Annotated in this window: 376 protein-coding genes, 5 tRNA genes and 1 pseudogene (2 of these 382 only partly in view); 174 read left to right on the forward strand and 208 right to left on the reverse strand. The window is 42.1% G+C overall.

The features are described 5' to 3' along the window. Window positions 1-10 carry the beginning of a winged helix-turn-helix domain-containing protein gene (locus tag AC1MCB_RS10615; RefSeq protein ID WP_479964696.1) on the reverse strand. It extends 872 nt beyond the left edge of the window, so 10 of the gene's 882 nt are visible here — the first part of the coding sequence; it begins with the start codon at window positions 8-10; its stop codon lies beyond the left edge, outside the window. A gap of 143 nt (window positions 11-153) precedes the next feature. On the opposite strand from AC1MCB_RS10615, the gene AC1MCB_RS10620 reads away from it, so the two are divergent. The 4 genes from AC1MCB_RS10620 to AC1MCB_RS10635 all read left to right on the forward strand — a co-directional run bounded on the left by AC1MCB_RS10620 (window position 154) and on the right by AC1MCB_RS10635 (window position 4,659). Next, the gene (locus AC1MCB_RS10620) at window positions 154-1,335 is read left to right on the forward strand and encodes a WD40/YVTN/BNR-like repeat-containing protein (RefSeq protein ID WP_479964697.1); all 1,182 of its coding nucleotides are present in this window, start codon (window positions 154-156) and stop codon (window positions 1,333-1,335) included. Between the two features lie 672 nt (window positions 1,336-2,007). Further along, entirely contained in the window at window positions 2,008-2,883 is an 876-nt protein-coding gene (locus tag AC1MCB_RS10625; RefSeq protein ID WP_479964698.1) for an alpha/beta hydrolase, read from the forward strand. A 2-nt stretch (window positions 2,884-2,885) separates the two neighbouring features. Then, window positions 2,886-4,046: an acetyltransferase domain-containing protein gene (locus AC1MCB_RS10630; protein ID WP_479964699.1), complete on the forward strand. Its 1,161-nt coding sequence runs from the start codon at window positions 2,886-2,888 to the stop codon at window positions 4,044-4,046. Window positions 4,047-4,242: 196 nt separating this feature from the next. After that, the gene (locus tag AC1MCB_RS10635; protein WP_479964700.1) at window positions 4,243-4,659 is read left to right on the forward strand and encodes a VOC family protein; all 417 of its coding nucleotides are present in this window, start codon (window positions 4,243-4,245) and stop codon (window positions 4,657-4,659) included. A gap of 736 nt (window positions 4,660-5,395) precedes the next feature. On the opposite strand, the gene AC1MCB_RS10640 is transcribed toward AC1MCB_RS10635, so the two are convergent. Then, complete coding sequence (locus tag AC1MCB_RS10640) at window positions 5,396-7,240, reverse strand: glycoside hydrolase family 2 protein (RefSeq protein WP_479964701.1); 1,845 nt, start codon at window positions 7,238-7,240, stop codon at window positions 5,396-5,398. 734 nt (window positions 7,241-7,974) lie between these two features. Continuing rightward, complete coding sequence (locus AC1MCB_RS10645) at window positions 7,975-10,320, reverse strand: hypothetical protein (RefSeq protein ID WP_479964702.1); 2,346 nt, start codon at window positions 10,318-10,320, stop codon at window positions 7,975-7,977. A gap of 322 nt (window positions 10,321-10,642) precedes the next feature. Here AC1MCB_RS10645 and AC1MCB_RS10650 point away from each other — a divergent pair, with 322 nt between their 5' ends. Next, window positions 10,643-11,569 carry an NAD(P)/FAD-dependent oxidoreductase gene (locus AC1MCB_RS10650; protein WP_479964703.1) on the forward strand — a complete coding sequence of 309 codons (927 nt, stop codon included), beginning with the start codon at window positions 10,643-10,645 and terminating at the stop codon, window positions 11,567-11,569. A gap of 299 nt (window positions 11,570-11,868) precedes the next feature. On the opposite strand, the gene AC1MCB_RS10655 is transcribed toward AC1MCB_RS10650, so the two are convergent. The 16 genes from AC1MCB_RS10655 to AC1MCB_RS10730 form a co-directional block, all read right to left on the reverse strand. Continuing rightward, window positions 11,869-13,140 carry an NRAMP family divalent metal transporter gene (locus AC1MCB_RS10655; protein WP_479964704.1) on the reverse strand — a complete coding sequence of 424 codons (1,272 nt, stop codon included), beginning with the start codon at window positions 13,138-13,140 and terminating at the stop codon, window positions 11,869-11,871. A gap of 568 nt (window positions 13,141-13,708) precedes the next feature. Then, window positions 13,709-14,965: an efflux RND transporter periplasmic adaptor subunit gene (locus AC1MCB_RS10660; RefSeq protein WP_479964705.1), complete on the reverse strand. Its 1,257-nt coding sequence runs from the start codon at window positions 14,963-14,965 to the stop codon at window positions 13,709-13,711. Window positions 14,966-14,976: 11 nt separating this feature from the next. Further along, window positions 14,977-19,299: a CusA/CzcA family heavy metal efflux RND transporter gene (locus AC1MCB_RS10665; protein WP_479964706.1), complete on the reverse strand. Its 4,323-nt coding sequence runs from the start codon at window positions 19,297-19,299 to the stop codon at window positions 14,977-14,979. Between the two features lie 62 nt (window positions 19,300-19,361). After that, on the reverse strand, window positions 19,362-19,667 hold the full coding sequence (locus AC1MCB_RS10670) for a DUF6660 family protein (protein ID WP_479964707.1): 306 nt from the start codon (window positions 19,665-19,667) through the stop codon (window positions 19,362-19,364). A 441-nt stretch (window positions 19,668-20,108) separates the two neighbouring features. Further along, window positions 20,109-20,188: transfer RNA gene (locus tag AC1MCB_RS10675), tRNA-Leu, on the reverse strand. Window positions 20,189-20,197: 9 nt separating this feature from the next. After that, complete coding sequence (gene hscB / locus AC1MCB_RS10680) at window positions 20,198-20,734, reverse strand: Fe-S protein assembly co-chaperone HscB (RefSeq protein WP_479964708.1); 537 nt, start codon at window positions 20,732-20,734, stop codon at window positions 20,198-20,200. A 118-nt stretch (window positions 20,735-20,852) separates the two neighbouring features. Continuing rightward, entirely contained in the window at window positions 20,853-22,178 is a 1,326-nt protein-coding gene (gene rseP / locus AC1MCB_RS10685; protein WP_479964709.1) for an RIP metalloprotease RseP, read from the reverse strand. Window positions 22,179-22,205: 27 nt separating this feature from the next. Then, complete coding sequence (locus AC1MCB_RS10690; protein ID WP_479968732.1) at window positions 22,206-23,360, reverse strand: 1-deoxy-D-xylulose-5-phosphate reductoisomerase; 1,155 nt, start codon at window positions 23,358-23,360, stop codon at window positions 22,206-22,208. Window positions 23,361-23,399: 39 nt separating this feature from the next. Further along, window positions 23,400-24,905, reverse strand: coding sequence for a GH3 auxin-responsive promoter family protein (locus AC1MCB_RS10695; protein WP_479964710.1), 1,506 nt, complete (start codon window positions 24,903-24,905; stop codon window positions 23,400-23,402). A 5-nt stretch (window positions 24,906-24,910) separates the two neighbouring features. After that, entirely contained in the window at window positions 24,911-25,654 is a 744-nt protein-coding gene (locus AC1MCB_RS10700) for a glycerophosphoryl diester phosphodiesterase membrane domain-containing protein (RefSeq protein ID WP_479964711.1), read from the reverse strand. Continuing rightward, on the reverse strand, window positions 25,651-26,631 hold the full coding sequence (locus tag AC1MCB_RS10705) for a glycosyltransferase family 2 protein (protein ID WP_479964712.1): 981 nt from the start codon (window positions 26,629-26,631) through the stop codon (window positions 25,651-25,653). The genes AC1MCB_RS10700 and AC1MCB_RS10705 overlap by 4 nt, the downstream gene beginning before the upstream one ends. Window positions 26,632-26,870: 239 nt before the next feature. After that, on the reverse strand, window positions 26,871-27,824 hold the full coding sequence (locus AC1MCB_RS10710) for a glycosyltransferase family 2 protein (protein WP_479968733.1): 954 nt from the start codon (window positions 27,822-27,824) through the stop codon (window positions 26,871-26,873). A 115-nt stretch (window positions 27,825-27,939) separates the two neighbouring features. Next, window positions 27,940-28,506 carry a DUF4199 domain-containing protein gene (locus AC1MCB_RS10715; protein WP_479964713.1) on the reverse strand — a complete coding sequence of 189 codons (567 nt, stop codon included), beginning with the start codon at window positions 28,504-28,506 and terminating at the stop codon, window positions 27,940-27,942. 16 nt (window positions 28,507-28,522) lie between these two features. Then, window positions 28,523-29,200 carry a hypothetical protein gene (locus tag AC1MCB_RS10720; protein ID WP_479964714.1) on the reverse strand — a complete coding sequence of 226 codons (678 nt, stop codon included), beginning with the start codon at window positions 29,198-29,200 and terminating at the stop codon, window positions 28,523-28,525. Window positions 29,201-29,208: 8 nt separating this feature from the next. Continuing rightward, on the reverse strand, window positions 29,209-30,468 hold the full coding sequence (locus tag AC1MCB_RS10725) for a dihydroorotase (RefSeq protein ID WP_479964715.1): 1,260 nt from the start codon (window positions 30,466-30,468) through the stop codon (window positions 29,209-29,211). A 52-nt stretch (window positions 30,469-30,520) separates the two neighbouring features. Beyond that, on the reverse strand, window positions 30,521-32,569 hold the full coding sequence (locus tag AC1MCB_RS10730) for a vWA domain-containing protein (protein WP_479964716.1): 2,049 nt from the start codon (window positions 32,567-32,569) through the stop codon (window positions 30,521-30,523). A 404-nt stretch (window positions 32,570-32,973) separates the two neighbouring features. Here AC1MCB_RS10730 and hisG point away from each other — a divergent pair, with 404 nt between their 5' ends. The 10 genes from hisG to AC1MCB_RS10780 all read left to right on the forward strand — a co-directional run bounded on the left by hisG (window position 32,974) and on the right by AC1MCB_RS10780 (window position 41,785). Then, a complete protein-coding gene (hisG, locus tag AC1MCB_RS10735; protein WP_479964717.1) occupies window positions 32,974-33,825 on the forward strand; it encodes an ATP phosphoribosyltransferase in 852 nt (283 codons plus the stop codon). A 33-nt stretch (window positions 33,826-33,858) separates the two neighbouring features. Beyond that, a complete protein-coding gene (gene hisD / locus AC1MCB_RS10740) occupies window positions 33,859-35,163 on the forward strand; it encodes a histidinol dehydrogenase (RefSeq protein ID WP_479964718.1) in 1,305 nt (434 codons plus the stop codon). A gap of 6 nt (window positions 35,164-35,169) precedes the next feature. Continuing rightward, entirely contained in the window at window positions 35,170-36,240 is a 1,071-nt protein-coding gene (gene hisC / locus AC1MCB_RS10745; RefSeq protein WP_479964719.1) for a histidinol-phosphate transaminase, read from the forward strand. A gap of 291 nt (window positions 36,241-36,531) precedes the next feature. After that, window positions 36,532-37,623, forward strand: a complete 1,092-nt coding sequence (hisB, locus tag AC1MCB_RS10750; protein WP_479964720.1) for a bifunctional histidinol-phosphatase/imidazoleglycerol-phosphate dehydratase HisB — start codon at window positions 36,532-36,534, stop codon at window positions 37,621-37,623. An 82-nt stretch (window positions 37,624-37,705) separates the two neighbouring features. Then, window positions 37,706-38,299 (forward strand): imidazole glycerol phosphate synthase subunit HisH, encoded by a 594-nt coding sequence (gene hisH / locus AC1MCB_RS10755; protein ID WP_479964721.1) that lies wholly within the window; start codon window positions 37,706-37,708, stop codon window positions 38,297-38,299. Between the two features lie 4 nt (window positions 38,300-38,303). Continuing rightward, the gene (locus AC1MCB_RS10760) at window positions 38,304-39,053 is read left to right on the forward strand and encodes a 1-(5-phosphoribosyl)-5-[(5-phosphoribosylamino)methylideneamino]imidazole-4-carboxamide isomerase (RefSeq protein ID WP_479964722.1); all 750 of its coding nucleotides are present in this window, start codon (window positions 38,304-38,306) and stop codon (window positions 39,051-39,053) included. A 48-nt stretch (window positions 39,054-39,101) separates the two neighbouring features. Further along, entirely contained in the window at window positions 39,102-39,860 is a 759-nt protein-coding gene (hisF, locus tag AC1MCB_RS10765) for an imidazole glycerol phosphate synthase subunit HisF (protein ID WP_479964723.1), read from the forward strand. A gap of 74 nt (window positions 39,861-39,934) precedes the next feature. After that, window positions 39,935-40,531 (forward strand): bifunctional phosphoribosyl-AMP cyclohydrolase/phosphoribosyl-ATP diphosphatase HisIE, encoded by a 597-nt coding sequence (gene hisIE / locus AC1MCB_RS10770; RefSeq protein WP_479964724.1) that lies wholly within the window; start codon window positions 39,935-39,937, stop codon window positions 40,529-40,531. Window positions 40,532-40,549: 18 nt separating this feature from the next. After that, on the forward strand, window positions 40,550-41,482 hold the full coding sequence (locus AC1MCB_RS10775; RefSeq protein ID WP_479964725.1) for a WD40 repeat domain-containing protein: 933 nt from the start codon (window positions 40,550-40,552) through the stop codon (window positions 41,480-41,482). A gap of 12 nt (window positions 41,483-41,494) precedes the next feature. Next, on the forward strand, window positions 41,495-41,785 hold the full coding sequence (locus AC1MCB_RS10780; RefSeq protein ID WP_479964726.1) for a hypothetical protein: 291 nt from the start codon (window positions 41,495-41,497) through the stop codon (window positions 41,783-41,785). On the opposite strand, the gene AC1MCB_RS10785 is transcribed toward AC1MCB_RS10780, so the two are convergent. Then, complete coding sequence (locus tag AC1MCB_RS10785; protein ID WP_479964727.1) at window positions 41,786-42,571, reverse strand: C40 family peptidase; 786 nt, start codon at window positions 42,569-42,571, stop codon at window positions 41,786-41,788. A gap of 95 nt (window positions 42,572-42,666) precedes the next feature. Here AC1MCB_RS10785 and AC1MCB_RS10790 point away from each other — a divergent pair, with 95 nt between their 5' ends. Further along, window positions 42,667-43,155, forward strand: a complete 489-nt coding sequence (locus AC1MCB_RS10790; RefSeq protein ID WP_479964728.1) for a universal stress protein — start codon at window positions 42,667-42,669, stop codon at window positions 43,153-43,155. Between the two features lie 534 nt (window positions 43,156-43,689). Here AC1MCB_RS10790 and AC1MCB_RS10795 read toward each other — a convergent pair. Then, on the reverse strand, window positions 43,690-44,040 hold the full coding sequence (locus AC1MCB_RS10795; RefSeq protein ID WP_479964729.1) for a 4Fe-4S binding protein: 351 nt from the start codon (window positions 44,038-44,040) through the stop codon (window positions 43,690-43,692). Between the two features lie 100 nt (window positions 44,041-44,140). Between AC1MCB_RS10795 and AC1MCB_RS10800 the strand changes: the two genes are divergently transcribed. From AC1MCB_RS10800 to dnaJ, 5 genes are all read left to right on the forward strand, one after another. Next, on the forward strand, window positions 44,141-45,175 hold the full coding sequence (locus AC1MCB_RS10800) for an acyl-CoA reductase (RefSeq protein ID WP_479964730.1): 1,035 nt from the start codon (window positions 44,141-44,143) through the stop codon (window positions 45,173-45,175). Between the two features lie 74 nt (window positions 45,176-45,249). Further along, window positions 45,250-45,453 carry a fructose-6-phosphate aldolase gene (locus AC1MCB_RS10805; RefSeq protein ID WP_479964731.1) on the forward strand — a complete coding sequence of 68 codons (204 nt, stop codon included), beginning with the start codon at window positions 45,250-45,252 and terminating at the stop codon, window positions 45,451-45,453. 2 nt (window positions 45,454-45,455) lie between these two features. Continuing rightward, a complete protein-coding gene (locus AC1MCB_RS10810; RefSeq protein WP_479964732.1) occupies window positions 45,456-46,139 on the forward strand; it encodes a cell division ATP-binding protein FtsE in 684 nt (227 codons plus the stop codon). 201 nt (window positions 46,140-46,340) lie between these two features. Then, window positions 46,341-46,970: a nucleotide exchange factor GrpE gene (locus tag AC1MCB_RS10815; protein WP_479964733.1), complete on the forward strand. Its 630-nt coding sequence runs from the start codon at window positions 46,341-46,343 to the stop codon at window positions 46,968-46,970. Between the two features lie 97 nt (window positions 46,971-47,067). After that, the gene (gene dnaJ, locus AC1MCB_RS10820; RefSeq protein ID WP_479964734.1) at window positions 47,068-48,237 is read left to right on the forward strand and encodes a molecular chaperone DnaJ; all 1,170 of its coding nucleotides are present in this window, start codon (window positions 47,068-47,070) and stop codon (window positions 48,235-48,237) included. A gap of 62 nt (window positions 48,238-48,299) precedes the next feature. Here dnaJ and AC1MCB_RS10825 read toward each other — a convergent pair whose 3' ends face one another. Further along, window positions 48,300-49,019, reverse strand: coding sequence for a hypothetical protein (locus AC1MCB_RS10825; RefSeq protein WP_479964735.1), 720 nt, complete (start codon window positions 49,017-49,019; stop codon window positions 48,300-48,302). 198 nt (window positions 49,020-49,217) lie between these two features. Here AC1MCB_RS10825 and AC1MCB_RS10830 point away from each other — a divergent pair, with 198 nt between their 5' ends. The 3 genes from AC1MCB_RS10830 to AC1MCB_RS10840 all read left to right on the forward strand — a co-directional run bounded on the left by AC1MCB_RS10830 (window position 49,218) and on the right by AC1MCB_RS10840 (window position 52,486). Continuing rightward, the gene (locus tag AC1MCB_RS10830; RefSeq protein ID WP_479964736.1) at window positions 49,218-50,126 is read left to right on the forward strand and encodes an ABC transporter ATP-binding protein; all 909 of its coding nucleotides are present in this window, start codon (window positions 49,218-49,220) and stop codon (window positions 50,124-50,126) included. 5 nt (window positions 50,127-50,131) lie between these two features. After that, entirely contained in the window at window positions 50,132-51,451 is a 1,320-nt protein-coding gene (locus AC1MCB_RS10835) for an ABC transporter permease (protein WP_479964737.1), read from the forward strand. A gap of 102 nt (window positions 51,452-51,553) precedes the next feature. Next, window positions 51,554-52,486, forward strand: a complete 933-nt coding sequence (locus AC1MCB_RS10840) for a Ppx/GppA phosphatase family protein (RefSeq protein WP_479964738.1) — start codon at window positions 51,554-51,556, stop codon at window positions 52,484-52,486. Between the two features lie 3 nt (window positions 52,487-52,489). On the opposite strand, the gene AC1MCB_RS10845 is transcribed toward AC1MCB_RS10840, so the two are convergent. The 15 genes from AC1MCB_RS10845 to AC1MCB_RS10915 all read right to left on the reverse strand — a co-directional run bounded on the left by AC1MCB_RS10845 (window position 52,490) and on the right by AC1MCB_RS10915 (window position 64,268). Further along, a complete protein-coding gene (locus AC1MCB_RS10845; protein WP_479964739.1) occupies window positions 52,490-53,062 on the reverse strand; it encodes a Maf family nucleotide pyrophosphatase in 573 nt (190 codons plus the stop codon). A 21-nt stretch (window positions 53,063-53,083) separates the two neighbouring features. Beyond that, window positions 53,084-53,617, reverse strand: coding sequence for a KdsC family phosphatase (locus tag AC1MCB_RS10850; RefSeq protein WP_479964740.1), 534 nt, complete (start codon window positions 53,615-53,617; stop codon window positions 53,084-53,086). 122 nt (window positions 53,618-53,739) lie between these two features. Then, window positions 53,740-53,979, reverse strand: coding sequence for a Fe-S cluster assembly protein IscX (gene iscX, locus AC1MCB_RS10855; protein WP_479964741.1), 240 nt, complete (start codon window positions 53,977-53,979; stop codon window positions 53,740-53,742). A 33-nt stretch (window positions 53,980-54,012) separates the two neighbouring features. Then, on the reverse strand, window positions 54,013-54,345 hold the full coding sequence (locus tag AC1MCB_RS10860) for a 2Fe-2S iron-sulfur cluster-binding protein (protein ID WP_479968734.1): 333 nt from the start codon (window positions 54,343-54,345) through the stop codon (window positions 54,013-54,015). A 32-nt stretch (window positions 54,346-54,377) separates the two neighbouring features. Then, on the reverse strand, window positions 54,378-55,148 hold the full coding sequence (locus AC1MCB_RS10865; RefSeq protein ID WP_479964742.1) for a Rossmann-like and DUF2520 domain-containing protein: 771 nt from the start codon (window positions 55,146-55,148) through the stop codon (window positions 54,378-54,380). A gap of 84 nt (window positions 55,149-55,232) precedes the next feature. Continuing rightward, a complete protein-coding gene (locus AC1MCB_RS10870; protein ID WP_479964743.1) occupies window positions 55,233-57,704 on the reverse strand; it encodes a heme lyase CcmF/NrfE family subunit in 2,472 nt (823 codons plus the stop codon). Window positions 57,705-57,710: 6 nt separating this feature from the next. Further along, window positions 57,711-58,124: a cytochrome c maturation protein CcmE domain-containing protein gene (locus AC1MCB_RS10875; protein WP_479964744.1), complete on the reverse strand. Its 414-nt coding sequence runs from the start codon at window positions 58,122-58,124 to the stop codon at window positions 57,711-57,713. 205 nt (window positions 58,125-58,329) lie between these two features. Continuing rightward, a complete protein-coding gene (locus AC1MCB_RS10880) occupies window positions 58,330-59,766 on the reverse strand; it encodes a Glu/Leu/Phe/Val family dehydrogenase (protein WP_479964745.1) in 1,437 nt (478 codons plus the stop codon). A 154-nt stretch (window positions 59,767-59,920) separates the two neighbouring features. Beyond that, on the reverse strand, window positions 59,921-60,133 hold the full coding sequence (locus tag AC1MCB_RS10885; protein ID WP_479964746.1) for a CcmD family protein: 213 nt from the start codon (window positions 60,131-60,133) through the stop codon (window positions 59,921-59,923). A gap of 116 nt (window positions 60,134-60,249) precedes the next feature. Beyond that, window positions 60,250-60,915 (reverse strand): cytochrome c biogenesis protein CcsA, encoded by a 666-nt coding sequence (gene ccsA, locus AC1MCB_RS10890; protein ID WP_479964747.1) that lies wholly within the window; start codon window positions 60,913-60,915, stop codon window positions 60,250-60,252. A gap of 129 nt (window positions 60,916-61,044) precedes the next feature. Further along, a complete protein-coding gene (locus AC1MCB_RS10895) occupies window positions 61,045-61,704 on the reverse strand; it encodes a heme exporter protein CcmB (protein ID WP_479964748.1) in 660 nt (219 codons plus the stop codon). Between the two features lie 121 nt (window positions 61,705-61,825). Then, entirely contained in the window at window positions 61,826-62,233 is a 408-nt protein-coding gene (locus AC1MCB_RS10900; protein ID WP_479964749.1) for a hypothetical protein, read from the reverse strand. Between the two features lie 7 nt (window positions 62,234-62,240). Continuing rightward, window positions 62,241-62,603 carry a gliding motility protein GldC gene (gene gldC, locus AC1MCB_RS10905; protein WP_479964750.1) on the reverse strand — a complete coding sequence of 121 codons (363 nt, stop codon included), beginning with the start codon at window positions 62,601-62,603 and terminating at the stop codon, window positions 62,241-62,243. A 56-nt stretch (window positions 62,604-62,659) separates the two neighbouring features. Next, a complete protein-coding gene (locus tag AC1MCB_RS10910) occupies window positions 62,660-62,914 on the reverse strand; it encodes a hypothetical protein (protein ID WP_479964751.1) in 255 nt (84 codons plus the stop codon). Between the two features lie 19 nt (window positions 62,915-62,933). After that, window positions 62,934-64,268 carry a DEAD/DEAH box helicase gene (locus tag AC1MCB_RS10915; protein ID WP_479964752.1) on the reverse strand — a complete coding sequence of 445 codons (1,335 nt, stop codon included), beginning with the start codon at window positions 64,266-64,268 and terminating at the stop codon, window positions 62,934-62,936. Between the two features lie 307 nt (window positions 64,269-64,575). Here AC1MCB_RS10915 and AC1MCB_RS10920 point away from each other — a divergent pair, with 307 nt between their 5' ends. Continuing rightward, window positions 64,576-65,910, forward strand: coding sequence for a dihydroorotase (locus AC1MCB_RS10920; protein ID WP_479964753.1), 1,335 nt, complete (start codon window positions 64,576-64,578; stop codon window positions 65,908-65,910). Here AC1MCB_RS10920 and AC1MCB_RS10925 read toward each other — a convergent pair. The 3 genes from AC1MCB_RS10925 to AC1MCB_RS10935 form a co-directional block, all read right to left on the reverse strand. Beyond that, window positions 65,893-66,408: a DinB family protein gene (locus tag AC1MCB_RS10925; RefSeq protein ID WP_479964754.1), complete on the reverse strand. Its 516-nt coding sequence runs from the start codon at window positions 66,406-66,408 to the stop codon at window positions 65,893-65,895. The genes AC1MCB_RS10920 and AC1MCB_RS10925 overlap by 18 nt on opposite strands. Window positions 66,409-66,694: 286 nt before the next feature. Next, window positions 66,695-68,107 carry a SusD/RagB family nutrient-binding outer membrane lipoprotein gene (locus AC1MCB_RS10930; protein ID WP_479964755.1) on the reverse strand — a complete coding sequence of 471 codons (1,413 nt, stop codon included), beginning with the start codon at window positions 68,105-68,107 and terminating at the stop codon, window positions 66,695-66,697. A gap of 10 nt (window positions 68,108-68,117) precedes the next feature. After that, window positions 68,118-71,240, reverse strand: a complete 3,123-nt coding sequence (locus tag AC1MCB_RS10935) for a SusC/RagA family TonB-linked outer membrane protein (RefSeq protein ID WP_479964756.1) — start codon at window positions 71,238-71,240, stop codon at window positions 68,118-68,120. 204 nt (window positions 71,241-71,444) lie between these two features. Here AC1MCB_RS10935 and hscA point away from each other — a divergent pair, with 204 nt between their 5' ends. Further along, window positions 71,445-73,301: a Fe-S protein assembly chaperone HscA gene (gene hscA / locus AC1MCB_RS10940; RefSeq protein ID WP_479964757.1), complete on the forward strand. Its 1,857-nt coding sequence runs from the start codon at window positions 71,445-71,447 to the stop codon at window positions 73,299-73,301. A 136-nt stretch (window positions 73,302-73,437) separates the two neighbouring features. Here hscA and AC1MCB_RS10945 read toward each other — a convergent pair whose 3' ends face one another. The 6 genes from AC1MCB_RS10945 to AC1MCB_RS10970 form a co-directional block, all read right to left on the reverse strand. Then, entirely contained in the window at window positions 73,438-73,746 is a 309-nt protein-coding gene (locus AC1MCB_RS10945; RefSeq protein ID WP_479964758.1) for a hypothetical protein, read from the reverse strand. Between the two features lie 426 nt (window positions 73,747-74,172). Further along, a complete protein-coding gene (locus AC1MCB_RS10950; RefSeq protein ID WP_479964759.1) occupies window positions 74,173-74,763 on the reverse strand; it encodes a riboflavin synthase in 591 nt (196 codons plus the stop codon). Between the two features lie 284 nt (window positions 74,764-75,047). Continuing rightward, on the reverse strand, window positions 75,048-75,626 hold the full coding sequence (locus AC1MCB_RS10955; RefSeq protein ID WP_479964760.1) for an O-methyltransferase: 579 nt from the start codon (window positions 75,624-75,626) through the stop codon (window positions 75,048-75,050). 68 nt (window positions 75,627-75,694) lie between these two features. Continuing rightward, a complete protein-coding gene (gene accC / locus AC1MCB_RS10960) occupies window positions 75,695-77,179 on the reverse strand; it encodes an acetyl-CoA carboxylase biotin carboxylase subunit (RefSeq protein WP_479964761.1) in 1,485 nt (494 codons plus the stop codon). A 526-nt stretch (window positions 77,180-77,705) separates the two neighbouring features. Beyond that, window positions 77,706-78,725 (reverse strand): threonine aldolase family protein, encoded by a 1,020-nt coding sequence (locus AC1MCB_RS10965; protein ID WP_479964762.1) that lies wholly within the window; start codon window positions 78,723-78,725, stop codon window positions 77,706-77,708. 130 nt (window positions 78,726-78,855) lie between these two features. After that, a complete protein-coding gene (locus AC1MCB_RS10970) occupies window positions 78,856-79,857 on the reverse strand; it encodes an alpha/beta hydrolase (RefSeq protein WP_479964763.1) in 1,002 nt (333 codons plus the stop codon). Between the two features lie 258 nt (window positions 79,858-80,115). On the opposite strand from AC1MCB_RS10970, the gene AC1MCB_RS10975 reads away from it, so the two are divergent. The 4 genes from AC1MCB_RS10975 (at window position 80,116) to AC1MCB_RS10990 (ending at window position 87,365) form a co-directional block, all read left to right on the forward strand. Then, window positions 80,116-81,129 (forward strand): LacI family DNA-binding transcriptional regulator, encoded by a 1,014-nt coding sequence (locus AC1MCB_RS10975; protein WP_479964764.1) that lies wholly within the window; start codon window positions 80,116-80,118, stop codon window positions 81,127-81,129. 511 nt (window positions 81,130-81,640) lie between these two features. Continuing rightward, a complete protein-coding gene (locus AC1MCB_RS10980; RefSeq protein WP_479964765.1) occupies window positions 81,641-84,664 on the forward strand; it encodes a SusC/RagA family TonB-linked outer membrane protein in 3,024 nt (1,007 codons plus the stop codon). A gap of 24 nt (window positions 84,665-84,688) precedes the next feature. Beyond that, a complete protein-coding gene (locus AC1MCB_RS10985) occupies window positions 84,689-86,275 on the forward strand; it encodes a RagB/SusD family nutrient uptake outer membrane protein (RefSeq protein WP_479964766.1) in 1,587 nt (528 codons plus the stop codon). Window positions 86,276-86,333: 58 nt separating this feature from the next. After that, complete coding sequence (locus AC1MCB_RS10990; RefSeq protein WP_479964767.1) at window positions 86,334-87,365, forward strand: SusE domain-containing protein; 1,032 nt, start codon at window positions 86,334-86,336, stop codon at window positions 87,363-87,365. A 229-nt stretch (window positions 87,366-87,594) separates the two neighbouring features. On the opposite strand, the gene AC1MCB_RS10995 is transcribed toward AC1MCB_RS10990, so the two are convergent. Then, window positions 87,595-87,786: a hypothetical protein gene (locus AC1MCB_RS10995; RefSeq protein ID WP_479964768.1), complete on the reverse strand. Its 192-nt coding sequence runs from the start codon at window positions 87,784-87,786 to the stop codon at window positions 87,595-87,597. Between the two features lie 585 nt (window positions 87,787-88,371). Between AC1MCB_RS10995 and AC1MCB_RS11000 the strand changes: the two genes are divergently transcribed. Together AC1MCB_RS11000 and AC1MCB_RS11005 are read left to right on the forward strand one after the other, a co-directional pair. Further along, window positions 88,372-89,229, forward strand: a complete 858-nt coding sequence (locus tag AC1MCB_RS11000) for an N-acetylglucosamine kinase (RefSeq protein WP_479964769.1) — start codon at window positions 88,372-88,374, stop codon at window positions 89,227-89,229. 172 nt (window positions 89,230-89,401) lie between these two features. Continuing rightward, window positions 89,402-91,597: a bifunctional alpha,alpha-trehalose-phosphate synthase (UDP-forming)/trehalose-phosphatase gene (locus AC1MCB_RS11005; RefSeq protein ID WP_479964770.1), complete on the forward strand. Its 2,196-nt coding sequence runs from the start codon at window positions 89,402-89,404 to the stop codon at window positions 91,595-91,597. A 19-nt stretch (window positions 91,598-91,616) separates the two neighbouring features. Here the strand turns inward: AC1MCB_RS11005 and AC1MCB_RS11010 are convergent, their stop codons facing one another. From AC1MCB_RS11010 to AC1MCB_RS11050, 9 genes are all read right to left on the reverse strand, one after another. Next, complete coding sequence (locus AC1MCB_RS11010; RefSeq protein ID WP_479964771.1) at window positions 91,617-93,398, reverse strand: glycoside hydrolase family 15 protein; 1,782 nt, start codon at window positions 93,396-93,398, stop codon at window positions 91,617-91,619. A 102-nt stretch (window positions 93,399-93,500) separates the two neighbouring features. Beyond that, on the reverse strand, window positions 93,501-94,574 hold the full coding sequence (locus AC1MCB_RS11015; RefSeq protein ID WP_479964772.1) for a mechanosensitive ion channel family protein: 1,074 nt from the start codon (window positions 94,572-94,574) through the stop codon (window positions 93,501-93,503). Between the two features lie 74 nt (window positions 94,575-94,648). Further along, complete coding sequence (treF, locus tag AC1MCB_RS11020) at window positions 94,649-96,247, reverse strand: alpha,alpha-trehalase TreF (protein ID WP_479964773.1); 1,599 nt, start codon at window positions 96,245-96,247, stop codon at window positions 94,649-94,651. Between the two features lie 58 nt (window positions 96,248-96,305). Continuing rightward, a complete protein-coding gene (locus AC1MCB_RS11025; protein ID WP_479964774.1) occupies window positions 96,306-97,391 on the reverse strand; it encodes a hypothetical protein in 1,086 nt (361 codons plus the stop codon). 52 nt (window positions 97,392-97,443) lie between these two features. Further along, window positions 97,444-98,985, reverse strand: a complete 1,542-nt coding sequence (locus AC1MCB_RS11030; protein ID WP_479964775.1) for a vanadium-dependent haloperoxidase — start codon at window positions 98,983-98,985, stop codon at window positions 97,444-97,446. Window position 98,986: 1 nt separating this feature from the next. Beyond that, window positions 98,987-99,922: a hypothetical protein gene (locus AC1MCB_RS11035; RefSeq protein ID WP_479964776.1), complete on the reverse strand. Its 936-nt coding sequence runs from the start codon at window positions 99,920-99,922 to the stop codon at window positions 98,987-98,989. A gap of 15 nt (window positions 99,923-99,937) precedes the next feature. Continuing rightward, complete coding sequence (locus tag AC1MCB_RS11040) at window positions 99,938-101,287, reverse strand: vanadium-dependent haloperoxidase (RefSeq protein ID WP_479964777.1); 1,350 nt, start codon at window positions 101,285-101,287, stop codon at window positions 99,938-99,940. A gap of 49 nt (window positions 101,288-101,336) precedes the next feature. Then, window positions 101,337-101,885, reverse strand: coding sequence for a hypothetical protein (locus AC1MCB_RS11045; RefSeq protein WP_479964778.1), 549 nt, complete (start codon window positions 101,883-101,885; stop codon window positions 101,337-101,339). A gap of 92 nt (window positions 101,886-101,977) precedes the next feature. Continuing rightward, window positions 101,978-104,020, reverse strand: a complete 2,043-nt coding sequence (locus AC1MCB_RS11050) for a kojibiose hydrolase (protein WP_479964779.1) — start codon at window positions 104,018-104,020, stop codon at window positions 101,978-101,980. Window positions 104,021-104,214: 194 nt separating this feature from the next. Between AC1MCB_RS11050 and AC1MCB_RS11055 the strand changes: the two genes are divergently transcribed. Next, the gene (locus AC1MCB_RS11055; protein ID WP_479964780.1) at window positions 104,215-105,126 is read left to right on the forward strand and encodes a GyrI-like domain-containing protein; all 912 of its coding nucleotides are present in this window, start codon (window positions 104,215-104,217) and stop codon (window positions 105,124-105,126) included. Here AC1MCB_RS11055 and AC1MCB_RS11060 read toward each other — a convergent pair. The 5 genes from AC1MCB_RS11060 to AC1MCB_RS11080 form a co-directional block, all read right to left on the reverse strand. Then, window positions 105,120-108,503, reverse strand: coding sequence for a VCBS repeat-containing protein (locus AC1MCB_RS11060; RefSeq protein WP_479964781.1), 3,384 nt, complete (start codon window positions 108,501-108,503; stop codon window positions 105,120-105,122). The two genes, AC1MCB_RS11055 and AC1MCB_RS11060, sit on opposite strands and share 7 nt — an antisense overlap. 12 nt (window positions 108,504-108,515) lie before the next feature. After that, window positions 108,516-111,854 (reverse strand): VCBS repeat-containing protein, encoded by a 3,339-nt coding sequence (locus AC1MCB_RS11065; RefSeq protein ID WP_479964782.1) that lies wholly within the window; start codon window positions 111,852-111,854, stop codon window positions 108,516-108,518. A gap of 77 nt (window positions 111,855-111,931) precedes the next feature. Then, entirely contained in the window at window positions 111,932-113,479 is a 1,548-nt protein-coding gene (locus AC1MCB_RS11070; protein ID WP_479964783.1) for a RagB/SusD family nutrient uptake outer membrane protein, read from the reverse strand. Between the two features lie 21 nt (window positions 113,480-113,500). Continuing rightward, entirely contained in the window at window positions 113,501-116,482 is a 2,982-nt protein-coding gene (locus AC1MCB_RS11075) for a SusC/RagA family TonB-linked outer membrane protein (protein ID WP_479964784.1), read from the reverse strand. A 751-nt stretch (window positions 116,483-117,233) separates the two neighbouring features. Then, window positions 117,234-117,926 carry an NUDIX hydrolase gene (locus AC1MCB_RS11080; RefSeq protein ID WP_479964785.1) on the reverse strand — a complete coding sequence of 231 codons (693 nt, stop codon included), beginning with the start codon at window positions 117,924-117,926 and terminating at the stop codon, window positions 117,234-117,236. A gap of 121 nt (window positions 117,927-118,047) precedes the next feature. On the opposite strand from AC1MCB_RS11080, the gene pfkA reads away from it, so the two are divergent. From pfkA to AC1MCB_RS11100, 4 genes are all read left to right on the forward strand, one after another. Next, on the forward strand, window positions 118,048-119,031 hold the full coding sequence (gene pfkA / locus AC1MCB_RS11085) for a 6-phosphofructokinase (RefSeq protein ID WP_479964786.1): 984 nt from the start codon (window positions 118,048-118,050) through the stop codon (window positions 119,029-119,031). A gap of 4 nt (window positions 119,032-119,035) precedes the next feature. Next, window positions 119,036-119,887: a hypothetical protein gene (locus AC1MCB_RS11090; RefSeq protein ID WP_479964787.1), complete on the forward strand. Its 852-nt coding sequence runs from the start codon at window positions 119,036-119,038 to the stop codon at window positions 119,885-119,887. Window positions 119,888-120,036: 149 nt separating this feature from the next. Then, window positions 120,037-121,035 carry a type I glyceraldehyde-3-phosphate dehydrogenase gene (gap, locus tag AC1MCB_RS11095; protein ID WP_479964788.1) on the forward strand — a complete coding sequence of 333 codons (999 nt, stop codon included), beginning with the start codon at window positions 120,037-120,039 and terminating at the stop codon, window positions 121,033-121,035. Window positions 121,036-121,233: 198 nt separating this feature from the next. Then, the gene (locus AC1MCB_RS11100; protein ID WP_479964789.1) at window positions 121,234-121,854 is read left to right on the forward strand and encodes a YdeI/OmpD-associated family protein; all 621 of its coding nucleotides are present in this window, start codon (window positions 121,234-121,236) and stop codon (window positions 121,852-121,854) included. 30 nt (window positions 121,855-121,884) lie between these two features. Here AC1MCB_RS11100 and AC1MCB_RS11105 read toward each other — a convergent pair whose 3' ends face one another. Continuing rightward, the gene (locus AC1MCB_RS11105) at window positions 121,885-122,511 is read right to left on the reverse strand and encodes a DUF2306 domain-containing protein (RefSeq protein ID WP_479964790.1); all 627 of its coding nucleotides are present in this window, start codon (window positions 122,509-122,511) and stop codon (window positions 121,885-121,887) included. A gap of 219 nt (window positions 122,512-122,730) precedes the next feature. Here AC1MCB_RS11105 and AC1MCB_RS11110 point away from each other — a divergent pair, with 219 nt between their 5' ends. Then, the gene (locus tag AC1MCB_RS11110) at window positions 122,731-123,690 is read left to right on the forward strand and encodes an NAD(P)-dependent alcohol dehydrogenase (RefSeq protein ID WP_479964791.1); all 960 of its coding nucleotides are present in this window, start codon (window positions 122,731-122,733) and stop codon (window positions 123,688-123,690) included. A 59-nt stretch (window positions 123,691-123,749) separates the two neighbouring features. Here AC1MCB_RS11110 and AC1MCB_RS11115 read toward each other — a convergent pair whose 3' ends face one another. After that, entirely contained in the window at window positions 123,750-124,505 is a 756-nt protein-coding gene (locus AC1MCB_RS11115) for an SDR family oxidoreductase (protein ID WP_479964792.1), read from the reverse strand. Window positions 124,506-124,955: 450 nt separating this feature from the next. Between AC1MCB_RS11115 and AC1MCB_RS11120 the strand changes: the two genes are divergently transcribed. After that, window positions 124,956-125,396, forward strand: a complete 441-nt coding sequence (locus tag AC1MCB_RS11120) for an Hsp20/alpha crystallin family protein (protein ID WP_479964793.1) — start codon at window positions 124,956-124,958, stop codon at window positions 125,394-125,396. A 204-nt stretch (window positions 125,397-125,600) separates the two neighbouring features. On the opposite strand, the gene AC1MCB_RS11125 is transcribed toward AC1MCB_RS11120, so the two are convergent. The 4 genes from AC1MCB_RS11125 to AC1MCB_RS11140 form a co-directional block, all read right to left on the reverse strand. Continuing rightward, window positions 125,601-126,422, reverse strand: coding sequence for a universal stress protein (locus AC1MCB_RS11125; protein WP_479964794.1), 822 nt, complete (start codon window positions 126,420-126,422; stop codon window positions 125,601-125,603). A gap of 431 nt (window positions 126,423-126,853) precedes the next feature. Continuing rightward, window positions 126,854-127,408, reverse strand: coding sequence for a biliverdin-producing heme oxygenase (locus AC1MCB_RS11130; RefSeq protein ID WP_479964795.1), 555 nt, complete (start codon window positions 127,406-127,408; stop codon window positions 126,854-126,856). Between the two features lie 50 nt (window positions 127,409-127,458). Beyond that, window positions 127,459-129,681 carry an ATP-binding protein gene (locus AC1MCB_RS11135; RefSeq protein WP_479964796.1) on the reverse strand — a complete coding sequence of 741 codons (2,223 nt, stop codon included), beginning with the start codon at window positions 129,679-129,681 and terminating at the stop codon, window positions 127,459-127,461. Window positions 129,682-130,128: 447 nt separating this feature from the next. Further along, window positions 130,129-130,202 (reverse strand) — tRNA-Ile (locus tag AC1MCB_RS11140). A gap of 261 nt (window positions 130,203-130,463) precedes the next feature. Here AC1MCB_RS11140 and AC1MCB_RS11145 point away from each other — a divergent pair. The 3 genes from AC1MCB_RS11145 to AC1MCB_RS11155 all read left to right on the forward strand — a co-directional run bounded on the left by AC1MCB_RS11145 (window position 130,464) and on the right by AC1MCB_RS11155 (window position 131,861). Continuing rightward, window positions 130,464-130,700 (forward strand): hypothetical protein, encoded by a 237-nt coding sequence (locus tag AC1MCB_RS11145; RefSeq protein WP_479964797.1) that lies wholly within the window; start codon window positions 130,464-130,466, stop codon window positions 130,698-130,700. 64 nt (window positions 130,701-130,764) lie between these two features. Further along, complete coding sequence (locus AC1MCB_RS11150; protein ID WP_479964798.1) at window positions 130,765-131,406, forward strand: HAD family hydrolase; 642 nt, start codon at window positions 130,765-130,767, stop codon at window positions 131,404-131,406. A 134-nt stretch (window positions 131,407-131,540) separates the two neighbouring features. Continuing rightward, entirely contained in the window at window positions 131,541-131,861 is a 321-nt protein-coding gene (locus tag AC1MCB_RS11155) for a phosphoribosylpyrophosphate synthetase (RefSeq protein WP_479964799.1), read from the forward strand. On the opposite strand, the gene AC1MCB_RS11160 is transcribed toward AC1MCB_RS11155, so the two are convergent. After that, on the reverse strand, window positions 131,858-133,072 hold the full coding sequence (locus AC1MCB_RS11160) for a proline dehydrogenase family protein (protein WP_479964800.1): 1,215 nt from the start codon (window positions 133,070-133,072) through the stop codon (window positions 131,858-131,860). The genes AC1MCB_RS11155 and AC1MCB_RS11160 overlap by 4 nt on opposite strands. A 65-nt stretch (window positions 133,073-133,137) precedes the next feature. Between AC1MCB_RS11160 and AC1MCB_RS11165 the strand changes: the two genes are divergently transcribed. The 7 genes from AC1MCB_RS11165 to aroC all read left to right on the forward strand — a co-directional run bounded on the left by AC1MCB_RS11165 (window position 133,138) and on the right by aroC (window position 139,970). Further along, window positions 133,138-133,344: an RNA-binding S4 domain-containing protein gene (locus tag AC1MCB_RS11165; RefSeq protein WP_479964801.1), complete on the forward strand. Its 207-nt coding sequence runs from the start codon at window positions 133,138-133,140 to the stop codon at window positions 133,342-133,344. Further along, window positions 133,341-134,411: a 3-dehydroquinate synthase gene (aroB, locus tag AC1MCB_RS11170; protein ID WP_479964802.1), complete on the forward strand. Its 1,071-nt coding sequence runs from the start codon at window positions 133,341-133,343 to the stop codon at window positions 134,409-134,411. Before AC1MCB_RS11165 ends, aroB begins: the two co-directional genes overlap by 4 nt. 665 nt (window positions 134,412-135,076) lie before the next feature. Continuing rightward, on the forward strand, window positions 135,077-135,904 hold the full coding sequence (locus AC1MCB_RS11175) for a prephenate dehydratase (RefSeq protein ID WP_479964803.1): 828 nt from the start codon (window positions 135,077-135,079) through the stop codon (window positions 135,902-135,904). 104 nt (window positions 135,905-136,008) lie between these two features. Further along, a complete protein-coding gene (locus AC1MCB_RS11180) occupies window positions 136,009-137,118 on the forward strand; it encodes a chorismate mutase (RefSeq protein ID WP_479964804.1) in 1,110 nt (369 codons plus the stop codon). Next, the gene (aroA, locus tag AC1MCB_RS11185; protein ID WP_479964805.1) at window positions 137,115-138,365 is read left to right on the forward strand and encodes a 3-phosphoshikimate 1-carboxyvinyltransferase; all 1,251 of its coding nucleotides are present in this window, start codon (window positions 137,115-137,117) and stop codon (window positions 138,363-138,365) included. The genes AC1MCB_RS11180 and aroA overlap by 4 nt, the downstream gene beginning before the upstream one ends. 36 nt (window positions 138,366-138,401) lie before the next feature. Beyond that, complete coding sequence (locus AC1MCB_RS11190; protein ID WP_479964806.1) at window positions 138,402-138,809, forward strand: DUF4332 domain-containing protein; 408 nt, start codon at window positions 138,402-138,404, stop codon at window positions 138,807-138,809. Window positions 138,810-138,866: 57 nt separating this feature from the next. Then, entirely contained in the window at window positions 138,867-139,970 is a 1,104-nt protein-coding gene (gene aroC / locus AC1MCB_RS11195; protein WP_479964807.1) for a chorismate synthase, read from the forward strand. A 22-nt stretch (window positions 139,971-139,992) separates the two neighbouring features. On the opposite strand, the gene AC1MCB_RS11200 is transcribed toward aroC, so the two are convergent. From AC1MCB_RS11200 to AC1MCB_RS11210, 3 genes are all read right to left on the reverse strand, one after another. Next, a complete protein-coding gene (locus AC1MCB_RS11200; RefSeq protein ID WP_479964808.1) occupies window positions 139,993-141,576 on the reverse strand; it encodes a sensor histidine kinase in 1,584 nt (527 codons plus the stop codon). A 69-nt stretch (window positions 141,577-141,645) separates the two neighbouring features. After that, window positions 141,646-142,128 carry a hypothetical protein gene (locus AC1MCB_RS11205; RefSeq protein ID WP_479964809.1) on the reverse strand — a complete coding sequence of 161 codons (483 nt, stop codon included), beginning with the start codon at window positions 142,126-142,128 and terminating at the stop codon, window positions 141,646-141,648. A gap of 2 nt (window positions 142,129-142,130) precedes the next feature. Further along, the gene (locus tag AC1MCB_RS11210) at window positions 142,131-143,144 is read right to left on the reverse strand and encodes a hypothetical protein (protein WP_479964810.1); all 1,014 of its coding nucleotides are present in this window, start codon (window positions 143,142-143,144) and stop codon (window positions 142,131-142,133) included. A gap of 257 nt (window positions 143,145-143,401) precedes the next feature. Here AC1MCB_RS11210 and AC1MCB_RS11215 point away from each other — a divergent pair, with 257 nt between their 5' ends. The 8 genes from AC1MCB_RS11215 to AC1MCB_RS11250 all read left to right on the forward strand — a co-directional run bounded on the left by AC1MCB_RS11215 (window position 143,402) and on the right by AC1MCB_RS11250 (window position 149,395). Beyond that, a complete protein-coding gene (locus AC1MCB_RS11215) occupies window positions 143,402-144,295 on the forward strand; it encodes a MerR family transcriptional regulator (RefSeq protein WP_479964811.1) in 894 nt (297 codons plus the stop codon). Window positions 144,296-144,366: 71 nt separating this feature from the next. Beyond that, window positions 144,367-145,203, forward strand: coding sequence for a phytoene/squalene synthase family protein (locus AC1MCB_RS11220; protein ID WP_479964812.1), 837 nt, complete (start codon window positions 144,367-144,369; stop codon window positions 145,201-145,203). A 19-nt stretch (window positions 145,204-145,222) separates the two neighbouring features. After that, on the forward strand, window positions 145,223-145,744 hold the full coding sequence (gene idi / locus AC1MCB_RS11225) for an isopentenyl-diphosphate Delta-isomerase (RefSeq protein WP_479964813.1): 522 nt from the start codon (window positions 145,223-145,225) through the stop codon (window positions 145,742-145,744). Between the two features lie 3 nt (window positions 145,745-145,747). Continuing rightward, complete coding sequence (locus tag AC1MCB_RS11230; protein WP_479964814.1) at window positions 145,748-146,230, forward strand: SRPBCC family protein; 483 nt, start codon at window positions 145,748-145,750, stop codon at window positions 146,228-146,230. After that, on the forward strand, window positions 146,227-147,012 hold the full coding sequence (locus AC1MCB_RS11235; RefSeq protein ID WP_479964815.1) for a hypothetical protein: 786 nt from the start codon (window positions 146,227-146,229) through the stop codon (window positions 147,010-147,012). The genes AC1MCB_RS11230 and AC1MCB_RS11235 overlap by 4 nt, the downstream gene beginning before the upstream one ends. Window positions 147,013-147,016: 4 nt before the next feature. After that, a complete protein-coding gene (locus AC1MCB_RS11240; RefSeq protein WP_479964816.1) occupies window positions 147,017-148,327 on the forward strand; it encodes a cryptochrome/photolyase family protein in 1,311 nt (436 codons plus the stop codon). A gap of 107 nt (window positions 148,328-148,434) precedes the next feature. Then, on the forward strand, window positions 148,435-149,007 hold the full coding sequence (locus AC1MCB_RS11245) for a DUF5655 domain-containing protein (protein WP_479964817.1): 573 nt from the start codon (window positions 148,435-148,437) through the stop codon (window positions 149,005-149,007). A gap of 10 nt (window positions 149,008-149,017) precedes the next feature. Further along, a complete protein-coding gene (locus AC1MCB_RS11250) occupies window positions 149,018-149,395 on the forward strand; it encodes a VOC family protein (RefSeq protein ID WP_479964818.1) in 378 nt (125 codons plus the stop codon). Between the two features lie 52 nt (window positions 149,396-149,447). Here the strand turns inward: AC1MCB_RS11250 and AC1MCB_RS11255 are convergent, their stop codons facing one another. The 5 genes from AC1MCB_RS11255 to AC1MCB_RS11275 form a co-directional block, all read right to left on the reverse strand. Then, complete coding sequence (locus tag AC1MCB_RS11255; RefSeq protein WP_479964819.1) at window positions 149,448-150,905, reverse strand: M48 family metalloprotease; 1,458 nt, start codon at window positions 150,903-150,905, stop codon at window positions 149,448-149,450. 266 nt (window positions 150,906-151,171) lie between these two features. Continuing rightward, window positions 151,172-151,462, reverse strand: a complete 291-nt coding sequence (locus AC1MCB_RS11260; RefSeq protein ID WP_479964820.1) for a hypothetical protein — start codon at window positions 151,460-151,462, stop codon at window positions 151,172-151,174. A gap of 108 nt (window positions 151,463-151,570) precedes the next feature. Beyond that, window positions 151,571-151,873 (reverse strand): hypothetical protein, encoded by a 303-nt coding sequence (locus tag AC1MCB_RS11265; protein ID WP_479964821.1) that lies wholly within the window; start codon window positions 151,871-151,873, stop codon window positions 151,571-151,573. Between the two features lie 312 nt (window positions 151,874-152,185). Beyond that, window positions 152,186-153,397: a family 1 glycosylhydrolase gene (locus AC1MCB_RS11270; RefSeq protein WP_479964822.1), complete on the reverse strand. Its 1,212-nt coding sequence runs from the start codon at window positions 153,395-153,397 to the stop codon at window positions 152,186-152,188. Window positions 153,398-153,440: 43 nt separating this feature from the next. Next, complete coding sequence (locus tag AC1MCB_RS11275) at window positions 153,441-153,593, reverse strand: hypothetical protein (RefSeq protein WP_479964823.1); 153 nt, start codon at window positions 153,591-153,593, stop codon at window positions 153,441-153,443. A 229-nt stretch (window positions 153,594-153,822) separates the two neighbouring features. On the opposite strand from AC1MCB_RS11275, the gene AC1MCB_RS11280 reads away from it, so the two are divergent. The 6 genes from AC1MCB_RS11280 (at window position 153,823) to AC1MCB_RS11305 (ending at window position 160,693) form a co-directional block, all read left to right on the forward strand. Next, window positions 153,823-154,602 (forward strand): LiaF transmembrane domain-containing protein, encoded by a 780-nt coding sequence (locus AC1MCB_RS11280; RefSeq protein ID WP_479964824.1) that lies wholly within the window; start codon window positions 153,823-153,825, stop codon window positions 154,600-154,602. 51 nt (window positions 154,603-154,653) lie between these two features. Next, complete coding sequence (locus AC1MCB_RS11285; protein WP_479964825.1) at window positions 154,654-155,685, forward strand: sensor histidine kinase; 1,032 nt, start codon at window positions 154,654-154,656, stop codon at window positions 155,683-155,685. Window positions 155,686-155,691: 6 nt separating this feature from the next. Next, complete coding sequence (locus AC1MCB_RS11290) at window positions 155,692-156,426, forward strand: LytR/AlgR family response regulator transcription factor (RefSeq protein ID WP_479964826.1); 735 nt, start codon at window positions 155,692-155,694, stop codon at window positions 156,424-156,426. Between the two features lie 101 nt (window positions 156,427-156,527). Continuing rightward, the gene (locus AC1MCB_RS11295; RefSeq protein ID WP_479964827.1) at window positions 156,528-159,230 is read left to right on the forward strand and encodes a PAS domain S-box protein; all 2,703 of its coding nucleotides are present in this window, start codon (window positions 156,528-156,530) and stop codon (window positions 159,228-159,230) included. Window positions 159,231-159,958: 728 nt separating this feature from the next. Further along, the gene (locus AC1MCB_RS11300; protein WP_479964828.1) at window positions 159,959-160,204 is read left to right on the forward strand and encodes a hypothetical protein; all 246 of its coding nucleotides are present in this window, start codon (window positions 159,959-159,961) and stop codon (window positions 160,202-160,204) included. Window positions 160,205-160,216: 12 nt separating this feature from the next. Further along, window positions 160,217-160,693, forward strand: a complete 477-nt coding sequence (locus AC1MCB_RS11305; RefSeq protein ID WP_479964829.1) for a hypothetical protein — start codon at window positions 160,217-160,219, stop codon at window positions 160,691-160,693. On the opposite strand, the gene AC1MCB_RS11310 is transcribed toward AC1MCB_RS11305, so the two are convergent. Next, the gene (locus AC1MCB_RS11310; protein WP_479964830.1) at window positions 160,676-161,569 is read right to left on the reverse strand and encodes a flavin reductase family protein; all 894 of its coding nucleotides are present in this window, start codon (window positions 161,567-161,569) and stop codon (window positions 160,676-160,678) included. The genes AC1MCB_RS11305 and AC1MCB_RS11310 overlap by 18 nt on opposite strands. 61 nt (window positions 161,570-161,630) lie before the next feature. Beyond that, window positions 161,631-162,644, reverse strand: coding sequence for a fumarylacetoacetate hydrolase family protein (locus AC1MCB_RS11315; RefSeq protein WP_479964831.1), 1,014 nt, complete (start codon window positions 162,642-162,644; stop codon window positions 161,631-161,633). A gap of 310 nt (window positions 162,645-162,954) precedes the next feature. On the opposite strand from AC1MCB_RS11315, the gene AC1MCB_RS11320 reads away from it, so the two are divergent. Together AC1MCB_RS11320 and hppD are read left to right on the forward strand one after the other, a co-directional pair. Beyond that, window positions 162,955-164,121, forward strand: a complete 1,167-nt coding sequence (locus tag AC1MCB_RS11320; RefSeq protein ID WP_479964832.1) for a homogentisate 1,2-dioxygenase — start codon at window positions 162,955-162,957, stop codon at window positions 164,119-164,121. Between the two features lie 105 nt (window positions 164,122-164,226). Beyond that, the gene (gene hppD, locus AC1MCB_RS11325) at window positions 164,227-165,351 is read left to right on the forward strand and encodes a 4-hydroxyphenylpyruvate dioxygenase (RefSeq protein WP_479964833.1); all 1,125 of its coding nucleotides are present in this window, start codon (window positions 164,227-164,229) and stop codon (window positions 165,349-165,351) included. 252 nt (window positions 165,352-165,603) lie between these two features. Here hppD and AC1MCB_RS11330 read toward each other — a convergent pair whose 3' ends face one another. Continuing rightward, on the reverse strand, window positions 165,604-166,164 hold the full coding sequence (locus AC1MCB_RS11330) for a type 1 glutamine amidotransferase domain-containing protein (protein WP_479964834.1): 561 nt from the start codon (window positions 166,162-166,164) through the stop codon (window positions 165,604-165,606). 191 nt (window positions 166,165-166,355) lie between these two features. Here AC1MCB_RS11330 and purN point away from each other — a divergent pair, with 191 nt between their 5' ends. The 7 genes from purN (at window position 166,356) to rodA (ending at window position 174,423) form a co-directional block, all read left to right on the forward strand. Continuing rightward, window positions 166,356-166,937 (forward strand): phosphoribosylglycinamide formyltransferase, encoded by a 582-nt coding sequence (gene purN, locus AC1MCB_RS11335; RefSeq protein ID WP_479964835.1) that lies wholly within the window; start codon window positions 166,356-166,358, stop codon window positions 166,935-166,937. Window positions 166,938-167,176: 239 nt separating this feature from the next. Next, window positions 167,177-168,703: a bifunctional phosphoribosylaminoimidazolecarboxamide formyltransferase/IMP cyclohydrolase gene (purH, locus tag AC1MCB_RS11340; protein ID WP_479964836.1), complete on the forward strand. Its 1,527-nt coding sequence runs from the start codon at window positions 167,177-167,179 to the stop codon at window positions 168,701-168,703. An 85-nt stretch (window positions 168,704-168,788) separates the two neighbouring features. After that, window positions 168,789-169,811 carry a rod shape-determining protein gene (locus AC1MCB_RS11345; protein ID WP_163405321.1) on the forward strand — a complete coding sequence of 341 codons (1,023 nt, stop codon included), beginning with the start codon at window positions 168,789-168,791 and terminating at the stop codon, window positions 169,809-169,811. An 85-nt stretch (window positions 169,812-169,896) separates the two neighbouring features. After that, complete coding sequence (mreC, locus tag AC1MCB_RS11350; RefSeq protein ID WP_479964837.1) at window positions 169,897-170,724, forward strand: rod shape-determining protein MreC; 828 nt, start codon at window positions 169,897-169,899, stop codon at window positions 170,722-170,724. Further along, entirely contained in the window at window positions 170,724-171,239 is a 516-nt protein-coding gene (locus tag AC1MCB_RS11355; RefSeq protein WP_479964838.1) for a rod shape-determining protein MreD, read from the forward strand. Before mreC ends, AC1MCB_RS11355 begins: the two co-directional genes overlap by 1 nt. After that, a complete protein-coding gene (gene mrdA, locus AC1MCB_RS11360) occupies window positions 171,239-173,167 on the forward strand; it encodes a penicillin-binding protein 2 (protein ID WP_479964839.1) in 1,929 nt (642 codons plus the stop codon). The genes AC1MCB_RS11355 and mrdA overlap by 1 nt, the downstream gene beginning before the upstream one ends. Continuing rightward, on the forward strand, window positions 173,164-174,423 hold the full coding sequence (gene rodA / locus AC1MCB_RS11365) for a rod shape-determining protein RodA (RefSeq protein WP_479964840.1): 1,260 nt from the start codon (window positions 173,164-173,166) through the stop codon (window positions 174,421-174,423). Before mrdA ends, rodA begins: the two co-directional genes overlap by 4 nt. Window positions 174,424-174,540: 117 nt before the next feature. Here the strand turns inward: rodA and AC1MCB_RS11370 are convergent, their stop codons facing one another. Next, a complete protein-coding gene (locus tag AC1MCB_RS11370; protein WP_479964841.1) occupies window positions 174,541-175,614 on the reverse strand; it encodes a hypothetical protein in 1,074 nt (357 codons plus the stop codon). Between the two features lie 204 nt (window positions 175,615-175,818). On the opposite strand from AC1MCB_RS11370, the gene AC1MCB_RS11375 reads away from it, so the two are divergent. Further along, on the forward strand, window positions 175,819-176,394 hold the full coding sequence (locus AC1MCB_RS11375; protein ID WP_479964842.1) for a thymidine kinase: 576 nt from the start codon (window positions 175,819-175,821) through the stop codon (window positions 176,392-176,394). A 1-nt stretch (window position 176,395) separates the two neighbouring features. On the opposite strand, the gene AC1MCB_RS11380 is transcribed toward AC1MCB_RS11375, so the two are convergent. After that, the gene (locus AC1MCB_RS11380) at window positions 176,396-179,251 is read right to left on the reverse strand and encodes a S8 family serine peptidase (RefSeq protein ID WP_479964843.1); all 2,856 of its coding nucleotides are present in this window, start codon (window positions 179,249-179,251) and stop codon (window positions 176,396-176,398) included. A 259-nt stretch (window positions 179,252-179,510) separates the two neighbouring features. Here AC1MCB_RS11380 and AC1MCB_RS11385 point away from each other — a divergent pair, with 259 nt between their 5' ends. Then, the gene (locus AC1MCB_RS11385; protein WP_479964844.1) at window positions 179,511-179,909 is read left to right on the forward strand and encodes a response regulator; all 399 of its coding nucleotides are present in this window, start codon (window positions 179,511-179,513) and stop codon (window positions 179,907-179,909) included. Between the two features lie 483 nt (window positions 179,910-180,392). Here the strand turns inward: AC1MCB_RS11385 and AC1MCB_RS11390 are convergent, their stop codons facing one another. Further along, the gene (locus AC1MCB_RS11390; protein ID WP_479964845.1) at window positions 180,393-185,483 is read right to left on the reverse strand and encodes a PKD domain-containing protein; all 5,091 of its coding nucleotides are present in this window, start codon (window positions 185,481-185,483) and stop codon (window positions 180,393-180,395) included. Window positions 185,484-185,992: 509 nt separating this feature from the next. Next, window positions 185,993-186,068, reverse strand: a tRNA-Phe gene (locus AC1MCB_RS11395). 170 nt (window positions 186,069-186,238) lie between these two features. On the opposite strand from AC1MCB_RS11395, the gene AC1MCB_RS11400 reads away from it, so the two are divergent. Beyond that, the gene (locus AC1MCB_RS11400) at window positions 186,239-187,540 is read left to right on the forward strand and encodes a 4Fe-4S dicluster domain-containing protein (protein ID WP_479964846.1); all 1,302 of its coding nucleotides are present in this window, start codon (window positions 186,239-186,241) and stop codon (window positions 187,538-187,540) included. Window positions 187,541-187,645: 105 nt separating this feature from the next. Further along, window positions 187,646-188,437: a (Fe-S)-binding protein gene (locus tag AC1MCB_RS11405; RefSeq protein ID WP_479964847.1), complete on the forward strand. Its 792-nt coding sequence runs from the start codon at window positions 187,646-187,648 to the stop codon at window positions 188,435-188,437. A gap of 20 nt (window positions 188,438-188,457) precedes the next feature. Here AC1MCB_RS11405 and AC1MCB_RS11410 read toward each other — a convergent pair whose 3' ends face one another. Continuing rightward, entirely contained in the window at window positions 188,458-188,943 is a 486-nt protein-coding gene (locus AC1MCB_RS11410) for a hypothetical protein (RefSeq protein ID WP_479964848.1), read from the reverse strand. 58 nt (window positions 188,944-189,001) lie between these two features. On the opposite strand from AC1MCB_RS11410, the gene AC1MCB_RS11415 reads away from it, so the two are divergent. Continuing rightward, the gene (locus AC1MCB_RS11415) at window positions 189,002-189,484 is read left to right on the forward strand and encodes an ABC transporter ATPase (protein ID WP_479964849.1); all 483 of its coding nucleotides are present in this window, start codon (window positions 189,002-189,004) and stop codon (window positions 189,482-189,484) included. A gap of 252 nt (window positions 189,485-189,736) precedes the next feature. Then, window positions 189,737-190,045: a YciI family protein gene (locus AC1MCB_RS11420; RefSeq protein ID WP_479964850.1), complete on the forward strand. Its 309-nt coding sequence runs from the start codon at window positions 189,737-189,739 to the stop codon at window positions 190,043-190,045. Window positions 190,046-190,118: 73 nt separating this feature from the next. On the opposite strand, the gene mtgA is transcribed toward AC1MCB_RS11420, so the two are convergent. From mtgA to rpsF, 4 genes are all read right to left on the reverse strand, one after another. Then, window positions 190,119-190,829 carry a monofunctional biosynthetic peptidoglycan transglycosylase gene (gene mtgA / locus AC1MCB_RS11425; RefSeq protein WP_479964851.1) on the reverse strand — a complete coding sequence of 237 codons (711 nt, stop codon included), beginning with the start codon at window positions 190,827-190,829 and terminating at the stop codon, window positions 190,119-190,121. A 120-nt stretch (window positions 190,830-190,949) separates the two neighbouring features. Continuing rightward, on the reverse strand, window positions 190,950-191,393 hold the full coding sequence (rplI, locus tag AC1MCB_RS11430; RefSeq protein ID WP_479964852.1) for a 50S ribosomal protein L9: 444 nt from the start codon (window positions 191,391-191,393) through the stop codon (window positions 190,950-190,952). A 15-nt stretch (window positions 191,394-191,408) separates the two neighbouring features. After that, window positions 191,409-191,672 (reverse strand): 30S ribosomal protein S18, encoded by a 264-nt coding sequence (gene rpsR / locus AC1MCB_RS11435; protein ID WP_479964853.1) that lies wholly within the window; start codon window positions 191,670-191,672, stop codon window positions 191,409-191,411. Beyond that, on the reverse strand, window positions 191,672-192,037 hold the full coding sequence (gene rpsF, locus AC1MCB_RS11440) for a 30S ribosomal protein S6 (protein WP_479964854.1): 366 nt from the start codon (window positions 192,035-192,037) through the stop codon (window positions 191,672-191,674). The genes rpsR and rpsF overlap by 1 nt, the downstream gene beginning before the upstream one ends. 391 nt (window positions 192,038-192,428) lie before the next feature. On the opposite strand from rpsF, the gene AC1MCB_RS11445 reads away from it, so the two are divergent. From AC1MCB_RS11445 to AC1MCB_RS11455, 3 genes are all read left to right on the forward strand, one after another. Beyond that, entirely contained in the window at window positions 192,429-192,842 is a 414-nt protein-coding gene (locus tag AC1MCB_RS11445; protein ID WP_479964855.1) for a hypothetical protein, read from the forward strand. Between the two features lie 134 nt (window positions 192,843-192,976). Next, on the forward strand, window positions 192,977-193,480 hold the full coding sequence (locus tag AC1MCB_RS11450; RefSeq protein ID WP_479964856.1) for a hypothetical protein: 504 nt from the start codon (window positions 192,977-192,979) through the stop codon (window positions 193,478-193,480). A 152-nt stretch (window positions 193,481-193,632) separates the two neighbouring features. After that, a complete protein-coding gene (locus tag AC1MCB_RS11455) occupies window positions 193,633-195,681 on the forward strand; it encodes a tetratricopeptide repeat-containing sensor histidine kinase (RefSeq protein WP_479964857.1) in 2,049 nt (682 codons plus the stop codon). A 4-nt stretch (window positions 195,682-195,685) separates the two neighbouring features. On the opposite strand, the gene AC1MCB_RS11460 is transcribed toward AC1MCB_RS11455, so the two are convergent. After that, complete coding sequence (locus AC1MCB_RS11460) at window positions 195,686-196,294, reverse strand: Uma2 family endonuclease (RefSeq protein WP_479964858.1); 609 nt, start codon at window positions 196,292-196,294, stop codon at window positions 195,686-195,688. Between the two features lie 469 nt (window positions 196,295-196,763). On the opposite strand from AC1MCB_RS11460, the gene AC1MCB_RS11465 reads away from it, so the two are divergent. Beyond that, a complete protein-coding gene (locus tag AC1MCB_RS11465) occupies window positions 196,764-198,587 on the forward strand; it encodes a DNA polymerase III subunit gamma/tau (RefSeq protein ID WP_479964859.1) in 1,824 nt (607 codons plus the stop codon). Window positions 198,588-198,785: 198 nt separating this feature from the next. On the opposite strand, the gene AC1MCB_RS11470 is transcribed toward AC1MCB_RS11465, so the two are convergent. Next, entirely contained in the window at window positions 198,786-199,235 is a 450-nt protein-coding gene (locus tag AC1MCB_RS11470; RefSeq protein ID WP_479964860.1) for a hypothetical protein, read from the reverse strand. A gap of 460 nt (window positions 199,236-199,695) precedes the next feature. On the opposite strand from AC1MCB_RS11470, the gene AC1MCB_RS11475 reads away from it, so the two are divergent. The 3 genes from AC1MCB_RS11475 (at window position 199,696) to AC1MCB_RS11485 (ending at window position 203,987) form a co-directional block, all read left to right on the forward strand. After that, window positions 199,696-200,934, forward strand: a complete 1,239-nt coding sequence (locus tag AC1MCB_RS11475) for an NADP-dependent isocitrate dehydrogenase (protein WP_479964861.1) — start codon at window positions 199,696-199,698, stop codon at window positions 200,932-200,934. Window positions 200,935-201,200: 266 nt separating this feature from the next. Then, window positions 201,201-203,087: a chloride channel protein gene (locus tag AC1MCB_RS11480; protein WP_479964862.1), complete on the forward strand. Its 1,887-nt coding sequence runs from the start codon at window positions 201,201-201,203 to the stop codon at window positions 203,085-203,087. A 57-nt stretch (window positions 203,088-203,144) separates the two neighbouring features. Next, window positions 203,145-203,987: an oxidoreductase gene (locus AC1MCB_RS11485; RefSeq protein WP_479964863.1), complete on the forward strand. Its 843-nt coding sequence runs from the start codon at window positions 203,145-203,147 to the stop codon at window positions 203,985-203,987. Between the two features lie 34 nt (window positions 203,988-204,021). Here the strand turns inward: AC1MCB_RS11485 and AC1MCB_RS11490 are convergent, their stop codons facing one another. From AC1MCB_RS11490 to AC1MCB_RS11505, 4 genes are all read right to left on the reverse strand, one after another. Then, the gene (locus tag AC1MCB_RS11490) at window positions 204,022-205,077 is read right to left on the reverse strand and encodes a COX15/CtaA family protein (protein ID WP_479964864.1); all 1,056 of its coding nucleotides are present in this window, start codon (window positions 205,075-205,077) and stop codon (window positions 204,022-204,024) included. Between the two features lie 203 nt (window positions 205,078-205,280). Next, the gene (locus AC1MCB_RS11495; RefSeq protein ID WP_479964865.1) at window positions 205,281-207,263 is read right to left on the reverse strand and encodes a tetratricopeptide repeat-containing sensor histidine kinase; all 1,983 of its coding nucleotides are present in this window, start codon (window positions 207,261-207,263) and stop codon (window positions 205,281-205,283) included. A gap of 21 nt (window positions 207,264-207,284) precedes the next feature. Continuing rightward, window positions 207,285-209,294 carry a sensor histidine kinase gene (locus tag AC1MCB_RS11500; RefSeq protein ID WP_479964866.1) on the reverse strand — a complete coding sequence of 670 codons (2,010 nt, stop codon included), beginning with the start codon at window positions 209,292-209,294 and terminating at the stop codon, window positions 207,285-207,287. 147 nt (window positions 209,295-209,441) lie between these two features. Further along, window positions 209,442-209,714: a DUF4242 domain-containing protein gene (locus AC1MCB_RS11505; protein WP_479964867.1), complete on the reverse strand. Its 273-nt coding sequence runs from the start codon at window positions 209,712-209,714 to the stop codon at window positions 209,442-209,444. 522 nt (window positions 209,715-210,236) lie between these two features. Here AC1MCB_RS11505 and AC1MCB_RS11510 point away from each other — a divergent pair. Then, a tRNA-Ala gene (locus AC1MCB_RS11510) sits at window positions 210,237-210,310 on the forward strand. Between the two features lie 69 nt (window positions 210,311-210,379). Here the strand turns inward: AC1MCB_RS11510 and AC1MCB_RS11515 are convergent. The 17 genes from AC1MCB_RS11515 to AC1MCB_RS11595 are packed head-to-tail and all read right to left on the reverse strand — an operon-like array spanning window position 210,380 to window position 237,489. Continuing rightward, entirely contained in the window at window positions 210,380-211,060 is a 681-nt protein-coding gene (locus tag AC1MCB_RS11515; protein ID WP_479964868.1) for an SOS response-associated peptidase, read from the reverse strand. A gap of 49 nt (window positions 211,061-211,109) precedes the next feature. Further along, window positions 211,110-212,462 (reverse strand): ATP-binding protein, encoded by a 1,353-nt coding sequence (locus tag AC1MCB_RS11520; RefSeq protein WP_479964869.1) that lies wholly within the window; start codon window positions 212,460-212,462, stop codon window positions 211,110-211,112. A 9-nt stretch (window positions 212,463-212,471) separates the two neighbouring features. Further along, window positions 212,472-212,807, reverse strand: a complete 336-nt coding sequence (locus AC1MCB_RS11525; RefSeq protein ID WP_479964870.1) for a hypothetical protein — start codon at window positions 212,805-212,807, stop codon at window positions 212,472-212,474. Between the two features lie 18 nt (window positions 212,808-212,825). Next, window positions 212,826-218,903 carry an eCIS core domain-containing protein gene (locus AC1MCB_RS11530; RefSeq protein ID WP_479964871.1) on the reverse strand — a complete coding sequence of 2,026 codons (6,078 nt, stop codon included), beginning with the start codon at window positions 218,901-218,903 and terminating at the stop codon, window positions 212,826-212,828. Between the two features lie 9 nt (window positions 218,904-218,912). Beyond that, window positions 218,913-220,193, reverse strand: coding sequence for a contractile injection system tape measure protein (locus tag AC1MCB_RS11535; protein WP_479964872.1), 1,281 nt, complete (start codon window positions 220,191-220,193; stop codon window positions 218,913-218,915). A gap of 2 nt (window positions 220,194-220,195) precedes the next feature. Continuing rightward, the gene (locus tag AC1MCB_RS11540) at window positions 220,196-225,136 is read right to left on the reverse strand and encodes a hypothetical protein (RefSeq protein WP_479964873.1); all 4,941 of its coding nucleotides are present in this window, start codon (window positions 225,134-225,136) and stop codon (window positions 220,196-220,198) included. An 11-nt stretch (window positions 225,137-225,147) separates the two neighbouring features. Further along, window positions 225,148-229,731: a hypothetical protein gene (locus AC1MCB_RS11545; RefSeq protein WP_479964874.1), complete on the reverse strand. Its 4,584-nt coding sequence runs from the start codon at window positions 229,729-229,731 to the stop codon at window positions 225,148-225,150. 12 nt (window positions 229,732-229,743) lie between these two features. Beyond that, window positions 229,744-230,169: a GPW/gp25 family protein gene (locus AC1MCB_RS11550; protein ID WP_479964875.1), complete on the reverse strand. Its 426-nt coding sequence runs from the start codon at window positions 230,167-230,169 to the stop codon at window positions 229,744-229,746. A 1-nt stretch (window position 230,170) separates the two neighbouring features. Then, window positions 230,171-230,464: a PAAR domain-containing protein gene (locus AC1MCB_RS11555; RefSeq protein WP_479964876.1), complete on the reverse strand. Its 294-nt coding sequence runs from the start codon at window positions 230,462-230,464 to the stop codon at window positions 230,171-230,173. Beyond that, entirely contained in the window at window positions 230,464-232,239 is a 1,776-nt protein-coding gene (gene vgrG, locus AC1MCB_RS11560; RefSeq protein WP_479964877.1) for a type VI secretion system tip protein VgrG, read from the reverse strand. The genes AC1MCB_RS11555 and vgrG overlap by 1 nt, the downstream gene beginning before the upstream one ends. Further along, window positions 232,239-232,949 (reverse strand): CIS tube protein, encoded by a 711-nt coding sequence (locus tag AC1MCB_RS11565; protein WP_479964878.1) that lies wholly within the window; start codon window positions 232,947-232,949, stop codon window positions 232,239-232,241. The genes vgrG and AC1MCB_RS11565 overlap by 1 nt, the downstream gene beginning before the upstream one ends. Beyond that, window positions 232,939-233,118: a DUF5908 family protein gene (locus tag AC1MCB_RS11570; RefSeq protein WP_479964879.1), complete on the reverse strand. Its 180-nt coding sequence runs from the start codon at window positions 233,116-233,118 to the stop codon at window positions 232,939-232,941. Before AC1MCB_RS11570 ends, AC1MCB_RS11565 begins: the two co-directional genes overlap by 11 nt. Before the next feature lie 11 nt (window positions 233,119-233,129). After that, window positions 233,130-233,627 (reverse strand): phage tail protein, encoded by a 498-nt coding sequence (locus AC1MCB_RS11575; protein ID WP_479964880.1) that lies wholly within the window; start codon window positions 233,625-233,627, stop codon window positions 233,130-233,132. A 6-nt stretch (window positions 233,628-233,633) separates the two neighbouring features. Then, the gene (locus tag AC1MCB_RS11580) at window positions 233,634-234,095 is read right to left on the reverse strand and encodes a phage tail protein (protein WP_479964881.1); all 462 of its coding nucleotides are present in this window, start codon (window positions 234,093-234,095) and stop codon (window positions 233,634-233,636) included. A gap of 26 nt (window positions 234,096-234,121) precedes the next feature. After that, a complete protein-coding gene (locus AC1MCB_RS11585; protein WP_479964882.1) occupies window positions 234,122-235,513 on the reverse strand; it encodes a phage tail sheath family protein in 1,392 nt (463 codons plus the stop codon). A gap of 36 nt (window positions 235,514-235,549) precedes the next feature. Beyond that, entirely contained in the window at window positions 235,550-236,860 is a 1,311-nt protein-coding gene (locus AC1MCB_RS11590) for a hypothetical protein (protein WP_479964883.1), read from the reverse strand. Then, window positions 236,857-237,489, reverse strand: coding sequence for a Pvc16 family protein (locus AC1MCB_RS11595; protein ID WP_479964884.1), 633 nt, complete (start codon window positions 237,487-237,489; stop codon window positions 236,857-236,859). The genes AC1MCB_RS11590 and AC1MCB_RS11595 overlap by 4 nt, the downstream gene beginning before the upstream one ends. 378 nt (window positions 237,490-237,867) lie before the next feature. Here AC1MCB_RS11595 and AC1MCB_RS11600 point away from each other — a divergent pair, with 378 nt between their 5' ends. Next, a complete protein-coding gene (locus tag AC1MCB_RS11600) occupies window positions 237,868-238,656 on the forward strand; it encodes a CHAD domain-containing protein (RefSeq protein WP_479964885.1) in 789 nt (262 codons plus the stop codon). Between the two features lie 26 nt (window positions 238,657-238,682). On the opposite strand, the gene lpxB is transcribed toward AC1MCB_RS11600, so the two are convergent. The 3 genes from lpxB to surE all read right to left on the reverse strand — a co-directional run bounded on the left by lpxB (window position 238,683) and on the right by surE (window position 240,872). Then, a complete protein-coding gene (gene lpxB / locus AC1MCB_RS11605; protein ID WP_479964886.1) occupies window positions 238,683-239,792 on the reverse strand; it encodes a lipid-A-disaccharide synthase in 1,110 nt (369 codons plus the stop codon). Between the two features lie 62 nt (window positions 239,793-239,854). Then, on the reverse strand, window positions 239,855-240,106 hold the full coding sequence (locus tag AC1MCB_RS11610; RefSeq protein ID WP_479964887.1) for a stationary phase survival protein SurE: 252 nt from the start codon (window positions 240,104-240,106) through the stop codon (window positions 239,855-239,857). Further along, window positions 240,099-240,872, reverse strand: a complete 774-nt coding sequence (surE, locus tag AC1MCB_RS11615; protein ID WP_479964888.1) for a 5'/3'-nucleotidase SurE — start codon at window positions 240,870-240,872, stop codon at window positions 240,099-240,101. The genes AC1MCB_RS11610 and surE overlap by 8 nt, the downstream gene beginning before the upstream one ends. A gap of 273 nt (window positions 240,873-241,145) precedes the next feature. Here surE and AC1MCB_RS11620 point away from each other — a divergent pair, with 273 nt between their 5' ends. Further along, the gene (locus tag AC1MCB_RS11620; protein ID WP_479964889.1) at window positions 241,146-242,141 is read left to right on the forward strand and encodes a Kelch repeat-containing protein; all 996 of its coding nucleotides are present in this window, start codon (window positions 241,146-241,148) and stop codon (window positions 242,139-242,141) included. Between the two features lie 308 nt (window positions 242,142-242,449). On the opposite strand, the gene AC1MCB_RS11625 is transcribed toward AC1MCB_RS11620, so the two are convergent. From AC1MCB_RS11625 to AC1MCB_RS11640, 4 genes are all read right to left on the reverse strand, one after another. After that, window positions 242,450-242,635: a CsbD family protein gene (locus AC1MCB_RS11625; RefSeq protein WP_479964890.1), complete on the reverse strand. Its 186-nt coding sequence runs from the start codon at window positions 242,633-242,635 to the stop codon at window positions 242,450-242,452. A gap of 144 nt (window positions 242,636-242,779) precedes the next feature. Beyond that, window positions 242,780-244,696 (reverse strand): acetate--CoA ligase, encoded by a 1,917-nt coding sequence (acs, locus tag AC1MCB_RS11630; protein WP_479964891.1) that lies wholly within the window; start codon window positions 244,694-244,696, stop codon window positions 242,780-242,782. A 240-nt stretch (window positions 244,697-244,936) separates the two neighbouring features. Continuing rightward, the gene (locus AC1MCB_RS11635) at window positions 244,937-245,194 is read right to left on the reverse strand and encodes a DUF6814 family protein (RefSeq protein WP_479964892.1); all 258 of its coding nucleotides are present in this window, start codon (window positions 245,192-245,194) and stop codon (window positions 244,937-244,939) included. Between the two features lies 1 nt (window position 245,195). Further along, entirely contained in the window at window positions 245,196-246,734 is a 1,539-nt protein-coding gene (locus tag AC1MCB_RS11640) for an MFS transporter (RefSeq protein ID WP_479964893.1), read from the reverse strand. Between the two features lie 317 nt (window positions 246,735-247,051). Here AC1MCB_RS11640 and rpmB point away from each other — a divergent pair, with 317 nt between their 5' ends. The 8 genes from rpmB to AC1MCB_RS11680 all read left to right on the forward strand — a co-directional run bounded on the left by rpmB (window position 247,052) and on the right by AC1MCB_RS11680 (window position 253,811). Next, window positions 247,052-247,285, forward strand: a complete 234-nt coding sequence (gene rpmB / locus AC1MCB_RS11645) for a 50S ribosomal protein L28 (RefSeq protein WP_479964894.1) — start codon at window positions 247,052-247,054, stop codon at window positions 247,283-247,285. A gap of 78 nt (window positions 247,286-247,363) precedes the next feature. Further along, window positions 247,364-247,546, forward strand: a complete 183-nt coding sequence (gene rpmG / locus AC1MCB_RS11650) for a 50S ribosomal protein L33 (protein WP_163405401.1) — start codon at window positions 247,364-247,366, stop codon at window positions 247,544-247,546. A 41-nt stretch (window positions 247,547-247,587) separates the two neighbouring features. After that, window positions 247,588-247,752, forward strand: a complete 165-nt coding sequence (locus AC1MCB_RS11655; RefSeq protein WP_479964895.1) for a DUF4295 domain-containing protein — start codon at window positions 247,588-247,590, stop codon at window positions 247,750-247,752. A 227-nt stretch (window positions 247,753-247,979) separates the two neighbouring features. After that, complete coding sequence (ftsY, locus tag AC1MCB_RS11660) at window positions 247,980-248,942, forward strand: signal recognition particle-docking protein FtsY (RefSeq protein WP_479964896.1); 963 nt, start codon at window positions 247,980-247,982, stop codon at window positions 248,940-248,942. 148 nt (window positions 248,943-249,090) lie between these two features. After that, window positions 249,091-249,468 (forward strand): GxxExxY protein, encoded by a 378-nt coding sequence (locus AC1MCB_RS11665; RefSeq protein WP_479964897.1) that lies wholly within the window; start codon window positions 249,091-249,093, stop codon window positions 249,466-249,468. Between the two features lie 249 nt (window positions 249,469-249,717). Then, complete coding sequence (gene rimO, locus AC1MCB_RS11670) at window positions 249,718-251,049, forward strand: 30S ribosomal protein S12 methylthiotransferase RimO (protein ID WP_479964898.1); 1,332 nt, start codon at window positions 249,718-249,720, stop codon at window positions 251,047-251,049. A 48-nt stretch (window positions 251,050-251,097) separates the two neighbouring features. After that, window positions 251,098-252,702 (forward strand): bacillithiol biosynthesis cysteine-adding enzyme BshC, encoded by a 1,605-nt coding sequence (gene bshC, locus AC1MCB_RS11675; protein ID WP_479964899.1) that lies wholly within the window; start codon window positions 251,098-251,100, stop codon window positions 252,700-252,702. A gap of 17 nt (window positions 252,703-252,719) precedes the next feature. Beyond that, complete coding sequence (locus tag AC1MCB_RS11680) at window positions 252,720-253,811, forward strand: Ldh family oxidoreductase (protein WP_479964900.1); 1,092 nt, start codon at window positions 252,720-252,722, stop codon at window positions 253,809-253,811. Window positions 253,812-253,884: 73 nt separating this feature from the next. Here AC1MCB_RS11680 and AC1MCB_RS11685 read toward each other — a convergent pair whose 3' ends face one another. Together AC1MCB_RS11685 and AC1MCB_RS11690 are read right to left on the reverse strand one after the other, a co-directional pair. Further along, window positions 253,885-254,289: a response regulator gene (locus AC1MCB_RS11685; protein ID WP_479964901.1), complete on the reverse strand. Its 405-nt coding sequence runs from the start codon at window positions 254,287-254,289 to the stop codon at window positions 253,885-253,887. After that, the gene (locus AC1MCB_RS11690) at window positions 254,264-254,803 is read right to left on the reverse strand and encodes a response regulator (RefSeq protein ID WP_479964902.1); all 540 of its coding nucleotides are present in this window, start codon (window positions 254,801-254,803) and stop codon (window positions 254,264-254,266) included. The genes AC1MCB_RS11685 and AC1MCB_RS11690 overlap by 26 nt, the downstream gene beginning before the upstream one ends. Window positions 254,804-255,619: 816 nt before the next feature. Between AC1MCB_RS11690 and AC1MCB_RS11695 the strand changes: the two genes are divergently transcribed. Beyond that, on the forward strand, window positions 255,620-255,709 hold the full coding sequence (locus AC1MCB_RS11695) for a hypothetical protein (protein WP_479968735.1): 90 nt from the start codon (window positions 255,620-255,622) through the stop codon (window positions 255,707-255,709). A 202-nt stretch (window positions 255,710-255,911) separates the two neighbouring features. On the opposite strand, the gene AC1MCB_RS11700 is transcribed toward AC1MCB_RS11695, so the two are convergent. Together AC1MCB_RS11700 and AC1MCB_RS11705 are read right to left on the reverse strand one after the other, a co-directional pair. Continuing rightward, window positions 255,912-256,112 (reverse strand): hypothetical protein, encoded by a 201-nt coding sequence (locus AC1MCB_RS11700; protein ID WP_479964903.1) that lies wholly within the window; start codon window positions 256,110-256,112, stop codon window positions 255,912-255,914. Window positions 256,113-256,388: 276 nt separating this feature from the next. Next, window positions 256,389-259,751, reverse strand: coding sequence for a PAS domain S-box protein (locus tag AC1MCB_RS11705; protein ID WP_479964904.1), 3,363 nt, complete (start codon window positions 259,749-259,751; stop codon window positions 256,389-256,391). A gap of 361 nt (window positions 259,752-260,112) precedes the next feature. Here AC1MCB_RS11705 and AC1MCB_RS11710 point away from each other — a divergent pair, with 361 nt between their 5' ends. Continuing rightward, the gene (locus AC1MCB_RS11710) at window positions 260,113-260,364 is read left to right on the forward strand and encodes a hypothetical protein (protein WP_479964905.1); all 252 of its coding nucleotides are present in this window, start codon (window positions 260,113-260,115) and stop codon (window positions 260,362-260,364) included. A gap of 96 nt (window positions 260,365-260,460) precedes the next feature. On the opposite strand, the gene lepB is transcribed toward AC1MCB_RS11710, so the two are convergent. The 5 genes from lepB to AC1MCB_RS11735 are packed head-to-tail and all read right to left on the reverse strand — an operon-like array spanning window position 260,461 to window position 264,743. Next, entirely contained in the window at window positions 260,461-261,573 is a 1,113-nt protein-coding gene (gene lepB / locus AC1MCB_RS11715) for a signal peptidase I (protein ID WP_479964906.1), read from the reverse strand. 27 nt (window positions 261,574-261,600) lie between these two features. Continuing rightward, window positions 261,601-262,344, reverse strand: coding sequence for a 4-hydroxy-tetrahydrodipicolinate reductase (dapB, locus tag AC1MCB_RS11720; protein ID WP_479964907.1), 744 nt, complete (start codon window positions 262,342-262,344; stop codon window positions 261,601-261,603). Window positions 262,345-262,365: 21 nt separating this feature from the next. Then, the gene (locus AC1MCB_RS11725; protein WP_479964908.1) at window positions 262,366-262,986 is read right to left on the reverse strand and encodes a DUF5683 domain-containing protein; all 621 of its coding nucleotides are present in this window, start codon (window positions 262,984-262,986) and stop codon (window positions 262,366-262,368) included. 35 nt (window positions 262,987-263,021) lie between these two features. Then, window positions 263,022-263,936, reverse strand: a complete 915-nt coding sequence (locus AC1MCB_RS11730; protein ID WP_479968736.1) for a ParB/RepB/Spo0J family partition protein — start codon at window positions 263,934-263,936, stop codon at window positions 263,022-263,024. Between the two features lie 3 nt (window positions 263,937-263,939). After that, window positions 263,940-264,743: a ParA family protein gene (locus AC1MCB_RS11735; RefSeq protein WP_479964909.1), complete on the reverse strand. Its 804-nt coding sequence runs from the start codon at window positions 264,741-264,743 to the stop codon at window positions 263,940-263,942. Window positions 264,744-264,919: 176 nt separating this feature from the next. Here AC1MCB_RS11735 and AC1MCB_RS11740 point away from each other — a divergent pair, with 176 nt between their 5' ends. Beyond that, complete coding sequence (locus AC1MCB_RS11740; RefSeq protein ID WP_479964910.1) at window positions 264,920-265,441, forward strand: NADPH-dependent FMN reductase; 522 nt, start codon at window positions 264,920-264,922, stop codon at window positions 265,439-265,441. Between the two features lie 100 nt (window positions 265,442-265,541). Here the strand turns inward: AC1MCB_RS11740 and AC1MCB_RS11745 are convergent, their stop codons facing one another. Together AC1MCB_RS11745 and AC1MCB_RS11750 are read right to left on the reverse strand one after the other, a co-directional pair. Further along, entirely contained in the window at window positions 265,542-266,153 is a 612-nt protein-coding gene (locus AC1MCB_RS11745) for a Uma2 family endonuclease (protein WP_479964911.1), read from the reverse strand. 239 nt (window positions 266,154-266,392) lie between these two features. Further along, window positions 266,393-267,322, reverse strand: a complete 930-nt coding sequence (locus tag AC1MCB_RS11750) for a cobalamin-binding protein (RefSeq protein WP_479964912.1) — start codon at window positions 267,320-267,322, stop codon at window positions 266,393-266,395. Between the two features lie 160 nt (window positions 267,323-267,482). On the opposite strand from AC1MCB_RS11750, the gene AC1MCB_RS11755 reads away from it, so the two are divergent. Next, a complete protein-coding gene (locus tag AC1MCB_RS11755; RefSeq protein ID WP_479964913.1) occupies window positions 267,483-269,078 on the forward strand; it encodes an ABC transporter substrate-binding protein in 1,596 nt (531 codons plus the stop codon). A 393-nt stretch (window positions 269,079-269,471) separates the two neighbouring features. Here the strand turns inward: AC1MCB_RS11755 and AC1MCB_RS11760 are convergent, their stop codons facing one another. Both AC1MCB_RS11760 and AC1MCB_RS11765 read right to left on the reverse strand, forming a co-directional pair. Further along, a complete protein-coding gene (locus AC1MCB_RS11760; RefSeq protein ID WP_479964914.1) occupies window positions 269,472-271,931 on the reverse strand; it encodes a TonB-dependent receptor in 2,460 nt (819 codons plus the stop codon). A 245-nt stretch (window positions 271,932-272,176) separates the two neighbouring features. Further along, window positions 272,177-275,581, reverse strand: coding sequence for a leucine--tRNA ligase (locus AC1MCB_RS11765; protein WP_479964915.1), 3,405 nt, complete (start codon window positions 275,579-275,581; stop codon window positions 272,177-272,179). A gap of 190 nt (window positions 275,582-275,771) precedes the next feature. On the opposite strand from AC1MCB_RS11765, the gene AC1MCB_RS11770 reads away from it, so the two are divergent. The 7 genes from AC1MCB_RS11770 to AC1MCB_RS11800 are packed head-to-tail and all read left to right on the forward strand — an operon-like array spanning window position 275,772 to window position 281,330. Continuing rightward, complete coding sequence (locus tag AC1MCB_RS11770) at window positions 275,772-276,650, forward strand: cell division protein FtsX (RefSeq protein ID WP_479964916.1); 879 nt, start codon at window positions 275,772-275,774, stop codon at window positions 276,648-276,650. Continuing rightward, window positions 276,650-276,886, forward strand: coding sequence for a DUF3098 domain-containing protein (locus AC1MCB_RS11775; RefSeq protein WP_479964917.1), 237 nt, complete (start codon window positions 276,650-276,652; stop codon window positions 276,884-276,886). The genes AC1MCB_RS11770 and AC1MCB_RS11775 overlap by 1 nt, the downstream gene beginning before the upstream one ends. After that, the gene (locus tag AC1MCB_RS11780; protein WP_479964918.1) at window positions 276,886-277,680 is read left to right on the forward strand and encodes an undecaprenyl-diphosphate phosphatase; all 795 of its coding nucleotides are present in this window, start codon (window positions 276,886-276,888) and stop codon (window positions 277,678-277,680) included. Before AC1MCB_RS11775 ends, AC1MCB_RS11780 begins: the two co-directional genes overlap by 1 nt. Next, the gene (truB, locus tag AC1MCB_RS11785; protein ID WP_479964919.1) at window positions 277,680-278,429 is read left to right on the forward strand and encodes a tRNA pseudouridine(55) synthase TruB; all 750 of its coding nucleotides are present in this window, start codon (window positions 277,680-277,682) and stop codon (window positions 278,427-278,429) included. Before AC1MCB_RS11780 ends, truB begins: the two co-directional genes overlap by 1 nt. A 43-nt stretch (window positions 278,430-278,472) precedes the next feature. Beyond that, entirely contained in the window at window positions 278,473-279,462 is a 990-nt protein-coding gene (locus AC1MCB_RS11790) for a bifunctional riboflavin kinase/FAD synthetase (protein ID WP_479964920.1), read from the forward strand. 44 nt (window positions 279,463-279,506) lie between these two features. Continuing rightward, complete coding sequence (locus AC1MCB_RS11795; protein WP_479964921.1) at window positions 279,507-280,259, forward strand: YoaK family protein; 753 nt, start codon at window positions 279,507-279,509, stop codon at window positions 280,257-280,259. A 24-nt stretch (window positions 280,260-280,283) separates the two neighbouring features. Then, on the forward strand, window positions 280,284-281,330 hold the full coding sequence (locus AC1MCB_RS11800) for a DUF2157 domain-containing protein (RefSeq protein ID WP_479964922.1): 1,047 nt from the start codon (window positions 280,284-280,286) through the stop codon (window positions 281,328-281,330). Between the two features lie 266 nt (window positions 281,331-281,596). Here AC1MCB_RS11800 and AC1MCB_RS11805 read toward each other — a convergent pair whose 3' ends face one another. From AC1MCB_RS11805 to uvrA, 11 genes are all read right to left on the reverse strand, one after another. Next, the gene (locus tag AC1MCB_RS11805; protein WP_479964923.1) at window positions 281,597-282,136 is read right to left on the reverse strand and encodes a YceI family protein; all 540 of its coding nucleotides are present in this window, start codon (window positions 282,134-282,136) and stop codon (window positions 281,597-281,599) included. 100 nt (window positions 282,137-282,236) lie between these two features. Continuing rightward, a complete protein-coding gene (locus AC1MCB_RS11810; RefSeq protein ID WP_479964924.1) occupies window positions 282,237-282,662 on the reverse strand; it encodes an OsmC family protein in 426 nt (141 codons plus the stop codon). 78 nt (window positions 282,663-282,740) lie between these two features. Further along, window positions 282,741-283,991, reverse strand: a complete 1,251-nt coding sequence (locus AC1MCB_RS11815; RefSeq protein ID WP_479964925.1) for a sulfate adenylyltransferase subunit 1 — start codon at window positions 283,989-283,991, stop codon at window positions 282,741-282,743. A gap of 1 nt (window position 283,992) precedes the next feature. Continuing rightward, complete coding sequence (gene cysD, locus AC1MCB_RS11820; RefSeq protein WP_479964926.1) at window positions 283,993-284,940, reverse strand: sulfate adenylyltransferase subunit CysD; 948 nt, start codon at window positions 284,938-284,940, stop codon at window positions 283,993-283,995. Between the two features lie 57 nt (window positions 284,941-284,997). Next, complete coding sequence (locus AC1MCB_RS11825) at window positions 284,998-285,738, reverse strand: phosphoadenylyl-sulfate reductase (RefSeq protein ID WP_479964927.1); 741 nt, start codon at window positions 285,736-285,738, stop codon at window positions 284,998-285,000. Between the two features lie 2 nt (window positions 285,739-285,740). After that, the gene (locus AC1MCB_RS11830; protein WP_479964928.1) at window positions 285,741-286,916 is read right to left on the reverse strand and encodes a trans-sulfuration enzyme family protein; all 1,176 of its coding nucleotides are present in this window, start codon (window positions 286,914-286,916) and stop codon (window positions 285,741-285,743) included. 130 nt (window positions 286,917-287,046) lie between these two features. Continuing rightward, entirely contained in the window at window positions 287,047-288,555 is a 1,509-nt protein-coding gene (locus tag AC1MCB_RS11835) for a TSUP family transporter (RefSeq protein WP_479964929.1), read from the reverse strand. After that, window positions 288,539-289,324 carry a uroporphyrinogen-III C-methyltransferase gene (gene cobA, locus AC1MCB_RS11840; RefSeq protein WP_479964930.1) on the reverse strand — a complete coding sequence of 262 codons (786 nt, stop codon included), beginning with the start codon at window positions 289,322-289,324 and terminating at the stop codon, window positions 288,539-288,541. Before cobA ends, AC1MCB_RS11835 begins: the two co-directional genes overlap by 17 nt. After that, window positions 289,321-291,423 (reverse strand): HEPN domain-containing protein, encoded by a 2,103-nt coding sequence (locus AC1MCB_RS11845; protein WP_479964931.1) that lies wholly within the window; start codon window positions 291,421-291,423, stop codon window positions 289,321-289,323. The genes cobA and AC1MCB_RS11845 overlap by 4 nt, the downstream gene beginning before the upstream one ends. 210 nt (window positions 291,424-291,633) lie before the next feature. Then, window positions 291,634-292,080 (reverse strand): RrF2 family transcriptional regulator, encoded by a 447-nt coding sequence (locus AC1MCB_RS11850; protein WP_479964932.1) that lies wholly within the window; start codon window positions 292,078-292,080, stop codon window positions 291,634-291,636. A 112-nt stretch (window positions 292,081-292,192) separates the two neighbouring features. Further along, complete coding sequence (uvrA, locus tag AC1MCB_RS11855; RefSeq protein WP_479964933.1) at window positions 292,193-294,997, reverse strand: excinuclease ABC subunit UvrA; 2,805 nt, start codon at window positions 294,995-294,997, stop codon at window positions 292,193-292,195. A 241-nt stretch (window positions 294,998-295,238) separates the two neighbouring features. Here uvrA and AC1MCB_RS11860 point away from each other — a divergent pair, with 241 nt between their 5' ends. From AC1MCB_RS11860 to recA, 4 genes are all read left to right on the forward strand, one after another. Next, window positions 295,239-295,823 carry an RNA polymerase sigma factor gene (locus tag AC1MCB_RS11860; RefSeq protein ID WP_479968737.1) on the forward strand — a complete coding sequence of 195 codons (585 nt, stop codon included), beginning with the start codon at window positions 295,239-295,241 and terminating at the stop codon, window positions 295,821-295,823. A 104-nt stretch (window positions 295,824-295,927) separates the two neighbouring features. Beyond that, window positions 295,928-296,119: a hypothetical protein gene (locus AC1MCB_RS11865; RefSeq protein WP_479964934.1), complete on the forward strand. Its 192-nt coding sequence runs from the start codon at window positions 295,928-295,930 to the stop codon at window positions 296,117-296,119. 93 nt (window positions 296,120-296,212) lie between these two features. After that, window positions 296,213-296,968: an endonuclease III gene (nth, locus tag AC1MCB_RS11870; protein WP_479964935.1), complete on the forward strand. Its 756-nt coding sequence runs from the start codon at window positions 296,213-296,215 to the stop codon at window positions 296,966-296,968. Between the two features lie 122 nt (window positions 296,969-297,090). After that, the gene (gene recA, locus AC1MCB_RS11875; protein ID WP_479964936.1) at window positions 297,091-298,101 is read left to right on the forward strand and encodes a recombinase RecA; all 1,011 of its coding nucleotides are present in this window, start codon (window positions 297,091-297,093) and stop codon (window positions 298,099-298,101) included. A 391-nt stretch (window positions 298,102-298,492) separates the two neighbouring features. On the opposite strand, the gene tsaD is transcribed toward recA, so the two are convergent. Continuing rightward, window positions 298,493-299,494: a tRNA (adenosine(37)-N6)-threonylcarbamoyltransferase complex transferase subunit TsaD gene (tsaD, locus tag AC1MCB_RS11880; RefSeq protein ID WP_479964937.1), complete on the reverse strand. Its 1,002-nt coding sequence runs from the start codon at window positions 299,492-299,494 to the stop codon at window positions 298,493-298,495. 80 nt (window positions 299,495-299,574) lie between these two features. On the opposite strand from tsaD, the gene AC1MCB_RS11885 reads away from it, so the two are divergent. Further along, complete coding sequence (locus tag AC1MCB_RS11885) at window positions 299,575-303,978, forward strand: translocation/assembly module TamB domain-containing protein (protein WP_479964938.1); 4,404 nt, start codon at window positions 299,575-299,577, stop codon at window positions 303,976-303,978. A 4-nt stretch (window positions 303,979-303,982) separates the two neighbouring features. Here AC1MCB_RS11885 and AC1MCB_RS11890 read toward each other — a convergent pair whose 3' ends face one another. The 3 genes from AC1MCB_RS11890 to AC1MCB_RS11900 all read right to left on the reverse strand — a co-directional run bounded on the left by AC1MCB_RS11890 (window position 303,983) and on the right by AC1MCB_RS11900 (window position 307,238). Continuing rightward, the gene (locus AC1MCB_RS11890; RefSeq protein WP_479964939.1) at window positions 303,983-305,188 is read right to left on the reverse strand and encodes a bifunctional 3,4-dihydroxy-2-butanone-4-phosphate synthase/GTP cyclohydrolase II; all 1,206 of its coding nucleotides are present in this window, start codon (window positions 305,186-305,188) and stop codon (window positions 303,983-303,985) included. A gap of 157 nt (window positions 305,189-305,345) precedes the next feature. Continuing rightward, window positions 305,346-306,833: an LptF/LptG family permease gene (locus tag AC1MCB_RS11895; protein WP_479964940.1), complete on the reverse strand. Its 1,488-nt coding sequence runs from the start codon at window positions 306,831-306,833 to the stop codon at window positions 305,346-305,348. Window positions 306,834-306,857: 24 nt separating this feature from the next. After that, window positions 306,858-307,238 (reverse strand): START-like domain-containing protein, encoded by a 381-nt coding sequence (locus AC1MCB_RS11900; RefSeq protein WP_479968738.1) that lies wholly within the window; start codon window positions 307,236-307,238, stop codon window positions 306,858-306,860. Window positions 307,239-307,338: 100 nt separating this feature from the next. Here AC1MCB_RS11900 and AC1MCB_RS11905 point away from each other — a divergent pair. Together AC1MCB_RS11905 and AC1MCB_RS11910 are read left to right on the forward strand one after the other, a co-directional pair. Then, window positions 307,339-307,412: transfer RNA gene (locus AC1MCB_RS11905), tRNA-Met, on the forward strand. A 343-nt stretch (window positions 307,413-307,755) separates the two neighbouring features. Beyond that, a complete protein-coding gene (locus AC1MCB_RS11910) occupies window positions 307,756-308,421 on the forward strand; it encodes a DUF2652 domain-containing protein (protein ID WP_479964941.1) in 666 nt (221 codons plus the stop codon). Here the strand turns inward: AC1MCB_RS11910 and AC1MCB_RS11915 are convergent. Next, on the reverse strand, window positions 308,402-309,586 hold the full coding sequence (locus AC1MCB_RS11915) for a Pycsar system effector family protein (RefSeq protein ID WP_479964942.1): 1,185 nt from the start codon (window positions 309,584-309,586) through the stop codon (window positions 308,402-308,404). The two genes, AC1MCB_RS11910 and AC1MCB_RS11915, sit on opposite strands and share 20 nt — an antisense overlap. A 104-nt stretch (window positions 309,587-309,690) precedes the next feature. On the opposite strand from AC1MCB_RS11915, the gene AC1MCB_RS11920 reads away from it, so the two are divergent. After that, complete coding sequence (locus AC1MCB_RS11920) at window positions 309,691-310,602, forward strand: SdiA-regulated domain-containing protein (RefSeq protein WP_479964943.1); 912 nt, start codon at window positions 309,691-309,693, stop codon at window positions 310,600-310,602. Next, window positions 310,592-314,365, forward strand: coding sequence for a BamA/TamA family outer membrane protein (locus AC1MCB_RS11925; protein ID WP_479964944.1), 3,774 nt, complete (start codon window positions 310,592-310,594; stop codon window positions 314,363-314,365). The genes AC1MCB_RS11920 and AC1MCB_RS11925 overlap by 11 nt, the downstream gene beginning before the upstream one ends. A 62-nt stretch (window positions 314,366-314,427) precedes the next feature. On the opposite strand, the gene AC1MCB_RS11930 is transcribed toward AC1MCB_RS11925, so the two are convergent. Further along, entirely contained in the window at window positions 314,428-317,235 is a 2,808-nt protein-coding gene (locus AC1MCB_RS11930; protein ID WP_479964945.1) for a DNA gyrase/topoisomerase IV subunit A, read from the reverse strand. Window positions 317,236-317,389: 154 nt separating this feature from the next. Here AC1MCB_RS11930 and AC1MCB_RS11935 point away from each other — a divergent pair, with 154 nt between their 5' ends. After that, window positions 317,390-318,076: an RNA polymerase sigma factor gene (locus AC1MCB_RS11935; protein ID WP_479964946.1), complete on the forward strand. Its 687-nt coding sequence runs from the start codon at window positions 317,390-317,392 to the stop codon at window positions 318,074-318,076. After that, window positions 317,988-319,259, forward strand: a complete 1,272-nt coding sequence (locus tag AC1MCB_RS11940; protein WP_479964947.1) for a porin family protein — start codon at window positions 317,988-317,990, stop codon at window positions 319,257-319,259. The genes AC1MCB_RS11935 and AC1MCB_RS11940 overlap by 89 nt, the downstream gene beginning before the upstream one ends. Here AC1MCB_RS11940 and AC1MCB_RS11945 read toward each other — a convergent pair. Both AC1MCB_RS11945 and AC1MCB_RS11950 read right to left on the reverse strand, forming a co-directional pair. Beyond that, window positions 319,234-319,722, reverse strand: coding sequence for a cytidine deaminase (locus AC1MCB_RS11945; RefSeq protein WP_479964948.1), 489 nt, complete (start codon window positions 319,720-319,722; stop codon window positions 319,234-319,236). The genes AC1MCB_RS11940 and AC1MCB_RS11945 overlap by 26 nt on opposite strands. A 63-nt stretch (window positions 319,723-319,785) precedes the next feature. After that, window positions 319,786-321,693: a DNA topoisomerase IV subunit B gene (locus tag AC1MCB_RS11950; protein ID WP_479964949.1), complete on the reverse strand. Its 1,908-nt coding sequence runs from the start codon at window positions 321,691-321,693 to the stop codon at window positions 319,786-319,788. 276 nt (window positions 321,694-321,969) lie between these two features. Between AC1MCB_RS11950 and AC1MCB_RS11955 the strand changes: the two genes are divergently transcribed. From AC1MCB_RS11955 to AC1MCB_RS11965, 3 genes are all read left to right on the forward strand, one after another. Then, on the forward strand, window positions 321,970-322,149 hold the full coding sequence (locus tag AC1MCB_RS11955) for a hypothetical protein (protein ID WP_479964950.1): 180 nt from the start codon (window positions 321,970-321,972) through the stop codon (window positions 322,147-322,149). A 30-nt stretch (window positions 322,150-322,179) separates the two neighbouring features. Beyond that, window positions 322,180-322,329, forward strand: coding sequence for a hypothetical protein (locus AC1MCB_RS11960; RefSeq protein WP_479964951.1), 150 nt, complete (start codon window positions 322,180-322,182; stop codon window positions 322,327-322,329). Window positions 322,330-322,441: 112 nt separating this feature from the next. Then, window positions 322,442-323,110 carry a DUF6766 family protein gene (locus AC1MCB_RS11965; RefSeq protein WP_479964952.1) on the forward strand — a complete coding sequence of 223 codons (669 nt, stop codon included), beginning with the start codon at window positions 322,442-322,444 and terminating at the stop codon, window positions 323,108-323,110. A 6-nt stretch (window positions 323,111-323,116) separates the two neighbouring features. Here AC1MCB_RS11965 and AC1MCB_RS11970 read toward each other — a convergent pair whose 3' ends face one another. The 4 genes from AC1MCB_RS11970 to panB form a co-directional block, all read right to left on the reverse strand. After that, the gene (locus tag AC1MCB_RS11970) at window positions 323,117-323,620 is read right to left on the reverse strand and encodes a cupin domain-containing protein (RefSeq protein WP_479964953.1); all 504 of its coding nucleotides are present in this window, start codon (window positions 323,618-323,620) and stop codon (window positions 323,117-323,119) included. Between the two features lie 114 nt (window positions 323,621-323,734). Further along, the gene (locus tag AC1MCB_RS11975) at window positions 323,735-325,333 is read right to left on the reverse strand and encodes an FAD-dependent oxidoreductase (protein WP_479964954.1); all 1,599 of its coding nucleotides are present in this window, start codon (window positions 325,331-325,333) and stop codon (window positions 323,735-323,737) included. A 77-nt stretch (window positions 325,334-325,410) separates the two neighbouring features. Next, a complete protein-coding gene (locus AC1MCB_RS11980; RefSeq protein ID WP_479964955.1) occupies window positions 325,411-326,142 on the reverse strand; it encodes an RluA family pseudouridine synthase in 732 nt (243 codons plus the stop codon). A 39-nt stretch (window positions 326,143-326,181) separates the two neighbouring features. After that, window positions 326,182-326,997, reverse strand: a complete 816-nt coding sequence (gene panB / locus AC1MCB_RS11985; RefSeq protein WP_479964956.1) for a 3-methyl-2-oxobutanoate hydroxymethyltransferase — start codon at window positions 326,995-326,997, stop codon at window positions 326,182-326,184. 233 nt (window positions 326,998-327,230) lie between these two features. On the opposite strand from panB, the gene carA reads away from it, so the two are divergent. From carA to AC1MCB_RS12000, 3 genes are all read left to right on the forward strand, one after another. Then, window positions 327,231-328,331 carry a glutamine-hydrolyzing carbamoyl-phosphate synthase small subunit gene (gene carA / locus AC1MCB_RS11990; protein WP_479964957.1) on the forward strand — a complete coding sequence of 367 codons (1,101 nt, stop codon included), beginning with the start codon at window positions 327,231-327,233 and terminating at the stop codon, window positions 328,329-328,331. Between the two features lie 150 nt (window positions 328,332-328,481). Further along, window positions 328,482-329,777, forward strand: a complete 1,296-nt coding sequence (eno, locus tag AC1MCB_RS11995) for a phosphopyruvate hydratase (RefSeq protein WP_479964958.1) — start codon at window positions 328,482-328,484, stop codon at window positions 329,775-329,777. An 89-nt stretch (window positions 329,778-329,866) separates the two neighbouring features. Then, on the forward strand, window positions 329,867-330,184 hold the full coding sequence (locus AC1MCB_RS12000; protein WP_479964959.1) for an FtsB family cell division protein: 318 nt from the start codon (window positions 329,867-329,869) through the stop codon (window positions 330,182-330,184). Window positions 330,185-330,228: 44 nt separating this feature from the next. On the opposite strand, the gene AC1MCB_RS12005 is transcribed toward AC1MCB_RS12000, so the two are convergent. The 3 genes from AC1MCB_RS12005 to fabG all read right to left on the reverse strand — a co-directional run bounded on the left by AC1MCB_RS12005 (window position 330,229) and on the right by fabG (window position 333,914). Beyond that, window positions 330,229-332,292: a hypothetical protein gene (locus tag AC1MCB_RS12005; protein WP_479964960.1), complete on the reverse strand. Its 2,064-nt coding sequence runs from the start codon at window positions 332,290-332,292 to the stop codon at window positions 330,229-330,231. After that, window positions 332,292-333,017 (reverse strand): SIMPL domain-containing protein, encoded by a 726-nt coding sequence (locus AC1MCB_RS12010; RefSeq protein ID WP_479964961.1) that lies wholly within the window; start codon window positions 333,015-333,017, stop codon window positions 332,292-332,294. Before AC1MCB_RS12010 ends, AC1MCB_RS12005 begins: the two co-directional genes overlap by 1 nt. Window positions 333,018-333,170: 153 nt before the next feature. Continuing rightward, a complete protein-coding gene (gene fabG, locus AC1MCB_RS12015; RefSeq protein ID WP_479964962.1) occupies window positions 333,171-333,914 on the reverse strand; it encodes a 3-oxoacyl-[acyl-carrier-protein] reductase in 744 nt (247 codons plus the stop codon). Window positions 333,915-334,028: 114 nt separating this feature from the next. Between fabG and AC1MCB_RS12020 the strand changes: the two genes are divergently transcribed. Together AC1MCB_RS12020 and AC1MCB_RS12025 are read left to right on the forward strand one after the other, a co-directional pair. After that, window positions 334,029-334,757 carry a class I SAM-dependent methyltransferase gene (locus AC1MCB_RS12020; RefSeq protein WP_479964963.1) on the forward strand — a complete coding sequence of 243 codons (729 nt, stop codon included), beginning with the start codon at window positions 334,029-334,031 and terminating at the stop codon, window positions 334,755-334,757. 12 nt (window positions 334,758-334,769) lie between these two features. Beyond that, window positions 334,770-335,099: a hypothetical protein gene (locus AC1MCB_RS12025; RefSeq protein ID WP_479964964.1), complete on the forward strand. Its 330-nt coding sequence runs from the start codon at window positions 334,770-334,772 to the stop codon at window positions 335,097-335,099. A 48-nt stretch (window positions 335,100-335,147) separates the two neighbouring features. Here the strand turns inward: AC1MCB_RS12025 and AC1MCB_RS12030 are convergent, their stop codons facing one another. From AC1MCB_RS12030 to truA, 5 genes are all read right to left on the reverse strand, one after another. Then, entirely contained in the window at window positions 335,148-335,510 is a 363-nt protein-coding gene (locus AC1MCB_RS12030) for a methionine-R-sulfoxide reductase (protein ID WP_479964965.1), read from the reverse strand. Window positions 335,511-335,592: 82 nt separating this feature from the next. Beyond that, window positions 335,593-336,063, reverse strand: a complete 471-nt coding sequence (locus tag AC1MCB_RS12035; RefSeq protein ID WP_479964966.1) for a methionine-R-sulfoxide reductase — start codon at window positions 336,061-336,063, stop codon at window positions 335,593-335,595. Window positions 336,064-336,427: 364 nt separating this feature from the next. Then, window positions 336,428-337,306 carry a succinate--CoA ligase subunit alpha gene (gene sucD / locus AC1MCB_RS12040; RefSeq protein WP_479964967.1) on the reverse strand — a complete coding sequence of 293 codons (879 nt, stop codon included), beginning with the start codon at window positions 337,304-337,306 and terminating at the stop codon, window positions 336,428-336,430. A 272-nt stretch (window positions 337,307-337,578) separates the two neighbouring features. Further along, window positions 337,579-339,339 carry an ABC transporter ATP-binding protein gene (locus AC1MCB_RS12045; RefSeq protein WP_479964968.1) on the reverse strand — a complete coding sequence of 587 codons (1,761 nt, stop codon included), beginning with the start codon at window positions 339,337-339,339 and terminating at the stop codon, window positions 337,579-337,581. Between the two features lie 95 nt (window positions 339,340-339,434). Next, on the reverse strand, window positions 339,435-340,217 hold the full coding sequence (truA, locus tag AC1MCB_RS12050) for a tRNA pseudouridine(38-40) synthase TruA (protein WP_479964969.1): 783 nt from the start codon (window positions 340,215-340,217) through the stop codon (window positions 339,435-339,437). Between the two features lie 73 nt (window positions 340,218-340,290). Here truA and AC1MCB_RS12055 point away from each other — a divergent pair, with 73 nt between their 5' ends. Both AC1MCB_RS12055 and AC1MCB_RS12060 read left to right on the forward strand, forming a co-directional pair. Continuing rightward, the gene (locus AC1MCB_RS12055; protein ID WP_479964970.1) at window positions 340,291-340,758 is read left to right on the forward strand and encodes a DUF4293 domain-containing protein; all 468 of its coding nucleotides are present in this window, start codon (window positions 340,291-340,293) and stop codon (window positions 340,756-340,758) included. A gap of 160 nt (window positions 340,759-340,918) precedes the next feature. After that, window positions 340,919-342,787, forward strand: a complete 1,869-nt coding sequence (locus tag AC1MCB_RS12060) for a DEAD/DEAH box helicase (protein WP_479964971.1) — start codon at window positions 340,919-340,921, stop codon at window positions 342,785-342,787. Between the two features lie 57 nt (window positions 342,788-342,844). Here AC1MCB_RS12060 and AC1MCB_RS12065 read toward each other — a convergent pair whose 3' ends face one another. The 11 genes from AC1MCB_RS12065 to AC1MCB_RS12115 form a co-directional block, all read right to left on the reverse strand. Beyond that, window positions 342,845-343,369 carry a peroxiredoxin family protein gene (locus AC1MCB_RS12065; RefSeq protein WP_479964972.1) on the reverse strand — a complete coding sequence of 175 codons (525 nt, stop codon included), beginning with the start codon at window positions 343,367-343,369 and terminating at the stop codon, window positions 342,845-342,847. 38 nt (window positions 343,370-343,407) lie between these two features. Next, a complete protein-coding gene (locus AC1MCB_RS12070; protein WP_479964973.1) occupies window positions 343,408-345,099 on the reverse strand; it encodes a GMC oxidoreductase in 1,692 nt (563 codons plus the stop codon). A 128-nt stretch (window positions 345,100-345,227) separates the two neighbouring features. After that, entirely contained in the window at window positions 345,228-346,646 is a 1,419-nt protein-coding gene (locus AC1MCB_RS12075; protein WP_479964974.1) for an FG-GAP repeat domain-containing protein, read from the reverse strand. A gap of 140 nt (window positions 346,647-346,786) precedes the next feature. Then, window positions 346,787-348,106 (reverse strand): vanadium-dependent haloperoxidase, encoded by a 1,320-nt coding sequence (locus tag AC1MCB_RS12080; protein ID WP_479964975.1) that lies wholly within the window; start codon window positions 348,104-348,106, stop codon window positions 346,787-346,789. 104 nt (window positions 348,107-348,210) lie between these two features. Beyond that, entirely contained in the window at window positions 348,211-351,792 is a 3,582-nt protein-coding gene (locus AC1MCB_RS12085) for a VCBS repeat-containing protein (protein ID WP_479964976.1), read from the reverse strand. Between the two features lie 72 nt (window positions 351,793-351,864). Further along, entirely contained in the window at window positions 351,865-353,688 is a 1,824-nt protein-coding gene (locus AC1MCB_RS12090) for a RagB/SusD family nutrient uptake outer membrane protein (RefSeq protein WP_479964977.1), read from the reverse strand. A 25-nt stretch (window positions 353,689-353,713) separates the two neighbouring features. Continuing rightward, window positions 353,714-356,977, reverse strand: coding sequence for a SusC/RagA family TonB-linked outer membrane protein (locus AC1MCB_RS12095; RefSeq protein WP_479964978.1), 3,264 nt, complete (start codon window positions 356,975-356,977; stop codon window positions 353,714-353,716). Window positions 356,978-357,956: 979 nt separating this feature from the next. After that, window positions 357,957-358,232 carry a hypothetical protein gene (locus AC1MCB_RS12100; RefSeq protein WP_479964979.1) on the reverse strand — a complete coding sequence of 92 codons (276 nt, stop codon included), beginning with the start codon at window positions 358,230-358,232 and terminating at the stop codon, window positions 357,957-357,959. Window positions 358,233-358,293: 61 nt separating this feature from the next. Continuing rightward, the gene (locus AC1MCB_RS12105; RefSeq protein WP_479964980.1) at window positions 358,294-359,301 is read right to left on the reverse strand and encodes an NAD(P)H-dependent glycerol-3-phosphate dehydrogenase; all 1,008 of its coding nucleotides are present in this window, start codon (window positions 359,299-359,301) and stop codon (window positions 358,294-358,296) included. A 92-nt stretch (window positions 359,302-359,393) separates the two neighbouring features. Then, the gene (locus AC1MCB_RS12110) at window positions 359,394-360,752 is read right to left on the reverse strand and encodes an efflux RND transporter periplasmic adaptor subunit (protein WP_479964981.1); all 1,359 of its coding nucleotides are present in this window, start codon (window positions 360,750-360,752) and stop codon (window positions 359,394-359,396) included. Between the two features lie 26 nt (window positions 360,753-360,778). Further along, window positions 360,779-362,230 (reverse strand): TolC family protein, encoded by a 1,452-nt coding sequence (locus AC1MCB_RS12115; RefSeq protein WP_479964982.1) that lies wholly within the window; start codon window positions 362,228-362,230, stop codon window positions 360,779-360,781. 87 nt (window positions 362,231-362,317) lie between these two features. Between AC1MCB_RS12115 and AC1MCB_RS12120 the strand changes: the two genes are divergently transcribed. The 5 genes from AC1MCB_RS12120 to rlmH all read left to right on the forward strand — a co-directional run bounded on the left by AC1MCB_RS12120 (window position 362,318) and on the right by rlmH (window position 369,604). After that, on the forward strand, window positions 362,318-362,926 hold the full coding sequence (locus tag AC1MCB_RS12120; RefSeq protein ID WP_479964983.1) for a polysaccharide deacetylase family protein: 609 nt from the start codon (window positions 362,318-362,320) through the stop codon (window positions 362,924-362,926). 130 nt (window positions 362,927-363,056) lie between these two features. After that, window positions 363,057-365,324, forward strand: a complete 2,268-nt coding sequence (locus AC1MCB_RS12125) for an aconitate hydratase (RefSeq protein ID WP_479964984.1) — start codon at window positions 363,057-363,059, stop codon at window positions 365,322-365,324. A 196-nt stretch (window positions 365,325-365,520) separates the two neighbouring features. Continuing rightward, window positions 365,521-366,417, forward strand: a complete 897-nt coding sequence (locus tag AC1MCB_RS12130; RefSeq protein ID WP_479964985.1) for a dioxygenase family protein — start codon at window positions 365,521-365,523, stop codon at window positions 366,415-366,417. A 164-nt stretch (window positions 366,418-366,581) separates the two neighbouring features. Continuing rightward, the gene (locus AC1MCB_RS12135; RefSeq protein ID WP_479964986.1) at window positions 366,582-369,086 is read left to right on the forward strand and encodes a PKD domain-containing protein; all 2,505 of its coding nucleotides are present in this window, start codon (window positions 366,582-366,584) and stop codon (window positions 369,084-369,086) included. Between the two features lie 44 nt (window positions 369,087-369,130). Next, complete coding sequence (rlmH, locus tag AC1MCB_RS12140; protein ID WP_479964987.1) at window positions 369,131-369,604, forward strand: 23S rRNA (pseudouridine(1915)-N(3))-methyltransferase RlmH; 474 nt, start codon at window positions 369,131-369,133, stop codon at window positions 369,602-369,604. 190 nt (window positions 369,605-369,794) lie between these two features. Here the strand turns inward: rlmH and AC1MCB_RS12145 are convergent, their stop codons facing one another. After that, window positions 369,795-370,322 carry a DUF5606 family protein gene (locus AC1MCB_RS12145; RefSeq protein ID WP_479964988.1) on the reverse strand — a complete coding sequence of 176 codons (528 nt, stop codon included), beginning with the start codon at window positions 370,320-370,322 and terminating at the stop codon, window positions 369,795-369,797. A gap of 99 nt (window positions 370,323-370,421) precedes the next feature. After that, window positions 370,422-370,865: a peptidylprolyl isomerase gene (locus tag AC1MCB_RS12150; RefSeq protein ID WP_479964989.1), complete on the reverse strand. Its 444-nt coding sequence runs from the start codon at window positions 370,863-370,865 to the stop codon at window positions 370,422-370,424. Window positions 370,866-371,062: 197 nt separating this feature from the next. Here AC1MCB_RS12150 and AC1MCB_RS12155 point away from each other — a divergent pair, with 197 nt between their 5' ends. Further along, entirely contained in the window at window positions 371,063-372,244 is a 1,182-nt protein-coding gene (locus tag AC1MCB_RS12155) for an asparagine synthetase B (protein WP_479964990.1), read from the forward strand. A gap of 145 nt (window positions 372,245-372,389) precedes the next feature. Here AC1MCB_RS12155 and AC1MCB_RS12160 read toward each other — a convergent pair whose 3' ends face one another. Genes AC1MCB_RS12160 through lpxK form a run of 3 tightly spaced genes read right to left on the reverse strand, consistent with a single transcriptional unit; the run spans window position 372,390 to window position 376,206 of the window. Then, window positions 372,390-374,354: a putative porin gene (locus AC1MCB_RS12160; protein WP_479964991.1), complete on the reverse strand. Its 1,965-nt coding sequence runs from the start codon at window positions 374,352-374,354 to the stop codon at window positions 372,390-372,392. Next, window positions 374,355-375,170, reverse strand: a complete 816-nt coding sequence (locus AC1MCB_RS12165) for a purine-nucleoside phosphorylase (RefSeq protein WP_479964992.1) — start codon at window positions 375,168-375,170, stop codon at window positions 374,355-374,357. It lies immediately after the preceding gene. Then, window positions 375,127-376,206 (reverse strand): tetraacyldisaccharide 4'-kinase, encoded by a 1,080-nt coding sequence (gene lpxK, locus AC1MCB_RS12170; protein ID WP_479964993.1) that lies wholly within the window; start codon window positions 376,204-376,206, stop codon window positions 375,127-375,129. Before lpxK ends, AC1MCB_RS12165 begins: the two co-directional genes overlap by 44 nt. 153 nt (window positions 376,207-376,359) lie before the next feature. Between lpxK and AC1MCB_RS12175 the strand changes: the two genes are divergently transcribed. From AC1MCB_RS12175 to AC1MCB_RS12185, 3 genes are all read left to right on the forward strand, one after another. Then, complete coding sequence (locus AC1MCB_RS12175) at window positions 376,360-377,268, forward strand: serine hydrolase (RefSeq protein WP_479964994.1); 909 nt, start codon at window positions 376,360-376,362, stop codon at window positions 377,266-377,268. Between the two features lie 26 nt (window positions 377,269-377,294). Then, on the forward strand, window positions 377,295-377,990 hold the full coding sequence (locus AC1MCB_RS12180) for a TIGR04283 family arsenosugar biosynthesis glycosyltransferase (protein ID WP_479964995.1): 696 nt from the start codon (window positions 377,295-377,297) through the stop codon (window positions 377,988-377,990). A gap of 144 nt (window positions 377,991-378,134) precedes the next feature. Next, the gene (locus AC1MCB_RS12185) at window positions 378,135-379,049 is read left to right on the forward strand and encodes a DMT family transporter (RefSeq protein WP_479964996.1); all 915 of its coding nucleotides are present in this window, start codon (window positions 378,135-378,137) and stop codon (window positions 379,047-379,049) included. Between the two features lie 339 nt (window positions 379,050-379,388). Here AC1MCB_RS12185 and AC1MCB_RS12190 read toward each other — a convergent pair whose 3' ends face one another. After that, window positions 379,389-380,342 (reverse strand): fasciclin domain-containing protein, encoded by a 954-nt coding sequence (locus AC1MCB_RS12190; protein WP_479964997.1) that lies wholly within the window; start codon window positions 380,340-380,342, stop codon window positions 379,389-379,391. A gap of 128 nt (window positions 380,343-380,470) precedes the next feature. Here AC1MCB_RS12190 and AC1MCB_RS12195 point away from each other — a divergent pair, with 128 nt between their 5' ends. Beyond that, window positions 380,471-381,109 carry a MarR family winged helix-turn-helix transcriptional regulator gene (locus tag AC1MCB_RS12195; protein ID WP_479964998.1) on the forward strand — a complete coding sequence of 213 codons (639 nt, stop codon included), beginning with the start codon at window positions 380,471-380,473 and terminating at the stop codon, window positions 381,107-381,109. Window positions 381,110-381,185: 76 nt separating this feature from the next. On the opposite strand, the gene AC1MCB_RS12200 is transcribed toward AC1MCB_RS12195, so the two are convergent. From AC1MCB_RS12200 to AC1MCB_RS12220, 5 genes are all read right to left on the reverse strand, one after another. After that, a complete protein-coding gene (locus AC1MCB_RS12200) occupies window positions 381,186-381,923 on the reverse strand; it encodes a tyrosine-protein phosphatase (protein WP_479964999.1) in 738 nt (245 codons plus the stop codon). Next, a complete protein-coding gene (gene rfbB / locus AC1MCB_RS12205; RefSeq protein WP_479965000.1) occupies window positions 381,923-383,002 on the reverse strand; it encodes a dTDP-glucose 4,6-dehydratase in 1,080 nt (359 codons plus the stop codon). The genes AC1MCB_RS12200 and rfbB overlap by 1 nt, the downstream gene beginning before the upstream one ends. Window positions 383,003-383,077: 75 nt before the next feature. Then, window positions 383,078-384,109 (reverse strand): UDP-glucose 4-epimerase GalE, encoded by a 1,032-nt coding sequence (gene galE / locus AC1MCB_RS12210; RefSeq protein WP_479965001.1) that lies wholly within the window; start codon window positions 384,107-384,109, stop codon window positions 383,078-383,080. Beyond that, the gene (locus AC1MCB_RS12215) at window positions 384,110-385,093 is read right to left on the reverse strand and encodes a UDP-glucuronic acid decarboxylase family protein (RefSeq protein WP_479965002.1); all 984 of its coding nucleotides are present in this window, start codon (window positions 385,091-385,093) and stop codon (window positions 384,110-384,112) included. 108 nt (window positions 385,094-385,201) lie between these two features. Next, window positions 385,202-386,554, reverse strand: a complete 1,353-nt coding sequence (locus AC1MCB_RS12220) for a UDP-glucose dehydrogenase family protein (protein WP_479965003.1) — start codon at window positions 386,552-386,554, stop codon at window positions 385,202-385,204. A gap of 111 nt (window positions 386,555-386,665) precedes the next feature. On the opposite strand from AC1MCB_RS12220, the gene AC1MCB_RS12225 reads away from it, so the two are divergent. The 12 genes from AC1MCB_RS12225 to AC1MCB_RS12280 all read left to right on the forward strand — a co-directional run bounded on the left by AC1MCB_RS12225 (window position 386,666) and on the right by AC1MCB_RS12280 (window position 409,917). Further along, complete coding sequence (locus AC1MCB_RS12225) at window positions 386,666-387,889, forward strand: 3-deoxy-D-manno-octulosonic acid transferase (RefSeq protein WP_479965004.1); 1,224 nt, start codon at window positions 386,666-386,668, stop codon at window positions 387,887-387,889. 1,244 nt (window positions 387,890-389,133) lie between these two features. Continuing rightward, the gene (locus tag AC1MCB_RS12230) at window positions 389,134-391,587 is read left to right on the forward strand and encodes a glutaminase family protein (protein ID WP_479965005.1); all 2,454 of its coding nucleotides are present in this window, start codon (window positions 389,134-389,136) and stop codon (window positions 391,585-391,587) included. Window positions 391,588-391,646: 59 nt separating this feature from the next. Next, on the forward strand, window positions 391,647-394,823 hold the full coding sequence (locus AC1MCB_RS12235; RefSeq protein WP_479965006.1) for a SusC/RagA family TonB-linked outer membrane protein: 3,177 nt from the start codon (window positions 391,647-391,649) through the stop codon (window positions 394,821-394,823). A gap of 14 nt (window positions 394,824-394,837) precedes the next feature. Then, on the forward strand, window positions 394,838-396,646 hold the full coding sequence (locus tag AC1MCB_RS12240; protein ID WP_479965007.1) for a RagB/SusD family nutrient uptake outer membrane protein: 1,809 nt from the start codon (window positions 394,838-394,840) through the stop codon (window positions 396,644-396,646). Window positions 396,647-396,796: 150 nt separating this feature from the next. Beyond that, window positions 396,797-398,971, forward strand: a complete 2,175-nt coding sequence (locus tag AC1MCB_RS12245) for a hypothetical protein (RefSeq protein ID WP_479965008.1) — start codon at window positions 396,797-396,799, stop codon at window positions 398,969-398,971. 18 nt (window positions 398,972-398,989) lie between these two features. Continuing rightward, complete coding sequence (locus AC1MCB_RS12250) at window positions 398,990-401,263, forward strand: GH92 family glycosyl hydrolase (RefSeq protein ID WP_479965009.1); 2,274 nt, start codon at window positions 398,990-398,992, stop codon at window positions 401,261-401,263. Between the two features lie 3 nt (window positions 401,264-401,266). Next, entirely contained in the window at window positions 401,267-402,685 is a 1,419-nt protein-coding gene (locus AC1MCB_RS12255) for a glycoside hydrolase family 125 protein (RefSeq protein ID WP_479965010.1), read from the forward strand. 63 nt (window positions 402,686-402,748) lie between these two features. Continuing rightward, a complete protein-coding gene (locus AC1MCB_RS12260; RefSeq protein ID WP_479965011.1) occupies window positions 402,749-403,660 on the forward strand; it encodes an ROK family protein in 912 nt (303 codons plus the stop codon). 175 nt (window positions 403,661-403,835) lie between these two features. Then, window positions 403,836-406,127: a GH92 family glycosyl hydrolase gene (locus AC1MCB_RS12265; protein WP_479965012.1), complete on the forward strand. Its 2,292-nt coding sequence runs from the start codon at window positions 403,836-403,838 to the stop codon at window positions 406,125-406,127. A gap of 168 nt (window positions 406,128-406,295) precedes the next feature. Then, window positions 406,296-407,333 carry a LacI family DNA-binding transcriptional regulator gene (locus tag AC1MCB_RS12270; protein ID WP_479965013.1) on the forward strand — a complete coding sequence of 346 codons (1,038 nt, stop codon included), beginning with the start codon at window positions 406,296-406,298 and terminating at the stop codon, window positions 407,331-407,333. A 215-nt stretch (window positions 407,334-407,548) separates the two neighbouring features. Beyond that, window positions 407,549-409,291: a GMC family oxidoreductase gene (locus AC1MCB_RS12275; protein ID WP_479965014.1), complete on the forward strand. Its 1,743-nt coding sequence runs from the start codon at window positions 407,549-407,551 to the stop codon at window positions 409,289-409,291. A gap of 2 nt (window positions 409,292-409,293) precedes the next feature. Beyond that, window positions 409,294-409,917, forward strand: a complete 624-nt coding sequence (locus tag AC1MCB_RS12280) for a gluconate 2-dehydrogenase subunit 3 family protein (protein ID WP_479965015.1) — start codon at window positions 409,294-409,296, stop codon at window positions 409,915-409,917. A 44-nt stretch (window positions 409,918-409,961) separates the two neighbouring features. Here the strand turns inward: AC1MCB_RS12280 and AC1MCB_RS12285 are convergent, their stop codons facing one another. Further along, window positions 409,962-410,324 (reverse strand): iron chaperone, encoded by a 363-nt coding sequence (locus AC1MCB_RS12285; RefSeq protein ID WP_479965016.1) that lies wholly within the window; start codon window positions 410,322-410,324, stop codon window positions 409,962-409,964. Between the two features lie 198 nt (window positions 410,325-410,522). Between AC1MCB_RS12285 and AC1MCB_RS12290 the strand changes: the two genes are divergently transcribed. From AC1MCB_RS12290 to AC1MCB_RS12300, 3 genes are all read left to right on the forward strand, one after another. Then, window positions 410,523-412,088, forward strand: coding sequence for a sensor histidine kinase (locus tag AC1MCB_RS12290; protein ID WP_479965017.1), 1,566 nt, complete (start codon window positions 410,523-410,525; stop codon window positions 412,086-412,088). A gap of 28 nt (window positions 412,089-412,116) precedes the next feature. Then, the gene (locus AC1MCB_RS12295; RefSeq protein WP_479965018.1) at window positions 412,117-412,797 is read left to right on the forward strand and encodes a LytR/AlgR family response regulator transcription factor; all 681 of its coding nucleotides are present in this window, start codon (window positions 412,117-412,119) and stop codon (window positions 412,795-412,797) included. A gap of 181 nt (window positions 412,798-412,978) precedes the next feature. After that, window positions 412,979-413,842: a DUF6929 family protein gene (locus AC1MCB_RS12300; RefSeq protein WP_479965019.1), complete on the forward strand. Its 864-nt coding sequence runs from the start codon at window positions 412,979-412,981 to the stop codon at window positions 413,840-413,842. Window positions 413,843-413,868: 26 nt separating this feature from the next. Here AC1MCB_RS12300 and AC1MCB_RS12305 read toward each other — a convergent pair whose 3' ends face one another. Continuing rightward, on the reverse strand, window positions 413,869-414,231 hold the full coding sequence (locus AC1MCB_RS12305) for a hypothetical protein (RefSeq protein ID WP_479965020.1): 363 nt from the start codon (window positions 414,229-414,231) through the stop codon (window positions 413,869-413,871). 151 nt (window positions 414,232-414,382) lie between these two features. Continuing rightward, the gene (locus AC1MCB_RS12310) at window positions 414,383-416,200 is read right to left on the reverse strand and encodes a serine hydrolase domain-containing protein (RefSeq protein ID WP_479965021.1); all 1,818 of its coding nucleotides are present in this window, start codon (window positions 416,198-416,200) and stop codon (window positions 414,383-414,385) included. Window positions 416,201-416,561: 361 nt separating this feature from the next. Between AC1MCB_RS12310 and AC1MCB_RS12315 the strand changes: the two genes are divergently transcribed. From AC1MCB_RS12315 to AC1MCB_RS12340, 6 genes are all read left to right on the forward strand, one after another. Beyond that, window positions 416,562-417,215, forward strand: coding sequence for an alpha/beta fold hydrolase (locus AC1MCB_RS12315; protein WP_479965022.1), 654 nt, complete (start codon window positions 416,562-416,564; stop codon window positions 417,213-417,215). A 97-nt stretch (window positions 417,216-417,312) separates the two neighbouring features. Continuing rightward, a complete protein-coding gene (locus tag AC1MCB_RS12320) occupies window positions 417,313-418,704 on the forward strand; it encodes a TrkH family potassium uptake protein (RefSeq protein WP_479965023.1) in 1,392 nt (463 codons plus the stop codon). 64 nt (window positions 418,705-418,768) lie between these two features. Beyond that, window positions 418,769-419,443 (forward strand): potassium channel family protein, encoded by a 675-nt coding sequence (locus tag AC1MCB_RS12325; protein WP_479965024.1) that lies wholly within the window; start codon window positions 418,769-418,771, stop codon window positions 419,441-419,443. A 292-nt stretch (window positions 419,444-419,735) separates the two neighbouring features. Next, window positions 419,736-420,113, forward strand: a complete 378-nt coding sequence (locus tag AC1MCB_RS12330; RefSeq protein WP_479965025.1) for a bactofilin family protein — start codon at window positions 419,736-419,738, stop codon at window positions 420,111-420,113. Between the two features lie 215 nt (window positions 420,114-420,328). Next, on the forward strand, window positions 420,329-421,168 hold the full coding sequence (locus AC1MCB_RS12335) for a M23 family metallopeptidase (protein WP_479965026.1): 840 nt from the start codon (window positions 420,329-420,331) through the stop codon (window positions 421,166-421,168). A 298-nt stretch (window positions 421,169-421,466) separates the two neighbouring features. Next, entirely contained in the window at window positions 421,467-425,681 is a 4,215-nt protein-coding gene (locus tag AC1MCB_RS12340) for a hybrid sensor histidine kinase/response regulator (protein ID WP_479965027.1), read from the forward strand. Between the two features lie 19 nt (window positions 425,682-425,700). Here AC1MCB_RS12340 and AC1MCB_RS12345 read toward each other — a convergent pair whose 3' ends face one another. From AC1MCB_RS12345 to AC1MCB_RS12355, 3 genes are all read right to left on the reverse strand, one after another. After that, window positions 425,701-427,218 (reverse strand): NAD(P)H-dependent oxidoreductase, encoded by a 1,518-nt coding sequence (locus AC1MCB_RS12345; RefSeq protein ID WP_479965028.1) that lies wholly within the window; start codon window positions 427,216-427,218, stop codon window positions 425,701-425,703. 114 nt (window positions 427,219-427,332) lie between these two features. Next, a complete protein-coding gene (locus AC1MCB_RS12350) occupies window positions 427,333-427,944 on the reverse strand; it encodes a thioredoxin family protein (protein WP_479965029.1) in 612 nt (203 codons plus the stop codon). Then, window positions 427,937-428,425 (reverse strand): TlpA disulfide reductase family protein, encoded by a 489-nt coding sequence (locus AC1MCB_RS12355; RefSeq protein ID WP_479965030.1) that lies wholly within the window; start codon window positions 428,423-428,425, stop codon window positions 427,937-427,939. The genes AC1MCB_RS12350 and AC1MCB_RS12355 overlap by 8 nt, the downstream gene beginning before the upstream one ends. Before the next feature lie 146 nt (window positions 428,426-428,571). Here AC1MCB_RS12355 and AC1MCB_RS12360 point away from each other — a divergent pair, with 146 nt between their 5' ends. Then, window positions 428,572-429,039, forward strand: a complete 468-nt coding sequence (locus tag AC1MCB_RS12360) for a VOC family protein (protein WP_479965031.1) — start codon at window positions 428,572-428,574, stop codon at window positions 429,037-429,039. Window positions 429,040-429,064: 25 nt separating this feature from the next. On the opposite strand, the gene AC1MCB_RS12365 is transcribed toward AC1MCB_RS12360, so the two are convergent. From AC1MCB_RS12365 to AC1MCB_RS12380, 4 genes are all read right to left on the reverse strand, one after another. After that, on the reverse strand, window positions 429,065-429,286 hold the full coding sequence (locus AC1MCB_RS12365; RefSeq protein ID WP_479965032.1) for a hypothetical protein: 222 nt from the start codon (window positions 429,284-429,286) through the stop codon (window positions 429,065-429,067). Window positions 429,287-429,462: 176 nt separating this feature from the next. Beyond that, entirely contained in the window at window positions 429,463-429,978 is a 516-nt protein-coding gene (locus AC1MCB_RS12370; RefSeq protein WP_479965033.1) for a hypothetical protein, read from the reverse strand. A 397-nt stretch (window positions 429,979-430,375) separates the two neighbouring features. Continuing rightward, window positions 430,376-431,008: a response regulator gene (locus tag AC1MCB_RS12375; protein ID WP_479965034.1), complete on the reverse strand. Its 633-nt coding sequence runs from the start codon at window positions 431,006-431,008 to the stop codon at window positions 430,376-430,378. 5 nt (window positions 431,009-431,013) lie between these two features. Beyond that, complete coding sequence (locus AC1MCB_RS12380; protein WP_479965035.1) at window positions 431,014-434,013, reverse strand: ligand-binding sensor domain-containing protein; 3,000 nt, start codon at window positions 434,011-434,013, stop codon at window positions 431,014-431,016. A 315-nt stretch (window positions 434,014-434,328) separates the two neighbouring features. Between AC1MCB_RS12380 and AC1MCB_RS12385 the strand changes: the two genes are divergently transcribed. Continuing rightward, entirely contained in the window at window positions 434,329-434,610 is a 282-nt protein-coding gene (locus AC1MCB_RS12385) for a hypothetical protein (RefSeq protein WP_479965036.1), read from the forward strand. Between the two features lie 79 nt (window positions 434,611-434,689). Here AC1MCB_RS12385 and AC1MCB_RS12390 read toward each other — a convergent pair whose 3' ends face one another. The 7 genes from AC1MCB_RS12390 to sufB form a co-directional block, all read right to left on the reverse strand. Then, entirely contained in the window at window positions 434,690-435,169 is a 480-nt protein-coding gene (locus AC1MCB_RS12390; RefSeq protein ID WP_479965037.1) for an Rrf2 family transcriptional regulator, read from the reverse strand. A gap of 47 nt (window positions 435,170-435,216) precedes the next feature. Beyond that, entirely contained in the window at window positions 435,217-435,528 is a 312-nt protein-coding gene (locus AC1MCB_RS12395; protein WP_479965038.1) for a DUF59 domain-containing protein, read from the reverse strand. Between the two features lie 4 nt (window positions 435,529-435,532). Next, window positions 435,533-435,976, reverse strand: a complete 444-nt coding sequence (locus tag AC1MCB_RS12400; RefSeq protein ID WP_479965039.1) for a SufE family protein — start codon at window positions 435,974-435,976, stop codon at window positions 435,533-435,535. A 5-nt stretch (window positions 435,977-435,981) separates the two neighbouring features. Next, the gene (locus tag AC1MCB_RS12405; RefSeq protein ID WP_479965040.1) at window positions 435,982-437,226 is read right to left on the reverse strand and encodes a SufS family cysteine desulfurase; all 1,245 of its coding nucleotides are present in this window, start codon (window positions 437,224-437,226) and stop codon (window positions 435,982-435,984) included. Continuing rightward, window positions 437,223-438,533, reverse strand: coding sequence for a Fe-S cluster assembly protein SufD (gene sufD / locus AC1MCB_RS12410; RefSeq protein ID WP_479965041.1), 1,311 nt, complete (start codon window positions 438,531-438,533; stop codon window positions 437,223-437,225). Before sufD ends, AC1MCB_RS12405 begins: the two co-directional genes overlap by 4 nt. Window positions 438,534-438,559: 26 nt before the next feature. After that, window positions 438,560-439,324, reverse strand: coding sequence for a Fe-S cluster assembly ATPase SufC (sufC, locus tag AC1MCB_RS12415; RefSeq protein WP_479965042.1), 765 nt, complete (start codon window positions 439,322-439,324; stop codon window positions 438,560-438,562). A 105-nt stretch (window positions 439,325-439,429) separates the two neighbouring features. Beyond that, entirely contained in the window at window positions 439,430-440,881 is a 1,452-nt protein-coding gene (sufB, locus tag AC1MCB_RS12420; RefSeq protein ID WP_479965043.1) for a Fe-S cluster assembly protein SufB, read from the reverse strand. A 199-nt stretch (window positions 440,882-441,080) separates the two neighbouring features. On the opposite strand from sufB, the gene AC1MCB_RS12425 reads away from it, so the two are divergent. From AC1MCB_RS12425 to AC1MCB_RS12440, 4 genes are all read left to right on the forward strand, one after another. Then, window positions 441,081-441,377, forward strand: coding sequence for a hypothetical protein (locus AC1MCB_RS12425; protein WP_479965044.1), 297 nt, complete (start codon window positions 441,081-441,083; stop codon window positions 441,375-441,377). Window positions 441,378-441,440: 63 nt separating this feature from the next. Then, entirely contained in the window at window positions 441,441-441,860 is a 420-nt protein-coding gene (locus AC1MCB_RS12430; RefSeq protein ID WP_479965045.1) for a DoxX family protein, read from the forward strand. 197 nt (window positions 441,861-442,057) lie between these two features. Then, on the forward strand, window positions 442,058-442,582 hold the full coding sequence (locus tag AC1MCB_RS12435) for a DinB family protein (protein WP_479965046.1): 525 nt from the start codon (window positions 442,058-442,060) through the stop codon (window positions 442,580-442,582). 96 nt (window positions 442,583-442,678) lie between these two features. Further along, window positions 442,679-443,053 (forward strand): VOC family protein, encoded by a 375-nt coding sequence (locus AC1MCB_RS12440; protein ID WP_479965047.1) that lies wholly within the window; start codon window positions 442,679-442,681, stop codon window positions 443,051-443,053. An 85-nt stretch (window positions 443,054-443,138) separates the two neighbouring features. Here the strand turns inward: AC1MCB_RS12440 and AC1MCB_RS12445 are convergent, their stop codons facing one another. Further along, entirely contained in the window at window positions 443,139-443,672 is a 534-nt protein-coding gene (locus AC1MCB_RS12445) for an OmpA family protein (RefSeq protein ID WP_479965048.1), read from the reverse strand. Window positions 443,673-443,918: 246 nt separating this feature from the next. Between AC1MCB_RS12445 and AC1MCB_RS12450 the strand changes: the two genes are divergently transcribed. Continuing rightward, entirely contained in the window at window positions 443,919-444,176 is a 258-nt protein-coding gene (locus AC1MCB_RS12450; RefSeq protein WP_479965049.1) for a TFIIB-type zinc ribbon-containing protein, read from the forward strand. 74 nt (window positions 444,177-444,250) lie between these two features. On the opposite strand, the gene AC1MCB_RS12455 is transcribed toward AC1MCB_RS12450, so the two are convergent. Continuing rightward, on the reverse strand, window positions 444,251-444,517 hold the full coding sequence (locus AC1MCB_RS12455) for a DUF4140 domain-containing protein (RefSeq protein ID WP_479965050.1): 267 nt from the start codon (window positions 444,515-444,517) through the stop codon (window positions 444,251-444,253). Window positions 444,518-444,848: 331 nt separating this feature from the next. Between AC1MCB_RS12455 and AC1MCB_RS12460 the strand changes: the two genes are divergently transcribed. Both AC1MCB_RS12460 and AC1MCB_RS12465 read left to right on the forward strand, forming a co-directional pair. Further along, complete coding sequence (locus tag AC1MCB_RS12460) at window positions 444,849-446,096, forward strand: LVIVD repeat-containing protein (protein WP_479965051.1); 1,248 nt, start codon at window positions 444,849-444,851, stop codon at window positions 446,094-446,096. Between the two features lie 7 nt (window positions 446,097-446,103). Next, on the forward strand, window positions 446,104-446,388 hold the full coding sequence (locus AC1MCB_RS12465) for a hypothetical protein (protein WP_479965052.1): 285 nt from the start codon (window positions 446,104-446,106) through the stop codon (window positions 446,386-446,388). Window positions 446,389-446,680: 292 nt separating this feature from the next. Here AC1MCB_RS12465 and AC1MCB_RS12470 read toward each other — a convergent pair whose 3' ends face one another. From AC1MCB_RS12470 to AC1MCB_RS12485, 4 genes are all read right to left on the reverse strand, one after another. Next, window positions 446,681-448,120 (reverse strand): trypsin-like peptidase domain-containing protein, encoded by a 1,440-nt coding sequence (locus AC1MCB_RS12470; RefSeq protein WP_479965053.1) that lies wholly within the window; start codon window positions 448,118-448,120, stop codon window positions 446,681-446,683. Window positions 448,121-448,340: 220 nt separating this feature from the next. Then, complete coding sequence (locus AC1MCB_RS12475; protein ID WP_479965054.1) at window positions 448,341-448,997, reverse strand: GIY-YIG nuclease family protein; 657 nt, start codon at window positions 448,995-448,997, stop codon at window positions 448,341-448,343. Between the two features lie 334 nt (window positions 448,998-449,331). Continuing rightward, complete coding sequence (locus AC1MCB_RS12480; protein ID WP_479965055.1) at window positions 449,332-451,503, reverse strand: TonB-dependent receptor; 2,172 nt, start codon at window positions 451,501-451,503, stop codon at window positions 449,332-449,334. Between the two features lie 329 nt (window positions 451,504-451,832). Next, window positions 451,833-452,594: a DUF4382 domain-containing protein gene (locus tag AC1MCB_RS12485; protein ID WP_479965056.1), complete on the reverse strand. Its 762-nt coding sequence runs from the start codon at window positions 452,592-452,594 to the stop codon at window positions 451,833-451,835. A 386-nt stretch (window positions 452,595-452,980) separates the two neighbouring features. Between AC1MCB_RS12485 and AC1MCB_RS12490 the strand changes: the two genes are divergently transcribed. The 6 genes and pseudogenes from AC1MCB_RS12490 (at window position 452,981) to AC1MCB_RS12515 (ending at window position 461,089) form a co-directional block, all read left to right on the forward strand. After that, window positions 452,981-453,790 (forward strand): MlaE family ABC transporter permease, encoded by an 810-nt coding sequence (locus AC1MCB_RS12490; protein ID WP_479965057.1) that lies wholly within the window; start codon window positions 452,981-452,983, stop codon window positions 453,788-453,790. Between the two features lie 5 nt (window positions 453,791-453,795). After that, entirely contained in the window at window positions 453,796-454,569 is a 774-nt protein-coding gene (locus AC1MCB_RS12495) for an ABC transporter ATP-binding protein (RefSeq protein ID WP_479965058.1), read from the forward strand. Between the two features lie 5 nt (window positions 454,570-454,574). Then, window positions 454,575-455,567, forward strand: coding sequence for an MlaD family protein (locus tag AC1MCB_RS12500; protein ID WP_479965059.1), 993 nt, complete (start codon window positions 454,575-454,577; stop codon window positions 455,565-455,567). Window positions 455,568-455,578: 11 nt separating this feature from the next. After that, window positions 455,579-458,989 (forward strand): DEAD/DEAH box helicase, encoded by a 3,411-nt coding sequence (locus tag AC1MCB_RS12505; protein ID WP_479965060.1) that lies wholly within the window; start codon window positions 455,579-455,581, stop codon window positions 458,987-458,989. Between the two features lie 99 nt (window positions 458,990-459,088). Continuing rightward, window positions 459,089-460,523, forward strand: a pseudogene (gene xrtY / locus AC1MCB_RS12510) (exosortase Y). An 8-nt stretch (window positions 460,524-460,531) separates the two neighbouring features. Further along, window positions 460,532-461,089: a WcaF family extracellular polysaccharide biosynthesis acetyltransferase gene (locus tag AC1MCB_RS12515; protein ID WP_479965061.1), complete on the forward strand. Its 558-nt coding sequence runs from the start codon at window positions 460,532-460,534 to the stop codon at window positions 461,087-461,089. Window positions 461,090-461,095: 6 nt separating this feature from the next. Here the strand turns inward: AC1MCB_RS12515 and obgE are convergent, their stop codons facing one another. Beyond that, on the reverse strand, window positions 461,096-461,373 hold the 3' end of the coding sequence (obgE, locus tag AC1MCB_RS12520) for a GTPase ObgE (protein WP_479965062.1). It continues 718 nt past the right edge of the window; the window shows 278 of its 996 coding nt (coding positions 719-996); its start codon lies beyond the right edge, outside the window; the stop codon is at window positions 461,096-461,098.

Consider the following 461,373-nt stretch of genomic DNA (forward strand, 5'->3'; position numbering starts at 1 on the left):
TGAAATTCATGTATAAAAATAAGCTATTCTATCTGATAGACGATAAGTTACAAGAGTCTTTACAAGCGTTTACATTTTTTTACAACTCTTTACACTGTACCTGAAAGCATAGGATATAACTTTACTTCAGTCAGTACCTAAACCTTTAAGAAAATGAAAAGATCATTTGTGTTTGTTCCAGTTATGCTCATCGCAGTATTTCTACTGAATTCCTTTTTTGTACTCAAAGGAGATGAAGCAAAAGAGAAAGCAGTAAAAGAGGGCTCGTTTTCGGGGGTTAAGCCTGCCGGTAAGCGGGTGACAGATCCATACGCAAAAGACTCACCAGCTAAACTGAATAGAAATAAATCCGCAGCTTCAAACATCGTTTTTAAGTCTGCTGATGGCGGGGAAACATGGCAGGACATTAGCGAAGGGCTGCCTGAAAATTTGCAGAAAGAAGGTGTGCAGAGAGATGGTTTCTTTGCAAATGAAAGTGGGCTTTATCTACGTGCTGGAAATGGGATATATCACAGTGATGCAAATTCCACAACTGCTTTTTGGACAAAGGAGATCTTCCCTGGTAAACGGCGTAGCATTGCCCCTGGCAAGAACGGGATATTTGTATATAATTTCAGGGGCCAGTTTTTACAAAAAATAAAGGGGACGGGTGATTGGTCGCCCATGTACACGAATTTTCAAGAGCAAGCCGTACGCCTAAATCCAACGATCGATTGGATGTACACGAATTATAAAGAGAGACAAGTAAGCAGCGTTTTTGAAACTACGGGAGGCACCGTTTTCGTCGGCTCCAACAACGCCATTTTTAAATCCACTAATAGTGGAAAAACCTGGAAATATGTGCATGTTGGAGGCTGGGTAATGAAAATAACAGAGTCGAACGGTGTGCTCCTGGCTGCCAGCTCACAGGGAATATTAAGATCGACCGATGATGGTGAAAGTTGGGATCGTGTGATTAGTGAAGGGGGTGCTGGCATCGCTGTTGAACCTATCGATGGAGGATTTGCTGCTATAGCCTACAACACAACAACTCAAACCAACAGATTACACATTTCATTGGATAATGGAAAAACCTGGAATGCCAAAGATGAGAGATTTCAGTTCGCTGGCAATTTTTCATTCTTCAAACAAATAGGCATACTTCAGCCTTCATTAAATATTTCATCAATAAAACAAGTTGGCGAATATTTGATATCTGGTCGCCCGGATGGTATATTCCGGTCATCTGACATGGGTAAAACGTGGAAACTGTTACTTCCTTCTCTAGAAAATAGAGGCTTCAATTTATCTGTTTCAGGCAACGTGATTTATGCCATACCTAATGCAGGATGTTAAGTCAGTGATCGGTTTTATCATTCCTACCGATCCCGACCGATGGGAATGCCTGGGGCACAAAAACTGAAATAATTAAAAGTTCACATGGCTGATTTGGAGATCATTATTGAATTCATCTTCTTAATCTGTGTATCTGTGGTGAACCTTTCTTTTTGCCTGCCATCTTGGTTAGCACCCTTGCTTTATTATTTGGACAATGATCCTGTAAGTCCATTTAACAAATCATCAGTCGCGTGCAAATGCCTTCTTGTTGCTCACAAAGCAAGAAGAGAAGCGCAAAGCTCGCAAAGTCCTGGCCCTCTGCAACCAGTCTTACAGGAACAATTTTAATGGAAGAATTTGCGGCCTTTGCGTCTTAATCTTTGCGGCCTTTGCGTGACTAAACAGTATCTCCAAGCTAGCCGTATACCAACATTCATCCAGTTAGGTAGTTCGCAAAAATGATTGCAGTTTGCAATGCATGCAAAGGATTGACCAAAAATGATGGGAACAGATGCAATCCCGCGTAGGCGCAATTCGTTTCAAAACGTCTGGCTTAAGACACTTCGGAACTCTTGCACCCACACCTCACAGCTGATACCTAACACCTGATACCTAAAATAATTACAATAGCTTTAGAAAACCGATCAGTATTACAAAATGTATAAACACCTCAAAATTGATAGAACCACAATGAAGGCAGTAACAGGCTGTGTCATCCTGGCATTTTGCACATCGCTGGCATTTGCTCAAAAGAAGAAGACCACACAAACAGGTAATAACCGGCCCTTTGTTCTCGGTGTTGTTAACGAAATTCAATCCACAGCGTTAGGGGAAAAAAGGACTTTAAATATTTACCTGCCGGAAGGTTATGGTGAAAACGATACCACCAAATACCCTGTTACCTACCTGCTTGACGGCTCAGCTGATGAAGATTTTATTCATGTAGCCGGCCTTTTCCAGTTTTATGCGTTCCCATGGATAAACCGTGTTCCTAAATCCATAGTGGTAGGCATTGCGACCGTCGATAGAAGAAAAGATTTTACTTATCCAACTACTATTGCAAAGGATCTGAGCAAGTATCCGACCTCAGGACATTCAGATAAGTTCATCGCTTTTATAGAGAAAGAACTACAGCCCTTTATCGAAAAGAATTATAAAGCCAGTTCCGAAAGAACGATTATCGGCCAATCGTTAGGAGGCTTATTGGCTACAGAGGTGCTGTTAAAGAAGCCAGCCCTGTTTAGCAAGTACATTATTGTTAGTCCCAGCCTATGGTGGGACAATGGCTCACTTCTGAATGAATCTTCCGCTTTGCTGCAAGACAATTTTTCTCTTAGAACTGCGGTTTACGTGGGTGTTGGCAAAGAGGGACTTACGCCAACAGACATTCCCCGGGTCATGGAGGTAGACGCTAATTTATTAGCGGAGAAAATTCAAAGCTCTAAAAGTGAAAAGGTGCAGGTTCATTTCGATTATCTGCCGCAAGAAGACCATGGGACAATTATGCACCAGGCCGTTTCAAACGCGCTGAAAACTTTGTATCCGGCAACCACTATCGACAAATAAAGATGAAAAGAATTAGCTCCATCGATATTGTAAGAGGATTGGTGATGATTATTATGGCACTTGATCATGTACGGGATCTGATGCATGTAAGCTCAATCACGGAAAGCCCGACGAACCTGGAAACAACAACGCCGATCTTATTTTTTACACGGTGGATCACCTATTTATGTGCGCCTACGTTTGTGTTTTTAGCGGGCACATCCGCCTACCTGTCATTCAGAAAACATCACCATGTTCGGTTAAGTCGAAACTTCCTGTTAAAGCGTGGACTGTACCTGGTGTTGCTGGAATTCATTGTTGTCAACTTTGCCTTGTTTTTCGACCTTGAATATCATACCCTTCTTTTTGAAGTGATTGCTGCTATTGGTTTCGGCTTTATCATTCTCGGCTTTTCCCTTAATGCGACACCAAAAGCATTGGGCCTGGTTGGTTTAGCAATTATCGTTTCACATCAACTGGTTTCTTTGATTCCGCTTGCGGATAATTCAACGGCCAAAACTATCGTCTCTCTTTTTTTCAACCCCGGCGCTTTTCCTTTTTCCACCAGAGTATTTGTGATGGCGTATCCACCCGTTCCGTGGTTAGGTATCATGTTGGCAGGGTTTGGCGCCGGCAAACTCTTTGAATTGCCGGCTGAAAAAAGAATGGTATTATTTGCAAAAATTGGTACCGCTGCCCTGATCCTCTTTGCCGTTGTCCGTTACATCAATCATTATGGTGATCCCGTAAAATGGATTGCACAGGAAGGCGGCGTTTATACTTTCCTGTCCTTTATGAATATTTCCAAGTATCCACCCTCCCTCCTGTTCTGCCTGGTAACCTTAGGAATTATGTTTATCATGCTTGCACTGACGGAAGGAGCAAATCAACGATTGTTGAAGGTAGCATCTGTTTATGGTCAGGTTCCGCTTTTCTATTTTCTGGTACATTTCTTTTTGATACATATCCTTATGGTGATCATGATGTTATGGCAGGGCTTCTCCTGGGCAGAGATGAATTTCGCTTCCGGGAACTTCGGAAGACCTAAAGGAATACCAAGCGGTGTCGAACTCCCGCAAATTTATCTGATCTGGATAGCGGTCGTTGTGGCACTCTATCAGCCTTGCCGATGGTTTGCAAAATATAAATCAGAACACAAGCAACTATGGTTGAAGTATATTTAAGCTGATGTTTGTCAGCTTTCAGTTTCTTAATCCAACCTTATGGCTTAACCGACATGAGCTTTACGGACCTTTTAACTGTATGATTTTCGTAGAATGGTTTGCAACAATTATTAGACAAAGCGACCGATCTATTTCTAAGCGAACAAATAACAGCGAAAGATAGCCAAAGCATTAATCAAAAAAGCTATCTTGAAACATGGACATGCATACGGATCAGTCAATGAAACTTGACATTTATATCAACTATCCGGGTAATTGCGAAGAAGCGTTCAGGTTCTATGAGCAGCACCTTGGCGGGAAAATAAATATGATGGCACCTCACCAACAGGCGCCTCCCAATTTCCCTGAGGAATGGAATAAACCAATTCTTCACGCAATAATCGAGATTGGCGGTACACTAGTCCGCGGCGCTGATATTCCAAATGCCGAACCTATGCGGAGTGCTTATCTTACTCTCAGACTTGATTCACCCGAAAAAGCAGAAGAGATATATAAGCTACTTTCGGATGATGGCGAAATCTTTATGAAAATTGAAAAGACTTTCTTTGCAAATCGCTTTGCTATGCTCCGTGATAAGTTTGGAACCTCATGGATGCTTCTTAATGAAAACTAGTGCTTGCTAGCTGACTGATAGCTCGTAAAATCCTTTGACACCCATCGTCCTCGTTTGCAACAGGATGAACGAGAACTGCAATTATATTGCCCTAACCTGCTTGTCGGAATTTGCAAACTGACGCTAAATTTTGTTTCTCATAACTAAGCAATCTTAGTCATGCTGTTAATGAATTCCGTAGTCGTCTGACTTGTTTGAGCCTTAAAGAATCTCATCAGATGGTTTGGCTCTGCAAAGTTTAGTTTGTAAGCTATTATTAACAGTTTTGTTAGAATGTAGCAGTGAGTTTTGTATTTCAAACAGGGCACTTAGCACCCATCATTCCACAGTACCCGCTCCCAAACGCGTTAATAGCAATAAACAATAATAAGAATCCCAGGGTAGATCTTAAAAGTTTACCGGTCTTGACCATTGATATATTAATTAAAGCCTGCCACGAAAAGTTCTGAAAACTCGCTCACTTTTGCTACGACTTGCCGCTTGAAGGAATATCGCTGTATGCAGTTGATCAAACGTAAAAGCCGACCTACCTAACCTAACTGACTAAAAATTACTTCGCATGAGGTCAGCCTCAAAGGCAGGCCAGTGGGTGCGTTTGCTGGTTGGCCTATTGACGCTTTAACTTCTTTGAACGTTTAAAATGACCCTGAACGATTAGAATAAGGACAGGAGTTGATAAATGCCGATTCTAGATTTGGATATCATAAATAACTTAATTCAAAGTCAATGGAAGTTATTATTTTCCTTTAATCTTATTTGAGCTTAACAATCCTTCTATAACTTTCAACTCTCCGGTGCCTGCGTCAATCAGGCCATTTCGTTCGTCCTCTATGTTAGTTGCCTGGGTATATACATCACCTGCAACAGAACGTTTTCTTAGCTCTTTTTTATAGAGGCTTATTTGTTTTGTTCTTGCCGTTAGATCATTCGGACCACCATAATCCTCAAATCCAAAACCACCCCATTCGCTTACAATTAATGGTACTTGCTTTCGAAAAAAGAAAGGATCGCCAACTACAAGTGGAAGAGCAGCTATACCTGTTAGCCTGCCCTTAACTAAATAATCCAGTCTTTTCCGCCAATTAATTAATTTGGGTGTATAAATATGTGCAGTGAGCAGATCTGATTTCAATCGCCCCTCAAATGATACGTGCTGCCAGCCATCGTTGTCCACTATAAGAAACTGCGGGTAATTTATTTTCATAAAGTTGTACATGTCAATGATGTATTGCCGGGTTTCCTTATTAGTTTCAATATCCTGTGCGCCCCAGCTTTCATTATATAAGCTCCAAATAATGATCGACGGATGAGTGCCAATCAAAGCAAGCATCCTAAACAATTCGTCTTTATGATTAGACCTGCTTTTCGCGCTTGATCTATGGGGACTGGGCACCTCCACCCATAAGAGTATTCCCAATTTATCTGCCAGGTTGTAAATACGTGGGTCTATGCCGGCAATATGTATCCGTACAAGGTTACACCCCAACTTCTTGATGGAATACATATGGCGTTTTACCGCTTCGTAGGTTGAATTACCGGGCTGATACAAAATACCATCCAGGTAAATGGGGCTGTGGTTTAAATAAATAGTTCCTCCCCTTGATTCAATTTTTCTTAAACCAAAAAGGGTTACTATCTCTGCAGAATATCCTTTTGCATCTGTTAGTGTTGCTTCCAGCCTGTATAAATGCGGGTTTTCTGGCGACCAATGTTTTTTCTCGGGGAGCTCTATCACCAGTCGTTGTTTTTTCTCACCTGCCTGCAATACCAACGGATATTCATCTACCGCAATAGGATCGCCTTTTTTGGGATTTTTATCATATATTTTTAACTTAACTGTGTAATAGCCAGGATCATGAATATGGGTTGTTAGATCTAAGCGCACAATATTGTCCTCAATCACATTAACTACACTAGTCCGGGATCGTAAACGATTACGTTCGACTGTTTCCAACCATATACTTCGGACAGGACCTGTAAAGGTCTGATACCAAATTCCGCCTCGCTTATAAACAAGTGATTCTTGTTTACCTCTTGGGATATCCGCATCCTTTGTATCGGCAATACGTACAGTAAGCAGGTTAACAGATTTCAGGAGTCTTTCATTAAGTTCATAACTAAATGACGTGTATTCGCCATAGTGTATTTTTTCACCCTCAACTGTGGAGACAGGAACTCCGTTTAACCAAACCTGCGTTTCATAGCCGCATGCTCCAAAAGTAACTTGCAGCATTACCGTTGGAGATCTGCTATACTTTTTATGGTCGGGTAATAAAAATTCCTTTTGGTACCATATTACAACTTTGTCATTCCAGGCTTCAGGTTGATGTTTTTTGCTCATGAAGTCTTCCACGCTGCCGGGCCAGTTTGCTGTCTGCTCAAACTGATGCTCCAAATACCATTTTTCAGATAATCCTTTATCATGAGGATCAAAAGATATTTGCCAATCTCCATCTAAAAGCACATAAGTGTTGGGTCGGACTACAGCTCGCGGTAGCGGATTATTATAGACAATATCACTAAGACCATTTTCCTTGATTTTTGAGGAGCTATAATTTCGGAAAGTTTTTTTCTTGTTCATTTAAGACAACAGGCGAAAAACAGATTAATAGGTCGATGGTTCAGTCATTTAAAGGTATATCCATAGTCGTGGTCTACGAATTCTTTTCACCCGGGCAAGTAAAAGAAGGCGACACGACTCTTAAGTATTAAAAAAGCTCATGTCAAGATCATATGTACTTGTTTATTTCAACTTTTCAAATAATGTTTAGTTTTTTTTATTTGATTTGATTAGTGATAATGTTAGAAACCACTGTTAGACCGCGGTGGCAGAACTTATAACTCGTATCGTCCTCGTTTGCAACGAGGATGCAGGAGAGATGCTATTTTATCCACCTCACCCCCGCCTGGTGAGATTGCAATCCGGCGCCAATAATTACGGATCTTCGATCCCCCAATAATGCTCCGGAAGAGCAACCTGTTTGTAAAAGTCGACAAACGGATTGTCCGCTCCAGAGGAGCTTCCTGCATTAGATGGAGTCTTTACCAGAACTCAATTGACATCAGCATCGTTCTATCATGGTAAATTAACCTAACGGCCTGATTCAAAAAGCGGTGAAACCCACTACGTGGCTCGCCTTTTTGTCTAAACTTTTCCAATGATCTTCTCCGGAGTGGATCCCCATATCCAAAGTATGGACCTACCATTAATCCGCCGATTAACTATCGCTTTGTCTGCTGAGGCAATCACTCCTTGCAGCTTACCTTATATCTAAGAATAACCATTCACGCTGTATACGGATTAATCGAAATCTATTATTTGGAAATATTTTCGGGACTGCTCATTGTTTTAATAATGAATCGGTTGGTCAACTCCTTTTCTTCGGGAAACTGGCAATCGAATTTTATAGTGTGTTTTCCGGTTTTAAGAGCGGGGATCGTTTGTTTTAAGACAATATCCTTCACAAAACCGCCTTTGCTGTTGTACATTTTAATGCCAGTTCCATCACAAACAATCGAATTTCCGGCTTCATAGTCACCCGGCAATTCCAGCTTAAAATACCCGTCGATTTCAACCCATGGATTTTTTATGCTTCCTTCCTTACCCATAAAAGTCAGGGTAAATTGAAGCGGCTGCTCAGCATCTCTATTCACGAACTCCCATTCTGAGAAAGTCGGCTGACCAGGTTGAAGCACTTTTTTTTCGTGCTCATACTTGTATTTCTTAGATGGATACAATTTCCAACCCTGGCTATTCTTTTCGAGATGAAAATCGTTTTCCGGATTTTTCAACCGTACTAATTGGTCTGAAGAGAAGATTTTCGACCTGTAGGCTTCCTGCCATAACTTAACTAAAGCTAGTAACTGGGTTGTATTCGGATTTTGTTGAAGGCTTTTGTATCGTGCCACCAGGGCAAACCCGGCATTATAACCGGCTGCCCGTGCCATCATCCATTCAATATCTTCAGCTGTAGTGGTCGGTGAAAGTAAAAACCAACCCAACATATTAGGCATATAGTTTCTTTCTAAAAAAGGCTGGTTCTCCAGACGATAATCGCCCTGAGACTCCCGGAATCCACCGTACCAAGGCTCCCCCCAGTTCCAGTAATGACACAAATGCCAATAGTAGTGATAGGATCGGCTCGTCCCGTTTACCAGCGTATGTTTTGTATCCTTAATTACTTTATCCGCAAAAATTTGCATTCCGTAATCGCCCTCACCCGCCGACAGACAGCCTTCATGTCCGTCGAAATCCATGTGAGAAACACCCGTTTCGTTAAAGAAACGGCCAAGATTTCCTGCTATTTCCTGCTGCAATTCAAAATTTGGGAAAAGAGTATTGTAAGGGTAATCGAATAACATTCCCGCCATTTCGCCTTTGGGATGGTCTGAAGCTTTAGTTCCATACATTCCACGCTGACAGTCTAATAATTTATAAGGAGCTTGTGCCGAAACTTCCCTAAAACGGATAATTTCATCTCCAATTTTCACCGCATGCAAAGTACTTGAGCTGATACTTTTAAAGTATTGATCAGAAACTACCGGTATTTCACTTGCTGTTGCACTTATATTCTCAGCCAAAAAAGATGAGCCTGTCATCGCAAGTCGCTTGTCTGGAATTGGAGTTACATAGGGGTCATTGGTGTTGATGAATGTACTCAATGTATGCACTCCTATCCGGATCCCCTTTTTGCTGGCTTTATCCACAGATGCTTTCATTCCAGCAATCCCATTCGGAAAAGCAACTGAATCCAATATAAAATGCCCCCATGATTGAAAAGGACCTTCATGGTAAAGCGAAGCCATCCCTGCCTGCTGCGTATAATCCAGCATTTCATCAATCGTTTTTTCATTAAAATCAGAGATCAGATATGCTCTTCCGGTTTCCGGAGACTGTTTAAACCATACACCGTTAATAAGTGCATGAGGAAGTCCTTCTGCCACTTCGATTGCCCCGATACGAGATAGAACTTGTGGCTCGGTACAACCAAAAAGAGCGATTTTCGATCCAAGTGTTGTTTCGTTTGGAATTGCCGCTACAGGCATGTCCGGGCGCCCCCAAACTGTTAGTTTTCTGTCTTTTGAACGATCTAAACTAAAAGCCTGCAAACTGCTTCCATAAGACTGAGGAATAGCTGTAGAACCGCGGGATTCAACAGATCCATCCGAATTATCTAAAACACCACCAACCGTTTTGGGATTTAAAGCTTGAATTCCGATGGCATATTCACCATCACGTACTACCCCCACAACTTCACCAATCGTTTTGTTAATAATCGTTGGATAAGATCCCCAGATAACAGCATTGACTTTACTCTTCTCATCAATCTTAATCAGTTCGAAAGTAAGATGAGTCTTCTTTTGAATCACTTTTACCTGGGCAGTAATTTTTGCAGGCTGATAAACGAGAGAAATAATTCCTGATTTGAGAGTCGCCTGTGTGGGTTCATACCAATTGTCGCCTATGCGAATTTGCAACAAAGGCGCTTTTTCACCTGCTGCCAAAAAATTTTTATTCGAAACTGGATCTAATAATGCTGTTATCTGTCCTTTAGAGGAAATAGCCAGATTCAAATCCGCTGTCTTAAGACTTATTTGCTGCGCTGAAACGGTTAGAAAATGAATAAATAAAATAAATACAATTGCGAGTGTTTTTTTCATGTGCTGAGTATTAACGATTCCGATGGAGAAGATCACAATTTATTGACAATTCCGGCTTTTTACCAAATGATCTGTAGAAAACGTTATTTTCTCTGCTTTTCATTTTTCAATAATACTTAACTTCTCCACAGTTTTGGGAAAGATAAGACAGACAACTAAGAAGCGGCACCCTTGTAAATCATTTCCTTATCACACAGGTTTTAGTAGCGCTTTTTAGTCGGCTTGCTACAACGCTATACGGAATTTGCTATCAAATTCTGAATTTCACTTCTGGCTAGATAATAAATATTATTGCACCGGTGTTGCATTAACACAATCATACATGAATGAAGCTAAGCGTTCTATTAACAAATATGACTTTGACGTCCTCATTATAGGGGGGAGTTATGCCGGACTTTCAGCTGCAATGGCCTTAGGGCGATCGCTCCGTAAGGTGCTGATCATCGACAGTGGCCTGCCTTGCAACCGGCAAACACCCCACTCACACAATTTCATCACCCATGATGGTAAAACGCCGGCGGAGATCTCATCCCTCGCGAAGCAGCAGTTAGAGAAGTACGAAACGGTGGAATTTCTGAAGGGCCGTGCTGTAAGAGGAGCGAAAACAGAATCAGGTTTTCAGATAGAAACGCAGGCGGGCGAAACTTTCAATTCGAAGAAAGTAATTTTTGCTACGGGAATAAAAGACCTCATGCCAGACATCAACGGATTTGCTGAGTGCTGGGGTATTTCTGTCGTGCACTGTCCGTACTGCCATGGATATGAGATAAGAAATGAAATCACAGGCATTCTCACTGATGGAGATTTCGCAATGCACCTGGCGCAGCTGGTCAGGAATTTGACCCGGCGACTGAGTATTTACACCAACGGAAAAGCAAATTTTTTGGAAGACCAACTGAAGCAACTGGATAAACACGATATACAAGTGATCGAAAAAGAAATTGAGCGAATTGAACACAGCAGTGGCCAGATCAGTGAGCTGATTTTTAAAGACGGTTCGTCGGCTTCATTGCAAGCTCTTTATGCCCGGGTACCTTTTGTGCAGCATTCGGACATTCCGGAAAGTTTAGGCTGCGAATTGGCAGACCAGGGCTTTTTTAAAACGGATGCCATGCAGCAATCAACCGTACCCGGAGTTTTTGTCTGCGGAGATAATACCAATCCGATGCGTTCTGTAGCAAACGCAGTAGCCGCAGGCAACCTCGCAGGAGCAGCGGTTAACAGTCAGCTTTGCCAGGAGGAATTTTAGGGAGTCGGCATGTGCTAACCGCTATCGCCTAACTCACGTAGTTCAGAAGTTCCGGCCAGCTTGTCTACTGGCGGCTGAATAAATTATCCATCACACAGCGAAGAGAATTTTAAGATTAGATTTACTGACAATTGAGGATTGCACAACGTGAAGGCGGAATGATTTAAAGGCTTTGGGAGAAGTGATCTGGCTCAAACGGGATGAAAAGCAATGCCATTAGGCAACGCTACTATTGCAATGACAGATATTGCTATTTAGAATACTATGAAGGGCAGGCTTTTTTATGCCGGGAAGGTGGCTTATTTTCCAGTTAATTGAAAAAAAATTAAAACGGAAGCGGCCGCAGTCATAATTATTAAAGCAGCAAATCCAAGAATATTTGCAGTTCTTCCGTTTATATTTGTTCCCATTATTTTTTTGTTGTTGGAAATGTGAAGAATAATGGCAATCAGAACCGGAGCGGTTAATCCATATAGAATAGCAGTATAGATTAGTGCTTTTATTGGGGAAACGCCGATATAATTCAAGGATAGACCCAGTATAAGTGAAATTGCGATGATGACATAAAATGCCTTTGCTTCATGAAACTTTTTATCAAGACCTTCTTCCCAGCCAAAGGTTTCAGTAATGATATAAGAAATAGAGCCACTTAAAACCGGAATGGCAATAAAGCCGGTACCAATAACACCAATTGCAAAAAGAAGATATGCCAGATTCCCAGCTAATGGTTTCAGAGCCATAGCGGCTTGTTCAACCGTGTCAATTTGATGAATGCCTCCCTTAAACAAAACTGTGCCCGTTGTAAGAATAATAAAATACATAACCAGTCCGGAGACCGCCATTCCAAAATCAACATCCTGATTCATCACATGAATAATTTTTTTGCCTACAATCAGATGCTTTTTCTTATGCTGCATTTCCTCAACTTCTACGGACGCCTGCCAAAAGAAGAGGTAAGGTGAAATGGTGGTGCCCAAAATGCCAACCAGAATGGCTATAAACCCTTTGTCAAATTGAATAGTTGGAATGAATGTGGCTTTAAGAATTTCCGCAAAATCTTGTTTATATAAAAACGGAACAATAAAATAAACGAGCATAACCACGCACAAATTTTTAAGCACGGCAGCAATTTTTTGATAAGGTAAATAAATGATTAAACCCAAGAGCAGAATAGTAAAAACAACACTGAAATAGGTTGCCTCAATGGATGGGAACAATAAATTTCCTACAGCACCCATTCCCGCAATATCGGCGCCGATATTCATTATAATAGCAGGGAAGCTAAACAACAACATTAAATACAATATCGGTTTTGGATAATGTTTTTTAATTGTCCCGGTTAGGCCATGGGAAGTAACTAAACCGATCCTGGCACACATCTGCTGAATTTGAGCCATCAGCGGAAAGGCTACAATAGATGTCCAAAGCGTTAAAAGCCCGTAAGCTGCGCCTGCCTGCGAGTAGGTTGCAATGCCTGACGGATCGTCGTCGCTTGCACCTGTAGCTAAACCGGGTCCAAGCCGCTTCCAGAACCAACTGATTTTACGAAAAAAACTTTTCTTCCTGATCATTCTTAAATCGCTGTTACAGAAATGGTAGAAACAAAACCAGGATTAGTATGAAAGCTCTTTCGTCAGATCACGATTAATATTTAATTTCGGTTTCATGACTTATTCTTGTGCGTCTTTTTTAAATAGCCCAAGAAAAAAGGCAGATGCATGCCTGATGTAAATTACCTAAATATACTTTTTAAAAATATAGAAGTTAAACGGCCTGATTTAATGACCGGTGGTCTGTTCACGCACTTTGGACAAAATCCAGACAAGGTAAAATTCATCTCTACAACCTTATAAGCTGCAGGAAGCTTAAATGAAGGTTCGATATTGACCAGGCAGGTGACTGACTTGCATACGCTGCATATTTCATGACCCCATCAATATTCAGCACCTTGTGTATTAAACCCTCTTCAGTTAACCGGTAAAGTTTCTCCAAGGACGTGCTTCAGCAGGAGCGAAAGCGGAAAGAGGTTTTCAGATAGAAACGCAGGCAGGCGAAATTTTCAGTTCGAAGAAATTGATTTTTACTATTGCAAATTTTACCGGTTCTTTCGCAATCCCGACAATCAGAATTGCAATGTAATTAATGCCCATGTCCGCCACCGCCGGACATTTTAGCCAGTACAAAGAATGCTCCCTTAGTGATAACAGGCGCATTTGCAGGTATACTTTTCATCAGTGTTATTTCTGTATATCCTACGTCAGACGATCCTTTCACCACAAGTATCTTTTCAAAATATACTAACGGTTCATTTGAATGCGCTTCTTCATCATTGTGTGGTTCTTCTTCCTGGTTTGCGGCTTCTTCATGATGGTTAGCCGGAGCCTTGGCTTGAACGAAAATATAATCCTTACCCTGCTCACTTACGATGGCTTCCGTAGGAACTGCTGCTGCTGTTTTTTCGCCAACGCTGATTAGAGCGGTTATATTCATCCCTTCTATTAATCCCGCATGCTTTCCCAACACCACAGAGTGAATTGGAATGGTCTTCGACTCGTTTGCAAATGCGGTTCCTATAGAAAATATTTTCGCGTCGTATTCTTTACCGGGATCATTGGTTAAGGTAAAATGAATCGTTTGATTCTTTTCGAGCTTCGGTAAATCCTTCTCATATACAAACAGATCCAGATGTAATTCCGCATTATTTACAATTTCTGCCACTGGTGTACTTTGATCTATGGGTGAACCAATCTGCCCGGTAACTATACTGATGGTACCACTGATGGGTGCTCTTAGATGAATGGTTGTACTGATGTTACCTCTTCTGACGCTTTCAGGAGAAATGCCTGTTGCAAGTAATTGCTTCTGCAAAGCGTTTCGTGATGCTCTTAACGTGGTCAGTTCGGTTTGTACCCGTTGAACATTTTTTAATGGTGCGGCATTCCCTGCCACCAGGTCTTTTTGTCTCTCTAATTCAAGCTCCGATAAACTGATCTGTGCAAATACAGCCTGAAGTTCCTGCTGCATGGTTGCGACATCCGGATTGCTAATTGATGCGACTATTTGCCCCTTTTTGACATAACTGCCCGGCTGTATACTCAGGCTTTTCAGAACGCCGCTGCTCAGGGATGTGATTAAAGCTTTGTTTTGGTTAGGAACAGATAAAATACCGTTGGCTTTAATAGAAGTCCGCAGGTTCTTCATTTCTATAGGTCCCTGCGTAATCCCGGCCTGTTTTATTTGTTCCGGGGTTAGAGAGACAATATTACTTTCAGCTTCCTCATGCCCCTCTTCCTTGTGTGCTTCGGCAGGGGTTTCTTCCGCGCTGCCTGGTGTATTGTTACCCCCGCAGGCTGTGAATAAAGCTGCTACAGTGAATAACATGAAAATTCGTTTCATCGTTTGTATGTTTACCTGTTTAAGAAATAATTTAATTGTATGGCGACCTGGTTATACTGGTTTAGAACTTCCAAACGGCTTCTCTGTAAGTCTAACGACTGGTTTAAGAACTGGCTGAGTTCGGCAAAGCTGATCTCTCCACCCTGGTAAGAAAGATTGGCAGCCTTAATGATCGCTTCGGCCTGCTCAAGGCCCACAGTTTCATAAAAAAGCAGCAACTCTTCCTCTTTTTTTAATTCCTGGAAAGATTGATCGAAACTTCCCTGAAGGGTTGCTATTTCGTAATTCACGATCGACGATTGATATTCTTTTTCTAATTCTGCAGCCTTTATATTGTTTCTGTAAGCGCTTCTTCCAAAAAGAGGTATCCCGATTGAAACTGAAAAACCCGAATAAGGATTGCTGGCCCCGTATAGGCGTTGGGTAAAGAACCGCCCATCAAAACTTGGTTTATTATTCTGTCTCTGAACGCTCAGTTCTGCACCCGCAATGTTTTCATTCTGCTTTTGCATCAGAACAGACGGATGATCGCCGACGGCGCGGGTACTGATATCTGTCTCCACTTTGCCGAGCGGCTTTAGTTCGGGAAGAAAGGTGCCTCCAGTGTTCGTTAGCCTCTTGAGAATTGCCTGCTGGGCTTGCATGTCTCTCCGGAGCCCAAGCAGCTGTGCGCTTATCTCCCTCGATTTTGCAACAGCAGATATACTGTCAAGTCCGGCGCTTTCGCCGGCTTTCACCCTCAGCACCGTTGCCTTTGTCAGCGACTGATAGATACTATCCATTCGCTGCCAGAGCTGAATCCTGTTTTGCAGGTACCACAAAGTATAGTAACTGCTTTGCACATTGCGCTTGATTTCCAATGCTTTCAACTGTTTTGCTATTTCCACCGATTTCACCCGTTCCTGCAAGAGATTCTTCCGGGCTTTATAAAGTCCGGGCCACTCCATACTCTGTGATACACCGATCTTGAGCAAACCTTCCGGATCCAGGGGATTATAATCTTCGTTCTCCACGAATATCCCGGTCTTGGGGAGATCAAACCAGGTACGGCCCAAGATCTGGTTGCGCCGGAGCTGTAAATCAGCCGCCTTAATTTGAAGATTATTCACCAGGGCTGTATCATAAACTGCATCAAAGGTTGCACGTGTGGTTCCTGTCTGTGCGGTAGATGTTTGAACAGCAAAAAGTAAGGCTATGACCGTTAGTGCTGCAGTGGCAGTGGAATTTGGTCGCATCTTGTTTTTCATGAAGATGATATATAGAATAGGTAATAAGATTAAAGTGAGGAGTGTTGCTGTGATCAATCCTCCGATAACCACCGTTGCCAACGGTTTTTGAACCTCGGCACCGGCACCTCCTGATAAAGCCATCGGTAAAAATCCGAGCGAAGCAACAGTAGCGGTCATCAGCACGGGTCGAAGTCGTATTTGCGTTCCTTTGATAACCCTTTGAAGCACGTTCTGCACACCATCCTTTTCGAGCTGGTTAAACGTCCCGATCAGAACAATTCCATTCAACACCGCCACTCCGAATAACGCAATAAAACCTACTCCGGCAGAAATACTGAACGGCATACCCCGCATTAACAAAGCAAACACACCGCCGATAGCAGACATTGGGATGGCCGTAAATATCAGCATTGCTTCCTTAACTGATCCGAATGTGAAATATAGAAGGGCAAAAATTAGCAACAGAGCCACAGGGACGGCAATCATTAATCGCGCATTGGCTTTTTCCAGGTTCTCAAAAGTGCCTCCATAAGTAAAATAATAGCCCGTAGGCAAAATATTAGAATCGGCAAGCTTTTCCTGAATTTCTTCAACAACTGACTTGACATCCCTGTCCTGCACATTAAACCCAACCACAATCCTTCGTTTTGCGTCTTCCCGGCTGATCTGTGCCGGCCCTTCTTTAAAGGTAACCGTAGAAACCTGGCTTAGCGGAATTTGATTCCCGTCTGAAGTTGGAATGAACAAATTGGCTACATCCTCAATAGAACCGCGATGGGCGCTATCCAGTCGGACGACAAGGTCAAACTTTCGTTCATTCTCAAATACCGAACCTGCGACACCTCCTGCAAAGGCTGTACTTACGGTTTTATTCAAATCTTGGATATTCAAACCGTAGCTGGCGATTTTACTTCGGTCATATTCAATCGTAATCTGGGGCAAGCCTGTTGTGCGCTCAATTTGAGGTTCTGTAGCTCCTTCCACTGTCCGAATAATGCCGGCAACCTGCGGAGCCAGGACAGCAAGAGTATCAATGTTTTCACCAAAGATTTTTACAGCTACATCCTGCCTTACCCCAGTCATCAATTCATTAAAACGCATCTGAATGGGTTGATTGATTTCAAAAAAGACTCCTGGAATAACCTGCAGCTTAGTCTCAATCATTTCAGCCAGTTTGTTGTAATCCTGGGTGGTGGTCCATTCCCTTCTGTCTTTCAACACAATTATGAGATCCGTAGCCTCTGGCGGCATCGCATCCGTGGGTATTTCAGCCGCACCGGTTTTTCCAACCACCTCTAAAACTTCCGGAAATGACCGGATGATTTTTGAAGCCTTCATTGAGGTTTCAATGCTTTGCGAGAGTGACGAGCCCTGGGGCAGGATGCAGTGAAAGGCATAGTCTCCCTCCTGCAATTGGGGAATAAACTCTGAACCCATGCGGGAGAAGACAAACACGGTAATAGCTAGCAGCACGACCGAACCGGTCACAACCAGGTATTTAATTTTCAAGGCTCCTCTAAGAACCGGGGTGTAAAGTTTCTGGAAGAAATCCATCATCTTGTCAGAAAAATTCTTTTTCTGCGAAAACTGCTTGGGAAGAAAAAGCGCTGACATCATGGGAATAAAGGTCACTGACAAGATCAATGCTCCCAAAATGGCGAATCCAACCGTTTGAGCCATTGGACGGAACATTTTTCCCTCAATGCCAACTAAAGTTAATATCGGAATATAGACGATCAGGATAATGATTTCGCCGAAAGCAGCGCTCTTCCGCATTTTTGAAGCGGATAGATACACTTCATGGTCCATTTCCTTTTGTGTGAGTTGTTTCAAACCCGTTCTCAGAACCAAATGATGCATAGTGGCCTCGACAATGATGACCGCTCCATCGACAATTAATCCAAAATCGATAGCACCAAGGCTCATCAGGTTAGCCGAAACCCCAAATACGTTCATCAGGCCCAGCGCAAACAACATGGACAACGGTATAGCAGACGCCACAATTAAACCCGCACGAAGATTACCTAAAAATAGAACCAGGACCAGGATCACGATCAGCGCACCTTCAATCAAGTTTCTCTCCACGGTTGACATGGCACGGTTAACCAGGCTGGTTCGATCAAGAAAAGGCTTTATTTCGACATCCTCAGGCAGACTTTTTTTAATCGTCTCCATTTTTTCCTTAACACTTTTCACCACCTCCGCACTATTAGCGCCTTTTAGCATCATCACAATACCGCCCACAACTTCATCGTTGCCGTTATGGGTCATAGCGCCGTAGCGAACTGCGTGACCATAACCAACGTTGGCAACGTCACTGATCATGACCGGAATACCATTTACACTCTTTACCGAAATTTTGCCAATCTCTTCAAGCGAGGTGATCAGACCTATTCCTCTGATAAAATAAGCATTCGGCTTTTTATCAATATAAGCCCCTCCGGTATTCTGGTTGTTTTTTTCAAGGGCCTCATAAATCTCGGCCACACTGACATTCAGGGATTTTAAGCGAGCAGGGTTTACCGCAACTTCATACTGCTTCAGCTGGCCTCCGAACGAGTTGACTTCGGCGATCCCCGGTGTACCATACAACTGGCGGGCTACTATCCAATCCTGCATAGTGCGAAGATCCATGGATGTATACTTACTTTCACTGCCCTTTTTAGGGTGGATCATGTACTGATAGATCTCCCCTAATCCGGAGCTGACAGGCCCCAGTTCCGGTTCACCCATTCCTTCCGGAATTTGTTCTTCGGCTTCTTTAAGCCGCTCATTAATTAATTGCCTGGCAAAATATATGTCAACGTTCTCTTCAAAAACAACGGTAATTACAGACAGGCCAAATCGGGAGATCGAGCGTATCTCGACCAGGTCGGGTAGATTGGCCAGGCTTTGTTCTATTGGGTAGGTTATAAACTGTTCGACCTCCTGGCTTGCCAGCGTTGGGGCCGTGGTGATCACTTGTACCTGGTTATTGGTAATATCCGGAACGGCATCGATAGGTAGCTTCAGCGCAGAATATACTCCCCAGATAATAAGAAGTAACACGCCAATGCCAACCACCGCTTTGTTCCGGATAGAATAAAGAATTATTTTATCCAGCATAAAAAATTGGGTTAAAGAAAAAAGAATGGATGCATCAAAGCATCAGGAAAAAGGCAGGCGATTTAAACCCGGGGAGGCTGGAAAGGAGGATGCAGATCCGTATAACTCCCCATGTTTTGGTAAGGGAAATCTAAATCTCGTACAGAGAAAAGCATTGGTGTACTTCTTGCAACAACAGGCTGCGAAATACTTACACAGCAGGTACAGGTGCAAAAAGGTGAACAAAGGTCTGCCGGAGTCTTCGCGTGATCAGTGTCCTGGGTGAGCACAATCTGTGTTTTTATTTTCTCGAACACAAATCCGTCCTTACATGCCACGCCCGAAATCAGCATGATATAGACAGAAAGGACGATGCAGAGGATTTTCATTGGGGCAAAGATAGGAGATAAAGTTTTAATAAATAGTACGCTACTGAAATCTACAACTAGAGGTTTCTTTTCGGTTGCAGGCGATTTACAGATTACAGGTGCAGGATATAGATGAATTATTTGAAAATTTAAGGAAGAGAAAGTCCTGTTGGAGTTCGCTTTAAATAGTTAGAAGAAATCAAAAATTGAGACCAATGACGATATAATTGGACGTTTACTTCCTGAACTTTCCAATCTTCATCAGATTTTATGAAAAAGGCAACATAATTCAGAAACATACTTTGATTAGGGGGTGTTCAAAAATAATCTGGTATGGGATGAAGGTATGTGTAGAACCGCTTTTATCGGCCCAACGTTCTATGATAACGTACCGAAAATCAAAGAGAAAGGGTTGCTTTTTTATGAGCAACCCTCTCGGATTTTAGGCTTGAGCCCGGTACGTACCCAGCGCCGGAATCGAACCGGCACAGTTTCCTATCGGTGTTTGAGACCGACGCGTCTACCAGTTCCGCCAGCTGGGCATAGTTTGATCATATACGGGATGCAAACTTAGATAAACTCTCCCTTATTCGCAACAAATATTTCTGCCGGTACCAGATGTCCTTGATTTTCAATAAAGTGTCGTCGTGCTGCTGTTCCGGCTCATTATCATATGCGTCGGTATACTGCTTCAACTCATCAAAAAGTTTCCTTTCTATGGCATCAACCTGGCCCTGGACGGTGAGCAATGCTGCTGCATTCGGATGAACTTCCTGTTCCATGATCTCCTCATTCACATCCATCATATCCATCAGGAAGTCTTGGGGAAGCTTGTACTTCTCCCCTTCCGTCATCATGTAATTTAAGGCCAGCACGTACTCGATCCTCTTGAGCGGGTTGGATAATACCTGGTAAGCTTTATTATTGAGCGTAGAGAGCTCCAGGATCTCCTGCTGCTTCTCTTCAGACTCGCTTGCATGGAAGTCCGGGTGATACTTCTTGCTCAGCTCGTAGAATTTCTTTTTCACCAGGGCATTATCCGGGTGAAATTTTACGGGCAAGTCATATAAATCAAAATAGTTGATCATTGAGATTTCACTAGTCTGGGGTCTCAACCCTAAATTTTCATTTCCCAAGTTCAAATATCCAATTCCTAATTCTTAATTCCTACCTAATACCTAATACCTGATTGCTGAAAGCTAAAACTTAATTTATGACGTGCTTCACAATATCGTTCCCGAACACAAACACCATCAGCGTAACCAATATCACAAAGCCAACCATCTGCGCGCGTTCCATGAATTTATCACTTAAAGGCTTGCCTTTGATCATTTCGATCAGGAGGAAAACAGAGTGCCCGCCATCCAGTGCCGGGATAGGAAGAAGGTTCATTAAGGCAAGTGCCATAGAAAGCAATCCTACGAGGCTCCAGAACTTCACCCAGTCGACAGTCTTACCGAACATGGTCGCGATGCCGATCGGTCCTGTAAAGGCTTTATTTGCCTTCACTTCGCCACTGAATACTTTACCCAGTCCCTTGGCATTATCCATGAAGGAACCCCATGCTTTGGAGGCGCCAACCGGTAAGGATTCGATCAGGCTATACTGTTGATTTTCGCGAGGCAGGCCTATCGGTGGAATAGCAACTCCCAGCTTACCTTCTGCGCTAACATTCGTAGCTAATGAAACTGTATCTCCGGCGCGCAGAACAGATAGATTAACAGATTTTTCGCGGTTTTTCTGTACAACATCCTGGTATTCATCAAAAAATTTAACCGGCGTGTTGTTCAATGCAAGAATGCTGTCGCCAACTTTTATTCCGGCTTTATCAGCATTACTGTTGGGCTCTACCATGGATATGCTGCCCATCACGAAACGGGGTTCAATAAATTCGCCTATTCCGTAGTCAGACAGCTCTTCGATAATATCACCCGGTACATCGATCTGCTTAGTTTCACCATTCCGGTTAATGGTTAGCACTGCGTTTCCGAAAAGAACCTTAGAACTATTTAATTCTTCAAAGCGGACAATCTTCTTACCGTTTACGGCAGTGATCTTATCGCCGGCTTGCAGACCGATATTCTTACCTATGATGCCCGGCGCAATTCCATATTGTAGTTTATCATTCGGCGTGTAGGATTCGCCAAACTTGAAGGTCAGCATCCAGAAGATGAAAATACCTAACACAATATTAACGGTTACGCCACCCAGCATGACAATTAGTCGCTGCCAGGCAGGTTTAGAACGAAATTCCCATGGTTGCGGCGGACCAGCCAGCTGATCAGTATCCATTGATTCGTCAATCATACCGGCAATTTTCACGTAACCGCCCAGTGGCAGCCATCCCATTCCGTATTCACAGCCCTTGTAGTTGAAACTGAAGAGTTTGAAGCCCCAAGCATCAAAGAACAAGTAAAACTTTTCCACTCTGATCCCAAAAGCCCTGGCGGCAAAAAAGTGCCCTGCTTCGTGTAAAATGATCAAAATAGAAAGTCCGAGCAGCAGCTGCCCTGTCATTATTAATCCGTCCATGCTTATATTTTATATTGGAGATTGATATTAAAGATTTGTTACTAAATGTTGTGCATACAATCGGGTCTCACAGTCCGTTTCCAGGTAATCTTCCAGCGAAGGGTTATTCAGATAAGAAATTTTGCACATGCAGTTTTCTATGACCTCGCTCATCTGCAGAAATCCTAGACGGTTATTCAAAAACTCTGCCACGACAACCTCATTGGCAGCATTTATGACACAGGGCATATTACCGCCGGTATGTAATGCTTCAAAGGCCAGATTCAGATTTCTAAACGTTTTTGTGTCCGCCTGCTCAAATGTCAAGCTAGGATAATCTAAGAAGTTGAACCGCGGAAAATCGCTCTTAATACGTTGCGGATAAGCCAGCGCATACTGGATCGGCAGTTTCATATCCGGCATTCCCATCTGCGCTTTCATAGATCCGTCAGTAAATTGAACGATAGAATGCACGATAGATTGCGGATGAACGATCACGTCAATCTGGGAGGGCTCGAGATCGAAGAGCCATTTGGCTTCAATCACTTCCAGGCCCTTATTCATGAGCGTAGCTGAGTCGATAGTGATCTTAGCCCCCATCACCCAGTTAGGGTGTTTTAAGGCTTCCGTTTTAGTTACCGATGAAAGAAACTGGCTGGTCTTACCTCGAAAGGGACCACCTGATGCTGTTAAATATATTTTCTCAATGGGATTATGCTGTTCGCCTGCGAGACACTGAAAGATGGCTGAATGTTCCGAATCAACCGGCAGGATCTTCACCTGATGCTTGGCGGCAAGCGTGGTGACCAACTCCCCAGCAACAACCAGTGTTTCCTTATTTGCTAGCGCGATGTCTTTTCCGGCCTTGATAGCCGCTAATGTAGGCCTTAAGCCTGCAAAGCCGACGAGCGCCGTTAAAACGATATCAATCTGAGGTTGCGTTACCACATCAGCAAGATCAGCTAATCCGCATAACACTTTTATGTTGGGGGGGGTTAATGCAGCCTGCACTTCGGGATACTTACTCTCGTCTCCGATTACTACGTATTCGGGGCGGAATTCGAGAGCCTGGCTGATTAGCAGCTTTGCATTTGACTGAGCGGTCAAAACAGACACGTTAAACCGGTCCCGGTTCTGGCGGATAACTTCCAGTGCTTGGGTTCCTATACTGCCTGTAGACCCAAGAATGGCAATCGAGCGTATCTTAATCGTTTCTTCTGTAGTGTTCTTCAATATCATCTCTCAATCCCACGTCTCAATATATTTTCCGAGCTGATCAGCGATCTTGCGATCGTTGGAAAGGCGCGGTACTTTATTCTGTCCGCCCAGTTTACCTTCTGAACGCATATAGTCAATAAAAGCTTCCCTTTTTAGGGGGCGAATGATCAAAGGCTGCAAGATCTTTCCTTCGATCAGGTCCTGATAATACACATTTTTTTTCTGTAATGCCGCATCCACCTTTAATCTGAAGGCTTCAAAATCCTTTGGCACTTTAGCAAATTCAACAAACCATTCATGGTATGGCATCGAGCCATCCGGCGGTGCCACCTGAGGCGCTACCGTAAATTCTGTAATTTCCACCCCTTCCGTTTTAGCCACCGAAAGCAGGGAATGTTCCACTTCTTCAGCAATCACGTGTTCACCAAAAGCCGAAATATAATGTTTTATTCTTCCGGTGACGAGTATACGGTATGGATCCTTCGATACAAATTTAATAGTATCGCCAATACTATAACCCCATAACCCAGCATTTGTATTTAGAATGATCGCATAATTTTTGCCGATTTCTACATCTTGCAGAGAAATGCGGGTAGGCGATTCGTTGTAATATTCATCTGTAGGGATAAACTCATAAAAAATACCAGCATCAGCCAGCAAAAGCAAACCCTGTTCTTTCTGCGAGTCCTGGAAAGCAATAAAGCCCTCGGACGCAGGGTAGGTTTCAATGGTATCTATTTTACGACCCAGACTTTCCTGCAGCTTAGCGCGATAAGGCTCAAAGTTAACGCCACCGTAAACGAAGAGACCAAGGTTCGGGAAAATATCTTTAATCTTTTTATTATCTCCGGCAGTCAGCTTATCAAAATACATCTGGACCCATGGGGGAATTCCGCCCAGCAGGCGCATGTCTGAATTCTTAGTTTCTTCCACGATAGCGTCTACCTTCTCCTCCCAGTCTTCAATACAATTGGTTTGGTAAGATGGCAGCCGGTTCTTTTGCAGATATTGAGGAACGTGATGTGCAACTATGCCCGATAAACGGCCGGTAGCAATCCCCGCTTTGGTTTCCAATACCGGACTTCCCTGCAGGAACATCATTTTCCCATCAACGAAATCGGCCTTGCCTGTTTCATGAATATAACAAAGGAGCGCATTGCGGGCGGCCTTAATATGCTCCGGCATTGATTCCTTCGATATAGGAATGTATTTTACTCCTGAAGTGGTTCCGGAAGTTTTGGCGAAGTAAGCCGGCTTACCCGGCCAGAGTACGTCGCTCTCGCCATGTACCACCCTTTCAATGTAAGAACGAAGCTCTTCATACTCACGCACGGGCACATTCTTCTTGAAGTCGTCGTAGGATTTGATCTGTGAAAAGTGGTGATCGGCTCCAAAGGCAGTGTTGGCTGCCTGGTCAACCAGGTTCCTGAATACCTGAAGCTGGGCGGGAACGGCATTTCTCTTCCATTTGTTCATCTGCCAAACTACCCAGGCAGCAAATGGCTTACTTAAAACCGCTTTAAATCCCATTTTAATTATTCTGGTTTTTCGATCAGGATATCTTCCTCGTCAGCATAACTGTTTACCATTGTACGGTACGTAATGATCAGGATCAAGCTTGAAAAAGGAACCGTGAATAGTAGTCCAATGAAAAGCGCCATTGCACCTAAAATATTTAATGCGAGGATGATCAGGAACAGTACAAAGATAAACCAGAAATGACCTTTGCTGAGCGTCCAGCTTTGACTGATAGACTCGGAAGCACCGGACTCCTGGTCCACGATAAAACACACCACAAAGCATAGCCTGATTGTGAAATAAGTTACCGGAATAGCGATGAGCAGGAAAACCGGCAGCATTTTGCTGCTTAGTACGTCGGTAGTCTCTATATCCGGAGTGTTCATAAAGTATAAGCTGCTAATCACGCCGATCAGGAAAACCAGGACAATACCAATGATCAGCTTGACAAGGAGAAAATTCAGCGCCTTCATGAGGTTTGGCACGAAATCAGGAAATTCCGGTTCCCCCTCGTCGTCAATCTGTTTAAAGATCACCTGGTAAAAGGCCACGGTAAAGAAGGCATCGAATAAGCTTAATGTCAAGTTTTGCAGAAGAACGGCGGCAGTGCTTTCACCACCAAAAATACCGGTCAGCAAAGTAGTGATCATGATGATCACCACAAACTGTACTGCAGTAAAACCTAATAAGATCCAGATATTCTTTTTCGCGAAGTTCCAGGCTTCCGACATAATCTCGTTAACCGAGAAGGGCTTATTCATATGGTATTGTTTCCTTGATTTAATATAATCCGACGCCAAAAGTCCTGCATAAAACCTAAGCCATAAGCAGTTAATTGTACAAACGCAGCAATAATGCTCAAAAATGCAACTTTTGCCGACTTATTTGCATTCCACGAGTGGAAAAATATTAACAAAATGTAAACGGCCAGTAAAAAGTTGGTGATGTGTGTCAGCCCGCTTCCGAAGATGTTTAACACCAGGGTCGCCAACAGGAAAAGCGTAAAAAGCGCCGGAAAAAAGTGTACTGCTTTCAATTCTGTTGGAAAGTGTTTGAAGATATTAATACGTGCCCGTCCGAAAAAGTGCAGCTGTTTGTAAAACTTAGTAAAATCTGTTCGCCGTTTATGAAAAACGATAGCAGCAGGGATCAATCCTACCTTAAATCCCATCGAATAGATGCGGATACTGAATTCAATATCTTCTCCCAGGCGGGTCAGTTTGAACCCACCGGTTTTCTCCCACACCTCGCGCGAAATGCCCATATTAAAACTTCGGGGATGAAAACGACCGATATGGCTTTTATTTCCGCGAATCCCGCCCGTAGTAAAAGGCGAGGTCATGGAATAGCTGATGGCTTTTTGTATCGGCGTAAAAGAATCATGCGCGCCATCAGGGCCGCCGTAGGCATCCAACTGATGCTCCAGCAAGTACTCCTTTACCGTATCCAGGTAATCAAAGGGTATCAGGCAGTCTGAATCAAATACAACGAAATAGTCGCCTTTTGCCCTGGCGAACCCATAATTACGTGTGAGGCCCTGCCCCTCGTTCTTTTTAAAGAGATACTTAATATCCAGCTTGTCACTATAGCTCTCCACGATCGCCTTTGCGTCGATCTTAGAACCATCCTCAATAACCAATACTTCAAACTGCGTGTAAGTTTGTTGCGTCAGGGTATGCAACAACTCATCTATTTCCTGAGGGCGGTTGTATAAGGGGATGATGATGGAGAAGAACATTTTTTTTAATGTGCAAATTAGCAAATATGGAAATGTGCAAATGGGTGTAAGGTGCTAACCGATCTGCTAATGAGTATGCTAATAATGGTTTTATTTAAAGGGTGTCTCAATAATCTTCTCAAATAGGAATGCTCAGTAAGTGGCACTCAAATTCTTAACCAGGCGTTGGGTATCTCCGTATTTTCACATCTACCTTCCAACGGTAAGGCATTTGCTCATTTGCTCATTTGCATATTCACTTAAACCGTTTTCTCAATCTGGTACGCATTCCTTTCCGGGGCGTTGCGGGATACCAGTTCGGCGATAAAGCCTGTGAGGAACAGCTGAAAGCCGACCACGATGGCAACCAGAGCGATATAGAACAGCGGCTGAGCGGTAACTTCACGGGAATAGGGAATATGATAGGCAATGTGATAAAGTTTCTGACCGATGATCCAGAGTGCTATGATAGTTCCGGCGAAGAAGCTTATTACACCCAGGGAGCCAAAAAAGTGCATCGGTCGCTTGGCAAACTTTCCGACAAAGAATATCGATAACAGGTCCAGGAAGCCATTGATAAAGCGGCTGAAACCGAACTTGGTGGTACCGTACTTGCGTGCACGGTGTTCCACTACCTGTTCACCGATCTTCTTGAAGCCTGCCCATTTTGCCAGGACCGGAATATAGCGGTGCATTTCTCCGTACACCTCAATACTTTTCACTACATCCTTCCGGTAAGCTTTCAAGCCACAGTTGAAATCGTGCAGATTGCGGATACCGGACATACTGCGGGTAACCGCGTTGAAAAACTTAGTAGGGATGGTTTTTGTAAGGGGATCATACCGCTTTTGCTTCCAGCCTGAAATAAGATCGAAATCTTCATCACGGATGCGGCGGTACAGCTCGGGAATCTCATCCGGGCTATCCTGCAGATCGGCATCCATGGTGATGACTATATCTCCCTGGGCGGCTTCAAAACCGACGTTCAACGCAGCCGACTTACCATAATTTCGTCTGAACTTTATGCCGACGATTTCCGGATGCTCAGCTTTCAGACTCTCAATCACCTTCCACGAGGTATCGTCGCTGCCGTCATCAACAAGGATAATCTCGTACACAAAATTACTTTTGATCATTACCTTCCTGATCCATTCGGTCAGCTCGGGCAATGACTCAGCCTCGTTATATAAGGGTACGACTACGGAGATATCCATTAAGATATGTGAGATATTAGATTTGAGATGTGAGAACATTTCTCACAAATAAAAACGTGCAAATTTTATCAATAAAATCGATAAAACCTGCACGTTAAATTAAAGATTGTCAGAATTACTCTTCAGCACCCGGCACAAACACAGGTGCTTCCTTCTTGAAAATGGCAGCGAAAATTAGTGACATGATGAACTGTACCAAAATGGCAATTCCGAAGTTGCGGGCCAGTTCAGCAAAAGTTGGATCAAACTGGCCTCTCATCGCCTCCAGTTGTTTTTCAACAGCTTCATCGATCTGCTCTTGCTGCATACCCAGATTTTCAAAAGTACTTGTTAAGCCGGCAGTGATATGGCCGGAAATCTTTTCAAAGGCACCCGGCTCGACAAATTTATAGAACACAAAGTTGAACAGTATACCAAATGTCCCTGCTATAAAAGCCATCAGGAAAATTCCTTTCAACGCAGTTTTGAAATTCCAGTAGCCACCGATCTTCTTTCTAAGATCCAGTGTGAAGAAAATGTACAACGCTAAGGATACAAGCATTAGTCCGATACCATAGAACGTCGATCCCATCAGAGAAGGGGCGACATAATAAGTTACGATGCCGAGCACGGTTGTAAATATGCCGATGATCAGACCGTTGGTGATAGCCAGTTTGTTAAGATCTTCTAAATTTGATTCCATGTGTTTAAGTTAAGGTTTAATTATTTGGTTGATTGTAGGTTACCAGTAAAGCATAAACTGCAGCATCAAAATCTGCACTTACGCTGTGGTCGTTAAAACGACTTAACTCTTCTTTATCAGGATTTGGGTTCCTGAAAAATGCCATCATGGGATAGAATAGTTCTTTGAGCTCCGAAAATTCCGGGAGCCCCTTCGCTACACGCGCAACTTCATCCAGCGAGCTGTCAACCAGGATCTGGTTAGCGATCACTTCCTCGTAAATACGGTGCTCGTCCTGAAACTCATCATCATCAACCAATAAAAATTCTTTTAAGAAATCTTCCAGCTCAGGTTCCAGCTCTTCATCTTCGCATTCCTTGATGTAAAGCAGAACGTTTAACAATTCGGTTCCGCGATCAAGGGTCTCCTCTTCAATATCTTCCCATTCATCTGAATCAAGATAATCTTCCTCCAATTTCTGTACGTCTTCGGTAAAGAAGTTAATCAGCAGAAGGTCGAAAAACACTTCCCGTAACGCCTCATATGGCGGATTCTCATCGAATACCTCGTCCATAGCAGCAACTTTTTCCAGGAAAGTCTGATCTGTATCAAATACACTTACTAACTTGTTTGAGAAATTAGTGCTATTCGTTCCGTTGATTTGTGAAAATTGCTCCAGAGCAGCGTTCAGCGCTTTGTTAACCCTTGTATTCATAATTTCTGTTAAGATAAAAAGATTTTATTATTGTTAAAAACCATACTGATCGTTCCTTTTAAGGTTTGACCAAGCAAGGGGGAGTTTAGGGACTTTGACTTATTTGCAGTTGCTGTATACTCCCATTCAGTCTTTGAATCAAACATTACGAGGTTTGCTTTCGAGCCAATGTTGATCTCTACGGATGGGAGATTAAAGATCCGGCGAGGATTTGTAGTGAGCTTCTCCACGATCAAGTCTGGCGACAATCCTGCTTTTAAAGCCATCGGTAACAACGTCTGCAATCCGATTATGCCGTTTTTGGCGATTTCAAACTCAACATCTTTGAATTCGATTTCATGTGGGGTGTGCTGTGAAACGATCGCGTCGATAGACCCGTCCTTCAGACCCGCTATTAACGCTTTGACATCACTTTTGCTACGCAGCGGCGGTTTCACCTTGTAATTGCTGTCAAAACCTGATAATATCTCATCAGTGAAAACCAAATGGTGTACGGCTACGTCACATGTCACACTGATTCCCCGTTTCCGTGCTTGCCTGATCAGGTCGAGACTCTTTGCGGTAGTGATGGTTGAAAAGTGAATTCGTGAATCATTGTATTCAGCTAAATACAGGTCGCGGATGATCATTAACTCCTCAGCCAGGGAAGGATTGCCTTTCATTCCGAGCACGGTGCTGGTGATGCCCTCATTCATCTTCCCATCTGCAGAAATGTTTTTATCTTCAGCATATGACATGATCAGCCCATCAAAACCCTTGCTATATAGCAGTGCACGACTCATCAGACCGGCATCCGCGACAGGACGGTTGCCGTCAGTGAATGCTACCGCGCCGGCTAGTTTCATGTTATAAAGTTCTGCCAGTTCTTTCCCTTCGCGGTTCTGACTAATACTTCCTAAAGGAAACAGATCAACCATATTGCCCTGTGAGGCATTGACGAGATAGGCCACCTCGCTTTTCGAATGGATGGCCGGTTCGGTGTTAGGCATTAAGGCAGCGCCGGTAAATCCTCCTGACAGGGCCGCCTGACATCCGCTTTCAATATCTTCTTTAGTTTCATAACCCGGTTCACCGAAATTGACATTCATATCAAAGAACCCGGGTGACAAATACTGTCCGCTGCCGTTGATAACCTCCTGATCATTTTCCGGTTCGATAGCTCCTATTTGCGAGATCACTCCGTCAACAATCAAAATATCTGCAGTGCGGTTATGGTGCTTACTTTGCTTATCAAGTATGGTCACATTTTGGATTAGCAGTTTGTTCATTGTCATTTTTGTATTTCAATATATAAGCAACCTAAAAAAATGTTCTCTATTGTCAGAGCGAAGGCTTAACCTGCTTTACAGTATAAAAGCGAAGTAATAACACTTCTATCGCAAGGCACAGCAGCGCCAAAATTATACAAAGTTTCCACAACTGAAATCCGAGAGCAGTAGTATTTACTTCGTTCTCAACCGCTCCATTAGCCGATTCAATTATAGAAACCTGATCCTTAGGCAACTTTTCCAGCAATTGCTGATCGCTTGCGTAACTCAGGTCGGATTCATTGCCGCTTTGATTAAAGGCGATATAGGCCTGCAGACTGTCGCCCTTTAACAATTCGTATATTCCTGCCTCCTTGAGCTGGTCAGCAATATAGAGCTGGGTTGAATTCTGTCCCTGCCTCAGATCGGGGATCACTTCGAATTCCCCCTTTTTAAGTTTAAGAGTTTGGTTGGCGTTCAGCGTAGTTCTTGCTATTTCTACCGCCTGGTCTTCTCCGAGGGTAAAGTACAGCCGCTGAGGTTGCAGGCTCAATAGGGCCAGCTGGTACATTACCGGAACAAAAAGTGAGTGTCGGGCAAAGTTTCCTGAAAGATCGTTAAGCGGCACCGCCGACAAATAGACCCGGCCTTTGCCTAATCTGTATTCGCCTAAAAACTCCTCGCGTCCCGGTAAGGATAACAAGCTTTGTTTATTGGTGCGGCTCTGGGCGGTGTAACTGACGTATTTTTTTACCGATGGGAGATCTATATTTTTGGGAATAATTTCAAAAACCCCTCTAAAAACCGGGTGTTGCAGGTTAATGGAAGATATTTTAGTCTCGCTAATCACTACTTGTCGCGGAATATCCGTTCTCAGACTGGTAAGTAGTGCGGTGAGGGATGACAAATCGGCGTCCAGAGATGGCAGGATTAACAAATTACCCCCTTGTTCAGTAAAAACTTTTAGTTGCTGGATCAATCCGGTTGAAAAGTCGTTTACTTCATTGAGGATCAGCATCGGATATTCTCCCAATCTTGAATAGTTGATGTTTCCGGCATCGGTGTTATCCAGCATAAAGTATTTATCCGACTGGTAGACCGCGTTGATGTATGGATTCACACCCGCGCCATTGATAGCCAGGATCCGTAAATTCGGCTGAACCTTGAAGCCAAAGTAAAAGCGGTCGTCGAATACCACCGGATAATCCGTAATGCTGATCTCGCCTGACTTCCATCCCGCGTTCAACCCGCTGAAAGATAAAGTGTCGGACCTGCTGGCCCGTGCCGGGATACTGACATTACCGATAGAACGCTGCTGACCGTTAATAAGTAGCTTAACCGGGATGTTTTCAGCCACGCGATCAGAATTATTCCTGAATTTCGCTACCAGCTTCCCGGCTTCCCCCGGCTTATGGATAGCCGATACGAACCAAATGGAATCAATGGAGACATTGGGCAGCGGATTCGATTTTAGTCTGATCAGACGAATAGAAATATTACTATCGATCTTCAGAGACGAATTGTCAACCAGGTTTGTCTGAAAATCAGAGATCAGGTAAATATTTTTAGCGGCATTGGGTTCCCTGGTAAATACATCCTGCTGACGGTTGATCACCTGGCTGAGGTTTTTGCTGGCGGCGCTAATCTTCACTTCGTCAACAGCATTTAAAAAATCGTCATAGCTCAGCAAGCGCTGATGCCGCCCCTCGAAATCGTTAGTCAATAGCTGGAATTTATCATTAGGGGAATAGGCAGCCGCAATTTCTTTCGCTCTGCGGCGGGCTTCATCCAGCAGGCTTCCCTCCCGGTTAACTCCCTCCATGCTATAGGAATTATCAATGTAAACGCTGACAGACTGCCCGGTTGAAGCGGTGGCATCATTGTTCCGGATGTACGGACGCGCAAAAGCAAGCACCAGAAAAACAATAGCAAGTATGCGCGCAGCCAGCACCAAAAGGTTCTTAAGATTCTGCCTGGACGCAGTTTGCTGTTCTATGGATTTCAGGAATTTCACATTGCTGAAATACACCTTTTTAAACTTCCGGAAATTGAAGAGATGGATTATAATGGGAATGGCGACAGCCAGCAGTGCAAATAAAAATCCGGGGAACAGGAATCTCATCAATTCAAAACTAATGATAAATACGATTGTGCCCAATGTTTCATTTGAATAATTTTCCTTCTCAACTTGTCGAAAGCCGCCCTGATGCCTGTAAGTTTACGCATTTCAGATCAATTTATTAGGCCTGCTTCAGTTGATCTGACCAAATAAAATCAACGTTTAAACGCTAACAAACACATTTTAAGCCATTAAAGGGTTATATGGCGGATAAATTACTTTGAAACTAAGCATCTATCTGTATATTTGCGTTCCTCCCGTTGTGATGATGGGCCAGATATTATGATCGAAATTTATTCACATCACGTACATTTCCATCATCGCCAAGAGCGGCGATAAAAAATACATGTACGTTTCCTTTGTGAAACTTTCTTCTTAATTATTTACTGGTCTAATCTTTTTCAATATTGAAAACCTTAAAAATCGCTATCCAAAAATCGGGTAGGCTAAACGAGAAATCTGTTCAGCTTCTTAAAAACTGTGGCTTAAGTTTCGAAAACTATAAGAGTTCACTGATATCTACCGTATCCAACTTCCCGCTTGAGATCCTTTTTCTTCGTGATGATGACATTCCGGAATACGTTCAGGATGGGATTGCCGACATCGGAATTGTTGGCGAAAATGTGATCGCCGAAACCGGTGTTGACGTGAGCTATCTCCAGGAGCTGGGCTTCGGAAAATGCACCCTGAAACTGGCCGTTCAAAACCATTCCGAAATTAAAACGCTTGCTGACCTCGAAGGTAAATCTATTGCCACATCTTACCCCGTAATTCTCAAAAAATACCTGGCCGAAAATCAGGTAAACTCAGAGATTAGAACCATCTCCGGATCGGTAGAAATCTCACCCGGTCTTGGCTTGAGCGACGCCATTTTTGACATCGTTTCAACCGGCGGAACTTTGAAGAGTAACGGGCTAAAACCCTTCGCTGATGTGATGTCTTCACAGGCAGTTTTGATCGGCCGAAAAGGCATCGACGAAGACGAGCTAGTGCGCGAACTTATCCAGCGGATTCAATCGGTTTTGCGGGCGAAGGAAACAAAATATGTAGTGCTGAATATTCCGAAAGCTAATCTTGGTTCGATAATAAAATTGCTGCCCGGAGTTAAAAGTCCGACGGTTGTTCCACTCGCTGATGAAGGCTGGGTTGCCATCCATACGGTGATTGAAGAACGTGATTTCTGGGAAAAAATAAATCTGTTAAAAGCAGCCGGCGCACAGGGAATTGTGGTCATGCCAATAGAAAAAATCATACTTTAAGGCATTAACTTATAATTAATACTGAAACATAAAATGCTTAAAATCTACGAGTTAAATAGCTTATCTGAATCAGAAGTTGACAACCTTTGCGTCCGTACCGCCGATAGCAATATTGCGGTGCAGGAGACTGCAAAGGAAATCATTTCAGAGGTCCGGACACATGGCGATGCAGCATTAAAGAACTTTGCGCGACAGTTTGACCAGGTAGATATTGAGAAGTTGTGGATAGGTAACGATGAATTGAAAGAACTGGCGGCCTCAGTTCCCAATTTCCAGAAGGAGGCCCTCGATCTTGCCTATACGAATATTCGCAATTTTCACTTAGCTCAAGTGATAAAGGAGGATGTAATTGAAACAATGCCAGGGGTTTCCTGCTGGCGGGATAACAGGCCAATTGAAAAAGTAGGCTTATATATTCCCGGTGGAACAGCCGTTCTTCCAAGTACTTTTCTGATGCTCGGAATCCCCGCACGCATTGCCGGTTGTCATGAAATTGTGGTTTGCTCTCCTCCCCAGAAAGATGGCAAAGTGAATCCTTATCTCGCATATTGCGCTGTATTGCTTCAAATAGACCGGATCTACCTGGTTGGAGGGGCACAAGCGGTAGCCGCCATGGCTTATGGGACTGAGACAATCACTAAAGTTGACAAGATCTACGGCCCTGGCAATCAATATGTAACCGCAGCCAAAACAATCATTCAGTCTACTACAAAAACATCGATTGATATGCCCGCCGGACCGTCTGAAGTTCTCATCGTTGCAGATGACACTTCAAACCCAGTTTTTGTGGCTGCCGATTTGGCAGCACAGGCCGAACATGGCGTTGACAGTCAGGTAGTTTTGGTATCTACCTCAACTAAAATTATATATTCGGTAATTCAGGAATTGGAGGAACAAATTGCGATTCTTCCCCGTGCTGAAATAGCGTTAAAAGCGCTCGAAAACTCTTATTCCGTGGTAGTAGATTCTCTTGTCGATGCGATAGACTTTAGCAACCGTTACGCTCCCGAGCACCTCATCCTGGCGACATCCGGATGGGAACAACTTATCGACAAGGTACTGAATGCAGGGTCTGTTTTCCTTGGAAACAATACGCCCGAAAGCGTTGGCGACTATGCTTCCGGGACGAATCATACGCTCCCAACCAGCGGTTATGCGAGGTCATATTCGGGGGTATCAGTTGACTCTTTTGTCAAGAAAATAACCTTCCAGCACCTCTCGCAAAATGGTCTTCAAAAGCTTGGTCCCGCAGTGGAAATTTTAGCCGAATTAGAAGGCTTACAGGCTCATAAAAATGCGGTAACTGTTCGACTTCAAAACACCTTAACACGATCTTAAATTCTCATGTTCGATTTAAATAATATACTCCGGGAAAACATAAAAAATCTTATCCCCTACTCTTCCGCCAGGGACGAATTTAAAGGCGAAGCTTCGGTATTTTTAGATGCCAATGAGAACAGTTTTGGCTCGCCGCTTTCCGAAAATTATAACCGCTATCCGGACCCTTTACAGTTAAAGATCAAGCAGCGTTTAAGCCAGATCAAGGGGGTGCCTCCGCGCAATATTTTTCTGGGCAATGGAAGCGATGAAGCCATCGATATTCTCTTCCGCGCCTTCTGCCGTCCGGAAGTTGATAACGTGATCACCGTGCCGCCGACCTACGGCATGTATGAGGTTTCAGCCAATATCAATGACGTGGAAGTTCGGAAGGTGAAACTAAACCCAGCATTCCAGTTAGATATGGAAGGCATTGCTGAATCTATTGATGAAAACACCAGGATCATCTTTATTTGCTCACCAAACAACCCTACAGGTAACTCAATTGATCGCGATGATATCCAAACATTACTTGCAAACTTTGAAGGTCTGGTGGTGGTAGATGAAGCTTATATCAATTATTCCAGACAAAAAACCTTTATCCAGGAGCTAACCGAATCTTCAAACCTGGTGGTGCTCCAGACTCTTTCCAAAGCGTGGGGTTTAGCCGGATTAAGAGTCGGGATGGCGTTTGCAAGCGAAGAGATCATTGAGGTTTTCAATAAAGTGAAGCCGCCTTATAATATCAATCAAGCCTCTCAAGAGCTGGTTTTGAATGCTCTGGAGAATGTAGAACAGGTAAATGACTGGATTAAACAGACGGTAGCAGAGCGTGAAAAGCTAGTCGCACAGCTGGCATTGCTGAACTTTGTACAGAAGGTCTATCCTTCAGATGCTAACTTCCTGCTGGTTAAAACCAGCGATCCGGTTTCATTATATAATTCCCTGGTTGAAAAAGGAATTATTGTGAGAGATCGTTCAAAAGTTGAACTTTGCGAGGGATGCCTGAGAATAACAGTGGGCACCCCGCAGGAAAATGAAGTGCTGTTGGAAAGTCTTAAAGAGTTTAAAACGACCCTGAACGGGGGGATTCAATGATGCAGGAAGCTCCTCCGGAGCTAAAATCAAACTTCACTAAATATCTATAAACACCTGGCTCCGCTGGAGCTACACAAAAAAAAATCAATATAAAGCAGCATTGAGCAAAGCTGGCAGCTCGGAGAAGTTAAACAATAAGATATTAATTGAAATTGCTAACGCCAACAATTAGCTCCAGAGGAGCTCCGTATTTCTAGAAAGACGGTACCGCAGAATCAGCTCCGGCGGAGCTTCCTAAACGAGTGGCAGTGAAGAAAACGCTAAAATTAAAACCCAATACCTCATACCTAAATGAAAAAAGTACTATTTATTGACCGTGATGGAACCATTATCGCGGAACCTGAAGATGAACAAATTGACACTTTAGAGAAGCTGGAATTTTTGCCCTACGCTATATCATCATTAAAAAAGCTTCAAGACTACGGCTACGACCTGGTGATGGTTAGCAACCAGGACGGTCGCGGTACAGCGAGCTTCCCGGAAGAAACGTTCCTGGCACCTCATGAAAGGATGCTTTCTATTCTCAAAAATGAGGGAATTGAATTTAAAGAGATCTTTATTGACCATTCTTTTCCCGCAGATAACAGTCCTTTCCGAAAGCCTAACACGGGTATGTTAACCTCCTACCTGATTGAGAATGCCATTGACCTTTGGAATTCATACACGATTGGCGACAGGCTTACCGACATTGAACTGGCTAAGAACCTCGGCTGCAAGGCGATCTACTATTCTAAGGCTCAGCATCCCGATGCAGCAATGAACAGCACAAACTGGCTGGATATCACCCGGTTCCTAACAACCCGCCAGGACAGACAGTGCCAGCTAACCCGGAACACGAATGAAACAAAGATCACTCTTGACCTGAATCTGGACGGGAGCGGACAACACTCGATAGACACCGGGCTTAAGTTTTACGATCACATGATGGATCAGCTTGCTAAACATTCGGGAGTGGACTTAACGCTAACCGTGAAGGGCGACCTGGAGATCGACGAACATCATACCATCGAAGACAGCGCTATTGCACTCGGTAAAGCTTTCAAACAGGCTTTAGGCGATAAGCGTGGCATTGAGCGCTACGGCTTCCTGCTACCCATGGACGAAGCTTTGGTACAATGTGCCATCGACTTCTCAGATCGCGCTTATTTTATTTACGAAGGGAAGTTTGACCGCGAATATGTAGGTGATTTTCCTACCGAAATGTTTGAGCACTGGTTGAAATCCTTCTCTGAACACGCAGGCATGAATTTGAATCTAAAGATCATTGACGGGAACAATACCCATCATATGATCGAAGCCAGCTTCAAGGCACTTGCCAAATGTATTAAGCAGGCAATTGCCGTCACAGGCACGCAGCTGCCAAGCACAAAAGGAGTTTTGTAGTTGGTTAGACAATAGTTGCAACTAACAACCCTACCAACCTAAAAATCATCAAACTAACAACCTAACGAACTAACAAACTACAATGACAGGCATAATTAACTACGGAGCCGGAAATATTTTCTCCTTAACCGCTTCGCTAGACCGGCTTCAGATACCCTACGGAATGATCAACCGACCGGAAGATCTGCCACAATATGAGCGGTATATTATACCTGGCGTTGGTCATGCGGGAGCAGCTATGGTTAAACTTCAGAACAGCGGCCTGGCGGATATCATACCCACAATCAGCAAACCCGTTTTAGGTATATGCGTGGGAATGCAGTTGCTAACCTCCTACTCAGAAGAGGGTGATTCTGATTTAACAGGAATTGTTCCGCTCAGAACACTGCATTTTGACGAAGACTCTCAGTTAAAGATTCCGCATACCGGTTGGAACAATGTAAGTGTCGACAAAGCGAACCCTTTATTTAACGGTATTGGCACTCAACAATACTTTTACTTTGTACACTCATTTTTTATAGAATTTAATACTAATTTTACGATCGCTTCAGCTGAATACGGAATTAAATTCTCCGCAGTGATACAAAAAGATAATTTCTATGGGGTTCAGTTTCATCCTGAGAAATCAGGTTCTGCCGGCGAACAAATTTTAACCAATTTCTCACTCTTAGCTTAGATCCATGTACATTATTCCGGCGATTGACATTTTAAATGGTAAAGTAGTGCGCCTCCGTGAAGGCAATTATGACGACGCAACTTTTTACGACGTTACCCTTGAGGAGATGATTGAAACATATCAGTCGAAAGGCACCGAGTTTATCCATATTATCGATCTTAACGGCGCCAAAGGCGATTTCAGTAATCAAAAATTTCTTTTTGACATACTTAATAAAACAGATATCAAGGTTCAGTATGGTGGTGGCGTTCGCAGCATCGATAAGGTTAAAGAATTGATTGATTACGGTGTCCATCGCATTATCGTTGGTACGCAGGCGATAACCAACCCAGATTTCTTACCCGAGCTCGGCAAGGAGATCTGCGGTAAAGATAAATGCTCGGATCAGGTTGTCATTGCAATTGACGTATTGGATGAGGTTATTAAATATTCCGGCTGGATGGAAAGTTCGCCGGTGAAGTTGACTGAATACATAGACCGTTGTTTGAACCTGGGCTTCTTCAGATTCTTATGTACTGACATTAATAAGGACGGAAAGCTGGGTGGTACCGCTATCGACCTATACCGTAAATTGTTAGAACATTCCCCTTTCATCAAACTGATCGCATCTGGTGGTATCAGTTCTATGGATGATATTCGACAGCTTCAGGAAATTAAAGTTGAATCTTGCGTGGTGGGTAAGGCCATTTACGAAAACCGTATAACGATTGACGAAATAAAAGACTGGAACTTAAAAGCGCTGATCAGCTTTTAACTTCTGCAGTAAGCCACCTCATCGACTTGGTTTACAATATATCAGAGAATGCTCACAAAAAGAATCATCCCCTGCCTGGATGTAAAAGATGGCCGCACGGTAAAGGGTATAAACTTTGTTGACTTGAAAGATGCCGGCGATCCGGTAGAACTGGCCTGGCAGTATTCAAATCAGGGTGCCGACGAATTAGTATTTCTGGATATATCTGCCACTCACGAGAAGCGGAAAACCATGTCAGAGCTGGTTAAATCGGTTGCCCGCCAGATCAATATTCCCTTTACTATTGGCGGCGGCATTAATGAAATAGCCGATGCGGATATCCTGCTGAATTCCGGTGCTGATAAGATCTCTATTAATTCGGCGGCTGTACGAAACCCACACCTTATTGATGATTTAGCAAAAACCTTTGGGAAGCAATTTGTGGTGGTCGCAGTTGATACCAAAGTGATTAATGGCAAAAATTACGTTCACCTGAACGGCGGACGAATCACCACCGAAATTGAAACTGAAGCCTGGATCCTTGAAGCGCAGGAACGAGGCGCGGGAGAGATCCTGCTCACTTCCATGAATCATGATGGCACAAAAGCTGGATTCGATTGCATTGAATTGAAGAAGATCAATCAAATGGTCTCAATTCCTGTGATTGCTTCTGGAGGGGCTGGTAATATGTCTCATTTTGCAGATGTATTCCAGCTTGCGGATGTAGATGCTGCCTTAGCTGCCTCTGTTTTTCATTACGGAGAAATTCTGATCCCTGAACTGAAACAGTTTTTAAAAGAAAATAACATCCCGGTAAGGGAATTATAAATTAAGAATTGAGAATTAAGAATAGGGCACATATCCTAATCACTCAAATCTCAAATCTCAAATCTCAACCCCAAATGACGATTGATTTTACCAAAGGTGAAGGCCTTATTCCCGTGATCATCCAGGACGAACAATCCCTGGAGGTGCTGATGCTGGGTTATATGAATGAAGAAGCGTATCAAAAAACTGTTTCTGAAGACGTCGTTACTTTCTTCTCACGCTCCAAGAACCGCCTCTGGACTAAAGGCGAAGAAAGCGGGAATATCCTTAAGGTTAAAAGTATCAGCATTGATTGCGATAATGACACCCTGCTAATCAAGGCGGCGCCGGCAGGTCCAACCTGTCATACCGGTTCAAGAAGCTGCTTTTCAACCGATTATAACCAGAACTTCATTTTCAGGCTCGAGCAGATCATCAGCGAACGTTTTGATCAGCCTTTAGAAGGTTCCTACATCAATAAGTTAAGACAAAGAGGCCTTAATAAAATTGCACAGAAAGTAGGCGAAGAAGGCGTTGAGACGGTGATTGCTGCTTTGAATGAAACAGAGCATGACCTGATAAACGAGGCATCAGACCTGATCTTCCACCTGCTGGTGTTATTAAGGGAGAAAAATATTGACCTTCAAACCATTTCAAAGAACCTCGAACAACGACACGTGAGTCGTCCGTAAACTGCATAATTTGCTGATATGATTCAAGTTGAACAAGTAGCCAGCCTGCCGGGTCACCAAAATCCCATCTATACCGTTGAAGCTTCCCAAAAGCCAGGCATTATTTTCACAGCCGGCAATGATACCGGTATTGTTGAATGGAGTTTAGACAGGAATGAGTTTATTAAGGTGCTTATGCCGGTGAAAACCTCAGTTTATGCACTGCATTCTACTCTAGTAGCCCCTCTGCTGGCTGTCGGTGAAAGAAACGGTGATGTCAGCCTGTTTAATTTCGAAGAGCAGCAAGTAAGCACCGTTTTAAAACATCATAAGAAGCCCATCTTTGATATTAAGTCGGTAATGTCGAAAAAAGAGTTGCTGGTTTCATCAGAAGATGGTACAGTTTCAGTGTGGGACCTGAGTTATAAAGCCGGCGAAGTAAATCAGCATAAATTGCTCTATAGCTTTAAAGTGAGTGATGCATTGGTGCGGGCCATCAGTATTAGTCCTGATGAAATGACTGTGGCTTTTGGTTGTAAGGATAACCGCATCAGCATTTACAGTCTGGAAGATTATCGCTTGCTGCATGATTTTGAAGCCCATACCCTTCCAGTCTCTTCCCTCCAGTATTCGCCGGACGGCCAATACCTTATCTCCGGAAGTCGCGACGCGCAACTTAATATCTGGAACACTTCGGGTTACACCTTATTTAAAACGATTCCCGCACACTTATTCGCCATATACAGTATTGCATGGCATCCTAACAAACCCTTTTTTGCCACCGCAAGCAGGGATAAGACAATTAAGATCTGGGATGCAAATTTTGAACTACGAAAAACGATTAGTATTGACAAAGGATTCCCAATGCACAGGCTTTCAGTTAATAAAATCGTGTGGGAGCCCAATAATGGCCACTTAGTTTCCGTTAGTGATGATAAACTGGTCATGATTTGGAACATCACCAGTATCTAATCTACCTGTGTTATGAGATTATTTGCGATAGTGTTGCTGGCAATGAGTATGATTTTCGTCTCGTGTGATAAAAAAGAACCCATTGTGGAGAATGTATCGGGCGTGATAAAGATCAGTGAAACCGGCGCCTGCAGAGTGCTGATTCAATTGACTAACGGAGTGTCAATCTTCCCAACTAATCCTGACAAAGTACAGACATTTGCAACTGATGGTCGGCAGGTTACCATAAGCTACCGGCCGGATAACGAGTTCGTTTCTCCATGTACCGGCTCAGACCCCGCGATAATTGAAGCTATCAGGTAGTTAAGCAAATCGCTTGATTATTCTTAGCTTATGAGTATAGCGTCGTAATTCGGTACTGTAAATCCCCTCGGTATCTATTACGTCTGATTTTACTCTTCCGGAAGCATGTATGATGCGATTATTGCTTAACATGATCCCAACGTGAATGATCTTCCCTTCCTCATTATCAAAAAATGCCAGATCTCCTGCCCTTGCTTCCTCCAAGAAGTCCACATTCTTACCTTGTAATGCTTGTTGCCATGCATCCCGTTTCAGCCTGATGTTGAATTGCTTGAATACCATCTGGCTTAAACCAGAACAATCAATACCAAACGCTGACCGCCCGCCCCATAAATAAGGCGCGTTGAGGTAGAACTTGGCCGCGTTGACGACTTCTGATTTAAAAAGATCCTGCTTCGGCTTTAAAGGTGGATGGACTACCGAATAAACGGTATTTTCAATCTTGAACCGTCCGTCTGCATAGCCTGGAAGCGTACTTCCGGCAACAATATTCGTCACTTCATCGGTAACCGAATTCTTTATAGGATGATGGATCTTCAATCCCAGCAAGGTACTTTCGGTATCAACAGATTTGTATGTATCTGCATCTATAACACAGGATTGCTTTGAATCTATCCAGCCTTCGTAATCATCGTAGCCGGTTTTAATGCGGATCCATCGATCCGTTTCTTCCAGAATTTCAAAGTGATCGCCAAACAATAATTGAGAGACCATTTCACTCCTGTCAGAAGGTTCGGCACGCATAGGCACCAACGACAGGTTACAAAGGCCAAATATTTGATTCATATCCGCAAATAAAGTAAATTTAGCTCAATACAAGACACCTATTATTATTTACCCCGGCATACGAACTATTTAAGCCCTAAACCTGTTAACCCGCTATGACAAACCTTGATGACCTGAAAAAAATTTTAATTGCCGTTGAAGATAATGTCTACTCCGACCAAGCTGTACATTACGGACTGGCGCTAGCGCGAAAGCTGCAGGCTGATGTTGCGCTGGTTCATGTAAATGAAATTCCGGCGGCTACCCCTTACATTGCCGATCCGATGTTAAATGAAACATCGTTCATCATGCCCGAGATGATGAATATTCAGGAAGATGCGAGCAATGCTTTGTTTGAGCGGATTAAAACCCAGGCGGGCGAAAGTATAAATCTCTACACGTATACCAAATTGGGTAACCCGAAAACAGAGATCTTAGCTACTGCCGAAGAATGCAATGCGGACCTGATCATTCTGGGCACTCATGGCCGCACAGGCTTTGACCATTTCATCTCCGGCAGCGTTGCCGAAAGTGTGGCCAGAAAATCAAAGTGCCCTGTGCTGATCATACCAAATAAGGACAACGATACTGTGTTAGAGGATTAAGAAATAAACTGCCCGGAAGGGATTTTTAGACTGCCCGGAAGGGCAGTTTTTCGTTAAATATATTTCCCTGTTAGCTGCCCTTGATTTGCCCTTCTTTAAGAGTGGTTAGGGATAACACTGTGAAGCCAGTATGCTCACCATATCTAAACTCGTTGTTGATCGAAGGATGACACTGTTATCACCCTGTTATCATATGGTTTACACCCTGTTTTGGACGAGCCATTGGTGCCTCCTTTCTAAAGTCACAACTGCACTAATCAGAGTTGAAATAGGCATGCGCAACCTCCTGATTGTAACGGGAGATCTTGCGAGGATTTTACCGGATTTTGACGATCAGGTAGCTGCTGTGAACAGTTAAGATGTAGCGACAGGTATCGGCTTCAGGCTGTGGATGGCTATGAAGCACGGATAACAGTAATATCCCCGTTCGGCTTGTAAAGACTTAAGGCTGATCTCGGAAAATATCAGTTTGAATAAAAAAACCGTCTCGAAATGAAGTCCGGACGGTTTCTATATCTAATAAGTAGAATGCTATTACTCCAGGTGCAAGAAGGCCTTTTTAGCTAAAAGTTCCTCTTCTGTTTCACGGATATCTTCGTCATCTACACAACAATCTACCGGGCAAACTGCTGCGCACTGTGGTTCATCATGAAAACCAACACATTCGGTACACTTATCTGAAACAATAAAATACACTTCATCTGAAACCGCCGGTCGGGCTTCTTCAGCATCCCTGGCGGTTCCATCCGGGAAATTAATCAGGCCGCGTAAACTTGTTCCATCGGAGTAACGCCATGCAGCTCCGGCATCGTATATAGCATTATTTGGGCATTCTGGCTCACAAGCCCCACAGTTAATACACTCATCGGTGATTTTAATTGCCATCTCTGTATAAAAGTCTAATTCAAAAGTTAATTTTGCAGGTGTTAATACGCATAAAAACGTGAAAACGCCACAAATATAACATAATTTGAAGGATTTAAGTTTGGACATTAAGATTTTGACAACTCAAAACAGGATTAGTGCTTTCGCTCAGCTAGGCGGTTTTTTAATGTTTCCGGATGAAAATTTAGAACAATTAATTATATCCGCTCCATATCAGAATGCCTGGTTTACCGCAGAAAATACACGTAAAGCAATTACTGCAATCGGCAGAATGCTTAATCAGGAAGACCTGGCGCAATGGCTGGATAAAAGCGAGAATCTCCCAGATACGGCAGAACAAAAATCAGTTGGTTTGGTCTTAGCCGGCAACATTCCGCTGGTTGGTTTTCACGACATTCTTTGCGTTCTGGCTTCCGGCAATAAAGCGCTGATCAAACTGTCTTCACAAGATCAAAAGCTGATACCCTATATTTTGAACAAACTGGTTGAAATTGAGCCAGAGTTTAAAAACAGTTTTGAGTTTATTGAACGTCTTAGTGGCTTTGATGCCGTGATTGCCACCGGCAGCGGGAACACCAGCAGGTATTTTGAATATTACTTCAAAAACGTTCCTCATATTATCCGCAAGAACCGAAACAGCATTGCTATCCTGGACGGCAGCGAGACTGAATCAGAACTTAGAGCACTGGGTCATGATATATTCGATTACTTTGGGTTAGGATGCCGGAATGTTTCTAAGCTTTACGTACCGGAGGGTTACGACTTCAGAAACTTCTTTGAGGCGATTGAGGAATTTAAGCCGGTATCGGATCATCACAAGTACAACAATAATTACGATTACAATAAATCTATATTCCTGGTGAACCTTGATAAGCACCTGGATAATGGTTTTCTGCTGTTAAAGAAGGACGAACGAATTGCCTCGCCTTTGGCTGTGCTGTATTTTGAAGAGTATATGAGCCTGATGCAACTACCGCAATTGCTGGAGCCACTAACGGACCAGGTACAATGCCTGGTAAGCAAGACTAAACCGTCCGTCGAAATGGCTCAGGTTTATTTCGGTGAAACGCAGCAGCCCCGTCTTTGGGATTATGCCGACCGGGTGGATACCATGGCATTTCTCAACAAACTATAATATCACTTTCTCCGTATTCATTATTAAAGAGAGTTTAAGCTTTTCTTTTACAGAAAACTTTAACTTTGGCGCTCATGTACATTATTAAGGTAAAGGGGGTGGCCAAAATACCCGATTATGTTCAGCTGCGCGACGAAAAGTTTACCCTGCTAGCGTATTTCAGGGTTGATCGTCCGGAAAAAGCGTTGCAAAAAGCCGGTCTTGGTAATCATGAAGAATACATTATGCGAATGGTACATGATCTGCCTTTCGGGAAGATCCTCAAATTAGATATATAAGTATGGTTGGTGATTCAATTATAAAATTACAGGGAGTTGATGTGTATCAGCAAAAACACCTTGTGCTTAACAATGTAAATCTGCAGGTTGATAAAGGCGAATTTGTTTTCCTGATTGGACAAACAGGTTCCGGAAAGAGTAGTTTGTTGAAAATCATCTACGGTGATCTGCTTATTTCGAGTGGTGAAGGCTACGTAGCGGGTTTTGAACTCAAGAAATTAGCGGAGAGAGACGTACCATTTTTACGGCGTAAGCTTGGTATCGTGTTCCAGGATTTTCAGCTACTTACTGATCGTACCATTGAAGACAACCTGATCTTTGTAATGAAGGCGACAGGCTGGAAAGACAAAAAGTTAATATCTGAGCGCATTTATGATGTACTTGATAAAGTGGGCTTACGCTCGAAGCTGAGGAAAATGCCTCACGAACTTTCAGGCGGTGAGCAGCAGCGAATTGTAATTGCACGTGCATTGCTAAATGATCCGGAAATCATCCTGGCTGATGAGCCAACCGGCAATCTTGATCCGGATACTTCAGAGGAAATCGTGATTCTGCTTAAGCAGATCAGCCAGGGCGGCACAGCGGTGCTGATGGCCTCCCACGATTACCATATCATTCGTACCTTCCCTTCACGCATTATTAAATGCGAAGGCGGAAAAGTGCATGAGGGTGCCACTATTGTCTAAAAAACGCTTAAACTGCCAAAAAACCACTCTATTCTTAACTCCATGCTTTTTTTTGCGTTAAGGGCTGACACCTTGACTGATAATCAACATTGGCAAAAAAATTGTCTATCGAGAGTGGAATAAACTGTTTATACACAGCACTTAAAATTCAATCAGGTACCTAAATTATTTGGGCATCCGGTTTCACTTAAATAAAAGCACATGAATTTTTCAGATATGTTGAAAAAAAAGAAAATTCAAGACGAACCACAAGATCCTGAAGTACAGGAGCAAACGGAAATCTCTGAAGAGATAAAAGAAGAGATTAAAAATGTAAATGATGCGAATCAGAAGCATAAAAATGATTTGGAAGAAGACCTTCCTGTAGAAGAAACCGAAATTTCTGAGGAAGATAAACTAAGGGCTGAATTAGCCGAATCGAACAATAAGTACTTAAGGCTTTACGCGGAGTTTGATAATTACAAACGTCGCACGGTAAAAGAACGTATAGAACTGCAGCAAACCGCAGGTAAAGATGTGATCATTGATTTATTACCTGTTTTGGACGATCTTGATCGTGCTTTAAAGGCAATGGAAACCGCAGTTGATGTTAATGCAGTAAAAGAAGGAGTAGCGCTGATCAATCATAAGATCAAGAGCACGCTAGCTCAAAAAGGCTTGAAAGAAATGGAAGCTAAGGGTGTTATTTTTGATGCGGATCTGCATGAAGGCATTACCACTATTCCGTCCCCTTCAGATGATTTGAAAGGCAAAATTATTGATGAACTAGAAAAAGGGTACTATCTTAACGACAAGGTGATCCGGTACGCTAAAGTGGTTATTGGTGCTTAAATAATTTGCAGATGTGCAAATAAGTGAATGTGCAAATCTAACAGAGCGCTTAAATAAAGGTTGCATTGAGTTATTTGCATTGTATTGAAAAAGAAAAATGGCTAAAAGAGATTATTACGATATACTGGGTGTGCAGCGCAATTCCAACGCTGATGAGATAAAGAAGGCTTACCGGAAAATGGCCATCAAATATCACCCGGATAAGAACCCTGGCGATAAACAAGCCGAAGAAAACTTCAAGGAAGCCGCCGAGGCTTACGAAGTGTTAAGTAACGGCGACAAGAAAAAACGTTACGACCAGTATGGCCATGCAGCGAACGCGGGTAGCGCAGCCGGTGGTGGATACGGTGGCGGCAACATGAATATGGATGATATTTTCAGCCAGTTCGGTGATATTTTCGGCGGCAGTGGTGGTAGTCCTTTTGATAGCTTTTTCGGCGGTGGCGGCGGACAGACCCGTGGCGGAAGGCGTGTTAGCAAAGGCAGCAATCTGCGTATCAAGGTAAAACTAACGCTGGAAGAGATTGCTAAAGGAACCGAGAAGAAGATAAAAGTAAACAAGCAGGTTGTTTGTAATACCTGCGACGGTACCGGAGCAAAAGACCGCTCATCATTCCATACCTGTCATACCTGTGGCGGAGCAGGCTCTGTGCGCCGGGTAACTAATACTATTTTAGGACAGATGCAAACAACCAGCACCTGCCCTACTTGTAACGGAGAAGGAACAGAGATCACTGCTAAATGTAATACCTGTCATGGTGAAGGTTTAACTCGTGGTGAAGAAACCATTACTATTAACATTCCTGCAGGTGTAAGCGAAGGCATGCAACTTTCAATGAGCGGAAAAGGTAATGCAGCACCTCGCGGAGGTGTACCGGGCGATCTTATCATTCTGATTGAAGAGCTGCCTCATGAATTCCTTAAACGTGAAGGAAATAATATAATTTACGATTTGCACATCAGTTTCATTGATGCGGTATTAGGATCGAGTGTTGAAGTGCCTACTATTGATGGTAAGGCGAAGATCAAAATCGAACCAGGCACCCAGGGCGGTAAAATTTTACGTCTGAAAGCGAAAGGTGTTCCTGAAGTGAACTCGTACCATCGTGGCGACCAGCTTATTTATGTGAATATCTGGACACCAAAAGTTATCAATAAAGACGAGCGTGATGCGCTGGAAAAATTACAACACTCGCCGAACTTTAAACCTCAACCGGGTAAGAACGAGAAAAGCTTCTTCGACCGGATGAAAGAGTATTTTGAGTAAAATAATATAGGCTAAAAGATTTAGGGGCTTTTCCATTATTTGGAATGGCCCTTTTTCTTTTTTCAATTCATATCAAATTCAACGATCAGAGGTTTATGGTCGCTTAACTTTGTCCAATCGTTATAACTTCCCACCTTCACGCTGCTGAGTTTCTCAATGAAATCAAAAGAAGCAAAGCAATAATCTATATGGTATGGCTTATTCTCATGACGGTACATAAATAAAGTGGGATGTAATTCTTCTCCCTGTTTGAGATTGAAATGCTGATGATAAGTGCTAAAGATTTGTTTTGATGCAAGCTTTTCAACTACAGTGGAATGATTGCCTTCCCTTCTGGGTTTATCCCAAATAGTGTTACTGTTGAAATCACCTATTAATATGGTTCGGCTATTTGTTAGTAGCTCATCATAATGTTGTATCGCTTTCCACACCTGGGTTATATAGGCACCGTCAATATCTTCTGGATTGTTCGCCCACACCGCAAACAAAATAAAATCCAAACAACCGGGTGCGCTTACTGATAAGGGAAAAATGTTCTTGAAACTGGGGTTGTGACAATCAAGCAATTTGAATTTGTAATGGCTAAATGAAAATACTCCAAGGCCTTTATTCTTATTGCTTCCATACCAGAATGAATCGGTTGGGATTTGACTGCCTGGTTTAAATATCAGTTTCTCCGGATGTTCGCACTCAGGAACGATAAGGATATCCGGTCTGAGAGATAATATCGAATCTGCTTTGTTGCGGAACGCCATATTGCAGTTCCACGTTATAATTTTCATTGGCGTTATTTATTCGCTGACGAGCAATCCATCTATTACCTCAGCCTTGAAAAAATAGATAAATTTAAAGTGTTTTGCGGTGTATTATTTATACCTATATCTTACCTGGATCACTTACCTGTTCTAAACTTTAAAAACTATGTAACTTACTTTATTTTTAACCCTCTAACAGCAAAAAATATCTTCAACTAACAATTTATGCTCAGTATCAGAAACATTGTAAAGCAATACGCCAATCACCGTGCATTGGACGATGTCAGCATCGAAATAGAGCACGGCAAAATATTCGGTTTGCTGGGACCTAACGGCGCCGGAAAAACCTCGCTTATCCGCATCATCAATCAGATCACCGCACCCGATGCCGGGGAGATTCTCATCAACGGTGAAAAACTAAATCCATCGCACATTGCCCAGATTGGTTATCTGCCTGAAGAAAGAGGCTTATATAAGAAAATGGAAATTGGCGAACAGATGCTATACCTGGCCCGGTTAAAGGGTATGCGGAAAGATGAGGCCATCAAGAAGATAAAGTTCTGGTTTGAGAAAATGGAAATGCAGACCTGGTGGAATAAGAAGGTAGAAGATCTTAGTAAAGGGATGCAGCAGAAAGTCCAGTTTGTAGCTACTGTGGTTCACGAACCGGAGCTGATTATCCTTGATGAACCTTTCTCAGGCTTCGACCCGGTGAATGCGGAGATCATCACGAAGGAAATTTTAGAGTTGAATAAAAGAGGTGCTACCATTATATTCTCTACACATCGAATGGAATCTGTGGAGCAGCTGTGCGATAATATTGCGTTGATTCATAAGTCACACAAGATACTAGACGGTGGTGTGAAGCAAATCAAAAATTCATACCGGAATAACACGTACAGGATCGAGTACCAGGCAAATGGCTCAGAACTGCGGTTGAACGATGATCTGTTTGAAATACTTGGACAGCAGCAAACCGAAGAGGGACGACAGATAACTCTGAAAATAAACGATCATAAAACGTCTAATGATGTGTTAGCCTATCTGATACCGCAGGTACACATTACCCAGATGACCGAAGTAATTCCAAGTATCAATGAAATATTCATCCAAAAAGTGACAGCCCTTAATTAAAAATCATGAACAAAACTTTACTCATTATACAACGTGAATATTTTAGCCGGGTAAAAAAGAAATCATTCCTGCTAATGACTTTTCTTGTCCCGCTGCTCTTCATTGGTATGTACGCATTGGTGATCTTCATATTTATTAAAGGTGACGATGACAAGAAGCAGATCCAGGTACTTGATCAGTCAGGCGTTTTTGTAAACAAACTAAGTGATAAAAAGAACCTTGACTTCCAGTATATTAAAGGAAATTATCTGCAGGCCAAAAAAGACCTGCCTGAGTCAAAGGCGGATTTCCTTCTATATATTCCAGCTGACTATGAAACCGCTAAGAACATCGAGATCGTATCTGAAAAGAAACCAGGCTTAAATATTCTTGGTGATATAGAAGATCAGATGGAAGCGATACTGCAGGATAAGCGCCTGGTAATGGCCGGCATAGACACTGCGATTATTAACCAGGCAAAGCCAAAGCTCAGTATTAATGCCCGGCAGATCACTGAAGAAGGTGAAAAGGATGCAAGTGTAGGGGCGTCGTTCGTTGTGGGATTTGTTGCCGCTTTTTTGATCTATATCTCCCTTTTTATCTATGGCACCCAGGTTATGCGGGGCGTTATTGAAGAGAAAACCACTCGTATCATTGAGGTTATTGTGTCGTCGGTGAAGCCATTCCAGTTAATGCTTGGCAAAATCTTAGGTATAGGAGCAGTTGGCTTAACCCAGTTTTTGTTATGGATTATCTTATCTGTCGGACTGACTACAGTGGCCGGAACGTTGTTTATCAAGACGACGGAAACTAAGCAGAAGGTTGAGCAGCTAGGTAAGGATCGGGTGAGTATGGCAAGCGGCGCGGGGGAAACAGATTCGGATATGTTTATGAATTTCAGCAAAGCTGCTTCAACCGTAGATATGCCTTATATTATCGGAACATTCCTCTTTTATTTCCTGGGTGGTTACCTGATCTACAGTGCGTTGTTTGCCGCGGTGGGTTCCGCTGTTGATAATGAGACGGAGACGCAGCAATTCATGCTACCCATCACACTCCCGCTCATCTTCACGTTCATTATTGGGATGAATGTTATTGTTAATAATCCCGACAGTACTCTGTCCTTCTGGCTTTCAATGATTCCCTTCACTTCCCCAATTGCAATGATGATCAGGATCCCATTCGGTGTACCTGCCTGGGAGCTGGCCTTGTCTATGGCCCTGCTAATCGGAGGTTTTATTTTCACCACCTGGGTAGCTGCCCGTATTTACCGGGTTGGAATTTTAATGTACGGAAAGAAAACGAGCTACAAGGAATTAGCGAAATGGTTTATGTATAAAGAGTAACCGTTCTTCATTCCAGATATTATAACTGGTTTAATAGGCCATCAAGTACACCGAATAAAAAAGGAGCTCGTAAAACAGGCTCCTTTTTATTTACTTTACCAAATGGAACGGATAGCAGTAATAGACTTGGGTACCAATACATTTCACCTGCTTATTACAGATACCGGTGATAAAATTATTCCGGGCAATGTTTGCAAAGAAACTATAGCTGTTAAGCTTGGGCAGGGCGGAATAAACAAGGGCCTAATTACTCCAGATGCCTTTAAGCGCGGTATTGCTGCCATGGAAAAATTCCACGAACTGATTTTGTTTCATCACGTAAGCATGGTTAAAGCAATGGCCACAGCGGCTATCCGGAGCGCTTCAAATGGCAGGGATTTAATAGCAGAAATTAAAAGAACTACCGGTATAGATATCGAAATCATAGACGGTGAGAAAGAAGCCCGATTAATATATCTCGGTGTTCGGGAGGCGATTAAGTTGAATGATGAACCTTCTCTAATAATGGATATTGGCGGCGGCAGTACCGAATTCATCTTATGCAATGCATCAGAAGTATTCTGGAAAAAGAGCTATCCAATCGGCGCAGCCAAGATGATGGACCTGTTTCATCATTCTGATCCTATTTCAGCGGAAGACACCCGAAAGATTACAGATCACCTTAGGAAAACATTAATTGAACTTGAAGTTGAATGCAGGAAATACAAACCTAAGGTCCTGATCGGTTCGGCGGGCGCTTTTGAGACTTTTGCTGAGCTGGTACAACGAAAGTTTAATCCTTATAATCGGCGTCGCAGTTCACCTTCAACTGGGATAAAACTTGAACATTTTAATCAGATTGCTTCTATTCTCCTTAAGTCTACCCATGACGAGCGCAGCCAAATGCCCGGATTAATTGCCTTGCGAGTTGACATGATTGTAGTTGCCACCATTATAACTCAATTTGTACTTAAGCTACCGGATCTGGAGGTCTTAATTTTATCAGAAAACTCTTTGAAGGAGGGTATTATGTTCGGGATGATATCTGAGAAATAACCGTTAAATCAGTTTTAAAAGCTCTTCATAAAGCCGGTGCGTGGGCAGTCCTACCACATTGGTATAAGAGCCATTGAGCTTTTCGATAGCAATAAGACCAATCCATTCCTGGATTCCATAAGCTCCGGCTTTGTCCATCGGTTGTCCGGCAGAAATATAATAGCGGATCTGCTCAGGGCTAAGTGATTTGAAATACACCTCTGACGTTTCGTAAAAGCTGGTTACTTTATGATCTTTCAATAAGCTGACCGCAGTGATCACTTCATGCTTACTTCCTGATAAAGTAGATAAAATCTCAAACGCATGCTCTTCATTTTCCGGCTTCCCTAATATTTGGTTATTAATAACCACTATCGTATCGGCGGTGATCACTATCTCATTGGTGATAATTTCGTCGAAGGCATGGACCTTTTTCTCAGAAATGTAGAGTGCTGTTTCTGCAGGTGTTAATCCGTCTGGAAAGCTTTCATCCACTTCTTTGAGCACTACACGAAAATCTATTCCTAGTAACTTCAGTAATTCCTGTCTTCTGGGAGATTTAGAAGCTAAAATAATGGGTGGAAATTCTGACATCATATGTGAAGGAGTTCGGATGATCTAGTTTTGAAAACTTCCGTCCTTTGCGGAAGGGGAATCATCAGCCCATTTATTCTGAATCTTTAGTACCTTTTCGATTATATCTCTGACGCATCCTTTGCCGCCAACAATAGGGGAAATATAGATTGAGATGGATTTTATTTCTTCAGCGGCATCCTGCGGGCAAACAGGCAAACCAACTAACTTCATTACCGGGGAATCCGGAATATCGTCACCCATGTATAGAATATCGGCCGAGGTAAGTTGATTATCCAACAGAAATTGCTTGTAAACTTCAACCTTTGAATCCACCTGCATAAAAACATCAGTGATCCCAAGTCCTTTCAATCGCAACATTACGCCGGCAGACCTGCCACCAGTGATTACGGCAATCTTATATCCTCGCTTAACCGCTAGTTGCAGTGCATAACCATCTTTGATGTTAAACTGTCGCAACTGCTCTCCAGCCTCTGTAACATGAACAATGCCGTCCGTTAAGACGCCATCTACATCAAAAATAAAAGCTTTAACAGATTTTAGCTTCTCGAGGAACATAACTAAATGTGCAAATGAGAGAATGTGCAAATGTGCAAATTAGATGATTCGAAATTACGTAACTGGAAAGGGCAAATGTAATCTGGTAGCTCTGTAAACATTTGCACATTTATTTCGCGCATTTACTGGTTATCCCGCCATTCATATACCCAGGCAGACTGAATCTGTTCAAGATGTCCTTCGTTACACTCCTCGCGCTTGCCTTCAAAATTCGGAAGACTCAGAACCCACTCAACCAGCTCGGTGAAACGAATCCGGTAGATCTGCGATTCGCCGAACATGTCACCGAACTTTTCATAAAGGCCCATGGCGATGTCTTCATGATCATTCCAGTGAATCGGTAATTCAAACTTGCTAGTCATATTAAATATTTAATCGGCTTACGCCTGATACGGTTAATGCCCTAAAAACTGGTTCTGATTCGGTAAAGTAACTTCAATATTGCCGTCTATAATTACGCATTGACAACCCAAACGCGATGTTATCCTTGGATCTACAGCACGGTCAATAAAATCTTCTTCCTTGTCTGAGATGTCCTGGAGATTGTCCATTCCCTGGTTAACATAAACATGACATGTGCTGCATCCGCAAACGCCTCCGCAGTTATGTTGCAATTCGATACCATTATCCAAACAAACGTCAAGCACCGATTCGTTTTGCATAATTGGCAGTTCGAGTGATTCTTTTCCTGCTTCTTCGAAATTGATTTTAATCTTATACATGTTCATCGGGGGCAAAACTAACAATTTTAACCTGCAGGTTAGGATATCTTTTGATAATTGATAATGCTTTGACTGAGCCGCTCATAGAGTTCCTGCAAGTCAGGATTGTCTTTTAACAATTGCAGCTGCATGGCCATCGTGCTCTGATCATTGCGTACAGCCGGACCAGTTTGAACGCTCACCGGATCAGTCGACTGGATCTTTAAAGCGGTTTCCGCGATTAATGGCCTCAATAAGTCAAGCGAAAGATTCTGTTCCTTCAGGAGTTCCTGTGCAAGTACGTACATATGGTTGGTAAAATTGCAGGCAAACACGGCAGCTGTATGAACAGTTCTTCTTTTCACAGAGTTCATTTCAAATACTTGTTCTGAAATCCTGGACGCCAACGAATGCAAGGTATCAGTAACTTCGGCCGAACTACCTTCAATAGCAATAGGGACTTGTCTCAAATCAACCGCCTTAGTTTTACTAAAGGTTTGAATTGGATAGAATACACCGGTCCTCGCTGAGAGGCCGTCTAAAGCATCTAAACCTGTGCTGCCGGATGTGTGCACAATTAAACCGTCAGTAACGTGTAATTGCTCTGCTATAGACCGGATGCCATCGTCATTTACTGCAAGGAGATAAAGCCCTGCAGTTGATGAAATTTGAGAGAGCTCTTTAACAGCTTTGGCTCCTACTGAATCGGCGAGTTCTGTCGCCTTTTCGAAGTTACGGCTCCAAACCTGTGTGATACTTTGACCGGCCATTTTAAGAGCCTTGCCTAGATGTGTAGCAATATTGCCACTGCCCAAAAGAACTATTTCCATTAAAGAAGATGTTTTGAAGTCGCTATTCCCCTTGTCCGAAAGGTAGAGGTTGAAATGGTATCGGCCGACTTCAGGCCGTATGATCTAACTAGTCTTTAATTCTTTATTTCGACGGAAAATTGAGAGAAGAAACCCTATAACCATGATTATCGTTCCACCCCAAAAAAGGTTGATGTACGGAAACTCGATAGCTTTCAGAACTATCCAATCCCTTTCAATCTTAGGCTTTTGATAAACCATCAGCTCAAGCTTGTCCTTATCCGGAAACACATTCGTGAAACGCACTTTTAATCCTGCCTCATCAACGTTTTTGCCAAAGTCATACTTCGCCCCGCTTTTCAACAGATAAATGGGTTCCGCAGTATATTTTTTATCCCCTTCTGTCACTTCAAGTGCCATACCAATAGCGATGTCACCGCTTGCAACCGGAATGTTTTGAATTGCTGCGTTACGATTAAGCGATTTTACAACAATGTAACCCTCGCGATAGCGAACTGTATCACCCACGTTCACTTCATGCGTCAGTGGTTTTTCATAATTCTCTTCATCGGTATGACCTTCATGAGGTGCATGAGTTTCTTCCTTCAAAGGAACACTGCTTACGTGAGTATAAATATCGTTTAAGATATAATGACGCGTGTCTGGTGAGGCAATGATCTGCTTCATCTTCACGTTTTGCTGAGCGTTGGGGAAAAGGTCAAAATTCTCTTTTACCTTCCCCGTCTTCTCATCGATCACCTTATAGTTTACCCTGTAATAAGTATTAACGCCTTCAGTGGAGTCACCTCTGTATGTTACTGTATAACGGTCCATTTTTACAGGCTCATCCTTGTAAAGAATTATATTTTCTTTCGGATCGTTGCTCTTAGCGAATTCTTCGCCAAAGCCTACACCTGTATTATTAATCGATACTGTTTTTTGGGTGGCGGCAGCTACCAACGCACCAACAAGCAACATTGCGAAGCCAATATGAGCTACTGCAGAACCGGCAAGCTTCCATTTTCCTTTAAAAGCATCCCCGAGTATCCTGCCGTTTGCAAGTATTGAAAACACCGCAGCATAGGTTAACACTATGTACATCGCGTTTGTGTACACTTTAGTGAAATAAACTACCGCAGCAGTAACGAGCACCGCAGCGAGAAGCGAAACGATCAAGCTTATAAAGAACTTACGTGAGTCGGTCTTCTTATATTTCAAGAACTGTGAGAAAGCAGAAATGATAGCAATTATGACAAAGAATGGTACCTGCCACTTATTATAATGTTCAATAACATCGGGCGGAGGCGCTATCTCTGTTCCGAATATCGCATTAAACACAGGCACCGACGTGGTGGCAATGATCTGAACACAGGCGATGGTTAAAACCAGGGCACCAATGAATAACCAGAATTCACGGGAGTACGTTTCCTCGTCCTTTTTGGTGATAGGCATCTCTTTAAACCTGCTTACCATCATGTAAATTCCAATTCCAGCAAAGGCCAGAATGTAAATGACCAGGTGCCAAAACATACCCAGATCTGTAAAGGCATGTACGGAAGTTTCACCTAAAATACCGCTGCGCGTTAAAAACGATGCGTACAGAACTAATACAAAGCTGATGTATACAAGGAAAGTTGCCGTAAAATAAGAGTGACCAGAGTTTTTATAAGCAATCAGAACGTGAACCGCGGCTATCAGCGTCAACCATGGAATTACAGAGGCATTTTCTACCGGATCCCATGCCCAGAAACCACCAAAGTTAAGTGCTTCATATGCCCAGAACGAACCCATGATTATTCCGGTTCCTAGGATCATAACTGCAAACAAAGCCCATGGCATCGCTGGCTTAACCCAATCTTTAAATCGTCGTTCCCACAGTCCTCCTATTGCATAAGCGAACGGAACGATCATCGAGGCAAACCCAAGAAATAAGGTTGGCGGATGTATGACCATCCAGTAGTTCTGTAAAAGCGGATTCAGTCCGTTACCATCTTCAATTAAATGAAGATAATCTGGTCGTGAGAATATCGGAGCATCTATGGCATTCCTCAGGAGGATGAACGGTGAGCTTCCCAGACGGTTACCAAATATTTCAACACCTAAAAGCATAGAGGCTAAAAACGTCTGTGAGAACATTAAGGTTGTCATCACTGAATTCTCCCATGACTTAGCCTTTTTCAAAATGACTGTCCCTAAAACACCCTGCCAGAACGTCCATAACCAAAAGCTACCTTCCTGGCCTTCCCAAAAACAGGAGATGATATAGTAAACTGGAAGGGTTCGCGAAGAGTGCGCCCAGGCGTAATGGTATTCAAAAAGATGGTTATAGATAATGTAAAACAGACACGAACCAATTCCTACAATAGCCACCAGGTTAAGCATAAAAGCAACTCGCCCAATGCGCCTCCATGAAGCTGAAAATGTAGCAAATTCGCCGGAAAGGGGGCTTTTTATACTATTTACAGTAGCAAAATAATAACTGAGTGTTGCAAGAAGAGCGGAGGTGAATGAAAGAACTATAAAGAACTGGCCTAACCTACCCGGAAGAAGATTTTCGCCTACAAATTGTATATCCATGAAAAATTAACTTGTTTGAACTGCCGTGGCACGGACTTCTTTTACTTCGATTTGGTCTTTAGTATATTTAGACGGGCATTTCATTAAGATCTTGGAGGCATGAAATTCGCTGCCTACCATTTTTCCGGTGAGCACTATCTGTTCAGAGCGTTCAAAATCCTGAGGTTTTGTTCCATTAAAAACTACTTTACACTCCTGCCCCTTGTTATCCTTCATATAAAAGGCAAAGTAATTGGCATCTTTTTGTGGATTATAAAACAGTTCCTTGTCTTTGTTCAACTGGCCAACTATATGCAATTCGGTATCTGTAGCTTTAGCATCAGTAAAACTGCCATAAGTGCTTGAATCAGCATATGTGCTGATTATTACACATATAGCTATAGCGATAAGAATGATTCCGACTATAGAGCTTTTCTTCATGATTTAGATACTTATTTAAATCTTGTTTTATGATGCAAAAATACAATTTTAACCCACGTTAAGCTAATAAAAATGAGGAATTTAAATTAACCATTGTAACAATATAATCTCCGTTTAGAGGACCATAGACACGAAAAAATAGCCTTCTAAATAAAAAAAGTCCTCGGTATAACCGCGGACTTTTTGTTAAACAAATGTCAAAAGATCATGGCCAGATTCCCATGTTCATATATGATACTGCTATTTTGTCAATCGAGCTAACAAACGCTGCAGTACGCAAACTGTCAATCTTAGGATTTTGCACTTTAATCTCACGGATCTCGTGATATGAGCGGATCATCGTATCCTCCAAACCGGAGTTCACCAGTTCCAATTCAGATGCTCCTTTGATAATCATACTACGTTGAACGCTATCTAATGTAACACCTGTAGTTTTCTCAACCATATTCACCAGGTTAAGATTCGCGGTTTCCTCATACCGCTTGTCCATACGACCAAAGGCAACGTGAGAAAGGTTCTTCAACCATTCGAAATAAGAAACAGTAACGCCACCTGCATTGCAATACATATCTGGAATTATAATGCAGCCACGCTCAATAAAAGCAGCGGCAGCAGCCGGAGTCGTCGGACCATTGGCCGCTTCTGCTATGATCTTGGCTTTAATATTACCGATATTATTTTCAGTGATCTGGTTTTCCAACGCAGCAGGAACCAGTATATCGCAGGCCTGCTCTAATCCTTCAGCCGAATTTGTAAACTCTACCTGTGACTTACTATATCCCAAAATAGATCCGGTTGACTTGCGATGATTGAAAACCTCATCAAGATCTAAGCCGTTTTCATTGTAAATAGCACCTTCGAATTCACATAATCCAACTATAGTCGCTCCCCACTCAATAAGGTACTTGGCGGAATGGTAGCCAACATTTCCTAACCCCTGAACTATTACTTTTTTGCCCTCCAGGCCAGCTGTTAAGCCTAATGGAGTCATATCTTCTGCAACGCTAACACACTCCCGGATAGAGATTGCTACTCCGCGACCGGTTGCTTCTCTTCTACCCGCAATACCATGTAAAGCGATAGGTTTACCGGTTACACAACCCAGCGCGTCTAACTGACCCGGGTTCATGGTTTGATAAGTATCAGCAATCCAGCTCATCTCGCGTTCGCCCGAACCGTAGTCAGGAGCAGGCACGTCAATGCCGGGACCAATAAAGTTTTTCTTAATTAATTCAACAGTGTAGCGACGAGTAATATTTTCAAGTTCCGCTACGGTATATTCTTTCGGGTTGATTTTGATACCGCCTTTAGCACCGCCGAAAGGCACGTTGACAATCGCACATTTATAGCTCATTAAAGCTGCAAGCGCCATTACCTCATCTTCATTAACCATTTCGCTATAGCGAATACCACCTTTTGTAGGAGATTTATGATGAGAATGTTCTACGCGCCACGCATCAATTACTTCAACACCATTTCCTCTGCGAATAGGGAAACGGAAACGATATACGCTATTACATGATCTGATCTGGTCCAGCAGTCCTTCAGAATGCGAAGTAAACTGGGCTGCATGATCAAAGAATTCGCACACATCACCGAAGAAATTAATCTCAGGATGGGTTGCCTCTGTTGTCTTTGCCATAACAATAATTGTCTATTTTTTAATTAGTTGGTTTTATGCTGCAAATGTGAGTTAAAAAAATACAATCCCGCAACTGAAAAAGCATTAGTGTGATGTTTACACAGCTGACTTTATCTTGAAAAACAGTCTTTAATGCTTTCAAACCCACCTTTTCTTATTTATTCTCACGTTCAATTTTTTTCAGCCTTTTATCAATGCTGAACAAGTAGGCCACTAGACCGATAAATATCACACTGATAACAGCTACAACCACATAGATTTTACCAGAACTCCGCAAACCCGTTGCCATCTCTACAGAATTGGTTTCCTGTGCAAATGTTTGAACTGATTGGAAGATGATGAATAGAAGGGTAAGGATTCGTTTCATGAGGATGTATTAGTTTTCCAGATTATTTGAAATTGTTACGACGATATTACTCGGTTGGTTTACCTGCTTAGAAAATAAGAAGATGCTTGAAGACGATCATTCAGGCTTTATCAATTTTAAAATGAATGATCATTCTTATTCTCAAGTAGACGAATCCTGTATCGGATCGTCATCAACCACACCCCCATCAGAATCCAACCAATAAATGTCGGATAGAGCACAAGTTTCATGGTGTTATCCAGATCATAACCCCCAAAGCCAGGGTTCCCTCCGTTACCGGGATGCAGAGAGTCTGTTAACCTTGGCAGGATGAAGAGTAATACGATCATCACAGGGAAAGCAAAAATATTGTAGATAGCTGAAATTTTACCCCTTTTTTGCTCCTCTTCTATTGAATTTCGAAGTACAAGGTAGGCAAGGTACATTAGTGTTGAAATAGCAGAACTGTTTAATTTCGGATCATTCGGCCAGGGTTCTCCCCATGTAATGTTGGCCCATAACATCCCGCTGATCAAGCCAAGAAAACAAAAGATCACACCGGTATTAACACTCTCTACTGCGATCAGGTCATCACTGGTCTTTCCTGAGTTTAAATACCTGATGCTGTAGATAACCGATATAAGATACAGGGCTATCATGGCGAACCACATCGGAACATGGAAGTAGAGATTTCGGATAGTTTCGTGAAGGATTGGCAGTGCCGGAACATTTATGAGTAAGCCACCAATTATAGAATACAGAATGAGAACTGCGGCGAGTATTTTCCACCAGCTTTTAGTCATAAATAGCTAAATTATTGGTCAAAGGTAAGAATTTATAGAGATTTAAGTAAAGGGTTGCAACCCGATACTGCGATTTTGAGATAATAATTTCCGCTATAAGAAATGAAGTAATTTATACCAGAATTGTGGCTAATCCCGCCACAGATAAGGAAAAAGTAAAAGCGAAATAGTAACTACAATCCCATTAATAGCCGCCAGAACCCCGATCTCATTTAATGATACCGAGCGGTCTAAGCCATCCATTGCGTTTTTAGAGAATTTGAGCAGAACAATCAGTAGTGGGATGATAACCGGAAAACTTAATATTGCCATTAAAGCTCCACTATTTCGGGCTTTAGAAGCAATAGCCGATATCATAGTAAAAACCGAAGCGAAGCTAATGCTTCCTAACAAAACTGCCAGAAGATAATAAAGAAGGTCGCCAACCGGATTCTTGAACACGACCATATAGAAACAAAGAGCCACCAGTGTAAGAAATATCATTAAAAAGATATTATATATAATCTTCGAGATGATAATTGCCTGAGGGCTTGCAAGTGTATAAAAGTATAACTGCCGGCCTATACTTTCCTGAACAAAGCTTTTAGTAATGGCGTTAACAGAAGCGAACAGCATGATAATCCAGAATAATGCATTCCAGGTTACTGGTTCAATCGCTTTAAAGCTCAGGAAGCACACAAACACTGTAGAAATCACATAGAGTAGAATTCCATTGAGGGCATATTTTGAACGCCACTCAAGCACAATTTCTTTATAAATGAGGAATTTTACCTGTTTGAACAAATTCATGAGCGACAAATATACTTCGTTTTCAGTTTAAGCACTCATGAGTTGAAAGGTGATGAAAGAATAGGCAAGTCCTGCAGTATTGGGTGTTCACTTGCTTCAGCCCAATAAAAAATATCTCGGATTACCGTAGGTTACGTTGCTCCCTTTTTGAAAAAATTATCATTATTAAGGAGCCGCTAAAAATAATGAGCCACCCGATCCATTTATAATCAACAACATTTGTAGCTATACGGGCCAATTTTTTAAATGGAATAAAGCTGAAATAATCATTCACCTTGAAATATACAGCCACAAGAGTAAAGATGACTACGATAAGGATTCCCCAACCGGCAAATTTTACAACCCCGGTTTTGCGCAATACAGAAGCCAGTAATCCGGCTGCAGCCAACGCGAAGACAATACTTGCCAGCACTACATCAATATCCCAGTAATTCCAGTTGCCAATTATTGGTATACGAAGCATGGGGCTCATACCTCCGGCAATAACCAGCAGAGCCCCAAGCAGGCCCAGGTAATCCTTAAATCTCATAAATGATTTACTTGACTTCAGTGGCAGGAGGAGTTCCTCCGCCATCCATTAACTGCATTTTTTCAGCAAAGTGAGCACAGTAATCCCGCAGGTCTCCCACGATCGCTTCCTCACCTGTGGCCCGCAAAAAGCTGTCGCCCATGGTCTGGAGTGTCTCATAGAAAAACCGTTTCATCTCATCGGCGGGCATGTCCTTGGTCCAAAGGTCGATACGAAGAGAATTTTTATAATTGTGATCCCACAACGCCAGCATCATCGATTTCACAGGCAGTGCTTCTTTAGTATTACTGTCTGTTGACTCCCAAAGTATGTTTTCCGGAACGTTTTGATCGTCCAATTCTATAGTTAGTTTTATTTCAGCTTTCTTCATGAATGTTATTATGTTGTTCTTTAATTTTGATTCGCATCAAATGGGTTTAAGTAATTCTAGATACTCATTAGTATCCAGATCAAGATCGCCACAAAGATGATAAAAGAGAGTTCTACAATCCAAATGCGTTTGAAATTCCTTAATAAACTTCTAAAAAGCAGGTCGGAGATGACACATAGCGCAACGAGCAGCATATAATAATAAAAACCGGCCGTGGGTGCAAATGTCTTAGAGATTCCAAGCAATGGTAGCGCAGCCATTACCAAAAGCACAGCGGATGCGATATTTAAGGGGGTTATCCTGGCCTTCATTTGGAATTAAGATCTGAGATTACTTAGCGCGCTTCCTGTCTTTTTTGTGGACTTTATCAAATCGTTTGTTAGATGATTTTTTGGGTTGTATATCCCCTTTTGTGTTTTTCGCCTTTTTCTCATGGAAAGCGCCCATAAAATCAGGGTCTTCTTTCCGTTTCTGCATATCGATGTCTTTCGCGAGGGCCTGGCGTTCTTCATAGGGCGTTTCTTCAATAAATACACCTTCCGGAATATCTGCAAGAGGGATTTGCTGACGAATCAGTTTCTCAATTTTGCGGATTAAATGTTCTTCCGCCGGATTACAAAAGGTGATGGCATCCCCTGTTTGAAACGCACGCCCCGTGCGACCAATACGATGAACATAATCTTCAACAATAATGGGTACATCAAAATTGATTACATGACTCACATTGCTTACATCAAGACCGCGGGAAGCTACATCAGTAGCAACAAGAATTCGAACTTCACCCTCTTTGAAGGCATTGATAGAATTGATCCTCGTGTTCTGCCCCTTATTAGCATGAATAACCCGGACCTCCTTAGCACCATATCTTTTTTCCAGAAAGCTATAGATATTATCTGCGACAGTTTTGGTCTTACAAAATATAATTAAGCGTTTTACTTCCTCATCCTGTTTAAGCAACTGCTGAAGTAAGTTTAATTTGGTTTTTAAGTTAGGCACATGATAGAGAAGTTGGCTGACAGTTTGTGCCGGTGTAGCCTGGGTACTTACTTCAATTACCGTAGGGTGCTTCAAAAAGTCACCAGATATTTTATGAACAAGCTCTCCCATCGTAGCAGAGAACAGCAGGTTTTGGCGCCTACGTGGCACGACTTCCAAAATGCGGTGAATAGAACCGATGAAGCCCATGTCCATCATCTTATCAGCCTCATCCATCACCATAAACTTGATGTACTGAGTATTAATGTGGCCGGCAAGGTATAAGTCCAGGAATCTTCCAGGGGTTGCAACTAGAATATCAACTCCCTTTTTTAATTCTGCAATTTGTGTCTTCGGGCCCAGTCCGCCATATATAACTACGGTTCTCAGATCGGTGTATTTTGCAAAGGCACGGATGTTATCCTCAATCTGCATAGCAAGCTCCCGCGTAGGTGCAATGATCAGCGCCCTTGGATCTTCGCCCTGTGCATATTTCAGTTTCATTAAAATAGGCAATACAAAGGCGGCCGTTTTGCCCGTACCTGTTTGAGCTACACCCATAATGTCCTGTCCGGAAAGTATGGGCATAATCGCTTTTTCTTGTATGGGTGTTGGAATGGTATAACCAGCATCAGCAACAGCATTTAAAATCTGTCGGTTCAGCTTAAAGTCTTCAAAAGATTGAGGCATACCGCAAAGATAGGGTTTTAGGATTTGGTGATAAAAAAGCGTTTATGTTCGTACAAGTAAATCACAACATTTAAATGATAACAACCTCGCTGGTCACAGTGTTCGTAATCAGCTGTCACGTTACGTAAAGCAGGTCCTTCATGATATACAATGAGTGGTGAACAATAGGAGATATGACTAAGCATTTGTTTTTCGGGCAAAGGTCGTCGCAATTCAAACCAATAAAGATTTATACCCGTAGAATCTTAAATAATAACGAAATTGCCCCCGCGCGCTTAGGGAATCACTAACAAAAATAACACAGCTCATGCCATCCACTATAATCCGTTCAGCCACTATTGTTAATGAAGGCAAGCAATTTGTTGCTGATCTATACATCAAAGACGGCATTATTGAAAAAATTGGCCCCTCTATTAACATAAGAGCTGACCGAGAGATAAACGCCGAAGGATTGCATCTGTTACCGGGATGCATTGATGACCAGGTACATTTCCGCGAACCCGGACTAACTCATAAGGCAGAGATCTTTACCGAAAGCCGGGCAGCTGTGGCCGGCGGGATAACTTCTTTTATGGAGATGCCCAATACCGTTCCAAATACGTTAACGCAGGAACTGCTTGAAGACAAATATCGCATTGCTTCCCGCAACTCTTTAGCAAACTACTCCTTCTTCATGGGAGCCGGCAATGACAATTTGGATGAAGTTCTTAAAACTAACTCCCGGAATGTATGCGGAATTAAGGTATTTATGGGATCGTCAACAGGCAATATGCTTGTTGACAATGAGAAAACACTCGAAAGCATTTTCGCCAATGCACCCATGCTGATTGCCACACATTGCGAAGACGAAGCAATCATTCGTTCCAATGCAGATAAGTTCACAACTTTGTTTGGAGATAAGGTAACGCCCGGTATGCACCCACTCATCCGAACCGCCGAAGCATGTTACAAATCCTCATCCTTCGCTGTTGAACTAGCCAAAAAACACAATTCCCGCTTGCATATCCTGCATATCTCTTCGGCAATTGAAACAGGCTTGTTTGACAACACTATCCCCCTTGCACAAAAGCGGATTACTGCGGAAGCATGTATTCACCACTTGTGGTTTTCAGACGCAGACTACGAAGAAAAAGGTAACTGGATCAAATGGAACCCGGCGGTTAAAAGCGCTGCAGACCGCGATGCAATACTGCAGGCTGTTTTAAACGATCGGATTGATGTGATAGCCACTGATCATGCCCCACATACTATCGAAGAAAAATCACAGCCTTATCTACAAGCGCCTTCAGGGGGACCACTCGTTCAACACGCTTTAGTGGCCATGCTCGAAATGTTCCACCAGGGCAAAATAAGTATTGAGAAGATCGTCGAAAAAATGGCGCATAACCCAGCTGTATGCTTCCAGGTAAGTAATCGTGGTTTTATACGCGAAGGTTACCTCGCAGACCTTGTCCTTGTTAACCTAAAGAAGTCAACAGAGGTGAATAGGAGTAATCTTTTGTCGAAGTGTGGCTGGAGTCCTTTTGATGGCTACACATTCAACAGCAATATCACCCATACATTCGTATCAGGACACCTGGCCTGGGAAAACGGGAAGATCAACGACCAAATGCCCGGCCAAAGGTTAATTTTCGAACGTTGAGAGAGCTTGCTGTTCCCTTAAGAACATAATGAAATCACTTGCTGACTGATCCGTGTACCCTACGTTTCGTAGCATATTGATTACCTGCCCCCTGTGAAAAGTTGAATGGTTCATGCAGTGAAGGATGATCTCGGCATTGTTTTGACTGAAGGATTTACCTTTCAAATTGATATACTCAGTGCTGTCTATGAAAAAAGATTCTTTCCTGTCCTCTACAAAGCCGATGAATTCATTAGAGTTTTTCAGGATAAGGTCGCAGATCCCACTGAAGGAGCCTTCAAGATCAAGGTTATGCATATGTGGAATATTGTCTCCATTTAACCGCGATAGCCAGGTTTGTTCACCGTCAGCAATATGCAGAATAATTTTCTTAATTGTCATGTACAAGCCTTCCTTGTTAGGATCTTCTTCCGGATGATCAATAGCGGACAAGTATTTACACATCTTTTGATTTGCCCAGTGATTGTACCTGAGGTAATTAAGGAGTAGAGATTTCATACGCTTAGAGTTAACGCAACAAAGCTATCATCATGGATTAAAATGCGCAGCATGTAACCGCTTTCAAAACTTGCCTGTAAGGCGCGCTTTATCGCATTTTCCCATAGTCCCTGCTGATAGCTTCACAACTATATAAAAGTAATAAACCTATTTTAAGTAGAACAATCAAGATAGCTAAAACTTTTGAGTTTAAATGCTTTGAAATGACCTTGCCAGCATCGGGCAAACTGTATTAGACAAATAAAGAGCCTGACCACTGGTACTATCAGAGGTCAGGCATTAAATTCTATTCATCCCACCAAAGGCGGTCCGCCAAAGAAGCTACAGCAGGCACATTTGACCCATTTTTTGATGTTTCACCAACGGGATAAGACACCCTTCGAATAAATGTTGTTAAAGCTGCACTTACCGGAAGCGTAAAGTTTTTATACTTATAGTCATATCTCCGGGCATCGTTCCATGCTTCGGGATTTAGATAAGTAATGATGTATTTCTCCTGGAATATCTGATCAAGTGTAAATGCGGATGCATCCTGAGCAACCGCCGCAGAGGCCAGGTAAGCATCCCTTTCTGCCGGCGTTACTCCTAATTTATCCATATGTGCCGTAATTCCGGCGCGATAAGCAGTAAATGCGCCAGCCGGATCCCCTGACCTGAAAGTAGCCTCAGCTTCTATCATTTTTAACTCTGCAAAAGAAACAAGAATCATAGGGGCTGCGTCGCCGGTTAACGGAGACGTCCTGGTTATGTAGGTTTCATCGGGCACCGTGTTAGATTCCGAACCAACATTGCCCGCACCATTAGGTGTACCTTTATAGTCCCCATTTGATGTTTTATTAGTGATCTTGGTTATTCTTGGATCAAGTACTCCATAGCTGTCACCGTTAATGTGCTGCATAAACTGCTCGCTCAACCACCCCCCCAATACAAGCTGAGTATTGCTTTGAGCGATACTTGCCCAAGGATTCAAACCCAAAAATCCCGACATCTGCGCATCGTCGGCCGAGCTTGTGTAAGCCTTGCTAACCGCATCCAGTACGGCAGCGGAGTTGTAAGCGGGTTTCTTAGAAACCTTGTTCAGCAGGCGTGCTTTCAATGCGTAAGCTGTCTTTGTCCAGCTTGCAACCACCCCGTGATGAATAAAATCATCTGTCGCACCTAGTTTCACCTTCGAATCAGTTTTTGCGAGTTCGGTAATAGCTTCGTCAAGTAACCGCAGCGATTCTGCATATAACTCTTCTTCAGTATCATATTTAGGCGTTAGCGTGGTACCGGCAAATGCTTCGGAGTAAGGAGCGTCCCCAAAAAGATCGGCAACTAAGGTCAAGTTATAGGACATCAGAATGTTCGCAACTCCCACATGCTCTGACGAGCCTTCAGTCAACGCCTTAGCTTTCATATCATAAATATCCGCCATAGCGAAATACAAATAATCCCAGGTGCTGGTATAATCAGTTATCTGGTACGTATCGGTTGATGCACCGGCACCGGGATTGGCGAGATACTGGACAAAATAGGATGTAATGTTGGCGACACGCTGGCTATTTAAACCGGATTTTTGTGTGGTGGTTGATAAAAGCGAATTCAATGGTGGATTAACAACCAGGTTCGGATTGCTGTCCAGATCAAAATAGTCTTTACAACTGCTTATCCCACCTATCAGAAACAATACGAATATATATCTTAAAGTCTTTTTCATGTCTTGCAATTTAGAATCCAACGTTTAGTGTTAATAGGAAGCTTCTTACTGCCGGATAAGTAAAACCGCTAAATCCGTCTACGTTTGATCCGCTTGGCGTCGAGCTGCTTTCCGGATCAAACCCTGAGTATTCAGTGCTTAACCACAAGTTGTTGCCAGTAGCCGTAAGAGAAGCATTTTTAACAAAAGAGCGTTGAAGTAATTTAGCAGGTAGCGAGTAGCCTAAGCTTACCGACCTTAATCGCACCCATGAAGCATCTTCTATAAAGTTTTCTGAAACAGTGCGGTGTACATTCCTATAATAGCCCGCTCCATAATTCACGCCGTCCGGCCCAACTTGCTGACCCAGCCAAACTGGTTTGGTATTCGGAGTGCCGTCGGCTAAAACACCGGGAAAAACCTTGGTTTCATTCCGGTCCTCAGTATACTTAGCTATCCCGAAAGCGGAGAAAAAATTGCCCATTTGATTGTAACGCTCCTGCCCTACACGCGCATCGATCAGAGCAGATAAGGAAAGATTCTTATATCTGAAGTTGTTAGTAATGCCGCCAATCCAATCAGGCTGCGAATTACCAAGGATCTTTTGATTTGCTACCGGCATTCTTACAGGAAAGCCATTGGCACCAATGATGATTGGTTTTGATTCATCTATTTTCAAAGGATCCTCCGCTTCACTTCCGTAATAACGGTCGTAATAGCTGCCGTAGATATTTCCATATGCTTGACCGGGTATCAGCTTCATAGTCACGGCGGAACCACTGTATCCAAACTGAGAGGCATAGGCTATTTCTGTCAGGTCTTCGCGGATACTCAGTATCTTATTACGGTTAGCTGAGAAATTTAAGCCCACATCCCACTTGAAGTTATCGGTCCTAACAGGAACTCCAGTTAAAGCAAGCTCAATACCTTTGTTGCGCATTTCGCCTGAGTTAACGGCAGCAGTTTCAAATCCAGTTGCCGAGGAAACCTGGACGTTGATGATTTGATCTTTACTTAAGCTGTAATAATACGAACCATCTAAACTCAAACGGTTGTTGAAGAATGACATTTCCAGACCACCTTCATAAGTTTCAGTGAACTCAGGTTTCAGGTTAGGATTGCCTAACAAAGCCGATCTTGTAAATCCGGTAAATCCCGGGGGAAGTAATTGGTAAGAGGAATAACCACTGCTTGTAGCATACGGAAGCGCATCCTTACCAATCTTTGCATAAGATCCGCGAAGCTTGGCGAATGTTATATAGTCAGGCAGCATAAGCTGTTCTGAAAACACATAACTTAAGCTGGCCGAGGGATAGAAAAAGGAATTATTACCTGTCCGCAATGAAGAAGTGATGTCATTTCTTCCGGTCAGCGTCAGAAAAAGAAAGTTTTTATAGTCAAGTGTCAGCTCACCAAAAACACCCATCAGGCGATATTCCTGTTCGTTTTGACGGGGGACTATCTGTTTGGCGTTGCGAAGGTCGAACCAATCATAAACCGTTAAGGTATCTCCTTCAACACCCACATCCTTTGATTTTCGGTCGTATAGATCATGGCCTGCACGAAAAGTAGCATTCAAGTCTTCAGCAATTTTGGCGGTCGCACTCGCTATAAAGGTAGAAGTGATCGCTCTAAAGTTGGAATTGTACTCATAAACGAATCCGGGACCATTATCTTCATAAATACGTTCACCAGCTATACCCGTTGGACCAGGTCCGGTGCGTGTGCGTGAATCGGAATAGGTGTCCAGACCAATTCTATAAGTGAAGTCCAGCCAGCTGAGGGGCTTATAACTCGCATTAAACCCACCTACCAAACGGTTTACATTATCCTTCATTTTATTAGAATAAGCTCCATAAATTGGATTATCGTTTCCGTATGAGTTCATGGTCCCATCAGGCTTTAGGAAATCTTCCACGTCATACCTTGGTGACCAGTAACTTAGAGTTTCATTGAAACGATCGGCATTATAGCGGTCACCTCCTGAATTAATGAAGTTTAGATTGGCTCCTACAGAAAACTGATCACTAATCTTAGCGTCGGTATTTACCCTTGCTGAAATATTGCGGTAAGAGGTAAACGGCAACACACCCTCCTGGTCGTTCTGCGAGATCGAGGAAGAGAAAGTAACTTTTTCCGACCCGCCGGAAAATGTCAGGGAATTACGAGCCTGCCAGCCATTTTGGTAAGCATCTTTGAAGTGATTATATAATTTATCAGGATGAGTTGGGTCGATCAGCTTAGCTGCAGCAACCGTCGGCCCCCATGATGGGAAAAATTGTTCGGGATCATAAATTCCGTTGGTACCAATTGTATACTTATCTTGAATTTCAGGGAACTTATTCACCGATTCAGTCCCTACTGTACTTGTAAAATTCACTCTCAACGCACCAGCTTTGCCGGATTTGGTTGTAACCACGACAACGCCGTTTGCACCCCTAAGCCCGTATAAAGCTGTCGCAGCACCACCCTTTAAAACGTTGATACTTTCAACATCATCCGGGTTAAGGTCCGCAGCCCGGTTACTCATGCCCCGTAAGTCGGCACTCTGCCCAAAAGTAGAGGTTGTATTATCGAACAGTACCCCGTCAATCACAAACAGCGGCTGATTGTCCCGGCCTACATCAATCGAATTGATTCCCCGGATCTGTATACTCGCACCCTGACCTGGTGCCCCGCCACTACTTGATATGGTCACCCCCGCTATCTTACCCTGCAAGGCGTTCACCACGTTAGACTGGCGATTAATGTTCAGGTCGTCAGAATTTACATTCTGAGAAGCGTAACCGATAACTTTCTTATCCCTGGAAATGCCAAGTGCAGTAACAACCACTTCACTTAACTGGGTATTATCCGGCGACAGAACAACATTTACCACAGATTGATTCCCCACCGCAACTTCGCGGCTTGAATAACCAATAAATCTGAATACTAAAACGGTGCTTGAATTTGGAACGTTGATACGGTAGTTACCTTGCTGATCAGTGGTGGCTCCCGAGCTGGCCCCTTTGATCAAAACGATTACACCAGGAAGAGCAGATCCATCATCCGCTGCAGTTACCTTTCCGCTTATTTCGCGAATGGCCTGGGCAAAAGTTTCCGTCTGTCCAAGTAATAATAACAATACGATGAGAGAGGTAATATGTTTTTTCATAACTCGTTTAAATTAAGTACAACATATACAGGTGTCAGATTGAATGTTCGACCGGCATAAGGTACTACTCTCCCAAAAAAGTTACTGCAACAAACCTGTTACAATAGGTTGGAATACTGTTTTATCATACCTGTGTTAATAGTTCAGTATTCATTCCAGAATGATTCTAAACTGTGTAGATTTGCCGCTTGTTGAAATAGTTTTATGGCTAAAATTTCTATTAACCTCACAACCGGTTCCATACAGAAAGAGGATATAATTGTAGGTATCGATCTCGGTACAACGAATAGCCTGGTGGCATTTATTAATCCTGAAGGACATACCCAGGTTATAAACGATACCGGAAAGGGTATCCTGGTGCCATCGGTAATACATTTTCATCCGGATGGCGGCGTGTTAGTTGGCAATGAAGCAAAAGACTATTTAATTCCGGATCCTCACAACACTATTTTTTCGGTTAAGCGATTATTGGGCAGATCATACCATGATATTGAGCCTCACAAGGATTATTTCGCCTATAAGATTATAGATAACGATACCGAGAGCCTGGTAAAAATTAAAGTCGGCAATACATTTTACACCCCTATCGAGTTATCCGGCCTGATACTGAAAGAGCTGAAACAACGGGCTGAGCATGCGCTGAAAACGCCGGTAAATCGTGCAGTTATCACAGTCCCCGCCTATTTTAATGACAGTCAGCGCCAGGCAACCCGCGATGCCGGGAAACTTGCCGGTCTTGACGTGCTGCGGATCGTTAATGAGCCCACAGCCGCCAGTTTAGCTTATGGAATAGGCTTGAATCCTGATGAGGAAAAGACAATAGCTGTTTACGATCTGGGCGGAGGAACTTTTGATGTCTCCATTCTTAAAATTCAGAATGGCATTTTTGAAGTTCTCTCAACTCACGGAAATACTTTTTTAGGAGGCGATGATTTCGACCAGGCAATCGTTCATTATTGGATTGAGCAAAACCAACTTGATAAACAGGCTGTTGCAGCAGACGAACACCTATCGCAGGCTCTGCGGTTAAAAGCCGAAGAAGCTAAAATCGCACTGACTACCCAAAACTTATTTAACGGTTTTGTAAACAACATTCCCTGTGCCATAACAAAGATCACCTTTGAAGAACTGATTTTACCAAAAGTTGAACAGACCATAATATGCTGCCAGAATGCTCTGGATGATGCAGGCTTAACGGCGCGAGATATTCAGAAAGTGGTTATGGTTGGTGGTTCAACCCGTACCCCATTGGTTAAAAGCGAAGTTTCTCTATTTTTCGGAAAGACTGTACACGATAATATCAATCCTGACGAAGTGGTGGCCTTAGGCGCGGCCATCCAGGCAGATATTTTGGCCGGCAACCGTAAAGATATTTTACTGCTGGATGTCACTCCGCTTTCCTTAGGGATAGAAACGATGGGGGGCCTGATGGACGTAATTATTCCACGTAATGCAAAAATACCATCAAAGGCTGGGCGACAGTATACCACTTCAATTGATGGTCAGGTAAACATGAAGATCTCCGTCTACCAGGGCGAGCGCGACCTCATACAAGAGAATCGAAAGCTTGCAGAGTTTGATCTGAAAGGAATTCCTGCCATGCCAGCCGGCTTTCCGAAAGTAGATATTAACTTTTTGCTGAACGCTGACGGTATCTTAAAAATTCAGGCACATGAAGTGCGTTCAGGAGTAAAACAAGAAGTTGAAGTAAAGCCCACCTATGGCTTAACTGATGAGGAAGTGGAGAGAATGCTAATGGCCAGCATACAGCATGCAAAAGAGGATGTAAGTCAGCGAATGCTAATAGAAGCCCGAACTGAGGGCGAGCAAATGGTCTATACTGTAGAACGCTTTCTTCAAAAAAACAATCAATATGTTTCTGCTGACGAAACCAGGGATACACAAGCGCTTTTGGAAGGCCTGAAAAACGGCTTGAAATCCGGAAATAAAGACTTAATCCTCAAGAAAATTGATGAGGTGAATGAATTTACACGCCCATTTGCGGAACGCCTGATGGACCAGGCTATATCTACTGCAATGAAGGGTAAAGCGATAGATTAGAAAAAAAGATTTTTAATGCGAATAACCGTATCTGGATTGTTCGTAACATGCTTGTCAAGTCAACAAAATGTTGAACTAGTACGAACAGGTTACGAACCAGTCCAAAGTAAGCAGGTCTGAAAAGCCTGCTGAAAGGTTATTTGTTTTCTCCCTCAGTAGCCTCGCGAATAGCTTCCTGCTCCTTTAACAGATCAACATTGTTTTTCTTTCCATAATCATCTTTGCTCTCCTCGAAGCTGCTAAGGATCTCAGCAATTTTATCAAGATTATCTGCAATATTCTGATGAACATCCGGAAGAATACGCTCTAAAGTTTTGTTTCCCAGCTCGAAGTTATCTACCTCAATTTTGCCGATTTTTTGCACGATCGCCATCTGACTGTTTTTCAAGTCTTCCAGTTCACGCGTTATTTTTTCCATCAGCTCAAATTTCTTTAACTTATCCATAACGTTGTTTTTAGGTTGTCATCTCTATTAATGAACCTCCTGAATAACAATTACCAAGCCAACGAAGTTTTTAAGAAAACAAATCAAGGCGATCTAAATTGTTGACAATTAACATAGCCGCAAACCTTAGCCCGGTTCACTATTCCATTAATTGACGAATGCAGGAAGCTCCTCGGGAGCTGAGCTAATGATTTGCCAATTTCTATAAACAGGATACTCCTGTCGTAGCAGTATAGCGGATAACAATAAATGTATAATACAGCCCGAAGGATTTGATGAAAAATCTAAAGCTCCAGAGGAGCTCCATGTCTATAGAAAAATAGCCTGTTTACCGGAGCTCGGGAGGAGCTTCCTGGTCATTACTATAAGCAATAATTACACGGAATTAACATTCTGTTTATCATTTTACCAATGTCCTGCAACCTGTCAGGAAACTTTACCAATCAGCTTGCTTACATATTTGCCAATGATGTCGAACTCCAAATTAACCGTAGAGCCTTCCTTTACATTCTGAAGATTGGTATGGTCAAACGTATAAGGAATAATTGCTACTGAAAAGCTATTGTCCCGGGAATTAACGACAGTCAGGCTGATTCCATTAACACATATCGAACCTTTTTCAACAGTTATATTCCCTTGCGCAGCATCGTATTCAAAAGTATACTCCCAGCTTCCTTCCCGATGGATCAACTTAGTGCACCTGGCCGTTTGATCAGCATGCCCCTGAACAATATGGCCGTCTAATCGACCATTCATTTGCATACAGCGCTCCAGATTGACAAGGTCGCCTACCTGTAACTCCGCCAGGTTGGTTTTTGAAAGTGTTTCGGCTATGGCGGTTACTGTATGTTCACCTGGCTTCAGCTGGACCACCGTTAAACAAACACCATTATGGGCTACGCTTTGATCAATCTTCAACTCGTCCGAAATGGCAGAAGATATAGCGATGTGCAAGTTATCAAGGTCTTTTTGCAGATTGGTGACCTTGCCTAAGGTTTCAATTATACCGGTAAACATGTAGAATTAAGAATTATTGGTTAAGAATAAATATTTGATCGGGAATCATGAATAAGAAGAGCTTTTAAAATAAGTGACTTCACAATCAAGCAAAGAAACAATTAACAACGGTCGGGGCTAAAAGCAGGCGGGCATCAAAACCCGATTCAATGTCCGCTAAGACCAAAGTTCATTAAAGGTAATCACTTTCGATTTAGCACTTTCCGCCCGTTTGCTTTTAACCAGCTGTTGATGGCTGCCGCTTTTATCAGTCGATAAATTGTTGCAGTAAATAATGAAAAAAATCATTTCTTTACCGCAACAATTATTCCTGTTGCCCAATGTTGTTTTGTTACAACTAAATCACTTCTTTTCTCCAAATCTTTTACAAAACTGATGGCTTTTTCTTGATGTCCTTCTGGCCAATTTGGTTGAGGGAGCATATCATCAACAATATAAAAGCCACCCTTGCTAATCATCTCCAAAACTTGGTCTAAAAGAAGATATTTGCCATGCCAAGTGTCTGCAAAAATATAATCAAACTTTCGTCCTATGTTAGATTTAATCCATTCCTCTCCATCACATTGAACTAAATCCAATCGCTTGTCTTGTCCAAGGAATGTTCTAGCAATTTCTAAAAGGGTTTCATCAATATCTAATGATATGATAGTTGAATCATTATCCATTCCATCAAGTATCCAAGATGTTGAAAGTCCAGTGCCTGTCCCAAGTTCAAGGAATTTGCCTGCTGGTTTTGAAGTTGCAAGTGTTCGCAACAAGGAGCAGGTTAAAATATCGGAAGGCATTGTAAAGCCATTTTCCTTTGTTGCATTGTCAATGTCAAAATAGGAGTCAGGTACTGGTTGATAAATTTCGTCTGTCAATGTTTACTTATTTAGTCTGATAATTTGAACGCTTTTTTTTCCCGGTTGCCATCAACTGATTAATAAACCTAATATCGAACCCGGTTCTTCTTCCAGTTTGAGCTGGTGGAAGGTGCCGCGCTATTTTGTTTATGCTGAGACTTTTGCTGCATTAGCTGAGCTCCGATTATCGCGGCAATCAGCGCTTCCTTATCATTACCCTGATCCAGATCTTCCGGTTTGAAATATTGCTCTACAAAATGCGTGTTGAAATTGCCTGAAACGAATGCCGGGTGCTGCATTACGAATTTACCGAAGGCCAGCGTTGTCTGGATCCCGGTAATCTGATATTCGTCTATAGCTCTGATGACCCGTTCAATTGCTTCGGTGCGGTCCTTACCATAAACCACCAGCTTTGCGATCATCGGGTCATAATAAATTGGTATATCCATGCCCTGTTCGAAACCATCATCTACTCTCACTCCGGGGCCTTTAGGTGTAATATATGTTTGCAGGGTACCAATATCAGGCAGAAAATTGTTTTTAGGATCCTCGGCATAAACCCTAACTTCAATCGCATGGCCGGTAATGCTGAGGTCTTCTTGTTGAAAACGCAAGGTTTCGCCACGAGCAATTCTGATTTGTTCTTTAACCAGGTCTATCCCGGTGATCATTTCGGTCACCGGATGCTCCACCTGTAATCGGGTATTCATTTCGAGAAAATAAAAGTCAAGATTCTCGTCCATGATAAACTCGACAGTGCCGGCACCTGTATAATTGCATGAACGGGCCACGTCTACTGCACATTTACCCATTCTTTCCCTGATCGCAGGTGTTAATATAGAAGATGGGGCTTCTTCAATCACCTTTTGATGGCGTCGCTGAACGGAACAGTCGCGCTCGAACAGATGCACAATATTCCCTTGATTGTCACCTAATACCTGAATTTCTATATGCCGCGGCGATGAAACATACCGCTCGATAAACACCGAACCATCTCCAAATGCAGAAGTGGCCTCTGACACTGCCAGGTTCATCTGTTCAATAAAATCTTCCAATCTGTTTACTATCCGCATTCCTTTACCGCCACCGCCCGCAGCGGCTTTAATCAGGATCGGAAAACCTACTTCTTCGGCCCTGTTCTTGGCCTCCTGAATATCCGTAATCGCTTCTTCGGTTCCTGGAACCATCGGGATATTATATCTTAAGGCAGCCGCTTTTGCCGATAACTTATTACCCATAATCTCCATGGCTTCCGGAGATGGACCGATAAGAATCAGGCCGGCCTGTTGAACCTGCCGCGCAAAGGCTGCGTTTTCGGATAGAAATCCATAACCGGGGTGAATAGCTTCAGCACCGGTTTTACGGCAAGCTTCTATGATGTTGTCCCCAACCAAATAGGATTGATTGGAGGGTGCCGGTCCTATGCAAATACTTTCATCAGCATAACGCACGTGAAGTGCATTTCGATCAGCCTCGGAATAAACCGCTACCGTTTTAATTCCCATTTCACGGGCCGAACGCATTACACGTAACGCAATTTCGCCGCGGTTAGCAACCAGGATTTTCTTCATTAATACAAATGTAGAATTTTTACACGATCACATATCGTAATTACAATGGAAGGATTGACGGGAAAATAGTCTTCGCTGGTTTCAAGCCTGAAGGCGATACTCCCGATAAACAGTATGTTCCCATATTTTAGAGAACCATTTCCTGCTTAGAAAATTGCCATCCAGGTTTTAAGGTTTGAACATTTAATCCCCGGGCTTTGATGCTTAGGATTCTAATTACACGCTCTTGCTTTATGAGCCTTTTGCGATTGAACTTACCATATGCTTACTATATACTTACTATGTGCTTACTATGTCATCCTTCGATCAACATACTGTAAGCACCCTGTTATCACATAGTCAGTAAATGGCTAGTTAGCCTTCTGCTAAAACAAAAGTTTTATGTCGTCTATCCAGACCCCTAAAAGAGGCAAAAAAAAAAGCCCCGGCTATCGGGGCAATCCTTCTTCTTCAGATAATGGCAAAAAACAAGATATTGAAATACAATTCCAATGAGCCGGCAAACATCCAGCTTAAAGACTTAATATTAATGCAGCTTCCGGAGTTGCTCCAACGTATAATTCATCATGTCTGAGTTGACATCCAGGTGGGTAACAAAGCGAATCATCTGCTTGCCGAAGGTATTACACTTAATACCCCGATGCAGCAACTTCTCAACAAAATCATCTGCATGATGGTGGTCGTCCAACTCGAAAATGACGATGTTCGTTTCAACCGGTATCACCTTCTTCACAAACGGCATTTCGATAAGGGCTAATCCAAGGATGGCAGCGTTGTCATGATCCTGCTGCAGGCGTTCGACATTATTATCGAGTGCGTATATTCCGGCAGCAGCCAGAAACCCTGCCTGGCGCATTCCGCCACCAAATATCTTGCGAACACGTCTGGCCTTTGCAATAGATTCCCGACTTGCCAGCAAGACAGATCCAACAGGCGCGCCAAGGCCTTTTGAAAGGCAGATTGAAATTCCGTCGAACATAGGCCCGTAATCGGCTGCGTCATCCCCGGTTTTGACCAAGGCGTTAAACAGGCGCGCTCCGTCTAAATGCAGTTTCAAGTTCTTTAACCGGCATAAATGATAAATAGGTTCGATCTGATCAAGGGTATAGCAGCTTCCCCCGCCCCGGTTCACCGTATTTTCCAGAACCACCAGGCTGGTTCTTGGGTAATGAATGTTATCCGGATTGATTTGTGGCTCAATCAGCTCCGGAGTTAACCTGCCCCTATCCCCGTAAAGAAGCCTTACTGAGGCTGACGAATTAAAAGCAATCCCTCCGCCTTCATACCGGTAGACGTGAGCGGTTTCATCGCAGATCACCTCGTCCATAGGCTGAGTGAAGCATTTGATGGCGATCTGGTTGCTCATCGTCCCTGAAGGGCAAAAAAGCCCTGCTTCCATTCCGAACAACTCCGCTGTTTTTTCTTCCAGCTCATTAACCGTTTCATCTTCGCCGAAGACATCGTCGCCTACCCGGGCGCTCATCATGGCTTCAAGCATTTCTTTGCCCGGTTTGGTTACGGTGTCACTGCGCAGATCAACTATCATTTTAGTATGGAGTATTTAGATTTGAGACTTAAGATGCGGTTTTAACACCGAATAAACCGCATTTTGCGGCTAGTTATCAGATGAACCTTCACCATCTTACTTATGGTCCAAATATATTGGATTCGGGTGATTATTTCATGATCCAGTTGTAAAACGCTGGAAACTCGCGATGCCAAAACCATTCGCTATGCTTGCCGTCAGCGGCCGCTTTTAGCAGCATCTGCTTGCTTTTAACTTTTTGCGAAAGTAATTGTTCGTGAAGTTTCTTCATATCGGGCACCATCTCGTTACTTTCCAGATCTCCGGCAACAAAATAGATCTTGTGTTTTGGGAGTTTTTTGTCGGCTAGATAGGCATAGAGTGCTGGCGCGACCCAGAAAGCAGGGGAAAACACACCGGCCTTACCGAAAACCTGCGGATACTTAGCCATTGCGTACATAGAAATTAAACCGCCCATTGAACTTCCGGCAATAGTGGTATGTCTGGCAGATGCTTGAGTCTGGTAAGTCTTGTCAATAAAAGGCTTTAGAGTATGCACAATAAAATCGACATAATCGTTACCCCTTCCTTTTCCAAAACGTTCGTTATCAAATGGATTGTATTCGGTCAAACGATACTGGTTCCCATGATCAATACCGACAATGATGGCCATCTTATTATTTTTCAAATACAAACTATCCATCAGTTCGTCCACTCCCCATTCGCCATAGCCGGAGGTATAAGCATCGAAAAGGTTCTGGCCGTCGTGCATATAGATGACGGGATATTTTTTACCTGATGATTCGTAATCAGGCGGAAGGTAGACCCAAATCTTCCGGACCCTATCCAGCTGGGGAATTTTAAATGCCGTATCGATCACCCGAACATTTTTGCTTGCAGTATGCGCTTTTGCTTGAGGCTTAAAGTTATCCTGCCACTGCAAAATGTCCAGATAAATAATCGTATCCTTCTTCAGGATTAGGCTTCGATTAGAAACGGGCTGGCCGTTTAAACGTGCCTCTACTGTTTCCCAGGAGCCACGGGTGATCTTATACTCATTGACACCATTAGGGAGATTTACAGTCAGTTCATAACCTTGTTTACCATTCGGTGCAAAAACGTAGCTACTGTCGGCCGGATTCCAACTATTCATCCCGCCTGCTAGAAATAGCTTTGAGTTTGGCAGAACATTAGCCGAAGAATTAATAATGAAGTTTACTCTGCTGGATTGTGCAGCGGTTTGTTGAAAACTGAAAAGGGCAGAAATAAAAAATAAACACAGAAAGCATTTAGTTGGCATACTAGGGAAGGGTTATTTGAAGCAGATAAATAACTAATAAGTAAACGATAGATTTTGAATTCCTGTTTAACTTAGAGAAAAAAACCATAACATCGCACCGCCTTAGACATTATGGACAGTATCAATATCAAAAAATTAGCAAAAGAGCTAAATTTATCTACTTCTACTATCTCACGTGCTTTCAGGGGAAGCAATGAAATTAATAAAGCCACAAAGGAAAGGGTTTTATCTCTCGCTAATGAATTAAATTATGAGCCTAATCATCATGCAAGTAACCTAAGAGAGAAAAAAAGTAAAACTATTGCCGTAATTGTCCCCGAAATAGCCAACAACTTCTTTTCCCAGGCGATCAATGGAATTGAAAAAGTTGCCCGCGAAAAGGGATACCATATACTGATTTATCTCACTGATGATGATTTTGAAAAAGAGACTTCGTTCATCAGCAATTTACAAGGCGGCCGGGTTGACGGAATTATTATGTCTGTTTCCGGGGAAACTAAGAATCACGATTATTTGAATAAACTAAAGAAGAAAAATATACCACTTGTGTTTTTTGACCGGGTTTATGAAGATATAGATACCGCTAAAGTAACCAGCAATGATTATGAAAGCAGTTTTTCTGCCACCGAGCACCTTATCGAGTCGGGTTGCCAACGCATTGCTTACCTGGTGGTTAATAAAAGTCATTCGATTGGGAAACTGCGGATGACGGGCTACAAGGATGCCCTGGCTGCGCACCAGCTCGAATTTAGAGACGACCTGATCATTGACTGCAGTAATGACCTGCAGAAGAATCAGGAAATTTTGAAGCAAACTCTATTGGAACTGAAACCTGACGGAATATTTGCTTCTGTTGAACGGCTTGCTCTTGCAACTTACCAGGTCTGCCATGATCTAAATATTACAATTCCCGACGACCTTAAGGTGATCAGTTTTTCGAGTCTCGAAATTGCCTCATTATTAAATCCTTCTTTATCGACTATCACCCAACCGGCCCTTGAAATGGGAACGGCAGCGGCGGGTTTGCTATTCCGGGCAATCGAATCTGACGATAACAGGAACGTCAATGATCAGATCGTCTGCAAGTCAGAAATCATTGCACGGAAATCTTCTTCAATTACCTGAATTTTAGAAATAACCACCTCGCCCCGGCGGGTATTCCAACAACCCGGAGTTGTATCCAATCTTCACTTCTAATCCGGGATTATCCCAGTCAATTTTAACCCATTATCCGGCCTTTCCTGTGGTAAGAAAATTTCAACGAAATGTTGAAAACGGGAAGAATTCAACACCGATTCCGACGGGCAATTTTGGCAATTCAAGTTGTTTTCGGGAACGTTACCGGTACCGTTCCCGAGATTAAGCAAATAATAACTTAGTGTAAGTTTTACACACAGTTTCAAAAAGACGACACGATAACGTGCTGATTAGCTTCTGTTTAGGTTTTTGATAACATGCTTAATCTGGCATGTTAACAAATAATATTTTGTTCCGGAGCAATGAGTAGAATTAAACACCGTGAGAGCAAAAAATATATTTAGAAAATTTGGAAATATAAAAGGGTAACCTAATCTTAGACGTAGTTAAATAACCAGTAAATACCACTTAAAATTTTATAAACTAAATCATCATTTTCATGAAAAAAATTTACTTGATTAAGCTTCTGCTTTCCTGTATTTTTCTGATGTCAGCAATCGTTGCATCAGCGCAAACAGGAAGTTTAAGCGGACGTGTAACTGACGAAACTAACCAGCCATTGCCTGGAGCTACCGTTTCGTTGAAAGGAACTAACCTGTCTACCTCTACCGATGTAAACGGGTATTTCAAATTGAACAAAGTGCCTGCCGGAACGGTAACGCTTATCGTTAAGTTTATAGGATATACACTATCTGAAAAAAGCGTAACAGTAGGTGATTCTGAAGTAACGTCTGATTTCAGCTTAGTTCCATCCGCAGAGAGTTTAACCGAAGTAGTAATCGTTGGTTACGGTACTCAGCGCAAAGCAGATGTAACGGGTTCGATTGCTACTTTAACTACCAAAGACTTCACTAAAGGACAGATCACTACGCCAGAGCAATTAATTGCCGGCAAAGTAGCGGGTGTGCAAATCACGTCAAATAGTGGCGCTCCTGGTTCAGGGAGTACTATTCGTATTCGTGGTGGAGCTTCTTTGAATGCAAGTAATGATCCACTGATCGTTATTGATGGAGTTCCCGTTGATAATAATCCTATCTCCGGATCTCCAAACGGCTTATCGTTGATCAATCCAAACGACATTGAGTCAATGAATATTTTGAAGGATGCTTCTGCGGCAGCCATTTACGGCTCAAGAGCATCGAACGGTGTTATTTTGATCACTACTAAAAAAGGAATAACCGGCAAACCTCAGCTTAGCTTTAACTCAAATTTTTCAGTTGGCAAAACTGGGGACAAAGTTGATGTTTTATCGGCAGACGAGTTCAGAACTTTAGTAGGTTCCAGTAACAGTCCGTTAGCTACACCTGCATTAAAAGCGTTGGTAGGCTCTGCAAATACCGATTGGCAAAATGAAATCTACCAGTCTGCTGTATCGAGCGACAACAACCTTAGCCTGACCGGTTCGGCTAAAAATTTACCATACCGTATTTCTTTCGGTCATTTAAGCCAGGATGGTGCTTTAGCTACGGGAAGTCTTCAAAGAACTTCTCTTGCGGTTAATTTGAATCCTCGTTTCTTTAATGATCAGTTGAATGTTAAAGTTAATCTGAAAGGAAGTTTAAGCGAAAGCCGCTTTGCAAATGAGGGCGCAATTGGCGCTGCTGCGAGTTTTGACCCGTCACAGGCTGTTCAGTCTGGCAATAGCAATTATGGCGGCTACTGGGAATGGCTGGACGCTGGTGCTGAAACCGGATTAAGATCATTATCTCCAAAAAATCCGCTGGGTCTGTTAAATCAAAGAGATAACTCAGGTAATGTTAGCAGAAGCATAGGAAATATTCAGATGGATTATACGATCCCGTTTTTAACGGATCTTAAAGCTAACCTTAACGTTGGTTATGATATCTCTGAAGGAAAGGGAAACATTTACGTTTCCGGTGACGCTGCTTCCAGCTTCATGCGGTTTAAAGATGATACTGGTGTATTCAGAAGTGGTGAGTACAGCAAATATCAACAGAAAAAAACCAATATGCTTTTTGACTTCTATTTAAATTACGTTAAAGATCTTTCGTCAGTAAATAGCCGTATTGATCTGATGGCGGGAACATCCTATCAGGATTTCATGACCAAAGCGTATTCTTACAGTAATTACAGCATTGATGGCGTTAAGTCACCTGGATCAGATCCAAACTTTCTTTTTGACAAGCCACAAAACCGGTTATCGTCTTATTATGGTCGCCTGGTTTATTCTTTAAATAGTAAATACATTCTGACTACTACTATACGGGCCGATGGATCTTCACGTTTAGCGCCTGAGAATCGTTGGGGAGTTTTCCCATCCGCTGCGTTGGCATGGAATGTTAGTGAAGAGTCATTTATTAAAGACTCTAAAGTAATCTCTAATTTAAAACTAAGAGTTGGCTATGGTATCACCGGTCAGCAGGACGGAATTAATAACTATTCTTATTTAGGTAATTATGGTATAAGCAACAGTACAGCACAATATGAACTGGGTGGCATTTTTTACAATATGTACAGACCATCAGCTTATAATCCAAACTTAAAATGGGAAGAGACCGCTACAGCCAACGCTGGTATTGATTTTGGATTTGCAGGTGACCGTATTACAGGTAGTTTAGATTACTACCAGAAAAAGACCAAAGACTTATTAAACAACATTACACAGCCGGCAGGAACAAACTTTATCAATGAGTTTGTTGCGAACGTGGGTAACATGGAAAATAAGGGATTGGAATTTTTAATCAATGGTGCTGTTATTCAGAAAGATGATCTTAGCTGGAATGTGGGTTTCAATGCTACTTACAACAAAAACACCATTACAAACTTAACTGCTGTTGATGACCCTAATTATGCAGGCGCACAAACTGGTGATATTAGTGGTGGTACCGGAAACAAAATACAGATTCATTCAACCGGTTTCAACAGGGCAGCATTTTATGTTTATCAGCAGGTTTATAACGCTGCAGGTAAGCCTCTGGAAAACACTTTCGTTGATCAGAACGGAGATGGTCAGATCACTGAAAAAGATCTTTATCGTTATAAAGGACCTGATGCTCAAGTTTTCCTTGGATTTAACAGTAGCGTGAACTATAAGAAATGGAACGCAGGCTTTGTAATGCGCGCCAGTCTTGGTAACTATGTTTACAATAACGTTGCTTCAAGCACAGGTACGCTCAGAAACATCTTCAACCCATTGAATTTCCTGAACAACGGTTCACGCGATATTCTGGAAACTAACTTTTCAGGAGAAGGTACCCGGTATTTTCAGTCTGATTACTATATCCAGAATGCATCGTTCCTGAAGATGGATAACCTGAATATTGGCTACACCGTTGGAAAAGTATTCAACAACTCCGCAGACCTGCGGTTGAACGCAAATGCTCAAAATGTATTTACTATTACAAAATACAAGGGCATTGATCCGGAGATCAATAACGGGATTGATAACAACTTTTATCCACGCCCAAGAACGTTTGTTCTAGGTTTAAATCTTGATTTCTAAATTTTATTCTCAGAAAATACAGATATGAAAAAATATATATATCAGGCAACTGTAGGATTATCCCTGGTTGTTATCACGCTAACTTCCTGCGAAAAGAAGCTAGACCTGCAACCTCTTAATGAAGTAACATCAGAAGTTGTCTATAGCACCCCGTTAGGCTACAAACAATCGTTAGCTAAAGTCTATGGCAGCTTTGCATTAACTGGCAATAGCGGCCCGGCAGGAACTCCGGATGTTGTGGGTTTGGATGAAGGCAGTAACGGTGACTTTTACAGAACCTTTTGGAAAGCACAGCAGCTAAGTACAGATGAAGCGGTAATAGGCTGGGGGGATGCGGGAGTTCAGGATTTCCACAATATGAACTGGACTTCTGACAACCCTTTCTTAAAAGGTTTGTACTTCAAAAGTATTTATCAAATTACACTTGCAAATGAGTTTCTAAGACAGTCTACAGATGCTAAACTAAGTTCGAGGTCAATTTCTGGGACTGATGCCGAAGAAATCCGGAAATACAGAGCTGAAGTTCGTTTCTTAAGAGCTTTCCAATATTGGGTATTGATCGATATGTATGGTAACCCACCATTCGTAACTGAGGAGAACCTTATAGGAAGTACACTTCCGAAACAAATCTCCCGTGCAGAATTGTTTACCTACATCGAATCTGAACTAAAGGCCATTGAAACAGAGTTGCCTGAAACGAAAACTGCCGCTTACTACGGCCGGGCGAATAGATTTGCAGCGCAGGCTTTATTAGCGAGGTTATATCTTAACGCGAAGGTTTATACCGGAACTGCGAAAGATAATGATGCGGTTACATACTCTAAAAAAGTAATAGACGGTGGCTACGCGTTGATGTCAAATTATCAGAATCTATTGAAAAATGATAACAGCATCAACAACCCGGAATCTATTATGACCATCAACTACGATGGTAGCAAAACCCAATTGTTTGGCGGAACTACCTTCCTGGCGCATGCATCTGTTGGAGGAAAAATGGTTGCTGCAGATTACGGCCTTGATGGTGGCTGGGGCGGACTACGCACCACGAAAGCATTAGTAGACTTGTTTCCAAATGGAGACGGTTCTTCTGATAAAAGAGCGCAGTTCTTCACTGATGGCCAGTCTCTGGAGATCAACAGTCTTTCGACTTTTACTGATGGCTATGCGATCACCAAATATCAGAACAAGAATAGCGCTGGAGTGTCAGGTGCAAACGCAACTTTCGTTGATGCAGACGTTCCCCTGTTCAGACTTGCCGAAATGTATTTGATCTACGCTGAAGCAACCTTAAGAGGTGGTGCCGGCGATAATGGTTTAGCATTAACTTATTTCAATAATCTGAGAACAAGAGCTTACGGAAATATTTCAGGAAATGTAAATGCTCTTACTCTCGATTTGATTTTAGATGAGCGTGCACGTGAGTTGTATTGGGAAGGTCATAGAAGAACAGATCTTGTCAGATACGGAAGATTTACTACTGCTGCTTATTTGTGGCCATGGAAAGGTGGAGTTAAGGCAGGTAAATCGGTAGAAGATTTTAAAAATATCTTCCCGTTACCGGCAGCAGACGTTACTGCTAACCCTAATCTGGTTCAAAATACCGGTTACTAATTATTATTAGCGGAGAATTCCGTAACATTTAAATCAAATTAACCCTAACCCTTTTTATATGAAAGCGTTGTTTAATAAAATTTTCTTACTCAGCATTATGTCTATGCTGATCTGGTCTTGTAAAAAGGATGAGGTGAGAGTTATCGCCGGCGAGGGAACACCAGCGGCATTAACTGTTTCGTCCAATAACCTGGTGTTAACTAAAGCAGATGCTGAAAAAACAGCTGTAACCTTTACCATCACCAAACCTGACTATGGTTATGATGCAGTAGTTACCTCTACGCTGCAGCTCGCTGTTGCAGGAAGCAACTTCGCAAGTCCTAAAGAATTTGATCTGGACGCTAATGTTTTGACTAAAAGCTTTTCAGTAATCGATTTCAATGCATTACTGCTTAGCATGAACCTGGCACCTGACGCGACTGCTGATATTGAAGCCCGTATTAAATCTTCGATATCTAAAGATGTGACAGCGGTTTTTTCAAATGCATCAGCAATTAAAGTTACCCCCTACGCATTAGTTTCTTTCCTTTACGTTCCGGGAGGATACCAGGGTTGGAATCCAGCGACTGCAGAAAGCTTGATCTCTGCTACAAGTAACGGTATTTACGAAGGCATCATACCTTTCACTGCTGGCAACACAGGCTTCAAGATCTTAACAAAAAGAGAATGGGGAACACCTGAATATGGAGCCGGAGCCTCTGCTGGTTCAATTGCAGTTGGTGGTGGTGACCTAAACGGCCCGGGTACTGGCACTTATAAGCTGGTTGCTGATCTGAATGCCAATATCCTTGAATTTATTCCTTTTTCAATGGGCCTTGTCGGTGATTCCCCGGTTGGAAGTGGATGGGGATCCGGACCAGACATAGCTATGCAATATGATAACGCTAAGCAACTTTGGACTGTAACTGCAGACATGCTGGTTGGAAAATTTAAATTCCGTTTAAACAGTGGTTGGGATACCAACTACGGTGACGATGGAGATAATGGATCTGTAGAAAAAGGTGGCGGCGATATTAGCATCACCGAGGCTGGCAGTTACAAATTTGAGTTGAACCTCGTTAGCAATACTTATACAAAGGTTAAGCTATAGACTAAATATTCTTCAAATGAAATCCCGCTGAAAGGCGGGATTTTTTTTGTTTAAGATGATCTCTGCTTGTAAACATTGGCAAACCTTCATCTCCAATCATACTGCAGTTCGTGCGAGGGATGGCCTATTCCCACAATGAGTAAATTAAATATGAAAGCCTGGGTTAACAGCCGATCCCCAGACGGATAATTAATTGAAAAATCATATCCCCGTTCGCCAAATTGCCAGATCATCTTAGGGGCAATGTTAAGAAGAAAACTGCCGCCAGCTCCTGGCGCTTTAAGGCCGTGGCCATATCTTTAATCGAATAATTGCCGGAGCTGTTAGCTACCTTTAAGATTTTTTCAGCGGCAGGGAGACCCAAATAGCTTTTCGGGTTTCCTATATTGATCTCAAACAAGTTATTGCCTTTCGGCGTCATTTTAATATCGGTAAAAGTAGTCGCCCATGGATGCTTCACGTATCTCCAATCTGCGGGATTTGTACTTTTATCGGTGATTACCCCAATATGGATGAAAAGGTCGGTTGCAGCATTTTTGAGGCCAGCGCTTCCTTTCGATGCATCAAAAACAATGGTTAGATTATCTGTTTCTTTGGGAAATCCGGGAGAAATTTTGATCAGCTGGGCCTTAAAGGGATAGGGATATGAGGCAAAGCAAGAAAATTGCTGGTAAACGTATAGTCATATATAAATTTAAGGTCTGTGTAAAGATAACACTCCAGCGGAGGCGCTCGTTCCTTTATTAGGCATTGATCAACTATTAAAATGTAATCAAAAAGGGGCTTTATATTTAGCAGAAACGGGCTTTTGATATGCTTAAATGCAATAAATACCACAATTATTATTTCCCTCAGAAAATATTGGATGATGTCATAAGAACTTCTACCTTGCCGGTATTTACGTTACAGCAAAGTAATTTAAATGAAATTCGAAGTATATCCTTTATTAAACTTATTTTAAGGTTTAATTAAATTTGAAAAGTATTTACCATTCAGATTCAAAGCTATGATAATTATTGCCGATGGAGGCTCAACTAAAACCAACTGGTGCCTCTTAAATGAAGAGGGCCACAAGATCTATTTCAATACCGAAGGCTATAATCCTTATTTCTCTGATACGGCCTACATAACTGATTCTCTCAGTAAGAATATGCCACAGGATATTGCTTATGAAAAAGTTGATGAGGTCTATTATTATGGCGCTGGTGTGCATAATGACGAGAAAGCAGAAATTGTCAAAAAGGCTTTGGAAATGCATTTTCCAAGTGCCAATGTGTATGTCGGCCATGACTTGCTAGCGGCGGCGAGAGCATTGTTAGGGAATGAAAAAGGATTTGCGGCTATATTGGGTACGGGTACTAATACCTGTATTTACGACGGTCGTGATGTTGCTTTAAATATCGATTCATTAGCATATATCTTAGGTGATGAGGGAAGTGGTTGTTACATTGGAAAGAAATTAATAGCAGATTACTGTCGGGGATACATGCCTGAGGAAGTAAGAGAGGTTTTTACAGAGACCTACAAGCTTACGCCTGATGAGATTATGGACCAGGTATACACAAAGCCTCTGCCCAATAGATTCCTTGCAAGTTTCAGCAAGTTTGTCTACGACAATCCGGTGAATATTGAATATTCCCGCAACATAGTGAAGAGTTCCTTTGTCGACTTCTTCGAAAACCTGGTTACACATTACCCTAATTACCAGGATTATACCTTTAACTGTATCGGTTCTGTAGGTTATAACTTTCGCAATGTTTTGGAAGAATTAGCTAAGAACTACGGAATGAAAGTCGGCAGGATCATTCGTTCACCTATAGATGACCTGGTTAAGTATCATGTGGAAATCGCTCCATCAAAATAGAAAAAGCAAAAAGGCCCGACTAATCGGGCCTTTTCTTTTAAAAACAATCTTCATTTAAGCACTCCATGGAGCGGTTTAACGCATTGAAGATCAACGATTAACAAAGTTTTATCAATTAAAAGAGTCCTTTCAAGCAAATATTTGTTATAATCTCATAATAGTAAGACACATTATGGGTAAAACAATTATAGTATCTAACAGGCTTCCGGTTAAAATTTCTGAGGATAATGGTCAACTCACTTTCTCCCCAAGTGAGGGAGGTCTGGCTACTGGCCTTGGTTCAATATATCATGAGGGTGAAAACATTTGGATTGGCTGGCCAGGTTTAGATGTAATCGAGCCTGATCTTCAAAAGGAAGTTACAACTAAACTACAAGCCCTTAAACTTTTGCCAGTTTTCTTAAGCCAGGAGGAAATTAGTCAGTACTACGAGGGCTTTTCTAATGAGATACTGTGGCCTATATTTCACTACTACGCTTCTACTTATACAAATTATCAGCAATCCAACTGGGACTTTTATCAGTCGGTTAACAATAAATTCTGTGAGTCAGTTTTAAGTGTTGCCGAACCTGGCGATACCATTTGGATTCACGATTATCAACTGCTGTTGCTCCCTGAGATGATCCGCGCCAGGCAGCCGGATATAACAATCGGTTTCTTTCTTCACATCCCTTTCCCCTCTTACGAGATGTTCAGGCTTATACCCTGGCGCAATGAGCTGTTAGACGGTATGCTTGGGGCTGACCTGGTCGGCTTCCATACCTACGATGATGTACAGCACTTCCTGAGTGCTGTTGTCCGCTTTCTTCCCTACAATTCGTCAAGTAATGTTATAACAGTTAAAGACCGGCCAGTAGTGGCCGAAGCCTTTCCGATGGGTATTGATGACCAGAAGTATGCATTGTTGTCTGATCAGGAAGACGTTAAGGAACAGATCAACCAGTTGAAAGATACATTTCAGAATTACAAGGTAATTCTGGCAGTCGACCGCCTGGATTATAGCAAAGGTATTTTGCAACGTCTGAAAGCGTTTGAGGAATTACTTCAATTGTACCCGGAATATATTGAAAAAGTCATTCTCTATATGATAGTTGTTCCTTCTAGGGATACTGTGCCCCGTTACAAAGAGTTAAGAGATGAAATTGATCAGCGGGTAGGTAATATTAACTCGCTGTATCGGACAATGAACTGGACGCCGATTCTGTACTTCTATCGTTCATTTCCAATTGAAACATTGTCAGCACTTTATTCTACGGCACATGTTGGCTTAGTTACCCCAATGCGCGATGGAATGAATCTGGTTAGTAAAGAATACGTTGCCAGCAGAACACAAAATACCGGGGTACTTATTTTAAGCGAAATGGCTGGCGCCTCCAAAGAGCTGATGGACGCGCTTATTGTTAACCCTAATAACATCGGAGATATTATTCAGGCAATTGTCTACGCTTTAAACATGCCCGAAGAAGAACAAAAACAGCGGATGGAACAAATGCGACTGATTGTTTCTCAATTTAATGTTTTTCACTGGGTTAAGGTTTACATGGAAAAATTGGAAGAAGTTAAACGTCTACAGCAGTCTATGGAGTCCAGACATGTAGACTCAAGCGTAAGTAAGAGAATTAAAAACAGTTATCAGGCAGCCAGGAAACGTCTTTTATTTTTAGACTATGACGGCACGCTGGTGGGATTCAACACTGATATCAATAGAGCTACTCCCGATGCTGAATTATATAGAATCATTAAAAAACTTACTTCAGATGAGGCGAATCATGTGGTTGTAATCAGCGGCCGTGACTATCAAAAGCTTGAAGAATGGTTTGGACATACTGGGGTTGAAATGATATCTGAACATGGGGCCTGGCACAAGTACAAAAATCAGGAATGGCAAAGTATAAGAGGTCTGAACGATTTATGGAAGGAAGATATCTATCCTATTTTAAACACCTACGTAGACCGTACACCTGGTTCCTTTATCGAAGAGAAAAGTTTTTCACTTGTCTGGCATTATCGTAAAGCGCAGAACGGACTTGGTGAGCTACGGTCAAATGAACTGATCAATAATTTAGTTTACCTGACAAAAGACCGCGGACTGCAGCTTTTGCCCGGAAATAAAGTTATTGAGATCAAAAATATCGAAGTAAACAAAGGAAAGGCTGCTTTAAGCAGATTATATGCAAATGACTATGATTTTGTGTTAGCCATTGGTGATGATCATACAGATGAGGATATTTTTAAAGCTTTGCCGGAAAATGCTTACACCATAAAGGTAGGAAGCACTATGTCAGCTGCACGTTTCTACCTGCGTAACATTCAGTCTGTCAGGAGATTCCTGACAGACTTGACAGAACCGGTTAATATAGGATCCTGATTAACCGGTTCTAGCTTGACTATATAAACACTGGCTTGTCCAATTTTATAGCAATGCGGTAGGCCGCGTTCATTAAGCCAACATGGCTATAGGCTTGCGGGAAATTGCCCCATTGACTTCCGGTTTCTTCATCCACATCTTCACTAAACAATAACAGGTGATTGGAATACTTCAAAAGGTTCTCAAACTCCCGAATTGCATCATCCAGACGACCAACGCACGCTAATGCTTCTACATACCAAAAAGCACATATGAGAAAGGTTGTTTTTGGCTTTCCAAAATCATCAGAATGCAGATATCTGTAAAATAAACCATTTGGAGTCTTGAGTTCTTTCTCTAGTGCGATCAGATGATCTTTAGCACGTTGGGAAGTCGGGTCAAGATAATTCATCATAATTAGCTGCAAGGTACTGGCATCGAGGTGTGGACTCCCGACAGCATGGGTGTAAACCTTTCTAACAGGGTCATAGCAATCTTCTATATGCTTTGCTGCACGTTCTTTCAAGGAAACTGCCTTCTCTACAAGTTGCGAGTCATTAATTGCCATTGCCATTTTTTCTGCAGCACAACAACCGGCCCACTGGAACAGATTAGTGTAGCAATGGGTATTTGCGATATTCCTGAACTCCCAAATACCTGCGTCTTTATCATCAATAGTTCGCTCGACCTTAGAAAGAAGATATTCCACCCATCGCGCAGAATCCTTACGTTCAGAAAAAACAAACCGGTGGTCGGTATATAACGGCAACAAAGAAATCAGCACCTGGCCATAAATATCATTTTGGATATGCTCATAAGCCTGATTACCAATTCTTACGGGCTTGTTCCCAAGATATCCCTCTAAATGATCCAGAGTCTTTTCATACAAGTTTTTTTCTCCTGTAATTCCATACAACGGCTGGTATCGAAAGCTCTCAGAAACTGAAATGTCGGTTACGTAATTAAAATACCTTTCCATTTCTTCAAAGTGACCAATATGATTCAATGCATTGATCACGTAAAATGTATCTCGTAACCAGCAATAGCGGTAATCCCAGTTGCGCCCGCTACCCGGGAACTCGGACAGACTGGTTGTACTGGCTGCAATGATTGCCCCGGTATCCTCGTACTGATGGATTTTTAAAGCCAGGGCAGAGCGAATTACGTTTGGCTGATAGAAGGACGCTATCGTAGAATGCTTGATCCAGACACGCCAGTATGCAACGGTTTCCCTTAAAAATTCCTCGGCAGTACTAATTAACGGGGCTTCCAGTGGTTTTCCGTAAGTAAGTACCAGGTATTTTGGTTCGTTAAGTACTGTTGGCTGCTCATCAAGGATATAATTGATAGGAATATTTGTGGTGAGTCTTATATTTTCATCTGCATTTTGATATTCAATATGGCTGCTCCCGCGATGTGAAGTCAATTCCTTCAGTCCATAATCATATGTTGGCTGACACTTTACCCTGATACGGGGAGTGCCCGTTAACAGTTCTACTTTCCTTACAAGCATCAGGGGCTTGAAAAAACGGTCATACTGGCTAAACCTTGGGGCAAAGTCAGTAATTCGGTAGCTTCCTTCCTCGCAGGTGATATCGGTACATAACACATTGGTATTTTCAAGATAGTACTGCTCCGAAGTATATTCACCTGTCGGCAAAATGGTAAATGAGCCCCCCTTGTCTTTATCCAGCAAACCACCAAAAACAAAGGAGCTGTCAAAGCGGGGCCAGCACAGCCATTCTATATTGGTGTTTTTATGGACATGAGCAAGAAATCCGCAATTACCGATGATACCAGTTTGATAAGTATGCTTTTCCATGTGTTGGGAATGTTTGAGTTTATATAATGAACAATCAATGAGGCTGAAGATCAAACCTGCCGCAATTCAACAACAATTAAACCAGTTAATTTTATTTGTGAATTATTTCGCCTGTTCTGTACCAATCTCAGCTCTGGTTTTAGGAAGACACTCTGGGTGATGTTTTTGAATGTACGTAACCAGCCCCTCACGTACGTGACATCTCAAATCAAACACATCGGAGGAATTTTTACCACTTACAAGCGCCCTGATTTCAATGCTACTCTCCCTGGTATCAGTTACCTGAAGAGCCATTACACGATGATCCCATAGGGGATTAGAATCTAACAGACGGGAAAGTTCAACTTTCAACTTTTCAACCGGGGCCGTATAATCGAGGTACAAGTAAACCGCGCCTATCAATTCGGCAGTCACACGTGTCCAGTTTTGAAAGGGCTTTTCAATAAAATAGTTAATAGGCAGAATTAATCTTCTTTGATCCCAGATTTTAACCACCACGTAAGTGAGTGTGATCTCTTCTACCCTGCCCCACTCACCTTCAACGATCAGCACGTCATCAATACGTATGGGCTGAGTGAAGGCAATTTGAAATCCCGCCAGTAAATTCCCAAGTGACTTTTGTGCGGCAAAGCCAATTATAATTCCACCGATCCCAACGCCGGTCAGTAAACCGGCGCCAATTTTACGCATGCTTTCAAAACTGAGCAGAATCACTCCGGCAGTAATAATAATGATCAGGGCGATAATGATCTTTCTAATAAACTGAAGCTGAGTCCGGATCTTTCGTTCCTTTAAATTGTCAGCCTTATTAAAATCATAATGATGATAAAAATTATCCTCCAGCACCTTTATCAGCTGGATAAGTATAATAGAAAATGCGATTGTAAAAAATATCTCTATGACTTTGGTTAAGGGCTCATACACAGACTTATTCATCTGCATAAGTGGCAAAGCCATGCTAAGCGTGAGTAGAGGAAGGAAAAAATACATGGCCTTATGCATCCTCCGGATGGTCACTTTTATCAAAAATATATCTGAAGTGCGGGCATAATAACTGAAAATACGGCTTAAGGCAAATTTGATCAGGAGGCCAACGGCAACTGCAGCAACGGCTATTAGAATGTTAAGAATTAGGTCTGGAAACTTTTCAAACAGCTTATCTATGGAGGTCAACATTCAGAAGTAACGATCAAAGTGAAGGTTTGGTTTACCTGGTCACTGTCTCAAGAGCTAAACTAAACTTGCCCTACCTATTTTTCGTTGCCAGATGACTTTATATCCTCAATATCATACTTGTTCATTAATTTCAACAATACCCCATTGGTCCAGCCAAAGCCGTCCTGTGAAGGGTATTCTCCGCCACCTGCTTCCAGGTTTGTATCCATCACATTGTATTTCTCCATCAACTTACCCGTGCGGTGAAAGATTTTAATATTAAGACTCGTCCAGCGTTGGGCTATATCGCGGGCAAGATCATGATGTCTGTAATTCTCTAAACCTTGAATAGCCATCCACTGTAGTGGTGCCCAACCGTTTGGCGCATCCCATTGTTGACCAGTGTTTGACAAGGTGGTAGTCAACCCTCCGGATTTTAGAAACTTAGTTTTGATATTTTCTGCAATCTTTTTCGCCTGAACACCCGAAGATATTTTAAAAAACATCGGATAAACAGTGGCCAGACTAGGGACCTTCATCTGTTTTCTGGTTCGAAAGTTATAGTCATAATAAAAGCCATCGTCTTCATTCCAGCAATATTCATTAAGAAACTTGATTCGCTTCTCCGAGCGTAGCTTATACTCGGATGCTTTGCCTTTATCACCAGATTTCGAATAAACATCCGCAAGGGTTTGTTCTAACCCATACAGCAGGCTGGTTAAATCTACCGGGATAATATCGGTTGTTTCTATAGTTTTAAGATTCTTGCCATCAGCAAACCAGCGGCTGCTAAAATCCCAGCCGCTGGTTGCACCGGCCCGCAGATGGGTATACATCTCTTGAACATTTCTTCCAGACGAAACAGCAGTTAGAGAGTCTTCGCGATAACTTTCTTGTCTGGGCGCTTCCCGGTTATCCCAAAAGCGATTCATCACATATCCATCTATCTTAACGACATACTTCACAGCATCCTTAGACGCAGATGCTGTACTGTCGGTTTGCATCCAATACCGGTATTCCTTTTCCAATACGGGCAGATAGGTCTTGTAAACACTATCACCCTTAGATTCTGCAAGTAAGCCAACCATCAAAGAGAAGAATGGTGGTTGTGAACGGCTTAGATAGTAACTCCGGTTTCCATTAGGTATATGCCCATATGTATTGATGAGATAAGCAAAGTTTTTAACTATATTATCCATCAACTCCACCTCCTGGCTTTCTTGTAAACCAAGCATAGTAAAATAGGAATCCCAGTAATACACTTCCCTAAAACGACCTCCGGGAACTATGTATGGATAAGGCAAAGGAAGCAAAGAACTCCCCTCAATCACTTTGTCGGGCTGACGTCGCAATAAAGGCCAGAGTTCTTTGATGTGGATTTTAACGCTTTTTGAAGTGTCCGATTTATATGAGTTAACCGGATTTGTGGGGATAATGAAATTGTTTTCGATGAATGTTTTTAACGAAAAGCCCTGCTTGATTCTTTCTTTTCTGAAGTCTGATATTATCTCCTGAGGCTTCCTTTTGGGAACACAGTCCACAAATGTCTTTCCATCCGGAAAAACTTTCTCCATCTGTACATTGGAAAATAACTCGGCATAAACTGCATCCGGTGTTTTAACCGTCCGGGCAGTTTGTGCCACTACTTGGTACGATAATATCAGGAGGATAATAAGAGCAGAAAATTTTCTCATCGCAATAGCTTTTACCATCATTAAGATACAAATCTCTTACAGCATATCAGGCATGGCATTAAAACCGGTACGCTAAACCCATATTTAGTGAGTAGTCGGCAAAGGCAGCATCACCCTGAACGAAAACATTCCGTGTTATTGAATTCTCTTTATCAGTAACACTTTGAGTCCTGTTCCGGCTCATTGCAACGGGAACTGATGCAAAGAAATTAAGTTTACTGAATCGGTACCGCACTCCGGGTTCTACAGAAATAACATAACCCGGGCGTCTGAAACCCTGACTTCCTCCAACCAGATCATTCACCGGAATCCCTTCTATTCTTCCACCTGCATCCAGTGATAAATTGTTCAACTTTCCAGGAAGATTATAATTTAATCCTACCCTCGCCATAAACTGGTCAGTAACGCTCATGATATTTTCATTGGCCAAAGTTGCAGATAGTACTTCGCGATAGGTACGTGTTCCGTTAGTTTCCCGAGGATTAATCAGGTAATAAAAGTTAGCGTACGATCCAAGATGATCAGAAATGTTCAGGAAACCATTTAATTCAGTTATTATCCCGAGCCCTCCGTCGCCAGGCTGTATTGATTGATCAACAGGGCGAACTTCAGATGTTCCTTCAGGACCAACGTTGTAAAAATCATCAGTTGCTTTGTAAGCACCAGTTGGCAATTTAACCCCCAAGCCAAGTTGAAAGTTTCCTTTAGTGGCTTTGCCCGGATCCAGCATCCAACGATTTGCCGCAATACGCATATCACCGATGCTCGAAGCAGAGGAAACATGGCGTTGTGTGCGACCGTGTTCATATAATGATGAACGGTCGTTGTAAATAAGTGGCAGACCAACGCTTAACGACCAGCGTTGATTGAATTGTCTGACGATAGCAATATCGAGCGTAGTTTGCCAGTTAATCACCTCTGTATTAGCAGCCAGCCGCTCCTTTTGTTCTTCTTTCCCGCGGAAGTGGCGGAATGACTTAAAATACCGATAACCGGTATTCAATTGCCAGGAACGGGCAGCAGAATCGCTCATTGGATGTTCCATTGTACATACTCCATTACTGCGGATGGCCACGCATCCTTGTGAATACGATTCTAGAGTGATGAAAATTAACAAGCAGGTGATTACTAAATATTTCTTCATGTGTTCGGTGTTTATGGTTTGTAAGATTATGGTTTTATTTAAAATAATCATCTTAATTTGCGCCATCGGTTTGCGCTCGCGTAATTGCCAGGTCGCCAATCTTCTTGCCAGTTAGCAAGCCCTGCTCACAGTCTGCGCGGTAATGAATTCCGCCATACATACGTGAGTTTGAGGCTTCAAGAGCCATCGCTGTGTAGTCTGTTGCACGCTGGGGTACCAGGTAGCCCAGTACGGTAGCCGCAGCTGCACTGAAAGTCGAATGCCCGGATATGTAGGCCGGGAAGTTTGGAACGCCGGTGAGTGTCTTGATTTTTGGATCTAACTGGCAGGGTCGGGCATTAAAGTAAAAGAACTTTGTGTTCCAGCAGATAATAGCTGCATCCATCATCGAGGCATTCAGTAGCGCAAAATTTCTGGCCCAGCGTATCTCACTTAATTGTAGCTTCTCGAAATCATCTGATGCAATAGCATTCCAATGACCCACAGGAGTATAAGTTGAAACACCATCTGCCCAGAAATTCACCAGCCTTAATCGTTCCTTAGTGGGATTTGAAGTATAGTCAAGTATCTCATCAAGTTCTTTCCGCATCTCACTGCTGTTCGCTGAGGGTGGAGGTCCAGGACGAAGAGAGGCTATAGATGCGGCAGTAAAAAGTAAAGGCTTCACGTTCCCGAATAGCGGAAGCATTGGCGGGCGTTTTGGGGTTTCAAGTGATATCCATGGCGTTTCGCCTTTTGCGATACAATCCTCCTCCATTTTACCCCAAATGGCCGGATTTCCACCCGCTACACCCATTCCATCTGTCTTGGCACGCTGAATGACTTGTCGCGCTACCCACCGGCCCAAAGAATCTCCGGCGGCAAGATCACTTTTCACGTTTGCGCCACTCCACAACCTGTAGTTTTTTTCCTGTTCAGCCATTCTTGTGATATATTCCACATCGGCAGGAAACAGGAGCTTCATAATTTCCAGCGAAGCCCCGGATATAACGGCATCCTCAGAGGGATAAGCAGGAAGTTCAGTTTTTGAAACAGCCACCTGAATAGTCTCATCAATCTTGTAAGGAGCCGGGCGGTTATGCAATGACTTATATTTCCATGCTAATATCAGTGCATCATATTGCGCCAAGCTTAAATATGCATAAGCCCTGGCGGTATACGGAGGATTTGAAAACGGAAAAATGGGGTAAGAGAACGGATTAGCTGCACTTGGTGCCGGATAAGTTCCATCCTCCTTCTGATAGGGTGGTATATTATGCTTTGCAACTAATTCGCGCATAATCTCATTCCATCGAAGTACGCTCCCAACCTTCCAATAATCAATTGCTCGTTTCTGCTCAGCAGAAAGATTACTACTTAGCGTTTTCAATTCCTTAAGTTCTTCCTGATACGCAGCAGAACTTACTGCAAGCGGATCCGGTATATTTAATACCGCTGATGAGGAGATAATAAATGGCTTCCAACTGCCGCCGCCCACATCCTGGGTATTAGGACTCAATGCCTGGTAATTCGCATTAGTCTCAACAATATCCTTTTTGCATGATAGCACCAGTAGACACAATCCCACCAGTGTGAATGTAAAATTAGTTTTCATATTATTTCTCTGATTTGGTGGAAGTGAAGTCAAAAACATAGCTGACGCCAGCCATAAAACCTGTTGCGTCGCCCACATTACGACCGGCGACAGTTTGCCACGCGTTAGCGTGAAACCCTAGAGCAGGTACTTGGCTGAGATAATATTTGCCTTCAATGCCTACCCTGGTGCTATTCATCTTGTTGCTCACAAAAGGCATATCGTTCTTACGAATGTCGAACCCGCCGAAAGTGGTTACATTGTCTACAAACGCTTCTGCGGTAGTCAGCTTATTCCTGTAACCTGCCCGCATCTGGAAGTTACCGGCGTCCGGCATCTTAACCATCCACGAATTAATCTGACGATCAGTGTAATAAGCCGGACGATCAATTTCAACATTACTACGACGCATATAGGCGGCCGATATGGTTGCAAATATTTTATTGTACTTATAGTCGGCAATCACTCTCCCACTTAGTATCTTACTTCCCATGCCGATGGTCATGGGCATAAAATCAATGTTATAATCGTTAGTTGGAGTTGTGTAGCCGGCTACTGTGAACAACGAAATAGTTTGTTTACCCAATTGCTTTCTTACAGGCCGCCATTTCAGGAAAACACCCACATCCTGGAAACCATTTAAACCGCTTAACGTTCCGAGGGTAGCTTTGGTAGAAACATAAGGAAGCGAAGCCAGAACGTTTAAATTATTACTGATTCCATAGTTTATCATCAGCATTCCTGATTTGGTTTCCAACTGACCAATATTGTCATTGTTGCGTTTAAAGCTACCTTCCCAATAGTTTTCCCAGGTGTTAAAGGCATAGGTTCCGGCAACACAAAACCTCTTATTGCCCATCATCAGCGCATCCTGATCAGTCTGTGCAACTGATGCAACCGGAAATAGAATTAGCATGATCAAGCCCAGCCTTCTCATGTTTATTATAAGTTCTTTCATTATCGATTTCTTGTTTTAATTACTTGCAGAAAAATTAGAATTCTCTCTTTTTAGCTTCAGCCGCTCATTAACTAATCTGCCTATTTCTTCCCCTTGCTTTGTACCAACCAAGCAGGAATTTGTATAATGAATGCCACCATAAACCCGCGACTGACCAGCCTCCATAGCCGCCTGTCTGAACGATTTAAAGGAGCGTGCAGGAATACCAAATTCGGTACTTGAGGTATCCCGAAAAGCCACGTTGTCCCCAAAGGCAGCGGTAAGCACTTCTGCCGTGGCAGCGGAGATCACTGCGTGGCCGCTGGTGTATTCCGGAAACGGGGGAGTTTGCAGATAAGGCCTCCAGTCAGGGTTTAGGTACCTGGTTATTATAGTTTCCGGCCGTACATAGTTGGTTTTGAACTTTGCTTCCCAGCAATTGATAAAGCCGTCGAAAAGAGCTATTGATGCTAAAGCGTAGGTGCTTACCGTTGTGTTGAAATCAGAGTTATTATTTTCATTGGCAATACCTACAATATTCATCCAATGCCCACCCGGCGAAAACTTCTTGGTGGCGTACATCACATGTCCAACTACATTTAGCTTAAACGGATTGTCGTCCCAAAAATCTGCAATATGCTTCTGCTCATCAGTTAAACTGTCCACTATATTTTTTACTTCCAATGCATTTTTATAGAACAAGCTTTCCTTATTCTTCATGTCAAAAGGAGCTGGTGGGACAGGTTTAATTTGGGACGCAGAGTCCAAAACCATAGGTCTTATTTCGAACCAATGCGGCTCTATTGCCTGCGCATACATCGGGGGTGTTGGTATCCAACGGCCTTCTTCATCCTTCACCGTATATTTACTTGCCGAACGAAGTTTTGCGTAATTATCATCTTTACTCCAAAGCAAAATATGCTTAGATACTGTATCAGCATAATGTACCGAGGCCTCCATAACTTCTTTGGGCAAGCCGGCATCCTTAGCCTTCTTCTTGAACTCGTCAACATAGTCATTCATACTACCCTCCGGAAAGGTAACAGCGTTGCCGACAGCGCAAAATGCAAGTACAGAAGCGAAAGGATAATCGATTTTTGAAGGGTCTGCTGGCTTAGGCAATGGATTTAAATGCCGTATCTGACCGGCTAATGAATTTAAACCCGGATCCCCGGCCGCAATAACTTCATAGGCTGCAATATTAGCATAAACGTAATTCCTCGACCCAATCATTGGCGGGAAGTTATTTTCAAGAATTATATCATTAAGCTTTTTAACAGTCAGCCGGTATACAGTTGGATCGTGTAAAAAGTCCTTATAATCAGCATGCTTGCACGATGTAAATAGCAGGAATAATCCCGCTATACAGCATAGAAAACGGTTCATGAATACAGTTTTAATTTAACATTACACTTCTAAGGGCCGTGGTGGCTCTTCAGGCAAGCAAGTGTATTTTGGGAGGGGCATCTAACCGTGACGGATAGCCAAACGCTACCTGAGGAGTAAAATCAGATAAGCCTTTGTGTTGGATAGCCAGAACAGGTGCGATAGCTGAAAATGCTGTCGAACTTTGATAGTAATCTGTCTTAGCTTGTTTAACCACGGGCTTTTTAGCGTCAGAAGCAAGGTCGTTAATTTTCTTAAAATAATCTGCCCTGCTATGTTGCAACTCCGATTTCTCCTCGTGCTTAATACATAACAGGATTAGAGTATCACGCAGCACCTTTCGCTTTACATACTTATAGGTTTTACCCTTGAAAGTCATTTCTCCATCAATGGATTCAAATTCTCTCCAATCGGTTTGATAAGGAAGGTTAATGGGAATCTTTACAGTGATGAGCTGACTATCGTTCTCATCTATAGTCTTTATTTTAGCTTCAAGGCGCGCATCCGCCTCCGCTTCCAGGTAATAATAAGCAGCTTTATACCCTATCGTGTTGAATAGGAAAATAATCAGCAACAATATGGAACCTGCTTTTTTCAATTATTAATTATTCAAAAAGTTAGACGTAAGAGTTTAAATATCCAATTAAAAATCGATGTTCTGATAGCTAGTATCCAATTACTCAACACAAATCACTTTACAATATACGTTTTTTTCTCAATTCCTACACCTGTGATCTTTAACAATTTCCATGCGGAAGGCAGGGTGGATTTTATTTGTATGATTCCCTTTGGTGTGATGTCCAGGCCTCCAAAGCCCATTAATACTGCCTGAATTACCCCCCCTGCGCCAGTAGCAAAATAAGGGTTGGTTCCTCCCTTAGTCTCAGCAATAACGCGGAACGGAGGATTAAGATTCGGTATAAAGCCCTCCTTAAAAAACTTGTAGGCCTTCTCTCCATCTCCCAATCTTGAATAAAGCAAAGCAAATATCGCCTGGGTCATCGCCGGCGTTCCTTCATCAGGAATACGGGTTTCATAATACTCAAGGTCTTTACGTATTTGAGCTGGGTCGGTAATCTGTTTCAAAGGGTATGGAAGAAGGTTAACATCGGCCTGCTTAATACCTTCTCCCTTATATGAAGCGTGTTCTCTGGTAACTCCATCTTCCATTCTTAATATCGGGATATTTTTAGCGACCTCCATCCATTCAGCATTAGCTTTCATGCCCAGAATTTTAGCTGCTGCTGAAGCATTTTGCAGGTTTACTATTGCGGCTGCGTTAGTGAATGCATTATTGTCAACATTTTCAGCCCACTCATCAGCAGCTACAACATTTTTTATGTCGTACTTTCCCTGACCATTGCGCTCTACCCTGCTTGCCCAGAAATCAGCCGTCGCCATCAGAATGGGCCAACCCTTCTCCCGAAGCCATTCTTTATCTTGGGTAACACAGAAATAATTCCAGGCAGCTAATGCTACACAAGCGGTTATATGATGCTCGAAGGGTCCGCTTAGGGCCCAGACAGGTGTTTCTTCAACGCCGGTATCAGCACTTTCCCAAGGGAACATGGCACCTTTATACCCATGCGAAAACGCATTTTGCCTGGCTGCATCCAGCCGCTGAAAGCGGTATTCAACCAATGACTTCGCTATTTCAGGCTGCAAGACCAGTAAAGCGGGATACATCCATACTTCTGTATCCCAAAATACATGGCCATTATATCCTAAGCCTGACAACCCCATCGGCGAGGGTGAAAACGCCGTGCCTGCCCGTGAAAACGAGTACAGATGATATAACATGCTACGAACATCCTGCTGTGCCTGCGGATCGCCTTCTATCTGTATATCACTTTCCCAAAGTTTGTCCCAGGCTTGCTCATGAAATTTAATCAGCCGATCCCGGCCCTCCAGTTTCGCGAAAATGGTCAGGCGCTCCGCCTCATTTAAGGGATCAGGATGATGGGCTGACGTGATTGAGGAGCCCACAATCGAAAAACGGTAGGTTTCACCGGCTTTTATATTCTTGCTGAATTTAGCCAGATGCATGTTGTTATCCCACATCTCGTGAATTAGCCGTGGTTCATCCTTGTGATCTTCGCTGAACAAAAAAGAAGTGGATGCACAAAGTTGAAGCTTACCGGTAGGGCTCTTTGCTGAAGACGTGAGCAAAGCAATATTAACATGTGGCCGGTCGATCTCATTATAATAATTCTGAACATCCCTGAGTGCATCCGGAGCCTCCATAACACTCGAAGGAGATATGAGAATATCCTTTTTAGCGGTTATTGAAACATCCATCAAAACCGAAAAAGGCAATTGCCTGAGTGAATAGTAGGTGTAAGTAACTACAGCCTTGCCCGGGTGTTCAAAACTTCCGGTAAAAGAAGCCTTGCGCATATCAAGCTCCTGCTTTAAACCGCTTACCGCTGAGGCGTCGAGCCGCTTCCCATCGATATCCAGGTTCATATTAAGCAGGTTGAAGCTGTTCAGGAAATTGCTGACCCTACCCCTGCCATACTGGTCATAGGCTCCGGCAAGCACCACATTTTTGACCTTAAATGGTTCCGGTGAGGAAACGATCCCAATCATCCCGTTGGCAACGGTTACACCATAATACTTTGCAGGATCAATTTTATCTGCCGATAGTTTCCATACATCAGACTGGCTTTGCGCGTAAGCGTTAACCAGAGGAAGTAAGAAACCAACAAGAACTAGCAATCTTAAAGTTCGCATGAAAGATCAATTTCAATTAAAAATAATTAAAAAGGAGTTAAAGGAGTGCAAATATTTTTTAAGTTTAGACTTAAAGCCATCATACCAAAATACGTCTGACTAATTACTTTGGAAACCAATTTGAATAAGGTTCTAATCACTGGTTTGAAAACCTAAATCGAGGCATGCCTACAGCGGATAAAAACAAGGTGCGAATGAGAAAGGTGTTTTACCTGGTTGCCGGATTGATACTGATTTCAATAATTTCTGTTTATGTAATCATTCCCCCGTTGATTGTGGTGTCAAAGGTTGAACAGGTTGAATCCAGCGAACGTATCATCTCCCAATTTATAAACAGACCTGCCCAAAGAGCCAAATGGTGGACAGACTTACCTGCTTCTGACGGTTTTCAGTTCAACTTTATGGAACCGGGTTATAACTCCACTTCAGTCTTAATCAGTAATAAAGATTTGAAATACACAAGTAAAATCACCTGGATATCCTATGCCAACAACGTTATAGAAATACGCTGGCGGACTTCGCAGAAAGCGAGTCTCAATCCGGCGAGGCGGGTTCAGCAATATATTGAAGCTCGCAGACTTAAGTCAGCGATGGCCGCCATTTTGGAGCGGCTGCTTAGTTTCACTATCGATACCCGTAATGTTTATAACCTAAACATAGAGCGGCAAACAGTGCAGGACACACTTTTTGCTACCACTAGTTTCAAAAGCGCAGAGCCCCCCGACACACATGATATTTACCGGGTTATCGATTCGGTGAGAAGCATTATAAAGAAAGAGGGTGTGACCGAAATAAATGCTCCGATGCTTAACGTGTTCAAGGATGCTAAAGGTTTCTACATAACCACCATTGGGTTGCCGATTGCCAGACCGATTAAACCAGATCAAAAAGTTTTGGTACACCGAATGGTACGCGGAAATATTTTAGTGGCTGAGGTTAAAGGAGGGCCGGGAAGGATTAAAAATGCCTTTAAACAAATCGAGGCATATATGAAAGACTTTCATTTATCGTCGCCAGCCATCCCTTACGAATTGCTGGTAACTGACAGGAGAATTAAAACTGATACTTCTGAATGGGTCACGAAGATCTATTACCCGATTTACTGATTAGATTGCTTTTTTGCCAATAGTGTCTTATTATCCATCGCAGCAACACTTAACAGCTTTCCCTCACTTGTTAAAACAACCCATCTGCTCTTGTCGCCCGCTTTTATTTTGCTGATATAATCAACCTCTGAGAAATTAAGTGTTGGATTCACCCAGTAAGATGGGGGCAAAAACTGACCGGTTTCTTTATCGTATTCCAGGGTAGCCAGGCCCAGCGCGTCATATTTCCCTTCATACGGAATTGCACCCCAAAAATTACCATTTACAACTAACTGGTTCGAATGCTCAGCTTGGGCCGCAGAAATTATGGGTGATTGCTGATATAAAAAAGGCAGCAAAGACAATCTCTTTGCGTTTAAAAGATCACTAACATAGACACTTTCAAATGCGTTAGCCGTAAGGCGAGTCTTTTCGCTAATGCGGTCTTTAAAGATCTCATTTGTAGTTTTATCAGCCATTTTTTGATAGCTAAGCCACTCTTTTTTCAGGTAAGGAAGTTCCTGCTCAAGATCATTTTTCGGACGGAAAGGGTAATAGTTGCCTTTATAATTATATGACAAGATCAGATCGGCTTTCCCGTCTTTATCCAGATCGTCATTGTATGCATAAACGGGGCGGTCACTGCTCACATTAAACTTGTTATTTAAGCCCCAGTTTCCCAGGAGTAAGTCAGTTTTTCCATCTTGATCAAGATCGGCAATTGTGACGGATTGCCACCAACCATTCTGCTTGTTTAATATAGGTATACTCTGCTTTGTCAGGCTTTTCCCGTTGTTGACAAACACCTGTACGGGTTGCCATTCGGCTGCCACTACCAGGTCCTCTTTCCCATCATGATTAAGGTCAGAGACCTTTAGATCCCTGATGAAGCCAATATCTTTGAGGTCTTGATAATCCGTGTCGGGTGCTTTGATGAACTTCCCCTGTCCCTGGTTCAATAATAAGAAAGACGGCCTGCTCTTACTGTAATGCCTGAAATCGACAGCCCCTGCCAGAAAAATATCTTTAAAACCATCTCCATCATAATCTAAAATTGCCAAATGAGAAGTTATTGATCCAAGTGCGGGTAATGTAACCGCCTCAAACTTAAAACTACCTTGATTCAGGAAAACCCTGTGAGGCTTTATTTTCGCAAAGTTTATAAAAGGGTGTTCTGCATTGGTTACCACCAAATCAGGCTTTCCATCATTGTTCAGATCCTCCCAGGCTGCCACCTCATCTGTATAGTTAAGATAAGGCTCGAAAGCCTTGACATCAACTCTTTTAAGCTTTCCGCTTGAGCTTCCAATCAAAAAGTAGCGATCCTCACCGGCTACACCTCCCACATACAGGTCATCATAGCCATCCTGATTTATGTCGGCTTTTGCGATTGCTGGAGTATGCGTCAGATAGGTATGTGGCAACAGCGAATAATAATTAAAATCAGGCGTCTGTGTGACTTTCAGTTCAGCCAACAACTCCGCTTCCATTTCCTGGTAACCCGGACCGGACCTTCCCTCAATAAATTCCCTGATCACCAGGCTAATGTCCCCTGCAGGGCTTGTCACCGATTTGAGATCCCATACAAGTTGCTGCTTATTTCCTGGGGTGAATTCCTTTATTTGCTGGTAAGAATTGTCAGGCCAGATAATCAGTAACTCCACCGGCTTTTCACCTGAAGAAAAAGTGAACTGCAGGTTCGTATTTTGACTGCTTTGAAACCCGGTGCTGGTTTGAACCTCCTGATGATCTACGACTCCCCCGCTTGCCCGCAGATAAAGCCGGGTGCCAACGCCATCCCTGTTTTTACCCTTAAATTTTACCGAATAATTTAAGAACACCGGTTTGCTTTGCAATCCATCACGAATGCTGTTATTTAAATAAATAAAAGCAGGCTGATCCATGTTATTGGTTACAATCTCAAGATCTCCATCGTTATCCAGATCAACATATACCGCACCTGACGACGCCGAAAGATCTTCCATTGCGTTTGCGGATGAGATATCCTGAAATTTCAACGCACTGTCTCCACGGAAGAGAAAATTTGCAACGCGACCGTCTGGCATTTTATTGATCTTATTCAGATCAAAAGTCCGGTCGTTTTCATTGCGCTGAATACCCGGATCTCCGAGGTACCTGAGGTAATCCAGATCGTTTAATCGCTTTTTAATACCATTAGAAAAAAACAGGTCTTTGTGACCATCCATGTCAAAGTCCTGAATTAAAGGTGTCCAGGTCCAGTCAGTGGCCGAAATGCCGGCATACAGTCCAATATCAACGAATTTCTTTCCTTCGGCCACATTCAATTGCAGCGAATTACGTGAGGACTGATAGTGAAATCCGCTCTTAACTTCCAGATTGTAGATATCCAATGGCTGGTCATTAACAGTAGACTTAAGCGCTTTGATATCATCCGGCAACATATCAGTTGAAATCAAATCCAGGTTTCCATCCCTATTGATATCACCGGCTGCGTTGCCCATCGAATAAAGACTGGTATGACCGAAAGCCTCTCTGAGTTTCTCTTTAAATGTGCCGTCCTGTTGATTGATATAATAGTAATCCTGTTCGAAAAAATCATTGCTAACGTAGATATCATCCCAGCCATCATTATTGAAATCGCCAATGCTGAGGCCCAGTCCGTAACCGATTGAAGCAGCATAAATGCCCGCAGTTATAGTAACATCGGTGAAGCCGTTAGGATCGTTCCGGAACAGGTGGTCTCCCGCAGCGCGATCGTATTTAAGGCGGAGTGTAGAATCGCCGTAAGATGAGTTATTGTGGACCGAGTGGGTCAACAAAAACATATCCAGGTCTCCATCCTTGTCATAGTCAAAAAAAGATGCCTGGGTAGACAGCCCGGCGAAATCCAGACCAAGCTCAGCTGCCTTTTCGGTGAACGTTAAATCACCATTGTTGATATATAACTGATTTTTCCCTGTAAATCCTTTATAGCCGCTCACCACAGAAACATAGAGATCTTTGTAGCCGTCATTGTTAATGTCAACCACCGTTACACCGGTCTTCCAGCTTCCGGTACCTGCGGTGCCCGATCGCCCGGTGATATCTTCAAATTTTAAGCCCCCCTTGTTCAAATACAATTTGTTCTCTTCCTGGTTAGAGATAAAATACAAGTCTTCCAGACTGTCGTTATTGAAGTCCGCAGAGGCTACGCCGCCGCCATTATAGAAATACAAATAATCCAGAATATTGAGCGAATCTGTTTCGTTGATGTTATTTGAAAAGAGGACATTGGTTTCCTCCGGGTCGAGAAGCGTAAAGAAACCCCTTCCCGCTTTTTCCGCCTTCTTGCTGCATGCCTGCAGGCCTGACACGAAAGCCAAAATGCTGATCAGAAGCAGTCGAAGACGAAAGTTACCAGTGGCAGCGGAATTCATAATTCCTAATTCTTAATTCTTAACTCTTTGGGCTATCAGCTTTTTCTCTGCAGAAGAGTTAAGCCGGTAAGCCGTCAGTGGCGCATTATTCCGTCCAAATAGATACATTTTGTTTCCGTCGGCATCCTTAATAATTAAAGAGGATCTTACCTGCCCGTTTAACTTAAGGCCGGTTTTAATTGGAGGAAGATAACTAAAGGTGCTATCGGCATAACGATAAACCTGCCCGTAATTTGCATCGAGGCGTCCAATCTCAGGCTTAAAGCCATAAAAATTTCCTGCTAGAATGATTTCAATCGTTCCATCTTTGTCTAGATCATCACAAACAATTGTATTTACGGCAGATAGCTGCGCCTGGTAAGGCAACGGCTTGTAGGTAAACTTTTTACCGGCACCTTCATTAATAAAGAGGGCTGATTCAAGGTATTTGATCTCATGGATCTCCGCTCCTTCAGTTAGGCCTTCCGGAAAAACTTCACTGAATGTTTTACCTGCATAGTCTTCATATTTCAAAAACCTTTTCTTGAAAGTGGGAAGCTGCCAGGTCAAATCTTGCCGGAGGTGAAAAACATATTCTTTGTCATCCTTGAAGATTGAAGTGATGCATTCCCTAGTTCCATTGTTATCAAAATCTTTCACATAGATCTTCATAGGCTCCTTCTCCGATGCGCGAAACTTCGTATTTAAACCAATATTTCCACCAATCAAGTCTAAATCTCCGTCTCCGTCTACATCATGTATCGCCAGGCTGCTCCACCAGCCCTTATAATTGTCAAGCCGCGTATCAGGTGTAAATTTCCCATTCTGATTCTTATAGATTTTTATGCCCATCCAGTTTCCTGCGAGCACCAGATCGTCATATCCATTTTTATCAAGGTCAACCCAGTGGGCGGCGGTTATCATACCCGGTCTTGTGTCACTGCCGAGAACGTGCTTAGATACATCTGTAAAACGTCCCGCGCCATCGTTATTTAACACATAAGAGGTCGGGAAACTTCCATAAGTACGCGACACACTTCGTCCTCCGATAAACAAATCGAGATCGCCATCCTGGTCATAGTCTGCTGATTTGATTACTGATGCATTCAAAGAAATGGGAATGGTCTTCTGTGTATTTCTTACCAACTTACCCTTACCATCGTTTTCGTAAAATCTTGGGAACATAACTTTCTCACCAGCTTGTTCTTCATTCCCCCCGAATGTAACGATCAGGTCCTCGTCACCATCTTTATCAAAATCACCAAAAACGCCCCCGGCACTTTCCAGATAAGTTTGCTTCCTGAACTCGTCTGGTATATACTGTTTAAATTTACCGCTGGGTTGCTGCAGGTAAATAGCTGACGCCTGTTCCTTAGAACCGCCCATGTAAAAATCTCCCAAACCATCTTTATTCAGATCACCGCTCGCCAGGTAAGGGTTTTCCGTGGAAAGCATCTGCAACATCAAACGTTCATTATCAAAATCAATAAAACCATCTTCAACATGCTTCGGTACGGAGTCGAACAATCGAACGCTTAATTCTGCTAATAGTGGGTTGGAACCCGGTCTTTCAAAATTATAGGCAAGCCGTGCATTCCTGGAATTAAAACGGTAAAGACTATCCGCCCTCACGTTTTTAATAGTCCGGTAGTTACCGTTGGGCCATATTATTTGCATTGAATCAACAGCATCATATTTCCCTATTCCAATGGTGATCAAGTTAGGAGAAATGCAACTTTGAAATCCGCGTGCAGGCTGATGATAATAGGTACTTGTTAAATTCTTATTAAAGGTTTTGACAATACTGCCTATGGCGTTGGTATTTAATTTTTCACCCTGAAGATTAAGCTGAATAAAGTGGTTGTCCGCTGATTTCTCCGCGTTATTCTTATATATAAATACCGGCATATTTACATTATTAACCACCAGATCATTATCTCCATCATTATCAAGGTCTCCATAGGACGCACCATTGCTGAAAGATTCTTTTGCCAGCCCAAGCTCTTTCGAATGGTTGCTAAAAGTCAGATTCCTATTATTGACGAAAGCATAATTAGGGAGAGCCGTTGATTTCATCCGATCAGTAAAGTCTTTAAAATCAGCCTTTTTCCCCTGCGCAAACCTTTCCATATTGTCACGGTTCGCTAAGAACTCAATGTAGTCCTGGTTGGTCAAATCTTTATAGATGCCGTTGGAAACAAAAATATCTTTCCAGCCATCGTTATCCATATCGAAGGTTAGGGCACCCCAGCTCCAGTCAGTAGCTGCTACGCCTGCATAGAAAGCAATCTCTGAAAAAGTACCGTCGTCGTTATTCAACTGCAAGCAGTTCTGCATGTATTGGTGGTAATAACCATCCCTCTCTTTCGACTTTACTATATCGTATGATTCAAAAGAGGTCATGGTTTTGAGCCGCAGATCATCTTCAGGAAGCATTTCAGTGGTGAAAATGTCAAACAGACCATCGTTATTAATGTCCGCTACGTCAGAACCCATCGAAGCAAGGCTTAAGTGACCGGTTTGGGCTTCAATACTTTCTTTGAAAGTCCCATCCTTCTGATTGATATACAGATAATCCTGCTCAAAAAAGTCGTTAGAAACATAAATATCCGGATAACCATCCAGGTTTATATCTACTACTGAAAGACCCAGACCGAAACCTATATCGCTGGAAAAAATGCCTGCCTCCCTGGTAACCTGCGTAAATTTGCCGGCATCATTGCGGTAAAGACGATCACCACCCATTTCATCAACTGCAAGACGTAGTTTGGTGCTGAAATCAAAACTTCCTATTGGCCTGAATGAATTGTTTAAAACGTAGCAGTCCAGATCACCGTCCCGGTCATAATCAAAGAACACAGCATGAGTTGATAGACCATTATCAGCCAGACCATATTTCTTTGCTTCTTCGGTAAAAGTGCCATTTTGTTGATTTATAAAAAGCTCGTTCTCACGTTTCTCGCCCTTAGCATTTCCCGCGTTGCAAACGTAAATATCCAGCCAGCCATCCGCATTTATATCCACCATCGTAACTCCAGTGCTCCAGTTATTTTTGCCCTTAACACCTGCTTTTTCTGCTATGTTCTCGAACTTCCATTTCCCATTATTAATCAGTAGTTGGTTATCGCCCTGATTGGAAGTTAAATAGACATCATTCACACCGTCGTTATTTACATCACCTATGGCGACTCCACCACCGTTATAGAAATGACGAAAAGTAAATACATTCATTCCTTGATCAGCCTCCAGATTATTTGCGAAGTCAACCCCTATATCTTTATTGTTCTGTAAGGAAAAGAGAGTATCCTTTTCCTTAGTGCATGACATAAGCAAAGCAGCAGAAAAAATAAAAGAAATTACTTTCTTAATCATAGCAACAAACATAAAAAAGCGCAGAGGCATTCCCCTACGCTTAAATTTAATAAAAATCTTTAATCTGAAAAGATCTCTTAGTATCCCTCGTTTTGTTTAAGGTTTGGATTGGTATCCACGGCTTTCTGTGGTATAGGATACACAGTCCGCGTTTTGGCTGAAGCTGTAGGCCGTTGATCTACCGGATTGTTAAAAGTACCGAAACGAATCTGATCATTTCGTCTCCACCCTTCCCAGTACAATTCCCGGCCTCTTTCCGCAAGCATAGCCGCGTCGTCTACAGCTGCCAGTGGGGTGGCTCCACGACTTGTGCGCAGCGTATTTACAATTGATAGAGCGGTCTGGCCCATTGGGTCAGTTCCACCTCGCATGATCGCTTCAGCTTTCATCAATAAAACGTCCGCATAACGCAGAAATGCCCAATCATTATCTATGTTATCATCATTAACTTTATTATCAACTTCTGGCATTGGAAAATATTTAATTACCCGAATGCCCTGAGCTTCTGTTGAGTAATTTAAATTAACGTTTTCTGTGAAAATCAGGGGCTTACCGCTTCTTTGCTGAAGTGCAACACCACCGGGACCAAATTGCTGTCCGATTAGAAATCCGGTTCTCAATCCAATTTTATCGGTTAGGCCCGGACGGGCGCCGCCTCTTCGCTCGTCGTTAGGTTCAAAAGATTTATAAAAATCCGCCAGCGTGGTGAAGCCATTCCAGCCATCCGGAGTTTGCCTGTAATGCAGGGTCATCCTCCAGGTTCTTCTAAGGTTCGCCCGTGTCTTTGCTTCTGAGTTCTCGATACCAAAAATATTTTCTTTCGATAAGGTACCGTTATTCCAGGCAAAGTTATCGAAATATGAATCCGTTAACTGGAATCTCCCTGAGGCAATTATTTTATTGCAATTCTCTATTACTTTGTTCATATCCTCTGCAGCGAAGGTAAAAGGGCCGCCAACGGTGGCAGCAGTGTACACTGCGCGATTCAAATATATCTTTGCCAGGAGAGCCTGAGCCGCCTCACGACTAGCCAATCCCAACGAGGTAGTTGGCTGCAGGGTAGATTCAGCAAAATTCAGGTCATTAATCATAAAATCTACTGCTTCGGGTCGTGTCATCACTCTAGGATCTTCGTTGGGTCCGCTTGCTGGATCCCGGAATGGCTGCTGACCATATAGATCCGTAATCTGGAACATGAACCATGCCCGTAAGAAACTAGCCTCTGCCTTTGTCTGAGGAGTTGGAGAACCGGTATCCGCAACCTGGGTGGCTCTAAACACACCGGTATTTAGTTCATCCCAGGTATTACTTATCTGTGTGTGGGAAGGATCCCAGGTATGCTGGTGAAGCTTACGCCATAACCCGAAATCTCCCCAGTCAGTCCCGCGGGTTGGTCCCATCATCTCATCAGTAGGATGTTCTTGTAAGGCATAAGTATTTTCCTGGCTAGATACCTGTCCGTTTAACTGGTCGTAAACACTGCCGAGCTCGGCAGGAGTAGAAGTCCCAGGCACCTCAATAGATCTTGAGCCGTATAATTCTTCGTCCAGCTTCGTACAGGCGCTAACAGTGCTTAGGATTACTATAGCGGCTAGTGCTGAAATTCGTGTGATAATTGTTTTCATCGTCTATATCCTTAAGTGATATTAAAAACCTGCATTAATACCAAAAGTGAATGTTCGGGCACTTGGATACGCAGTATAGTCAATTCCGCGAGAAGGAACGCCATTCCTTTCTTTATTCACATTGATTTCCGGGTCAAGTCCGGAGTAATCGGTGATCAGAAATAAGTTTTGTGCTGACAATGTGAGTCTTAGACTTTTAACTGCCTTCATATTAGATACGTCGAAAGTGTAGCCAAGGTTGGCATTGCTCAATCTTATAAAGTCTCCCTTTTCGAGAAAACGTGTGGAAACCTCTCCGGAGTTGATTGGACTTTCACTACTGTTAGCCACCTCAGTAGTTACATTCCTACCGCTTACCAGGTTTCCTTTAAGAAAGTAAGCATTAGCGGTATTATTATAAATGTAGAACCCCGTCGCAGCGTTCAAAAAGAAACTGGCATTAAATTTTCCAAACGTAAAGTTATTGGTTAAACCGGCGGTGAATTTTGGAATGGCACTGCCGATTATGGTGCCCGCATCCGCGTTCGGATAAATTCCCAAACCGTCTGCATCAAAGCCACCAAAAATAGGAACATTGAACGAAGCCAGAGGCTCACCATTTGTTATCAGCTGAGAGTATGCCCCGGACAACCCTTGACCACTGATATTGCCGGTAATCACGTTTCGGTTCCCAAAATCCTTCACCTCATTTTTCAGAAAAGTCATGTTATACTGAACTTCCCATCCAAAATTAGTGTTCCTGACGGCATCTAAGTTGAGGCCCACTTCAACGCCGCTATTTACAACCTTACCAGGCAAATTAACCCATCTCCTTGGAACGGCGGCTGGCTGCGCATAATCCTGTAGAAATAGCAGATCTTTCGTTGACTTGTTGAAATAGTCAAGCGTTCCGCTGAGTTTATTCTTCATTATGGCAAAATCAATTCCGGCACCGTACTGAGTCGTGGTTTCCCACTTCAAATCTGGGCTGGCGGCCGTGATCGTAGGATTATTTCCATTAAACTGACGTTGCGTAATAGCTAATGAGGCGTAGGGAGGAAACTCCTGGTTACCGGTGATTCCAAAATTCAGACGCACACTCAGGTCATCAAATGTTTCCTTTGGGCCAAAGTCTTCATTCATGATCTTCCATTTTACCGCGAAGGCAGGGAAAGTTGCATATTTATTATTCTCACCAAACTTCGATGAACCGTCTACCCTTACGGTAGCAGTAGCCAGGTACTTATCCTTGTGATTATAATTCGCCCGTCCGAAAAATGATTGCAATTCGGATTTGGTACTATCTCCAAACAATGGCAAACGATTTTTAAAACTATTAATGTCTTTCACCAAAACGTTTGGTGTGGTTGTATTCCATCGTACATCTATTAACGGGCTGGTTTTAAATTGCTGGTAGGAAAAACCACCTAGTAAACTCAAATTGCTATTGTCACTTAAATCCTTTTGATAATTTAAAGTATGCTCGAAAATATAGGATGAAAGCTTTAAATTTTGAACAATTCCTCGTCCGTTACCGGTGACCTGAGCAATATCCCCTTCCCGGATTCTTTGACTACCGGTAAAACCTGTAAGGGCCGGATCCAGGAACGTTTTTCTAATCGCCTTTGATTCGTCAAAGCCAAAAGTACCTTTATAAGTCAGGTTTGGAATGAACGTGTATGAAGCACTGAAATTTCCCAGATACCTGTCAATATCATCCTGATCATCAATATTTTCTAACATAGAAGCGGGGTTTCGGAAACCACCTACGCCCGTGGTAAAGAACTTCCCTGCGCTATCCAGAACCGGAATGGTTGGATTGGTTTGAAGCACTGCACCAATCAAACTTCCTTCAAAACCTGCATCGTTGGTTATAGGTGCGTACTGGTTCTCTACGTTAGAAGCTGTAAATTGAAGATCCAGCTTTATTTTATCGTCAAGGAACAATTGAGATGCATTTAAGCGTCCGGTTAATCTCTTCAACCCAGAGTTCTCGATCGTCCCCTTCTGGTTATCATAACCAAAGGAAGCCCGATAGGAAGAACCGTTTCTGGCACCGCCGAAACCCAGGTTATAATTTTGCGAGATCCCGTTTCTGAAAATAACATCCTGCCAGTCTGTATCGCCTCCATAGTCAACAGCTGTAGCGTCTGCGCCGGTAGAAGCAACAGCAGGCAAAAATTGAGCACGATGTAGCAAGTCGTATCTTGAGGCGACTGTTGCCAGACTGGTTGATGCCCCAAACTGAATACCTTGCCCGGTGGAACCTTTCCTGGTCGTAATTAAAACAACGCCGTTGGCGCCCCTTGAACCATAAATAGCGGCTGCTGAAGCGTCTTTTAAAATACTAATGTTCTCGATATCATTGGGGTTAATAAATGCCAATGGGTTTCTGGCCGATGAAACCCCTGCTCCGGCATCCAGACCGCCCGAGGTACCTCCTCCTTCGAGAGGAACACCGTCGACAACGTACAAGGGGCCATTGCCCGCACGGATGGAACCAGTACCTCTGATGTTGATTGTAGCACCTGCACCGGGCTCACCACTTGAAGGTGTTATCTGAACACCTGCAACCCGGCCCTGAAGCAATTGTTCAGGGGTGGAAATCACACCCTTATTAAATTCTTTCGTCCCTAAGGAGGAAACGGAACCGGTGGCGTCCTGAACCCGTTGTGTACCATATCCAACAACAACCACCTCGCTTAATGCAGTGCTACTCGCTTCCAAGGACACGTTTACAGTGGTTCGACCGCTCATCACAACATCCTTAGTATTATAGCCCAGGTAAGTAAAGGTTAGCGTAGTAGCATTTTCCGGTACATTTAAGCTGAACCGACCGTCGGCACCAGTGCTGGTACCTGTCGGTGTCCCTTTGACAGCAACTGTTACACCAATAAGCGGTTGATTGTCCCTGCTATCAGTAACTGTCCCGGAAATAGTTTTGGTCTGAGCAAAAGCCGAACTGCTTATAAACAGCAAAACAATACCACAGAAAAATTTTGAAAGTAAAATCTTTAAGCTCATAATAAAAAGTATTAAGTAAATACGATTTGTTTATATGCGTAGTCCTTGGTCTTAATACTAAGTTAAGTATTTGAATTACAAATACACGCATGGATTTCGTGCATTTTTATAGCAAACTTAGAATTCCGGCCATCAAATAAAATTTGAGTAAAAAGTTAGAAAAAAAAATTGGGAAAAGATGCTATCGCTCTAAAAATAATTACGAATGGTAAAATACTTTTCTATCAAAATAGTTTGCGGTCTCATGGAATTTTAGTCAGGGCCTAGCGGAGAAATTTCAATCGTGTATTTCTTGGCCAGCAGCTAAAGGAGAAATCTAACGAAAGTCCAAATCCAGCCCTCAACAATTAATCGATTTTTAATTTTTCGCCACTTACCAAATACCAGTGGGGGACACTTACCTACTCCCATCTAATTAGCTTAGAGAAGAAAAAATGTTCAGTTAAAATATCATAGAGCTCAGCTAGTACTTTCATAGTAGAAAATTACTAGCAAACTACTAGGAAACCCCTACCAAACCCCTATGAAACCAGACGCAGAACCGCAGGTCTTATACTAGGATTAGTTTACTTAGCAAAGCGCATTTAGGAGACAGCATTCATGGTCGCTGCTGCAAGAGTAAGAAAAGCCAGTACCGAAATTCTACATAACAGAATACACGCCTTCGGCCATAGAACGCCGGAAGCCGCTATGGCTATAGGTATTGAATAATTTCTTGAAACCGGGAATAAATGAAGAGTGGGAAAAAGGCTTACTTACTAAAAGACATCTCTTTCAGGAATAGCTTTGTGTACTTCCGCTTGTCGAACTTATAGAGTTTAGCTGCGCGATACGATACTCCTTTTTGCTTTTCATCAAGCTCTTTGAGGATACCATAATTAAGCATTTTCTTTCGGAAGTTCCTTTTGTCGAGGGGTTTATTTAAAATTACTTCATACAGGTGCTGTAACTGAGTGAGCGTAAATTTTTCTGGCAGTAGCTCAAAGGCGATTGGTTGATAGGTGATCTTGTTACGGATCTTCAGGAATCCTTTTTCAAATATTTTACTATGGTCGAAGGCTAATTTTGGAAGATCTTTTACCGGGTACCAAACCGCCTTACGTGCAATTGATGTTACTGGCTTTAATTCTTTCGGGCCGTTTAATCTGATCATGGCATAATAGGCAACCGTAATCACACGGCCTTGCGGGTGCCGGCCAACGTCGCCGAAGGTATAAAACTGTTCCATGTAAATATCTCGGAGTCCAGTGAGTTCATACAAGATCCTCTCGGCAGCTACATCCAGACTCTCATTTTCCTTTACCAAATAACCCGGTAAAGCCCACCAATCTTTAAAAGGTTCTATATTCCGTTCAATTAATAGTATTTTTAACTCCCCTTCGTCGAAACCGAAGATTACACAATCGATAGAAAATACAGAATCAAATTTAGGCAGGACTTCCAAAGTGTATTATAATTTTAGTCGTTAAAGATATAAGGATTACTTACAAGCGTGAAATTTATTATAAATTCCATAGTGTAATAAATACACCCTATATTCGTGTTTAATTATTTAATAACCAAGTTTGTCAGAAATAAAAAAAATAGCCGTCTTTACTTCCGGCGGCGATGCTCCGGGAATGAACGCCTGCATCAGGGCAGTAGTACGTACCAGTATTTATATGGGTTTGGAGGTTGTTGGAATCCGCCAGGGCTACCTGGGAATGCTGGAGAAGAATTTTTGGAACATGACCTCGCGGTCGGTGAGCAACATCATTCACCTCGGTGGAACGATCTTAAAGACTGCCCGCTGTTTGGAGTTCAAGACTGACGAAGGAATGCAAAAGGCCTATGACAATTTGCGTGCTGAAGGAATTGATGCTCTTGTAGCTATTGGCGGAGACGGAACTGCTACCGGTGCTGAACGATTTTCACTAAAATTCGGCATGCCTGTTATCTGTATTCCGGGTACAATTGATAATGACCTTTACGGTACTGACTTTACCCTGGGGTTTGACACCGCAAACAACACCGTTATCCAGGCAATAGATAAAATTCGTGATACTGCTGACTCGCATGACCGGTTATTTTTTATCGAAGTAATGGGTAGAGACTCCGGTTGTATAGCTCTCAGATCCGGCATCGCCGGAGGCGCGGAAGCTATCCTGCTTCCAGAAAAAGACACAGCTATTGAGGAGTTAATTGAGAAGCTGGAAATAGGTGCCAAGAGAAAAAAATCGTCCAGCATTGTAATTGTGGCCGAAGGTGACAAGAATGGCGGCGCTTACGATGTAGCGAAACGGGTTAAAGAGAAATTCAACTTTTACGATACGAAGGTTAGTATTTTAGGCCATATGCAAAGAGGAGGAACGCCTAGCAGCACAGACAGGGTTCTGGCCTGCCGTTTTGGATATGCGGCAGTTAAGGCCTTACTGGCCGGAGAAACCCGACAACTGGTGGGTATACGGGGTAACTCCATTAAACTGACCAGCTTACATGAGTCGTTGAACATGCATGAATTCAAACTGGAGGAAGACTTGTTGGAACTCGCAAACATCTTATCAATATAAATATATGATCGGAGTGGTATACAGTGGTTCAAGATATGCGGAATGGAAGCTGGCCGACAAGGATGGCGTGGTGGCCGAATTCAGAACTACGGGTATCAATCCTTATTTTAACGACCGAAAGCGTATTCTTCAGATCCTGCATAAAAAAACTGAGCTGATCAATTATGCGGAGAAGGTTAAAAAACTCTACTTCTTTGGCGCAGGGGCTTCCTCTGATGAAAGAAGGGACCTTGTATATGATACTTTAAGTCAATTCTTTAAATACAGTAAGATCAAAGTAGATACTGATCTGCAGGCAGCGGCCATTGCATCCTGTCATGAAGAGCCTGGAATTACCGGCGTGATTGGCAGCGGCTCGACAGCGGGTTATTTTGACGGTAAAAAAATCAAGGCAAATAATTATGGGCTGGGATACATCCTCGCAGATGAGGGCTCGGCCAGCTGGCTTGGTCGCCAGGTGCTGAAAGCATTTCTTTATGAATCCTTACCCAATGATTTTAGAACCCGATTTGTAGCGGAGTATGACTTTAATCGTAAAGATATTTTAGACCTGGTTTACAAACAGCAGTCTCCCAATCTATTTTTAAGTTCATTCGTTGATTTCCTATTAGAAAACCGGGAACATCCATATGTTAAAGAGATGGTATGTAAAGGCTTCGATCTTTTTTTGAAAGCATATATTCTGCCTCTAAAAAAACAATCTCCCGCTGCTCCCATTTACATAGTGGGCACGGTTGCGTCCAACTTCGGCGATTGGTTATTAGAGGTTGCTTCTGAACACCATTTGCATATTTCTTCAATTATTAAAGAACCTATAGATAATTTATTAAAATACTATTCAGACAAAAATTTTTAAGATGAAGCTGTTATAGAAAAAGCTCTTGGTTTTTCATTTAATTGCTTAAACCAGTCAGCAAAACAATCTGCTATATAACTTCATCACCAATAAGTTAGCCGGCGACCTAAAGTGTCGCGTGGAAATTAATCACAAAAAACAATAAAAAGATGAAAATTGGAATTAATGGATTTGGCCGTATCGGCCGTTTAGCTTTCAGAGCTGCAATTGAACGCGAAGGCGTGGAAGTAGTTGGAATAAACGATTTAGTTGATCCGGAATACATGGCCTACATGTTGAAATATGACTCTACACACGGTCAGTTCAAAGGTACTATTGAAGTGAAAGATGGTCAACTGGTTGTCAATGGTGATACTATCCGCGTAACAGCTGAGAAAGATCCGGCTAACCTTAAATGGAATGAAGTAGGTGCTGAAATTATTATTGAATCTACGGGCTTATTTTTAACTCAGGCCGATGCGCAAAAGCACATTGATGCCGGTGCGAAAAAAGTAGTAATGTCTGCACCTGCGAAGGATGCAACACGCACATATGTAATGGGTGTTAACCATAAAGAATTAACTGCTGCTGAGACTATCGTTTCAAACGCATCATGTACTACCAACTGCCTGGCTCCTATTGCCAAAATTTTGAATGATAAATACGGAATCATCGAAGGTTTGATGACCACCGTTCACGCTACTACAGCTACCCAGAAAACTGTTGACGGTCCTTCTGCGAAAGACTGGCGCGGAGGTCGTGGTGCTGCACAAAATATCATCCCTTCATCTACAGGCGCTGCTAAAGCAGTAACACTTGTAATACCTGAGCTTAAAGGAAAATTAACCGGTATGGCTTTCCGTGTACCTGTGGCCGATGTTTCTGTAGTCGATCTGACTGTTCGTTTAGAAAAACCTGCAACATACGAGGAAATCAAACAAACCATGAAGGACGCTTCGGAAGGAGAATACAAAGGGATATTAGGTTATACTGAAGATTCTGTTGTATCCTCTGACTTTATCGGAGATGCACGTACTTCCATCTTTGATGCAAACGCAGGTATTGCTTTGAATGATCATTTTGTTAAAGTGGTATCATGGTATGATAACGAATGGGGTTATTCAAGCAAACTGATTGACCTGGTTCAACATTTGGGATCTTTGAAATAGATTTGAGATGTGAGTATTGAGATTTAATACTGTATCTTTCCTGATTCGTAATGCCCTGTTCTGTGTAAGGACAGGGCATTATTATTTCCACAATATCTTTGAGATAGATTGAGATGTGAGTATTGAGATTTGATACTGATATCTTTCTGATTCGTAATGACGGTCGGAACATTCAGACATTTTTCTACATTTAACCTCATGGAAACATTTGATAAACGGGTTGATGCATATATCGAAAAATCAGCAGAGTTCGCAAAACCTATTTTAACACATCTCAGGGCGCTAATCCACAAAGCATCTCCCGAGATCACTGAAACGATCAAATGGAGTTTTCCTGTTTTTGCTTTTAAAGGTACGGTTTGCCACTTTGCCTCATTCAAACAGCACTGCGCATTCGGGTTTTGGAAAGGCTCGCTCCTGCCCGATCCGGAGAATATATTAGAAGACAACAGGGATTCAGCAATGAGTCAGTTTGGCCGGATCACTTCGCTCAAAGACCTTCCGTCAGACGAGGTCCTGATTCAATACATCCGCAACGCTGTTCTATTGAATGAGACCGGTGTAAAACTTCCTGCAAAGAAAAAAACTACAGTTGCCGATGTAGAAGTTCCCACGTATTTTAATGAGCAGCTATCAAAGAACCCCTTAGCACAAAGTACATTTGAGGCATTCAGCAATTCTCATAAAAAAGAATACCTGGAATGGCTGGGTGAAGCTAAAACAGAAACTACTCGTCAGAAGAGAATGGAAACTGCCCTCGAATGGCTTAGCGAAGGAAAATCGAGAAATTGGAAATATAAGAAAAAAGTAAATGTTTAAAATCAGCTATCATTAAACTATTTGATTATATCAGCTTAAAATAGCTTGTCCTCGTCTATGCATTTTTTTCACAATCACCCAAGCGACCATTAAGTTTGGCAACCAACATAACCAGGCCACTACCCGGTAAGCTAGCACAAAGTTCTGGTACCACATGATCAATAAGGGCAGCCATATCCTTAGTGTAACGGCAGCAAAACAGGCGGCATAACTGTAAATCATCATCGTCTGGTGTTCGGTAATGTTTCCTCTTTTTATGCTTAAGAAAGCTCGCAAGGTTGTAAGAAACCAAATGCAGCCTAAAGAAAAGAAGCCCAAAGAAGCTATAAGACCTCCGGTTGCATAAAGGCTGATGTAAATAGCTGCGAGCGCACTCAGTAAAGCCGAACCAACATAAATTTTGCCGATAGTACGATGCATATTTAGCCGGGCTTCCCGCCATTTGGTGCTGAATTGCGACCAGCCGATTAATAAAGCCACGCCACCCAGAATGATATGGGTATAAAATCCGGCGTTCCAAAAGACATTATTTAAGAGCCCGTTGTTCTTTGAGGCCAACAATCCAAATTCGCGGTTTATCAAGAAATACATAGCAGGGTACAGACCAATGGCAATTGCGAACACTGCAAAAAGAATCCAGAGTGGTTGCTTAAACATGATTTAAATTTGATGGGTTAAGATAGCATTTAGCGCTAAATTATTTGAATCTGTAATCACGTTGATGGTTGATGATAGCGGGTCTTAGTACAGTGATAATCCCGATGGCCGGTGACAGGAGCTAAACATAATTAACCAAAGCAATAAACCTCCGCCAGCTACATCCTGGTTAAATGTTTAGGTTTCTGAAACAATTTTCAAAAACACACTCTAAAGAAAATGAAAGCCATTATCTATACTGAGTATGGGGGACCTGAAGTTCTGCAGCGGGCAGAAGTGGAAAGGCCCTCTCCGAAGGACGACGAGGTTCTGATAAGAGTCTGTGCGGTGTCCATCAATGACTGGGATTGGGGACTTCTGCAGGGCGACTTTATTAATCGCCTGATGTATGGATTACAAAAACCAAAGAAACAGATACTGGGGTCTGATATTGCCGGACGGGTTGAAGCCGTGGGCCGAAACGTGACGCGGTTTAAGGTTGGTAACGATGTGTACGGTGACCTGAGCGGCCGGTGGGGAGGATTCGCTGAATATGTTTGTGCCGCTGAAAAATCCTTAGAGCTGAAACCGGTCGGGATGAGCTACGAGGAAGCGGCGGCCATACCACAGGCCGGCATGCTTGCTGTGCAGGGGCTAATTGACCGGGGCAGTATCCGGCAGGGACAGATGATATTAATCAACGGTGCCGGCGGCGGCGTAGGCACTTTCGCCCTGCAGATCGCCAAACAGTACAGGGCTGAAGTAACAGGGGTCGATAAAACCAGCAAGCTGGATTTCCTCCGTTCAATGAGTTTTGACCATGTCATAGATTATACTCAGGAAGATTTCACAAAAAGCGGCAGGCGCTATGACCTGATCCTGGATGTGAAGACAAACCGTTCGATATTCGATTATGCCGGCGCATTAAAACCACGGGGAGTGTATGTTACGGTCGGGGGTTCCACCGGCCGGCTTCTCCAGGCTTTGATACTTGCGCCATTAATCTCGCTAATCAGCAAAAAGCACATCCGGATCGTGATGCTGAAACCAAATAAAGATCTCGTTTATATGAATAAGCTTTTTGAATCAGGCAAACTCAGACCTGTAATTGATGGGTCTTATAAGCTGGATGAGCTACCTGAAGCATTCAGGGTTTTTGCTAAAGGAGAGCACAGAGGGAAAATTGTGATAACGATGTAAAGGAACCGCAGCAGGCATAAATGACTGGTCATAAAAAGCTGCAGGACCCACCCCACAATCTATCCTGTAGTAAACCCGCCGTCCACCGGCATGGCAATACCGGTTACAAACGATGCTGCATCAGAACATAACCAAACAACGGCTTCCGCAACTTCTTTCGGATCACCCATTCTACCCAGGGGTTCCATCCCGGTAAATTGTTTTTCCACCTCCTTATCTTTACCGGTAAGGCGGTCAATCATTTCTGTATGAATTACTCCTGGACAAACCGCATTCACCCTTATTCCTGATTTAGCATATTCCAGGGCAGCCGTTTTGGTTAAACCAATTACGCCATGCTTGGTGGCAACATAAGCTGGTAAGCCCGGAAAACCATTTAAACCAGCCACCGAGGCACAATTTATAATAACGCCTTTGTTATTTTTCAGCATGTAAGGTATTTCATTTTTCATGCATAGCCATACCCCCTTCAGGTTGACGCCAATAGTTTTGTCGAAATTCTCTTCAGTGCACTCATGGGTGTTCGCCATATGCCCTTCAATGCCGGCGTTATTAAAAGCAAAGTCTAATCGCCCAAAACGAAGTATGCTTTTTTCGACCATACTGCTTACTTCAGTAGCATTTGATACATCGCATTTCACAAATAAAGCATCGATGCCTTCACTTTCTAGCAGGCTAATGGTTTCTTTGTTTTCAATCCAATCGACCACCACAACGCGGGCACCTCTTTTTGCAAAAGCGATAGCGGTAGCCCTGCCAATGCCGAAGCTGCCACCGGTAACGATCGCTACCTTACCTTCAAATTCTTTTTCCATGACCTTAAATTGTTGAAGCTTCCCTTCCGGAATTTACCCAAAGATTATATCTGACAGAATTTCTAACTCGATTTATTAAAATAAAAATAGCAGGATTTACCTTCAGCAATACTGATTTTAATCAGGCAAATGGATGATATTGGGAATCGGTAAAGTACTTCAGACGGATTTAGAAATCTGTTTGATCTAGGAAATCTGGGAAAGTATTGCAACCGACAAAATGTTATTTTCCGCCAATGCTTCATTATTTTTCAACCATCCATTGGAATATGCTGTCGCGGGGGTGCTGGCAAAAGTTTTTAAGCAATAAAGACTTTGTTTATCCGAAGGGGAAACAATAATTGCACTCCTGACCAATCTCAATGTTTCTCCTGACCATGGTCGGTGATTTCATCAGCAATTCAAAATAGATTTGGTAAACAAAGAACAATTAACACAAAGGAGGATATTATGAAAACTCAAGCATTAGCAAAAGCTGGTGAAGGAATGCCAAGCGTATTTGATGATTTTTTCAAACCCTGGAATGAATGGTTTGATGGTGGCCTATTACGCCGGGCGATGAGCGTACCGGCTGTTAACATCATTGAAAAAAAGGACAAATACCTGGTATCACTGGCAGCACCTGGGATGAAAAAAAATGATTTCAGCATTGACCTTGAAGGCAATATGCTTACCATCAGCTGTGAAACTGAGGACCGCAAAGAGGAAGAGAACGCGAAATTTACACGCAAAGAATATAATTACTCCTCTTTCTCCCGCAGTTTTTCTCTGCCTGAAGAAATCAAGGAGGACATGATTGATGCAAAGTATGAAGATGGTGTGCTCAATATTACGCTTCCCCGCAAAGAGAATGGCCGGGGGCAGATGGCGAAAAAGATTGCGGTTAAGTAAACCAAAAAATATTTAACGCCCTGCACCTTACAGGCGGGGCGTTAATTTCTTTGACTTTTAATAAGGAGAGAAACACTTCATCTCTTTGGAGTGAAACATTTGAAAACATTTCACCAAACGACGAATTTCTACCGCCCATTATTTCATATCCGCAAGGCTGATTTGTTTAAAGTTTTATGTACGGGTTCATAACGGTTTGTAATTTCACTCATGAAGTGAAATTACCGGCACCTGGCTATGCTGCACTAATTGTTTCGTATGACTCTTATGAGTCAGGCTGTCCAGCAAACCATGCCGTTTTGGTAAAACGATCAGCAAATCAATATGATTCTTTTCAGCAAAATCAATGATACCTTCATCTGTATTTTCATGAGTAATCAGATGATACCTGGGATTTAAAGGATTTAAAATATCCTGTAACAGACCTGATTCAAAAACCATATCCGCTTTAAATTCCTTTTTCTTACCGGTATTGATTATATGCAACTCGGCATGAAAGTCATTAACCAGCATTTTAATTTCATCGATTGGTGTGGTGTCAACAACCTTATCAAAGTCGCTGGCCAGCCCTATTTTTTTAACAGATGAAAAACGAGCTTTCAAAGGCACCGCGATTAGTGGCCACATCAAATGCTTCATCGCATTTACGGTATGTCCGCCAAAGAACAAACGCTCAGTAGCTGTGGTACCCTGACTGCCCATTACAACCAGATAAGGTTTTACCCGTTCACAAACAGATTTTAGTTCTGTATCGAAAACACCCATTCTAACTTCCGTTTGGATATCTAGTTTTTCCCCCGTTTTCAGCGCCAGCTGCGATTTTAGCAGGTTGATATTCCTTACAGCATCCTGCTTAATATCTTCTTCAGTAATTGCCACTGGCACTTCGAAATAAACCACTGGCACCTGACATATATGCACGAGGATTAATAGGTTTGCTTCAATTGCCAGGGCCATATCTGCGGCGTAATCAGCTGCATTGGACGCAGCTTTAGAGAAATCTGTCGCAATCAATATTGTTTTCATAACTGCCATTTTTTTAATATTCTAAAAGTGCATTTTCATCTGATAAATGTAATTTATAGCATGGATTAAACAGATGACCGCTATCAGGGGGAACTCTGATAATACTCATTAGAAAATCTGCCTGGGCAGGATGAAGGCTTTCGCGGGTGGATTCCCTCCGCAAATTCCAAAATGATCGGTAAATGATATAACAGGGATACTAACTTGAATAAGACGACTTGAGATAGATTTTTATTCCCGGTAGATGTTCGCAGAATTAAGGCGTATATTTTCGCAGATTAATTCTACATTAAAGGGATAGGATTTGCTTAGATCAGTGTATTTTATCAGCGTAGATTCCATCTAAGAAACTTATGTTTGTTAGCTTAAATGTGATCACAATATAATCGCATAAAAGCACTCTCGCCCCGGTATTTTAAAGGCTGGATTTTTTAGGTTAAAACGTATTTCCTAGTGAAGATAGTCTGGAAAAAAGTGAAGGTTTGTTTGGCCTTTTCCAGGGCCTCATTTTCTTCAGCTTTAGAAAACTGGTATTGCTCAAGTGCTGTCTTAAAAGAATTCCAGTCTTTCAGATTTTCTTTATCTCCGTTGAAGAAATGATGTTGATCAACAGAGATAAGTCCAGTGCATTTTCCGATATTCTTAGCAAGGAGCATTCCCCCTAAAGCCGATCCTTCTACCACATAAGCAGCGCCTAAGGCTTCGGCCTGGGAATGGCATTCAAAAATGTCATTTTCGTAAGGTATTTCTGCAGAGACTCCGAGTAATTCCAGGTCTTGTTGAATTTGCTTATGTTTTTTGCCACTATACGCCGGTAGAAACTGTTTTATAGCGGTTTCAGTAGCCTGATAGGCTATGAAATTTTGTAGCAAGAGCAATTTATAGGTCTCCAGGTCTATGCTGTGATCCATAATTTGCTTTGCTAAATTTTGTGCTTCTACCTGTTCATGCAGCTCGCGGGTTTCTTCCTTAAGTCTTTGAATCATCTCCATCCTTTCCAATATCAATATTAAATCTCTTAGTGTCTTTGAGCTACTTATCCTTCTTTTTTAGTTCCGAGATAAAAATAAAACTCAGAACCCTGTTCCGGTTCACTTTCTACCCAAATCTCTCCATGGTGTTTTTCTACTACCTTTTTCACAATAGCCAGGCCAATCCCTGTGCCTTTGAACTTACCTCCTACCGCTCTTTGAAAGCTCTCAAATATCTTTTCCCAAAAATCCGGATGGATACCTATACCATTATCTTTAATAAAGAAAACTTCCCTGCCATTCTTAACAGTGGTGCCGACTTCTACTTTAGGATTTTCTTTTTCGGCGGAATATTTTAGTGCGTTATTGAGCAGGTTGGCCCAGAGCTGCGAAAGCAATCTGCGATCTCCTTCCATCACGGGTAACCGCGACTGAATTGTCAGCGTAGTTTTAGGGTAACTACCCTCAGCATTAACAAATTTGAGCACCTCCACTATCAATTCTGAAGTATCTACACTACTTACTTCAAGATCATCAATCTTATTAAGGCGCGAATATTCAAGGATATTATCAATGAGATCGTTCATCTTTTCATTGAGATCCCTGCTCATCCGGACCAGTGTTTGCCCCTGCTCATTTAACTTTTCCCGGTGATCTTCGTCTAAAATTGAAAGAATTCCTTTCATACCGTTTACAGGAGCTCTAAGATCATGAGAAAGCCCGTAGCTAAATAACTCAAGTTCTTTATTAGCCTCAGTTAACTGTGTATTCAGGGCTTCGATCTCCTTTTGCTGTTGCACAAGTAAAACGTAACTAATATTCTCCCTTAAAGCCCGGATAATGTCTTTGTCGGTCTCCTGCCAGGCTTCAGATACTCCTGTTAGTTTTTCTGACCATTTTTCAAATGACAATCGCGGACTTATGCGATGTTCAATTTCGTTATAAAAGGCTTTGTCCTGTGGATTACCGCCCCAACTTACCTCCTGGATCTCTTCAGGCTTAAACCAGAATATGTAAATATTCTCCGATATCTTTAGGCTAATAACACCGGATGCAATTTCCTTAAAAGCTTTCGCCGCAGGAAATACTGCGGAAAGATTACGTGTCAAAAAGTGGCCTTGTGACTGTTCTTTACTAAAATTTAGTAAGCTTTCAAGCTGATCTTCCTCAGGAGTGATTCCAATAACTTTCCAGCGGTCTTTCATGAAAACGGCACCGCCACCACAGGAAATAAGTTGAGTGAAATTTACATTTCCTTCAGAAAGTGCCATAACTACATCACTTTCCTTGTTCATTTGCACCACCAGTTGTCGCCTTATACTTTCCGCATGTTTTACCTGACTAATCAGGGAGGTATTTTCCTGTAAGGCAAGTTCTGTAGAAAACATTTGTGCCAGGAAGCGACAGCTCTCGCGCTGATAAAAATCTAAATGTTTCGCCGTCTTATGATGACAGGCTATCAATCCCCACAGTTGCCCCTTTACTATAATGGCAGCCGAAAGAGAAGCCCCCACCTCCATATTTTTAAGGTATTCAATATGAATTGGTGATACTGCTCTAAGGACCGATCTGGAAATATCAAGTGGTTCTCCCGAAACAGGAGATAATTCAGGAATAATTGGAACCGCAGTGTAATAGACATCGGCAATGATTCGTACCCTGGTTTTCAAAAAAAGGTGCCTGGATTGAACGGGAATGTCGGTAGCGGGATAATGTAATCCCAGCCAGGGAGCCATCTCTTCATCCTTGCTTTCTGCGATGACTTCCCCATTCCATTCTTCATCAAATCGGTAGATCATCACCCTGTTGTACCCAAACATTCTTTTGGTTAGAACAGTTGCAGCTTCACATAGTTGTTTAACAGATTGCGCAGCCTGGAATTTATTAAGTATTTGAGTTAATTGTTTCTGAAAAAAAAACGGATTATTAACCTCCTGAAACGGTTCAAAATCCAGAATAAGGTTTGGTCCTGAGTAATGTGCCAACATCAGGAAGTTAGTATTATTAATCAAAACGTCTTGTGGAACAGTTGCTTCTTTGGAGATGAGCAACTCCATAAATTCGTCTACCTGGCTCTCTCCTAACAGGTACGAGAGATCTTTTCCTAGCATTTCTTCAAACGCCACCCCAAAATACTGAACTGCATTCTCTCCTACCTGCGTGATTTTAAGACTTTCAGGATCACAAGAAACAAGCACCCCGTGCGACTGCGTTTTACCGATAATATGAATTGGCTCCCTGGCACAATTATCCAGGTCTAGCTTGTCGAGATTAGAGGTGATGGTCATAATTAAGCATTAGTTTGAAGTAGAAAGAACTCGCTACTCCTTCCTGTGAATTTATTCAGATAGTACCATTGAGAAGACGTGCTATCCATTAACATGAGCCAGCCAACGCTTGGCACTATCACTATTATTCTGGTTTTTCGGTCTGGCAAAGATAGTTAAAATATTAGCCTGAACTACTTTGCAGTACCTACCTATTGAGTTTGAGTAAATTAATTGAAATACCAGGCCGATTATGCCGCGCATTGAACCGTCAGCAAAACATATCCGATCATTATACTCAAGTAAATAAAGATCTGGTTTGTTACTGCATGAATAGCTTTGCGATTGAACAAGTAACCAGAGGCGACAGGTTTTTTATTTCCTTAAATATTCCATTGAGCTATGCGTTAACTGTGTGAACGGCATACACGTAACAAAAAAAGCCTTCCTTTCGAAAAGCTTTCTAAGTGCGCCCAGATGGGCTCGAACCATCGACCAAAAGATTATGAGTCTTCTACTCTAACCAACTGAGCTATGGGCGCTGCTAAAACAGGTGTTTTTTGCGAATGCAATTTTAAGGATTTGCATCCGATATAAAAAATCTAAACGCAAAAAAACCAAAGTTGTTCTCTTCCAATGACTTGCTCCTTTGCGAGCCTCTTATTATTGAATAAATATTTCCCTTTTATGATGTTGCATATGAAATAAAAACGTAAATTCCTTATCGAATAATCGTTTTAGCCCATTCCCCACCTTCCTCAGGTACCTTCTGCAATAAACCTTGGTCACTTGAACCTTTTTCGATGAATGACTTTGACATTATTTTGAGTAATAACAAAGGATTGACTTTAAACGCTCGTGTAAGATACATTTACCCGGATCATTTTAGCGTTGATATACAGGATCTTAAGCTAACCCTCAAAGTTTTCAGACACTGGGACGGCAGGCTTGAATGTAAAGAGGCGGAAGAAACTCATTCGAACCTGGTAAAGGATGTTTGCGAGCAGATCAATGCATACCTGAGCAGGCAAAGTGATTAAGAATCGAAGAAAATCCTTAGTAGTCTTTTGAATTTTCGATATTGGAGCGGTTTTAAAGGCTGCTATGAATAATATTAAAAACATCATTTTTGACTACGGGAACGTAATTTTCCTCATTGATTTTAAACGCACTCAGAATACTTTTACTGAGCTGGGCATTGAAAACGTAGAACGGTTCTTTGGACATACCGGTCATGATCCCTTATTCAACGAGTTTGAGAAAGGAATGATCAGCGCTGCAGAATTCCGTCAGGGCATCCGCAGGATCACGGAGAGACCCGAACTTACCGATGCCCAGATAGATAATGCCTGGAATACCCTGCTAATCGGGGTGCCGCCGGTTAATCATGAGATCCTTTTGAAAGCCAAAGAAAAATACCGGACATTTTTACTCAGTAATAACAACGAGATCCATTACGACTGGATCATTAACTACCTGAAAACTGAATATCACCTTCCATCCAATGAAGTACTTTTCGAAAAAGATTACTATTCACATCTGTTGAAGATGCGAAAGCCGGACAAAGATATCTTTGAGTTCACCCTGGCGGAAAACAACCTCAAGCCTGAGGAAACTTTATTTATTGACGACAGTCCTCAGCATATCAGGACTGCTGAAAGCCTTGGCCTGGTTACTAAACTTTTGACTGCACCAGAGACACTCGAAAGTTTCATATACAGTTCAGGATTGCTTCGGAAAGAGTAAATACGGAATTATACCCGTGTATTTCCTCTTTATTGGCCGATTATTAAAAATAGATTACACCGATAACTGTTGAAATTTAAAACTAGAGTGTAAATCAGGATAAACAAAATTCCAGACCCAGCTGTTGTTTACATATGTCAGATTCAACAGAATTACCAACCGTAGTAGAAACGCTGAATGAGTTAATCGCAAAAGGCTTTACTCATGATTTCAATATTCACAATAACGCCCTGCACTCAAGTAATGGCGATATATCGCTGAGTCCGAAGGACTTTGAGATTGTTAAGGTCTATCGTTTTGAAGGTCAGAGTGACCCCGGAGACAATGCGGTTATATATGCCATCGACGTGCCTAAGCATGGGATAAAAGGCACCTTTTTTAATGCATACGGTGTTTATTCCGATGAGATCTCGGAAGAGCTTTTGAAAAAGCTTAATACCCCTGTGCCTAATTAAGCTTTATTAAGGTTTCTGCGTTTTCTTTCGGCAAGGATGAGATTTAACTCTCTTCCCATCATTCCGGAGATGGATGTGTTTTCCTCTGCCCTGCGAAACAGGTATGGAAGAACCGCTTTCACCGGTCCATACGGAACGTACTTGGCCACATTATATCCTGCATCCGCCAAATTGAAACTCAGGTTGTCGCTCATGCCGAGCAACTGGGAGAAAAAAACATTGGGGTTAATTTGCTCAATACCTTTTTTGTCTAACAATTCTACCAATAAGCGGCAGCTTTCTTCATTATGTGTACCGGCAATAAAACCAATGTGATCTGTACTTTCAGTACAGTAGGCCACCGCCGCGTTATATTCCCGGTCAGTTGCTAGTTTGGTAGCGTTGATAGGAGAAGGGTATCCCAGCTGAAGAGCTCTTTCACGTTCCTTTTCCATATAAGCACCCCGAACCAGTTTAGCCCCCAGGAGAAATCCTTCGGTTTTTGCCAGTTCTGAATCAGCTTTAAGCGATGCAAACTTATCGTTCCGGTACAATTGGTAAGTGTTATAAACGATCAGCTTTTCACGATTGAATTTTCGCATTGCTTCTAGGGTCAAATTATCCACCGTATCCTGGATCCACGTTTCTTCCGCATCTACCATTACGGGTATGCCGGCGTCAAATGCTGCTTGGCAAATTGCTTCAAAGCGGTTTCTGAACTTCAGAAATTCTGCTGTCTCTGTTTCTGAAAGCTTAGCCCGGGCATTTACTTTTTCAAGTAATGCAAAACGGCCGATCCCGGTAACCTTGAAAACGGTAAGGGGAATACGGCTATCTCCGTCTGCACGCCTGATAGTTTTTATTATTTCAGCGCAGGTGTGGTCGAATACGTCTTCTTCTTCTGCACCTTCAACTGAATAATCGAGGATGGAGCCAACTTTTCCCTTGTTTAATGCAGCAACCGTAGACTCACATTCTTCTATCGTTTCTCCACCGCAGAAATGCTTGAATATGGTTGCTTTGATAATCCCTTCAAGGGGTAAGCCGATCTTTAAAGCGAACTCTGTTATTGGCGGACCAATTTTCGTCAGGAAATTAATGCTGATTAATTTAAACAGCCAGTATGCGCGGTTTATGTCCGCGTTCGTTTTCCCCCGAAAAGAAATCTCGGTATTATCGAATGAAAGGTTCTTTTTGCTGGTATTCTGGACTCCGGAAGGTGCAATTGACATGCCCCAAAGTTATAAATTATGGGCTTATAATTATTGCCGACAGGTTATTTTTGTAGTTTTGCGTCATGTTAAAATTTACCTTAACCGGAGAGTATATTCCGCTGATCCAGCTCTTAAAAGCAACCAATCTTGTACAAACAGGTGGCCACGCCCAAATGGTAGTAACCGATGGCGAAGTTAAATGCAATGGAGAAGTGGAATACCGAAAACGACTCAAGGTAAAACGCGGTGATATTGTTGAATATAACGGTCAAAAAATCGAGGTTATATGAAGACATTGCAGAGCAATACTTACAAGATATTTTTTGAAAACAGTATTATTCAACTTGGCAACTTCATCGCAAACGGCAATTACTCCCGGATCCTTTTCCTGGTAGACACCCATACCGGGGAACATTGCCTGCCACTTGTGAAGGCTGCTTTGCCTGATCTGACCGAGTTTGATATTATAGAAATAGATCCCGGAGAGGAGAACAAGAACATTGACTTCTGCATAGGGATCTGGAAAATGATGCTTGACTTTAAGGCTGATCGCAATAGTTTATTAATAAATCTTGGCGGTGGAGTGATCACGGATATAGGCGGTTTTGCCGCATCTACTTTTAAACGCGGGATTGACTTTGTGCAGGTTCCTACCACGTTGCTATCGCAGGTAGACGCCTCGGTTGGCGGAAAAACTGGCATTGATATGGATCAGGTTAAAAATGTTATCGGCACCTTCACCCAGCCTAAAGCAGTATTCATCGAGCCGGAATTTTTGAAAACCCTGAGTCGCCGGCAGATAGTTTCAGGCTTTGCGGAGATCATCAAACACGGACTTATTTATGATGCCGCTTTATTTAAGAATTTACAGGAAATACGACCGGAAGAGGTTAATGCTGATGTTATCTACCGATCGATAGAAATAAAAAATGAAGTGGTAACTGCTGATCCTTATGAAAAAGGATTAAGAAAGATCCTGAACTTCGGTCATACTATCGGCCATGCAATAGAAAGCTATTCTTTAAAACATGATAAAGATCCGCTTTTGCATGGTGAAGCGATTGCGATCGGTTTTATATGCGAAAGCTATCTGTCGGTAAAGTATAATAGTTTAACAGACTCAGAATTAGAAGAAATTCGGGATTGCATTGTTAGCTATTATCCTAAATATTGGCTCGATGCACCATTTGAGGAACTGCTTAGTATTATGCAGAATGATAAAAAGAACCAGGACGGGAAAATTAACTTCTCATTGCTGAAGAGCATAGGAACGTGCGGTACCGACAGTTTTTGTTCGGAAGATGATATTATAGAGAGCCTGAACTACTATAAAGCTTTGCCGGCTGGGGGATTTTAGAGGAGATATTCGATCTAATAAATCATCCCTAACAAAAAGCTTTTTTTTGCACGCAAAGCAGATAAGAACCGCAAAGCTCGCGAAGCCCAGCGCCTTGCGGTCAGCCTGAAATAAATGATTCGAATAACGACTTTGCGGCCTTTGCGTTTTGATCTTTGCGACCTTTGCGTGGGAATAATAGCCTTCGGAAATTAGTATCCTTGTTTTAGGTCTACTATGATCATGGAATCCCTGTCGGGAACCTCAACAAATAAAGGTTTTATTTTAAATCCTTTAGCATTAAGCTGCCCGAAAACATCAAACACAATTCTTTTTGCATTTATTTACTGGCGGTAAAAGGAACTTTTGATCTGCTAAAACACGTTAAAGACAAATAGTTACTACCTCCATGAATAAGACGACGAATATTATTTGGTGAATGCGAATAAATTGATTCTCAAACGCTTATAATTAAGAATATTTTTTTTCAATTTTATTTGCATGAGAGATTTAACTGTGTACATTTGACAATAACAAGCAAGAAAATGATATTAACAAACGCATATTGGAACGGTTACTTTTACTTTTATAGTGAAAGCCGGGATTAATATGCGATAAACGATCATAGAGAATTTATAGCAGAAAGTCCCGGCCAAACAGCCGGGACTTTTTTTATTTACAGCAAAATGCAAACAAAAAGAGTTGCCATTCAGGGTATCAGGGCCTCCTTCCACGAGGAGGCTGCTTTTAAGTTCTTTGGCGAAGATATTGAAACGGTTGAATGCAATTCGTTTAAGCAAACCTGCGAAGAGCTAAAGCACAAGAATGCGGATTACGTGGTAATGGCCATCGAGAATTCGATAGCCGGAAGCCTTTTACCTAACTACAGCTTGCTGCGGGAATACAACTTTCCGATTGTAGGCGAGGTATATTTGCCTATTCAACTGCATCTGCTGGCCCTCCCCGGTGTTAAGTTTGAGGATATCAAGTATGTGACCTCCCATCCTATTGCGATTCGCCAGTGTGCCGACTTTTTTGATGAATTTCCACATTTACAGGTTATTGAAAGTAGCGATACCGCTGCCTGTGCTAAAAAGATTCGTGAAGAAAATCTGAATGATACGGTGGCGATAGCGAACAACTTAGCTGCGAAGTTGTACAACCTGGAAGTCATGGAACGTCGAATTGAATCCAACAAAAAGAACTATACACGTTTCCTGATCCTGACTACCAAAAGCATGGATGAAGCGCGTATCAATAAAGCTTCACTTTGTTTCCAGGTAGGAAACGCGGTTGGCTCGCTATCGAAAGTGCTCACTATTTTTGCTGAACAGAATATTAACCTGAGCAAGATTCAGTCAATGCCGGTTTTGGGTAAGCGTAATGAATATAACTTTTACGTAGATATTGAATGGAAGAACCAGGCGGAGTACGACAGCGCCATTCGAAAAGTTTTGAAACACACCGTGAATTTCACCATCATGGGAGAATATATGCGGAATGATACGGTTTAGAGGATTTGAAGAATTGAATTAGAGGATTTGAAAATTTGATAATCCTGACACCACATACCTAAAAGCTAAGAGCTAATACCTAACAAACTAAATAACTAAATACGATGAAACTAAATTTAGACATACAGCCATTAAACAGCTGGTTAAAAGTAAGCAGCGAGCCTTTGTTGATCGCAGGTCCATGCAGTGCAGAAACGGAAGATCAGTTAATTGCCACAGCCCATTTGCTGGCTAATACCGGAAAAGTTTCGGTTTTAAGAGCAGGGATATGGAAACCGCGTACCCGTCCGGGCGAATTTGAAGGTATCGGAAGTGTTGGCTTGCAATGGCTAAAAAGAGCTAAGGAAGAGACCGGCTTACCTACCGCAGTTGAAGTAGCTACGGCAAAGCACGTTGAAGAAGCCCTGACAGCAGGGGTTGACATTTTATGGGTAGGTGCTCGTTCTACAGCGAACCCATTTACTGTTCAGGAAATTGCCGATGCACTCCGTGGAGTTGATATCCCGGTGATGGTAAAAAACCCTGTAAACCCTGATATTTCCTTATGGTGCGGGGCATTGGAGCGTCTTAATAATGCGGGTATCAAAAAGCTGGCAGCAATACACCGCGGCTTTTCATCATACGAGAAAACTGCTTTCCGTAACGAGCCTATGTGGGAACTTGCGATTCAGCTAAAAACACTTTGCCCTGAATTACCAATCATTAACGATCCGAGTCATATCTGCGGTAACCGTGAGCTGATCCAGTACATCTCTCAGAAAGCGTTAGATTTAGATATGCAGGGCTTAATGATCGAGTCTCATATTGATCCTTCAGTTGCTTGGACCGATGCTAAGCAACAGTTAACGCCGCAGGCTTTATCTGACTTGATGGATATCCTTACGCTACGTCAGCCAGAGTCTCGTGACAAAGAGTTCGCCGATAAGCTAGCGGAACTTCGTACCCAGATTGATAAACTGGATGATCAGATCATTCAGAAGATGGCAGAAAGAATGCAGATTGTAGAAAAGATCGGTGAGTTTAAAAGAGATAATGGCGTTACTATTTTACAGGTAAGTCGCTGGGATGAGATTATGAACAAACGCAGTTCTTTTGCACAGGCTTTGAAACTTGATCTTAATTTTACCAGTAAACTTCTTGAACTGATTCACAGTGAATCTATCCGTAAGCAAACCCTGATCATGAACGATAAAGCTGTTGTTGAAGAGAAATGAGCAGTTCAGAAAAGATCAGTGTAACCAGCAACAAAAAATCCATTAAAGGCATCATACAGCTTACAGGTTCAAAGAGTGAAAGCAACAGAGCTTTGATCATGCAGGCCCTGAGTGAGGGGAAGGTTGAAGTTGCAAATCTTTCAAAGGCTGCTGATACTGTAACCTTAAATGAGATTCTGAATAATATAGGGGGGAAGGTGGAAGGCGGGAAGGTGGTGGATGTAGGTCCGGCGGGGACCGCGATGCGTTTTTTAACCGCCTATGCTGCTATGATTCCTGGTGAAATTATTCTTACCGGTTCCGAAAGAATGCAGCAGCGTCCTATTGGTATCCTGGTCAATACTTTGCGGCAGTTGGGCGCCAGTATCGAGTACGACAGCAAAGAGGGATTTCCGCCGTTAAAGATTACGGGTCCGCTGGCTCAGACAACGGCACAGGTATCCATTAAGGGAAATATCAGCAGCCAGTATATTTCAGCCTTGCTGTTAATTGCTGCCAAGCTTCCCCTTGGCCTTGATCTGCATATTGAGGGCGAATTGACTTCGACTCCATATGTAGAGATGACTCTAGCGATGCTTGACCAGGCTGGCATACGGCATGAATGGGATGAAAGCACCATCAGCATTGCCCCGCAGGAATTTAAGCCTTCGGTAATTACAATTGAGCCTGACTGGAGTGCTGCTTCCTATTGGTATGCGATAGCTGCGCTTTCTGATGAAGCTGAATTGTTCCTCCCGGGTTTAAACGCTTACAGCCTGCAGGGTGACAGCCGCATTACGGAGATCATGGCCAATTTCGGTATCACTTCGCAGTTTAAAGACGGGGGCGTTTATCTCCAAAAAGAGGACAAGAAATTAGAAAGGAAGATATTCGATTTTAAAGATTGTCCGGATCTGGCGCAAACGGTTATTGTTTGCTGTGCAGCCCTCGGTCACGACGCGACATTTACGGGGCTTGAAACCCTCAAAATAAAAGAAACTGACCGGATTAAAGCTTTACAGACAGAACTGAAAAAGATTGGTGTAAATCTTATTGAGAAAAACCTGACTTGTAAACTAGATTGCTCTGGACTTCATTTTCCTGAAAAGATCAGCATTAGCACGTATGAAGATCACCGGATGGCAATGGCATTTGCTCCACTGGCAATGAAGATTAAGCAGCTTGAGATTGAAGAACCGATGGTTGTTGAAAAATCGTATCCTCATTTTTGGGATGATCTTAGTTCGTTAGGTTTTTTGGTTAATTAATTTTTTACCTTAGAAGAAACTAAAAAGCTAAAGATTATGTCCTATTCAGTATCAGAAATCGAAGGTATCGGAGCTGCGCAGCAGGCCAAATTGAAGACTGCAGATATTACTTCTGTTGAACAGTTATTAGAGAAAGGTGCCACGGCTAAAGGTCGCAAAGAGCTGGCAGAATTGACAGGTATTGATGAGAAGAGCATTCTGCGTTTCGTGAATCACGCGGATCTTTTTAGAATAAACGGGGTTGCAGGCCAGTTTTCCGAATTACTGGAAGCAGCCGGAGTGGATACGGTAAACGAGCTGAAAACCAGGGTGCCGGCGAACCTTCATGCTAAGCTGGTTGAAGTGAACGAGACGAAAAACCTTGTTAACCAGGTGCCTGGTTTAAGCCAGATTGAAGATTTCATAGCGCAGGCTAAAAAGATGGATCCCAAGGTCACACATTAATTAAAACATCAATTATCAAAAAGCGGACTTGATCCGCTTTTTTTAAATACAATAAAAATGGCAGGAAATTCATTTGGTCAATTATTCCGTATCACCACATTCGGCGAATCACATGGACCGGCAATTGGAGTAATTATCGATGGTTGTCCTTCGAACCTGGAGATAGATATGGATTTTATCCAAGCCGAGCTTGATAAAAGGAAGCCGGGCCAGTCTAAGATCACAACGCAAAGGAAAGAAAGCGATTCTGTTCAAATCCTTTCTGGTGTATTCGAGGGAAAAACGACGGGAACTCCGCTTGCTATGCTCATCCCCAACGAAGATCAGCGTTCTAAAGATTATTCCCATGTGAAAGAGACCTACAGGCCTTCGCACGCTGATTATACCTACGACAGCAAGTATGGGCATAGAGATTACAGGGGCGGTGGCCGTTCTTCAGCCAGGGAAACCGCAGCCAGGGTTTCCGCGGGAGCTGTTGCGAAACTGCTTTTAAAGCATGCGGGCATAGAAATATTTGCCCATGTTTCGGCAGTTGGAACAATAGAGGCCCCGAATCTGGAGCAATTGTCAATTACTGAGTTACTGGAGATCCGGGAGGGCAATATAGTGCGTTGCGCTGATCCGGCAACAGCCAGCCAGATGATCGACCTGATTGATCAGACGAGGAAGGAAGGTGATACAATTGGCGGACAAGTTTCTTGTGTGATCCGGAATTGCCCGCTGGGTCTTGGTGATCCGGTGTTTGACAAGCTGCATGCCGACCTTGGCAAGGCGATGCTAAGCATAAATGCGGTACATGGCTTCGAATATGGATCGGGCTTCACAGGCTCTCAGATGAAAGGCTCTGAACATAATGATATCATCATTCCAAACCCGGCTTTAGGGGATAAAACAGCTTTTAAAACCTTAACAAATTTCTCCGGCGGTATTCAGGGTGGAATCTCCAATGGTATGGAAATCTTTTTCAAGGTAGCTTTTAAGCCTGTAGCGACCATTATGCAAAGCCAGGCAACGGTTAACTCATCAGGTGAAGCGGCTGAAGTACAGGGCAAGGGACGACACGATCCTTGTGTGGTACCACGCGCGGTGGCTATTGTTGAGGCGATGGCTGCACTTACACTTGCAGATCATCTTTTGCGGAACAGGACGGTAAGACTTTAAATGTTAACATACTAACAGTTTATCAGTCTTCTAAAATGTCCATTGTCTTACCGGGACGGACATAGTATGGCAGGCTTATAATAACTTCCGTAAATATTCCCTCTTTTGAACTAACTTCCATTTGGCCGGCGTGTCCCTTGGTGATGATGTCATAGCTTAGCGACAGGCCCAAGCCAGTGCCCTGACCGGAGGGCTTAGTGGTGAAGAAAGGCTGGAAAATTTTGCTCTTTAAGTTTTCGGATATGCCGTTTCCATTATCCCGCACACGGATCTCGACGTTTTTGCCCATTCTTTTGGTGCTCACCCTGACTTCCGGCTCATAACTGCCGTTAAGCATAGCTCTCTTTTGGGAAGTTGCATAGAAAGCGTTACTCAATAAGTTTAAAATTACCCGACCTATCTCCTGCGGTACCACATCCACTTTACCTATTCCAGGATCAAAATCAGTTATTAGGTTTGCCTTGAAATTCTTATCCTTCGCCCGGGATCCATGGTAACCTAATCGCAGATATTCTTCTGTCAGGAGATTAAGGTCTGTAGCATGTTTTTCACCTGATGATGCCCGAGAATGTTGTAGCATCCCTTTAACAATCAAATCCGCCCGCTTGCCATGGGTATTAATCTTTTCCAAATTTTGTTCCACTGCATCAACTAACGCAATTACTTCTTTCGTATTACCCGCCTTAATCGCCTGCTTTATCTCATCGATCAGCTCTTTGTTCACTTCCGAGAAATTATTTACAAAGTTCAGCGGATTCTGAATTTCATGGGCTATCCCAGCGGTCAGTTCCCCCAGCGAGGCCATCTTCTCATTTTGAATCAATTGGGATTGAGTCGATTTCAGCTCAGACAATGCTTCATTGAGTGCGGTATTAGTGCCCGATAAGGTTGCGTTTGCTTCACTAAGTTCCTTTCTGATCTTTGATAGATCTTCTACCATTTTGTTGAAAGCTTTCGACAGCTGGTCGATTTCATCATGGGTAGAAGTTTCAACTCTTTGCTCAAGATCCCCCTCCCCCACCCGGATAGCTGCATTTCGCAGAGCTAAAACCGGCACTGAGATGTTCCTCGCCAGCCATACGCCAATTAAACTGGCTAGAATAAAAAATGTACTACCTACTAATAATGCAGTTGTTCGGATTTCCTTTTTACTTTCAATGATTTCATCAGTTTTGAACACAAGCAGTATTTCACCCGAGAGTATGGAAGTACTAAACGGAGAGCGTTTAACTATGATCTTTTTAGTGGACTGTATAGAAGGGTCAACAAAGATTTCCGGAAACGTATTGAAGACCATCTTTTTAATCTTAAACTGGTTATGATCGCTATTCCAGATTGTATCATATTGAATGAGAGCAATAAATTGAAGGCGCGGATCATCTTTTACAAATTCCATTGCTGTTTGTACCCCCTGAAAATTTTGTTCCGTGAGAGCTATCTTAACTCCCAAAGCGACGGTGTTTGCTAAATTCTGTACCTCATTATTGTAATTTCTCAGTAAGAGTTTGCCTTGTTGAGCTGGGAAATAAACAAGACCAAAGAAGGTAAACATTAAAACAATAGACAATATTGTTAGCAGAATTTTAGCTTTAAGTGCGATTAACATAGTTACTTAAATTTAAAATCTCCTGTACTTTCAAGATCCTACTTTGACATAAATATGCAGATGAGATCGTTAGAACGTCTTTTTTCCATTAATAGTCAGAGTTTTGATGGCGGAAGTATTTGCCTGCTCGTTAACTATTCCGATAGCACCTGGATTTTGAGCTACAAAATCCTCAAGCTCATCAACCGAATTGAAAAAATTAGGTGCTGAGACTTTTCCCTGGAAGACAAGTGCGAGCCAAAATTTATTCAGTTCATCGCCACTCATGTCGTATATTTTCTTGCAGATACTCTGCCCCACTGGATTATTGGTCTTCATCAGGGCAATGCTAATTTTTGTTCCATCAGGCCACCTTTGCTTTTCTCCCTTAAAAATCGCCTTAAGTTCTGAGAGCTTCATGTCTGACGGAGAACCTTGTTGGTTACTTATAGCAGACAACTGCATTTCCTGCGATTTAGCTCCCAACGCTATAAAAAGCAAGAGCAATATCAATGCAGCAAATACAACCACGTTGTTCAGGTCCAAATAACTACCGGTCGGCTCCCTTTCCATGATTAAAACCCTATGGCAAATTGCGCTACTACCCTATTTCCACCCGTATCCGGCAAATCGGTATGCTGGTGCTGAAATTCCACTTTGATAACCGCAAGGTAATTGATGTGATATCGCAGGCCGCCTGTAAAAGCAGTAGTATTATCTTTTCGGAAGAAAACCTCTCCGTTCTGGTAGTCCAGATTATCAAACCTTACATAAGGAACTAGTTTTTCTCCGATTTTATAGCCTGTATAAATGTAAGACGCTATCGTTCTTTTAGAACCTGTGGTATCAGTATCGTTAAAACCAAGACTACTTTCTGAAAGAAGCTCGAATTTCTTCCCAAAGTAAGAAACAGACCCTGTAACCAGATTCTGTTTAACCTTCCAATTTAATGGAGTGCCGGTGATATGATTATGTACTCCGGCAGATATGACATCATGGTAATAGGACGCTCCGAAACGCAGTCTATCGGTAGGCTTAATGTGTGCTGCAACAGCTACCGACTTATTTTTGTCATTATCAGATATTTCCGAAGCACCCTCCCCGTTTCCTATCATCACATCGTATCCAAACTTCAAACTTCCAAGATTATGGCCCTGAAAGCTTATGCCCGTCGTATGAAGGGGGATTATTCCAGCCGCAAACACGATGGGCCTGTCGATAGTCGGGAAAAACACTCGTCCATGATGGTATGTGTCGTTCCAGTAGCTTAAAGGAGTATGATGTTTGCCAACTAAGATGTTATGATTTCCGTAAAAATTGTATTTAATAACAACTCGCTCAATGCTAACGGAAAATTCAGTGTTCGATAAGGGATCGAATTTAAAAACACTTTCTCCGAGAAAAGACACGCGGTCATGAAGATCAGCAGTAATAAAGAGATCCTGCTCACCAAGGCCGAATGAAACTTTACCATTCCTATAATTGCTGAATGCGTCGACAAAACCTCTTATTTGGGTGTTTTGGCCAAACACCGGGATGCATGAAAGCAGAGAACCCATAAGCATGGCGAAATGAAAAATCCTTTTCATCCTGCTCGGTTAAATAGAAGTATAACATAAATTTAACCCATTTATTGAACTTTTTATGGCTTTATTTTACATATTAAATTAAATACTGTCGATAAAAGGCATGTGCATTTCGAATTTGTCCTGATGCAACTGTTCATGCAATTGAATGAACTTTCACATACCCAATTAGTCGATATTGCAGATCTTAAACAGTTTTGATTTAATTTATATTTATTTGTTCTGTTTAGATATTTATTCATATATTTAAACATAATTAGATGAATTTGTTTTCAATATCCCAGCTAGCCCAATATTCGGGCATTAAGCCACATACTATCCGAATATGGGAGCAGCGGTACAATGCGCTTAACCCTAATCGTACGAAAGGGAACACCAGGTTTTATGATAACTCGCAGCTTCGCCGATTGCTGAATATAGTCAGCTTAATTGAATCTGGCCATAAGGTTTCAGAACTTGGTCTGTTACCTGATAAAACGATATTTGAATTAGTTGAGGAAACAACAAATTGGGATCTGAATAACGACCCTACAGAGTATTTTATCTCTCAGCTAATAGCTGCGGGTATGGATTATGATGAAGCACATTTCGAAAAAACGTTCGCTCATTGCCTTTTGCGTTTCGGAATGAACGGGACCTACATTAAAATAATCTATCCAATGCTTGACCGCATTGGTTTTATGTGGACGACCGATAAACTACCCCCAACCCAGGAGCATTTTATCAGCAATTTAATCCGGCAAAAACTATTTACAGCTATCGATTATATACCGGCGGCGGAATCAGACGCAGATTCATGGTTGCTTTTTCTGCCGGAAAACGAGTTTCATGAGATCGGCTTATTGTTCGCCTATTACCTGATCCGCCTGTCAGGTAGAAAAGCCTTGTATCTGGGCGTTAATGTTCCGCAACAATCTCTTGCTAGCGCTGTTAATGATTCGAAACCAAAAAACCTGTTGTTTTTTTTAGTCCATAATAATCTTCCCGATCAGGTTCAAACTTATTTAAATGAACTTAGTACAACTTTCGCTTCCGAGAATATCTATTTCTCCGGAAATGGAAATTTGATCAGGCAATTAACACCGGATAAAAATATTCAGTGGGTAAAGTCCGTTGAAGATTTACAAAAGCTGCTTCCGTACAAGCATGTTTAACTATTCCATGGAAAACATAAACGAATCAAGTTATTAAAAATTAGTTTATAAAAGATAATACCGCCTAAAGTATGAAGTCATTATATGATAATTTATCAGTAGAAATCAGTAAGATGACTACCCGTACATACAGCACCAGTTTCTCGCTGGGCATCTATTTTCTCAATAAAAAATTACGGAATCCTATCTACTCCGTTTATGGCTTTGTACGGCTGGCCGACGAAATAGTGGATAGTTTTGATGGTTTTGACAAAAGATATCTTTTATCAAAGTTTAGGCAAGAAACATACGAAGCTTTGGAAAGCGGTATATCAGTTAATCCAATCTTAAATTCATTTTTACAAGCGGTCAATAAATACCAGATTGGTCACGATCTGATAGAAACCTTTTTACAGAGCATGGAGATGGATCTTGAGAAAGTTGATTATACTCAAGAGAAATATCAACAATATATATTAGGGTCCGCAGAAGTGGTCGGCCTGATGTGCCTGAATATCTTTACTGAAGGAGATGAAACAAGATATAACGAATTAAAACCGTATGCCATGAAACTTGGTGCGGCTTTCCAGAAGGTGAACTTTCTTCGTGACATGAAAGACGACTATTCGCTTTTAAGCAGAACATATTTCCCTAACGTCGACATGTCAAGTTTTAACAGCGAGGCTAAAGAACAGATCGAGCAGGAGATCTCTGAGGATTTCAAAGTCGCCTTAATTGGCATCAAAATGCTTCCACCATCATCCAAAGCCGGTGTATATATGGCATATGTCTATTACAATTCCTTGTTCAATAAGATTAGAAGGTTGTCTGCCGAAAGAGTGCTGTCAGAAAGAATCAGAATTAATAACGGGAAAAAGATCGGCTTGATGATAAACAGTTTGTGTGAATATAAACTGAACCTTGTTTAATCAGGCCAATATTAAAACTATGTCTGAACTTTTAATTCTTGTAGATGACAACGACAATGAAGTCGGTGTAATGGATAAGCTCTCTGTGCATCAGACAGCAGCGCTTCATCGTGCTTTTTCTGTGTTTATTTTTAACTCGGAAGGCCAGCTACTATTGCAGCAAAGAGCAGACGAGAAGTATCATTCAGCAGGATTATGGAGCAACACCTGCTGCAGTCATCCTATTCAAGGTGAAGAAATATCCGCAACAATCGCCAGAAGACTTGATGAAGAAATGGGTATGAAATGCATGCTGGAATTTAAATTCAGCTTCATTTATAAAACAGAATTAGAAAATGGGCTGACTGAGCATGAATTTGACCATGTCTATTTCGGAACTACTAATGATTTACCGCATCCAAATCCTAAAGAGGTGAAAGCCTGGAAGTATATAAGCCTTGAGGCGTTGGAGAATGACATCAATTTAAACCCCTCCAATTACTCAGCCTGGCTAAAAATCTGTTTACCAAAAGTGCGCGCTACTTTTGATCAAAATTTCTAACCGATGAGAACTTACTATTACACGACAGAGCAGTTCTTACCAATAGATCTTGAAACAGCCTGGGATTTCTTCTCATCAGCAAAGAACCTGGCTTTGATAACCCCTCCTGAATTAGATTTCAAGATCTTGACAGAACTAGATGGTCAGGAGATCTATGAAGGTATGCTGATCAATTATACTGTAAAGCCTTTACTAGGTATCCCGTTAAAATGGGAGACTGAAATCTGCCGGGTACAAAAGCCCTTGTTTTTTACGGATCGGCAGCTAAAGGGTCCATACAAGTTATGGGAGCACACCCATACATACCAGCAAGTAGATGATGGCATCTTAATGCAGGACGAAGTAAAATACCAGCTGCCTTTTGGAGTGATTGGTGAGCTTGCTCATTTCCTGATTGTTAAGAAAAAGGTTGAGAGTATCTTCTCTTTCAGAAAACAAGTTTTAGAATCAATGTTTACGAGAAGTGCTGTTAGCAAGACACTATGAAAAAAACACTTCAAATAGCCAACGCGGCATTTTTCGTTATTACTCTTATTTTTAACTACTTGTCAAATACCGGGATCTTTAACGGAAATACTATGAGCAGTATCTCGGCAAGTTATGACAACCTTTTCACCCCTGCCGGCTATGCTTTTTCAATTTGGGGTTTGATCTATCTGGGCTTATTTGGGTTTATAATCTACCAGGGTCGTAGCCTGTTCAACGAGACAAAAGATGATGAAATTGTTTCACAGATTGGATGGTGGTTTGTTATTTCCTGCATCGCTAATAGCATATGGATCTTTGCCTGGCTTTACAACTTTACTGGCGCTTCCGTGCTGATCATGGTGATTATCCTTTTTTCGTTGTTGATAATTATGATCAGAACGAATATGGAATTATCTGATGCTCCATTAAAAAAGCTCGCTTTCGTGTGGTGGCCATTCTCTATTTATGCGGGCTGGATTACTGTTGCTCTTATTGCCAACATTTCCGCATGGCTTACCAAAATTGAATGGAACGGATTCGGACTAGCTGATACTACCTGGGCAATCATCATGCTTATTGTTGCTGGTGCTGTAAACATCTTTATGATATGGAACCGGAATATGCGTGAATTTGCCTTGGCGGGCGTTTGGGGATTGGCGGCAGTAGCCGTATCGAATCAGGATGGCGAACAATCGGTTGCCTATGCGGCAGTGACTACTGCCCTAATTATTTTTATCAACATTGGAATACATGCGTTCCAAAATCGTAAAAGTATTTCGCAGACGATATTAGGGCGTTAAATCAATGAAGAGTAAAGTAAGTATCTGCTGGCTTCGAAGGGATCTTCGCGTATCGGATAACACGGCATTTTATCATGCATTAAAGAGTAACTATCCGGTATTAGTCTTATTTATTTTCGACACTCTGATCCTTGACAAACTTTCTGACAGAAAAGACAAGCGTGTTACTTTCATTTATCGCGCACTTCAGAACTTGAATGTTACATTGATCCAAAACGGTTCGTCCTTGTGTATTTTACATGATATTCCGCTCTCCGCTTTTGAAAAAGTATTCGACCAATATGATGTAAAGGGCGTATTTGTAAACCACGACTATGAACCTTATGCCCTCGACAGGGACGAACAGATCAAGCTTTTTGCAGAGAAAAGAAGCATACCCTTTTACAGCTTCAAAGATCAGGTCATCTTTGAAAAATCAGAAGTAATGAAATCCGATGGCAGTCCGTATACTGTTTACACGCCTTATTCTAAGGTATGGAAACAGAAATATCTTAACCAGCCACCCATGAGCCTTGAAGTTGAGGATCACCTGCAAAACTTGTTTAAATCTAAACCTATTGATCTTCCTGTACTCAGTGAGCTCGGATTCGAGGAAGCTTCAATTAACGTTCATGGGTTACCCATAAACGAAGAAACGATCGTAAAATATCATGATACCCGCAATATTCCATCCGTTGACGGGACCAGTCAACTGGGGATTCATTTGCGCTTTGGAACGGTAAGTGTTCGCCACCTGGCGAAATTAGCAAGTCGTCTGAACGAACAATGGTTGAATGAGCTTATTTGGCGCGAGTTTTTCATGATGATCCTCTTCCATTTTCCCCATGTGGTGAATCACAGCTTTAAAAAGAAATACGATCAGATAAAGTGGCGAAATAACGAGGCAGAGTTTAAACTTTGGTGTAACGGTCAAACTGGTTATCCAATCGTTGACGCTGGCATGCGGCAGCTGAATGAGACTGGCTGGATGCATAACCGGGTTAGAATGATCGTGGCCAGCTTTCTCACTAAACACTTGTTGATTGACTGGCGGTGGGGTGAGGCCTATTTTGCTGAAAAGCTGCTTGACTATGAGCTATCGTCAAACAACGGCAACTGGCAGTGGGCAGCCGGCAGCGGCTGTGATGCTGCCCCTTATTTCAGAATATTCAATCCAACAGAGCAGACCAGAAAATTCGACCCACAGTTACGGTATATAAAAACCTGGATAAAGGATTTCTCACCAAATTATCTTCAGCCGATCGTTGATCATGACTTTGCAAGGAAACGTGCGCTTCAGGTATTTAAAAGTTCCCTAAACGAAGAGTCGTGTTGACTATTCGTTTGCCTAACCATTCCAAGATTCTTGAGTTAGATTTCGCCAGAGCGAGATCCTGATATTGATGAAATTGTGTAGTTTTAATTCTGACAAGATTTAAAACTATGGCCAAAACACCAGCAGAGTTCGAACAAGAGTTTATACAAACAGCAAAAGAGAAGACAGGCAAAAGTCTGGATGAATGGCTTGCTGTTGTTAAACCCACCGGATATACCAAACAGATGGAGATACTTAACTGGCTTAAAAAAGATCACCAGTTAAACCATATGCAGGCTCAATTTGTTGCAGGAATCTATTTAAACAAGGGCAACGTTGTTTATCAAAATGAAGGAAATCTCCTCGATAACCAATTTGCAAAATGTGAGGCGATGAAACCGTTATTTGAGGCTGTCTCAAATAAAATCCTTGATCAATTTCCGGAAACACAGCTGATCGCAAAAAAAACATACATTTCATTTACAGCCCAGCGTGAGTTTGCCGCAGTTAATATCAAACCCAAAGAAATCCGCTTAGGTCTTGATCTGGGCGACGAATCCGTGACAGATGTTCTTCAGAAAGCTAAACTTACCGGACCGATGCCCCGTATTTCACATATGATTGTATTATCAAATGTCGATGAGCTTGACGAAAAGTTTGTTGATTTCTTATCCCACTCTTACTACCGATCCAACAAATAAAAGCGATTCTATGTCAGAAAATAAAATACTTGGGCTACGCACCACCATATATAAGGTAGCAGCTATTGATGTAGCCAAAGAGTGGTACTCTAAAGCCTTTCTAACCAGTCCTTACTTTGATGAGCCCTTTTATGTGGGATTCAATATCGGCGGCTATGAATTAGGTCTGCAGCCTGAGGAAGAAGAGGTTGGGGATAAAGCAGAAAGCGTATTAACCTACTGGGGTGTTGAAGATATAAATAACGAATATAACCGGTTAATCAGCTTAGGAGCCGCTGTTCATAGCGCTCCTGAAAATGTTGGTGGCGAGATACTCGTCGCCAGCGTGAAGGATCCCTGGGGAAATATTATAGGGTTGATCTACAACCCGGAATTTAAGCTGTCATAACACTTGCAACCCAGTTGATTGCAAATATTATGATCAGCTATACTTAGGGTCCTTACTTTTCAATTACTTTAATCAAGCTGCCCTGCGCAACCCGGTCAGTGAGGTTCATTCCGTTAACAATTGCAAGTTCTTCGAGCCGTTTCTGTTCAACGTTAAAGCTGCGCAATGCCTGTTCTAAAGTGCTGTTCTGCTTAACGGTTTTAATCCGTACGCGCTCTGGTTTACGGTTGATCTTTGACGCATCTGTAAGCTCCTTGAAACTACCCATCGTACTGGTAAATAATGGAAGGTAATTGTTAAAATCATTTGAGCTTGTCACCCCAATCAGGTGGTAAATCAAATTGTTATACTGTATCAGATATGACAAAGTACGCACTACCTGCTGTTGTTGTTGTTGCTGTTGATCTGCAGGTTTCTGATCTGCTACGATGGCCATTGCTGGTAAGCCGTTCACAGAAATTTCTCTTGACTCTAATGCCTGGAGGTTGTAGCCCTGCAGAATCGCATTCGCTGCTTCCTGTAGTGATTTACCTGGAGCAAGAGTTAGCATCATCATGGCACGACCATCTTTAGGAGCCATTTGAACTCTGTCAGGTGTATTCTGATATGCCCAGTTTGCAGGAATCGGGAATTGCAGTTTCAAAACCGGATGGTAGAACACACTGTTTTCTACGAATCCCTGCTTAGGATCTTCTCCGTAAACCAATCCTTCAATACGTTTCAAATAAGTATTACGATTTACCTGCGCGTTTGTCAGGTTTAACTTCTTTGCCCACTCTGTAGCCAATTGGTTTACTGCAACATTCCGGTCGCCCGGATTTGGGTGGGTTGAAAGGAAATCAGGAATCGCCTCTGCAGCATCGCCCGATTTACGTTCAAGCGTGTGAAAGAATCCTGCCATCTCATGCGCATCATATCCAATTTTGGAAGAATACTCTACACCCAGTTTGTCGGATTCTCTTTCGGCATCCCGACCAAACTTTAGAAGCAATAGACCAAGACCCTGAGAAGCTTGTTCCGCAAATTGACCGAACTCCGGTGAGATAATCATTCCGGTTATAAGACCAAGCTGTCCTAACATTTGGTTCCTCTGCTGTTCAACAGAATGACGGGCGGCAATATGTCCTATCTCATGACCTAAAACGCCTGCAAACTCTGCTTCATTATTGAAATGCGCCATGATTCCCCGTGTAAAATAAACGTAACCTCCTGGAACGGCGAACGCGTTAATTACATCGGAATCTACAATTCTAAACTTATAATCCAAACCGGGGCGGTGAGAGATGGCCGCCATCTGTTTTCCTTTAACATTAATAAAGTCTTGAAGTTCTTTATTGTCGTATAGACCAAACTGCTGTATAATTTGCGGATCGGCTTCTTTGCCCATTGCAATTTCCTGAGCCTCTGACATAAGCACAACTTGCTTTTTGCCGGTAACCGGATTTACAGCACAGCCATCCATTAATAAAATTGATGCAGCAAAACAGGCGGTTAGTATATAGCCTTTCATAAAATTTAGTTTAGTAATCATGTTTGACGAGCGGTTAGGGAACAGATTTAACTGGTTGTTGCGTTGAAACGGAAACCATCAACCTTAAATGAACCAAAAATTAATTGGGTTTCTAATTCATTTAATTTGCAAAGATGATACCAAATAAATTCTTTAGGTAAGGGTGCACGAGAAATGTAAAATAAGACTAGATATGTCCCTTCAAATCGGCAAATATAAAATTAAATTGAATATTCTAGCCGCCTCTTTTATCTTTGACAGACACCTTAATTAAACATAGAGCCGATGTGCTTACGGAGGTTATCGGAGAGAAAATCAGGTCTATAGGCTATCGACCTTCTTGCTCCGCGTGCGAGATTTTTTCTCATTCGACCATGCCTGTAAATCACCACACGATCTTTTTGAACCTCGCCGTTTTCTTTAACCCTGGTAGGGGTACGAAGTGAAAACAAATCCAGAGCACCTCCGATAATAAAAAAGAAGTTCCACCCCTGAAGATTAATTATGGTGAGCATAGAACTTGCTCCGGCGCTTCGCCATTCAATGTTCCAGATCAATGAATGCGATGTAAAAAAATCAGCTGCCAGTCCGCCTACGAGAGGAGCAATAGCGGAAAAAAATGAAATGATTATGTTTTTAACTGAAATGTAGGCTGTGGCATCTTCCTAAGGAGCCAGTTTCATTACGATATTATTTAAAGCTAAACTGATTCCGGAAGTCGAAATTCCACTAAAGATATTAATCAGGACAAGTAATAAAACACTATACACTTGAGCTGCAGGGCAGCGGCATAACAAACCAATAACCAAAGCAAAACGGGCAATCAACGAGGTGACAATAGAGATTGTACGACGGTTTTGGTACTTTCTAACAAGCCATACTGAAATAAGCTGAAAGGTATTAGTCAGAATGGGCAAAGATGCCAGAAGGCCAATTTGAAAGTTAGTAGCTCCAAGGTGCAAGGCCATGGCAAAACCTTATTCATAAGAAATTTCGATATGGGGCCGCTTTCTATTTTACAGCAGGCCCCAGACGGCTACATCGTTCGTAGCTGGCTCGTAACTCGTTCGTGTTAGCCCGTCAATTTGGTGGGCTGACCCGAAGCTGAGCAGGTGAATGTAGATAGAAAATTAACGAAAGCCTGTTCTGTATTTAGATATCCGACAAGGAGGGAAATATAGCACGCTGACAGGGTTCAAAGCCCTGTCAGCGTTGAGACGCATATGAGCCTTTCCTCCGATGATTTAAAAACAATTTATTCGTTTTAGATAAAGAGATTTTTATTGCTGAAAATGAATCCCGAAGCTTTCGTTTTCTAAAGAGTATCGCCAGTCCTTAATTAACTTTTTATAAGCCTCTCCAACGGGCCTGATTTTGCGATTAAGATCATATAATCCTAAAGCATTTATATTGCCAGCATCATTTCGCAAAGCCGAATCCCAATCTACCTGGTCCGTTAGACTATACCAGGTAAAACCGAAAACCGGCACGCCGTCGTGTTTCAATTTCCTAACATTGGCCCACTGCTTTTGAAGCCAGACAACTGAATTGGGTTCGATGATATTAGTTTCCGTATGCATTACCGGCAGTTTATAGCGGCTGAAGTATTGATGGGTAATAACATAATAGCCTAATATTTCGCCGGAAGCAGATGTAGTTCCATCTTCGTGGACCATATGTTCATTGGTTACATAGTAATCATTGCCCATCACGCAACTTCCCTTTATGAAACTATGCGATTGAAACCAATGATACTCATCTCTGGTCATGCCGTTCTGAAGAAGATATTCATACATGATCACGCTGGTGGGAAAGCCGTATGTAAGATCCAGGGATAAAAATCTCTTCCGGTTAAGAAAAGTAGCCAGAGCGTCGCAATCAGGATTTTCGGGATGGAAATATTCTGACGATTCGCTTTGGATGAATACTGCCTGGGGTTGGATCTTCAGAATAGCTTGCATAGCCATTACGTTAGCTTTGCAAAGGTGCTTTAAGGCCGTTACAAAAGAACGGTCATCGCTTTTGCATTCATTCCACCAGCCATACTGAGCCGAAAAGGTTGCCGCTATAAAAATTTCGTTTATCGGGGTATAAAATTGCAGATAAGGAAATCGTGTGGCAAAAGCCTTAGCATACTCTACAAAATGTTCAGGGAAATCAGGATTCTGAAAGTCACCCAGCCAGTCAGGAACCCCGAAATGACAGAGATCCACAATAGGAATTATGGACAGTTGCCTTAAATAATTGAAAGTTTCATCGGTGAAACTCCAATCATATTTACCTGGAGCAGTATGCACCTTAAAATATGGCGGACCATACCTTAAGAATTCAATATCCATCTCTTTAACCAGATGAAAGTCCTCTTTCCAACGTGCATAATGGCCGCATTTCTCCATCTCGTCCACCCTTTTCCTCTCTCCATTCGGCAACGTGATCATCGGATAGCTATTTTCAATACCTGTAGAGAAAATAAACTTATTTCTAGTTGTCATAAAAGGATCGGAGTTAAATAGGAAATTATATAGCCAAATTATATCACCTGGTATTGGCTTGAATTAAAAAAACGTTGTATATGGTGTAGGAATAGGCAGTAACTCTGATAATTGCTTCTATACCCCTTTGAATACGGGGATCGTCTACATTGTCAACATCTATGTCTCCGATCTTGTGAATAACTGCTGCTTTCATAATTCCAAACTTTAGATGAATATTACTGGTAATAAGTCTTAATGATTTTAAGGAGACATGCTTAGATTACAATGGTTGCGAGCATAAGGTTTTGATATTTTTTATATAGAACCATATGCGGTAATTTCACCGATAAAATTAGGCACTTTACCGAGAACTTAACGCTTATTGCCTAATACGCTTTGCAGTATAAACTCTTACGACATACATTTGATTAAAACACACGAACATGCAGAATTCGAATTTTAAGAATAAAGAGTCAGGTAAAGCTATTGTTGGCTTCATCCTTTTAGCTGTTGGCTGTATCTTATTGTTGCGGTCCATCGATCTTCCTTTCTTCCCGTCATATCTCATCAGCTGGCCTATGATACTTATTGTTATCGGCCTTTATATCGGTTCCCGTAAGGGCTACCAAAAACCGGCTCCTTTTGTACTGATCCTCTTGGGAGTAGTGTTCTGGCTTAACAATATACCCGGATGGGATATAGGCGGCTTCTTATGGCCATTGTCTTTTATTGCTTTCGGCCTTTGGATGATCCTTAAACCCCGCTTAGAGAAGCGCGGAAATAGCGCCCTTACCTGGGATAAACGCATTGACCCGGTTACCGGCGAAGCAGCTGCCTATGATATGAATACAGATCCAGATGCAAGCCAGGAAGGTACCCGGGATATGCAGGACTACTTGAACACTACCTCCATTTTCGGTGCAGTAAAAAAAACGGTTGTATCCAAGAATTTCAAAGGGGGCGAAGTAGTAAACTTCTTTGGCGGTGCCGAGTTGAACCTGATTCAGGCAGATATTCAAGGGCGCGTTAAGCTGGAGGTAACCCAGGTGTTCGGTGGAACTAAAATTATCATTCCCGCTAATTGGACTATTCACTCAGAAATGGTTGCCGTATTCGGGGGCATTGAGGATAAGCGACTGCAGCCCACGGAAGCAAATCCTGACAAGATACTGATCATAGAGGGCACTTCTGTATTCGGCGGGATTGATATCCGCAGCTTTTAAGCATTAATTATAATTTACGTATAATTTTATCAGGCATCTAATCACCGAACTTTGTCAACTTCAAACTTTAAACTCAAATACTTCTGGATCGTCGTAAGATATGTATTGAGCTGCTTGTTGTTCCAGTTCATCATTTTATTCTGGTTTGGATTTGATGTTGAAACTTCCATTATTGATAGCGCAGTGAGCATTGGCTTACTTACGACCGCCAGTCTGCTCATGGCTAATAACCTGAAATATTACCGGCCGGAAAAGAACAGGTACATGTACATGCTTATCTGGTGTTTAATATTATCAGCAATCTGGCTGTTTGCCAGTCAATGGCTACTATCTTTTTTGCTTTCTAAGGATGCCCATTATGCAGACTTCCTATACAAATCCCTTCCGGTAAGGTATTTTATTGGCTTACTGATGATTGGATTAACTGCAGTCTTAAGTGTGCTTTGGTATACTCAGCAGGATCAAAAAGAAATAGAACAGCGTAAAGCCGATGCCGAAAAACTTGCCCGGGAAGCCGAATTATATAATTTAAGGCAACAACTTCAACCCCACTTCCTTTTTAATAGCCTCAATTCTATAACTGCACTGATAGGAAGCCGGCCTGAGGAAGCGCGTAGGATGATCCATAAACTTTCCGATTTTTTACGGGGAACGCTAAAAAAGGAAGATCAACAGCCTGTAGCCCTATCAGAAGAGTTAGAGCACTTACAATTATACCTTGATATTGAGATGGTGAGGTTTGGTCATCGCTTAGCCACAGAGATCAACGCTGATGAATCCTGCAGTAAAATGCTCATTCCACCAATGATCCTTCAACCTATTGTTGAAAATGCAATAAAGTTTGGATTGTACGATACAACCGGGATAGTACACATCCAGATTAAGGCTGATTGCTTTGATAATGAGCTACATGTAAGTGTTCAAAATCCCTACGATCCGGAAACTTCACGACCTAAGCATGGTACCGGCTTCGGGTTAAGTGGGGTTAAACGAAGACTTCATTTATTATTTGGGCGCATTGACCTGTTGGAAACGAGTAGTGATAGCCATATATTTACTTCCACTGTTAAAATCCCCCAATAAGAAACAATGCGCGCAATATTGATAGACGACGAACCTTTAGCAAGAATGGTTGTAACTGAATATTTGAGGGCCTGGCCACAGATAGAAATTATTCAGGAATGCAATGATGGTTTCGAAGGTGTTAAAGCAATCATGCAACATCAGCCCGATCTGATATTTTTGGATATTCAGATGCCAAAAGTAAATGGCTTCGAAATGCTTGAACTGGTTGATAATGCGCCGGCAGTTATATTTACCACCGCTTTCGATGAGTTTGCTATTCGGGCATTTGAAGAACATGCCATTGATTATTTGTTGAAACCCTTTAGTCAGCAACGTTTTGATAAAGCCATACAAAAGTTCATCGACCAGTACGATTCGGCACAAAGCGCTAACAATACCAAACAACTTCTTGAAAGTCTTCCCTCTCCTTCTACCGAACGTATTGTAGTGAAAACGGGTACGAAGATTAAGATCATTCCTGTAAGTGATGTGATTTTTCTGGCTGCAGACGATGACTACGTAAAAATACATACGCCCGACGGCTCATATCTTAAAAATAAAACGATGGCTTATTTCGAACAAATGCTTGATCCCCGTCAGTTTGTAAGAGTTCATCGCTCCTATATTTTAAAAGTCCAGGAAATTACACGGATAGATCCTTATGAAAAAGAAACTCATATAGCTGTTCTTAAATCGGGCGATAAAATTCCGGTAAGCAAAACGGGATATGGGAAGCTAAAACAGACTCTTGGTTTGTAAATTTTTGTTTGACTATTACAAACTTTTTAATGTGTGTGTTCGTACACAACCTGATGATGATGAGTGTTGGAAACAATGATAGAGACGGGGTTTAGAACATATTGAAAAATAAAAGTGAGGTTTCAACGATCGATACGATCGATCTGAACATATTATTCAACTCATCTGAAAACGTCCAATGCATAACTGATACGCGAGGACACTTCCAAAAAGTCAACTACCAGCTCACACGCGAAACAGGATTAACTGAGTCTCAACTTTTAAAAGTTGATATTTTAAGTATTCTTCATTCTGACGATCAGGAAAGTGTTGAACGATCACTATTAACACTAGTACCAGACTCGCCTTCGGTATTTGAAGCGCGCTGCAAGCATATTACACAGTCAAACAAAACCCTATCATGGAAGGCCATTTTGAGTAATGGCAGGATCTATATCAGCGCAAAGAACCTAAATCAGCAGATTCCGATAGCCAGACATCTTCATGAGCGGTTAACTAAGCAGGTGGTTGTTGATTCATCAATTCCCGCGCCATTGGCCATCAATTGTAAGGAATTGAACGGTCATAACGAGCATCGGTTTCAGGCACTGGTGCAAAATAGCACAGACATTGTTGCTATTTTATCAGTTGAAGGAAATTTTCAATACATAAGCCCGAGCGTAAAGCGAATATTAGGATTTGATCCGGAATATTATATTAACAAAAGCGCGTTCAGCTCTGTCCATCCCGACGATGTGTGTGCGGTAATGTCTTCTTTTGATAGCTGCCTGACAAAATATAAAGTTGATGTTCCGGCTTACCGGTATCTAAGTTCTGACGGTAAGTGGCATTGGCTGGAAACAGTTGCTACTAATTTGCTTCATGATCCGTCTATCAAGGGGATTGTAGTAAATTCAAGGGATGTAACTTTAAATCGTGAAATGGAACACGACGTCCTTCGTAATTCAAGAAGATTCAACAATCTGATTGAATATAATAATGAAGGTTCATTTACCTTAAGCCGCGACTGGAGGTTTACATCATTCAATTCAGTGATCAGGGATACTAAGGGACTTCCCCCCGGCATTGCTATAGGAGCCAATATCTGGAATGTAATACCTAACGGCCTAAACACATTATTCCACTCAGAGTTCAACCGAGCTTTTACACAGAATAAAGCGGTTCACTTTAAGGAATTTTCCCCCCTATTTAATAAGTGGTTTGAGTTAAACGCCTATCCGTTTGAGGATTCTTTAACAGTAATGATCAGGGATGTTACTAGTTTAAAGATCCATCAGCTAACCCTGGCACTTGAGAAAAAGGTGCTTGAAATGAATGCTGCTTCAACTTATTCCCTTAAGGAGATAATGGATAGTTTATTAAGCGGTTTTGAACAAATCCATTATGGTTTCAAAACATCTTTAAGCATCGTAGACAATAGTAATAATACCATATATCGCATTTCGGCTCCTTCTATGAGCGAACTTTGCGGTATAACTCATGGCAATGAAATTCGAACTGGGAACAGCCCCTGCACTAAGGCTGTGCTTAACAGTTCGGAGGTCTATATTAAAGATATCTCGAAAGAGAATATAGCTACTGATTACAGGGAAATATTAGACAAATACAACATAAGTTCATCCAGAAGTATCCCGGCAATAAATAAAAATAGCGATGTATTAGCGGTTATAACCATCTTCAACAACGGCCATAAAAATGCGTTGATGAAGGAAACAAGGCTCATCCAGCGACTTGGGACTATCCTTCAATTACTCATTGAAAATAACCAGGCTAAAATGGATGCCGAACTTAGTAATGAGCGGTTTCAACTGATTATGCAGGCTACCAGTGACTGCATTTGGGATTTCAACCTAACCTCGAAGCAGGTCTATCGGGGAGATGGCTTCGATAAGTACTACAACCAGGAAGCAGGATTTGAAATTGTTGATTTAAAAAAATGGGAACATAATGTCCATCCGGAAGACCTTGAGCGGGTAGAAAAAAGTCTCAACAAAGCAGTTAAAGATAAATCGGCTAAAAGGTGGAGAGAAGATTACAGGTATTTGAAAAAAGATGGCACCTATGCCTGGGTGATCGATAAGGGTCTTATTATTCGTGATCGTGAAAATCAAGCTATCCGAATCGTAGGCGCACTGCAGGATATCACCGAGCTTAAAAAAAATCAGGAGAGCTTGATGCAATCCCAGGAAAACTATAAAAATATGTTTTCTAATAACCCTACGCCATTGTGGACCTATGACATGGAAAGCAAACGTTTTTCGATGGTTAACAATGCGGCCCTCTCCCTTTATGGTTATACCAGGGAAGAATTTATGAATTTGGACCTTTTCAGTATTCGCATTCCCGCAGACCATGAAAAATTAAGAATGCACCTGGAAAGTAAGGCTTTTCTCGAGGACCTTAATGTAGCATGCGAATGGACTCACGTTAAAAAAGATGGATCAGCAATGATAGTCGATGTAGTGTCTCATCCTATATTGATCAATGGCCGTCGATCAAGACTCGTTGCAATAAAGGATATTACTGATGAGAAGAAAAACAGGCGGGAAATTCTGGCTCAAAACCAGCGGCTCCGAGAAATTGCTCATATAAGTTCGCACGAAACTCGTAAGCCTCTGGCTAGTATTCTAGGGCTGGTTACTTTATTTGATAAAGAACATATAAGTAATCCACTTAACAAAGAGATTGTACAATACCTTGAGATCACAGCTCACGACTTGGATACTGTGATTCATAAAATCGTTAAAAAGACATGGCTTGAAAGTGAAGCTTCTTCTGCCTATCATCCTGATGACTTTAATTAAAAATCAAAAACACTTAAAAAATAAGTCTCTCTGCTTAAAACATAAAATCCCCGGTTCTTCGTTAGCAGAAGTACGGAATATCAACAATTTGTAACTGGTTAGAACGCGTTATAGGATTTATGCAATGCCCCGAAATCACCGCATGGTAGTTGGAATTGCTTTTCGGCTCATTCCCTGAATGATTATGTATTTTCAGTACTGGAGCACAATTCATGATGGTTAACGCTTCCTTTTGTCAAGCTTCGGGCTACCATGAAGCATAATTAATTTCTACGCTTTATATTAATTTCTAAGCTTTATATCGATTTCATACATCACGATGACGGGGATCTTACCTAGAAAGCACTTCTGAAAATGAATATTCCGGGCCTGCCTGACATCTTTAAACAGATTTCTTTATAAAAATCCGGTTATAAGTGGATGTCCTGGAATTGTTTCCTTCTGGACGAGAATGGACTAAATCCACTGTTTCGCTCGCGATATTTCTGAACTGAAGACCGCAGAAGCACTACTTGCGAAAACCATTGAAGAAAATAAAAATCTTACAAATTCTTTTCAGATCAGTTCAAAGGACCTTGCCCGGGAGCAGAATTTCCAACTCAACCAATGGATGAGTTATATAATTGGAAATTATACAGATGGTTTTTTCAATGTGAGTAAAGACTGGATAGTTCTCGCGTTCAATCAGATGGCCAGGCAAATGGTAAAACTACCGGAAGATTCTCTGATTGAGGAAGATTTTAGATCTATATTTCCTGGTTGACGACGAACAGCAACTTATTGCGAAAGTACAAAGCGCCCTGGAAAATAACCAACCATCAAAATTTGAAGAATTTAATGCACATTGGGCCAAATGGTTCGAAATAACCGTTTATCCATATTTAGAGACTGTAACGCTGTTCTTTAGAGACATCACTGCACATAAAAAACAAGATCCCGACCAATGTACGGCTGTTCAAGAAGGGAATTTCTGAACCTTACACTATATGATTTGCGACCTGAGAGTAGAACATGAAAGACTAAGAAACCAGTTGAACGAACACGAAATTTTGGATGACATTAATCTTTCTTCCCAATGGCAGCACCAAAAGAAAGACGGAACCCCCATCTATGTTGACATCGCCTCCCATATGATCGAGTTGGACGGACATCAGGCAAGGCTTATTGTAGCAAACAATATTACGGTCCGTAGGGAAGCTCGCCAAAAGCTTTTGAATCAGAATAAACGTCTGCATGAAATTGCTCAATGGAGTTCACACGATCTGCGCGGGCCTGTTGAGAGCATCCAGCGCCTGATAAGCTTGTTTGATAAAAACAACCTCGATGTGAACTTAACAAGCAGATCATTGACAACCTGGAAACGAGCGCTAAAGACTTTGATAAAGTTATTCATACTATCGTTAGCAAAACTTACGAAGAAAGTAAGCAGGGTTTTTCCCTTACCTTTAAAGTCCGATAAGTAGCACTTTCCAGGCATTTTGAACATCTCCCTGATCAAGTAAAGCTTTTGCTTTCGTATGGAATTTTACATCTCTCAGCTGAGGATCATTCTCTGTTTCACTTAAGATCTGCTGTATTTCTGGGTCATGTATCAAGCGTTCCATCTCATTAACGGTCGGTAATTCTTCTATGTTCCCCAACTGGCCTAAGTTATTACCTGTAAGGATAGAAGAATGCCTGATAGAAGGAGGAATAGAATCAACGCCAATTCCCATCGTACGCACCGGTTTAGGCACTTTAAATAAATTGTCTTTTGTGACCCGGCAATACCAGTCGCCCCCCAGACGGGCAACCAGGTCAATCTTTTCCTGGTCTATCTTTCCATCAGCATCCAATATTTCTTCCTTAATATGGATGATCTTTATTTCAGCAAGAATTAAGTTGCCCGCACCGTTCTGATCACCTAATGAAATAACGTCTTTGATAACACATTCCAATTGAACAGGGGCCTCTGCCACACGCGGCGGCTTAACTAATTCAGACTTTAAGGGTGTAAAACCAGCCTTGATAAATTCATTAGTCTCTTTAGCATACTCAACACTGGCAAGTGAGGTTTGATGGACCATGCTGTAATTAACAATATTGATCACACATTCGCCTACCTCGAGCACGTTCTCAAGCGTGTGTTTAGTTGTATTATCTCTTACCCGCCTGGCCGGAGAAAACACGCACATCGGAGGATTGGTACTAAACATATTGAAGAAACTGAAAGGGCTCAGGTTTACATTCCCGGCCTTATCAATAGTCGAAGCAAAGCATATCGGCCTTGGCGCAATTGCGTACTGCAAATAATTCTGTAGCTCGGCCGGTTTAAGATCCGATGTGTGAAGTGTTAACATTCGATATATTGGCGACTCTGTATTGCAGCAAATGACTTGAAAACTGTTAATATAAGAGTGCTCAGACTTCTCTTGGGACTTGTTTTTTAATTGCCAGGATTGACCAGTCCGTATTCTCTTTGATAATGGTATTGCTCAAGCGTCCCAACCCCGTAATTTCCATTTCGACAATGTCACCGGGCTGCAGCCATTGCGGCGTAAAAGTTGAATCATTCAGAAGTCCTGTACCGTTCAGCTCCAGGAAACATCCCGTTCCAACAGTTCCGGAACCTATCACATCACCTGGCAAAATATCAACACCATAAGCACAACGCTCGATTATTTCAGCGAAGGTCCAGTCCATATCTGCAACCGATCCGGAAGAAACTTCGATTCCATTAACCAGGCATTTCATTTTCAAGTCGTAACTATTACCCGTATGACCTTCCTTAGCAGGTACTTTATACGATTCCAACTCATCCGGCGTAACCAGCCACGGCCCTATAACGGTAGAGAAATCTTTGCCTTTGGCGGGACCCAAATTTAATACCATCTCTTCCATCTGCAGCGTCCGGGCGCTCATGTCATTCATGATCATGTAGCCTGCTATGTACTCATCTGCTTCCGCGGCCGTTATATTTCTGCCTTTTTTACCGATAACGATTGACACCTCCAATTCGAAGTCGAGCTTTTGAAAATGATCAGGCATACACCTGATGTCACCCGGCCCCTGAATGGCGTTATGGTTCGTAAAGTAAAAAATTGGATACTGATCAAACTCAGGGATCATATCTACTTTTCTGTTACGCCGGGCGGAAGCTACATGCTGTCTGAAGGCATATCCATCACGACAAGAAGTAGGATGCGGTACCGGTGCCAGAAGCTCAAAAAATACTTCTTGCTTGGCTTGAATTTTAGCGGATCTGATATCTTCGTTAACCTTCTTCGCCCTGTCCATCAATTCAACACCCCCGCTTAAAAATTCAGCCATCTCATCGGGAATAAGCTTATCACATGAGTTAAGATTATAAATATGGCCGTTAATAAACACACCTAAATGCTCACGGTCTTCGGTTTTGTAGGAAACTAGTTTCATATAGCTTACGGGTTTAAAGGTGACCAAAACTAACAAAAAAACCCTTCAAACCAGTTATCTCGAATTAATGCCTGGGCCCTTATATTGATTTGTTCAGTGCCGGGTAAAAGCATACCTTAGCCGCACTGCATGAAGCATTCTCCTATCCAACTTCAGCTATTAATATCAAGCGAAGCCGTCGCTCTATTCCGGTATGCTTTGCTGTCTAAGATTGTATTTGCTCAATACTCTTCCAAAGGTTAGCAAGTAGCCGCGAAACACAATGCGGCAATAAATCGTTATTTTTATATCTGAATTATCATATTTAATTATGCCTGTTTACCATACATTGGGAACTATTCCAGCTAAACGTCATACGGTATTTCGTAAACCGGATGGAACTCTTTACGCAGAGGAACTTGTTTCCACAGAAGGCTTTTCGAGTTTGTACTCTTTAGTGTACCACACTCATCCGCCTACCATTGTAAAAGAACTTGGAGAACCATATTCCGTTGAGCCTAAAATAGCTCGCGAAAAGCATCTTCGTCACACCAGTTTAATAGGTTTTAATATCCAGCCGGAAGACGATTATCTTGAAAGCCGTAAACCCGTACTTGTAAATTCAGATCTTCATATTTCGCTGGCAGCCCCGCGAAAATCAATGACTGATTACTTCTATAAAAACAGTCAGGCCGATGAGGTAATATTTATTCATGAAGGTACGGGAACTTTAAAAACCGGATTCGGCGCTATCCCTTTTGAATATGGCGATTATCTGGTTATCCCACGCGGAACCATTTATCAGATGCAGTTTGATACAGAAGCAAACCGCCTGTTTATCGTTGAAAGCTTTAGTCCTATCCGTACGCCAAAAAGATACCGGAATGAATGGGGGCAACTAATGGAGCACTCGCCATTTTGCGAGCGGGACATCAAACGTCCAACCAATTTAGTAACACACGATGAGATAGGTGACTTTAACGTGCTGATCAAAAAGCAAGGTCTTATTTATCCGTACGTATACGGCACTCACCCTTTCGACTTTGTGGGCTGGGACGGATTTCATTATCCATGGTCATTTTCCATTCACAACTTCGAACCGATAACGGGACGTGTCCATCAGCCTCCACCAGTGCATCAAACTTTTGAAGGCCACAATTTTGTTATTTGCTCCTTCGTACCGCGTAAATACGATTACCATCCGTTATCTATTCCTGCACCTTACAACCACAGCAATGTAGACAGCGACGAGGTGCTCTATTATGTTGATGGGGATTTCATGAGTCGCAAAAGCGTTGTAAAAGGACAGATCACCCTCCACCCCGGAGGTATACCTCATGGTCCGCATCCCGGAACCGTGGAAAAATCAATTGGCAAAGAAAGAACAGAAGAACTGGCGGTCATGATCGATCCTTTTAAACCATTGATGCTTACCGATTATGCCGTAGGGATAGAAGATGAAAGCTACCATAAAAGCTGGCAGGTGAATATTGAGTAGGAGTAAGGATGAAGGAACAAGGGATAAAGATTACAGAATAAAGTATCAGGTATAAGGTATCAAGTCTACTAAATACTAACTGCTAGGTACTAAAAAACTAAAAAAATGGAAACACAACCAATAGCCAATAAAACTGAAACCACTGATTTTTTACCGCTTAACGGCACTGATTATGTGGAATTATATGTGGGCAACGCTAAACAGGCCGCTCACTTCTATAAAACAGCTTTCGGCTTTCAAAGCCTTGCTTATGCAGGCCCAGAAACCGGTGTTAAAGACCGTGCTTCTTATGTGCTGATCCAAAATAAAATGAAACTGGTACTTACTACCCCTTTACACCCTGATCACCCCATCCAGACGCAGCTAACTAAACATGGCGATGGGGTAAAGATCATTGCTTTATGGGTTGATGATGCTGATGATGCCTTTCACCAAACCACAAAGCGGGGAGCCGAAACGTATATGGAGCCGCAAACGCTTGAAGATAAACATGGAGTTTTAAAGATGAGCGGCATATATACTTATGGTGAAACAGTCCATCTATTCATCGAACGTAAAGATTACAACGGCCCCTTCATGCCAGGGTACAAAAAGTGGGAGAGCCACTACAATCCGGAGCCTGTTGGACTGTTGTATGTAGATCATTGCGTAGGTAACGTGGGCTGGTACCAAATGAACAAGTGGGTAAAATTCTACGAAGATGTAATGGGCTTCCGGAACATTTTGACCTTTGATGATAAGCAGATCTCGACAGAATATTCGGCTCTAATGAGCAAGGTAATGAGTAATGGAAACGGATATGTGAAATTCCCTATAAATGAGCCGGCAAAAGGCAAAAAGAAATCGCAGGTTGAGGAGTACCTCGAATTCTATGGGGACGAAGGAGTTCAGCACATTGCCATAGCAACTCACGACATCGTCGATACGGTTACTAGGCTGCAAAACCGAGGAGTCGAGTTCCTGAAAGTTCCAAGCACTTACTATGATGACCTGGAAGAACGGGTTGGCAAAATTGAAGAAAATGTTGAGCCGCTTAAAGAACTTGGAATTTTAGTAGACCGGGATGATGAGGGCTACCTGTTACAGATATTCACGAAACCGGTTGAAGATCGTCCTACCCTTTTCTTCGAAATCATCCAGCGTAAGGGAGCCCGATCTTTTGGTGCTGGTAACTTTAAGGCTCTTTTCGAAGCACTTGAAAGAGAACAGGATGCTAGGGGAAATCTCTGAATAAAATAGTTTACAAAAAGCCGTCCGAGTTGAATCCGGGACGGCTTTTTTGTGCTCTGAAATTTCGGCCAGCAAGAAACCTAAATAGCTCAGCAACCTGACAAAAAATTAACTGATTCACTTCTTCTTAAATTCTTGACCAGCTGTCTCAGCTCTAACGAACCGGGATAGGTCTTTTAGCAGGAACAATAACTAAGCAGAACTGGTTGGAACTGAAGAAGCCTATTTAACTCACTTCTTTCCCTGTAAACCTCATAAATGTTGTCCGGAATGAACGCCTTCAGCAAACTCCTCGATCATCTTTGCATTGAAAGCCAGAAGATCTTTGGGTGAGCGACTAGTAACCAAGCCCTGATCAACCACCACTTCTTCATCAACCCAGTTAACCCCGGCATTAATCATATCCTGTTTAATGGAATGATAGGAGGTCATTTTTCTGCCCCTAACAACGTCTGCGCTGATCAATGTTTGTGGGCCATGACAAATAGCTGCCACCGGCTTCCCTGCACTAAAGAAATCTCTCACAAACTTTAGAGCGTCTGGGCTGGTCCGAAGTTTATCGGGATTAAAAACACCGCCAGGGAGCAGCAGGCCATCATAGTCATCCGCATGAACTTCGGAGATACTTTTATCCACCTTGCACTCAACCGTCCATTCATGATGTTTCATCGCCCTAACCGTCTCTCGCTGTGGCGACACTATATGAACTATTGCTCCGGCTTCCTCGAGCGCCTTTTTGGGGCTTAATAATTCAGACTCTTCAAAACCGCTTTCGGTGAGAATAGCGATCTTTCTATGTTTTAACATTTCCATAACCATTAAATTTAATTGTTACCTATCGGAGAATGACAGCCACACTTCCGGAATTGTTTAGAAAAATTTGCATTTCGTCAGTATGAAAGCTATATGATTGTCCATGAAGGATCAAGATTTGAATGCTTCTAAAGAATTCATTTTGAAGCAAGGTTCAAAATAATATCTTTGATTGAAATAATAACAAGGATTTGAAGAAACGCATCGCAATTTTTGCTTCAGGCTCCGGCTCAAATGCTCAGAAAATAATGGAGTATTTTAAAAAACACAATGAGGGGGAAGTAGCTATCGTCCTTACTAATAACCCGGAGGCCTATGTTTTACAGCGGGCCGACAATTTCGAAGTTCCATCGCATATTTTTAACCGTCGTGAATTTTACCAGACTGACGATATAATACAACTGCTTAAGAACCTGCAGATAGACATCATTGTACTGGCTGGTTTTTTATGGCTCATTCCCGAAAACCTTTTAAAAGCGTTTCCCAATAAGATCATCAACTTACACCCTGCCCTTTTGCCAAGGTATGGGGGAAAGGGTATGTATGGCGATAATGTGCACAAAGCAATTCTTGAGGCAGGCGATGCAGAATCAGGGATAACTATTCATTTTGTGAATGAAAATTTTGATGAAGGGGAAATCATACACCAAAGCCGCTTTCATATCGATAAAGGCGACGATATTGAAATGATCAAATTTAAAGGTCAGCAGCTCGAGCACCTTCATTATCCCAAAGTTATAGAGGTTTTACTTAAAAAAATGCGCGAGGTGTAAAGACTCATCCTCTAATTCCCTCTCCAAAAGACAGGGAATTTCCAGCCTTTATTTTACCTGAAATTCCAGATAAAAATCTGCTCCCACCCCTAAACCTGCTCTCCAAAAATGAGGAGACTTTCCAGCCTGTCCTTTATTTTTTTCTCTAAAGTGCCAAATTAAATGACCCAGCTCAGGTGATGCTGTTTAAAGTTCTGCCCAAAAAACCTATCTTTGCGGCTCCAAAAAACACTTTCTAAATGAGCCATCCTGTAAAGATTAAAAACGCCTTAATCTCAGTTTACTACAAAGATAATCTGGAACCTCTGTTAAGGCAGTTACATAGCGAAGGAGTAGTATTTTACTCTACCGGAGGCACAGAGAAATTTATTCGTGATCTGGGCATGGATGTGGTGGCGGTTGAAGATCTAACAGGTTACCCGTCTATTTTGGGTGGACGTGTAAAAACCCTGCACCCAAAAGTATTCGGCGGAATTTTAAGCCGCCGTGGATTACCAGCAGACAAAGCACAAATTGACGAGTATGAAATACCTGAAATTGATCTCGTTATTGTCGATCTCTACCCGTTTGAGGAGACCGTAAAATCAGGCGCTGCGGAAGAAGATATAATAGAAAAGATCGATATTGGCGGTATTTCGCTAATCAGGGCTGCGGCTAAAAACTTTAATGACGTTGTGATCATCGCCTCAAAAAACGATTATCCAAAATTGACAGAGATGCTAATCGAGAATGCCGGTTATACTTCCCTTGCGCAACGACGAGACTTCGCACGGACAGCATTTAACATATCCTCACATTACGACACAACAATCTTCAACTATTTCAATGAGGTTGAACCGATAACCGTTTTTAAACATAGTGAACAACAAGTTATTCCGTTACGATATGGTGAAAATCCGCATCAAAAGGGCTTCTTTTATGGCAACCTTGATGAGATGTTTGATAAGCTAAACGGAAAAGAATTGTCGTATAATAACTTGGTTGACGTAGATGCGGCTGTTGCACTGATTGATGAGTTCACTGACCCTACATTCGTAATCCTGAAACACACTAACGCCTGTGGCGTTGCTTCGCGCGACAATATTCTCACTGCGTGGAAAGACGCGTTAGCTTGCGACCCGGTTTCTGCCTTTGGCGGGGTTTTGATCTGCAACACAGAAGTGAACGAAAGCACTGCTCTGGAAATTAACAAGCTCTTTTTCGAAGTTCTTATTGCTCCCTCCTTCTCTGCTGATGCACTGTCTGTATTAACAAGTAAAAAAAATCGAATCTTATTAAAGAGAAAAGACGTAAAACTTCCGGTAAAGCAATATAAAACCTTACTGAACGGAATTATTGAGCAGGATAAAGATCTGAAAATAGAAGCAGCTGCAGATATGATTCCGGTTACTGACCGGAAGCCTACTGAAGCTGAATTAAAAGACCTCGAATTTGCGAATAAACTTGTTAAGCACACCAAGTCAAACACCATTATTCTGGCCAAAAATGCCTGTTTAATAGCTAGCGGCGTGGGACAAACCTCCCGTGTTGACGCCTTACAACAGGCCATAGTAAAAGCGAAAGCCTTTCACTTCGATCTGGCGGGTAGTGTGATGGCTTCAGACGCGTTCTTCCCATTTCCTGATTGCGTAGAGATTGCGGCAAAGGCTGGTGTAGTTGCAGTTTTACAGCCCGGCGGCTCCATTAAAGATCAGGATTCGATCAATATGGCCAATGAAAAGGGGATCGCAATGGTTACAACAGGCGTAAGACATTTTAAACATTAAATCTAACCTCTAAGCGGCTTGATTGTAATAATCATTAACAAAAAGAGTTAATTTTGCGTACTTTTCAACAAAACAACAACTAAGAATGGGGTTATTCAACTGGTTCACACAAGAAATAGCAATAGACCTGGGTACAGCAAACACCCTTATAATACATAATGATAAAGTTGTAGTTGACGAACCTTCAATTGTTGCTTTCGACCGCACCACGAATAAGATAATTGCTATCGGGCGCCAGGCCATGCAGATGGAGGGGAAAACTCATGATAACATTCGTACGGTACGTCCTTTAAAGGATGGCGTAATAGCCGATTTCAACGCGGCGGAGCACATGATTCGTGGCATGATCAAAATGATCAATAATGGTAAAGGCTGGTTCTTCCCTTCATTAAGAATGGTAATCTGTATCCCTTCAGGAATAACTGAAGTAGAGAAACGGGCGGTACGTGATTCGGCAGAAATTGCGGGCGCTAAAGAGGTTTACCTGATTCACGAGCCGATGGCAGCAGCCGTTGGTATTGGTATTGACGTGGAAGAGCCGATGGGAAATATGATTATTGATATCGGTGGCGGTACCACAGAAATTGCCGTTATAGCCCTTTCGGGGATCGTATGCGACCAATCTATCCGTGTAGCGGGTGATAACTTTGACAGTGATATCGTTCAATATATCCGTCGTCAGCATAATATCATGATTGGCGATCGGACAGCTGAGAAAATTAAGATTGAAGTCGGTTCAGCCTTACCGGAACTTTCTGATCCTCCTGCTGATTTTGCAGTTCAGGGTCGCGACCTGATGACCGGTGTTCCAAAGCAGATCACTGTCTCGTATACTGAAATTGCTCATTGCCTTGACAAATCAATTTCTAAAATCGAAGAAGCAATTTTAAAAGCTCTGGAGATTACTCCACCGGAGCTTTCGGCTGACATCTACCAAACAGGTATTTATCTAACAGGCGGAGGTGCTTTACTACGCGGCCTGGATAAACGGGTTGCCTCTAAGACGAAGCTGCCTGTTCATGTGGCAGAAGATCCGTTACGTGCTGTTGTACGTGGTACTGGTATCGCCCTCAAAAATATCGGAAATTTTAAATTTTTAATGCAATAATATCAGACTTGAGATTTGAGATTCGAGACAGCGGACTAAGTGAAGTCGTTCTCAAATCTTACATCCCAGCTCTCAAATCTTCCCTATGCGTAACCTCTGGATATTTATCAGCAAGTACAACGCATTCTTCTTCCTGATCATTTTTCTGATCATCTCTTTGACATTGTTGCTTCAAAATAATTCATATCAAAGGGCAAGTGCCTGGAATTCGTCCAATCATATTGTCGGTAATGCTTATCAACGTGTCAATTCATTTACCAGTTACCTGAATCTTGGTCGCACAAACGATAGTCTTGCTGCCGAAAATGCGCGTTTAAGGAATCAGCTTAAAACTTCCTCATTTGATGATAGCGTGGTACAGAAAACAGTAAAAGACACCATTACCCAACAGCAGTATACCTATATTGTAGCTAAGGTGGTAAATAATTCAATTCACCAGCAAAACAATTATATCACGATCAACCGGGGTTTAAAACATGGCATTAAGAAGGGTATGGGAGTTATTGGCGCAAAAGGAATTGTGGGCATTGTTTTGAACGTCTCGGACCATTTTGCTACTATTCAGTCGGTATTGCATAGCGACACCCGGATTAGTGCTTCAGTTAACGGCAATATCGGTTCGTTAGTTTGGGATGAGGCAAGCACCGATCCCCGGCTAGCGATATTAAAGGATATTCCTAACCATGTGATTGTTAAAAGAGGAAACCGGGTGATAACTTCCGGCTATTCACTGTTTCCTTCCGGAGTTGAGATTGGTCGTGTTACCCGTACAGGTCTGAAAGGTGGTGACAGTTTTCTCGATATCGAAATTTGGTTAAGTACTGATTTTTCTAAGCTTGATTATGTTTATGTGATCAATAATTTACTAGCCGAAGAACAAAAGGAACTGGAGGCTCCAAATAAAATACAATAATGGGACGCGTCATTTTCGTAAATATTATCCGTTTCGTTATATTAGTGTGCCTGCAGGTGTTTCTTCTGAAAAATGTGGGATATTACAACCTGGCGAGCCCTTTTTTATATATTTTATTCATTTTGCTTCTGCCATTTAAAATCCCGAATGGCTTATTGTTTTTGCTCGCTTTTTTAACAGGGTTAACGGTTGATGTATTCTATGATACCCTTGGTTTAAATGCTGCTGCTTGTACAATACTTGCATTTGTTCGTATTGTATTTATCAGTATTACGGTGCAACGGGAAGGCTTTGACAATGAACCGGATCCCAGTCTGGGAATAATGGGGTTTAGATGGTTCATATTTTATGCCGTCATTTTAACCTTCTTTCATCACCTCGTTCTTTTCAGCTTTGAAACATTTCGTTTTTCTGAATTTGGATACATACTAATCCGTACTATTTCAAGTTCAGTCTTTACTGTGTTTCTTATAATTTTAGCTGAGTTTATGTTTTTCCGTAAAAAAGTGCGTTAATGAATAGCTTCTTTGCACGTAAATTTGTTATTCAGGGAATCTTCATCGTCGTAGCACTTATCTTATTGATGCGGATTTTTTATATCCAGGTCATTAGCGATAAATACCTCCTGTCCGCCAACAATAATGTACTTCGTAAGATTCTGATCTATCCGGCCCGGGGTATCATACTGGACAGGAATGAAAAAATATTGGTCCAAAATGAGCCTGTCTATGACCTTATGGTTATTCCGCGCGAAGTAGCGCCATTTGATACCCTCGAATTCTGCAGGCTTATCGGCATCGATAAAGCCGGGTTTGATAAGCGGTTTAAAAAAGCAAGGAACTATTCGCCGTACAAGGCCTCTATCTTCGAGAAGCAGTTATCGGCTCAAACTTTTGCTACATTCCAGGAGAAGCTCTATCTGTTTGCCGGTTTCTTCGTACAAAACAGAACCGTGCGGCGTTATCCCGACAGCACCGCAGCAGCGTTTCTGGGTTATATCGGCGAGGTTTCTGAAAAGGCAATAGAAAATTCCAAAGGCTTTTACCGCCAGGGAGATTACATCGGGATCAGTGGGGTCGAAAAGTCATACGAAGAACTGCTTCGCGGTCAGCGGGGAGTCCAAAATCTAATGGTTGATGCTCTGAATCGTCCTAAGGGTCATTTTGCCGGCGGTAAATATGACACACTTGCCGTATCGGGTGAGCGATTGATCTCATCCATGGATAAGGATCTTCAAAAATTTGGTGAAGAGCTAATGGAAAACAAGATCGGCAGTATCGTCGCTATTGAACCTGCTACCGGCGAGATTCTATCATTTGTAAGTAGTCCAGGGTATGATCCTAATATGATGGTGGGTCGCCAGCGCGGCAATAATTATATGAAACTGCTTAACGATCCAACCAAGCCCATGTTTATCCGTCCGATACAGGCGGAGTATCCCCCTGGCTCTATTTTTAAAGTAATTAACGCGCTGGTGGCTCAGCAATTCGGATCGCTTAATGCACAAACTACTTACTATTGTGCCGGAGGTTACCGTTATGGCCGACGCGGATTTATGGGCTGTACACACGTACATGGGTCTGTAAATCTCGAACGGTCCATACAGGAATCGTGCAATACCTATTATGGATATGCCTATAGCGCCATGATCGACAGGGCAGGCATGAGACCGGTTAATGCCTATAACCGATGGCGAAGTGCTGTAGCCAAATTTGGTGTCGGAGATAAACTTAATATTGATCTGCCCAATGAACGTAAAGGATTGTTGCCAACTTCTGACTTATATACTAAGCGTTGGGGAAGCGATAAATGGGGTTCCAGTTTTAATATCTCACTTTCTATTGGGCAGGGTGAACTGGGCATAACTCCCTTACAAATGGCTAACGTTATGGCTATCGTAGCAAACAGGGGTTACTACTTTAAGCCACACCTTATACAGGCTATTGGCGAAAAGAAAGTAATTAAAGCTGAGTATACGAAACGGAATGACGCTGGTATTGACAGAAAATACTTTGATACCGTAATTGAAGGTATGAGTAAGGTAGTAAACGCTCCAAGCGGAACTGCTGCTTATTCTAAGATAAACGGTATAGAGATGTGTGGTAAAACCGGAACTGTACAAAATCCGCACGGCGCAGATCACTCGGTATTTGTAGCCTTCGCACCGCGCGATAATCCGAAGATAGCGATTGCAGTGGTAGTAGAAAATGCAGGCTTTGGTTCTACCTGGTCAGCGCCCATTGCCAGTTTATTGGTAGAGAAATATATTACCCGAAAGATATCAAGACCTAAAGCTTATGTTGACCGGCTTTTAGAGGCTAATTTATTACCGGGTGCCCCCGCAAAGGCCAAACCGGTAAAACAGAAGGTTGACACCACTAAAAAATCCACTCCAGCTATTCAATTAGTACCGGCAACCACCACTCAGGTATCAGGAAAATGAACAATCAACGCAGCCCTTTCTTTAACGTCGATTGGATAGTGGTCCTGACCTTCCTTGCTTTATGCATTATCGGATGGTTTAATATTCACGCGGCGGTATACAACCCAGAAAAGCCAAGTATCTTCAACCTCGACACCAATTACGGCAAGCAGTTGATCTTCATTATCTCCGCTCTCATTCTGGGGTTAGTGATACTTTTATTAGACAGTAAGTTCTTTAACACATTTTCGCCGGTTTTTTATGGTGTTACCTTGTTTTTACTTATCCTGGTATTAATTGTGGGAAGAAATGTTGGCGGTAACCAAGCCTGGATCCCTATAGGAAGCTTTAGGTTACAGCCTTCGGAGTTTGCGAAGTTTTCAACCTGCTTGTTACTTGCACGGTATCTGAGCACCGTCAATACTAAAGTCCAGGATCTTCGCACTCAGAGTGTATGTGCAGTAATACTGTTAATACCTATGGGCTTAATCATGCTGCAACCGGATACAGGTTCAGCCTTAACCTTTGGATCGTTAATATTCGTGCTGTACCGTGAAGGATTATCCGGATATTTTCTGGTTATAGGGGCTATATTGATCGCCTTGTTTGTACTCACTCTCTTGATGAGCAAAGTAACTCTAATAGTGGGTTTGGTAGCAGTATGTGGCCTCCTTATATACAGCTATAAAAGAAATAGAGCCTTTGTCACTACAGTGATCTATGGTTTTGTAATCTCTATTGTATTTATTTTTTGTGTAGACTTTGCTTACAACAACGTCCTGCAATCGCATCAGCGAAACCGTATTGATGTCTTACTGGGAACTGTAACCGATCTGAGAGGAGAAGGTTATAATGTGAATCAATCAAAGATCGCTATCGGCTCAGGCGGAATGTGGGGACGGGGTTATTTACAGGGTACACAAACTAAGTATGATTTTGTACCCGAGCAAAGTACAGATTTTATTTTCTGTACTATTGGCGAAGAATGGGGCTTTGCAGGCAGCTTTGTAGTAATCGGTCTATACTTATTCTTGCTATTACGGATAGTTAATATTGCTGAAAGGCAGCGATCATCTTTTTCGAGAATCTACGGATATGGAGTCGCCTCGATAATTTTCTTCCACTTCTTTATAAATATAGGGATGACGGTAGGGCTGGTTCCTGTAATCGGAATACCGTTACCATTTATCAGCTACGGCGGTTCGTCTTTGTGGAGCTTTACGATCCTGCTTTTTATTCTCCTTAAGCTGGATTCTAATAGAATGGGGATTATCTGATCTTATCTGTTACACTCCAAAACAGCATACTTCGAAGCGGATGCAGTCAGCGTTAATTTGCAATCTATTTATTGCTTTTAAAAGAAAAAGCCAACTCTTTATCGCGCTCCTGTTGGGTCAACTAAAACGCTTGTTCAGTATCTCGTAAAACTGATCAACAGAACTCTGTTTCTCAGACCACCTATTTTTTTCAGCATAATTCTGCTTCAGGAAATTGTCAGCAGATTTGAAATTGTCAAAGCGGTTAACCAGGTCTATTGCTTCACTATAAGCTAAACTATACCCATTAAATAAATCACGAACAAACATTAACTTATCGTTCAGTTTAATCATGCTCTTAAGGTCCCTATCCTCCCGCAAATTCAGGTTTGACACAACATTCTCTTTAACTTTCCCTGCTGACAGAATTTCATTTAACGTTGGAACTCTTTCAGCAGTTGAGGGATTGTTGTTGTCTGCTTCCTGATCATATATCTTGTCTTGTACCGGAAAACTTTCCTTTACAGACTCCATTTCTCTTGCTATCTCTGACTGATTTACCGGTTCTTGTTGTTTTATTGATTCCGCTTCTTCAAGCGGCTCAAAGTCTTTCAAAAGCTCTGGTTGTTTCTCCTGCTCCGGTTCTTCAAATTTTACTTCATTTTTAATTTCTGAATGAACGACCGGTCTTACATCTGCGTGTGATGGCTCTGGTATTTTTGAAGCTGCCTCTTCAAAAAATTCTGACACATTCGGCGAAGTATCGCTTTTTGACAGCGTTTGCGGAATCTCTTCCGCCGCTATGCTTGGGCTTGAAAATAGCGCCTGGACTTCCGATAAAGGCTTAAACCACATTTCATCCTTAGTTCCAACAGGTAGCCCCCGTATTTCGTCAGCCTGATTGAAAATAGCTGGTTCCTCAACGTTTGACTCAGGATAATTTTCATGCTGTGGAAGTGCGTCTGGTGTTTCTATTGAAACCGGTTGCAATTGTTCAGGTGCATTAAAATTGGTCCTGGCGCTTTGTGGCTCAGCGCTGGCATCCAGCTTTTTTAGTATAGCTAAGTGTTCCGATAAAAAATGTGAATTTGCTACAAAGAGTTCAAGCTCAAGCGGATTGATATTTTCCGGATCCCCAGACAAATATTGATATTGTTCAGTAATCTCAGATATGATCCCTCCTATTTTCCGGAAAATGATAGTCTTATTCATTGTTAATTACGCATTTAGATCTATAACTTTCTATCGTGCTAAAAATTGCAACAGATAAAAAAACAATCCTTATTGAAGGATAAAGATAAGTACAATTATTAATCAGACTCAATTTGATTGTTAACAGATTGCCTGAAATAGCAATTGAATTAACCGCAAATTTGCGGATATTAGCCGCCAAATACCAGGGGGAATAAAACGCAGATGCTGTTTAGCGAACACAATTTTAAAAGAAGGAAGGAACTGGGCGGGAGCATCGAAGTAATTTGCGGATCCATGTTTTCAGGCAAAACAGAAGAGCTCATCAGAAGGTTGCGCCGCGCACAGATTGCCAAGTTAAACGTGGAAATTTTTAAGCCTAAAACTGATGTTCGGTATGATGAAACGGCTGTAGTTTCGCATGATTTGAATTCAATTCAGTCTACTCCTATCGAAAATTCGGCATCCATATTATTGTTGGGAGCAAATACTGAAGTAGTTGGGATTGATGAAGCGCAGTTTTTTGACGAGGGCTTGCCTGAAGTCTGTAATAAATTGGCAAATAGGGGTATCAGGGTGGTGGTAGCCGGTTTAGACATGGATTTCCAGGGTAAACCGTTCGGACCCATGCCCGCATTAATGTCTATTGCAGAGTTGGTAACTAAAGTACATGCTGTATGTGTACAATGCGGAGGACCGGCAACTTATTCTTATAGAACGGTTGGGAGTGAAAGCAAGATTTTGTTAGGTGAGAAAGAAAGCTATGAGCCCAGGTGTCGCATTTGCTATAATTCCTTATAAGCTATTTCACAACAACCATCTTCATAGATAAATTCCGATTGTGTTGCTTTAAGCGGTAGAAGTAAACGCCACTTTTAAGATCGGTCAGGTCGGCGTCAATCCGGTATGAACCATCGCGCAAATTCTGATTTAACAATTCTTTAACACGTTTCCCCATGCTGTTATATAACGTTAAAGAAGTTTGATCTTCTTTCGCAACACTAAACTCAATGGTCGTCTGATTAGTTGCAGGGTTAGGGTAATTCTGTTTCAAAACAAATCCCTCTGAAGGCAATATTATCGGACTTAACAGTGAACCGTACCTACTCTCAGCGGCGACAGCACTGGTTTGTAAATCCTGCAAATTATCACCGCCGATAAACGCGAAAGCCACTTTTAGAGCTCCGTTGGCCGGGATACTATACGGACCGGATCCTAATACAAACATTACATCATAACCACTTGCAGGACTATCGCCCAATCCACTTGATTTGATGCCGCTTGATAAAGTTTGGAATTTCTCGGCCAGACTGAAACCTCCACCTGTTTCCAGGGGATCACCAGTTACCTGATATGATAAAGGATAGTATGCTGGCGGAGCTACACTCTTAAGCAATTTAATTCCAGCGTATTTGGAACCGGCGGTTTTGCCGTAAACGTAACCCATTCTGTCCACTTCATCATAGCGGGTTATATCGCGGTTGCTCTCATCAATATCCCAGTCGGAAAACAGTCCAATGTACACCCCATTAAGGGTCGCCGCGCTTTTATTTTCAATTTCATATTCGGCTATAATATATTTATCATCCGGGACAGCGGAAAAGGCCAATTGGCGATGAATGACGTGAATACCTAAGGGTGATGAACTCTTTGAGTCATTAAACTCAGATCGCCCTTCAAAAGCAGCATCTGTGTTTTGGATGCGTCCAACACGAACAAGCTTAAGAAAATCTTCATCACTGCTCCCGACATCATTCCGAACATTATTTGAAACTTGAGTTGGCGATGTGCCAATCATCAATGATGCTTCGTACAGTAATGGCTGGCCCTCATATACGAAGCCGAGCCCATTAACAGCATCCGGAGAACTATATCCCACCCGCCCATTACTGGTTATTGTTGATGACACCTTATTCACTTCGATATTTAGGTAATCAAGAGAAACAGTCACGTTAAATAATTCAAAATCTTTATAACTCCCTGCATTCGACGTATAGCTAAGCTTGAACTCAACCTCTTCGTTATCCGAAGCACTTGACCGTACAAACACCCGGAATGGTCCGATACCTGATTTACTATCAAGTGTGCCCAATGCTCCCACATTCACATCACTATCAATGATTTGCACATGCGTGTTAGTCGAGGAGAGTTTTAAAACCAGCCCGGCAGCGGGAGCAAGAAAGTTCCTGATATCAAATGATAGACGAATAGTATCCCCTGCAGGGATGGACCCGTTGCCTTTATCCACTATCGTTAATTTTTGATGTCGAATTGATGGAGAGGCTTCCGTTACTGCCCGCAGAACATTAATCCTTCCCTTTCCTATTAACCCGGCATAGGTTGGATTGACTACGTCTATATTGTCAGAAGTGATCCTGAGCTGTTCACCAACCTGCAACATAGTGAAGTCTGGAAACCTTGCTTTCACCAGGGCGGCAGCACTGGCTACCAAAGGCGTCGACATCGAAGTACCCGAGCTGAGGCCATAGGTCCCATTATTCCGGGTGCTATAAATTGATGATCCTGGAGCAGATACATCAACCGTGGCACTGAAATTTGAGAAGGAACTCTTCGTGTCACCACTGCCGACGCTGCCAACGGAAAAAACACCATTGTATGCAGCGGGATAATCGGGAACATCCGTATCATCATTTCCTGCAGCTGCTACAATCAGGCACCCTTTACTTATCGCATAGTTAATTATATCCAAGCCGAAAGCGCCGCCACCGGGCCCTCCCCACGAACAATTAATAATCTGTGCACCATGATCAGCGGCGTACTTTATTCCTTCATATCCCCTGTATATAGCACGGGAATTATTATCGGCGCCTACCTTCACAATCAGCAGCTTGGCATTGAAAGCTATACTCGAAACCCCTACTCCATTATCCGAAACTGCTGACGCAATTCCACTTACATGCACTCCGTGATCTGTGCTGTCGCTGGTTACACCAGGGTCGTTGTCTTCCTTTATGTTACCTGCACTCAGACCAATTAAATCCCAGCCCCGGTTATTATCTATATATCCATCGCGATCATCATCAACCCCATTTACCGGATCGGCAGAATTGATAAAGATGTTGGCAGCGAGATCGGGATGATCGAGGTCTGAGCCGGAGTCAACTATCCCAATAACCACATTCGATGAACTCTTAATCAGGTCCCAGGCTTGCGTGGCTCTTACCTGGTTGAGATAACTCTGGCGGGAACTAAAAAAAGAATCGTTCGGTGTATACTGATTATAATATATATAACTGGGCTCGGCGTATTCAACCAATTCTGCCGGGATTTCGTTAATGATATCTTCGATATTTCTTTTTCCGGAGAAGCGCACTTCAAAAATCCTTTCGAGACCTGATGTATCATCAATCTTCTTCAATGCCGAAGTTTCATTTGTTAGTTGATTCTTAAAAATCTGTGTAACTCCAGTAATTGCAATTGACTTGATATTGAAATCTTTAATCTCAGCCAATGCACTGAATCTGGAAATAGATTTATTGGGATCCGCCTTAAATTTAACAATAAGCCGATCAGGGAAATAATCTTTAGAAGTGACCTCCTTTGGAAGTTTAAATGGACGTTTTTGTGAATATATATCGTCAGACGCGAGAGCATCTGACGAGAAAAATATAATTAAATAAAGTAAAAGTATTCTCATAAACGATCCTCTTCGTAAATATACAAATAACAATTACCTTCCATACTTCTCACATTCTAATATTTAACTATCTTAGATTTAAGATAACGTATTCATTTCTATCGAGCCGACTCTGGTTAATTTTTTAACGCTTACTATAAGATTTAATTTTATTATAACTGCTCTGCGAAGATTGGTTACAAACAATGGAAACTTGTGTTTCTATGTTTTACCGTAGAGCTTTTTATTTCTGGCACATAACTTGACCTTTCTACATAAAATGGATATAAAGCAAAAGATTCTTATTATAGACGACAGTCAAATTGATCTTCCTGTAAGCGCTCTCTTACTAAAGAATAAGTTTCATTCAGCAGACATTCACCTTGCAAACAGTGCAGCGAATGGACTTGCATGGCTACTAGAACACGAGCATGAACTAACCAACGGTTTAATAATTTTGTTAGACGTGCGGATGCCCGAAATGGATGGCTTTGAGTTCTTAAATGCTTATGAGTTGCTACCCGAAGAGATTAAAGACAACACACGCATCATTATGCTGTCCTCTACATTAGACCCGTTTGATATCCAAAAAGCAAATAATAACAAATACGTTAAAACAGTACTTAACAAACCTTTACCAGTATCAGATTTGGTGAATATCTTAAGTGAGATGCAGTAGTATCTCCGCTCCATACTAAGTTCCCGATCGCGTTAAGCTAAAATGCAATGTCATTCAAGCCTGCGTATTATACTTTAAACCCTTTCATCAATAGGTCGTAGTTCTGTTTTTTCAAGCTGACAATTCAACAACTGCCGTTTACTTTCATCCTTCGCTGCCGTATGCGGTATTGATAGCTTCTATCAGACGAATCAAAGTGCAAGAACACGAGATCATGAATGTACTAAGTTTCCCCAGACTGAAAGTACATTCCTGGTATAGCTGTTAAAAATCTGAGTAAAATACCCCCTCACAAATGTTAATAGTTTAATCAGGTTTAGTTTACAGATAACCGGACTCTTCGCCGAATTTTTTAATGCAAAACAGGCCTCCTGAGAGAAAGCCTGTTTGGTTGCCGTTGAGAATTCATTGCTATCAGGTGTCAATGTTCACGATCATATTCTGTTAAAAGAACAGTGAAACCAGCGCGCATTATTAATGTAACTACCTAATTAACTTAACCACTGTTTTTAGATTGTCCCCATCTAACTGCAAATAGTACACGCCAACTTTTTCCATGTATTTTGAAAAGTCAAATGTAACATTGGAACTAGGATGGGCACTCATTATTATTCCACTGCTTAGCCGATTACCCATTTGATCTCTTAAAGTATAACTTAATTTTCCTCCGATATCTTTTCCATTTGAAATAGTTACCCTGCCTTCTGATACGGGATTAGGATATACCTGCAGCGGAAAATAAACAGGTGACTTAACCTGCATCAACGGGCTCATCGAAGCAAGAGTCAGTGGTACCGGCTGATTTACCACATTAAAGTTTATGGTAAGGATAGTTCCCGCAGTCCCGCCCGAACTGGTTGCATAAGGAGTGGCTGTAAGGGTGTAACTTCCAATCCCCGGAATCCATGAATTGTAATTTCCATTTACATCCCCAAATAGTGCATAGGGCGCTGTGGTTTCAGTAGCATTTCTTACCTGTATCCCCGATAAAGCGAAAACCACCCGACCTATGGTTGCCGGGCTGGTATTAGCACGAATATTTAAATTAGAGGTAGGCAAGGTAGCCAGATTCAATGTTGATCCGCTGCTAATCGTCTGAATAGGTTGTTCTGTATTAGCATTAATCAAGGTAAAGCTGGTAACCTGCAAACTGCTTGCTGGATTTACTGTTACAGTCACTTGATCTGGTGCGCTGGTTGCTTGCTGCTGATCTTTCACACTAAGGCTGAAAATATAGGTTCCTGCTACCAGACCGCTAACATTCGGAGTCTTTGCCGTCGTACTGCTAAATAAGGCAGTATTGGGTCCGCTAGTTTGCGACCATGCATAGGTCACATTGGTTCCATCTTCCGCGTCTGTTCCAGAGCCGTTCAATGTAACATTATTCAATGGCAGACTAATTGTAATATCCTGCCCCGCGTTAGCCACAGGTAACTGGTTAGTCCCTGTTCTGACAACGCTGAAATTGATAGCTAATGCAGTACCTGCGGTTCCTCCACTTGAAGTGTTATATGGTGTTCCTGTTAAGCTATAACTTCCCAATGGGGGAACCCAACTATTATAATTCCCATTAACGTCGCCAAACAAGGCATAAGGTGCAGCCGTTTCAGTTACATTCCTAACCTGAGCGCCCGATAGAGCCATAACTACCTGCCCTACAATTCCCGGACTGGTATTGGCACGAATATTCAGGTTTGAGGTTGGCAAAGTAGCGAGGTTCAAAACAGCTCCATTGTTAATTATCTGGATATCTTGTTCGGTATTTGCATTAACTAAGGTGAAACTGACTACTGCCTGAGCTGAACTGGAAGTAACAAACACTGATACCTGGTCAGGCACACTGCTCGCCTGGCTCTGATCCTTAACTGTCAGACTAAACACATAGGTACCCGCAATAAGAGAACTTACAGTTGGTGTTGCTACTGTGGTATTGCTAAACACTGCTACGTTTGGTCCGCTAACCTGACTCCATGCAAATGAAACATTGGTACCATCTTCTGCATCACTACCAGATCCAGTTAGAGTTACACTATTTGCGGGTAACGCTATTGTTTTGTCTGTACCTGCATTTGCAACAGGTAGCTGGTTGCTGCCAGTATTTCTAACTACACTAAAATTAGCTGTTAACGGAGTTCCGGCTGTCCCTCCTGAGGAAGTAGTATACGGCGTTCCCGTTAAAGTGTAATTGCCCAGCGGCGGAACCCAATTATTATAATTTCCGCTAACATCCCCAAATAAAGCATAAGGTGCGACAGTTTCCGATACGTTTCTGGTCTGTGTACCAGACAATGCAAAAACCACCCTTCCTACAGTTGCCGGACTAGTATTTGCCCTGATATTTAAATTTGATGTTGGCAATGTTGCCAGGTTAATTACAGTTCCACTGGTAAAGGTTAGAATATCCTGCTCTGTATTCGCATTTATCAAGGTGAAACTGATTAGTTGTTGGCCCGCAGGTACAGTATTATTACTCGCTCCAGGTGTAGGCGTTGTAAAGTATACAAAAGTAGATGAGCCATTGGGCTGTCTTCCTCTCGAAACATCTGTTGTTTGTGCAGTATAAGTCAGGGAATCTATAATAGTTACAACACTGGCATTCTGCTGGCTCAACCCTATTTGCTCGCCACCGGCGCTCAATTTCACTCCCACATGCAATACTCCTTGAAATGGCTCTTCGTCAGCCCATAATCTGAGAAATCCACCCGCCGGAATAGTGGTTATGGCTGGCTGGCTGGTAGGAATCTGGTATTTGGTTAAGTTTGATAAATTGTCTGTTATAAACAGACCTCCAATATCAACCGCAGTACCATTTGCATTGTATATCTCTATCCAATCTTCAAACACTCCAAATTCGTCTGCTAATTTAGAGTTGCTTGCCATAAATTCATTGATAAAGAGATTTGACACTTGCGGCAAAACATTCGGACTAGCCGGTGACGGACTGTTAAAGATTTTAGTTTGCTTACTTGCATCCGGATAGCGCCCTAGAGATCTATCAACGGTTTGAGCCTGGTAGCTAATTGTATCAACCAAAAATACATCCGGACCTATAATATCTGAAAGTTGCAGGCTGCCTCCGGTAGCCGCTAAACTAAATTCCAGATGAAGAGCTCCTTGTGATGGCTGATTGTCTGCCCATAAAGTGATAAACCCTTTTGCCGGGATAGTTGTCAATGCTTGCTGGGTGGTGGGAATCTGAAAGGCATTCGGTACACTCAGATTATTGGTGATATACATGCCCCCGATATTAACAGGCTGACTATTATTGTTGTAAATCTCAATCCATCCATTATGTTCTCCAAACTCATCAGTAATAGATGTTTGATTAGAGGCAAGTATCTCATTTATAAATAAACCCGATCTAAAGGTGATTGTATTGGTGCTTCCAGGAGTTGGGGTAAAGAATTTTTTCAGGGAAGTGCTTCCATCCGGGAAACGACCTTCTGAAACATCATCCGTCTGCGCCTTGAAGGTAAGACTATCGATGATGATGGTATTGCTTCCTACGATTTGCGATAAACCAATCTGCTCTCCTCCTTTTCCTAGTTTCGGAAGTATGTGCAAGGGGCCTTGTGCTGGCTGTCCATCCGCCCAAATCACTATATATCCTTTTGCAGGAATTGTGGTTAATGTTGGACTGCTTGTCGGAATTTGAGCGCCATTCAGAGCGCTTAAATTATCTGTTAGATAAAGGCCGCCGATATCGATAGCCTGGTTATTAGAATTATATATTTCAATCCAATCGTCAAACTCTCCATTTTCATCGGGAAATTTGGTGTTGCTGGCAACAAACTCATTGATGTACAGACCAGTTATTAAGTTAGATATTTTGAAAGTCGCTTCATGCAGAGGACTCCAGGCATTTCCATTCAGAACTCTGGACTTCAGCGTTAATTGGCCATTTATTGATATTGGTGCTGAATAAACTGTGGCGGTAGAAGCCACCGCACCTCCGGGCTCCCGGGGATCCGAGCCATTCAACGTATAGTAAATGGTACCGGATGTATTGGGATTACTAATAGTCAATAAAAAGCCCGGTGTCACTTCACCACCTTCCGAACTGAATACAGGGGCATTAATATTGGTGTAGTAACCTTCACTAAGTAATGCATTAATAAAACGATTTACATTTCCGTTCATTAATCCATCCACTCTGTTCACTTCCGGTGTCCAATAAATATCGCGCGTACGGGTAATTCCATCTTGTAACCCATCACCCCAACGGGCCGATTCGGCAATGATTGCTGTTTTTATGTAATTATTCAAAAGTGCCCATCGTGCCCTTGATGCCTGATCCGTTAATCCTCCGTTGTTGAAGCAATTTCTGTAAACACGATCTGAAAAAGTCTGCATAAAATCAGCATTGCGCCTAATGGAATGCCAGATCATTGGGATAACAGTAGTGTTTGTGGACTGATTGGTACGGAAGCTCGGATGAACCCATGCTCCGTTGCTCGAGCCATTAGAAGTATCCCATGACCATTCACAATCCCAGGCATTGTAAAAATAAGGAGAAGGAGGATTATTACGATTACCTCCGTGAAAGTTATTAGCCGGCCAGTCGGTCATTCCGGTCATCCAGGTGAGTATCAGATAATCCGAAAATTTATCTACATCGAGGTACCCTTTCAATTCAGCATAATTTGCCGCTACCGTCATATCTTTTGCAATCAGAGTGGTGGTTAAGTAGTTAAATCTGGTCGGATCCCCACTCCTGATACCATCATGATCGAGGGCCATCCAGTCTTCAAATTCACCACCGAAGTAGTTAGAAAGCATCCCCGCATCCGTTCTCTCAACTGGATTATAGAGCCCCCAGTAGAGACCATTCACATATAAATGAACAAAAGTACCTCTGCCTCCGGTTCCTGAAATGACTTGCTGGGAACTTCTGTACCACTCATCTCTGGTATAGCAGGTACGATCGGGATTCCAGTTGCGTGCCCATGAACGATTATTCCCTGCCCGTAAAACAATCTTTGTATTTTTAAATGTTGTGGCTGCTCCGGTTGTATTCAGAGGGCCTTTCTTAAATAGTTCAGAACTGACAAGAGACTTAATATTTAATTTTAAGGACCGCTTCAAACGGTTATGGCTGTGCGATTCCAAACCGCAGTCAAACTGTTCGCTTGTATGATCAGGATATAATATCTCTACAGAAGCGGTGAAAGTCGATTCTCCTTCGTATAAATTCATAAACGTGTCACGGTTTAAAACCAGGGACATTGTCGGAATAGATTGTAAACCCTCCTTAATCACACCGCTATAGGCCGGACTATTAACCACATTAGGATCCATTTGATAATCATGCACTGCAGTCGCCGTACCAGAGCCAAGTGCATAGGTATGATTGGGCCACCCGGAGATAGTGGCCGGTTGCTGTAAAACATTGTCCAAAAAAAGATAGCTATGAGTGGTCACAGGAGTAACCGTAGCTCCACTATAGCCTATCGCGCGTACCACAGCCGTACTGCTAACTGAAATGGCACCCGAGTAAAGAGTACCGTTGGTTGAGGAAGGCGTTGAGCCGTCGGTGGTATACCGTATCGAGCCACCTGCTATGCTTGTGCTCAAACTTAATTGGAAAGGAGCTTGGAAGAACCCCCTTTGGGTTGAAAAATTCATTGTTTGACTAATCCCTGCTAGAGGAAAAATCAAAATCACGATAAGTAAATAAAAGTTTTTCATTTGATTTAAGTGGTTAGGCGTGAACTTTAAATTAAAAAGAAAAGATGTTCGTAAAAGCTAATAAGAGCAACGGTGGACGGTAGACGTAGACTTAAATGCTCCGAACAGATTCAAAATGGTCGAAAAACGATTTCTGAGGATATGTGGAGCCGGATATTATGATTAATAATACAGCAGTTTGGATAGTAGAAATTTAGCGAAAATTCTGATTCAACCCAAATAGATTTTATTATAAAGCAATAAAAAGAGAAAAATTGAGTTGTGCAGAAAATAAGGAGAGAATCGAACCCTCTTTTCTAACTGCTAATGCTTTCTTAAGTATAATGCGGGGTTGTAGCCGGGATATGCCAAAATAAAAAAGCCTTTCAGATTTCTCTAAAAGGCTTTTTTTTCTTTGGTGGTGCCACCTGGATTCGAACCAGGGACACAAGGATTTTCAGTCCTTTGCTCTACCGACTGAGCTATGGCACCGCGCCCGTTTATTCGTTGGGTCTGCAAATGTAGCTTCTTTTTTCAGTTATGAAAATCTTTTTTCAAAAAACTTACTACAAATGTAAATTCTTTTGAAAATCGCTATTAAGTAGCGCTGACCGCATTAGATTTAAACTTATTACCTATTTTAGCCACCCTAGACAAAATATATGATTCCACAACTTATATTTTTGGTTTTCCTGATCGCGGCTATTGTGCTTTTCGCTATTAACGTTCGGAAGATCATTCGTAACATTAATCTCGGACGACCTACAGACCGGTCTGACAGGCCGGCTGAGCGATTGATGACTATGCTTAAGGTTGCATTCGGCCAGACGAAGATGACTAAGAGACCGACAGCCGCTGTGCTTCACTTCTTTGTGTACGCGGGTTTCATCATCATTAACCTCGAAGTCCTTGAAATAATCATTGATGGCTTGTTTGGCACACATCGCATCTTCGCATCTCCTTTGGGCGGACTCTATAACGTACTCATCGGCTCGTTTGAAATACTTGCCGCATTAGTATTAGTTGGTGTGATCGCGTTCTACGCACGTCGCAACTTTTTAAAGCTCAGAAGATTTTCAGGGATAGAGATGACCAACTGGCCACGGGCAGACGCGAATAACATCCTGATTATTGAGACCTTGCTAATGATCGCTTTCCTAACTATGAATGCTGCTGACTACCGCCTTCAACAATTGTCGTCTCTACATTACTTTAACGCTGGGTCCTTTCCTATCAGCAGCCTGATAGCACCCCTACTGCCCTCTTCAGAATCCGCATTAATCATGATCGAACGTTCAGCATGGTGGTCTCATATCATCGGGATCCTTGCGTTTTTAAATTACCTCCCTTATTCAAAGCACTTCCATATCATTCTTGCCTTTCCTAACACGTACTACTCGAATCTTGAACCTAAAGGTGAGTTCACAAACATGGCGTCTGTGAGTAACGAGGTGAAGGCTATGCTTGATCCCTCATTTACGCCGGAAGTTGTAGCTGAGGGCGGACGGTTTGGTGCGAAAGATGTTCCTGATCTGACGTGGAAAAACCTCATGGATGCATATACATGTACAGAGTGTGGACGATGCACTTCGGTGTGTCCGGCAAATATAACCGGAAAGCTCCTTTCGCCACGCAAGATCATGATGGATACCCGCGACCGAATGGAGGAGATCGGCCGCAATATTGACAAGCATGGCAAGGATTTTAAAGATGAAAAATCGTTATTGAATGATTATATCAGCCAGGAAGAGATCTGGGCCTGTACCACTTGTAATGCCTGTACTGAGGCCTGTCCGGTGAACATCGACCCGCTGGCAATCATCGTAGAACTACGCCGCTATTCAGTAATGGAAGACTCCCAGGCACCCGCTAGTCTGAACAACATGTTCGGCAATACAGAGAATAACGGCGCTCCATGGAAATATTCACCTTCAGACAGGTTTAACTGGGCTGATGGGAATTAGCAAATTTGTCAATTAGCAAATGTCAGGAAGATTACAAAAAAAATGGACGGATTAACAAATTGACAAATCGACAAATTATCAAATTAACAAATTGACAATTGATTAATGGACAAACTGACTATACCTACAATGGCCGAGATGGCTGCCCAGGGCGAAGCTCCGGAAATATTATTCTGGGTAGGCTGCGCAGGCAGTTTTGATGAACGTGCCCAAAAGATTACACGCGATATTTGTAAGATCCTGCATCATGTAGGAATGAAGTATGCAGTACTTGGCACCGAAGAAAGCTGTACCGGCGATCCGGCTAAAAGAGCGGGCAACGAATTCTTATTCCAGATGCAGGCCATGACCAATATTCAGGTATTGGATGGCTATAGTATTAAAAAGATCGTTACTGGCTGTCCACATTGCTTTAACACAATCCGAAACGAATATCCCGGACTGGGCGGCAATTACGAAGTCATCCACCATTCGCAATTAATTCAACAGTTAATTGACGAAGGAAAGCTGAAAGCAGAGGGTGGTGAATCATTCAAAGGCAAAAAGATCACATTTCATGATCCCTGTTATTTAGGTCGGGCCAACGGCGTATATGAAGCACCCCGTAAAGCTCTGGAAATATTAGATGCCGAACTCGTTGAAATGAAGCGCTGCAAAAGCAATGGCTTGTGTTGTGGAGCAGGCGGTGCTCAAATGTTTAAAGAACCAGAGAAGGGCAATAAAGACATAAACATTGAACGTATTGAAGAGGCGCTGCAATTGAATCCAAGTATCATCGCTTCAGGTTGCCCCTTTTGTATGACGATGCTTACCGATGGGGTAAAAGTTAAAGATAAAGAGCAAGAAGTAAGGGTTCTTGATATTGCTGAGATCACTGTAAGGGCAAACGGATTGTAATAACGACCTGAAGCAATAGGCTAATTACTTTGTAACTCTTTCCGTATTTGCAGAAGATTTTCGCGTATTAAGTGCAGGTCTTCTGCTTCAATATTCTTAACAGGAAAGCTTACCTGATAAGCCATCGAGTCAATATTCCCTCTGGGGTTATTGTAAGTTTGAACAATTACATCCTCATCCTGGGTTTGTAGTGTAAGTGTTCCAATAGTGGTGCTGCCTGTATAATCAAGATCGCGGAAGCGCACCACATTGAACGAATAATATTCCTGTTGACCATTTACCAGATATCTGCGATATCTTAAAAACCCATCATCGCTAATCAGCAATTCATACTTCTTTAACTTACTTCCCGAGCCTCCAAGGTAGTGTACTGCATTCAATTTCAGCAAGGTCTGCCGTGCCAGTTCACTGACGGTATTCACATTAAATGCCAGCAATCCCCACAACATTGCAGCGCAACAGATCGTCGTTAAAATCTTGTGCTTGTAACTTTCTTTGAAGTGCATTCAAACATCTGTTTTTTGTATGACCCACTAAAATTAATAATTTCGATAACTTTACAACATGAATATTTCTGAACATTCAAGGGTCTGGATTTATCAGGCTAACCGGGTTTTAAATAGCTCTGAGACAGAGGCAATACAGCAGAAGCTTGATAGCTTCACCTCTCAGTGGCTGGCCCACGGGAACGAGCTCTTAGCAGCAGGTGAGATCCGTTACAATCAGTTCATAATTTTATCGGTAGATGAGCAGCAGGCCGGGGCTACAGGCTGCTCAATTGATCAATCTGTAAAGCTGATGCTACAGCTCGAAAGAGACTTTGGTATCAACCTCTTCGACCGGTTCCAATTAGCTTATCGCGATGGTGAAACCATCAAAACTTGCAATCGTGAAGAATTCGAAAAACTTCTAAAATCAGGTGACATTAACGCAAACACCACAGTTTTCAACAATCTGGTTTCTACCAGAGCTGGACTGGAATCTAAGTGGGAGGTTCCAATGAAAGATAGCTGGCATGCAAGCATCTTCTCTTTGAGCGAAGCCTAGAGATTCACGCATGGTTTTCTCGGCTATTCTTCTGTTCTTCGAAATTATCCTGGCGCCCCTGCTCCTGACGCTGGTTGCTCCTCAACTAATTGCAGCCTTTTATGCAAGAAGCATAGGCCGAAGATTCTGGTTTTGGTTTTGGATCTCTTTTCTTATTCCTATCGTCTCGCTGGTTATCCTGATGTCCCTTCCTGATAAGCCTGCAACCCTACCCGCGATATCTAAACAATAACCTCCAACCATATGCCTCATATGCCTGAAAATCTTTTCATCATCGATCTAAATTATCAAGCGCCCTTAGAAGAACTTGATGAAGCAATGAAGGCTCACGTTAAGTTCCTTGATGAACACTATCAAGCCGGTGACTTCATCACCTCCGGGAGGAAAGTCCCGCGCACAGGGGGAATAATTATAGCAAGAGCCGAAAGTAAGGAAGAGGTCGAACAGTGGATGCAGGCTGATCCGTTTTACAAGAAAAACTTGAGTGACTTTACCGTCACTGAATTTATGGCCTCGAAGGCACAGCCGCTATTCAGGGAATTCCTAAAGGCAAAGAAGTAAATTATTCGGGGAAGCGATGAAATATCGGCTACACTTCGATTCTCCCCGTACAATATGAATCCACAGACCGATTTTAGATACTTAATTTTCCCAGCACCCGCATATTTGCCAGAATAAGTCTCTGCTTGTAATAAATATAACGTGTAGGCTTTGCCGGCGACCATCGCAATGGATTAGGTAAAACCGCTATTAACAATGCGGCCTGACTCTTAGTTAAGCTTTCCGCAGATTTACCGTAGTAGAGACGCGTAGCTGCGTCAGCGCCGTAAATACCATCACCTGTCTCAATAACGTTCAGATATACTTCCAGGATTCTCTCTTTGCTCCACAGCAATTCAATTAAGATCGTAAAGTAAGCTTCAAATCCCTTACGAACATAGGATCTTCCAGGCCATAGAAAAACATTTTTGGCAGTCTGCTGGCTAATCGTACTCCCACCCCGCATTTTCTTCCCAATTTGGTTCTTCTGATAAGCTTTCTCGATAGCTTCAAAATCAAAGCCATTATGTGCTAAGAAATTGGCGTCCTCGCCTGCTATAGCCGCCTTTTTGAGGTTTGACGAAAGCTCATCCAAAGCAAGCCAGTTCTTTTCCATCTTCCACTCTTTGCCATCAGTTTTGCGCTCGAATCCACGCTGCACCATTAGCCAGGTGGCAGGCGGATTAATAAAACGGTATACCAGTACCCAAAGAATAGTGATCGCAAAAAACCAGAGGAAAACCCTGGCCACAATACGTAGAAAGGATGTCTTCATTTTAGTCTTCGCAGTTCTCTTACGGGCCATTTTTTAGGTAGTAGTTAGTACTTAGTATTTAGAAATGAGTACGCTAACAGGATATGGAACAAAAAATGCTCCCTGAAAATATCAGGAAGCATTTTAATAAGGTATAAACAGGTGAGTAAGTTACTCAGCTACTACTTCAAATGGAACCTGAACTTTCACTTCTTTGTGCAAGTTTAAGTTTGCGATGTATTCACCAACAAACTTAGGTTCGGTTTCAAAAGTGATCCGACGACGGTCAACTTCAAAACCTTCTTTCTTCAAAGCGTCAGCAATCTGGATCGTGTTTACTGATCCGAAGATCTTTCCACTTTCACCAGCTTTAGCGCCAATAGTCAATTTAACACCTTCTAAACGAGTTGCAATTGCATCCGCATCTTTCTTGATCTTATCTTGTTTAAAAGCCGCTTGCTTTAAGTTTTCAGCTAATACTTTCTTTGCAGAGATAGTAGCCATGGTAGCAAAACCCTGAGGAATAAGGAAGTTACGTCCGTATCCTGGCTTTACATTTACAACATCATCCTTCTCGCCGAGATTTTTGATGTCTTGTTTTAATATAATTTCCATTTCGCTTATCTCCCTCTATTTTAATGAATCAGTAACATAAGGTAATAAACCGATGTGACGGGCACGTTTAATTGCCTGAGCCACTTTACGCTGGAATTTCAATGAAGTTCCGGTTAAACGGCGAGGTAAAACTTTACCCTGATCGTTTACAAACTTCAACAGAAAGTTAGCGTCTTTGTAATCAATAAACTTGATTCCGTTCTTTTTGAAACGGCAATATTTTTTACGACTATCGTCCACCTTGGGAGCGGTAACGTATTGAATTGTATCTTTTGCCATTATGCTACTCCCTCAGTTTTAGTTTCTTTCTTTTTGTTGAAAGCGCCGCTGCGTTTTTTCTCGCTGTAAGCCATCGCATGCTTATCCAGGGAGATAGTTAAGAAGCGCATAACACGTTCGTCACGTCTATACTCAATCTCAATTTTGTTAATTAACTCACCCGGAGCGTTAAATGTAGTTAGGTGATAGTAACCGGTTGTTTTCTTTTCAATCGGATACGCTAGTTTTTTCAAACCCCAGTTATCTTCATGGATAACTTCGGCTCCGTTATCGGTCATTAGCTTGCTAAATTTGGTTACAACCTCTTTAGCAGCCTCTTCTGATAACAACGGGGTAAGAATGATCACTGTTTCGTACTGTTGCATTGTGCTTTGTTTTTTTTTAATTATTCCGCTTTTGTAGCGGAGCGCAAAAATAGGGATATTTTTCTATTTATCAAGGGGTTTTACAAAAGCCTGTTTATGATAATATTCTGAAAGCTGGCTATTGCTATTTTTACTGGTGAGTATAGAAGTTTCTCAGAGAGCAACAAACTCACTCAACTTTCCGAAAATCAGACTTGACTAACCCGCCTTACAGTTAAATCTCAAACGCGCAAATAATTGGCATTTATATCCTGAGTTTTGTTCCCATATGAAATATTCAGGCTTAGCTAACAATTTCCAATAAAATATATTTATTTTTAAGATACTACATTACCTCCATGAGAACATCTGTTTGACACCCAATTATTTCAACTTTTAAAACTCTCTCATTATGGCAAAAATAAAAATCTATGACGGCAACCCGACCACAAGAAAATTAGATTTATCTGACCATGGTCATTCCTGGATTTCCAAAGGAAGGAGAGTCATATGGAAAATAGCGGATCCGGAGAATTCAAACGTCGCTTCCATCGAAAACATTGTAGTAGACAGGGGCGCAGAAATTTTCTCAGAACTTCCAGCCAGAAAGAAGAAATCCTGGAAGGCGAAAATTGCGAATGGCGCAGACGATTACGCTGAATGTAAGTATTCAATCTTTTGGAAAGCAACAGACGGTACCGGACCATATGAGTACGATCCAAAGATTTCAGTCAAACCGACAGTCATTTCACCCTTACCAATAATTATTGCTGTAGTGAGTTTTGTCTCCCTCATTTTGTTATTCGGTAAAATAAGCAAAAGATAAGATGACAATTAAATATACCTAAAGCTGAAACACAAATGGGAAGGGCCGACCCACGTTAATCGTCTTATCTACAACTTTTGTAAGGAGCTTTAGTCATTCTATTAGGTCTAAAAGTTACACCAAAACTTATAACCATGAATTATAGATGTAAATTGACCATCCTAACGTTATTGCTAACAGTGGCCTACAGTCTCAGCTTAGCAAAGGAGATTGAATTAAAGCTTGATTCAAGGGGTAGATTATCTCCACCCGCCGAGCCTCTTGTTGGTTGGCCTGGAGGAGTTGAGTGGGTTATCGGAGACCCCAGAATCCAGTCATTTATAATTGAAGCAAAGGATACTAATACGGTGTACATCTTCACGAAACCGCTTCCTACGACTCCGAAAACTGGTTTGAAAATGATGATAAGGCCCAGGTGGAAGGGTTACGATTGGGGTTACAATATCTATTGGATAGACATGGCTGGCGAAAAAACCCGTGTCGATCCGAAAATCCCTGTAAAACCTTTGTTATCGCTTTCAGAAGCAATTTTACTTTTTGGATTTATACTTTCAACACTAAGCGCTATCGTATTTTATCGAAGATGGCAAATCGCAAAGGATAAGCTTGCAGCAAAGGAACTTTCAACGAGCCGTTGACTGTTGATAGTCTCCTAAACAGATAACTTAAGTAAACACTTACACCATCACCAACTGGCTCACTAAACGCAATAAACCCGTAGGTAGGGTTTTCGAACAAGGCATAATCAAAATATCCGAACATATAGGGCTAATATTTTTACTGGTACAAATTGTCAAACAGAGTTTTTTTTAACCTTCTTGTCGCCTTTAATTTGTTTTTTATTTCTGGCTCTCTCGCTCAGGAACAAAAGATAGCAGATAGTCTTGCCCGAATTTACAAGCAAGGAATTCTGAAAGATACTGCCAGGATGGATTTACTCGTAAATCTGTCTTTTAATGAAGTTAGTAACCTAAAGCAAGCTTTAAAATATTCCGAGGAGTTGATATCCTTAGCCGAACAGGCAGGAAATGACAAATATCTCCGTGCCGGTTATTTTCTAAAAGGAACAAAAGAGCGATTGCTTGGCCACCTGAATGCCGCGTTGAATGCTTTCTTCAAAAGTGCTGAAGTGGCCAAAAAATTGAATTATCTCACAGGTGAAGGAGATGCATACGGGGCCATTGCTGATATTTATTCCGTCGGAAATAATCACGCCACTGCTATAAACTATTATAACAAAGCCATTCTTACGCTACGTCAGTCAGCTGACTCAGTTAACCTTGCTTCTGCACTTCTAAATGCCGGTGATGAATTCCGCAAAACTAAAAAATATGATAAAGCTCTTTTGTATTTTCAAGAGGCGGAGTTAATTTTTGATAAAATGAAGCACCTCACCGGGAAAGGTTTTAGTCTGGGCAACATGGGTATGGTGTATGCAAGTATCGGCAAGAATACCCTGGCCGAGAAATACATGAATGAAGGCATACTCATCCTGGAACAAAGGCAGAACTATTATCCGGTTTGTGATTACCTTCTTTCAATGGCCGACGTCTACCTGAATAAAGGAGACAATAAGGGGGCGCTGAAATACGCATCTAGAAGCCTGCAGCTGGCGGAACGGTACGGCCTGAAGGAACAAATTCGGGATGCCAGCCTTAAACTATCAGAACTGTATGAGAAAGAAGGTAGCCTAACTGACTCTTACAAACATTTCAAAAAGCATATCGCATACAGAGACAGTATTAATAATATCAAAACTGTACAGCAAATGGCCGACCTGCGGACCGATTATGAGGTTTCGCAAAAACAGGCAGAGGTGAATATGCTTAGCAGTCAGAAAAGAAACCAGCGATACTTAACTATTGCCCTTGCCACCATACTTGCCCTGGCTAGTGTCATACTGGTTACCTTATATAGGAGCAATCAACACAGGCGAAAGGCATATCGAATCCTGAATTTACAAAAGAAAGAAACTGACAGACAAAAGGCAAAGGCAGAAGAAGCTCTTGATGAATTGCAGACAACTCAAAAACAATTAATTCAGACCGCCAAAATGGCTTCCCTGGGAGAACTTACAGCGGGCATAGCACATGAAATACAAAATCCCTTAAACTTCGTGAATAACTTTGCCGAACTTACTGTCGAGCTGCTCGGCGAATTAAGGGAAGGTGTGGTGAATAAATTAACCGTGCTTGACAAAGTCGAGGCAGACGAAATCATTAATAACCTTGCAGAAAATCTTAAGAAAATAGGCAATCACGGAAAACGGGCAGATTCCATAGTTAAAGGAATGTTGCAGCACTCGAGGTCGAGCGCCGGAAAAAAGGAACTCACAGATGTTAATGCTTTAGCGGAGGAGTACCTGCGCTTAAGCTACCATGGATTAAGAGCAAAGGAAAAGGAATTCAACGTCAATTTCACGACAGATTTTGATCCAACGGTTGGCAAACTGGAGATCCTGCCTCAGGATATTGGAAGAGTACTTTTGAATTTATATAACAATGCCTTTTATGCAGTATATGAAAAGAAAAAATTACGAGGTGAGGCCTATGAGCCACTTGTTACTGTAAAAACAAAGAGGCTTGACCATATTGTAGAGATATCTTTAAAGGATAATGGCACAGGCATTCCGGAGAATATACTTGATAAAATTTTTCAACCGTTCTTTACTACCAAACCGTCAGGACAGGGAACAGGACTCGGCTTATCGTTAAGCTACGATATCGTCAAGGCACATGGAGGTGAGTTAAAAGTAAATACAAAGGAAGGCGAATATGCTGAATTCATAATACAGTTACCAATTGGTAACGGTAAACAAGCTAACAAGGTAAAAACCTAACAAACTAATTCTTAAACACCTCATCCAGGCTCAGCTTAAATCCAGGCAATGCAGAACTCGTCACCTCATCCCCAAGTGTCAACAGTTGTGTCGGCTGAAATTTACCGCTAGCGAGTGTGTATTTAAAGAATGTTTTTTCAGCCGGCTGCAATATCCAGTACTCTAAAACACCAGCTTCCTCATAAACTTCAAACTTATTCTTCAGCTCCTTTTTATTATTGCCAGGCGAAAGTATTTCTACAACGATATCCGGAGCGCCGATGCAGCCTCTTCCATCCAGCTTTGAACGATCGCAAATGACGCAAATGTCGGGCTGAACTACGGTATATATTGACTCATCATCGAGGGTAGTCCGGGGCAGCCGAACATCAAAAGGCGCTGGAAAAACCTCACAGGCTTTACCCTGCAGAAAACTATAAAGTTCACCACTAAGTCTCATGGAAACCCGCTGATGCATCGTGGCCGGACCGGGACTCACCGTAAAGATCTTTCCTCTGATCAGTTCCAGCCGTTCGTCGAACTCCCACCTTAGATAATCAGCATAAGAATACGTTCCCGAAAGATCAATATCCTCCAGATTGTAAATTGTATCCTCTGACTTATACTCCTCCATTGCGACAATCATTTAAAACTACAGGCAGTTATCATTCACCAACTAACCAAGCAACATTAAGAATACTGAATTTACACCAAATCACAAGCCGCCAGGATAAGGTTTGCAGTAAAAAGGGGTGGAGGGGATTTTGTTGTCCGGATCAAAGACATCTGCGAAATCAGGCAGCAACCTTAAGCGGAATTATTAACCCTTTCATTTGGGGAATGCAAGAAGCTCCTCCAGGAGCATTATAACGGCTTGGATTAAGTAATGTTTATAACCTTGGATGAGCCACCCCGAGCTCCGGAGGAGCTCCGGGTTTATAGAAATACATCCAATACCGCCATAGCTCCAGAGCAGCTTCATACCTCTAAAAATAATCATTCCATAACATAGCCACAAAAATCCAGGCGGCCCTTATCCTCAAATTTCACAGAAAGCTGATCCGCCTTCATTTATCTCATATCTTCTTATTATTTTAGCGGCGATGGATAATTTCATAGTTTCAGCACGTAAATACCGCCCGGCAACGTTCCAAACCGTTGTTGGTCAGCAACATATTACCAATACGCTGAAAAATGCTATCAAAAACAACCAGTTAGCTCAGGCTTTCCTGTTCTGTGGTCCGCGGGGGGTGGGTAAAACAACCTGTGCGCGTATCCTGGCGAAAACCATCAATTGTGAAAACCTGTCTGACCAGGGTGAAGCCTGCGGCGTTTGTCACTCCTGCCAGAGCTTTCAGAACGGTAACTCATTTAATATACATGAGCTGGATGCAGCTTCAAACAATTCGGTTGACGATATCCGCAGCCTGATTGAGCAGGTAAGGATACCCCCACAAGCCGGAAAATATAAGATCTATATTATTGATGAGGTCCACATGTTATCGCAGTCAGCTTTTAACGCTTTTCTGAAAACACTGGAAGAGCCGCCTTCATATGCCATTTTTATATTAGCTACTACCGAGAAACATAAAATACTTCCGACCATCTTATCACGTTGCCAGATCTTTGATTTCAACAGAATCAAAGTGGAAGATATGGCCAGGCACCTGGCTGATATTGCAGGCAAGGAAGATGTCAGTTTTGATTCAGACGGTTTACACCTGATTGCACAGAAAGCCGACGGAGGACTGCGTGATGCACTTTCAATGTTTGACCAAATTGTCAGTTTCTCCAGTAAGAACGTCACTTACAAATCTGTAATTGATAACCTTAATATACTTGACTACGATTATTATTTCAGGTTAACTGATGCCCTGCTTGCTGAGAAAGTAGCCCAGGCGCTTGTGATATTTGATGAGATACTTAGCCACGGGTTTGATGGCAATCACTTCATCACCGGCCTTGCATCTCACTTTAGAAATTTACTGGTAGGTAAAGATCCCATTACTTTAAAACTGCTTGAAGTAAGCGAGGGGATTAAACAACGTTATCAGCAGCAATCGCAGGCAACTTCCGCATCATTTCTAATATCTGCACTAAATATTGCCAACCAGTGCGACTTAAATTACCGGACAAGCAAAAACCAGCGCTTACAGGTAGAACTCACCCTGATCAAACTCTGTCATATTCAATCAGCACTGAATTTATCAGCTCTGCCAATAAATTCGTCGCCAGAGGCCTCATTAAAAAAAAAACCTGAGCCAGTAATTCCGCCGGCTCCTTCCGAAAAAAAAACCATTGACTCTCAGCCTGTTGACTATAAACAGCCTGAAATAAAAACGATAACAGTCTCTGAACCTTCTACCGTTCCCATTGAAAAAAAGGAACCGGAAGAAACTAAGGAAGAGCCAGCTCCGCCTGCAGAAAAGCCAAAGGTCACCATGCCAAAACCCAGTTTGATGGCTGGCACCTCATTGATCCCTAATCTGAATGACCTTAGTGCTAACTACTCAAAAAAAGAGGAAGAAAAGATTGACTATGTAAGCGGAGACAGTAAACGTGATTTCAATGCGGAGACGATGCTCAAGGTATGGAATGAGTACGCTCAAAAAATCAAGCAGGAAGGGAAAATTAACATTTTTACCTTGATGACATCCAATGCTCCTACCCTGCTTGACAACTACCAGATAGAGCTGATCATCGAGAATAAGATCCAGGAAAATCAACTCAGCAATGAAAAGATAGACCTGCTTAATTTTCTAAGAGTTCAGCTTCAAAACTTCAGCGTAGATATTGTAACCAAGCAGATTGAGCAAACCAATAAGAAGCGGTTGTATACATCTGCCGAAAAATACCAGCACATGGTTGAAAAAAACCCCAGCCTTGAAGAATTCAGGCGGAGGTTTAATTTAGATCTTGATTATTAAAGGACATTTTGTTTCACGCAAAGTGGGTAAGAAACGCAAAGGGCGCAAAGCCTAAGCGTCAACACCCGATTTAAATACATGGCCCGATACTAAGCTTCGCGATCTTTGCGTCTTAAACTTTGCGCCTTTGCGTGAAAAAAATAGACTTCTCCGGGCTAGCAATTCCTTGTTTGTAATCAACGCTAATATTTCCAACCCCTATTTCATATTATCCCCACTATCCTTATCCATATCGTTTTTCGGATATCCTTCTTCATCCAGGTCATCACGGTCATCCTCAGGAGTTTTTGAAAGTTCTTCATCAATAGGACTAAGCTCTACTATTTTCCCACTATCAATGTGCATTCCCAGATGATCCAGTTCTTCCTCGACATCACCATCATTCTCGTACTCATCAACCGCAGTTGGATTGGCCTCATCGTAATCTGAATCAGAGTCACCCCCATTCTTTACCGCCGTATTGTAGGGATCCGGATGGTTATATTCCCCATCCTGCGGATCTACATCAAATTCAAAACTGTTCTCCTCTTCATTAAAAGCCAGGTTATGAATGTTGGTTTGGGCATTCAGATCTTCCTTTAATGTTTTATCTCTATCCTGGCCTTCGTTCTGCTTATTGAACTCAGGAAACTTACTTTGTTTGCTCATGATCATTAGGGGTTAAAAGTGATTTACATTAAAACCCCCGGAAGCACTTTTGGTTTTTAACAGAGTAACCATGATGACAACTTCGTCGGCTACAGACTCGAAATCGATCGCTCTTTATCCAGCTCCAGGTCATCATTCGAAATACTATATCCTTCATAGTAGTTTCCTTGTAACATGCTGGTAAGAAACTACTAGCAAACTACTAGCAAACTACTAGGAAACTACTAGGAAACCCCTACTAAACCCCTATGAAACCAGACGCAGAACCGCAGTGTTTTATACTAGGATTAGTTACAGTGAAAAGCGGATTTACTGATTAGGGTTTACAATGAATTTTGTCTGCCCTCCGGGTCTTTATTTTTTACTTTCATTGATTTGACTACTTAGGGATTTAAGCATCCCATAAATTCAATTTTTATATCTTTGGAACTTCTTAATAAAATTCATAATAGCAAGCGATATGTCAGTAGAAAAAATCAAAGTAGCCAACCCGGTCGTTGAGTTAGATGGGGACGAGATGACCCGCATCATCTGGAAATTTATCAAAGACAAGTTGATCTTCCCGTACCTGGAAGTGGATATAAAATACTATGACCTTGGAATGGAGCATCGCGATGCAACCAATGATCAGGTTACTATTGATGCCGCGAATGCCATTAAGGAACACGGTGTTGGAATTAAATGTGCTACCATCACCCCTGATGAGCAGCGTGTGGAAGAATTCGGACTGAAGCAAATGTGGAAATCACCAAACGGAACTATCCGTAACATCCTTGATGGAACGGTATTCCGCGAGCCGATCGTTATGAGCAATGTGCCACGTTTGGTTCCTAACTGGACTGCTCCTATCTGTATCGGCCGTCATGCATTTGGCGACCAGTATAAGGCTACTGACTTCCTGGCTAAAGGAAAAGGAAAGTTAACGATTACATTTACACCCGAAGATGGCGGTGAAGTGCAGTCATATGATGTATATGATTTTAAAGGTGATGGTGTGGCGATGGCGATGTACAACACCGACGAAAGTATCCGCGGTTTTGCTCATGCTTGTTTTAACCAGGCTTTGCTAAAAAAATGGCCTTTATACCTTTCGACCAAAAACACCATTCTTAAAAAATACGATGGTCGCTTTAAGGATATCTTTGAGGAGATCTACCAGGCGGAATTCAAAACAGAGTTTGAAGCTAACGGTCTGACTTACGAGCACCGTCTGATTGATGACATGGTTGCCTCTGCTTTGAAATGGCATGGTAACTTTGTTTGGGCTTGTAAAAACTATGATGGCGACGTGCAATCAGATACCGTTGCTCAAGGTTTCGGTTCGTTAGGACTGATGACTTCTACTCTGGTTACTCCGGATGGCAAAACTATGGAAGCTGAAGCAGCTCACGGAACAGTAACCCGTCACTACCGTGATCACCAGGCTGGTAAGCCAACTTCTACAAATCCAATTGCTTCTATTTTTGCCTGGACTCGTGGTTTAGAGTTCCGCGGAATGCTGGATAACAACCAGGAATTGGTTAATTTCTGTAAAACTTTGGAGCAGGTTTGTGTTGAGACCGTCGAAAGCGGAAAGATGACTAAAGATTTAGCTGTAAACATACACGGCAGCAAAGTAACTCACGGCGAACACTATCTGTACACTGAAGAGTTTCTAGCCGCAATTGATGATAATTTAAAAGCTAAATTGGCTAAATAATTTAGATCATATGTAATAGTGAAAACCGCTGGTATTACCGGCGGTTTTTTTTGTTTAACTGCATCTCGGTCTGGTACTAATTCCATCTCTAGATCAGAACTTATATATTTGTCCGGACCGGTATTTGACGGAAACACGCCGATTAATATCATCGGGTGCCAGATCGCATCAAACGGCCGGTAGTTAAAATCATATCCCGAATCATGATTCTTTGATCAAACCGCTTGTGAAAAGCGCGGATTTAATGAACAGGCAAGACAAAGCAAATGAAGAAAACCATCCTCGAAAACGGAATTCCAGTGTCCACCAGTCTGGCCTCCGAATTAGAACAAGACCAAAGCTTATCTTTAGCACGCTATGATAAAAAGAGGCTGTTACATATCTCCGGAGTTTGTGTATTGATTGCGCTGGCAATCAGCGTAATCGCCAAGCTGTTGGTTTATCTTATCGATATGGTGACCAATCTTTTCTTCTACGGGACTTTTTCATTGGAGTACTACAGTCCTGCCGATAACCAGTTAGGGGCATGGGTAATCCTGATTCCCGCAGCTGGTGGTTTTCTGGTGAGTTTGATGGCTTTATATGGGTCTAAAGCGATTCGCGGGCATGGTATCCCGGAAGCTATGGAGCAGATCCTGGTTAACCAGAGCAAGATCAAACCATCCATTACTTATTTGAAACCCCTTTCCTCCGCTATTTCAATCGGGACCGGTGGTCCTTTTGGTGCAGAAGGACCAATCATTGCTACAGGCGGCGCATTAGGCTCCACTATCGGTCAGCTTTTTAAAGTTACTCCGAATGAGCGAAAGATCATTTTAGCAGCTGGAGCAACAGCCGGAATGTCCGCTATTTTTGGCAGTCCGATAGCAGCCATATTCCTCGCTATAGAACTCCTTCTGTTTGAATTCTCACCAAAGTCAATAATTCCGGTAGCCCTGGCCTGTATCACGGGGGCGGCAGGTCATCATTTGCTATTTGAGGCAGGGCCTGTTTTTCCAATGCCTGATGTATTGCTTCCTTCTAATCTGGCCCTTGCTTTATACAGCGTTATTGGGATAATCATAGGCGTTCTTTCGCTTGGTATCACCAAAATAGTATACTACATAGAAGATGCATTTGAGGAACTACCAATCCACTGGATATGGTGGCCGGTTATTGGCGGTTTAGCTGTTGGTATTATTGGTTATTTCTATCCATATACCCTTGGCGTCGGGTACGAGAATATTACGAAGGTGCTATCAGGAGACACGCCTTTGATCTTTTTATTAAGTCTGTGCTTTTTTAAATTTCTGTCATGGGCAATTGCATTGGGCAGCGGAACATCCGGAGGAACTTTGGCGCCCCTGCTAACCATCGGCGGCGCCGCCGGGGCTATATTGGGCATTGTCATCCAGATCATTCACCCTGATGCCGGAGTAGTAATCCCGATAGCCGCCCTGGTAGGAATGGCTGCCATGTTTGCTGGTGCATCGCGTGCGTTTTTAACTTCTATTGCATTTGCCTTAGAAACCACCATGCAATCAAATGCTCTATTGCCCTTACTTGGCGCTTGTACCGCCTCTTACCTGGTGTCGTTCTTCTTTATGCGAAACACCATCATGACTGAAAAGATCGCCCGCAGAGGGATCCATACTCCTCATTCTTTTGAACCCGACTTACTTGAGAAATTAAGAGTTAAGGATATCATCGGTGAGGACGCGACTATCTTAAGTGCGGATAATACCATTGCGGAAGTGCGTGAATGGTTAAATTCAATAGCCAATCTGGAAAGTAATTATTTTGTTGTGGTTAACGCTGAGGAAGAATTTATAGGCACCATCAGCCTTACCGACGTGCTGAGCAGCAGCTTTGAACCCGATACAGCGATAGCTAGTCTGATTAAGCACACACCAGTTACCGTCAGACAGGGTCAAACGCTCCGCCAGGCTGTTGAATTGATGGCCAAGGCCGATGTGGAGATCATTCCTATCATTTCGGCTGATAATACACTTTCCGGTATACTAACGTTTAAGGATATTATTGCATCCTATAAAAACCGGGCGGCAGAGAACGCAAAGGCTGATGCTCATATCTCCCTGAGAAAACAAAGTATCCGCATCCTGATAAAGGGACAGAAAGCATTAACTTTTTTCCAGGTCCGTAAAAAGTCCTAAGCGGCATATTGCGTGGCTGAGAGATTTAATCTTTATTTTTAAGTAAATTATAGAACGATGATCAACTATTCAAAGATCTGGCTTATTACTGGTGTTTCGGGAGGAATAGGCCGTGCCCTGGCGCATGAAGTGGCGTTGCAGGGTGACATTGTGTTTGGTACTTTAAGACAAGCGTCGCAGGTTGAAGAATTTAACCAGTTGGTTCATGGAAAAACGTTTGGGTTAGAACTTGACGTCAATAATCATTTGCGGATCGAGCAAATGATCACTCATATTTTGGATCAGTTTGGAAAAATTGATGTACTGGTTAACAACGCAGGATATGGTCTTTTTGGAGCGATAGAAGAGATCAGCATGGAAGAAGCCAGGCAGCAGATGGAAACTAATTTCTTTGGTGCTTTAGCCATGACACAGGCCGTACTGCCGGTTATGCGCAGAGAAAAATCAGGCCATATTGTGCAGATCTCTTCAATGGCAGGGATTCGATCAAGTCCCGGGATGGGTCTGTACAACGCCAGTAAGTTTGCGCTGGAAGGATTCAGCGAAGCCCTGGCGCTGGAAGTCGAACCTATTAACGTCAAAGTCACCCTTGTTGAACCGGGACCATTCCGTACGCTTTGGGCCGGCGCTTCATCCGTGCGAAGCAAAAAAATAATTGAGAGTTATAAGGATACAGCCGGGAAGGTAATCGACACCATTAACGGTTATACCGGTACTCAGCCTGGTGATCCCGCCAAGGCAGCGAAGGCGATCATTAAGGCCGTTAACAGTGAGAATCCCCCACTAAGGCTGGCCCTGGGAAAGATAGCACTGGAAGCCATCCGCAAGAAGATCACTCAGCTGGAAAAGAACTATAATGAATGGGAACAGGTGAGTCTGGATACCTCGTTTGATGAATAGAACCCTATTTCCCAGAATCCTGCCGCCACAAACACTATTGGTGAGCGCTTTGTCTCCTTGTGATAAATAGCAGGCAGGTGATCGAGATCACCAGTAGTATGCCTACAAATTGATGGGCAACTCCAAACCAAAGTAAGCGGCCAGCATAGACAGCGTTCAGCACGGTAAGTATTCCTAAGATTACCTGGGTGATGATCAGCAAAAGAGTCATTAACCAAATACGGCTAAACAAGGCGTTTCCATGTATCTTACGAGACTTAAACCAACCAAGTATTACTAAAAAGAACAGCAGATAGGCTAGTCCGCGATGAATAAAATGAATGGTTATCGCATTATTGAAAAAATTCAGGACTCCCGGCGACAGGGATTTCAAGCCGGCGGGAATTACGTAACCGTTAATATCAGGCCATGTGGGAGCCATAACCGCAGCTCGCAGGCCAGCCATGAAACCTCCATAAATCAATTGCAAAAACAGCAAGACTGCAATTATCACCACCAGCCTTTGCAAGGAAGTATTGCTAACTAGTTGGCCGTTAACCTTCAGCTTTAGCGCAAACCAAAGAGTGTAAGCCAGCAGCAGCAAGGCCATTACGAAATGAGTGGCCAGTTCGACATGGCCTACAAAGTACATTTCGGGTACCAACCCACTTTTTACCATCAACCAGCCTATAGCCCCTTGCAGTGCCCCCAGCAAAAACAAGATGGCCATCGGCATAACCATCTCACGACTCAACTTTTTGGTAACCAGGAAGTAAACGAACCCAACAAGAAACACCATTCCCATCAGCCTTGCAAATACCCGGTGGAACCACTCCCAAAAGAAGATGAATTTAAAGTCTGATAACGAAAAATCGGTATGTACCTGCCGAAACTGATCGGTTCCTTTGTACTTATCAAATTCTACCTGCCAGGAAGCTTCATTCAGCGGTGGCAGGATACCGGTAATTGGCTTCCATTCGGTGATGGAAAGGCCCGATTCGGTTAGCCTTGTAATACCCCCTAAGAGGATTTGAATAACAATCATCGCCACTCCCAGCAGCAACCAGTTGGCAACCTGTCGTTTTGCCTGATTGTGTAATGTATCGCTCATTGCACCAGCTCGATTTATTTTGGCAATGATAGCAAATACCTGAGAAGGGTTGTTAACAATTGGCTTGAAGATGATAAATAGGGATACTACAAAAGGCAATCTTGCTTATGTTCAACCGAAAAGTTAAAGTCTGTGATCTCCCACCAATAATATGCTGAATATTCTGATCGGAATGGACTAGTGCTGATGTAACTTATTTCTTGTCAATATCTTACTTCCGCTCCATTAGGTAACAAAACAATAAACTCACTTCCTTCGCCTTCCTTTGTCTGTACCTGCAGCTCTCCGCCGTGTGCTTTGATAATATCATAACTTAATGACAAGCCCAATCCTGTTCCCTGTCCGGCAGGTTTAGTGGTGAAAAAAGGCTGGAAAATTTTATCCGCAATTTGTTGAGGGATACCGTTGCCGTTATCTTTTATTGAAATCGAAACGTTATCCTTTGTCTTTTTGGTGAATACAGATATAAGAGGTTCGAAGTCTTGAGGTTCCTCTTTCTTTTTTTCGGTGACCGCATAAAAAGCGTTATTAAGCAGATTTAGTATAACCCGACCAATATCCTGCTGGATAATATTTATTTTACCAATTGATGTATCAAAATTCGTTTTCATAGTCGCATCGAACAGTTTGTCTTTTGCCCGCAAACCATGATAAGCTAAGCGCAAATATTCTTCGGCTAATACATTGATGTTGGTGGGTTCTTTTTTGCCGGTACTATTGCGCGTATGCTGCAGCATTCCTTTCACAATGGAATCGGCTCGTTTACCGTGATGGAGAATTTTTTCAAGATTTAGCTTGATATCCGTCGCCAGGGCCTTCCCTTCTTCCTGATTTCCGGCAATAATTTCTTTCTCCAATTCATCCATCATTTCGGCGCTTATTTCCGAAAAATTGTTCACGAAATTTAATGGATTTTGTATCTCGTGAGCGATGCCAGCGGTGAGTTCTCCCAGAGATGCCATTTTTTCGGACTGGATGAGTTGAGATTGGGTGGATTTCAGTTCAGTCAGGGCTTGTTCTACTTTTGTTTTTTGTATGTCTGTTTCCTGCTTTTGTTTTTGGAGAAGCGTAAATGCTTTTTGCCTGTTCCGGTTATTTTTAAACAATATACCTGCTATTATAAGCAGGGTAAGCACTCCGCCCAGAAGTAAATATATTCTTAAGCGATTTTTGAATTTCAATTCCGATGCTTCAATCTCCGCCTGCTTTTCTTTTTCTTTATAACTAAGGTTTTGAATAGCCAGGGTTTTCTCACGGCTGAACAAGCTATCCTTTAAATTGATAGCCATTCTTAAATATTTCAATGTGCTATCTGGTTTATTTTGAGCGCCATAAATATCTGCAAGCATATTGGCAGCCCTTAGCAAACCGATGGGGTACTTCTTTTCTAGTTTTTCTGACAATACTTTTCTTGAATACCATGCGGCAGAATCAAGATTATTCATCGCTTTGTACATACCGGCCGTGCCGTTATAGCTGTCAATCACGTCTGTTTGTGAATTATATTTTAGCGAAGCTGAAACACCATTCCGGTAATAAAAATGTGCGGAATCATACTGTAATTTGCCGGCATAAGCATCACCCAAAATATGAGCTATATTTCCTTCTCCGTCAGTGCCTTTTATTTTTTCGTAAGCTTTTTTTGCATAAAAAAGCGCAGAATCCGGCTGATTCAATTTGTAATAAACTACAGCCAAATCTCTCCATCCAAATGGCAACTCCCAGGGCTGCGCTAATTTGACAGATTCGCGGGTATATTTTAACGCGGTTTTATACTCGCCCAAATAAATATAGCACCAGGATACCAGGCTAAGTGCCCAGGGTAATCTTTGAGGATTGACTTTTTTGGCAAGCGCAACTGTTTTGAAAGCATGATCCAGTCCCAGCGGGTAATTTCCAGAAGTCGTTAGTGCAACACTTAAAATCCCTTCTGCGTATAAAATACCCTCCTGAAAACCTACCTTATTTGCGAGCTTTAAAGCTTGTTGTGCATAAGCTATTCCAGTATCAGCAGAAGATGTAATATAGGTTTGACTTAGATCAAAGAGCAGCTTTACCTTATTGGTATCCTCCCTGGCAACGCTTAATTCGTGTTTTAAGCTGTCAATATAAGATTGTTTTAATGGCTGTGCTTCAGCAGCAATTATTGATAAACTTATGATCAGAGTAAGTGCGAAATTTTTCATTATTATAATCTAATTAGCCTCCTACATTGGTAGCCGAACAATAAACTCACTTCCATCACCTTCTTTCGTTTGCACTTGCAAATCCCCGCCATGTGCTTTGATAATATCATAACTTAACGACAAGCCTAATCCTGTTCCCTGTCCGGCAGGTTTGGTGGTGAAAAATAGTTGGAAGATTTTATCTACAATTTGTTGAGGGATACCATTACCGTTATCCTTCACTGAAATCGACACCTTATCTTCTAACTTTTTGGTGAATATTGATACAAGGGGCTCGAAGCCTTCGGGTTGCTCTTTCTTTTTTTCGGTAACGGCATAAAAAGCATTATTAATCAGGTTCATCATTAACCTGCCAATGTCCTGCGGAATAATATCTATTTCACCAATGGAATTATCCAAATGCGCTTCGATGGTTGCATTAAACGCTTTATCCTTTGCCCTTAAACCATGATAAGCTAAGCGTAAATATTCTTCAACCAGTGCATTGATATTAGTGGGTTCTTTTTTGCCGGTGCTGCTGCGCGTGTGTTGCAGCATGCCCTTTACAATGGCATCTGCCCGTTGGCCGTGGTGAAGAATTTTTTCGAGGTTTAACTTAATATCCGTTACAAGGGCAACCCCTTCTTCCTGATTTCCCCCAATAAATTCTTTCTGCAATTCCTCCATCATTTCGGCGGACACTTCCGAAAAGTTGTTAACGAAATTTAAAGGATTCTGAATTTCATGGGCAATGCCGGCAGTGAGCTCGCCCAAAGAAGCCATTTTTTCGGATTGTATCAACTGGGATTGGGTGGATCTTAATTCACTCAATGTGGTTTCAATATTCTGTTTTGCTTTTTCAAGGATAATGAAATCTTCATACCGGGTATACGCCACTGAAAATGCCTCTGCCAGCGATTCAGCTATATTAATTTCTTCTTCTGAAAGAGCAAAAACATTTCCGATATATAACATCCCCTGCGTAAAAGGGATAAAATGCATGTCCAGCACTTCCGGTGGATCCGATGCATCCTGATAGGCTTTCTCATCTTGAATCTGGCCTACTTCCACCATGGACTGCGTCCAGTTAATAAAATCAATTTGAGTCCAGTGTTCGCTGTACACGGCTTTTTTTCTCCAATGATCAATTATATTAACCGTAACCGTATTAGTTTGAAATGGAAGCTTTAGAACGGCGAGTGAGTGCCCATCAGGTGCAGACAAATAAACCTGTGCGGTTTCCGTTTTCTCATCAATGATAAAAATGCCACAACGAGTAAACGGAACACCTAGTATATTCAATTCATTCCATATTAAGGGTGTAATGTGCTTTAAATCGCTTGTTGAACGCATGCTGGCAATCTGTCCCCTGACCCTATCCAGTGAACTCTGCTTTTTTATGTCTCTTGCCCGTGCTTCTGCCTTTTGCAAATCAAGGAAACGTGTATAAATTAATCCAAACACTTGCGAAAACCTGATCATGATGTTGCATTCCTCTTCGGTGAGCGCTTGCGGACTAATAACATTGATCGCGCCTTCGGAAAAAAAGAAAGAATAAAAATATTCCTGCGGATTAAACTGCTGTGGTTGAGGGAGAAACTGGTAGGTAGACATAGTGTGGTAGTACTGTTTTACCTGTTCTCCGCTTAATATAGTGACCGCATAAGGATTATTGTGTTCACGGGCAGGAATGATATTCTCATACACCGGATGGACATGTAGATTAACATAATCAAGAATCCGTATTACTTCCTTGCTGTCTGAAAAAGCTGTCAGCCAAACTTCCATTGCATCATTGGGATCATCAAAAATTCCTACGCCTGTTCGTATTGCTTTGATGTTGAGCTCATTTAGTTGTTGAAACAGCACAGCAGATGTTTCTGCCAGCTCAGAGCTGTTGCGCATTGCAGTAGCCCTTACTCTAACCTTTTCTAATGCAGCTTCTATCTCAAGCTCCCTGTTTTTACCTTGTAATTCAATTGTTAGAGCTTTGAGCCGCTTAGTAAGTGAGGCATTTAAATCTTTAAGATCTTGTTCATTGCGGTTATTCATTGGTATTCATCTTAAAAAATCCGCGGAATAAGCCGCCTGTACCAATCTGTCAGATGCTTACTAATTTTTGAAATGTAATTTGTTGCTCCAGTAAATAGAAGTAAATCATCTGTCTTTCTTTACAGCAGCGCAACAACATAGATCCATTTATTCTGCAGTCATAGGGTCAATAATGGTTGATATTTTCGTTACGGTGGTTATCGGAAGTCCACCCAGTCTGGCATGTTTACGAATTATCTTTTCATCAGGAGCCAGGTAAATACAATAGACTTTGTCGCCCGCCACATAACTGTGGATCCATTGAATGCTGGAACCCAAGGTACAAAGCACTTCCCTGGATCTCTGTGAAATTGCTTTCAGGCTTTCTGCTGAGAGATTACCAGCTCCCGGCACTTCTCTCTCAATGATAAACTTTGGCATAAGTGATATCATAATTTGCAAAATATTTCAACTATATCTATTATTGATAGCATGTCAGGCTGTGCAGCATCGTCTTGTTAAATTTTCAACTAAACCTGCTGACGCAGTGGCGGGTAGTAATAAGGTTCGGGTAAATAAAAATGAGCAGCACTCCTTCTCGGCATAAAATTTCATCTCATATTCGTTGCCTACACTAATATAACGAATTGATGTTTTAAATTTTCAAGGGAATTGATGGGGAGAACCTTGTAGGGGAACATTATCACCGCGAGGAGTAAACGAGGATCGTGAGTTGACGTCGGCGATACGACTCAAAAAATCAATAAAACGACGTATGGTAGGCAGACTTGGCAATACCGGCCTTAATCCGCTAACAGATGAATAGTAATTGTTAGTCTGGTATTCAGGCATTATGCTGACTTCCCGTGCTTCTCGAGTGCATAGACGAACAAAATGTCAGAAATTCCTTCAAATCACTTGCAAAAAGCAATTTAAATGATGATTATTGCACCTCTCAAATAAGGGGGATTAGCTCAGCTGGCTAGAGCGCTTGCATGGCATGCAAGAGGTCATCGGTTCGACTCCGATATTCTCCACATTATCATTAGGCACTTGCATTTACATGCAGGTGCTTTTTTTTGACATCGCTATTGAGAAACAAATTATCAGCACATCTCAATAACCCGACTATATTCTTCCTCATCCCCTACTTTTACGATTGGGTAAGAATCAAGGAAATCATCGGAGACAGGGTTTAACGCATGCTTCCTGTCTTCGAAGGATAGTTGATTATCTAACCAAATGCTAGCTGTCTTAGAGGTTAAAAATGCTGGCATTCGTCCTTTGGTATTATGGATCTGAGCCATCATAGAATTGGCTGGCAATGTAATCACAGTACAGCTCGGTATAAGCTCGCCAGTCTCCTTGTTTGCCCAAGCTGACCATAGACCTGCCATGTAGGTAAACTTGCTGTCCTTAGCCTTAATAAGATGGGGTTTGCTGTTCTTTTTTTTAATAGGATCTTCATATTGCCACTCGTAGAATCCTGAGGTGATAATCACGCAATGTCTTTTGCCTAATAATGGCTTCCACATCTGCGATTCTTCCAGCCGCTCGATGGTTGCATTGAATGTGCTCATCTTAAAGTCGGGCTTACCGGTCTTGGAAAACGCCGGAATTAAACTCCAGGTGAAATACTGCAGATGGTCAGGTTTAGTATTGGTGATCAGGGGCACCTTCAGGGTGGGTGGTACATTAACGTGAGCCGGCATTGGCTCCTGATCATATTTAAGACCAGTCTCTTCTAAAATCTCTTGTGTTTCTGGCAGGGTTACTCTTCCGCACATAGGTTAATCGCTTGATTATCGAATGTACAAATTTATACTCCTTACCAAATTAGTTTAGTGGCATCACCGTCGTTCCATTGATGCTAAAAGGTTTGCCTTCTTTGTGCATCTCTCTTTTTATGCCATTCAATACATCATCCAGGCAAACTACCGTTTTGTTTTTCTCCAATGCCTTTAAGCAGGAATATTGGATTATATTAATGATGTTGCCACCGGAGAGCTCGTATTTCTTTACTTGCTGTGGGACATCTATACCATCGAAAAAATCAATATGCTGCGGGAAGGATTTCTTCCAGATCAGGGCGCGATCCTCTTCCGAAGGCAGGTTGAAGCGGACGATGGCATTGAATCTGCGGATAAACGCATCATCAATATTGTTTTTCATATTAGATGCGAGAATTATCAGCCCATCGAAGTCTTCCATACGCTGCAGCAAATAAGATACCTCCTGGTTGGCATATTTATCATGTGCGTCACGCACCCCGGTACGCTTTCCGAACAAAGCGTCTGCCTCATCGAAGAATAGTATCCAGTTCTTCGCCTCCGCCCTTGCGAAAAGATTCTCCAGGTTCTTCTCTGTTTCGCCGATGTATTTTGAAACTACCATTGACAGATCAATCTTGTACACATCCCGGTCAGTATAATTTCCAAGTAGGTTAGCGGTAAGTGTTTTACCAGTGCCCGGAGGACCATGAAACAACACCCGGTAACCTTTTTTTAACCTTGTCTTCATTCCCCAACCGTTCATCAATTCATCCGAGTGCAATAACCATTGCTCAAGTTCTTTCACCTGGTGCATTACATCAACGGCCAGCACCAGGTCATCCCACTCCAATTCTGTTTGGATCAATCGTGCGGGAAAACTAGAATTAAAATGTGGCCGGGTGACCTTTCCCGCAGTAAACCATTCTACATATTCCTGAGAAAGCACCAGCTTCCCGCTCATGATAGGTTCACCCGTTGGGACATCTTCTAACCAGAGGATGCGGTTCTTAACAAATAAATGATCTGCTTCAAATAGTTGCTGTACTTGAAATCGCCGCTGATAATTTTCGCCCGCTAGCAAGAACAGTGCGGTCTCACCTGTAGGAATAAATCCCCGGAAATTCCTGCCGCGTACCCCTCCCATAGCAGGCAAGTCAGCAGAATCTTTTAAAACGTCCTGGATCGCGCCATCAAACAGATCCGATTTCACGTGGGGCATCAATGCGATCCACAGTAATATGATCTCCTCGGCGTTAAGCTGATGCTGTTTGGAAAATCCAGTTAGATTTAGCTCCCATGAATCAGGCTGCGGGAATACCGGCTCATTCAACTCCTCACCTTGGAGCAGGCCTATCCGATATTGTACAAGCTGCCTTATAAATGCCAACTCGACGGGTAATAATTTATTAGAGGTCATGTCAATAATTTAAGACTGTTTTTCTTTATCATTCTTGAGACGCTCGTCATTTGTAGAAGTCTGCTTATCCTCCTCTGGTGTTGATAGCTTCTGGATGACTTCATCTTTTTTTTCCTTCACCGGCTCCGGGTTTGCGAGATCGGTAGCCGATTTATTAGCTTCTTTCTCAAGTGAATCTTCTGCGCCAACAGCATCGTTTGATTTAGCCTGGAAAAAAGCATTCTTGCTTTTATTTCCGCTCAATTTTTCTGATGCTTTGCTGAAGAATTTATCCTGATCCTTAGATTGAACGTGTTCGTTTTGCTGTGCGTTGCGCTGGCGATATACGCGACTTCTGTAAGACATAGCGTTAAGATTTAATTGTTATTGAAAATAATTACCTGATCCACCTCCCAATCTCGTTTTTCCTGCTGTATACAATGCTTGGCCGCCCGGCGTTCTTAAAGCGAGTAGTGCCGTTTTTATGTTTTCGCTGATTGCAGCTTCTGTCAAAGCAAGGTCAGTTTTGACGGAAGCCTGATTCTTTGAAGCTGGGGCTGAAGTGCAGACATTTAAAAATGAGGTTTCATATCTCGCTGTATCTCTTTTCGCAGCCAATAACATTGACCAATAGTATAGGGGGCCAAGGTTTACATAGCCTGATGCCGTAGTTACAAGTCCCGGCGCAGCAGCGCTGGCGATGATCTCGTCGAGCATATGACGGCCTTGTGCTACATATGCCTTGCTTTCCAGGTCCAGCGAGTCTACCAATTGTTCTGTTGACCTGCTCAGATCATCTTCGGCATGCGTAAGTTCATGTATGATCAATGCCCTGATATCCAACTGGAAAATGTCTGCATTAGTCGGTAGATAAAGTGTATTCGCCTTGCGAACATCTTCATCAGTAGAATAACTATAGGTAGCATCTCCGGCGCTCAGCAGCCTACTATAAACAGAAGGAGTAAGTGCATCAACTTTTATTAGTCCACTTAATATGTGAGGAGCAGTTGAATGACCAAATCTTCTTGCTATAACATACGCGCTACCCGCCATGATCTGGTCGCCCGGTGTGCTATCGGCTGCGGCATTAACCATTGCTGTAACTACCTCGTGAAGTGGAACAACAGGATTGGTAAAACTAGCGGCGACAATAAGCTTGTTAGCCTGGTCAACAAATTGTTTCCCTCCTATTTCCAGAATTCGCTTTTCTGCAACACGATTTATTGCTGCTGTAGCTTCGGCCACTGTTTCACCGGATAATCCAAGTAAGGCAATTGCTAGTCTTAATAGTGGCTGCGCCAGTTCAGGAGGAACATCGGCACGATCAAAATTGATCACGTAGTCTTTGTCTGCCTGCCGGATATTACTCATGGAAAGGATAAGTGAACCACCACGATGCGCTTGCATCAAGGCCAGGTTCACGGGATTTCTCATCGCTGCCATCAGCAGTAATTCTGCATGAAGAACAGAACCATTGCGATCGATAGCATTTTTTCTCAATGCACGCATTTCGGCGTCGGATAAACTACCATCGGCGACAAATCTTTTAACCATATTGAAGAAACTGCTATTCAGACCATCATGTCCGGGATTAAAAATATAATTGCCTGTATACCTTGTGCCGGTGGCATCTCTTTCCGCAACTCTTTTTACGGGTTCTCCATGGCCTTGCTGCAATACGTGCGTGAGTTCGTGCGCAAGCAATTTTTTCCCTTCCGAAGATCCAGGTTCAAATTTACCGTTGTTAAAGAAGATATGATTTTCATGGGTGAACGCCTGGGCATTTACTTCGCTGGTCAATTCAACGGCTTCATCATCGTAATGTACCCGCACCTGTGAGAAGTCCGCACCAAACTCTTTACCCATCTCCGCTCTTACATCAAGCGGCAGCGGTTTTCCATTTGCCTTAGCATCCTTCATCCTATTTGCAAAATCATCTGGCACCGCGTATCCATGTTCACCGGGTAATTCTTTTTTCAGCACCAGCGGATTGTTAGAGGGGGGACCGGAAGATGCTTTCGACGAAGACGAACTGGATGAAGACGCGCTGGATGAAGATGCATTTGATGAGGAACTGACGGATTTGCCAGCAGCATCAGCTGTCGCTTCCAGTTCCATTTTATCAGCCACATTAAGCGTAGGACGATATGCCATAAAATCATTAATGATCAGGTGCTTGGTACCCGCATCGAAACTAGTGTCGGTCTGCAGCCACTTTTTGAAAGCATCGAATTCCTCGCGCTCATATTGGATGATCTCTTTTTTAAGGATCGCTTTGATCTCCGGCTTAAGCGTTTGGTGTTCGTTCACAATTTTCCACGCCTGTACTCTTTTGGTAAAATACTCCGCGCTCATGGTAGAGTTGAAGGCAAATACTTCGTTGATGTGTGCACCGCGGTAGGCTACTGCTATACCCTGTTTGATCCTGCTTTCCGTTTTAGCGTTCTCAACTTCAGGGTCGGGTCCTTTCCCGTTAATGCCGCTGTCGGCACCGCTCTTATAAGTATCCTCATCTTTGGCATGCTGGTCTATCTGGCCTTTCAAACCGGCACCTACATCTTCCGGTTTAAGGCTATTGTTTTCCCCGAATTTAAGTGGTACTTGCAGGGTGCCATCAAACCAACTGAAACTACGCTCACCTTTCAGATCGTCAGGTTTCCAGGTATGTTCCCATAAGGTAACGTCGGTGACCAGCAGGTTGAGATATACTTCCACACCAACTTCCACATCATACCCAATCTTTGACTTTACATCAAATTCCATTTCCGCGGTCTTGAACTCAAGACCTTTTTCTGCTGAGAATCCTGCCCCTACCTTAGCCTTTGCAGTCGCATCGAAAGCAGTCAGTTTTAAGTTCACACGGCCTTTACCCTTTATACCTGCTATCAGCACTTCTAAACCTGCACTTGCCTCAATAAACGCATCCACACCTGCCTTCACCCCAGTACTAAGCGAGATATCGGAATTGATCTGCGCTTTGCTAAGGTCTTTCAGGCTTATAGGCTCGAGAGTAACATTTGTGCCTTTGTTTAGCGCAAGCCCTTTGAAATCATAGAACAAACCAACGCCCGCTTTCAGCTCCAACACTACCGACGCAACACCACACGAAGCAATCGGTATTTTCTGGCCAAACTTAAAAATCTTAAGAGATGGATCGGTTTCCATGTTGCCCGATTTACCATCAACAATGCTCTTATCTTCCTTAACTTCTACTTTTCCACCGATGATAATGTCGCCGTCTTTCCTGATCTTCACCTGCAACTTACCATCGACGTCTTTTACAATATCCAGCGTCACTTCACCCGAAGCATAGAAGGCCAGTTCTTTGCCTACGCCCTCAAGCTTTTTACCGTCAGCATCTATATTTCCATTGGTAACACCGAGATCAAAATCGCCCTTAATCTTCCCTTTTTCGAAATGTACTTTGGCAGCTACATCGAAGATACCTTGGGAGTAAGTTACCTTCACTTCCGTGACCTTAAGGCCTCCTACATTGATATTCGGATTAAGTGTTCCCCGGATGCTAACGTCCCATCCGGCTGCACCTTTTTCAAATACTGCTTGTACTTTGGCATCGGATTTTAACTTGTTGCCGAATTCGATGTCACCGGCGATGAGAAGTCCGCCGTTATCTAGTTGCTCTACTGAAATGCCTATTTCTTTTACGCCAGGGATGTTAAGTTTTGCTTTGCCATCACCGCTAAGTTTTGCATCTGCGTATTTTACATTAACAGTAAGTGATTGGACGCCTGGGATTTTTTCTTTTTCGAGTATTACAGAGCCGTCAAACTTGAATTCATTGTCGATGTAGGAGGCTTTTATTTTTGATTTAAAGAGTGCAGGATCGAATTCGAAACTACCTTCAATACCGAAGCCTTTCTTCGTGCTGCCTATGCCTTTTAATTGACCTTTACCAACCTTTGCCACTTCAAAATCCATGGTACCTTCTACGCCCAGTCCCCTTTGTGTACTGGCGAAAATGATCAGGCTTACATCGTTCACCACAAACGGTTTGGGGAACTTGTCTTTCAAATCGCCCAGTTCAAGTTCTTTGCTTACGGTAAAATCATTGCCAATCAGGCCGAATGATATTGGCGTTTTATCGATAATGGGAATATTGGTAATAATGTTACCTGTCAAAATAAATCCCTTGGTTTCATGTAAGCCCATCTCCGTGATTACAAGTGGACTTAAACCATTGAATTGAAGATAGCCTTCAAGGCCTTTATCTGTTGTTGTATTGAAATTCAAATAACCTGCATTGGTGAGGAAATCAAGAGAAATGAATGGTATGGTGAATTCCTTGTTTTGTGTCAAAGACCTGGTAAGGCTCGTGTTAATTTTGAAGGTGATGGTTTTTTGTTTCTCATCAAAACCGGTAAGATCAACACCGGGCAGCCAGTCTTTCTTCGCATTAAAAGGCAGTTTGACCTTTATAGGTGTGCCTCCATCCTTTCTCATGTACAGCACGTATTCTTTACCAATCTGTCCCTGCGATGCTTTGATTTCCGGGTCTGACATGGCGCGCAGTTGATCAAGGTGAAATCCATCCTTAATCTCTTTGATTGTCCAGTAGTCTCCTCCCTTATCACTAGCGGCATGTTTGAGATCCCAACCATCAATGTGATGAAAGTGAGTGATGTAGTTCGAATTGAGGGTTTTTCGTTTCGGTATTTTGGGATACTTTGTTTTCAATTGATCACTCGCCTCATCCATTCTGTGAAAACGTTCCCACATGATGGCAACACCTGAACCTGCGTTTGCTTTCGCATCCATCAATTCAAAATTCTTTTCAGTATTATCACCACCTAGTTGAACTTCTACAATATGGTCTACCTGGTGTACTGTAGAACCGCCTTTCCGGTTCCATTTGGGATTGATTGCTGCCTCTTGTATTACCACCTTGTTACCAAATAGGCGGAAATCAGAGTTTTTTGATTTGAGAAAATAGATATTCTCTTCTCCATGCTTGGTTGGCGGTTTGTCCTTAAGCCACGCTTCCGTTTTGGTGTAAACATCTTTATTTGTGAAATCGTACCATATTTTATTATGATCCCATTCTTTAGGACGAGGTGACAATCCATGAAGCGGTAAAACAAACTTATCCTTGTTCCTATTTTTAAACGCGGGGAGTTTCAGTTTATCAACATGAAATTCTTTAGCTGTCTCATTAAAATCCGGAATCGTAGGTGTTGCATTGGCTGGTTGCGTATTGTTACCATTCCTTTGCACCATTTTACGCTGAGCAGAGGCTCCCTGCTGTATCGTATGCGCTAACTCATGTGCCAGCAGGTGTTGCCCATCTCTAGTCCCGGGCTTGAATTTATCGCTATTAAAATAAATATCTTTACCATGTGTGAACGCTTGAGCATCCAGCGCCTTATTCATATCCGCTGCCGTCTGGTCTGCATGTATGCGAACGTCGCTAAAATCAGCACCCATGACAGAGCCCATGGAGTGCCGCATTTTATCGGGAAGCGGCTCACCTTTGCCATTAGTGGAAGAAAGTGTTTGTTCTACTGATGATGGCGCTGAGGAAGTATCTCCTTTGCCTTTGCGCTGAACCTTGGACTTTCTCTGCACTGATCCGCCAGTGCCAAAGGCAGTAAAGAAACCTGAGTAGGCACTAAGTGGCCTGGTGTTTTCTTTGACTTCGCTATATAAGCCACTGTTACCGTCAATACTGTGAACATTATTGCCCTCAACTTTTACAACAATGCAGTGATGTTGAAAAGGCTGGTCGATATAGCCGATGTCGCCTGCCTGAGGATTGCTTGTCTGCTGAATGGTTCCAAATGCGGAAACGCCTTTTCCGATCTGCCAGTTGCCTATATCCTTGCCTGCACGTTTATGTGCCCAAACAGAAAATATTCCACACCATGAAGGCATATTCGCTCCTGCTGTCTGGATAATTGAATCATCCCATACGCCTGGCGCAGCAAGGTGAAAAATATCAAGCAAATATTCCGCGCCTACTCTCCGACCTCCTTTCGCGTGTTTGGCTTCAATCTTTCCAGTCATGGACCTGGCTGCTGCCACGATGGATTCGCGCGAACCATTCCCGTCAACATCTTCACCCAACCGTTGAATAGCTGCAGGCTTTAGAAAAACATAACCGCCCTCTTCACATTCCCTGCCCCTTTGTGCCGGTTGTTTTTTAGTTTGAACAGATAGTCCGCCTGGCACATGGCTCACTACTCTGTCCGCCATTTGATCGGCTTCTGTTTCGTATGGATCATCTGGTGCACCTACTGATAATTTGGCCTGCACTTTATCGGCAACCTGGTCAGCTTCCTGCTCCCATGCATCATCTGCTTTGCTAATGGCTAATTTTGCTTGTATTCCTCCGCTATGGGCAAAGAATGAGGGTGCCGCTTCTGGCGTGCTGCCTTTTTTATCAAAAAAAGGTGCACTGCTTGGTGAAGCAGAAGAAGATCGTGTGGCTTCTGCAGTTTTACCCATCTGTTTATTTTATCTCCACTCCACATGAATCAATTTGTCCAGCCATGGGAACTTGATCAAACTTAAATTCCACGGAAGACGATCCAGTAAAACATCGATTCCCCTTGATTCGATCCTGAACTCAATACCACTTTCCTTTATCAATAATTTTCCTTCTCGTGCGAGAAAACTTTCTCTTAATCCCTCTACAGAAGTGTTGCGAATGAAATCCCACTGCTTTATCGCGGCATGTAGCATATTTAACGCTTCTTCCTGTTCCATTTCAGTGAGACGAAATGATTTTTCGTTAATGACTTCGTGCAGTTGCATTCCGCAAAAGATTTTCGGAACGACTAACTCATAATCCCTGGGCTCCTTATTTCCGGTTGCAATGAAGTAAAGCAGCACCACAGCCTTTTCAAGCGAAGCGGTATTTTTAAACATTCCATCATCCAATAAAAGTAAATGATTAAACAGATGCCTGAAAAATGGGTGGAGCAACACCAGGCCTGCATACCGGCAAAACATTCCTTCCAGAATCATTTCCTGGTTAAAACGATCATGGGATTCAGGAATTACTTTCTTTTCGATCAACAAGGTTTTCAGGAAGTCAACATCGGCTTTACCTGCAGCATAATGCTTCAATACCTGCTCCCAAATCTCATTTTTGGTAAAATATATTTCAACAGAACCATCATTAGATTGGTTCGCCAATGCTCTCGCCTGCTCTATCAACTCAGGCTGGCGTTTTGCAGTTATCACTTCAACCAGTTTTTGTAAAAACTCTTCATGATGCTCGCGTACCAGTCTTGCTAAAAACCACGGATCATGAATGATCAGCGTTTTGGTTTTTTCAATTAACACGTGATCGATCGCCAGCTGATGAAGTATTTGTTCAAGCCATTTTGCATGAGTGATTTGAGCTTCCCATGGAAGTACTCCCTTCTCCAAATAATACAACCACTGCAGACAGGTATTTTTTTCAAGTGTCCGATAGCTAACAACTGCCTCAGGATTACGGTTATTTCCGGACGCAGAAAGCGTTTTGCTAAGGGATTGTTTTAGGACCCGATAAAGGGATTCGTTATCAAGGGTGAAGCGTTCGTTTCTCCACCCTAACTGACCCAGGTCAATCTCAAGCCTTTCGATATTCATAATTTCATTTTCAGAAGAGAACTCATCAAACAGTTTTTCAAGAACAGGTGTGATATGCTCATAATAATAATCCCTGGCTTGTTGCTGGATCGAAAACGAATTCTGCGCGGCATCAAGTTGTAAGGTTATCACCTGTTTTCTGATCAGATGCTTCATGTTCAGTTATCTTTTTTTCTTTTACCTGACGCCCTTTTCCTGGCTGTGTTCATTGGATGGTCAATCGGGCTTCCGGGTTTCTTGCGCGGCTGTCGCTTAGGTTTCGGCCGCTCTTCCATTGGTTGCTCCCCTGCCACTTCTCTTATCTCTTCGTTCGGCCTTGCCTCAGTCCTTCTGCAATAATCTTCGAAGCAGAAGATCTCATTGATCTGGTCAATGAATCCCAGTGGACGCAAAATCCTATCTTTCTCGTCCCAGCAGCCCTGTTTTACTGGCTCAGGATCTTTACAAGGAAGACATTCTGCACATTCAGGCAGGCAGTCATAGTACTTGTTGAATAGAAGTTCAATAAAATTGCAGAGTGAAAAATCAACATTGCATGCTGTGATTCCTGCAATCCATTTTTGCCAATCGTACATAGTTGATTCAAGGCGACAAAAATCTATCGGCCTCAGCCAGATAATCCTCAGTAATACATGCGCCGGCGCTTCGCGATAAAGCAGTCTTTCAAATAAAAGTCTTTCTTTTTCATCCCTGAATCTTTTGCTCCAGGCAGGAAGAAATATGGTAGCAATAAATGAGTAGGGATCTGTGCCTGGCTTAAAACAAACATGCACTTCATTTCCTTCGCATTGCGTATCAGCCTGCACCCAGTGGGGGAAATCGCAGTCTGATCCGCAAGCAGCCAGTTTAAGTCTGCATCGACAGTCTTCCGGCTTGAAGGCACGAAGTAAGATATGTTCAATGAGATGTAATCCTTGTATGTTAATTAGTCTAATGGCCCGATCCACCGCTTTGCAATCTTCTTTTGTAGTGGGATAACACTGCGGATTGATGGCAATGATGTCTGACTGGGTAGGATTTTGATTACTTCCGATCAGTGAAGGATTGTAACTGTGTAATGCAATTCCATACGTTTCATCCTCACAATTAAATACGAGGTGGTAGTTTTTTTTGTCCGTTAACAGCTTCCATGCTTCCTGCAATTCAAGCACTGCCTGAACGCAGTTAGGAAAACAGCAGCTGCTCTTCCATGCAATATGACATAGGCCTCTTCCTTCGCGGCCGGAACCAGAACAGTCACTAAATCGTGGAAGTTTGATCTCAATGCAGTAATTGAAAATTTCAGGATCCCCTTTGTTTGTTTTGAGCTGTGTTCTGATAATAGGGAAGTAACAGGCCCAGTTATACAACTCTCTCTCCCATTCTTTGATCCATTCCCTGGCTTCATCATTTGAGAGCTCCGGTCTTTGTTCTGCAGATCGAATAATGATATTCTGAGGCAAGGTATGGGTTAAAAATCCCGTGTTGGCATTGTAGGTCGTTTTCCCTTTTTTATCAGACAGCAATTCGGCTACAGTAATAAAAATATCGCAGCGATCCTGCCCAGGGATGTTTTCGAGATCAATTCTTGCAAATGGCTTCCCTTCCACATCAAACAACTCGCCGTCTGGAGCATTGAAAAAATAAGATTGTTTGCTGATGAAATCTGATCCGACCTCCAGCAATTCAGTTATGACTTTTTTTCTGAGTTCTTCGGAATCGTAACTGCATGGATGCTGTAAAGATCCTGCTCCGCAAGTGACATAAAATGAGAAACATTCTTTGTTACGCTGATATGTCCAGAAAGCTTTTTCTCCCTGGGCAGCACAGATGAATTTTTCAATTCCTCTCGACCCCCAAGCGTCTTCAGCTGTCTGGAAAATATCTATGCCCTGAGCCAGCACCTCACGAATAAACAGTTTAAAAGAAAATTGATGAACGATATGATCCTTATCGAAAAAACCAGTACAGGCGCAATCGACATAATAATTTCCCGGATAATTTACCAGCATAGTGAAGAAGGCAAATTCCTTAAACAGATCTTCTTTGTTTTCAAAATGCGTGGTGCTGATCCAGTTACCCTTGATGTCACCATCCAGAGGAAGATTGAAATAGTATTTTAGATTCTCCGGTTTGTTTTCCTCACCTGGAGCCGGTTCAATATATTCCTTGCAGTAGATCTCTGCATAATGAATTGATGTAATATCAATTTTCCTGAATGGATAGATAGAGACCTGTCTAACAAGTTCGTCAAGCCAGTTAACGCCAAATGCATTTTCCAGAGTGGTTTTGGTATCATCCGGAATTTGCGCAATTGTTTTATCGGTAGCTGGCTCAATACCGGAGATGATATATTGTCCATAATTGATTTTATCGGCAGCGTACGTCAGTATATCAATCAGGTTGTCGTCAAAAGCCTTAATTGCTTCTTCACTGGAGTCATATTCCTTGATGCTCCGGAATAGTATCACCTCGCCTGCGACACCTTCCAAATTGTTAATAGAAATAATAAAGCTGAATTTTCCCGGGCTGAATTCTTTAAAATGATCCTGTTCAAAGTCTACCTGCGGAATGCGATCTATCAGTTTTCTCGTGAGTTGGGACATAGGTACACGCTTGCCAAGTGCGGTGGCTTTATCATTGAAGCTCATTGAGAACATGGCCGGTATATGTTCCTTGTCCACTAACCTGTATACATATCCGAATCTTTCGTTGACATTATTATGTGAACCTAGAAAAGTCATGTTTCCTGAGCTTGCAGGGTTGAAATTCCCTCCTTTGAGCAGCGGATCATAAAAATAGGTGTCGTCAAATGGTTCAACTACGAAATGACAGAGGTAATTCTTTTTTCCCGAATAAATGCCGGCAATTGCCTGCACTTTCTTCTCAAAACCTGAAACATTGTTATTGATCAACCCATTGAGCTGGTAGTTAAATGCACGTCCGCGATTCCTGCTTAGATCAGGATATTCGGAGAGATAGTATTCTGCAGCATAAATATCAGAGACACCCAGCGCAGATTTCCAATTGTAGATTACAAAGTCGGAAAACTGCTCGGCGAAGCGGGAAAGCAAATGGCTTAGAAAGCCTGTCCTTCTTTTCTGATAAAGATCTTCATCCTCTACCAGCAGCCCCAGGTAATCTGTGTAGGTGATCAGATTTAATTCGAGATCAAAAGTAAATTGAGTAGCGGCTGTAATGAAGCTTTTGTAATTTTTCTCAAAAACGCCGGCATACTGAACGCTAGAGGCATGCCTTTCTGCTTCTTCTTGTGTTTGAAATATTTTATTGCCCAGTATGACAAAATCGTCAGTGGATGAAAGGATCGCGTAGATCCATTTCAGATCCTGAGCCTGTTTAGTGACCACTTGTGACTCGCCATCATTGATCAAATCATTCCTTAACAAATCGGTGGCTTCAGACACACCGAAAAGGCTGGAAAAATTGTATGAAGTGAAGCCGGCAATAAGCGCTGCTGCGGGTTGCGCATTAAACGCTGTGGTGTCCCAGGTGGATTTATCTACAGGGAATGCCAGCACTGTACCGGCTGGTCCCAGACCATTGGTCTGTCCAAACCGCAGGAGTTTGTCCATCTCTGGAATTGTAGTGATGGTGTTCAGAAAATAGGTATGTTGAGCCAGCGGATCAATGGGGTGAGGAAATGAAAACAGCTGTCGAACATTTTGCAGTTGGGATAGATAATTAGCCAGCAGCTGATCGAAGAACATAAGATATCCACGCAATTGCATCATTTGCGCTTTGCGAAGGTCGCTCACATCGTCAGCAAGGTCACCCTCGCCAATTCCATATACTGCCGGAAAATCATGTTGAATGGAGTAATGCTCGCCCAAATCCGGATGATATTGTCCTTTCGGCAGTTCTGCATCTAAATAAGGTGATGGCATTTTATAGAGGACCTTTCCATTATGCCACCAGGCCAATTCTAATTGTGTATTGTATTTATCCTGGTCAAAATTGATGGGAAGACCATTCATGGTAAATTCAAACCCAGAACAGGATAATGAAAACACCGGCACATGATTCTGCGGTAAGTGGAATACCCAATCAGAATTTTTCTTACCATCCAGTGAAAAGCAGGGCTTTCCGCAATTCCTGAACTTCAACCGGGAAACTTTTCTTACTCCCTGTACATCGAATATGACATGATAAATGTCTGAAGTATGGATCTCCTTTTTCAGTTCGATAGCTTCAAGTTCATCTGTATCAATAAAGCCGTGACTTCTCTTACTGAATGGCCTTCCTGCAAAGGCTTCATCCATAGTCCGCCCTTTATTGAGCATCTGATCAAGTGTGTAGAACTTTGGTGTGGGTGAAAAATATTCCCGGAGACGATTGGCAACGTCCAGGTAAATTTCTTCTGCGTTTGCTCCATCTTCTATTTCAATAGTAGCACATACCCCCGTTTCTAATTTGCAGAGAATGTAGATATCAGCAAAATCCTCGCAGAGGTTCCGGTGTGCCATTAATACTTTTCTAACATCACTGGTGATCTGTTTGATAAAGTTTTGTTTATCTGCTTCTTCTATAGCAGGATCATCATTCTGAAAGTCTTTATCAATATCTACTTCTGTTTCAATGTATACATGATAGATGCCATTTAGAAACTCTTCACAAGGAGTATCACGAATAGGATTAGCTGCATTCCCGTGTATGTTGTTGTTGTGATCGACATTGTCGATGTCATCAGGGTTTCTTTGACGGCAAATGTCCTTGATATCACGGGCAGGCTCAAGCCATGCATTTCGAATGCCCGGAATATCTATAAGAAGTTTTCGGTAGTCATTTATGGTTAGCGGGTTATTGGTGAGTATTTGTGCGGGAGTGAAGAAATTGTCCTCCGGTTTAAGAAGCGCAGGATCAGTTGCGAGTATATCTGCTACGGGCAAATTGGTGCGGTAACCAAGGTCAAGTATCGCATAGCATAACACTTCCAGTATGGTGATACCCGGATCGTGCAGGTTATGATCGCTCCATATCTTACCAGAAAGCTTACCAAGATATTTTATTCCTTCTGTGCGCAGCTTATTGAAGTCCAGATAATCCGGAAAGCCGGTATTATTTTTACTGATCGTCAACGCTTTTTTTACATCCCCAATCATCAAATTAGCTTTTAGAGAATAATAAATGGTTCCGTTTCTCTCACAGGTACCGGCTCATGATTACAGCAGTCTTCACCCCGGCATTTACACCAGCTATCGCATCCGGGGTCGTCGATACATACATCTACAGAACCTGCAATAAGAACGCTTCTTGCGGTAATGGGCTGGACAATTTCGAGCTTCCCTGCAATTGACAGTGTCGGCATTTTCAATTCATCGTGAACCATATGGAGCTCGATAATATGGTCTATATAACCACGTGTTTCCAGGAATTTGATAATGTCTGACCGATAAACAGGTTGCCCGAACGATAGCTTTTCATACTCACCGATTGCCCATGGTGCCAGGAAGTTTCTTACATCCAGATTTAGCTTCTCTTTATAATACACTTCGTCTTTGTCGGGTAATAATTTTACCCTGATACAGAGATTTACTTTTTCGTACCGGGGATTCATCACTTTTAACCGGACAAACGGAGAGATAATCTTTTTTAATTTATCTTCAATGTCTTCGATTATACTCACAGGTACTTTCGGCTCAAACGAACCCGAGGCTTTCAGTTTGGTCATATCAGGGATCACCGCAACCAGAACATAGCCCGGCGCAATGGTGAAATCATTGACATAATTATGCGCATTCAGTCCATAGGTATGGTTAATGCATTTGGTTTTATAAACAGAAGGGAAATTTTCCAGAACCAGGCGCTCGTAATCAAACTTTTGGATACCCCTGTTTTTGTGTCGCAGCAATTCACTTACCCGAACGTAAAAGTGTCCTTCGCTTTCGGGTTGCCTTCCCCCAAAAGAGTCATATGGTTGCTGTATTTTGGATACAGAAGAATCAGCATCCTGCAATTTGGAAATTGAACCCGCAGGCAGTGCGATATTAAGCCTTAGTTTATCATTTGCATCTTCATTGGTGAAACTCACTTCCACCGCCTGAGCATGGATGCCAATTAATTCACTAACAGAACTGGTTTTGCATGGAACTGAAACCCTTAACCAATGCAGTGTACCCGGCAGGATCGTATTTTCCTTGCTGATATTCCCGGGGATAGAAAATTGAACAATGCCGGATGTCGTGAGCCCATTCGTCGCATCATTTAATATTTCGAATCCCTCGCGCATCAGTTTCCAGCTGTTGTTTTCCAGATAATACCAGACTGGTTCTTCACGCTCTGATTCTGAGTCGGCAGTTGCTTCAGCAAATTGTAAAAGCATACTGAGGTTGGAACCAGGAGCTAACCCTTCCAGGCCGATATAAAAGTTCCCTTCATCGCAGAAACTGGGGAATAACATGGCGCCCTGTTCAAGTTCTTCAGATTTAAATGTGCCCTCATATGGATAAAGATGAATCAGATCAATGTTGGCGGCAGTGGCTGTGGCGGTGTAATCCAATGAAATGGATTTCATGATCGGCGTCCATGGTTCGTTGGGAATTACCGCCTGGAATTTGTCGCTGGTATCGATTACATTTTTGACTGAATTGATTTCGTTCTTCAAAGCAATTACATCAAGCACTAAATTTCCACCAAGCGGAGGAGGTCCTAATATTAGTCTGATGGCAGTTGCATTGGCAAGACTAATTGAACCTAACCCCACAGTTCTTGCCGCAATGCCCCCAGGGTCATTGACGTTTGATCTGACTTTCTCTGCAAGGAAGCTGGCATCATTCACATCCTGCTTAATCAGGTTGGTATTGAAAACAATCAGATTGCCGGTGAACTGGTCGTAGTAAATCGCGTCTTCTATTTTGTCATCAGGCAATTTTCCAAGTGCCATCATTTGACGGGCAAGTATATATGAATACTCTTTATGGCAAAAATCCTGGACTTGTAAATTCATCCGGATGAATCCATCCCTTGTAGTCACCTCAAAACGGTCCAGTTTATTCTTATTCAACTTATACCGCTGGGCCAGGGGAAAAAATTCCTTTTTCAGAAATATGGTTTGCAGACCTGGAGCCGTGTTGCATATGGCAAAGTTGTTATGATCAAACAGCCTTCGATCATTATATGCCTGGGCCTTGATGGTAACATCAGTCGTTGCTGGAGCAGTATGCTTTAATTCATTTTTCCAGACCCCATCCTCTAGTACGGCGATATTTATTAGAAAACGATTTTTATCCAGGCCGAACAGCCCGCCTTGTTTTGCGTATCCTTTATAATGATCTCTAAAATCTGTCGGAAGATCCTTCCAGTCTATATTCACACAAATGCGATCCCATTGCTTCAATAGTATTTCCTTGCTACCTATATAAAAATTAGGACCAATCAGGTTGAGACTGCCAAGGGCATTTAGCGGCGGCACTGGCTTTTTAATATCGAAATCGATAACCTCGGGCCTTGTACCAAATGGATATACTGGAGAATTCACATTCTGCAGACTCTCGTCGTTCTGTACAACGAATTCTTTCAGTCCGCAGACTTCCACATCAATTTTTGTAGCAGCGCCAGCTTTTACATCCCGGAAAAAATGATACAGCGATACCTTTTGCGTTTTGTTTTCAAATGGTCTTTCGCAGCAAGCAGTCTTTTCATCCCTGCAGGTGTCTGCAGGAATTTCCATCTTAATCTTATCATCTAGCTCGACCTTTACCAGCGGCAACTCGGTTTGAAGGTCTTCTTTCAGCAATGCTGAATTATAGAAGCTTATTTTATCTTGTTCTGGAAGTATAGTGGAGATAATCTCTAGAACGAAATTGCCTGTGTTGGCATTGAAGTTTTTGAGATTTATTGAGAGATTCTGAATCTGTGGCTTTACCCATCCTTTTTCGCCGCTAAACATCACGTTCATCGCCTTGCGTGGGTAGATCAGCTCCTTCATGATCTCCTGCTCTAGAAAATTAAATTTGTTGTTGTATTCGTTTGAAATGAGCGTCGTCTCGAACATATATTCATCTCGCTCGCAATAACATAGATCCGGATCTTCTTTTTCACCAGCATTAAGATTTGCTTTACCCGGCCTTTTATATCTGACCACTAGTAGTTCTTCCAGTTTTTTCCTAAGCTCTTTACTAATCCCCTTTTTGACCAGAGCGGCTATGATGGGCCGGTTGACGTAGTAGTAGGTGTTTTGCAATGTATTTTGGATGAGCTGAAAGAATACTCGTGAAGGGAATGAATCTAAACAGGTATTCAGTGCCTCGGGTATATTAACTACCGCTCCCAATGGTTTGTCATCGCAGCAGGGGTTAGCAACACTTCTTTCAGGTTGCAGGGAAGCGCAAAAATTGTTTAACGCCTGGCAGGGTATGGTTATTGTTATTTTTCTGTTGCCCTCCTGCAGAAACAAAACAGGAGAAGCCATAACAAAGCCAAGTCTGGCATTGGAATAGGGATATAGAAAATTGTTTTCAGGATCCCGGTACTTACTCCATTTTGCGCCCAGCGTTTCTCTTGAAGATGGCTCGGCAAAGGGCTTATCGATACCATCAGCCATGGTAGCGTCGGGCGCCAAATACAGGCCTTCTACCACGGAAAAGGCTTTGCACTCTTCTCTTACGGCTGAAAAACGAATAGGAGCCTGCTGCAGGAATAAGGTTCTTTGTTCTTTAACAATAGCTTTGTTAACCACTATTTCATCATCGGAAGTAAAAATAATGTCGGTTTTATTTGCATCCTTACCATCCTTAAATGCGATTCCTTTCTTGAGCAAGTACTTGTCAAGTTGCTTCTGAATTTCGATGACAAGGTGAGCATGATCAGGCTCAGCGGGTTTAGGTTTTAACTTAAGAACCTCTTTATAAAAATGATCAAGATGTTTTTTTGTGAAATTATTCAAATCATCCTGAAGGTGTTTGAACAACTTGATGAATGCAAAGACAATAGCCAAATGCGGAGGATGTTTTTCCTTTAGTTCTTCTTGCAATGGAATAAGACTCTGCTCTAATCCCATCTCTGCTGAAACAGAAAATAATTTAATAGCATCATGAATAGTTTGAAGCAGTTGATAGATCTTATCATAAAGCCCAATTAATCTCTTGTAATAAGTATTGCCCGCTGCCAGGTAACTGGTATCTTCTTTGGTAAGATCTGAGGCAGATAACATCCAAACCGGATGAGCAGAAAGGCCTGTAAAGTCAATGGCTTTAGTACCGAATTTGTTAGTTCCAGCATTTGCATAAGAGATAAACTGTTTGAGCGCGGTCCCTAGTTTATCTTTCATCATCTTCTCCATCACAGGTTCAAGGGCTGTCTCCTTTCCTAACACCTGTTGATACCAGCGATCAACTTTTTTAATAATTACAAATATGGACCGCAGTTCTAAATACAAGCCGGCTTCGGACGGTTTTTTGAGAAAGCGTTTCCGCTGGTGAGAAAATCTATTTTCAGTCTGCTTTCTATTATACTTGGAGATGGCGGCAAGCGTAAATGGCAAACTTGACGAAAAAAATTCCTGCCAGTCACTAATCTTCAGATTCTCATCATAATATTGAACATGCCGCGATAACTGTACGAAGAAATCCAGCACATCGGCAAGAGACCTGTTATCAATGGATGTTTTGCTTGACAGCAGTTCCTGATCGATCCTGTTCCGTTGGCTGGTGCCCGGATCGTTCTTAAATGGATGAATGAGTTTCTTACAATCAATCATAAACTCAGTTCGTTAAATCGGCTTTACAGCTTCATTCTTATAAAAATCATAGACGTAGTTAAATCTAGAATTGGTGCCGGGAATGCTATAGGTTAAATCGATTAGAAATCTTCCTTCAAGATTATCAACAGATCCGGCATTGGTTACTTCTATTCGCTCGACTACAATCCTTGGTTCGTAATAAAGAATAGAATTAGCGACTCTTTCCTTGATATACCCGATAGTGGTACTATTCAGGCCTTCAAAGACGTAATCGTTCAGATTACATCCATAGTCTGGTTGCATCACTCTTTCTCCAAGCGAAGTAGACAAAAGAATATGCAGACTTTGTCGAATGTCTTCCTCATCGCTTACCATTTCCACGGTATCTGTTGTTTTATTAAAGGAGGGTGGGAAAGCCCATCCCCTACCTAGAAAGCTATTTTTACTATTCTCCATACTATCCTCCAATTTGAACGGTGGGGTAACCAGCTACGATCACACCGCCATGTGATGTGAGATCTCCTTGCCTTGCAGCAGGCATTCCTCCTATAAATACAGTGGAAGAACCTTTTACAATGGTGTCGGGCGGACCAACACAAACCAACATATCTCCGATCACTGCTGCGGGCATACCACCGATGATAACCGTGGCCACACCAGGCCCAACAATAGGTCCTCCTACATGTGGCACACCGCCAGGATTGACCATTGGACAAGTATGCAGGTCCGATATTCGTGCTGCTGATGGCATCAGTTAATTTTTACTAATGAACCTTTTATTTCCGCAATGCCCGAAGCAGAGATCCCAGCCGAGGCGCCATCTATGGAAACAGAACCATCTGCCTTGATTCCTAATGTAGCACCGCCAATGGAGAGGGATGAGCCTGCTTTGAGCGTCAGGTTTACTGCTGCTTCTATATCAATATTTTTTTGACTGCTAAGCTTAATTCCTGAAGTGCCAAGCGAAATTTTATTATCGTTCTGATCTTTGATCTCGACACTCTTACCAGATTCATCCAGCTTAATGCTGTTGCCTGCGGATGTATCTATGGTTATTGTTTTAGTATTATCATTGAAATGAATACGCATTTTGCCACGGGTAAAAATTCCCTTTTCATGATTATCATCCGATGCGGCCAAGGGTGCTTTTTTTGCGCTGCTGTTTAGCATACCCAAAACCACTGCATCATTAGGATCGTCGTTGATAAATCCTACAATAACCTCATCCCCGATCTCGGGTCTGAAGAATGTGCCACGCTCTTCACCTGCATCCAGGCAAGCCACCCTTGACCATATACCATTTGCATTATTGTCAAGGGTGGTGATCTTCACCTGTATTCTTTCTTCACCGTCAGGATCAGTAGCGAGATGTATTACTTTCCCTATCTGAAGACCGCGAATACCTCCAACTAATCCTGAGGCGGGTTCATCATTTAGATCCTTATATATTTTTGAATAGGATTCTGGATCGAGTCCAAACTGAATATTCGTTTCCCAGCTGCCATTGCCAATATCATGTTTAACAGCGGTTACAAACGCATTGCCATTATACCGATCACCTACGCCATCCAGTTTTAGCATGTCTCCCGGCTTTACTCCAGAGAAACCTGAAACTTTTACTCTTCCCCTGACCTTGGCAAGACGACTTCTCATCATTACACCGTCGGTCCATAACTTTAGTTCCTGCTCTGTCACATATCCGCTGTGATGCAATTCATATTCTTCCAGATTGATTGTCTCTGCTAGTTGGGCTCCCGTGATATTGCCTGGTTGCTTAATATCATTTGCTTCTTCAGTATCCGCTGTAAATAATTTTTGATCAGTGTAATCCCATGCTATCGCCTTCACCTGCTTCCACTGGCTACGCGCATCCATCTCGGCCTCGAACTCCAAAATGGAGCTACCGAAACTTGCCTGCAATACGGGCTCTGCCTGGGTATCAGGCTTGAACGTCTTGACCTTGCTATCTTCTACTGACACCAGCAAGCCACAGGCTTCAGCCCGGAGCAATAAAAAATCCCAGTCAGTTACATGATGTTGAACGAGCTCTTTATGGGTGATGCTGGTTTCTTTTGCATCTATTTCTAACCCCTTATAAGCTTTGACCATTTCTTCTATAGCCTGACTATCCTTTACGTTCTCAAAGTATTTACTCTTCCGCCCTACAGTCATTCTTATAGCTTCATCACGACATTCCACCATGAGCTGAGAGTTTCCATTAGATTTTACCTGTATGGCCTGCTTAGTAATGATGCCCTTGAACACCTGCTTATTATCGCTGTCATAACCGAGCTTAATGACGATTTTTTTTCCGGGAATGAAGTCGCTCGTGTTACTTATTTCAAAAGTTTTTGCAGCTGCGTCACCATCTCTGAGGGACAGTTTTACAGTCGGAATACGATTGATCTCTTTGATCACGCTCAGCATAGTTAGTTGATAGGAAGCGTTCATCGCTTGCCCTTCGATAACCACATCATAAGTAGATACATCGTGCTTTGAAGGATTAGGAATTATGAGCTCCTGCATTATCGTGCGTTTTTATCAAATGGAGGAAAGTCCAATTGGGTAGCTGGTTTAATTTTTCTGATACTCGTCAATTGATTTGCTTTTGCCACCTGCATGAGGTGATTCGGGTCGTTATAAATCGTGTAGGTCAACCAGTCAAGCCGATCTCCCTCCACTACAATTCTTGAATGTGTCAAATCGGGAGAGGATGCCCGTGATTCCGCAAGCAATTGTTCGCGGGATTTATGTGCAATGAATGTTGCCGTCACCTTTACTCGCAGCGGTGAACCATCAGGTTCAAATAGGGTGTAATTGAGGTCAAGATTTCCAAGCACACATTTGAAATTCATATCCGAACCCCACATCACAATGAGAAAGCGGGGACGATGGATCTTTCCATCGAAATTGTAAACACATTTCTTTAGATCCTCAATCTGGTCGTGTACTTTCCTGCTCTTGTACTCGCTGTTATCTCCTCCATAGCCTTCCATAGTTTTTGTGCCGTCAAGAATAAATTCCAGACGTAACTGTTCCGGCTCAGTGGATTTGTATTTTGCTTCACTTCCAGGATTCCCATGTCCACCCGAAGTGTCTGCATTCACTTTCAGTGTCTGCATGAACGACTCCGGATTGATGGGCGTTGTGAAGGCCTTTGACGGGTCTTCATTTTTAAAATCCCGTTGCTCGAAGGAGCGGATCACGAGCTTTTCCAGTTTCTTTCTATCGCTCATTTTTCTCTTTTAAAATGGCAAGTACTTTTTCGACACATTCTTTGATGAGATCTTCTCCGGGAGAGGAATTCGATTGCGATCCTTTGGTTGGCGCACTAGTTCCAGCAGCCGAGCCTTGTGATTGATCTACTACGGCTTTGATCACGAGTTCTCTTATTTCAATTGGCATCTTGAATATTTTTAAATGTTGAAAGCTCTTAGTTCTGAGAATATCAGGCGATTATAGTTTAGTTCAAGCGTTTCAATCAAGACCTCACTTCGTTCAGCGTTGAGCTCGGCTATCTTCCAGCTCCTCGGCCAAACATTGGTAACTGTCCAACTCTTCAAGGGCAAGTGGTCTTCTCCCAGCAAATCAATTATTACGGTATCAATCACCTGAAAAGATTCCTTACCGGTGACCAGATCAAAAGGCTCACCTTCAAATGTTTTTTTAAGCCAGTTTGCAACCGGAGAACTCGCAGGTCCCACTAATCCCCTTTTCAAAACGAGGGGACCAAATTTTCTTCTTGTTGGAATAACGTGCTCGAAGCGATTCTCACCGCCTTCCTTAATGGTTTCGATGTCAATGGTTGAGTCCAGTCCGGCTACAGACTGAAATTTTATATCGATCGAACCACGATCCCCTGCAGAAAAATGCACCGCGAAATGGAAGCCAACAGAATAATAGGCGTTGTCCATCGGTTGTTATTTTGCTTCTACAATCGTCAAACCTTCATGTGCGAGTTCCATGCTTTCGATAGCAATTTCGCTGGCATCTGCTTTCAGATCAGTCGATGTGATCTTAGTGGGCCAGGCCTTTGCAACCGACCAGGATATAACGGGTTTGTGCTCTTCGTTTAATAGCCTGATCGTTACATCTCGTCTGAATTTTTCTTTTCCTTCCTGGAACATCATGGTCTTTCGCCATTGTTGAAAAAACTCAAAGTCCCCGTCGAAAGTGCCGCGCTTGAGGGTAATATTCTTGTACTCTGTGAGTCCCGGCTGTTTGCTTTTATTAAAGAGCGGACTGCTTCCTTCCCTATATTCTATTACCTTGGTCTCGAAGTCCAATCCACTAACTTCTGTAAATCCCATTCTCGTTCCGCCCCAATCTAATTGGAAATGAAACTTTGGTAATGGGTACGCTTTTTTCGGATCGTCTGCCATTTGATTAGTTTTTATTAATGAATGAATTAAGCTTCGCTAAGCATTTTATGCATGAAGGTGAGGATAATAAATTCCGCCGGTCTTACAACCGCCAGGCCGATTTCTACAATCATTCTGCCTTCCCACACGTCAAGCTCCGACATGGTCTCACCAAGTCCCACAAGGACATAAAATGCTTCTTCGGTAGAAGCACCCATCAAAGCACCATTCTTCCATTGTGTAGTGAAATAATTTTCAAGCATGGATTTGACTCTTGTCCAGGTGTTCTGATCATTGGGTTCAAACACGAACTGTTCAGCAGCATTTTTTGAAGATTCTTCCGCCATATTGAAAAAGCGGCGAACGGGAACGTAGCGCCATTCGTTATCATTACCGGCCAGCGTTCTAGCCCCCCAAATAATAGCAGGGCCGCGACCGGGAAAAGAACGAATCACGTTGACAGATTTACCTGATACTTCGTCCACATTCATACCTGCCTGTTGCTTACCCGTAACAATCAACTCGGGTCGGATGGCAAGACTGATGTTCACATTTGCAGGTGCCTTCCATACACCCCGGAGATTATCCGTTGTGGCATACTGACCTACTACAGCAGGAGCAGCAGGCAATAGCATCTCCAGATTATTGATCGCAGCCGTGGCCATGTTGTAATAAGCATTATTAGTGCCCTTGAGGATATCAAGAGTTGCTGAACCAGCTACGCCGTTGATCTTAACCTTAGTTTCGTCAGTGTAGTTATAAGTTAGCATTGTAAAGAGCCGCGGATAATAGGCCGCTCCATATTTCAACTTTACTATCTCGGCTGGCAGCGTTGAGCGAAGGTCAGCGATAGAATTTGGCGGATATACGTCCATCACCACAAACCGGTCTTGTAGTTCAACACATTGATTCAGCGCGTGTCCAAATACACCATAATAATTAGCAAGTGCGCCAGCTCCTTTGATGTTCACGCTTTCAGGAGCAACGAGCAGCGTTACTTCGTTAATGGTTCCTGCATCATCAATCCCATTTCTCAAATCAGCAGCACTGATCGTTCCAGCCGCACCGGTATAGGTTTTTACCGCAACGATGTAGCAAGGCCCTCCTCCATTTGCAAAGAACAATTGCAGTGAATAATACAGTAAATGCACCGAAGCCGTTGGCGCATTAACCCTGGCGGTCAAAGAAACATCTGGTGTACCTGCATTGACGAAATCAACCACAATGCCTGTTTCGGGCTGGGCCTTTCCAAAATACGTTTCATACTCCAGCATAGAAGTGATTCTGGTAGGGACCCGAATCAAATCCCCCGGAATTTTCTTCACTGCTTTCTCGGTATAGCCAATAAATGCGGGAATTGCGGTTTCCACCGAAGCGATCGATGGCGGAAGTTTGGGTATTTCTTTAATGTAAACCCCCGGCGTTTTGAATTCTAACATTTCTTTAAGATTAGTGGTTAATACATGGATGATGATTTATAATAGTGGAAATAAAGTTGATTCTGGGACCTGCATATTAAGCAAAAGCTTATTTCCAACTCTGTTCACCTCTAGTGTGGGAGCTGGATTTGGAAGAAACTGAAAACTATTATTGGGTTTCTTCAGATTAATCGGTGTGTAGCTCATGTGTATCGGATTCTTAGAAACCAGTACTCCGCTGTTATTCGCTAGCAGATCCTGAGTGATAGGAGTGAGTTTGAATTTCCTCTGGCGATTATTTACATATTGCCAGAACGCTGATTTACTTTTCATCCAAAGTTCAAAAACCGGAGCAGGTTGTTTTGTCCCGTTAGAAAGTATTCTGGTAAAAAGATTACCGCTGGCATCCAACAAATTAAAATTTGCCGACGCGGGCTTTACAACAAGATCAATTACTCCAGAGAAAAGACCGGCTTGAATTTCATCATGAGCAAAAAGAAGGTTGGTAAAGCTTTTGGTATACCCCCCGCTCCCTGTTACCTCAAGGCTATATAGGTGATCAGCTTTTACTGCCTCATGCTTTACTGCTTTCACAATTTCTTCGTTTGTGCGGAAACTGACAGATACAGTTTGCATGGGCGTTGGAGTTGCCAGATCTATTTTCTTGACAATGGCACTCGTAGAATCTTTCAGAGTGAAACTGGCAGCTGTTATGTTTTCAAATGCGTTGAACTTGTAATTGAACGATAAGGGTAACAGGTGGGAATCATTGGTATTGACATATTGTTTTCCTGGAATAGCCAGCCATGGATTTGGAGCTCCATTGTTTAAGAATACTTTAACAACCGCGGCATGCAATGCTATTTCACTTTGCACATATTGCTGAGCAGCAACGAAAGTGGACACCGGTGAAGAAAGAAACGGAAATGTTTTCGCGTTGGGAATGTTATTATTGCTGAAATACCAGAATGCGTTGAACGGTTTTGGACCTATCTCTCCGGAGAACCTGTGAATATCATTTTTCTCCCGAATCATCACGCGTATACAGAGTTGATCCGGAAGAGGTATAATGGGAGAATACACCACGGTCCCGTTTGCCAGCTTTCTTTTACTACATTTTACAGCCAGCTTAAAACCGGCATAAGCTGGTAATAATTTAATATTGTAATTGTTGAATGTTTTATTCAGCGGATGTTCCTGAAACATCAGGTCTTCGTGAATAGAGGGCAGATCTTTTACAAATCTGTCGAATAGAAAATCAAGGCGGTCCGACTGTGCTGGCTTTTCGAAAATAGTTTCCCCTTTATCACGTGTGAGATAGTACTCATGCAACCATTTCACTTCACATAATATCTTGTAGATAGTCATAACGATGAAACTCTGTCTGAAATATTTGTTTCTACTTCTTCAATCAATGGCACTTCTCTCCGTATGCTTCTCTCTGTAATGCTTACCAAACGCACTTTATACATCACGAAGGGAATTTGTCGTCCTCCCAGAGATCCCCAGAGATGATTGATCTGCTCGAAAGTAAGTGTGTACATTTCAAGGTTAAGCTTAAGCGAAGCGATGTCTGGGTTCCCCAAATCATTGAGTTCAGGTGGTAAGGGGATTGACGAGGAAGCTGGGGTAAAGGTATTTTTACCCTGGAAAAATTCGATGACTAATGAAAGGCGTTTTAGCGCTAGCACGTAACCATTATTCGGAGGGTTTCCCCCAGGATAGTTGGCTGTGAAAAGAACGTATAGATTTAGATATATGGGCCTGTTTTCGTATCTCGCTTTCCCATCGGGCCATTTACTAAACGTTTGACCATTCTTTAGGCTGCTTTCTTCTTCTATATTAACAAGGGTGATAATTAGATTATCCTTCAAATCAGCCCCTGATTCTGTTTCGAAGAGCCCAATGTTTTCGATAATCACGGAGGCAGGATCTCCCTGAGCACTTAAATAGGCGGTGAGTTCTTCTCGTAACAGGATTAATGCGTTCCCTATCATAACGAGTCAAGTTTGGCAAAAGCTTTACTATACGTTATTGATCACCTTGTTTGAAGGTGCTCTTCGAAATCCTTGATGATATAAAAATAACTGTTTAAATAGTCCCCTCGGGGTATGTAGGAATATTGAACAGAATCTGCGCAGAAACCGTGAAAAATTATCAATTTATTTCACAGAATACCAAGGACATTACAGGAAACCGGGTAATTGATCCGCGGGTCTTAGGTTTATCGGCTGCTTTGCAAGAGTGTTTTCGACAACCTAAATTGCTCTGGTGCCAGACCTGTGCATTGTGTATAAAACAACTGTTCGCCGTAGCTTGTATATTCCTTTAGATAGTAGTTTCAGTTGAACAATCTCACAAAGCCGGGGTCTGTAGTGAAAAAAAGAAAATTAAAGCGTCTTCTGCGCAAACACATTCAGGCAATCGGTCAACACTTAGATTCTTTTTTAACGACGAGAGATCAAGATCAATTACACCAGCTTCGTGTACAAATTAAAAAGTTAAGATCTCTGCTGATACTTTTTTCCAGCAATAAGGAAAATAGAAGTCTGATCAAAATCTTTAAACCTATAAAAGGGATTTTTCGTCACGCTGGCACTATCAGAGATGCTGCCATTCATCGACAAGTTGCAGACAGGTTTGGGATTAAGGATTCAACTTTCCATAAAGAACAAGCCGAAATTATGGCAGATCAAACTACTAAATTCTGCGAAGCAGGGCCTGAATACTTAAAGCAAATTAATAATGTGAGCACAAAGCTGGAAACAGAGTTGAAAAGCATTGATGTGCGGGAGATCACTGGCTTTTACAAGTCTGAACTTGACGCGGTGGTTCTTACTCTGGCAAAGCGGGAATTTAACGATGATATGCACGACTGCCGCAAAAAGCTGAAAAATCTGCTTTATAATCAGAAGCTATTCAAAAAATCCTTAGGAGCAACAGTTCAGCTTAATATTCCCTATTTAGATCGTGTGCAGGAAACAGTCGGTGAATGGCATGACAGCATCCTTGCGCGAGATCTGTTTTCAAATCAACTGCCGGATGAACGACAAGCAATCGAACAGCTCAACGCGCAGATAACTAACCATGAAAAAGTTATCATAAGGACTACAGCAAATTTTTGGAAAAAGGTTACTGGTGGAATTGTGAATGATCAGAATTGAGCAAGATCATTCAGCTGTTATTAGTTTTACTCCGCCAAGTAACTCATCATCAGCTTGGCGGTTCGTGAGGAGGCACCTGGCTGGCCCATCTTAATTGCCAGCTCATCATAATTTATCAACATTCGGGTGCGATACAGTGGATCGTGCAGAATATTATTTAATTCTTGTTCTATTTTATCGGGATTACAGTCGCTCTGAATAAGTTCTTTCACCACTTCCTCATCCATGATCAGGTTTACAAGTGAAATGTAATGAATCTTCACTACCAGGCGTGCGATTGCAATTGAAAGGGCATTGCCTTTATAAACCACCACTTGTGGTACTTTCAGCAGAGCGGTTTCCAGGGTTGCCGTACCAGATGTAACTACAGCTCCCATGGAGTTTAGTAACAGGTTATAAGTTTCGTTAAAAATCACTTTAACAGACCGCTCGCGGATAAATGGCTGATAGTCCTCCAGTGTTAGTCCCGGTGCTCCTGCAATGATAAACTGGTAATGCGGAAAGCGGTCGACTACAGCCATCATCTCGGGCAAAAGCTTATTCAATTCCTGTTTGCGACTACCGGGAAGCAATGCTATTACCGGATTCACCCGTAGATTATGACGTAATGCAAAGCTCTCATCTTCTACATTTCCCTCGATAGCGTCCAGCAAAGGGTTGCCCACGTAGTCGACGTCCATGCCCCATGCTTTGTAGAAATCAACTTCAAACGGCAGAATGCAGAACATTCGATCAACCACTTTTTTGATATTTAATACTCGCTTCTGATTCCACGCCCACACTTTTGGCGAGATGTAATAGAACACCTTGATGTTATGTTTCTTTGCGAAATCAGCTATCTTGAGGTTGAAACCAGGGAAATCGATTAGTATAAGCACATCAGGCTGGTAATTGAGGATATCATTCTTAGCCGCCTTCAAGTTTTTATAGATCGTACTCAGGTTGGCCAAGACTTCCACAAATCCCATAAAGGCCATATCCGAATAATGTTTAACTAATGTTCCTCCCTCTGATTGCATCAGGTCGCCTCCAAAATACCGGAACTCCGCAGAAGCATCTTCTGATTTAAGCGACTTCATTAAATTCGCACCGTGTAAATCTCCGGACGCTTCGCCAGCTATTAGATAGTATTTCATATTTCAGGCTGAATGTACTAAGATTTGGTTTATTAAACTACAGCTGAATGCATTAGCTAAATTCACTTTAAAATTACGAAGAGAAGGGCAGAGATGAAAGTTGAAAATACAACACCTGAGGCAGTTTCCATTCGATCATTTCTAAAATACATGCGAACCGCAATCAGGTTAATAACCACGCTGACTATATACAAAAGGTGCTTTTTACCTAGTACCTGAACATCCAGTTTGAATATTTCTACCGCCAGGTAAGCCAGCGCCGGAAATATTAGCCCCACAATAGCGCCAGCTAAAAATTTATCTTCCTTAAACATTCAGATCCCAGGTATTTAGTACCGGTATCGCATGATGAGCTGTCATATCAAACTGAACCGGCACCAGGGAAACGTAGCCGTGTTCGAGTGCCCATACATCCGAATCTTCACCCTGATCATAGTTCTGGAAAACACCGGTTAACCAATAATAATTTCGCTTATGCGGATCCAAACGTTCGTCAAATTCTTCGGCCCATTTGGCATTAGCTTGCCGGCAGATCCTGATGCCCTTGATGTCTGCCCCTTTTGGGAAGTTTACATTTAGTAATGTTCCCAATTGTAACCCATGCAGAAGAACCTGCGAGGCTATCACCTTTATGAATTTTTTACAATGGCTGAAATCAGCATCGTAGGTAAAATCATCCAAGGAAAAACCGATGGAAGGAATACTTTCAATCGCCCCTTCTACGGCAGCAGACATGGTACCGGAGTATATTACATTGATTGAATTATTCAGGCCATGATTGATCCCTGATACACAGAGATCAGGCTTTTGGCCCTTAAACACCTTGTTTACGGCAAGTTTAACACAGTCAACCGGAGTGCCTGACGTTTTATACATTTCCACACCTTCGTACAAGTTAACCTTGTCAAGGCGGAGTGGTTTGGCAATAGTAATAGCATGGCCCATACCTGACTGCGGACTATCAGGTGCCACCACAGTAACTTCACCGAGCTCCTTCATTACTTCTATCAATGCTCTGATGCCGGGAGCATCAATGCCATCGTCATTTACAACTAGAATTCTTGGTCTTGTTTTTTTCACAAGGCGAAATTACAAAAAAGATGGAAGGATGGAACGTTGTCGGGTCCGACAAGAGAATCCATCCCGTCAAAGTTGTTGTATTTTTAAATACATGCAAGGAAATTGTTAAGCATATTCATCCAAATTGCTCCAAAAAGAGCGCAGCAATTAAAGATATTCTACTTAGATTTATTAAGCATTTGCTTACCGACCTACTTGTTAACGCTACCTACAGGGATCAAACTGTTCTGCCGCCTCCTCTAATATCTTTATTTTATAGTTAAAACATATACTATGAGATCACTACTATTTTTATGCACAATGATTTTCATTGTCGCACAGGCATGTAAAGAATCTGAAACTGGACAACCTGCAGATATCTTTAAACCTACTGTATCAGATATACATGAAGGCTCATGGTCAAGTAAAAGCCATCTTCCTGACCTAAGGTCTCATTCCGTCGCATTTACGATTGGAAACAAGGCCTATGTTGGTGCTGGAGCAGGTAATGAAGATGCTCTAAGGGACTTTTGGGAATATAATCCAGAAATTGATAAGTGGACGAAGAAAGCTGATCTTCCCCTTGCACGAACTGGAGCGGTAGGCTTTAGTATTGGAGAAAAGGGATACATAGGAACCGGCTATAACAATGAAGGTAGTGGCACTGAGTTGAAAGACTTTTGGCAATATGATCCAAAAACAAACTGTTGGACAAGAAAAGCTGATTTTGGAGGGACACCACGTTTTGCAGGAGTCGGGTTTACTATTGCCGAAAAAGGCTATATAGGAATTGGTAGAGGACTTGGAGTTTCCAGAACCGATTTTTGGGAGTATGATCCTAATACAGACACATGGAAAGTCATTGCTGATTTCCCGGGAGCAGAACGTGTATGGGCTACCGCTTTCAGTATTAATAACAAAGGATATGTTGGGACCGGAATAACTGATTCGGGTAGGGATCTCAGTGATTTTTGGCAATATGATCAAACAAGTAACTCGTGGCAAAGAAAAGCGGACTTTCCCGGAGGCCGAAGACATTATGCAGCAGGAACGAGCGCTTCCGGCTTGGGTTACTTAGGAATGGGATGGCTGGTAGAAGAACAAAAAGCTCTTAATGACTTTTGGAGCTATAATCCTACCCACGACGAATGGAAAAAGAAATCATCCTTACCAGGGACGAGACGATATGCAGCCACAAGTTTTGCTATCTCTAATTTTGTATATGTGGGATTCGGAACAGCGGAAGAAACCAGTATGGAGCTCAATGACCTTTGGCAATTCTCTCCTTAATAAAGAAATGATTTAATAATGAGCCCTGGCCTACTGTGATTAGATAATTCTCATCAGATTTCTGTTCTTCGTTTGCGGCAAATTTACGACAACTGACACAGAGACATTACTTTGGATTGGTTCGTTACTGGTTCGTGTTAGTCCACCAAATCGGTGGACTGATAGAAAGATGAGTGAATGAATGATGAAGATAGAAAATTCAAAATGTATTCTGACTCACGATTTACCAGGTCTTTCAATATAATGGCGATCAGCCAACAAAAAAAGCCCCGATGAATCAGGGCTTTCTTTTAAATAATGTGTGTACTCTATAAACTTCTTAACCAGTCGATAACGCCTTCGCGTGTTTTACCGGTCTTTTGTTGCAAACGTCCGTATAACTCATCATCCTTGCCTTCTTCATATTTTAGATCATCATCTGTAAGATCGGCATACTCTTGTTTTACTTTACCTTTGAGTTCGTTCCATTTGCCTTTTAATTCTAATCTATCCATAGCTGTAGGGTTTTTGTTAACTAAGATAGTAACCACCTTACCCCTACAAATGTTTTAAGAAATCGCCATGAGATCGCAAATTACCGATGACCCTAACGTTAAATAGCCCGCGTATTCTGGGCCTTTTTCGATTAAGCCAGGTAATTAATTTATCTTACCTGCACCCACTTTAATCTCCTCGACAACCATTGGATCGAGCAAGGTAGAAATATCACCAAAGTTTGATGTCTCCCCCTCAGCTATCTTCCTTAGTATTCGTCGCATAATTTTACCAGAACGGGTTTTAGGCAACCCTGAAACAAACTGAATCTTGTCCGGTCGGGCTATAGCGCCAATTATTCTGCTCACAGTTTGCAAAATATCCTTTCGGGTTAATTCCACATCGTGCTCTGATTTACCCAAAATAACATAGGCGTAAATCCCCTGTCCTTTAATCTCATGGGGATAAGCCACTACCGCACTTTCAATAACGTCAGCATGCATGTTAATGGCATTCTCTACTTCAGCAGTGCCTATGCGGTGACCTGACACGTTGATCACATCATCTACACGACCGGTGATACGGTAATAGCCATCTTCATCACGCAGGCAACCGTCGCCCGTGAAATACTTGTTCTCGTAAGTGGCAAAGTAGGCAGTCCGACAACGTTCATGGTCGCCATAGGTTGTACGGATAATGCCCGGCCATGGAAATTTAATGCACAGGTTCCCATTAACGCCGTTCCCTTCGATTTCCACACCGTTCTCATCCACTAAAACAGGTTGCACGCCGGGTAAAGGTAGTGTCGCATAACCGGGTTTGGTTGGCGTGATCCCCGCTATCGCTGAGATCATGATACCACTATTTTCGGTTTGCCACCAGGTATCTACAATAGGACATTTACCCTTCCCTATATTTTCATCATACCAGTGCCATGCCTCTTCGTTTATCGGTTCTCCTACCGACCCGAGCTTCTTAAGCGAGCTGAGATCTTTGTTCTTTAGCGGCTCATCTCCGAAACTCATTAACGAACGGATAGCGGTTGGCGCTGTGTACAGTATATCTACCTTATACTTATCCACGATATCCCAGAAACGACCTGCATCAGGCCAGGTAGGGACGCCTTCAAACATCAATGAAGTGGCGCCTTGTGATAAAGGCCCGTAGACAATATAGGAGTGGCCGGTTATCCACCCAATATCTGCAGTGCAGAAATGAATTTCGCCGGGCTGGTATTGAAATACCGTCTTAAAAGTATAACCTGTATAAACCATATATCCACCGCAGGTATGAACAACGCCCTTTGGCTTGCCGGTAGAACCGGAGGTGTATAAGATAAACAGTGGGTCTTCGGAATCCATCTCGACTGCTGGAAAATCAGGATTTCCTTGAGTCTCAACTTTCTTAATCTCATCCTCCCACCACACATCGCGACCTTTGATCATGGATACCGGTGTGCGGCTGCGGGTTAAAACAATTACTTTTTTAACTGAATGACATTGTACCAGCGCATCGTCAATCGCGTCTTTCAACGGGATGTCTTTGTTACCACGGAAGCCCCCATCAGCAGTGATCACAATTGAACATTGGGCATCGTTAATACGATCAGCGATAGACTGCGCAGAAAAGCCTCCGAATACCACCGAATGAATAGCTCCCACCCTGGCGCAGGCCAGAACCGCTATAGCCAGCTCGGGTACCATCGGCATATATAGACAGATCCGGTCGCCTTTCTGCACCCCGTTATTTACCAGCACATTACTGAACTGGCAAACCTTAAAATGAAGTTCTTTATAGGTTAATTTGCGGTAATGCTCCTCCGGATCGTTTGATTCCCAGATAATGGCATCGGTGTCAGCATTATTCTCGAGGTGGCGATCCAGGCAGTTTTCAGTAATATTTAGCTTGCCTCCCAAGAACCATTTGACATCAGGTTCTTTAAAGTTCCATTCTAAAACGCGGTCCCATTTCTTCCGCCAGAAAAAGTCATCGGCTACCGTTGCCCAAAAATTCTCCGGTTCTGCCACACTAAAATCGTAAACACGCTTATAATCTTCGAAGGAGTTGATGTCCAGTTTCATTTGTATTTATTTTATGTTCAATTTGTATTAACAATAACTAAGATTTCCGGTTAGCCAATTTATGAGCTTTTACTGGCACTGCCTGCCGAACAAAGGCATGGTGTTGTGCATGATAAGTGTGTTCAATGTTTATCGTAGTTTACCATATGCTTATAGGGTGTTAACTATGTGATAACAGTATCATCCTAAGATCAAAAGCGAGTGAAGACACTGTAATCATATAGTCAGTATAGAGTTAATTTAAAGGGATGGGTCTATGAGTTTTGGCTTATTGTCATCTTGGTCATTGTATTCACCTTTGAAGGCGTAATATCCAAAAAGGATAAAGCCAATTATGATAGGAATAAAGATAGTGACTATTACTATCCAGAACACATAATCTTCCTCGGTAGCCTGCCCCGAGCTGAGACGTGTAATGGCAAAATATGGAAGAAGTACCGCTAACATTACTGCGCCTGCCATCCATACAAATCCAAAGACTTTTCTAATTGTATCCATGCTAATCCTCGATGGTTTTATAACTTGTTTTGTTGATGAATAAAAGCCCGGTTAACAAACATATGCTGGCTATACCTATTGGGTACCATAAGCCGTCTAAAGGTGATGCCCCTGGCAGGGAAGTTAAGCTGATCGCGATAAATGGCGTTAAACCTCCAAAAACACCGTTTCCGATATGATAAGGCAACGACATAGAAGTATATCGGATTCGGGTTGGAAATAGCTCAACCAGGAACGCAGCAATCGGGCCATACACCATGGCAACGAAAATTACCTGGACTGAAACCAGCATCACAAGGATCCAAAAGGATTGTGTGGACAGGTTAACCTCTTTTTTCACGTCGGTTGCAGGCGATTCAGTGTTATTGACGACGAGCTGTTTAGAGGTTTCGTTATAAACAGTACCATCGGAATACGTCTTTACTACCATGAAAGAAGCGAGTGAATCTGTTGTGCCTGGAACCAAAGTAGCCTTTCTGATTGTCGATGAAGTAGCTGAAATCTCTGCTTTACCTGCAAAATCAGTTAATTTAAGCATCTGGCTATAAATAGGCCGATAAAACATTATCGCCAGAAGCATACCCGTCATCATAATACCTTTTCGGCCGATCTTATCAGACCAGTGTCCAAAGATCACAAAGAAGGGAGTTGCTATTAGTAAGGCTATGCCAATGATATAGTTCGACTGCACAAACTCGATGTTCATGGTTTTCTGAATGAAAGAGAGCGCATAAAACTGGCCGGTATACCACACCACGCCCTGACCGGCAGTGGCGCCGAACAAAGCAAGCAGCACCATTTTCAGGTTCTCTTTTTTTCCGAATGATTCTTTCAACGGATTTTTAGATATTGTTCCTTCTGCTTTTATCTTAGAAAACAACGGCGATTCCTTCATCTTCAGGCGAATGAAAATTGAAACACCAACTAGCAAAATTGATAATAGAAACGGTATGCGCCACCCACCCCACTCGGCGACAAAGCTGGTTTCGCCAACTACATTCCGTGTAAAAAGAATTACTCCTATTGAAAGAAACAGCCCCAATGTCGCCGTCGTTTGAATAAAGGATGTATAGAACCCACGCCTTTTTGCCGGAGCATGTTCAGCCACATAAGTCGCGGCACCTCCGTATTCGCCCCCTAAAGCCAGGCCCTGTACAAGCCGCAGAATAAGAACTAAGGCGGGTGCCCAGTACCCTATAGAGGCATAACCGGGAATTAAGCCGATAGCGAATGTAGAGCCGCCCATCAGAATCAGGGTTAACAGGAAAGTGTACTTTCTACCCAGGATATCGCCAAGGCGGCCGAAAACCAAAGCACCAAATGGCCTTACGATAAAGCCTGCTGCGAAGGTTGCCAGCGTTGAGAGAAAGGCCGCTGTCGGATTATCCTGCGGAAAGAACTGAACGGAAAGTATTGCTGCCAGACTACCGAAAATGTAAAAGTCGTACCACTCGATTAATGTGCCTACTGAGGAAGCGGTTATAACACCCCATAATTTCTTTTTTTCTCCGGGGTTCATTGCGTGCGTTGCGTTCGGCATTTAAGAAAAATAAGTTTGAACAGCAATCTTAGAAAAAAAATCAGTCAAAGGTTAATTTTCCTCGAATAAACTCAAACATTCCTAACTAGCAACGCTTAGCCTGACACATTTATTGATAAAATACATTGGTTTAAGGAGAGCTTAAATTTTATGAATACAACTGTTTACCGTGAATTTAAGGAGCAAGTAAATTGAGCCTTCAGAAACATGCTGGATAATTAAAACATTATTTAAAAAGGTGTTGCTCGTTATATTTATTATTCCGATATTTGCAAACTCTTTAAGAACTGAATTTAATAACACTACACAATATAGTCATGTCGAAAATTTGTGATTTAACCGGAAAGATGGCCATGAATGGCTTTAACGTTTCAAACTCGAACGTTAAGACCAAGCGTAAATTTTATCCTAACCTGCACGTGAAGAAATTTTTCATCCCAGAGGAAAACAGATGGATCACGCTAAAAGTGAGTACTTCTGCCATCAGAACCATCACCAAAAACGGGATCACACCTGTAATTAACAAATTCCTTAAAAAGGGCTTTATATAATCAACGATTGCCGGTGTTGCTTGAGGGACAAGATATCTTCAGCAAACCTCACGCAATACAACAAAAAACTAAATAGTAATGGCTAAGAAAGGCAATAGAGTTCAGGTTATTTTAGAGTGCACTGAGCATAAAGAAACTGGCATGCCGGGCATGTCTCGTTATGTAACCACTAAGAACAAGAAAAATACAACTGAGCGTTTGGAGTTGAAGAAATTCAACCCGGTGTTAAGAAAAGTAACTGTTCACAAAGAAATTAAATAACATTAGTAATTGAATTACTCAGTTACATAATATAAAGTAAAATGGCAAAGAAAGTAGTTGCAACCCTAAAAACCGGTGCTGGTAAAGAATATTCAAAGGTGATCACCATGAACAAATCACCTAAGACTGGCGCTTACTCATTCTCAGAATTGATCGTTCACAACGATCACGTGAAAGACGCTATTGCGGGAGTAAAAAAGTCTTAATAATAAGTTCAATGAAATTTTTTGAGCCGCCCTCGATATTCGTGGGGGGCTTTTTTCATTTGATTAAGAATTTTTATTGAGAAACCCCGGCTATCCGTACGTTTCTCTTCCCTTTGATTTGAAGAACTTATTTCGTTCATACGATCCTCATTAAGTTCCCACAATAAGTATTAGCAAGAAAGCAATCATTAGCCGGCTCAATTTAGCAGGTTTTCGCATTAAGAACTATGGGACTATTTGATTTTTTTAAGAAGAAAGATAACACTGTTCAGGAACAACAGGATCTGGATAAGAGCCTGGAAAAAACCAAGGCTGGAATCTTTACCAAACTAACTAAAGCCATTGTCGGAAAAGCGACTGTGGACGAAGAAGTGCTGGATGACCTGGAAGAGATCCTCGTTACTTCTGATGTAGGTGTGTCGACTACCTTAAAGATCATAGAACGGATAGAGGAGCGAGTAGCCCGTGACAAATACGTCAACACATCTGAGTTAAATAATATTTTACGGGAAGAGGTAAAAAACCTGCTTTCAGAAAACAACAGTAACGATTTCAGTAATTTTGAATACGGTGATCATAAGCCTTATGTAATTATGGTTGTGGGGGTTAACGGCGTAGGGAAAACAACTACAATTGGTAAGCTGGCGCATAAACTGAAGCTAGCGGGAAATAAAGTTGTTTTAGGCGCTGCAGATACTTTCAGAGCTGCCGCAGTAGAACAGTTAAAACTTTGGGGCGAGCGGGTTAACGTACGGGTTGTAGCTCAACCAATGGGGTCAGATCCAGCTTCAGTAGCTTTTGACACTCTGCAGTCAGCGGTAGCAAATGGCGAGGATGTGGCGATAATTGATACAGCAGGCCGCTTGCATAATAAGGTTGCTTTGATGAACGAATTAACTAAGATCAAGCAGGTAATGCAAAAAGTAGTTCCGGGAGCACCACATGAAATACTGCTTGTTCTGGATGCCTCTACTGGTCAAAATGCTATTGAGCAATGCAAGCAGTTTACTCAGGCTACATCGGTTAATGCACTTGCGCTAACTAAGTTAGACGGCACGGCAAAAGGTGGTGTAGTAATCGGTATATCTGACGAGTTTAAGATACCGGTAAAATATATTGGTGTGGGAGAAGGGATCGATCACCTGCAGTTATTTAATAAACAGGAATTTGTTGACTCGCTATTTAAATAGAAGGTTAACAAAGATTTTTCTGAGATTGCACTGATTGTAAGGGGATTACACCGACTTTAAAGATTAGCGTTAGAACAAGAAGATTTTAATAGGTAGATTGTAGATAAACACATCTAGACGCTGTCACACTTCCATTAATCTCCTTCCAATGCAGGATATTTATATAAAAGACAAATTAACAGAGAAAATAATCGGTTGTTGTTTTGCAGTTCACAGGGAATTAGGGCCGGGATTTAACGAGAAGATTTACTCAAATGCATTGCAGATTACTCTACGAAACCAATCAATAGAGTTTGTAGCTGAAAAAGAATTTGTGGTAATATATGATAACAAAGCAGTTGGGAAGTTCAGATATGATTTATTAGTTGAAAACTCTTTAATTGTAGAGTTAAAATCTGTTACGGGCTATCAGCCAAAGCTATTTCAAAATCAATTGATTTCATATTTGAAAGCTAGCAAGATAAAAACAGGTCTGTTGATTAATTTTGGAAATAGCAGTTGCGAGATAAAACGGCTTTCCTATTGAAAATGATTACATCGATTAAGAGGATTACACTCATTAAAAGGATTACACCGATTAAGGAGATTACCGATTTGAGTAATACATCGGTGAAATCATCCCTGTCATCAGTGGAATCACCAAGTTATCTGTGAAATCACCTTTAAATCAGTGAAATCACTAAATCAAAATACATCAGTGAAATCATCTCTAATCGGTGTAATCACTAAATAAAATCCGTGAAATCACTTCAGTGGTATCACAAATAAAATAATAATGAGAACTAAACTACAGCACCAACCGGTTATAACAAAACCTCGCGTAAACGTCATCACTTTAGGTTGTTCTAAAAATATTCATGATAGTGAAGTATTGATGGGGCAACTCCGCGGTAACCAGATGGATGTAGTGCACGAAGCTGAAAACCTGCAAAGCAACGATATCATCGTAATCAACACCTGTGGTTTCATCGACAATGCCAAGCAGGAATCGATCGATACCATTCTGCAATACAGCGAGCTGAAAGAACAGGGTAAAGTCGGGAAAGTAGTTGTTACGGGATGTTTATCTGAGCGCTATAAACCTGAGCTGCAAGCGGAAATAACAAATGTAGATGCCTACTTCGGAACTAATGATCTTCAGGATCTGTTAGGCAATCTGGGCGCTGATTATAAGCATGAGCTCTTGGGTGAACGCCTTCTGACTACTCCTTCCCACTTTGCCTATTTTAAAATTGCTGAAGGCTGTAATCGTCCCTGTTCCTTCTGTGCCATTCCTTTAATGCGTGGTAAGCATGTTTCCAAGCCAATAGAAGATCTGGTTAAAGAAGCAAAGTTCTTAGCTAAGAACGGGACTAAGGAACTGATTTTAATAGCACAGGACCTCACCTACTACGGGCTTGACCTTTATAGTAAGCGCAACCTGGCTGACTTACTGAAGCATCTTTCTGATGTTGAAGGTATCGAGTGGATCCGCTTACAGTATGCATATCCTTCTGGGTTCCCGATGGACATTCTGGATGTAATGAATGAAAGAAGTAATATCTGCAACTATCTTGATATGCCTTTGCAACATATTACGGATAGCATGCTCAAGTCAATGCGCCGCGGAACAACCAAGCAAAAGACAATTGATCTTGTAAACTCTATACGCGACAGAGTACCTAACCTGGCTTTGCGTACCACTTTAATTTGTGGATACCCCGGGGAAACCGAGTATGACTTTCAGGAAATGAAAAGTTGGGTAGCAGAAACAAAGTTCGACCGGCTGGGTTGTTTCACCTATTCACACGAAGAAAAGACACATGCGCATCTCTTGAATGACGATGTGCCGGATGAAGTCAAGCAACAGCGCGTTGATGAGATAATGGATATTCAGCAGGCAATTTCATTCGATAAAAATCAATTAAAGACTGGTCAAACGTTCAAGGTGCTTATTGATAAAAAGGACGGTGATTACTTCATCGGCCGTACAGAATTTGATTCGCCAGAAGTGGACAATGAAGTTCTACTGGACTCAAGTGTTGATTATGCGAACATTGGCAGCTTCGTAAATGTTCAGGTTGATCGTGCTGAGGATTTCGATCTGTATGGACATATTGTAAAATAAAAGAAACCGACGGATAAATTCGAGAAATTCCTCTAATTTCGCTGCCGGATGAAAGCAACCTATATAGATTATAGCGAAACAAATAGTTTTTCTCCTGCGGTGATCCGTTACCTCGAGCAGGATTCCAAATTAGCTCCCTTCATTTCTCATCAGCCTACTCTAGAAGGGTTTAAACACCTGATCGCGAATAAGAAGAATCCTTGCGACAGGCAAACGCTAGCGAATGTTCTCAACGAGCAATATGCTGAAGTCATTAGCTCAAAGGAGCACGATACGAGCCCCGTTTTTAAGAACATTCAACTATTATCTCAGGACACTACTTTCACCATAACAACCGGGCACCAGCTAAATCTGTTTACCGGGCCGCTATATTTTATCTTCAAGATTGTTACGGCCATTAATCTGGCCAGAGAGCTTAAAAGTAATTTTCCAGAAAAAGACTTTGTTCCAGTCTATTGGATGGCCACAGAGGACCATGATTTCGAAGAAATTAACCATACTTACATTGGCGGCAAAAAAATTGAGTGGCCACACAATGCGCAGGGTGCCACTGGCAGACTATGCTTAAATGATATTGCATCAGTCATAAAAGAATATACAGGGGTATTAGGTTTCTCCGAAAATGCCGAGACGCTCGCGCAACTTGTTGAAAAAGCTTACCTGGAGCATTCGACGCTGGCGTCGGCTACCCGCTATCTCGTAAACGAATTGTTCAAAGATTATGGATTGGTGATTATTGATGCAGATCATCCTGAACTTAAGAAACAATTTTCTACAATAGTTCAGGACGATATTATTCAACAAAACAGTTTCAGGACAATCAATTCAAGCATCGAAAAACTGCTCTCTGCGGGGGTTGAAGCACAAGTAAATCCCAGAGAGATCAACTTCTTTTACCTCTCGGATAATTTACGTGAACGCCTGGTCTACGACAACAATCGTTATTCAGTCTTAAATTCAGAGATCTCCTTTTCAGAAGATGAACTAAAACAAGAGATCCATCTTCACCCCGAGCGGTTTAGTCCAAATGTGGTAATGCGCCCGCTATACCAGGAGGTAATTCTTCCAAACATTGCTTATGTAGGAGGTGGTGCAGAAGTGGTGTACTGGCTACAGCTCAAAGAAAACTTCGAGCATTATGGGATTGATTTTCCTATTTTAATTTTAAGAAATTCCGCGCTTGTTGGGGGCACAAGGTTGAGCGATACTATTAAAAAACTGAATCTTTCCCCTGCTGATCTTTTTAAGAGCGCCGATGAATTAAAGAAGAAATGGGTGTTGGACCATTCGGAACACACTTTAAACTTAGCTGATGAATGGCTTGAATTTAAATGCCTGTTCGAAAAGATAAAATTACGAACGCATAAGATTGACCCAACTCTTACGGCGTCTACCGATGCTGTGCGGGCAAGGCTTGAAAAAGCTATTCATAACCTCGAAAAGAAACTCCTAAAAGCAGAAAAAAGAAATCATTCTGATTCACTAAATAGAATTGATAATTTCAAAAAAGCGCTTTTCCCAAAAGGCGGTCTGCAGGAGCGCTCTGAAAATTTCGGCTTGTTCTATGTGAAATATGGTACTGAATTTATTTCTTCGCTGATCAACACGTTTAAACCCCTCGACTTTAAGTTCACCATTCTCCAAAAGGAATAACTACAATTTAATATTTCATGACCTGGCATATATTTTCTGAAACCAACCTTAGAAACTTCACAGAAAACATTTTCAAGAAGATGGGTTGCTCAGACCAGCATGCGCAATTAGCTGCAGATGTGCTTATTCGGTCTGATCTGCGGGGCATTGATTCGCATGGCGTAGCCCGCTTGAGTGGATATGTTAGGCTATGGGAAAAGAATCGGATTAACAGTAAGCCTGACATCCGTATTGTTCATGAAACTCCCAGTACAGCTACCGTTGATGGCGATAGTGGACTGGGTTTGGTAGTCGCCCCTTTTGCAATGAAAGTGGCTATAGAGAAAGCAGAAAAGTATGGTTCGGGTTGGGTGTCAGTAAGAAATTCAAATCACTTTGGGATTGCAGGTTATCATGCCCTTATGGCGGTTGAGCAAGACATGATCGGCTTTGCGATGACCAATGCAAGTCCCCTGGTGGCGCCAACTTTTGCAAATGAACGTTTGCTTGGAACTAATCCCATGTGCTATGCTTTTCCTGCAGGAAAATATCCGCCTGTTATCGTTGATATGGCCACCTCTGCGGCTGCAAACGGAAAGCTCGAAATTGCCCAGCGTTCCAATAAATCCGTGCCATCAGGGTGGATACAAAATGCAGAAGGCACAATCTCTAACGATCCACATGAGTTGAAGAATGGAGGATCGCTATTACCGCTTGGAAGCGATAAAGACCATGGTAGTCATAAAGGCTTTGGCCTTGGGGCAACGGTTGATATATTATCTGCAGTACTTTCAGGTGCCAATTATGGGCCTTGGGTTCCGCCATTTGTTTCCTTCCTGGACCCCCCCACTGACCCCGTCGGAAAAGGCATAGGGCATTTTATAGGCGCTATGCGGGTGGATGGTTTTCGTCCCGTAGATGAATTTAAATCGCACATGGACAATTGGATCGAGCGCTTTAAATCGGCAAAGACCGTTTCGGGAGAGCATAAGGTCATTATCCCCGGAGAGCCTGAATTAGAAGCTGAGATTGATAGAAAACTAAATGGGATTCCGGTTATTGATGCGGTACTAAAAGATTTGAATGTGCTTGCTGAGAAATTAGGAGTAGAACAACTACTCGCAAAATAATAAAGCCAGACAGGAATAATAAAGTCGACACGCATCGTAATACCCTCAGAACTATGAATTGTATTTCACAGGTTTAAATAGCTCCGTCCATTTTCATGCTTACCTGATCTTTTATTCGCGCGAATATTTCCTTAGTCAGCGGCTTTTCAATAAATTCGGTAACCATCGGATAGATTCTGGCCCTTTCACGGTCAGCTGAATCAATCGAGGATGTCGTCATCATCACAGAAACGCGGTCTCGCAAAGGAAATTGCTGAAGGTTATTCAGGAAATCCCAACCATTCATCATTGGCATATGTATATCTAAAAAAATAAGGTAGCGAGCGTCTTGCTCAGTCTGTTGATTTAAAAAATCAAGAGCGGGAACAGCACTTTCAAAGGCAATGGTCTTCATTGAAAGTCCGCTTTCAATGATCATCAAGTCATGCATAAATAACACAACTTCGTCATCATCAATCAGGAGTACTTTTAAATTCATAATATTTGATCAACTTGTTCAGCTTTCGTGACAATAGTTCGGATAATATCATCCAGTTCGTGAGCGGAGGTACAAATCCACCAATCCCATGATACGTGACAACTGAGCTCGCACTACGTGTGATTGAATCCACGCGATGTCCCGTAGTTTTAAATTTTGCTCTTCGATAGCTTGGCACGACCTGGTAAATCTTCTCCTTTAGCGCGTAATCGGTGATTCCTGTTTTAATTAACTCCACCGCATTCTCCTCCCCTATGGTATCAGATACGATGATGAACGGTGTTTCCGGAGTAATCTCCTGCTTCATTTTATATGCAGCCAGGCCTTCAAATTTGGGAAGGGCAAACCCTGCCAAAATGATATCAGGATGAATATTATGAAGTGCTTCTTCATATTGTTCTCTGGTATCAACCACAGTGGCTACATAATCCAGATCACTTTTTTTCAAAGTACTCAGTAATAGTTCAAGATCATTGAGGTCGTGTTCAAGAATTAAGATCTTAATACTATTCATATTTTTAAAGTAGTGATACCGTGAGCAGTTCTTAATACCCACTAAAGCGGGTAAGGGATCTTACTTATTCGTCATCTTCAAGTAGTTTGGCTTTTTGTACCGGGGTGTTTGTGCTGGTAATCAGAGCTTAATATCAATATAGTCACTAAACATGCCAAACTCCGCACTAAATTCCTAGTTGGTATGCAGGCCCTTAAAAATATAAAAGAAGTGATGGTAAGATTGCTTATAAAGCAGCTTCGTTTTACATTAGAATTAGTGATTTCAAGGAACAATTTGAGCCCTATTGGCCCATTAGGTGAGCTTGCTTCGCCCGCGCGGCTTGACTTTGCTTCAATCGATGTGGTCAGTGGTATAAAACCCACGATAAAAAATATTCATAATTACTCGGCATCGCCTATTCTTTTCAATCGGCTAAGGGTTTCCTGCTTGATTCCCAGGTAAGAGGCGATATATTTAGGCGAAATCCTACTGGACAGCTCGGGAAGAGTTTCATTACTTGAGTATCCGCCGCACTAAAAATGATAATCTGTACTTCATCCTAAAAGGAGTGGTGCGTGGTTATGTCAAACACCAGGAAAAGGATCCAGGATTAAGGTAAGCAGCAAGGTCGGACAAGGATCTACGTTCTCTTTCGATATTGAATTTAACAAGATTACTCATCCAGACAGTGCGCCTGAACAACAGCAGGTATCAGCTTTGCCCATCCTGGTAGTGGATGATAATGAAATCAATCGGTAAATTGCACAAAGAGTTCTCTCTGGTCTTTACCAGCAAATTGACTTCGCAGAGAATGGCGAAATAGCGGTCAGGGAGATCAGGGAAACCCGGTATGCCTGTGTCTTAATGGACGTTTTCATGCCGGTTATGGATGGCATAGAGGCTACGAAAATAATAAGAAATTAAGCTGACCCCTATCCTAAAAACGTACCCATTATTGCACTAACCAGCTCAACAGATGAAAGTGATCTGCAAAGCATAAGCGATTGTGGTATGAACGGGCACATTGTGAAACCGTTAACAAAAGAAAATCTGGGCAGGATTCTGAAGTGTACTGATTATACCTTGATGACATGATCAAAAAACCAAATTTTAGCTCACCGCTTGCTTAGTAGTTAGAAGCAATCAGTAAGTGCAAATAAATATTAAGATCATTACCTACGTAATGCGCCAGGTAACTTTGGCTATTGATCACTATGGGATAAAGCAGAACAAAGTCAAACAAGAGGGAAGTTACCAGGCTATTATAAAAATGACCGCCGGGCCATTTTTCTTTATTAGATTTAATAAGTAGGAAACAGGTTATCATTTGTAAGCATTAACAGGTCTGAATCCTTTAGTTTGGTGATGAAACTTTTCGGAGTGTGAATCTTCATCATTGATCACGATATTAACGGTTAATTCAAAGCAAGGCATTTCAAAATAAAAATATTATAGATGGGTCTCTAATAAATAGGGAGTAGTTTCTACTACGTGCTTATAGACCAACACGCATGGACTACCCAAAATCTCCCTGGTAAATCCCAAATTGAAGATGCCTGAAAATGCCTTAATTACGTTGTCGGATACCAGAGGATTCCCCGGCTCATATTGTAAAATCTACTTTTTTAGTTTTATCAACTATATCTTTAATTAACAGGTCAAGCTCCTGGGTCGAATCATAAATATGATTTAAAAGCTCGGCCTCGTTGATGCTCTCATTATAGTTTTTTATTAAGTTAATTAATCCTAAAATACGGGAAACCGGAGCCCTGACAAGGTGGGATTGTATCCAGGCAATTTCTCTCAATTTTTTATTCTGATCTTCTATAGCCTGAATGTAGGTAACACGTTCCGTGATATCTTTCGAATTAAAGAGTATACCCTTGATAGAAGGGTCGTCAAGCAGATTGGTTGCTTTAGACTCTAACCAACGGTATTTACCTTCGCCAACCTTATACCTGTACGGCAAATAGTGCACCTGTCTTTCAGCGGTTAAACAGGCTGACGTTTGAGAAACCCTGACCCGGTCATCCGCATGAATTCGATCCGATGCCTCAGTACCTATTAGTTCATCGTATTTGATTCCAAGGATACTGGTGTAGGCCGGACTTAAATAAGTGTATTCCAGCTTTTCGTTCAGGATACTAATCAGGTCAGATCCTTCCTGGACCATAGCTTTAAAGCGTTGCTCATTTAATCTTAAAGCAGCTTCCTGTTGCTTTTTTTCCGTGATATCTCTTCCTATGCCCAATAGGCCCACAATTTCATCCCGCTCATTTCGAAGCGGAATCTTCGTGGTCAGAAAACAAGAGGCTTTCCCATTTTCCCGGATAAAATATTGCTCGATATCAACAATTGCCCTTCCCGTATTCAATACTTCAATATCCTGTTGATGCCCGGTAATGGTGAGTTCATTTTGCAGCACTTCGAGATCGGTTTTATTCAACACCTCCTTTTCGGTTGCGGCGCCAAGCAGCTGGTAATCAACCTTATTGCTGATTAATTTCCTGGCGAACTCATCTTTAAAGTATATGGTATCCGGAAGGTTATCTATTAATGTTCTCAGAAGAGCTCTTTCATCACTTATTTTCTGCTCTATTCTCTTGCTTTCAGTTACATCCCTTTCAATAGAAATCCAGTGAGTAAACCATCCCTTTTCATTAGCTACGGGGCTTATAGAGAAATTGATCCAGAACTCTCTCCCATTCTTTTTATAGTTGATGACTGTAATTTCGCAAGGCTCCCATTTCCGCATCGAGTCACTTAAACGTTTCAACTCATCTATATCCGTATTTGGCCCCTGTAATATGCGAGGCGATTTTCCAATGACTTCTTCAGCGGAATAACCGGTCATTTTAGTAAAAGCCTGGTTTACATACAAAATACGAAGACCCGGTTCATCAAAAGGCTCGGCTTCTGTAATCATTACCGCATCATTAGTATGGGTAATAACAGACTCTAATAATTTAAGATGTTGTTCTGCTGCTTTTACCTCTGTGATATCGGTTAGCATATTAACAGCGCCGGTAACCCTTCCTGATGAATCCATTAGAGGAACCGCGTGAGGTATTACATTTCGCTTATCCCCATTCGGACGCTGAATTATTATTTCTCTTGGAGCTACTAGCCTACCCTCTCTTAAAGCCACAGCCATCGCGCAGGAATCAAGAGGAATGAGATCGCCATCTATGGTATAAATTTTCCCTGATCCACACCACAACTCTTTTCCGATTTCAGGTTCTCTGCCCCACAACTCAGCCGCTGCTTTATTATAAATTATTATATGTCCTTCGGCGTCGCATGAATAGGCCGCTACCGGCAATTCCCTAATTAGCTCTTCATAATGCTTTTTATTCTCCTCTAGTTTTCTCCGGGATAACACCTGTTCGGTTACGTCTATGGCAAAAAAGAAGATGCCATCAATTGCGCCTTCATGATTTCTGTGCGCCTGGTAAATGAAGTTCAAATAGGTATCACTAAGTTCTCCGGTACCCTGCAAATCGAACTTGACAAGCATCTCATTCGCAGCAAAAGTTTCGCCAGTTTGATATACGGTATCTAAAAAGTCAAAAAATCCCTGGGCTTCCAGTTCGGGTAATACTTCCTTTACCGTTTTACCAATAATATCAGTTTTGCCAATTAACTGAAGATAAAGTGGATTTGCGAGTTCATATACATGGTTTGGCCCTTTTAGAATTCCCATACATGATGGCGCCTGAGAATACAAATCATGGAACCACTGTCTTTCAACTTCAAAGGCTTTTTCGGACCTTTCCTTCTCTGTGATATTTCTTTTGAGAACCGAAATATCCTGACAGGTACCAACAGCCCGAATAGCCTGTCCGTCATCATCAGTAAAAACCTGCCAACGTTCTTCCACCCATTTAACAAGGCCATTAGAGGTGACAATCCGATGTTCGATCGAATTTAAGGATGTTTTAACCAGGGAACCAGAAAAAGCAGCCTCAACCTTCTCTTTATCTTCGGGATGGACAAATTCCAGAAAATTCGGATGTGAGGTAAAAGAGTCAGGGGAAATTTCGAAAATTCGATAAGTCTCCTTTGACCATATTACCTTTTGAGTTAACAGATCTGTTTCCCAGCTTCCAACCTTTGCAACCGACAGGGCTGCGGCTAAGCTGGCTTCACTTTGTTTGAGTTTCTCATCGACCAATTTTCTTTCTGTAATATTTCTTGAAAAGCAGGCAATTCCCATAACCGTATTGTTTTCATAGATCGGGTTGAAGCTGATCTCTGACCAATTGTCAATCGAATTGGCAGTCGCTGGAGTAAAAATCTCTTCTTTGAAAGCATCGCTAATCAGTGCTTTACGATATATATTTATCCAGAATTCCAGGGAATCGGCGGGAAAAACTGTACTGATCAGTAAGTTATCGTCGGGTTTAAAAGTGATTCCTGTATTATTTTTAAGCGTTTGAATAAAAGCGCTATTAGCAGTGATAAGCTTGAAATCACTATTTACACTCCAGATTAAATCATCTGTATTGTTAATCAGCGCTTCCTTATTTCTTTTTTCTAATTCTTTTTCTTCTTCAGCTCTTATCTTTTCGGTTATGTCGCTTACGTTATGAATTATATACTCGATCTCAGCGCTTTCATCCAAAACCGGTGCGTTTTCAGTTCTCCAATACTTCACCTCAAAATCTCCGGTACCCCTGACAGGGATATCATACTTCTGATCATCCATACGGTGAGAGAGTTTACTAGCCACCACTAAATCCAGTGATGCCCTTAATTTCTCTTCACCATCTGCATCCGGAACGTTTGGATTATTCGGGAAAGCTTCAAAAAGGCCTTTATTGATTAAATCACAAGCTAGAGTGTTAGTAGCCCGGCAATAAGCGCTGTTTACATATACGATAGTAAAACGAGGGAAGTCCGGAAGCAGAATAAGGCAGGGACTGGGTAAAGCATCAAAAATTGCTTTCAGATTTTTGAAATTCATCAATTAGGTTCCATTTAGCTATATTAAAATGCAGATGAAATGCGCTGCTTGTTCTTAATGTAACCCGATATTTACAAATAAACTTTATTGTACGGCAGAAAACGTGTTTAGTTCTTTATTTAATTCCAAATCATCAATTAGGATAATAAAGTTCGATGATCATGCCATATACTAACCAACTCCAATTCAAAGGCAATGTTTTTATTCATCGCATGCGGTGTGCCTGCTGGTAAGAAATACCAACTGGATTAGAATAGAGGAAGAACGCGAGGGAGGCAAAAAAGCTGATTTTTAAAATCTAAAACAAAAAAAGCGCAGAATTCTTGTTTATAGGTAAGATCAGTATCTAATTCTAATCGTTATGAAAAATACAAATCAACCGGGCATGGATAAAATCAAGGGTGGCTCTCAAGGAAGTACTACTTCTGATAGGGCCTTCAAATCAACCAAAGAAGAATTAAAGTCCAGAGGGATATCTAACAGCGGCGGTCAAATGTCAGATCAAACAGACAACAAACAGGCTACTGTTAACAAAGGAAATGTTAATCCGAATGTTCAGGGAAAGAAACATGCTCCGCAAGAACCAAGCGAAAGCAGCCCAAAGAAAAAGTAAGATTGAGAACTGTGCAACTTATTTTAATTCAAAAGCCCCAATTATCTGAGCGATAATTGGGGCTTTTTTTAGGCAGCTTAAACTGTGCTTGTGCTTTTAATAAATGCCCGTAAGCAAGCGATTCCAGCGTATTTTGTCTATAAAAGAGCCATTAGTATCCCAACTCATCCAGACGAACAAAGCTTTGCCGACAATATGATCTTCGGGTACAAAACCCCAATATCTGGAGTCTAAAGAATTATGACGGTTATCCCCCATCATCCAATAATAGTTCATCTTGAAAGTATAGCTATCGACTTTTTGACCATTAATGAGAATATCATTTCCAACTTGTTCAATCTTGTTGCCCTCATAAACTGAGATTGCACGTTGATATAAAGGATAGTTGGTACTGTCAAGTTTCACTGTCCATCCCTTCTTTGGAACGATCAGAGGTCCGAAATTATCTTCATTCCACTTAAAGTGCGGGTTGTAAGGAAATATTTGTGGCTCATAATCATTGACTGGTCTCACCATTTTAATAACCGATTTAACGTTTGACCAGCTACGAATGGTTTCAGCGTCCTGACTCGTCATGTTAAATACGTAATCATCGGCAGTAGAGCGCTGAACTTCGATCTCCATATCTTGTAAAGTCTGCGGATTGAAGTCCGTCCCATCCGATTTTACGAAGTAGCGCGTTTCTCCGAATTCGGGTCCTTCCGATGCCTTTCCATTCACATAAACTTGCGTATTAACGATGCGGAGAGTGTCTCCAGCGATAGCGACACATCTTTTGATATAATTTTCTCGCTTATCAACCGGACGATAGTATGGAGAATCAGCTTCCATCGGAAAGTTAAAAACAACTACGTCGTTCCGCTTTACATCAGTAAGACCGGGTAACCGATGGTAGGCCCATTGAACACCATCATAATAGGCTTTCGTTCCGGTTATAGGCATACTGTGGTGGGCAAAAGGAAAAGCTATTGGAGTCATCGGAGTACGGGCTCCATAATTCACTTTACTGACAAATAGAAAATCCCCAACCAGAAGGGTTTTTTCCATCGATCCGGTAGGTATTGTATATGCTTCAATAAATAATCCGCGGATTAGCGTGGCTGCTATCACCGCAAAAAGAATGGCATCAAACCATTCACGCCCGGCGCTTTTTTTCTTTTTTGGTTTATCTGTATCAGTAGTATTTTTCTTACGGAAATTCAAATTCATGCTAATAATTTTGCAACAATATAGGGTTTAAACGCTAAAATCAAACATATCGGTAATATTATAAAAGCCTTCCCGATCCTGCAGCCATTCTGCTGCAAGCACCGCACCCAATGCAAAGCCAGTACGACTATGAGCGGTATGCTTTAACTCAATCTCATCAACTTCCGAGCTATAGATAACAGTGTGAGTGCCAGGCACGTCTTCAATTCGATGAGACTCGATCAACAATTGCTCGGGTTTAGCAATAACTTCTGCGTCATCATCAACTAATTCATTAACCCATTCTTGCTTCCTCTCTAATTGTTCAATAATGCCTTCTGCAATGGTAATAGCTGTACCGCTGGGCGAATCAAGTTTTTGAGTGTGATGTATTTCTTCTACCTGAACTTCATATTGCGAATACCTGTTCATGATATTGGCCAATACTTTATTGATATGAAAAAAGATATTAACTCCAACGCTGAAGTTAGACGCATAGATCATTGTATTGTTACCTGTTCTGCATTTACTCTCTACGTCAGCTAGCTTATCATACCAGCCAGTGGTACCCACAACCAACGGAACTGAGGCTTCAAAACAGGCTTCCACATTGTTTAAAACGGAAGCAGGTGTGCTGAAATCAATTGCCACATCCGCTTTTTGAAGGTTTTCAGTGGTCAGATCTTCCTGATTTAAGGCATCAATCCGTAATACAATCTGGTGGCCGCGGTCTATAGCGATTTGTTCGATAATCTGACCCATTTTGCCGTAACCAAGCAGAGCAAGTTTCATAAATTTGGAGTTAAGGAATAATCATTTGGAAAGGTTCATACTAAGCTTCACCGAAGGCACCGGTGATGCAAATGCATTGCTTGGTGGTTGTCGCTGAAGAGCCGGCTTCACTTTAATAGCCAATTCATCAGTAATATCAAATCTGAAGAATTTCGCATCTACATAAGCGTCAATAATGACCACGGCGTAAAAGGCAGCCCCCGCAAGAACGGTCAAATCGCGATTTCGGCGATAACCATCCTTAATGGTTATTATGCCTGTGGTAGGATATCTGGCATACCCAGATATCGTCGGTCTGGGCGGATCTTTAGGATGGAGGGTGTTGTATTCCCTATTCTGAGCTTCAGTAAGAAACGTTTTATAATTAGTTTGATTAAAATCATAAACCAGAGCAATACCAACTAACCCACCATAAACGAAAGGGAGTTTCCACCATCGGCGGTTTGTTAACTGTCCCCAGCCGGGAATAATTGCTGAACGGATAGCCGCCCGACGAGGCATTTTTTCTAATTCAATACGCTCCAAACTTTTAACAGCGGGTGGACTTTTTGCAGGGGCAGGTCTGGCTGTTTTTATCAGGGTATCTTGCTTAACTAAAGCGCTATCTCTTTCCTGCGCCATTACGGGTGTTATGGCAAGCATGGAAATCAATATAAGCAGTATCCGTAATGCCGGCATTACCAATCAAGCATTTCTAAAATACGATTCAGATCATCCTCAGACATAAAAGGAATTTCAATAGCACCTGTGCCTTTATCCTGAACCTTCAATTTAACCCTTGTTCCAAATTTAGAAGCAAGGTCATCCTGAATTTTCTGGAACTGGAATGACATATTCGCCGGCTTCTTTGCCTGTTTAACTTTATTACCGGGCTTCTGAATTTCACGAACGAGTTCTTCAACCTTACGAACAGAAAGCCCTTTGTCGATTATTTCCTGATGGATATAAAGCTGCTTGTCTACATCATCCACAGAGATTAACGCTCTTGCATGACCCATAGAAATGGCGTTGTCACGGATAGAAGCCTGGATCGAAGGAGGCAATCTCAACAGTCGAAGATAATTGGTTACTGTGGACCGGCTTTTACTTACTCTGTCACCTAACTCTTCCTGTTTCAGGCTACACTCCTCGATCATCCGCTGAAAGCTTAAAGCTACTTCGATTGCATTCAGGTTTTCCCTTTGAATGTTTTCGATAAGTGCCATTTCCAGCATCTGCTGATCGTTGGCAGTCCGGATATACGCCGGGATCTCAGTTAAGCCGGCAAGTTTTGATGCACGTAAGCGGCGTTCACCGGATATAAGCTGATAGGCATTGTTGCCAACTTTACGAACGGTGATGGGTTGTATTAAGCCCTGAAGTTTAATCGAATCGGAAAGCTCTCTTAAAGCTTCAGACTCAAAATCAGAGCGGGGTTGAAAAGGGTTCACTTCAACCTGGCTGATCTTTACATGGCTAATGGTCCCTAATAATGAACTTTCACTAGTTACCTGCTGATTTCTATTCTGCTGATTTCTGTTTTCAACAACTTCAGTATCATCCAATAATGCACTCAATCCTCTTCCTAATCCTGTTTTTTTCTGATACGTCATCATTTATACTATTTCTTGTTTTGCTTCTTCTTCCACTACTGCCGGTCCATTCTTTTGAATTATTTCGCGGGCTAAATTTAAGTAATTGATAGCCCCTTTGCTATTGGCATCATGCATTATAACAGAAATACCATAGCTCGGCGCTTCACTCAGCCGGGTATTTCGCTGGATGATTGTATCAAAAACAAGGTCCTGAAAATGGGTTTTCACCTCTTCAACCACCTGATTTGAAAGACGTAACCTCACATCGTACATCGTTAGCAGGATGCCTTCAATCTGTAAGGCCGTGTTCAAACGGTTCTGAACAATTTTAATAGTATTTAGTAACTTCCCTAAACCCTCCAGAGCGAAATACTCGCACTGTACCGGGATGATCACTGAATCGGCTGCACTTAGCGCATTAATAGTAATTAAACCCAGAGATGGTGAACAGTCGATAATAATAAAATCGTACTCATCCTTAATCTGGTTTAACACACCCTTCATCTTAAATTCCCTGTTGTCCAGATTGATCATCTCAATCTCAGCTCCTACCAGGTCAATGTGTGCAGGCAATAAATCCAGGTTTGGTGTACTTGTCTTTTGAATGGCCTCGTGCGGATCGATGTCATTAATAATACACTCATAAATACTTGCTTTAATTGTCCGCGGATCAAATCCAATTCCTGAGGTAGAGTTAGCTTGCGGGTCGGCGTCAACCAGTAAGGTACGGTATTCAAGAACCGCCAGGCTGGCGGCCAGATTTATGGATGATGTGGTTTTCCCAACGCCCCCTTTTTGGTTAGCTAACGCTATTATTTTACCCATTCTCAATATTAATAATTACACAATATGATACTAAAAACCTTACCTCTTATTAGCTATACCTAAAGGAAAATGCTATTTTTGGCGTTGTAACGTACTTTTTAATAACCGACTAAGATACTAACTTTAAACAATTTAATCCGCGGCGCGAGAGCTCGTTTTGCACATCTTATCCACAAATGATCACAATTATAGCGGGCACAAATCGCAAGGAAAGTAACACACTGAAGCTTGCCAATTACTATCATAACGCATTAAATCAACGGGGTATTTCATCAGAGGTGATTTCTTTAACGGATCTTCCGGATGATTTTATAGCAACCGATCTATACGGAAAACGAAGTGAAGCGTTTAAACCAGTGGCCGAAAAAGTCATCGCAAGCACCAAATTCTTATTTGTTGTTCCTGAATATAATGGGAGCTTTCCAGGCATCTTAAAGACATTCATAGACGGCTGCTTGTTTCCCGATAGCTTTTACGCAAAGAAAGCGGCTTTGGTAGGGCTTTCTTCAGGCAAGTACGGTAACGTACGCGGTATCGAACACTTTACAGGAATTTGCCATTATATCCATTTACATGTGATGCCCTTGCGCCTTCACATCCCGGCAATTGATAAAGAGTTTGATCAGCACGGGAATCTCTTTAAAGAAGACACCCTACGATTTGTAAACCAGCAGATCGAGCAGTTAATTGCGTTTTAGTTCCTTTATAGGACCGTGGTAGGATGATGGGCTTCCAGGTCTTCGCTTACAAATCTGTGCTCATCTGTGGTGAACAACATCTTCATTTGGTAAACTAATCTTAATCCTCAAAAACTTCATCCAGACTCAAACAGAAACCTGGTAAAACAGGAGTTGTCACTTCATCGCCAAGAGTCAGAAAATCTGAAATGTTAAATTTTCCGTCTCCATTCAAAGCATATCGCAAGAAAGTTTTTTCTACCGGATGGAGTATCCAGTATTCTAAAACACCAGCTTCCTCATACACGTCGTATTTATTCTTTAACTCTTTTCTGTTGTTGCCAGGGGAAAGTATTTCGATGACAATATCCGGAGCACCAATGCCACCGCGTTCATCAGTTTTTGTAGGATCGCAAACCACACAGATGTCAGGTTGAAGAACCGTGGTTATTTCTTTATCATCTTTTGATCGACGGGGAAAACGAATATCAAAAGGTGCTACGAATACTCTACAGGTCTTATGTTTTAGAAAGTTATATAATGAATTATACACCACACCCACAACCACCTGATGAAAAGTGTTGGGTCCAGGGCTCATTTTAAAGATCTTTCCCCGAATCAATTCCAACCGTTCGTCAAACTCCCATTTCAAGTAGTCGGCGTAGGTATAAGTACCCGATAAATCGAGATCTTCCAACTTTGAGATCTTTTCTTGAAACTGGTAATTCTCCATACCTTCTTACAACTGGTATCTTAAAAATACGTAAAAATTCAACCTGAATACGAGAATTTACGCGGCTATCCACAAGACGTTCCTAACGGAACCTATATGAACTCATATGATATTTCCTACAAACAAAGCGTTCCGCTGGAACGCGTAACGAGCCATATAGAGCGAGTGAAGGAACCTGGAAGCATTCTGCCCTTCTAATTCCTAATTCTTATTTACTAATTCTTAATTCCTAACAATTCTTAATTCACATTAAATTTAATCCACCCAGTCCCCTCATACCCAAACACAAATTGCTTAGGGTGAATGATCTCCGCCAGAATTTCAATACTATCCACAATTCGTGGTCCCGAACGATTAAAGTACTGGTTCCCATCGGCAATGTAAACTCGGTTTGTTTTAACAGCGCTGAGCTCCTCCCATCCGGGAAGTTCCAATAACAAGTTCACTTCTTTAAGCGATTGGGCTATTGAGAATCCGCAAGGCATGATAATCAGGATATCCGGATTTACGTCTTTAATAGCTTCAAAGTCAATAAACGGAGAATGTTTACCTTCTTCAACCAAAACAGATCTCCCGCCGGCAATATCCACGAGCCCGGGGGTCCAGTTTCCTGCCAGCATAATTGGCGAAAGCCACTCGATATTGGCAACCGTTGGCTTTTGTTCAATAAATTTAAGCTTATGCCTGATGATATTAGTTCGTTCCTCTAAACTTTCAATTAATTCCTCTGCCCGAATGTCCACTTCCAGATTTGTGGCAATCAAGCTAATATTATCAAGTATATCGCCAAGGGTTTGAGGCTCCAGCGAAATCAATTTCACATCCTTATCCAGCATACCGGCTAACTCTGATTCAACATCCGCTAATGAAACCGCACATACACTGCACTGCGACTGGGTAATGATCACATCCGGTTTTAACGCACAAATTAATTCTGTATCAATATTATAAATCGATAATGCCTGAGACAACAGGCTCTTAACTGCTATGTCTATCTCATTGCTGCCTAATCCCGGGTCGATCTTTGAAGATGTACATACCGGCAGACTTTTTATACTTTCTGGATAGTCACATTCGTGTGAAATACCTATCAAATTTTCTTCTAAGCCTAGAGCACAGACTATCTCGGTAGCGGCCGGCAACAATGAGATTATTTTTTTATCATTCATTAATCGCTTAATTTGTGCAAATGTACAAATGATTCTAAAAGCACTGATGTATAATCACAACCGGCTATTTCAATATATCACCCAAATAAATCGAGTAAACTTTTCCAACAGCTTTAAGAGTCGAAGATTATCTAAAATCAAAATTATTTTAATCTCACTGGTGTCTGTCTTCATCATGGGATGTGGCCAGCAGGCGTCCGACGACAGTAAAAAGGTATTTAATATAAATCTTGATGCCGGCCTAACCTCGCTCGATCCGGCTTTTGCCAGAAATCAGAATGCCCTGTGGATGGTTAACCAACTTTTCAATGGTCTGGTACAAGTTGACGACAGCCTGAGAACCGCACCAGCAATAGCACAGAGCTGGGAAATATCTGACGATGGTAAAACCTATACTTTCCATCTAAGACCGGATGTTTATTTTCATGATGACCCGCTTTTTCCGAAAGGCAAAGGCCGTAAGGTGGTAGCCGCTGATTTTGTTTACAGCTATAGCCGCATTATCGATCCAAAAGTTGCTTCTTCAGGAGCATGGATCTTCAACGATAAAGTAGAAGGAAAGCAGTCTTTCAATGCTGTAAATGACAGCACGCTGCAGATCACTCTAAAAAACCCGTTCACTCCTTTTTTGAGTATGCTTACTGCACAGTATTGTTCCGTTATTCCGCATGAAGTGGCTGAACACTATGGCAAAGATTTCAGAAATCACCCCATAGGTACAGGACCTTTTAAATTCAAGTACTGGAAGGAAGGCGAAATACTAGTCATGCTAAAAAATGAAAACTATTGGGAGCGAGAAGGTAACATAAAACTCCCCTATCTCGATGCCATCCGTTCAACTTTCATTTCTGATAAGCAAACTGCCTTCATGGAGTTCATAAAGAAGAATCTGGATTTTTTTAACAGTATCGATGGTAGCTATCGGGATGACATCCTAACCAAATCTGGTAAGATGACTAAAAAGTACGAAGGAAAGTTCCAGCTGAAAACCGGCCCCTACCTGAATACCGAATACCTTGGAATATTGGTGAATACCACCATGGCCATCGTAAAAACTTCTCCACTGAGAAATAAGAAGATCCGTCAGGCGATCAACTATTCCATTGACCGTCGAAAAATGGTTAAATACCTTCGAAACAGCATTGGTACCCCGGGCCATGCGGGCTTTATCCCGAAAGGGATGCCAGGCTTTGACATGGAGAAAGTAAAAGGTTATGAGTACAATCCCGAGAAGGCGAAGAAGCTTTTAGCCGAAGCTGGATATCCGAACGGAAGAGGCCTACCCGAAATTAAACTCCAAACTTCCACCACCTATAAAGACCTTATCGAATTTGTTCAGGGAGAACTGAACGCACTCGGAATAAAATGCCTGGTAGAAGTAAATCAGACAAGCAGTCTGCGGGAGCTGATTGCTAAAAACAGCGTTAACTTCTTCCGGGGTTCGTGGATTGCTGATTATCCTGATGGCGAAAATTACCTCTCTGTTTTTTACTCCAAAAACTACGTACCCATCGGCCCAAACTACACCAGCTTCAAGAATAAAAAATTTGATGCACTCTTTGAACGCTCATTCTACGAGACAGACGATGAAAAGCGATATGCACTATACCGCGAAATGGACAACCTGGTAATGGAGGAATCGCCCGTAGTGGTATTGTTTTATGATCAGCTGATTAACCTTTACCAGAATAACATTACCGGTATGAGCAACAATGCTCAAAATCTGCTAATCCTTAAAAACGTAAAGAAGCTTTAGGTTGATACTGGCCTCGATTCACTCGGGAGCCAAGAGAGCGCATCTACAAAGGGGCTGGATTTTAAGCCCAATATCTTATCAGTAACCACTCTTTATCGGGAATAACATGCTTTACAAAATTTCTTAATTAGAAGAATAACAAAGGGGCAAGAACTGCCATAGATCGTTCGTGGATTACCATGTGCTTACTATGTGCTTACTATGTGCTTACTATGTCATCCTTCGATCAAAACATAGTAAGCACCCTGTTATCACATAGTGAACATATACTTAGTGCCTAAGATGTTATATCGAGGAGTGGTGAATCTATAATCTAAAGTATTTAAACTGACAAAAAAAAAGACTGCCCTTTCGAGGCAGCCTTAAAACATTAATGTTTTGAGCTAAATCTTACTAGTTACCAGCGCCGCCTTGCTCACCTTGTTTAAGGTCGTCGTTGCTTAAACGCTTTTTACGAGGCTGCTGGTTGAAATTCATCTTACCGAACTGCCAGCTAAAATTCACTCCTACCGAACGGAAAGGGATAGAGAAGTTAGATGACTGGGTAAAATCTGCACCAGCGATATTGGATTTAAAGTTTTTGTTCTCGTTCAAAGGATCTATAATATTTAATCCGATACTTCCTTTTTTCTTAAGCACTTCTTTCTTGAAACCGATATTCCACATGTTGAAACCTGCGTTTGTTCCCTGAGAGGTACGACGGGCCGAGTTAACAATCAGGAACGTTTCTGCAATAAAACCTCCTTTGAAGTTCATGCTACCGCTAATGAAGGCATTGTAAAGAATGTGTGTTTCGTCATTGTTCAATGAACTTAGAAGTGGTTGAGTATTGATGTTATAGGTGTTCACATTTAAGTTACCACGGAGTGTTAATTTCTGAATTGGATTTACTGATCCAAATAAGTTCATTCCGAAGGAGTTGTTAGTACCAACGTTGTTGAAGGTTTGAACGTTTACTTCACTTCCCGTAGTTAAATCGACTCCCGGTGTAATAAAACTCTCTATTACGTTTTTAGTGTTTCTGTAATACAGGGATGCGTTAATGACCGTGGTTTTCACGAAAGTTGAATAGCCTAACTCAAAGTTGTTTGAGATCTCGGGAGACAAATATGGATTTCCCTGGCTCTGATTAATGGGGTCGCTTCCATTACGGAATGGATTAAGATAGAACAAACTCGGGCGCTGAATACGTTTGCTGTAACTCAGCTTAACTGTTTTGAAATTTTTAAACGTACGTGAGATAGTCAGACTAGGCACAAAGTTGTAATAGTCATTGCTGAAAGGAACTACATTTCCGGAAGTTGAATTACCCGAAATTTTAGTGTATTCTAAACGACCTCCAACTTTAACACCATAGTTTTTTGCCAATGTGAATCCTAAAGTTGAGTATCCGGCTAATACATCCTGGTTGTAATCGAAGATATTTGATCGTTCGTTATTTCTTACAAAATTGCTTCCGGATAAGGTGTCGATCAGTGTATTGCTGGTGATATCTCTTACAATTCCCTTAGCACCCATCTCAAAAGTTACCTTTTTGAACGGCTGAATATAGTCAGTTTGAAAAGTTACCTCCTGGTTATTCGCATCATTATTACCTACTTCATCTGGATTTAAGCCCCCATCGTACAATGTTGTGTAGTCCTGCAGATTTTTTCCTTTAGTTAGTTGGGCTGCAAAAGATAATTCGTGACCAGCTTTTTTAAACTTTCTAACGTAATCTGTAGTCCAGTCAAAGCCTGGGATAGTTATTTCGCGATCCGTAATGCTGGTGCTATTTGCAGCCAGTCCATTGAGGTAGCGTGCAGAAAAAATATCTCCTCCGAAAGTGTTTCCAAAACGATTAAAGCCAAGGTTAGTGGTTATAGCGTTAAAAGCGTTAAAATCATAATCAGCTCCTACAGCTCCACGGAAGCCCAGACGCTTCATTTCGCTATTGCTGCTTTGAGTGAACATAGGTGCTCCCTGCAAATTAACCTGGTTGAATTCGCTAACCGTTTTTTGTGGCCATGAACCATGTCCACCGATATTACCGGTAAGTCCTAAACGACCAGTCTTGATGTTTATATTCGCATTACCATTATTCTGACGGGTACCGACACCTCCGCTTAAAGATCCACTAACACCTGAGACGTCTTTCTTTTTTGTGATGATATTAATTATGCCTGAGGTCCCTTCAGCGTCATATTTAGCGGATGGACTGGTGATTACCTCGACGTTTTTAATTTGATCAGCGGGGATCATTTTCAATGCATCTGCCATATTATTGGCCATAGCTCCGGATGGCTTACCGTTGATTAACACTTTAACGTTCTGGCTTCCGCGCAGCGAAACATTTCCATCAATATCTACAGATAGCAAAGGAACTTTACGCAATACATCGGTTGCGTTTCCGCCACCAATAGTTACATCACGCTCGGCGTTATAAACAATTTTGTCTATTTTATTTTCAATTACGGCCGCAGCGCCGGTTACTTGAACTTCATTCAGCATCTTCTGATTCGGAGAAAGTATAATCTGTCCGAGGTTCAGATCCGGGCGCTCAGGTGTTGTTTTCACCGGATCAATGATCTTGGTTTGGTAACCAAGAAATGCGATGGTTAAACGATAAGTTCCGGGGGTAATATTTTCAATTTTGAAGCTGCCCTTGTCATCAGTTAGCGACCCATTGGTTGTTTTAACAGCTCCACTGCGACCGAGTGCAACGGTGGCATAATCAACCGGCTTCCGGCTCAGGGAATCAATGATCACCCCGCTAATCTTGCCGACAATCGACGATCCGGCCCCCGCAGGCCCCTGGGCGGCGGCCAAACCAATATATGATGTTAATGTAATAAGTAAAAGTAATCGTTTCATAAAGTTTTAATTTGATAATTAGTCGTAAAGGTATATTGATTGTTACAGCCCTCTGGTCAGTAAACCGCAGCCAGCCAGTAACAACGCAGTTACAAAGATTTTAAGCTAGGCGGGTGAGACAGTTGTTGCGGTTTTTGGGGGATGTAAAGGAAATGATTTCAGAATCATTTGAGTTATTTCTAATGGCAAGCCCTGTCTGCACACCGTTTTTGGCGGGTGCAGGCAGGGGAAACGCCATCTGCAGGTTAGATGACTATATTTACAATCTTTCCTTTTACAAAAATGATTTTCTTGGGATCCTTACCATCAAGGTATTGACGGACATGATCATTGCTTAATACAAGTTTTTCAACTTCAGATTGATCAAGGCTTAAAGAAATATTGAGATTCATTCTCATCTTACCATTTACCGAGATTGGATATGCGAATTCGTTTTCAACCAGGTATTCCGGATTGAATTCTGGGTAACTAGCGAAAGATAAAGTGCCCTTTTCATTTCCAAGCAAAGTCCATAACTCTTCTGTGATGTGCGGTGCATATGGGTGAAGTACTATAACTAACTGTTGTAAAATTTCACGCTTATTACATTTCAAATCGGTAAGTTCATTCACACAGATCATAAAGCTGGAGACTGACGTATTAAATGAAAATCGGTCAACGTCTTCCTCAACCTTACGGATAATCTTATGCAAAGCTTTGTATTCGGCTTTGGTGGGCTCCTCGTCACTTACATGAAAAGCAAACTGGTCATCATGAAATAGCTTCCAGAACTTGCGTAAAAATTTAAAGACGCCTTCAATACCGTTTGTGTTCCATGGTTTGCTTTGTTCAAGCGGACCTAAAAACATTTCGTACAGGCGCAAGGTATCGGCTCCATACTTTTCAATAATGTCATCAGGGCTCACCACATTGAACTTCGATTTCGACATCTTTTCGACTTCCACGCCGCAGATGTACTTGGCCTCACCCCGATCCTCTCCAAGGGAGAGGGAGTTAGCATCCGCCGGAATTCCGGTAGAACTGGAACCGTCTTCGAAAATGAATTCAGCGTTGGCAAACTCGGGGCGGAAGGACTTAAATTTTTGAATATCAAGAATCTCGTGGGTAACGATATTTACATCTACGTGTAGCGCTGAGGTTTGATACTGATCCTTCAACCCATGCGAAACGAAAGTGTTCGTTCCTCTCCCTTCGTCATCAATTAACCGGTATACAAAGTTTGAACGACCCTGTATCATTCCCTGGTTGATCAGTTTTTTGAACGGTTCTTCTTCAAACACATATCCGAGGTCTTTCAAAAATTTATTCCAGAAACGGCTATAAAGTAAGTGACCGGTAGCATGTTCTGAACCGCCGATATACAGATCAACATCTTTCCAATATTTAATGGCTGATTCAGGAGCAAAGACTTCTTCTTGTCTTTCTTCGGGCGATGCCATATATCTGTACCAGTACCAACTTGAACCAGCCCAGCCGGGCATGGTTGAAAGCTCATAATCAAAGGTCTTACCCAGGCCCTCTTCATTGGATGGTGAATAACGCCAGTTCTCTGCTCTTCCTAATGGCGGTTCACCGCTTTCGGTTGGCAAATACTTATCTACTTCCGGTAAGATTAAAGGAAGTTCACTTTCTTCAATTAAATGAGGCAAACCGTCTTTGAAATAAACGGGAACTGGTTCACCCCAGTAACGTTGACGCCCAAAAATGGCATTACGTAACCGGAAGTTAACCTTAGCTCTTCCGGCTCCAATTTCCTCTAGCTTGTCAATCAACACTTTGTGTGCTTCCGCATAAGTGAGGCCATTAATTAAATCAGAGTTGATGTACCGGCCTTCTTTAGTCGGGTCAGCCTGCTGATCGAGGTTCTGCTGAGCATCAGAAATAGCGGGAATAGGCAGGTTATATTTGGTTGCAAAAAGCCAGTCACGTTGATCACCGGAGGGAACGGCCATTACTGCACCGGTACCATACCCCGCTAACACATAATCGGCAATCCAAATTGGAATTTCCTGTTGGGTAAGCGGATGTATAGCATAGCTTCCTGTGAAGACACCCGATACCGATTTAGTATCAGCCATCCGGTCAAGCTCGGATCTTTTCTTTGTCTTCTCTTTGTAGTCTTCTACATCTTGTTTATGATCAGGAGTAGTCAGATCTTCCACCAACTCGTGTTCGGGAGCAAGTACCAGAAAGGATGCTCCGTAGATGGTATCGACACGGGTCGTGAAAACCTCTATGGCCTCACCCCGGCCCTCTCCAAAGGAGAGGGAGCTAGCATCCGGTATATTGTCGAGCTTGCTCTTTATTTGTTGGGCAGCCTCTCCCCGGGCCTCTCCGGAGGAGAGGGAGTTAGCATCGGCTAGATTGTCGAGTTTGTTTTTTATTTGTTGCGCAACTCCTGCAGGGTTCACTATTACCTCGTCATTGGAAAAGCGGATAACTTCAAAGCCTAACTGATTTAAAGCATCAGTTCTGAGCTGATCGCTCTCAACACTGCCTGCATGGTAGCCACCATCCACTTCGATTATTAGCCCTTTACGTAAACAAACAAAATCAGCTATATAAGCGCCAATTGCATGTTGTCTTCGAATTTTATGACCTGTTTGATTATTCCTCAATACACTCCATAAAGCCATTTCCGCAATAGTCTGATCGTGGCGATTAGCTCTTGAATTAGTCTTAAGTATCTCCCATATACCCGGATCGGCAGTTTCATAAGCCTTCGGTCCAGCTCCCTCTCCTTTGGAGAGGGCCGGGGTGAGGCTGGCTGTGGATAAGCTGAATTTAACCATCGCACCTACACTTTTGCCTATCCAGTTACGCTGCATCTCTTTAAGCGGCTCCGGCCAGTCAATAGTGTCTAAGCCTTGCAACAGACGTTCGGCATATGCAATAATGCGCATGCTCCATTGCATCATCTTCTTTTGCTCAACAGGATAACCTCCGCGTTCAGAAAAACCGTCTTTAACTTCATCATTAGCCAGTACAGTCCCCAAGGCAGGGCACCAGTTTACGGTGCTTTCACGGAGATAGGTAAGGCGGTACTTCAACAAGATCTCTTGCTTCTCATTGTCAGATTTCAATTTCCAGTCAGTTGCAGAAAATGAAGAAACATCTTCATCAGCTACCGCTTTTACTCCATGATTTCCCCTTGATTCAAAAATTTCGACAAGTGTATCAATAGGTTCTGCTTTATCTGCTTCAAGGTTATACCACGAATTAAACAGCTGCATGAAAATCCATTGGGTCCATTTATAATAATTTGGATCACTTGTCCGGACTTCGCGACTCCAGTCAAACGAAAAGCCAATGTGGTCAAGTTGCTGGCGATACCGGTTTATATTTGCCTCTGTAGTAATGGCGGGATGTTGTCCTGTTTGTATGGCGTATTGTTCAGCAGGCAGACCAAATGAATCATAACCCATTGGATGCAGTACGTTAAAGCCTTTTAAACGCTTGTAACGAGCAAAAATATCAGAAGCAATATATCCCAGCGGATGTCCGACATGCAGTCCTGCTCCCGAAGGATATGGAAACATATCCAACACATAGTATTTAGGTTTCTCCGAATTATTATCTACTCTGTAAGTTTGATTTTCGGCCCAGAACTGCTGCCATCTGTTCTCAATATCCCTGAATTGATAATCCATTACGCTTTTTAAATAAGTTGCGAAAATACTAAAATCAAAACATTTTCTGCACCGGCATGGCCACGCCCCGATATCCTATCGATTCAAATCCCTCTTTAACATAATTTAACAGCCTTTTTGGTGCACTTAGCCCTTAATTATTTACGTTTATAGATTGAAATCTTTATTTTCGCAATCTTAAAAAGGTAGTATGGAAGAATTTGAAGACAGTTCATCAGCAAAAAAGACAAAAACTATTTACATTTCTACGGTGATAAGTATTGCTCTGGTTTTACTGATGACTGGTTTGCTTGGATTGATCCTGGTACATGCAAAGAACCTTTCAAATTATGTGAAAGAGAATATCGTTCTGAACATCATTGTTAATGATGGCGCCAAAGAAGTAGATATTCTGGCCCTTAAAAAACAACTTGATGGAAATCCCTATGTCCTGAAAACACAGTATGTGAGCAAGGAACTTGCAGCCCGTAACTTAACCAAAGAGATGGGTGAAGATTTCGTGGAATTCCTTGGTTATAACCCGCTGCTATCATCGATTGACGTATACCTGAAAGCCGATTATGCGAATAACGACAGCATTACCGCGTTTTCTAATCTGCTTAGTAAAAACGTGCTCATTAAAGAGGTAATCTACCAAAAATCCCTGATTGATATGGTCAATCAAAACATTCGCGGGATCGGGCTGGTCATTCTCGCCTTTGCATTTATACTACTTGTTATCGCAATAGCGTTGATTAATAATACCATCAGGCTAGCAATTTACTCGCAGCGCTTCTTAATAAAAAGTATGCAGCTTGTTGGCGCTACTAAAAACTTTATTCGTAAGCCATTTATGACTTACGGCATTTTACATGGGTTCCTTGCAGGACTGATAGCAATAATTTTATTGCTTGGTATCTTATATCTGGCACAAAAGCAAGTTCCAGAAATCCTTTTACTGCGCAACTGGGTTGAGTTCGGATTTGTGTTCGCTGGGGTAATCGGCATTGGAATATTGATCTCGGGCCTAAGCACTTACTTTGCGGTAAGCAAGTTTCTTCGTTTAAAAATTTACGATCTATATAGATAATGGCACAAAAACACATTGAAAAAACAGATAATTCTACTGAGAACTTTGTTTTCGGAAAAGTCAATTATCGCTTAATGCTAATCAGCATCGCAATCGTTATTCTGGGCTTTATTCTGATGATTGGCGAAACGAATATCTATGATTTTCGTAAGATTATTCTAGCTCCTATGGTTGTGTTAGCCGGTTTCGCATTCGGTTTTTTTGCAATTCTCAAAAAACACCGTTCTAACTCTTAATGAATTTCTTTCAAGCAATTATTCTGGCCATCATCGAGGGCCTGACAGAATTCTTACCTGTTTCATCAACCGGACATATGATCATAGGCTCATCAATGATGGGCATTCAGTCAAACGAGTTTGTTAAATTATTTACCGTGGCTATCCAGTTCGGAGCCATCTTATCGGTAGTAGTTTTATATTTTAAAAATTTCTTCAAGTCCCTTGACTTCTATTTTAAGCTATTTGTAGCCTTTCTTCCTGCGGCATTCTTTGGTCTTTTGTTGAGCGATATGATTAACCAGTTGCTTGAAAGTCCGATGGCGGTTGCCATTTCGCTGGTTGTTGGCGGCGTTATACTGATCGTTGTAGATGACTGGTTTAAAAATCCAGGTATTAACGATTCGGATGAGATTTCTTATAAGACCGCCTTATACATCGGTTTTTTTCAATGTATCTCGATGATTCCAGGTGTGTCACGGTCTGCGGCAAGCATTATAGGCGGTATGTCGCAAAAGCTAACCCGTAAAGCGGCCGCGGAGTTCTCCTTCTTTCTGGCCGTTCCGACCATGTTCGGAGCGACGGTTAAAAAGATCTATGATTTTTACAAAGATGGTTACACCATCACTTCAGAAGAAATTCAGCTTTTGGCGGTTGGAAATATAGTGGCATTTATTGTTGCCATGCTGGCCATAAAATACTTTATTACTTACTTACAAAAACATGGATTCAGGGTTTTTGGCTGGTATCGCATAATAGTTGGCTTAATAATCCTGGTTCTATTGATATCGGGATATGATTTGAAGGTTATCTGATGGAAGAAGATTTAGTCGTAAAGTTCCCACAGTTCAATTTCGCAGAAGGTGAACTTTTGCTTATTAATAAGCCTTACAAATGGACCAGCTTTGACGTGGTGGGAAAGATCCGAAATTCTTTTAAGCCTTTAAAGCTGAAAGTAGGTCATGCAGGTACATTGGATCCGCTAGCCACCGGTTTGCTTATACTCTGCACCGGAAAGCTCACTAAGAAGATTGACGAGTTCCAGGCGCAGGAAAAAGAATATACCGGCACCCTCTTTCTGGGAGCTACCACTCCGTCATATGATCTGGAAACTGAAATTGACCATACCTTCGATATTGATCAAATTACCGATGACCAGATCCGCGAAAACTGTAAGCAGTTTATCGGAGAAATAAGCCAGGTACCACCTGCGCACTCAGCGGTAAAAGAAGGCGGTGAACGTCTTTATATGAGAGCTCGCCGGGGTGAAGCCTTTGAAGCGAAAACCCGTCAGGTAACTATTTCAGAGTTTGAGATTACAAGAATTGAACTACCGGAAATCGATTTCCGTGTGGTATGCAGCAAAGGTACTTATATCAGGTCGTTGGTTTATGACTTCGGGAAAGCGTTGAATAACGGCGCCTACCTCGCAAAACTTAGACGCACCCGCAGCGGCAGTTTTCATGTAGATAATGCTTACGGTGTAATGGAGCTGGTTAATCATATACGAAGTACCAAAGAGGGTGTTACTCCAGAGAGTGACGATTTAACAGCCGGCAATTAATTCTTCTTCTCATGAGAAAGCCTAATTTAGCGCTCAGGCAAGCATGAAGATCTATAACCATATCGACGAATTTACCCGGTTAAATAATGCGGTAGTTACTATCGGTACGTTTGACGGGGTGCATGTTGGCCATCAAAGAATTATTAATCGTTTGTTAGAGATCACCAGGCAAACGGGAGGTGAAAGCGTAATCCTAACCTTCTTTCCTCATCCCCGGATGATTCTTCATCCCGAGGATGTAAACCTGAAGCTCATCACAACTATGAATGAGAAAGCCGGACTTCTCGAAGCGGCTGGCATCGATCATCTGATCATCACTCCTTTCACCCGGGATTTTTCTAATCTTTCGCCTGAAGAATATATAAAAGGCTTTCTTGTGAACCGAATTGGCACCCGCCGGCTTGTAATTGGTTACGACCACCGTTTTGGAAAAGACCGGTCGGGAGGCTTGGAGCACCTTCAGCAATACTCGGCCGATTATGGCTTTGAGGTAGAGGAAATTCCAGAGCAGGATATTCATGACGTGGCGGTAAGTTCCACGAAGGTTAGGCAGGCAATTTTAAGCGGCGACATAGAAACAGCAAATGACTTTTTAGGATACCCTTTCCGGATGACAGGCAAGGTTATTAAAGGAGATCAAATTGGCCGGCAAATGGGTTTCCCGACTGCTAATCTATTTATAGAAGAAATTTATAAGCTTATTCCTTCTGATGGGATTTATGCGGTTAAAGTTGAAGTTATAAGCGTGGAAGGCGGGAAGGTTGAAGAAGATGTTCAACTTGATCCTCAAATCTCAGATCTCCAATCTCCATCTTTAAACGGTATGGCGTATATTGGTCACAGGCCAACTGTGAATGGCATGACCAGGAATATAGAGGTAAATATCTTTGACTTTAATGAAGATATATATGGCAAGATTATCCGTCTACACTTCCTGGATTTCATTCGAGCAGATCAAAAATTTAATTCTTTAGAGGAGCTGACGGAACAACTGAAAAAAGACGAGATTGCCGTTCGCCTGTTTATATCCTGACAACTCTTTTATAAACATATTATTCTGTTACCAATGGAATACAAATGTTAAGACATCGAGGTCACCGCAGAACCTACCCGCATAACCTTAGGCTGGCTGCCATGCTATGTTCAACAGCGGGATTTGTAAATGGCGCCGGGTTCCTGGCGTTTGCAGTATTAACCACCAATGTAACGGGGCATGTTGCTTTATTTGCCAAAAACATCTCTCAGGGTGATTTCCGTTCTGCACGAATTGTTGGTTTATGGATGTTGTTATTCCTGTTAGGTGCTTTTATTTGTAGCCTGCTGGTGGGTAAAATTGGAAGAAATCAGCGCTATGCGTATGTGATCCCCATCCTTACGGAAATAGCCATACTCCTATTTATCGCTATTTATGGTTATCGTTTCAACAAATCTCTTCTTCAAACTGAAGTGTTTGCCGGTAGCCTGCTATTTGCAATGGGGCTTCAGAATGCGCTGGTGACCATGATTTCGGGAGCTATTGTCAGAACGACTCACTTGACGGGTATGTTTACCGATCTGGGGATTGAGCTATCTGCATTACTATACTCGAAACGTACCGACAAGACTGCTATAAAGCAGAAAATCGTGCTTCGTACCGTGATCATTTCTTTCTTTATTGCCGGAGGGATTCTTGGCGCCTACCTGTTTACCCGGATGAGCTATAGCTCGTTCTTCATACCCGCCGCCATACTTGTAATCACAATGTTTTATGATATCTTTCGATTTCATGCAGTGAAAATGGTTCGCAGAATTAAACGAAACATGTTTGAAGGCAGTCCCGGAACGGCTTGATTAAATTTAGACTATTAAAACGCAGTGGCGAAATTAAACCTGGATAAGCAGGAAAGTGAATTTCTTGATAAAACAATAAACCAATGGGAATCAGAAGGCACTCTGGACAGTCAAACTGCCGAGAAACTTCGGACATCTTACGAGGTCAAGGGATTCGACTGGCGTCGACTGGCACAATATTCATTCTGGGTAGCGCTGGCTTGTGGGATTATTGCCATTGCCTCCTTAATTATTGATGATAACGTCATTAATTACCTTAAAAAGCTTTACGATACCCCTGATATTCTGATCAGCATTATCTCCGGTGCAATAGCAACCGTCTTCTTTTTCTTCGGTAACAAAATGAAACAGGAACATCCTGAAAGGATATTCAGTAATGAAGCGCTAATATTTTTGGGGGTGCTTTTTACCGCAAGCTGCATTGCTTTTCTGGGCAAAACGTTTGACAGAGGGACCGGTCATTTCTCTATTTTGTTCCTGATTTCTGTTCTCGTATATAGCATCATGGCTAGTAAGTTCAAATCCCGGCTTATCTGGGCATTCGCTCTTATTTCCCTGGGAAGCTGGTTTGGTACTGAAACAGGCTTTCAAACTGATTGGAGTTATTACTTTCTTGGGATGAACTATCCTTTACGGTTTGTGCTCTTTGGGGCTCTGTTAGTTGCCTTTAGCTTCGCAATGGCTAAAATGCGAAAGCTGGAGTACTTCAGGGAGCTCACCTATATCATAGGACTGATGTACCTGTTTATATCTCTATGGCTACTGTCGATCTTCGGCAATTTTGGCAGTCTGGAAGATTGGCTGAAAGTAAAGCAGCTGGAGCTATTTTACTGGGGGATCATTTCAATATTGTTTTCACTGGCGTTCACGTTTTACGGACTTCGTAATAAAGATGAAATAGCCCGTGAATTCGGGATCACTTTTCTGCTTGTCAATCTCTACACAAGGTACTTCGAATACCTTTGGGATGTAACCGACAAAACTATCTTTTTTAGCATCCTGGCAATTTCCTTCTGGTTACTTGGACGCAAAGCCGAGAAGATCTGGAATGTTGAGTTTTTAAAAAAGTAGGTGTCTTAGTCGAAGTGGGAAGAGCTTCATATTATTTAAGACTCCCTTAATCAAAACACCCGGATAGACATTAATGCCATTTGGATCAAGTGCACCCAATTATTTGACTAAAGGCTGCTTTTTTATAAAGCATATCCCTTTCTCCTGATCTTGAAATGCTAAGAGAATTGACCAACAAAAAAGCCGGATTCTATAAAGAAATCCGGCCAATTGAATTGTTTAACCCTTTAAGTACTCTAAGAAGAGTGGTCTAATATGTTTGCTACTTATGCTTGCTTTACAAGCTGCAAATTGATGCTTAACTTAATATCTTCTCCAACAACGATAGCCCCTGCTTCAGTTATTCCATCCCATGTAAGACCAAAGTCTTTACGGTTGATTTTGCCGGTTACTTCAAAACCCGCTTTTTCATTTCCGTAAAAATCAGTTGCCGATCCGCCAAACTCTACATCAAGTTTAACTGGTTTGGTAACGTCCTTAACTGTTAAATCACCAAGCAACTGGTAATCATCACCATCCTTTGTGAAGGCTGTTGACTTAAAACTGATCTTAGGGTATTCGGCTGAGTTAAAAAAGTCTGCGCCTTTCAGGTGCTCATCGCGTTGTTCCTGGTTGGTATCAATACTTGCTGCGTCCAGGGAAAAGTTGATTTCTGCGTTTTCGAAGTCTTCGCTTTCAGTTAGCAACTCACCACCGAACACTTTAAACGTGCCGGTTACGGTTGAAATAACTAAGTGCTTTACCTTAAAATGTACTTCTGAATGGGTTGGATCTACGATCCATTTGGTATTTACTGTGGTTTCCATGGTTTTCTATTTAATTGCTGACACAAAGTTATTGGATTAGATGTTTAAACATCTAATCCAATTGTCATAAATTAAAGCTAGTATTTCTGGAAGTTAGTCGTTAATCTTCCTTATTGATCGATAAAGAATACGTGATATCCACTCCGCCGGCTGCTAGCATATCATGGACAGAGCAATACTTTTTTACAGCAAGTTCAGCTGCCCGTTCTGCTTTATCGGGATCAATCTCACCTGTAAGATTGAAAGTAAGATGAATGGAAGTAAATACCTGGGGAATTTTATCGGTACGCTGACCTTCTGCAGAAACAGAAAACTCTTCAATGTTTTGTCTTTGTTTCTGAAGAATGGATACCAGGTCAAGCGAACTACATGAGGCAAGAGCCATTAGTACCATCTCCATCGGCCGTACCCCTTTTTCCTGCCCTCCCATTTTCGGAGATCCGTCTATTTGCACTTTCACTGATGTAGAATCAGCACTGGCTTCAAAGTGAACTGCGTCGTTAACGCGCTTTAAGTCTATTTTCATTGGAAATAATAAAGAATAAGGAACAAAAACAAAGATATTGAATTCCGGCTCTTTGCACCTTACTCTTGATTCCTAATCTTACTCCACAACTGCTCTGAACATCAAGGCTCCGACGGTCAGGTTGGTGCGGCTGTCAATTAATATAGCCCCGCCATTCGCTTTATTTTCCTGATAAAGGTCAAAAGCCAGGAGACCTGCGGTTTTGATTATAACACGGCCGATGTCGTTTAATTGAAAGCTATCTGCAGGGATTTTCTCAAGGGTATTGATATTTACCCTGTGTAATATTTCTTGCACCCGGCATTTGGTTACTTTGCTATTATGCTGAATCAAATAAGTTACTGTTGGATCCAGTGCACGTGTATCCATCCAGCAAAGATCTGCTTCAATTAAATTTGAAAGTTTAGGCTGATGTAGCGCATTTACTATGAGATCACCACGGCTAACATCTACATTATCACTTAGATGGATGGTGACGGACTTCCCTGTTCCTGTTTCCTGTTGTTCGCTTTCAAATGTTTCGATACGGCTAATCGATGATCTAACTCCCGATGGTAATACCACTACCTGATCATTTAATTGAAAATTTCCACTCAACACACGTCCTGCATAGCCCCGGTAATCGTGCAAGTCATCAGTTTGGGGTCTGATTACCCATTGTACAGGCATTCTGGCCTGCTCCGGATTATCATCTTCAAGAAGTGACACTGTTTCCAGATGGTCAAGAAGGCTCTTGCCTTCGTACCAGCTCATGTTAATTGATTTGTTAACTATATTATCACCCTTCAAAGCACTCACAGGAATATAGGTAACGTCATGCAGGTTTAGACTGGCAGCGAGTGCAGCGTAATCCTTTTTGATCCTTTCAAAGATCTCATCGCCATAAGCCACCATATCCATCTTATTAACACAAACTACCACATGTTTAAGATCTAGTAATGAAACTATAAACGAATGTCGAACTGTCTGCTCAACGACGCCGTTACGAGCATCCACAAGGATAATAGCCAGATTAGAATTAGATGCACCGGTAACCATGTTACGTGTGTACTGTATATGGCCGGGAGTGTCTGCAATGATGAATTTTCGTTTATCAGTCTGAAAATATTTATAAGCTACGTCAATAGTAATTCCTTGTTCGCGCTCGGCTTTTAAGCCATCAGTTAAAATGGCGAGGTCAATTGTGCCGTCGTCGTTCTTTCTGTTTGATTGCTGCAAAGCCTCCAGCTGATCGGCTAAGATTGATTCGCTGTCATAAAGCAAGCGTCCTATCAGCGTACTTTTGCCATCATCAACACTACCTGCGGTAAAAAACTTAAGTAAATCCATATTAAAAATATCCTCCCTTTTTACGGTCTTCCATAGCAGCCTCAGATACTTTATCATCCATCCGGGCGCCCCGCTCTGAAATTTTGGAAGCTCTTATTTCTTCAATTATATCATCAATCTGATCGGCATCAGATTCGATCGCGGCAGTACAAGTCATATCGCCGACTGTTCTGAACCTTACTTTTTTACTTGCCACAATATCCAGGTGATCCATATTCAGGTGGTCAGCTGCCGCCATAATTTGACCATTACGCGTTATCACATCACGCTGATGAGCAAAGTAGATTGACGGCAAAGCAATTTTCTCGCGGCGGATATAGTTCCATACGTCCAGCTCCGTCCAGTTACTGATAGGAAATACCCGCACATTTTCGCCTTTGTGGATCTTACCGTTGTAGATGTTCCATAGCTCTGGTCGCTGACGCTTAGGATCCCATTGCCCAAACTCGTCACGCACAGAGAATATCCTCTCTTTAGCCCTTGCCTTTTCTTCATCACGACGGGCACCGCCAATACAGGCATCAAAGCCATGGTGTGCTATAGTATCCAGCAGGGTTATAGTTTGTAAGGCATTCCGGCTCGCATTCTTACCTTTTTGCTCTATTACTTTTCCCTGGTCGATAGAATCTTGTACATAGCCAACAATTAACTTTTCGTTAATCCGAGTTACCATTTCATCCCGATATGAAATAGTTTCCGGGAAGTTATGACCGGTATCAATATGAACCAGGGGAAAAGGAAACTTCCCTGGCCTGAACGCTTTTTCGGCAAGCCGGACAAGCGTAATTGAATCCTTCCCGCCTGAAAACAGTAAGGCAGGTTTTTCAAACTGGCCTGCCACTTCCCGCAATATGTAAATAGCTTCTGCTTCGAGCTGATCTAAATAGTCAGTATCCTGTTTATTCATTGCAAGAGAGGTATTAGATTTGAGATATGAGACTTGAGACATTATATTTAAAATATGAGATATAAATCATTGAGATATCTCGTGAATTTTAGTTTTCTTTTACTGATTGCTGACAGCTGACGGCTGATCACTGTTAAGCTGATCACTGCTATGTAGTCCGCATTCTTTTTTATCCTGGTCTTCCCACCACCAGCGTCCGGCACGAAAGTCTTCGCCTTCCTTAACCGCCCGTGTACAAGGTGCGCATCCTATACTGGGGAAGCCTTTATCGTGCAGTGGATTATATGGTATATTATGGTGTTTAATATAAGCCTTCACTTGTTCGAGCGACCAGTCAAAAAGTGGATGGAATTTGATGATCTGATTTTGCGAATCCCATTCTATTCCATGCATATTCTCACGGTTTGGCGACTGCTCGGCCCTGATACCCGTTACCCAGATCTCATTACCTGCAAGTGCCCGTTTTAAAGGCTCAATCTTACGGATACCACAGCATTCCTTACGGTTCTCCACGGATTCATAAAAACTGCTCGGCCCTTTTTTGCTGACCATCTGTTCAACTGATTCGGTATTTGGATAGTAAGCTTGGATTTGCTTGCCATACCTTTCAATTGTCCGGTTCCACACGTAGTACGTTTCAGGGAATAGACGTCCGGTTTCCAACGTAAATACCTTTATAGGCAAGTTATTAGAAAAGATCATGTGTGTGATCACCTGGTCTTCCCAACCAAAACTGGTCGAGAAAATCACCGTATCCGGAAAACGGCTTGCCAACACGGACAAAGCTTTCTCGATGTCCAGTTCTTTTATTTCTTTGTAAATATCCTCCGCTAAGTTCATAATCACTGATTGTGTTTAGAGCTCTCTAACGCTGCTATTAAATCCTCTGTGATATCATCAACATCCTCGAGTCCCACCGAGATACGTATTGAACCCGGATAAATTCCAATCTGAGCTCGCTCCTCATCATTCAATTTGGAATGAGTAGTTGAAGCCGGGTGGGTAGCAATTGATCTTGAATCACCCAGATTTGACGTCAACGAAATCATATTTAAAGCGTCCATAAAAAGCTTAGCTCGTTCAAATCCCCCTTTAACTGTAAAGGTTACTACACCGCCGCCTTGTTTCATCTGCCGCTTAGCCAGCTCAAACTGCGGATGTGAGGGAAGAAATGGGTAACGCACCTCCTCTACTTCAGGATGTTCCTCTAATATCTCAGCTACCGTTAATGCACTACTGCAATGCCTGTCCATGCGCAAGGTTAAAGTTTCAAGGCTCTTTGAAATAGTCCAGGCATTAAATGCAGATAAAGCCGGACCTGTATGCCGGATGAAGAACATCATTTCTTTAATCAAATCAGCCCTGCCGACCACGATACCACCTAACACACGTCCCTGACCATCAAAATATTTAGTAGCTGAATGGCTTACCAGATCAGCACCATAAGGAATAGGCTTTTGAAGGTATGGTGTTGCAAAACAATTATCTACGTTCAGAATAAAATTATGCTTCTGTTTCATTTGGCCAATCCACTCCAGGTCAACCAGCTCTAATCCAGGATTAGATGGTGTCTCCAGAAAAACCATTTTAGTTTCCGGACGAAGTGCCTTTTCAAAGTCTTCCGGTTTGGTAACATCCACATAAGTCGTGGTTATTCCCCATCTGGGTAGTAATTTAGTGAACAGCTGGTGAGTAGAACCAAATACTGACCGAAAGGCTACAATATGGTCTCCGCTTTGAAGCAAACTTGCAATGGAAGCAAAAACAGCAGCCATGCCTGAAGAAAAAGCAAGGCCGGCCTCTGCCCCTTCCATTTCCACTATTTTATCGATGAACTCTGCTGTATTTGGATTAGAATATCTGGAATAAACATTTCCTTCCACTTCTTCGGCAAATAATGCACGGCCATGCTCGGCATCATCAAATACAAAGCTCGAGGTTAGATATAGAGGTACTGAATGCTCAAGATTAGATGATCGTGTTGATTGGTTTCTTATAAGTTTTGACTGTTCCTTCATTTTCTATTACTATTAAACACTAAATCGAGTTTGGCAAATCAAGTGATATTTCCTCTTCTGAGCTTTTTGTTTCTTTGATGTCGGTCACTTTAATCTGCCAATACTCAAACCCGGCGCAAAAATACCGCTTTTAAATAATATCTATTATAGTGGAGATAATACTCTTACAGCTAACAAGGATTACAATGATACCTACAGCCACCATAATTACCTTCACTGAGATCCGGCTGGATAACCTTGCGGCGATCGGAGAAGCAATAGCACTTCCAATCACAAGACCTAATAATGCATCCCAATGGATTCCATTCAGCATTGTTATGAAGGTCAAAGAACTCATTAAGGCAATAAAAAACCGTGAAAGCTTCACTGTTCCCAAAGCGTAACGAGCGTTTCGACCGCCAGCTATTAGTGTCGACAGAACTATAGAACCCCAGCCGCCACCGCCAACTGCATCTATGAATCCGCCACCAAAACCCAACGGTATAATTTTCTTTATTCTTTTTACAACCCTCTTTCCGTTTACTTTTAGCGCCTTTTTTAGAATTACAACACCCAAAATAAGCGTGTACAGCGAGATGACCGGCTTGGTAAAATGACTATAGTGCTCTAAAGAAGATAATATGTAGGCGCCTGTTACAGCTCCGATAATTCCGGGAACTACCAGCATCCAAAACATCCGCATATTTACATTCTTCATCCGGAAGTGCATCCAGCCTGCAATGCCATTACTCAGAATCTCTGAAACATGTACTGCCGTGCTTGCTGAAGCGGGCGGAATACCCATGGATAAAGCAAACGTTGTCGAAGTGACTCCGTATGACATACCAATAGCTCCATCTATCATCGCGAAGATAAATCCCGCAATCAAGAAATAGTAGAAGGTGGGATGGATGTTTTGAATATAGCTCCGGAAAGCCGGATCGTTATTCCAGTATAGCAGCACGATAACTGCAACACTCACTGCAACCAACCCGCTGATTAGCCACCGCAATTTTCTACTGGAACTCTGCTCCACCCGTGGTGCAACCAGTATAGCTGTTGCTTTATTCAACTCCTTCACTTTATGCGCAAAATCTCCGTTCAGTGTAACTCTCAATCTATTAATCTGTTGCAAGGTTTGATCAAGCTCGTCAGGCAAATTTGTTTGAAGAACTTCCTTTAATCGTTTTGCCACAGTTGGTGATTTCCCGTTTGTTGAGATCCCCAGTTTTAAGTCACCCTTTTTTACAATTGATCCTAAATAGAAATCACAAAGTTCAGGCTTATCAGCAACGTTAATCAGTAAACGGCGCTCTCTTGCAAGTTTTCTTATGGCTTCATTCAATACCGGTTGATCTGTTGCAACAACAACAAGATCTTTGCCTTCCAAATCGGCTTCTTCAAAACCCTTATTGAGGATTAAAACCTGCGGAAATCCCTTAGCATAAAGAACGACTTCCGGAGTTACCTTCTCTGCTACGACGGTTACCCTGGTCTGCGGGCTGTTGCTTAGGATAGCTGATAGCTTTTCCAGACCAACATTACCGGCCCCCACCAGCAAAACATGTAACTGATTTAATTTCAGAAACACCGGAAACAGTTCATTTCCTGATTCCACTATCTCTGCAGTTCCTTCCGCTATGTTACTCGGCAAATTCATAAAATGCACGAATCGGTTGAAATAGCGGGTGCAACCCTACAACGTCACCAAAAACAATAATAGCGGGTGAGTCTATTTGCTCGTCATGAGCCGCATCAACAATTGTGTCAACCGTACCGATCGCTACCCGTTCATTTTCCATTGATCCGTTTTGTATCACGGCAACAGGCAAACGATTCTTTCCTTCATTTTTGAAGATCTCTACGATTTCTGCTAATCTCTTTATACCCATCAAAACAATAACGGTAGCCTTTGATTTGGCAGCCGCATATAGGTCCTGCGAGATGCTTCCTGAAGCGGTTGTACCAGTAACTACCCAAAAGCTTTCACTTAAGCCACGATGCGTAACCGGAATGCCCTGCAAGCCTGGAACAGCTATCGAGCTTGAGATCCCCGGAATAACTTCCGCAGCGATACTGTAAGAAGCAGCAAAATCCAGTTCTTCAAAGCCACGACCAAATACAAATGGATCGCCGCCTTTTAGCCTAACCACATGGCCGTAATTTAATGCGTAATCAATCATTAAGCGATTAACCGCATCCTGCGAATAAGAATGATCTCCAGAGCGCTTGCCGACAAAAACACGTGTAGCATTTTGGGGTGCGAAATCTAGTAATTCTTCATTAACAAGGGCATCATATAAGACAACGTCCGCCGTTTTAAGTGCCTTAATAGCTTTCAGGGTAATTAGATCCGCATCGCCCGGACCTGCACCTACCAGTGTAATTTTCGGTTCTTTAACCGAATTCTTTATTGCTGTTTGTATCATAATGATATAAGCGTCTCCCTAACCGCTTTCACTTTTGTTATAAAATCTGTTGCTGCTTCCAGGTAAGCGGATGCAAATTCTTCTCCCGGTTCGTTTTTATTGATCTGCAAAACAAGGTCTGAAAAAGTGCTTTGATCAGCAGAAAAATTGTTATCTCTATAGATCTCTTCGAAATCACGGATGACACCGGATTGCGTGCTGCTGGCTACTCCTTTGTCGAGAAGCAAAGCCTTAGCGGCATTTACAAAAACATTGTATGTATGATAGATCGAATCAGCGTAAGCTTTGTTGGCGAACGATTCGATTGCCCATTCGAGTTTCTCTTCTGTTTCAAGTAGTAAGGTTGCCACAAGGTCAATCATCACCCCGGCACACTCACCGACTCCAATCGCAGTTTTAAACACTTCTTCATGTCCCCAATCCACATAATCAGAATCACTAAGGGTAGCTGGATCCGCTATTGGTTTCAAAAGCTGATAGAAATAATCTTTACCCCTGCGATCGTAATAATCGTTGAAAAGTTCGCCTGCAGTACTGTTGTCATGATAATCGTCCAGAACCACGCGCAGAACGATGGTCGCTCTCTTAGAAGGTACTTTAACGATCTTTTCAGCTGCACGACCAACGCCATTACCTACTGTTCCGCCTCCCAATAGTACCTGGACAGCCGGCACCACCATGCCATTTGCTTTTAACGAACTGCCATGAAACCCAATGTGTGCCAGGCCATGCTGACCGCATGAATTCATACAACCGCTGATCTTGATCTTGATATCGCTGTTGTAAACAAGATCTTCATATTCTTCATAGATCACGTTCTCAAGTACGCGCGAAAGTTCGGTGCTATTTGAAATCCCCAGGTTACACGTATCGGTACCCGGGCAGGTTGTTACGTCGGCTACACTATCAAAGCCTACTTCCGCCATTCCTACAGAAGCCAGCCCTGCATATAACGGCAGCAGGGATTCTTTACGGACAAACTTTAACAGCAGACCCTGATTTTGGGTTATGCGGATTTCATCGGCAACCAGGTCTTTAATTGCATTAACAAACCTTCTGGCCTTCTCGGTTGGAATGTCACCTGTGGTTACTTTGACAAAAACGCCGTAAAAACCTGTTTGCTTTTGCTCAAAGACGTTAGTTGCCAGCCATTTCTCATAATGCAATGGATCGGTAATTTCGGGAATCGGTGAACTGTTAGCTATTGGAATTTCAGGTAATTGGATTGAATCACGATTAATTGAAACCTTTTTTGCTTTAACAGCAGTCCGCTCTTCCTCAATCAATCGAAGTACTTCATCAAGCCCTATCTTTTGTATCAAGAACTTCAAACGCGCTTTGTTCCGGTTGGTACGTTCGCCATAGCGATCAAAAACCCGAAGAACTGTTTCGATGTATGGGATTATTTCATCTTCATGCAAGAACTCATAAACCGCATTAGCCAGGTAAGGCTGAGCGCCCAAACTACCACCTAAAAGAACTTTAAAGCCTCTGACTTCTATTCCGTTTTCTATTTTGACCTTTGGAATGAAACCAAGATCATGAATAAAAGCGAAAGCAGTATCTGCGTCACTGGATGAAAAAGCGATCTTAAACTTGCGACCCATCTCCTGACAAATTGGATTGCGCAGGAAATATTCGAAGGTAGCATGAGCATATGGAGATACATCAAAGGGCTCAGCCGGATCAATTCCCGCCGTTGGGGATGCCGTTACATTTCTCACGGTGTTGCCGCAAGCCTCACGGATAGTAACATCATCCTCCTCAAGCTTTTCCCAGAGTTCCGGCGTCCTATCCAAACTAACATAGTGGATCTGGATATCCTGCCTGGTGGTTAAATGCAGATTTCTGCTAGCATACTCATCAGAAATATCGGCAATCTTCAGCAATTGCTTAAAAGTCACTTTTCCGAAAGGAAGCTTAATACGGATCATCTGAACGCCCGGCTGTCGCTGCCCGTAAATTCCACGGGCCAGTCTCAGGCTTCTAAACTTATCATCATGAATTTTGCCTTCACGAAATAACCTGATCTTTCGTTCGAGATCAATGATATCCTTCTGGACAATAGGATTTTCTAACTCTGTTCTAAAACTCTGCATGGTCTGTTCAATAAGAAGCCTCTTCTGCTTGGGGGCTGAAGAGGCTTCGATTTATTACTTGTAATCTATCAACGTCTTCTTCAATGTATTGGGTGCATAATATTGCAACACATTTGCATGTTCAGACAGATCAGATATGGTTTGCTAAAATTCACGGTTCAAATATAGAGAATGTATATAGAAGTAGTAGTCATTATTTTCAAAAAAAAACTAAATGCCCTTTTCAGAGCTTAAAAGAGCGTTTTCACGCGCAATCACATCTGCAATACTCGTTTCCGCGAGAATTTTTAATGAAGCATCTCTAACGTCTGCAAACACATCTCTGATTCCACAGCTGCCCTCGTCTATACATTCTTCACATCGCTGGTAAAAGTTCAGACTTACACAGGGTAAGAGTGCTATTGGTCCGCCCGTTATACGAAGTACCTGGACCAGGAAAATTTCTTTGGGATCTTTAACCAATTTATAGCCGCCGCCCGCTCCTTTTTTGCTGTATAGCAGTCCCGCATTGCGGAGGTCAAGCAGGATCTGCTCTAGAAATTTTTTAGGAATACTCCCCTCAGACGCTATCCGGGATATTTGCATCGGTTCCTGGCCAAAGTTCTTGCCCATAATAACAAGAGCCCTAATTGCATAACGCGTCTTTTTCGAAAGCATTTTCTTTTAATATCCTTTAAGTGATCTAATCTAATACGTCTACATTGGTTGCGCGCACGCAGTATTTGTTTCCCCCCTCTATGAGTTTTTTTCAACGCTGCGTCAGCTAATATCACACTTGTATTCGTTGACTCAAAAATTTACCGGTATAAGAATTCGATTCGTCTACCAGACTCTCCGGGGTTCCCTCAAAAACAATCATTCCACCCTTATCGCCGCCTTCCGGCCCAATATCAATAACCCAGTCCGCACTTTTTATCACGTCCATATTGTGTTCGATAACAATGATAGTGTTTCCCTGCTCTATTAATGCATTAAATGATTTTAGCAGTTTCTTAATATCATGGAAATGGAGTCCTGTTGTTGGCTCATCGAAAATGAAAAGAGTTTTATTGCTGTTATTTCCTTTAATAAGGAATGATGCCAGTTTAATCCGCTGTGCCTCGCCTCCTGAAAGAGTATTTGAAGATTGGCCTAAATGCACATAACCTAACCCAACGTCAACCAAAGGCTGTAGCTTGCTAATGATCTTCGGTTCAGATTCAAAGAACTCCAAAGCTTCATCAATGGTCATCTCCAACACTTCCGACACATTTTTGTCCCGGTAGGTAATATCTAAAACATGCTGCTTAAACCTCTTTCCGTTACAGGCTTCGCACGGCAGAAAAATATCCGCCATAAACTGCATCTCAATTTTAACCTCTCCCTCGCCCTGGCAAACATCGCAACGTCCGCCTTCTACATTGAAAGAAAACGCAGCTGGTTTTAAACCTGTGGATTTTGCTAAGCCCTGACCAGCATAAAGATTCCGGATCTCATCCCACGCCTTAACATACGTTACCGGATTTGAACGAGATGAGCGACCAATGGGATTCTGATCTACAATCTCTACCTGTTCGATCTTATTGAAATCACCATCAATACTATCATATGAACCTGTCTGTTCACCCGAATAATTACCGATCGCTTTCTGAACAGCAGGCTGTAAAATACGTTTCACTAACGATGTTTTACCTGATCCGGAAACGCCCGTAACCACGGTTAACACATTTAACGGAAATTTGACATTAACGTCTTTCAGGTTATTTTCTCTGGCACCGCGGATCTCAATGAAATCGTTCCATTTTCGACGCTGCGATGGTATATCAATGTTAGTTTCTCCACTAAGGTAACGACCTGTTAAGCTGTTCTTATCAAGTAGTATTTCATTAAAGGTCCCCGTAAATACCAAATTACCCCCATGCGTACCTGCCTCCGGTCCGATATCGATAATATGATCAGCAGCATGCATGATCTCTTCCTCATGTTCAACCACAATAACCGTATTTCCCACATCACGCAATGATTTTAAAACGCCAATCAGTCTATGAGTATCACGGGGATGCAGGCCAATACTAGGCTCATCAAGCACATATATAGAACCTACCAGTGAACTGCCCAACGATGTGGCCAAATTTATCCGTTGCGATTCACCGCCTGAAAGAGTATTTGATAATCGGTTAAGCGTTAAATAACTTAAGCCCACATCATTAAGGAATTGTATCCTATTATTTATCTCAAGTAATAAACGCTTGCTGATCTTTTGCTGAACACCGTCTAACTCTAAGTTGATAAAGAACTGCAGCGCTTTATCCAGCGGCATCAACACAATATCAGTAATAGACTTCTCCGCAATCTTAACATACGAGGCATCCTTGCGCAGGCGACTTCCCATACACTCCGGACAGGTTGTTTTCCCGCGATAGCGCGACAACATTACCCGATATTGTATCTTATATGTTTGAGTTTCCAGTTCTTTAAAGAACTCGTTAAGACCTCCAAAATATTTGTTTCCGGTCCAAAGCAACTTTTTCTGTTCCGGGGTTAGTTGATTATAGGAACGATGAATTGGAAAATCAAACTTCAAGGCACTCCTCACCAACTTATCGAGCCACTCTCGCATCTTTTCACCTCGCCACGGAGCAATTGCCCCGTCGTAAACCGATTTGCTCTTATCCGGTATAACCAGATCCTCATCTATACCTATGATCTTGCCATAACCTTCACAAAGTTTGCAGGCACCATAGGGATTATTGAAACTGAAAAAGTTCGCATTAGGTTCTTCAAAACGAATACCGTCAAGCTCAAAGCGGTCGCAAAACAGATGTACAGTTCCACTTTCTTCAAGCAAACAATCGCCCTTGCCTTCAAAAAATGCGGTTTGAACCGAATCTGCGACTCTGCTTAGAGTTTCATCATCATTGGCGACCACTATGCGATCAATAACAATTTTCACTTTGGTCTCATCCTCCAGTTTTTGACTGATGATGGATTGATCTTCGAGCACATCTTCAATTTTAGACAAAGCCCCATCAATTTGCACCCTGGTAAATCCTTTTTGTAAAAGCACAGCAAGCTCCTCTTTTAAGGAACGGTTATTATGTGGATACAACGGACAGAGAACAGTCACCGTCGATTCTTCCGGAAGCCCCGAGATAAAGTTGACAACATCCGTTACAGTATCTTTCTTAACTTCCTTACCGGAAACCGGCGAATACGTTTTACCGATCCTGGAAAACAGAAGCTTCAGGTAATCGTAAATTTCGGTAGAGGTGCCCACCGTTGATCGCGGATTGCTGGTGATCACCTTTTGTTCGATGGCAATAGCCGGCGCTATACCCTTAATATAGTCAACATCAGGCTTATTCATTCGCCCCATGAATTGGCGTGCATATGATGAAAGGCTCTCTACATACCGACGTTGTCCCTCGGCATAAAGGGTATCAAAAGCAAGTGATGATTTACCTGAGCCGGACATGCCGGTAATAACTACTAACTTGTTTTTGGGGATCGCAACGTCAATATTTTTAAGATTGTGAACCCTCGCACCTTTGATTATTATATATTTTCGGGGATCTTTCTCCTCTTCCTTACCCATGTATCAAATGTAAACTTGCTGAAAAATCGTTTTAAAAATAATTGTTGTAACTTGGTTTTACAAAAATACGCCTATATGATCTTATATCGATGATTTAAGAAATTTTCTTTGAAATGGGGAAAAATTTTGGTTCTTTTGAGGCGAATTAGAAAATATACACCTTAATTACAGGAGATTAACTATAGCAAAAACTCTACATAGAACACTTATAAATTTAGGGGAAATTTAAAGTATGAGTACTATGAAAATGCAACTGGAGAGCGATCAGGATCTGATCCATCAATATATTTTGGGACAAGAGTCGTGCCTGGAAGAATTGATTCGCCGCTATAAATCCAAAATATACACATCCATATATCTGCTGGTGAAAGACACATATTTAGCAGAGGATATCTTTCAAGACACTTTTATAAAAGTGATCAATACACTCAAAGCCGGAAAATACAATGAAGAAGGTAAGTTCTTACCTTGGGTCATGCGTATTGCCCATAATTTGGTAATTGATTACTTCCGACGCGAAAAGCGGACGCCTGTTGTGACTAATGTTGACGGATTTGACATCTTTGAAGTGCTTCAATTCAATGAAGAGAGCATGGAAGATAGAATGGTCCGCGAACAGACACATAGTGATTTGAAAGGTTTGATACATCTTTTGCCGTCAGAGCAGAAAGAAGTTTTAATAATGCGCCACTACGGTGAATTGAGTTTTAAAGAAATAGCAGATATTACCGGAGTAAGCATTAACACTGCCTTAGGACGCATGAGGTACGCCTTAAATAATCTGCGTAAGATGATAATGAGTAAAGAGTTAAGTTTAAAAAATTAAAAGAAGGGCTTTTTTAAATAAAGTTTCGCAGTATTAAAATATTGTGAAAACAAAAGCGTTTTGATTTTAATTATTAATAATATAATTTACTACTCGAAATGCTTATGATTAAAACCTCTACAAAAAGAACTAACTCTTTATCTAAAGAAATGGTTACACCGGGCGAAGTCGCTAATGAACTTGGCGAAGAAGAGCTTGCCTTTTATGATTGTATCAAAAAAGACCTGACTAAACTAGAAGTATCACCAAAACCGTCGGTGATCAATAGAATCCTGCTGTACTCCAAAACTTTATAAAGAATTCGAATCTAAAATTCCTCAGAATGAGGGATTTTAGATTTTATAACGCTTTCGATTCAAAATGGTCAGCCTTTAAGCTATTTTTGCCTAATGCTTAAGAAGGACCGTTATAAAGCTTTTGTCGACTATTTCTCCACTCATCAGCCCGAAGCTGAGACTGAACTCGTATATTCAAATCCCTATCAATTACTGGTAGCTGTAATTCTCTCAGCTCAATGCACCGATAAAAGGATTAATCAGATCACACCAAAATTTTTTGACCGGTTCCCTGATGTTTTCAGTCTTTCACTGGGAACCCAGGAGGAAATTTTTGAGCTCATCAGAAGTGTAAGTTATCCGAACAATAAAGCGAAACACCTTGCAGGAATGGCACGCATGCTGGTAAAGGACTTTAATGGTGAAATACCCTCTGATATAGACGAGCTTCAAAAGCTCCCCGGCGTGGGCCGTAAAACGGCGAATGTAATAGCCTCCGTTATTTACAATGCCCCTGCCATGGCTGTGGATACGCATGTTTTCAGGGTGGCCAACCGAATCGGTTTAACGCGTAATGCCACTACGCCACTTGCGGTTGAAAAACAACTGGTGGCCCATCTTCCCCAGGACATGATCTACATTGCACATCACTGGCTTATTTTACACGGACGCTATATCTGCGTCGCCCGTAGTCCGAAATGCAATATATGCCCCCTGACCAACTTTTGCCGTTATTACGAGCAACTTCAGACTATTTCTGGCGTCAAAAGGATCGATGCTGAGAAAAGAAGAAAGGCACGTATCCTTCAGGAGAGTAAAAGTCGAAAAGAATTAATAACGGCCCTAAAGAAGATGGAAGTACCGGAATAAAGCCCCATTAATGGTAAATTTATTAATAACTTCATAAGGTGAAAAAATACAATTAATAAATGATAAAAAAATTAGTATTTTTGAAGCCTTCCCATTAGAAAGAACGTAATTAAACTAAAATAATGAGCAATACAGATAAATTAAAAGCCCTACAGTTAACGCTTGATAAACTTGAGAAATCATACGGTAAAGGCACAATAATGAAATTAGGAGATACAGCTATTGAAGCGATCGAATGTATCTCAACCGGTTCACTTGGTCTTGATATCGCGTTAGGTATTGGTGGTTTGCCGAAGGGACGTGTTATTGAAATTTACGGGCCGGAATCTTCAGGTAAAACCACACTCGCCATTCATGCTATTGCAGAAGCTCAGAAAAAAGGTGGAATTGCGGCTTTTATCGATGCTGAACATGCTTTTGATAAATACTATGCAAAGAAATTGGGTGTTGATGTTGAGAATTTACTCATCTCTCAACCCGATAACGGTGAGCAGGCACTTGAAATCGCCGATAACCTGATCCGGTCCGGAGCAATTGACATAATTGTTATCGACTCCGTTGCTGCCCTTGTACCAAAGGCAGAGATTGAAGGTGAGATGGGAGATTCTAAAATGGGACTTCAGGCTCGTTTGATGTCACAGGCTTTACGTAAGCTTACCGGCACTATATCCAAAACCGGATGTTGCTGTATTTTTATCAATCAGCTCCGTGAAAAAATCGGCGTTATGTTCGGTAACCCTGAGACCACAACGGGTGGTAACGCATTAAAATTCTATGCGTCCGTTCGTCTTGATATCCGTCGTATTTCCCAGATCAAAGAATCTGATGAAGTTTCAGGTAACCGCGTTAAAGTAAAAATCGTAAAAAACAAAGTAGCACCGCCTTTCCGCATTGCCGAGTTTGATATTATGTTCGGACAAGGAATATCCAAAGCTGGCGAAATCATCGACTTAGGTGTAGAGTATGAGATCATTAAGAAATCCGGCTCATGGTTCAGTTACGGTGATACCAAGTTAGGCCAGGGGCGCGACGGAGTAAAACAGATCCTTTTAGACAATCCTGATCTGATGGACGAATTGGAAGCAAAAATCAGAGCAATAGTAACCGGCGATCTATTAGAAGAAAAGGTATAAACGATTACAACTTATTACATATTAAAGAGACCGTCTTCAAAAAAGGCGGTCTCTTTTTTTTGCCAGATACATCCGATGCATGGCTACTTGTCTCGCTCCCAACATTAACTTTAGAGTCTAAAGAAGTGACTAAAAAAATCTGCGATCAAAACCGGCTAATACCTAAGAGCAGGATAACAATAGACTAGCAGGGTGCTAACCATAAGATAACTATATTTTGATCTTAGGATGATACTGTTATCATACTGTTTGCATACTGTTATCACATGGTTATTCACAAGTCAAGAAAGCCTTTTTAAAGCAGAATTTACGGTGTAAATAAGGTGGTATGTAATCGCCTGCTGCAGCAGAAAACATTAATGAAATAAAGGAATTTTTACTTTATTAATTTTTAAAAAGGCATGCGGGATAATGGAGCAATATCCTGGCTTGCAAAATCCTTTTTCAAAAATTTATAGTAACCGGCAATGGCAATCATTGCGGCGTTATCGGTGCAGTACTGAAATTCAGGGATGAAAATGTTCCAGTTGTTTTCATCTGCGGCTCGCTGCAGGGCATTGCGCAATCCGGAATTAGCAGATACGCCTCCTGCAATAGCTACGTCTTTGATGTGATGGAGTTGGGCTGCTTTCTTTAACTTATTGATCAGGATAGTCACAATCCTTTGCTGAACCGATGCACAGATATCTGCCATGTTTCGGTTTATGAATTCGCTGTCTTCTTTGAGCCGGTCTCTCACAAAATACAGAATGGAAGTCTTCAGGCCACTAAAGCTGAAATCAAGATCAGCGATTTGGGGCTCCGGAAATTTAAAAGCATCAGGATTTCCGGTTTGAGCATAGCGGTCGATCAGGGGTCCTCCCGGATAAGGCAGTCCAAGAATTTTTGCAGTTTTGTCAAAAGCTTCTCCGGCGGCGTCATCTAAGGTCTGACCAATTACTTCCATCTCGAAGTAATCTTTAACTAAAACAATCTGAGTGTGCCCACCTGATACGGTTAAGCATAAGAACGGAAAATTGGGCTTCCTTTCATCAATAAAATGGGCTAAAATATGCGCCTGCATATGGTTAACTTCAATTAATGGCAGGTTATTTGCCAATGCAAAAGCCTTGGCGAAGGAGGTACCAACTAAAAGTGAACCTAACAAGCCAGGACCGCGGGTAAAAGCTACCGCATCAATCTCATTTTTGTGTATTTTAGCGATCGAAATTGATTCATGAACAGCCGGTATTATATTCTGCTGGTGTACTCTTGAAGCGAGTTCGGGTACTACGCCTCCGTAATGTTGGTGCACTACCTGGTTGGCAATAACATTTGAATAAATTTTTCCGTTGATACATATCGCCGAAGAGGTGTCATCGCAGGAAGATTCTATGCCGAGGATTATAGCCAAAACTGAATGATGATTATTTGTTTGTTGTTGATTTAAAGCACAAAACTATCAAAAAACTACTTAAAATAAGCTTGTGGGTTTTGGCCACTGTACTTTTGTTACTTGCGGCCTTTATTTTCTCGCTTCAATTTAAGCCGGTGCAAACTTATGTCGCTAAAAAAGCAGCAAAATACCTTTCCAATGAGCTAAAAACGAGAGTTGAAGTAGAGAGTCTGTATATAAAGCCTTTTAAGTCACTCGTTCTGGAAGGCTTGTATATTGAAGATCTGGAAAAAGATACCCTGATCTATTCCCCGAAATTTACCGTCGATATTGATTATTTCTCCCTTAAAGAAAGAGTAATCGACATTAATACTGCTCAGATGGATAATGGTAAATTCTATCTGAAGCAGTACAAGGATACAACGACCAACCTTGAATTTATTATCAATTACTTCGATACCGGCACCACCACGCCAAAGAAAAAACCGCGTAAAGCCTACAATGTCACGTTTCAAAAAATAGTATTGAATAACATCGCTTTGAAATATAAAAACTTCAATGTGGATACTGTTATAAAGGGAATTAATTTTAACGATGTTGGTCTGAGAAGTTTAAATGCGACTATTATTGGTTTAGATACAAAAAAGCATCTAGTCGCTGCAGATTTCCGCAATGTGAGTTTTCGTGAAAAAAGTGGCTTCTATCTGAAGAACTTAAATACTCAGGCGACCATCGATACAAATCAGATGGAATTTAAGAATCTGTTGTTGGAAACGTCTAACACGCGAGTATCTGATTACTTATTATTGAAGTATGGTGGGTTTAAGGATTTCGGTCAATTTATCAGCAAGGTTTATATAAAAGCACACCTGGTAAATGCACGGATATACTCTCCCGACATCGCATATTTCGTCCCCAACATACAGAACTCAAATTTGGATATCAGGGCGGACGGTAATTTAAGCGGCTATGTAAATAACCTGAAGGCGAGGCAGCTTGCTGTACGTGCGGGGAAAGCGACTTACCTGAAGGGGAATTTCAACATCAAGGGACTGCCAAATTTTAGCCAAACCTTGCTTGACCTGGATTTCACTCAGGTATCTACCAACAAGAAGGATGTCGATTATATTATTGCGCAGGCAACGGGTAAAAAGAAGATTTTAACCCCTCCGATCCTTCAGAAGTTCGGTAATATCAATTTTAAGGGCCGCTTTACGGGTTTCACAAATAACTTCATTGCTTACGGGGAATTTAAGACTGCAATGGGACGAGTTATTTCCGATATGCAAATGAAGATTCCGGCAAAGGGAGTTCCGACTTACAGCGGTCTGGTTAAAGCGTATGACTTCAACCTGGGGGAATTGCTCAATCAAAATACACTTGGCCGAACTACGCTTGTCGCTAACGTTTCTGGAAAAGGCTTCACCTTAAAGAATTTAAACGAGAAGATTAAAGGCGATATAAATTATTTTGATTTTAAAGGATATCGCTACACCAATATTAAAGTTAACGGAAGCCTGATCAATAATCTCTTTGATGGGCGAGTCAATGTCAACGACCGGAATATAAAACTTGAATTTGACGGCGGGGTGAATTTTAATCCGAAGTTGCCTGTGTTTAATTTCAATGCAGTGCTGAGGGGCGCTAACTTACATGCCCTGCACCTAGTAAAAGATACCGTGCAAATTGATGCTGACTTCAACACGAACTTTACGGGTAATAACCTCGATAACATCCAGGGGAATTTTGATATCCGGAGTATCCGTTTGACTAATTCTGAATATTCATTTGTTGTTGATTCGCTAGCCCTTTCGGCAATTGGAATCGGCAAAAGTCGTGAGTTGAAAATTAATTCGGATATTTTGGACGCGAGCATAAAGGGAGAGTATGACCTGAACACGCTTCCGTCCTACTTTAAATCTGTCGCTAAGACTTATATTCCTTCCCTGGCAATCAGCTATGTCAAGCCCGGGCCTCAGAACTTTGAATTTAGCCTGCAGCTAAAATATTTTGAGCCAATCAGCCTGTTGTTTCTTCCAGCGGTGAAAATTCCTGACGGTGCCAGTTTTACCGGTTTGTTCAATTCAACCCAAAACATTGCAAACCTCAACGGTTTCGCCCCACTGATCACTTACAACAAGGTCAAGATAAATAACTTCATTTTTGACCAGACCACTACAGCGAAGGCACTTAGTGTTTTTATCACTTCAGACCGTATTGACGTCACCGATAGCTTGTACATCCAGAACATTAACATCGCTAATATTCTAAAAAATGATAGCCTAAATCTTAACGTCAAACTTTCTGACAAAGATGCTGTCAATCAACTCGATTTAAACGGCTTGATTGAATTCCGCAACAACGCAGACTCAGCAGCAACCTTAAGTTTACTGCCATCCGATGTGATCATTAACCGGGAGATCTGGAGAATCCAGGAACAAGTCAGGTTTGGATTTGAAAACGGTAAACTACTGGTAAACAATTTTGAGCTTTTCAGAGATAACCAGCTGCTCACAATTAATGGCATAATTTCTAAAGATCCTAAAGATGAACTATTAATTGGGTTTGAAAAATTTAAGCTAACCACTTTCAATCCCCTTACTGTTCCCTTAGGAGTTAACCTGCGCGGCGAACTAAATGGCGATGCCAAAGTATCCGCTTTTGGAAAGTCGCCAAGCGTTGAAGCGGCCTTAACCATTGACACACTTAATTTTAACAATATTCCAATTGGTGATCTTACTCTCGCTGCCGGTCTTGACAACGTAACAAAGCTGATCAATGTGAAGATGGATATCATGAACCAGGGACAAAAAACTCTTGATATCCTGGGTACCTACAACGCCAATAGTGAGAAGGAAAATTTGGATATGGATGTAAGGATGAAGGATAATGAAGTCATCATTTTTCAGCCTTTCTTAAGAAAATTAGTATCTAATTTAAAGGGCCGTGTATCGGCTGATTTGAAGGTGACGGGTCAGTTAACCAGCCCGAGGATTAACGGCGAGCTGGAGCTTACAGATGCCGGCATGACCGTCAACTACCTTAAAACACCTTATCTCATTAATGATAAAGTGACCGTCGAAAATAGTGTTATCAGATTATCAAACCTGATTCTTAAGGATATCAGGAACAATGAGGCTATAGCTAACGGTACGGTGGATATGAGAACACCTAATAATCCCGACATTCAGATTACCGTGGTGGCTAGAAACTTCATGGCCCTGAATACCACGGCAAGAGATAATCCATTATATTATGGACTAGCTTACGGCACCGGTGTTTTTAGGTTTAACGGTCCGACCGACAACATGAGAATTAATATCGATGCAAGCACTGAAGAAGGCACCGTATTTAATATCCCATTGAATTCATCTGAGACTGTGGGGGAGAATGATTTTATAACTTTTGTTGCCAAAGACACTGCCCTTAGAGTAGAAAAAACCACTTCTTTTAATGGTTTAACCATGAACTTCGAACTTCGGGTGGATGAGAAAACCGAGGTAAATATTTTCACTGATCTGGGGAAATTAACAGGGCGCGGCAATACGAACCTGGACATGAGAATTTCAAGTTTGGGAGACTTTGAGATGTTTGGTGATTTTCAGATCTCTGAAGGAGAGTTTGCCTTTACTGCGCAGGATTTTATCAACAAAATATTTGAATTGAATCAAGGCGGCTCTATCCGATGGACGGGAAACCCGACTGAAGCGGCGCTGAATTTAAGTGCGGTTTACCAGGTTCGTACCAGTTTAAAACCGCTCTACATAGCTGCGGGCAGGCCGCCTATTGATCAACGAGCGCTGGCAGAGGCGGTAATGAACCTAAGTGGCTCTCTTCTTCGTCCCTCTATCTCCTTTAACCTGAATTTCCCTGATGACACACGTGTTAAAGATGAGCTGCAAAGCTATTTGAGTAATGTGGATAACACCAACCAGCAGGCGTTGAGTCTTATTGTAAGAAGAAGCTTTGCTGAAGGATCTGGTGCTAACCTGGACTTTGCGACATCCACTGTGTTAAGTGCCGGTACAGAATTACTATTTAACAATTTCAACACGGTGTTGACGCAAAGCTTGAACCTGAATTTTGTTGATTTCAATATACGGTCTTTAAATGAAGCTAGTGCTTCATTCAGATTGCTGGACGGACGGCTAGTCGTAACCGGTGGCGTAACCGACAGGCGGAGCGGGGTAGATGAGTTTGACGTGATCGGTTCGTCTGTTGCTCGTGACGTAGAAGCTCTATACCTAATTAATAAAGACGGGAGTTTGGTGTTGCGTGCATCCAATAAATTAAATAACAGAAACTTCCTTACGTTAACAACTGGGGATGAATACGTAAGTGCACTGGGACTTGTTTACCGGCAGGAATTTGATAACATGGGCGAATTCCTAAGAATGCTGATTAGCCGAAACCGGAAAGAGGAGCGCAAAAAAAAGGAGAACTCTAAAAGTTCTCCTACACAAGCGGTTAAACCAAAGCCAACCGAAACGGAAGAAAAATAACCGATTAGCTATTTTTCATGATGGTGTGCCCCATCTTATCGCGTTTAGTTTTGAGGTAAAGCTCATTATGTTGATTTGATTCAATCTCTATTGGAATATTACCGGCCACTTCTAATCCATAACCGATTAAGCCTGCCCTTTTAGTGGGATTATTCGACATCAGAAGCATTTTCTTAACTCCCAGGTTTCTGAGCATCTGGGCACCTACCCCATAGTCGCGCAAGTCCATTTTAAATCCGAGCTGTAAGTTCGCATCTACCGTATCCAAGCCGTTTTCCTGAAGGTTGTATGCATGTAGTTTATTAATCAAACCAATGCCCCGGCCTTCCTGATTCATGTAAATTATAATGCCTTTACCTGCTTCCTCAATCATTTGCATAGCCTTATGTAACTGGGGGCCGCAATCACAACGACAGGAGCCGAAAATATCCCCGGTAATGCATGAACTGTGTACCCGCACTAAAACCGGCTCGTCCGGTTCCCAACTGCCCTTTACAAGCGCCAGATGCTGATCGCCAGTGTTCAGTTGTGTATAAGCCACCATTTCAAAGTCTCCGAAATCGGTAGGAAGCTTTACGGATACTTCCTTTTTAATTAAGGTCTCAGTACTTAATCGGTAAGAGATTAGGTCTTCAATGGAGATAATTTTCAGATCAAACTGCTTGGCGATGATCATCAAATCCGGTAAACGGGCCATCTCCCCGTCTTCATTCATAATCTCAACTATTACTCCTGCGGGTTCAAAACCTGCAAGTCTGGCCAAATCCACTGCCGCTTCGGTATGCCCGGCCCTGCGTAAAACACCACCCTTTTTAGCACGCAATGGGAAAATATGGCCAGGGCGGCCAAGCTCTTCAGCTTTAGTTTCAGGATCACATAGAGCCAGAATTGTTTTGGACCGATCAGAAGCGGAGATTCCCGTAGTACAACCATGACCGATGAGATCTACAGAAACCGTAAAATTTGTTTCATGAGTGGCTGTGTTGTTGCCAACCATCAGCTCAAGACGTAATTCGTCACAACGCTCTTCAGTAAGTGGAGCGCAAATTAAACCACGTCCATGACGGGCCATAAAGTTTATTATTTCGGGAGTGGCATTTTGTGCAGCGGTGAGGAAGTCACCTTCATTTTCTCTATCCTCATCATCTACTACAATAATAATTTTGCCTGCTTTTATGTCAGCAATGGCTTCTTCTATAGAATTAAACATATTCAGGAATGCATTTTATTGAAACCGGTATACGGCAGGGTTACTGTTGCTTCATCGGAAGTATTACCGCAGCGAAACAACCATATAATTCGCTTAAAGTAAGCTCACAAAGTTAACTATTTTGTTTGGTACTGCATTTGAATCATTCAGAAAGGCGTCAGGAAATTTCAGTAACGGCGGACGTTTTAGGCGAAGCAGCCTTATCTTTACCTTCACTCCTGGCCGGAAGCAGCTTCTTGAACCACTGTTTATAAAAGTCAAGATCGAAAAGCGCTGAATCAACAGTCGCTTTGTAAGTTAAAAATATGGCGAGAGGAGTCAGTACTATGATAGACATCCATATACCCAGTGCAGGATCCAGCGATCCCTGCTTAACTGACTTTTCGCCTACAGTTGAGATAATATGATACACAAGGAAAAATAACACAGACATAACCACAGGCAGGCCCAGCCCTCCCCGCCGGATGATTGCGCCTAAAGGAGCCCCGACAAAGAATAATAACAGGCAGGAAATCGAAAGGGTAAACTTTTTGTGATATTCGATCAAAAACCCGCGTACCCGGCTATATGTATCTTTATTAAATGTTTCTTTCTCATTTAACACATCCCTCAATGAATTAATCTGGCTCCTGGCATTTTGAACAGCTGTCATTCTGCTACTGGGTGAAAACAACTCTAGAACACTATTGTAAGGCTTCAGCGGAGCATAATTCTTTCGCGAGGAACTATTCGGATTGACCGTTGCCGGAGGATTGTAGTAGCCCTTTATAGTCTTATAAACTGTTTTACTGTTGCTGTCAATTTTAACTTTAAAGGAGTCACGGTATACTGCTAACTGCCTTAGGTTAAGCATTGCATAATTCGATTTGAATAAGTTTTCATCAGTTCGCTGCATCTTAAAGGTAGAAAGATCAAACTTCTGTTCAGTCTCTTCAAATTTAAACCGAGTTAAACGTTCCCTCGGATCATAGGTTTTGGCATCTCCCTGACTTTCTTCATAACGTTTACCATGCTTCAATTTCAACACCAGGGTCTGGTCATCATCTGTTCTAAACATCCGGCCTTCTTTGGCAACCAGTACATTCGTATTTCCACTACTATTGGTATTGTGGTCGTAGATAATAATATCGTGCAGGGTTTGACCGTCATCCCCCTTTTTCTTAACACGCATAGAATATCCGGTAATGCTATTATTAAAAACCCCTTCGTCAATTAAAAAGGAGGCCTTCTGATTTCTTACATCATATAACAGTGAGCCCATCTTTAAATTGGCAACTGGCAACATGTAGTCTGAGAATAAAAAAGCGGCCACGCTTATCATGCTGATAACCACTACCAGAGGCATCATAGCACGCTGCAGGGAGATACCGGCAGACTTAATAGCGACTAGCTCATAGTTTTCACCAAGGCTGCCAAAGGTCATGATGGAGGAGAGAAGAATAGCGAGCGGCAGGGCCATAGCTACGTTTGTAGCTGAAGCATATAGTAATAGCTCGAGAATAACGTACCATTCAAAGCCTTTACCTATCAGATCATCGATGTATTTGAATAAAAATAGCATCAACAAAATGAACATGACTATGAAAAAGGTTACTATAAAAGGCCGTAGAAAGGCCTTTAAGACCAAGAGGTAAACTTTTTTCACATACAAAAATAGGGAAATTAAACCCTAAGCACCCAATACGCTGATTAAATATTGTATTTGATTGTCCCAGATAAGGCTGCGGTCCTGGATGGTATCTTCTGTAGCGAAGTCCGTGATTGAAAGAGCAACATCGTTAGTTAGTTCATCCTGAAGAATCTCCATTTCGAAATAGCAATGAGGTTCATCATCAAGCCATTTGAATTTAACCAGTTTGTTTTCCTTGATAGAAAGCAATTTGGCTTTTTGTTGTTCTCCATCCCATGTAAAAGTATATACCTGGTCACGATAGGTCACATCGTCTGCGAACCATTGCGCTAAGCCATTGGGCTCATTCAAGAAACCGAATAATATCTTAGGCGACGAATTAACTTCGTATTCCAGATTAAACTTCTTCTTTTCTAACATTAGGGATGATTTCATTTCTTTGAGCAAATTTTTAACATTTGTTTCTAAAGAAAAGTAAATTCCGCTATATTTGCAACTCTCTTTAAAAAAGTAAGTATTTGGCGGGGTAGCTCAGATGGTTAGAGCGCAGGATTCATAACCCTGAGGTCGGCAGTTCGATCCTGCTCCCCGCTACTAAAGCCCCTAATAGGGGCTTTTTTATTAATCCTCAATTTAACATTTTTTACCGCATTAAAGGAAAGTTGGACTAATATTTAAAAAACTGCAAAGATCAGCATCTATCTATCCAGCATTTAGGTGCTTTCTTCCGCGGCAAATAAAATTTATGCAGCATGGAGAGCTGATTTGCCTAATTGGCTCAAATAGTATATCCTGATGGTAACTAGTATAGCAACTAGCTGGCACTTTAATTATTATAAATAGATTTAACATTTTTACAGCATAAAAACTGAATATCAAAACTATATTTTGGCAAACACCTTTTATGTATTTAGATTAGGGAAATTTGAAATTGAATATGAAGAATAAAGACGGCCTAACACCCGTGTTCTTTTGTGTGCCTGATATAACTGGTTTTACAAAGTTTATTGCTACATCAGACATCCATTTTACTAAAGAAGTTATCCCCGCTCTTCTTCGTAAGTTAATTGAAGCCAACATTATTAATATGAATGTTGGAGAAATAGAAGGAGATGCAATCTTCTTTTATAAAACTGGCCGACTACCTTCTGTTAACCGTGTTGCAGATCAGTGTAAACATCTCTACAAAACATTTTCTGATTTCCTGGATAATCTTCAACGAAACGATCCGGATAATTTTAATAAGTATCTAGCCGACAACCAGCTAGGACTTAAAATAATAATCCATCACGGTAATATTAGCCTGGCCAATATTAAGGGGCGCATTAAACTATTAGGTGAAGACGTGATTATAGCCCATAAGCTCCTGAAAAACAATATCAATGAACTAAATTATATTCTCCTCACGGAAAAATACCTGGCTAAAGTAAAGAACAGGCAAAAACTCGAGCAATGGTTCCATTGGGAAGAACTACACTCCGGCTTTGAAGAATACGATTATATAGGCGAGGTTCCTTACCGATATATAACGCTGGATGAAATGCCTTTTATGGGTGATATTGAACTTATGAGTGGTTTAAAGGCTAGTACGAAAATATCATAATAACGATAAAACCGACAGCGCAAGTGATCATACCACCCATGAAAATATTGTATGACCAACTTAAAAAACGGTACTTTTTGACTAAAACACTCCCCAGGTGGTAAATATCAACCGACATATTATCGTATAACTCCTCCTTATCAGCTTTCAATAGCTTAAGCTGATCTACAAACTCTTTAATTCCAAGTTGTGCGAAGTTTCCGAAAAACAAGATGCTGCTTTCTTTTTTCGTGAGTTCATATTTCTCCTTTGTAGTAACATTTGGCCTTGCAGACAAGATTGCAAATACCACAGCAAGCAAACTTGTTAGTAATAGAAAAGCCATAGGAAACACAAAACGAATACTTCCTACCTCATCTCCGGTGGAGAATGTAAATCCGGTTCCAAAAAGAGTTATCACCAATGAGATAATGATCGTGTTAATGCTGATCATAATGTTAGCCTTATTATCTGCTATCGACGTAAGGTTAATATGATAATCGTAGACGGAACGATACAGCGTTTCAATTCCTCTGCCCTCCTTCTTTGGCTTTTCTGAAACTTCCTCGCTGCCACTGGTTTCCTTTTCCATAAGCTTCTCCACTTTCACTCGCTGCTTACGTATGTTAATCTCTCGCTGTTCGTTGTAAGTGGATATAGCTTCTTCAGTTTTAAAAGTAGTTTCAATAAGGAACTGCAACTGAGCATGTGCCCATTCCTTCTCAGTATATTTTTTCTGAATAATACGCTCCCACTCTATTCGCAGCAGATCTGCCCGGTGGTTGAACTTTTTAGTTCCAATATTAATATAATCGGCATCCTGTATGATCTCCTGTAAGGATCCATCCGGCTTAACACCATGTTTAGTGGCAAGAATAAGTGACTCAATCTCTGCTATATCTGCATCCGGATAATTTCCTTCGAGGTACGCCCTCATGATTCGTACACTAGCTTCCTCATGATCCACATACGTTTCAGTATAACCTGCGTCGTGAAACCATGCTGCAAGCATTAATATTTCATAGTCACGGCTCGTTAAATTATATGAACTGGAAAGCTTTTTGCATGCTTTTACCGTATCTAATGTATGCGTGTAAGTGTGGTACACATAATCTGGCGACAGTTTCTCTTTAAATAAATTAAATACGTATTGCGAAACGTCCTTGACCATGGGATTACTTTTCATAAATCTTTTGTAATTATGACTTAATTATTAAAAACTGTGCCACCTTTAAATTTACAACTACTCTGGTATGATTATGGTAAATAAGCCTAAAAATACATAAACCTATGATTAAGTTTCCCCTGATATTGCTTGCTGTGCTAGCAATATCATGTAATAATCCTATAAATAGCAGTGATAGCAATTCCGAAGATAAGCAAGCTGATAATAAAGTGGAACAACCAAAAAATTTGAAGTTGCATGAACTGCCGTCTGATTTGGCAGAAATTTCCGGTATAACGTTTTTAACCGATAATATTGTACTCGCTATTCAGGACGAAGAAGGTATTCTTTATCAGTACGATTTAGCCGAACAAAAAATTGTTAAACAATTTGAATTTGCTAAGCCCGGTGATTATGAAGATCTTGTTCGGATTGATAAAGATGTCTATATTGTTTCCAGTAATGGATCTATTGTTCAGATAAAAGCTTTTCAGTCTGCAAAACCAGTAGTAAAAAGTTTCAATACGGCCTTAACTAAAGATAATGATATTGAAGGCCTTGGCTACGAGCCCAAAAAAAATCGATTGCTTTTGGCGGCGAAGGCCAAGGGTCTGGATGAGGATGAAAATACAAAAGAAATTTATGCTTTTAACTTGTCAACCATGACACTAGATACTACTCCGGCCTACACAATCAAGCTGGATGAAATTGAAAATTATTTTAAAGGCGATGCTCTGGTAGAGACATCAAAGAAATTTCTGAAAGCTTTAGGAAATCAAAACATCAATAAAGTTTTCAGGTCCTCGGCCATTACGGTGGATCCAAAGACCAATAACATATTTGTATTGTCTTCAATAAATAACCTGATTGCAGTTTTGACACCAGATGGAAAAATGTCTCAGATTATTCAATTCGAGGGCAAAGAACATAAACAACCTGAAGGTTTAGCTTTTTCTGAAAACGGTAAGTTATACGTTTCTAACGAAGCAGGCAAAAACGGTAAGGCTAACATTATAGAGCTGGAATATGCGAATTAGAATATCCAGCGTTTTATTAATCGCCGCTGTATGTATTGGGCTACATGCCTGTACCAGTTTAAAGCCGTTTTACGATAAATCTCAAAAGAATTGGGAAACAGCACATAGTCCAGATACGCTTGAATTAGAACATTCAGTATTCCTGATCGGAGATGCGGGGGCTCCTGAAAAAGATAAGCAAGAGCCAACGTTAAAACTGCTGCAGTCTCAATTATTCCCGAAAGACACCTTGGTTACTGCCGGTTCTACTACAGATACCGTTTTTGTCAATTCTTCTCATCCTGAAGACGTAGTTATCTTTCTGGGTGATAATATTTACGAGCGAGGATTACCGCCACCGGAAGCCTCTGATCGCGAAGAAAAAGAAAGACGCATTATTTCACAAATGGAGGTGATAAAAAACTTCAGGGGTCGCAGTATTATTGTTCCTGGCAACCATGACTGGAATGAAAGCCGTCCGGGTGGATTGGAAGCAATATACCGTCAAGAGCAATTTGTTGAAACTTACCTGGATAGTAACGATGTATTTTTACCAAGTAATGGTTGTGGAGGTCCGGTGGAGCTTCATCCAACTGATGATATGGTTATCATTATTATTGACTCCGAATGGTGGTTAACAAAATATGACAAACCGCTTGCGCCGGATAACAACTGTACGTCTGCGAGCCGTCTTGACCTGATTCAACAGGTAGAAGATATTGTGATTCGCAACCGCGGAAAAAATATAGTAGTCGCAATGCACCATCCCTTATACAGCAATGGCAGACATGGCGGTTATTTTACTTTGAAAGATTACATATTTCCCTTGACACTAGTGCGCGATAATTATTACTTCCCGCTTCCTGTTATTGGTTCCATATATCCGCTGTTAAGACAATATGGAATTTCACGTCAGGATCTTTCAAATAAAGATTACCAGCAATTGAAGCGGGGCCTCCTTTCTGTTTTAGAAGAAGAAAAAAATATTGTGATAGCAACAGGGCACGAACATGCCATGCAGTTAAATAAATACAAGGATATTAATCATGTAATTAGTGGCGCAGGCAGTAAAACTACCTCTATGATTAAAGGTAACGATGCTCTCTTTGCATACGGCGGCGGCAAGGCTAAGGGATTTGCAAGACTTAACTATTACAAAAACGGCCAATGCTGGATTGAGTTTTGGGAGCCCGTAGGTGATGGCTCAACCGGTAAAATAGTTTACAGAAGCCCTTTATATGCCATTCCTCCAAAAGGTCCGGCAGCGATTAAAGAAGAAAAACTCATCAGCTATAAAGATAGCACCAAGACACTTGTTGCCGGTAGTGAGTATACTGCCGGGAAATTCAAGAGAAAGTTATTTGGCGAGCATTATCGTGATACCTGGGCAACTCCAATTAATGTAAAGTATCTCGACCTTTCCGTTTTTGCCGGCGGTTTAACTCCTTTAAAAATGGGTGGTGGTAAACAAACCACTAGTTTACAGCTCCAGGGAAAGGATGGAAACATTTACCAATTCCGGACAGTCGAGAAAAACCCGGCTGCATTGTTACCTGAGGGGTTCCTGAAAACATTTGCTGAAGATTTCGTCCAGGATCAGATATCCTCCGCTCATCCCTATGGCGCATTGATGATTCCAGGCATGGCTAAAGCTATTGGCATTTACCATACCAACCCCGAATTAATATACATGCCGTATTCAACACTCCTTGGCCCGTATATACAACAGGTAGGTGGAAAACTTGGAATTATAGAAGCCAGGCCGGATGAAGATGTTTCTGACTTTAATTCTTTTGGGAATGCGAAAAATGCCGTAAGCACAACCAAGATGTACAGCGAGCTAAAAGAGGATAATGACAATGAAGTTGACCAGGAAATGTACTTACGGTCGAGATTGTTTGATATATTGATTGGCGATTGGGACAGGCACGAGGATCAATGGCGATGGGCAGAATTTAAGAAGGAAAAAGGAAAATTGTTCAGACCAATTCCAAGAGATCGTGATCAGGCCTTTACCAAATTCGATGGGCTCATCCCGAGCTTGGCAAGTGGTATCCTGCCGGACATCCAATCTTTCAAATCGGAGATAAAAGACCCTGCCATGCTTTCAATTGCTGCCCGCAATCTTGATAGAAACCTATTAAATAAGCTTTCGCAAGACATGTGGCAAAAAATAGCTTTAGACATTCAAGCCAGGCTCACCGACAGTGTAATTGAAAATGCCGTTGCCAGGATGCCGAGTGAGGTTTTTAAGACATCAGGTGACGAGATCATTATGAAATTAAAATCACGTCGTGATCAGTTATCCAAAGTTGCTGAGCAATACTATGAGGTATTAGCAAAGGAGGTTACGATTGCAGGCTCGGATAAAAAAGAGTTTTTTAAAGTAGATCGTGATGAAAAGACTACCCGGATTCAGATCTATAAGATCGATAAGGATGAGAAAATTGATAATAAGATCTTTGACAGGGTTTTTGTAAATAAAGAAACTCAGGAATTAAACCTATACGGTCTTAATGGGCGAGATAGCGTTTTGATCACTGGTAATTCGAACAACCCTATTAAAATAAGAGCTGTTGGTGGCCCTGGTAAAGATGCATTGATTGACAAATCAGAAGATGGAAGAACTTTGTTTTTCGATTTGAATACTGAAAGTAATAATATCCAGGCAGGAAAGAATACAGCTCTGCGGTTGTCTGATAAAACGTGGATTAATGATTACGACCCAAACTCGTTTACTTACGATAAGGCAGGTATACAGCCATCGTTCGATTTTAACTCTGATGATGGTTTGTTTATCGGCGGAGGCTGGGGTAAAAAACACTTTGGGTTCCGTAAACTGCCTTATAGTTTTGAACATAGTATCACTGCGAACATTGCTCCTAAAACCGGTGCCCATACTGTCCGTTACCGGGCTAATATGTACTCGGTCTTTGCTCAGAACCTTGACGTGATCTTCAATGCAGAATATAATGGGCCTAAGTATACTTTCAACTATTACGGACAAGGTAATTCAACGTCGAACCTAAAAGATGATATTGACTACTTCAGAATCAGAACTAATAATGTGAGCGTTACAGCATTGCTTCAATACCGTTTTACCGAAGCTTTCAAGGTTGGTATTGGTCCGGGTTTTGAGTATTTCAGAGTTGAAAAGCCATCGAACACTTATGTAACCGACCCTGATTTCCCCGATCGACAGGATATCGACCATGCGAGCAACTTTCTTTCAATAAGATCGTTTGCGGATATTGATTATGTGAACAACAAGATCTTTCCAACCTCAGGCGTCCGGTTGAGAATGACTGGAAGTTATTTTAACGAAGCAAAGGGCGATGCAGACAAATATTTGCAACTGCAGTCTCATGTATCATTTTATGCAACTCCTAACTTCAACTTCCCTGTAACGGCAGCCTTCCGACTGGGTGCAGCGACGAACATAGGAGATTATAAATTTTATCAGGCCAACTCCTTAGGTAACAATACAAACCTGAGAGGCTTCAGGAACAATCGCTTTTCAGGACACTCCTATCTGTACCAGAACATGGAACTGCGTTTCAAACTAACTAATTTCCGTAATTACATTTTGACCGGGAATCTTGGAGCATTTGGATTTTTTGATTCAGGAAGAGTTTTCTCTGATAATCCGGAGAATAGCACCTGGCACAAAGCGTATGGACCAGGCATCTGGGTGAATCTGTATAACAAGTTTTTGCTTTCCAGTAGTTACGGAATATCTAATGAAGGTAACTATATCACTCTGAAGAGCGGAATGACATTTTAAGTGATAAGCTATTGATGTTATAAGGGACTTACGAATCAAATTCGTAAGTCCCTTTTTCCGTTTCAGAACAAACCTAATTGACCTTTATCATCTATATCCACATCATCCGGGTTGGTAATCTCGAAATCTACTTTGCGGGGAGTCTTCGGAGATTTTGCAGTTGTGGTATCACCCAGCTCTTTAGGCTCAGCGTTAACTTTATTCCCAACCGCTTCATCGGTAATGTCAATTGCAAGTGATGACTTTTCTGAAGCCATATGCGTCCCGCCGCCTTCGTGATCGTCAAATACTTCAACTACATCATCTCCTGCAGGTTTAATCCGGACAGGTTGTTCTTCTTCCAACTCTGGTGCAGCATTCAAAGTCTCCGGCTCCTCTTCAGTAAGCAGCTCGATCTTCTTAACCTCATGCTGACTTAAACGGTTACCCATCGCTCTCATTCCTTTTACATCTATCGCCTCAGTAAGATTTAATTCCACCTCCTCTTCAAGCTGACTTTTGCCCTTTAACTGCTGAAATTTCACCACGGGTGCTTTTGCTCCTGTTATTAGTATAAGTTTAGATCCAACTTCCTCTGAAATAATACTTGCTTTCTTACCAATGGTCACATTCTCAAACATGAAACGTTTCAGATAATAGTTCTTTGATTTACCATCAAGGTAGATAACCGAAAAAATCTTCTCCGGATCATATTTCTCGATGATCCTTAAATGGTCTTCGAAATGATTACTAAGATCAAAGTTGCTGAGCTCGTAAACCCCGTCCCGATTAATGGTTATGATCTTGTCGTCTCCGTCGAATTCGCCAAGATATGTCCCTCTTCCATCAGCATTCAGACGTTTTAGTATATCGTCAAACCATATCTTGCGACCAGCTAATGTGGATACACCTTTGCTCTTCAATGTGACTTTTCTGATTGGATATTTAGTGACAATATTGCCCATGGAGCTCCGTCCTTTGATGGCCTGCTCCGCAAAATCCAGATCAAATTGCAGCTTCTTTAATTTAGTATGCGGCTTGAGCTGAATATTCACAATCTCAGCTTCACCGTTTTGATTAGCGGTAAAGTACAGTGATTTGGAACCCTTACTACCTTTCGTCAAATCATATTCCTTATCGCGGGTAACGCCCATCACGGAAAAGCGTTTCACATAGGCGATACCTGTTTCACCATCTTTATAGATCATATTATAGACGGTCCGATCGTCGTTCTTCTTAAAAACCTGAGCATGGATTATTCCTTTTCCCACAAAAGTCTTTTCGGCCACTCTGGAGACAGTAAACTTTCCATCTTCACGAAAAACAATGATCTCATCAAGGTCAGAGCAATCACAAACGAATTCATCTTTGCGAAGGCTGATGCCGATGAAACCATCTTCACGATTCATATATAGCTTGACATTGGCTAACGCAACTTTTGAGGCCTCAACTCTGTCAAAGGCTCTGATCTCCGTTTTACGTTCACGTCCGGCACCGTACTTTGACTTTAGCTTTTCAAACCATGCAATTGTATAATCGGTGAGGTGCTTCAGATGTCGGTTAACTTCCTTAATTTCATTTTCTAGGGCCTTCATTTGTTCATCCGCCTTTTTAACATCGAAGCGGGTGATACTACTCATTGGTTTATCAATCAGCTTTTTGTAATCCTCCGGAAGTATTTCGCGATAAAACTGGGAAAAGAATGGTTCAAACAATCGGCTCAAAACAACAAGCACTGTATCAAAATTGCCCGAATTCTCATATTCTGGATTTTTGTACATGCCTTCCTGAATGAAAATTCGAAGCAAGGAACTAAAGAATATCTTTTCTTTAAGATCGGCAAGCTTAATTTCCAGCTCCTGTTTAAGCAGTGATTTCGTGTGAAGAGTACTTTCGGTTAGGATATCATTCACACTCATAAAGTATGGACGATCGCCCTTTATAATACAGGTGTTTGGCGAAATGGAAACCTCACAATCAGTAAAGGCATACAACGCATCAATGGTGACATCAGGAGAAATTCCCGGCGCCAGGTGAATGATGATCTCCACGTCTTTGGCGGTATTGTCCTCAATTTTCTTGATCTTAATTTTACCCTTGTCGTTAGCGGATATAACACTGTCAATCAAGCCGCCGGTGGTTGTAGTATAAGGGATCTCTGTGATCGCCAGGGTTTTCTTATCTCTTTCAATTATTCGGGCGCGTACGCGAATCTTACCTCCACGCATGCCCTCATTATAATTAGAAAAATCGGCCATGCCTCCCATTTGAAAATCGGGTAACAAATTGGGGCGTGTACCTTTTAACACCTCTATGGAGGCATCAATCAATTCAATAAAATTATGGGGCATGACCTTCGTTGCCAGGCCTACGGCAATACCATCGGCTCCCTGGGCAAGCATCAAAGGAAATTTGACAGGCAGTGTTACAGGCTCTCTATTACGGCCGTCATAACTGCTTTGCCATTCAGTTGTATCCGGGTTGAACACCACATCCAGTGCAAACTTCGACAACCTAGCCTCAATATAACGGGGTGCAGCAGCCGAATCTCCGGTTACCGGATCACCCCAGTTGCCCTGCATATCGATAAGCAAGTTCTTCTGCCCTATCTGCACCATGGCGTCTCCGATAGAAGCGTCACCATGCGGATGGTACTTCATGGTGTTCCCAATTACGTTGGCTGCTTTATTGAAACGGCCATCGTCCATTTCCTTCAAAGAATGCAAAATGCGTCGTTGAACTGGTTTCAGTCCATCATGAATATGCGGAACCGCACGGTCAAGGATCACATAAGAAGCGTAATCAAGAAACCAGTTTTCATATAAACCAGAAAGTGAAGTTACTGTATGTAGAGGTTGGTCGTTATTAGAATTATCTGTCTCGTCACTCATCCTTTTTATTTTGTTTTAGGGATGGGTAAATATAAGTTTTCAAGCCAAAATAAGATTGATAAATTATACACAGCTTTCTACTGTGTATATTTATCTACTATAAACAATTTTCTTCTTTTTAAAAATCCGAGGCAACCTTTTACGCAAAGTAATCGTGTCTACATCAGAAAATGATCAATTGGAAACTGCCCTTCCAGATTTAACTGAAAAGCTTCGTAACGGATGTTTACGAGGTGACCCCGGTAGCCAAAAAAAACTTTACCAGAGTTTTTATGGTTTTGCTTTGGCTATCTGTCTGCGCTACTGTAACGATCGGGATGAGGCTGTAGAGGTGATGAATACCGGATTTCTAAAGGTTCTGACCAATTTCGAGAAATTTAATCCATCGAAACCATTTAAGCCATGGCTAAGCAGGGTAATGACCAATACTGCTATCGATCATTACAGAAGCCGGCTGAAATTTGCATACATGGCCGACCTTTCCGAAGCAGAGGAGATAACAACAGAAGCTAGTATCAGTCAAAAGCTTAACTATGAAGATCTTCTCAAGATTGTCCAGCGCCTTCCACCAGGTTATCGTACCGTATTTAACCTCTACGCCATTGATGGTTACAGTCATGAAGAAATTGGCAAGAAGCTCGGCATATCAGAAGGAACATCAAAATCTAACTTATTTAAAGCACGTCAAAAGCTAAGAAATTACCTGGAAGAAGAATTGAACACTCCCAAAATAATCCCCTTATACGGGGATAATGGAAAAACAAACAATGAAGAAGTTGAGCAAAAACCCGATCGATCAGTATTTCAGGGAAAACCTGGAATCGCCGGACCTGGAATATAATAAGCAGGACTGGAAGGGTTTAGAGAAAATGCTTCCAAAACGTAAAACAAGGAAAAGCCTTGTCTGGTGGCTTCCTGCCTCTGTGGCTGCAGCTGTGGCTCTTTTATTTATTTCATTGTGGCTTAATAAACCGGTTTCTACTACTGACGAGATAGTTCAAAACAAGGTTAAAGTTTCAGAAACTTATAAAATTTCGCCAGCTGAAGGCAAGAGTACAGATAGGTCCGACGCTCTATTAGGTAAAAAGCATTCCTCAACAACATCCAAGATCTCAACTTCTACAAACCGGAACCTCCATCAGGAGGCATTTTCTACAGAACTGGTTACGCTCAGTGTACCCAGACCTGGGGATGATGCAAATGTGAGTGAAACTATAAATAGTGATCCGGCTATACCTTCGATTTCGTTGACTGATGTATTGGATCTTCAGCACCACGAGAACCTATATGCAGATAACGTTGATCTAACTGATTATAATGTGCTCGTTCCTCCGGCACCCCATCAAAAAACAAACAGTGAGAGTCCGGATGAAAACCGGGGAAGCAGGTTCAGTCTAGGACTTTCGCTCTCTCCTGATATAAATTCAATTAGCAATTTCTCTGAAAGCAGTGTTGGAAATAGCGCTGGCCTGGCGCTCAGTTATCGTATTAGTCCGAGATTAAGTGTAAACACCGCGATTGCATATTCAAAAAAGGTTTATTCTGCGGAGCCATATCAGTATAAAGCTCCATGGGCTTATTCCAGCGCGGGAAAATACGCCGAATCAATTGATGCTGATTGCCGGGTGCTTGATGTCCCTTTGAACTTGAGTTATAACATTCTGGAATCTCCTAAGAGAACCGTCTTTGCGTCTGCAGGGATGTCATCCTATTTTATGCTAAAGGAAAAATATACAATTATTGTAGGTAGTAGCCCGTCAGGGTATCCATCTTACCCAAGTCCCAGCTATGCTTATTCGAATAAGAATCAGCATTTTCTGAGTGTACTTAACTTATCAGCTGGAATAGCAAAGCCTGTCAGCAAGCAAACCAGTTTGGTTGTTGAACCGTATATGCGGTTGCCTGTTACCGGTATTGGTCAAGGGAAGGTACATTTAAAATCTATCGGGTTAAATCTCCAATTCAAATACCACTTTAAAAAGAGCGGTCTTACTAAGACTAATCCTGAAGGCGATGCTCAATGAATTGGAACGGAAGAAAGTTGGCTGCACCGGGATTCACGAGTATATTCTTTCCCAGACAGTAAAGCAACACGCGGATAGGTCTGTTTTGCCTCTGCTCAAAATCTCCGAGTACCTGCAGACAGGAGCCACAAGGGGTAACCGGATTTTGGATATCAAACTTCTCAGATCTCGCGGTGATAGCAATGGAAACTATAGGATCGTCAGCATGCTGAGCTCCGGCACTGAACAAAGCTACCCGCTCGGCACATAGACCAGAAGGAAAGGCAACGTTTTCCTGATTGCTGCCGAAAATAATTTTACCACTTTCAAGAAGTAGTGCCGCGCCTACACGAAATTCTGAATACGGAGAGTAGGAAGTATGAAGAGCATTCTTAGCTTCAAGACATAGCATTCTATCCTGTTCAGAAAGTTCAGATAAAGATGAGTATTCCTGATATACTATAGAGATCGTTTTAACTTCCATAATTGATTGCCTCTCTCTGTCAATATAGACTTTTTGAGAGGGGAACCAAGATAGGAAATAATTCTATTCTGACAAGACGGGCTCACTCAACATGCTGTCTTCAGCAACCAAAGCCATAGCCTGGTTTTCTTCCTCGATAAAATCAACTTCAACACGCAAATTCTTAATAATATGCTGCTGTCTGTCAGGTGTGTTTTTACCCATATAATATTCGAGTAGATTCTTGATACTTCCTTCTTTACTTAAGATAACAGGGTCGAGACGAATGTCTTTCCCTATAAATAACCCGAACTCAGATGGGGAGATCTCACCCAATCCTTTAAAACGGGTTATCTCAGGCTTATTCCCTAATTTGTGAATAGCGCGTTGTCTTTCCTCGTCATTGTAACAGTAAATAGTTTCTTTTTTGTTACGAACCCTGAATAACGGAGTTTGCAGAATCGAAACATGTCCTGCTTTTACCAAATCAGGAAAAAACTGCAAAAAGAACGTCATTAATAGCAAGCGTATATGCATCCCGTCCACGTCGGCATCAGTTGCAAAAACAATATTGTTATAGCGCAAATTATCAAGGCCATCCTCAATGTTCAGAGCATGCTGCAACAAGTTGAATTCTTCATTCTCATATACTACCTTCTTAGTAAGACCATAACAGTTTAAAGGCTTTCCTTTCAAACTAAAAACAGCTTGCGTCATCACATCTCTTGACTTTGTGATTGAACCACTGGCCGAGTCACCCTCTGTAATGAACAAAGTAGTTTCTTGTTTCCGTTCATGGGCGTCTTCAAAATGAATTTTACAGTCCCTTAATTTACGGTTATGTAATGATGCTTTTTTTGCGCGGTCATTAGCAAGCTTTTTAATACCGGCAATGTCCTTTCTTTCACGCTCCGACTGCAATATTCTTTTAAGCATTGCATCAGCATCTGCGGGATGTTTATGCAGATAATCATCGAGTGACTTTTTAACAAAATCATTTATGAACGTTCGCACACTCGGCCCATCAGGTGCCACGTTCAATGATCCTAACTTCGTTTTGGTCTGAGATTCGAATACAGGTTCTTGTACCCTAATGGAAATTGCGGAAACTATAGATGCGCGGACATCGGCGGCATCGAATTCTTTTTTATAAAATTCACGAATGGTCTTTACAACGGCTTCCCGAAAGGCTGCCTGATGAGTACCTCCTTGTGTGGTATGCTGGCCGTTAACAAATGAATAATACTCTTCCCCATAGGATTGACCATGGGTCATCGCTATTTCAACATCATCACCTTTAAGATGGATAATGGGATAACGGATTGTTTCTGAATCAGTATTCCTATCCAGGAGATCATATAATCCGCGTTCTGAAAAGAACTTTTTACCATTAAAATTGATTGTCAGGCCAGAGTTCAGGAACACGTAGTTCCAAATCATGCTCTCAACAAACTCAGGAATATACCGGTAATGTCTGAAAATTGAGTCGTCCGGATAAAAGGTTACAGAAGTTCCATTGCGCTGCGTGGTATCTATTTCCGGATGATCTGCAATCAGTTCACCTTTCGAAAATTCTGCTTTTTTAGTTTTGCCGTCGCGATATGCCTGCACAACAAAATTTGATGACAGCGCATTTGTTGCTTTTGTACCAACACCATTTAATCCCACTGATTTTTGAAAAGCCTTCGAATCATATTTACCACCGGTATTCATCTTCGAGACACACTCGATTACCTTACCCAATGGAATTCCTCGGCCATAATCGCGGATAGAAACCTTTGCATCGGTGACAGTGACGTCTATTGTCCGGCCTGCTCCCATAACAAACTCATCGATTGAGTTGTCCAAAATTTCTTTAAGCAATACATATATCCCATCGTCATAAGCTGAACCGTCGCCCAACTTGCCAATATACATTCCCGGTCTTAAGCGTATATGTTCTTTCCAGTCGAGAGACCGAATGTTATCTTCACTATAATTTATATCTGCCATTTTTAAGAATCCAATGCAAAGCTAAAATTTTGCAAAGGGTATTGTGTCCTTAAATATTAACATTTACACATAACTCTAAGCGAATCTGGAACATTTAGAATATCATGTATTCATTTTAATATACATGTGTCTATAAATCTTCCTGCAGAGTCTTACAAAACTACAGCAAAACCAACGAAAACAGCACTCATTGCATACAGAAACAGCCTATTACATCAACAATTTAAAATTGGCATACTATTAGAATATAGTCAATCATTATACAGCGAATAAGTGATGATTAAGAAACCAACACCCGGGCGATATAAGAAAGAGGAGAATCCAAATGAAAAAGATTGGGAGAATCCTTCAAATCCAGAAAAAGCAGATGATACGCGTGATCTTGAAAAATTAGAAAGAGCCAAAAAAGAAGCAGACCGGAGAAATGAAAATTTAACTGATCTGGAACAAGAATAAGACAATTAACTCAATCAAAAACTTTACGATATGAAAAAGCAACGCAACTCAGCCACAGAAAAATTAATCGAGAAATTCGACACTCAACTACGCGATATATTATCTGCAGAAATCAAGTCTGTTAGATATGCCCGTACTAAAATTATTCATTGGGAACTTAATCAGCCGTTAGCTTCTTAATACGATCCTCAATCTACCTGTGAATCACAATTACCTATTTTAAGGTGAACAATTCCGACTAAATGTCGGAATTGTCTTTTTGGGAGTAATTATATCTATTAAACGCTCGTCCATGGTGAGGAAAAGCAAGCACTCATTCTTTTATAAAAACGGACTCTCCATCGTTTTTACATTACTAACGATTATCACTCTTTGCGGCCAATATGCTACTGGCTGGGTTGAGTATAATAAAGAACTTGTTGAGAAACACGTCCCGGAGGTACCATTTATCCACTATGTAAGTACCGGGCACTTTGTCGAAGCAACGTTTGAAAATTGGGAAAGTGAGTTCCTGCAAATGGCGCTGTATGTTTTGCTGACAGTAAAGCTTCGCCAAATCGGTTCATCCGAATCCAAGAAACTGGACGAAGACGAGGAGGTAGATCGGGAACCTCAACCCCACAAAGATGCCCCCTGGCCTGTTAAGCAGGGAGGCATTATTCTAACACTTTACCAAAATTCCCTATCGATAGCTTTCCTGCTCCTATTCGCCATCTCTTTCTTCTTACATCTTAGCGGAAGCCTTGAAGTATACAATATAGAGCAAAGGCTGGACGGTAAGCCTATAGAAACGGCCGGACAGTACTTATTCAACAGCAAACTATGGTTTGAATCACTGCAGAACTGGCAGAGCGAATTTCTGTCAGTTCTGTCTATCGTATTTCTATCAATCTACCTTCGTCAAAAAGGTTCCCCAGAATCAAAGCCGGTTGATGCGCCTTACATGGAAACAGGAAAATAATACTTGTTACCGGCCGAAATCATCTTGAACACGGACTATATCATCTTCATCAGAAGGATTTTGCTGATCAGTATGCTGCCAGATCTCCGCAAGAATCGCCCAGCCCCCGGTACCTATCAAACGATGACGTTGTCCCTGGTCTAATCTGATCAAATCTCCGGAATTTAGAATCTGAAGCTGGCCTTCCTCATCAGAAAAGCTGGTGATAACCCCAACATTGCCTCTGATCACCTTCCATATTTCTGCACGGCGATGGTGATATTGCCAGGAAAGTCGTTTATCTGGTGCAACTACAAGAATCTTAGGGCTGAGTTTACCAGAAATTTTCAACTCTTCTACCGGAATTCCATCGAAGTATGTGTCAGCAAATTGCTGAGCCTGGTCTTCATTGATAACAAAGAAACCGCCCCATGGTCTGGTTTGATCCTGTTTATTTATCCCAAAACCCTTAAGGTTCAGTTCATCTTCTATTTGCTTAAAAATAATTTGTTTTTCTGCTTCAGGAGTCATATCAGTCGAATATTTTACGGCGGAAAGATACTAAATCAACCACAGTACAAACAAAAACCTGGGTAATGATTTAATTACTTGCCTTAAATAACCTATAACCGGAGTTAAAAGCGTTTAGCTAATTTCGGCACTTTTCAGATCAGATAAAGCCGGGCCGTTTAGCACCTTTCCCTGGCATGTGAAACGCGACCCATGGCAAGGACAATCGAATGATTTCTCGCCGGCATTCCAGTGAACAATACATCCTAAATGCGGACATATAGCTGAGAAAGTGTATGCCTGGCCATTTTCATCTTTGTAAACCGCATATTTCTTTATTCCCGAGCTAACTATAGCCCCTTCACCGGACTGCAATTCTTCTATCGAACTAACGTCACCCTTAGAGAGATGATCACCGTATTGAAGAGCCATGTTACCGGCTTCCTTTAAATAATCCCCTGCAACTTTAAGGGATATTCTGGAAGGATCATACAATTGTTCCCAGGGATTCTCTCGGCCGCTTATCAGATCACCGATCAGCATGCCCGCAATAGTTCCGTGCGTTATGCCATTGCCGGAATCACCAGTCACTATATAAATATGCTTGTCACCGGGATTGCGGCCAATAAACCCCATTGCATCCAGAGGCTCCATTACCTGTCCTGACCAACGATAAATTACTTCGCCTGCGTCAGGAAAACGCTTACGGGTCCAAGCCTCTAAGCTTTGGTACCGTGCGGTTTCATCTTTCTCTTCATTATCTTCCTGCCCGGTTTTATGATCTTCACCACCACATATCAGCAGATCATATTCGTCATTGTAAGCCTGCGTCCTTACATAGTGGTATGGCATAGTTAACCATTCAGACTCCTGGTTACCTGTATCCCACCAAAGAGCCGGTTCCACGGAGGCTTTGCGCAGCAGTAGACCGATAACATAAGTACGATAGGGGTACTGTTTGGTATGTATAGTGAACAGATCGTTTACGGGAGTATTGGTGGCTACTACCACATGATTTGCCCTTATCTCAAAAGCGTTTTCGGTTTTCACTAAATTCTCACTAATATCAGTCGCACGGGATTCTGTATAGATCTTTACTCCCATTTTAACTAAACTGTCGGTTAGCCCCGCCAGATACTTAAGCGGGTGAAACTGACCCTGGTGTGGGAATTTTAAGCAAGGTCCGTTCTCGATCTCGATACCAGGTACTCCTGTTATAAGCTCTGTAGGAATGCCTGCTCGGTGAGTAGCTTCATATTCTTCATCCAAAGACTCCTTCTTATCGGTGGAATGAAGAAATAGATAACCGTTTAATCTTTTAAAATCGCAGGCAATATTTTCCTGCATAGCGGTCGATTCAATAAAGGCGATCGCAGCAGTGTGACTGTCGGCGGCAATTTTCGCACCTTCGCTTCCATGAAGCCGTTCTATTTCAGCATAGCCATCATCTAAAGCATTTGTAGCGTGTGCGGTTGTTCTTCCTGTTTCTCCACTCCCAACAAAACCATCATCCAGTACAATAACTTTCTTACCTGATTTGGCAAGGCAATACGCAGTTGTGATCCCGGCAATCCCGGCACCAACAATGACGACATCCGTTTGCTGATTACCGGCAATGCGCTGAAATTTAATAGGCTGAACAGAGTCGGTCCAGTAAGAGAGGGTGCTGCCGGACGTTACTGTTCCGCTGGGGTTATTTAGGGGATCTTCCGGAGTTTCTTTTTGGTTTTTCATAATGAAGGTTAGCTTAAACCTAATAACCGGAAACAGATTTTAAGGTTTTAAAAGATAATCACCCCGGTGAAGAATGGCTAAGCAAAAACTTCAAAACGTTCCCAGAAACCATCATGAGGTAAAGGGGCAAGAATATCAACGGGCTCTAACTTTACCGGGTGCAAAAACCTTAGCCGGCGGGCATGAAGGCAAATACTCTTTTTAAGACTCCCCCGTGGATAACCATATTTATTGTCGCCAACAATAGGGCAATTTAAAGTAGATAACTGAACTCTTATCTGATGTGGGCGACCTGTTATCGGATCCACTTCGATAAGGTAATAGCCCCCAAGTTCACCAATTAGCTTATAATTTAATTCCGCCCGCTGGCTTCCCTCAACTTCTTTATCATAGGCTTTTGTAACGTTCTTCTGTGGGTTTTTGACAAGCCAGTGCACCAGATTCCCTTCTTCAATAACTGGGCGATTACGAACGACTGCCCAGTAGGTCTTCTTCATCTCCCGGTCTTTGAACTTTTTGTTTACCCGGTCAAGGGCTTTGCTCGTTTTGGCAAACAGGATTACGCCACTAACCGGTCTGTCCAGACGGTGAACGACCCCAAGAAAAGCACCATTAGGCTTATTATATTTTTTGGCAATGTACTTTTTGACCTTTTCATCAAGTGATTCATCCCCTGTTTCATCCACCTGCACAATGTCACCCGCTCTTTTATTTACCGCGATAAGATGATTGTCTTCAAAAAGAATGTCCTTATCGGTAATATCCTGACCGGGCAGATACTTATCTTTTTTTGCTTCTGCTTTATTCATTTATTCGAAACGTAATTCATTCCTCCTTAGAGCTTGATACTAATATTGCTCTTTCTCGTTTGGGAAATCAGATTCTTTAACATCCTTAACATATGCCTGCACAGCGGCATTAATTTGATCATAAAGATCTAAATACTGCCTTAAAAACCTCGGGTGAAAGCCTTTAGTCAGACCTAACAAATCATTAACGACTAAAACCTGTCCATCGCAGTGCTGCCCGGCACCAATGCCAATCGTAGGGATCTTTAAAGATTTGGTTACTTCCCCTGCCAGAGCTGCCGGAATTTTCTCAAGCACTATAGAAAAACAACCTGCTTCCTGTAATACCAGTGCATCTGTTTTCAATTTGGCTGCCTCGGCCTCTTCCTTTGCTCTTACAGTATAGGTCCCGAATTTATATATAGACTGAGGAGTCAAACCAAGGTGCCCCATTACCGGGATTCCCGCTGTAATAATTCGCTCGATGGATTCTCTAATTTCAGCACCACCTTCAAGTTTTACCGCATGCGCCCCGGATTCTTTCATAATCCTTATAGCTGAGTTTAGGGCTTCTTTTGAATTTCCCTGGTAAGAGCCAAATGGAAGATCTACCACCACAAGTGCACGTTTTACACCCCGTACAACAGAAGCCGCATGATAGATCATTTGGTCTAAAGTAATCGGAAGAGTTGTTTCGTGCCCTGCCATTACATTTGAAGCCGAATCACCAACAAGAATTACATCGATACCTCCATCGTCCACAATGGTGGCCATTGAATAATCATAGGACGTTAACATGGCGATCTTTTCGCCTTTCTGCTTCATTTCCTGAATAGTGTTGGTGGTAATACGTTTAAGCTCTTTATGAACTGACATATGTCTGGAGTTAGTACAAGATTAAAGCAAAGGTATAATTAAGAAATATATTCGACGGAACATTTAAATATGATAAACAACTGAACATTTCATGCTCAATCTTTAGTTGAAAAGACTAACTTTGTCTCCCGTGAAAAATGAAGTAATTAACTTCACTGTGTTACCTCCAACACCTCCGGAAACCTCCGGTTCAAACTCTTTTTTCTTTTTATTTCAAAAAACCATTACCATTAATGATTAATTACACCAAACTACCTGCAATATTGCTTCTGGCAGACGGCACTGTATATCACGGAAAAGCCGCCGGAAAAATTGGCACTACTACCGGTGAAATATGCTTTAATACAGGCATGACCGGTTACCAGGAGATTTTCACTGACCCTTCCTATTTTGGCCAGATCATGGTTGCTACAAACTCTCATGTAGGTAACTATGGAATTCATCATGATGAGATAGAATCAGGAGCCATCAAAATTGCCGGATTGGTATGTAAGAACTTCAATATCGCTTATAGTCGCAAAATGTCTGACACTTCGATCCAGGATTACTTTCAGGATCAAAATATCGTAGGCATCTCTGATGTAGACACTCGTTCTCTCGTTCGCCATATTCGCGATAAAGGTGCAATGAATGCCATTATATCGTCGGAAATTCTTGATCTGGCTATATTGAAGGAGAAACTTGCCTTAGTACCTTCTATGGATGGTTTAGAATTATCATCACAGGTTTCGACCAAAGAGCCCTATTTTTCGGGTGATGAAAACGGTCCTCACCGCGTTGCAGTTTTAGACCTGGGGGTTAAGAAAAACATCCTGCGCAATTTCGACAGCCGCGGGGTTTATGCCAAGGTATTCCCTGCTAAAACCACTTTTGAAGAAATGCAAAAATGGAATCCCGACGGCTATTTTATTTCTAACGGTCCTGGCGACCCTGCAGCGATGCCTTATGCGGTTGAAACTGTTAAGGAGATACTAGCTGCTGACAAACCCCTATTCGGTATTTGCCTTGGTCATCAGTTATTAGCCCAGGCGAATGGAATAGGTACCATGAAAATGTTTAATGGTCACCGTGGATTGAACCATCCGGTTAAGAACATCATCACAGACCATTGCGAAGTTACCTCACAAAACCACGGGTTCGGTGTTATTCCCGAGCAGGTACGGAGTTCAGACAAGGTAGAGATTACTCATTTGAATTTAAACGACCAGTCTATAGAGGGAATACGGGTAAAAGGTAAAAAAGCATTCTCAGTTCAATACCACCCTGAATCTTCACCCGGACCTCATGATTCAAGATATCTGTTCGATGACTTTGTTGAAATGATGAAAAAATAATATCAGTTCTCTAAATCCCTAAAGGATATTAACCGCAAAATGCTTTGCAATCGTTATAAAAAATCTAATTTTGAATATTAAGGTCTTAGTGTTTTCATTACGCTAAGACTTTTTATTTCTCGATGCCATTATTTAAAAAAACAAAAAAGAATGAGCTTAATCATTGATGTACACGCCCGACAAATCTTAGACTCCCGCGGAAATCCGACGGTAGAAGTTGATGTAATAACAGAAAACGGTATCCTTGGACGAGCCGCAGTGCCTTCAGGCGCTTCAACCGGCATGCACGAGGCCGTAGAGCTTCGTGACGACGATAAGGGAGTATACATGGGAAAAGGTGTATTAAATGCTGTTAAAAACGTCAATGAAATACTAGCCAAAGAGCTGAAAGGAATAGACGTTTTCGAGCAAAGTATGATCGATAGTTTAATGCTCGAGATTGACGGAACTGAAAACAAAGGCAAAATTGGTGCAAACGCTATCTTAGGTGTCTCTCTGGCGGTTGCTAAAGCAGCTGCTCAGGAAAGCCGTCAGCCTTTATACAGGTATATAGGAGGTGTTAATGCAAACACACTTCCCATCCCCATGATGAACATCGTTAACGGAGGATCTCACTCTGATGCACCAATTGCATTTCAGGAATTTATGATCATGCCCGTTGGCGCTCCTTCCTTCTCTGAAGCTTTACGCTGGGGAACCGAAGTTTTCCATAATCTTAAAAAGATCTTGCATGATCGCGGCCTTTCTACTGCAGTAGGCGACGAGGGTGGTTTTGCTCCTAAGTTTGATGGTACGGAAGACGCTGTTGAAACAATTTTACAAGCGATAGAAAAAGCGGGCTACAAAGCTGGGGAAGATATCTACCTGGCATTTGACTGTGCGGCATCTGAATTCTACAAAGACGGAAAATATAATTACGCAAAGTTTGAAGGTGATAAAGGGGCTGTGCGCACAAGTGCAGAACAAGTTGAATACCTTGCTCAATTAGCAGAAAAATACCCGATCATCTCTATTGAAGATGGAATGGATGAAAATGACTGGGATGGCTGGAAATTGTTAACCGAAAGAATCGGCAGCAAAGTTCAATTAGTTGGTGATGATTTATTCGTAACTAATGTAACCCGTCTGCAGAGAGGTATCGACAATAACACCGGGAACTCAATTCTAGTGAAAGTTAATCAGATCGGTTCTTTAACAGAAACGATTAATGCGGTATCATTGGCTCAGAATAGTGGTTATACCTCTGTAATGTCTCATCGATCGGGAGAAACTGAAGATGTAACTATTGCAGATCTGGCAGTAGCGCTAAATTGCGGACAAATTAAGACCGGTTCAGCATCACGTTCAGACAGGGTAGCTAAATACAACCAGTTGCTTCGTATAGAAGAAGAACTAGGTAGTGCAGCACGCTTTATTGGACGTGATTTCAAATACGTAAAAAAATAAGGTCAACAGCTTTAGCTGAAGATATATTAAACAGTACAACGAAACATCCGGAGATAATTCTTCGGATGTTTTTTGTTAATTTGCAATTGATGAACAGGTTTATTAGTCTACTAAGCAATAAGTACTTTCTGTCTGCTACAGCCTTTGTAGTGTGGATGTTATTTTTTGACCGTAATGACCTGATGTCACAGTATGACTACCGCACCCAGGTAAGTAAACTTCAAGCCGAGAAAGAGTTCTATATCAAGGAAACAGAAAAAGCCCGAAAAGACCTCGACGAGCTTAGTACCGATAAAGAGAAGCTTGAAAAGTTCGCCCGTGAAAAATACCTGATGAAAAAGGAAAACGAAGATGTGTTTGTAATTATCAAAGAAGATCCTAAAAAAGAGAGTAAATCTTTCTTTTAGCGCTGTCAGGAAAGCGAAGCTCCTGTATTTTAAACGGCTAAATTTTAAACCTCCCCATTCCTCTTCCTCATAAACCATTCAAAAGTCAATAGACCCAATATCAGGAAAAAGATAATCTTGTAATTTACTGCCTCCTCGTACTTCCGGTCTTCATAAACAATGGTCTTCACATTCTCATTTGCCTTTATCAAATCTGGAAGACTGCCTAACTGGTTTGGATAGATCATCTTTCCGCCGTTTTGTTCGGACAACGCATAAAGCAATTGGTGATTAGCTCTTGTTTGCTGAAATTCCGCCTGTTGCTGTTTGATGACGAACTCTCCTGAAGCGGTCTGAGCCTTGTTTCCAAACCTGGTCCTGGCGTCAAAACTATATTCACCCGCCGGCAGAATACCGGCATCCAGTGTGTAGGAATTACCGCTTCTAGAGAATAGATAGGAGTAGCTTTTACCCTCCTTATTTTTCAAAGACACATTCACATCCGGGGAGTTGACCAATTCATATGCATCATTATACAGCTCGGCGTTTACAATCACATGCTCGTTCTCGTCAAATGAATTTTTAGCCGGGTAAACCCTGAACTTCCGCTTATCATCCCGGTTGGAGAGATACTGAATAGTTTTGCTCACCAGCTCATTCAAGCCCTCATGGCTATTGCTTTCCTGAAATTCTTCCAGTCGCCAGCGCCAGATCCCTTCACCTGCCAGAATACCAATCTTCCGTTGCTGATCACCTCCAAACACTAACAAGGGCATGCTGGTATTCACCTTACCGATCTGTTGGGTCAATGCAACAGAACCGGGCCCTTTCATTCCGTAATTACCAAAAGGTGCGATTAGCGGTGCGAAGCCCTCGATTTTACTTTTGGTGATCTCAGTTAGTGTGAACGCATAAAAGTCATTCGGGACCTTCGCTAACACTTCCTGGGTAGATCCCGACGAATTAATGGTTAACAGGCTTTGGGATGCTGAAAAAGCACCCGAATTACTCTGCGCGCCGAGCACAAATAACACCGGCTTAGTGGCTATCTGCTGCAGTATTTTTTGTGCTGAGTTATTTACAGATGGTAACTGATGCAAAATAACCAAACCGGCTTTAGAAATAGCATCAACACTTATATCATCCGCAAGAGCTAACTGGACATCATAATCCTTGTTTATTTCGATCGATTGCCGTAAAGCAGCAATGTCCGGGTGGGGCGAATTCGCTATGATCAGTACATTTTGCCGACCATCTATAATATCAACAAAGATAGTCTGTCTGTTATTTTCGACAGATAGCTCATTGGACAGTGGCGACAGATCAATATTGAAACGCTGAATTCCCTTCCGTTTTGCCGGTAATGTTATCGGCACCGTAACTCTGAACTCATTCTCTTTAACCGTAACCGGCCGCGAGAATAGTGACCCGGACTGATCTGAGACCGTTAGGGTGCTGCTGGATCCGCGGCTTTGAAATGCCTCAATACTCACTTCAATCTGGAACTGATTATCCAGGTAAGCAATATTATTGTAATTGACATTTGAGATTAGGATATCTCTTTTAGGAATAGTGTCGCCCAGTGCCACTGTGTAGATCGGAGCTTGCAGATCTTTGCTTTCGTATACCGGATTTCCACCCTGGTTATAGATACCGTCAGAAGCCATGATAATCGCCCCAATATTTCGGTTAGCGAAATCATTATCAATTATTTTAAAGATCGATGAGAGGTTACTAAGGTTTTCGTCAAATTTAAAGCTTAAGCCCTGATTAACCCTTGAGCCGAAACTCAAAGAACGCACTTCGTAATCTTCAGAAAGTTTTTTTTCCAAAGCCTCAAATTGCTCGCTATAAGTCTTAGAATTGAATCCAGCAGCCTTAGAAATACTGATTGAAGCTGAATTATCCTGAGCAAGTATGATCAGCGGTTTCTCGGCAGTTTTTGAGGAGATTTTAATGGCTGGTGCAAAAAGGAGGAAAGCAATCGTACTGACTGCCAGTGTCCTTAAGGTAAACAGCAAATAGCGAGGCTTTTTTTTAAGCCTGCTACTCCAGCTGTATAACAGAAATGCGTATCCAACACCAGAAGCAAGACAGCCAACGAGCCAAACCAATGTTTTACCCGTCATTACTCTATTGCAAAATTCGCATTCACTACCGCCGTGATTTCTTTCCGAATCGAGCTAACATCGTTGATGCCGTAGTCCGAGGTCATATTCGAGTTTTCAGGAGTTATTTGCAGCACTCCCATCCGTGCACTTTTCAAAGTACCTAATTCTCTGCCGGTAGCTTTGGCAATACGCTGACCCCGGGTCATTGCATCCTTCGCCGCTTCAGCTTGAATTTCTATCTTGATGTCTCCAACTTTGGTGTAATAATATTCCGGAGGATTTACCTGGAAGTTTACTCCTTTTTCCACAAGCGAACTGATCTCTAAAGATATTGCCTTAATCAGCTCCACATCGTTTGATTGAATATCGATCATCTGGGAAGCATTGTACGAACGAATGTCCATTTGCTGTCCGTTTTGATTATAATTATAGATGGGATAATTGCTGATGGTCTGAAAAGTGATTTTATCAGCAGGAAAACCCTTTGATCGGATATACTCCACTAGTATCGGCTTTTGCGACTCCAAAGCCCTGTACGCATCGCTGGCTGTAGCACCTGAAGCAGAAAGAGTTCCTCTAAGTATTCCCAGATCCGAGATCATCACCTTTTTAGCCGAACCGGTAACGGTAATTGTTTGGTTTTCGCTCCTTACTTTACGCCAGGTTCCCGTGAAAATAAACATGGAAACTACTGCTGCAAGACCGAGAATAAGCGCAGGAATTACAAAGCGGTTAGATGTCATTTTATCGAAGGTTGAATTATCCGAACTCTTTAAATCAATCGTTTAAGATATACAATTCCCCTCAATTATTCTTAATGAAGGCTTGCCACACTTGCCTCAGCCAATTTCAAATTAGTAATACCTAATACCTGATACCTTATACCTAATACCTATCTACAACATTCCTCCATCAACCGGAATTACCTGACCAGTGATATAGGTACTCATATCTGACCCCAGGAAAACACAAAGGTTAGCTACATCTTCCGCTTCGCCGGCGCGTTTAAGGGGAATAGCCTGAGCCCATCCTTCAACCACTTTCGGATCTAGAACTTCAGTCATTTCAGTACGGATAAAACCCGGTGCTACCACATTGGTACGGATATTACGGGACCCCAATTCTTTAGCTACCGATTTAGAAAAACCAATTATACCCGCTTTTGAAGCCGCATAATTAGCCTGACCTGCATTGCCCTGCACACCAACAACCGAACTCATATTAATAAAAACCCCTTTACGATTTTTCATCATAACCTTCGAGGCAGCCTTCGTTACATTAAAGATTGATTTCAGGTTTACGTTCAACACATCATCCCAGTTTTCTTCGGTCATGCGCATCAGCAAGCCGTCCTTGGTGATGCCCGCATTATTCACAACTATATCAAGAGTTCCGAAATCAGTAACTATATCACTGATCAGTTTTTCAGCCTGATCAAACTTTGAAGCATCCGATCGATATCCGATAACCTTTGTTCCAAAGTTTTGCAGTTCCTGCTCTAATGCCTGGCCTTGTTCTACCGACGATAAATAGGTAAATGCCACATTTGCGCCATGCTCTGCAAATTTTTCAGCGATTTTACGGCCAATACCTTTTGATGCTCCTGTAATTAGCGCGGTTTTTCCTTCGAGTAATTTCATATCCAAATTTAAAACCGTGAAAATAGGACATTTAGAAAAATATACTGCAATTTTATTCAGCAATAGCGTTCCCGTTACGGTCTATTTACCAAATACTAACTACCATCTAGTAGAATGAAATCCGTTCAATCCTTTTACGATCAGCTGAGTAGTCAGTATACTGATCTCATCAGCAAATGTGTACCACGCTATGGCGAATTATTGTATAACATGTTTCATTACATTCCGGAAGATTGTAAACCGAAACGAATATTGGACCTGGGTTGCGGGACAGGGAACCTGACGGAGCAAATATTAAAGCATTACCCTGAAGCGGAGATTGATGCTCTTGATCTATCGGAGGACATTCTTAAAGAAAGTCAAAAGCGGTTTGCAGACCGTCCCAACATCCGCTATATCCAGGCGGACTTTCGTGACATGCATTTGGCTCCCGGATCTTATGACCTTGTACTCTCCAGCATTGCCATTCATCATATTCAGGATACGGATAAAGTAAAACTATACCAGGAGGTTTTCCAGGCATTGTCCGTAAACGGCCTGTTTATTTTTGCGGACCAAACCCGTGGGATAACCGATGAAATTTACCAAAAGCACATTTCACGGTGGAAGGAAGAAGCCCTTAAGCTCGGATCGACGGAGGAGAACTGGACAATGTGGATGGAGCACCAGACTGCTCATGATTTTCATACTCCTGTAGGATGGCATTTGCAGCAGCTGGAACTAGCTGGATTTAGTGAAATTGACCTGCTCTGGAAAAACATCATGTGGGCAGTTGTGTGGGCAAAAAAAGTTCAGTCTGACCCTAACTTAGAACAAAGGAAAGCTAATACGGTTACTGTATAAATCCATCACCTTATGACCACAGCCAAGATCATCCGCCATCGGCATAAATACCATCACTACATGAACGATGACCTGAAAGACGTCCGTGAAGAAACTTTCTTCAAGATTGTATTTTCAGATCCTAAAGAATTCGATTTTTTCAAAAAGTGGTGTAAAGATAATGACGGCGAATATGATTACGACAAGGAACAAAGCTGTCAGCGCGGATCTTTACCACAATTGGAAATGTTTAAAGATGAAATTTGCTGGTGCGATATAATGACCTATTTCCTGGTGCATATTGCCGGTTATAGCTTTCATTCGGTGATAGAGCCTTATAAGGGCGAGGTATACGTTAAATAAAAACAGCGGGTATCAACCCCGCAGCTGTTTTATTTAATAACTTCTCTTTTATTGAGCGGGTACAAACTTCATAGAGATGGAGTTAACACAGTGGCGCGTATTTTTGGGAGTGAACCGTTCACCTTCAAAAACATGACCCAGGTGGGCCCCGCAGTTGGCGCAAAGAATTTCAGTACGGCTTCCGTCACGGTCGGTTTCGCGCCTTACAGCCCCCGGAATTTCATCATCAAAGCTAGGCCATCCGCAATGTGATTCAAACTTATCATCCGACCTGTACAATGGCGTGTCACACTGCCTGCAAATATAGGTCCCCGCTTCTTTTGTATTGGTATACTCACCAGTAAAAGGCCGTTCAGTCCCCTTTTGCAGGATCACATATTCTTCTTCGGGGGTTAATTTATTATAGCTCATTTCGATTATTTCTTTACAAGGACAACATTTGGATTACCAGACGGTTTGGGTTGATAATAATATAACAGATAGTATGTTTGGCCTATTTCTTAGCTGGTACAAAAACCATTGAAATCGAATTAACACAATGTCTGGTGTTTTTCGCTGTCAGGCCTTCACCAATAAATACATGGCCTAGATGAGCTTTACAGTTTGAACAGATGATTTCCGTCCGCATCCCGTCTGCATCTGGCACCCGTTTAACCGCGCCTTTAATTTCCTGATCAAAACTAGGCCAGCCACAATCTGATTTAAACTTCGATTCTGAAGTATACAGTGGTTTGCTGCATCGCTTGCACAGGTAAACACCCTTTGCCGTGTTATTGGTGTATTTACCTGTGTGGGCCCTTTCAGTTCCCTTATACACAATCACACTTTCTTCCTCGGCAGTTAATTTCCGATATTCAGTCTTGCCCTGTTGCTTTTTTTCCACCTTTTTTGCCGGAACCTGTTGTGCGGAAACATTGACTGATGTCAGTAAGAATAAAGCAATAAGATAGATGGTCGTTTTCATTTTTATAAAGTTATAACATACCTACGAGTTTACATCCCTTTCCGTTTTATACAAAGTCAACTACATGTAATTAAGCTTGTAAATGCCAGGTCAGCGGCTGAGAAATACTTACGCTTTTGATGCTTAGCAACTCCTTGTAAGATTCTAGTAGTTTCCTAGTCAAATCTTACTAGCAAACTACTACGAAACTACTAGCAAACTACTAGGAAACCTAGCCGAGACCAAATTCTCTCCAAAGCGCCTTAAACCACAGCCATTACCAGACTTAGTAATTGCTGGAAAAGCAGATTTCAGAAATTCCGGACAAAAAAAGACCTGCTGTTAGAGCAGGTCTTTTCAATATAAAGTAATAAATATTCGAGTACTAGGCTAGTTTTTGCAATTCTTCTGCCATTGCCTCACCGATTTCTGCAGGTGATTCAACAACACGGATACCACACTCGCGCATGATTTTCATTTTAGCAGCTGCTGTATCGTCAGCACCACCAACAATAGCTCCTGCATGACCCATACGGCGTCCCGGAGGCGCAGTTTGTCCGGCGATGAAGCCAACAACAGGCTTGGTGCCGTTTTCTTTGATCCAAAGTGCTGCTTCGTGCTCCATGCCGCCCCCAATCTCACCTATCATGATGATACCTTCTGTTTCCGGGTCATTCATGAGCAATTCTACAGCTTCTTTGGTTGTGGTTCCGATGATTGGGTCACCACCAATACCGATAGCTGTAGTGATCCCTAAACCGGCTTTAACCACCTGGTCAACTGCTTCATAAGTTAACGTTCCTGATTTAGAGACAACGCCTACGGTTCCTTTCTTAAAGATGAAACCAGGCATGATGCCGATTTTAGATTCATCAGCCGTAATAATTCCCGGGCAGTTCGGACCAATTAGACGACAGTCTCTTTCTGAAATATATTCTTTCACCTGGATCATATCCTTGGTAGGAATACCCTCGGTGATACATACGATTACTTTAATACCAGCTTCGGCCGCTTCCATAATGGCGTCAGCCGCAAAGGCGGGAGGAACAAATATGATCGAGACGTCAGCGCCGGTTTTAACAACAGCATCAGCCACTGTGTTAAACACAGGTTTGTCTAAATGGGTCTGACCACCTTTTCCGGGTGTAACACCACCAACTAACTGAGTGCCGTACTCAATCATCTGCGAAGCATGATATGTGCCCTCGTTGCCAGTAAAACCCTGTACTATTACTTTTGAATCTTTATTAACCAGAACACTCATAGCTTGCTTTTTTGTTTCGCAAAGCTAAGAGAATAGGCTTAAATGGCAAATAGTATTTAGTAGTTAGTCGTTAGTATTTAGATATGAGATGGGAGACTTGAGACGTTAGATTTGAGATGTTAGATGAGAGACCGAAGAGGTAGCTGAAATATCAGATAATAGTTTCATATTTCCAGTATCATTAGATACCCGATTGGCATCAATATCTTAATGCCCTATATGTCCTATCTCTAATTCTCAAGTCACACATCTCAAGTCTCAACTCTCAAATTTCATCTGATGCCTTCTGAGCTAAATTGCAGGTCATATAAGCGCTTGTAATAGCCCTTCAATTTGAGCAGCTCCTGGTGTGAGCCTACTTCTTTTATTTCGCCATGATCTAAAACGATAATCTTGTCGGCATTTTGAATTGTGGACAGACGATGGGCAATAACAATGGACGTACGGCCTTCCATTAAGCGGTTGATCGCATTCTGAATAAGTTCTTCAGTCTCAGTATCAACTGATGACGTGGCTTCGTCCAGAACAAGAATCTTAGGATCATACACAAGCGCTCTTATGAAGGAGATCAGCTGAGCCTGCCCTGCGGATAAGGTAGCGCCCCGTTCCATCACGTTGTAATCGTATCCGCCCGGCAAACGCTCAATGAACTCATGGGCACCAACATCCTTTGCTGCCGTAACCAGGCGGTCACGGGTAATATTTTGGTTATTCAAATTGATATTATTGGCGACCGTATCGGAGAAAAGAAAAACATCCTGCAAAACCGTGGCAATGCGGCCTCTGAGATACCCGAGTTCATACTGCCTGATATCAATATCGTCTATTTTTACACTTCCCTTGCTAATCTCATAGAATCGGTTTAAAATATTTATTGTAGATGATTTCCCGGCACCGGTTGCCCCTACCAAAGCCAAAGTTTCACCGGGCATTACGGTAAAGGAGATATCTTTAAGAACCCAATTCTCATCGTTATAAGCAAACCACACGTTTTTGAATTCTATTTTCCCTTGCAAAGAAGCAGGTTTTAAAGTCCCCATGTTTTCGGTCACTTCCTGGGTATCGAGCACGTTAAATACACGCTCAGCTCCTACCATTCCCATCTGTAGCGTATTAAATTTATCGGCAAGCTCCCTGATGGGCTTGAAGAGCATGTTGATGTACATAATAAAAGCAACTACTACACCGGGCGATATTTCATTTTCAAGTATAGATTTCGATCCATACCAAACCAGTAATCCCAAAGAAAGCGCTGAGATTATTTCAACTACGGGGAAAAAGATCGAGTAATACCAATTAGAGCGGATATGCGCGTCGCGATGCCGGGCGTTGATCTTTTTAAATTTATCCATCTCCTGCTTCTCTCGTCCGAAGTAATGGATGATGCTCATACCAGTGATATGCTCCTGTAGAAAGGCATTCAAATGGGATACTTCCGTCCGCACTGCCTGGAAAGCTGATTTAATAGCTTCCTTAAATACCAATGAGGCAGCGATTAAAAAAGGCATCGGAATTAATACGATGAGAGTCAGTTCCCAATCAGTGTAGAGCATGAATGCAATAATTGCAGCCACCTGAAGTATATCACCGATAATTACGATCAGTCCTTCAGAGAAAATATCAGCAATGGTTTCCAGATCTGATACGGTGCGGGTGATCAGTTGACCTATGGGTGTTTTGTCGAAATACTTTAGGCGAAGGCTACTGATATGGTTGAATACATTTACCCGCAAATCCTTGATTACCGATTGACCCAGGATATTAGTAAGAAAGGTGTGAAAGTATTGCACCGCCGTTTGCACCAATAGTAAAGCAATCATGATGAGCGTCATGCGGACCAGTCCTGAGCTATCGTTCTCGAGAATGAATTTATCAAGTGTATACTCAACCAGAAAAGGACGCAAAGGAGCCAGCGCTGCCAGGGCAATTGTAAGCAGTACCGACCATATAAAGATGCTTTTATATGGCTTCACATATTTGAAGATTCTAGCGAGTAAATTTACATCCAGAGCTTTCCCTGTTACTTTTGCCATTGGTAGGTGTTAGGTTTTTAGGTATTAGGTTTTAGGGGTTGGGGGTTGAAGGTTAAGTATTAGATGTTACTTTTCTCAATTCATATTCTTAATTCTTACCTGATATAAGGGTAAGTCACTTCCGTAAGATACAATCCACAGGCAGGAACAGACATACCGGCGTTAGAGCGATCCTGACTCTCAATAATTTTGCGAATATCTTCAGGTGGCATCTCCTTGCGACCGACCTGCACCAGAGTCCCTACAATAGCTCTAACCATATTCCGGAGAAAACGGTCAGCAGAAATGTAAAAAATCATCCCATCCCCTTCTACCTTCCACTCAGCAGATCTGATATTGCAATTGTTGGTAAAAGTCTGGGAATTCGACTTACTGAAGGAGCTAAAATCGCGATATTCCATAATAAGTGCCGCAGCCTCGTTCATTAAAGCTATATCAGGCTTATCGCGTAAAAGCCAGGAAAAGCCAAGCTTGAAAGGGTCCTTATCGAAATGTATTTGGTACTTATACGAACGCTTCACCGCGTCAAAACGTGCATGCGCATCGGCTTTCACTTCAATGATACGCTTAACAGCGATGTCATAGGGAAGGATTGAATTAAGGCTGGTAATTATTCTGGAGTTCTGGGCTACAGAAATATGGTCTCCTTCTATCTCGCTTGAGCCTTGATCTAAATCAAAATGCGCGAAGAGCTGAGTTGCATGTACGCCGGTATCCGTACGGCCACAACCTACTGTTTCAATACTTTGCCTGAAAATGGTACTTAGTGCCTTATTGAGAAGCTCCTGTACGCTGACAGCATTTTTCTGAATCTGCCAGCCATGGTAAGCGGTGCCGTTGAAAGCGATTTCGATAAAATATCTGCGTTTTTGGTTCAAGCCACAAAGATAATTAACCGTATTGTTTGTAAGACATGCGAATTTCTATATTTGCTTAAATTTCAAAAATAAGATGCTTCAACGAGTTCAAACTATCTGGCTTTTCTTCGCAACCGCTGCAATTTTCAGCTTATTCTTATTCCCCTATTTACAGGTTTTAAACGCCGACGGCACCGCCAAAGCGCTTAAAGTAACCGGCGTATATCAGGACGTAAATGGCCAGGTAGTGCAAACTGAACCTTTTTTAGCTTTAACTATTGCAACAGTAATTTTAGGCTTGCTTCCTTTTGCTATTATATTTTTCTACAGAAATCGTAAGAAACAAATAAATGTCTGCTACTTAACCATCCTCGCCATTCTGGCTTACAGCTTCTGGTTAGTACAAACAGCCAAAGATGTGCTGGGAAATATTACCCTGCAATTGGGTAATTACGGAATTGGTGTTATTCTTCCTTCACTGGCTATATTGTTTATTATTTTAGCATTAAGAGGCATCCGGAATGACGAAAAATTGGTGAGATCTGCTGACAGACTTCGGTAATGTGTCCCCTTTACACCCTCAAATCAAATACCCTAAGCTATAGGTATTGCTATTACTGTCAGGTTCAATAAGTTAGGCGACAAAATTTTATTTAAATAGCTGTTAAATTTTCCATACCTTTGCACCTGCCCAACAATTACGTTGGGTTTTATAGATTATCATGAACCCATTTAGTACGTTGGGTATCCGTCATGATATTGTTAATGCCATTACTGAACTAGGGTATGAAAAACCCTCACCGATCCAGGAGCAAGCCATCCCGGTATTACTTTCAGGCAGCAACGATTTTGTCGGATTAGCTCAAACCGGAACCGGTAAAACGGCAGCATTTGGCCTGCCATTACTCGAGTTACTCGATTTCGAAGAAAATTATCCACAAGCGCTTATTCTTTGTCCAACGCGTGAACTGTGTTTACAGATCACCAGCGACATTAATAAGTACTCCAAAAACATGAAGAACGTTAACGTTGTGGCTGTTTATGGAGGCGCTAACATTTCAGACCAGTTACGCCAGATCAAGCGGGGCGTACAAATTGTAGTGGCCACACCAGGCCGTATGCTTGATATCATTAACCGCAAGGCTATTGACTTCTCACAGGTTCAATACGTAGTATTGGACGAAGCAGATGAGATGTTAAACATGGGTTTCCAGGAAGACATTGACCAGATTTTATCAACCACTCCGGATGATAAGAAAACCTGGTTGTTTTCGGCAACTATGCCGACTGAGGTTCGTCGTATTGCGAAAAAATACATGACAGATCCGTTCGAGTTAACTATGGGTACTAAAAATACCGGTAACGTTAATATATCACACGAATACTATGTTGTGCGTGCCCGCGATAAGTACGCAGCTTTTAAACGTATTGTTGACTTCAACCCGGAGATCTTCGGTATTGTATTCTGCCGTACTAAGATTGAGACTCAGGAAATCGCTGAATCTTTAATTAAAGACGGTTATAATGCGGATGCTTTGCATGGTGACCTTTCGCAACAACAAAGAGATAAAGTAATGAAGCGCTACCGCGAGCGTAATCTGCAATTATTAATTGCAACCGACGTAGCTGCGCGTGGTATTGATGTGAACGACGTTACTCACGTGATCAACTATTCATTACCTGATGAGATTGAAAATTATACCCACCGTAGCGGTCGTACTGCTCGTGCCGGTAAAATGGGAATCTCCATCGCGATCATTAATTCCAAAGAGCTTGGTAAGATCCGCCACATCGAACGCACCATCGGAAAACAATTCACTAAAGGTGAAATTCCTAACGGTTTCGATGTTTGCGAAAAACAATTATTCGCACTGATACACAAAGTACATAATGTAGAGGTGAACGAAGAGCAGATCGAACAATACATCCCGCGCATTATGGATGAATTTAAAGATCTGGAAAAAGAAGACATCATTAAACGATTTGCTTCTTTAGAATTTAACCGTTTCCTTGAATATTATTCTAAAGCACCTGATCTTAACGCTGCTCAGGAAGAACGTACAGGTGAACGTGGCGACCGTGCTTTCAAATCAAGCACCAGTGCCGGCTTCACCCGTTTATTCATGAACCTTGGTTCGGTAGATGATTTCACCCGTGGCGATATGCTGGGTTTTATTTGCAATAATGCAAAGATCAGCGGAAAAAGTGTTGGTAAAATAGACCTTAAGGGGGTATTTACCTTCTTTGAAGTTGAAGATTCAGTAGCAGACCAGGTTCAGCAAGCTTTCAAAACTGTTGATTACCAGGGACGTGATGTGCGTATCGAATTAGCTGGCGACCGCGAAGGCGGTGGCGGCGGACGTGAAAGCGGCAGTCGTGAACGTGGCGGTTTTAGTCGTGAACGCAGTGGTGGCGGCGGTGGTTACCGTGGCCGTACTGGCGGAAGTCGCGAAGGCGGTGGAAGTCGTGAGGGTGGCGGGTTCCGTGACTTCTCAGGCAAACGCCGTGAAGACCGTGGCAGCAGCAGCACATCATCCGGTCCACGTCGTGAAGGCGGCGCCGGTGGTGGCGATAGACGCAGACGCAGTTAATAAATATTTTAAATGAAAAGAGCTCCTGAATATCAGGGGCTTTTTTTATGCTATATCCTACTTGTTGGCAGCACTGATAATATCTGTCATCTTGCTGTTTTGCCCGAAGTATCTGATAAGCTTCCAGTCAGTGCCATACACAAAGGTAGCCGGGTATTGAACCGGCTTAAAGCGTGTAATAAACTGCTTATGGAGATCTGTAAGTAAGGTTACATTTGACCTGCTAGCCATCTTTGAGGCATATTTCTGCATGAACAACTCTATAGCGGGGACGTTGTCCATCGACACAAGGTAGAACTGTGCTTTTTTAAATTCTTCAACCCGTTCAGACATAGCCTTCAATTCATTCTGACAGTGATCACAGGTTACATCGAAAAAAATAATAAGTGGCTTTTTGCTTTTTGTCAGGTCCTTTCTTGAAAAAGACTGGCCATTCATTTTATAAAATGTAAACTCGGGTATGCTCTTAGCAGGCGCAGGTTGAGCAAAGCTACTTAAGGAAAGGCAGGTGATCACACTGATGAAAAATGTCATTAAAGCTTGCCGGTAATTTTGTTGAAGAGTTTTGAAGTTTCCATTCATATTATTAGGTCTATCCTCAAGGTGAGGTATCTAAAACTTTAGTGATTTCCCTTTTTAAATCCTTCAACAGCATGATTTGCCGCCCTGGCTGTAAGAGCCATAAAAGTCAGTGAAGGGTTTTGGGTGCCCGTGGAAATCATGCAGGCACCATCAGTGACGTAAACGTTTAAACAGGAGTGTAACTGGTTCCATCCGTTGAGCAACGATGTTTTTGGATCTCTTCCCATTCTCACGCCTCCCACCTCATGAATATCCAGACCTGGAGCTTGCTTGCTATCATGTTGCTGAATATTTGTACAGCCGGCTTTTTCGAGCATTTCAGCACCTTGTTCTAAGAAATCCTTCAATAGCTTCTCATCATTTTCGTCGTAATCAACAGAAACTGTTAACAAAGGTATTCCCCATTCATCTTTCTCATCTTCACTTAAACGAACCTGGTTTTCTTTCTTCGGTATCGTTTCACCTTGCATCATCATATACACACCCCATCCCCCTGGCTCTGAAACAGCGTCTTTAAAGTCAGCCCCTATTTGGCTCCCCGAAACCTGGTGCCCCCAGCCCTCGCGGGTTGCAGTAAAAAATGTCATATATCCGCGAAGGAAGTCCGTTTCCTGCTTGTACACATTCCTGAAGTTCGGCATCATGACAGAAGTAGGCCTGCGTCCATAATAATAGGAGTCGAGGTAGCCTTCAACGTTTGCGGTTATTGAACCCCTGTAATTATGGAAAGCGATATATTTTCCCAGTAAGCCGTTATCATTTCCAAGGCCCTGAGGAAAGCGGTCGGATTTGGAATTTAGCAGAATAAGATTGGTATTCAGCGTACTTGCATTTACAAAAATGATCTTAGCATAGTATTCAGTCACCTGTTTGGTGTGCGCATCAATAACCTTAACGCCGCTTGCTTTACCCGCTTTTTCGTCATAGATAATTGAATGGACGACAGAGTCTGGACGGAGGGTAAGATTTCCAGTTTTTTGTGCATGGGGTATTGTAGAAGAATTTGAACTAAAATAACCGCCGAAAGGACATCCGCGGTCACATAAGTTCCTTGCCTGGCACTTTCCCCTTCCTTGCTGTAAATGAATCTCTTTAGGTTCGGTTAAATGGGCGCACCGGCCAACTACCACTGAGCGATCTTTATAGTTAGACCTGATGCCACTTTGAATTGCTTTTTCAACTTTATTTAGCTCCCAGGGGGGTAAAAACTCACCATCAGGAAGGGTCTCCAGTCCGTCTTTATTACCGCTGATACCTGCAAAGCTTTCTACATGGCTATACCATGGATCAAGGTCCTGATATCTTATTGGCCAGTCAACTGCAAAGCCATCCCTGGCAGGCCCCTCAAAATCAAATTTACTCCATCGTTGAACTTGTCTGGCCCATAGCAATGATTTACCCCCAACCTGGTATCCGCGTATCCAGTCGAACGGTTTATCCTGAATATAGGGATGCTCTTTGTCCTTCACGAAAAAATGTTCGGTAGCTTCGCTGAAAGCATAACATTTATCTGCAATCGGGTTGGCATCTTTCGTCACATTTGGAACCCTTCCATGGTGTGGAAAGTCCCAGGGATTCTTTGTACTTGTTGGGTAGTCTTGCAGGTGTTCGACATTCCTGCCTCTCTCAAGCACTAGAGTTTTTAAACCCTTTTCACACAGTTCCTTAGCAGCCCAACCACCACTGATTCCAGACCCGATAACGATGGCATCAAACGTATTTTCGCTCATAATTAACAATTAAGTTACTGCAGTAACAATATCTGATATTTTCAGTGATCAATTTGCAAAAATCTGCTAAAAGGTTAAAATAGATTGCTAAGTTGTTAATTCCATACTGAGTAGTAAACACATTTAGTTTACTGGCTATTAAATTGATTTTTTAGTACAATGAAAGGAGTTTTCATGTCCCAGGAGGTTTTCACCCCTTCCTGATTGAATCCTTCAATTGAAAAATTCCCTAATATAACGTCTGGATATCCGTCCCTATTGATATCATTAATATCCATGCAGATCCACTTGCCCATTCTTTCTATAGGAGCTGTATATGCCGTAAATTGACCGGGCTTACTCTGCATCAAATACATAAATGATTCCTGCGGATTATTCTTGAAATCGGAGAAGAAAGCGATGGTTGCAAGGTCCAGGTTACCATCCTTATTGAAATCGGTTGCAATGGCTTTAGAACAGCCGTTAATAGGATAGAAGAAGGTTTCTTTGAATTGATTCTTTCCGTTATTCGTAAAAATATAAATCCCATGATATGGCTTCAATATTCTTGAAAAGTCGCTATTATCGCCTGCTGTGTAAAGTATATCTTCAAAACCATCCTTATTAAAGTCGGCTAACTGAAAACTGCTTGAACCATATACAGGTGGAAACCGCAGCAAATTAACAGATTTAAACCCACCTTTCTGATCATTCAGATACATCCAGATTCCTTCATCTCCCTGCGCAAATAAACACATGATATCAGGCCATCCATCTTTATTATAGTCGCCAATAGTTGTTTTAGTAGCGCCTGCTCTTGAAGCTAAGGTGGTTTTTGAATATTTTTTCTCCTTTGACTGCGTCAGCAGATACAAGCCACCCACCGTATTTCCAAACCCGCAAACGACTACATCTGTCAAGCCATCTCTGTTAAAATCAGCTGTCAGGCTATTGACGGGTCTTGGAAGTGCTTCTGCCACCGTCGAAAGTGTTGTTAAATTGCCATCCGTTGTTTTTAATATTTTACCCCTGGGATTATCTACCGGATTAATTATGCCGATGCAGGTTATCAGATCCTCCCTTCGTCTACTGCTTTCATCATCAAAAAAGGAAACGTCTACAACAGGCGATTCAAACGCTTGCTTAGTCACCTGTTTCAAGTTATTATCCCAGATGTACAAACTTCGGGATAAAATATCTGCAGTATAAATTGTACTCTGACTGGCATTGAACTTAACCATTGTAGTCGAGGCAACGTTGGATGTATCAAATGCAACCGGTCGTTCAATTGAGAAGTCGTTGCGGACAAGGGGCTTAATGGATTTGTTTACGGGCAGTTCGCGAGGAGAATTCCTTACGAAATAATTGACAATCTTTTGCCAGTCAACTATAGATATACCGGAATGAATATCTTCCTGAAAGTACTGACCGGACCATGTTGATATACCCAACTTTTTACCCATAGCAGGTAAAACATTGTTTTCCCAGATATCCTTACTCAGCAAATCCGGACTGACCGAAACATGGCAACTGGTACAATGCTTTTGCACAAGTTGCTCGCCTTCCACAGTTTCGGCATCTTTAACTCTGTTATTGCCAGAAGTACAACTGTTTAAATAGCATACATTCACGAGGAGAAACAAAACAACACAACAATAGCTGAGTCTGATTATTAAAAGACGGACAGACATATATGGCAGCAAATTGCTTATAATTTCAATCTCCTAATAACCTGCTCACCCACCTTTTTGCCTTCTTTTGATCCTCCATCTACACTGAACGGATAATGTATTCCTCCATACACTCTGCTGATAGAAGCTTCATCTGCTGCTTGTACAAATGATTTAAAACTTCGTTTCATCCCAATGTATTTTAAGTCGCTGGTGTCCTCAAAGGCAAAGTTTTCCCCAAATATGCGGGTCAGAACATCAGCGGCAGCCCGGGTAATTGTGCTATGACCACTTGGAAACTCGGGGAAAGGAGGAGTCTGAAGCATAGGCTGCCATTGTTCGTCAATAGACTCATTAATAACCGTGACCGGGCGAACGGAGTTGGTTCTATATTTTAAACTCCAGCAACATATAAAAGCATCATACATTGCAACTGCTACAGCAGAATAAGCTTTGGCTGTTTTAACAGCGTCAGCGTTTGATTGTCTGCTGGCAATGGCTGTTATCCCCATCCAGTGCCCTCCGGGGGTTATTTTTTTATTTGCAAACATCATATGTCCAGCGTGCTCCATAACAAATGGATTATCATCCCAGTATTTTGCAATTTGTCGCTGCTCCTCTGTCAGGTTGTTCGTGATTTTATACAAATTCATCACCTCTTTATAATAATCACTTTTGGAATCTAAGCTAAACTCGATGTTATTCATTATAGGAGCATCAGCCAGTTCAGCAGAATCCAGGGTTAAAGGCTTAATTGAACCCCAATACGCCTCATTTCCGTCGAAATAATCCGGAGCAGTAGGTCGCCACTTACCCGGATCCTTTGCCCCTAAATACTTAGGCATTCCACGAGTTTGCTTGTAGTTATCTGAGTACGACCTTGCTAAAATTACCTTGCCAATGGAATCGCCAAACATCACCGATCTGTCGTAGGTTTCTTCACTTAGGGAATCTTTAAATTGAGTATAAACCCGATCCTCATAAGCTTTTAAGGAATCCAGTGAAAATACAACCTTGTGTACGACGGTAAAAAAGGCCTTTATTGCCGCAAGAGTGAAATCATATTCTTTGCCTTTCTCGGGTTCCGGCAAAGGCTTAAAACCATTAAGCTGCGTAGCAAAAGACTCTGACCCTGGTTGCGCAAAACGGATAGCTTCATAAGATGCCAGTGAAGAATAAGCGTATATACGGCTCGCTACCGGCGGAGAAAATACATCATAAATAATCACCTGCGTTAACTGATCTTGGTTCTGATGAAGGATCTCGGTATCTGATAATCTATTAGCCTTTTTGTTGTTGCAAGCGGATACAGCCAATAGAGCGAAAAACGATAGAACTAGTAAAGTTTTGATTTTCATTAGAGAATAGTACTTAACTGTGAGTAATTCGGAGCGCAGGACCATAGACCCGGTATTAGCAGTTATATACTTGCGCTAAATTCGGCTTTATGTGTAATATTGTTTCAGAGCGCCGCATTGTTTTCCAGTATGTTACGGGTTTTATTTTTACTGTTTGTAACCATAATTGAGGTCACGTTCTTATCAACATCCAGAAACCGACCCGATTGAGATAAAAATGATGAGCCGTAATAGATTTCTCTTTTTTGAGTCTTCCCATTCTTATATTTAATTTCTGCACTTACGTCGTCAGGAAGTACCCCAATTTGTTTTGTAGTCCTTTTGAGGGAAAATACTTTCAGGTCTCCACGATTTTGACTGGCTGCAACTAACAGACCTCCATCCGAGCGCTTCAATTTCACCAATGCTTTCCCATTGCCAGGAATAAACATACCACTTTCCAAGATCGATAACGCCTTAAAGTTTCCTTTCCCATCACCCTTTAATACCAGGCCGTTTAAAGCATCATAGCGCCCTACAGACACTTCAGTACCGAAGTCATTTCCATTTATAGCTACGTCCAAATTTCCATCACCTGTAAAGTCTTCTACTATGATACCATTTAACACAGACACCTGGGCTTCCGCAGGAAGTGCAACAGCAGAAAATTTTCCATTCCCTTCATTACGGAAATAACTTGATTGAAAATTAGTTGCACTTAACCGCAGCGCTCCTGTTCGCTGATCCTCAGGTAATATCTGGTCCATGGTCGCCACGGCGTAAGATTTATAGTTCTGAAACTTGGTCCGCATACCGATGATCTGCTTTACCATATCGTCCCGGGTATGAGCCGGAAATTCCTGCATTCCACCCTCCTGATCAGGTAAGAACAATGACGGAATAGCATCATAGCTCCCATTATTATCAAAATCCTTTGCAGTAATAAAAACAGGGTATTTCTCTGAAGCCCGGTAAAAAGTATTTGTACCCTGATTGCCAATTATATAATCCGTATCGCCGTCGTTATCGAAATCACCCGGAGCAATTGTATTCCACCAGCCTGTCATCCCCTTAGTTCCCGAATCATCGGTGACGTCTTTGAATACGCCTTTTTCATTTTTTAAAAATTTCACAGGCATCCATTCCCCGGCAAGTATAAGATCCGGCCAGCCGTCGTTATCAAAATCACTAAAAATAGCATCACATACCAGACCTACATTTTGAAGGGAAGGAGCTACTGAATTGCTCACGTCGGTAAATTTGAGCTTACCCTCCTTTGTATCATTTCTAAAAATAAAGCTTGAAACAGGTTTTGGATATTGCCAGGGCTCAACCCTTCCGGAAACGAATAAGTCCAAGTCGCCATCCTTATCATAGTCGATTGATCTGACACAAAGCTTGCTGCTCAGGTTACCTGGTAGGGCACCCACAGTAAGAGTAAAATTACCTTTTCCATCATTCACATATAATTTATCCTGGTAAGACGGTGAATTAGCCGCTTGCTCATAGCCTCCGCTGGCAACATACAGGTCAAGATCGTGGTCATTGTCAACATCAAATAATAAGATCCCCAAATCCTGTCCTTTGCAAGCTTTAGACTCCTCTTGATCCACCAAAGCCTTTTGAATAAAATGCTGGTTTGGCTGCTGAATAAAAACCTGGGCTCCCTGCGAGCATGAACCTCCGATAACCATATCATCAAGTCCATCGCCATTTATATCACCTGCAGCAAGTGCCGGAGCATATTGAGAGAATTTATGAGGAAGTAATTTCTGAACATTGAAGTCGACCTCATCATTTTCCTGATGCTCATAATTGATCCCGAGAGAGGCAGAAATCTCTTTAAAGATGGAATTATTTGCATACGAAGGACTACTTTTTTGAAAGGCCTCAGCATTTTTTATGCTGACATTTAATTCTTGATCTGCCTTTACATTGCTCAGAACTTGCTTTTTTAAATCTGGCCACCGTATTACTACCGAATCTATTATCTCATGCGAACCTAAACCAAAAAAAGCAATGTCCTGAATGGTAGAAAGGTATCCCCGGTAAGGGGTATTTTCATAGGCTTGTTTCTTACCATTCCCATAATAAATCTCCGCCCAGGCACCTAATCCATTCTTGTTTGATTCCGAACCACTAAACTTAATCTTTAAGTAATGGTTATCTTCTTTATTTTCAATCGTAGAGTTTTTATACAATAGCACCTCATCATTAATATTATTGATAATAACCTCTAAATCACCATCATTATCAAGATCAGCATATACGGCGCCATTAGAAAAACTAGGCACCTTCAGCCCCCAATCTTCAGACACATCTTCGAAAGTTAGATCTCCTTTATTTCGAAAAGCATAATTGTCTATCTTAATAATGGGCACCTGCTGAAGGATTTGCTGCTTTGAGGCAATAGAATATGACTGGTTTCTAAACGTTATAAAGTCATGATCGGTCACATCTCTCGGATATCCATTAGTGATGATGATATCCCGGAAACCGTCATTGTCAAAGTCGGATACCACCGGCGTCCAGCTCCAATCGGTTTCTGCAATTCCGCTTAAAAAACCAATATCACTAAATACTGGAGCTCCCAGTGAATCATTTTCAACGACCCGGGGGCCTTGATTTAATTGAAGGGTATTTCTAACGTATTGGTACTGGTATCCGTAATAATCAAAGTTCTGATAGGTTTGATAGCTGTTAGCGCTCATCATCATTTTCTTCCGGAGATTATCCTTCGGATTCATGTCTGCTTCAATAATATCGGAGAGGCCGTCGTTATTTATGTCGATGATATCCTGCCCCATTGAATTTGCCGCAGTATGTTTGAAATATTCTCTTGAATGGTCTGTGAAGGTTCCATTCTTATTATTTATGTAAAGAACATTATTGGTCACAAAATCATTAGATACATAAATGTCTTTCCAGCCGTCCAGATTTATATCGGCAATGCTGGCGCTATGACTGTAACCCTCAATAGTAATTCCGGCTTCAAGAGATACATTTTTAAAAATAGGATGCTTCAGCGAAGAATCCCATTCGTTTCTGTACAGCCTGCCTGTGCTCGGATGTGAATTATCAGTCTTTGTTGGTCGGAATTTGTTGGGGTTCTGTGTAGGTAGTATTTCGTTGACCGCCAGATACATGTCCAGATCACCATCGTTATCATAATCAAAGAAGTTAGCCATTGTAGAGTGTGACGAATCATTTAATCCGTATTCCCGGGCCAATTCTTTAAATCGTGGAATTCCATCTGTCGTCTTACCCTGATTTATATATAAGAGATTTTCCCGCTTCACAGGATCCTTGGACAGAGTTACAGAAATATAAATATCCTGCCAGCCATCATTATTAAGGTCTACCACGGAAACTCCCCTACTCCATTTTCCGTTACCTGATACCTGGGCTTGATCAGTGATATCCTGAAATTTCAGGTTACCTTTATTTAAATAAAGTTTGTTAGGAACCATGTTTCCGGTAAAATAAAGGTCTTGGTTCCCGTCGTTATTGAAATCGCCGACACCAACCCCGCCCCCATTGTAAATATTCACCAAATCGAGGGGGTTAATTGAATCACTTTCTACAATCTCATTTTTAAAATGAATGCCAGAATGGGATGATGCAATTGATTCGAACACTTTCTTTTTCCCGCATGAACATAGAACAATTAGAATTAAAAAAAAATATTTCAACGGTATAGCCTTCATTCGTGCGGGTATAGTTTATAAAAAAGGGTAGAGACATGTCTCTACCCTAAATCTAATATATTAAATAAATTGTTATTTATTTTGATTCTGTTTTAATGTCCCCGCACTACGGTCAATTTGAGCCTGAGGTATCGGAAACACCTCATCCTGTCCTAATTTGAACTGAGCGTCTTTTAAAATTTGATACTCAGGACCAAAACGCGGCACGGATGTCTCATGAGCTATATATGCGTTTAAGACGGCAGCCATATACCCCGGATTTACTTTATCGTAACGTTGGAGATCAAAAAAGCGATGACCCTCCATTCCAAGTTCCAATCGTCTCTCAAACCTGACAGCTTTACGTGCAAAGTCTTTAGAGCCAGCTGTAATTTGACCGGTATAAAGACCTACTTTATAATTGGCAGCCGGGGTGTTTGTAAATCCTTTGGAAGGATCGTTAGCATTTACATAAGTATAAACCATACTTTCAGGCCTTGCAGCTCTGGCTCTCACTCTATTTACATATTGTTCTGCCTTTGCCTGACTTCCTGCCTCTACTTCAGCCTCAGCAGCCAATAATAAAACATCAGCAAAGCGCATCAAATTAATATTGTTTGCTGTAGTTTGATTGGCTGCCCAACCTGCATAGAAATCGCTGGTGCTCGCCTGGGCTGACTTCATGTAAATATTCTTTTTAGGACTGTAGGGACCGCCAGAAGCCTGACCGCGAATCCAGCTTTCTCCCGGGTGAACTCCCCAGTCTAAATAGGGAATCCCTCTTCGGCCGACTGTCCAGTCCAGCCGAGAATCAATCGGTTCAGTTGTAGGGGTAAAAGCTTCATTTCCCTTAATACCCATGTCATTCTTAAGATCAGTTGCGTTGTAAGTATCTAATAGTGGTAATCCAGTGACCGCATCAACTTTATATGCGTCAACCAGATCAAATGAAGGCTGATTAAATCCGCAGCAACTTGCCGGACCTCCTCCAGGAAAATTCAATGCGTCGCCAGCATTGCCATTCCAACCACCCGCCTGATCCTGAGTGGACGACTGATAAGCCAGCACTACCTCGGGAGAATTGGTTTGAGTGGAAGGATCGAAATTAGCCAGGTAGCTTTGTGACAGGTCGTACTTAACGCCGGCGGGGGTTGCTCCCAAAGTGATAACCTCGGTTAAAACCGGAATAGCTTCACTGTACTTCTGGTCCATCATTAGTGCCTTCCCAAGAAAGGCCTTAGCTGCCCATGAATTAATACGGCCCAACTGTGCTTTAGTGGGTGTAAGATTATCGGCTGCGAATTTAAAATCTGCTTGTATTTGCGGCAGTATCGAAGCATCATTAGGAACGTTATAATTTCCATTTTCATACGTCACACCCTCATTCACATACGGAACCACTGCCCCCCACATCTTAACTGCCTCCAGATGAAAGAATCCTCTTAAAAAACGGGCTTCTGCCACAATCTGAACAGTGTCTTCCGGAGTAATATCAGTGGCCTTTCTCATAATCCGGATCACATCGTTTGCGCGCTGTACTCCATTATAAACGGCTCTCCATTTTGAGTTGAAGTGATTTAAATTTGACGTGGATGCATATCCTTCAATTACTTCAATTTCCGGCTGATCACCATAGGTTGAACCTTTGTGCGAATCATCGGAAGCTACACTTCCATAGATCCAGTTGGAACCGGCAGACTCCCAGGGTCCCAAAGGATTGCCGTTCCCGTTGTAAACACCATCAAGCATTGAGTAAGCTCCAATCAAAAGGCCATCGACCCCTGCTTTGGTAGCCAAAGTAGACTCGCTTAAAGGCCCCATAGGTTCGGTCTCCAAAAAGCTCTCCTTGCATGCGTTTGCTGAGATAGTTAAAACAGCCAGGCAAACTATAATTGCTTTATAATTATAAATTCTCATAATCTTTTTTTTATCACTGTCTGAATTAGAATGATACGTTAACTCCAATAAGATAGCTCCTCTGATTATTTGGATAATTCCCATAATCAATACCAAAAGCTGCAGTACCTTGTCCGCTTACTAAGTTATTTGCCGATGGAGTTAATTCAGGATCAATTCCCGAATACTTAGTGATGGTAAACAAATTTGCTCCCTGTAGGTAAACTCTGAACCTGTCAATTCCTATTTTACTTAACACGTTAGGTGCCAGAGTATATCCAATCTGTAAGGAACGCATCTTGAGAAATGAAGCATCTTCCAGGTAGTAAGAATTGAAAAACCCGGAGGTACTTGCATTACCCGCAACCTCGGCAATTGGAACATTCGTATTAGTATTAGTCGGAGTCCAGGCATTCAGTAAAGCCTTACTTTTCCCTCCTGGAAAGGTTCCCAGAAAGTCAGTCCAGTAACGAATATAATTAATTGCCTGGTTACCCTCCGAACCGTAAAGCAGTGTTGATATATCAAACTGTTTAAAGCTCGCATTCAGATTTATACCGTAAGTAAAATCAGGGTTTGGATCCCCAAAAAAGGTTCTGTCATCCGGACTTATCGCACCGTCACCATTTGCATCCTGAAACTTAAATCGACCTGGGGCAGCAGCATCCTGATAAATTGCAGTCGGATTCCCGCTTGATGTTCTAAGCGCTGTGTTTGCAGCATTTATCTCCTCCTGGTTCTGCCATAAACGTTCTACATTATATCCGAAGAAAGAACTGACGGGATGTCCCACAGCGTTTCGAACAAGAAAACCCAAACGTGAATTTGAGGCATCAAAAAATCCACCGGGAACATCTATAATCTCATTTTTATAGGTCGTTACATTCGCAGAGACACTATACTTGAAAGCCTTACTCGGATCTGCGTTGTATCCCACAGAAAAATCTAATCCATTATTCCGTACATCACCTAAATTAACCGTTGGCGCTGTAGCTCCCCCGGCTAATGCGGGCAAAGCCTGTGGAAACAATAAACCATTGATTTTTTTCTGATACCACTCCGCAGAAAACGTAAGCCTGTTATTCAGAAAAGTTGCGTCAAATCCCGCGTTGGAGACGACATCTTCCTCCCAACCAGTGTCCGGATTCCCCACAGCACTTTGATAAAAGCCTTGAGAAATGGAATTATTTCCACCGCCGATAGCATAATTGGCCTGACCCTGTCCCGTTCCATAGAGTGTGAATGCATTTTGATAGTTCACATTGACAAATGATCCCATTTTACCCCAGCTGCCTCTCAATTTCAAGTCATCCAGCCAGGCTACATCTCTTAAGAAGCTTTCTTCGCTTACTCTCCAACCTAATGAAACCGCAGGGAAAACACCATAACGGTTGTTTTGACCAAAAACTGATGAACCATCACGACGAACGGTCAATCCTAATAAGTATCTGTCGGCAAACGCATAATCTGCACGGCCAAATAATGAGAAAAGTTTACTGTTTTGATTAACCTGACTGTAATTAGTTAAATCTCGGGTTCCATTAGCTAAAATCAAATAATTGAAATTAGTCGAAAAAAGACCATTGGCGTTTCCTCCTACCTGCCTGCCATATCCACTAACAGCTTCAGTTCCGGCCAATAGTTTTAAGGAATGACTTTCACCAAAAGTCCGGGTGTAGCTTAACGTATTCGTCCAGGTCCAGTTACTATTATATAGCGCGTTTTCCTGATAAGTATTTGGACTGTCAAAGCCCTCCCTGTTATAGTACGGGGTTACACCAAAATTTGAATAATAATTATTATTAATCGTTCCGCCAAAGTTTGTACGTGCGGTAAGCCCGGTAATAATATCCACCTCGGCAAACATATTTCCCTGAATATCCCAGTTATTTTGCCTGTTAGATGAAGTATTTCGCATTTGGGCAACAGGATTTACTGCCTGGCCGATTTCAGCGGTGCCTAAACGTGTACCCGCGTAGTTCCCCTTAATATCATAAACCGGGATAAAGTTGTAAGTCCGGTAGGTATAAGAAATAGCATTCCCCTCATCCTGGTTGCCTGACGCAATCCCGGGATTACTCCGGTTGAATAGGTAAGCATTTTCGCCAACCCGAATTCGGCTTCCCAAATTAAAGGAGGTATTAACACGGACAGCATATCTTTTTAAATAACTTTCTATAAGTGTGCCCTGCTGATCAAGATAGTTGGCCGAAAACAAATAACTTGAATTTTCACCGCCTCCGCTTGCCGTAAGTGTATGGCTTTGCTGCGGAGCTGTCTTAAATATCTCATGAAACCAGTCGGTTCCTGCCCTATTCACTTGTGCAATTTGATAATTTGCATAAACGTTGGAAGCATCAAACCGGTAATTTGAAGGATCGTATAAGGTCGGATCATCACCGGCAACGCCAGGCCTTCCATATCCGCCCTTACCGTTAGCGTTATTCATGTAGAGGAATTCCGGAAGTCCTTTGCCAAAGATAGGATCATTAGGATTCACCTTTGAAATAACGGATTGCAGTTCAGTTGGAGACATCAAATTCCAGACATTACCAGAAATTGGTTGCTGAACCCCGTAGTAGGAGTCATAACTTAACTTAGGAGTTCCCGCTTTTCCCTTCTTTGTGGTTACCACCACTACTCCGTTCGATCCACGAACCCCGTAGATAGAAGCCGAGCCAGCGTCCTTTAAAACCTGTACCGATGCGATATCAGTAGGATTAATGTCATTAAGGTTACCCTGAACCCCATCGACTATAATAAGTGGCTGAGTATTTCCAAATGACGACACCCCACGAACCAGGATATTAGCCTGGGAACCAGGGGAGCCCTGACCTATTACAGTAACCCCTGATGCCTGCCCCTGCAATAATTGAGAGGTTGAACCCGATGGCACCGAAGTCATCTGCTCAACATCAACAACAGCAACCGAACCGGTAATGTCTTTCTTCCTTTCAGATGAGTAACCGGTTACAATAACTTCTGTTAATGCGGTAGTGGTTGGTCTCAGGGTTATGGTATAGGTAGTTTCAGATCCTACCGTGATCTCAGTAGTTTGATATCCAATATAGGATACCACCAGAATATCCCCGCTTTTTGCAGATAGGGAAAAACTCCCGTCGGCACTTGTTAAGACACCGGTACTGGTACCTTTAACGGCAACCGAAGCACCTATTGCCGGCTGTCGATCTTCTCCTTGCAGAACCTTACCTGTAATTTTTGTTTGAGCGGTGCTGAATAGCGAGATCAGCATACACAACATTGTCAGGGACACGATCCTTTTTTGAATGTGTAGTAAATAGTGAAGCATATATTTCTTGTTTAGTGGTTGGTTGGTGTTTGATTTATAGATAATTCAATCTTATTTAAGTTCTATTTTTTACCTCCTTTTCTAAATGCGTGCAATTCAACTGCATTTAACTGATTTCAATTAAACTTCAAAACTGTGCTGATCTGTGAATGCAAGCCACCGTTTAGGAAGGTTTGAAAAGCTTGATAAGATCATCCTTGCCCATTTCCGCAAACTACCTTCACTTTTTACAAGTCAGTTTACTACTCTAATGTAATTATAGTGTTACCGTTTTGCAAATAATTCGCTCAGTTTTCTTAATAAAATATTAAATAGACTGGAAACACATTCGCAAAACTTCACCTTAAGGCATATTTTATAGTTCCTAGGTAAAACTGAATTAAAATTAAAGTTTTCCTTTCTTATTATGTTTGCTAATACGAGATACAAAAAGCAATGGTTGCTGGCTGGCTGAAATCCGGCAATCGAAGTTATAAGCCTATTCAGCTCTAAACAGCTCTGCTTCTTTATTGGTCAGCTAAAAGGCCGTTTAGTTGACTTTTGAGTGAATGAATTAACATTTTATAACATGGAATAAGACAGCCTGTCCAAGTTCGGGTTTAGTAGGGGTTTCCTAGTACTTTCCTAGTAGTTTCGTATTAGTCAGCTAGTAGAAATCTACCAGGAAACTACAGTTAATCCCTAAGGAAGAATGTAGAGAAGCTAAATAGAACCTAAACCCGGCAGGGAGGCTTCTTTGAAGAGGTCGAATGGATTCAATAAACTGATATGCATTAGGTCGTTTCTTGACATATGCTGAAGCCGATCCTGAGCTAAATGAAAAGTAAACGCATAAAAAAGCCATCCCAAAAATATAATTGGAATGGCTTGATCGCTGTTTATGTTAATTCTGCAGTTGTAGTCGCTTTTTAGTTGCGGGTATCTACTAACACAGCTGTGACAGCTGAAGGTGAATATCCGACTCTTAGAGTCTTAACTTCTAAGCGTCTATATAAGTTCTTGTGTTCTCCTGAGTCATGTAGTAGTTACGACCGTACATATCAGAAAACACGCTTTCGCCGTCAGGTCCTTTCATTTCCGGCATCAGCTTGTCTTTAAGTTGACCGCCGTACTGCACCAATTTATCTCCCCAGCCTCTTGTAGCATCGGCAATATCATCAAACATACTGGTACCGTCAGGTCTCTTTCGCGTAATGAGGGCGGCAGCACCAACGGCTCCCGCAATAATTCCTAAAATCTTAATTGAGTTATTCATGGCTGTCTTTATTTTTCAGGGATAACAACAGGGGTTATGTTTAAGTTTTAAGAAAAATGGATCAGGATAGCTGCTCTGCAAGCAGCTTCATTTCGATTTGAGGAGAATGCCTCTCGTAAATAATGGCGTAGACCGCCCGGCAAATAGGGATGTTCACCTTGTACTGCCTGTTTATCTGATGGATGGAGTTGGCAGCATAATAACCCTCAGCAATCATATTCATTTCCAGCTGCGCAGATGTTACCGTATAGCCTTTACCGATCATGTTACCAAAAGTACGGTTGCGGCTGAACTGAGAGTAAGCCGTTACCAGCAGATCGCCCAGGTATGCCGATTCTTTAATATCGCGGTCAATAGGATGCACTGCATCTACAAACCTTTGCATTTCTCCGATGGCATTAGAGATCAATACTGCCTGGAAATTATCACCATATCCAACTCCATGACAAATTCCGCTGGCTACTGCGTATATATTTTTCAATACCGCCCCATACTCAGTTCCATAAATATCATCTGAGATGGTTGTTTTAATATAGCGGGTATTCATCATACCGGCAAAACAGGCGGCCGCCTCTGTATCTCTCCCGGCGATGGTTAAGTAGGATAATTTTTCGAGAGCTACTTCTTCCGCATGACAAGGACCGCTTATGATTAATACATCCTCCAGGGGAACACCAAACTTCTGGTTCATGAATTCGCCAATGATCAGGTTTTCATCTGGCACAATACCTTTAATAGCCGATATTACTTTTTTTCCCTTCAGATCATCAGCAGTAACGCCTGTTAAAGCTTCCTTCAAAAAGGCAGCTGGCACATTTAACAAAATCGCATCTGATTTTGATATCAGCTCTTTAATGTCTGAACTGATGTTACATCCAGGAACCTTTATTTCTACTGAACTGAGGTAATTAGGATTGCGCTTAAATTGATGAATATGGTTAATTGCGTCCTGACTGCGCATCCACCAAAAGATCTCCTTTTTGACAAGATTATCGGATAAGATTTTAACTATTGCCGTAGCCCAGCTTCCACCCCCAATTACTGCAATCTTACTTATGATCTTTGACATAATTAAAAAACCCCTTTTTGTTTTATGCTAAAAGATATAAGCTACCTTTTAACCTAATTCAATAAAGGGGCAAGTTAATGTATTTAAAGAAATTATTCTTTTTTCTCGCTTGCGAAGAGCTTTTCTTTTGCCACTTTTTCTACAAGCATTCCATCTTTTAGTGTTTTGGAAATAGCTGTAAATGGTCTGGATACGACTTCCTCTCCGCCCTTCAAACCACTTAGCACCTGAATGTAAGTATCATCCTGAATTCCGGTTTTAACTTCAACCTGCTTTACTTTACCATCAGCATAAACGAAGATGTATTCTTTAACAGGCTCTGTAGATTTTTTCTCCTCTTCCTTGCCATTCTCGCTGGCTGAAGGCTTTTCTTCTTCTGTTGTTACCTTCTTCTCTTCACGGGTTGTAACTGACTGGATTGGAACCGCTAAGCCTGTGAAACTCTCGGTCTGAATATCCACGGTGGCAGACAATCCCGGACGGAATGGTGAGGGGTTGTCTTTTCCGGCCTTCAGCAACTCAGCATACGACTCCGGCAAAATCCGCACCTTTACCGTGAAGTTAGTCACCTGATCGGCACTTGCGCCCACCACGTTAGCCGAACTTGCTATTTCCGTTACAACGCCTTTAAATTTTCTTCCCTGGAATGCGTCAACCTCAATTTCTGCGGTATCATTTTTCGAAACCCTATTTATATCGCTCTCATTAACGTCCACGCTAACTTCCATTGATTCCAGATTCGAGATCCGCATCAGCTCGGTACCTGCCATCTGCGAGGTACCCAATATACGGTCGCCTAACTCCACTGATAGTTTAGAGATCACACCATCAACAGGGGCATAGATAGTTGTTTTAGCAAGATTAGCACCTGCTTCCTGAACCACTGCGTTTGATTGTTCAACACCGAACTTAGAGCCAATCACGTTCTGACGCACAGACTCCAGATTTGCTTTTGCAGCATTATATTCAGCTTTAATGGCATCAAACTCCGCTGCCGAGATTACCTTCTTATTAAAAAGCTCCTGGTTACGTTTGTAACGTGCCGCAGTATTAGCAAAATTCGCTTGTGCTTGTTTAAGCTGCTGCTGAGAACTGGCCATACTTGCCTTCTGACTGTTTAAAGACGCCACAGCACGGTCATAACCGGATTGTAGTACATCAGGTCGGACTTTACACAGCAACTGGCCTTTCTTAACCACTTCCCCCTCCTGAACTAAAAGTTGTACTATCTCACCAGAAACTTCAGAGCTTAATTTAACTTCTATTTCAGGCTGCACTTTACCACTAGCAGAAACAGTTTCTACAATCCGTCTTTTCTCTGCTTTATCAACTGCCACCTGGGTTACATCGGCATTTCCAAACCACCCCATTTTATTACCCGCCACAGCTAGTACAATTAGCACTCCTGCTCCTATGAGCACATATTTTAATGTATTTTTCTTCTTTGCCATTGTTATAAGGAATGTTTCGTTTCTGATTAAAATGATATTGGATTTCCGAGGTAGTAATCGATTACTTTATTGCGGAAGATCAAGTCGTATTTGGCCTGGATAAGATCAAACTCAGCTTTGTTTAAATTGGTCTGGGCCTGGTTATAGTCGAGCGAATTCACCAGCCCGACATCATACCGTTGCTGAATTACATTGAAGGCTTCTTTTGATGATTCGAAAGCCGTTGTTGCCGAATTCAGACGTCTCTCTGCTGCCCTTAAATCATATACCGCCTGGTTAACCACCTTGTTCAGGTTGTTTTTGGCCAGCTGCTCACTAACTTCTGAATTGCGCAGGTTGATCTTAGCTCTTCTCACAGATGATCGGGCTGAAAAGCCATTAAACAGGGGTATGGATAAATTAAAACCAATTGACTGGTTATAGTTCTCATCAATTTGAGTGCGGAAAGGGGTTTTCTCAAAAGTGGTAGAATAATTAGGGGTAACTACTACTTCGTTCGTACTCTGCACAAATCCAATGGGACTGTTTGTACCATCAGCTACCCGATCTACTACCTGCATCCGGCCGTTGGAGAATCCGCTTCCCAATCCAGTTTGAAGTGTCAGACGGGGATAATAATTACCCTTAGCAACATCTACTGCTTTTTCGAAAACCATACGCCGATATTCGGCCAGTTTGATATCAGGATAGTTAGTTAAAGCGGTTTTATATATTTCCGGAGCACTATAAACTGCGTTTTCAATTTTCACATCTTCTATTGAAGGTACTTCAACCTCGAACGGTACGGAAGGATCAAGCTCCAGCAACTGCGCCAGGTTCAGGTAGTTTAAATCCTGGGCGTTCTGCGCATTCGTTACATTTAATTCTGCGGTGGCTACCTGGGCCTTCGCCTGGGAGAGATCAGCAAGGGTCTTTTCGCCAACGTCGTAAAACTTTTGTTCACGGTCAAGCTGCTGCAGTGATATATCAAGCTGTTGTTTCGAAGCCGTCAGCATATCCCGGCTATTTAAAACTTGCAGGTAAGTAGTGACCACTGATAACAACAGATCATTTTTGGTCTTCTGCGTATTGCTTTTATCAGCTTCAAGGGCATACTTATTTTGCGAAATCTGATTCATCAATTGGAATCCCTGGAACAAGGTTACTCCTGCAAACAGATTCCCGTTTGTGGATGTGACAGCCTGGTTCACAAACTGGTTGGTTAAGGGATCAATACTCCGCCCGAAATTAAAATTCAGATTGCTGCTGCCATTCAATGTGGGATATAAAGCAAACCGGCTTTGTTTCAGATCTTCGGCGCTTATAGCTTCCGAAAATTCAGCTTGTTTGATCTGGAGGTTGTTTTGAAGGGCCAGCTCTGTAGCTTCTCTTAAAGTGATTATTTTCTGAGCCTGGCTGTCGCCGCTTGCAATAAGTAACCCAAGGGTTGTGAAAACGGTGATTTTTAAAGCTGAAATGTTTTTATTAATAAAACTCATAGAATCTAAAAAGCCCTCAATTTAGTTTTTATCTGCTAATTATCAGAAAGTAAATTATGGGATATATCTTCGCAATAAAAACATTGCATGTACCTCGCCAAATCACCTTTCTGGTTACAATGGTTCTACCCTTCGGCGATATGGCATAAAAGCCGCGAAGAGAAATCCATTTTTTTAACCTTTGACGATGGACCTATACCTGTTGTTACACCCTTTGTACTAAATGCCCTAAAAAGTTTTAATGCAAAGGCAACTTTCTTTTGCATTGGCGATAATGTGAGCAAGCATCCGGAAATTTACAAGCAGATACTGGATGAGGGTCATGCGGTCGGAAACCATACTTACAACCATTTAAAAGGCTGGAATACAAAGAATGAAGTTTACCTTGAAAACGTTTCCCAATGCGCTACTCTGGTGAGGTCTAATTTGTTCAGGCCACCCTATGGCCGCGCTAAAAGATTTCAAATCTCAAATTTAAAATCCAAATACTCCATCATTATGTGGGATGTATTAAGTGGCGACTTTGATACCGGGATTGATGCTGACAGATGTGTAAAGAATGTGTTATCTAATGCGCAGAACGGATCTGTTATTGTATTCCACGACAGTGTAAAGGCATTCCCACGCCTTGAAAATGCGTTACCCCAGGTTCTTAAACAACTTAGTGACAGAGGGTTTCAGTTTCTTGCCCTTTAAAACGAAGTTTGGCTGAGCTTGATTAGCCTTGGCCGTCTTATAAACGTCCCGGAGTGTCAAAAAATTAGTGTGGTTTTTGTAACTTCGCACAAAGTTTTTTACGAATTACCTTTTTACAATCAAACATATTATGGCATTTGATTTAGACATGATCAAAAAGGTTTACGATAACTACGGAATGCGTATTCAGGCAGCCCGTAACGTTGTTAACAAACCTCTTACTTTAACCGAAAAGATTTTATACGCCCACTTATGGGAAGGCAAAGCTTCCCAGGCCTACGAGCGCGGCGTAACTTATGTTGACTTCGCACCGGACCGGGTGGCTATGCAGGATGCAACCGCTCAAATGGCCCTTTTGCAGTTTATGCAGGCGGGAAGACCAACGGTAGCTGTTCCTTCCACGGTACATTGCGATCACCTGATACAGGCTAAAGTAGGTGCTGCAGAAGACTTGGCAGCCTCTAACACTCAGAATAAGGAAGTATTTGATTTCCTTTCTTCTGTTTCAGATAAATATGGAATTGGCTTTTGGAAACCAGGTGCTGGTATCATTCACCAGGTGGTTTTAGAGAATTATGCTTTCCCCGGTGGTATGATGATCGGAACAGATTCGCATACTCCAAACGCAGGTGGTCTGGGAATGATCGCTATAGGCGTGGGTGGTGCTGATGCATGTGATGTGATGGCAGGATTAGCCTGGGAATTAAAGTTCCCGAAATTAATAGGCATAAAATTAACCGGTAAACTGTCCGGGTGGACTTCTGCAAAAGATGTGATCCTGAAAGTAGCCGGAATATTAACCGTTAAAGGTGGTACGGGATATATTGTAGAATATTTCGGAGAGGGGGCACAATCTTTATCGGCAACCGGTAAAGGTACAATCTGTAATATGGGAGCAGAGATTGGCGCTACCACTTCGGTCTTCGGTTACGATCAAAAGATCGCGGAATACCTTAAAGGCACCAACCGCGAAGACATCGCAAATCTTGCCGATGAAGTAAAAGAGCACCTGACCGGTGATGAGGAAGTTTACAATAATCCTCAGGCTTATTTTGATCAGGTTATAGAAATAGATCTGTCAACATTGGAGCCACATATTAACGGACCATTCACCCCGGATATGGCCTGGCCATTGTCTAAATTTGGTGAGGCCGTACGCGAGCATGGATGGCCTGTGGAACTGGAAGTGGGACTGATCGGCTCATGTACCAACTCATCTTACGAAGATATCACAAGAGCGGCATCAATTGCCAAACAAGCAGTTGATAAAAACCTGCAGGCGAAGGCAGAATTCACCATTACGCCGGGTTCAGAGTTGGTACGTTATACTGTTGAACGTGATGGCTACCTGAACACCTTCGAACAAATGGGTGGTGTTGTTTTAGCGAATGCCTGTGGTCCATGTATTGGCCAATGGGCGCGTCACAGCGACGATCCTAATCGCAAGAACTCGATCTTAACTTCTTTCAATAGAAATTTCAAAGCCCGTAATGACGGTAATCCAAACACGCACGCCTTCGTTGCATCCCCTGAAGTGGTTACCGCTTTAACGATCGCCGGAAATCTGGGTTTTAACCCGATGACTGACACATTAACGAACAGGAACGGCGAGCAGGTGATGCTTGATGAGCCACAAGGTTTAGAAATGCCGTTAAGAGGTTATGCAGTGGAAGATGCCGGATACCAGGCACCTGCCGAAGACGGAAGTGTTGTATCAGTTCGCGTCGATCCTAACTCAGCACGTTTACAGCTTCTTGATCCTTTTAAAGCATGGGAAGGAACAGATATTACCGGCCTGCGTCTTTTAATCAAAGCAAAAGGTAAATGTACTACTGACCATATCTCTATGGCTGGTCCATGGTTGAAATTCCGTGGGCACCTTGATAACATTTCTAATAATATGCTGATTGGTGCGACTAACTATTTTAACGAGTTGCCGAATAGTGTGAAGAACCAGTTAACCGGCATATACGGACCGGTTCCTGATACTGCCCGCGCGTACAAAGCCGCAGGGATTGGCAGTATCGTTGTTGGCGACGAAAACTATGGCGAAGGTTCATCACGTGAGCATGCAGCTATGGAGCCTCGCCATTTAGGAGTCAGAGCAATTCTGGTAAAGTCATTTGCCCGGATACATGAGACAAACCTGAAGAAGCAAGGAATGCTTGGATTAACCTTTGCCGACGCTTCAGACTATGACCGCATTAAAGAAGACGATGTTATTGATATCACCGGCTTGAATACATTCACACCCGGTCAGCCATTGACCATCGTGTTGCATCATTCAGACGGCAATACTGAATCATTCAGTGTTAACCATACTTATAATGAGCAACAGATTGAATGGTTTAAGGCAGGTGGTGCTTTGAATATTATCAGAATGAAGCAAAATGTGTAGTAAATAACAAATAAGGAGTATTAAGCCCTGTTCACGAAATATGAGCAGGGCTTTTTTGTATATTAGATTACCGGTCGCCAAATTAAAAAAAGATAAAATTATACCTATCTGTTAATATTCACTCAAGAAAATTCAGATCCCCTTTTTCTTAATATCATTTCTAATAAATTTCATTTCCACATAAATCCTCACGTGTATGGAACGCAGAAGTTTTATTAAAAATACTACCCTCTTTGCGGTAGCGGTAACAGCTACAGGATTTATCCGCTTTGATGGCAGTCGTTTTGTCGGTGATTGTGAAACAACCACCGACATACTGGGGCCCTTTTACCGCCCTGACAGTCCGGTTAGAACAAACCTGGCCATAAAAGGCGAGCCTGGCACTCTGATTCAATTACAGGGTAGCGTTAAACACAAAGACTGTATAACTCCCTGCAAAAAAGCCGTAGTTGAGTTATGGCACTGCAGCAGCAAAGGAAATTATGATAATACATCTAAGGAATTTCGCTATCGGGGCACCACTTTCACGGATGAACAAGGACATTATTTATTCAATACCATTTTACCTGTGCCCTATGAGGTGGGCGGAGGCATTGTACGACCGGCACATTTTCACATGATGATTACCGCCAAAGGTTATCAGCCTTTAGTGACTCAGCTTTATTTTTCTGGCGATCCACATATTTCCACAGATTCTTCTTCGTCGTCTCCCCATGCGAAAAGAAGGATCTTAAACGTTCAAACCTTACCAAATGGAACAAAAAAGGTTTTGTTTGATGTGAGTTTATCCGATAAGCTAGCCATCGAGCCCGCCGCTATTGACAAACTGACCGGTATTTATTCAGATGAGAACGACAAAAACAATAAGATCGAGTTCTTTAAAATGAACAATGCACTCTGGATGAAGAATGAAGTGTTTGGAGTCAGCTTCGACTATATAGGAAATAATAGTTTCCAGTATCCGGGAGTTCCATCCGGAATGGCCTTTACCCTTCAATTTGAAATTATGCCTTCGGGTATTGTTAAACTTACTCAAAAGTCGACAGATGAGAACGGTCAGAAAAGAATTTCAATCTCGATGAAGGAGAAGTGACTTCTTGAAAGCACGATTTGTCGGCAACACTTGTAATAAACAACAACCCGTGGCTTAAGCAAGTTGCCCATAACACCGTTTAACTCATAAGCCGCTGTTTTTAAAATCCTACCCATGCAAATGGGTGGGGTTTTTTATATTTTTATATTCGAAATAGCCTGAATGTGAAGAATATAATTAGTGTTTTTATACTTTTCTTCTTCTACAACCTTTGTTTTGCACAGCCGGCAAACGATAATTGCGAACAGGCAACAGTGATCGTCAACGTTTCTAACTATTGCTCCGCAGACAAGGAATTCACCACAGAAAGTGCAGTTGAAGGCGATGTGTGGTTTCAGTTCACCGCCAGAGCTTTTGATGTGAATGTTTCCATCAGCGGAAATACAGACGGCACCGGCAATCTGGGCGGCACTTTGCAAAGTCCGGTAGTTGAACTTTACCAGGAATGTAACACTGCACAAATTGTCACTTCACAGGTAAGCTCGGATAACGTTACGTCTCTATACAAAGGCGGATTAATTATAGGTAAGATTTATTATATCCGAGTCAGCGGGTCAGGTACCGGAAGCTTCAAATTATGCATCAACAACTACACCCCTATTTTCAAACCGGGACAAGATTGCTCATCCGCATCAGTGCTATGTAGCAAGGAGACATTTACTCAAACAGATGTGTCGGGAGGAGGATTTAACAGCGACGAGGCTGCAGGAACATGCCTTTCTGCATTTGCCGTTAACTCCGAACAAAATAGCGCCTGGTATAAGTGGACTGCAGCCAACAACGGCACTTTAACTTTTGTTATCACACCTACAGCCAATGACGACATTGACTGGGTGTTATATGACCTGGGAACAGTTGACAATTGCGCCGGTGTAACTGTGGCCAATGCTATCCGGTGTGATGCAGGTCGTGGGGTGGATTGCTTTGGACCCGGGCAAAACCGTTACACAAAAACGGGTTTAAATATTACCTCGACAGATCTGTTTGAAAACGGAGGATGTTTGGAAGGACAGGATGGCTTTGTTCGCTATGTAGATATGCAGGAAGGGCACATCTATGCTTTGCTGGTTAACAACTTCGATCGGGGTAATAATGGCTTCACTATAGAGTTTGGCGGCACCGGAGAATTCCTGGGACCGCAGGCTGTAATTGATTTCAAACACAATAACCCCTGCACACCACAGCAAGACTACACATTCACAAGTCTTTCCAGCAGTTATAACCGCTTAAAATGGACATTCGGCGAAGGGGCAAGTTTAGACTCAGCGGATACTGCGGGTCCTATCACCGTCAGCTACTCCCGTCCTGGCATTAAAACGGTGGTTCTACAGGCCTTTGGCGACAAAGAATGTTCAGTGGTGGCGACCTATTCTTTCACTGTTATTGAGAAGCCCGAACCGCCTGAAATTTCAATTAACAGAACTACTTTCTGTTTGTATGAGACAGTGGTACTGTCAACACCCCTGGTTGATAGTGCAATATATGCATGGACGGGTCCTAACGGCTTCACATCGAATCAGCCGACCTTAAATATACCGGTCGCTGATTATAATGTTGCGGGAAGCTATTCTCTTACCATTAGCTTAAACGGGTGCACTAGTGACCCTTCAATCATTATCGTCCCCCCGATAAGTGAAACGCCGGTGGTCACCCTTGATGTAACAGAAAATAATCCCTGCACTAATGAGCTTACTTACACAATCAGTTATACAGCAATCGACTACCAGGAGCTCAGAGCTAATTTTGGCCCTGGATTTACAATTAAATCAGGCGCCGGAAACGGACCATATATAGTTTCCTATAATACCCCGGGCGAACGGACCATAACAGTAACTGCCACCTCCAGTTCAGGATGCAGGGTTACGGTAACCAAAGTTATTGACGTTCCCGCAATTACACCGAAGCCGGTTATCCAGATCAATAAAAACAGCTTTTGTGTAAATGACACTATTATATTAACCACCACAGCAACACCCAATACCACTTACACGTGGAGTGGACCTAACGATTTCAGCGCTTCAGGAGCTATTGTTACTATTCCGGTCAATAGTATTAATCTTTCCGGAGAATATACCCTTGTAGCCACCAGTGGACGCTGTAGCAGCGAGGCCGCGTCGATCATTGTGCCCGACATCATAAAAACACCAGTAGCGTCATTCATTTCAGATCCCAGCATGCCGGCGATATTAACCTCTCCGGTTACAGTGCAGTTCATCAACAACTCTACGGATGCTAATTCATACTTATGGGACTTTGGAGACGGGAGCACATCCACGGAAGAGAACCCGTCTCATGAATACACTGCGTTCGGCGAATATAATATCACTTTAACCGCTTATAATAATGGGGCCTGCAGCAACTCACTAACACAAGGGAAATTTGTGATCAGGGTAGACAATACTATACTGATCCCCAACACCTTTACCCCTAATGCCGATCAGGTAAATGATGAGTTCGTTATAACTATCAGTAATATCGTTTCCTACCGTTTGCAAATATATAACCGGTATGGTAGTCCGCTGTTCCAGACAAATGATATTTTTGAAAACTGGAAAGGCGTTTATAATAACGCTCCCTTACCGGTAGGAACTTATTATTACATTATTGATGCAGTTAGCATAAGCGGAGAGCCTATAAAAAAGGCCGGTTCCATCAGCATCATTAAATAAAGTACGGCAGGATTAAATATCTAACTACTAACTACTTACTACTAGTGAAGATCACCTTTTTAACCATTGGAAAGACCGAAGATAAATACTTGCTGGAGGGTATGGATAAGTATTTGAAGCGCCTGAAACATTACATAGGTTTTAAAGTACTTGAACTTCCTGAGCTTAAGAACACCAAGAATCTTTCACAGGATCAGCAGAAAAGCAAAGAAGCAGAGCTGATATTCAAAAACATTTCAAATACAGATCAGCTTATACTATTAGATGAAAACGGAATGAACCTTACATCAGCTCAATTCTCCGGTTTTCTTAATAAAAAGATGACAGGCAGTGTTCAGCACCTTGTTTTCGTTGTAGGTGGACCCTATGGTTTCAGCCCGGATGTGTATAATCGTGCACATGAGAAGATTTCGCTTTCGCGGATGACTTTCTCCCACCAAATGGTTCGGTTGTTCTTTGTTGAACAAGTATACCGGGCATTTACAATAATGAAGGGCGAGCCCTATCATCATGAATAAACCTATTTAATTAAATTTGACTATGTCACTTGGAAAAAGAAACTACCATTACAAAGGAATAAATCCCGGGAATGAACAAAGGCGCTTTTGGATACTGATACTAATCGCCTTAGCGATCGGGGCGGCAATTGTATTCTTCTTTTAATAACAAAGGCCGGAAATCCGGCCTTTGTTATTAAAAGTTTGTAGGTTACTTTGCTTTTTGAGAAACCCTGGTCGCGCTTTTAGCAGGCGCCTTGGTTGCTTTCGGTTTTTCCGAAACGGCATGCTCTGTTTTTTTAACCGCTGCCGGGGTTTCAGCCATTACACCGCCTTCTGCTAACGGCTCGGGAGCTTCTTCAGCAAATAATGGCAATTCTTTGATCACACTAAACCAGTTAAGTATCTTCTTCATGTCCGAAGCATACACTCTATCTTCGTCATGGCCAGGAGCTACCTCTCTAAAAAAGTTCCGTAAAGCTGTACCGTCTGCTGTTTTAACATCAGGCACCTTTTCACTGGATTTGATCTTCTCGAAGATGTCCACTAATTTCAAATCCTCATCATCGCCAAAAACAGTAATGTCTTCCAACGTTGCCATTTTTGAGGTAGACATATTTACAACTGTCTTCGTTTTTTGCTCGTCAAGGGTTTCCAGTATAAACCCGGATTTATTCTGACCGATCAACTTAAACAATCCCGGCTTACCGGATACAGATACAAGTCCTCTTAAATTCATATTTTTTGTTTTAAGTACTGAGTATTTAGTACCTAGTATTTAGATTGGAGCAGGTTACCATGGTAATCCACTATTGTACTATCTACTAAATACTTTATACTAAATACTATCTTCAATTACTTCTACACTTAAAATTTTATCGCCCTGACGGATAGCATCTACCACATCAACGTTTTCTATTACTTTACCGAAGCAAGTGTGATTACGGTCAAGGTGAGCAGTGTTATTACGGCTATGGCAGATAAAGAATTGCGAACCACCGGTGTCACGACCCGCATGGGCCATAGATAACACGCCACGATCATGGTATTGATTCTCGCCGTCTAATTCACATTTAATTTTATAGCCGGGGCCACCTGCACCTGTTCCGGTTGGGTCACCACCCTGGATCACGAAGTCAGGCAGAACACGGTGAAAAGTTACGCCATCGTAAAATCCTTCTTTAGCTAGCTTCAAAAAATTCTCTACAGTACCGGGTGCATCCTTATCATAGAATTGTACGGTCATGTCACCCTTCTCAGTTTTTATAATTGCTTTACTCATTATCTATCTTTTATGAACTGACAAAGTTAATTATTTCGGGCAATTATGTTAATCTCTATCAAAATCTCCTAAAAACCTTCTGATTTGCCTAACTTTAAACTTCACCAAACGTTTACAAAAGCATGCTTAAATGGCGTTTCACTATACTGATCTTATTGGTTTCAGGTATCTGCAGGGCCGCATCTATACTTATACCTATGGACGAGGACCAGAAAAACCATTTGAAGGCCTACGGTATAGCATACTGGACTTTAAAGAACGGGCTGGAAGTAGACTGGCTATTAAATTACAGGGGCGGAAGTTTTCTGATAAAGTATTCTCAGCAGGTTGAAAATGAATGCAAGATCCGCGGGGTATCGTATGATGTGACAGCAGACGCTAAAGTTAATGCCATACTGAATGAAATCACTGATCCTTCTGTGAACATGGATCTCGTTAAACTTGAAAAGGCACCTAAAATAGCTGTCTACTCGCCAAAAAATAAACTCCCCTGGGATGACGCCGTAACCATGGTTCTAACTTACGCTGAAATCCCCTACGAAATAGTCTATGATGACGAGGTTTTGAAAGGGAACCTCCCAAAGTACGACTGGTTACACTTGCACCATGAGGATTTTACAGGTCAGTACGGACGTTTTTACAGCGCTTTCCGAAATGCGGGCTGGTACATTGAAGATGTCCGCCTTCAAGAAGCGACTGCTAAAAGAAACGGCTTCAAAAAAGTATCAGAGATGAAACTTGCAGTCGCCAAAAATATCCAAAGCTTTTGCGCAGGTGGCGGTTTCATGTTCGCCATGTGCTCAGGTCCCGAGACGTTTGATATAGCTCTAGCCGCTGCGGGAATAGATATTGCCGAAAGTATGTTTGATGGTGATGGCGCCGACCCGCAGGCACAGTCAAAACTGGACTTTTCGCAAACCTTTGCCTTTCAGAATTTCCGTTTAGATCTCAATCCCTATAACTATGAATTCTCAAGCATTGATGTAACGCCCACCCGGAATATTGAACGCACCAGTGACTTCTTTACTCTTTTTGAATTCTCAGCCAAATGGGACGTAGTTCCCACAATGCTTACTCAAAATCACGATAAAGTTGTTAAAGGGTTTATGGGACAAACCACCGCGTTCCGAAAAGATCTTATCAAGCCGGAAGTACTTATTATGGGTGAAACGAAAGTGGCAAATGAAGCGCGATACATCCATGGCGAATTTGGCAAAGGCCAGTGGACCTTTTATGGCGGCCATGACCCGGAAGATTACCAGCACGCCGTAGGCGATCCGCCTACAGATCTGAATTTGCACCCTAACTCACCGGGCTATCGGTTAATACTCAACAATGTGCTGTTCCCGGCAGCGAAGAAGAAGAAACAGAAAACTTGATTAATGTGCGAATATGGGAATATGCTGATGTGCAAATGAAGAAAATGGACGGCTGAGTAAAACGGGTGATGGAACTGTTTATCTGCTCATCTGCATATTTGCACATCTACTCATTTGAACATTTGCGCATTTACTTATTTGCATATTAATTGTAAAACTTCCAGCTTAACCCAAACTTCAGTAGGGCATCCTGCATAGGGTATCGTTTGACTGTGTAAAATCCATTGGAAAACAAACCTTGGTTGGCATAATCGTACTTAACGAATAAAGTAGTTCGTCGCAGGTTTGCCCTGACCCACACGTCAACAATCGGATCAGAAGCAAACTCAACAGGTTCGCGGTCATTATAGAATTGGCTGGTGTTTATTGAATACGCCGGGTTCTTAAAAGGCGTATTATAACGTACATCAAATCCGAAGTTAGTACTCAGCACATTGAAAAGCTTCAGAGCATAATAGAGGCTGTGATAGGTGTAGACCTCGGGCGTACGTAACAGGTCCTGATAGTCCGTCTTCTGGTAGACCACGTAATTATCAAGATGAAGGTTGCCAAACTTAAAGTCCTTCCCGACACTTATTTTTAATAGGTTGATGCTGTTATCAAACTGTGCTGGTTCAATTTGTCTGTCAATAGCTGTTTCCCGGTAATAGAGGTAATTGTCAATCAGAAGGTACTCCGCCTTACCGGTAAACTGCAGTTTCGGATTTTCGTAAATAAAAGAGAAGTTGTTGACTTTGGTGCGATCGAAGCTCTGATTCCAGTTATGGAACTGGTAATCGAGCCGTTCAAACATTTGTTCCGGAGATTTATTTTGCGAATATGCACCCAGCACAATCCGTCCTAATGATTTGCTTAACAGGAAGCTGGTATTAGCCTCGTATAAAAAATCGCCCGCATTACGGCCCTGAGCTATTTGATGAAGGTCTGCCTGGATATTAACTTTATCGCTGAACCGGTAACCGAGTCCCGCTTTAAGGGTAATATTTTGAAAATTATCTTTATAACCCTTCTGTTCATAGTGATAAAGGTCATGCTGCAGTCCCAGGTCAAGCTTCACTTCATTCTTTAAAAAACTAACCGTCTTCCCTCGAAGATAAAAGCTATATGTAAATTCGTTACTCAGGTTGTTAACAATGGTCGAGTCCCTTGTAGACAAAGAGTCGGGAACAGAGATGTCAGGCAGGGCTCCCAGCAGATCGGGCTCATTCCTGAAAAAACGGTAACGATCCGTCGTGTAATTAACGGAATGCGACAATCGCTGGGTAGGCAATATTTGCGATGCCAGGCTATCTGATTTTAAGGTATCCATTCGGCCGATGTAATACATCTGCTTTAAGAAAAAACTTTTCTGTCTCCAAGTTTGCATTGGCCTTTCACGCCCGGTAGCACGCAGCCTCACTATTTCGGCATCCTTTCTTATCGAGGAGTTGCCGGTAAAAATCGTGTCGTTGGTTGTCGAACCATTCTCGCCGGCTTTAATGGTATTGAATAGAGCATTTGCCAGTAAATTGTAGCGGTTCCCTGGTGATTCATACCAGGTGAACAAGGCAGCGTTCAAATGATCTGCATCCTGGTTCGCATAGAAGCCTTCAGCTCCAATACGGTTATAATTAGCGCCGAAGTTCCAGTTTGGCTTAATATTCTGTGAATGGGTAACCTTAAAGATCTGTTCCTGCAGACTACCATTTACATAGTACAGATCAGTATACGGAGACCGGGCCCGGTAATACCGAACATCATCCTGCGTCATCAAATAGTGGTCGAGCGCATGAAAGCCGGGATCAAAACCGATCTTTTTACTTGGAGTAAATAGCAGATCGCGGTAAGCAATTCCCAAACTTCCTAAGCCAATTGTTGGTCGCTTAGCTTGGTAAAGCGGACTGTAGTTTTGAAAGTTGCTCAGCGTGGTGTCAATCGGTACCGTCTGAGTTGCTGTATTCAGCAATTGCCTGTCGGTGTACCTGATGTATTTAGAGGTAAATATAACCGAATCTACATCCTCCTCCTCCATTTTTCGAAGTGAGTCAAGTTCGGTTCCGGGGTCTTGTGCCAGCGAAGTTCCGACTAAGAAAAACTGGAGAAGAAAAAAAATACTTAAAAGTCTCTTCATCTAAAACGTGCTGATCAATTCTTTCAATATTTGTGTCATCCGGGGTTCTGCCTCCTTTGCAATTTCAATGATCTCTTCAACAGAAACGGGTTTGAGCGTATCCGGAAAACCTTCATCCGTTAAAACAGAAATGGCAAACACCGGTAAACCCATGTGATTGGCTACGATAACCTCAGGCACCGTGCTCATCCCTACTGCATCTCCACCAATTATGCGTAGAAAGCGATATTCCGCCTTTGTTTCAAGATTGGGGCCACTTACCGAAACATAAACTCCTTTATGACAGGTAATATTATTTTTTTTAGCTATTTCCATCCCTGCACAAACCATATCCGGATGGTAAGGCTCACTCATATCCGGAAAACGTGGACCTAATGCTTCCGAATTTCTTCCGCGTAAGGGATTGTCAGGTTGCATGTTGATATGATCTTCAATAATCATGAGATCGCCCTTTCTGTAATCCGGATTAAGTGCACCACTGGCATTTGACACCAGCAGCTGTTTAATACCAAGCATCTTCATCACCCTGACCGGAAAGGTAATCTGCTTCATATCATAACCTTCATAGTAATGAAGCCGGCCTTGCATAGCCACAACCCTTTTTCCGCTTAATACGCCGAAGATCAATTTACCTGAATGAAATTCGAGAGTAGAGATCGGGAAGTTGGGGATATTAGAATACATCAGCTTATGTTCCACTTCAATATCGTCAACCAAACCACCTAAGCCGGTGCCCAGGATAATACCTATCTCAGGCTCGAAATCACCGATCTTACGTTTTATATATTCGGTTGTTAACTGGATGTTTTCTAACATATTCTATTATCAGATTATTAAATCGCTCTTCATCAGGCGACTGTATACGAGCTCTCACTGGAAGGTAATAAACCGGAAGACCCTTCAAAAGTTCTCTAAACTGGTGCGAATTTAAGCGTTGTGCGTCCTTTTCGGTGGTGATAATAAACTTTTTACCGGCAGGCGAATTGTTAAATGCAGCTGCAAGTTTAACGATATTTTTTTTGCTGAATAAATGGTGATCCGGATACTCATGATGGATGATATCTGAAGTATAAAGATTTAGCTGTTCAATAAGCGGCTGTGCATTAGCTATTCCAGTGATCACAAAGATTTGAGTATCGGTAGTAGTACTCTGCAGGCTAAGCTCCTCATCGGGATGCAAAAGCATTTTCAGGTCTGCATATTCAAGTGACGAAAAAAAGACTTGCTGGTGAGGGTAAGGGTTAACCTTGGCGATAAGCTCTTTTTTCTGTTCCGCTGTCAGATCAATGGGGCACTTGGTTATCACGAGTATATCGGCACGTTTTCGGCCCGTTAAAGGTTCACGGAGATCTCCCGTGGGTAAAAGCCATTGAAAACCGCAAAAGACTCTGTAATCGAACAAGAGTATGCTCAAACCAGGTTTCACGGCGCGATGCTGAAAGGCATCGTCAAGAATAATTACCTGGTGGTGCTGATTTAACTCCTTTACCCCTTCTACCCTGTCTTCGCAAACCGCGACTGTTATCTCCGGAAATTTCTTTTTAAACTGCAGCGGCTCATCGCCTGAATCCTCAGCCTGGGATGAAGATTTCACCTGCAAAAACCCTTTTGTACGCCGCCCGTAACCCCGGCTAAGGGTGGCAACCTTGTGATCATCTTTTAATAAGGAAACGAGGTATTCAGTCATCGGACTTTTACCGGCACCGCCCACAGCCAGATTTCCGACCGAGATAATGGGGATCTTAAATTTACGCGACTTAAAAACCCCTGTATCATAAGCCCAGTTACGCAGAACGACGACCAGGCCATAAATTAACGAGACGGGGAATAAAAGCAGGCGAAAAAAGCGCATTCCTAAGTTTTGCGGTAAATTTAGTATTAAGATAGTATATAGTATCTAGTATAAAGTATTTAGAGGGATGCGTTATCAGCTGGTATCCGCAAACAACCTTGCGATGATTGTTTAATATCATTTAATTACTTTGTAGCGGTAAAACCTGATCCCATGAAGAAACTTTTCTTGTTAACCTTCCTCCTACTCGCCCTTTCGCCGGTATTTGCGCAATCGGTGGATAAAAAGCTTACAGCAAAGCTTGAGCACCTTGTAAAAGGATTCAATGGAGACGTGGGTATTTTTGTTAAAAACCTGAAGACCGGTAGAACAGCTTCCATAAATGCAGATACCCTTTTTCCAACGGCCAGCATGATCAAAGTACCAATTATGTGCGGCGTGTTTAATGAGATCGAAAAGGGGAACTTGAATTACAACCAGGAGCTGACCTATTGTGACAGCTTGTTTTATGCGGGCGAAGATATTATCGGCTCCTTCAAAGAGGGCGAAAAGATCCGCCTAAGTAAGGTGCAGATGCTAAGCATTACCACAAGTGATAATACCGGCAGCTTATGGTTGCAAAAACTAGCCGGCAGTGAGAATATTAACCGCTGGCTGGATAGTATGGGCTTTGAACACACCAGGCTCAACTCCCGCACCCCGGGCAGGCGCCCCAACTGGGAAGTGTATGGCTGGGGTCAAACTACTCCAAGGGAGATGGCCCGGCTGCTGACTTTGATCAGGGAAGGCAAAGCCATAAGTCCGGCTGCCAGCGAGCGCATGTACCGCAACCTGATTCGCATTTACTATGATGGGCAGGCATTATCACAGATCCCTCCTTACGTGCAGGTAGCTTCGAAATCGGGGGCTGTTGATGAGGCCCGGTCAGAAGTGGTTTTAGTGAATGCACCCCACGGTGATTACGTTTTCTGTATTGCCACCAAAAATCAAAAAGATACCAGCTGGAATCAAAACAATGAAGGCTATCGCCTGATTACTAATTTATCTGCGCTCCTGTGGGATTACTTTGAGCCAGGCTCCAACTGGAAACCCGCAGCGGGGGTTGAAAAGTATGCTGAGTAGTTTCCTAGTTATAACCTGCTCGTGTTTTGATAAGTATAGTCATCCCAACGTTAAATGAACAGGTTCATCTCGCAGACACTATTCGTTACTTGCGGCGAGTTGAAACCGCTAATCTTCCTACAGAAATTATTGTTTGCGATGGTGGTAGCTCCGACCTCACGGTGCAGGAAGCAGAAAAAGCAGGTGCCGACCAGGTAGTGGTTTCTGGAAGAAAAGGCCGGTCCGCTCAAATGAACTATGGAGCTTCATTCGCCAAAACACACATCCTTTATTTCTTACATGCAGACACACTTCCTCCGGCTGACTTCGCAATTCGAATAGCAGATGCCCATAAAAAAGGTATTGGTGCTGGTTGTTTCACCCTCTCCTTTGACCATAAGCATTGGTTTTTAAAGGCCAACTGCTGGTTTACCCGCTTCAATTTAAACTCATTCCGATTTGGCGATCAAAGTCTGTTTATCGACACAAGGATATTTAAACAATCCGGAGGCTTTTGCGAAAAGCATGAGGTACTGGAAGACCAGGAAATTATTAAACGAATAAAGGCGGTAGCGAAATTTACCGTTATTCAAAAGCCAGTCATTACATCCGCACGCAAATACCTGGTAAATGGTATTTACAAAACGCAAGGGGTTTTCTTTTTTATCTACCTCATGTACAGGCTTGGCTGTTCGCAGAGACTATTGATTAGCACCTACAAACGGTTGATGCGGCAGGCATAACGAGGGCTGGCTTGAAATATAAACGCCAGGTTCGAATCTCGTCTTCCAGGCGTCACTTTCGTCAAAAGGTTTAACCTAATGCGATGTAGGTTAACGAAAAATTTAACTTTGAGCTTTTGTTTCTGAGTCTCACAACTAACATTAATGTTTAATACAAAAGTCAAAGGATATTTAGCAGCAATTTTTTCCGCAATTTTCTATGGATTTATTCCACTGTTTATTTTACCGCTTAAAAAGCTTAACTATTCAACAGACACAAGTTTATTTTATCGTTTTTTAATCGCAGCTCTATTTTTACTGGTTTATCTGATTTCTTCAAAGCAGGAGCTAAAAATAAAAAAGAATGAATTATTGCTATTGGTAATCCTGGGTACTTTTTATGCTTTGTCTACAGAGTTCTTGTTGATTGGATACGATCTTACTTCGCCGGGTATCGCGTCAACTATTCTATATGCTTTCCCGATAATTGTAGCCACAATCATGTTTTGTTTCTTTAAGGAAAAGTTAACCAAAACAATAAGGATATCCCTGGTGCTATCGTTTATTGGAGTCGTTGTTTTAAGCGTTAAGAACACGCAATTTGACTTCAATGCTCTGGGACTTATTGTCTGCCTCTTAAGCGCATTGTTTTACGCGTTATATCTGGTTATAGTAAGTGTTAAAAAAATCAGTGTCACCGGATTAACATTAGCCTTCTATTCGCTTTTGTTTTCCTCATTATACTATGGGCTGAAAATTGTTTTCACCGGCGGAGATTTTGCAATCCAAAGTATGGAAGTGTTCTCAACATTAATTTTATTTGCGCTGATTCCAACCGTTTTTTCACTCGCGACGTTAATCTATGCCATTAAATATATTGGTTCAACCAAAACTTCAATATTAGGCGCATTCGAACCGATAGTTGCGGTTGCAGTTAGTGTAGTAATCTTTGGAGAGCAACTAACTTTTAATCTCATTGTCGGAACTGTTTTAATTATAATCGGTGTGGTGATCTGTGTTTTAAACAGCAATAAAGAAACTGAAACATCAGACGACAGCGAGCTACAACTGATAAAGTAGTTTCACAAGGGATTTCCGCTTAAATATTTTCTTCCGTGTCCGGTGAGGATTAAATACTTAAACTGATATTAGATCAAACAGTTTAATCTGTCTATGTTTATGAGGCTATTATTACCGTTATTTATTTCAGGTTTCTATTCATTTTCATGAAGAGCGATAAAACTAGCTTTCAGTCGGCTGGGTGGAATGACAAATATAAGAAGGGAAAATTGATGATTACCGACAATAGAGCCGGTGCACGTATTCAATGTGCACCGGCAAGAAATCCTATTAGAGAGAAGTGGCAAACCGTTTCCTGCATCTACTGTACATAGTAACCCAATCTTATTATACTTTAATTTAAGGCAATAGCACTTGATCGATAACGTGAATTACGCCGTTAGTGGTCACGATGTTTGCTGCGGTAATTACTGATGTTGTTGTATTTTTGTTGCCTTTTACTTTAGCGCCACCGGCCACTGTGATGCTTACGGTAGCTCCATTTACTGTGGCTGGCTTAGCACCTTCCTCCAGATCGCTTGAGAACACGCGGCCAGCGATTACGTGATAAGTTAATATGCCGGTTAATGCTGCCGGGTCGGCTGCCTGAATAGATGCGATAGTTGGAAAACCAGCGCTTATAAAAGCCTGGTTTGTTGGAGCAAAAACCGTAAACGGTCCGGCTCCTGATAATACTTGGGCGATATTCGTGTTACCCTGGCTTGCCCTTAAAACTGCTGCAACCAAATAGCTGAAACTCGGGTTAGCTTGCGCAACTTCAACAAGGTTTGTCATCGGAGGCATCAAAACCGCATTGATAACATGTATAACTCCGTTGCGGGCCATCACATCCGCCTTCGTTACAGTTGCGCCGTTCACAAATACTCCGGAAGATTTCTTGGTAATGAAAACATCGGGACCTGCTGCTGATGGGACAGGAGTATTACTTGCAGCGGTAATTCCGGAAGAAGGAACTCGTTGACTTAGCACATGGTAAAGCAGGATGTTCTTTAACGTTTCCGCGGGCACTGCCTTGATTTTATCGTCAGTATCAAATCCAGCTGCGATAAACGCGTTGTTGTCAGGCGCAAAAACAGTAAAGGGTCCGTCTCCGCTTAACACGGTAGTTAGTCCAGCGTGGGCAATTGCTGTCTCAAGGAGAGAAAAGTTGTTGTCTGCGATGACTATTTCAGCCACGGTCTGGCTGGCTACCATCTCGTCGTCATCGTCTTTACAAGAGCCCAATAATAAGGTTTCGAACATAGCCAGTGCTATCGCAGGTTTTCTAAACAAGTTGAAATTGAAGTGTTTCATGATTAGTATATTTTTGTACTAACTGCAACAAATATTATTCCATTTAGTGTTAAAAAGTACCAATTAATTACTGTCCATGCATATTATAGAGGTAAAATTAAAGAATAAAGTATATTAATATACCATTAATGCTTATTTTAGCGAAATGTAATTTCTTAGATATGTACTACAGCCTGATTATAAACCTGGTGGAATTGGTGGGTTTGTATGAAAAAGAATGTCCGGAACAGGGACCCGATGTATACCCTTTTGGACAATGGTTAACTGCACACTTCCTCAAAAACGGAAGGCCGCTGCTGGAGGAACCGGATTGGGAAGGAAAATCGCAGGGGCGTTCTGCTGACAGCATTATCAATACCTCGCTGGTGCACCTTTACCGGTATGCCAAACTGCAGGCTAAAGCGGTAATTACCGACACTGAGTTTTCTACTCCTGATGATTTCATCTATTTAATTACGCTTACCTCTTTTGGAAGCATGACAAAGACCGGGCTCATCCGCTTTAATGTCCATGATAAGTCGGCGGGAATGCAAATAATTAACAGGCTAATTAGCAGAGGCTTTGTAGAGCAAACCGGACATACAGACGACAAAAGAAATAGAATGATTCATATAAGCCCCAAAGGAACTAAAATCCTGAACGAAAGTATGGAAAGAATAAGAGCAGCGAGCAAAAATGTGACCGAGCCCCTTACCCACTTTGAAAAGATGGATTTAATTCGCCTGCTCAGCAAATTGGAACGGTTTCACGAGGCGAAGTCCCGTTAACGAGAACTACGACTTTTTGGAGCGTCAAGCTATGCCTGGCTGCCACAACTATAAGGATCTCTGATTGGTTAAGTTATTACAACAGCACATTCTGCAACTGGTAATCAGTCAGCAGCCTGTTTACATAAGGCAAGCTCAATGACTTCTTTAAAGCAATAGCATGTTTTATATGATGCATATCACTCCCAATGAAATCAATCAGAATATTATCAACAAGTTCTTCGGCAACTTTCTGGGAGGACTTGCCATAATATCCCGTGAGGGAGATGGTATTCAGTTGCAGGTAACATCCGGTTTCCCTGATTCGCTGGTAGTGATCCATAGATTCAAAGAAATATGGATATCGCTCGGGATGGGCAAGAATGGGCTTATAGCCTCTGTCCTGAATCTTTCTGATGATATCCATCAGATTTTGAGGGTAGTTTACAAATGAGATTTCGAAGAGCAAATAACCATCACCCATTGTTAACATATCACCTTTGTCAAGCTTCGTTTCAAAAACCTCATCAAGATAGTACTCTGCCGCGGCTTCTATTTCAAAATTGATATTCTGCAATTGAAGCTCTTCGCGCAAAGTATCCAAACCGCGGTTTATAATCTCGGGGGTGTTACGGTAATAATCGGCCATAATATGAGGCGTCGTAATGATCTTACGAAAACCCAGATCCATATATGCGTAAATTAGCGCCAGAGATTGACCAATGTTTTGAGCACCATCATCTATACCGGGTATGACATGTGAATGCATATCGACCCCTAGCTGAGAAAAGTTGATCTGAGGTTCTTTATTGGCCTTCTTAAATATGTTGAACATTATCGTTCCGAATATTGCTCCTGGTAATACGTTTGATAGTTTCCAGAAGTAACACTGTTTAGCCATTCAGTGTTTTCAAGATACCAGTCAACCGTCTTTTCAAGGCCTTCCTCGAACTGCAGGCTTGGTGCCCATCCTAATTCGTTTTGTAATTTACTTGAATCAATAGCGTAGCGAAGATCATGACCTGCACGATCGGTTACATAAGTTATCAATTTTGCTGAAGTACCTTCCGGCCGACTTAATTTCCGGTCCATGATCTTGCAGAGCAGATGAATGAGATCTATGTTTTTCCATTCATTATGACCGCCAATGTTATAAGTAGTACCGGTTTTTGCCTTATGGAAAATCAGGTCAATGGCTCTCGCATGATCCTCTACCCATAACCAATCGCGAATGTTTGCGCCCTTGCCGTAAACCGGTATTGGATTATTCTGCTGTATATTATTTATTGCCAGAGGAATTAACTTCTCTGGAAAGTGATAGGAACCGTAGTTGTTCGAACAGTTGGAAATTACCGTATCCAATCCATAAGTATCCTGGTAAGCTCTTACAAAATGATCCGAGCTGGCCTTTGATGCAGAGTAAGGACTATGCGGATCATATGCAGTTGTTTCAGTGAACATTCCTTCCTCTCCCAGACTGCCATAGACTTCGTCAGTTGATACATGGTAGAAGCGACGTGTATTATAGTCATCTTTCCAATATTGTCGTGCTGAGTTAAGGAGATTGACTGTACCAACCACGTTGGTCATAACAAAATCAAGCGGACTGCTTATAGAGCGGTCTACATGCGACTCGGCAGCCAAATGAATTACGGCATCAAATTTTTCTTTTTCAAAAAGCTGATCAATGAAACCTGCCTCTACAATATCACCCTTAATAAACCGGTAGTTAGGCTTATTTTCAATGTCTTTCAGGTTCAAGAGATTACCCGCGTAGGTTAATTTATCGAGGTTTACAATCTGATAATCGGGATGGGATGTGACAAACCGTCTCACCACATGCGAACCGATAAAGCCGGCTCCTCCGGTGATCAATATTTTTTTACTTAGAGTATTATCTGAAGTCGATGACATTAAAGAAATAATAATAAGATAGAAGGTGATATATAGTATGCGCTCTCAGGACTTAAATCTAAGTCTCTTACCTATTTAAAGTGGATTTTCCTGAAGATATTTTTCCCAGGCCCAGGAGGAGCGCATCATTTCGTTAAGATCCAACTCGGCTTTCCAGCCAAGCTCGGTTTCCGCTTTGGTCACCTCACCAAAAATCTTTTCAATATCACCGGGACGGCGTGCGCCTATCTTATAGTCCAGCTTAACGCCTGTTGCGCTTTCGAAAGCCTTAATGGCTTCCAATACCGAGCTTCCCTTACCAGTACCTATATTGAAAACATCATAATTACTTGTTTGATCAGCCTTTTCCATTTGTTTTAAGGCAGCCACATGTGCTTTAGCCAAATCCACTACATGAATATAGTCGCGAATACAACTTCCATCCGGGGTATCATAATCATTGCCATAAACAGTGAGTGGTCCGCGTTTTCCTATTGCCGACTGCGTTATGAAAGGCACCAGATTTTGTGGCACACCAATAGGCAATTCACCAATCAGCGCCGTTTTGTGTGCACCAACCGGGTTGAAATACCGCAAGGCGATTACCCGTAAATCCGGAGTGACCGCAGCCACCTCCGCTAAAATTTCTTCTGCGATCTGCTTGGTATTCCCATAAGGCGACTCAGCCTTTTGCACCGGCGCCTGTTCAGTAACTGGCAGTTCATCAGGCTGCCCGTACACGGTACAGCTAGATGAAAACACAAAATTAACTGACTTAGAACTAAACGCCTCCAGCAAGTTAATCAGTGAGTAAATATTATTATGATAATATTTAAGCGGCTTTTCTACCGACTCGCCTACCGCTTTAAATGCAGCAAAGTGTATTACTCCGCTTATCTCCGGATTCTCGTTCACAAAGTCATTTGTGAGCTTCTCTTCACACAAGTCTAAATCAAAGTATTCGGGACGGGTGCCTGTGATGGCCTCAATCTGGTCAATGATTTTAGGGGATGAGTTTGAGAAGTTATCCACGATAACAGGCTTATAGCCGGCATTCATCAATTCAACTACCGTATGAGAACCAATATAGCCTGTGCCACCTGTTACCAATATCGTTTTAGAAGACATTTATTTATTATAATAAGTAAAATCTTTATGTAATATTTCGTGCTCAGGCAGAGATTTAAAGTATTCGTATGTAATTTTCAAACCTTCGGCCCTGCTTACTTTAGGCTCCCACCCTAAAATCGCTTTCGCCTTTGTAATATCCGGACGTCGCTGTTTTGGATCATCCGTAGGAAGTTCATGATATACGATCTTCTGATCAGTGCCGGTCAGTTTGATAATCTCCTCACAAAACTGGCTGATGGTTATCTCATCCGGATTGCCAATATTAACTGGTTGTGCATAATCAGAGAACAGAAGGCGATAAATTCCTTCAACCAAATCATCCACATAACAGAATGAACGGGTTTGAGTTCCATCACCAAAAACGGTCAGGTCCTCTCCTCTTAACGCTTGTCCGATAAATGCAGGTAAAACTCTTCCATCGTTCAAACGCATTCGCGGGCCATAGGTATTGAAGATCCTGATGATACGGGTCTCCAATCCATGAAAAGTATGGTAAGCCATCGTGATTGCTTCCTGGAAACGTTTCGCTTCATCGTACACGCCTCTTGGACCAACAGGATTAACATTACCCCAGTATTCTTCAGGCTGTGGATTGACGGTCGGATCCCCATATACCTCAGATGTTGAGGCAATCAGTAGTCTCGAATTCTTGGCTCTTGCCAGACCTAACAAGTTATGGATTCCTAACGATCCCACTTTAAGGGTTTGGATAGGAATTTTAAGGTAATCTATCGGACTTGCCGGCGAGGCAAAGTGCAGGATGTAATCAAGATTACCAGGTACATACACAAATTTCGAAACATCATGATTATAAAACTCGAAGTTCTCAAGTTTAAAAAGATGTTCGATATTCCGCAGATCGCCGGTGATTAGATTATCCATGCCTATTACATGGAAACCCTCACTAATAAACCGGTCGCATAAATGGGAGCCTAAGAAACCGGCTGCTCCGGTTATTAAAATTCGTTTTTGGTCTTTCATTAAAATGAACGTTGTTTAAAGGCAAAAAATGTACACCTGCGAATATAGCTCGCGGATGTACATCTTTCTTAAGATATTTATACGACAGTGCAGGTAACAACAATTACGTTATTTTTCAACACCGTTCGCAAATATAGGCTGTTCCGTGGAAGTAGTGATTACTTTTCTACCGATGCTGTTGTAATAATACCCACAGTCAATCATTTTCTGCAGGTCATACAGATTACGTCCATCAAAAACTACTTTTTGCTTCAACGCCTTATCAATCTGGTCAAAATCAGGTGTACGGAATACCGACCATTCGGTTACGATTATCAACGCATCTGCATCTTGCAAGGCTTCATATTGGTTGGAGGCATACTGGATCTTATCACCTACTACTTTTTTAACATTATCCATTGCTTCCGGATCAAAGGCAACTACCTCGGCGCCATCTTTTAACAACTCCTCGATTATATACAAAGCGGGTGCTTCGCGAATATCATCAGTGGCAGGTTTAAAAGCTAAACCCCATAAAGCGAACTTTTTGCCGGCAAGATCACCATTGTAGTATTTACGCATTTTTTCAACCAATACTTTCTTCTGAATTTCGTTGACATCCATCACAGCATTCAGGATCTTAAAATCATATTCATGCTCGTCGGCTGACATAGCCAGCGCCTGAACATCCTTCGGGAAGCAGCTTCCTCCATATCCAACACCCGGAAATAGAAAACGCTTACCAATGCGCTCATCAGCTCCTATACCTTTCCGTACCGAATCGACATCTGCGTTCACCAACTCACACAGGTTCGCAATCTCATTCATGAATGAAATTTTGGTTGCAAGGAATGAATTAGCGGCGTATTTCGTCAATTCGGACGAACGTTCATCCATGTAAATGATCGGGTTACCCTGACGGACATAGGGTCCATAAAGCTCCGATATTAGCTTTTGAGCTCTTTCACTGCTGGTTCCAACCACAACGCGGTCGGGCTTCATAAAATCATCTACCGCCACCCCTTCTCTTAAGAATTCCGGATTAGATACCACATCTACTTCAACGGACGTATTTTCTTTGAAAACTTTGACAACTTTGTCAGCAGTACCAACCGGAACTGTTGATTTAGTGATGATCACCTTATATTCTGTAATCAACTTGGCTATATCTTTCGATGCACCCAGTACATAACTTAGATCTGCAGCGCCGTTCTCTCCCGGAGGAGTTGGCAGGGCCAGAAAAATTATTTTAGCGTCGCTTATAGCTTCCGCCAGATCTGTAGTAAATTTTAGTCGGTCCTGCTCAATATTCCGGTGAAACAAGATATCCAATCCTGGCTCATAAATGGGAACTTTTCCGTCCCGCATCATTTGAACTTTCTCTTCATTAATATCAACGCAGGTCACGACGTTGCCAGTTTCAGCAAGACATGTCCCCGTTACTAAACCTACGTATCCGGTACCGATAACAGCTATTTTCATTTGTATCTATTTTGTTTTTTGATGTCAGACCGCATACTGATGCGGTTTTCACTTTTAGGTAAATTAAAATTGAAGTATTAAAGTTTAACTTGGCCGAATATAAGAATTCGAATGCTTTTTCTATACAATCTTGGTATCCGGCTTTACACTCTGTTTGTAAAATTTGCCTCTCTGAAAAGTTCTAAAGCAAAAGCATGGATCCAGGGAAGACAAAACATCTTTGAACAAATACAAGACCAAATTCTTCCGGGCAGTCAGCATATTTGGTTTCATTTCGCTTCCCTTGGAGAATTTGAGCAGGGACGCCCTGTACTTGAAGGCATGCGACTGCAGTATCCGGAGAAACGAATATTGATAACCTTTTTTTCTCCATCGGGATATGAAGTTAGAAAAAACTCCCAGCTTGCCGATCATATTTTTTACCTCCCTGCCGATACAAAAGAAAATGCTGAAAGGTTTATAGAGCTGGTAAATCCAAATGTTGCCATTTTTACGAAGTATGAATATTGGTTTCATTATTTCTCGAAGTTGAAACAAAGAAAAATCCCCCTCTACGTTATATCGGGAATTTTTCGAGAAAGCCAGCCCTTTTTTAGATGGTATGGAAGTTTACACCGCCGGATGCTTGAATGCGTAACTTATTTCTTCGTTCAGAACGGCGATAGTAAACAGCTATTGGAGGGTATAAGCATCAAAAATGTAATGGTTACTGGCGATACCCGTTTTGACCGGGTGTATGAAAATGCCCAAAACCCTAAACAGATACCCGGAATAAATGTATTCTGTGGCAACCGCCCTGTTTTTCTTGCCGGAAGTACCTGGCTGCCTGATGAACGACTTCTTTCAACTTTAGTCAACCAATATCCTGATTGGAAGTTCATTATTGCACCTCATGAAATTGGCGAGACCCGGATAAAAGAAATCGAAGAACTATTTAAAGATAGTATCAGATTTTCTGACCTTAATGAGTCTGTCTCATCAACTCAAACGCTGATCATTGACAACATCGGCATGCTTTCGTCCCTGTATCAATACGGCAACATCGCTTTCATAGGAGGAGGCTTTGGTGCAGGAATTCATAATACGCTGGAGGCTGCCGCCTTTGGCAGGCCTGTAATCTTTGGACCTAACTATCATAAATTTCAGGAAGCTAAAGACCTCATTGAAATTGGAGCTGCTTTTCCCATCAGGGATGAAGAGGATCTGAATGATATATTTAAAAAACTCGGAAAAGACGAGCGCTACAGAGCAGAAAGCGGTGTTAAAGCGAGGAAATATGTAGAAAAAAATACCGGCGCAACTAAAACGATCCTGCTCAAGATAGCTGATTTGTAATATCCCGGTCGAGGATCTGCTAAGCCTGTTTTCTGAATGGGATCCTATCGCATTAAATCCACGGCTTTCTTAAGATGAAGCTTTAAAGCGAATCCCTTAAGCGCTTTACACCAGCTGCAATTATCGGCGGTGCCGGACACAGGTTTCTAAGCGCCTGATGGTGACTTACCCCATGTCTATTTCGCTCATTCCGCTGTATAAACCAAAGTAAAAATAGAAATCTCCGAAAGACCTAAAGCATATAAAATCAACCGGGGCGGGCGACTTTAAACTCTTTAAGTTCCGGTCATTTTTCACTCTCCAGAGTTCATTTTACAAACCGTTTTACGGATTCTCTACATCCGATGATTTGTCGCTTAATCTGAGTCGGTCCCAAGTCGGGTTTCCTAGTAGTTTGCTAGTAGCTTCCTAGTAGTTTTCTAGTAGTCTGCTAAGAAGAATCTACAAGAATACTACTAGTATGCCTTAACAAATAGTAGAGAACAAATGAATCAATCATGAGACACTTAGGACGAGTAGGTTCGGAAGATCAAACAGATTAAATAACAGATCGGAATTTCAGACTTAATAAAGTACATTTTCGTCATCAGCTTAGAATTCTATAGTTGTCGTTGAGGCAGGGGGATCAAACATCTTTTTCCAGAGAGTACATTCCTTTCAAGCTCGTGAATGTTTATGCTTCCCAACGACAGTGTACCGGTGAAGGTGTTCTGTGTCTAAAAATTCAATAACGAAATAATATCACCCCCCTTGCTTACCGTGACCGTTCGAATTAAAGCCCTTGGGGTCTAAACATGGATTCCGGCGGATGCGTGATCTTTCACATTGTGGCAAATAGCAAGATTTGCTAAATTGATTTAGTCTAGGATCCAAAGTACTCTTTGAAACAGCTTCCCAAGCAATAACTTTATCCTGCAAACAGATAAAAACATAATTTCTGCGATATCAGACATGTATTCTATTGCGCTGGACTTGTCACATTTTACTTTTAACGGTAAAGAGCACAGATATGTAACGTCTTTGTTACCTTAAACTTAATTAAAATACTTTTTTAATCTGCTGAAACTTGGTTATCATTGACTTTGCTAAAACGTTTTAGTCTAACCAACCAATCACCGCTTAGCGTTCAATTAATTTATTAAAATACTGTAAACCACCATTTTGCTGGCATGAGCGTGGTGATGGTCTGCTGTGTTTTACAGTTAGTTAACGGTTTAAATGTTTGACATCAGAATTAACCAAAAATGAGAAAGCCAAAGATCCTGTTATCCGCCATTTTCTTCTTCTTCTGTGCAACGATGAGCTTCAGTCAGGACAAGGTACCTGCCTACCCGCTGCTAACTCATGACACTTATTTTAGCTTATGGTCATTTGATGATGATTTGAACGCATCATCAACCAGGCATTGGACCGGGAAAGACCAATCCCTTGTTGGAATATTGAAAGTAGATGATAAACTATATCGTTTTCTTGGCAAGCCAGAAAGCAGCTACAAAACAGTGCTCCCGGCTTCCGATGAAAAAGATCACCAGGTAAAATACACCCTGACTTCACCGGTGGGCAACTGGCAGGCGTTTCCGTTTGACGACAGCAAATGGAAACAAAGTACAGCACCTTTAGGAGATGACCAAAAGGCGAGAACCAGGTGGGAGACAGAGGAAATTTTCATTCGGCGGTCATTTACCGTAAACAAACTGTCAGCCAGCAAGAAGTTTCTGAAACTTAATCATGATGATAATGTGAAGGTCTATCTGAACGGCACCATGATCTATGAAAAAGTGGGTTGGGTTCACGAATACATCTACATCCCTATAAAGGACAACCTGCTGAAAAAAGGCAACAATATACTTTCGATTCACTGCAAGAACACAGCAGGAGGGCGTCATATAGATGCAGGGATAGTTGAGGATGTACCGCAAACGAACCAGGCTTTGCAGGCCAAACAATTAAATGTGAGTGTCCAGGCAACGCGAACTTTTTACAAGTTTCAATGCGGACCAGTTAACCTCGATGTCACTTTCACATCACCCCTGCTTTTAAATGATATCGAACTGACAGCCCGGCCGGTAGGCTATATCAGCTATACAGCGCAATCGGCGGATGGCAAGGCTCATGATGTCGAGCTTTATTTTAGTGCATCATCTAACCTGGCGGTAAATCAGACCGTTCAGCCAGTCTCGGCGTGGAAGAAACAAACAGGGGGCCTTTCAATTCTAAAAACCGGAACGGTGGAACAACCGATACTACAAAAAACGGGTGACGATGTACGGATTGACTGGGGGTATTTATACGTGGCAGTTCCTTCGCGATTCAATGCGAAACAATCCATCTCAACTAAGAGAGAGACATATTTAGGAGGCACAGCCACTAAGAATAACAAGCCTGCGGAGGTTTTAAATGCACAGAATCTTAACCTTGAAAGCGTAATACCATTCGGCAAAGTTGAAGCCACAAAGGTAGAGAAGTACCTGATGCTCGGCTATGATGATATCAACCCAATACAATATTTTGGAGAGAACCTTAAGCCGCTTTGGAAATCCAAATACGAGAGCTTTGAAGAGCTGCTGAGCCTTTCTGACCGCGAGTATCAGAAACTCGCTGTAGCATGTGCTCAATTCGATAAGCAATTATATGATGATGCGTTAAAAGCCGGGGGCAAAGATTATGCTGATCTCTGCAAGCTGGCCTACCGCCAGAGTATTGCGGCCCATAAAATTGTATATGCTCCAAATGGCGCGCTTCTATTCTTGTCAAAAGAAAACTTCAGTAATGGGTCGGTTAATACGGTTGACCTGACTTATCCTTCAGCGCCGCAATACCTTATTTATAATCCGGAGCTCTTGAAAGGCATGATGAACGGTATTTTCTATTACTCGGAAAGTGGAAAATGGAAAAAACCATTTCCCGCACATGATCTTGGCACTTATCCCCAGGCAAATGGCCAAACCTATGGCGAAGACATGCCCGTTGAAGAAGCCGGGAACATGATCATTCTGGCAGCTGCCATTGCACGGGCAGAAGGGAATGCAGCCTACTCCGAAACACATTGGGCTACTTTAACCGTATGGGCAAAATATTTACTAAAGGAAGGCCTTGATCCGGCAAACCAGTTATGTACTGATGACTTTGCCGGCCACCTGGCACGCAATGCCAACTTGTCTGTGAAGGCAATTGTTGCCCTGGGGGCTTACGGACAGCTTGCCCAACGTCTGGGTAAGGCAGAAGATGCAAAGTTCTATACAGCGGCAGCCAAAGACATGGCCGTCAAATGGATGAGCCTTGCAGATGCCGGTGACCATTACGCATTAACCTTTGATGATAAAAATACCTGGAGTCAGAAATACAACCTGGTTTGGGATAAATTATTAGAACTAGACCTGTTTCCGAAAGCGGTTTATGAAAAAGAAATCAAATACTATCTGGGTAAACAAAATGCATTCGGACTGCCCCTTGATAGCCGAAAAACTTATACAAAGTCCGACTGGACACTCTGGAGTGCAACTCTAAGTGATAGTCAGAAAGAATTTGAAGCATTTGTTAAGCCAATTCACCGGTTTACTACAGACAGCAAATCAAGAGTGCCTTTGAGCGACTGGCATGAAACACTGGATGGCGAAGTCATGAACTTCAGGGCCAGAAGCGTGGTAGGGGGCTATTTCATTAAGGCTCTGGAAGAACATTGGAAAAATAAAAAATAAAGAATGCTATACCTGTAATTCCCTCTAATAACTAATCTAATAAACCAACCAGAAAAACTATGAACAAAAGATTTACCCGATTAACCAATGTTAAATTGGTTAAAAATGGGGCGACCTATGGCTTAGGTTGTCTTCTAGCCCTAAATCTTAGTGCATTTCCAAGTTTTGGAAATGTCATTAACATTGAAACGGGCTCTTCAGCTACTGCCATGCTATCGCTACAGACTCAGCGAGCAGAAATTGTAGTACGAGGTATTGTAAAAGATGAAAATGGCCTTACCCTTCCGGGTGTTGGCATCAAAGTTAAAGGTTCCCTGACTGCTGCCGCAACTGACCTGAACGGAGCTTTCAGCATCACGGTTCCTTCGTCTGAGTCAGTGCTGATCTTTACCTATTTAGGTTATGACGCTAAAGAGATCCTTGTAGGAGATCAAAACAATATCGCAGTGCAACTTACACCAAACAGCAGCGCCCTGGAAGAGGTGGTAGTGGTTGGTTTCGGTACGCAGCGTAAAGTATCACTCATTGGCTCACAATCAACCATTACGGGTAAGGAATTAAAGATGCCCGTGTCAAGTGTCACTCAATCACTGGCCGGCAGAATTGCTGGGGTAGTTGGTGTGCAGCGAAGCGGTGAGCCAGGCAGAAGCACGGCAGATATCTGGATACGTGGTATTTCTACATTTGGAGGAAACTCCAGTGCACCGTTAGTATTGGTTGATGGGGTCGAACGATCTATCGGCAATATTGACCCGGAAGATATTGAGTCTTTTACCGTGCTTAAGGATGCTTCAGGAACCGCCGTTTACGGGGTTCGGGGTGCAAACGGAGTGATCATCGTCAAAACAAAAGTTGGGAAGATCGGTAAGCCAAATATTAACTTCGACTACAATGAAGGAGTTAGCTCTTTCACTACCAGGCCTGAACTGGCGGATGGGGTTACCTATATGAACCTTGCAAATGAGGCAAGCGTTGGCAGAGGCCTAACCCCCAAATACGCTCAGGATTATATCAGCAAAACCGCTTCTGGGGAAGATAAGCTACTTTATCCAAACGTAAATTGGATGGATGAGATATTTAATGAGACCAGCCGGAACAGGAGAGCTAATTTAAATGCTGGTGGTGGTTCTGACAATGCGCAGTACTATGTATCACTGGCTTATTATAATGAAACTGGCTATTTAAAAACTGATGAGCTAGCTCAATATAACTCTTCTCTTGATTTCAAACGGTACAACTTTACCAGTAACCTGAACCTGAAACTTACAGGTACTACGAAACTTGATCTGGGTATACAAGGATACGCTTCATCCGGTAACTATCCGGGAGAGAATACCGAGGATATCTTTCGCTCAGCATTAGACGTATCTCCGGTAGAATATCCGGTTATGTATCCGGGAAACTTCATTCCTGGAAGATCATCAAATGGTGGGTTCAGAAACCCTTACGCCGACTTGACGAGACGAGGTTACCGTACCGAGTTTAAAAATCAATTATATACCAACTTAAGGCTTACTCAAGACTTAGAGGATCTGACAAGAGGCCTTTCGGCCACTGCGATGGTTGCTTTTGATGCTTACAATCAGAACCAAATTAAGCGTTCAAAAAGAGAAAGTACTTATTTCATCGAAAACCTTCCAAACTCAGATTCCCCTTACAATGCGGACGGAACCCTGAATTTAAGGCAGACCTACACCAGTAATGGTAATTATTTAAATTTTGACCCAAATAGAGGTGGTACCCGTAACTTTTATACAGAAGCTGCTGTAAATTATGACCGCGCCTTTGGGAAACACCGTGTTGGTGGCCTTGTATTGGGTTACACTCAGGATTATACGGATCCATTTGCAGGTAACTTCACTTCTTCGATACCAGAACGCCAGGTAGGCTTAGCCGCGCGTGCAACCTATTCATATGATGATCGCTACTTTGGTGAGGTTAACTTCGGCTATAACGGATCTGAATTATTTGCACCTGAAAATCGATTTGGTTCATTTCCGGCTTTCGGTATAGGCTGGATCCCATCAAATGAAAAATTCTTTGAGCCGGTTAAGGATGTTATATCCTTCCTGAAATTCAGATATTCTGACGGTATTACCGGAATTGGTAAAATCAACGGAAGAAGATTTGCGTACCTGACACTTGTGGCAGATAATGCAGATGGCTATCAGCTGGGTAAAAACTTTAACAATCCCGGTGGTGTCAATGTTTCTGACTATGGAGTAAATATCCGATGGGCAGAATCGAGAAAGCAGGATCTTGGTATGGAGATCCGCACACTTAATGACAATCTCTACCTGATGGTGGATATTTTCAAGGAGCGACGGACAGGGATCTTTTTACAGCGTCAATCTATCCCATCCTACATTGGGTTAATTAACTCCCCTTACGGTAACCTCGGTGTAGTTGATAACCGTGGTTTTGATGCTACATTGGAATATAACATCAAAGTCGGACAGGTTGACGTTGGCTTAAGAGGTAATTTTACCTATAATAAGGATAAATTGGTTGAAGACGATCGTCCTCAGCAGCCATTCCCGTGGATGGATCATATCGGTAATAACATCCTTTCACGATATGGATACGTCGCAGAAAAATTGTTTGAAAATCAGGCAGAAATCGACGCGAGTGCTACACCAGGATCTAAGCAATTAGTAAGACCGGGTGATATTAAATATCAGGATCTTAACAATGATGGCCTGATCAATGATTACGACAAGACCCGTATTGGCCGTGGTGATGTTCCCAACAAGATCTACGGTTTTGGATTTAACATATCCCATAAAGGATTTTCGATAAGCACGTTATTCCAGGGAATTTCTGGAGCTGATATCAGCGTTAACGGTTCCGGAATCTTTCCTTATAATGGCGGTGGCGGTTTAAGTAATGCCTTCAGCAACGTAACAGACAGATGGACTCCAGAAAACCCTAGTCAGGATGTTTTTTATCCGCGTTTAGCTTACGGAGAAGATCAAAATTTCAATAATACCCAGACCAGTACATGGTGGGTGAAAGATGTAAGCTTCATGAGGTTGAAAGATGCCCAGATCAGCTATAACTTACCTCAAAGAATCTCATCGAAATTACACTTGAAAAATACCGCCGTTTATCTAATTGGCTCTAACCTGTTAACATTCAGCGAATTCAAATTATGGGATCCTGAATTGAATACTTCTAACGGATCTAAATATCCTTTGAACAGAACCATATCATTAGGGTTGAACGCTAAATTTTAATTTGCCAGAAAATCATGAAAAAATATATTTATATCGCAATGGTAGCAGGCTTAACATTTGCTACCTCTTGTAACAAGGACTTTTTAGATCAGGTCCCCAACGACCGTTTAACCCTTGATGAAACTTTTACAAACAGGGCTACCGCAGAAAAATTTCTGAATAACATCTATGCCTGGGTACCGGACGAGTTTGGCCAGAGAGACCCTAATACCGGACGGAATGCGGGAATATGGACCGGAGCTTCTGACGAGGCGGAGTTTGTATGGGGCTTTAATAAAGCCAATAACGTAAACATCGGTAACTGGGATGCAAACTCTGGGTTTGTAAACGACTACTGGAGAAATTTCTATAAAGGTATCCGTTCAGCCAGTTTCTTTATGGCAAATATTGATAGGGTAAGCCAGGATATCACCCCTGAAACTAAGGCACAATATAAAGCCGAGGCCAGGGCCCTAAGGGCGATCTATTATTTTTACCTGGTACGCATATACGGACCGGTTGTGGTGTTAGGTGAAAATGTGATAGAACCGGATGCCCCTTCTGAAAGTATTCGTTTGCCAAGAAGCAGTTTTGATGAATGTATCGACTACATCGCTTCTGAACTGGAAAGCGCAGCAGCGGTATTGCCTGTAAATCATAACGATAATAACTATGGTCGGGTTACTAAAGGTGCCGCTTTAGCCTTTAGGGCACAGGCATATATGCTGGCTGCAAGTCCACTATTTAATGGAAATACAGACCTGGCAAATTTAAAGAATAAGGACGGGAAGCAACTTGTTAGCCAAACCGTTGACCAGGCCAAATGGAAGAGAGCATCAGACGCTTTCGCAAGCTTTATAAGCCAGCTTGTTCCCACCAAATACAGCCTTTATCAGGTTAATACAAATGGTGTTCTTGATCCTTACTTATCATGCCGCAACGTATTTTTAGAGCGGTTTAATGATGAGATCATTTGGTCGAGGATCGAGTCTTCTATCGAAGGAAGGCAATATGAACTGACCCCTTATCATAATGGATCTAATTCAGAGTCAAGAGGCTCTGCAGGTCTGGGTGCTACCCAGAATCTGGTTGACGCCTTCTTTACAGCGAATGGCCGGAGTATTGACGATCCTGCTTCAAACTATGTCAACAATGGTTTTACCATGTACCAGGCTCCGGGAAGCCCGATCCAGACCGATACTTATAACCAATGGGTAAATCGTGAACCCCGTTTTTATGTGAACATTACCTACCATAATAGTGTGTGGTTGAACAGAAACAACGGCAATATCATTACCGAGTTTAACAATAACGGAAATTCTGGAAAAGCGACCGGAGGCAATGATTATACAGTAACAGGTTATGCCGTTCGCAAAGCGATGGGTCTGGGTAACTGGAGAGAAAATAACCGTCCTGTTATTCTGTACCGTTTAGCTAATGTATTCTTAGATTATGCAGAGGCACTGAATGAAGCAGAGCCTGGAAATCCGGATATTATGAAATATGTCAACCTGATCAGGGAAAGAGCCGGTATTCCGCAATATGGTTCTGCCGATTTACCTGCGCTGACCAACCAGGAATCTACTCGTGAAGCTATAAGAAAAGAACGCCGCGTTGAGCTTGCGTTTGAAAACGTGAGATTCTTTGATACGCGTCGCTGGAAGATAGCCGAGCAAACAGATAACGGACCTATTTATGGCTTAAACATTAGCCAGAATTTGCCGGAGTTTTTACAGGTTACTCCTTTTGAAACCAGGGTATTCCAAAAAAGACATTATCTGTTTCCAATCCCTTCGAATGATGTAAATTCAGATGATCTGATGGTGCAGAATCCGGGTTGGTGATAAAAAATCAATTTTATCTAAGTTCTAAGATGACCGGCTGTTAGCCGGTCATCTTAAATAGACCCAAACTACGAAAAGAAAGATCTGGTCTGAAAAAATTGGACTAACCCCCTTATCCTAAGTCTCAAATCTCATCCTAACATGCGACAAATGAAATACTCTATCTCAGTTACTGCTTTTTCGCTGATACTTTTTTTAGCAATAACTAGTCTTGCCCAGACTGAGATTCGCGAAAAGACTTCCTTTCAAATTGCTGCCCCCTGGAAAGCCGACTATGACGTTCGGTCAGATGTAGTAATGGTTTACGGTGTGAACGATGCGGGAGGAAACTTCGAAGAACGCATCAAGGGCTACCGGGAAAAAGGATACAATGTCCAGTTTATGACTGGGATCGCCTGGGGGCAATACCAGGATTTTTTCACCGGTAAGTTTGACGGTAAAACGCATTGGGAAGACGGACAAGTGACTATGCGGGGAGACACGATCTGGCATGGAAAAGATGTTCCGTATATTGTTCCTTCAAAAGCCTTTCTGACTTATATAAAAACACATATTAAAAGAGCGATAGATGCGGGCGTTACCGCGATCTACTTGGAAGAACCGGAGTTTTGGGCAAGAGCCGGTTACAGTGAGTCGTTTAAAAAGGAATGGCAAAAGTACTATAACTCACCCTGGGTTGCCCAGCATGAATCACCGGAAGCTACCTATCTCTCTTCTAAATTAAAATATCAGCTATACTTTGATGCGCTCAAGGAGGTTTTCCTTTACGCCAAATCTTATAGTGAGGAAAAAGGGAAAAGAGTTAAATGCTATGTTCCTACACATTCTCTGATCAACTATTCATCGTGGCAAATTGTGAGCCCAGAAGCTGCGCTTGCTAACCTGCCTGGTATGGATGGCTATATCGCGCAGGTCTGGACAGGTACCTCCAGGGAACCGGTTTATTTTAACGGAGTAAGTAAAGAGCGGGTCTTTGAGAACGCCTTTTTGGAGTACGGATCAATGGAATCCATGACTGCTCCTACCGGCAAAAAAGTTTTCTTTCTAACAGATCCTATAGAAGACCGGGCAAAGTCATGGGACGATTATAAGCGCAACTACCAGGCAACATTCACCGCACAGCTCTTATATCCACGCGTTGACAATTATGAAGTTATGCCATGGCCCAACAGGATTTATCAAGGAAAATTTAATGTTGAAGGCAAGGAAGGCAAACAGGGCATTTCGCCTGAATACGCTACGCAAATGCAGGTGATGGTCAATTCGTTGAATGACATGCCAGCATCAGCAAATTCCATCAATGGCAGTAAAGGTATAGCTGTATTACTGGCAAATTCGATGATGTTTCAGCGTTTCCCAACTCATAAGGGCTACGAAGATCCCCAGCTTAGTAACTTTTACGGATTGGTACTTCCCCTGCTTAAGCGGGGTATCCCGGTAGAAACGGTTCATATAGAAAATTTGGAAAATATCAATACATTGAGCAACATCAAGGTACTGATCATGAGCTATGCAAACATGAAGCCTTTATCTCCGGCATATCACGAGGCTTTGGCGGCCTGGGTAAAAAAAGGAGGCACTTTAATTTATTATGGCCGGGATAATGATCCTTTCCAAAATGTAAAGGAATGGTGGAACACAGGTTTAAACAGCTTTACAAGTCCATCAGAACATTTGTTCAAAGTGCTCGGGATCCAAACAGATTCCGGTGAACAAGTATATACCGTAGAAAAAGGAAAAACCGTTATCGTAAGACAGGATCCCAAAGAGTTAGTTATGAGCGAAAATGCGGACGCTGACTTTATTTCAAAAGTTGCAACGGCTTATCAGCAGTTTGCTAAGGCCGGAAAGCTTGAATTTAAAAATAATTTTCTCCTGGAACGCGGACCTTATATCATTGCTTCGGTACTGGATGAAAATATCGATACGAATTCTTTACATGTAAAAGGACCTGTTATCGATCTGTTTGATCCAACCCTACCTGTGTTAGCTGAAAAGGTGATTGAAGCTGGAACACAAGGCTATTTATATGATCTAAAAAAACTAAAGAGTCACAAACCCCGGGTACTTGCTGCCGCTTCCAGGGTTAGCCATGAAGTAGTAAAAGGAAAGCATTACAGCTTTGTTGCTAAAAGTCCATCCAATACTGTGAATGTGATGCGGATAGTATTGCCTTCGAAGCCCGTGAAAATTTCAGCTTCTCATTTTGTATCTGATCAAAATGTCACCCTCACAAAAAATCAATGGGATGCCAACACCCACACACTATTGTTGGGACTAGAAAATTTCAGTGAAGGTGTTTCAGTAAATATCCAGTGGAAATAAACATATATACGACTGTCTATGAACTTTAAGATTACAAGTACTTGCTTGCTCCTTTTTCTATCGTTAAGACTTGGTGCACAGGAAACCGACCTGGTGAATTACGTGAATACCCTTCAGGGGACTAATTCACGTCATGAGCTTACCCGGGGCAACACCTACCCTACTACTGCCCTGCCTTTTGCTATGCATACGTGGACTCCACAAACTGGTAAAAATGGCGACGGCTGGAAATACCAGTATCACAAAGACGAAATAAGAGGCTTTCAGCAGGCGCATCAATGCAGCAGCTGGAGCCGCGATTACGCAGTTTTTTCTTTTATGCCCTTAATTAATGAACTGGTAGTAGACGAAAACAAACGTGCTACAAAATTCAGTCATGATGATGAAGTAGCAAAACCCAATTATTATAAAGTAAAGTTGAAGAATGAGATCGTTACAGAGATCTCTCCTTCCGAAAGAGGCGCACATTTAAGATTTTCTTATCCAAAAGGGAAAAAGAGTTACCTGGTATTGGATGGTTATACCAATATCAGCGGCGTGAAAATCTTTCCAAAAGAAAATAAGATCACCGGCTTTGTCAATAATGGGGAGGGATTCAAGGAGGGATTTAAGAATTTTTTTGTGATCAGGTTTGATAAACCTATCCAAAAATTCGGCACCTGGGAGAATAGGAAAAATACTATCCAGGCAGGTTCAACAGAAGCGGAAGGTCGCGGAAAAGGAGCTTATATAGAATTTAAGCCTGGAACAGTAGTACAGGTAAAAGTAGCTTCGTCCTATATTAGCCCGGAACAGGCAGAACTTAACCTGAGCAGGGAGCTGGGTGCGGATAGAAATCTTGAACAAACTAAAAAAACAGCGGGAAAAGTCTGGAATGAAGCCTTAGGAAAAATTGTCGTTGAAGGCGGTTCTGAGGAAGATAAAGCAACCTTCTACTCTTGTCTATTCCGGGCAAGCTTGTTTTCCAGGAAGTATTATGAAATTGATCAAAAAGGTCAACCCTATTATTTCAGTCCATATGACGGCAAAATACACCAGGGTTATATGTTCACAGATACAGGTTTTTGGGATACCTTCAGGGCGCAATTTCCGTTGAATACGATATTACATCCTACCATGCATGGCCGCTATATGCAGGCTTTAATTGATGCATATAAACAGTGCGGCTGGCTGCCATCCTGGTCATTTCCAAGTGAAGCGGGCAGTATGATCGGGAACCACGCCATTTCTTTACTAACCGATGCCTGGGTAAAGGGAATCCGGACCTTTGATCCCAAAGAAGCTTTAGAGGCGTACTATCATGAAGCAACCAATAAGGGACCATGGGGCCCGGCAAACGGTCGTGATGGCTGGAAAGAATATTACCAGCTGGGTTATGTTCCCTATCCGAAGTACCGGGAAGCGACAGCGAAAACTTTGGAATATGCTTACGATGACTTTGCAGGCTATCAGCTGGCAAAAGCAACCGGTAATAAGTTTTATTCTGATATCTTCGAGCGCCATATGTATAATTACAAGAATGTTTATGACCCTTCAACGCGTTTTATGCGCGGACGTAACACGGATGGAAAGTGGACACCAAACTTTGATCCCATTGAATGGGGTGGTCCGTATACGGAAGGCAACGCATGGCACTATCAATGGTCAGTCTTCCAGGATGTGAACGGTCTGATTAATTTAATGGGTGGTAACAAGAATTTTACTGCCAAACTTGATTCGGTATTTTCTGAACCTAATGATGTAAAAGTCGGCACGTATGGCGGCATGATCCATGAAATGACAGAGATGGTAATGGCTGATCTGGGCCAATATGCTCATGGTAATCAGCCAATTCAGCATATGATTTACCTTTATAACTATGCCAACGAACCGTGGAAAGCTCAGTTTCATGCTCGTAATATCATGTCAAAACTTTACAACGCCACTGAGAACGGCTATCCCGGCGATGAAGACCAGGGACAAACGTCTTCCTGGTATGTATTAAGCGCACTTGGCTTTTACAGCGTAACGCCCGGCGTAGATGAATACGTAATGGGTAGCCCGCTCTTTAAAAAAACTACTATACATCTGGATAACGGTAAGAAGTTCGTTATCGAAGCTCCTGGAAACTCAAAAGAAAAGGTTTATATAAAATCAGCAACGCTAAACGGAAAGACGTTTACAAGGAACTTTTTAAAACATTCAGATATTACAAACGGAGGTTTATTGAAACTGGAAATGGACTACAAGCCAGCCATAAATCGTGGCCTTTCAGTGGAAGACAAACCTTTTTCATTAACACAAATAAGGTAAATTATGCAAAGAAGAACTTTTTTAAAGAACACAAGCCTGCTGGGGGCAGGATTAATTTCGTCTAAACTTTCTTTTGCCTCGGCGCCTGAGTTTCCCATTGTCAGGATCGCTTCTTCCAAAAGACATTTTAAAAGCAAATCAGTAGATACGGCTATTAAAGTGTTTTCAAAGAAGGTAAAAAACCCTGAACTGACCTGGTTATTTGAAAATTGCTTTTCCAACACGCTAGATACAACGGTTTATTATTCAGAAAAGGGAGGTAAGCCTGATACGTATGTAATTACCGGCGACATTGACGCCATGTGGTTGCGTGATAGCTCGGCTCAGGTGTGGCCGTATCTTCAGTTTGTGAACGAAGACGCTCCATTGAAAGATCTTATCAAAGGAGTAATCAACCACCAGACCAAGTGTATTCTTAAGGATCCTTATGCTAATGCATTTTATGGCGACCCTAATAAAGTTGGAGAGTGGAAAACAGATAAAACAGCGATGCTTCCTGGTGTCCATGAGCGCAAGTGGGAAATTGATTCACTTTGCTACCCAATTAGATTAGCCTACAATTATTACAAAAAAACGAACGATAAATCACCTTTTGATGAAAGTTGGAAAAAGGCGATTGAAACCATTTTAAAAGTATTTAAAGAACAACAAAGGAAATCAAACCTGGGGCCTTACAGCTTCCAGCGTCAGACTCCTCATCCAACTGACTCACTGCCAATGGCCGGATTTGGTTTCCCGGTAAATCCTGTGGGCTTGATCTGTTCCGCGTTCCGTCCGAGTGACGATGCTACTATCTTTCCATTTCTTATCCCTTCTAACTTTTTCGCGGTGGTAAGTTTAAAACAAGCTGCAGAACTGGTCAATACCTTCTTCAAGGATGCAGACTTGCAAAAAGAATTGCTTTCGCTTGCCCATGAGGTAGAAGCTGCCATCCAGAAATACGGAATCGTATCTCATGAGAAATATGGTAAAATATATGCTTTTGAGGTTGATGGATTTGGAAGTTCCTACATGATGGACGATGCCAATGTGCCTAGTTTACTTAGTTTACCTTACCTCGATGCAATCTCTCCGGAAGACGAGATCTATAAAAACACCCGCCGGTTTGTTCTTTCTCCTGATAACCCTTATTTTTTTAAAGGCACTGCCGGAGAAGGAATTGGCGGACCACATGTAGGGCAGGACATGATCTGGCCGATGAGCATCACTATGAGGGCTCTTACATCTAAAAATGATGATGAGATCAGATCCTGTATTCAATCACTAAGAAAAACACATGGAGGAACTGGATTTATGCATGAAAGTTTCCACAAGAATGACCCTAAAAATTTTACCCGCAGTTGGTTTGCATGGTCAAATACTCTGTTTGGTGAACTTCTTTGGAAAACATTTAATGAAAAGCCGCAGCTTTTGAGCGTATAATTATTTCAAGCAACGTTCAAAACCATTAGTACAAATTGACAAATAACAATTGAGAAATAATAAATGGAGAAGCCTCTAGTATTGGGAATTGACATCGGGGGCTCACATATTACAGCGGCTCTTGTAGACTTGGAAACACGAAAAATTGTTCCCGCTTCCTATAGGCGCAGATTTGTAGATTCCAGTGAAGACGCAAATATCTTATTGGATAGTTGGTGCAGTGTGATTAATGAAGCTTTTAAAGACACGGTCATCAGGGAGAGAGTACTCGGCATTGCAATGCCTGGTCCCTTCGATTATGCAAATGGAATATGCCTGATTAAAGAACAGGGAAAATTTCAATCCCTGTATAAAGTTGATGTTAAAGCGGAACTGGCGAACCGTCTGAATATTTTACCCGTCAATATTGGCTTCATAAATGATGCTGCGGGTTTCTTGCAGGGGGAAGTTTTTGCCGGTGCGGCACGCGACTACGGCAAGTCGCTGGGAATAACTTTAGGGACCGGACTAGGTTCTGCTTTGCACCTAAATGGTGTTTCCAGTGATGCAGCTTTATGGGATTCTCATTTCCTGGGGGGTATTGCAGAAGACTACTTGTCAACCCGATGGTTCATAAAACGATATGAAGAATTGAGCGGTAGATTATTGGTCGGTGTAAAAGATCTGTTGGCTTTAGTGATGATAGATCCAAATGCTGCGTTAGTATTCAAGGAATTTGGACACAATCTGGGGCGGTTTATTAGCCCCTTGATTAAACAACATCAATTGGAATTAGTCATTATTGGGGGAAATATCTCATTGGCATTTAGCGCGTTTTCAGCTGCACTAGAGGCTGTTTTAGAGGCTGAGCAGATTAATGTAGCCATAAAAATTACCACTTTACAGGAAAACGCTGCATTAATAGGGGCAGCAAGTTGCCTGGATCACCACGTAAATTTTAAAGGAGATTTCAATCTTCCTATACCATCAAAATGATTAAGAAATGAATACTAAGCGGGCTGATATCCACCTTTTACGCTGTGGGTTGCGCTCGAGATGCGGGCACCCGTTACGGATGAAACCTGGAAAAGCTTAACCGGAAAAACTGTATATGAGCTTTGGGCTGATTACGCCAAGAGTTAAATTTTAAAAACCTTAAACTAATATCAAGATGAAATATAAATTACTGATCCTTTTTTTAGCTCTTTCATGGTTCAATTTAAGAGCTCAAACTGTTTCTAAAGTTACCGATCCCGTCGACTGGGTAAATCCATTGATGGGAACCGACTCGAAACCGTCCCTTTCTAACGGTAATACTTACCCGGCCATCGGCGTTCCCTGGGGAATGAACCTCTGGACTCCGCAGACTGGTAAAATGGGCGACGGCTGGGCTTACACCTATGCAGCTGATAAGATCCTTGGATTTAAACAAACTCACCAGCCATCGCCGTGGATGAATGATTACGGTCAATTCTCTATTATGCCCGTTACCGGAAAGCTTAATATAGGTCAGAATGAACGGGCAAGCTGGTTTTCGCATAAAGCAGAAATATCTACCCCCTACTATTACAGCGTTTATCTGGCGGATCATGATGTAACGACAGAAATTACGCCCACTGAGCGCGCTGCGCAGTTCAGATTCACTTTCCCAAAAACAGATAGCGCCTACGTAGTGCTTGATGCTTTTGATAAGGGGTCGTACGTAAAGATCATACCATCCGAGAGAAAGATCATCGGCTATTCAACGCGATACAGCAGAGGTGAACTTAAGAACTTCAAAAATTACTTCGTGCTTCAATTTGATAAAGATTTTACCCTTTCCGGAACATGGAACGGCAAAGACTTCACTTCAGGTAAACATGAACTTTTAGCGGATCATACCGCAGCGGTGATCGGTTTTAAAACCAAAAAGGGCGAACAGGTGAATGTTAAGGTTGCCTCTTCTTTTATCAGTGCAGAACAAGCTTCCCTAAACCTAACCAGGGAAATCGGAAGTCAGACATTCGATCAGACCAAGGTCAGCGGACGCAAAATTTGGAATGAGACGCTGGGAAAAATCAAGGTGGAAGGTGGTACTGTAGAACAGACCAAAACATTTTATTCTTGCCTGTATCGTGCTGTCTTCTTTCCGAACAAACTTTACGAGATCAATGCGGACAATAAAATTGTACACTGGAGTCCGTATAATGGAGAGGTAGTGCCTGGCTATATGTTTGCCGGTACCGGCTTTTGGGACACCTTCAGAGCATTGTATCCTTTTCTGAACCTGGTTTATCCGGATATTAATAAAGAGATGCAAGAGGGGCTGATCAACGACTATAAAGAGGGCGGCTGGCTTCCTGAATGGTCAAGTCCAGGATATGCCAATATTATGATCGGGCAAAACTCAGCTTCGGTAGTGGCAGACGCCTATATCAAGGGATTAAGAGGATATGATATTGAAACGCTCTACCAAGCCGTGATCAAAGGTGCCAATAATGAAGGACCTATAGACGCTGTCGGAAGAGAAGGTGTAGAACACTATAACAAGCTCGGGTATGTGCCTTACGATGTAAAAGTGAATGAGAATGCAGCCCGGACACTGGAGTATGCTTACGACGATTTTGCTATCTATCAGCTTGCCAAAGCATTAAAGAAACCAAAAGCTGAGGTGGATCTTTATGCCCGCCGAAGCCAAAACTTCCGAAACCTATTCGATCCGGCCAGCGGATTAATGCGCGGAAAAAATCAGGATGGCAAATTTCAGTCGCCGTTTAACCCTTTTAAGTGGGGTGGCGCTTTTACGGAAGGAAACAGCTGGCATTATACATGGTCAGTATTCCAGGATGTGAAAGGTCTTGCATATTTAATGGGTGGAAATGAAAAGTTTATTACCAAGCTTGATTCGGTTTTCTCCATGCCACCCGTTTTTGATGAAAGTGCGTACGGCGGGGTGATCCACGAAATCCGTGAGATGCAAATTGCCAACATGGGACAATATGCGCATGGCAATCAACCTATTCAACATATGCCATACCTTTACAATTACGCCGGAGCTCCGTGGAAAACACAATATTGGGTTCGGCAGGTAATGGATCGTTTGTATAAGGCTACTCCCGATGGCTACTGCGGAGATGAAGACAATGGACAGACCTCTGCCTGGTATGTTTTCTCAGCTTTAGGATTCTATCCGGTAACACCAGCCACTGACCAGTATGTAATTGGTGCACCGCTGTTTAAAAAAGTGACTGTACAGTTGGAGAATGGAAAGAAGTTAATTGTTAACGCGCCTAACAACTCTTCAGAAAATATTTACATTAAAGAACTGAAAGTAAACGGTAAGAATCATGATATGAACTGGCTGAGCCATCAAGAACTGATGAAAGGTGCTACTCTTAATTTCAAAATGTCTGCGTCTCCGGAAAAGGAAAGGGGAATTTCTCCTAAATCTTTCCCTTACTCGTATTCTGACGAAAATAAGTAGAGCAAAATCCGAGAAATTATCGCTTCAAATAGTAAGTTTACTATTGCTTTCGGAAATTCTTGATATTGACTGACAGTACTGCTTATAATTTTCTCTCAGAGGTTATAGGCAGTACTTTTCCATTGAATACATCCAATAGCTGTAAGCACTCATAATCGCACATTAAAATTGAAAAAAAAGCCATCGATCATTGATATTGCAAATAGTCTTAATATCTCTGCCACTACCGTTTCATTTATCTTAAACGGTAAAGCGAAGGAAAAACGGATCAGTGATAAGCTGGTGGAAAAGGTGGAGACATATATCCAAAAGGTTGGATATAAACCTAACTCCCTTGCCCGAAGCCTGCGCACTGGCAAAAGCAATACTATTGGTTTGATGGTAGAGAGTATTTCCAATCCTTTCTTTGCCAATATCGCCCGCCATATTGAACAGAAGGCTTATGCAAATGGGTATAAGATCATCTATTCGAGTACTGACAATGACACAAAAAGAACTAAAGAGCTTATTCAGATGTTCCGCGAACGACATGTGGACGGATATATTATTAGCCCGCCCGAGGGAATTGAGGATGATATAGCCGCACTGATCGACTCAGACATTCCCGTTGTTTTTTTTGACCGGTACCTTCCGGGGATTGAGGTGGATTCTGTGACTATTGACAATTTTATCAGCACTTATAACTCCATTAAATATCTCATTGAATCTGGATATAAGAATATTGGATTCATCACCCTTGACTCCTTACAAACCCAGATGCAGGATAGATTGGCAGGTTACGAGAAGGCGATGAACGAAAACGGATTAGCTCATCATATCAAAGAAATAGGATTTAATCAGAGTTCTGAGAACATTATAAGGCACATGACCTCCTTCTTCAAAAGAAATAAAAATCTGGATGCTATCCTTTTCTCTACAAACTACCTGGGAGTAAGCGGATTGAAAACTATTCGGAATTTAGGAATAACTATCCCTTCTGACATAGCTATCATCGCATTCGATGACCATGATCTGTTTGAACTTCACAATCCTTCAATAACTGCAATTTCGCAGCCTGTTGATCAAATTGCAGATGAAATCATCAACTTATTGCTGACAAGGCTGAAGCAAGGAGTTAAACTTAAAAAGGAACAAAAAGTTATCCTTCCTACTCAGCTTGTTATTCGGGATTCTAGTATAAAATCAAGCCTGATCAAAATCACATAATCATTCTCAGGTACAGCTTTAATATTAAATGCTGAATGTCAGGACTAAAAAACAAGGTTATGCAAAGCTGCTTCCCATTTTCATTATTCATTTTTTTTATTCAACTTGCTAAAACGATTTGAACGGTTGTGTTAACTTGCGAAAGCAGGTTGCGGAATTTCAAAAATCACTCTTTTTAATTGTTATAATCATTTACCGTCTAACCGGATTTTTCTATGAGTTCTTTACAGATCAAAAAAACTACAGAGCAGTACGACGTGATAATTGTAGGATCGGGTGCCGGTGGCGGTATGGCTGGTTATGTTTTGGCTAATGCCGGAGTTAAGGTGCTAATGCTGGAAGCAGGGCCCTTCTTTGATCCGGTAAAAGATTCGCACCAGTTTAAATGGCCCTGGGAATCTCCGCGCAGGGGCGCCTCTACCGTTCGTCCCTTTGGCGATTTTGATGCTTCCTACGGCGGATGGGAACTGGAGGGCGAGCCCTATACCCATAAAGATAAAACAGAATTTGAATGGTTTAGGTCGCGGATGTTAGGCGGGCGTACAAATCATTGGGGACGGATCTCTTTACGGATGGGTCCGCATGATTTTAAAGGAAAAACCTATGACGGCGCTACTGACGACTGGCCAATCAGTTATGATGATGTAAAACCGTATTACGATAAAGTCGACCGTCTGATCGGGGTCTATGGAACAGTAGAGGGAATGGAAAACGAGCCTGATGGGCTGTTTTTAAAACCACCGAAACCTCGTCTTAGTGAGCTTTTCATTAAAAAGGCTGCTAAAAAAGCCGGGGTTAAAGTAATTGCCGGACGGGGTTCCGTACTAACAGAGATGCTGCCGGGCAACAAAGACCGCGGGCAATGCTTTTACTGCGGACAATGTGGAAGAAGCTGCCGGGTGTATGCAGATTTCTCATCCTCATCCTGCCTTGTAATCCCGGCATTGAAATCAGGGAATCTAAAGGTAATTCCCAATGCGATGGTTCGGGAAGTTATTACCGGCAAGAACGGGCTGGCTACCGGTGTGTCATACGTTAGTAAAGACGACATGCAGGAATACCAGGTAAACGGTGGTACGGTAATCCTTGCTGCAAGTGCCTGTGAGTCGGCACGTATTCTTTTAAATTCTCAGTCGGCTTCACATCCGCAGGGACTGGCAAACAGCAGCGGTATTGTGGGCAAGTATCTTCATGATTCAACCGGCGTATCTTTATCTGGCTTTTTACCGGAACTGATGGACCGTAAGCGCTATAATGAGGACGGCGTTGGCAGCGTGCATATCTATTCGCCATGGTGGCTTGATAATAAGAATTTAAATTTCCCGAGAGGATATCATATAGAATATTGGGGTGGAATGGGGATGCCATCTTATGGTTTTGGAGGCGGAATTCATAACCTGAACGGACTTGTACCCGGACGTGATGGGAAAGTGAAAGAAGCGGGCGGTTTTGGAGCATCTCTAAAAGATGATTACCGACGGTTTTATGGCACCCAGGTAGGTATGGCGGGAAGAGGAATGGCCATAGCCGTTAAAACTAATTATTGTGAAATAGACTCAGAGGTGGTCGACAAATTTGGGATTCCGGTATTAAAGTTTCACTATAAATGGAGTGATGCAGAGTTGAAACAGGCAAAACACATGCAGGAGACTTTCGCTTCCATGTTCCATGAGATGGGCGCTATCATGACCTCCAAGCCGAAAGGGCCTGAAGAGGATTACGGTTTGCTGAAGCCGGGGGAGATAATCCACGAAGTTGGAACGGTACGAATGGGTGATGATCCGAAAACATCTGCTCTGAATAAGTGGTGCCAGGCTCACGATTGCAAGAACCTGTTTGTGGTAGATGGAGCTCCTTTTGTTCAACAAGGGGATAAAAACCCTACCTGGACCATCTTAGCCTTATCCATGCGTACTGCGGAATACATTCTTGATCAAAAGAAAAAACAAAACATCTAGTCATGAACAGAAGAGATTCCTTAAAAGCCATTGGCTTAACCACCTTAAGTACTGCACTGTTACTTGATGCCTGTAAAACTGACAGTGCTCCAAAGGCTATCGATAAAGACACAATCAAGGAAACAGCAGGCCGCGAAGATTTTGAGATGGAGCGGATTAAAAAGCTCCGGGCTGAAACTTTCTTTGACAAGCATGAGATGGCGACCATCACGGTGCTTGCAGATATCATTATCCCTGCTGATGACGTGTCGGGAAGTGCTTCCGAAGCGGAGGTGCCCGCCTTCATCGAATTCATTGTGAAAGATATTCCTGCTCATAAGATACCTATGCGGGGTGGATTGAAGTGGCTGGACATTCAGTGCCTTAACCGGTATCAGAATGCTTTTGTTGCCTGCAATAAAGATCAGCAGCTTGAAATGGTGAACGCTATTGCTTATCCCAAAAAAGCTGCTCCCGAAATGAAACAAGGGGTAGTGTTCTTTAATAAGATGCGGGATCTTACGGCATCAGGATTTTACACCAGTAAGATTGGGATAAAGGATATCGGCTACGTGGGCAATACGCCGAATGTATGGGAAGGTGTGCCTGCCGATGTATTGGCTCAGTATGGACTTAAAGATATCTAACCCCTGCGGGACAACTCGCCGCTAACCTATATGTTTGTTTAAAGTTAGTAAGCTTTTGCCATTGACCGGGCGGTAGCTATAAGAATCTCTTTAATGACCATAAAGTCCATCTTGCCGAGGCTTGAAAAACGGATACAACCCTTGCCGTGATTCAGACCTGTCAGCAAGTGCTCATTTTTATGCATCACCTCCGATTTTAAAGGGTAAAAAGAAATGTAGTTTTTTTGATTAGCAAAAGCGATCTCTGCAACGTGATCCCTCTTATAACAAACCATGTTATACTCTATACACTCTTCATAGCCCGGCAGGTTTTCCTGACAGAGTGCCCGCAGTTTTATAAATGCCTGTTGTCGCTCTTCCGGAACCTCCTCTAAGTATTCATCAACAGATTTCGCTTCAATAGTCATACAGATCAGTTTTTAAACTTCAATGTCCCCATCTAAATCTTTAGTTTTAAGTTAAGGCTTTATTTTTCAAAAAGCAATTATAAAATCCCTGGCTAATCCCCCCACTCATCACATTTTTGCGGCAATCCGTCACATAAGTTACCGGGTTGGTTTAGGCAGTATTATCATTGTTCATGATATTATTTAAAAACTAAACGCATGTCTTTGCTTATACTTAACTACAGAATGAAAGATTTTATTAATAAACCGGAGAACCTGAGCCGCGTAGAGTTTTGGGCAGCAACAACCATTTTCGTTTTTGTTGTATTCACCCTGATCACTAACACTGTTGCCAATGAAGGATCAAATATCTGGACCCCAAACAGTTACTTGTTTGAAGAAGGAAACCTGAAATTCAATTATTATCAGCACTACTTTTTTCCGCAGCTGATTCGTTACAGCACCTTGTACTTTGCTTTTTTATTGTTGAATTTCCGGATCACACCAGCGATAACGAAAAAGCAGTCTATCGTGCAGAATTCATTCCTGATCGTGCTCATCTATATTGTTTTGGGACTTGTAATTGGCATTACTGATACCTGGCTAAAAAGTCATTTGCTTATTAAGTATACATCAATCCAGAACGCTTACAATTATATTTTTCAGAACGCTTTTGTGTACTCCGCCTGGCTTTTACTGATGTATGGCTTTTACTCGGCAATTAAGTATGCCGGCGAATTTCTTCTGGCTAATTCGGAAAGTATACAAGCACGCTATCAGTTTATCACCCACGACGGATTAATGGCTATCGTTCTGTGGATGATCAGTATTTTTGTTTTAATTATAGGCAACGCTGATAAAGTGGTTGTTGCAATATGGGCTATTACCGTCTCCTTTGGAATCGCTTTATACCTGTATTCTTTCTATGAATTGATTCCTAAGAGCATCAATAAAAAGAAACCTTTCTGGGCTTATTTGAAGATCATAATACCTCCACTAATTTTATCTGTGTTGCCGGTCAGCTTGCTAATGCTCTTATTATTGCAAAACCGTAACGAGGGAATGATCGTTGTTGTCAATCTCTTTAATATCGCTTTTCAGCTTCTGATCACTGCACCACTCTGCTGGATCCTTTATAAACGGCAATTGAAAGGCAGCGAGGAGATCACTGTCTTGAAAACGGCCCTCGGACGGTCAAATGCGGATCTGGACTTTCTGCGATCACAGATCAATCCTCATTTTTTATTCAATGCCCTGAATACTATTTATGGTACCGCTCTACAGGAAAAAGCAGAGCGCACAAGCGAAGGTGTTGAGAAATTAGGAGATATGATGCGTTTTATGCTTCAGGAAAATATGCAGGACAAGATCTCTCTTACCCGTGAGTTAGATTACCTGAATAATTACATCAGTTTACAGAAGCTTCGTACAGACACTAGTCCTGAGGTAAAGATACATGCCGACATTGAGGAACAATTAAAGCCGCTCAAGATCTCCCCAATGCTTTTAATCCCGTTTGTAGAAAATGCATTTAAGCATGGAATCAGTCTTCGTGAGGCCTCCCATATTAAGATCACGCTGCAGGTACATGGCAATAAGCTGTTTTTCGATGTTCATAACAGCATCCATCTGAAACCTGATAATGATCCGGAGAAAGACAAAAGCGGAATCGGACTAACTAACGTGAAACAACGTTTGCAATTGCTATATCCCCGGAAGCATGAATTAATAGTACGTGAGACAGGGAAAGAATTTTTTATCCACCTGACCATTGAACTGGAATAAATCGATTTAATTTGTTGAAATTCCGATAATGAAAGCCATTGCCATTGATGACGAGCCGATAGCCCTCGAAGTAGTTAGGTCGCATGCTTCAAAGGTTCCGTTCCTGAATCTTAAAGCCGACTTTACCGATGCTTTTAAAGCCCTGGAATATTTACAGCGGGAGCCGATTGATCTCATCTTTCTGGATATAAAAATGCCTGACATTTCAGGCATTGATTTCTTCAACAGCTTAAGCAAAAAGCCAATGGTAATCTTCACCACTGCTTATTCTGAGCATGCCGTGGCCAGTTTCGAGCTGGATGCAGTAGATTACTTGCTAAAGCCTTTTTCACTTGCCCGTTTTATTAAGGGTTGCAACAAAGCCTTTGAGTTGTTTAATTTCAGAAACAGTGCAGTTGCCAATGATCATCTGTATATTAAAACAGGTTTCGAGCAGCACAAAGTGCATTTTGATGAGATCCTTTATCTGGAAGCTGCGGGCAATTATGTAACCTTCGCATTGAAAGACAAAAATATATTGTCGCGTAGTACCTTTAATGAGGCCGTTGACCTGCTTCCGGCAGAAAAATTTATCCGTGTACACCGCTCCTATGTTGTTGCTGCCAATAAGGTTGACAAAATAGAACGGCACCAGGTTACCGTTAATGCAAGAAAATTACCGGTCAGTGAAGCTTATAGTCAGAATTTGTTGGGCTTAACGAATCGATAACCTGTACCATAAACCAAAACATTTGTGGTGTATCCTTGAATACAGGAACAAACAATAATGCTAAAATAGGATTGTCTGTTAAAGATTCATGATAAGCTATATTTCCGTTTTCAGAACATCCTTTCTCCTCCTTTTTGCGGTATTGTCGGCTTGTAGTGCGGATCAGAAAACCAATAAACACATGTTCACAGAATTTATAACATCTCAAACATTAACTGAATATCCTTCAGGTTCTACCATCACTTATTTCGATGATCATCTTTACCTGATGGGAGACGACGCTTCGAAGTTACTTATACTGGATAGTGCGTTAAATCAGAAGCGGGAAATTCATTTTTTTGTAAACGACGAATACCGGATTCACAAAGCGGAGAAGGCAGATATCGAATCTTCTGAATGGATTATAAAAGACAATAAGGTTAAATTATGGCTCTTCGGCTCCGGTTCTCTATCACCACAAAGAGATAGCGCCTTCTGTTTTGATCCACAGACACTGGCGGTTGAGCGCGTAGACCTGGGAAGCTTTTACAAAAAGCTTCATCAGGCCGGAATTCCGGAGTTAAATATAGAAGCAGCCTCAGTAGTGAAGGACAGGCTGATATTTGGGAGTCGCGGTAACCTGACCAACAAGCAAAACTATCTAACTTATACTTCCGCAGTCAATTTCCCTGACGATCAGACACCTTCAATCGTTCCGATTGACCTTCCCGATGATGCAGGGATATCAGGTATGTCGTACCTGGGTCACCTGGATATCATGTTGATTACTGCTTCCAAAGAAAATACCGCTACGGCCTATGACGATGGTGAGATTGGCGAGAGTTATCTGGGGGCTATTTATAATTTTTCGGAAAAGAAAGCTAAGGCTGCTATTAAACCTGATGAATGGCTTGCACTATCGGAACTGCACCCGAAGTTTGCTGTTCACAAAATAGAGTCTATCTGCACATTGATTTCAGATACATCGGAGATTAAGGCCGTATTGGTGTCGGACAATGATCAGGGTAAAACCCAACTCTTTACCCTGCGATTAAAGTTTGATTAGTTAATTAAAGCTGCTGATATTATCAATCAACTCCAGATAAGATCAGGGTCAACACCTCCTTCATTAGCTCTGGTAATTTTACTCAAATTATAGACCGCCTTCCCATTTTTCTTCCCACCATTAAGCAAGCCTTTCCTGAATTGCTGCCCTAAGTATTCACTGGTGCTTTCGATCAATTGCTCGTCTTTAATACCCGGTTGCAATTCTTCCAGCTTATCTGCGACTTCAGTTGCAGTCGCTTCTTCCAGTATCGCTAAAGCATAAAGGATCTTATCCTCCTGGCTATCGTTAACGGAAAAGGTGGCAGGAATTTGCAGTGGCTTAAACTCTTCACGAAACTGTTCATCTGATAGGGACATAATGCGGGTGATCTGTAAGTAAAAATTCATCTTTTTACCCCCAGAATAACAGCCACGACTATACAAGGTTTGAGTGGTGTCAGATTTGGCTAATTTATGATAGGGCAACACTCCGCAGCACTGCCGTCAGAAACCAGGTTTCCTCTGCTGAGTACTCGACTAGCATTTAATACAATCGCCCCTACTCTACATTAGCAAAGTTTTCCTTCGACTGCTTGATAGCTTCGTAAATAGCCTCGTGAATACGTGGGCGAACGCGCAGGCTATTTAATTTGCCTGAGGCTGATGGGTATACGCGATTAGAAAGAAAAATATAAACCAGATTTTCAGCCGGATCTACCCATACACAAGTACCTGTGTAACCGGTATGACCGAAGCTATCGGGTGAAGAATTATCGGAAGGGTAACCGGTTCCGTCACCTTTATCGAAGCCCAGACCGCGACGGCTTACATCTGATTGACGGGAAGTAAAAAGCTTAATTGTCTCCGGCTTCAGATATTCCTGCCCCCCATAACTTCCGCCGTTTAATAACATCTGGTTTAAAATAGCCAGATCATTCGCGCTGGCAAACAATCCGGCATGACCGGCGACGCCGCTGGCCATTGAAGCACCTGAATCATGAACAATACCTTGCAGGAGTGTTTTTCTAAAATACGTATCGCGCTCGGTTGGCACAATACGGTCTTTACTAAAGTGGTTGATCGGATTGAAGCCCGCTGTATGCATCCCCAGGGAACTGTAAAACTGCTGAGATACATATTTGTCTAACGGCTGAAAGGTCTGCTTTTCAATGATCTCTTTCATCACATACATGCTGATATCACTATACACATACCGGCCGCGAGTTGGCAGCGGTGTCGCCAACATCTTCTTCCACATCACATCATGATAGTAATTATTGCGCAAATAATAGTTGTCAGCCAACTTTACCGAATAAAGAAACGATGAGTCAACGCTATGATCCTGCGGCTTCAGATAACTGAAGAAGTCAAGATTGACAAAGCCCGCCTGGTGTAACAGAACATCCCGAACGGGGATATTGCTTTTATTTGTGTTCCTTACATCCTCAAGATATGTCCCAAGGCCTGCATCTAAATTTAATTTGTGCTCATCGTAAAGCTTCATAGCGGCCATAGTGGTGGCAGCAATTTTTGTAACAGACGCCAGGTCATAGATATCATCGGTCTTAGTGGGTATTTCACCACCATAAGTATGAGATCCGTAGGCTTTATTAAAAATAACATTTCCGTCTTTCACAACCATCACCACGGCGCTCGGGGTTGCATGCTGACGGATAGCATCGTTTACTATAGCATCTATCTTTCCCAGGCTGACAGAACTGATTCCGAGCTGCTCCGGATTAACATAGCCCAGCCTTGTTTTCTGCGTACTGAAACCTGCACCGTCAATATATCTGGCACTTACTGTTTGATGCAGCCTGCCCTCGGTAACCTCGCCCCCAAATATGATTTTTGCAGTCGTCTGAGCAGCTGGTGCCGTATGCTCCGGGTTCCAGATAACCGGGATACTTAACGAATCGAGTGCAGCAAGTGCAGCGGTATTACCAAAAACGGCCACAATCACTTCCTTACTCTTCTCAGCTTGTTGAATGAATTTAATGGTTTTCCCGTCAAGCAGCCCTTCAGCAGTAACCTGGAATATGAGGGTGTTAAATGAGCTGAGTTGATCGACGCTTGTGATGCTTTTGAATTCACGGCTACTCACCTCTGCGTAATTATTCAGCATAGCGTTAAACTCAAAGGAATAGGCTGAGCCGGCATTTAAACTTGCAATGTGTCGATCTGCCAGGGCCTTCAATGGTATGGTGCCTGCTTCATTATTGAGAAGAACCGCAGATAATGCAATATCACCTGAGCCGTTGAGATTATTAATGGATAATTCTTTGCTGATTGTCGGCTTGAAGCCCCCTGCAATCACGATAAATAATAACAAAGCTGCTTTGCAAAGCATGCTGAATGGTAAATTGGTTCTTTTCAACTCTTCCCCTGGTTTAGTATTTCTTAACGCCAAATTCCGCATAATAATACAGTGTACTAAAAATCTATTCTATAGGTTTCAGAAAATGAAACAGGCCCCGCTTATGAATATCGACCAAAAAAAGTCGAGCGTGCGCTAATCTCATCTTAATTGGAATCGTGGAAATTAATCAAATTGATTTAATAGCGCTTTAAAAAATTCACAATTTATTGAAAATCTGCATTATACAAAATAAAATAAATACATTTCTTAAACAACACTTATGGGAAAATAGGTACAACATAAAAGCCTGAGCAGATCCTTCAAACAAAAAATCATCTATTGGGGTATTTGATTCTCCTATATACTTATTTTGCAGGCAATGGTTGTATATTTTATAAGTGGCTTGGGAGCAGATGAAAGAGCTTTCCAAAAAATCAGGCTTCCGGCGGGTTATGACATACAGCACATATCGTGGGAACCCGTTAAAGTTGATGACACCATTGAGGCTTACGCCCGACGACTGGCCGTAAACATAGATCACGGTAAGCCGTTCATGTTAGCCGGATTGTCGTTTGGAGGGTTGATTGCCATTGAGATAAGTAAGTTCTTGAAGCCCGAAAAACTAATCCTGTTCTCAACGGTGAAAACTAGGTTTGAATTACCCGCCGTATACCGGCTGGCGGGTAGGCTACGACTTTACAAGTTGGTGCCAAATGCAGCTCCAACTTATGTATCCGGCTTCTTGGGCTGGTTTTTTGGCCCGCTAGATAAAGAAGCCCGGGCACTGATAGCTGCATTTCAAAGGCAAACCGACCCGCAGTTTTTAAAGTGGGCGCTTAAGCAAATTAGCAGATGGCAGAACAGCACCAGTATTGGCTCACACATCCACATTCATGGAAGCAAGGACCGAACGTTCCCGGTAAAATTGGCCCATGCCGACTATATAGTTGAGGGTAGCGGGCATTTGTGCGTCTTTACAAACGCCGATGAGGTTAATAGAATACTACAAAAGGAACTATCTGTTTCGGAATGAAGCTGCCTGGTCCAGCATTTTGACACGTAAATAATAGTTACAGATTCTATAATTCCGTTAGTTTTGTATCGCCACACGACGGGCTCAATCAACCAGAATGCTACTTAATAGGTACCACATAAACCCTACCATAATATTTGTACTTAGCTTTTTAATTCTTATTGCTGTTGGTACCGGCCTGCTTTCGCTACCACACTCTTCTACAGGAAACAGAGTCAATTTTACTGATGCTCTATTCATGTCGGCTAGCGCCGTTTGCATTACCGGTTTAACCGTATTTGATATCAGTACCCAACTCAGCCTGTTTGGTCAGAATGTAATTTTAATACTTGTACAATTAGGCGGGTTAGGAATAATGACCTTTACTGGGTTCTTTGGATACTTCCTTACCGGACGTTCATCCTACAAAAATCAGATCATGTTTTCTGAGCTTATGGATGAGAAAAGAGTTGGCTCAGTGATCAGGTCATTGATTAATATTGTACTTCTTACATTTTCTTTTGAGATTGCAGGCGCTCTCCTAATCTATCTCTCCGTAGATAGTGCCCATTTCACTGATCCCGGGGATCAGATTCATTTCTCCATATTCCATGCTGTATCCTCCTTCTGCAATGCCGGATTCTCAACTCTTTCTGCGGGCCTATATGACGAAAAGCTCAGGTTTAATTACTCCCTTCAACTTATCATAGCTTCCTTATTTATTTTAGGCGGACTGGGCTTTGCCATTATTTTAAATGTTCAGCTCTTTATTAAAAGATGGTTCGCTATGTTTTATAGGCGTTTGGTTCACGGCACACGAGTCAAACATAAGCCCTGGATTATGACCTTTAACTCGAAGCTTATCTTCTATACCACCATTATATTGTTGGTATTCGGGTTTGTCACATTCTTCATTCTGGAATACGACAATTCACTGGCAGCACACCCTACCACCTTCGGAAAGGTAATCACTGCTTTTTTTACAGGTGCTACCCCCCGTTCTGCCGGTTATAACACCGTCGATATGGCGACCCTTTCCTTTCCGACCATCATGATCATTCTTTTGTTGATGTGGATTGGCGGATCGCCTGGTTCAACGGGTGGAGGTATCCGAACGACTACACTTGCCGTAGCAACATTAAACATTCTCAACGTAGGGAGAGACCAGGACAGAATTAACCTGTTCAGACGCGAGATCTCCAACGAGTCGGTCAGAAAGTCTTTCGCTATTATTTCATTATCATTAATCTGGTTGGGGATTTCTATATTCCTTTTAGCGATCACCGACGGTGACAAAGGACTTTTGCCCTTAGCGTTCGAAAGCTTTTCGGCCTATAGTACGGTCGGACTAAGCCTCGGAATTACAGGATCACTAAGCACTCCCGGAAAGATCTTGATCATCTGTACCATGTTTGTAGGTCGGGTGGGCACGATAACTCTGCTTGTATCATTGATTAAGAGCATGCATGCAAAGAATTTTCAATATCCGGAGGAACATGTACTTTTTTAGGTCAGCAAATTACCAGTTGAAAACATTGGACAAGTATGCAATCACTATATAACAATTTATTCTCATGAAATTTATCGTATTAGGCTTAGGGATTTTTGGAACGTCACTGGCTGTTCGCCTGTCAGAGATGGGGCATGAAGTTATTGGTGTTGATAACAGGATGAATCGGGTTGAAGAATTGAAGGATGACATCACTCACACAGTTTGCATGAATACGACAGATAAAGATGCGGTCAGTTCTTTGCCCTTAAAAGATGCAAATGCGGTAATTGTAGCCATCGGTGAAGATGAAGGAGCCTCACTATTAACTGTCGCTTTATTAAAGCAGCTGAACGTCAAGAGAATTATTGGCAGGGTGGTTTCAGATCTTCAGAAAACGGTTTTAGAAGCCATGGCTATACAGGAATATATTTTGCCGGAAGTAGAATCTGCAGATCGTCTGGCTATGCGTTTAGATCTGGACGAAGTAATAGATTCGTTTAAAATCACGGAGAAGTATAGTATTGTTGAAACCCTGGTACCACCACGCTTTATCGGGAAGACAGTGCATAAATCCGACTTTATTAATTCATACGGGGTGCTGGTACTCACTTTAATTAAACAATACAATGCAGATGGCCAGCCCAATATCGCGAAGGAAGCATCAGGTATCGCTACATCGCAGACGGTAATGCAGGAGGGCGATATTTTGGTTCTATTTGGTGAATTGTTAAATATCAGAAGCCTGATCAAGGCTTAAGAGATACCATCGTCATGCTAAGGTCTTATTACGTGTCTTCGAGAGAGTATTGAACAAAATTTGGTCATCGTTATATCTTTCGCTCCCTTTTTACGTTACTGTTCAAGTTTATCTGCACTGTGAAGTGCTATGTTTCAGACTTTTTTTTGTAACTCTTTTTTTTGGGTTGCCGTAAACGAAGTGGAAATTAACAGGGTAAATATTTAACAAAAAAAGGTTTGAGCTGCTCCTGAAACCCTTGCACTGCGGTTACTGAATGGAAGATTAATTTGGTTTGAGCAAAGAATAAGGAATGGCAATATTCAATAAGAAAGAACCTTTTAAAATGGGTGAAACAAAAATATTAAACCTGATTAATGAAGGATGTAAGGTAGAAGGCGATATTAATTCAGATTCCGTTATTCGTATAGATGGCACTGTACAAGGAAATTTGAATATAGACGAAGGGGCGATTATTGGCGAGAAGGGTTTGGTTAAAGGAAATATAACAACAAAATCATTGATCATTTACGGTGTTGTAAATGGGAATATTGACGCTGATTCTCTCGAGATTAAAAGTTCAGGTTGTGTAAATGGGGAGATAAAGACTGCCCGTTTACATATAGAATTTGGCGGAGTATATAACGGTGCTTTAACAATGGTAAAAGAGGGCTTGCTTCTAAATTCGTAGTAACTCTCTATTATCTTCCGGGAACAAATAAAACCTCCGAAAGGCAAGGTAGTATTATTAGGGTAATTCCCGGACCAGTCTAATTATCTCTCTCCCAGTTTAGCGACTCTGCTTTCCTATATTAACGGCTATTTATTATTTGCATGCTATTAATTAAATATTAAGACCGCCTGTGCTGCAATGACCTTGAGCACCAGCGGTAAAATTGAAAATAGATGAGTGAAAAGAAAAAATGTGTGAGCACTATAATTGTTACCGGCTCATATCAGCAACAGACCAGTTCCTTCCAAATCCAAACCAAACACCTTAAGAGACTTAAGTACTACATCGCAGTTTTTATTGCTTCTTTAGGGCTGCTGTTAGGCTATATGTACCAGCTAGCTCAAGAGAACAAGAAAGATAAAGCGCTTAACGTTCGCCTGACGAAAGAACTGAAAACCCTTAAAGTTAAAAGCCCAATTAAAGAAGACACTACGAATGTTGAACAATACCTTGATGGGATACAAGATAAACTAAAGAATATTAACAGTTACCTGAAGAAGAGAGGTGTTAAACAAATCAATACTGCTCTTGGCGGAGAAAATCAGGAAGATTTGCTTACCGATGAGGAAAAAGTAAGGTTGTATAACGACTATTTACAGTCGCTGATGAAACAGATGCAGGCTATCCCGATGGGCTATCCGTATCAAAACAGCCAGGCTTCAGGATATGGATATCGGGCTAATCCGTTTACTTCCCGTGGGAGGGAATTCCATGCGGGAGTTGATTTTAAAGGACGGACCGGCGATATTGTAAAAAGTACTGCAAAAGGGGTGGTAATCGGTGCAGGCTGGTACCGTGGCTATGGAAAGTGTGTAAGAATACTCCATCCTAATAATTACCAAACCCTCTATGCTCATCTGTCGAAGGTTAAAGTAAAAGTTGGACAGGAAGTACCCGCGGGACATCCTATTGGCAAAATAGGTTCTACGGGTAGGTCAACCGGTCCGCATTTGCACTATGAGGTAAGGCGTAATGACAAGCCACTAAACCCTAAATTATTTCTAAGAATCTAACGAGCTTGTTGCAGTCAATCTATCGATGATTGCAACAAGGTATTCCTTTTTTACCGGGACTTTTCTGCCAGCCAGATGAAAGTCCTTTTTTTTGTCTCTCCCATCTTGCTTTGATTAATCGGTCATTCGGAAAGACTTTACTATTGAGTTTGTCTACAATTCAGTCGTAAGGAGGCATTCCCATCCAATCAGGAGTGCGGTATTCAATTGCAGGATAGTTTTTACAGCGAAATTTAAACGGCCCTGAATTCAACTTTTTTCTGTCATAATCGTATGATGTAAATACAAAACGCATATAATGTTAAAAAAGGGACCGTCCCAAAGAATTTCGCTTACAACCTTCATCGTATTCGTTTTACTGAGCATCATTTCAATCCATGTTTCTGCTCAACCGAATGACATCAAGTTCAGTCATTTAACCACGGCGAATGGCTTATCGCAAAGCTCTGTCAGGTGTATCTTAAAAGATCGATTCGGCTTTATATGGCTTGGAACACGCGATGGTTTAAACCGGTACGATGGCTATAAGTTTAAGATCTACCGTAGAGACCCTAAAGATTCAGGCAGCCTGCCGTCTAATCATATTCTCAACCTTTACGAGGATAAGGCAGGGGTATTATGGGTAGGAACGATAACCGGTGGCTTAAGCAGGTACGACCGTGATTCCGACTCTTTTGTTACCTACACACACAAAAGCAAAGACCCGGCATCAATCAGTAATCCGGCGGTATTATCACTGCTTGAAGATAGTAAAGGGAATTTCTGGGTAGGTACCTATAGCAACCTGAACTTATTCAATAGAAAAACTGGCAATGCAATCCGGATGAACCTCTCCTCCCAGATAGGAACAGCGAGTATTTTTGATATCCAGGAAGACCGAAAAAAACAATTATGGATCGGCACAGGCGTTGGCCTGTATAGATATAACTATAATCAAAATAAGCTGACCGCATTTCTGCACGATCCTAAAAATCCCAAAAGCATTAGCAGTGATCACATAGAGGTGATTTATGAAGATAAAGGAGGGTATCTGTGGATTGGAACTGAAAGTTCGGGGCTTAACAGGATGGATCCTGCTACTGGTGAATTTAAGCGCTATTCCCTGCAGGGAGAAGACACCCACAGTATTAATGATAATTACATTTCTTCTATTATAGATGCCGGCAACGGCGATCTGTGGCTTGGAACCGAAAATGGACTCATCTATTTTGAAACACGAGCTGAGAAATTCACCAGGTTTAGCATGGATAAAGGGGATGATTTCAGTTTAAGTAACAATTCCGTAGTCTCTTTATATCATGACAACCAGGGTATTTTATGGGTCGGAACCTATTCGGGCGGTATCAATAAGTATGTCCGAAGTATTAATTACTTTGATCATATTCGTTCGCATTTTGCGGACAAGAACAGTTTGAGTTCCGACGTAGTTACTTCATTCGCCGAAGACGAAGAAGGAAATGTATGGATTGGGACGGACGGCGAGGGATTAAACTTTGTAAAAAAAGGAACGAGCAAACATCAGCAGTTTAAATCAACGGATTCCCGCGGCGGGCTGACCAGTAACATCATCATGTCGCTGGAATACAGTCAAAAAACCAAAAAGCTCTGGATAGGAACTTATGGCGGCGGGTTGAATGAGTTTGATCCTCAAACCGGTAAATTCAAGCTTTACAAGGAAGGCGAAGGAGATTACAACTTATCGGGAAATACGGTCTATACACTGCTGGAAGACCGGTCAGGAAATATCTGGGCAGGCACAAACGGCAACGGGATCAATGTTATTGACCACAAGACCAAAGCTATCCGAAAGTTTAGATACCAGAGGGAAGACCCTCAAAGTTTGGGTAACGACTTTATACAATCTTTATATGAAGACCGGTTAGGAAAGATCTGGGCTGGCACCTACTTCGGGGGGGTGAGCGTTTATAATCCTGCGACAGGTAGGTTCACCCGCTACGACCAGCGAAATTCGAATCTTACCAGTGATATTATCATTTCGATCAATGGCGACAATAAAGGTAGAATATGGGTTGGCACTTCAGGTGGAGGGCTTGCCATGTTCAATGCTAAACTAAATGATTTTACAATCTTCACTATGGAGGATGGGCTGCCAAACAACGTGATTAACAGCACGCTGCAGGATGCCAATGGCTATCTCTGGATCAGCACCAATAGTGGGATCAGCCGGATGGATCCGGAAATGAAGATCTTCAGAAATTTTACTGTCGACAATGGTTTACAGGGGCTCGAGTTTCTTGCCAGGGGATCATTGCTAGCCAAAGACGGAAACATGTATTTTGGAGGAACTAAAGGATATAACATTTTTAATCCCCGGCAGCCCATGACGGGCACAATTAAATCTCCGGTGGTGTTAACTAATTTTATGCTCTTTAACCGGTCTGTAGTGCCAGGCAAGAATTCATTGCTAAAAAAAGAGATCAGCCGCACAAAGAGCATCACCCTTCCATATAATCAATCGGTTCTGGCGTTTGAATTTTCGTCGCTGAATTATACAGTGCCTGAGAAGAACAGCTATGCATATATGCTCAAGGGATTTGATGAAAACTGGAGTTATGTTGGCGACCAACGAACCGCCACCTATACAAACCTTGATCCGGGAGAGTATAAGTTCATGGTTAAATCAGCAAATGCAGATGGAATTTGGAGCACGCAGGTAAGCACTGTGAACTTAATTATCACACCGCCATTTTGGGGTACCTGGTGGTTTAGGATTGCAGCCGTCCTTTTGTTTACCGGCAGTATATATTACTATTATCGCCGCCGCTTGCAGACGATACGTCGCCAGAAAGACAAACTGGAGCAACTTGTCTCCAACCGTACAGAAGAACTCAATATACAGTCAAATCAGCTGCAGGTTTTAAATGAAGAGTTAATGGAACAGCGCGAACAGGAAGCAAAAGCAAGGGAAGAGGCCGAAAGGGCAAACCAGGCTAAGAGTGTTTTCCTCGCCACCATGAGTCATGAAATTCGGACGCCCATGAACGGAGTTCTGGGGATGGCTTCGCTGTTGTGTGAAACAAAACTTGATACCGAACAATTCGAATTCGCTGATACAATCCGCAGCAGCGGAGAGGTATTATTAAATGTGATCAATGACATTCTCGACTTCTCGAAGATAGAATCAGGAAACCTTGAACTTGATCCTCATGACTTCGTGCTGCGCCAGCTAATTGAAGAGGTAATGGATCTTTTCACTGCTAAAGCTGCACAAAACGGCATTGACCTGATCTACCATATCGATCCGCTTATACCGGTGCAGCTTCATTCAGACGGGCTGCGCCTAAAACAGGTGCTGATCAATCTTATCGGCAATGCAATGAAGTTTACTTCATCTGGCGAAATTTTTCTCCGGGTCACCTCCTTAGCACTTGATAAAAAAGGAGACATCGAATTGCAATTTGAAGTGATCGATACCGGAATCGGTATCTCCCAGGACAAGATCAGCAGACTCTTCAAAGCATTTTCCCAGGTTGATTCATCAACAACTCGTCGCTATGGCGGAACTGGACTCGGATTGGCGATCTGCAAACGCCTGGTTCATTTACTTGGCGGCGATATTGACGTTGAAAGTGAGGAAGGGAAAGGATCAGTATTTCGATTTACGATCAAGTCTTCGGTAAGTGATCAGGCAGTTATCTTTTTCAATAAATTCGATCTCACAACCTACCAGGGTAACAGGGTGTTGATCGTTGATGATAATTCAACCAATTTACGTATTCTCACCGCTCAGCTAGACCAGTGGGGCCTACTTCCGGTTCAATGTTCATCGGGAAAAGAAGCTTTGGATTACCTCGCAACAAACTTTGTTGAGCTCGTGATAACGGACATGCAGATGCCGGATATGGATGGTGTACAGCTAAGCACCGTAATCAGGAAATTATACCCTGCCCTGCCAATCATTTTACTTAGTTCTGTCGGCGACGAAACCAAAACCAAGCACCCGCTCCTCTTTAATGCTATTTTAACAAAGCCGGCCAAACAGCAGCATCTGGGCAAAGTCATTCAGCTTGCTTTTGAACAAACAAAAGAGCCGACAGTACAAAGCGAAAAACCCATTTCTGCGGTACTTTCAGCCGACTTTGCCTTACAACATCCTCTAAGTATTTTAATTGCGGAAGACAACCCGACCAATCAGCTACTAATACGAAAAATACTTGAACGACTCGGATATGTCGCTGATCTGGTAAGAACCGGCAAAGAGGTTATTGCGCAACTGCAGACCGTTGATTACGACGTTATATTAATGGATGTTCAGATGCCGGAGATGGACGGCCTCGAAGCAACCCGGCTGATTCGTAAAAACAATATAAGGCAGCCCAAAATCGTCGCTATGACAGCTAACGCCATGGTAGAGGATAAGGAAGAATGTATTAAAGCGGGTATGGACTATTATATTTCCAAGCCGTTACAGCTATCGTTAATAATGAAGACCCTGGTGACCGTTAGCGAAGAACTAAAGGCGGCTGACGTCAATAATGTCTACAGTAATTAAAGCTGTTTGACAGCTGGTTTCATGAAAGATTTATCAGTGGAATTAATCCGAACCAGATCAGATAGATCAAAGACACCACCATTAGGGTATCTATACGTTTACTTGATCCGGGTTGAGTAATGTACCTGGTTAAGAAAAAGCTTAAGAGGAGTGCATGCGGAATCGCAAAATAATAAACACCGGTAAAAGCATCTGGCAATACATTGAAAACACCAAATCCTACAAGAGTACCTGAAGCCAGCCAGGTAAAGGCCAATGCTACACGTGCTGCCCATTTTTTGCCGAACCTTACTGCTAGCGTTTTCTTACCTGCCTGCTTGTCTGAATCATAATCGGGGATCCCAGCAAGGATAATCGAAGGCAGAACAGCCAGAAATAAAGGCAAACTTATCACCCATGGAAACTGATCGCTGATGTGTCCTCCCATAAAAAGATAACCACAAACAATCACTGCAAAACTGTGAGTGACTCCCACGGTAACCTCACCCAAACTGTGATACGACAATTTCAAGGGCGGTACGGTATAACCAAGCGCTAGAACTGTTAGAATAACACTTGTTAGCAAGGCTTCATTAAATGAGCTATTCAGACTGCCAAGTAAAACAACCAAGCTTATAAGGGCCAGTGAGAGCGATACGACGATACCAACTTTGATCTGAGAAAAACTGAGGAGCTTATCGACAAGCACCCTCGAACCGCCAGTGAACGGACCGAAGTAATGGTTATCCTTATCCCCCGAATAATCGAAAAATTCATTAAGTAATACGGTAGCTGCCTCCAGGAAAAACAACCAAATATATCCCGTCCAGAAAAGTGTGGAATTAAATTCATATCCATATTTCTCTGCCGCAAAAGCACCCATCGTGTAAGCGACAAAAGTCATAGGATAGAATTGTAGCCGCAGAGCCTTGAGCCAGGTAATGGCTTTTATAGAAAGCTGTTTTTGAACACTTAGCGCCCCTCTTTTCAATCGTGCTCCCTCTGCTTTTGTTTTGATCAGCCAACGTTCACGCACATCTGCTGTAGATTTATTTACAGGGCCGAAGCTAAGCGTACGTGCCATCTCAAAACCGCAGAACCCAAGAGTAGCCCGTCGCATAGCATTATGACCGGGAGCTCTATAAATTAGCTGATATACCAGGTAAGGGCTATCCATGGTTGTAATCAGCTGTGCCGTTCGTCCGCTTAATAGAGGGGCATACCCTGTACCACCCTCAATATGATTAAACGCAAAGCCCTCTGTAAGAACCCTGTCAATGAAACCTTTGAGTAAGGCCGGAAGAGTTCCCCACCAGGTAGGATATACAAATACTAAATGGTCTGCCCAAATAATTAATTCCTGCGCTCGCTGAATATCCAGTTCAATAAACTGATTTTTGGGAGAGAGTTCAGTTACATTGAGGTTGAACGAAAGTTCATATAAAGTAAGCTTTTTAACTTCTGTTCCTGCGGTTCGTGCCCCTTGAATATAGGCATTGGCTAATGCTTCAGAAAAACTGTCTTGGCGTGGATGTCCATTAATTACTAACACTCTCATAAAAAGCCTCTGATAAAAGGCTTAGTTATTAAGCCTCGTAAATGGTTAACATTCAGAGCTTATAAAGTTTTAAATTATCAAGTGAAATAAGGGGTCTGGAGATATAGTCTATGATCATCCTTTCTTCCATTTAATGGTACAACCAACGGCCTTCGTGACTTTTGTTGTTAGCGCCTTCTGCTCCAACAGCGCTTGTACGGCATTCTCTACGTACTTTATTTTTTCAGGGTCATTATCCTCTGTGTTACTATCAACCGCACCTATATACTCGACTTTATTCCCTCTTTTCGATTTACTCACCAGATATACATGCGGTGTGCGGGTGGCACCAAATCGTTTGGTTACGGACTGATCGGGGTCTGACAAATAAGGAAAAGGATACTTTTTAGTTTTTGATCTTTCCTGCATCGCTGCGAACGAATCACCCGGAGACCCCACAGGATCGTTAGGATTAATCGCGATGACCGGAAAGCCTTTTGCAGCATATTTATTGTGCAGATCAATAATCCTCTGCTCATACGCCTTCGCATAGGGGCAGGTATTACAGGTGAACACAATAATAAACCCTTTTGCAGATTGATAGTCGGCCAATGAAACTTGTTTGTCATCAACATTTTTCAAAGTAAAGTCAGTAACAAGGCTTCCTGGCTCATAGCCTTTTTCCTGAGCACTTGCAGAGGTAATAATCAATGCAAACAGCATCAGTGTTTGAAGTATTCTATTCATCGCTTTTATTTTTTTGGTAAAAGGTTAATAGCTCCTTATAGGTTAGTTGCTTTTCAATTAGCTGCCGCGATTTAAGCTTTGGACTAATAATCAAAGTAGCAGGTATCGCACCAGACCAGTTTTTATCGATTCTGTCAATATATGTTTGCTGATTCTTTTCATTCAATAGATATACATCGTTGTGGAGATTCATTTTCTTAACAAATGGCTTTACTGAAGATTCCATCTTTGATTTAAAATCCAGGCTGACCAAAAGTACTCTTACCGGTTCCTGCTTCTTTGCAGTAGAAAAACGTTCAAAGTATGGAAGTTCCTCTATACAGGGTGCACACCATGTAGCCCAAAAGTTAACAATAAAAACGGTATCCTTTCCACTCTTTATACGTTGTTCCAGCTGATCTACTGTTAACAAATTAACTTTCTGGGCCAACAACGCCAGGGGAAAGACAAGGCAAATCAGTAATAGAAATTTCGTCTTCATTCGGCTCATTTTGCCCAATAATTCTTAAAGTTAATGAATATCAATACACCTGTACTTAGAGTTTTGCCACGCTTCAAAATCGTTACATAATCGAAGTTTTAATTATCAAACGGGGAAATGTATATTTATTGAAAACATCATACCCCATGAAACAATTCTTAATTACTCCGATATTACTGTGCTGTGTTTTTACAAGCACGCAGGTGCTCGCTCAAAGCAGCGCTAGACCGATACTTAATCATATTGCGGTTTACGTTAACGACCTGGAAAAAAGCACAGACTTTTATAAAAATATTATAGGACTAGAGATGATGGATGAACCGTTTAAAGACGGTAGACACACCTGGTTTACCCTAGGTGTACAGGGACAGCTCCATCTTATTTCGGGAGCAAAGACCGGTTTAGAACAGATTAAAGATCGGCATTTGTGTTTTAGCGTGCCCACAATTGACGCCTTTATCAGCACTCTTGCAAAGAATAAAATAAAATACAGCAACTGGAAAGGCGATTCAAATACACCAACCGTCAGACCGGACGGAATTAAGCAAATCTATTTCCAGGATCCCGATGGTTATTGGATAGAAATAAACGATGATTACCGGGCTTTGAAGTGATCTTAAGAGCAAAAGTGTCTGCTGCTTAGTGCTTATAGATCTCGACATCCTTGGGGCTAACGGCTTTTACGGTCTTCAGGGTCTTTCCAGAACTTATCGGACACCTACCCGCCTTCTTCACCAGCTTCGCTTTCGAAGCCTTTATGTGTTTCCCCTTGGATGATTGCACATGAACTACCGTCGACTGTACATTTAACGACTGTGCAGAGATCGAAATGATGATCAGAAAAATGGCTAAGTATTTCATATGATCAACTGTTTAGAAATGAAGTTCTGTTTAATGAGAGATTATGTAAATCGCTGTATAAATTTACACTGAGTATCTGCAAGGCACATCACCCTTATAGGGTGATTTAATTTACCGTAAATAAAAAAGGATCAAACTTTTGCAAATTTGACCCTTTCAATCGCGTTGTTCTATTTCTATTTGTTACTGGCAACAGGCTGGTTACCTGCCGTAGCATTTTTAAAGCGGGTTATTTCGTTAAGCGTTTCATTTTCTACACCTGCTATGATATAGTTTTTAGGACTTTCCAGATTTACAATCCAAATATCTCTGTCATCACGATCAACGTTAAATACCTGGTTGATTTTGTGCTTTTTGTATCTTGATTTCACCTGCATTTTTATGTCTGCGGGAAGGTTGACTTCCGTTCCGTAGCTGATGCGGTACAGGAATTCCCCGTCTTTTCTGAACAATGCGTGGTGCTCCTGATCATCCATGATAAACTTGACCAGGTAATTCTGGTTGATTATGAACCATCTCATGTTTTCAGCATTTTTGAACTTATTAAAAAATGCGTTTTGCACCACTTCACTAACATTGCTTCCGGCTGTAATGGTAACAACAGGCAGTAAATTCCCGTCTTGTTTTTGTGCAAATAACTGATTTGCGGACAACATAACTCCACAAAAAAGCAAGACCATTAATGTTTTCATAATACATAATTTAAAACGTGAATACTTGATTTTTTTACCCGGTGGCAGCTTTATCGACTGGAAATCCGATTTCGTTTTCAACCTTGATTCTGCCTTTTATCTTTATTGTTGAAGTAAAATTACGGACGGAAAAACCCGGCTACATCACCCCTAGCGGGGGATTTTACAGCAATAGCAGCTAATTCCCGTAACAAATACATTACCGGGTTTTGATTGAAATAGCGCGAAAACTTAATGGGACCAGGGGTCAGAATTAGCTAAACAGACTAGATCACCTCTTATCAAAAGACAATAAGCACCTATGTCATCCTTCGATCAACAACCTGTGAGTACCGTGTAATCATATACTCAGTATATGATTATCTATAAACCAGACCAGTTATATCAGTGAAAGAGGTCAGATCAATTTATTTTCGCGTGCCGCCCTTAAAGCATCCGCCCGTGAATTTACATCCAGCTTCATGTAGATGTTCTTGATGTGACTTTTAACGGTTTCCAGATCAATGAAAAGCTCTTTGGCAATTTGGCTTCGGCTTTTGCCGTTGCCAACCAATTCGAGTATCTGCGTTTCCCGCTTGGACAAAGGAGTATCCTGATTCCGTCGGAAAGAGTTAATTACCATGCGGGCTATGTTAATGCTCATCGGCCCCCCTCCTTCTTTTACTTCGCGAATAGATTCAACAATCTTAGATGGGCTTGAATTCTTCGTCAGGTAGCCGGAGGCGCCACTTGCGAGCGCGTCGAAGATTAACTTTTCAGAGTCGTAGACGGTCAGGATAAGCACAAATGCAGAAGGCAGAATCTTCTTTAGTTTCGGCAATGCCTCAATCCCATTAATACCAGGTAGTTCAATGTCGAGAAGAACGACGTCGGGATCATCAGCAGCTATACTTTTGACCGCTTCATTGAAAGATGGATAGCTATTGACCACATAAAAGCCAGCTTCCTTACCTATTAGGAATGCATAACCATTCCTGATTACTTCATCATCTTCAATAATTACCACTCTAATTGCTTCCTGGCTGTTCATACCACTTAGCTTTTATAGATCGTCAACGTAAGTTTAGTTCCTTTTCCTATTGCAGAAGTTAAATCCAGACTGGCTCCCAGGCGCTTTGCCCTGAGGTAAATATTATTGAGGCCAAGGCCTCTGTGCGCAGTCTGCTCGTCGAAGCCATTCCCATCATCCTTTAATCCAATCTCTATGGCGTTCTCAAGGTCTGAAACATTCAAAAGGACATGGTGTGCATCCGCATGGCGTAAAGAATTATTAAGCGCTTCTTTAAATATCATGCTGATATTCCGGCTGTATTCCATTGGCAGCCTGGTATTGATAAGCTGTTCCGTAATGCCTTCATACTGAAATTCAATCGCGGTATCCTGAAAGAGCTCCATCCCGAATTCGCTGATGTGAGATAGTATCTCATACAGGTTATCGCTCTTCGGATCCAGTGCCCATAAAATATCCTTAGTTCCACGATACAGCGAGGAAGCATTCTCTTTTATCTGGTGGATGAGTTGCTTTTCTTCATGGTGCTCGCCGTTCAGTTTAGTATTTAGTATATCCGTGAGAATCGATATCCGGGTTAATTTGTTTCCCAGATCATCATGGAAATCCTCGGCCGTTTGCTGCCTGGCTTTTAACCTTTCATCCCTTTTTAAACTTTCTATCTGTTGTAGTCTTAAATTTTTTCGCTTGTGCAGGTAAGCCTGCATAGCGATTCCTGAAAGAACCAGGAAAAGAATAACAGCCAGCTTGAAAAAAACAGTTTGATAAAAGGCAGGCCTGATTGAAAATGGAAACCTCAGCAAGTTATCTGAAATAGCACCCGCACTATTCATCGCCCGCGCTTCAAAAATGTAACTTCCGGGAGGTAGCGTTTGATAATTAACACTGGAATTTGTTGTTGGATTGGAGAAGGAATCATCAAGTCCGACCAGCCTGTATTGATATAAAACATCCGAAGGATTAGTCAGATACACCCCTCTGAAATTCAGGTTAATATGATTTTTGCGATAGGCTAACTCAAGATCTTTCGGTAAAGGAAATCCATTGACAGTACTAAATCTTTCATCTTTATTCTCAACACCTGAACCAAACAGTTTTACCGATTGCAAAACAATATAAGGCTTTTCAGTTTTTCTTGAACTTTCACTAAGATCAAATATGACAGCTCCTTTTGTAGTTCCCACCCAAAGTTTATTTTGGGAAAGAAACACGGCATTCTGGTTACATTCCACAGTGAGTTTTTGCGAATATTCAGCACCGGATACGGTAAATCTGCCGGTTTGAGAATCAAATTTGATCTTATTAATACCCCGACCTGTCCCTGCCCATATATTTCCTTTCTCATCGGCAATTAAACTGTATATAGTATTTGAATACAAACCATTCTTTCTAGTCAGGTTATGATAAATGTTTTTTCCTAAATCCCAAACCCATATGCCATTTTCACTTGTTCCAAAAAACACCTTCCCCTTATTCATCACCATACAATAGAGATCAGTCTTTTGAAGTTCCCTTCTGGAAACAATTTGAACCCGCCGCTCTTTACCGGTTATCAGAAAATTTCCCTTGTACGTATTGACAAGAATAGAGTCAGAACCAATTTCGAGAAGTCCGCTGGCAAAGGCGTCTGGCTCTTTGAGGTGAGAAAATTTGTCGCCAGTTAACAGGTAACAGCCGGTAGGGGTAGCCAGCCAGATAGTGCCTTTTCTATCCTGCATCATATGCCGAATAACTTTCGGCACTTTTCCTTCCTGATAAGGAAAGTTTTTAAAGCCTGTGCCATCATACTTCCACAAACCCGCACCACTTGTGCCGATCCAAATATTTCCCTCGCGGTCATTAAATAACTGGCTGATATTGTAATGAACGGTATCCGGCACCGGTAGCTTTATATTGATCTTTTTACCTTCCCGCAATTTGAATAGAGTGTTTCCAAAGCAATGCATCCACATCGCCCCTTTACGATCAGTAGCAAACCCCATCACCACTTCATTAGATAATCCCTGCGCCTTATCAAGTATCATCGTTCTATCGCCGTCGTATTTATATATTCCGGCTCCTTCAGTTGCAAACCACATATTATTCTCAGCGTCTTTGAATATGCTGTTTACAGCATTATCTGTGAACCCATTACTGGAATTGTAAAACTGAGTTTTCTCCGGCGAAATACAGTATGCGCCCATCAAAGTCCCCAGCCACAAATTATTTGATTCATCCTGAGCAATTGCAAGAAATCCAGGTGTTTCAGATGCCAGTTGATCGTTCTCAAACTGTTCGAGTTCTCCCTTATAAAATGTAAAAAGCTTATCATGTGAGAGGATCCATAGTTTACCTTTAAGATGGCGGTCAAAAAACAATTGGCGAACGTAGGATGACTTAGCTGAGCCTGATGATTGGGGCAATTGTGTCGTTAATTTCCAAATGCGACCATCCAATTCATAAATTCCTTTCCTGTAAACCGCAGCAAGTAAATCTCCCTTTGCGTTTGTCGCTAGAGCTGACACTGGTCCGTCAGGGATGCCGGAATATTTAAGGGGTATAATTTTATCCTGATCGAAAACAAAGATTTGCTCGTTGTTAAGCCCGTAAATTTTCCCTTGTTTATCTTTTATCAACGCATGAATTGTTGAAAATCCTTCTTTGCCAGGAAGCCGGTAGTTGCGAATTGTTTTCCCGTCAAAAACCGATAGACCGTCCTCGGTACCGATATAAACCTTCCCGTTTTTATCGGTAACTAAAGCCTTGACTGCCATAGAGGCAAGCCCATTTTCGCTGCGTGTTAATGAATAAAACTGGCTTCCATCAAATCGGGAAACTCCCCCCTGCGTGGCAATCCATAAATGACGACTTGGACTTTGAGTAAATGCCCGGGCTTGAGATTGAGTTAGCCCATGTTCAATATTATACTGTGTGAAGTTAAAACGCTGGGCAATTAATGGTTGTGTTGCGAACAGGATTAAAAGTAAAATAATCAATAATTTACAATACGATTTACCCGGCTTATTAAAAGGAATTGAAATATACATTTCATTCAAATTTTACAACCAGTTGCAACAGAAAGCAGTTCAATAGCTAATACAAATTAATTATTTCCTTCGTTAATTATTATCACCCAAAAGGGGTGAATGTATAATTATTAAGTTTTATATTTTTCACATAAACATCCTACCAATGACACTGCAATTTATGAATTTTGTTGGTTATACCATTATTAATCAACAGGTTAAATAGTTGACTAAAGAAGGTTGGAATTTAACGTTTAACATATTTTGGCTTCAATTTCGACAAGTAAAAATTTTAATTACAAATGGTAAATTGCCTTCTCACAACACATAATCAAAATGGCTAAAGTCACACAACAAGACGTAGTAAATTTTCTGAGAGAAAAAGTAGCTCAGTTAAACAAAGAATTGGAAACCACTCAAAACGCTTTAAATGCACTGCAAGGTTCAACATCCTCAGAAACTCCGGTTAAAAGGGGCAGAAAACCAAATCCAGACGGAACCGCATCAGCAACCAAAAGGAAAGCAGCTAAAACTGGTGGAGCTAAAAGAGGCAGAAAGCCCAAAGCAAAAGAAATACCGGCGGAAACACCGGCTGAGCACGTAACTGAACAGGAATGATTCCTCCCATTTAGCTATCGTTTCTCAATTTATTATACTAAGTCACAAGCCGGACTTAGGTACCACTTGTGCATTTATCCTATTCGGTTATTACAGCTGTACTCCTATGTGCTAATAACTGGTTTAAGAGCCTGGAGGAATCTTCTTCCGAATTAACCAAGTCTCCAAGAGTAATTTGGTCAAGCAACTGGTCAACGGTAACTTGAATAATGGTCCAGAGGGAACGTGCAGAACAGTCTACTGAATTGTTGCATAATTGTAAGCTTCCAGAATGATTCCCGCAGAAATTGTCACTAAATAATACCCCACCTAATACTTTCAACACACCTTTAATTCCAATATGTTGAGCCGGCATGGCCAACACATAACCTCCCTTATGACCGGGCGTGCTGTTTATAAATCCTCCTATTCGAAGTATCCTTGTAAGTTTGGCGACGTAAGGAATACTTAAGCCTTCCAGTACAGTAAGTTGGGGAATGCTGAGGCCGTCGATATCTTTGCAAGCAGCAATGCGTATCAATATCCGCAAACCATATTCTTCCTGTGCCGTGATCTTCATTGGAGTATTAAATGGTATTGTTAATTAGTCCCTGGTTTAAATTGATGCTATAAAAATCCGAGCTCAAGTTGAGCCGCCTCAGACATCATACTTTTATCCCAGGGCGGATTCCATACAACGGATACATGCACCTCGTTTACCCCTTCTATCTCTTTGATTTTCTGTTCTACTTCAACGGGAATAATCTGCGCAGCCGGACAGCCCGGAGAAGTCAATGTCATAGCCACCTGGACATTGTTGATAGGTAAAATCTCTGTTTCATATATTAAGCCGAGCTCATAAATGTTAACCGGAATTTCCGGGTCATAAATAGTCTGCAAACATTCGATTACTTTTTGTTTCAGTGCTTCGGTATCCATTTTCTTAAACTGAGGTAGTAGTGATTATTTTATGCGCAAGCGCATAGTTTTTCATTTGTTTGATCATCGCCAGCAAGCCATTCGACCTTGTTTGGGCCAGATGTGTCATCATGCCAATTTCTCTCACAAAATCCAGTTTAGCATCAATGATGGCATCTGCAGGCTGGCCCGACAACACTCTGATCAACATGCTGATCAAGCCTTTCACAATTATTGCATCACTCTCTGCCTCATAAAAGATCTTACCATCCTTGTTGTTGGCTATTAAGTATACGGTCGACTGGCAACCCCGCACCTTATTTTCATCAATCTTATATTGATCATCCAATGGCGGGAGTTTTTTACCCAGGTCAATAATGTATTCGTATTTATCGTCCCACGAGTCAAATAGAGCAAACTCTTCAACTATTTCATTCTCAATCTCGGTAATTGCTTTCTGAGTATCCATAAAAATTACGACAACATTTTAATCGCCTTGAGAAGGCCGGCAATCATTTTATCTATTTCTTCTTTCGTATTGTACAGGGCAAAGGACGCGCGGGTAGTACCTGGTATACCGAAACGATCCATCAATGGTTGTGTGCAATGATGCCCGGTTCTAACGGCGATTCCCTGGTTATCGAGTAAAATACCCACATCCTGCGGATGTATTTTATCTATCACAAATGAAATAACGCTGATCTTTTCCTTAGCTTTTCCAATAATTCTTAATCCTGCAATTTCCTCCAGCTGCGAGGTAGCATATTTCAGCAATTCATTTTCATGATCACGGATCTTTTGCTTACCGATGCCGCTGGTAAAATCAAGGGCAGTCTTGAAAGCAATTGTATCCGCAATATTCGGTGTTCCAGCTTCGAATTTATAAGGCAGATCTGCATAAGTAGTCATCTCAAAAGAAACTTCTTTGATCATTTCACCACCGCCGTGAAATACCGGCATATTCTCCAGAAGATGCTTTTTCCCATACAATACACCAGTACCTGTTGGACCATATAATTTGTGAGCAGAGAATGCGAAGAAATCACAATCCATCTCCTGCACATCAATATCCAAATGCACCGCAGACTGCGCACCGTCAATCATCACCAAAGCGCCAGCATCATGTGAGAGCTTAATGATCTCCTTTACTGGATTTACAGTACCCAAAGAATTTGACACATGCGCAATGGAAACCAACTTTGTTCTGGGAGTTAGAAGCTTTTCAAATTCGTCAAGAAGCAATTCACCGCTATCATTAACAGGAATTACCTTCAATATTGCATGCTTCTCTTCACAGATTAACTGCCAGGGAACAATATTAGAATGATGTTCCATCGTCGAAATGATGATTTCATCACCTTTATTGATATTTCGCCGCCCCCAGGTATTCGCCACCAGGTTAATCCCTTCGGTCGTTCCGCGGGTAAAAATGACCTGCTCTCTGTGCTCAGCATTTATGAATTGACGAACAGTATCTCTTGTTGCTTCAAAAGCCATTGTAGCTTCTTCTGCAAGCGTATGAATACCGCGATGAATGTTGGCATTATAATTTGTATAATAGCTCACCAGTGCGTCTATTACCACCTGAGGCTTTTGTGAAGTAGCGGCATTATCAAAGTAGATCAATTCCCGATCTTTAACTTTTCTGTTTAAGATTGGAAATTGCTCGCGAATGGCTTTTACATCAAGTTTATCTTGTATAATATCAATTTCTATCATGCTATATCAAATTCTAAGCGCTCAGAAATCAGCTGATCAACATAGTTCCGGATAGCTACCGGCTTTATCTTATCCAGAATATCCACCACAAAGCCGTGAAGCAGTAACGACCGCGCAATCTTTTCGTTAATACCTCTTGACCGCAAGTAAAATAGTCCTTCCTCATCCAAACGGCCAATGGTGCAGCCGTGCGAACACTTTACATCATCTGCAAAGATCTCCAGCTGGGGTTTTGTATTCACACTTGCCTCGCCTGAAAGCAACACGTTTTTGTTTGACTGGTAGGCATTGGTTTTCTGAGCATCCCGCTGAACGAAAATCTTACCGTTGAAAACCCCACTGGCACTGTCGTCCAGAATGCCTTTATAAAATTCATTACTTAGACAATTGGGTTTCACATTATCCACCACCGTATGGTTATCAATATGACTTTTGCCATTCTGCAGATACAACCCATATAAATGCGACTCACAATTTTCCGCATCCATTACCATATTCAAATTGTTGCGAACAATACCCCCGTTTAACGAAATAGTTACCGCGTGAACATAGCTTTTACCGGTTTGTCTAAAATGTGTAGTGCTCACCTGGTTAGTGTGCGGTGCATCATTTTGTATCTTGTAGTGTTCAACATATGCATCCTTTTCAATTACGAGTTCCATAACCTGGTTCGCAAAACTTTCATTCTGCCCCAAAGTGATAAACGTTTCTACAATCTGAACTTCAGCACGCTCACCAACATAAATCAAGCTGCGCGGCTGAGAGAATATATTCCCTGATCTGGCATCGGTGACGTTATAAATGTAAATTGGATGAGCGACAACCTGCGCATTCTTCAAGTGGATAAAAATACCATCCTGAATAAGCGCATTGCTGATTGCATTTATTCCATCTTTTAGATATTTGCTGCTATGCCCAAGGTGTTCTGAAATGAGGTCCTTAAACTCGCTATTTGATGCTGATTCTAAAGGCAACACTAATAGTTCTGGTGAACGCACAATAGACAATTCAAAAGAAAAGTGTCCGTTCACAAAAATCAGCTCATTAGCTTCCTCATGTCCGGGTAAACGCAAGCCATCGATATCATTTAAATTAATCGTATCAATTAAAGGAACCGAAAGCTGTTGATAATCTTCATTAAACAACTTACTGATCCGGGTATATTTCCATTCCTCATGTTTCATGTTCGGAATACCCAGCTGATTAAATGCATCAAAAGCATTTTCACGGAAAGCATTTAGTCCACTTCCCGCGTTAACGGATTGCAATTGATTAAACTGATTTGTTAGATTCTCTATGGTACTCATCCTTACTCCTTGATTTGAAATTATCATTAAACCGTTTCAGCAATATTTATTTCATTTTTAATGAAATCATATCCTTTTTCTTCCAGTTCAAAGGCGAGTTCTTTTTTACCTGATTTAACGATACGACCATTATATAACACATGCACAAAGTCCGGGATTATGAAATCCAGCAATCTCTGATAGTGAGTAATGAGGAGCACTGCATTATCTGCATTGCGCAATTTATTTACCCCGTTTGCAACTATTCTTATGGCATCAATATCAAGCCCTGAATCGGTTTCATCCAGGATGGCCAGCTTAGGCCGAAGCATAGCCATCTGAAAGATCTCATTCCGCTTTTTCTCGCCTCCAGAGAAGCCTTCGTTTAATGAACGGCTCAACAGAGGCTGCTGAATATCCATCAGAGCCATTTTTTCTTTCATCAGTCTCAGAAATGCAACCGCATCAAGAGGCTCTTCGCCACGATATTTGCGTACTTCGTTGACAGCTGTCTTGATAAAGTTTGTCGTACTTAAACCGGGGATCTCCACAGGATATTGAAAGCCGAGAAATAACCCTTCGCCCGCCCGCTTTTCCGGAGCCATATCTAAAAGATCTTTTCCCATAAACTCTATTATCCCCTGGCTCACTTCATAATCGGTCTTACCGGCTATAACAGATGCCAATGTGCTTTTACCAGAACCATTGGGGCCCATGATCGCGTGCACTTCACCAGGTTTTATTTCAAGATTTATTCCTTTTAATATATTCTTTCCTTCAATCCCTGCATGTAAATTCTGAATCTTCAGCATAATTGTATTTTATTTAATCGTTATCTTAATTCTTTTCCTTAACCTCTTTTTTCCTCATGCTCTTCATTTGCACATTGCATATCAGCACATTTGCACATTTGAAAGTTACCCCACGCTTCCCTCTAAGCTAATAGCAAGCAACTTCTGTGCTTCCACAGCAAACTCCATTGGTAACTGATTCATCACCTCTTTAGCAAAGCCGTTAATGATCAGGGCAACTGCGGTTTCCGAATCAATACCTCGCTGGTTACAGTAAAAGATCTGATCTTCGCCGATTTTAGAAGTGGTGGCTTCGTGTTCAACTATCGACGTATTATTTTTCACTTCGATATAAGGGAATGTATGAGCACCGCATTTATCCCCTAATAATAGAGAATCACACTGAGAAAAATTGCGGGCATTAACGGCATTCTTAGCTACATGCACTAAACCGCGGTAACTGTTATTACTAAAGCCTGCAGAAATACCCTTAGATACAATGCGGCTCTTGGTATTCTTACCCAGGTGCAGCATCTTCGTTCCTGTATCTGCCTGCTGGTAATTATTGGTCACAGCTACTGAGTAGAATTCGCCGGTTGAATTATCCCCTTTCAATATCACACTCGGATATTTCCAGGTAATAGCCGAACCTGTCTCAACCTGTGTCCATGAGATCTTGGAATTATTTCCTTTGCAGATTCCACGCTTGGTTACAAAATTATAAATCCCCCCTTTACCCTGCTTGTCGCCGGGATACCAATTCTGCACAGTAGAATACTTAATTTCCGCATCATCAAGCGCGATCAGCTCAACTACGGCAGCATGTAATTGATTTTCATCACGCATAGGAGCTGTACACCCCTCCAGGTAACTCACATAACTCCCTTCCTCGGCAATAATGAGCGTTCTTTCAAACTGTCCCGTGTTCTCGGCGTTGATCCTGAAATAGGTCGACAGTTCCATCGGACAACGCACGCCTTTCGGAATATAACAAAAAGAGCCGTCGGTAAATACTGCTGAATTGAGCGCCGCAAAGTAGTTATCAGTTATCGGCACAACGGAAGCCATATATTTCTTAACCAGATCAGGATGTTCCTGTATTGCATCGCTCATCGAGCAAAATATAATACCCAGTTCACCTAGCTGCTCTTTAAATGATGTACCAATAGAAACACTGTCAACCACCGCATCTACCGCCACTCCCGTGAGCCGCTTTTGTTCCTCCAGCGAAATGCCTAGCTTTTCAAAAGTCCTTCGCAGTTCAGGATCAATTTCATCAAGGTTATTGGGATTTACTTTTTGCTTGGGAGCTGAGTAATAAATGATATCCTGGTAATTAATAGAAGGGTATTCTATATTGGCCCATTTCGGTTCTTCAGCAGCCAGACTTACCCAATGCCTGAAAGCTTTTAATCGCCAATCAAGCATCCATTGAGGTTCATTCTTTTTTGCTGATATGAATTTAATAATATCTTCATTTAATCCCGGAGGTGCTTCATCAGCTTCTATATCGGTGACAAAGCCATATTTATAATCGCTTAGAACGGTTTTTTCAATAGCACTTAGTTCTTCATTCATATCGTAATAGCAAATTGTATATAGTACTTCATTAAACAGGCTTAATTCCCCCAATCTCTCCTCGTGGCAAATGGAGATCCCATTATTTCAAAGATACAAATCAATATATACAAAAAAGTATAAATGGAGAGCTTGATTAGAAAAATGGCGTTTATCAAACACAAGGATACTTGTTTTGTTAAATGCTAAAACCTTCACTATGTTTATTGTACGTGAAATATTTCATTTACAATTTGGTCGCTACCGCGAAGCAAAAGCATTGCTTGACGAAGCCATGCAAAACCATTTATTACCTCAGCCTGAAGGGAGCAGGATATTAACCGACTTCACCGGTGAAGGATACCGCCTGATACTAGAATTACCTTACCAAACGCTCGCCGATTATGAAGCCACCCTTACCAGGGAACTCGGTGAACCGGGCTGGAAAGACTGGTATGAAAGCTTTAAACAATTCGTTCGCTTTTCTGAACGCGAGATACTGAAGCAGGTCATGTAGATAGCCTACAATATGCTATATTACCGTCGATTTTGGCTTACACCTTTTACTAAAGCTGACTAAATGCGTAGAAATTCATTTTCCTACCAACCTTTAAGCACCGACCTGGCAGCCTTGCTTCTCCGGCTAAGCTTTGGAGGTTTATTCATTCGTATAGGATACATGAAGTTGATGTCATTCAATGAGATTCTCAAAATGTTTCCGGATCCGATTGGCATAGGCTCTGAATTATCACTCATACTGGTAATATTCGCAGAATTGTTTTGCGGAGTTTTGGTCGCTTTGGGTTTGTTAACACGGTTCGCGGTAATTCCCATCTTTATAGCAATGACGGTCGTTTTTTTTATCGTTCACACGAAAGATCCTTTTGATGCTAAAAGTTTACCTTTTCTTTTCTGGCTTTTATCTATTGTGATCTTTGTCCTGGGCAGTGGTAAGTTCTCTTTGGACAAGTTGTTTTTCAAGCAGCGAAGAAGGAGATAGTTAGTACACATGTCATAACGTTTAAACCTGCAGTGATTTGTTAGCTGGCACAATCGAACCCTCAAATATCGACATAGCTTAGACAGGATGGACAGCCAAAATAACATGTCGCCTTTCACCCCATAGATTGACGCATTCACACACAATTTTGTTCAGGCAGGCAGAGTATCTTTATAATGAACTAATTGTATAGAGCCATGAACACAGAAATCTTAACAAATGTTAAAGGCATTACTGATGAACTGACTAGTATCCTTTCATCATTCAACGAGGCAGATATAAATAAAGTTCCTTATGAAGGCGGCTGGTCGGCAGCCCAGGTCGGCGAGCATTTATTTAAATCTTACGGTGTTGTAGAAATTTTAAAAGCTCCGGTTCAAAAAACTGATCGCGCACCTGACGAGAAGGTTGAATCAATTAGAAGTGCGTTTCTAAACTTCGATATTAAAATGAGCTCCCCGGATTTTATTATCCCTTCCGCTGGGATTATAGACAAAGACAGCATAATAAATTCACTGAAACACAGGACAGCAAAGATCATTGAAATTTCAAACCTCCTTAATCTTTCAGAGACCTGTTTAGCTTTTTCCCCTCCAGGGTTAGGTGAATTAACAAGGTTGGAGTGGCTACACTTTATTTTGTATCATACACAAAGGCATATTCAGCAATTGAAAAACATACAGCAAAAAGTACTGGCCAATAAAGAGGAGATACACGGGTAGCTTTTTATTACTTCCAGTTCTTGAGCTGGAGAAAAATGTGAAATTACAATCAGGCTTTAGTTTGATTAATGAGTATTCAATTTAAACCCTAAAATCATGATCAAGCAAAATCATGCATTCAGCAGCTTCTCGGTATCAGACCTGCCACAGGCCAAACAGTTCTATGGTGAGGTACTGCAAATGGAAGTCTCCGAGAATGAATATACCTTAGAGCTAAATATCGGCGAAAATAAAAAGGTAATGATCTACCCTAAAAGTAATCACACGCCTGCAACCTTCACTGTTCTTAACTTTCCGGTTGACAATATTGACGAGGCAGTCGAAACTCTTAGGGAGAAAGGTATACGTTTTGAAATATACAACGAGCCGAACCTCACTACAGATGAAAAAGGCATTATGAGAAGCAATGGTCCTCAAATTGCCTGGTTTAAGGATCCATTCGGAAATATCCTCAGCGTTTTACAGGAATAAACTAACTATAAAACAAGAAAAGCAGGGTCGCCCCTGCTTTTCTTGTTTTAATATGCGCTGTTTTTCCACCGCTATAGTTATTCAATTAGTTCACCTTATGGATTTCAACACGTCTGTTTAATACTCGGCCTTGCTCAGTCTCATTTGATGCAACTGGTTTTGATTCGCCAAATCCGACACTGTTTAGATTCTCACCTTCTACACCTGCGTTAACTAAATAAACCTTCACCGAATTTGCCCGGTCATTAGACAACGTCATATTACGCTGATCAGTTCCTTCTTGAGAAGCATGACCGTTAATATCAAATTTTACAGTATTATATTTTTTCATTTCTGACGCAATCTGATCAAGTACTGCATAGGAAGCAGTTTTCAATACAGACGAATTGAACTCAAACTGAATGTTGCTGTAATTGAAATCCGGCATCTTTTCCGGAGTTGGGGTTACTTCTGTTTCTTTTTCTTCAACAGGTGCACTCTGCGCTACGGGTGCTTCTTGTTCAACTACTGGCGGCTGCTCAGCAACGACAGGTTTTTTTGCGCGGCAAGAGCCAAATAAGATTGCAGCAGTAGATAATGCTAAAATAAAGGTTGTGATTTTTGATGTCTTAAGATTCATACTACCTGGTTTTTTAATAAAATTGTTTCAGTTTATGTTTATCAAACTAAACAACGATTTTTTATTGTTACTGTTGTTTAGAATGAGAGCAAACTTAGCCCTTTTTATTGAATATACTAATTTCAAAAAATGGGTAAACAAGAATCTATATCCCCATATTGTTACAATGAAGCTTCCATTTTTAAGAAATCAGGGTATCTGAATGAATATTTTTACCGTTTCAGCTTAAACTAAATTGTAATTCTTATGAAATGTCCAAACTGCAACACTACCTTGTTAATCACCGATAAACAAAACATCGAAATCGACTACTGCCCGGATTGCCGGGGTATCTGGCTAGACCGCGGCGAGCTCGAAAAGATCATCGAACGTTCCGCCGAACATTACTCGAAGAAGGAAAACTATGAGTCAGATTACAAACGCTATGGTTATGGCGATGATAGTTCCAGAAGAAATCCTCAACATAAGAAGAAGTCGTTCCTGAATGACCTTTTTGATTTTTAATTTATTTAAAACTTATCCCGGAGTTACTCCGGGATAGGCTTTTTAATTCTCCAATCGGATTCTTTATTCTAAAACTACCGGACGGTTCTTCGGATATTTATTTCAAGATCAACTCTTTCTTTTCGCCAGGTCAGGCCCCGAATCTTGATTACCCACACTCTGATCTGATTCGTCTGAATGTCGAGCTTATCCCGAATATCTGAAATCTCTGCCTCAAGTTTGATGACCTCCGAATTTTCCGTTTGTTCGTTCAGAAAATTGTTCTGACGATTAACGGAGAGGACTGTGAAAGTACGCTCTCCTTTAAACTGTATACTCTGTTCCTCAATTTCAGGAGACAAGCCTTTAAAACTAGTGTGGAATTACCGGACGGAATGGTTACTTGTCCGCTTCTCTCCAGCTGTGCTTTTTGAAGAAAGACTGTTACCCGTTCTATTTAGAATCAATGAAAATGGTTTTTTCCTGAGCGCGAAGAGTGCTTGCAAAAACGAACAGAAAAACGCTTAAGTAACTATTTTATACGTGTAGATCATTTAGAAATGATTAAGAAATCGATTTCCCATATGACTATAATTTCAAAATCATCTAAAAGTATCTAACCAGTAATTAAATTAATAACTTGTAGCGTTTCTATACTTTCATTCGTATTGTCTTGGTAATCTAATTATCACCATGAAAGCAAACTGGTTGTATACACGAATCACTTCTCTGATGCTTGTGTTACCGCTGTTATTGTTCAGCACCTGCAAGGATGAGGTCACACGAACAAGAACTTTTCGTACAATAGTTCCAATCTATCTTTCGGTAGCTGATCTGCGTATGCAAACCACCCCTATTCAAGCACCCGAGCCGCTTAGTCAGCCGGGCAAGATCTACATCTTTGGTAACTATCTTTTTATAACAGAAGTTAGAAAGGGCATACATATCGTAGATAACACTAATCCTGAGACACCGCGTTTCATTAATTTCATCAGTATCCCCGGTAATGCTGACATGGCGGTAAACGACAATATTCTGTACGCAGATAGCTATGTTGATCTGCTTGCCTTTGATGTCTCCGACCCTGTTCATATAACCTCTGTCAAAAGGGTGGAGAATGTGTTTGATAATCTAAACATCGATAAGGCCAGGGGTATTATCCTGGGATACAAAGACACAGTGATAACGGAAGTTATAAGAGGTGACATTTATCCCAATCAAAATTCTTATGAGTCCGGAGGTGCTGTGGCAAATAGTACGGGTGGGTCCAACTATGGCACCGGAGGCTCTACCGCCCGTTTTACCCTGATGAACAGCAACCTCTACACAGTTGATCATTATCAATTGAAACTGTTTAATGTTTCTCAACCACGAGACCCAAAATATTTAAATACCATTAACCTTGGCGGAGGTATTGAAACGATTTTTCCATACAATAACAAACTGTTTATCGGCTCCACGACAGGAATGCATATCTACGATGCATTCAATCCTTCAGCACCGGTCAAACTGTCTACCTACCGGCACGTAACCAGCTGCGACCCGGTGGTGGTGCAAGGGAAATATGCGTATGTCACGCTGCGGTCTGACAATTTGTGTCAGCAAGGTATCAATGTACTGCAGGTGCTTGATATTGAAGACGCTCGTGCCCCGGTAATGGTTTCCTCTTTTCCCATGTTGAAACCTTATGGATTAGCTGTCTCCGGCAAGAACCTTTTCATCTGCGAAGGACAGTTCGGGCTGAAGGCTTTTGATAATACTGATGTATTATCCATAGGTCAGAAACAACTTTCTTTTCTGGAAGGTATTAATGCCTCGGACGTGATTCCCGGACCTAAATCTCTGATTGTTACCGGCACAAAAGGCGTTTATCAATATAATTATTCTAATCCATCCGACTTAAAACTTTTAAGCCACCTCCCGCTGAATAACAGTTTGTAATATTGCGATGAAGACAATTTTAGTTGCATTACTGCTCCTGGTTTCTCCAATCATAAAAGCTCAGAAGCTGCCTTTTGTCAACCATACTGAGGCAGGTATTCTGGCGGCAACAGCCAGGAAGCCTTCGCTTACTGCCCAGACGTTTACTGGGGTAAGACTTGACAAATGGAAGCTGGAGGCAGGAATTACCGCCGGAGTAGATATTTATCAGGAGATGACCTTACTGCCCATCTCCGTGGGCGTAAAGTGGAACCCATTAAATAATCTTTCAGTTTCTCCCTATTCAGTTTAAATGCAGGTTATGGTTTCAGCTGGCTCCAACATCAGAATGATGATGCAAGATATGACGGCGGTTATGTAGTTCATCCTTCACTGGGTGTACGAATAAAGACCAAAAGTGCAACCAGGGTTTTCATGGGTCTTGGCTTCAGACAACAAAGAGCTGTTATTCGTCAGGATATTCAAACTATCGGTTTGATCTACAACTCCTTTGCACCAACCCCGGATCTGCAATCCAAAGAAGAATATAAGTTTCGCCGGATCTCACTCAGTGTTGGCATAAGCCTCTAAGTGCCTGCATCTTGTTAAGCACCCAGAGAAAAATTAAACACCACCCTCGAGCCATCAGGTGCAATAGCAAATATTTGAACCCTGGAGTTCCGCGCCTCCATTAATGCCTTCTCAACATCAACCGGACTATTCACTTCATTTCCATTTATGTAAGTAATAATAGTTCCCGATGGTATACCTACTTGGTGAAAAAACCCTCCTCTTCTTACTTCGGTTACCAGCACACCTGCTCTCAGACCAAGACGTTCCTTAAGTTCAGAACTGAGCGGTGACATGGTTGCACCAAGCTTGTTGTATATTTCTTTTAGTGAACCCCCAGCCAAAGCTTTTGACGCTTCCTCCCCTTTCAGGGTTACCGCGACGTCGCGCACCTTGCCACCGCGTAAATAACTCAGTTTAATCTTATCGCCCGGGCGGTGCCGCGCGATACGCTCTGAAAACTCCGCGGACGAAAATATCTCGATGTCGTCGATCCTTTGAATAATATCACCTTCCTCCAAACCTGCTGATGCGGCAGCGCTACCTTCCTGGATACCTGTTACGAACACTCCCCTGACTGAACCAGGGCTAATACCCTGTTGCTTCAAATACTGATCTTCTGCAAATGGAGCAGGGAAAGACACTCCTAAAAGGCCGCGTTTAACGGTGCCGAATTCTTTTAAATCTCCCAGGATCTTTTTGACGAGCGAAACCGGAATGGCAAAGGCATACCCTGCATAACTCCCCGTCATGGAGGCGATTGCTGTATTGATACCTATCAGCTCACCCCGTAGATTGACCAGCGCTCCACCACTATTGCCAGGGTTAATTGCTGCATCAGTCTGTATAAAAGATTCTATCGCCGACGATTGTGCAGCAGGGTCGCCTTCCGAACTATTTATTATCCCTATGCTTCTTCCTTTCGCGCTCACAATACCTGCAGTAACGGTGGTATTAAGAGAGAATGGATAGCCAATAGCCAAAACCCATTCTCCAACCTGCACACTATCGGAGTTTCCCATTTTTACAACCGGTAGTCCTTTAGCCTTTACTTTTAATAAAGCCAGATCTGTGTTTTGATCTCTTCCTACCAATTCTGCGGTGAAGCTTCTTCGGTCAGGCAGGATCACTTCAATATTATCGGCATTTTCAACTACGTGGTTATTGGTAGCTATGTAACCATCAGAGGCGATGATTACTCCTGATCCGGACCCCATCTTCGTAGGACTTCCGCCGCTAAAAGGGCTAAAACCTGCACTTTCGGATGCCGAAGTATAAGTGGTCTTAATATGTACAATTGCCGGAGTAACTGCTTTAGCTGAGGGAACAAAACTCAGATCACCGCTCAGCACAATCGGCGAACCCTGAGACCCCGCCGTTTCAGTTGAATTGCTTTTTCCGAATAACAAATAAATACTTGCTGCAATTACAGCACAGACTAAAACTGTAATTAAAATAACTCCGCCCTTCTTCATAATTCTGATTATTAAAAACAACGGAACTTCAGGTGTTCTGTTTTACGCTACTTTCATCTGGCACTTTTTTCTTTAAGGTTAGTACAAACTAGAGTTATGGTATTTCAGCGTTTAAATTGCCATACAGAACATAAAAAAATGCAGATCCTCTTCCAACAAAAAGCCCTAATACCAATAAGGTATCAGGGCTTTTTGAATTAGGACTTGCTTGATGTGTCTTTTACACAGCAGCAACTATTAAGTTTCTGAATTGGTAACTATCAATAATACCAGACTTTTCAACCTTCTGAGTGAATTCTGACATTTGTTCAACGTGCACATCTAAAAATGCTTGTTTAGCCTTACCGTACGAGCATCTGAACATCTCAACTCCCTTTTGCGCCTTTTCTCCTTTAGTATATTGACGGGTATCTAAGTAATTACTTAGCTTCTCCTGGATCATGCGTACCGTTTTGCCAATTTTGGTTGTTTTAGCATAGAACAACATTTCCCAGTCATCGCAATTTGCAAATTTTGAAGCTGCACCATTTAAGGATTTAACACGCTTAACTATTTCGCTCGCAGATCCAACTTTAACTAATCCAGCCTTAACAGAACCGATAATGTAAACATAACCATCCTCGAACTCCTTCAACGCACTCTGCACACTGGATGTATGACATTGAGGACAAATACCATCACGGGTTTTAAACTGGTGGTTTTTGTTTGAAGGACATTCTGCTGTGTTGTAAGCAAATGCTTTTTCCTCATCCGACATTCGCTGACTTAACTCTTCTGTCATCTCACTTCCTCCGGCATTGATTAATAGCTCTTCTGAAATTTTGTACTTGTCCAGAAATGCTGCCTGCGACTTCGTTAACTCTTCTTTTATTGACATTATTATGTTATTTGATATACTGAATATTTTCTTTTATTCGATGATGTTAAGCAGCCCGGCGAAAAGCTGTCTATGTAGTGATTCGCTAATTCGAAGCATATTTCCCCCGCCATATCTCAGGAAACAGCTTTTGGAAGTATTTTGCCGATAAATTTTCAGGCATTTTTAATTGCAGTTCGCAAGTTAGGAAAGTTTTTTGGGTTAGTCCTCATCATCTTTGAAAGAAACTGAGGGATAGCTAAAGTGAAATATTATCTAAGCGGCTGTATTTATGGCTGTTAATTGAGAGGCCGCAAGGTAACTGATGGCTTATAAAGGAAAGGTTATACATTTTTTATAGCCTGATCTTCAATCCCCCGTTTATTACAAAGCCGTCAACGGGAGCATAGATATCTCGAAAATCAGGGTTGCTTATATTGCCCGTATAGATGGTATCAAAACTGGTTTGTCGGGTATCTAAAAAGTTCTCAAAGTTTAAAAATAGAGAAAATTTCTCGAAGATTCTTTCAGTCATAAAACCGGTGATCCAGTATGACCGGCCTTTAGAACCATCATTTAAAGTCTGCGGACTGAAGTAATATCCCTCTAGTCCTATTTTCCATTTATCTTCTTGCTCATACATCAGTACGTTATTGAGCCGATGCCTGGCAACTAGTGGGTAATCTGTTGCGGTTCCGTTATCATGCTGTTTTACATCGGCAAGCGTATAGCCGATAAATAACTTAAAATCACGATAGGTAAACTTGATATTAGTTTCCAACCCGCGCGTGTCAAGGAATCCCGATAATTGGTCAAAGCGATAGGAGTCGTTTGGCAGGGAATTTAATACCAGGGGATCATTTATCCGGGTGTAAAATAGTAACTGGTTAATTGAAAAAGATACTTGGTCATCGAATAAAAGTGTCCGGTAATTCACATCGAAGTTAGATCCGTACGAGCGTTCTGGTTTTGCAACTGAAACATCTATTGGAAGCACATTTCTGAATTGAATCCTCTCAGCATCTTCTGTAAAGACAGTGGGTGTTTTATATCCCAAACCACCGCCTAACCGGGCTGAGAAAGCGCCCTGTTTAATCAGAGCCGAGATTCGTGGCAGCAAGACGAAACCGTAATCATTATGATAATCGCCGCGAAGGCCGGTTTCAAGAGTAAATTTCTCTGAGGCGTTCCAGGTATTTTGCAGGAAAGCTCCCAAAGTGTTCTGACTATAATCCCGGGCGATAAGGTTGGTTCTTTTCTCTTCGCTGAACTGATCAGTAACAAAGTTCAGCCCCCCTACCCATTCCACGTCTGGTTTATCATATTGATAGGTTGCCTCTGTAAAGCTAGCGAACTGATCACCCGAGAAGTTAAAGCCCGGTATTTCAATTTCTCTTTTATATGCACTCAGGCTATTCTTAACACTAAAAGTGGTATATACATTAACCTGGTGGTTAAATGTTAGCTGGCTAGAATATCGTTGGGTTTTATTCCTTTCAAAATAACCACCATTAGCGCTGTTTCCATTCTTTATCAGGTCGATTTCCCCGCCGGCCCTTTTTTCTACCGTTGCATTTAATCCGAATTGAATGTTAGTTTGTTCACTGAGGTCTGCGAAGATCCTTGGGTTCAGTGTGAACCTGTTAAATTCAGGGATTGCTGTTAAGCCAATGTCAGCCGGGTCATATGGATTACCGTGATTGTAAGCGGCATAGACTGTGGTTCCTATTTTGCCCGGTTTGCGAGCGTAAAAGCCGCTGGCGTCTAACCCTAAAGCAGATGTACCATTTAGAAGAAAGCTAAGCTCGCGTTCTTCAGCCGGAGTTTTCGATACCAGGTTAACCAGGCCGGCAATGGCGCCACCGCCGTAAAGCGTCGAGGCAGAACCTTTAATCACTTCAACTTGCTTCAAATCCAGTGGAGCTATTTGCAACAAGCCCAGTCCACCGGAAAAACCGGCATATAATGGGAAACCATCCCGAATGATCTGGGTATACCGGCCGTCGAGCCCCTGAATCCGGATACTTGAGTTGGCGCTGGTTGCTGATGTCTGCTGCGTCTGAATACCCGTACTTTCATTTAAAAGCATTCGGATATCTCCGGGCTTCATATTTCCTTTTTCATCCAGTTCCTCACCTGAAATAGCTTCTACCCGCGTGGGTATATCTTCAATAGTCCGGCTGCTACGGGTTGTTGTGATTGTTACTTCCTCCAGTTCTTCTTCATCAGCGCTTAGGAAAACCTCGTAAGGCTGGATTCCGGTAAATGGGATGGAAATGCTATCGGTGAATTCCTGGTATCCCTGGTGACTGAACTTAATTGCAAACTTTCCTTGCGGAAGATCACTTAGCTTCGCAACCCCGTTTTGGTCTGTCAAAACACCCGTTTTCAAAGAAATAATTTCCACAGAGGCACCTGGTAATGACTGAGAGGTGGCCTTATCTTTCAAGCTTACGGTTAAGGTGTGCTGAGCATTGGTTGAACTAACACCAGCAAAGAACCACAGTAGTAGGATAAGAAATCTCATTTTCGCAATTGGATCATTGATTAACCGGCGAAGTTAGGTTTTATGGGGAAATGTCCGCTCTGCTGAGTTATGTAGATTGTCTTACCGAAGTCAATATTGTTCGGCAGAAACAGTAAGAGCAATGCAAAGGGAGTATAGCAACTACAACCAAAGTAACTTTTATTAAATAACTAATGGCAGATGATTTACCAGCGATGAATCGCACCCGTAACAAAGAGAAATGCGGAAAAAACGAAATCCCCCAGGCATGCCCGGAGGATTTGAAGTTGCCTGATCATTAACCTAAAACCTAAAAACAACCATGGCAAATGCTTGTACGGGAAAATATGTTACTGGGTTATCATAATTGTTCCTAAATCTTTTACTGAACCCTTAATTACCTGCACATTTTCAATGCTCTTGTTTACATATGGGGCCACGGGTTCGATATTAATTTTGTATGTGCCTTCGGCTACGCCTGGGAAGAAAAACTTACCAGTGGTATCGGCAACTGCACCTATAGTATCAACACCACTTATCGCATATAATTTTGGATTAGAAGCAGCCGGATTAACTGTGCCTGTTATACCGCCAGATAAAGCCTGTGGAATAGCACGGATTACGGGCTTTAAAATATATTTTCCATTGCCAGTTTTCACGATTGATTTGGCAGCATCAAAATCAAGAGTCATTGTGTATTCAATCCCACTAGTCAAATCTTCATGCACCTTAAGCTTAATCCCGGAAGACTGACCGCTTGGTGTGTTAAGATCGAAGGTTTCTCCGTCTATCACCACCTCATTGCCTGTTTCATTTAATACAAGGCGAATTTCCTGAAGCTTTCCGGAAGCTATATCGTCAGATGCTATCAACGTATCCTTACCCATTCTGTATTGCAGAATGTCAAATGGATCTGAATTTACTTCCAGTGTAGCACGGCCTTCAGACGTTAACACCTGTATCTCTTTTATACTCAAGTACAAAGCGTCATATGATCCGGGAGCATCAGTAAGCTTTACGTTAAAGCGGGTAACTGATGAACTGGTATCATTTTTACAGTAAGCAAACATCATCACAATAGCCACGACAGGAACGAACAGTATTCTTTTCATAATATTATTTGAATTTTGGGAAACTGGTATTGTGATGATGTCACTCATTTTATCAGCGATTTAATCATTGAATACTGTAAAGGTGCCTGGCCAACATGAAGATTAAATGAATTTTCAGAATAAAAATAAATTCTTTCAAAAATCTCCGAAAAACATCCATTTATAGTAGCATTAATGCCCGCGGTGCCTTCAAATCCTGATTTTGTGTGTTTGCAGAAAAGTAGAAAGTGATGCTGTGTAACTATTAAATCGGTTCTTTGTCATAATTATAAATGAAAACAGAAAACTATATGCCTTTAAAATTTGCTGTTATCTTTGCGGATTCAAAATGCATGAAAACTTGCAGATGCAACACCAATTCGCATGTATCTGCGAAAAACCGATAAATGGACAACAAAACTGACGTTACGCCTGTGTTAAGAAAAGAGGTTAAAGGCCCCGGTAAGTTAACCAGGATGTTTATCACCCTATACGATGTCTACCAATTTGTAATTCGATTTTTTAAGGAGGCATTTGTCCCACCCTATGAAGGAAGAGAGCTGGTGCGTCAGTGTTACGATATAGGTTACCGGTCGTTACTGCTTATTTCAACTACCGGTTTTATCACGGGGATGGTATTTACCAAACAGTCCAGACCCTCCTTATCGGAGTTCGGGGCTACTTCGTGGTTACCCTCCCTGGTGGCAATTGCTCTTTTAAGAACACTCGCGCCTCTGCTAACAGCTTTGATTGCAGCGGGGAAGGTAGGTTCGAGTATTGGAGCAGAACTCGGCTCAATGCGCGTGACTGAACAAATTGATGCAATGGAAGTATCGGCGACTAATCCCTTTAAGTTCTTAGTGACTACCAGGGTACTAGCTTCTACAATCACTATTCCCATTCTTACATTCTATACCGGGCTTATCGGAATGCTGGGCGCTTTGTTGAACGTTTGGCTGAGTGAAGGTACCAGTGCGGTTGCTTTTTTTCAGTCGGCCCTGGAGTCGATCACCTTTCTGGATATCATTGCTTCTACTTTTAAAGCTATTCTATTCGGCTTTACGATTGGAATTGTTGGCTGTTACCAGGGATACAATTCTTCCAAAGGAACCGAGGGGGTAGGAAAGGCCGCTAACTCAGCGGTAGTAATTGGGATGTTCCTGATCTTTATTGAAGAGGTGGTCAGTGTCCAGTTCTTTGCTTTATTTAGAAACTGATCGTTATGGACAAAAGGACACCAACAGATACCGGCAAAGAAAAGGTAATCAGGATTAAAGGCCTGCACAAGTCATTTGGCAACTACCATGTTCTTAAGGGAGTAGACCTGGACTTATACAGGGGAGAAAACTTAGTTGTTCTGGGTAAATCAGGCACGGGAAAGTCGGTGTTGATTAAGATTATTGTAGGTTTACTCACTCCGGATAAGGGCGATGTGATCGTATTAGATCAGCATGTAGACCAAATTTCATACAAGGAATTACTGGCTCTGCGACTTAAGGTGGGTTTCTCTTTTCAGGCCAGCGCTTTGTACGATAGTATGACCGTAGCAGAGAATTTAAAATTCCCCCTTGTCCGCAATCAGCGAAACTTGAGCAAAGCCGAAGTAAACCAGGCAGTTGAAGAAGTTTTAGATGCGGTAGGATTATTGCAGACTATTAACCAGATGCCATCGGAACTTTCTGGTGGTCAGCGGAAGCGAATAGGAATTGCCCGGACTTTAATATTGCAACCAGAGATCATGCTATATGATGAGCCTACCGCAGGGCTTGACCCAATCACATGCCTTGAAATCAATGCACTTATAAATGAAGTGCAGGAAAGGTACCATACCAGCTCTATCGTGATAACGCATGATCTGACTTGTGCCAAAGCTGTTGGCAACAGTGTGGCCATGTTGCTGGACGGCAAATTTGAGCGTGAAGGGACATTTGATGAGGTATTTAATACAGAAGATGAACGGGTTAAACCGTTTTACGATTACAATTTTATTCAATAAAAACAATGGCAACAGAGAATAGGCGCAAAATAACAGTGGGAATATTTGTATTCCTGGGCCTGGTGATATTAGTGATAACTATTTTTACGCTGGGTAGCCAAAAGAAAATGTTTGTAGATAGCATCAGTGTAAACGTTGTTTTCGACGACATCCAGGGAATTAAGACCGGTAATAACGTATGGTTTTCGGGCGTAAAAGTCGGAACTATCAAAAAGATCCAGTTTTATGGAACCTCTCAAGTCCAGGTATTTATGAATATAGAAGAGGAGACTCATAAATATATTCACAAAGATGCCAAGGCAAGTATCAGTTCAGATGGGTTAATTGGAAATAAGATCATTGTACTTAGTAGTGGGACTCAAAAGTTTCCGTTTATAGAAGATGGCGACAGACTGGCAGTGAATACGTCTTTGTCTACCGATGAAATCATGAAAACCCTCCAGGTAAACAACGAGAATCTGGTAGACATCACTTCCAACTTCAAATTGCTGGCGAAAAACTTAGTTGACGGGAAAGGAACCGCAGGTGCCTTGCTCGCTGATCAGCAGATAGCGGATGATTTCAAAACAATGGTCGTCAATTTAAAGACCACTACGGCATCAGCAAATAAGATGGCATTAGAACTGGGTCAGTTTACCCGCACATTGAATACTAAAGGCGGTTTAGCGGATAAGCTCATGACAGACACAGCGGTGTTTGCCAAGCTTCAGAATTCGGTAAATGAACTTCAAAAAACTGCCCAATCAGCAGCTCTCCTTACGGATAATCTAAATAAGGCTTCTTCTAAACTAACCCAAAGTGATAACGCAGCAGGCTTATTACTGAATGACCAGAAAACAGCCGATCAGGTCAAGTTGATCATGCGAAATCTGCAAACCAGCACCCAGAAGCTGGATGAAAATATGGAAGCTTTGCAAAGCAATTTTCTTTTGAGAGGTTTTTTCAAAAAGAAGGCAAAAGAAGAAGCCAAACAACTGGAGGCAAGCGGCGGAGAATAACCCTGTACTCAATGAGTTCTCATCCCGCATTGAATAACAATCAAAAGCCTGATCGAGTATCGAATGAGAATGCTTTTATTTTTCCGTTTACGCTTACTAGCCTAAGTCTGAGTATTCTTGCAAGGCAGTTATCTGCTGAATCATATCCTGATGAAGATATTGACCGAAGTTTGATCCCTGCGGAGATCGCGATCAACTCAGCAACCTTCGCAAGGGTAGGTAAGGAGGCAAACTCTCCTTCTGTAGCAGTTGTACAGGAAACGGGTAAACTTATTATTTCATGCACCTGCTTAGATTTAAGCGGCAAGCTTTGCAATCACCAGTATAATACACTTGTGAACCTGCTTAAGCGGGAAGAACTCAGAGTCTTCTTTGACCAAATGCTGCGTCAGGATAAGCTGAAGATCATTGCTAAAGACTACGGTTTAGAGAACGAAGCGGTTTTAGATCAGTTCTTTGATCTTACTTATGCTGACGGTAAAACAAAAATCATCACCAAAGATGCTTCTCTGTTACCGGTTACCAAAGAGAGCCTTGCCACCCTGAAACGAAAGCTGCAAAACGCCGAGGATGCTGGCCTGCCGGAACGCAATACTGCAGAAAGTAGTTCGTATTGCCTCATATTAAAGCAGCACAAATATTATCGCCACCTGTACATCGAACTGATAGAAGCTCAGTCAACAAGGGAGGGGAAACTAAAAAATCCATTTATTTCGGTAAATCCTCTTGATGAAATTTGGAAAACAGAAGATTCGCAGTTGATTAAGTTCTACAGCGCAATCAAGAGATTTCAAAATAACATCGACGAGAAGATAAGTTCAGCCGATGCGGTTTACTTAAAGGCTATCATCAGTAATCCTTTGGGATTACCTATTTTCCTGCATAACAGTGATGTCTCCGAGAATATCTCTGCTGCTTCGGTATCTCCTGTTCAACTTTCGGTATTAAAGGAGGACGTCACACTCGTAGTTAACAAGAAGCAAGCATTCTACGAGATATCCGGCAGTTTGAAGATCGGAGACAAAATCTTATTCCCTGGCGACCTTCGAACCAGGTTTCAATATTTTGTACAGCTAGCCGACCATCTTTATCTCCCAAGGTCGACAAATCTATTGACCGTGATAGATCTGTTCAGGGGGAAAGGAAAAAGCATACTGATCCATCAGTCTAAATTTGAGGCATTTAAAGAGAGTGTTTTAAGTGAGCTTGAATCAAACTTACCTGTCGAATATAAATATCTTAAAGAAGCTTCGGTTACTCAGCTTGAGAAAGCGGGATTCCGTACTGAATTGGAAAAGATCATTTACCTATCCGATTTTGGTCAGCACATTTCGATAGTACCTGTCATCAGGTATGGTGAGGTTGAAGTCCCGGTACGAACCAAACGCCAGATCATTGCAGCGGACTCAAAGGGGAAACAATTTACGGTTAAAAGAAACGAGGCTGCTGAGGATAATTTCATCGCCCTGCTGTTAAAACAGCATCCTGATTTTACTGAGCAGCTTGAAAACCCATTACAGTATTTCTACCTGCATAAAAAGCGCTTTTTAAATGAAGACTGGTTTTTAAAGGCTTTTGAAGACTGGCAAGCGGCAGGAATTACAATACTTGGTTTTGACGAAATCACCGAGAACAAACTAAATCCGGAAATAGCAAAGATCATTGTACAGGTAACCAGCGGGGTAAACTGGTTCAATACGGATATTGACCTTCGATTCGGGAAGAAGCGGGCTTCATTAAAACAACTTCGACAATCTATTAAGAGCAAAAGCAGGTTTGTAAAGCTTGATGACGGAACAATGGGAATCATCCCTTCGGAGTGGATTCAAAAATTCGCTGGATGGTTTTCGGCTGCGGAGGTAGCCGAAGACACCTTACGGACACCCCGAGTAAGCTTCGCTTCGATCAGTGAATTATATGAAAACTCTGTCCTCTCGGAGGAAGTTAAACTTGAGTTACTGGAATACAACCGCAAGCTTTCGGAATATAAAGAGGTTAAAAGTGTCATTATTCCCTCATCGCTCAACGCCGTTCTGCGGCCATACCAGCAGCATGGCTTAAACTGGCTGAATTTCCTCGATGAATTCAACTTTGGCGGCTGCCTTGCAGATGATATGGGTTTAGGAAAATCCGTTCAAATCATAGCGTTTATTCTATCGCAACGGGAAAAGCGCGGAATGACCACTCACATGATTGTTGTACCCACCTCACTGATCTTTAACTGGCAGGCAGAAATAGAAAAGTTTGCACCTTCTTTAAAAGTGCACACTGCCTATGGATCGTTGCGAACAAAAAGTGTAGGGCACTTTGATCAATTTGAAGTGATTTTAACTTCTTATGGCACTCTCCTTTCGGATATAGCCTACTTTAAAAAATTTCATTTTAATTATGTGTTTTTTGATGAGTCGCAGAATATAAAGAACCCCCAATCGCAAAGATATATGGCTGCCCGATCACTGAGTGCCCGCAGCAAAGTGGTAATAACCGGAACCCCCATTGAAAACAACACCTTTGATCTTTATGGACAGCTATCGGTAGCCTGCCCTGGATTATTGGGCAACCTTACGTATTTTAGAGATGTCTATTCGTCCCCAATAGATAAGTTCGGAGTAAAAAAACGGGCTGCTGAACTTCAGAAAAAAGTCGAACCTTTTATTCTGAGGCGTACTAAAGATCAGGTTGCACCAGAATTGCCCGAAAAGATAGAAATGGTGATCTATTGCGAGATGAGGCCAGAACAACGCAAAGTTTATAATGCTTACGAAAAGGAGATCCGGGATTTCATTTCCTCCAAGAGCGAGGAAGACTTGTCAAAAACATCGATGCACGTTTTAAAAGGTATCACCAAGCTTAGGCAGATCTGCGACGCACCGGCTTTGGCGGGAGAGAAGGACACCGACTCGAGAGCATCCTCCAAGATTGAAACGTTGATCACGCACATTGAAGATGGTTCCTCGGGTCACAAGATTTTAGTATTCTCACAATTTGTTACCATGCTCGACCTGATCAGGGAACAACTTGATGAAAAAGGAGTTCCATATTCGTACCTGACGGGAAGGACAAAAAACAGGGAAGCAGTTATCAATCAGTTTCAGGATAATCCGGATATCCGGGTGTTTCTGATCAGTCTGAAGGCTGGCGGAACCGGTTTGAATTTAACGGAAGCCAACTACGTTTATATCGTTGATCCCTGGTGGAATCCGGCAGTAGAGAACCAGGCTATAGATCGCTGTTACCGCATCGGGCAGAAAAAGAATGTAGTCGCTGTGCGGTTAATTTGTCCGGATACGGTTGAAGAAAAAATCATGAAACTCCAACAGTCAAAAACCGACCGCCTGAATGATCTGATCAAAGCAGATAGCTCCATGCTGAAATCAATGTCGAAAACAGACCTGATGAAGCTTTTTTCGACTAATCAATAGCTTATCTCGCTACTTATCTCCGCTGATTAAATAGGTTCAATGAGATTTCATCGTTTCCATTATCTTTGAGAGCCATGACCATTAAAACTGATTTAAGGGATGCCTGATTTCTCCTTTGTAATTCTTACTTACAATGAGGAGGTGCACCTGCCGCGCTTACTTAGTTCTATTCAGAATTTAAATGCAGAGAACTTTATCCTTGATTCGGGAAGTACGGACAGAACTCTGGAGATCTGTGAGACCTATGGCGCAAAAATAGCTTTCCATACTTTCGACAACCATCCAAAGCAATGGGACGCAGCGTTAAAGATATTTACATTCTCTACTCCATGGCTTATCTGTCTTGATGCTGATCAGATAGTCACCCCGGAATTAAACAGGCAATTAGCGAAATTCAGGGATGAAGATCACAGGCACGTGGATGGAATCTATTTTAACCGCAAAAACTACTTTAAGGGTCACTGGCTGCGATACGGAGGCTATTATCCGAAATACCTGCTGAAAATGTTCCGCACGGGCATCGGGCACTCAGACTTGAATGAGAATATGGACCACCGTTTTGTGGTACCAGGTAATACATTAACCTGGAAAAACGGTCACATTTTAGAGGAAAATCTTAAAGAAAATAACATCAGCTTCTGGATAAGCAAGCATAATCGATATAGCGACCTGCTTGCCAGTGAAGAAGTTGAAAGAATGAACAAACTTCGCATTCAGACTGTAAAAACAGATTTCTGGGGAAATCCTGATGAACGAACAGCCTGGCTTAAGAACTTATGGTGGAGGTTGCCTCGGTTTTTGCGCCCTTTTTTATATTTTACTTACAGAATGATCTTCCAGCTTGGAATATTAGATGGACGTACAGGGATATTATTTCATTTCCTTCAGGGCTTCTGGTTCCGTATAATTGTAGACGTGAAGATTGCCGAATTATTAAAACAAAAAAAGAATGTCTGATACTTTCAACCTGAAGCAGTACTGGCAGAATCCATCCATCCGCTTTGTTGTTCTTTTTCTGGGCTTATTCTCCCTGTTCTATTACTTCAATATCTTTTACATGGGAATAACTGCTCCCGGCAATTATTACAGTCCATTTCTTGATGAGCATTTGAATTATGTCAGTGGCTTCAGAAACCTTTTGATTGCTATATCCGCATCGATAATACGAATCTTTGGCTACCAGGTATTTACTTCTGACACCACCCTGCATGCTCTGAATGCAGGCGGAATAAACGTGGTTTACTCCTGTCTTGGGTTTGGAGTCATGAGTTTCTTTGTAGCCTTCGCTATCGCCTGGCCCGATAGGTCGGTAAAAAGTAAGTTCTGGTTTATACCTGCCGGCTTGATATTAATTCAGGTTTTAAATATTGCGCGGTTCATTATGATCACGCTATTTTGGCGAAACTCTCCTTATCGATCAGTAATAGATCATCACACCTTATTCAATGTTATTCTTTACGCCATATTGCTTGCCAGTATCTACTTCTGGATCAACAATCATAGTAGCAAGAGAATCGTAGCCAATACACCGTAATCAGATCCATGTTGAATAAAACGCAGCTTCGAAAAGACTTTGATAAAAAAGATTACGACACCGGCGCTTCCACGTTCAAAATAGTCTGCTGGTATTTCGTCAGCACTATCTTTTTCAGGTCCGGAATGATGCCTTTTAGCGCAGTGCTCGTAGCAATACTGCGACTCTTTGGATGCATTGCCGGTAAGGATATCCGTGTAAAACCTTTTGTCAACATCAAGTATCCCTGGAAACTTGTTATCGGCGATCACTCATGGATCGGCGAAGGCTGTATTATAGAAAATTTGGCCCCGGTTACCTTAGGAAAAAATGTCTGCCTGTCGCAGGAAAGCATGCTGATGACTGGAAATCATAACTACAAGAAAGTAAGCTTTGATCTTTTCTTTAAGCCGGTTATCATAGAAGATGGCGCCTGGATTGGAGCTAACAGTATTGTATGCCCGGGCGTTACGGTGGCATCACACGGCATTTTAACCATCGGATCTGTAGCGACCAGGAGCACTGAACCTTATACCATTTATCAGGGGAATCCCGCGGTTAAAGTATCCGAGCGAGTGATCTCGTAGGATCACTTAGCTATTTATTGACTTCCAGAGCAAATCCTTCAATTCTAACAAGCCTTTTTGCGCAACCGAAGAAATGAACACAAAAGGCAGATCCGGAAGATCGCTCTTCATTTCCGCCTTTAACTCATCATCAAGCAGATCTGATTTACTGATAGCCAGAAGTCTGGGCTTATGCATTAATTCAGGATTGTACTCCTTAAGCTCATGCAGTAAGATTTCATATTCGTCATGAATGCTCCGGCTGGTATCTGCCGGAATCATAAACAGCAAAACCGAATTTCGTT

Source organism: Daejeonella sp. AP26 (assembly GCF_056680515.1).

Coding starts and splice junctions, on each gene's coding strand:
- AC1MCB_RS10850 (WP_479964740.1), bottom strand. CDS start 53,617: ATGTTCCTCGAGAAGCTAAAATCTGTTAAAGCTTTTATTTTTGATGTA.
- AC1MCB_RS10945 (WP_479964758.1), bottom strand. CDS start 73,746: ATGGATAAGTTAAAGAAATTTGAGCTGATGGAAAAAATAACGCGTGAA.
- AC1MCB_RS11475 (WP_479964861.1), top strand. CDS start 199,696: ATGTCAGTAGAAAAAATCAAAGTAGCCAACCCGGTCGTTGAGTTAGAT.
- AC1MCB_RS11015 (WP_479964772.1), bottom strand. CDS start 94,574: ATGTTGACCTCCATAGATAAGCTGTTTGAAAAGTTTCCAGACCTAATT.
- hscA (WP_479964757.1), top strand. CDS start 71,445: ATGGCTAAAATTTCTATTAACCTCACAACCGGTTCCATACAGAAAGAG.
- AC1MCB_RS12185 (WP_479964996.1), top strand. CDS start 378,135: ATGTTTAATACAAAAGTCAAAGGATATTTAGCAGCAATTTTTTCCGCA.
- AC1MCB_RS11220 (WP_479964812.1), top strand. CDS start 144,367: ATGAAGTCATTATATGATAATTTATCAGTAGAAATCAGTAAGATGACT.
- AC1MCB_RS11240 (WP_479964816.1), top strand. CDS start 147,017: ATGAAGAGTAAAGTAAGTATCTGCTGGCTTCGAAGGGATCTTCGCGTA.
- AC1MCB_RS12225 (WP_479965004.1), top strand. CDS start 386,666: ATGCTTTTTCTATACAATCTTGGTATCCGGCTTTACACTCTGTTTGTA.
- AC1MCB_RS11920 (WP_479964943.1), top strand. CDS start 309,691: ATGATTAAGTTTCCCCTGATATTGCTTGCTGTGCTAGCAATATCATGT.
- rseP (WP_479964709.1), bottom strand. CDS start 22,178: ATGGACGGATTAATAATGACAGGGCAGCTGCTGCTCGGACTTTCTATT.
- AC1MCB_RS12475 (WP_479965054.1), bottom strand. CDS start 448,997: ATGTCAATAAAAGAAGAGTTAACGAAGTCGCAGGCAGCATTTCTGGAC.
- AC1MCB_RS11580 (WP_479964881.1), bottom strand. CDS start 234,095: ATGGCAGACGATCCGAAAAAAGCGTACCCATTACCAAAGTTTCATTTC.
- AC1MCB_RS12495 (WP_479965058.1), top strand. CDS start 453,796: ATGGACAAAAGGACACCAACAGATACCGGCAAAGAAAAGGTAATCAGG.
- AC1MCB_RS12005 (WP_479964960.1), bottom strand. CDS start 332,292: ATGACGGGTAAAACATTGGTTTGGCTCGTTGGCTGTCTTGCTTCTGGT.
- fabG (WP_479964962.1), bottom strand. CDS start 333,914: ATGAAATTACTCGAAGGAAAAACCGCGCTAATTACAGGAGCATCAAAA.
- hppD (WP_479964833.1), top strand. CDS start 164,227: ATGGAAACACAACCAATAGCCAATAAAACTGAAACCACTGATTTTTTA.
- AC1MCB_RS10695 (WP_479964710.1), bottom strand. CDS start 24,905: ATGGGATTTAAAGCGGTTTTAAGTAAGCCATTTGCTGCCTGGGTAGTT.
- AC1MCB_RS11330 (WP_479964834.1), bottom strand. CDS start 166,164: ATGGAAATGTTAAAACATAGAAAGATCGCTATTCTCACCGAAAGCGGT.
- AC1MCB_RS11965 (WP_479964952.1), top strand. CDS start 322,442: ATGGTGAGGAAAAGCAAGCACTCATTCTTTTATAAAAACGGACTCTCC.
- iscX (WP_479964741.1), bottom strand. CDS start 53,979: ATGACTAGCAAGTTTGAATTACCGATTCACTGGAATGATCATGAAGAC.
- AC1MCB_RS11145 (WP_479964797.1), top strand. CDS start 130,464: ATGAATGACTTTGACATTATTTTGAGTAATAACAAAGGATTGACTTTA.
- rpsF (WP_479964854.1), bottom strand. CDS start 192,037: ATGCAACAGTACGAAACAGTGATCATTCTTACCCCGTTGTTATCAGAA.
- AC1MCB_RS12300 (WP_479965019.1), top strand. CDS start 412,979: ATGTTCACAGAATTTATAACATCTCAAACATTAACTGAATATCCTTCA.
- lpxK (WP_479964993.1), bottom strand. CDS start 376,206: ATGCGCTTTTTTCGCCTGCTTTTATTCCCCGTCTCGTTAATTTATGGC.
- AC1MCB_RS12450 (WP_479965049.1), top strand. CDS start 443,919: ATGAAATGTCCAAACTGCAACACTACCTTGTTAATCACCGATAAACAA.
- AC1MCB_RS10920 (WP_479964753.1), top strand. CDS start 64,576: ATGCCATCCACTATAATCCGTTCAGCCACTATTGTTAATGAAGGCAAG.
- AC1MCB_RS12400 (WP_479965039.1), bottom strand. CDS start 435,976: ATGGATACTCAGAAAGCAATTACCGAGATTGAGAATGAAATAGTTGAA.
- hscB (WP_479964708.1), bottom strand. CDS start 20,734: ATGATCAACTATTTTGATTTATATGACTTGCCCGTAAAATTTCACCCG.
- AC1MCB_RS11110 (WP_479964791.1), top strand. CDS start 122,731: ATGAAAGCCATTATCTATACTGAGTATGGGGGACCTGAAGTTCTGCAG.
- AC1MCB_RS11910 (WP_479964941.1), top strand. CDS start 307,756: ATGAAGAATAAAGACGGCCTAACACCCGTGTTCTTTTGTGTGCCTGAT.
- AC1MCB_RS10910 (WP_479964751.1), bottom strand. CDS start 62,914: ATGAAGGCCAGGATAACCCCCTTAAATATCGCATCCGCTGTGCTTTTG.
- AC1MCB_RS11250 (WP_479964818.1), top strand. CDS start 149,018: ATGTCAGAAAATAAAATACTTGGGCTACGCACCACCATATATAAGGTA.
- AC1MCB_RS11535 (WP_479964872.1), bottom strand. CDS start 220,193: ATGAAGCATCTGATCAGAAAACAGGTGATAACCTTACAACTTGATGCC.
- AC1MCB_RS12145 (WP_479964988.1), bottom strand. CDS start 370,322: ATGAATTTAAGAGGACTTGTATCTGTATCCGGTAAGCCGGGATTGTTT.
- AC1MCB_RS11380 (WP_479964843.1), bottom strand. CDS start 179,251: ATGAGAATACTTTTACTTTATTTAATTATATTTTTCTCGTCAGATGCT.
- AC1MCB_RS12290 (WP_479965017.1), top strand. CDS start 410,523: ATGTCTTTGCTTATACTTAACTACAGAATGAAAGATTTTATTAATAAA.
- AC1MCB_RS11655 (WP_479964895.1), top strand. CDS start 247,588: ATGGCAAAGAAAGTAGTTGCAACCCTAAAAACCGGTGCTGGTAAAGAA.
- AC1MCB_RS12080 (WP_479964975.1), bottom strand. CDS start 348,106: ATGAAAATCAAAACTTTACTAGTTCTATCGTTTTTCGCTCTATTGGCT.
- AC1MCB_RS10725 (WP_479964715.1), bottom strand. CDS start 30,468: ATGAACAAACTGCTAATCCAAAATGTGACCATACTTGATAAGCAAAGT.
- AC1MCB_RS11480 (WP_479964862.1), top strand. CDS start 201,201: ATGAAGAAAACCATCCTCGAAAACGGAATTCCAGTGTCCACCAGTCTG.
- rfbB (WP_479965000.1), bottom strand. CDS start 383,002: ATGTCATCGACTTCAGATAATACTCTAAGTAAAAAAATATTGATCACC.
- aroC (WP_479964807.1), top strand. CDS start 138,867: ATGGCAGGAAATTCATTTGGTCAATTATTCCGTATCACCACATTCGGC.
- AC1MCB_RS11125 (WP_479964794.1), bottom strand. CDS start 126,422: ATGAAAACAATATTGATTGCGACAGATTTCTCTAAAGCTGCGTCCAAT.
- AC1MCB_RS10640 (WP_479964701.1), bottom strand. CDS start 7,240: ATGAACAAGAAAAAAACTTTCCGAAATTATAGCTCCTCAAAAATCAAG.
- AC1MCB_RS11375 (WP_479964842.1), top strand. CDS start 175,819: ATGCTGTTTAGCGAACACAATTTTAAAAGAAGGAAGGAACTGGGCGGG.
- AC1MCB_RS12235 (WP_479965006.1), top strand. CDS start 391,647: ATGAACAAAAGATTTACCCGATTAACCAATGTTAAATTGGTTAAAAAT.
- AC1MCB_RS11760 (WP_479964914.1), bottom strand. CDS start 271,931: ATGAAACGATTACTTTTACTTATTACATTAACATCATATATTGGTTTG.
- AC1MCB_RS11980 (WP_479964955.1), bottom strand. CDS start 326,142: ATGAATAAAGCAGAAGCAAAAAAAGATAAGTATCTGCCCGGTCAGGAT.
- AC1MCB_RS11700 (WP_479964903.1), bottom strand. CDS start 256,112: ATGATAACCTGTTTCCTACTTATTAAATCTAATAAAGAAAAATGGCCC.
- AC1MCB_RS10715 (WP_479964713.1), bottom strand. CDS start 28,506: ATGGAATCAAATTTAGAAGATCTTAACAAACTGGCTATCACCAACGGT.
- AC1MCB_RS10650 (WP_479964703.1), top strand. CDS start 10,643: ATGAATGAAGCTAAGCGTTCTATTAACAAATATGACTTTGACGTCCTC.
- AC1MCB_RS12090 (WP_479964977.1), bottom strand. CDS start 353,688: ATGAGAATTTATAATTATAAAGCAATTATAGTTTGCCTGGCTGTTTTA.
- AC1MCB_RS12025 (WP_479964964.1), top strand. CDS start 334,770: ATGACCACAGCCAAGATCATCCGCCATCGGCATAAATACCATCACTAC.
- AC1MCB_RS11495 (WP_479964865.1), bottom strand. CDS start 207,263: ATGAAAAATTTCGCACTTACTCTGATCATAAGTTTATCAATAATTGCT.
- AC1MCB_RS11160 (WP_479964800.1), bottom strand. CDS start 133,072: ATGTCAATTGCACCTTCCGGAGTCCAGAATACCAGCAAAAAGAACCTT.
- AC1MCB_RS11565 (WP_479964878.1), bottom strand. CDS start 232,949: ATGAGCGATAGAAAGAAACTGGAAAAGCTCGTGATCCGCTCCTTCGAG.
- AC1MCB_RS10795 (WP_479964729.1), bottom strand. CDS start 44,040: ATGGCAATTAAAATCACCGATGAGTGTATTAACTGTGGGGCTTGTGAG.
- AC1MCB_RS12390 (WP_479965037.1), bottom strand. CDS start 435,169: ATGAAGATCACGGCACAGGAAGAATATGGTTTGCGGATATTGATACGC.
- AC1MCB_RS11400 (WP_479964846.1), top strand. CDS start 186,239: ATGATTCCACAACTTATATTTTTGGTTTTCCTGATCGCGGCTATTGTG.
- AC1MCB_RS11940 (WP_479964947.1), top strand. CDS start 317,988: ATGGAAAAACAAACAATGAAGAAGTTGAGCAAAAACCCGATCGATCAG.
- AC1MCB_RS11460 (WP_479964858.1), bottom strand. CDS start 196,294: ATGGAGGAGTATAAGTCAGAGGATACAATTTACAATCTGGAGGATATT.
- AC1MCB_RS12370 (WP_479965033.1), bottom strand. CDS start 429,978: ATGAAAACATTAATGGTCTTGCTTTTTTGTGGAGTTATGTTGTCCGCA.
- AC1MCB_RS11730 (WP_479968736.1), bottom strand. CDS start 263,936: ATGACGTATCAGAAAAAAACAGGATTAGGAAGAGGATTGAGTGCATTA.
- AC1MCB_RS11835 (WP_479964929.1), bottom strand. CDS start 288,555: ATGAATTTGCCGAGTAACATAGCGGAAGGAACTGCAGAGATAGTGGAA.
- AC1MCB_RS12130 (WP_479964985.1), top strand. CDS start 365,521: ATGGAACGCAGAAGTTTTATTAAAAATACTACCCTCTTTGCGGTAGCG.
- AC1MCB_RS11725 (WP_479964908.1), bottom strand. CDS start 262,986: ATGCTTGCCATAACACCCGTAATGGCGCAGGAAAGAGATAGCGCTTTA.
- AC1MCB_RS10975 (WP_479964764.1), top strand. CDS start 80,116: ATGGACAGTATCAATATCAAAAAATTAGCAAAAGAGCTAAATTTATCT.
- AC1MCB_RS11945 (WP_479964948.1), bottom strand. CDS start 319,722: ATGGAAGTTAAAACGATCTCTATAGTATATCAGGAATACTCATCTTTA.
- AC1MCB_RS11505 (WP_479964867.1), bottom strand. CDS start 209,714: ATGCCAAAGTTTATCATTGAGAGAGAAGTGCCGGGAGCTGGTAATCTC.
- AC1MCB_RS12055 (WP_479964970.1), top strand. CDS start 340,291: ATGCTTCAACGAGTTCAAACTATCTGGCTTTTCTTCGCAACCGCTGCA.
- rpmB (WP_479964894.1), top strand. CDS start 247,052: ATGTCGAAAATTTGTGATTTAACCGGAAAGATGGCCATGAATGGCTTT.
- AC1MCB_RS11830 (WP_479964928.1), bottom strand. CDS start 286,916: ATGAAGGAACAGTCAAAACTTATAAGAAACCAATCAACACGATCATCT.
- AC1MCB_RS12395 (WP_479965038.1), bottom strand. CDS start 435,528: ATGGATACCGAAGCACTGAAACAAAAAGTAATCGAATGTTTGCAGACT.
- hisB (WP_479964720.1), top strand. CDS start 36,532: ATGAAAAAAGTACTATTTATTGACCGTGATGGAACCATTATCGCGGAA.
- AC1MCB_RS11065 (WP_479964782.1), bottom strand. CDS start 111,854: ATGATTAAGAAAGTAATTTCTTTTATTTTTTCTGCTGCTTTGCTTATG.
- AC1MCB_RS11540 (WP_479964873.1), bottom strand. CDS start 225,136: ATGATTGGGGATGTAAAAAAAGCGTTGACGATCAGTAAAAATAATACC.
- AC1MCB_RS12355 (WP_479965030.1), bottom strand. CDS start 428,425: ATGAAGACGAAATTTCTATTACTGATTTGCCTTGTCTTTCCCCTGGCG.
- AC1MCB_RS12245 (WP_479965008.1), top strand. CDS start 396,797: ATGAAATACTCTATCTCAGTTACTGCTTTTTCGCTGATACTTTTTTTA.
- uvrA (WP_479964933.1), bottom strand. CDS start 294,997: ATGGGTAAGGAAGAGGAGAAAGATCCCCGAAAATATATAATAATCAAA.
- AC1MCB_RS12365 (WP_479965032.1), bottom strand. CDS start 429,286: ATGAAATACTTAGCCATTTTTCTGATCATCATTTCGATCTCTGCACAG.
- nth (WP_479964935.1), top strand. CDS start 296,213: ATGCTTAAGAAGGACCGTTATAAAGCTTTTGTCGACTATTTCTCCACT.
- AC1MCB_RS11775 (WP_479964917.1), top strand. CDS start 276,650: ATGGCACAAAAACACATTGAAAAAACAGATAATTCTACTGAGAACTTT.
- truB (WP_479964919.1), top strand. CDS start 277,680: ATGGAAGAAGATTTAGTCGTAAAGTTCCCACAGTTCAATTTCGCAGAA.
- bshC (WP_479964899.1), top strand. CDS start 251,098: ATGAAAGCAACCTATATAGATTATAGCGAAACAAATAGTTTTTCTCCT.
- AC1MCB_RS10915 (WP_479964752.1), bottom strand. CDS start 64,268: ATGCCTCAATCTTTTGAAGACTTTAAGCTGAACCGACAGATTTTAAAT.
- AC1MCB_RS11975 (WP_479964954.1), bottom strand. CDS start 325,333: ATGAAAAACCAAAAAGAAACTCCGGAAGATCCCCTAAATAACCCCAGC.
- AC1MCB_RS10965 (WP_479964762.1), bottom strand. CDS start 78,725: ATGATAGTTGATCTGCGCAGTGACACCGTAACCAAACCGGGCAAAGAA.
- AC1MCB_RS12265 (WP_479965012.1), top strand. CDS start 403,836: ATGAAATATAAATTACTGATCCTTTTTTTAGCTCTTTCATGGTTCAAT.
- AC1MCB_RS11515 (WP_479964868.1), bottom strand. CDS start 211,060: ATGTGCGGAAGAGTAACCCTGCCAGAAACACAAGAGATTTTAGAAGAG.
- AC1MCB_RS11680 (WP_479964900.1), top strand. CDS start 252,720: ATGACCTGGCATATATTTTCTGAAACCAACCTTAGAAACTTCACAGAA.
- AC1MCB_RS12255 (WP_479965010.1), top strand. CDS start 401,267: ATGCAAAGAAGAACTTTTTTAAAGAACACAAGCCTGCTGGGGGCAGGA.
- AC1MCB_RS10970 (WP_479964763.1), bottom strand. CDS start 79,857: ATGAATAGTTGGAATCCGGCCGACAGTAGCTACGTTTTTGCACCGAAT.
- treF (WP_479964773.1), bottom strand. CDS start 96,247: ATGAGAAAATTTTCTGCTCTTATTATCCTCCTGATATTATCGTACCAA.
- AC1MCB_RS11955 (WP_479964950.1), top strand. CDS start 321,970: ATGATTAAGAAACCAACACCCGGGCGATATAAGAAAGAGGAGAATCCA.
- AC1MCB_RS11705 (WP_479964904.1), bottom strand. CDS start 259,751: ATGAATTTCAAAAATCTGAAAGCAATTTTTGATGCTTTACCCAGTCCC.
- AC1MCB_RS12430 (WP_479965045.1), top strand. CDS start 441,441: ATGCGTAGAAATTCATTTTCCTACCAACCTTTAAGCACCGACCTGGCA.
- AC1MCB_RS12505 (WP_479965060.1), top strand. CDS start 455,579: ATGAGTTCTCATCCCGCATTGAATAACAATCAAAAGCCTGATCGAGTA.
- sufB (WP_479965043.1), bottom strand. CDS start 440,881: ATGAATGAAGAACTAAGTGCTATTGAAAAAACCGTTCTAAGCGATTAT.
- AC1MCB_RS11415 (WP_479964849.1), top strand. CDS start 189,002: ATGAATATTTCTGAACATTCAAGGGTCTGGATTTATCAGGCTAACCGG.
- AC1MCB_RS11450 (WP_479964856.1), top strand. CDS start 192,977: ATGAATTATAGATGTAAATTGACCATCCTAACGTTATTGCTAACAGTG.
- AC1MCB_RS12215 (WP_479965002.1), bottom strand. CDS start 385,093: ATGAAAGACCAAAAACGAATTTTAATAACCGGAGCAGCCGGTTTCTTA.
- AC1MCB_RS10815 (WP_479964733.1), top strand. CDS start 46,341: ATGAATTTTTCAGATATGTTGAAAAAAAAGAAAATTCAAGACGAACCA.
- AC1MCB_RS12125 (WP_479964984.1), top strand. CDS start 363,057: ATGGCATTTGATTTAGACATGATCAAAAAGGTTTACGATAACTACGGA.
- AC1MCB_RS12380 (WP_479965035.1), bottom strand. CDS start 434,013: ATGTATATTTCAATTCCTTTTAATAAGCCGGGTAAATCGTATTGTAAA.
- AC1MCB_RS11790 (WP_479964920.1), top strand. CDS start 278,473: ATGAAGATCTATAACCATATCGACGAATTTACCCGGTTAAATAATGCG.
- AC1MCB_RS12490 (WP_479965057.1), top strand. CDS start 452,981: ATGGACAACAAAACTGACGTTACGCCTGTGTTAAGAAAAGAGGTTAAA.
- AC1MCB_RS11470 (WP_479964860.1), bottom strand. CDS start 199,235: ATGAGCAAACAAAGTAAGTTTCCTGAGTTCAATAAGCAGAACGAAGGC.
- AC1MCB_RS10670 (WP_479964707.1), bottom strand. CDS start 19,667: ATGAAAATCCTCTGCATCGTCCTTTCTGTCTATATCATGCTGATTTCG.
- AC1MCB_RS11570 (WP_479964879.1), bottom strand. CDS start 233,118: ATGCCAATTGAAATAAGAGAACTCGTGATCAAAGCCGTAGTAGATCAA.
- AC1MCB_RS11120 (WP_479964793.1), top strand. CDS start 124,956: ATGAAAACTCAAGCATTAGCAAAAGCTGGTGAAGGAATGCCAAGCGTA.
- AC1MCB_RS10790 (WP_479964728.1), top strand. CDS start 42,667: ATGACAAACCTTGATGACCTGAAAAAAATTTTAATTGCCGTTGAAGAT.
- AC1MCB_RS12115 (WP_479964982.1), bottom strand. CDS start 362,230: ATGAGTTTTATTAATAAAAACATTTCAGCTTTAAAAATCACCGTTTTC.
- AC1MCB_RS12020 (WP_479964963.1), top strand. CDS start 334,029: ATGAAATCCGTTCAATCCTTTTACGATCAGCTGAGTAGTCAGTATACT.
- AC1MCB_RS10810 (WP_479964732.1), top strand. CDS start 45,456: ATGGTTGGTGATTCAATTATAAAATTACAGGGAGTTGATGTGTATCAG.
- AC1MCB_RS11735 (WP_479964909.1), bottom strand. CDS start 264,743: ATGGGTAAAATAATAGCGTTAGCTAACCAAAAAGGGGGCGTTGGGAAA.
- AC1MCB_RS10860 (WP_479968734.1), bottom strand. CDS start 54,345: ATGAACATGTATAAGATTAAAATCAATTTCGAAGAAGCAGGAAAAGAA.
- AC1MCB_RS10625 (WP_479964698.1), top strand. CDS start 2,008: ATGAAGGCAGTAACAGGCTGTGTCATCCTGGCATTTTGCACATCGCTG.
- recA (WP_479964936.1), top strand. CDS start 297,091: ATGAGCAATACAGATAAATTAAAAGCCCTACAGTTAACGCTTGATAAA.
- AC1MCB_RS12335 (WP_479965026.1), top strand. CDS start 420,329: ATGAGTGAAAAGAAAAAATGTGTGAGCACTATAATTGTTACCGGCTCA.
- AC1MCB_RS11215 (WP_479964811.1), top strand. CDS start 143,402: ATGAATTTGTTTTCAATATCCCAGCTAGCCCAATATTCGGGCATTAAG.
- AC1MCB_RS12035 (WP_479964966.1), bottom strand. CDS start 336,063: ATGAAAACGACCATCTATCTTATTGCTTTATTCTTACTGACATCAGTC.
- AC1MCB_RS12295 (WP_479965018.1), top strand. CDS start 412,117: ATGAAAGCCATTGCCATTGATGACGAGCCGATAGCCCTCGAAGTAGTT.
- AC1MCB_RS11850 (WP_479964932.1), bottom strand. CDS start 292,080: ATGCTTTCGAAAAAGACGCGTTATGCAATTAGGGCTCTTGTTATTATG.
- AC1MCB_RS11255 (WP_479964819.1), bottom strand. CDS start 150,905: ATGAAAGGCTATATACTAACCGCCTGTTTTGCTGCATCAATTTTATTA.
- AC1MCB_RS12200 (WP_479964999.1), bottom strand. CDS start 381,923: ATGTTCAACATATTTAAGAAGGCCAATAAAGAACCTCAGATCAACTTT.
- eno (WP_479964958.1), top strand. CDS start 328,482: ATGAGCTTAATCATTGATGTACACGCCCGACAAATCTTAGACTCCCGC.
- AC1MCB_RS11825 (WP_479964927.1), bottom strand. CDS start 285,738: ATGAACTTAGCGGAGGATATTTACAAAGAAATAAAAGAACTGGACATC.
- hisF (WP_479964723.1), top strand. CDS start 39,102: ATGCTCACAAAAAGAATCATCCCCTGCCTGGATGTAAAAGATGGCCGC.
- AC1MCB_RS12385 (WP_479965036.1), top strand. CDS start 434,329: ATGGCTAAAGTCACACAACAAGACGTAGTAAATTTTCTGAGAGAAAAA.
- AC1MCB_RS10990 (WP_479964767.1), top strand. CDS start 86,334: ATGAAAGCGTTGTTTAATAAAATTTTCTTACTCAGCATTATGTCTATG.
- carA (WP_479964957.1), top strand. CDS start 327,231: ATGATTAATTACACCAAACTACCTGCAATATTGCTTCTGGCAGACGGC.
- AC1MCB_RS11685 (WP_479964901.1), bottom strand. CDS start 254,289: ATGAATTTAAAAGTACTCCTGATTGATGATGACGAAGTTGTGTTATTT.
- AC1MCB_RS10705 (WP_479964712.1), bottom strand. CDS start 26,631: ATGTTCTTCTCCATCATCATCCCCTTATACAACCGCCCTCAGGAAATA.
- AC1MCB_RS12065 (WP_479964972.1), bottom strand. CDS start 343,369: ATGAATGGAAACTTCAAAACTCTTCAACAAAATTACCGGCAAGCTTTA.
- AC1MCB_RS11740 (WP_479964910.1), top strand. CDS start 264,920: ATGATCACAATTATAGCGGGCACAAATCGCAAGGAAAGTAACACACTG.
- AC1MCB_RS11165 (WP_479964801.1), top strand. CDS start 133,138: ATGTTAAAATTTACCTTAACCGGAGAGTATATTCCGCTGATCCAGCTC.
- AC1MCB_RS11890 (WP_479964939.1), bottom strand. CDS start 305,188: ATGTTTAATTCTATAGAAGAAGCCATTGCTGACATAAAAGCAGGCAAA.
- AC1MCB_RS11060 (WP_479964781.1), bottom strand. CDS start 108,503: ATGAATTCCGCTGCCACTGGTAACTTTCGTCTTCGACTGCTTCTGATC.
- AC1MCB_RS11135 (WP_479964796.1), bottom strand. CDS start 129,681: ATGACCATCACCTCTAATCTCGACAAGCTAGACCTGGATAATTGTGCC.
- accC (WP_479964761.1), bottom strand. CDS start 77,179: ATGAAGAAAATCCTGGTTGCTAACCGCGGCGAAATTGCGTTACGTGTA.
- AC1MCB_RS11000 (WP_479964769.1), top strand. CDS start 88,372: ATGATAATTATTGCCGATGGAGGCTCAACTAAAACCAACTGGTGCCTC.
- AC1MCB_RS10620 (WP_479964697.1), top strand. CDS start 154: ATGAAAAGATCATTTGTGTTTGTTCCAGTTATGCTCATCGCAGTATTT.
- AC1MCB_RS10660 (WP_479964705.1), bottom strand. CDS start 14,965: ATGAAACGAATTTTCATGTTATTCACTGTAGCAGCTTTATTCACAGCC.
- AC1MCB_RS11030 (WP_479964775.1), bottom strand. CDS start 98,985: ATGAAAACTAATTTTACATTCACACTGGTGGGATTGTGTCTACTGGTG.
- AC1MCB_RS11765 (WP_479964915.1), bottom strand. CDS start 275,581: ATGGATTATCAATTCAGGGATATTGAGAACAGATGGCAGCAGTTCTGG.
- AC1MCB_RS10805 (WP_479964731.1), top strand. CDS start 45,250: ATGTACATTATTAAGGTAAAGGGGGTGGCCAAAATACCCGATTATGTT.
- AC1MCB_RS10710 (WP_479968733.1), bottom strand. CDS start 27,824: ATGGATATCTCCGTAGTCGTACCCTTATATAACGAGGCTGAGTCATTG.
- AC1MCB_RS12345 (WP_479965028.1), bottom strand. CDS start 427,218: ATGAGAGTGTTAGTAATTAATGGACATCCACGCCAAGACAGTTTTTCT.
- AC1MCB_RS10630 (WP_479964699.1), top strand. CDS start 2,886: ATGAAAAGAATTAGCTCCATCGATATTGTAAGAGGATTGGTGATGATT.
- AC1MCB_RS11635 (WP_479964892.1), bottom strand. CDS start 245,194: ATGGATACAATTAGAAAAGTCTTTGGATTTGTATGGATGGCAGGCGCA.
- hisH (WP_479964721.1), top strand. CDS start 37,706: ATGACAGGCATAATTAACTACGGAGCCGGAAATATTTTCTCCTTAACC.
- gap (WP_479964788.1), top strand. CDS start 120,037: ATGAAAATTGGAATTAATGGATTTGGCCGTATCGGCCGTTTAGCTTTC.
- AC1MCB_RS12250 (WP_479965009.1), top strand. CDS start 398,990: ATGAACTTTAAGATTACAAGTACTTGCTTGCTCCTTTTTCTATCGTTA.
- AC1MCB_RS11585 (WP_479964882.1), bottom strand. CDS start 235,513: ATGTTAGAATTCAAAACGCCGGGGGTTTACATTAAAGAAATACCCAAA.
- AC1MCB_RS11810 (WP_479964924.1), bottom strand. CDS start 282,662: ATGAAAATAGACTTAAAGCGCGTTAACGACGCAGTTCACTTTGAAGCC.
- AC1MCB_RS11370 (WP_479964841.1), bottom strand. CDS start 175,614: ATGAATAAGACTATCATTTTCCGGAAAATAGGAGGGATCATATCTGAG.
- mtgA (WP_479964851.1), bottom strand. CDS start 190,829: ATGGCCCGTAAGAGAACTGCGAAGACTAAAATGAAGACATCCTTTCTA.
- AC1MCB_RS11595 (WP_479964884.1), bottom strand. CDS start 237,489: ATGATAGGGAACGCATTAATCCTGTTACGAGAAGAACTCACCGCCTAT.
- dapB (WP_479964907.1), bottom strand. CDS start 262,344: ATGAAACTTGCTCTGCTTGGTTACGGCAAAATGGGTCAGATTATCGAA.
- AC1MCB_RS11445 (WP_479964855.1), top strand. CDS start 192,429: ATGGCAAAAATAAAAATCTATGACGGCAACCCGACCACAAGAAAATTA.
- AC1MCB_RS10950 (WP_479964759.1), bottom strand. CDS start 74,763: ATGTTTACCGGTATAATTGAAACCTTAGGCAAGGTCACCAATCTGCAA.
- AC1MCB_RS11315 (WP_479964831.1), bottom strand. CDS start 162,644: ATGAAACTAGTTTCCTACAAAACCGAAGACCGTGAGCATTTAGGTGTG.
- AC1MCB_RS11345 (WP_163405321.1), top strand. CDS start 168,789: ATGGGGTTATTCAACTGGTTCACACAAGAAATAGCAATAGACCTGGGT.
- AC1MCB_RS12315 (WP_479965022.1), top strand. CDS start 416,562: ATGGTTGTATATTTTATAAGTGGCTTGGGAGCAGATGAAAGAGCTTTC.
- AC1MCB_RS11530 (WP_479964871.1), bottom strand. CDS start 218,903: ATGGGTAAAACTGCAGAAGCCACACGATCTTCTTCTGCTTCACCAAGC.
- AC1MCB_RS10645 (WP_479964702.1), bottom strand. CDS start 10,320: ATGAAAAAAACACTCGCAATTGTATTTATTTTATTTATTCATTTTCTA.
- AC1MCB_RS12435 (WP_479965046.1), top strand. CDS start 442,058: ATGAACACAGAAATCTTAACAAATGTTAAAGGCATTACTGATGAACTG.
- AC1MCB_RS11100 (WP_479964789.1), top strand. CDS start 121,234: ATGGAAACATTTGATAAACGGGTTGATGCATATATCGAAAAATCAGCA.
- mrdA (WP_479964839.1), top strand. CDS start 171,239: ATGAATAGCTTCTTTGCACGTAAATTTGTTATTCAGGGAATCTTCATC.
- AC1MCB_RS10700 (WP_479964711.1), bottom strand. CDS start 25,654: ATGAATAAGCCCTTCTCGGTTAACGAGATTATGTCGGAAGCCTGGAAC.
- AC1MCB_RS11865 (WP_479964934.1), top strand. CDS start 295,928: ATGATTAAAACCTCTACAAAAAGAACTAACTCTTTATCTAAAGAAATG.
- AC1MCB_RS11275 (WP_479964823.1), bottom strand. CDS start 153,593: ATGAAAGCAGCAGTTATTCACAAGATCGGAGACATAGATGTTGACAAT.
- AC1MCB_RS12360 (WP_479965031.1), top strand. CDS start 428,572: ATGAAACAATTCTTAATTACTCCGATATTACTGTGCTGTGTTTTTACA.
- AC1MCB_RS12260 (WP_479965011.1), top strand. CDS start 402,749: ATGGAGAAGCCTCTAGTATTGGGAATTGACATCGGGGGCTCACATATT.
- AC1MCB_RS10870 (WP_479964743.1), bottom strand. CDS start 57,704: ATGGATATACAATTTGTAGGCGAAAATCTTCTTCCGGGTAGGTTAGGC.
- AC1MCB_RS12045 (WP_479964968.1), bottom strand. CDS start 339,339: ATGGCAAAAGTAACAGGGAAAGCTCTGGATGTAAATTTACTCGCTAGA.
- AC1MCB_RS10665 (WP_479964706.1), bottom strand. CDS start 19,299: ATGCTGGATAAAATAATTCTTTATTCTATCCGGAACAAAGCGGTGGTT.
- AC1MCB_RS11525 (WP_479964870.1), bottom strand. CDS start 212,807: ATGTCTTACAGAAGTCGCGTATATCGCCAGCGCAACGCACAGCAAAAC.
- AC1MCB_RS11115 (WP_479964792.1), bottom strand. CDS start 124,505: ATGGAAAAAGAATTTGAAGGTAAGGTAGCGATCGTTACCGGTGGCAGC.
- AC1MCB_RS11930 (WP_479964945.1), bottom strand. CDS start 317,235: ATGAGTGACGAGACAGATAATTCTAATAACGACCAACCTCTACATACA.
- AC1MCB_RS11665 (WP_479964897.1), top strand. CDS start 249,091: ATGCAGGATATTTATATAAAAGACAAATTAACAGAGAAAATAATCGGT.
- AC1MCB_RS11155 (WP_479964799.1), top strand. CDS start 131,541: ATGTCAGATTCAACAGAATTACCAACCGTAGTAGAAACGCTGAATGAG.
- AC1MCB_RS11520 (WP_479964869.1), bottom strand. CDS start 212,462: ATGACCTCTAATAAATTATTACCCGTCGAGTTGGCATTTATAAGGCAG.
- AC1MCB_RS12465 (WP_479965052.1), top strand. CDS start 446,104: ATGAAGACAATTTTAGTTGCATTACTGCTCCTGGTTTCTCCAATCATA.
- AC1MCB_RS11010 (WP_479964771.1), bottom strand. CDS start 93,398: ATGGAAAAGCATACTTATCAAACTGGTATCATCGGTAATTGCGGATTT.
- cobA (WP_479964930.1), bottom strand. CDS start 289,324: ATGATACAAACAGCAATAAAGAATTCGGTTAAAGAACCGAAAATTACA.
- AC1MCB_RS10655 (WP_479964704.1), bottom strand. CDS start 13,140: ATGATCAGGAAGAAAAGTTTTTTTCGTAAAATCAGTTGGTTCTGGAAG.
- AC1MCB_RS11005 (WP_479964770.1), top strand. CDS start 89,402: ATGGGTAAAACAATTATAGTATCTAACAGGCTTCCGGTTAAAATTTCT.
- AC1MCB_RS12320 (WP_479965023.1), top strand. CDS start 417,313: ATGCTACTTAATAGGTACCACATAAACCCTACCATAATATTTGTACTT.
- AC1MCB_RS11180 (WP_479964804.1), top strand. CDS start 136,009: ATGAAACTAAATTTAGACATACAGCCATTAAACAGCTGGTTAAAAGTA.
- AC1MCB_RS10845 (WP_479964739.1), bottom strand. CDS start 53,062: ATGATGTCAGAATTTCCACCCATTATTTTAGCTTCTAAATCTCCCAGA.
- AC1MCB_RS11625 (WP_479964890.1), bottom strand. CDS start 242,635: ATGGATAGATTAGAATTAAAAGGCAAATGGAACGAACTCAAAGGTAAA.
- AC1MCB_RS10900 (WP_479964749.1), bottom strand. CDS start 62,233: ATGAGATTTAAGGATTACCTGGGCCTGCTTGGGGCTCTGCTGGTTATT.
- AC1MCB_RS11210 (WP_479964810.1), bottom strand. CDS start 143,144: ATGAAAAGGATTTTTCATTTCGCCATGCTTATGGGTTCTCTGCTTTCA.
- AC1MCB_RS10830 (WP_479964736.1), top strand. CDS start 49,218: ATGCTCAGTATCAGAAACATTGTAAAGCAATACGCCAATCACCGTGCA.
- AC1MCB_RS12275 (WP_479965014.1), top strand. CDS start 407,549: ATGAGTTCTTTACAGATCAAAAAAACTACAGAGCAGTACGACGTGATA.
- AC1MCB_RS12160 (WP_479964991.1), bottom strand. CDS start 374,354: ATGAAGAGACTTTTAAGTATTTTTTTTCTTCTCCAGTTTTTCTTAGTC.
- AC1MCB_RS12095 (WP_479964978.1), bottom strand. CDS start 356,977: ATGCTTCACTATTTACTACACATTCAAAAAAGGATCGTGTCCCTGACA.
- AC1MCB_RS11950 (WP_479964949.1), bottom strand. CDS start 321,693: ATGGCAGATATAAATTATAGTGAAGATAACATTCGGTCTCTCGACTGG.
- AC1MCB_RS11055 (WP_479964780.1), top strand. CDS start 104,215: ATGAGAAAGGTGTTTTACCTGGTTGCCGGATTGATACTGATTTCAATA.
- AC1MCB_RS12155 (WP_479964990.1), top strand. CDS start 371,063: ATGGACGAGGACCAGAAAAACCATTTGAAGGCCTACGGTATAGCATAC.
- AC1MCB_RS12175 (WP_479964994.1), top strand. CDS start 376,360: ATGAAGAAACTTTTCTTGTTAACCTTCCTCCTACTCGCCCTTTCGCCG.
- AC1MCB_RS12110 (WP_479964981.1), bottom strand. CDS start 360,752: ATGGCAAAGAAGAAAAATACATTAAAATATGTGCTCATAGGAGCAGGA.
- aroA (WP_479964805.1), top strand. CDS start 137,115: ATGAGCAGTTCAGAAAAGATCAGTGTAACCAGCAACAAAAAATCCATT.
- AC1MCB_RS11780 (WP_479964918.1), top strand. CDS start 276,886: ATGAATTTCTTTCAAGCAATTATTCTGGCCATCATCGAGGGCCTGACA.
- acs (WP_479964891.1), bottom strand. CDS start 244,696: ATGAAACTGGACATCAACTCCTTCGAAGATTATAAGCGTGTTTACGAT.
- AC1MCB_RS11485 (WP_479964863.1), top strand. CDS start 203,145: ATGATCAACTATTCAAAGATCTGGCTTATTACTGGTGTTTCGGGAGGA.
- AC1MCB_RS11245 (WP_479964817.1), top strand. CDS start 148,435: ATGGCCAAAACACCAGCAGAGTTCGAACAAGAGTTTATACAAACAGCA.
- rodA (WP_479964840.1), top strand. CDS start 173,164: ATGAACAATCAACGCAGCCCTTTCTTTAACGTCGATTGGATAGTGGTC.
- AC1MCB_RS11320 (WP_479964832.1), top strand. CDS start 162,955: ATGCCTGTTTACCATACATTGGGAACTATTCCAGCTAAACGTCATACG.
- AC1MCB_RS11745 (WP_479964911.1), bottom strand. CDS start 266,153: ATGGAGAATTACCAGTTTCAAGAAAAGATCTCAAAGTTGGAAGATCTC.
- gldC (WP_479964750.1), bottom strand. CDS start 62,603: ATGAAGAAAGCTGAAATAAAACTAACTATAGAATTGGACGATCAAAAC.
- AC1MCB_RS12425 (WP_479965044.1), top strand. CDS start 441,081: ATGTTTATTGTACGTGAAATATTTCATTTACAATTTGGTCGCTACCGC.
- AC1MCB_RS12440 (WP_479965047.1), top strand. CDS start 442,679: ATGATCAAGCAAAATCATGCATTCAGCAGCTTCTCGGTATCAGACCTG.
- AC1MCB_RS12230 (WP_479965005.1), top strand. CDS start 389,134: ATGAGAAAGCCAAAGATCCTGTTATCCGCCATTTTCTTCTTCTTCTGT.
- AC1MCB_RS10720 (WP_479964714.1), bottom strand. CDS start 29,200: ATGAATACAAGGGTTAACAAAGCGCTGAACGCTGCTCTGGAGCAATTT.
- lepB (WP_479964906.1), bottom strand. CDS start 261,573: ATGAATTTGAATTTCCGTAAGAAAAATACTACTGATACAGATAAACCA.
- AC1MCB_RS12485 (WP_479965056.1), bottom strand. CDS start 452,594: ATGAAAAGAATACTGTTCGTTCCTGTCGTGGCTATTGTGATGATGTTT.
- AC1MCB_RS10775 (WP_479964725.1), top strand. CDS start 40,550: ATGATTCAAGTTGAACAAGTAGCCAGCCTGCCGGGTCACCAAAATCCC.
- AC1MCB_RS12460 (WP_479965051.1), top strand. CDS start 444,849: ATGAAAGCAAACTGGTTGTATACACGAATCACTTCTCTGATGCTTGTG.
- AC1MCB_RS12000 (WP_479964959.1), top strand. CDS start 329,867: ATGAACAGGTTTATTAGTCTACTAAGCAATAAGTACTTTCTGTCTGCT.
- AC1MCB_RS10825 (WP_479964735.1), bottom strand. CDS start 49,019: ATGAAAATTATAACGTGGAACTGCAATATGGCGTTCCGCAACAAAGCA.
- AC1MCB_RS11050 (WP_479964779.1), bottom strand. CDS start 104,020: ATGCGAACTTTAAGATTGCTAGTTCTTGTTGGTTTCTTACTTCCTCTG.
- AC1MCB_RS10895 (WP_479964748.1), bottom strand. CDS start 61,704: ATGAATTTGTTCAAACAGGTAAAATTCCTCATTTATAAAGAAATTGTG.
- AC1MCB_RS11150 (WP_479964798.1), top strand. CDS start 130,765: ATGAATAATATTAAAAACATCATTTTTGACTACGGGAACGTAATTTTC.
- AC1MCB_RS12190 (WP_479964997.1), bottom strand. CDS start 380,342: ATGAAACACTTCAATTTCAACTTGTTTAGAAAACCTGCGATAGCACTG.
- AC1MCB_RS12285 (WP_479965016.1), bottom strand. CDS start 410,324: ATGACTATTGAAGCGAAATCTGTTGATGAATACTTAGAGGAGGTTCCG.
- hisIE (WP_479964724.1), top strand. CDS start 39,935: ATGACGATTGATTTTACCAAAGGTGAAGGCCTTATTCCCGTGATCATC.
- AC1MCB_RS12350 (WP_479965029.1), bottom strand. CDS start 427,944: ATGAATAGAATACTTCAAACACTGATGCTGTTTGCATTGATTATTACC.
- AC1MCB_RS11040 (WP_479964777.1), bottom strand. CDS start 101,287: ATGAACCGTTTTCTATGCTGTATAGCGGGATTATTCCTGCTATTTACA.
- AC1MCB_RS10780 (WP_479964726.1), top strand. CDS start 41,495: ATGAGATTATTTGCGATAGTGTTGCTGGCAATGAGTATGATTTTCGTC.
- AC1MCB_RS11465 (WP_479964859.1), top strand. CDS start 196,764: ATGGATAATTTCATAGTTTCAGCACGTAAATACCGCCCGGCAACGTTC.
- AC1MCB_RS11280 (WP_479964824.1), top strand. CDS start 153,823: ATGCAGAATTCGAATTTTAAGAATAAAGAGTCAGGTAAAGCTATTGTT.
- AC1MCB_RS12070 (WP_479964973.1), bottom strand. CDS start 345,099: ATGAGCGAAAATACGTTTGATGCCATCGTTATCGGGTCTGGAATCAGT.
- AC1MCB_RS12445 (WP_479965048.1), bottom strand. CDS start 443,672: ATGAATCTTAAGACATCAAAAATCACAACCTTTATTTTAGCATTATCT.
- AC1MCB_RS11555 (WP_479964876.1), bottom strand. CDS start 230,464: ATGCCATCAGCAGCACGAATATCGGACCTGCATACTTGTCCAATGGTC.
- AC1MCB_RS11960 (WP_479964951.1), top strand. CDS start 322,180: ATGAAAAAGCAACGCAACTCAGCCACAGAAAAATTAATCGAGAAATTC.
- AC1MCB_RS12340 (WP_479965027.1), top strand. CDS start 421,467: ATGTTAAAAAAGGGACCGTCCCAAAGAATTTCGCTTACAACCTTCATC.
- AC1MCB_RS11410 (WP_479964848.1), bottom strand. CDS start 188,943: ATGCACTTCAAAGAAAGTTACAAGCACAAGATTTTAACGACGATCTGT.
- ftsY (WP_479964896.1), top strand. CDS start 247,980: ATGGGACTATTTGATTTTTTTAAGAAGAAAGATAACACTGTTCAGGAA.
- AC1MCB_RS11690 (WP_479964902.1), bottom strand. CDS start 254,803: ATGAATAGTATTAAGATCTTAATTCTTGAACACGACCTCAATGATCTT.
- rimO (WP_479964898.1), top strand. CDS start 249,718: ATGAGAACTAAACTACAGCACCAACCGGTTATAACAAAACCTCGCGTA.
- AC1MCB_RS12515 (WP_479965061.1), top strand. CDS start 460,532: ATGTTGAATAAAACGCAGCTTCGAAAAGACTTTGATAAAAAAGATTAC.
- AC1MCB_RS11385 (WP_479964844.1), top strand. CDS start 179,511: ATGGATATAAAGCAAAAGATTCTTATTATAGACGACAGTCAAATTGAT.
- hisC (WP_479964719.1), top strand. CDS start 35,170: ATGTTCGATTTAAATAATATACTCCGGGAAAACATAAAAAATCTTATC.
- AC1MCB_RS12500 (WP_479965059.1), top strand. CDS start 454,575: ATGGCAACAGAGAATAGGCGCAAAATAACAGTGGGAATATTTGTATTC.
- AC1MCB_RS11845 (WP_479964931.1), bottom strand. CDS start 291,423: ATGCAGAGTTTTAGAACAGAGTTAGAAAATCCTATTGTCCAGAAGGAT.
- AC1MCB_RS10760 (WP_479964722.1), top strand. CDS start 38,304: ATGTACATTATTCCGGCGATTGACATTTTAAATGGTAAAGTAGTGCGC.
- rpsR (WP_479964853.1), bottom strand. CDS start 191,672: ATGGCAAAAGATACAATTCAATACGTTACCGCTCCCAAGGTGGACGAT.
- AC1MCB_RS11265 (WP_479964821.1), bottom strand. CDS start 151,873: ATGGCCTTGCACCTTGGAGCTACTAACTTTCAAATTGGCCTTCTGGCA.
- idi (WP_479964813.1), top strand. CDS start 145,223: ATGTCTGAACTTTTAATTCTTGTAGATGACAACGACAATGAAGTCGGT.
- AC1MCB_RS11355 (WP_479964838.1), top strand. CDS start 170,724: ATGGGACGCGTCATTTTCGTAAATATTATCCGTTTCGTTATATTAGTG.
- AC1MCB_RS12480 (WP_479965055.1), bottom strand. CDS start 451,503: ATGAGATTTCTTATCCTACTACTGTGGTTCTTTGCTGGTGTTAGTTCA.
- AC1MCB_RS11035 (WP_479964776.1), bottom strand. CDS start 99,922: ATGAAAGAACTTATAATAAACATGAGAAGGCTGGGCTTGATCATGCTA.
- dnaJ (WP_479964734.1), top strand. CDS start 47,068: ATGGCTAAAAGAGATTATTACGATATACTGGGTGTGCAGCGCAATTCC.
- AC1MCB_RS12375 (WP_479965034.1), bottom strand. CDS start 431,008: ATGAACAGCCAGGAAGCAATTAGAGTGGTAATTATTGAAGATGATGAA.
- AC1MCB_RS12085 (WP_479964976.1), bottom strand. CDS start 351,792: ATGAAGGCTATACCGTTGAAATATTTTTTTTTAATTCTAATTGTTCTA.
- AC1MCB_RS11305 (WP_479964829.1), top strand. CDS start 160,217: ATGATTTGCGACCTGAGAGTAGAACATGAAAGACTAAGAAACCAGTTG.
- AC1MCB_RS11550 (WP_479964875.1), bottom strand. CDS start 230,169: ATGGAGAATAGTAAAAATAGCTTTCTAGGTAGGGGATGGGCTTTCCCA.
- AC1MCB_RS10635 (WP_479964700.1), top strand. CDS start 4,243: ATGGACATGCATACGGATCAGTCAATGAAACTTGACATTTATATCAAC.
- ccsA (WP_479964747.1), bottom strand. CDS start 60,915: ATGACTAAAAGCTGGTGGAAAATACTCGCCGCAGTTCTCATTCTGTAT.
- AC1MCB_RS11405 (WP_479964847.1), top strand. CDS start 187,646: ATGGACAAACTGACTATACCTACAATGGCCGAGATGGCTGCCCAGGGC.
- AC1MCB_RS11710 (WP_479964905.1), top strand. CDS start 260,113: ATGAAAAATACAAATCAACCGGGCATGGATAAAATCAAGGGTGGCTCT.
- AC1MCB_RS12150 (WP_479964989.1), bottom strand. CDS start 370,865: ATGAGTAAAGCAATTATAAAAACTGAGAAGGGTGACATGACCGTACAA.
- panB (WP_479964956.1), bottom strand. CDS start 326,997: ATGTCAGTTCATAAAGAGCTTAAACGTATTACCACCAACACTATTCAG.
- AC1MCB_RS10835 (WP_479964737.1), top strand. CDS start 50,132: ATGAACAAAACTTTACTCATTATACAACGTGAATATTTTAGCCGGGTA.
- cysD (WP_479964926.1), bottom strand. CDS start 284,940: ATGTCTCAAGTCTCATATCTCAAATCTAATACCTCTCTTGCAATGAAT.
- AC1MCB_RS12470 (WP_479965053.1), bottom strand. CDS start 448,120: ATGAAGAAGGGCGGAGTTATTTTAATTACAGTTTTAGTCTGTGCTGTA.
- AC1MCB_RS11230 (WP_479964814.1), top strand. CDS start 145,748: ATGAGAACTTACTATTACACGACAGAGCAGTTCTTACCAATAGATCTT.
- lpxB (WP_479964886.1), bottom strand. CDS start 239,792: ATGAAATACTATCTAATAGCTGGCGAAGCGTCCGGAGATTTACACGGT.
- AC1MCB_RS11970 (WP_479964953.1), bottom strand. CDS start 323,620: ATGACTCCTGAAGCAGAAAAACAAATTATTTTTAAGCAAATAGAAGAT.
- AC1MCB_RS12165 (WP_479964992.1), bottom strand. CDS start 375,170: ATGTTAGAAAACATCCAGTTAACAACCGAATATATAAAACGTAAGATC.
- AC1MCB_RS11025 (WP_479964774.1), bottom strand. CDS start 97,391: ATGAAGAAATATTTAGTAATCACCTGCTTGTTAATTTTCATCACTCTA.
- AC1MCB_RS11620 (WP_479964889.1), top strand. CDS start 241,146: ATGAGATCACTACTATTTTTATGCACAATGATTTTCATTGTCGCACAG.
- AC1MCB_RS12120 (WP_479964983.1), top strand. CDS start 362,318: ATGTACCTCGCCAAATCACCTTTCTGGTTACAATGGTTCTACCCTTCG.
- AC1MCB_RS12305 (WP_479965020.1), bottom strand. CDS start 414,231: ATGAATTTTTACTTACAGATCACCCGCATTATGTCCCTATCAGATGAA.
- AC1MCB_RS10840 (WP_479964738.1), top strand. CDS start 51,554: ATGGAACGGATAGCAGTAATAGACTTGGGTACCAATACATTTCACCTG.
- AC1MCB_RS11860 (WP_479968737.1), top strand. CDS start 295,239: ATGAAAATGCAACTGGAGAGCGATCAGGATCTGATCCATCAATATATT.
- AC1MCB_RS12220 (WP_479965003.1), bottom strand. CDS start 386,554: ATGAAAATAGCTGTTATCGGTACCGGATACGTAGGTTTAGTAACGGGG.
- AC1MCB_RS10865 (WP_479964742.1), bottom strand. CDS start 55,148: ATGGAAATAGTTCTTTTGGGCAGTGGCAATATTGCTACACATCTAGGC.
- AC1MCB_RS11750 (WP_479964912.1), bottom strand. CDS start 267,322: ATGAATGATAAAAAAATAATCTCATTGTTGCCGGCCGCTACCGAGATA.
- sufC (WP_479965042.1), bottom strand. CDS start 439,324: ATGCTGAAGATTCAGAATTTACATGCAGGGATTGAAGGAAAGAATATA.
- AC1MCB_RS10980 (WP_479964765.1), top strand. CDS start 81,641: ATGAAAAAAATTTACTTGATTAAGCTTCTGCTTTCCTGTATTTTTCTG.
- AC1MCB_RS11590 (WP_479964883.1), bottom strand. CDS start 236,860: ATGACTATCTACAAGATATTATGTGAAGTGAAATGGTTGCATGAGTAC.
- AC1MCB_RS11640 (WP_479964893.1), bottom strand. CDS start 246,734: ATGCCGAACGCAACGCACGCAATGAACCCCGGAGAAAAAAAGAAATTA.
- AC1MCB_RS10930 (WP_479964755.1), bottom strand. CDS start 68,107: ATGAAAAAGACTTTAAGATATATATTCGTATTGTTTCTGATAGGTGGG.
- AC1MCB_RS11175 (WP_479964803.1), top strand. CDS start 135,077: ATGCAAACAAAAAGAGTTGCCATTCAGGGTATCAGGGCCTCCTTCCAC.
- AC1MCB_RS11795 (WP_479964921.1), top strand. CDS start 279,507: ATGTTAAGACATCGAGGTCACCGCAGAACCTACCCGCATAACCTTAGG.
- AC1MCB_RS11610 (WP_479964887.1), bottom strand. CDS start 240,106: ATGTTTAAGGAAGATAAATTTTTAGCTGGCGCTATTGTGGGGCTAATA.
- purH (WP_479964836.1), top strand. CDS start 167,177: ATGAGCCATCCTGTAAAGATTAAAAACGCCTTAATCTCAGTTTACTAC.
- aroB (WP_479964802.1), top strand. CDS start 133,341: ATGAAGACATTGCAGAGCAATACTTACAAGATATTTTTTGAAAACAGT.
- AC1MCB_RS10985 (WP_479964766.1), top strand. CDS start 84,689: ATGAAAAAATATATATATCAGGCAACTGTAGGATTATCCCTGGTTGTT.
- AC1MCB_RS10935 (WP_479964756.1), bottom strand. CDS start 71,240: ATGAAAAAACATATTACCTCTCTCATCGTATTGTTATTATTACTTGGA.
- AC1MCB_RS11500 (WP_479964866.1), bottom strand. CDS start 209,294: ATGAATAACCGCAATGAACAAGATCTTAAAGATTTAAATGCCTCACTT.
- AC1MCB_RS12240 (WP_479965007.1), top strand. CDS start 394,838: ATGAAAAAATATATTTATATCGCAATGGTAGCAGGCTTAACATTTGCT.
- AC1MCB_RS11420 (WP_479964850.1), top strand. CDS start 189,737: ATGCCTGAAAATCTTTTCATCATCGATCTAAATTATCAAGCGCCCTTA.
- AC1MCB_RS10875 (WP_479964744.1), bottom strand. CDS start 58,124: ATGAAGAAAAGCTCTATAGTCGGAATCATTCTTATCGCTATAGCTATA.
- AC1MCB_RS10730 (WP_479964716.1), bottom strand. CDS start 32,569: ATGAGATTCCTGTTCCCCGGATTTTTATTTGCACTGCTGGCTGTCGCC.
- rpmG (WP_163405401.1), top strand. CDS start 247,364: ATGGCTAAGAAAGGCAATAGAGTTCAGGTTATTTTAGAGTGCACTGAG.
- AC1MCB_RS12010 (WP_479964961.1), bottom strand. CDS start 333,017: ATGACATCTAACCGCTTTGTAATTCCTGCGCTTATTCTCGGTCTTGCA.
- AC1MCB_RS10785 (WP_479964727.1), bottom strand. CDS start 42,571: ATGAATCAAATATTTGGCCTTTGTAACCTGTCGTTGGTGCCTATGCGT.
- AC1MCB_RS12060 (WP_479964971.1), top strand. CDS start 340,919: ATGAACCCATTTAGTACGTTGGGTATCCGTCATGATATTGTTAATGCC.
- AC1MCB_RS11490 (WP_479964864.1), bottom strand. CDS start 205,077: ATGAGCGATACATTACACAATCAGGCAAAACGACAGGTTGCCAACTGG.
- AC1MCB_RS10885 (WP_479964746.1), bottom strand. CDS start 60,133: ATGAAACGAATCCTTACCCTTCTATTCATCATCTTCCAATCAGTTCAA.
- AC1MCB_RS12405 (WP_479965040.1), bottom strand. CDS start 437,226: ATGATAGAAATTGATATTATACAAGATAAACTTGATGTAAAAGCCATT.
- AC1MCB_RS11290 (WP_479964826.1), top strand. CDS start 155,692: ATGCGCGCAATATTGATAGACGACGAACCTTTAGCAAGAATGGTTGTA.
- rplI (WP_479964852.1), bottom strand. CDS start 191,393: ATGGAAATTATATTAAAACAAGACATCAAAAATCTCGGCGAGAAGGAT.
- AC1MCB_RS12100 (WP_479964979.1), bottom strand. CDS start 358,232: ATGAATAACTCAATTAAGATTTTAGGAATTATTGCGGGAGCCGTTGGT.
- AC1MCB_RS11805 (WP_479964923.1), bottom strand. CDS start 282,136: ATGGAAACCACAGTAAATACCAAATGGATCGTAGATCCAACCCATTCA.
- vgrG (WP_479964877.1), bottom strand. CDS start 232,239: ATGCAGGAGCTCATAATTCCTAATCCTTCAAAGCACGATGTATCTACT.
- AC1MCB_RS11900 (WP_479968738.1), bottom strand. CDS start 307,238: ATGTTAGAAAAGAAGAAGTTTAATCTGGAATACGAAGTTAATTCGTCG.
- AC1MCB_RS11545 (WP_479964874.1), bottom strand. CDS start 229,731: ATGATTGATTGTAAGAAACTCATTCATCCATTTAAGAACGATCCGGGC.
- AC1MCB_RS11235 (WP_479964815.1), top strand. CDS start 146,227: ATGAAAAAAACACTTCAAATAGCCAACGCGGCATTTTTCGTTATTACT.
- AC1MCB_RS11310 (WP_479964830.1), bottom strand. CDS start 161,569: ATGTTAACACTTCACACATCGGATCTTAAACCGGCCGAGCTACAGAAT.
- mreC (WP_479964837.1), top strand. CDS start 169,897: ATGCGTAACCTCTGGATATTTATCAGCAAGTACAACGCATTCTTCTTC.
- sucD (WP_479964967.1), bottom strand. CDS start 337,306: ATGAGTGTTCTGGTTAATAAAGATTCAAAAGTAATAGTACAGGGTTTT.
- AC1MCB_RS11075 (WP_479964784.1), bottom strand. CDS start 116,482: ATGAGCTTAAAGATTTTACTTTCAAAATTTTTCTGTGGTATTGTTTTG.
- AC1MCB_RS11090 (WP_479964787.1), top strand. CDS start 119,036: ATGATCGGAGTGGTATACAGTGGTTCAAGATATGCGGAATGGAAGCTG.
- AC1MCB_RS12280 (WP_479965015.1), top strand. CDS start 409,294: ATGAACAGAAGAGATTCCTTAAAAGCCATTGGCTTAACCACCTTAAGT.
- AC1MCB_RS11270 (WP_479964822.1), bottom strand. CDS start 153,397: ATGACAACTAGAAATAAGTTTATTTTCTCTACAGGTATTGAAAATAGC.
- AC1MCB_RS12325 (WP_479965024.1), top strand. CDS start 418,769: ATGAAATTTATCGTATTAGGCTTAGGGATTTTTGGAACGTCACTGGCT.
- AC1MCB_RS12330 (WP_479965025.1), top strand. CDS start 419,736: ATGGCAATATTCAATAAGAAAGAACCTTTTAAAATGGGTGAAACAAAA.
- AC1MCB_RS11770 (WP_479964916.1), top strand. CDS start 275,772: ATGGAAGAATTTGAAGACAGTTCATCAGCAAAAAAGACAAAAACTATT.
- AC1MCB_RS11190 (WP_479964806.1), top strand. CDS start 138,402: ATGTCCTATTCAGTATCAGAAATCGAAGGTATCGGAGCTGCGCAGCAG.
- AC1MCB_RS11925 (WP_479964944.1), top strand. CDS start 310,592: ATGCGAATTAGAATATCCAGCGTTTTATTAATCGCCGCTGTATGTATT.
- AC1MCB_RS11815 (WP_479964925.1), bottom strand. CDS start 283,991: ATGGATTTACTTAAGTTTTTTACCGCAGGTAGTGTTGATGATGGCAAA.
- AC1MCB_RS11070 (WP_479964783.1), bottom strand. CDS start 113,479: ATGAAAACAATTATCACACGAATTTCAGCACTAGCCGCTATAGTAATC.
- hisD (WP_479964718.1), top strand. CDS start 33,859: ATGCTTAAAATCTACGAGTTAAATAGCTTATCTGAATCAGAAGTTGAC.
- sufD (WP_479965041.1), bottom strand. CDS start 438,533: ATGAGTACCATAGAGAATCTAACAAATCAGTTTAATCAATTGCAATCC.
- AC1MCB_RS12105 (WP_479964980.1), bottom strand. CDS start 359,301: ATGTCAAAGATCATAAGTAAGATTGCAGTAATTGGGGGTGGAAGCTGG.
- AC1MCB_RS12195 (WP_479964998.1), top strand. CDS start 380,471: ATGCTTATTTTAGCGAAATGTAATTTCTTAGATATGTACTACAGCCTG.
- AC1MCB_RS10880 (WP_479964745.1), bottom strand. CDS start 59,766: ATGGCAAAGACAACAGAGGCAACCCATCCTGAGATTAATTTCTTCGGT.
- AC1MCB_RS12030 (WP_479964965.1), bottom strand. CDS start 335,510: ATGAGCTATAATAAATTAACCCCCGAAGAAGAATATGTGATCCTGCAA.
- AC1MCB_RS11130 (WP_479964795.1), bottom strand. CDS start 127,408: ATGATTCAAAGACTTAAGGAAGAAACCCGCGAGCTGCATGAACAGGTA.
- galE (WP_479965001.1), bottom strand. CDS start 384,109: ATGTCTTCTAAAACGATATTGGTAACAGGTGGCACAGGCTATATTGGT.
- AC1MCB_RS11915 (WP_479964942.1), bottom strand. CDS start 309,586: ATGAAAAGTAATCCCATGGTCAAGGACGTTTCGCAATACGTATTTAAT.
- AC1MCB_RS11575 (WP_479964880.1), bottom strand. CDS start 233,627: ATGGACAACGCCTATTATTCTGTTGGCTTCCATTTCGCGGTGCATTTT.
- AC1MCB_RS11205 (WP_479964809.1), bottom strand. CDS start 142,128: ATGGAAAGGGAGCCGACCGGTAGTTATTTGGACCTGAACAACGTGGTT.
- AC1MCB_RS10995 (WP_479964768.1), bottom strand. CDS start 87,786: ATGACGCCGAAAGGCAATAACTTGTTTGAGATCAATATAGGAAACCCG.
- AC1MCB_RS11200 (WP_479964808.1), bottom strand. CDS start 141,576: ATGTTAATCGCACTTAAAGCTAAAATTCTGCTAACAATATTGTCTATT.
- AC1MCB_RS10925 (WP_479964754.1), bottom strand. CDS start 66,408: ATGAAATCTCTACTCCTTAATTACCTCAGGTACAATCACTGGGCAAAT.
- AC1MCB_RS11105 (WP_479964790.1), bottom strand. CDS start 122,511: ATGTTTAAGCAACCACTCTGGATTCTTTTTGCAGTGTTCGCAATTGCC.